The sequence below is a fragment of the Leclercia sp. UBA2479 genome, assembly GCF_002341985.1.
GTDB lineage: Bacteria > Pseudomonadota > Gammaproteobacteria > Enterobacterales > Enterobacteriaceae > Enterobacter > Enterobacter pneumoniae.
This window is the reverse complement of record NZ_DDPB01000013.1, coordinates 171352-544513: the sequence shown is the minus strand read 5'-3', so window position 1 is coordinate 544513 and position 373162 is coordinate 171352. Positions and strand designations below refer to the sequence as shown.

Annotated in this window: 336 protein-coding genes, 4 tRNA genes, 1 other RNA gene, 2 pseudogenes and 1 other annotated feature; of the genes and pseudogenes, 196 read left to right on the top strand and 147 right to left on the bottom strand. The window is 54.8% G+C overall.

The features are described 5' to 3' along the window. The first annotated feature begins 39 nt into the window (after positions 1 to 39). A tRNA-Asp gene (locus B3B59_RS20410) sits at positions 40 to 116 on the top strand. Positions 117 to 278: 162 nt separating this feature from the next. Beyond that, positions 279 to 1082, top strand: a complete 804-nt coding sequence (gene dkgB / locus B3B59_RS20405) for a 2,5-didehydrogluconate reductase DkgB (protein WP_212477147.1) — start codon at positions 279 to 281, stop codon at positions 1080 to 1082. A gap of 22 nt (positions 1083 to 1104) precedes the next feature. On the opposite strand, the gene yafC is transcribed toward dkgB, so the two are convergent. Beyond that, entirely contained in the window at positions 1105 to 2010 is a 906-nt protein-coding gene (yafC, locus tag B3B59_RS20400) for a DNA-binding transcriptional regulator YafC (RefSeq protein ID WP_286809862.1), read from the bottom strand. Between the two features lie 103 nt (positions 2011 to 2113). Between yafC and B3B59_RS20395 the strand changes: the two genes are divergently transcribed. The 3 genes from B3B59_RS20395 to B3B59_RS20385 all read left to right on the top strand — a co-directional run bounded on the left by B3B59_RS20395 (position 2114) and on the right by B3B59_RS20385 (position 5155). Beyond that, complete coding sequence (locus tag B3B59_RS20395; RefSeq protein ID WP_233803077.1) at positions 2114 to 3304, top strand: MFS transporter; 1191 nt, start codon at positions 2114 to 2116, stop codon at positions 3302 to 3304. Between the two features lie 197 nt (positions 3305 to 3501). Beyond that, entirely contained in the window at positions 3502 to 4302 is an 801-nt protein-coding gene (locus B3B59_RS20390) for an endonuclease/exonuclease/phosphatase family protein (RefSeq protein WP_046886696.1), read from the top strand. Between the two features lie 82 nt (positions 4303 to 4384). Beyond that, the gene (locus B3B59_RS20385; protein ID WP_286809861.1) at positions 4385 to 5155 is read left to right on the top strand and encodes a class I SAM-dependent methyltransferase; all 771 of its coding nucleotides are present in this window, start codon (positions 4385 to 4387) and stop codon (positions 5153 to 5155) included. 52 nt (positions 5156 to 5207) lie between these two features. On the opposite strand, the gene mltD is transcribed toward B3B59_RS20385, so the two are convergent. Both mltD and gloB read right to left on the bottom strand, forming a co-directional pair. Continuing rightward, the gene (mltD, locus tag B3B59_RS20380) at positions 5208 to 6575 is read right to left on the bottom strand and encodes a murein transglycosylase D (protein WP_286809860.1); all 1368 of its coding nucleotides are present in this window, start codon (positions 6573 to 6575) and stop codon (positions 5208 to 5210) included. Positions 6576 to 6646: 71 nt separating this feature from the next. After that, entirely contained in the window at positions 6647 to 7402 is a 756-nt protein-coding gene (gene gloB / locus B3B59_RS20375) for a hydroxyacylglutathione hydrolase (RefSeq protein ID WP_286809859.1), read from the bottom strand. A 32-nt stretch (positions 7403 to 7434) separates the two neighbouring features. On the opposite strand from gloB, the gene B3B59_RS20370 reads away from it, so the two are divergent. After that, on the top strand, positions 7435 to 8151 hold the full coding sequence (locus B3B59_RS20370) for a class I SAM-dependent methyltransferase (RefSeq protein WP_286809858.1): 717 nt from the start codon (positions 7435 to 7437) through the stop codon (positions 8149 to 8151). On the opposite strand, the pseudogene rnhA reads toward B3B59_RS20370, so the two are convergent. After that, a pseudogene (gene rnhA / locus B3B59_RS20365) lies at positions 8152 to 8728 on the bottom strand (ribonuclease HI). It abuts the gene before it with no gap. Between rnhA and dnaQ the strand changes: the two are divergent. From dnaQ to B3B59_RS20320, 9 genes and pseudogenes are all read left to right on the top strand, one after another. Then, a complete protein-coding gene (gene dnaQ, locus B3B59_RS20360) occupies positions 8682 to 9413 on the top strand; it encodes a DNA polymerase III subunit epsilon (protein ID WP_040077050.1) in 732 nt (243 codons plus the stop codon). The pseudogene rnhA and the gene dnaQ overlap by 47 nt on opposite strands. Positions 9414 to 9543: 130 nt before the next feature. After that, positions 9544 to 9620: transfer RNA gene (locus B3B59_RS20355), tRNA-Asp, on the top strand. 402 nt (positions 9621 to 10022) lie between these two features. After that, positions 10023 to 10742, top strand: coding sequence for a FadR/GntR family transcriptional regulator (locus tag B3B59_RS20350; protein ID WP_286809857.1), 720 nt, complete (start codon positions 10023 to 10025; stop codon positions 10740 to 10742). Then, entirely contained in the window at positions 10739 to 11752 is a 1014-nt protein-coding gene (locus tag B3B59_RS20345) for an ABC transporter ATP-binding protein (protein WP_263616453.1), read from the top strand. Before B3B59_RS20350 ends, B3B59_RS20345 begins: the two co-directional genes overlap by 4 nt. Then, positions 11749 to 12831 carry an ABC transporter ATP-binding protein gene (locus B3B59_RS20340; RefSeq protein WP_046886703.1) on the top strand — a complete coding sequence of 361 codons (1083 nt, stop codon included), beginning with the start codon at positions 11749 to 11751 and terminating at the stop codon, positions 12829 to 12831. Before B3B59_RS20345 ends, B3B59_RS20340 begins: the two co-directional genes overlap by 4 nt. 2 nt (positions 12832 to 12833) lie before the next feature. Then, positions 12834 to 14348 carry an ABC transporter substrate-binding protein gene (locus B3B59_RS20335; protein ID WP_286809856.1) on the top strand — a complete coding sequence of 505 codons (1515 nt, stop codon included), beginning with the start codon at positions 12834 to 12836 and terminating at the stop codon, positions 14346 to 14348. A gap of 21 nt (positions 14349 to 14369) precedes the next feature. Then, a complete protein-coding gene (locus B3B59_RS20330) occupies positions 14370 to 15311 on the top strand; it encodes an ABC transporter permease (RefSeq protein ID WP_040077043.1) in 942 nt (313 codons plus the stop codon). A 2-nt stretch (positions 15312 to 15313) separates the two neighbouring features. Further along, a pseudogene (locus B3B59_RS20325) lies at positions 15314 to 16188 on the top strand (ABC transporter permease). Positions 16189 to 16197: 9 nt separating this feature from the next. Continuing rightward, the gene (locus B3B59_RS20320) at positions 16198 to 17799 is read left to right on the top strand and encodes a gamma-glutamyltransferase family protein (RefSeq protein WP_233803184.1); all 1602 of its coding nucleotides are present in this window, start codon (positions 16198 to 16200) and stop codon (positions 17797 to 17799) included. A gap of 78 nt (positions 17800 to 17877) precedes the next feature. On the opposite strand, the gene B3B59_RS20315 is transcribed toward B3B59_RS20320, so the two are convergent. Beyond that, entirely contained in the window at positions 17878 to 18648 is a 771-nt protein-coding gene (locus B3B59_RS20315) for an amidohydrolase (RefSeq protein ID WP_207293046.1), read from the bottom strand. A 108-nt stretch (positions 18649 to 18756) separates the two neighbouring features. Continuing rightward, positions 18757 to 21201 (bottom strand): acyl-CoA dehydrogenase FadE, encoded by a 2445-nt coding sequence (fadE, locus tag B3B59_RS20310; RefSeq protein WP_040077039.1) that lies wholly within the window; start codon positions 21199 to 21201, stop codon positions 18757 to 18759. A gap of 238 nt (positions 21202 to 21439) precedes the next feature. Between fadE and lpcA the strand changes: the two genes are divergently transcribed. Then, positions 21440 to 22018: a D-sedoheptulose 7-phosphate isomerase gene (lpcA, locus tag B3B59_RS20305; RefSeq protein ID WP_040077038.1), complete on the top strand. Its 579-nt coding sequence runs from the start codon at positions 21440 to 21442 to the stop codon at positions 22016 to 22018. A 46-nt stretch (positions 22019 to 22064) separates the two neighbouring features. After that, positions 22065 to 22832, top strand: coding sequence for a class II glutamine amidotransferase (locus B3B59_RS20300; protein WP_040077037.1), 768 nt, complete (start codon positions 22065 to 22067; stop codon positions 22830 to 22832). Here the strand turns inward: B3B59_RS20300 and dpaA are convergent. Beyond that, on the bottom strand, positions 22803 to 23543 hold the full coding sequence (dpaA, locus tag B3B59_RS20295) for a peptidoglycan meso-diaminopimelic acid protein amidase (RefSeq protein WP_286809855.1): 741 nt from the start codon (positions 23541 to 23543) through the stop codon (positions 22803 to 22805). The two genes, B3B59_RS20300 and dpaA, sit on opposite strands and share 30 nt — an antisense overlap. A 423-nt stretch (positions 23544 to 23966) precedes the next feature. On the opposite strand from dpaA, the gene B3B59_RS20290 reads away from it, so the two are divergent. From B3B59_RS20290 to nqrM, 7 genes are read left to right on the top strand one after another with little or no spacing between them, the layout of a single operon-like run. Beyond that, positions 23967 to 25310 (top strand): Na(+)-translocating NADH-quinone reductase subunit A, encoded by a 1344-nt coding sequence (locus tag B3B59_RS20290; RefSeq protein WP_046886729.1) that lies wholly within the window; start codon positions 23967 to 23969, stop codon positions 25308 to 25310. A gap of 3 nt (positions 25311 to 25313) precedes the next feature. After that, positions 25314 to 26552: an NADH:ubiquinone reductase (Na(+)-transporting) subunit B gene (locus B3B59_RS20285; protein ID WP_046886708.1), complete on the top strand. Its 1239-nt coding sequence runs from the start codon at positions 25314 to 25316 to the stop codon at positions 26550 to 26552. Beyond that, complete coding sequence (locus B3B59_RS20280; RefSeq protein WP_286809854.1) at positions 26545 to 27339, top strand: Na(+)-translocating NADH-quinone reductase subunit C; 795 nt, start codon at positions 26545 to 26547, stop codon at positions 27337 to 27339. The genes B3B59_RS20285 and B3B59_RS20280 overlap by 8 nt, the downstream gene beginning before the upstream one ends. Continuing rightward, positions 27332 to 27970 carry an NADH:ubiquinone reductase (Na(+)-transporting) subunit D gene (locus tag B3B59_RS20275; protein ID WP_032616678.1) on the top strand — a complete coding sequence of 213 codons (639 nt, stop codon included), beginning with the start codon at positions 27332 to 27334 and terminating at the stop codon, positions 27968 to 27970. The genes B3B59_RS20280 and B3B59_RS20275 overlap by 8 nt, the downstream gene beginning before the upstream one ends. A 6-nt stretch (positions 27971 to 27976) precedes the next feature. Then, positions 27977 to 28573 carry an NADH:ubiquinone reductase (Na(+)-transporting) subunit E gene (nqrE, locus tag B3B59_RS20270; RefSeq protein ID WP_046886710.1) on the top strand — a complete coding sequence of 199 codons (597 nt, stop codon included), beginning with the start codon at positions 27977 to 27979 and terminating at the stop codon, positions 28571 to 28573. Positions 28574 to 28584: 11 nt separating this feature from the next. Continuing rightward, positions 28585 to 29808, top strand: coding sequence for an NADH:ubiquinone reductase (Na(+)-transporting) subunit F (gene nqrF / locus B3B59_RS20265; protein WP_046886711.1), 1224 nt, complete (start codon positions 28585 to 28587; stop codon positions 29806 to 29808). Position 29809: 1 nt separating this feature from the next. Beyond that, the gene (nqrM, locus tag B3B59_RS20260) at positions 29810 to 30022 is read left to right on the top strand and encodes a (Na+)-NQR maturation NqrM (protein WP_046886712.1); all 213 of its coding nucleotides are present in this window, start codon (positions 29810 to 29812) and stop codon (positions 30020 to 30022) included. Between the two features lie 34 nt (positions 30023 to 30056). Here nqrM and B3B59_RS20255 read toward each other — a convergent pair whose 3' ends face one another. Next, a complete protein-coding gene (locus B3B59_RS20255) occupies positions 30057 to 30902 on the bottom strand; it encodes a glycerophosphodiester phosphodiesterase family protein (protein ID WP_286809853.1) in 846 nt (281 codons plus the stop codon). A 157-nt stretch (positions 30903 to 31059) separates the two neighbouring features. Between B3B59_RS20255 and dinB the strand changes: the two genes are divergently transcribed. Then, the gene (dinB, locus tag B3B59_RS20250) at positions 31060 to 32118 is read left to right on the top strand and encodes a DNA polymerase IV (RefSeq protein ID WP_046886714.1); all 1059 of its coding nucleotides are present in this window, start codon (positions 31060 to 31062) and stop codon (positions 32116 to 32118) included. A gap of 41 nt (positions 32119 to 32159) precedes the next feature. On the opposite strand, the gene pepD is transcribed toward dinB, so the two are convergent. After that, a complete protein-coding gene (pepD, locus tag B3B59_RS20245) occupies positions 32160 to 33617 on the bottom strand; it encodes a cytosol nonspecific dipeptidase (protein ID WP_207293051.1) in 1458 nt (485 codons plus the stop codon). 257 nt (positions 33618 to 33874) lie between these two features. On the opposite strand from pepD, the gene gpt reads away from it, so the two are divergent. From gpt to crl, 3 genes are all read left to right on the top strand, one after another. Beyond that, entirely contained in the window at positions 33875 to 34333 is a 459-nt protein-coding gene (gpt, locus tag B3B59_RS20240) for a xanthine phosphoribosyltransferase (protein WP_040077024.1), read from the top strand. A gap of 97 nt (positions 34334 to 34430) precedes the next feature. Then, a complete protein-coding gene (gene frsA / locus B3B59_RS20235; protein WP_286809852.1) occupies positions 34431 to 35675 on the top strand; it encodes an esterase FrsA in 1245 nt (414 codons plus the stop codon). Positions 35676 to 35732: 57 nt separating this feature from the next. After that, positions 35733 to 36134, top strand: coding sequence for a sigma factor-binding protein Crl (crl, locus tag B3B59_RS20230; protein ID WP_046886717.1), 402 nt, complete (start codon positions 35733 to 35735; stop codon positions 36132 to 36134). A gap of 69 nt (positions 36135 to 36203) precedes the next feature. Here the strand turns inward: crl and phoE are convergent, their stop codons facing one another. Then, the gene (gene phoE / locus B3B59_RS20225; RefSeq protein ID WP_286809851.1) at positions 36204 to 37256 is read right to left on the bottom strand and encodes a phosphoporin PhoE; all 1053 of its coding nucleotides are present in this window, start codon (positions 37254 to 37256) and stop codon (positions 36204 to 36206) included. A gap of 306 nt (positions 37257 to 37562) precedes the next feature. On the opposite strand from phoE, the gene proB reads away from it, so the two are divergent. Beyond that, on the top strand, positions 37563 to 38666 hold the full coding sequence (gene proB, locus B3B59_RS20220; RefSeq protein WP_040077021.1) for a glutamate 5-kinase: 1104 nt from the start codon (positions 37563 to 37565) through the stop codon (positions 38664 to 38666). 11 nt (positions 38667 to 38677) lie between these two features. Then, positions 38678 to 39931: a glutamate-5-semialdehyde dehydrogenase gene (proA, locus tag B3B59_RS20215; RefSeq protein ID WP_286809850.1), complete on the top strand. Its 1254-nt coding sequence runs from the start codon at positions 38678 to 38680 to the stop codon at positions 39929 to 39931. Positions 39932 to 39971: 40 nt separating this feature from the next. Here proA and B3B59_RS20210 read toward each other — a convergent pair whose 3' ends face one another. After that, complete coding sequence (locus B3B59_RS20210) at positions 39972 to 42605, bottom strand: bifunctional diguanylate cyclase/phosphodiesterase (protein ID WP_286809849.1); 2634 nt, start codon at positions 42603 to 42605, stop codon at positions 39972 to 39974. A gap of 318 nt (positions 42606 to 42923) precedes the next feature. On the opposite strand from B3B59_RS20210, the gene B3B59_RS20205 reads away from it, so the two are divergent. Beyond that, positions 42924 to 42996, top strand: a tRNA-Thr gene (locus B3B59_RS20205). A 553-nt stretch (positions 42997 to 43549) separates the two neighbouring features. Then, a complete protein-coding gene (locus B3B59_RS20200) occupies positions 43550 to 44422 on the top strand; it encodes a DUF4393 domain-containing protein (RefSeq protein ID WP_286809848.1) in 873 nt (290 codons plus the stop codon). A 115-nt stretch (positions 44423 to 44537) separates the two neighbouring features. Here the strand turns inward: B3B59_RS20200 and B3B59_RS20195 are convergent, their stop codons facing one another. The 3 genes from B3B59_RS20195 to B3B59_RS20185 form a co-directional block, all read right to left on the bottom strand. After that, positions 44538 to 44732, bottom strand: coding sequence for a hypothetical protein (locus tag B3B59_RS20195; protein WP_126497203.1), 195 nt, complete (start codon positions 44730 to 44732; stop codon positions 44538 to 44540). A gap of 489 nt (positions 44733 to 45221) precedes the next feature. Continuing rightward, complete coding sequence (locus B3B59_RS20190) at positions 45222 to 49265, bottom strand: NACHT domain-containing protein (RefSeq protein ID WP_286809847.1); 4044 nt, start codon at positions 49263 to 49265, stop codon at positions 45222 to 45224. A 383-nt stretch (positions 49266 to 49648) separates the two neighbouring features. After that, positions 49649 to 50101 (bottom strand): GNAT family N-acetyltransferase, encoded by a 453-nt coding sequence (locus B3B59_RS20185; RefSeq protein WP_286809846.1) that lies wholly within the window; start codon positions 50099 to 50101, stop codon positions 49649 to 49651. A gap of 172 nt (positions 50102 to 50273) precedes the next feature. Between B3B59_RS20185 and B3B59_RS20450 the strand changes: the two genes are divergently transcribed. The 4 genes from B3B59_RS20450 (at position 50274) to B3B59_RS20165 (ending at position 52892) form a co-directional block, all read left to right on the top strand. Beyond that, the gene (locus B3B59_RS20450; protein WP_349676964.1) at positions 50274 to 50546 is read left to right on the top strand and encodes a tlde1 domain-containing protein; all 273 of its coding nucleotides are present in this window, start codon (positions 50274 to 50276) and stop codon (positions 50544 to 50546) included. A gap of 297 nt (positions 50547 to 50843) precedes the next feature. Further along, positions 50844 to 51335 carry an Hcp family type VI secretion system effector gene (locus tag B3B59_RS20175; RefSeq protein WP_046886723.1) on the top strand — a complete coding sequence of 164 codons (492 nt, stop codon included), beginning with the start codon at positions 50844 to 50846 and terminating at the stop codon, positions 51333 to 51335. A gap of 203 nt (positions 51336 to 51538) precedes the next feature. Then, on the top strand, positions 51539 to 52183 hold the full coding sequence (locus B3B59_RS20170; RefSeq protein WP_286809845.1) for a LysE family translocator: 645 nt from the start codon (positions 51539 to 51541) through the stop codon (positions 52181 to 52183). Between the two features lie 88 nt (positions 52184 to 52271). Next, positions 52272 to 52892, top strand: coding sequence for a LysE family translocator (locus B3B59_RS20165; RefSeq protein ID WP_286809844.1), 621 nt, complete (start codon positions 52272 to 52274; stop codon positions 52890 to 52892). Positions 52893 to 52894: 2 nt separating this feature from the next. Here B3B59_RS20165 and B3B59_RS20160 read toward each other — a convergent pair whose 3' ends face one another. The 3 genes from B3B59_RS20160 to B3B59_RS20150 form a co-directional block, all read right to left on the bottom strand. Further along, complete coding sequence (locus B3B59_RS20160) at positions 52895 to 53131, bottom strand: DUF1272 domain-containing protein (RefSeq protein WP_263616468.1); 237 nt, start codon at positions 53129 to 53131, stop codon at positions 52895 to 52897. A gap of 64 nt (positions 53132 to 53195) precedes the next feature. Next, positions 53196 to 54980: a diguanylate cyclase gene (locus tag B3B59_RS20155; RefSeq protein ID WP_286809843.1), complete on the bottom strand. Its 1785-nt coding sequence runs from the start codon at positions 54978 to 54980 to the stop codon at positions 53196 to 53198. Positions 54981 to 55101: 121 nt separating this feature from the next. After that, positions 55102 to 56211, bottom strand: a complete 1110-nt coding sequence (locus B3B59_RS20150) for an AI-2E family transporter (RefSeq protein WP_046886726.1) — start codon at positions 56209 to 56211, stop codon at positions 55102 to 55104. A gap of 398 nt (positions 56212 to 56609) precedes the next feature. Here B3B59_RS20150 and mmuP point away from each other — a divergent pair, with 398 nt between their 5' ends. Both mmuP and mmuM read left to right on the top strand, forming a co-directional pair. Then, the gene (mmuP, locus tag B3B59_RS20145) at positions 56610 to 58010 is read left to right on the top strand and encodes an S-methylmethionine permease (RefSeq protein ID WP_046886727.1); all 1401 of its coding nucleotides are present in this window, start codon (positions 56610 to 56612) and stop codon (positions 58008 to 58010) included. Beyond that, positions 57997 to 58929 (top strand): homocysteine S-methyltransferase, encoded by a 933-nt coding sequence (gene mmuM, locus B3B59_RS20140; RefSeq protein ID WP_286809842.1) that lies wholly within the window; start codon positions 57997 to 57999, stop codon positions 58927 to 58929. Before mmuP ends, mmuM begins: the two co-directional genes overlap by 14 nt. A gap of 191 nt (positions 58930 to 59120) precedes the next feature. Here mmuM and fbpC read toward each other — a convergent pair whose 3' ends face one another. From fbpC to B3B59_RS20110, 6 genes are all read right to left on the bottom strand, one after another. Next, positions 59121 to 60167, bottom strand: a complete 1047-nt coding sequence (gene fbpC, locus B3B59_RS20135; protein ID WP_212477082.1) for a ferric ABC transporter ATP-binding protein — start codon at positions 60165 to 60167, stop codon at positions 59121 to 59123. Between the two features lie 4 nt (positions 60168 to 60171). Further along, positions 60172 to 62250, bottom strand: a complete 2079-nt coding sequence (locus tag B3B59_RS20130) for an ABC transporter permease (RefSeq protein ID WP_286809841.1) — start codon at positions 62248 to 62250, stop codon at positions 60172 to 60174. A 65-nt stretch (positions 62251 to 62315) separates the two neighbouring features. Continuing rightward, on the bottom strand, positions 62316 to 63347 hold the full coding sequence (locus B3B59_RS20125; RefSeq protein ID WP_040076991.1) for an ABC transporter substrate-binding protein: 1032 nt from the start codon (positions 63345 to 63347) through the stop codon (positions 62316 to 62318). An 11-nt stretch (positions 63348 to 63358) separates the two neighbouring features. Further along, on the bottom strand, positions 63359 to 64660 hold the full coding sequence (gene uhpC, locus B3B59_RS20120) for an MFS transporter family glucose-6-phosphate receptor UhpC (protein WP_286809840.1): 1302 nt from the start codon (positions 64658 to 64660) through the stop codon (positions 63359 to 63361). Between the two features lie 85 nt (positions 64661 to 64745). After that, complete coding sequence (locus B3B59_RS20115; RefSeq protein ID WP_286809839.1) at positions 64746 to 66287, bottom strand: MASE1 domain-containing sensor histidine kinase; 1542 nt, start codon at positions 66285 to 66287, stop codon at positions 64746 to 64748. Beyond that, the gene (locus B3B59_RS20110) at positions 66287 to 66916 is read right to left on the bottom strand and encodes a response regulator transcription factor (RefSeq protein ID WP_286809838.1); all 630 of its coding nucleotides are present in this window, start codon (positions 66914 to 66916) and stop codon (positions 66287 to 66289) included. Before B3B59_RS20110 ends, B3B59_RS20115 begins: the two co-directional genes overlap by 1 nt. Before the next feature lie 240 nt (positions 66917 to 67156). Here B3B59_RS20110 and tauA point away from each other — a divergent pair, with 240 nt between their 5' ends. The 4 genes from tauA to tauD are packed head-to-tail and all read left to right on the top strand — an operon-like array spanning position 67157 to position 70570. Beyond that, the gene (gene tauA, locus B3B59_RS20105) at positions 67157 to 68119 is read left to right on the top strand and encodes a taurine ABC transporter substrate-binding protein (RefSeq protein WP_286809837.1); all 963 of its coding nucleotides are present in this window, start codon (positions 67157 to 67159) and stop codon (positions 68117 to 68119) included. Positions 68120 to 68130: 11 nt separating this feature from the next. Continuing rightward, positions 68131 to 68898 (top strand): taurine ABC transporter ATP-binding subunit, encoded by a 768-nt coding sequence (tauB, locus tag B3B59_RS20100; protein WP_286809835.1) that lies wholly within the window; start codon positions 68131 to 68133, stop codon positions 68896 to 68898. Then, the gene (gene tauC / locus B3B59_RS20095; RefSeq protein WP_286809828.1) at positions 68895 to 69722 is read left to right on the top strand and encodes a taurine ABC transporter permease TauC; all 828 of its coding nucleotides are present in this window, start codon (positions 68895 to 68897) and stop codon (positions 69720 to 69722) included. The genes tauB and tauC overlap by 4 nt, the downstream gene beginning before the upstream one ends. After that, positions 69719 to 70570, top strand: coding sequence for a taurine dioxygenase (gene tauD / locus B3B59_RS20090; RefSeq protein ID WP_207293075.1), 852 nt, complete (start codon positions 69719 to 69721; stop codon positions 70568 to 70570). The genes tauC and tauD overlap by 4 nt, the downstream gene beginning before the upstream one ends. Before the next feature lie 69 nt (positions 70571 to 70639). On the opposite strand, the gene B3B59_RS20085 is transcribed toward tauD, so the two are convergent. Beyond that, positions 70640 to 72352, bottom strand: a complete 1713-nt coding sequence (locus B3B59_RS20085; protein ID WP_286809827.1) for a lysophospholipid acyltransferase family protein — start codon at positions 72350 to 72352, stop codon at positions 70640 to 70642. Between the two features lie 130 nt (positions 72353 to 72482). Beyond that, the gene (hemB, locus tag B3B59_RS20080; protein ID WP_207293077.1) at positions 72483 to 73457 is read right to left on the bottom strand and encodes a porphobilinogen synthase; all 975 of its coding nucleotides are present in this window, start codon (positions 73455 to 73457) and stop codon (positions 72483 to 72485) included. 523 nt (positions 73458 to 73980) lie between these two features. Between hemB and B3B59_RS20075 the strand changes: the two genes are divergently transcribed. Both B3B59_RS20075 and B3B59_RS20070 read left to right on the top strand, forming a co-directional pair. Continuing rightward, positions 73981 to 76752, top strand: coding sequence for an autotransporter outer membrane beta-barrel domain-containing protein (locus tag B3B59_RS20075; RefSeq protein ID WP_286809826.1), 2772 nt, complete (start codon positions 73981 to 73983; stop codon positions 76750 to 76752). Positions 76753 to 76814: 62 nt separating this feature from the next. Next, positions 76815 to 77441 carry a helix-turn-helix domain-containing protein gene (locus B3B59_RS20070; RefSeq protein ID WP_286809825.1) on the top strand — a complete coding sequence of 209 codons (627 nt, stop codon included), beginning with the start codon at positions 76815 to 76817 and terminating at the stop codon, positions 77439 to 77441. Positions 77442 to 77446: 5 nt separating this feature from the next. Here the strand turns inward: B3B59_RS20070 and ampH are convergent, their stop codons facing one another. Continuing rightward, positions 77447 to 78604, bottom strand: a complete 1158-nt coding sequence (gene ampH, locus B3B59_RS20065; RefSeq protein ID WP_040076983.1) for a D-alanyl-D-alanine-carboxypeptidase/endopeptidase AmpH — start codon at positions 78602 to 78604, stop codon at positions 77447 to 77449. A gap of 204 nt (positions 78605 to 78808) precedes the next feature. On the opposite strand from ampH, the gene B3B59_RS20060 reads away from it, so the two are divergent. From B3B59_RS20060 to B3B59_RS20050, 3 genes are all read left to right on the top strand, one after another. After that, the gene (locus B3B59_RS20060; protein WP_040076982.1) at positions 78809 to 79342 is read left to right on the top strand and encodes an isochorismatase family protein; all 534 of its coding nucleotides are present in this window, start codon (positions 78809 to 78811) and stop codon (positions 79340 to 79342) included. A gap of 115 nt (positions 79343 to 79457) precedes the next feature. Continuing rightward, positions 79458 to 80678, top strand: a complete 1221-nt coding sequence (gene sbmA, locus B3B59_RS20055) for a peptide antibiotic transporter SbmA (RefSeq protein ID WP_040076981.1) — start codon at positions 79458 to 79460, stop codon at positions 80676 to 80678. Between the two features lie 14 nt (positions 80679 to 80692). Further along, the gene (locus B3B59_RS20050; RefSeq protein WP_286809824.1) at positions 80693 to 81793 is read left to right on the top strand and encodes a DUF1615 domain-containing protein; all 1101 of its coding nucleotides are present in this window, start codon (positions 80693 to 80695) and stop codon (positions 81791 to 81793) included. Here B3B59_RS20050 and B3B59_RS20045 read toward each other — a convergent pair. Further along, complete coding sequence (locus B3B59_RS20045; protein ID WP_286809823.1) at positions 81790 to 82092, bottom strand: DUF2755 family protein; 303 nt, start codon at positions 82090 to 82092, stop codon at positions 81790 to 81792. The genes B3B59_RS20050 and B3B59_RS20045 overlap by 4 nt on opposite strands. Positions 82093 to 82340: 248 nt before the next feature. Here B3B59_RS20045 and B3B59_RS20040 point away from each other — a divergent pair, with 248 nt between their 5' ends. Further along, positions 82341 to 82559, top strand: a complete 219-nt coding sequence (locus B3B59_RS20040) for a DUF2754 domain-containing protein (protein ID WP_286809822.1) — start codon at positions 82341 to 82343, stop codon at positions 82557 to 82559. Here the strand turns inward: B3B59_RS20040 and ddlA are convergent. Next, a complete protein-coding gene (gene ddlA / locus B3B59_RS20035) occupies positions 82556 to 83656 on the bottom strand; it encodes a D-alanine--D-alanine ligase (RefSeq protein ID WP_286809821.1) in 1101 nt (366 codons plus the stop codon). The genes B3B59_RS20040 and ddlA overlap by 4 nt on opposite strands. A 106-nt stretch (positions 83657 to 83762) precedes the next feature. Between ddlA and B3B59_RS20030 the strand changes: the two genes are divergently transcribed. From B3B59_RS20030 to adrA, 6 genes are all read left to right on the top strand, one after another. After that, positions 83763 to 84446, top strand: coding sequence for an extensin family protein (locus B3B59_RS20030; RefSeq protein WP_046884488.1), 684 nt, complete (start codon positions 83763 to 83765; stop codon positions 84444 to 84446). A 169-nt stretch (positions 84447 to 84615) separates the two neighbouring features. Continuing rightward, positions 84616 to 85839: a multidrug efflux MFS transporter gene (locus B3B59_RS20025; RefSeq protein ID WP_207293085.1), complete on the top strand. Its 1224-nt coding sequence runs from the start codon at positions 84616 to 84618 to the stop codon at positions 85837 to 85839. A gap of 240 nt (positions 85840 to 86079) precedes the next feature. Next, positions 86080 to 86340 (top strand): anti-adapter protein IraP, encoded by a 261-nt coding sequence (iraP, locus tag B3B59_RS20020; RefSeq protein WP_040076973.1) that lies wholly within the window; start codon positions 86080 to 86082, stop codon positions 86338 to 86340. Between the two features lie 98 nt (positions 86341 to 86438). Continuing rightward, positions 86439 to 87857 (top strand): alkaline phosphatase, encoded by a 1419-nt coding sequence (phoA, locus tag B3B59_RS20015; RefSeq protein WP_046884486.1) that lies wholly within the window; start codon positions 86439 to 86441, stop codon positions 87855 to 87857. A gap of 91 nt (positions 87858 to 87948) precedes the next feature. After that, on the top strand, positions 87949 to 88269 hold the full coding sequence (psiF, locus tag B3B59_RS20010; protein WP_046884485.1) for a phosphate starvation-inducible protein PsiF: 321 nt from the start codon (positions 87949 to 87951) through the stop codon (positions 88267 to 88269). Positions 88270 to 88375: 106 nt separating this feature from the next. Continuing rightward, positions 88376 to 89476 (top strand): diguanylate cyclase AdrA, encoded by a 1101-nt coding sequence (adrA, locus tag B3B59_RS20005; protein WP_286809820.1) that lies wholly within the window; start codon positions 88376 to 88378, stop codon positions 89474 to 89476. Positions 89477 to 89490: 14 nt separating this feature from the next. Here the strand turns inward: adrA and proC are convergent, their stop codons facing one another. After that, complete coding sequence (gene proC, locus B3B59_RS20000; RefSeq protein ID WP_286809819.1) at positions 89491 to 90300, bottom strand: pyrroline-5-carboxylate reductase; 810 nt, start codon at positions 90298 to 90300, stop codon at positions 89491 to 89493. Between the two features lie 147 nt (positions 90301 to 90447). On the opposite strand from proC, the gene B3B59_RS19995 reads away from it, so the two are divergent. From B3B59_RS19995 to ppnP, 5 genes are all read left to right on the top strand, one after another. Then, positions 90448 to 90906, top strand: a complete 459-nt coding sequence (locus tag B3B59_RS19995; protein WP_040076966.1) for a YaiI/YqxD family protein — start codon at positions 90448 to 90450, stop codon at positions 90904 to 90906. Positions 90907 to 91156: 250 nt separating this feature from the next. Next, positions 91157 to 91681, top strand: a complete 525-nt coding sequence (gene aroL / locus B3B59_RS19990) for a shikimate kinase AroL (protein ID WP_207293087.1) — start codon at positions 91157 to 91159, stop codon at positions 91679 to 91681. Positions 91682 to 91732: 51 nt separating this feature from the next. Next, positions 91733 to 91924, top strand: a complete 192-nt coding sequence (gene yaiA, locus B3B59_RS19985) for a protein YaiA (protein WP_040076963.1) — start codon at positions 91733 to 91735, stop codon at positions 91922 to 91924. 238 nt (positions 91925 to 92162) lie between these two features. After that, positions 92163 to 92840: an AroM family protein gene (locus B3B59_RS19980; RefSeq protein WP_046884481.1), complete on the top strand. Its 678-nt coding sequence runs from the start codon at positions 92163 to 92165 to the stop codon at positions 92838 to 92840. Positions 92841 to 92912: 72 nt separating this feature from the next. Next, on the top strand, positions 92913 to 93197 hold the full coding sequence (ppnP, locus tag B3B59_RS19975; protein ID WP_040076960.1) for a pyrimidine/purine nucleoside phosphorylase: 285 nt from the start codon (positions 92913 to 92915) through the stop codon (positions 93195 to 93197). A 47-nt stretch (positions 93198 to 93244) separates the two neighbouring features. On the opposite strand, the gene rdgC is transcribed toward ppnP, so the two are convergent. Further along, positions 93245 to 94156 carry a recombination-associated protein RdgC gene (gene rdgC / locus B3B59_RS19970; protein ID WP_286809870.1) on the bottom strand — a complete coding sequence of 304 codons (912 nt, stop codon included), beginning with the start codon at positions 94154 to 94156 and terminating at the stop codon, positions 93245 to 93247. 124 nt (positions 94157 to 94280) lie between these two features. On the opposite strand from rdgC, the gene mak reads away from it, so the two are divergent. Next, a complete protein-coding gene (mak, locus tag B3B59_RS19965) occupies positions 94281 to 95186 on the top strand; it encodes a fructokinase (RefSeq protein ID WP_040076958.1) in 906 nt (301 codons plus the stop codon). A 36-nt stretch (positions 95187 to 95222) separates the two neighbouring features. On the opposite strand, the gene sbcC is transcribed toward mak, so the two are convergent. Together sbcC and sbcD are read right to left on the bottom strand one after the other, a co-directional pair. Further along, positions 95223 to 98357, bottom strand: coding sequence for an exonuclease subunit SbcC (gene sbcC / locus B3B59_RS19960; RefSeq protein ID WP_286809818.1), 3135 nt, complete (start codon positions 98355 to 98357; stop codon positions 95223 to 95225). Further along, entirely contained in the window at positions 98354 to 99559 is a 1206-nt protein-coding gene (gene sbcD, locus B3B59_RS19955; RefSeq protein WP_046884479.1) for an exonuclease subunit SbcD, read from the bottom strand. Before sbcD ends, sbcC begins: the two co-directional genes overlap by 4 nt. A 182-nt stretch (positions 99560 to 99741) precedes the next feature. Between sbcD and phoB the strand changes: the two genes are divergently transcribed. From phoB to malZ, 5 genes are all read left to right on the top strand, one after another. Beyond that, positions 99742 to 100431 (top strand): phosphate response regulator transcription factor PhoB, encoded by a 690-nt coding sequence (phoB, locus tag B3B59_RS19950; protein WP_040076955.1) that lies wholly within the window; start codon positions 99742 to 99744, stop codon positions 100429 to 100431. A gap of 21 nt (positions 100432 to 100452) precedes the next feature. Next, a complete protein-coding gene (gene phoR / locus B3B59_RS19945) occupies positions 100453 to 101739 on the top strand; it encodes a phosphate regulon sensor histidine kinase PhoR (protein WP_263616368.1) in 1287 nt (428 codons plus the stop codon). A 418-nt stretch (positions 101740 to 102157) separates the two neighbouring features. Further along, positions 102158 to 103477: a branched-chain amino acid transporter carrier protein BrnQ gene (gene brnQ / locus B3B59_RS19940; protein WP_046884477.1), complete on the top strand. Its 1320-nt coding sequence runs from the start codon at positions 102158 to 102160 to the stop codon at positions 103475 to 103477. Between the two features lie 77 nt (positions 103478 to 103554). Continuing rightward, positions 103555 to 104928 carry a proline-specific permease ProY gene (proY, locus tag B3B59_RS19935; protein WP_286809817.1) on the top strand — a complete coding sequence of 458 codons (1374 nt, stop codon included), beginning with the start codon at positions 103555 to 103557 and terminating at the stop codon, positions 104926 to 104928. A gap of 132 nt (positions 104929 to 105060) precedes the next feature. Continuing rightward, positions 105061 to 106881 carry a maltodextrin glucosidase gene (gene malZ, locus B3B59_RS19930; protein WP_286809816.1) on the top strand — a complete coding sequence of 607 codons (1821 nt, stop codon included), beginning with the start codon at positions 105061 to 105063 and terminating at the stop codon, positions 106879 to 106881. 47 nt (positions 106882 to 106928) lie between these two features. Here the strand turns inward: malZ and B3B59_RS19925 are convergent, their stop codons facing one another. Then, the gene (locus B3B59_RS19925) at positions 106929 to 107531 is read right to left on the bottom strand and encodes a peroxiredoxin (protein WP_207293092.1); all 603 of its coding nucleotides are present in this window, start codon (positions 107529 to 107531) and stop codon (positions 106929 to 106931) included. A gap of 127 nt (positions 107532 to 107658) precedes the next feature. Next, positions 107659 to 108240, bottom strand: coding sequence for an ACP phosphodiesterase (acpH, locus tag B3B59_RS19920; protein ID WP_207293093.1), 582 nt, complete (start codon positions 108238 to 108240; stop codon positions 107659 to 107661). Positions 108241 to 108331: 91 nt separating this feature from the next. Here acpH and queA point away from each other — a divergent pair, with 91 nt between their 5' ends. The 8 genes from queA to B3B59_RS19880 all read left to right on the top strand — a co-directional run bounded on the left by queA (position 108332) and on the right by B3B59_RS19880 (position 116445). Further along, positions 108332 to 109402 (top strand): tRNA preQ1(34) S-adenosylmethionine ribosyltransferase-isomerase QueA, encoded by a 1071-nt coding sequence (gene queA / locus B3B59_RS19915; RefSeq protein WP_286809814.1) that lies wholly within the window; start codon positions 108332 to 108334, stop codon positions 109400 to 109402. A 55-nt stretch (positions 109403 to 109457) separates the two neighbouring features. Continuing rightward, positions 109458 to 110585 carry a tRNA guanosine(34) transglycosylase Tgt gene (gene tgt, locus B3B59_RS19910; protein ID WP_040076946.1) on the top strand — a complete coding sequence of 376 codons (1128 nt, stop codon included), beginning with the start codon at positions 109458 to 109460 and terminating at the stop codon, positions 110583 to 110585. Between the two features lie 22 nt (positions 110586 to 110607). Continuing rightward, positions 110608 to 110940 carry a preprotein translocase subunit YajC gene (gene yajC, locus B3B59_RS19905; RefSeq protein ID WP_003859109.1) on the top strand — a complete coding sequence of 111 codons (333 nt, stop codon included), beginning with the start codon at positions 110608 to 110610 and terminating at the stop codon, positions 110938 to 110940. Positions 110941 to 110967: 27 nt separating this feature from the next. After that, on the top strand, positions 110968 to 112815 hold the full coding sequence (secD, locus tag B3B59_RS19900) for a protein translocase subunit SecD (protein ID WP_046884474.1): 1848 nt from the start codon (positions 110968 to 110970) through the stop codon (positions 112813 to 112815). Between the two features lie 10 nt (positions 112816 to 112825). Next, a complete protein-coding gene (secF, locus tag B3B59_RS19895) occupies positions 112826 to 113797 on the top strand; it encodes a protein translocase subunit SecF (RefSeq protein WP_046884473.1) in 972 nt (323 codons plus the stop codon). A 116-nt stretch (positions 113798 to 113913) separates the two neighbouring features. After that, positions 113914 to 115299 (top strand): M24 family metallopeptidase, encoded by a 1386-nt coding sequence (locus tag B3B59_RS19890; RefSeq protein WP_286809813.1) that lies wholly within the window; start codon positions 113914 to 113916, stop codon positions 115297 to 115299. Positions 115300 to 115376: 77 nt separating this feature from the next. Continuing rightward, the gene (locus B3B59_RS19885; protein ID WP_040076942.1) at positions 115377 to 115742 is read left to right on the top strand and encodes a VOC family protein; all 366 of its coding nucleotides are present in this window, start codon (positions 115377 to 115379) and stop codon (positions 115740 to 115742) included. Between the two features lie 22 nt (positions 115743 to 115764). After that, positions 115765 to 116445 carry a helix-turn-helix transcriptional regulator gene (locus tag B3B59_RS19880; protein WP_046884471.1) on the top strand — a complete coding sequence of 227 codons (681 nt, stop codon included), beginning with the start codon at positions 115765 to 115767 and terminating at the stop codon, positions 116443 to 116445. Between the two features lie 43 nt (positions 116446 to 116488). Here the strand turns inward: B3B59_RS19880 and B3B59_RS19875 are convergent, their stop codons facing one another. Together B3B59_RS19875 and B3B59_RS19870 are read right to left on the bottom strand one after the other, a co-directional pair. Beyond that, the gene (locus B3B59_RS19875; RefSeq protein WP_286809811.1) at positions 116489 to 117373 is read right to left on the bottom strand and encodes a nucleoside-specific channel-forming protein Tsx; all 885 of its coding nucleotides are present in this window, start codon (positions 117371 to 117373) and stop codon (positions 116489 to 116491) included. A gap of 263 nt (positions 117374 to 117636) precedes the next feature. Next, on the bottom strand, positions 117637 to 118176 hold the full coding sequence (locus B3B59_RS19870) for a DUF3251 domain-containing protein (RefSeq protein WP_046884469.1): 540 nt from the start codon (positions 118174 to 118176) through the stop codon (positions 117637 to 117639). A 153-nt stretch (positions 118177 to 118329) separates the two neighbouring features. On the opposite strand from B3B59_RS19870, the gene nrdR reads away from it, so the two are divergent. From nrdR to thiL, 5 genes are all read left to right on the top strand, one after another. Continuing rightward, the gene (gene nrdR, locus B3B59_RS19865) at positions 118330 to 118779 is read left to right on the top strand and encodes a transcriptional regulator NrdR (protein WP_040076938.1); all 450 of its coding nucleotides are present in this window, start codon (positions 118330 to 118332) and stop codon (positions 118777 to 118779) included. 4 nt (positions 118780 to 118783) lie between these two features. Continuing rightward, complete coding sequence (gene ribD, locus B3B59_RS19860) at positions 118784 to 119887, top strand: bifunctional diaminohydroxyphosphoribosylaminopyrimidine deaminase/5-amino-6-(5-phosphoribosylamino)uracil reductase RibD (RefSeq protein ID WP_286809810.1); 1104 nt, start codon at positions 118784 to 118786, stop codon at positions 119885 to 119887. Between the two features lie 87 nt (positions 119888 to 119974). Next, positions 119975 to 120445 (top strand): 6,7-dimethyl-8-ribityllumazine synthase, encoded by a 471-nt coding sequence (ribE, locus tag B3B59_RS19855; protein WP_040076935.1) that lies wholly within the window; start codon positions 119975 to 119977, stop codon positions 120443 to 120445. Positions 120446 to 120464: 19 nt separating this feature from the next. Continuing rightward, a complete protein-coding gene (gene nusB, locus B3B59_RS19850; protein WP_040076933.1) occupies positions 120465 to 120884 on the top strand; it encodes a transcription antitermination factor NusB in 420 nt (139 codons plus the stop codon). A gap of 76 nt (positions 120885 to 120960) precedes the next feature. Continuing rightward, positions 120961 to 121935, top strand: a complete 975-nt coding sequence (gene thiL, locus B3B59_RS19845) for a thiamine-phosphate kinase (protein ID WP_046884467.1) — start codon at positions 120961 to 120963, stop codon at positions 121933 to 121935. A 41-nt stretch (positions 121936 to 121976) separates the two neighbouring features. Here thiL and B3B59_RS19840 read toward each other — a convergent pair whose 3' ends face one another. From B3B59_RS19840 to xseB, 4 genes are all read right to left on the bottom strand, one after another. Continuing rightward, positions 121977 to 122951 (bottom strand): aldo/keto reductase, encoded by a 975-nt coding sequence (locus B3B59_RS19840; RefSeq protein ID WP_040076930.1) that lies wholly within the window; start codon positions 122949 to 122951, stop codon positions 121977 to 121979. A gap of 67 nt (positions 122952 to 123018) precedes the next feature. Beyond that, the gene (gene dxs, locus B3B59_RS19835) at positions 123019 to 124881 is read right to left on the bottom strand and encodes a 1-deoxy-D-xylulose-5-phosphate synthase (protein WP_046884466.1); all 1863 of its coding nucleotides are present in this window, start codon (positions 124879 to 124881) and stop codon (positions 123019 to 123021) included. 24 nt (positions 124882 to 124905) lie between these two features. Further along, positions 124906 to 125805 (bottom strand): (2E,6E)-farnesyl diphosphate synthase, encoded by a 900-nt coding sequence (ispA, locus tag B3B59_RS19830; RefSeq protein ID WP_046884465.1) that lies wholly within the window; start codon positions 125803 to 125805, stop codon positions 124906 to 124908. Beyond that, on the bottom strand, positions 125806 to 126048 hold the full coding sequence (gene xseB, locus B3B59_RS19825; RefSeq protein WP_212477035.1) for an exodeoxyribonuclease VII small subunit: 243 nt from the start codon (positions 126046 to 126048) through the stop codon (positions 125806 to 125808). It abuts the gene before it with no gap. 190 nt (positions 126049 to 126238) lie between these two features. Between xseB and thiI the strand changes: the two genes are divergently transcribed. After that, positions 126239 to 127687, top strand: coding sequence for a tRNA uracil 4-sulfurtransferase ThiI (gene thiI / locus B3B59_RS19820; RefSeq protein WP_040076926.1), 1449 nt, complete (start codon positions 126239 to 126241; stop codon positions 127685 to 127687). Positions 127688 to 127720: 33 nt separating this feature from the next. Here the strand turns inward: thiI and yajL are convergent, their stop codons facing one another. Further along, positions 127721 to 128311: a protein deglycase YajL gene (gene yajL, locus B3B59_RS19815; RefSeq protein ID WP_207293100.1), complete on the bottom strand. Its 591-nt coding sequence runs from the start codon at positions 128309 to 128311 to the stop codon at positions 127721 to 127723. Next, entirely contained in the window at positions 128274 to 129185 is a 912-nt protein-coding gene (gene panE / locus B3B59_RS19810) for a 2-dehydropantoate 2-reductase (protein WP_212477033.1), read from the bottom strand. Before panE ends, yajL begins: the two co-directional genes overlap by 38 nt. 128 nt (positions 129186 to 129313) lie before the next feature. Here panE and B3B59_RS19805 point away from each other — a divergent pair, with 128 nt between their 5' ends. After that, entirely contained in the window at positions 129314 to 129805 is a 492-nt protein-coding gene (locus B3B59_RS19805; RefSeq protein ID WP_040076922.1) for a YajQ family cyclic di-GMP-binding protein, read from the top strand. Between the two features lie 30 nt (positions 129806 to 129835). Here B3B59_RS19805 and B3B59_RS19800 read toward each other — a convergent pair whose 3' ends face one another. Further along, positions 129836 to 131197, bottom strand: coding sequence for an MFS transporter (locus B3B59_RS19800; RefSeq protein WP_286809808.1), 1362 nt, complete (start codon positions 131195 to 131197; stop codon positions 129836 to 129838). A 1434-nt stretch (positions 131198 to 132631) separates the two neighbouring features. On the opposite strand from B3B59_RS19800, the gene B3B59_RS19795 reads away from it, so the two are divergent. Both B3B59_RS19795 and B3B59_RS19790 read left to right on the top strand, forming a co-directional pair. Further along, complete coding sequence (locus tag B3B59_RS19795; RefSeq protein WP_286809807.1) at positions 132632 to 135052, top strand: filamentous hemagglutinin N-terminal domain-containing protein; 2421 nt, start codon at positions 132632 to 132634, stop codon at positions 135050 to 135052. Positions 135053 to 135108: 56 nt separating this feature from the next. After that, positions 135109 to 136755 (top strand): ShlB/FhaC/HecB family hemolysin secretion/activation protein, encoded by a 1647-nt coding sequence (locus B3B59_RS19790; protein WP_286809806.1) that lies wholly within the window; start codon positions 135109 to 135111, stop codon positions 136753 to 136755. A 288-nt stretch (positions 136756 to 137043) separates the two neighbouring features. Here the strand turns inward: B3B59_RS19790 and B3B59_RS19785 are convergent, their stop codons facing one another. From B3B59_RS19785 to B3B59_RS19750, 8 genes are all read right to left on the bottom strand, one after another. Further along, complete coding sequence (locus B3B59_RS19785) at positions 137044 to 137376, bottom strand: hypothetical protein (protein ID WP_046884459.1); 333 nt, start codon at positions 137374 to 137376, stop codon at positions 137044 to 137046. A gap of 233 nt (positions 137377 to 137609) precedes the next feature. Beyond that, on the bottom strand, positions 137610 to 138497 hold the full coding sequence (gene cyoE, locus B3B59_RS19780) for a heme o synthase (protein WP_046884458.1): 888 nt from the start codon (positions 138495 to 138497) through the stop codon (positions 137610 to 137612). 11 nt (positions 138498 to 138508) lie between these two features. Beyond that, positions 138509 to 138835 carry a cytochrome o ubiquinol oxidase subunit IV gene (locus B3B59_RS19775; protein ID WP_040076916.1) on the bottom strand — a complete coding sequence of 109 codons (327 nt, stop codon included), beginning with the start codon at positions 138833 to 138835 and terminating at the stop codon, positions 138509 to 138511. Then, a complete protein-coding gene (locus B3B59_RS19770) occupies positions 138835 to 139449 on the bottom strand; it encodes a cytochrome o ubiquinol oxidase subunit III (RefSeq protein WP_040076915.1) in 615 nt (204 codons plus the stop codon). The genes B3B59_RS19775 and B3B59_RS19770 overlap by 1 nt, the downstream gene beginning before the upstream one ends. Beyond that, positions 139439 to 141430 carry a cytochrome o ubiquinol oxidase subunit I gene (gene cyoB, locus B3B59_RS19765; RefSeq protein ID WP_046884457.1) on the bottom strand — a complete coding sequence of 664 codons (1992 nt, stop codon included), beginning with the start codon at positions 141428 to 141430 and terminating at the stop codon, positions 139439 to 139441. The genes B3B59_RS19770 and cyoB overlap by 11 nt, the downstream gene beginning before the upstream one ends. A gap of 16 nt (positions 141431 to 141446) precedes the next feature. Beyond that, positions 141447 to 142394, bottom strand: a complete 948-nt coding sequence (gene cyoA / locus B3B59_RS19760; RefSeq protein ID WP_040076912.1) for a cytochrome o ubiquinol oxidase subunit II — start codon at positions 142392 to 142394, stop codon at positions 141447 to 141449. A gap of 475 nt (positions 142395 to 142869) precedes the next feature. After that, entirely contained in the window at positions 142870 to 144345 is a 1476-nt protein-coding gene (ampG, locus tag B3B59_RS19755; protein ID WP_286809805.1) for a muropeptide MFS transporter AmpG, read from the bottom strand. Positions 144346 to 144393: 48 nt separating this feature from the next. Next, on the bottom strand, positions 144394 to 144972 hold the full coding sequence (locus B3B59_RS19750; RefSeq protein ID WP_040076910.1) for a lipoprotein: 579 nt from the start codon (positions 144970 to 144972) through the stop codon (positions 144394 to 144396). A 305-nt stretch (positions 144973 to 145277) separates the two neighbouring features. On the opposite strand from B3B59_RS19750, the gene bolA reads away from it, so the two are divergent. From bolA to B3B59_RS19705, 9 genes are all read left to right on the top strand, one after another. Continuing rightward, a complete protein-coding gene (gene bolA / locus B3B59_RS19745) occupies positions 145278 to 145595 on the top strand; it encodes a transcriptional regulator BolA (RefSeq protein ID WP_040076908.1) in 318 nt (105 codons plus the stop codon). A 329-nt stretch (positions 145596 to 145924) separates the two neighbouring features. Next, entirely contained in the window at positions 145925 to 147223 is a 1299-nt protein-coding gene (gene tig / locus B3B59_RS19740; protein ID WP_046884455.1) for a trigger factor, read from the top strand. A 259-nt stretch (positions 147224 to 147482) separates the two neighbouring features. Continuing rightward, a complete protein-coding gene (clpP, locus tag B3B59_RS19735; protein WP_003021624.1) occupies positions 147483 to 148106 on the top strand; it encodes an ATP-dependent Clp endopeptidase proteolytic subunit ClpP in 624 nt (207 codons plus the stop codon). Between the two features lie 128 nt (positions 148107 to 148234). Beyond that, positions 148235 to 149509 (top strand): ATP-dependent protease ATP-binding subunit ClpX, encoded by a 1275-nt coding sequence (clpX, locus tag B3B59_RS19730; RefSeq protein ID WP_040076904.1) that lies wholly within the window; start codon positions 148235 to 148237, stop codon positions 149507 to 149509. Positions 149510 to 149693: 184 nt separating this feature from the next. After that, positions 149694 to 152048, top strand: coding sequence for an endopeptidase La (lon, locus tag B3B59_RS19725; RefSeq protein ID WP_286809804.1), 2355 nt, complete (start codon positions 149694 to 149696; stop codon positions 152046 to 152048). Positions 152049 to 152258: 210 nt separating this feature from the next. Beyond that, positions 152259 to 152531 (top strand): nucleoid-associated protein HU-beta, encoded by a 273-nt coding sequence (hupB, locus tag B3B59_RS19720; RefSeq protein ID WP_002444653.1) that lies wholly within the window; start codon positions 152259 to 152261, stop codon positions 152529 to 152531. Positions 152532 to 152742: 211 nt separating this feature from the next. Further along, the gene (gene ppiD, locus B3B59_RS19715) at positions 152743 to 154617 is read left to right on the top strand and encodes a peptidylprolyl isomerase (protein WP_286809803.1); all 1875 of its coding nucleotides are present in this window, start codon (positions 152743 to 152745) and stop codon (positions 154615 to 154617) included. Positions 154618 to 154764: 147 nt separating this feature from the next. Continuing rightward, positions 154765 to 155109, top strand: a complete 345-nt coding sequence (locus B3B59_RS19710; RefSeq protein ID WP_212477020.1) for a helix-hairpin-helix domain-containing protein — start codon at positions 154765 to 154767, stop codon at positions 155107 to 155109. A 98-nt stretch (positions 155110 to 155207) separates the two neighbouring features. Next, positions 155208 to 155606 carry a YbgC/FadM family acyl-CoA thioesterase gene (locus B3B59_RS19705; RefSeq protein ID WP_040076900.1) on the top strand — a complete coding sequence of 133 codons (399 nt, stop codon included), beginning with the start codon at positions 155208 to 155210 and terminating at the stop codon, positions 155604 to 155606. A 46-nt stretch (positions 155607 to 155652) separates the two neighbouring features. Here the strand turns inward: B3B59_RS19705 and queC are convergent, their stop codons facing one another. Together queC and B3B59_RS19695 are read right to left on the bottom strand one after the other, a co-directional pair. Then, entirely contained in the window at positions 155653 to 156348 is a 696-nt protein-coding gene (gene queC, locus B3B59_RS19700) for a 7-cyano-7-deazaguanine synthase QueC (RefSeq protein ID WP_286809802.1), read from the bottom strand. Positions 156349 to 156415: 67 nt separating this feature from the next. Then, on the bottom strand, positions 156416 to 158116 hold the full coding sequence (locus B3B59_RS19695) for an SgrR family transcriptional regulator (RefSeq protein ID WP_286809801.1): 1701 nt from the start codon (positions 158114 to 158116) through the stop codon (positions 156416 to 156418). A 102-nt stretch (positions 158117 to 158218) separates the two neighbouring features. Here B3B59_RS19695 and cof point away from each other — a divergent pair, with 102 nt between their 5' ends. Next, positions 158219 to 159037 carry an HMP-PP phosphatase gene (gene cof, locus B3B59_RS19690; RefSeq protein WP_286809800.1) on the top strand — a complete coding sequence of 273 codons (819 nt, stop codon included), beginning with the start codon at positions 158219 to 158221 and terminating at the stop codon, positions 159035 to 159037. Positions 159038 to 159077: 40 nt separating this feature from the next. Here cof and B3B59_RS19685 read toward each other — a convergent pair whose 3' ends face one another. Then, positions 159078 to 160124, bottom strand: a complete 1047-nt coding sequence (locus B3B59_RS19685) for a PLP-dependent cysteine synthase family protein (RefSeq protein WP_286809798.1) — start codon at positions 160122 to 160124, stop codon at positions 159078 to 159080. 115 nt (positions 160125 to 160239) lie between these two features. On the opposite strand from B3B59_RS19685, the gene B3B59_RS19680 reads away from it, so the two are divergent. The 5 genes from B3B59_RS19680 (at position 160240) to amtB (ending at position 166197) form a co-directional block, all read left to right on the top strand. Further along, entirely contained in the window at positions 160240 to 160698 is a 459-nt protein-coding gene (locus B3B59_RS19680) for an Lrp/AsnC family transcriptional regulator (RefSeq protein ID WP_040076894.1), read from the top strand. Between the two features lie 42 nt (positions 160699 to 160740). After that, positions 160741 to 162513: a SmdA family multidrug ABC transporter permease/ATP-binding protein gene (locus B3B59_RS19675; protein WP_046884448.1), complete on the top strand. Its 1773-nt coding sequence runs from the start codon at positions 160741 to 160743 to the stop codon at positions 162511 to 162513. After that, positions 162506 to 164284: a SmdB family multidrug efflux ABC transporter permease/ATP-binding protein gene (locus B3B59_RS19670; RefSeq protein ID WP_263616387.1), complete on the top strand. Its 1779-nt coding sequence runs from the start codon at positions 162506 to 162508 to the stop codon at positions 164282 to 164284. Before B3B59_RS19675 ends, B3B59_RS19670 begins: the two co-directional genes overlap by 8 nt. A gap of 254 nt (positions 164285 to 164538) precedes the next feature. Beyond that, the gene (gene glnK, locus B3B59_RS19665) at positions 164539 to 164877 is read left to right on the top strand and encodes a P-II family nitrogen regulator (protein ID WP_040076890.1); all 339 of its coding nucleotides are present in this window, start codon (positions 164539 to 164541) and stop codon (positions 164875 to 164877) included. A 33-nt stretch (positions 164878 to 164910) separates the two neighbouring features. After that, positions 164911 to 166197 carry an ammonium transporter AmtB gene (amtB, locus tag B3B59_RS19660; RefSeq protein WP_207293113.1) on the top strand — a complete coding sequence of 429 codons (1287 nt, stop codon included), beginning with the start codon at positions 164911 to 164913 and terminating at the stop codon, positions 166195 to 166197. A gap of 62 nt (positions 166198 to 166259) precedes the next feature. On the opposite strand, the gene tesB is transcribed toward amtB, so the two are convergent. Then, positions 166260 to 167120, bottom strand: coding sequence for an acyl-CoA thioesterase II (gene tesB, locus B3B59_RS19655; RefSeq protein ID WP_040076888.1), 861 nt, complete (start codon positions 167118 to 167120; stop codon positions 166260 to 166262). 207 nt (positions 167121 to 167327) lie between these two features. Here tesB and B3B59_RS19650 point away from each other — a divergent pair, with 207 nt between their 5' ends. Beyond that, positions 167328 to 167897, top strand: a complete 570-nt coding sequence (locus B3B59_RS19650; RefSeq protein WP_046884444.1) for a YbaY family lipoprotein — start codon at positions 167328 to 167330, stop codon at positions 167895 to 167897. Positions 167898 to 167927: 30 nt separating this feature from the next. Here B3B59_RS19650 and B3B59_RS19645 read toward each other — a convergent pair whose 3' ends face one another. Further along, complete coding sequence (locus B3B59_RS19645; protein ID WP_212477014.1) at positions 167928 to 168239, bottom strand: MGMT family protein; 312 nt, start codon at positions 168237 to 168239, stop codon at positions 167928 to 167930. A 161-nt stretch (positions 168240 to 168400) separates the two neighbouring features. Here B3B59_RS19645 and ffs point away from each other — a divergent pair. Both ffs and yhdJ read left to right on the top strand, forming a co-directional pair. Beyond that, an RNA gene (gene ffs / locus B3B59_RS19640) (signal recognition particle sRNA small type) lies at positions 168401 to 168497 on the top strand. Positions 168498 to 168627: 130 nt separating this feature from the next. Beyond that, the gene (gene yhdJ, locus B3B59_RS19635) at positions 168628 to 169533 is read left to right on the top strand and encodes an adenine-specific DNA-methyltransferase (RefSeq protein ID WP_233800992.1); all 906 of its coding nucleotides are present in this window, start codon (positions 168628 to 168630) and stop codon (positions 169531 to 169533) included. Here yhdJ and B3B59_RS19630 read toward each other — a convergent pair. After that, positions 169505 to 170527 carry a type II restriction endonuclease gene (locus B3B59_RS19630; protein ID WP_286809797.1) on the bottom strand — a complete coding sequence of 341 codons (1023 nt, stop codon included), beginning with the start codon at positions 170525 to 170527 and terminating at the stop codon, positions 169505 to 169507. The two genes, yhdJ and B3B59_RS19630, sit on opposite strands and share 29 nt — an antisense overlap. Before the next feature lie 317 nt (positions 170528 to 170844). On the opposite strand from B3B59_RS19630, the gene B3B59_RS19625 reads away from it, so the two are divergent. Together B3B59_RS19625 and B3B59_RS19620 are read left to right on the top strand one after the other, a co-directional pair. Continuing rightward, a complete protein-coding gene (locus B3B59_RS19625; protein ID WP_040076884.1) occupies positions 170845 to 171096 on the top strand; it encodes a hypothetical protein in 252 nt (83 codons plus the stop codon). After that, positions 171093 to 171311, top strand: a complete 219-nt coding sequence (locus B3B59_RS19620) for a hypothetical protein (RefSeq protein WP_286809796.1) — start codon at positions 171093 to 171095, stop codon at positions 171309 to 171311. The genes B3B59_RS19625 and B3B59_RS19620 overlap by 4 nt, the downstream gene beginning before the upstream one ends. A 144-nt stretch (positions 171312 to 171455) precedes the next feature. On the opposite strand, the gene B3B59_RS19615 is transcribed toward B3B59_RS19620, so the two are convergent. Beyond that, positions 171456 to 172877, bottom strand: coding sequence for a PLP-dependent aminotransferase family protein (locus B3B59_RS19615; RefSeq protein WP_286809795.1), 1422 nt, complete (start codon positions 172875 to 172877; stop codon positions 171456 to 171458). Between the two features lie 84 nt (positions 172878 to 172961). Between B3B59_RS19615 and B3B59_RS19610 the strand changes: the two genes are divergently transcribed. The 4 genes from B3B59_RS19610 to B3B59_RS19595 all read left to right on the top strand — a co-directional run bounded on the left by B3B59_RS19610 (position 172962) and on the right by B3B59_RS19595 (position 178324). After that, the gene (locus tag B3B59_RS19610) at positions 172962 to 173573 is read left to right on the top strand and encodes a YczE/YyaS/YitT family protein (RefSeq protein WP_046884518.1); all 612 of its coding nucleotides are present in this window, start codon (positions 172962 to 172964) and stop codon (positions 173571 to 173573) included. 76 nt (positions 173574 to 173649) lie between these two features. Then, entirely contained in the window at positions 173650 to 174720 is a 1071-nt protein-coding gene (locus B3B59_RS19605) for a LacI family DNA-binding transcriptional regulator (RefSeq protein WP_286809793.1), read from the top strand. A 103-nt stretch (positions 174721 to 174823) separates the two neighbouring features. Then, the gene (locus B3B59_RS19600) at positions 174824 to 177910 is read left to right on the top strand and encodes a beta-galactosidase (protein WP_286809792.1); all 3087 of its coding nucleotides are present in this window, start codon (positions 174824 to 174826) and stop codon (positions 177908 to 177910) included. A 60-nt stretch (positions 177911 to 177970) separates the two neighbouring features. Continuing rightward, entirely contained in the window at positions 177971 to 178324 is a 354-nt protein-coding gene (locus tag B3B59_RS19595; protein WP_046884438.1) for a DUF1428 domain-containing protein, read from the top strand. Positions 178325 to 178366: 42 nt separating this feature from the next. Here B3B59_RS19595 and B3B59_RS19590 read toward each other — a convergent pair whose 3' ends face one another. Then, positions 178367 to 179926 (bottom strand): EAL domain-containing protein, encoded by a 1560-nt coding sequence (locus B3B59_RS19590; protein ID WP_286809791.1) that lies wholly within the window; start codon positions 179924 to 179926, stop codon positions 178367 to 178369. A gap of 219 nt (positions 179927 to 180145) precedes the next feature. Here B3B59_RS19590 and B3B59_RS19585 point away from each other — a divergent pair, with 219 nt between their 5' ends. Then, positions 180146 to 180406 (top strand): type B 50S ribosomal protein L31, encoded by a 261-nt coding sequence (locus B3B59_RS19585; RefSeq protein WP_040076878.1) that lies wholly within the window; start codon positions 180146 to 180148, stop codon positions 180404 to 180406. Between the two features lie 2 nt (positions 180407 to 180408). Beyond that, the gene (ykgO, locus tag B3B59_RS19580; RefSeq protein ID WP_003859006.1) at positions 180409 to 180549 is read left to right on the top strand and encodes a type B 50S ribosomal protein L36; all 141 of its coding nucleotides are present in this window, start codon (positions 180409 to 180411) and stop codon (positions 180547 to 180549) included. A 71-nt stretch (positions 180550 to 180620) separates the two neighbouring features. Here ykgO and B3B59_RS19575 read toward each other — a convergent pair whose 3' ends face one another. The 5 genes from B3B59_RS19575 to acrA form a co-directional block, all read right to left on the bottom strand. Beyond that, positions 180621 to 181085 (bottom strand): YlaC family protein, encoded by a 465-nt coding sequence (locus tag B3B59_RS19575; protein ID WP_040076876.1) that lies wholly within the window; start codon positions 181083 to 181085, stop codon positions 180621 to 180623. A gap of 275 nt (positions 181086 to 181360) precedes the next feature. Then, complete coding sequence (locus B3B59_RS19570; RefSeq protein WP_040076875.1) at positions 181361 to 181579, bottom strand: HHA domain-containing protein; 219 nt, start codon at positions 181577 to 181579, stop codon at positions 181361 to 181363. A gap of 8 nt (positions 181580 to 181587) precedes the next feature. Then, positions 181588 to 181980, bottom strand: a complete 393-nt coding sequence (gene tomB, locus B3B59_RS19565; protein WP_046884434.1) for an Hha toxicity modulator TomB — start codon at positions 181978 to 181980, stop codon at positions 181588 to 181590. Positions 181981 to 182471: 491 nt separating this feature from the next. After that, positions 182472 to 185609 (bottom strand): multidrug efflux RND transporter permease subunit AcrB, encoded by a 3138-nt coding sequence (gene acrB / locus B3B59_RS19560; RefSeq protein ID WP_040076873.1) that lies wholly within the window; start codon positions 185607 to 185609, stop codon positions 182472 to 182474. 22 nt (positions 185610 to 185631) lie between these two features. Then, the gene (gene acrA, locus B3B59_RS19555) at positions 185632 to 186825 is read right to left on the bottom strand and encodes a multidrug efflux RND transporter periplasmic adaptor subunit AcrA (protein WP_046884433.1); all 1194 of its coding nucleotides are present in this window, start codon (positions 186823 to 186825) and stop codon (positions 185632 to 185634) included. 142 nt (positions 186826 to 186967) lie between these two features. Between acrA and acrR the strand changes: the two genes are divergently transcribed. Then, positions 186968 to 187621, top strand: coding sequence for a multidrug efflux transporter transcriptional repressor AcrR (gene acrR / locus B3B59_RS19550; RefSeq protein WP_286809788.1), 654 nt, complete (start codon positions 186968 to 186970; stop codon positions 187619 to 187621). A 112-nt stretch (positions 187622 to 187733) separates the two neighbouring features. After that, entirely contained in the window at positions 187734 to 191087 is a 3354-nt protein-coding gene (mscK, locus tag B3B59_RS19545; RefSeq protein ID WP_286809787.1) for a mechanosensitive channel MscK, read from the top strand. A 3-nt stretch (positions 191088 to 191090) separates the two neighbouring features. Here the strand turns inward: mscK and rsmS are convergent, their stop codons facing one another. Both rsmS and priC read right to left on the bottom strand, forming a co-directional pair. Beyond that, entirely contained in the window at positions 191091 to 191252 is a 162-nt protein-coding gene (gene rsmS / locus B3B59_RS19540) for a pleiotropic regulatory protein RsmS (RefSeq protein ID WP_046884430.1), read from the bottom strand. Between the two features lie 12 nt (positions 191253 to 191264). Continuing rightward, positions 191265 to 191792 (bottom strand): primosomal replication protein N'', encoded by a 528-nt coding sequence (priC, locus tag B3B59_RS19535; RefSeq protein WP_286809786.1) that lies wholly within the window; start codon positions 191790 to 191792, stop codon positions 191265 to 191267. A 50-nt stretch (positions 191793 to 191842) separates the two neighbouring features. On the opposite strand from priC, the gene B3B59_RS19530 reads away from it, so the two are divergent. From B3B59_RS19530 to B3B59_RS19490, 9 genes are all read left to right on the top strand, one after another. Further along, positions 191843 to 192220 carry a DUF454 family protein gene (locus B3B59_RS19530; protein WP_040076868.1) on the top strand — a complete coding sequence of 126 codons (378 nt, stop codon included), beginning with the start codon at positions 191843 to 191845 and terminating at the stop codon, positions 192218 to 192220. Positions 192221 to 192372: 152 nt separating this feature from the next. Continuing rightward, positions 192373 to 192924 carry an adenine phosphoribosyltransferase gene (gene apt, locus B3B59_RS19525; RefSeq protein ID WP_286809784.1) on the top strand — a complete coding sequence of 184 codons (552 nt, stop codon included), beginning with the start codon at positions 192373 to 192375 and terminating at the stop codon, positions 192922 to 192924. An 88-nt stretch (positions 192925 to 193012) separates the two neighbouring features. Beyond that, entirely contained in the window at positions 193013 to 194947 is a 1935-nt protein-coding gene (gene dnaX / locus B3B59_RS19520; RefSeq protein WP_040076865.1) for a DNA polymerase III subunit gamma/tau, read from the top strand. After that, positions 194277 to 194341, top strand: a sequence feature (DnaX frameshifting element). It overlaps the preceding gene by 65 nt. A 53-nt stretch (positions 194948 to 195000) precedes the next feature. Continuing rightward, a complete protein-coding gene (locus B3B59_RS19515; RefSeq protein WP_032616874.1) occupies positions 195001 to 195333 on the top strand; it encodes a YbaB/EbfC family nucleoid-associated protein in 333 nt (110 codons plus the stop codon). Continuing rightward, entirely contained in the window at positions 195333 to 195938 is a 606-nt protein-coding gene (recR, locus tag B3B59_RS19510; protein ID WP_040076863.1) for a recombination mediator RecR, read from the top strand. Before B3B59_RS19515 ends, recR begins: the two co-directional genes overlap by 1 nt. 111 nt (positions 195939 to 196049) lie before the next feature. Next, positions 196050 to 197924: a molecular chaperone HtpG gene (gene htpG / locus B3B59_RS19505; RefSeq protein ID WP_286809782.1), complete on the top strand. Its 1875-nt coding sequence runs from the start codon at positions 196050 to 196052 to the stop codon at positions 197922 to 197924. A gap of 227 nt (positions 197925 to 198151) precedes the next feature. After that, positions 198152 to 198796: an adenylate kinase gene (gene adk / locus B3B59_RS19500; protein WP_040076861.1), complete on the top strand. Its 645-nt coding sequence runs from the start codon at positions 198152 to 198154 to the stop codon at positions 198794 to 198796. Positions 198797 to 198920: 124 nt separating this feature from the next. Beyond that, positions 198921 to 199883, top strand: coding sequence for a ferrochelatase (gene hemH / locus B3B59_RS19495; RefSeq protein WP_207293128.1), 963 nt, complete (start codon positions 198921 to 198923; stop codon positions 199881 to 199883). 62 nt (positions 199884 to 199945) lie between these two features. Then, entirely contained in the window at positions 199946 to 201250 is a 1305-nt protein-coding gene (locus B3B59_RS19490; RefSeq protein WP_040076859.1) for an inosine/guanosine kinase, read from the top strand. 74 nt (positions 201251 to 201324) lie between these two features. Here B3B59_RS19490 and ybaL read toward each other — a convergent pair whose 3' ends face one another. Next, on the bottom strand, positions 201325 to 203004 hold the full coding sequence (ybaL, locus tag B3B59_RS19485; RefSeq protein ID WP_046884425.1) for a YbaL family putative K(+) efflux transporter: 1680 nt from the start codon (positions 203002 to 203004) through the stop codon (positions 201325 to 201327). 232 nt (positions 203005 to 203236) lie between these two features. Continuing rightward, positions 203237 to 204457, bottom strand: a complete 1221-nt coding sequence (locus B3B59_RS19480; protein WP_207293129.1) for an MFS transporter — start codon at positions 204455 to 204457, stop codon at positions 203237 to 203239. Between the two features lie 163 nt (positions 204458 to 204620). Between B3B59_RS19480 and ushA the strand changes: the two genes are divergently transcribed. Continuing rightward, positions 204621 to 206273 carry a bifunctional UDP-sugar hydrolase/5'-nucleotidase UshA gene (ushA, locus tag B3B59_RS19475; RefSeq protein ID WP_040076856.1) on the top strand — a complete coding sequence of 551 codons (1653 nt, stop codon included), beginning with the start codon at positions 204621 to 204623 and terminating at the stop codon, positions 206271 to 206273. A 40-nt stretch (positions 206274 to 206313) separates the two neighbouring features. Here the strand turns inward: ushA and ybaK are convergent, their stop codons facing one another. The 3 genes from ybaK to copA all read right to left on the bottom strand — a co-directional run bounded on the left by ybaK (position 206314) and on the right by copA (position 210378). After that, positions 206314 to 206793 (bottom strand): Cys-tRNA(Pro)/Cys-tRNA(Cys) deacylase YbaK, encoded by a 480-nt coding sequence (gene ybaK / locus B3B59_RS19470; protein WP_040076855.1) that lies wholly within the window; start codon positions 206791 to 206793, stop codon positions 206314 to 206316. A gap of 199 nt (positions 206794 to 206992) precedes the next feature. After that, positions 206993 to 207787: a TraB/GumN family protein gene (locus tag B3B59_RS19465; protein WP_286809780.1), complete on the bottom strand. Its 795-nt coding sequence runs from the start codon at positions 207785 to 207787 to the stop codon at positions 206993 to 206995. Positions 207788 to 207879: 92 nt separating this feature from the next. Continuing rightward, complete coding sequence (gene copA, locus B3B59_RS19460) at positions 207880 to 210378, bottom strand: copper-exporting P-type ATPase CopA (protein ID WP_046884421.1); 2499 nt, start codon at positions 210376 to 210378, stop codon at positions 207880 to 207882. Positions 210379 to 210485: 107 nt separating this feature from the next. Here copA and cueR point away from each other — a divergent pair, with 107 nt between their 5' ends. Next, positions 210486 to 210896 carry a Cu(I)-responsive transcriptional regulator gene (cueR, locus tag B3B59_RS19455; RefSeq protein ID WP_046884420.1) on the top strand — a complete coding sequence of 137 codons (411 nt, stop codon included), beginning with the start codon at positions 210486 to 210488 and terminating at the stop codon, positions 210894 to 210896. On the opposite strand, the gene B3B59_RS19450 is transcribed toward cueR, so the two are convergent. From B3B59_RS19450 to tesA, 5 genes are all read right to left on the bottom strand, one after another. Then, positions 210893 to 211345 (bottom strand): NfeD family protein, encoded by a 453-nt coding sequence (locus B3B59_RS19450; protein ID WP_046884419.1) that lies wholly within the window; start codon positions 211343 to 211345, stop codon positions 210893 to 210895. The genes cueR and B3B59_RS19450 overlap by 4 nt on opposite strands. Further along, positions 211342 to 212256: an SPFH domain-containing protein gene (locus B3B59_RS19445; RefSeq protein WP_040076850.1), complete on the bottom strand. Its 915-nt coding sequence runs from the start codon at positions 212254 to 212256 to the stop codon at positions 211342 to 211344. Before B3B59_RS19445 ends, B3B59_RS19450 begins: the two co-directional genes overlap by 4 nt. A gap of 168 nt (positions 212257 to 212424) precedes the next feature. Continuing rightward, the gene (locus tag B3B59_RS19440; RefSeq protein WP_046884418.1) at positions 212425 to 213279 is read right to left on the bottom strand and encodes a co-chaperone YbbN; all 855 of its coding nucleotides are present in this window, start codon (positions 213277 to 213279) and stop codon (positions 212425 to 212427) included. A 57-nt stretch (positions 213280 to 213336) separates the two neighbouring features. After that, positions 213337 to 214146 carry an SDR family oxidoreductase gene (locus B3B59_RS19435; protein ID WP_286809779.1) on the bottom strand — a complete coding sequence of 270 codons (810 nt, stop codon included), beginning with the start codon at positions 214144 to 214146 and terminating at the stop codon, positions 213337 to 213339. After that, positions 214136 to 214759 carry a multifunctional acyl-CoA thioesterase I/protease I/lysophospholipase L1 gene (gene tesA / locus B3B59_RS19430; protein ID WP_040078576.1) on the bottom strand — a complete coding sequence of 208 codons (624 nt, stop codon included), beginning with the start codon at positions 214757 to 214759 and terminating at the stop codon, positions 214136 to 214138. The genes B3B59_RS19435 and tesA overlap by 11 nt, the downstream gene beginning before the upstream one ends. On the opposite strand from tesA, the gene ybbA reads away from it, so the two are divergent. From ybbA to B3B59_RS19415, 3 genes are all read left to right on the top strand, one after another. Then, positions 214730 to 215416 (top strand): putative ABC transporter ATP-binding protein YbbA, encoded by a 687-nt coding sequence (ybbA, locus tag B3B59_RS19425; RefSeq protein ID WP_046884516.1) that lies wholly within the window; start codon positions 214730 to 214732, stop codon positions 215414 to 215416. The genes tesA and ybbA overlap by 30 nt on opposite strands. Then, positions 215413 to 217827 (top strand): putative ABC transporter permease subunit YbbP, encoded by a 2415-nt coding sequence (gene ybbP, locus B3B59_RS19420; RefSeq protein WP_286809778.1) that lies wholly within the window; start codon positions 215413 to 215415, stop codon positions 217825 to 217827. The genes ybbA and ybbP overlap by 4 nt, the downstream gene beginning before the upstream one ends. Before the next feature lie 182 nt (positions 217828 to 218009). Then, entirely contained in the window at positions 218010 to 219155 is a 1146-nt protein-coding gene (locus B3B59_RS19415) for a porin (RefSeq protein ID WP_286809777.1), read from the top strand. 119 nt (positions 219156 to 219274) lie between these two features. Here B3B59_RS19415 and mnmH read toward each other — a convergent pair whose 3' ends face one another. The 7 genes from mnmH to ppiB form a co-directional block, all read right to left on the bottom strand. After that, on the bottom strand, positions 219275 to 220345 hold the full coding sequence (gene mnmH / locus B3B59_RS19410) for a tRNA 2-selenouridine(34) synthase MnmH (protein WP_286809776.1): 1071 nt from the start codon (positions 220343 to 220345) through the stop codon (positions 219275 to 219277). A 79-nt stretch (positions 220346 to 220424) separates the two neighbouring features. Then, positions 220425 to 221492, bottom strand: a complete 1068-nt coding sequence (gene purK / locus B3B59_RS19405; protein WP_212476997.1) for a 5-(carboxyamino)imidazole ribonucleotide synthase — start codon at positions 221490 to 221492, stop codon at positions 220425 to 220427. Continuing rightward, positions 221489 to 221998, bottom strand: a complete 510-nt coding sequence (gene purE, locus B3B59_RS19400) for a 5-(carboxyamino)imidazole ribonucleotide mutase (RefSeq protein WP_046884412.1) — start codon at positions 221996 to 221998, stop codon at positions 221489 to 221491. Before purE ends, purK begins: the two co-directional genes overlap by 4 nt. Before the next feature lie 173 nt (positions 221999 to 222171). Beyond that, positions 222172 to 222360 carry a hypothetical protein gene (locus B3B59_RS19395; RefSeq protein ID WP_046884411.1) on the bottom strand — a complete coding sequence of 63 codons (189 nt, stop codon included), beginning with the start codon at positions 222358 to 222360 and terminating at the stop codon, positions 222172 to 222174. Positions 222361 to 222430: 70 nt separating this feature from the next. Next, a complete protein-coding gene (locus B3B59_RS19390; RefSeq protein WP_046884410.1) occupies positions 222431 to 222640 on the bottom strand; it encodes a YdgH/BhsA/McbA-like domain containing protein in 210 nt (69 codons plus the stop codon). A 143-nt stretch (positions 222641 to 222783) separates the two neighbouring features. Then, a complete protein-coding gene (gene lpxH, locus B3B59_RS19385) occupies positions 222784 to 223506 on the bottom strand; it encodes a UDP-2,3-diacylglucosamine diphosphatase (protein ID WP_286809775.1) in 723 nt (240 codons plus the stop codon). Positions 223507 to 223509: 3 nt separating this feature from the next. Next, the gene (gene ppiB / locus B3B59_RS19380) at positions 223510 to 224004 is read right to left on the bottom strand and encodes a peptidylprolyl isomerase B (RefSeq protein ID WP_040076834.1); all 495 of its coding nucleotides are present in this window, start codon (positions 224002 to 224004) and stop codon (positions 223510 to 223512) included. Between the two features lie 174 nt (positions 224005 to 224178). Between ppiB and cysS the strand changes: the two genes are divergently transcribed. Continuing rightward, positions 224179 to 225564, top strand: coding sequence for a cysteine--tRNA ligase (cysS, locus tag B3B59_RS19375; RefSeq protein WP_040076833.1), 1386 nt, complete (start codon positions 224179 to 224181; stop codon positions 225562 to 225564). Between the two features lie 128 nt (positions 225565 to 225692). Here cysS and B3B59_RS19370 read toward each other — a convergent pair whose 3' ends face one another. The 5 genes from B3B59_RS19370 to folD all read right to left on the bottom strand — a co-directional run bounded on the left by B3B59_RS19370 (position 225693) and on the right by folD (position 230504). Continuing rightward, on the bottom strand, positions 225693 to 226217 hold the full coding sequence (locus B3B59_RS19370) for a metal-dependent hydrolase (RefSeq protein ID WP_286809774.1): 525 nt from the start codon (positions 226215 to 226217) through the stop codon (positions 225693 to 225695). Between the two features lie 71 nt (positions 226218 to 226288). After that, a complete protein-coding gene (gene malI, locus B3B59_RS19365) occupies positions 226289 to 227305 on the bottom strand; it encodes a Mal regulon transcriptional regulator MalI (protein ID WP_046884407.1) in 1017 nt (338 codons plus the stop codon). Between the two features lie 84 nt (positions 227306 to 227389). Next, the gene (locus B3B59_RS19360; RefSeq protein ID WP_046884406.1) at positions 227390 to 228889 is read right to left on the bottom strand and encodes a PTS transporter subunit EIIC; all 1500 of its coding nucleotides are present in this window, start codon (positions 228887 to 228889) and stop codon (positions 227390 to 227392) included. Positions 228890 to 229423: 534 nt separating this feature from the next. Next, positions 229424 to 229636 (bottom strand): ribosome-associated protein YbcJ, encoded by a 213-nt coding sequence (gene ybcJ, locus B3B59_RS19355; protein ID WP_040076829.1) that lies wholly within the window; start codon positions 229634 to 229636, stop codon positions 229424 to 229426. A gap of 1 nt (position 229637) precedes the next feature. After that, positions 229638 to 230504, bottom strand: a complete 867-nt coding sequence (gene folD / locus B3B59_RS19350; protein WP_040076827.1) for a bifunctional methylenetetrahydrofolate dehydrogenase/methenyltetrahydrofolate cyclohydrolase FolD — start codon at positions 230502 to 230504, stop codon at positions 229638 to 229640. Between the two features lie 321 nt (positions 230505 to 230825). Here folD and fimA point away from each other — a divergent pair, with 321 nt between their 5' ends. The 5 genes from fimA (at position 230826) to sfmF (ending at position 236392) form a co-directional block, all read left to right on the top strand. Further along, positions 230826 to 231389, top strand: a complete 564-nt coding sequence (fimA, locus tag B3B59_RS19345; protein ID WP_046884405.1) for a type 1 fimbrial major subunit FimA — start codon at positions 230826 to 230828, stop codon at positions 231387 to 231389. A gap of 226 nt (positions 231390 to 231615) precedes the next feature. Then, the gene (gene fimC / locus B3B59_RS19340; protein ID WP_154298756.1) at positions 231616 to 232281 is read left to right on the top strand and encodes a type 1 fimbria chaperone FimC; all 666 of its coding nucleotides are present in this window, start codon (positions 231616 to 231618) and stop codon (positions 232279 to 232281) included. 14 nt (positions 232282 to 232295) lie between these two features. Further along, positions 232296 to 234860 carry a fimbrial biogenesis usher protein gene (locus tag B3B59_RS19335; RefSeq protein WP_286809773.1) on the top strand — a complete coding sequence of 855 codons (2565 nt, stop codon included), beginning with the start codon at positions 232296 to 232298 and terminating at the stop codon, positions 234858 to 234860. 19 nt (positions 234861 to 234879) lie between these two features. Then, positions 234880 to 235878, top strand: a complete 999-nt coding sequence (fimH, locus tag B3B59_RS19330; RefSeq protein ID WP_286809869.1) for a type 1 fimbria D-mannose specific adhesin FimH — start codon at positions 234880 to 234882, stop codon at positions 235876 to 235878. Further along, positions 235871 to 236392, top strand: a complete 522-nt coding sequence (gene sfmF / locus B3B59_RS19325) for a fimbria assembly protein (protein ID WP_286809772.1) — start codon at positions 235871 to 235873, stop codon at positions 236390 to 236392. The genes fimH and sfmF overlap by 8 nt, the downstream gene beginning before the upstream one ends. A gap of 48 nt (positions 236393 to 236440) precedes the next feature. On the opposite strand, the gene fimZ is transcribed toward sfmF, so the two are convergent. The 3 genes from fimZ to B3B59_RS19310 all read right to left on the bottom strand — a co-directional run bounded on the left by fimZ (position 236441) and on the right by B3B59_RS19310 (position 239282). Beyond that, entirely contained in the window at positions 236441 to 237073 is a 633-nt protein-coding gene (gene fimZ, locus B3B59_RS19320) for a fimbria biosynthesis transcriptional regulator FimZ (protein ID WP_040076822.1), read from the bottom strand. Between the two features lie 734 nt (positions 237074 to 237807). Further along, positions 237808 to 238548, bottom strand: coding sequence for a DNA-binding response regulator (locus B3B59_RS19315; RefSeq protein WP_286809771.1), 741 nt, complete (start codon positions 238546 to 238548; stop codon positions 237808 to 237810). A 26-nt stretch (positions 238549 to 238574) separates the two neighbouring features. Next, the gene (locus B3B59_RS19310) at positions 238575 to 239282 is read right to left on the bottom strand and encodes an EAL domain-containing protein (protein WP_349676963.1); all 708 of its coding nucleotides are present in this window, start codon (positions 239280 to 239282) and stop codon (positions 238575 to 238577) included. Between the two features lie 275 nt (positions 239283 to 239557). On the opposite strand from B3B59_RS19310, the gene B3B59_RS19305 reads away from it, so the two are divergent. The 11 genes from B3B59_RS19305 to B3B59_RS19255 all read left to right on the top strand — a co-directional run bounded on the left by B3B59_RS19305 (position 239558) and on the right by B3B59_RS19255 (position 252944). After that, positions 239558 to 239634: transfer RNA gene (locus B3B59_RS19305), tRNA-Arg, on the top strand. A gap of 254 nt (positions 239635 to 239888) precedes the next feature. Further along, complete coding sequence (locus B3B59_RS19300; protein ID WP_286809770.1) at positions 239889 to 240344, top strand: hypothetical protein; 456 nt, start codon at positions 239889 to 239891, stop codon at positions 240342 to 240344. Positions 240345 to 240653: 309 nt separating this feature from the next. Continuing rightward, a complete protein-coding gene (gene yahO / locus B3B59_RS19295; RefSeq protein WP_040076727.1) occupies positions 240654 to 240929 on the top strand; it encodes a DUF1471 family periplasmic protein YahO in 276 nt (91 codons plus the stop codon). A 317-nt stretch (positions 240930 to 241246) separates the two neighbouring features. Then, entirely contained in the window at positions 241247 to 242332 is a 1086-nt protein-coding gene (locus B3B59_RS19290; RefSeq protein WP_286809769.1) for a YncE family protein, read from the top strand. A 53-nt stretch (positions 242333 to 242385) separates the two neighbouring features. Next, positions 242386 to 244575: a TonB-dependent receptor gene (locus B3B59_RS19285; protein WP_286809768.1), complete on the top strand. Its 2190-nt coding sequence runs from the start codon at positions 242386 to 242388 to the stop codon at positions 244573 to 244575. Between the two features lie 120 nt (positions 244576 to 244695). Beyond that, positions 244696 to 246669: a PhoX family protein gene (locus B3B59_RS19280; RefSeq protein ID WP_286809767.1), complete on the top strand. Its 1974-nt coding sequence runs from the start codon at positions 244696 to 244698 to the stop codon at positions 246667 to 246669. A gap of 104 nt (positions 246670 to 246773) precedes the next feature. Further along, on the top strand, positions 246774 to 248162 hold the full coding sequence (pheP, locus tag B3B59_RS19275; RefSeq protein WP_286809766.1) for a phenylalanine transporter: 1389 nt from the start codon (positions 246774 to 246776) through the stop codon (positions 248160 to 248162). A 312-nt stretch (positions 248163 to 248474) separates the two neighbouring features. Further along, a complete protein-coding gene (locus B3B59_RS19270; protein WP_046884396.1) occupies positions 248475 to 249713 on the top strand; it encodes an MFS transporter in 1239 nt (412 codons plus the stop codon). 14 nt (positions 249714 to 249727) lie between these two features. Further along, complete coding sequence (locus B3B59_RS19265) at positions 249728 to 250753, top strand: sugar phosphate isomerase/epimerase family protein (RefSeq protein WP_286809765.1); 1026 nt, start codon at positions 249728 to 249730, stop codon at positions 250751 to 250753. Beyond that, positions 250746 to 251888 carry a Gfo/Idh/MocA family protein gene (locus B3B59_RS19260; protein ID WP_286809764.1) on the top strand — a complete coding sequence of 381 codons (1143 nt, stop codon included), beginning with the start codon at positions 250746 to 250748 and terminating at the stop codon, positions 251886 to 251888. Before B3B59_RS19265 ends, B3B59_RS19260 begins: the two co-directional genes overlap by 8 nt. 75 nt (positions 251889 to 251963) lie before the next feature. Next, complete coding sequence (locus B3B59_RS19255; protein ID WP_286809763.1) at positions 251964 to 252944, top strand: LacI family DNA-binding transcriptional regulator; 981 nt, start codon at positions 251964 to 251966, stop codon at positions 252942 to 252944. A gap of 3 nt (positions 252945 to 252947) precedes the next feature. Here B3B59_RS19255 and B3B59_RS19250 read toward each other — a convergent pair whose 3' ends face one another. Beyond that, entirely contained in the window at positions 252948 to 254192 is a 1245-nt protein-coding gene (locus tag B3B59_RS19250; protein ID WP_286809762.1) for a mechanosensitive ion channel family protein, read from the bottom strand. Between the two features lie 79 nt (positions 254193 to 254271). Then, a complete protein-coding gene (locus tag B3B59_RS19245; RefSeq protein WP_046884391.1) occupies positions 254272 to 255708 on the bottom strand; it encodes an MFS transporter in 1437 nt (478 codons plus the stop codon). Positions 255709 to 255816: 108 nt separating this feature from the next. On the opposite strand from B3B59_RS19245, the gene B3B59_RS19240 reads away from it, so the two are divergent. Both B3B59_RS19240 and B3B59_RS19235 read left to right on the top strand, forming a co-directional pair. Continuing rightward, positions 255817 to 256695, top strand: coding sequence for a helix-turn-helix transcriptional regulator (locus B3B59_RS19240; protein ID WP_286809761.1), 879 nt, complete (start codon positions 255817 to 255819; stop codon positions 256693 to 256695). Between the two features lie 24 nt (positions 256696 to 256719). Continuing rightward, entirely contained in the window at positions 256720 to 257763 is a 1044-nt protein-coding gene (locus B3B59_RS19235; protein ID WP_286809760.1) for a DUF2157 domain-containing protein, read from the top strand. On the opposite strand, the gene nfsB is transcribed toward B3B59_RS19235, so the two are convergent. The 3 genes from nfsB to B3B59_RS19220 all read right to left on the bottom strand — a co-directional run bounded on the left by nfsB (position 257760) and on the right by B3B59_RS19220 (position 259482). Continuing rightward, a complete protein-coding gene (gene nfsB, locus B3B59_RS19230; RefSeq protein ID WP_040076712.1) occupies positions 257760 to 258413 on the bottom strand; it encodes an oxygen-insensitive NAD(P)H nitroreductase in 654 nt (217 codons plus the stop codon). The two genes, B3B59_RS19235 and nfsB, sit on opposite strands and share 4 nt — an antisense overlap. Before the next feature lie 120 nt (positions 258414 to 258533). Further along, a complete protein-coding gene (locus B3B59_RS19225) occupies positions 258534 to 258902 on the bottom strand; it encodes an MmcQ/YjbR family DNA-binding protein (protein ID WP_040076711.1) in 369 nt (122 codons plus the stop codon). Then, complete coding sequence (locus tag B3B59_RS19220; protein WP_040076710.1) at positions 258895 to 259482, bottom strand: TetR/AcrR family transcriptional regulator; 588 nt, start codon at positions 259480 to 259482, stop codon at positions 258895 to 258897. The genes B3B59_RS19225 and B3B59_RS19220 overlap by 8 nt, the downstream gene beginning before the upstream one ends. 190 nt (positions 259483 to 259672) lie before the next feature. Here B3B59_RS19220 and B3B59_RS19215 point away from each other — a divergent pair, with 190 nt between their 5' ends. Together B3B59_RS19215 and B3B59_RS19210 are read left to right on the top strand one after the other, a co-directional pair. Next, positions 259673 to 260776, top strand: coding sequence for an MBL fold metallo-hydrolase (locus tag B3B59_RS19215; RefSeq protein WP_286809759.1), 1104 nt, complete (start codon positions 259673 to 259675; stop codon positions 260774 to 260776). Positions 260777 to 260808: 32 nt separating this feature from the next. Then, positions 260809 to 261150, top strand: a complete 342-nt coding sequence (locus tag B3B59_RS19210; RefSeq protein WP_040076707.1) for a RamA family antibiotic efflux transcriptional regulator — start codon at positions 260809 to 260811, stop codon at positions 261148 to 261150. Positions 261151 to 261190: 40 nt separating this feature from the next. Here B3B59_RS19210 and B3B59_RS19205 read toward each other — a convergent pair whose 3' ends face one another. Next, entirely contained in the window at positions 261191 to 263335 is a 2145-nt protein-coding gene (locus B3B59_RS19205; RefSeq protein ID WP_286809758.1) for a TonB-dependent siderophore receptor, read from the bottom strand. Between the two features lie 123 nt (positions 263336 to 263458). On the opposite strand from B3B59_RS19205, the gene B3B59_RS19200 reads away from it, so the two are divergent. After that, positions 263459 to 265027 (top strand): alpha/beta hydrolase-fold protein, encoded by a 1569-nt coding sequence (locus B3B59_RS19200; protein WP_286809757.1) that lies wholly within the window; start codon positions 263459 to 263461, stop codon positions 265025 to 265027. Here the strand turns inward: B3B59_RS19200 and B3B59_RS19195 are convergent. Continuing rightward, positions 265013 to 265261: a DUF1158 domain-containing protein gene (locus tag B3B59_RS19195; RefSeq protein WP_286809756.1), complete on the bottom strand. Its 249-nt coding sequence runs from the start codon at positions 265259 to 265261 to the stop codon at positions 265013 to 265015. The genes B3B59_RS19200 and B3B59_RS19195 overlap by 15 nt on opposite strands. A gap of 486 nt (positions 265262 to 265747) precedes the next feature. Here B3B59_RS19195 and B3B59_RS19190 point away from each other — a divergent pair, with 486 nt between their 5' ends. Next, complete coding sequence (locus B3B59_RS19190) at positions 265748 to 268471, top strand: cation-transporting P-type ATPase (protein WP_286809755.1); 2724 nt, start codon at positions 265748 to 265750, stop codon at positions 268469 to 268471. An 88-nt stretch (positions 268472 to 268559) separates the two neighbouring features. Here the strand turns inward: B3B59_RS19190 and B3B59_RS19185 are convergent, their stop codons facing one another. Next, positions 268560 to 269681, bottom strand: a complete 1122-nt coding sequence (locus B3B59_RS19185) for a YbdK family carboxylate-amine ligase (protein WP_286809754.1) — start codon at positions 269679 to 269681, stop codon at positions 268560 to 268562. Between the two features lie 256 nt (positions 269682 to 269937). On the opposite strand from B3B59_RS19185, the gene B3B59_RS19180 reads away from it, so the two are divergent. Continuing rightward, complete coding sequence (locus B3B59_RS19180; protein ID WP_046884380.1) at positions 269938 to 270411, top strand: cold-shock protein; 474 nt, start codon at positions 269938 to 269940, stop codon at positions 270409 to 270411. A 63-nt stretch (positions 270412 to 270474) separates the two neighbouring features. On the opposite strand, the gene B3B59_RS19175 is transcribed toward B3B59_RS19180, so the two are convergent. Further along, positions 270475 to 270930 carry a hypothetical protein gene (locus tag B3B59_RS19175; protein ID WP_286809753.1) on the bottom strand — a complete coding sequence of 152 codons (456 nt, stop codon included), beginning with the start codon at positions 270928 to 270930 and terminating at the stop codon, positions 270475 to 270477. Between the two features lie 387 nt (positions 270931 to 271317). On the opposite strand from B3B59_RS19175, the gene B3B59_RS19170 reads away from it, so the two are divergent. After that, positions 271318 to 272016, top strand: coding sequence for a GNAT family N-acetyltransferase (locus B3B59_RS19170; protein WP_212476947.1), 699 nt, complete (start codon positions 271318 to 271320; stop codon positions 272014 to 272016). Between the two features lie 42 nt (positions 272017 to 272058). On the opposite strand, the gene betA is transcribed toward B3B59_RS19170, so the two are convergent. The 3 genes from betA to betI are packed head-to-tail and all read right to left on the bottom strand — an operon-like array spanning position 272059 to position 275810. Next, positions 272059 to 273723 carry a choline dehydrogenase gene (betA, locus tag B3B59_RS19165; protein WP_286809752.1) on the bottom strand — a complete coding sequence of 555 codons (1665 nt, stop codon included), beginning with the start codon at positions 273721 to 273723 and terminating at the stop codon, positions 272059 to 272061. 13 nt (positions 273724 to 273736) lie between these two features. Next, positions 273737 to 275209 (bottom strand): betaine-aldehyde dehydrogenase, encoded by a 1473-nt coding sequence (gene betB, locus B3B59_RS19160; protein WP_286809751.1) that lies wholly within the window; start codon positions 275207 to 275209, stop codon positions 273737 to 273739. Positions 275210 to 275222: 13 nt separating this feature from the next. Beyond that, positions 275223 to 275810, bottom strand: coding sequence for a transcriptional regulator BetI (gene betI / locus B3B59_RS19155; protein ID WP_046884375.1), 588 nt, complete (start codon positions 275808 to 275810; stop codon positions 275223 to 275225). A 128-nt stretch (positions 275811 to 275938) separates the two neighbouring features. Between betI and betT the strand changes: the two genes are divergently transcribed. From betT to B3B59_RS19130, 5 genes are all read left to right on the top strand, one after another. Then, positions 275939 to 277972, top strand: coding sequence for a choline BCCT transporter BetT (gene betT, locus B3B59_RS19150; RefSeq protein ID WP_046884374.1), 2034 nt, complete (start codon positions 275939 to 275941; stop codon positions 277970 to 277972). Positions 277973 to 278217: 245 nt separating this feature from the next. Further along, positions 278218 to 278559 carry a DUF6572 domain-containing protein gene (locus tag B3B59_RS19145; protein WP_046884373.1) on the top strand — a complete coding sequence of 114 codons (342 nt, stop codon included), beginning with the start codon at positions 278218 to 278220 and terminating at the stop codon, positions 278557 to 278559. A 381-nt stretch (positions 278560 to 278940) separates the two neighbouring features. Further along, positions 278941 to 279780 (top strand): sugar phosphate isomerase/epimerase family protein, encoded by an 840-nt coding sequence (locus B3B59_RS19140; RefSeq protein WP_052953253.1) that lies wholly within the window; start codon positions 278941 to 278943, stop codon positions 279778 to 279780. 145 nt (positions 279781 to 279925) lie between these two features. Next, positions 279926 to 280141 (top strand): TonB-dependent receptor domain-containing protein, encoded by a 216-nt coding sequence (locus B3B59_RS19135; protein WP_349676966.1) that lies wholly within the window; start codon positions 279926 to 279928, stop codon positions 280139 to 280141. 774 nt (positions 280142 to 280915) lie between these two features. After that, a complete protein-coding gene (locus tag B3B59_RS19130) occupies positions 280916 to 281854 on the top strand; it encodes an IdsF (RefSeq protein WP_286809750.1) in 939 nt (312 codons plus the stop codon). Between the two features lie 70 nt (positions 281855 to 281924). Here B3B59_RS19130 and B3B59_RS19125 read toward each other — a convergent pair whose 3' ends face one another. From B3B59_RS19125 to B3B59_RS19115, 3 genes are all read right to left on the bottom strand, one after another. Next, positions 281925 to 283757 carry a glycoside hydrolase family 15 protein gene (locus B3B59_RS19125; RefSeq protein WP_233801093.1) on the bottom strand — a complete coding sequence of 611 codons (1833 nt, stop codon included), beginning with the start codon at positions 283755 to 283757 and terminating at the stop codon, positions 281925 to 281927. Between the two features lie 303 nt (positions 283758 to 284060). Continuing rightward, a complete protein-coding gene (locus B3B59_RS19120) occupies positions 284061 to 284648 on the bottom strand; it encodes a DUF4142 domain-containing protein (RefSeq protein WP_040076684.1) in 588 nt (195 codons plus the stop codon). 440 nt (positions 284649 to 285088) lie between these two features. Then, positions 285089 to 285646 (bottom strand): histidine phosphatase family protein, encoded by a 558-nt coding sequence (locus B3B59_RS19115; RefSeq protein WP_286809749.1) that lies wholly within the window; start codon positions 285644 to 285646, stop codon positions 285089 to 285091. A 143-nt stretch (positions 285647 to 285789) separates the two neighbouring features. On the opposite strand from B3B59_RS19115, the gene B3B59_RS19110 reads away from it, so the two are divergent. Continuing rightward, complete coding sequence (locus B3B59_RS19110; protein ID WP_286809748.1) at positions 285790 to 286482, top strand: hypothetical protein; 693 nt, start codon at positions 285790 to 285792, stop codon at positions 286480 to 286482. An 11-nt stretch (positions 286483 to 286493) separates the two neighbouring features. On the opposite strand, the gene B3B59_RS19105 is transcribed toward B3B59_RS19110, so the two are convergent. Next, positions 286494 to 287075 carry a nuclear transport factor 2 family protein gene (locus tag B3B59_RS19105; protein ID WP_286809747.1) on the bottom strand — a complete coding sequence of 194 codons (582 nt, stop codon included), beginning with the start codon at positions 287073 to 287075 and terminating at the stop codon, positions 286494 to 286496. A gap of 109 nt (positions 287076 to 287184) precedes the next feature. Here B3B59_RS19105 and B3B59_RS19100 point away from each other — a divergent pair, with 109 nt between their 5' ends. Continuing rightward, the gene (locus tag B3B59_RS19100; RefSeq protein WP_286809745.1) at positions 287185 to 288066 is read left to right on the top strand and encodes a LysR substrate-binding domain-containing protein; all 882 of its coding nucleotides are present in this window, start codon (positions 287185 to 287187) and stop codon (positions 288064 to 288066) included. A 197-nt stretch (positions 288067 to 288263) separates the two neighbouring features. Here B3B59_RS19100 and B3B59_RS19095 read toward each other — a convergent pair whose 3' ends face one another. Further along, a complete protein-coding gene (locus B3B59_RS19095; RefSeq protein WP_286809744.1) occupies positions 288264 to 289460 on the bottom strand; it encodes an MFS transporter in 1197 nt (398 codons plus the stop codon). 152 nt (positions 289461 to 289612) lie between these two features. Here B3B59_RS19095 and B3B59_RS19090 point away from each other — a divergent pair, with 152 nt between their 5' ends. The 5 genes from B3B59_RS19090 (at position 289613) to B3B59_RS19070 (ending at position 293075) form a co-directional block, all read left to right on the top strand. Beyond that, entirely contained in the window at positions 289613 to 290512 is a 900-nt protein-coding gene (locus B3B59_RS19090; RefSeq protein ID WP_286809867.1) for a LysR substrate-binding domain-containing protein, read from the top strand. Between the two features lie 334 nt (positions 290513 to 290846). After that, positions 290847 to 291365 carry a CbrC family protein gene (locus B3B59_RS19085; protein WP_286809743.1) on the top strand — a complete coding sequence of 173 codons (519 nt, stop codon included), beginning with the start codon at positions 290847 to 290849 and terminating at the stop codon, positions 291363 to 291365. Between the two features lie 294 nt (positions 291366 to 291659). Beyond that, positions 291660 to 291983 carry an antibiotic biosynthesis monooxygenase family protein gene (locus tag B3B59_RS19080; RefSeq protein ID WP_046884365.1) on the top strand — a complete coding sequence of 108 codons (324 nt, stop codon included), beginning with the start codon at positions 291660 to 291662 and terminating at the stop codon, positions 291981 to 291983. Then, a complete protein-coding gene (locus B3B59_RS19075) occupies positions 291976 to 292368 on the top strand; it encodes an amino acid-binding protein (RefSeq protein ID WP_046884364.1) in 393 nt (130 codons plus the stop codon). The genes B3B59_RS19080 and B3B59_RS19075 overlap by 8 nt, the downstream gene beginning before the upstream one ends. Next, positions 292365 to 293075, top strand: coding sequence for an ArsR/SmtB family transcription factor (locus B3B59_RS19070; RefSeq protein WP_286809742.1), 711 nt, complete (start codon positions 292365 to 292367; stop codon positions 293073 to 293075). The genes B3B59_RS19075 and B3B59_RS19070 overlap by 4 nt, the downstream gene beginning before the upstream one ends. Here the strand turns inward: B3B59_RS19070 and B3B59_RS19065 are convergent, their stop codons facing one another. The 5 genes from B3B59_RS19065 to arsH form a co-directional block, all read right to left on the bottom strand. Next, positions 293076 to 293651: a C40 family peptidase gene (locus tag B3B59_RS19065; RefSeq protein ID WP_286809866.1), complete on the bottom strand. Its 576-nt coding sequence runs from the start codon at positions 293649 to 293651 to the stop codon at positions 293076 to 293078. 276 nt (positions 293652 to 293927) lie between these two features. Further along, positions 293928 to 294269 (bottom strand): DHCW motif cupin fold protein, encoded by a 342-nt coding sequence (locus B3B59_RS19060; protein ID WP_233801111.1) that lies wholly within the window; start codon positions 294267 to 294269, stop codon positions 293928 to 293930. Between the two features lie 84 nt (positions 294270 to 294353). After that, positions 294354 to 294611: a hypothetical protein gene (locus tag B3B59_RS19055; RefSeq protein ID WP_233801113.1), complete on the bottom strand. Its 258-nt coding sequence runs from the start codon at positions 294609 to 294611 to the stop codon at positions 294354 to 294356. A 288-nt stretch (positions 294612 to 294899) separates the two neighbouring features. Next, a complete protein-coding gene (locus B3B59_RS19050) occupies positions 294900 to 295439 on the bottom strand; it encodes a VOC family protein (protein ID WP_286809740.1) in 540 nt (179 codons plus the stop codon). Positions 295440 to 295648: 209 nt separating this feature from the next. After that, complete coding sequence (gene arsH / locus B3B59_RS19045) at positions 295649 to 296347, bottom strand: arsenical resistance protein ArsH (RefSeq protein WP_286809739.1); 699 nt, start codon at positions 296345 to 296347, stop codon at positions 295649 to 295651. Between the two features lie 81 nt (positions 296348 to 296428). Between arsH and B3B59_RS19040 the strand changes: the two genes are divergently transcribed. Genes B3B59_RS19040 through arsC form a run of 3 tightly spaced genes read left to right on the top strand, consistent with a single transcriptional unit; the run spans position 296429 to position 298521 of the window. After that, positions 296429 to 296749 carry a metalloregulator ArsR/SmtB family transcription factor gene (locus B3B59_RS19040; RefSeq protein WP_046884353.1) on the top strand — a complete coding sequence of 107 codons (321 nt, stop codon included), beginning with the start codon at positions 296429 to 296431 and terminating at the stop codon, positions 296747 to 296749. Between the two features lie 44 nt (positions 296750 to 296793). After that, positions 296794 to 298083 (top strand): arsenic transporter, encoded by a 1290-nt coding sequence (locus B3B59_RS19035; RefSeq protein ID WP_286809738.1) that lies wholly within the window; start codon positions 296794 to 296796, stop codon positions 298081 to 298083. A 12-nt stretch (positions 298084 to 298095) separates the two neighbouring features. Continuing rightward, positions 298096 to 298521, top strand: a complete 426-nt coding sequence (gene arsC / locus B3B59_RS19030) for a glutaredoxin-dependent arsenate reductase (RefSeq protein WP_286809737.1) — start codon at positions 298096 to 298098, stop codon at positions 298519 to 298521. 69 nt (positions 298522 to 298590) lie between these two features. Here arsC and B3B59_RS19025 read toward each other — a convergent pair whose 3' ends face one another. Together B3B59_RS19025 and B3B59_RS19020 are read right to left on the bottom strand one after the other, a co-directional pair. Further along, positions 298591 to 299550 (bottom strand): GlxA family transcriptional regulator, encoded by a 960-nt coding sequence (locus B3B59_RS19025; protein ID WP_046884350.1) that lies wholly within the window; start codon positions 299548 to 299550, stop codon positions 298591 to 298593. Positions 299551 to 299642: 92 nt separating this feature from the next. Continuing rightward, positions 299643 to 300419, bottom strand: coding sequence for an MBL fold metallo-hydrolase (locus tag B3B59_RS19020; protein WP_286809736.1), 777 nt, complete (start codon positions 300417 to 300419; stop codon positions 299643 to 299645). Positions 300420 to 300706: 287 nt separating this feature from the next. Between B3B59_RS19020 and B3B59_RS19015 the strand changes: the two genes are divergently transcribed. Both B3B59_RS19015 and B3B59_RS19010 read left to right on the top strand, forming a co-directional pair. Next, positions 300707 to 301483 (top strand): alpha/beta fold hydrolase, encoded by a 777-nt coding sequence (locus B3B59_RS19015; RefSeq protein WP_207293172.1) that lies wholly within the window; start codon positions 300707 to 300709, stop codon positions 301481 to 301483. Positions 301484 to 301775: 292 nt separating this feature from the next. After that, positions 301776 to 302153 (top strand): RidA family protein, encoded by a 378-nt coding sequence (locus B3B59_RS19010; RefSeq protein ID WP_286809734.1) that lies wholly within the window; start codon positions 301776 to 301778, stop codon positions 302151 to 302153. A gap of 240 nt (positions 302154 to 302393) precedes the next feature. Here B3B59_RS19010 and B3B59_RS19005 read toward each other — a convergent pair whose 3' ends face one another. Then, positions 302394 to 302675 (bottom strand): hypothetical protein, encoded by a 282-nt coding sequence (locus B3B59_RS19005; RefSeq protein WP_286809733.1) that lies wholly within the window; start codon positions 302673 to 302675, stop codon positions 302394 to 302396. A 380-nt stretch (positions 302676 to 303055) separates the two neighbouring features. Here B3B59_RS19005 and B3B59_RS19000 point away from each other — a divergent pair, with 380 nt between their 5' ends. Together B3B59_RS19000 and B3B59_RS18995 are read left to right on the top strand one after the other, a co-directional pair. Next, the gene (locus B3B59_RS19000; protein WP_233801140.1) at positions 303056 to 304021 is read left to right on the top strand and encodes an NAD-dependent epimerase/dehydratase family protein; all 966 of its coding nucleotides are present in this window, start codon (positions 303056 to 303058) and stop codon (positions 304019 to 304021) included. A gap of 139 nt (positions 304022 to 304160) precedes the next feature. Further along, positions 304161 to 305357, top strand: a complete 1197-nt coding sequence (locus B3B59_RS18995; RefSeq protein ID WP_286809731.1) for an MFS transporter — start codon at positions 304161 to 304163, stop codon at positions 305355 to 305357. Between the two features lie 16 nt (positions 305358 to 305373). Here the strand turns inward: B3B59_RS18995 and B3B59_RS18990 are convergent, their stop codons facing one another. The 3 genes from B3B59_RS18990 to B3B59_RS18980 form a co-directional block, all read right to left on the bottom strand. Next, positions 305374 to 306270: a LysR family transcriptional regulator gene (locus B3B59_RS18990; protein WP_286809730.1), complete on the bottom strand. Its 897-nt coding sequence runs from the start codon at positions 306268 to 306270 to the stop codon at positions 305374 to 305376. Positions 306271 to 306470: 200 nt separating this feature from the next. Then, complete coding sequence (locus tag B3B59_RS18985) at positions 306471 to 306863, bottom strand: VOC family protein (RefSeq protein ID WP_286809729.1); 393 nt, start codon at positions 306861 to 306863, stop codon at positions 306471 to 306473. A 172-nt stretch (positions 306864 to 307035) separates the two neighbouring features. After that, entirely contained in the window at positions 307036 to 307947 is a 912-nt protein-coding gene (locus B3B59_RS18980) for an alpha/beta fold hydrolase (RefSeq protein WP_286809728.1), read from the bottom strand. A gap of 92 nt (positions 307948 to 308039) precedes the next feature. Here B3B59_RS18980 and B3B59_RS18975 point away from each other — a divergent pair, with 92 nt between their 5' ends. The 4 genes from B3B59_RS18975 to B3B59_RS18960 all read left to right on the top strand — a co-directional run bounded on the left by B3B59_RS18975 (position 308040) and on the right by B3B59_RS18960 (position 311032). Continuing rightward, entirely contained in the window at positions 308040 to 308615 is a 576-nt protein-coding gene (locus tag B3B59_RS18975; protein ID WP_046884341.1) for a CGNR zinc finger domain-containing protein, read from the top strand. A gap of 543 nt (positions 308616 to 309158) precedes the next feature. Then, positions 309159 to 309734 (top strand): TetR/AcrR family transcriptional regulator, encoded by a 576-nt coding sequence (locus B3B59_RS18970; protein ID WP_040076644.1) that lies wholly within the window; start codon positions 309159 to 309161, stop codon positions 309732 to 309734. Between the two features lie 48 nt (positions 309735 to 309782). Next, a complete protein-coding gene (locus tag B3B59_RS18965) occupies positions 309783 to 310259 on the top strand; it encodes a DUF1348 family protein (protein WP_207293182.1) in 477 nt (158 codons plus the stop codon). A 290-nt stretch (positions 310260 to 310549) separates the two neighbouring features. Then, positions 310550 to 311032, top strand: a complete 483-nt coding sequence (locus tag B3B59_RS18960; RefSeq protein ID WP_207293183.1) for a glutathione peroxidase — start codon at positions 310550 to 310552, stop codon at positions 311030 to 311032. Positions 311033 to 311091: 59 nt separating this feature from the next. Here the strand turns inward: B3B59_RS18960 and entD are convergent, their stop codons facing one another. Together entD and B3B59_RS18950 are read right to left on the bottom strand one after the other, a co-directional pair. After that, entirely contained in the window at positions 311092 to 311739 is a 648-nt protein-coding gene (gene entD / locus B3B59_RS18955) for an enterobactin synthase subunit EntD (RefSeq protein ID WP_212476911.1), read from the bottom strand. 93 nt (positions 311740 to 311832) lie between these two features. After that, entirely contained in the window at positions 311833 to 314073 is a 2241-nt protein-coding gene (locus B3B59_RS18950) for a TonB-dependent siderophore receptor (protein ID WP_046884337.1), read from the bottom strand. Positions 314074 to 314327: 254 nt separating this feature from the next. Between B3B59_RS18950 and fes the strand changes: the two genes are divergently transcribed. The 3 genes from fes to entF are packed head-to-tail and all read left to right on the top strand — an operon-like array spanning position 314328 to position 319620. Continuing rightward, on the top strand, positions 314328 to 315533 hold the full coding sequence (fes, locus tag B3B59_RS18945) for an enterochelin esterase (RefSeq protein ID WP_286809727.1): 1206 nt from the start codon (positions 314328 to 314330) through the stop codon (positions 315531 to 315533). Between the two features lie 11 nt (positions 315534 to 315544). Continuing rightward, positions 315545 to 315757, top strand: a complete 213-nt coding sequence (locus tag B3B59_RS18940; RefSeq protein WP_286809726.1) for an MbtH family protein — start codon at positions 315545 to 315547, stop codon at positions 315755 to 315757. Further along, the gene (gene entF, locus B3B59_RS18935) at positions 315754 to 319620 is read left to right on the top strand and encodes an enterobactin non-ribosomal peptide synthetase EntF (RefSeq protein WP_286809725.1); all 3867 of its coding nucleotides are present in this window, start codon (positions 315754 to 315756) and stop codon (positions 319618 to 319620) included. Before B3B59_RS18940 ends, entF begins: the two co-directional genes overlap by 4 nt. A gap of 65 nt (positions 319621 to 319685) precedes the next feature. Here entF and B3B59_RS18930 read toward each other — a convergent pair whose 3' ends face one another. The 7 genes from B3B59_RS18930 to fepD form a co-directional block, all read right to left on the bottom strand. After that, positions 319686 to 320246, bottom strand: a complete 561-nt coding sequence (locus tag B3B59_RS18930; RefSeq protein ID WP_286809724.1) for an Ail/Lom family outer membrane beta-barrel protein — start codon at positions 320244 to 320246, stop codon at positions 319686 to 319688. Positions 320247 to 321025: 779 nt separating this feature from the next. Then, positions 321026 to 321400, bottom strand: a complete 375-nt coding sequence (locus B3B59_RS18925) for a hypothetical protein (RefSeq protein WP_286809723.1) — start codon at positions 321398 to 321400, stop codon at positions 321026 to 321028. A gap of 5 nt (positions 321401 to 321405) precedes the next feature. Beyond that, positions 321406 to 330465: a hemagglutinin repeat-containing protein gene (locus B3B59_RS18920; protein ID WP_286809722.1), complete on the bottom strand. Its 9060-nt coding sequence runs from the start codon at positions 330463 to 330465 to the stop codon at positions 321406 to 321408. A gap of 27 nt (positions 330466 to 330492) precedes the next feature. Beyond that, positions 330493 to 332166 (bottom strand): ShlB/FhaC/HecB family hemolysin secretion/activation protein, encoded by a 1674-nt coding sequence (locus B3B59_RS18915; protein WP_414671913.1) that lies wholly within the window; start codon positions 332164 to 332166, stop codon positions 330493 to 330495. A gap of 141 nt (positions 332167 to 332307) precedes the next feature. After that, complete coding sequence (fepC, locus tag B3B59_RS18910; RefSeq protein ID WP_046884332.1) at positions 332308 to 333108, bottom strand: iron-enterobactin ABC transporter ATP-binding protein; 801 nt, start codon at positions 333106 to 333108, stop codon at positions 332308 to 332310. Further along, the gene (gene fepG / locus B3B59_RS18905) at positions 333105 to 334097 is read right to left on the bottom strand and encodes an iron-enterobactin ABC transporter permease (protein WP_040076622.1); all 993 of its coding nucleotides are present in this window, start codon (positions 334095 to 334097) and stop codon (positions 333105 to 333107) included. Before fepG ends, fepC begins: the two co-directional genes overlap by 4 nt. Beyond that, positions 334094 to 335098: a Fe(3+)-siderophore ABC transporter permease gene (fepD, locus tag B3B59_RS18900; protein WP_046884330.1), complete on the bottom strand. Its 1005-nt coding sequence runs from the start codon at positions 335096 to 335098 to the stop codon at positions 334094 to 334096. The genes fepG and fepD overlap by 4 nt, the downstream gene beginning before the upstream one ends. Positions 335099 to 335210: 112 nt before the next feature. Between fepD and entS the strand changes: the two genes are divergently transcribed. Then, positions 335211 to 336452, top strand: a complete 1242-nt coding sequence (gene entS / locus B3B59_RS18895; protein WP_046884329.1) for an enterobactin transporter EntS — start codon at positions 335211 to 335213, stop codon at positions 336450 to 336452. On the opposite strand, the gene fepB is transcribed toward entS, so the two are convergent. Beyond that, positions 336449 to 337408: a Fe2+-enterobactin ABC transporter substrate-binding protein gene (fepB, locus tag B3B59_RS18890; RefSeq protein WP_046884328.1), complete on the bottom strand. Its 960-nt coding sequence runs from the start codon at positions 337406 to 337408 to the stop codon at positions 336449 to 336451. The genes entS and fepB overlap by 4 nt on opposite strands. A gap of 186 nt (positions 337409 to 337594) precedes the next feature. Here fepB and entC point away from each other — a divergent pair, with 186 nt between their 5' ends. From entC to B3B59_RS18855, 7 genes are all read left to right on the top strand, one after another. Next, positions 337595 to 338770, top strand: a complete 1176-nt coding sequence (gene entC, locus B3B59_RS18885) for an isochorismate synthase EntC (protein WP_207293193.1) — start codon at positions 337595 to 337597, stop codon at positions 338768 to 338770. A 9-nt stretch (positions 338771 to 338779) separates the two neighbouring features. Then, positions 338780 to 340390, top strand: a complete 1611-nt coding sequence (gene entE, locus B3B59_RS18880) for a (2,3-dihydroxybenzoyl)adenylate synthase EntE (RefSeq protein ID WP_286809720.1) — start codon at positions 338780 to 338782, stop codon at positions 340388 to 340390. 10 nt (positions 340391 to 340400) lie between these two features. Continuing rightward, on the top strand, positions 340401 to 341255 hold the full coding sequence (locus tag B3B59_RS18875) for an isochorismatase (protein ID WP_286809719.1): 855 nt from the start codon (positions 340401 to 340403) through the stop codon (positions 341253 to 341255). Beyond that, the gene (gene entA / locus B3B59_RS18870; RefSeq protein ID WP_286809718.1) at positions 341255 to 342010 is read left to right on the top strand and encodes a 2,3-dihydro-2,3-dihydroxybenzoate dehydrogenase EntA; all 756 of its coding nucleotides are present in this window, start codon (positions 341255 to 341257) and stop codon (positions 342008 to 342010) included. The genes B3B59_RS18875 and entA overlap by 1 nt, the downstream gene beginning before the upstream one ends. Then, positions 342011 to 342424 (top strand): proofreading thioesterase EntH, encoded by a 414-nt coding sequence (gene entH, locus B3B59_RS18865; RefSeq protein WP_286809717.1) that lies wholly within the window; start codon positions 342011 to 342013, stop codon positions 342422 to 342424. A gap of 180 nt (positions 342425 to 342604) precedes the next feature. Beyond that, on the top strand, positions 342605 to 344710 hold the full coding sequence (gene cstA / locus B3B59_RS18860; protein WP_046884322.1) for a pyruvate/proton symporter CstA: 2106 nt from the start codon (positions 342605 to 342607) through the stop codon (positions 344708 to 344710). 53 nt (positions 344711 to 344763) lie between these two features. Continuing rightward, positions 344764 to 344961 carry a YbdD/YjiX family protein gene (locus B3B59_RS18855; protein WP_286809716.1) on the top strand — a complete coding sequence of 66 codons (198 nt, stop codon included), beginning with the start codon at positions 344764 to 344766 and terminating at the stop codon, positions 344959 to 344961. Here the strand turns inward: B3B59_RS18855 and B3B59_RS18850 are convergent. The 4 genes from B3B59_RS18850 to B3B59_RS18835 all read right to left on the bottom strand — a co-directional run bounded on the left by B3B59_RS18850 (position 344958) and on the right by B3B59_RS18835 (position 347712). After that, the gene (locus B3B59_RS18850) at positions 344958 to 345362 is read right to left on the bottom strand and encodes a helix-turn-helix domain-containing protein (RefSeq protein ID WP_286809714.1); all 405 of its coding nucleotides are present in this window, start codon (positions 345360 to 345362) and stop codon (positions 344958 to 344960) included. The two genes, B3B59_RS18855 and B3B59_RS18850, sit on opposite strands and share 4 nt — an antisense overlap. Beyond that, on the bottom strand, positions 345343 to 345639 hold the full coding sequence (locus B3B59_RS18845; RefSeq protein WP_046884320.1) for a type II toxin-antitoxin system RelE family toxin: 297 nt from the start codon (positions 345637 to 345639) through the stop codon (positions 345343 to 345345). The genes B3B59_RS18850 and B3B59_RS18845 overlap by 20 nt, the downstream gene beginning before the upstream one ends. 183 nt (positions 345640 to 345822) lie before the next feature. Then, positions 345823 to 346566 (bottom strand): SDR family NAD(P)-dependent oxidoreductase, encoded by a 744-nt coding sequence (locus tag B3B59_RS18840; protein WP_046884319.1) that lies wholly within the window; start codon positions 346564 to 346566, stop codon positions 345823 to 345825. A 57-nt stretch (positions 346567 to 346623) separates the two neighbouring features. Next, positions 346624 to 347712 carry an oxidoreductase gene (locus tag B3B59_RS18835; protein ID WP_046884318.1) on the bottom strand — a complete coding sequence of 363 codons (1089 nt, stop codon included), beginning with the start codon at positions 347710 to 347712 and terminating at the stop codon, positions 346624 to 346626. 159 nt (positions 347713 to 347871) lie between these two features. On the opposite strand from B3B59_RS18835, the gene B3B59_RS18830 reads away from it, so the two are divergent. The 4 genes from B3B59_RS18830 to B3B59_RS18815 are packed head-to-tail and all read left to right on the top strand — an operon-like array spanning position 347872 to position 352699. After that, entirely contained in the window at positions 347872 to 349374 is a 1503-nt protein-coding gene (locus B3B59_RS18830; RefSeq protein WP_046884317.1) for a sugar ABC transporter ATP-binding protein, read from the top strand. After that, the gene (locus B3B59_RS18825; RefSeq protein WP_046884316.1) at positions 349371 to 350366 is read left to right on the top strand and encodes an ABC transporter permease; all 996 of its coding nucleotides are present in this window, start codon (positions 349371 to 349373) and stop codon (positions 350364 to 350366) included. The genes B3B59_RS18830 and B3B59_RS18825 overlap by 4 nt, the downstream gene beginning before the upstream one ends. A gap of 30 nt (positions 350367 to 350396) precedes the next feature. Further along, entirely contained in the window at positions 350397 to 351461 is a 1065-nt protein-coding gene (locus B3B59_RS18820; protein WP_040076607.1) for a sugar ABC transporter substrate-binding protein, read from the top strand. Then, positions 351458 to 352699 carry an LVIVD repeat-containing protein gene (locus tag B3B59_RS18815; RefSeq protein ID WP_286809713.1) on the top strand — a complete coding sequence of 414 codons (1242 nt, stop codon included), beginning with the start codon at positions 351458 to 351460 and terminating at the stop codon, positions 352697 to 352699. The genes B3B59_RS18820 and B3B59_RS18815 overlap by 4 nt, the downstream gene beginning before the upstream one ends. 85 nt (positions 352700 to 352784) lie before the next feature. Here the strand turns inward: B3B59_RS18815 and mtnK are convergent, their stop codons facing one another. Then, positions 352785 to 353984, bottom strand: a complete 1200-nt coding sequence (gene mtnK, locus B3B59_RS18810) for an S-methyl-5-thioribose kinase (RefSeq protein ID WP_286809712.1) — start codon at positions 353982 to 353984, stop codon at positions 352785 to 352787. Between the two features lie 105 nt (positions 353985 to 354089). Here mtnK and mtnA point away from each other — a divergent pair, with 105 nt between their 5' ends. Next, a complete protein-coding gene (gene mtnA, locus B3B59_RS18805; protein WP_286809711.1) occupies positions 354090 to 355106 on the top strand; it encodes an S-methyl-5-thioribose-1-phosphate isomerase in 1017 nt (338 codons plus the stop codon). A 67-nt stretch (positions 355107 to 355173) separates the two neighbouring features. Here mtnA and B3B59_RS18800 read toward each other — a convergent pair whose 3' ends face one another. Genes B3B59_RS18800 through B3B59_RS18790 form a run of 3 tightly spaced genes read right to left on the bottom strand, consistent with a single transcriptional unit; the run spans position 355174 to position 357013 of the window. Then, positions 355174 to 355716, bottom strand: a complete 543-nt coding sequence (locus B3B59_RS18800; protein WP_286809710.1) for a 1,2-dihydroxy-3-keto-5-methylthiopentene dioxygenase — start codon at positions 355714 to 355716, stop codon at positions 355174 to 355176. Beyond that, entirely contained in the window at positions 355713 to 356402 is a 690-nt protein-coding gene (gene mtnC, locus B3B59_RS18795) for an acireductone synthase (RefSeq protein WP_286809709.1), read from the bottom strand. Before mtnC ends, B3B59_RS18800 begins: the two co-directional genes overlap by 4 nt. Continuing rightward, a complete protein-coding gene (locus B3B59_RS18790; protein WP_286809707.1) occupies positions 356399 to 357013 on the bottom strand; it encodes a methylthioribulose 1-phosphate dehydratase in 615 nt (204 codons plus the stop codon). Before B3B59_RS18790 ends, mtnC begins: the two co-directional genes overlap by 4 nt. Positions 357014 to 357141: 128 nt before the next feature. Here B3B59_RS18790 and B3B59_RS18785 point away from each other — a divergent pair, with 128 nt between their 5' ends. Then, on the top strand, positions 357142 to 358302 hold the full coding sequence (locus tag B3B59_RS18785) for a pyridoxal phosphate-dependent aminotransferase (RefSeq protein WP_286809706.1): 1161 nt from the start codon (positions 357142 to 357144) through the stop codon (positions 358300 to 358302). A gap of 61 nt (positions 358303 to 358363) precedes the next feature. On the opposite strand, the gene citR is transcribed toward B3B59_RS18785, so the two are convergent. Then, positions 358364 to 359260, bottom strand: coding sequence for a DNA-binding transcriptional repressor CitR (gene citR / locus B3B59_RS18780; protein WP_286809705.1), 897 nt, complete (start codon positions 359258 to 359260; stop codon positions 358364 to 358366). A 217-nt stretch (positions 359261 to 359477) separates the two neighbouring features. Beyond that, positions 359478 to 360224, bottom strand: coding sequence for a thiol:disulfide interchange protein DsbG (gene dsbG, locus B3B59_RS18775; RefSeq protein ID WP_046884308.1), 747 nt, complete (start codon positions 360222 to 360224; stop codon positions 359478 to 359480). A gap of 368 nt (positions 360225 to 360592) precedes the next feature. Here dsbG and ahpC point away from each other — a divergent pair, with 368 nt between their 5' ends. Both ahpC and ahpF read left to right on the top strand, forming a co-directional pair. Then, entirely contained in the window at positions 360593 to 361156 is a 564-nt protein-coding gene (gene ahpC, locus B3B59_RS18770; RefSeq protein ID WP_006818993.1) for an alkyl hydroperoxide reductase subunit C, read from the top strand. Positions 361157 to 361281: 125 nt separating this feature from the next. Then, positions 361282 to 362847 (top strand): alkyl hydroperoxide reductase subunit F, encoded by a 1566-nt coding sequence (gene ahpF / locus B3B59_RS18765; protein WP_286809703.1) that lies wholly within the window; start codon positions 361282 to 361284, stop codon positions 362845 to 362847. Between the two features lie 58 nt (positions 362848 to 362905). Here ahpF and uspG read toward each other — a convergent pair whose 3' ends face one another. The 3 genes from uspG to rnk all read right to left on the bottom strand — a co-directional run bounded on the left by uspG (position 362906) and on the right by rnk (position 364136). Further along, the gene (gene uspG / locus B3B59_RS18760) at positions 362906 to 363334 is read right to left on the bottom strand and encodes a universal stress protein UspG (RefSeq protein ID WP_046884306.1); all 429 of its coding nucleotides are present in this window, start codon (positions 363332 to 363334) and stop codon (positions 362906 to 362908) included. A gap of 163 nt (positions 363335 to 363497) precedes the next feature. Further along, entirely contained in the window at positions 363498 to 363587 is a 90-nt protein-coding gene (gene yldA / locus B3B59_RS20520; RefSeq protein WP_353960801.1) for a small membrane protein YldA, read from the bottom strand. Positions 363588 to 363725: 138 nt separating this feature from the next. Further along, positions 363726 to 364136, bottom strand: a complete 411-nt coding sequence (rnk, locus tag B3B59_RS18755) for a nucleoside diphosphate kinase regulator (RefSeq protein WP_207293208.1) — start codon at positions 364134 to 364136, stop codon at positions 363726 to 363728. A gap of 395 nt (positions 364137 to 364531) precedes the next feature. Here rnk and B3B59_RS18750 point away from each other — a divergent pair, with 395 nt between their 5' ends. Further along, positions 364532 to 365149 (top strand): flavin reductase family protein, encoded by a 618-nt coding sequence (locus B3B59_RS18750; RefSeq protein WP_040076594.1) that lies wholly within the window; start codon positions 364532 to 364534, stop codon positions 365147 to 365149. 4 nt (positions 365150 to 365153) lie between these two features. Here the strand turns inward: B3B59_RS18750 and rna are convergent, their stop codons facing one another. After that, positions 365154 to 365963 (bottom strand): ribonuclease I, encoded by an 810-nt coding sequence (gene rna, locus B3B59_RS18745; protein ID WP_212476875.1) that lies wholly within the window; start codon positions 365961 to 365963, stop codon positions 365154 to 365156. A gap of 88 nt (positions 365964 to 366051) precedes the next feature. Beyond that, positions 366052 to 367425: an anaerobic C4-dicarboxylate transporter DcuC gene (gene dcuC, locus B3B59_RS18740; RefSeq protein ID WP_040076592.1), complete on the bottom strand. Its 1374-nt coding sequence runs from the start codon at positions 367423 to 367425 to the stop codon at positions 366052 to 366054. A gap of 639 nt (positions 367426 to 368064) precedes the next feature. Here dcuC and pagP point away from each other — a divergent pair. Next, positions 368065 to 368640 (top strand): lipid IV(A) palmitoyltransferase PagP, encoded by a 576-nt coding sequence (gene pagP / locus B3B59_RS18735; RefSeq protein ID WP_414671912.1) that lies wholly within the window; start codon positions 368065 to 368067, stop codon positions 368638 to 368640. Positions 368641 to 368830: 190 nt separating this feature from the next. After that, positions 368831 to 369040, top strand: a complete 210-nt coding sequence (gene cspE / locus B3B59_RS18730) for a transcription antiterminator/RNA stability regulator CspE (protein WP_002439184.1) — start codon at positions 368831 to 368833, stop codon at positions 369038 to 369040. 219 nt (positions 369041 to 369259) lie between these two features. Here the strand turns inward: cspE and crcB are convergent, their stop codons facing one another. Further along, entirely contained in the window at positions 369260 to 369643 is a 384-nt protein-coding gene (crcB, locus tag B3B59_RS18725) for a fluoride efflux transporter CrcB (protein WP_046884302.1), read from the bottom strand. 66 nt (positions 369644 to 369709) lie between these two features. Between crcB and B3B59_RS18720 the strand changes: the two genes are divergently transcribed. Together B3B59_RS18720 and tatE are read left to right on the top strand one after the other, a co-directional pair. Beyond that, complete coding sequence (locus B3B59_RS18720) at positions 369710 to 370498, top strand: deaminated glutathione amidase (protein ID WP_286809702.1); 789 nt, start codon at positions 369710 to 369712, stop codon at positions 370496 to 370498. Positions 370499 to 370626: 128 nt separating this feature from the next. After that, positions 370627 to 370830 carry a twin-arginine translocase subunit TatE gene (gene tatE, locus B3B59_RS18715; RefSeq protein ID WP_040076588.1) on the top strand — a complete coding sequence of 68 codons (204 nt, stop codon included), beginning with the start codon at positions 370627 to 370629 and terminating at the stop codon, positions 370828 to 370830. 74 nt (positions 370831 to 370904) lie between these two features. On the opposite strand, the gene lipA is transcribed toward tatE, so the two are convergent. Continuing rightward, positions 370905 to 371870, bottom strand: a complete 966-nt coding sequence (lipA, locus tag B3B59_RS18710) for a lipoyl synthase (protein WP_046884300.1) — start codon at positions 371868 to 371870, stop codon at positions 370905 to 370907. Between the two features lie 207 nt (positions 371871 to 372077). Beyond that, entirely contained in the window at positions 372078 to 373031 is a 954-nt protein-coding gene (locus B3B59_RS18705; protein ID WP_040076586.1) for a YbeF family transcriptional regulator, read from the bottom strand. Between the last annotated feature and the right edge of the window lie 131 nt (positions 373032 to 373162).

The following is a 373162-nucleotide window of genomic DNA, read 5'->3' as shown; positions in this document are numbered from 1 at the left end:
GCCGGTGCACTAACCCGGTGTTTACAAAAAGAATACGGTGGAGCGGTAGTTCAGTCGGTTAGAATACCTGCCTGTCACGCAGGGGGTCGCGGGTTCGAGTCCCGTCCGTTCCGCCACTTATTGAAAGCCCTGAGCATCTGCTCAGGGCTTTTTTTTCGTCCGCGCTATTATTATTGCTTGAACAGCAAAAATCCTCTGCGTTTCACGATCTTTTTCTGCATAACGACAGCAGCGATAATCTTCCTCACTTAATAACAAAATGATTTATGAGGAATGACATGACTATCCCTGCACTTGGTCTGGGCACTTTCCGTCTGAAAGACAACGTTGTTATCGCGTCGGTAAAAACTGCCCTTGAACTGGGCTATCGCACCATTGATACGGCGCAGATTTATGATAATGAAGCGGCCATTGGCCAGGCCATTGAAGAGAGCGGTATACCGCGTGACGCGCTTTTTATCACCACCAAAATCTGGACCGAGAATCTCAGCAAAGAAAAGCTGATCCCAAGCCTCATAGAGAGTCTGAAGAAGCTGCGTACTGAATACGTTGATTTGACCCTAATCCATTGGCCTTCGCCAAACGATGCGGTCTCTGTCGAAACGTTCATGCAGGCACTGCTGGAAGCGAAAGAACAGGGTTTGACTCGCCAGATCGGGATCTCTAACTTCACCATTCCACTGATGGAAAAAGCCATTGCAGCCGTGGGCGCGGAGAATATTGCAACGAATCAGATTGAATTATCGCCCTATCTGCAGAATCGCAAAGTAGTGAGCTGGGCAAAAGAGCACGGTATCCATATCACCTCTTATATGACCCTGGCTTATGGTAAAGCGCTAAAAGATGACGTTATTGTTCGTATCGCCGACAAACATAATGCGACACCAGCTCAGATCATTCTGGCCTGGGCTTTAGGAGAAGGATTCGCGGTGATCCCTTCCTCGACTAAACGTGAGAATCTGGCGAGCAACCTGCTGGCGCAGGATCTCAAGTTGGATGACGAAGATAGAAAAGCGATCGCGGCGCTAGAGTGTAACGATCGTCTGGTGAGTCCGGAGGGATTAGCGCCAGACTGGGATTAATGTTTTCTGGCTCTCTGAACCCTTACTCAGCTCCTTCGGGAGCTGTTTTTATACGTTCACTCAGAAAATCAATGAAGGCGCGGATCCGCGTGCTTACCGCTCTGTCGCTGTAGTACACGGCACTGAAAGGCATCTCAACGGGCAGACGTTTATCTGCCATCAACTCTACCAGCTCGCCTCGGGCTATTTCTTTATCAATCATGTAGTCAGACAGACAAGCGATCCCATTTCCCTCCAGACAGAGCTGTTTTAGCGTCTCTCCGCTGTTGGAAGACAATCCACACTCAATTTCATGTAGCTGCCCGTCATGGCAGGCTAGCGGCCACGTATTCAGGGACAAAGGCTCGGTAAAACCCAGGCACATATGTCGTTTGAGATCGTTCACCGTTGCGGGTTCGCCAAATTCTTCAAGATAGGCCGGAGAAGCAATAATCTTACGATAACTTTTAAACAGAGGGCGAGCGCGGAGGCTGGAGTCGGTTAATGTACCCGCCCTAATGGCGACATCAACCTTTCTCTCAATAAGATTAATAAATGTCTCTGAGGAGACCAGCGAAAGCGTCATTTCAGGATAACGTTCACGGAAAGGTTTGATGAGCGGCATCAGGAAATGCAGCACGACCGGCGTGGCGGCATCAATGCGTAATAACCCGCGCGGTGTGTTACGGCTCTCGATGATCTCGGTTTCTGCCGCTGCCATCTCCTGCAGTATGGACTGCACCCGGCGGAAATAGCGCTCTCCCTCTTCCGTCAGGCTGAGTTGCCGCGTCGTGCGGTTTAACAAGCTGACGCCAAGCTTCATCTCAAGCTTCTTCACTGACCGACTTACTGCTGAGTTGGCTTGCCCAAGCTGCTCCGCAGCACGACTAAAGCTTCCGCTTTCGACCACGGCGACAAAGATTGCCAGCTCTTCTGAGGTTGCTTTCATTGTTGCTATTTCCGCAAAATTATATTGATACTTTGACCATTTTTGTTATTTAAGCACTAACGCATACTACGTGTCATCTTAATCCTGATGAGACGGAGTTATTATGCCACTGGCATTACTTGCCCTGACGATCAGTGCCTTTGCAATTGGCACGACCGAATTTGTTATCGTAGGTTTAGTCCCTACCATCGCCGAACAACTTGCTATTACGCTGCCTTCAGCGGGGTTGTTGGTTTCCATCTATGCGCTCGGCGTCGCCATCGGCGCGCCAGTCCTGACCGCGCTCACAAGCCGTTTGCCGAGAAAGCAGTTACTCATAGGGCTGATGGTACTTTTCACCGCCGGGAACATGCTTGCCTGGCAGGCGCCAGATTATACGACGCTGGTGATTGCGCGCCTGCTTACCGGCCTGGCTCATGGGGTGTTCTTCTCGATTGGTTCGACCATAGCGACAAGCTTAGTGCCGAAAGAGAAAGCCGCATCGGCTATTGCCATTATGTTTGGCGGATTAACGGTCGCGCTGGTAACGGGAGTACCGCTGGGGACCTTTATTGGGCAGCACTTCGGCTGGCGTGAGACGTTTCTTGCGGTCTCTTTACTGGGCGTCATTGCGTTAGTGAGCAGTGTGTTATTGATCCCATCAAATATTCCGGGTCGTACAGCGGCGACACTGCGTGAGCAACTGCAAGTGCTCACACACCCGAGACTGTTGATCATTTATGTCATTACCGCCCTCGGTTATGGTGGCGTGTTTACGGCGTTTACCTTCCTGGCACCTATGATGCAGAACCTGGCTGGCTTTTCCCCCAGCGCAGTGAGCTGGATCCTGCTGGGTTATGGTGTCTCTGTCGCGATAGGCAATATTTGGGGCGGTAAACTTGCGGATAAACAGGGTGCCGTGCCGGCATTGAAGATTATTTTTGCAGCCCTGGTGATATTACTGATGGTGTTCCAGTTTACTGCGTCGATTCAATATGCCGCGCTGGCAACTGTACTGGTCATGGGGATTTTTGCCTTTGGTAATGTTCCGGGCCTGCAGGTCTATGTCGTGCAGAAAGCGGAGCAGTATGCCCCGAACGCGGTAGATGTGGCATCTGGCCTGAATATCGCGGCATTCAATATTGGTATCGCACTGGGGTCGATCGTTGGCGGACAAACGGTACAGCATGCTGGGTTAGCGCAAACGCCATGGATAGGTTCCCTTATTGTTCTGGCTGCATTGGTGCTGGTTGGCATCAGCGGCCGTCTGGATAAGACCGACAGCCCCGTTCTGAAAAATGCGTCTGAAGGCTAGTCAATCATTTGATCCTTTTGGTTTAGCGAAGTGATAGTCCTGATAAAGCATCAGGACTATCAACGGTTATGCGGCAGCTTTCATAAACCCATTAAATGTTTCTCACCCATTGCATTGAAAGTGTGACCTGAAAACCTTATAACAATAGTACCCGCCCGTTTTTTGGGCGGTCCATGAGACTGAGGCCGTTTTCAACAGTGCGAAAGAATACCTATGCCATGCGCTATGTAGCCGGACAGCCAGCGGAGAGAATTTTACCTCCGGGCTCGTTTGCGACTATCGGCCAGGCATTGCCAGCCGGTGCGCCGTTAAGCAGCGACGAAAAAATTCGCGTGCTGGTGTGGAACATTTTTAAGCAGCAACGCGCCGAATGGTTATCTGTTCTGAAGAACTTCGGCAAGGATGCGCATCTGGTGTTACTGCAGGAGGCGCAAACGACCCCTGAGCTGGTCAGATTCGCTACCACAAATTACCTGGCTGCCGATCAGGTTCCGGCCTTTGTCCTGCCGCAGCATCCCTCCGGCGTGATGACGCTCTCTGCTGCACACCCGGTCTACTGTTGTCCGCTACGCGAGCGAGAGCCTATTTTGCGGCTGGCCAAATCGGCACTGGTCACGGTCTACCCATTGCCTGACACCCGTTTACTGATGGTCGTAAACATACACGCCGTGAATTTCAGTCTGGGCGTCGATGTCTACAGTAAGCAGTTACTTCCAATAGGCGATCAAATTGCTCACCATAGCGGGCCGATTATCATGGCCGGTGATTTCAATGCCTGGAGCCGCCCGCGGATGAATGCGCTGTATCGCTTTGCCCGTGAAATGTCACTGCGCGAAGTGCGTTTTACCGATGATCAGCGCCGCAAAGCGTTCGGTCGTCCTCTCGATTTCGTCTTCTATCGTGGTTTGAACGTGCACGAAGCCTCTGTACTGGTTACGCGCGCTTCCGACCATAATCCTCTACTAGTTGAATTCAGTCCCGGCAAACCTGAGAAGTAATGGTTCGTCAGGTCTGCCGTGGGGCAGACCTGTGCTGGTGAGGTGCTGCCCTTTCTTTTTTCTAACAACAAAGGACAGTACGATGACAACACAATCCCATCATGACAACGTAGAAAAACAGTTCGGTTCACAGGCAAGCGCTTATCTGACAAGTGCAGTACACGCGTCGGGACGCGATTTAGTGCGTCTGGGCGAGCGTCTCGCCTCATTTCCAGACGCCCAGGTACTGGATTTAGGCTGTGGGGCAGGGCACGCCAGCTTTATTGCCGCCGGGCAGGTTGCAGGGGTGACCGCCTATGACTTATCCAGCCAGATGCTCGATGTGGTTAACGCGGCAGCAAAGGAAAAAGGGCTGACCAATGTGACTACCCGACAAGGGTATGCAGAATCATTGCCGTTTGCCGAGGGGAGCTTCGACGTGGTGATCAGCCGCTATTCAGCACACCACTGGCATGACGTCGGACAGGCGCTGCGCGAGGTTAAGCGGGTACTGAAACCTGGCGGTATTTTCATCATTATGGACGTGATGGCGCCAGGCCACCCGGTACGTGATATCTGGTTACAGACCGTCGAAGCGCTGCGCGATACCTCGCACGTACGTAACTACAGTAGCGGCGAATGGTTAACGTGGATGACCGAAGCGGGATTAATAGCTCGCACGATGGTGACCGATCGCTTACCGCTGGAGTTCAGCTCCTGGATCGCCAGAATGCGCACGCCAGAAGCACTGAGCCAGGCGATTCGACTCTATCAGCAGAGCGCATCCGCTGAAGTGAAAGCGTACTTCGAACTGCAGAGTGACGGCTCTTTTACCAGCGATACCCTTTTTGCTGAGGCGCAAGAGGCCAGCTAAATAAAAAAAGGCACCGAGGGGAATCGGTGCCTTTTTCTTTCTGCGCCTGTTATCAGGAGTCTGGCGTTGCGTTGTTTTTTACAAACAACGTCAACTGGTCGCCTGGCTGCAGGTTGTCAGTATCATCATTCCAGCGCATCACATCTTTGATGTTTACGCCGTGCGTTTTCGCGATACTGGAGAGCGAATCACCTTTGCGAACACGATAGGTAATGCTATCGCTGTTGCGGGCAAGACGCTGCGCGCTAGTACCCGCACCAACGGTCAGGTTCTGACCTACCTTCAGGTTTGAACCACGCAGATTGTTCCACTGCTGCAAATCTTTGCTGCTCACGCCGAGTCGTGAAGCGATGCCCGAAAGCGTATCGCCTGAACGAACCTTATAGCTACGGCTACTGACCGGTGAGTTATCGGCGAGCAGGGTTGACTGCACCGCAGCGATTTCACCAGACGCCAGCGAGTTACGTAACTGTTCTGCATGCTTCTGCGGCACCAGCACGTATTTCGGACCACTGTTACCTAACGTCGTACCCTTCACGCCAGCGTTAAAGGCTTTCAGTTTCGTCACCGAGATGCCCGCCATATCGGCAACCTGCTTAAGTTCTACAGGATTGCTCAGACGCACTCTCGCCAGTGCCCGACTCTCGTCGGAAGTCGGTAACTGCACCCCATAACGTTTGCTGTTTTTGAGAATATCGCTCAAAGCCAGCATTTTTGGGACATACAGTTTGGTTTCCCGTGGCAGTGGAAGCGACCAAAAGTCCGTGGGTTTGCCACGCGCTTTATTCGCTTTCATTGCCTTCAGTACACGACCTTCACCGCTGTTGTAAGCCGCGACAGTTAGCAGCCAGTCACCGTCAAACATCTTGTTCAGACGCTGCATCATATCGAGAGCGGCCGTAGTTGAGGCGACCACATCACGACGCGCATCGTAGCTGCGAGTCTGTTTTAAACCATAATTGCGCCCTGTGCTCGGTATGATCTGCCAAATACCTGCGGCATTGGCACCAGACGTTGCGTGTGGGTCAAAAGCGCTCTCCACTATGGGTAGGAGTACCAGCTCCATCGGCATGTTACGTTTCTTAACTTGCCCGGCTATCCAGTACATATACGGCTCTGCCCGTAAAGTTACATCGTGGAGATAGCTCTTATTTCTTAAATACTTCTGTTTCTGTTCGCGTATCCGGCTGTTTTCCGGAATTCCCATCTTTAGCTCGTCGCCAATAGAGGCCCACAAGTCCTGTTCCTGCGCAAATGACGTCCCATCGTCCATCCATCGCGCCGAACTTGTAAACTTCCCTGCTTCCCCTTGACCAGCTGCAGAAAGGCTCTGTGCGTGCTGTTGTACGTTGCCAGTGTTCTGAGACGCCTGGCAACCCACAAGCAGGACAGAGGCGAGTAAAATCGCTTTTGCCTTCATGTGTGTGTCAATAGTTGCTTAAAAGACGAGCGATGATAACGACCAATTTTTGAAAAGGCAACCCGCAATTGTTAAAAGTTGTCTTTCTTAGCCCTCAACCATGCGAAACAGCCCTCAGGGTGTTGCACAGTTGTTTCTTTGTTGATTTTATCAATTAAAACAGGATCATCCGTTCGTAGAAAAACATTAACTTTACGTTCATTTTTCAGAATAACAGGGAGTGTTTTTTGGTTTTTTGCACGTAACTCATTAACTTTATGGTAGTAATCGTTTATCGCCCGATCCTCAGGCAGAATGTGTCGGGCAAACTTCATATTTGCTAATGTATATTCATGCGCACAACAAATTAACGTCTCGTCAGGAAGCGCATTTATTTTTTGGAAGGATTGATACATCTGGGCTGGCGTACCTTCAAAAAGTCTTCCGCAGCCGCCAGAGAACATCGTGTCACCGCAAAAAAGATAAGGGAAACTGAAGAAAGAAACATGTCCCAAAGTGTGACCTGGTGTAGCAATTACGGAAAACTCCGACCCCAGTATGAGGATCTTATCGCCATCTTCTACTACGCGTGTCGTACCCTTATCTTGCGTTTCAGCGGGGCCATATACCACAAGATGCGGGAATTTAGCGCGCAGCGCCGTCACGCCGCCCACGTGGTCATGGTGATGATGCGTTAACAGAATGGCGTCAGGCTGCCACTGGTTCTCCTCAATCGCCTGCAGAACTGGCGCGGCTTCGCCGGGATCAACGATCACACAATGGTTTGTATCATTGGTCAAAACCCAGATGTAGTTGTCCTGAAACGCGGGAATACTGATAAGATTCATTTATTACCTCTGACTACGTAGCGGGTGTGTTGATGAAACCGGCAAGGATACCTCAGACAGTCTCACCACCGGAGCGATGGGCCGATTTGCCCTGGGGTGAATACTACCGCGAAGCGCTCGAGCAGCAACTCAAACCCTGGTTTGCAAAAATGTATGGTTTTCACCTGCTTAAGATTGGCAATTTAAGCGCGGAAATCAACTCGGAATGCTGTGCTATCTCGCACCAGGTGAGTGTCTCTCTGGCTGGTCAGCCGCTACAAGTCAAAGCCAATCCATTGCACCTGCCTTTTGCCGAAAAGTCTGTCGATGCTTGTCTGCTGGCGCATACCTTACCCTGGTGTGGCGATCCTCACCGTCTTCTGCGGGAAGCCGATCGGGTGCTTATCGATGATGGCTGGCTGATTTTAAGCAGTTTTAACCCGATGAGTCTGATGGGGCTGCGCAAGCTGGTGCCCGTATTGCGTCGCACACCGCCCTATAACAGCCGCATGTTTACGATGATGCGCCAGCTGGACTGGCTCTCATTACTCAACTTTGAAGTGATGTATCACAGCGGTTTCCAGGTTTTACCCTGGACGCGGCGGGGCGGGAAGTTGCTTAGCACGCATTTCCCGGCGCTGGGCTGCATGCAGGTCATTGTGGCGCGCAAGCGGACTATCCCGCTCACGCTTAATCCGATGAAACAGAGCAAAAGCAAAACGCCGCTGCGTCAGGCTGTGGGTGCCACCCGGCAATACCGGAAGCCTTGATCAAGCCTCCGGCTGATAACCCACATCTTCATGAACCGGATTCATTGCCGCTGCCCGCGCCAGCTCATCACAGCGTTCGTTCTCTGGATGTCCCGCATGGCCTTTAACCCACTCCCAGGTAATCTGGTGCTGGCTTAGTGCGGTATCAAGACGTTTCCACAGGTCGACGTTCTTAACGGGTTTTTTATCTGCTGTCTTCCAGCCGCGTTTCTTCCAGTTATGGATCCACTGGGTGATCCCCTGGCGCACATACTGGCTGTCGGTGCTGAGCACTACATCGCAATGCTCTTTTAAGGCCTCCAGCGCCACAATAGCCGCCATCATCTCCATGCGGTTATTGGTGGTGAGCCGGTAGCCTTCGCTGAAGGTTTTTTCATGCTCGCGATACCGGAGAATCGCGCCATAGCCGCCAGGGCCGGGATTGCCAAGGCAAGATCCATCGGTGAAAATTTCTACCTGTTTACGCATCTCTGGTAGACTTCCTGTTTTGAAACGATCGGTAAACGACAAGTCTGACATAAATGACCGCTATGAGCACTGCAATTACACGACAGATCGTCCTCGATACTGAAACCACCGGTATGAACCAAATCGGGGCGCACTATGAAGGCCACAAGATAATCGAGATCGGGGCGGTCGAGGTCATCAACCGTCGTCTTACCGGCAACAATTTCCATGTCTACCTCAAGCCAGACCGGCTGGTTGATCCTGAAGCCTTTGGCGTTCACGGTATCGCCGATGAGTTTCTGCTCGATAAGCCCACCTTTGCTGACGTCGCCGACGACTTTCTTGAATACATCACCGGCGCAGAGCTGATCATTCATAACGCATCGTTCGATATCGGCTTTATGGACTATGAGTTCAGTAAGCTTAATCGCGGCATTCCTAAAACGGATACCTTCTGTAAGGTGACCGACAGCCTGGCGCTGGCAAGAAGAATGTTCCCGGGCAAGCGTAACAGCCTGGATGCGTTGTGCTCGCGCTACGAAATCGATAACACCAAGCGAACGCTGCACGGCGCACTGCTCGATGCCCAGATCCTGGCCGATGTCTGGCTAACGATGACCGGTGGTCAAACGCTGTTAAAGTTTGGCAGCGATAATGACGCACAGCAGCAGCAAAACGAAGGCGGCATTCAGCGTCTTGTTCGTCAGGCGAGCAATCTGCGGGTTATACGGGCAGGTGATGAGGAGCTGGTAAATCACGAATCACGTCTCGATCTGGTGCAAAAGAAGGGTGGGAGCTGCCTCTGGCGGGCATAAAGCCTGCTTTTTTGCTGTTAATATCATCGGGTGGGCGATTTTTGCAGCAAACGATTAAAAACAAGAGAAAAAGCATTGACGGGGTCTGAGGCAGACCGTAATATTCGCCTCGTTCCCAAGGGAACAATGCGGAGCGGTAGTTCAGTCGGTTAGAATACCTGCCTGTCACGCAGGGGGTCGCGGGTTCGAGTCCCGTCCGTTCCGCCAACATTCAGAAGGCCTGAATCAGAAATGATTCAGGCCTTCGTCGTTTCTACTCTGTCTGTCCTTTCTATCCCCTCTCTTTCTTATCTCACTATTCCTTTTTGTTAACATTTAATTAATTTAAATGGTGCAATTTATTAACAATTGCAGCTTTTTGGTGCAATATTTGCACTGTTATTGTGCGTTTTATCGTCTGCGGGCTTTTTATTCGTTTCTCGATGTAACATTTCTGTAAAGAAATAACCCTTTTTTTATCATCAGCTTATCTGAGCGATCCCAGAAATTTCCTGAACCAATGCGTAATTGGTTCGTTAATTGCTTAATCATTAAGGCAATAAGTAAAAATCTATATCAATAACTTATTGTTAATAAAAATAAAGTAATGATGAAAGCAGGCGAACCAATATGGAAAAAACGTCCGGATTTCTGGCAAATTCCAGTACCGCGCTTGAGCAACTGCGCGGGCTTATCAACCAGCATGAGTCAACACCAGGCATTCCGCTGCCCACTGAACGTGAGCTGTCGGAAAAACTCGGCGTAGGGCGACGGGAAGTTCGTCGTGCGCTGGATGTGCTGGAAGAGGAAGGGCGTATCTGGCGCAAGCAGGGCAAGGGCACGTTTATTGGCCCCGCCGCACCCGTTGAACCCTTAGCCTTGCAGGGGCTGGTTCAGCAGACCAATTTGCTGGAGGTCATGGAAGCCCGTCTGCAGCTCGAACCCGGCTTAGCCCGTCTTGCGGCACTGCGTGCCACCAGGGAAAACCTCGCGCTGATGCAGCGCATGCTTGAACGTATCGACAAGGTCAGCCCGGACGACCGCGATCTGAATGAACTGTGGGACAGCGCTTTTCACCGCGCCATCGCCGAAGCCGCAGGTAATCGCCTGATGCTTGGCCTCTTTGACGCCATCGATGCCGTCAGACGCGATCCTGCCTGGCAGCATCTGCGTGAAATGGCGCGTACGCCGGAGCGCGTCGACGTTTATAACGACCATCACCACAAAATCATCACGGCGATCATTCATCGCCAGCCCAACGAAGCTGCTGCCGCTATGCGCGAGCATCTGCTGAGTCTGCAAACCGCCCTGATCCAGGCGATCAACTTTGAGGATGCTCCCCTGCTATGACGACAATCCCTTTTAAGGAGACCGCGCCAGTACTGCGTCTGCATAATCTCAACGTCAAGTTCGCCGGCTCGCCGGTCAGCGTGCTGGACGGTATTTCACTCAGCGTTAAAGCGGGGGAAACCCTGGCGCTGGTGGGAGAATCAGGCTGCGGAAAGAGCATTACGTCGCTGGCGCTAATGGGGCTGCTCCCCTCAAGCGCGCAAATTGTTAGCGGTGAGATGCAGTTTCGACGCCATGATCTGCGCCAACTCTCGGCGCGTGAATACGCCGACCTGCGCGGCAGCGAAATGGCAATGATCTTCCAGGAGCCGATGACCTCGCTCAACCCGGCCTTTACCCTGGGCGATCAGCTTAGCGAGGCGGTCATGCGCCATCAGAAGGTTTCTAAGCCTGAAGCGATGGCCGTTGCACGACTGATTCTGGAAAAGGTGCAGATCCCGGCGGCAGAAATGCGCCTGAAATCGTATCCGCATCAGCTCTCGGGTGGCATGCGCCAGCGCGTGATGATTGCGATGGCGTTGATCAATCATCCGCGTCTGCTGATTGCCGATGAACCAACGACCGCGCTGGACGTGACTATTCAGGCCCAGATCCTGACGCTGCTAAACACCCTTAAAGACGAGACCGGCACCGCCGTGCTGATGATCACCCACGATCTTGGCGTGGTGGCGGAGGTCGCGCAGCAGGTGGCCGTAATGTATGCCGGGCAGGTGGTCGAGCAGGGGAGCGTTGAGGCGATTTTTGCCGACCCGCAACACCCGTATACCATCGGACTGATGGGCTCTATCCCTTCGATGGGCGCCCGCAAAGGCCAGCTCTCGACCATTCCTGGTGCGGTACCTTTGCCGCAATCCATGCCTGAAGGCTGTCGTTTCGCCACGCGCTGTCCGTTTGCGCAGACTCGCTGCCATAACGAAAAACCGCAGCTCAGTACGCTGGGCGCGGGCCATCAGGTTGCCTGTTTCCGCGTACCGCTTGAGCAGCACATCGCCCTGGGAGAAATTGCATGACCACACCCATTCTGGAAGCTCGCGATCTGAGCAAACTCTTCCCCGGGCCGAAAAAGCTCTTTGCCCCACAGCGCTTTGTCACCGCGGTGGATCGGGTCTCGCTCTCGGTTATGCCTGGCGAAACGCTGGCGATAGTCGGCGAGTCGGGCTCGGGTAAATCGACCCTGGGCCGTCTATTGCTACGTCTGCTGGCGGCGAGTGAAGGGCGCGTTTTTTATCAGGGCGAGGAGATCACCCATGCTTCGGGTTCCCGTCTGAACCAGCTGCGTCGTGAGTTGCAAATTATCTTTCAGGATCCCTTTGCCTCGCTAAACCCGCGCATGACGGTGGAGCAGATCGTCGGTGAGCCGCTGTGGCTGCATCAGGATATGAAAAAAGCCGATCGTCAACACCGGGTGGTGGAGCTATTAAAAACCGTTGGATTACCGGCCGCCTGGGCGGAGCGCTATCCCCACGAGTTTTCCGGTGGGCAGCGTCAACGTATCGGGATCGCACGCGCACTGGCTTCGGGGCCAAAGCTGCTGCTGGGGGATGAGCCTGTCTCGGCGCTGGATGTCTCGGTTCAGGCGCAGGTGGTCAACCTGCTGGAAAGTCTAAAACATCAGCTGGGTCTGACCATGGTCATCGTGGCGCACGGCCTGGCGGTGATCCGCCACATGAGCGACCGCGTAGCCGTCATGTACCTCGGGCAGATCGTCGAGCTGGCGACGGTAGATGAAATTTTTGACGCGCCGCTGCATCCCTATACCCAGGCGTTGATTGCCTCTGCTCCGCAGATGCAGCCGGGTGCCCAGCGCGATACCCCCTTGCTACAGGGCGATTTGCCGAATCCGGCGGATCCCCCCAGCGGATGTCGTTTCCACACTCGCTGTCCTTACGTCACGGATGAATGCCGCCAGGTAGAGCCGATCGATCAGGTTCTGGAAGGTGGACGTCAGGTGGCCTGCCATCGCTGGCAGGAGATCAACCGCGATCGCAGTGTTATCCAGATAGCACCGCCATCGGCAGCCTTTTTGCGACGCCGCGCGCTGTTCGAACACGCGGCAACCCACTCCTCTCTTCCAGCCAGGAACTCATGATAATGACAATGCGAAATTCTCTTTTGACCGTACTGGGAAGTGTTATGTTGCTGGGCGCGGCGCTGCCTGCGCAGTCTGAAACCGTGCTGCGCATCGGCCTCGGTGCTGATCCCGATATGCTCGATCCTCACCTGGCGCGCACCTATTATGGCCGCTTTGTCTTCGCCTCGCTGTGTGACAGGCTGGTGGACGTGGACGAGCACCTGAAAGTGGTGCCAGGGCTGGCAAAAGACTGGACATGGAGCGAAGACGGTAAAACCCTGACCATGAATCTGCGCGAGGGGGTCACCTTCCACGATGGCGAAAAGTTTGATGCGGCTGCGGCGAAATATAACCTCGATCGCGCCCTCACGCTGAAAGGTTCTCTGCGTAAAAGCGAAATCTCCTCCATCGAATCGGTGGAAGTGAAAAGCCCAACCCAGATTGCTATCCACCTGAAGACCCCGGACGCGGCGCTGCTGATGCAGCTTACCGACCGTGCCGGCGCAATGATGGCGCCGCAAGCCGCGGTGAAACCCGACTTCGCCGCGCATCCGGTCTGCTCTGGCCCCTATAAATTTGACAGCCGCGTCTCGCAGGATCGCATCGTGCTGAGCCGTTTCGATAATTACTGGAACAAAGAGGCCTACCACTTCGACAAAATCATTTATCTGCCGATCCCGGATGCGTCGGTGCGTCTGGCGAACCTGCGCGCGGGCGATCTGGATCTCACGGAAGGCGTCGCCGCAAGCGATGTCAAAACCGTTGAGGCCGACAGCAAACTGGCGCTGGCGAAGGTCACTGGCCTCGGCTACCAGGGCATCACCTTTAATATCAATAACGGCAAGGTGTCGAAAAACGATCCGTTCCAGGATGCTCGCGTGCGTGAAGCCTTCTCACAGGCGATTGACCGCGATGCGCTGAACCAGGTGGTGTTCGAAGGACTCTATACGCCAGCAAACCAGGCGTTCTCGCCGGTCAGTCCTTACCATGTGAAGGTGCCGGTGCCGCCGCGCGACGTTGAAAAAGCCAAAGCGCTGCTGAAAGCCGCGGGTGTGACCACGCCGCTGAACGTCAATCTGCTGGTGCCGAATAACCCCACCTCGCAGCAGGTAGGCCAGGTATTGCAGGCGATGGTGGCGGAAGCGGGCTTTAACCTCAATCTGCAAATGACCGAGTTTGCCACGTTACTGGATCGCCAGCAGAGCGGCGATTATCAGCTGAGCTTCTCCGGCTGGTCAGGCCGCCCTGATCCCGATGGCAGCATTTATGGCTTCATCAACAGCAAGGGCAACCTCAACGATGGGCGCTACAGCAACGCGCAGGTAGACGAGTGGCTGGCGCAGGCACGTCTGAGCAACGACCCGGCAGTACGCCAGCCGCTCTACAACAACGTCGTGAAGCAACTGCAAACCGATATGCCTATTGCCTACCTCTATTTCGAACCGCGTATTTTCGGTCTGAATAAGAACGTGCAGGGGTTCAAGCCCTATCCGGACGGTATCGTGCGTCTGGCGGGCCTGTCGCTGGCCAAATAACTGAGGGCGTGAGGAGAAACCATGCTGGAACTGATTTGCAAACGCCTGCTGCTGGCCATCCCGACCTTGCTGCTTGTGAGCATGATGGTCTTCGGGCTGCAAAAGTTGCTGCCCGGCGACCCGCTGATTGCGATGGCGGGAGAGGAGCGTGACCCGGCGGTCATCGCTCAACTGCGCGCGGAGTTAAACCTCGACGCACCGCTACCGGTGCAGTATTACGACTGGCTGACCCGCGCGCTGCAGGGCGACCTCGGTGTCTCCTTACGTACCCATGAACCGGTTACCACGCTGATTGCCAGCAAGTTGCCGGTAACTCTTGAGCTGTCGCTGCTGGCGATGATCATCGCGCTGGTGTTTGGCATCAGCATGGGGATCCTTGCCGCGGTGAATAAAAATAGCTGGGTGGATCATGGGGCTAACTTCGTGGCGATCTCCGGGATCTCGATACCGCACTTCTGGCTGGGGATCCTGCTGATTCTGGTCTTCTCGGTCAATCTGCAGTGGCTTCCCGCCTCAGGCTATGTGCCGTTTAGCGAAGATCCCCTGCAGAACCTGCGCACGCTGCTGCTGCCTGCATCGGTGCTGGGTACCGGCCTGGCGGCGACGCTCATGCGCCATACCCGAGCCTCGATGATCGCGGTATTGAAGGCAGATTATATCCGTACCGCGCGGGCCAAAGGGCTGCTGCCCAACGCGGTGATCCTCAAGCACGCATTCCGCAACGCGCTGGTGCCGGTGATCACCCTTACCACGCTGTTGTTTGGCGAGTTGCTGGGCGGGGCGGTCCTGACAGAACAGGTCTTCACTATTCCAGGCTTCGGCAAAATGATCGTCGATTCTGTCTTTAACCGCGACTACGCGGTAGTGCAGGGCGTGGTGCTAATTGTGGCTATCGGCTTCCTGATGCTGAACCTGCTGGCGGACGTCCTCTACGTGCTTATCAACCCGAAAATGCGAGGTTAATTATGGCGGAACTGACTACTCAATCCGTTGCGGCCGTCACCCCCCGCGCGCAAAACCGGGTGCTGAAAAAATTTCTCGCCAACAAGAGTGCGGTGATAGGGGCAGTGGTTGTCGGGATCTTTGTCCTGATTGCGCTGCTGGCACCCTGGATTGCCCCGTTCGATCCGGTGAAAGCGAACTTCCTCGCGGTCCGTAAGCCGCCGTCGGAGCTGTTCTGGTTTGGCTCCGACGAACTGGGGCGCGACATTCTGTCACGCATCATCTGGGGCGCGCGTACCTCGCTGATGGCGGGCTGTGTCTCGGTGGTGATTGCGGTGGTTATCGGCGTCCCGCTGGGGCTGGTGGCGGGCTACTTCCAGGGGATCTGGGATGGCGTCATCTCCCGTTTTATCGAGGCGCTGCTGGCCTGCCCGTTCCTGATCATGGCTATCGCGCTGGGGGCGTTTTTAGGCCCGAGCCTGACCAACGCCATGATCGCCATCGGTCTTTCGGCGATGCCGATTTTTGCTCGCCTGACGCGTGGCCAGGTGATCGCTATTCGCAACGAAGAGTACATCGACGGCGCGCGGGCAATCGGCCTGCCGGACCGTTGGATCATCATCAAATATGTGCTGCCAAACGTGATGTCACCGATTCTGGTGCAGGCCACGCTGGCGATTGCTTCAGCGATTATTGCCGAAGCCAGCCTTTCGTTTTTGGGGTTGGGCCAGCAACCGCAAACCCCTCCTGGGGCTCGATGCTGAACACGGCAAAAGGTTTTCTTGAACAGGCGCCCTGGATGTCTGTTTTTCCCGGTATCGCCATATTCCTGGCGGTGCAGGGCTTTAATTTACTCGGTGACGGCCTGCGCGATGCGCTCGACCCGCGCCACGACTAAGGAGTCATGATGACCAAAGCGCTTGATTTTACGACCGGTTACGATTCTCGCCGTCCGCCCATGATGGGACATAACGCGGTGGCTACGTCACAGCCGCTGGCGGCGCAGGCAGGTATGCGTATGCTGCAACTGGGTGGTAATGCGGTCGATGCCGCGGTCGCCACCGCCATGGCGCTGACCGTGGTGGAGCCAACGGGTTGCGGCATCGGCAGCGATGCCTTCGCCATCATCTGGGATGGCGAAAAGCTGCATGGTCTGAACGCCTCCGGGCGCTCGCCGGCCAGCTGGCATGCGGATCTCTTTGCCGGGAAAACCGCCATGCCCGAGCTGGGCTGGGATGCAGTAACCGTGCCTGGCGCGGTCTCCGGCTGGGTGGCTCTGGCAGAGCGTTTCGGCACGCTGCCCCTCACCACGCTGGCACAGCCTGCCATTGAATATGCGCGGAATGGCTTCCCGGTATCGCCGCTGATTGGCCATCTCTGGCAGCGCGGTTACAACAAACTAAAAGATCAGCCCGGCTTTAGCGCCTGCTTCGCGCCGGAAGGCCGCGCGCCGCGGGTGGGCGAGATCTTCCGCAATCCGGCGCAGGCGGAGTCGCTGGAGCTGATTGCCAAAACCAATGGCGAGGCCTTTTACCGGGGCGAGCTGGCAGAGAAAATTGCCGCCTTTGCAACCGAGCATGGCGCACACCTGACGAAAGACGATCTTGCCAACCATCGCGTGGATTGGGTGGAGCTGCTGTCACGTGATTTTGCCGGCGGTTCCGTTCAGGAGTTACCGCCTAACGGCCAGGGCATTGCGACGCTGATCGCGCTGGGCATTCTGGAGCAGTGCGGCATTGAGAAGCATCACCCGGACTCCGTGCAGTCGCTGCACCTCTCCATTGAGGCCATGAAGCTGGCACTGGCGGATCTTGACCGCTATGTGGCCGATGAAGCGCATATGGAATTTGCCGCCAAAGAGCTGCTGAGCGACCATTATCTGAAGTCACGCGCCGCGCTAATCGACCCGGATAACGCCTCTGACTTTGTCTACGGTTCACCGACTCAGAGCGGCACGGTCTATCTTTCTACGGCCGACGCCAGCGGAATGATGGTCTCGTTCATCCAGTCTAACTTTATGGGCTTTGGCTCAGGCGTAGTAGTGCCAGATACCGGTATCAGCCTGCAAAACCGCGGTTGCGGCTTTGTGCTGGATCCTAAACACCCGAACACGCTGGCGGGCAGCAAGCGTCCGTTCCACACCATCATTCCTGGCTTTGCGATGGACGGCAACGGCAAACCGCTGATGTCCTTTGGCGTGATGGGCGGGCCGATGCAGGCGCAAGGGCATATGCAGATGGCGCTGCGAATTATGCTGCACGGCCAGAACCCGCAGGCCGCGATCGATGCGCCGCGCTGGCGCGTAGTGCAGGGCAGGGAGGTGATCGTCGAATCCACCTTCGATCGCAATACCATCGCCGCGCTGCGTGCACGTGGGCATCAGATTGTGGTGGAGGATCCGCTGCAAGAGTACAACTTTGGCGGCGCACAGGTGATCTATCGCTTGCCGGAGGGGCACTATGTTGCCGCGACGGAGAGCCGCAAAGATGGGCAGGCGTTAGTGAGTTAGTGATTGTCCTTAGGGGAGAGGGAACGGCATTACACGGTTCCCTCGCCCCTTTGGAGAGTGGGTCAGGGTGAGGGGAACTCACTCAATACGAAACGGATCCGCATCCTGCCAGGCAGGGAACTTCTCCCGATACTCCTTTAACGCCGTCAGTGAGAGCTCAGCGTCAATGCGCGTCGCCTGATGTGGCTCGGCAGTGGCAATGATCTCGCCTTGCGGGCTCACCACCCGGCTATCACCACGATAATGGTGACCATTGCCGTCGGTGCCTACCCGGTTACATCCCGCGACCCAGGCCTGGTTTTCAATGGCTCGCGCGGTCAGCAGAGCTTGCCAGTGCAGCGAGCGCGGAGCGGGCCAGTTGGCAACATACAGCGCAAGGTCATAATCGTCGCGGTTACGTGACCAGACCGGGAAGCGCAGGTCGTAACAGACCAGCGGCAGAATACGCCAGCCGCGCCACTCAAACACCACGCGCACATTACCCGCCTCGTAATGCTGATGCTCATCGGCCATTCTGAAGAGGTGGCGCTTGTCGTAGAAATGCACCTTACCTTCAGGCTCCACCAGCAGGAAGCGGTTCACCGGGCCACGTTCAGTTTGCAGGGCAGCGCTGCCTGCGATCAACGCGTTGGCTTGCTGTGCCTTTGCCTGCATCCAGGCCACGACCTCTTCCTGTGCCAGCGATTTTGTCGCGGCTTCCATGGCAAAGCCGGTAGTAAACATCTCCGGCAACACAATGATATCGCGACCGGAAATCGCCTCCAGCTGACGATCAAAATGACGCAGGTTGGCAGGGCCATCCATCCAGACTAAGGGTTGTTGTAACAGCGTAATTTTCAAACCAGGCACAGTTAAGACTCCTCACAGGACCGCATCAAAACACTGTAGCACGAGGCCCGGCGAAATGGGGGCAATAAAAAACCCCGCACGGGGCGGGGTTTGTCGGTCCGATTTGGCTTACGCCGCTTCAGGCTTGCGGACCTTCTCCGGCAGCTTTACCGGCTGGGTCGCCAGCTCTTCAGCATCGAAATCATCAACATTGATACTGCGCAGACGACTCTCTTCCGCTTTCACCAGCACAGCCGCTTCATCCGGGGTGATGATCCCACCCGCCATCGCCTGCTGAGCCAGTTCATCCAGACGGGTAAACGGCAGGTTTTTGCCCAGCTGTTTACAGATTTTCTGGTGAATCGGGTCGGCCGCCATGACATCCAGCAGCGCCTGTTCCAGCAGACCGACCGGGTTATGCTCCGTCGGGGCCAGATACTGACCGCGGCCGATACGGGAGCGGGTTGCGCTCGGTATTTGCAGGATCTTCGCCACTTTGTGATCCAGCTTATCGCTCGGCGCCAGGTAGTGACGTCCGGTCGGGAAGATCACCACGCGCAGGGCACCGGCCACAAAACGGTTCGGGAAGTTCGCCAGCAGATCATCAATGGCCTGTTCTGCCTGATAAAGCGCATCCTGTACGCCCCAGTGCACCAGCGGCAGATCCGCTTCATGACGGCCTTCATCGTCGTAGCGTTTCAGTACCGCCGAGGCGAGGAAGATCTGGCTCAGCACATCGCCCAGACGGGCTGAGATGCGTTCACGACGCTTCAGGCTTCCGCCCAGCACGGCCATGGAGACGTCCGAGAGCAGCGCCAGGTTAGCACTCAGGCGGTTAAGGTGCTGGTAGTAACGTTTAGTGGCATCGCCGGTTGGGGTGGCACTGGTGAGACCGCGCGTCAGACCCAGCCAGAAGCTACGCATTTCGTTGCTTCCCACGTGACCAATATGTTTAAAGAAGAGCTTATCGAACGCGTCGAGATCGTTGTTCTGCGCCGCCGCCATCTCTTCCAGCACATAAGGATGGCAACGAATCGCCCCCTGGCCGAAGATCATCATGCTACGGGTCAGAATGTTTGCCCCTTCTACGGTGATGGCAATAGGCGCACCCTGATAGCCTCGCGCCAGGAAGTTGCCTTCGCCGAGCATAATGCCTTTACCGCCTGCGATATCCATCGCATCAATAATCGACTGCTGCGCACGGTGGGTACAGTGATACTTCACAATCGCCGACAGCACCGCCGGTTTTTCGCCGAGCATGATGCCGTAGGTAATTAATGATGCCGCGGCGTCCATCACGTAGGCATTGCCTGCGATACGCGCCAGAGGCTCTTCGATCCCTTCCATCTTGCCGATGGCAATTTTGAACTGACGGCGGATATGCGCATAAGCACCAATCCCCATCGCCACCGATTTCAGGCCACCGGTAGAGTTCGACGGCAAGGTAATACCACGCCCGACCGACAGACACTCCACCAGCATACGCCAGCCCTGACCGGCCATTTTCGGACCGCCAATAATGTAATCAATTGGTACAAAGATATCCTGCCCGCGCGTCGGCCCGTTCTGGAACGGCACGTTCAGCGGGAAGTGGCGGCGGCCAATTTCAACGCCAGGCGTGGAGGTCGGGATCAGCGCACAGGTAATGCCCAGCTCTTCATCACCGCCCAGCAGTTTGTCCGGGTCAGAGAGTTTAAAGGCCAGCCCCAGCACGGTGGCGATAGGTGCCAGCGTGATGTAGCGCTTGTTCCAGGTCAGGCGCATACCTAGCACCTGCTCACCCTGCCACTCACCCATGCAGACCACGCCGGTATCCGGAATGGCGCCCGCATCGGAGCCCGCTTCCGGACTGGTCAATGCGAAGCAAGGGATCTCCTGGCCACGGGCCAGTCGCGGCAGATAGTGATTTTTCTGCTCTTCCGTACCGTAATGTTGCAGCAGCTCACCCGGGCCTAATGAGTTAGGTACCCCGACGGTGATCGCCAGGATGCCCGAAACCCCGGCCAACTTTTGCAGCACGCGGGCTTGCGCGTAAGCCGAGAACTCCAGGCCGCCGTACTCTTTTTTGATGATCATCGCGAAGAAGCGATGTTCTTTCAGATATGCCCAAAGCTCAGGCGGTAAATCGGCCATCTCATGGGTGATAGCAAAGTCGTTTGCCATGCGGCACGCTTCTTCTACCGGGCCATCGATAAAGGCCTGCTCTTCTGCGGTCAGACGCGGCTGAGGATAGTTGTGCAGTTTTTTCCAGTCCGGCTTGCCCTGGAAGAGGTCACCTTCCCACCAGGTGGTGCCGGCGTCGATTGCCTCTTTCTCTGTACGGGACATCGGCGGCATCACTTTACGGAAACCGCGGAATACCGGGGCAGAGATCATCGACTTACGCATCGACGGTAAATTGAACGGCAACAGGATGATGGCCAGCGGCAGTACCACCCAGATATTCCACAGGCCAGCTAACCCCAGCGCTGCGGTCCATGCCAGTAAAATCAGGCTGCTCAGCAGCAAATTGACGCGGTGATAAAAGAGCGCACCGATCAGAACAACGGTTGCGATAAGACTCAAAATCATCATAAAGAAAAGCTCCCTTGCTTGTAGGAGGTCTGACCACTTGTGATGATATGGTTGTAGTGGATGTCACTTCTTTTAGCAATGTGTTTACAAAGTAATTACAACCTGGTTCACATTGTTCATGTTTTACCCGGCACAAAAAATCAAAACCGCCGACGAATCGTGTGGCTTTAGCTTCTCGCTTTTCGCGCTATCCGTTACACTCGCACTGTTATTTCATCAATACTGAAGGATTATCCTCATGTACCAGGATCTTATTCGTAACGAACTGAACGAAGCGGCGGAAACGCTGGCCAACTTTCTGAAAGATGAAGCCAATATCCACGCTATTCAGCGCGCGGCGGTCCTGCTTGCCGACAGCTTTAAAGACGGCGGTAAGGTGCTCTCTTGCGGCAACGGTGGCTCACATTGTGACGCCATGCACTTCGCCGAAGAGCTGACCGGTCGTTATCGTGAAAACCGTCCGGGCTACCCGGCGATTGCGATCTCCGACGTGAGCCACATCTCCTGCGTGAGCAACGACTTTGGTTACGACTATGTCTTCTCTCGCTATGTTGAAGCGGTGGGGCGTGAAGGGGATGTTCTGTTGGGCATTTCCACGTCTGGTAACTCCGGTAACATCATCAAAGCGATTGAAGCGGCCCGGGCGAAAGGGATGAAAGTCATCACCCTGACCGGTAAAGATGGCGGCAAAATGGCCGGCACGGCGGACATCGAGATCCGCGTTCCTCACTTTGGCTATGCTGACCGCATCCAGGAAATTCACATTAAAGTGATTCATATCCTGATTCAGTTGATCGAAAAAGAGATGGTTAAGTAAATCTTCGCCGGGGGCATCATTGTCCCCGCTGTTGTGGAGGTCATGTATGTGCGAACTGCTCGGGATGAGCGCCAATGTGCCAACCGATATCTGCTTTAGTTTTACCGGGCTGGTGCAGCGCGGAGGAGGGACCGGGCCGCATAAAGACGGCTGGGGTATTACCTTCTATGAAGGCAAAGGCTGTCGCACCTTCAAGGATCCACAACCCAGCTTTAACTCACCTATAGCCCGTCTGGTGCAGGATTATCCGATAAAATCCTGCTCAGTGATTGCCCACATTCGCCAGGCAAATCGCGGCGAAGTGGCGCTGGAAAATACCCACCCCTTTACCCGCGAGCTCTGGGGACGTAACTGGACTTACGCGCATAACGGGCAACTGTCGGGCTATAAATCGCTGGAAACCGGCAACTTCCGCCCGGTGGGCGAAACCGACAGCGAAAAGGCTTTTTGCTGGTTGTTGCACAAACTGACCGAGCGCTACCCGCGCACGCCAGGCAATATGACCGCGGTATTCAAATACATCGCCTCGCTGGCCACCGAGCTACGTGAGAAAGGGGTATTTAATATGCTGCTGTCGGACGGGCGTTACGTCATGGCGTTTTGCTCTACCAACCTCTTCTGGATCACCCGTCGGGCGCCGTTCGGTGTGGCAAAGCTGCTGGATCAGGATGTGGAAATTGATTTTCAGACCGAGACCACACCCAACGATGTGGTCACGGTGATCGCCACTCAGCCGCTGACGGGCAATGAGTCCTGGCAAAAGATCATGCCAGGAGAGTGGGTCTTATTTTGCCTCGGGGACCGCGTAGTTTGACGCCAGCTGTGGATGAACCACTTCGTGGCTAAGCGGCTTGCTGACCACATAGCGGCCATCCACGACTGATACGGTCGGCGGCTTAAGCGTTTGCTGGAAGTAGTCATAGCCCGGTTTGAGCTGTTTCCAGAAATCGGCGTAATAAGAGTATTTATGACGCTGCATATTGGCATCGGTCATGCGGAACGGATAGATACTCACCTGAACGCCAGGCTGGCCAAACACCAGTGCGCCGGTCACAAACTGGAAGATCTCATCAATTCCGCTGTCGGTCATGGCGTAGCAGCCAACTGAGACGCAGGCACCGTGGATCATCAGGTATTTGCCGTCATAACCATGCGCACGGTCGTACTGATTCGGGAAGCCGATATTGATCGCTTTATAGAAGCGGCTATCGGGTTTGAGCTGGCTGCGCTGCACGGTATAGAACCCTTCCGGACTCTTAAAATCGCCCTGACGCTGTTTCGGGCCAAGACCGCCGGAATAGTTACAGATTTTGTAGCTATCGAGCAGCTGATACGTCTCACCCATCTTCACGTAAAGATCGAGCGTCCGCTCCTCTTTAAAAATCTGGATATAGACAGGGGACCCCATCAACTGCTGCTTATACTCTTTGCTGACCGGCGTTGTCGAGCTATCGCTGCTGAGCAGCCCGGCAAATGACACGCACGGAATCAGAAGCATCGCAATGAACAATGCGATTTTGCGCATACTACATGTTCCTTGATAAAACTAAACCAACTTGCCAGGACGGCAAAAGAGACCCGAAATCAGATTTATCTGCATTTAGGAGCGCTCACATTAGCACCACTGGAGTTTTTCGCAAGATCCAGGGCGCGGGTTTACAAAATAGTTTTACGTTATATCCCATCTCGTCTGCGATGGCTGTGAGAACTTTGCGCATTAGCTCGCATTTTAGTGCCCGGGACGCCGCAATTCCTGCCGCCTGAACCAGGGAAATGGTACACTTCGGCAGCCTTAAGACCGAAGGATTAGAAAGGATGCTTTTCTCAGGAGTTGGCTCAACTCCGCCGCTTATCCGGGTGCCTCAACCCTTCCTTTCTTCCTGTGTATCGATTATTGACCCGTCTGGCTTGTTGGCCGGTCAGGTCGTTTATGGGTATTTCTAACACTATGATAAGAATCAAAAAAGGACTTGATTTGCCGATCTCCGGCATTCCAGTGCAGCAGATCTCTCCAGGCTCGCGCCCGCATCATGTCGCTGTTCTGGGGGATGACTACGTGGGGATGCGGCCTGCCATGCTGGTACAGGAGGGGGACAGCGTTGTAAAAGGACAGGCGCTGTTCGAAGATAAAAAGAACCCGGGCGTGCTCTTTACCGCCCCGGCCAGCGGCACCGTGGTGGCTATTCATCGCGGCGAGCGGCGTGTTCTGCAATCGGTGGTGATTCGCATTGAGGGCGACAGCCAGCGTGAGTTCGCCCACTACCCGCTCGCTGAGCTGCCAACGCTCAGTCGTTCGGCAGTGCAAGCGCAACTGTTGGCTTCTGGTCTCTGGACGGCGCTACGCACGCGTCCTTACAGTAAAACGCCGGTTCCCGATACGGTCCCGGCAGCCATTTTCGTGACCGCTATCGACACCCATCCCCTGAGCGCTGACCCGCAGCCGATTATTTTGGCCCAGCGTCAGGACTTTGATGCCGGGCTAACGGTACTGACGCGTCTGACCGACGGGCGGGTACATGTCTGCCAGGCCAGCGGCGGGAAGCTGGGCGGTCATGCACAGGGGCAAGTGACCTTTAATGCGTTTGCTGGCCCGCATCCGGCCGGGCTGGTAGGTACGCATATCCATTTCCTTGAGCCGGTGAGCCTGACAAAACAGGTCTGGCATCTCAATTATCAGGATGTCATCGCCATCGGTAAGCTCTTTACCACCGGGGTGCTCTCCAGTGAACGCGTGATCGCGCTTGGCGGCCCACAGCTGAAAACGCCGCGACTGGTGCGTACCGAACTGGGTGCCGATCTTAACGAACTGCTGGCCCAGGAGACCCTGGATGGGGAAAACCGTCACATCTCCGGTTCGGTGCTGAGCGGCAGGCATGCCACAGGTGCGCAGGCATACCTCGGGCGTTTTCATCTGCAGGTCAGCGTCGTGCTGGAAGGGCGTGAAAAAGAGCTTTTCGGTTGGGTGATGCCGGGCGCGGAGAAGCATTCCGTCACCCGCACCACCCTCGGCCATTTCCTGCGTAAAAAGCTGTTTAATTTCTCGACGTCCACCCATGGTGGCGAACGTGCCATGGTTCCCATCGGCAACTACGAGCGGGTAATGCCGCTCGATATTTTGCCCACTCTGCTCCTGCGCGATTTGCTGGCCGGTGATACCGACGGCGCACAGGCGCTGGGCTGCCTGGAGCTGGATGAAGAAGATCTGGCGCTCTGCACCTACGTTTGCCCAGGAAAATACGAATATGGACCGGTGTTGCGCGAGGTATTAACCCGCATTGAGCAGGAAGGATAACCGATGGGCCTGAAACATCTCATTGAAAAACTGGAGCCGCACTTTACGCATGGCGGCAAACTGGAAAAGTATTACCCGCTGTTTGAAGCGACCACAACGGTGTTTTACACCCCGGGTCAGGTGACGAAGGGGGCTGCGCACGTACGCGATGCCATCGATCTCAAAAGGATGATGATCCTCGTCTGGTTTGCCGTCTTCCCTGCGATGTTCTGGGGCATGTACAACGTGGGCCTGCAAACCATCCCGGCGTTGCACCATCTGTACGACGCCCAGCAACTCCAGCAGGTTATTCAGGGCGACTGGCACTACCGCGTGGCGCAGATGCTCGGCGTGAGCTTTGCTGCCGATGCTGGCTGGATAAGCATGATGACCCTGGGGGCCGTCTACTTCCTGCCTGTTTATATGACGGTTTTCCTGGTCGGTGGCTTCTGGGAAGTGCTGTTTGCCATCGTGCGTAAGCACGAGATTAACGAGGGATTCTTCGTCACCTCAATTCTGTTTGCCCTGATTGTGCCCCCCACGCTTCCTTTGTGGCAGGCGGCGATGGGCATCAGTTTTGGCGTGGTGATGGCGAAAGAACTCTTCGGCGGCACCGGACGTAACTTCCTCAATCCGGCCCTGGCCGGCCGTGCTTTTCTCTTCTTTGCCTATCCGGCCCAAATTTCTGGCGACCTGGTCTGGACGGCGGCTGACGGCTTCTCGGGCGCAACGCCGCTTTCGCAGTGGGCGGCACACGGCGGTGAGACGCTGGTCAATAACGCCACCGGCCAGCCCGTTAGTTGGTTTGATGCCTTCATCGGCACCATTCCGGGGTCGATAGGTGAGGTATCAACGCTGATGATCCTGATTGGCGGTGCCATCATTCTGTTTGGTCGCGTCGCCTCCTGGCGCATCGTGGCCGGGGTCATGATCGGCATGATTGCCATCGCCTCGCTCTTTAACCTGATAGGTTCCGACACCAACCCGATGTTCTCTATGCCATGGTACTGGCACCTGGTACTGGGCGGTTTTGCCTTCGGCATGATGTTTATGGCAACCGATCCGGTCTCGGCTTCATTTACCGACAAAGGGAAGTGGTGCTACGGCATCCTGATCGGTGCCATGTGCGTGTTGATCCGCGTGGTCAACCCGGCTTATCCGGAAGGGATGATGCTGGCGATCCTGTTTGCCAACCTGTTCGCGCCGCTGTTCGACTACCTGGTGGCGCAGGCCAACATCAGACGGAGGAAGGCACGTGGCTGAGAACAAAAATAACGATAGCATCGGCAAGACCTTGATAGTGGTGCTGGTGCTGTGCCTGGTGTGCTCCATTGTGGTGGCGGGCTCTGCCGTAGGGCTGAAGTCGCGCCAGCAGGAGCAGCGAGCCCTGGACAAACAGCGCAATATCCTGGCGGTAACGGGACTCATGCAGGGTGAGATGAGCGCTGAAGAGGTCGCACAGACCTTTGCCGAGCGTATCACGCCGAAGCTGGTGGAGCTAAAAACCGGCGCGATACTCGACAAGGATCCAAACAGCTATAACCAGGGGCTGGCGCTAAAGGATCCCAAAATGAGTACGGTACTGGAGGCCAGCGAAGATCCGGCGGGTATTAAGCGTCGCAGCAACGTTGCTGAAATCTATCTGGTGCGCGATGAACAACAACGTGTGCAGCAGCTGGTTCTGCCGGTCTATGGCAACGGCCTGTGGTCAATGATGTATGCCTTTGTGGCCCTTGATACCGATGGTCGCACCGTTAAAGGCATCACCTGGTACGACCAGGGAGAAACCCCGGGGCTGGGCGGTGAAGTCGAAAACCCGGGCTGGCGTGCGCAATTTATTGGCAAAAAAGTGCTGGACGATAACGGGCAGCCGGCGCTGAAAGTGATGAAAGGCGCTGCGCGGCAAGGCGACGAGTACGCGGTAGATGGCCTTTCTGGCGCCACGCTCACCTCGAACGGCGTACAACACAGTTTCGATTTCTGGATGGGCGAACTGGGTTTTGGGCCCTTTCTTAAAAAAGTACGTGAAGGAGAGCTGAATCATGGCTGACGCGGGCGAGCTGAAAGAAGTCAAACGGGTTTTGATTGGGCCGTTGATTGCCAATAACCCTATCACCCTGCAGGTGCTGGGGGTCTGCTCGGCGCTGGCGGTGACCACAAAACTGGAAACGGCGGTAGTCATGACTCTGGCGGTGACGCTGGTGACGGCGTTCTCCAGCATGTTTATCTCGATGATTCGCCACCATATCCCCAACAGCGTACGCATTATTGTGCAGATGGCGATCATCGCCTCGCTGGTGATCGTGGTGGATCAACTGTTACGCGCCTTCGCCTATGAAACCTCGAAACAGCTGTCGGTGTTTGTCGGCTTGATCATCACCAACTGTATTGTGATGGGCCGGGCTGAAGCCTACGCCATGAAAATGCCGCCGTTGGCAAGCTTTATGGATGGCATTGGCAACGGCCTCGGTTACGGGGTGATTCTGCTGACCGTGGGCTTCCTGCGAGAGCTGATTGGCAGCGGAAAACTGTTTGGGATTACGGTACTGGATACCGTGCAAAACGGTGGCTGGTACCTGCCGAATGGCCTGTTTTTGCTGGCACCAAGTGCCTTCTTCATTATCGGTTTGTTGATCTGGGCGGTGAGAACCTGGCGCCCGGAGCAGCAGGAAAAGGAGTAACCGACAATGGCTCATTACCTTAGTTTGTTTGTGCGCGCGGTGTTTGTCGAAAACATGGCGCTCGCGTTCTTCCTCGGGATGTGTACTTTTCTTGCCGTCTCCAAAAAGGTATCGACCGCGTTTGGTCTTGGCGTGGCCGTGACGGTGGTGCTGGGGTTGTCGGTCCCGATTAACAATCTGGTCTTCAACCTGGTGCTGCGCGACGGTGCGCTGGTGGAAGGGGTGGATCTCAGCTTCCTTAACTTCATTACCTTTATTGGCGTGATTGCTGCGCTGGTGCAGATTCTGGAGATGATCCTCGATAAATACTTTCCATCCCTTTACAACGCGCTGGGGATCTTCCTGCCGTTGATTGCGGTGAACTGCGCCATCTTTGGCGGGGTGTCATTTATGGTTCAGCGTGATTACAACTTCACCGAGTCGGTCGTGTACGGATTTGGCTCGGGTATTGGCTGGATGCTGGCGATTGTCACCATGGCAGGGATCCGCGAAAAAATGAAATACGCTAACGTGCCGGCCGGTCTGCGCGGCTTAGGGATCACCTTTATCACCACCGGTTTAATGGCGCTGGGCTTTATGTCCTTCTCCGGTGTGCAGCTATAAGGGCTTAATAAATGGAAATTATTCTTGGCGTCGTGATGTTTACGCTCATCGTTCTGATGCTGTCCGGGTTGATTCTGGTGGCGCGTGCGAAGCTGGTTAATGCCGGTGATGTCACGATCGATATTAACGATGAAGCGGACAAACAGATTCGCACCGCGGCGGGTGATAAGCTGCTCAATACGCTCTCCGGCAACGGCATTTTTGTCTCCTCCGCCTGCGGCGGCGGCGGCTCCTGCGGACAGTGCCGGGTTGTCGTGAAAGAGGGGGGCGGTGATATCCTCCCCACCGAGCTTGCGCATATCAGTAAGCGCGAGGCGAAAGAGGGATGTCGTCTGGCCTGCCAGGTGGCGGTGCGCCAGAACATGAAAATCGAACTGCCTGAAGAGATTTTCGGCGTTAAGAAGTGGCAGTGTGAAGTGATCTCCAACGATAACAAAGCCACCTTTATCAAGGAGCTGAAGCTGCGGGTACCGGAAGGCGAAGATGTTCCCTTCCGTGCAGGGGGCTATATTCAAATCGAATGTCCCGAACACACCGTGGCTTACGCCGATTTTGATGTGCCTGACGAGTACCGTGCGGACTGGGATAAATTTAATCTTTTCCGCTTCGTCTCTGACGTCAAAGAGCCCACGCTGCGGGCGTACTCTATGGCCAACTATCCGGACGAGAAGGGCATCATCATGCTTAATGTGCGTATCGCCACGCCGCCCCCGGGCGTGCCTGATGCGCCGCCGGGAATTATGTCCTCCTATATCTGGTCGCTGAAAGCGGGCGATAAGGTCACGATTTCCGGGCCGTTTGGCGAGTTCTTTGCCAAAGAGAGCGAGGCCGAAATGGTCTTTATCGGCGGCGGTGCTGGCATGGCGCCGATGCGCTCACATATCTTCGATCAGCTAAAGCGTCTTGGCAGTAAGCGTAAAATCAGTTTCTGGTACGGTGCCCGTTCGCGGCGTGAGATGTTCTACGATGACGAGTTTGAACAGCTGGCGCGAGAAAATCCTAACTTCAGCTTCCACGTTGCGCTCTCCGATCCGCAGCCGGAAGATAATTGGACGGGCTATACTGGCTTCATTCACAACGTGCTGTATGAGAACTACCTCAAGAACCATGCCGCGCCGGAAGACTGCGAGTTCTACATGTGCGGTCCACCGGTGATGAACGCGGCGGTTATCAGGATGCTGAAAGATCTTGGCGTGGAGGATGAGAACATCATGCTGGACGACTTCGGAGGCTGATATGTTTGTTTTTATCGCCACCTTTGCGGTATTTGTGCTGGTTATCTTTGCCATGTCGCTCGGCTGGATCATCAAGCGTAAAAGCCTGCAGGGCAGCTGCGGTGGGATCTCCTCCCTGGGCATGGAGAAAGTGTGCGACTGCCCTGAACCGTGCGATGCGCGGAAAAAACGGATGGAACGTGATGCCCGGCGTCAGCAGGGCAGAATACTCTAAAATCATCAGGCCGCGCTCGCGGCCTGATTAACGATTAATGCCACTGGCTGGCCTGCGCAGGGGAATCGACCACGACACCGTCGGCACCCAGCATTTTTGCAGTCTGGAAATCTTTGCTGGCGTTGATGCCCAGTAAAATAATGTGCGCATTCCCCTGCGAACGGAAACAGGTCATCGCCTCTTTGTCCCACGTCAGCGTCGCCGGCGAAATGCTTTCGCCAAGCGTGAATTTTTCGACTATCTCAACCTTACGGTTAAGCTCCAGGCCATACCAGTATTCATCCATGGTTTTGGCTGGGGCATCGCACAGATGATTCAGCGAAATGTTTGCAAGACGAGTCCGGGTTTCACTGCGGGTCACAAAGCGCGGTACCGTAGGCGGCAATGCGTCCAGGTAACGATCTTCCGTGGAATAAACGCGAACCCGCTGTAAGCTATTCGTCTCTTGCAGGGTGGCCGTCAGCTGTTTCGCCATCTCCTCCGGCGCCGCATCCGGCGATTTAATATCAATAAAGAACCGGGTCTCTGGCCACTGTTCCAGTACGGCTTTTAGCGTCGGGATGGTGGCATTTGCAATCGTCTCTTTCCATTTGGTAGCGGCATTAAAGGTCGTAAGCTCGGCAGCGGTGTAGGCAGAAACTTTTCCCTTCATTGACGTTAACGCCTGCAGGTCGCTGGGACGATAAAGCACCGGCACGCCGTCACGGCTAAGCTGTAAGGTTATCCAGATGGCCTGAGCCTGATTTTGCAGCGCCAGCTTAATGGCCGGCAGGGTATTTTCTGGCGCGTCGCCCGTGCCGCCACGATGCGCAATGATTTCTGGGCTGGCCCAGAGCGAGGTGCTGAGAAACAGCAGCGAGGCGGCAATCCGTTTGTTCATGAAACGATCTCCAGAGATTTTTTAAAATAATGAATTATAAGGTTTTTATAGGGTTCTCTTTTTAACATAGCCGTATGACGGTAATGAGACGCTAAAACGGCTGTCGCATTAAATGTTGTTTGTTATACTGTATGCAATTACAGGTATGGTGAATGGAATGCGCAAAATCATTCATGTCGATATGGACTGCTTTTTTGCTGCGGTAGAGATGCGGGACAATCCGGCGCTGCGGGATATTCCCATTGCTATCGGCGGCAGCCGCGTAAAGCGGGGCGTCATCAGCACGGCAAACTACCCGGCGCGCAAATTTGGCGTGCGCAGCGCCATGCCTACGGCGATGGCCCTGAAGCTATGCCCCCACTTAACCCTGTTGCCGGGTCGCTTTGAGGCCTACAAAGAAGCGTCGCTGCATATTCGCGATATCTTCTCCCGCTACACCTCTCTCATAGAGCCCCTGTCGCTTGACGAAGCCTATCTCGACGTTACGGAAAGCCTGCATTGCCACGGCTCGGCAACGTTGATGGCGCAGGAGATTCGCCAAACCATCTCCAACGAACTCAACCTCACCGCCTCGGCGGGGGTGGCGCCGGTAAAATTCCTGGCCAAGATCGCGTCCGATCTTAATAAGCCCAACGGTCAGTATGTGATCACGCCCGATGACGTCCCGGCGTTCTTAAAAACCCTGTCGCTCAGTAAAATCCCCGGGGTGGGCAAAGTCTCTGCGGCAAAGCTGGAGAGCATGGGGCTTCGCACCTGCGAAGATGTGCAAAATAGCGATCTTGCTATGCTCCTTAAGCGGTTCGGTAAATTTGGCCGGGTGTTGTGGGAGCGAAGCCAGGGGATTGACGATCGCGACGTCAACAGCGAGCGGCTGCGAAAATCGGTTGGTGTGGAGCGCACCTTGATTGATGACATTCATGACTGGGCGGAGTGTGAAAAAATCATTACCGAACAGCTCTATCCCGAGCTAGAGCGGCGACTGGCGAAAGTGAAGCCAGACCTGTTGATTGCCCGTCAGGGGGTCAAACTTAAATTTAACGATTTTCAGCAGACGACCCAGGAGCACGTCTGGCCGCGTCTCAACAAAGACGACCTTGTCGCCACCGCGAAGAAAACTTGGGCAGAGCGTCGGGCAGGGCGGGGCGTACGGCTGGTGGGTTTACACGTCACGCTATTGGATCCGCAATTAGAGCGGCAGCTGTTGCTGGGGTTATAAAAAAGCCCGGCGGAGCCGGGCTTGATGGCTAGCAGAAATGCTTACTTCGCCGGGATGGCTTTCAGCAGTTCTGTCAGCAGGGTCCAGTAGTGGCCCACGCTTTCAATATGAACTTGCTCGTCTGGCGAGTGCGGACCCGTAATGGTTGGGCCGATAGACACCATGTCCATATCCGGGTACGGTTTTTTAAACAGACCGCACTCCAGACCGGCGTGAATCACCTGAATGTTCGGGGTGCTGTTGAACAGACGCTGGTAGGTTTCACGAACCAGGGCCATTACCGGCGAGCTTGCGTCCGGCTGCCAGCCTGGATAGCTGCCTTTTGCGGATGTTTTCGCTCCGGCCAGGGCGCCCAGCGACTCCAGCATACTCACAACGTACTCTTTACCGCTGTCGATAAGTGAACGGATCAGGCAGATGATTTCTGCGCTGTCGTCGCTCATGGTCACCACGCCCACGTTCAGGGAGGTTTCCACCACCCCTTTCGCGACGTCGGAGTTACGGATCACGCCGTTTGGTGTGGCATTCAGCAACTGAACAAAGGCGTCACGGGATGCGGTAGTCAGCGCCGCTTTGTCGCTGGAGACGGCTTCGAGCACCACGGTCAGGTTCTTCTCTTTCACCGAGAGTTCGTTTTTCAGGATATCCAGATAAACGTTCGCCAGGTTTTTCAGCGCGTCGGCTTTGTCAGCCGCAACGGCGACGGTGGCGAAGGCTTCGCGCGGGATGGCGTTACGCAGGGTGCCGCCATTGAAATCGACAAGGCGCAGATCCAGTTCGGCCGCGTGGCCTGCCAGGAAGCGTGCCAGCAGTTTGTTCGCATTGCCCAGGCCCAGGTGAATATCGCCGCCGGAGTGGCCACCTTTCAGCCCTTTCAGGGTCAGCTTAAAGGTCTGGAAATTGGCGGGTACCGCTTCACGGGTCAGCGGCAGGGTGGCGATGAAATCGATACCGCCAGCGCAACCCATGTAGATCTCACCCTCTTCTTCGGAGTCAGTGTTGATCAGGATATCTGCCTGCAGCCAGTTCGCCTGCAGACCAAATGCGCCGTCCATACCCGCTTCTTCCGTCATGGTCAGCAACACTTCCAGCGGGCCATGCTCAACGCTGTCATCAGCCAGTACGGCCAGGGCAGAGGCCATGCCGATACCGTTATCCGCGCCCAGCGTGGTGCCGCGCGCTTTAACCCACTCGCCGTCGATGTACGGCTGAATCGGATCTTTAGTGAAGTCGTGAACGGTGTCGTTGTTTTTCTGTGGAACCATGTCCAGGTGCGCTTGCAGTACTACTGCTTTGCGGTTTTCCATGCCTTTAGTGGCAGGTTTACGGATCAGAATGTTACCAACCTGGTCGCGCTCGGCGTGCAGCCCTTTTTCCTTCGCCCAGCCCATGATGTGTTCGGCAAGCTGTTCTTCGTGATAGGAAGGGTGAGGAATGGAGCAGATTTTGGCAAAAATATCCCACAGCGGTTGTGGAGATAGTTGAGACAGTTCAGACACTATGAGTCTCCTTGTCGATATCCTGCAACAGGGATGCAGGACACGGGGTTAGCAGGTTTAGAGTCACCACAAGTCAGACTTGCGAGATGCGGTTGAGAATACCACTTTCTCTGGCAACGCATAGTATTAAGCATGCAAAAACTCCACCCCATGCCGCTTAACACTGGTTTTTAGTGCGTCAGATCTCTATAATCTCGCGCAACCTGGTTCACCCCTCATTTTTTTAAGCCGTATACAAACAGGCTGGGACACTTCACATGAGCGAAAAATACGTCGTCACCTGGGACATGTTGCAGATTCACGCACGCAAACTGGCTGCGCGCCTGATGCCTTCCGAACAGTGGAAAGGCATTATCGCCGTTAGCCGTGGCGGTTTGGTACCGGGGGCGCTGCTGGCACGTGAGCTGGGTATTCGTCATGTCGATACCGTCTGCATCTCAAGCTACGACCATGACAACCAGCGTGAGCTGACAGTACTCAAGCGCGCCGAAGGTGATGGCGAAGGCTTTATCGTTATTGACGACCTGGTCGATACCGGTGGCACCGCGGTCGCTATTCGAGAAATGTATCCAAAAGCGCATTTCGTCACTATCTTCGCAAAACCGGCGGGTAAACCACTGGTTGATGATTATGTGATTGATATCCCGCAAGATACCTGGATTGAGCAGCCATGGGATATGGGCGTGGTCTTCGTACCGCCTATTTCAGGCCGCTAAATCCTCTTTTTAACGCCCGGTGACGCCGGGCGTTATTGTTTTTGCCTGTAGCACGTTACAATAGCCTTCTCTGACGTATCTCTAGAGGCAGCGCGAAATGACCCAGGCGAATCTCAGCGAAATTCTCTTCAAACCCAAATTCAAACATCCGGAAACCTCGACCCTGGTTCGCCGCTTCAACAGTGGCACAGAGCAGCAGGTGCAGTCCGCGCTGGATGGCAAAAATATTCCTCACTGGTATCGCATGATTAACCGCCTGATGTGGATTTGGCGCGGGATCGATCCGCGTGAAATTCTGGAGGTGCAGGCGCGCATTGTGATGAGTGATGCCGAGCGTACCGATCCGGAACTGTACGACACGGTGGTGGGATATCGTGGCGGCAACTGGATCTATGAGTGGGCAAAACAGGCGATGCTCTGGCAGCAGAAAGCCACGCAGGAGCCAGACCCGGCCCTCAGCGGCCAGTACTGGCTGCACGCCGCCGACCTTTACAGTATCGCGGCGTATCCGCATCTGAAGGGCGATGAGCTGGCAGAGCAGGCGCAGGCGCTGGCAAATCGCGCCTATCAGGAGGCCGCGCAGCACCTGCCGGGGCGGATACGTGAAATCGAATTCACCATTCCCGGCGGCCCCTCCGTGACCGGGTTCCTGCATATGCCCGCAGGCGAGGGTCCCTTCCCGACGGTAATGATGTGCGGCGGCCTCGATTCTCTGCAGACCGATTATTACAGCCTTTATGAACGCTATTTCGCCCCGCAGGGCGTCGCGATGCTCACCCTGGATATGCCCTCTATTGGCTTCTCTTCGAAATGGAAGCTGACCCAGGATTCCAGCTTGCTCCATCAGCACGCCCTGAGATCGCTGGAAAAAAATCCCTGGGTCGATCATACCCGCGTCGCGGCATTTGGTTTCCGTTTTGGTGCGAACGTGGCGGTGCGTCTGGCCTATCTGGAGTCGTCGCGCCTGAAGGCGGTGGCCTGTCTCGGTCCGGTCGTCCACGCCCTGCTTAGCGAACCCGCCCGGCAGGGGGGCGTGCCAGAGATGTATCTGGATGTGCTCGCCAGCCGCCTGGGCATGCAGCAAGCCTCCGACGAGGCGCTGCGCATCGAGCTCAACCGTTATTCGTTAAAAACGCAGGGCTTGCTGGGGCGCCGCTGCCCAACGCCGATGCTCTCGGGCTACTGGAAGAACGATCCATTCAGCCCGGAAGAGGAGTCACGTTTAATCACCTCGTCATCTGTCGATGGCAAGCTGCTGGAGGTGCCGTTTAGCCCGGTTTACCAGAATTTTGACAAAGCACTGCAGCAAATCTCGCGTTGGATCCATCAGAGATTGTGTTGATTGATTGCTAATTTTTTGTGGTTTGGTAAAACAGTGGCTTCACAAAAGGAGATCGCAATGACGTTACCGAGTGGACATCCGAAAAGTAGAATGATCAAAAAGTTCATGGCTCTTGGCCCGTATATCCGGGAAGAGCAGTGCGAAGGGGCACGCTTTTTTTTCGATTGCCTGGCAGTTTGCGTCAATGTTAAGCCCGCGCCGGAAAAGCGCGAATTCTGGGGCTGGTGGATGGAGATGGAAGCAGAAGAGAGCCGATTTACTTACAGCTACCAGTTTGGTCTGTTTGATAAAGATGGGCACTGGCAGGCGGTCGCCATTAAAGATCCCGAGGTGGTGCAGCGTCTGGAACACACCCTGCGTGAATTCCATGAAAAAGCACGCACTCTGCTGGCAAGTTTTGAACTGAAACTGGAACCTGCCGATGATTTCACCAATCAACCGGTGAAACTTACCGCCTGATTGCGGGGTCACCAATACAAAATAAAAAAGCCCGGCGGCTCTGGCAGCCGGGCTTTTTTTTAGTATGAATTAGAACTGGTAGGTCATACCTAGGGCAAAGATGTCGTCGCTGCTCACGCCCAGCGCATTATCGTCGTCGATCTGGTTGATTTTATAATCAACAAACGCGGACATGTTTTTGTTGAAATAATAGGTCGCGCCCACATCGATATATTTCACGAGGTCTTCGCTGCCGATCCCTTCAATATTTTTGCCTTTAGACTGGACATAACCCAGGGATGGGCGCAGACCAAAGTCAAATTGATATTGTGCCACTACTTCAAAGTTCTGTGCTTTATTCGCAAAGCCACCGGAAATAGGGGTCATATTACGGGTTTCGGTATACATAGCCGCCAGGTAGATATCGTTAGCGTCATATTTCAGACCGGTACCCCAGGCTTCGGCTTTGTCGCCGTTACCACGTGCCAGCAAGTTCTGATCGTTAGTACGATCGGAGTTGGTATACGCGCCGCTCACCGCAAACGCGCTGCCGCCGAAGTCATAGCTTAAAGAGGTACCGAAGCCGTCGCCGTTCTGTTTCTTGGCGTCACGGTTTTCATTTTTACCCTGATATTGCAGAGTCAGGTCCAGGCCGTCTACCGCACCGAAGAAGTCGGTGTTGCGATACGTCGCCAGGCCGCTGGAGCGTTTGGTCATGAAGTTATCGGTCTGACCAGAGGAGTCGCCGCCGAATTCCGGGAACATATCGGTCCAGGCTTCTACGTCGTACAGTGCGCCCAGATTACGGCCATAGTCGAAAGAACCAATATCTTTAATTTTAAGACCGGCGAAGGCCAGACGGGTCTTTTGCGTAGCGTCGCTCTCGGCTTTGTTGCCAGAGAATTCTGCTTCCCAGCGACCGTAACCGGTCAGCTGATCGTTAATTTGAGTTTCGCCTTTAAAGCCGAAACGGACGTAGGTCTGGTCACCATCTTTGGCGTCGTCATCACTGAGGTAGTGCATGGCTTTTACTTTACCGTACACATCCAGTTTATTTCCGTTTTTATTAAAAACTTCTGCTGCGTGAACAGATGCGGAAGCAACAACGCTCATTACCACTAATGCCAGAGTACTCTTTTTCATTTTCAATCCTGAGTGTTTTGTAAACGCGCTAATATTCGCTGAGCAATAAGAATCGACTTATTACCCCGTGAAAAACAGGAAGGGTTTTAACGTCCGCGGGTGAACGTTTTATGACAATTTCAGAATAATTTCAAAAAGCGCTGATTTATTATTTCAGTAATAAAAATGTAAAAATCTGCCGCTACGCTTCCTGATCCCGCGCAATAAAGTGTTCCCCTCTGCGCAAAGCCTGTTGGCAACGCGGCTCAGTCCTGCTAAAACGTCTGATTAACATCATTTTCCCTTATTGTTGAACGGCAGAGAATCATGAGTGATAGCCAGACGCTGGTCGTAAAACTCGGTACCAGTGTATTAACAGGCGGATCGCGCCGCCTTAATCGCGCCCATATCGTTGAGCTGGTGCGCCAGTGCGCACAGCTGCATGCCGCAGGGCATCGCATTGTTATTGTTACCTCCGGCGCGATTGCCGCCGGGCGCGAACATCTGGGCTACCCTGAACTCCCCGCAACGATTGCCTCCAAGCAGCTACTCGCCGCCGTGGGCCAAAGCCGTCTGATTCAGCTCTGGGAGCAGCTCTTCTCCATTTACGGCATCCACGTAGGCCAGATGTTGCTGACCCGCGCAGATATGGAAGACCGCGAGCGTTTCCTGAACGCGCGGGATACCCTGCGCGCGCTTCTGGATAACAACATTGTGCCGGTCATCAACGAAAACGATGCGGTGGCCACCGCCGAAATCAAAGTCGGCGATAACGATAACCTCTCTGCACTGGCGGCTATTCTGGCGGGAGCCGATAAACTGCTGCTGCTGACCGACCAGCAAGGGCTGTTCACCGCCGATCCGCGTACCAACCCACAGGCTGAACTGATCACCGATGTGAAAGGGATCGACGATGCGCTGCGCGCGATTGCCGGCGACAGCGTTTCGGGCCTGGGGACGGGTGGCATGGGCACAAAACTGCAGGCTGCGGACGTGGCTTGCCGCGCGGGCATCGACACCATTATTGCGGCGGGCAGCCGTCCTGGCGTGATTGGCGATGTGATGGAGGGTATCTCTGTCGGCACGCGTTTCCATGCCGAAGCGACGCCGCTGGAGAACCGTAAACGCTGGATCTTCGGTGCCCCCCCGGCGGGGCAGCTCACCGTGGACGAAGGCGCGACCGCGGCAATTCTGGAACGTGGGAGCTCATTGCTTCCAAAAGGCATTAAAAACGTGACAGGTAACTTCTCCCGTGGTGAAGTGATCCGCATCTGCAATCAGGAAGGGCGCGATATTGCCCACGGCGTTTCTCGCTATAATAGCGATGCGCTGCGCCGTATCGCAGGCCATCACTCCCAGCAGATTGACGCGATTCTCGGGTATGAATATGGCCCGGTTGCTGTTCATCGTGACGATATGATCATTCGCTAAGGAGCCAGAAAATGTTGGAACAAATGGGCGCCGCCGCCAAAGCCGCCTCGTACAAGCTGGCGCTCCTCTCCAGTCGCGAGAAAAACCGCGTGCTGGAAAAAATCGCTGATTATCTGGAAGCGCAGTCCGCTGAGATTCTGCTCGCCAACGAACAGGATCTGCTGGAAGCCCGTCGCAATGGTCTGAGCGAGGCGATGCTCGACCGCCTGGCCCTGAATCCGGCGCGTCTGAAAAGCATCGCCGACGATGTGCGTCAGGTCTGCAATCTGGCCGACCCGGTTGGACAAATTATTGACGGCGGTCTGCTGGACAGCGGCCTGCGCATTGAACGTCGCCGCGTACCGCTGGGCGTAATCGGCGTGATTTATGAAGCCCGCCCGAACGTGACGGTGGATGTAGCCTCCCTGTGCCTGAAAACCGGCAACGCCGCGATCCTGCGCGGCGGGAAAGAGACCTGGCGTACCAACGCCGCGACCGTGAAAGTGATTCAGCAAGCGCTGGAAGAGTGCGGTCTGCCAGCCGGTGCCGTACAGGCGATCGAAAGTCCGGATCGCGCGCTGGTAACCGAAATGCTGCGCATGGATAAGTACATCGACATGTTGATCCCGCGCGGTGGCGCTGGCCTGCACAAACTGTGCCGCGAGCAGTCAACGATCCCGGTGATCACCGGAGGGATCGGGGTGTGTCACATCCTGGTCGATGAGAGCGCCGAGATCGACCCGGCGCTGAAGATCATCGTTAACGCTAAAACCCAGCGTCCGAGCACCTGTAACACCGTTGAAACGCTGCTGGTACACCGGGGCATCGCCAGCACCTTCCTGCCGGCGCTGAGTAAGCAGATGGCGGAAAGCGGCGTCACCCTCCATGCGGAACCAGATGCGCTGGCACTGCTGCAAAGCGGCCCGGCGAAGGTTGAGGCGGTGAAAGCGGAACAGTACGACGACGAGTACCTGTCGCTGGATCTGAACGTCAAACTGGTGGCCGATCTGGATGAGGCCATTGCGCACATCCGTGAACATGGCACGCAGCACTCTGATGCGATCCTGACCCGCACGCTGCGCCATGCCGACCGCTTTATCAATGAAGTGGACTCATCGGCGGTGTACGTCAATGCCTCTACCCGCTTTACCGACGGCGGCCAGTTTGGTCTGGGCGCGGAAGTGGCAGTAAGCACCCAGAAGCTGCATGCGCGTGGCCCGATGGGGCTTGAAGCCTTAACCACCTACAAGTGGGTCGGCTTCGGCGACGACACGGTGCGTCGCTAACGACGCTGATGCACGCGGGTGGCTTGTAGGGCCGCCCGCGTTACTCCTCCAGCCGCTGCCCTGTGCGCTCTTGCGCCGCCGAGTCGAGCGCGGCCATCTGCTCCTGTAACGCTGCCAGACTGAGCGGCCGCCCAATCAAGTACCCCTGGGTTTCATCGCACTCCATCATCATCAGTTTTTGCAGCTGTCCTTCCGTCTCAACCCCCTCCGCCGTGATGCTCAGCGAAAAAGCTTTGCCGAGGCCGATAATATTTTCAACGATGGTATTGGCACTGTCGCTCTCCGGCATGCCGGAGATAAAGGACTTATCGAGCTTGATCCCATCGAACGGGAAGTTGCGCAGATAGCTGAGGGAGGAGTAGCCGGTGCCAAAATCGTCCATCAGCAATTTCACCCCCAGCTTCTTAAGCGCCAGCATCAGCTCAAGGCTATTTTCCGGGTTCCATAGCGTGGCGTTTTCAGTGATCTCAATCTCCAGCCGCGCCGGGTCGAGCCCGGAGAGGGTTAATGCGTCACGGATGCGCTCTACCAGGCTCCAGGACTGGAACTCCACGGCAGAGATGTTGACCGACACTGAGAGGCCATTCAGAGATTGCTGTGCATCGCGACAGGCGGTCTTAAGCACCCAGTCGCTGAGCGCAACGATAAGGCCGGTCTCTTCTGCCAGCGAGATAAACTGATCGGGCATGAGCAGGCCAAGCTCAGGATGTTCCCAGCGAATAAGGGCCTCCACGGCGATAATCCGCGATGAGTTATGTCCATAGCGCGGCTGATACACCAGGCGGAACTGCTCTTTCTTGATGGCCTCGCGCAGGCCGTTTTCCATCTCGCGGCGTTGCACCATCTGCTCGGCCATTTCCGCAGTGTAAAAGAGCCATTTGTTGCGCCCGCTGCTTTTGGCTTTATAAAGCGCGATGTCCGAGAAGCGCAGCAGTTCGCCCGCGTCGACGGCATCCTGCGGGGCCATCGCAATCCCGATACTGGCGCCGATAAATATCTCATTGCCGTTGATAAAGAACGGTCGCGCCAGCTCGGCGAGAATACGTTCACACAGATGTTCGATATCCTGCCGATCGAGAATGTCAGAGATAATCAGGATAAATTCGTCTCCCCCCTGGCGTGCCACCAGATCGTAGTCGCGCACGCAGTGGCGTAGACGGGCCGAGACCTCATGCAGCACGGTATCGCCAGCACCGTGACCGAACAGATCATTCACCGGCTTGAACTTATCCAGATCGAGGCTGATCATTGCCAGCGGATGCGCCTGCGTAGGCTGCGCTTGCAGCTTACCTTCCAGAAACTCGCGCATTCTTACCCGGTTAGGCAGGCCGGTCAGTTCGTCATGGCGCGACAGATACTGCACGCGCGCCTGGGCTTCAACTTCGAGCGTGACGTCCGTGGCGGTGCCCCGGTAGCCAGTAATCCCTTCCGGCGTGATAACAGGCTTCAGGGCGATATGACAATAGCGCTGGTGGCCCATTGCCGAAAGATAGCGGCAGTGAAGCAGCCGGCGATGGCCCGTCTGGCCCGGCAGGGTGATCCACTCCGCCAGCGGTTGACCCTCAGCCTCTAAAAATTCGGTCACCGGACGGCCAATCCATGCCGATATGCTGTGCCCGGTAATGCCGGGAAAGCGGTCCGAAAGCCAGGTAAAACGCAGGTCGGGGTCCGTTTCCCAGATCCAGTCCGTGGTGGCCTCGGCCACGTCGCGAAAGCGCCTTTCGCTGGCGGTGAGGGCAAGACGACTTTGGGTCAGCAAAAAGGTATTTTCATCAAACATCCGGGCTTTTTTTAGCGCGTTGCGTCCCAGAATCACCCCGGCAAAGCCGGTACAGAGCGCCAGTAAAATCAGCAGCGGCAGGATGTAGCGCATCAGTTCCCGACCGGGGTTTTCACTTTTCCACTCAAAAGCGATCTGCTGCCCGTCGATAGGCAGGGTGGCAACGCCGCGACGCCCCGCTAACGCCGGCGCATTGCTACGTTGCACGCGGGCCTGGGCGATGCCGTACTCTTCCCCCATCGCCATCAACTTTTTGTCATCAAGCACATCCACAAACACCAGTACAGGCGCCGGGCCAGGAATGCGTGCTATGCGTGAGTCATCGCCAGGGGTAATGCGTGCCGCTAACACCAGGGCGGGATGCCCAGCTTTCATGACGATGGTGCTGGCCAGCGGTTCCCCGTCCGGCCTGTCGATTTTATGCAATAGCTCTGGAATGGGGTTATCCCCCAGCCACGCTTGCAGAGGCCGCGTGACCAGCGCGCCGTCGATCACGCTGTAGCGCGTCTGGCCGGCACCGTCGAGTACGAATATCCCCTCGTACTCAAAATCACGCCAGAGCGTGGCGCCCATATTTTGCCGGGTATAAGCCCATTCAACATCCACATAGGGGTGAAGGTGCTGATAGGCCTCGCCCCACCAGGCATAGTCTTTAATATGGGTGGTTAGGGTATCAATGCGGTTATGGATCGCTTTTTCCAGCAGCAGGGCGCTATGTTTATCGGTTTCCTGGTTGATATTGTGCACGATAATCAGCAGCACAATGATGGCGATGACAAACAGGGCCGATAGCAGTGACACCATGAGCATCAGGGCGCGTTTGATAAAGGAGGCCGTACTTTTATGCTCCAGAACCGGCCCGGTCGTCTCATCATTGACAAAAAGTTTCTGCATCCGATACCCACTCCCGATTTTATTGCCGCAGTCTGGGGAAGTATCGACCTGCGCTCACGGGGCTTTATTGTAGAGAGATAAAAATGAAGATAGCTGATTTCGAAAGGAAAGAGAGTAGGGAGTGGCCGCGAGCGGGTCTTTTAATGATAAATGTGAAGGCAGGAGGGACTGCGTTTTAGTTAGGGTTACCCATACATTTTGTGCTGATTATTCAGGGCTTGATGCAAAAAACATCAACTGGAAGGCGAAGGTGTTGACGGGGAAAGCGCTTTTTCTTAACCTTGCAAACCGTTGTCACGTTCGTGGCAGGCCTGAAAAGCCGATATAGCTCAGTTGGTAGAGCAGCGCATTCGTAATGCGAAGGTCGTAGGTTCGACTCCTATTATCGGCACTCACACAACAAAATCCTTTAAAAACAATATCTTAAGGCGATTATCGATCTCAAGGTACAATCTTATTTTAAGGGATTATATGACCAACAGTTGCCGCTATGGTTAACAGTGGCTATTCAGGGATGTTAGCACGTAGCGGCCTGTAGTTGTAAAGCTCGAACAGGTACAAAGCGTGAACAGTCCACACGAACCGCTATCAACTCGAAGCTGATGACGCTGCCAACGTCTCTAATCAATCCCGCAACTTTTAACCGCTCCACACTTAGCGCGGTGTCCCGTTAAAGCCTGTCGTGATGACACGCCACGGATAAACGAGCAAATGTTGGGAAGCCTAACCAGTCCGGGAAAGGAGCTGGCTCTGCCGTGGTGTTCACCGAGCCATAAATGATCGGTACTCGATAAGAGAGCGGTTAACTGACAAACTGATGATACGCCTTTGGCGCTTTTTGTGGGTATACCCAACACGGTGCTAAATGGTTGCTATTGATCAAATTTTCGAAACCTTCAAATTACCAATGATTCAACGACAAATGTATAATCTCTTGAAACTTAATGATTCCACTGGTGATTGATATGGCTGATGAAGAGTCCACAAATAGCAAAGTTGCAGATGTTGCGAATGCAGTTGCAGCAGTGGCAAAGGAAGTTCCAATTTATCAGGATGCGCTTCAGCCAGCGGCACAAGAGATTGGTAAAGCACTTGGAACCGTAGCCAAACTTGTTAATGTCGCTTTAGCGCCAGTTAGTGGTTTAGTGTGGGGATATGAACAGATTCGCGAGTTTACTGCCACCAAAGTTGCTGAAAAACTCAAGGATGTTCCCCGAGAGAAAATTGTAACTCCTTCCCCGCACGTTGCAGGTCCTGCAATAGAGGCCCTAAGGTATACAGGTCATGAAGAGTCGTTAAGTGAAATGTATGCTTCATTGCTAGCCACTGCTATGAACAAGGATACAATACAAAAAGCCCATCCTGCATTTGTCGATATTATTAAGCAGATGACTCCGGATGAAGCAAAAATTGTTCGTGGATTTGCTGCTAGTGAAAGCATAAATCCGCTTATATCAGTACAAGCGTCGATTCCAAATAAAACCCTCATGGATGGGCACACAACTGAACTGAGATACTTTTCTCAAATCGGGCATAGGGCCGGATGCGAGTTTAAGCACTTGGTGCCAGCATATCTTGATAATTTGGTTAGGTTGGGGTTGTGCGAGATACCAGAAGGCACATCTTACACAAATGATGAGTGGTATCGCCCTTTAGTTGAAAACCCGATTATCACTGAGCTGATAGCTAAAATCGAAAAAAGCAATCGTAGTGCTGATATTGTTAAAGGGGCGGTGTTGGTAACGGATTTTGGACGCCAATTTGCCCTGGCGTGTTGTCCCCCTATAGTTGTCAGCATGCAGAGTGCTTCGTCTTAAAACTGTTTTGGTTCAGTCAATCACTTAATATCACATCATGGGACCAGTATGGTCCCTTTTATTTTTCGTTGCCTTCAGTCTGGAACGTCTTTGAGTGTGGGCTTAATCGAATATGCTAACAGACTTGACCAGTCATATTTGTAACTGATGCAGTAATCAGCGTTATTAATTCTTCTTCCGTCAAAGTTTCAGGGGTCTTTCCTGGGTGCATAGCTGTGATTGGATATCTAGCGTATTTTTCTAATTCTATATAACTACCTAAAACAATCACTTGATTATAAAGCTCTATCAAATTTTCTTTATTATTCATGATATATCCTAAATGATTTTGTTTGTCGGCTACAGCCCACACAGTAATATTTACTTTCTTATCACCCCCTCCTAGTGGAGGAGGCTGGTTCTTTCTTGCTCTAGTTTACATCCTGCTGTTGGAAATATCCCTGTCTCTGTTGTGGATCTGTTAAGTATAACGATTAGCCCCCTAATAATTTCACTGGATCTGCATCAAATATCCTAGTCTTGCCACTGCGTCACACAGCTTTGCATGTGTTGCAATTTGCCTCAGGTACACGAACTCGGGAAGGGGAGGTGTTAAGCACTCCCCCTTTGCAACCATCCTCGAGCCTCTTTCAGATCCCTGTTCTGGTTTGCCCGGACGCTGGCGTTCAGATTGAGTTGTCAAAAGTTGTCACCCACCGGCAGCGTCAGTGGGGATTTTGGCAGAATGCGCTCTAAGTTACAGTTGCTTCAGATAAACAATTACGCCTATCAATGTAGATTTAGCACACCCTTTATTGAATTAAGTTCTGCTGACGTCAAGTACAAAAATATCTATTAAATTTTTTAATTCGTGGGGTAAAAATCCTTCAATTTTGGTTTTCAGCTCTTCAGCTGATTGAAACTGATGCGTTTTTTTTCCTGCAACCGCAACTTCTTTTCCAAACCAAAGTACAAGAAAAATTCCTTGTTGCTCCGCATCAGGATGAATGGAGTAACGTTCATACAGTTGTGCGGATGCAGCATTGTATAATTCTCGATGCCACTGCCCTTTAACCTCTGTAACTAATAAGCAACGTTTGCCGTTTAATATTTTTGTGGCTGTAAAATCACTTCTATTATGGTTTTTTAGCTGATGCTCTGGAGTAATTGAAATTCCTTGGGGTTCTAAACGTAAGTTTAAACGTTCGGCAATAATTGCTGTTGAATCATTCTCGCTGATATGCTGTCCATTCTGATAGAATCTATCGGTAGAATTAAACTCGCCACCATATAATGCGCCTTGAAAATCATTTAGTTCTTGAATTATAAGTTGACGTAAAGATTCGACCGTAACAATTTCTCCATTATCTAAATACTTTACAATTTCATTTGGAGTAGGAGGGACAAAATCATGAAGAGCTTGTTTTCGAACTTGCTGTGTATGAATGCTTTGCAGTGCATTTTTCAATAATGTGAATTTTGGATCGGATAATAATCTTTTAGTTACGGGTAATGCATCTAATGAGTCATCTGAATTAATTTTCCAGACTAAATCATTCATGAATCTAGATGCTTTCTCTTCATTTGAACTGTCGTTGATCAAATCGGACGAAGGATTGGTTTGAGGCCAAAGATTGTAAAAAGCTGTAAGAATATATTCAATTTTAATTGCTGAAAGTTCTGGCCAAGTTGACTGATTGTTATAGGGAATTCTATCAGAAACACCATGAAATAAAAGGATGTTTTCCCTGTCGAGGGACAAATAGCTCCACCTGGTTTGATTTACTTCATCATTAAAATAAAAATCCCGAAGATACCAAAATGTTTTTTGTAAACTAACAGGAGAATTTTTTAAAGATTCGACGTCTTCTAATAGTAAACACTTGTGAGAAATTAATTTTTTTAAAGAGTCTCTGTTACTGTTTTTAACAGCAATCTCGAAAAGTGTATACAGGGTGTCACTATCTATATCTGGATATTTTTCAAGCCATTCAAGAGCTAGTTTTGAACGCAGATGGTTAAAAACTGTTTCATTTTCAAGTAGCCATACTTCTGGGTATGCGCATGGTTGTTGAAGCTGGGGTTCAACATATTCTCTTAAGAACTCCTCAGCAAAATTTTTATCATTATCGAAGAGAATTCTATCTATCTCAGCTTTCAATAACTCGGATTCATCAGAGGTTAATGCACTAAATCCCATATTAATTCCAGTGCGTAAAGAAGCTAGCATTGATGAAGGTACACGCTCCAAGCTTCTTTCCGCTCGGAAGATTTCTAAACAGGCTGCATACAATACCATTTCATAATGTGAATATTTGGATTCACACTGTAATTTAGCGAGTTCTCGGAGGTTTGGCACGTGAGCTGAAATAAATCCGATACAATTTTTTAAGGCATTTCTAACTAATGAAATATCGCCAACTTCTTTTGCTATCTGGTCTGGTTTAGAGAGAGTAAGATGCGCAAAATGGAGAAGACAATTCCAGTGCTGCCCACTTTCGATCAGAGTTCTATTTTCATTAATATAAGCTATATTAGTAAATCTTTTTTCTTGTCGTTTTTTTTCATATCTTTTCCTCTTGCGATCAAGTTTACGATGTAAACCAGAATTTTTCTTTTCCATATCTTTAAAAGCTTTCTTTAACCGCATCCATACTTTCATAAACTCAGGTTTGGAACATGCGTGTTGGCGCATTAAATGACGCAATTCATCTTTTCCACGAAGATTATTAACACCAAATCGTCTGTGAGGACTGAAGAAACCAGCCCAAAGCTCATGGTTATCGATTTCAAAAGCATAGGTGATAATAAATTTATAATCTTCGTTACGCATTTGAAGGCCAGAGTGAGCATATAATGAATTTTGAAATGTATGTGTCTTAAGGTCAAATATTTCATCTCGATCTTTCAATGGGCCAAATACAAAAGAAATAATTCCTTGTCTTAATTTATTGTTTGACTGAATGACTTCAACTGATTTGCTATGTTGTTGCTGTAAAGGATGAACAAAATTAAGATTATGCAGCCAAGCCCATACTTTTTCTGGTGAGTATGGAGGTGCTACAAATTCAAAGTAACGATCAACAATTAATCCAACTATTTTACTAATACCCAGTCGACAATAGCACTCGTAGCTATCTTTTCCACAAGTACAAGTAATTTCATAAGTTAATGAATTAAGTAACGGTTCGAGATGATATGTAGGTAGTGACCTCACAAACTTCTTAATGAAATATCGAGTGCCAACTACTCTTTCTAAAGGTTGTCTTTCAGTGGGATATAAATGTGTACATAGTTTTAAGTAGTTTGACAAGAATTTTAGTGAGAAATTCTCAACACCAATTTTTTCAATTATTTTAGCGGACATATTTAATGACAAATTGGTAGCTTCAAAAAGTAATATCTGAAGTGTTGGAAAAAGGTCATAATCTTTTAAATGCAACAAACAATCAACTGCGGAAGTTCTGATATTATTGGATTCTCCAATGTCTCCTGCAATTTCATAAATATCGTTAGCAAGCGATTCAACTACTTCTGAGCCAGAGATTAATTCAAAAATGAGTCCTCTTAAATGACTGTCATTACTTCCAACTATTAATGATCTAATTTGTTCAGAAACATCTCTTGTAAAAAAACCAGCTACGCTGAATCTACGCCAAAAATCACCTCTCCGGAAATAAGGATCTTTTTCTTGAATTTCTTTCAGTTTTGTTAAAAGTAGTTTTTTTGATGATGGTTCTAATTGTGAGGGGTCACCGTTAGCCAATACAGCATAAGCATCAATTCCAATCAATTTCTCTTGTATTGACTTGCTTCCTAATGCTGCCATCCATCCGATTAGGCCTCTCAATTCATCGCGAGCTACATTGTTTGGTGCAATAATAGGAAGGCATTTCCACAGAGTAAGTGGATCACTATTATTATTTATTCTTTTAATTAAGTGATAAGCGGCGCAGTATTCAACTACTATCTTATGTACTGGACGATGTTGATATTCACATTCTCCTAGTCTAAACAACCTTGTTGAAAGGATGTCACTAGATGCTTGATTTTTAGGAAGAAGTGTTTTTAGTAACGGATAAATTATACTTTCGTTCGCTTCTGATGTTGTTATACCTTCCGATGCTGATAGAAGTAATTTTGCGAATGCTTCTGAAGCAAGTTCGATTTTTTGTTCTACTGTTAAATGTGATGGCTTCAAGGGAGTTTTAGCATTAGCCTCTTTCGCTAAACGTTCAACTGCTAATGAAAAAATTGAACGTTTATTTATAAAATGTCTATTACTTTCAATATAAGCGTCTGCAAACATTTTTAAAAATTGCGGATTTGGCAAAAGCATCTCTAAGTTAAAACGACAAACTTCTCTTTCGAAACTATCAAAATCTTCGCCAGATGTATGAAATTCAAATATTTCAGATTGTTGTTGCCGATCAAATTCGTTCAATCTAACTATTAGAGGTGGGGACCCTAAAAATTGCTCAAATGCTATAGTTGATGATTGTCCCCATTCACTTGAACGACTTGACATAATTACTAATGAAGGGGTGTTTTTCTTGACTTCACTCAATAATCTATAAATGCTTGATTGATCGATTGTTGCAACTTCATCTACCGCATCGATCAATAATGGAGTGTTTTTTTCATTAATTCCTGCGAACAAAAAAACGCTGGCATTAACAGTTTCTGTCTCTAATCTTCGGGCAAGATTATTCATTAGCTCTGTTTTACCGCCACCTGGTTCAGCTAAAATCACAATGTACCTTGAAGCTTGGAGTAATTCAGTTTCAGTGAACGTTTTGTCACCATAAAAAAGGTTTCGTTCAAGATAGATTGATGAAGGCCTAGCCAAAGTATCGTTTTTCATAGTTCCTTTCATGAATTTTCAATGAGTTCATTATGATGAAAATTTTAACACAGCTCTTACTACTGCCGCATGTTCATGTTGAACATGGTAAATCTATCAGATAAACAACTGGGTTCGCTGCATTGTGATTTCTTAGTATGAAGGGTTCAGTTCTCTCCATCTGTTACTTAGATATCATTTTTTTAACCTAAGTATTCATGTGTGGGGTTTTTAGGACTGAAGTTGTGGGGGGGTTGGGCTTGCTGTAATTTTGCCGCCTTGTCTCAGAGAAGAACTGATGGGGGTACTTCTGGGGGTATCTGGCAATGAGGTTCTTGATTTTTTTGATTGATTACAATAGCTTATCATACGTGACTTGTTCCTATTATCGCACCATCCCCCTTTCAACCAATCCGCTTAGCAAAACAGACCGCATCATCGCGCCCCACATACACCCCGTAATTGGGAATGTTTTGATATCCCTGTTTTAAGTAAAAATCTACCGCCCGAGTATTCACGACACGGGTTTCTAAACAGAGCTCCTGATACCCAAGCTCGCGCGCGGCCTGCTCCAGCCAGGTCAGAATGGCTGTGCCAATACCGGGTTGTGTTCTGCTCGAAAACATTCTTTTTAGTTCGGCAGTGGTAGCCGACACCGGACGAAACGCGCCGCAGCCGACTGGCGTTTGGCTGGCATCTCTGGCGATAACCCACCTCGCCCCCGGCGCCATGACATCGTCCAGCTTGAAATTGCTTTCCCCGCTGGAGCCCGTAATGCGGGATAACTCAGCCGATAGATATTCAATAAGTCGCTGCGAATCAGCACTGCGTGGGTCGGATTCTTCAATTGTGATCATGTCAAGCCTTGTGTTGCATGAGTATTATAAGTTTGTCTATGCACAATATGATAACGATGTTACTTATACAAATATGAAATATTAATCATTTCTGAAACGGAAATCTCTCTGTTGAATTAAGTTTAAGCTGCCTATAGCCTGGGCCATTATGACTTTAGCTTAAGGTGAGTATATGGCGCTGCAAGGAAGCTTGATTCTTAATGGCGCTGATTATGCGCCTTTCAATTTATTTGGTGTCGGTGTTTTTATGGATTTTTTAGGTCAAGGGTTTTATCGAAATAATCTCTCATGTATGGCAAATGCAGGAGATGGTCCTATTGCACCAGGAAAGTACTGGATCGTTGACAGGCAAAAAGGCAACTGGTTATCTCAAAAACGCGTTGAATTTAAAGACTCAGCCAATGAATACTCAGCTTGTTCAGGTTCCCTGTATGCGCTCACTTAAGGTTCGTGGGTGGGTCGAGGTGCAGGCTCGTGGTTAATAAACATTTCCTATACTATTCTTGCCACATATCATTGTTTTTATTAGTTATTATGGCTGTGGGTCGAGTCTTGCCAGGCCCCGAAAGTTATATCGACGGTAGTCTGGCAACAATGTTTTGTCGATTTCTTTATAGCGATGTTAATTGCGAAACTCTGTACGATACGCTGTTTTATATAGATATGTTTGTCATCCTCTCATTAGCAGTGCTTATTTATTTAGCATTTTTAAACTTAATCAATAGATACAGGAAGAGATAACATGCCGATTCCACCCTATATGTGGCTTAAAGATGATGGTGGTGCAGATATTAAAGGATCTGTTGATATTAGATATCGCGAAGGCAGTATAGAGATCATTGGCCTCGGCCATGGTATAAATTTACCGGTAGACAATTTAACAGGTAAGATTACAGGTAGTCGACAACATTCATCAATGATGATTGAAAAAGAGGTGGACAGTTCTACACCCTATTTATATAAAGCCGCCGCGACTGGACAATCAATGAAAAGTGCGGAAATTAAGTTTTATAAAATAAATGATGCCGGTCAGGAGGTGTGTTACTACACGGTTTTGATGGAAAAAGTAAAGGTTACAGGCGTTAATTGTAGCGTACCTAATATAAAGTTAGCAGGAAACAGTAAAATCAATCACGTTGAAAGCGTCAGCCTTCAATATGAAAAAATAACCTGGAGAATCGAAGACGGTAATATCCAGTTTACCGACGCCTGGAATGAGCGAAATACGGCATAAAATTGTCTGAGGAAGAGGTAAATTGTGATCATGTGATCACGTCCATTGAATACGGCTATGCTTACTTAGTTTCGCGGCTGTAGGAATAGTAAAAAGGGTTGTATGAATTATTATGCTTAAATATTGATTAATCATGCTATTTGTTCGTGGATAACTTCTTATCAACAATGTTAAGGTATGGAACCCACCCTATGGAGGTCACCATGCTGGATATTACGCATTTTGGACTGTTTGCTCTGTCTGTTCTTCTTCTTTCCATCACGCCGGGGCCAGATATCGCCTACGTTGTCGGGCAGAGCGTGGCCAATGGGCGCCGGGCCGGGGTGATCTCTGCGGCGGGGGTAGCGTTGGGAAGTTGTACCCATGCGGTTGCCAGCGCGGTAGGTCTCACCGCGTTAATCGCCGCCTCTCCGCTGATGTTCACCGTGATTAAATATTTAGGTGCAGCCTATCTGATGTATCTGGGCAGCAAGATGATCCTCGGCACGCTAAGCCAGAAGAAGGCCGAGGATACAGCGCGGCCGACCATAAAGCCGCTACTGCACCCTTACAGTTTGCTGTCAAAAGGCTTTATTACTACCCTCACCAATCCGAAGGTACTGCTGTTTTTCATCTCCTTCTTCCCGCAATTTGTCTCCCCGGGCGGCGAGCATCAGGCGGTCTCATTCCTGCTGCTGGGGCTGGTTTATGCGCTCATTGCGTTTCTCACCGACGTGACTTTTGCCGTTCTGGCGGGCAGCGCCGCAGGAGCGGTATCGCAAAATAAAACGCTGCAAACGCTGTTGGATCGCGTTGTTGGCGCGACCTTTATCACCCTGGGTATTCGCCTGGCGCTGACCCGTCGATAATCGAACGATTCACAAGGGCATCCCCTCAATATTCAGGATTGCCCCTTCGATGGCTTAACGTTAACCTCTGTGTTTTCGGAGCTCCTGAATGACTGTTACCGATGCCCTGCTGGCCTTTACTCTCGCTGCCACGCTACTGACACTGACTCCCGGCCTTGATACCGCCCTGATCCTGCGCACCGCCACTGCGGAAGGTGGCAAAAAAGCCTTTCATGCAGCACTGGGGATAGATGTGGGCTGTTTTATCTGGGGAGCAATGGTGGCTTTTGGGCTGGGGGCGCTGCTGGCAGTGTCTGAATTCGCCTATACGCTACTGAAGTGGTGTGGTGCAGCCTACCTTTGCTGGTTAGGCATTCAACTCTTACTGCGCCCGCGTCAGCAATTTACCCTTAATCAGGCTGCAACCCATCCATCGGGTAACTGGTTTGTTCGCGGGATGCTGGGCAACGTGCTCAACCCAAAAATGGGCGTGTTTTACGTCTCGTTTTTACCGCAATTTATCCCGAACGGTCACTCGCCGCTGCTCTGGACGTTTTTGTTGGTGGGTATCCACGTGCTGATTGGCACCCTCTGGTCGCTGACCTTGATTGTGGCGACGCGCTACGCCGCCGGAGTACTAAAAAAGCCCGCCGTGGTGAAATGGATGGATCGCACAACGGGCTGCGTCTTTTTGCTGTTTGCCGCCAAACTGGCCATCAGTAAGCGCTAGCATTACGCTGGCCGCTTCGCATGCACCCGGGTAAGAGAAGCGGGGAATTTCTCAAGTTTGTTGGCCGGGCGAATCGGCCGTCTCACCAGTTCGCCTCCGCAATTTGGGCAGCGATTGTCCAGCGCGTGTTCAGCGCACACTGCGCAATAAGTGCATTCAAAAGAGCAGATTCTTGCCGCCGTTGATTCAGGCGGCAAATCGACATCGCACCATTCACAGTTGGGACGTAATTCCAGCATGGCGTGCTCCTGTAAGTGAAAAAACGGACTGCGTTATCGGCCCTGACTTTTTTAGCGCGGATCGTTAACCCGCCTCCAGCATGCCGAAACTGACAATTCGCGAACGGCCCAGCTCCTTCGCGCGGTATAGCGCCACGTCGGCCGCGCGCAGCAGGGTATCGCTCTGAGCATGTTCCGGGTAGCTGGCGATGCCGATAGAGACGTCAACCGGGCCAAGTTCAGCCAGGCCATAGCGCAGCGACAACCCCCGTACCCCGTCATAAATTTCCGTTGCGCAAGCGTGGGCGGCAGCTTCATCTGCCCCGGCGAGCAGCGCCAGAAACTCCTCGCCGCCATAGCGGAAAGCAAGGCCGGATTCATGCACGGCGCGCTGCACAATCGTCGCCACGCTTTTAATGACCAGATCGCCCGCCTCGTGACCAAAACGGTCATTAATGCTCTTGAAGTGATCGATGTCGATCATCAGGCAGCTCACCGGCTCCTTATTACGCATCGCCTGCGCCATTTGGGTTCGCAGGGTATCTTCCAGATGATGGCGGTTGCGCAGGCCGGTCAGCGGATCGAACAGGGCTTTTTCCAGCAGGGCATCGCGCAATCTCTGGTTAGCCAGCGCCAGGCCCAGCGCCTCTGCCATTAACTCCAGATAAGCACGCGACGGAGCGTTTTCAGGGGTAAGGTTCTGGAAAGAGAGCAGCCCAATGGCTTCTCCCTGGGCGATAAGGGGCACGCATAAGGATTGATGTGCGCAGGATGCCGGCAAGTGATAGCAGGTGATATCCGGCTCACCGCTCCTCGGAGGGTGGCTCTGCCCGCGCCGTACCGCCCAGCATGCATCCGGATGGAACGCCGTTTTGTCCCCCTCTGGTGCCAGCCATTCCGCGGCGCAGCGCATCTCCCAGAGTTCGCGATCGAGAATATATAAGCGCCCGGAAACGCCAGGCGCGATATTGGGGGCAAACAGCTTCGCCACGTTAATGACATCCGCAAAGTTCTCGCATCCCTGCAGGCGCTGCGTCATCCGTGCCAGCAGTTCGCGGATGGCCCAGTCGGCATCGCGCTCTTTTTCCAGCCGCTGTCGGGCCAGGCCGTTTTCACGGAAGATACGGATGGCCTGCGCCATATCGCCAATTTCATCGATCTGATTGAAGTTCGGCGTTTCAACGGCGTAATCCTGCGAAGCCAGCCGGTGCACCACGTCGCTCAGGCGCACCACCGGGTGCAGGACGCGGCGTTTAAGAATAAAGCCCAGCACGAACAAGAAGAGCAGGGCGGTGAGGCCCACCATCACTTCCGAAGCGGTGCGCAACGTTTTTGATTTGTTGGTGGCGGCGTGAACGTCGGCGATGATTCGTTTGTCCAGCATCTGGCGAAAATGGTCAATTTGTCGCTGGGCGCGTTCAAGCTCTTGTTCATAAGGTGAGCCATAAAGCAGGTCCAAGGCCTGTTGCTCTTCCCCCCTGGCCATATCCGCCAGTGCCGCCTGCTGTTCGTCCTGCAACTCATCGATAATTTGTAATCCGTCACGCAGCAGGGAGAGCTCTTCAATAGAGGCGCCATTATCCTTCAGCTGCGTCAGCCGGACTTCCACGTTCTTCAGTTCGCGGGCCTCCTGCCGGTACGCTTCCAGTGCGGAGGGATCTTTTTTGATGACAAACAGGCGGGCTAAGTCAGACAGCCTCCAGGCATCTGTTTCGATCTCTTCGCTGAATTGATCAAACATCTGCCGCTGTTTCACGGCCTGACGCTCAACGTTGTCAGCATGAGAAGCCATTAGCATCACAATGCCTGAGGCGATAGTCAGACAGACGGTGGCGCCGTAGGCCCAGTTGGTAATCGTAGCGATTCGCACCTGTTGGATCCTTTTACGACGAAAGTGGGGTGGCGTTCTTTCAAATTATAGAAAATGTTTGATTTCAGCTAATAAAAAAGGCGGCACAGTGCCGCCTGGTTTATCGTTTACCGATGCCCCTTCACAAATCGGGCGGGGTTTTCCCCTCTTCAAGGAAATCGGCATCCAGCTCTTCGGTGTTGCCAGCATGGTCACGACCGGAGAAGAGATTCCAGCAGGCGATAAACAGCGCCGCAATCAGCGGGCCAATCACAAAGCCGTTGATCCCGTACAACTCCATACCGCCGAGGGTGGAGATAAGGATCAGATAGTCTGGCATTTTGGTGTCCTTGCCCACCAGCAACGGACGCAGAATGTTATCCACCAGCCCAACGATAATCACAAAGAAGCCGACAATAAACAGCCCTTGCCACAGCTGGTGCGTGGCGAAAAGGAAGATGGCGGCAGGCACCCAGACGATAGCCGAGCCGACGGCCGGGACGAGCGAGAGGAACGCCATCAGCGCGCCCCACAATATGCTGCCGTCGATACCGACAATCGCGAACGCAATCCCGCCAAGCGTGCCCTGAACGACTGCCACTACCGCTGTACCTTTCACCGTTGCCCGTGAGACGCCGACGAATTTGGCAAACAGGTGCTCTTTCGCAAAGTTGCTCAACGGCAGCGAATCCAGGATCTGGCGTACCAGGTAAGGCCCATCCTTCAGCAGGAAGAAGAGCAGATAGAGCATAATGCCAAAGCTGATGGCGAAGCCAAATGTGCCTTTGCCGATCAGGAATGCGCTGCCAGCCAGGTACTGCCCACCCCGCAGCGCGGCTTCAGAGAGTTTTTTCTGAATCTCCGCCGCATTCGCCAGGTTGTGATCGGCAAGAAAGCCGCTCGCCCAGCCGGGCAGGCGGTTAAGGATACCGGCCACCACTTCCGGGAACTGGGTATTGTTTTGCTGAAGCTTGGTGTACACCACGTTCAGCTCAATGGCGAGCGACGAGAGGATCACCATCAACGGAATAAAGACGATCAGGCAGATAATGCACAGGGTCAAAAACGACGCCAGACCGTTGCGCTCGCCCAGCAGGGTGCGCAGTTTGTTTTTCACCGGGTTGAAAATGATGGTCAGGATGGCCGCCCACAAAATGGCAGAGAAGTAGGGGGAGAGCACATCAAAAAAAGCCCAGGTGACAAGGGCGAGAATAAAGATGAAGAAACCTTTGGTCAGTCCGTTAAATCGCATAGTGAATCCTGATAACTAAGTAACTGTGACGACTATAGAACCCTTTAACGGATTTACCAATAATTGCGCGCGTGCTTCATCAGATAAGCGGGCGGGCGGGGGCCCGGGTCCAGTAATGGCCTCTAAAGACTGCGTAAGGCATACAAAGGTTTAGCAAACAGTAAACAGATACCACTTTCGCCTGACCGAGAAAGTTTGCCCCCCGCGCCATGCTGTAAGTATCTTCTTGCGGAGGACATTATGGCCTGGCGACCAATACTCTACGTGATCCTCACAGCTCACCCCAGACTCAGCGCACGACGTGCCCGGCTGCGGCTGGTTGGCTAGCTTTTTGTTAACAATCGCGGTATAACACACCTTCTTTGGATGTTTAGATGTCCATACGTTTAGAAGGTAATATGCAAACAGAACACGAAAATGGGCAGCTAAAGCGCACCATGAAAACACGCCACCTGATTATGCTCTCGCTGGGTGGGGTCATTGGCACAGGGTTATTCTTCAATACCGGATACATTATTTCGACGACCGGCGCGGCGGGCACGCTGCTGGCGTACCTGATTGGCGCACTGGTTGTGTGGCTGGTGATGCAGTGTCTGGGCGAACTTTCCGTCGCGATGCCGGAGACCGGCGCATTCCACGTCTATGCCGCCCGCTATCTGGGCCCGGCGACCGGGTACACCGTCGCCTGGCTTTACTGGCTCACCTGGACGGTCGCGCTCGGGTCAAGCTTTACCGCCGCCGGATTCTGCATGCAGTACTGGTTCCCGCAGGTGCCCGTCTGGGTGTGGTGCGTGGTGTTCTGCGTCGTGATTTTTGCCCTTAACGTCATCTCTACCCGGTTCTTTGCCGAAGGGGAGTTCTGGTTCTCGCTGGTGAAAGTTATCACCATCATTGCCTTTATCATTCTCGGCGGCGCGGCGATCTTTGGGTTTATCCCGATGCAGGACGGCTCTCCCGCGCCGGGCCTGAGCAATATCACCGCTGAAGGCTGGTTCCCGCACGGCGGCCTGCCGATCCTGATGACCATGGTGGCGGTGAACTTCGCCTTTTCGGGAACGGAGCTGATCGGCATTGCGGCGGGGGAGACCGAAAACCCGCACAAGGTGATTCCGGTAGCGATCCGTACCACCATCGCCCGGCTGATCATTTTCTTTATCGGCACCGTCTTTGTGCTGGCGGCCCTGATCCCGATGCAGCAGGCCGGGGTAGAGAAAAGCCCATTCGTGCTGGTCTTTGAGAAAGTGGGTATTCCTTACGCGGCGGATATCTTTAACTTTGTGATTCTGACGGCAATCCTTTCGGCGGCGAACTCGGGGTTATATGCCTCTGGCCGGATGCTGTGGTCGCTCTCGAACGAGAAAACGTTGCCGCGCTGCTTTGCCCGGGTTAACAAAAATGGCGTGCCGCTGACGGCGCTGTCGGTATCGATGCTGGGCGGCGTACTGGCGCTGTTCTCAAGCGTGGTGGCCCCGGATACGGTATTCGTCGCGCTCTCTGCCATTTCCGGTTTCGCGGTGGTGGCGGTGTGGATCAGCATTTGCGCTTCGCACTTTGTCTTCCGCCGCCGTCATGTGCAGGCTGGCCTGCCGCTCTCTGACCTGCACTATCGGGCGCCGTGGTATCCGTTAGTGCCGGTGCTTGGTTTTATCCTCTGCGTAGTGGCCTGCGTCGGCCTGTGGTTTGACCCCAGCCAGCGCATTGCCCTTTATTGCGGACTCCCCTTCGTCGCCCTGTGTTATGGTGCGTACTACCTGACCCGAAATCTGACAACGCAGGAGCATCAACATGTCGCAGAATAATCCGCTTACCGCCATCCTCGAAAAACAACCCTTTGTGGTGCTGGATGGCGCGATGGCAACGGAGCTGGAAGCGCGCGGCTGTAATCTTGCAGACGGCCTCTGGTCTGCCAAAGTGCTGGTGGAAAACCCGGATCTTATCCGTGAAGTGCACCTTGATTACTATCGTGCTGGCGCGCAGGTGGCGATCACCGCCAGCTATCAGGCCACGCCTGCAGGCTTTGCGGCACGCGGGCTGGACGAAGCGCAATCCCGGGCGCTGATTGGTAAAAGCGTGGAGCTGGCGCGCAAAGCGCGCGAGGCATATCTGGCCGAGAACGCCCAGGCGGGCACGCTGCTGGTGGCGGGCTCCGTCGGGCCCTATGGTGCTTACCTGGCGGATGGCTCCGAATACCGCGGCGACTACGTGCGCAGCGCGGAAGAATTTACCGCGTTCCACCGCCCACGGGTAGAGGCGCTGCTGGACGCGGGGGCCGATCTGCTGGCCTGCGAAACCCTGCCGTCATTCCCTGAAATTAAAGCGCTGGCCGCGTTGCTGACAGAATACCCCCGCGCCCGGGCATGGTTCTCGTTTACCCTGCGCGACAGCGAGCACCTGAGCGACGGCACGCCGCTGCGTGAAGTCATTGCTGTGCTGGATAACTTCCCACAGATTGTGGCGTTGGGTATCAACTGTATCGCCCTGGAAAACACCACGGCGGCGCTGCAACATCTGCAACGCCTGACGGCATTGCCGCTGGTGGTCTACCCGAACTCGGGCGAGCACTATGATGCGGTGAGCAAGACCTGGCATCACCACGGTGAAGCGTGCGAGACGCTGGCGGGGTATTTGCCGCAATGGCAGTCGGCCGGAGCGAAGTTAATTGGCGGGTGTTGTCGGACGACGCCGAAGGATATTGCTGAGTTATATGCGCTGCGCTGAGTTTTGTGCAGCTTGATGCCCTCACCCCGGCCCTCTCCCACAGGGAGAGGGAGAAAACCGCGAAAAGACGAAAACCGAACGCTCCCCTCTCCCACAGGGAGAGGGAGAAAACCGCGAAAAGACGAAAACCGAACGGTCCCCTCTCCCTTGAGGGAGAGGGTTAGGGTGAGGGGGGAGACGCGCGCACAACCTCACGCCACGTCTGCCAGCACAAACATCCCGTACGGATGAATCTCCAGGTAATACGACTCCCCCAGGTCCGGCTGTAGCCGCGTGGCATTCACCTGCAACAAAATTTCCTGCCCGTGCCACTCCACAATCACTTCATACTGCGGTCCCATATAGGCCACGTGGCGAATCACGCAGCGCTGGCTTGCCTCGCCGTGCTGACTCAAGGTGATGGCCTCCGGGCGTACCCCAACGGTGCCTGTTCCCTGCGCGGCGAAATGCAGCGGACGGGGCAGCCGGTAGCCGTGGATTTCCACCGCCTCTTCACTGAAGTTCGCCGGAAAGAGGTTGGCATCCCCCATAAAGCTCGCCATAAAGCGCGACGCGGGCTGACGGTAGAGATCCTGCGGGGAGCCAATCTGCATAATATTGCCTTTGTTCATCACCAGTACGGTGTCAGAGACCGCAAACGCCTCGCTCTGATCGTGGGTCACATACAGCGAGGTGATATTGAACTGCTTCTGCAGCTCGCGAATTTTATCGCGCATGCTGCGTCTGAGGTTGGCGTCGAGGTTACTCAGCGGCTCATCAAAGAGCAGAACTTTGGGTTTGAGGATCAGCGCACGGGCCAGCGCCACGCGCTGCTGCTGCCCGCCGGAGATCTGATCCACATAGCGATCTTCAAATCCCTCCAGGTCCACCATCGCCAGCGCCTCCTGGACGCGGGTTTTAATCTCCGCGCGCGAGACGCCCAGCATCTTCAGGCCGTAGCCGACGTTCTCCCCCAGCGACATATGCGGGAAGAGGGCGTAGGACTGGAACACCATGCAGATATCACGCTGCTGAATGGAGCGGTGTGTCACATCTTCACCGTCGATATAAATCTGCCCTTCGGTCGGCTTCTCCAGTCCGGCCACCAGACGCAGGACGGTCGTTTTGCCGCAGCCAGATGGGCCAAGCAGCGTCACCATTTGTCCTTGCGGAATCGCCAGGTTGATATTCTCAATCACCGTGTTAGCGCCGAAGCGCTTGGTCACGTTACGCAGTTCAACGAAATGTTTCTGAGTCATAGTGTTACGCCTGGTTTTTGGCTTTTGAACGGGAGATACGTGCCTCACCGATCAGCCAGTCAAAGAGGAAAATGATCGCCAGCATGACCACAATCAGGATCGAGCCGTAGGCAATCGCCACGCCATATTCGCCGTCTTCCACGCGGTTCAGAATGTAGGCCGTTGCCACGCGGGTATCCGGCGTGACGAGGAACACAATGGCGCTGACGGTGGTAATAGCGCGCACAAAGCTGTAGATCAGCGCCGACAAAATGGCGGGGCGCAGCAGTGGCAGCAGGATGTGGGTAATGGTTCGCAAGCTCCCGGCACGCAGACTGAGTGAGGCTTCATCCAGCGACTTGTCGATCTGACCCAGCCCGGCGATCCCGGCGCGAATGCCCACCGGCACGTTACGCATCACCATGGAAATAATGACGATGGCGGCGGTGCCGGTCAGGTACACCGGCGCGCTGTTAAAGGCCAGAATATAGGAGACGCCAGCCACGGTGCCCGGTACGGCGAAGCAGAGCATGGTGGTGAACTCGATAGTCTTTTTCCCTTTAAACTGCTGGCGCACAACCACCCAGGCAATCAGCAGACCGAAGGCGGCGGTGATCGGCGCGGCGATCCCGGCGTAGAGCAGCGTGTCGAGCAGCGAAGGCCATGCGCCGTCGCTCATGCCCTGGCCGAACAACTTGATAAAGTTATCCAGCGTCAGGGTGTAATCCACTCCCCAGTTGACGGTGAAGCTGCCGTAGAAGATGCTGCCGTAAAGCAGGGCGTTGAAGGCGATCCACACCGCCAGCAGCGCGATCACGCTCCACACCAGCGTCACCGGTAGCGGCTGCACATCACCGCGGTAGGATTTACCGGAGACGGTCACGTAGGAGCGTTTGCCAATCCACATGTACTGGATACAGAACACCAGCAGCGAGAAGAGCAGCAGGAAGGCACCCAGCGTACTGGCCGCCTGATAGTCCAGCTGCGAACCGGTGATATAGAAGTAGATTTGCGTCGCCAGCACGTCGAAGTTGCCGCCCAGCACCAGCGGGTTACTGAAGTCCGCCAGCGACTGGACAATGACAATTAAAAAGGCGTTGGCCAGCGCCGGTTTCAGCAGCGGCACGAAGACGCCGTTAAAGGTCTGCCAGCGGCTGGCGCGCAGCGTATAGGAGGCCTCTTCCAGCGACGGATGAATCGTTTTAATGGCCCCGTCGAGGATCATAAAGGCCATCGGCGTAAAGGCCAGCACCTGCGCCAGCCAGATGCCGGTAAAGCCGTACAGCCAGTTGGTATTGGTTAAACCGAACCACTCCACCATAAATTCGGTCACATAGCCGGAGCGCCCCATCATCAGCGTTACGCCTAAGCCCACCACAAACGGCGGGGTCACAATGGGCAGAATGGAGAAGATGCGGCCGATGATCGCGCTGCGTTTGGCGATACGGGTGGTGTAAATGGCCAGCACCAGCCCGAAGAAGGTGCAGCCGATACCGACGGCAATCGACAACAGAATGGAGTTAATGATCACCTGAATGATGTGCGCCTGCGAGAGCACATTCATAAATGCCAGCGGAGCAAACTCGCCGGCATCGTTGGTAAACATCGGAATAAAGATGGCGATGCTGGGCCAGACGATAAAAATGCCGATCAGGGCAACAATGGTGATAAGGGATCCAATGACAAAGCGGTCACCGCCCAGCCACTCCAGGCGGGTAAGGGCCAGGGTCATGATGGCACCCAGCGCCACGAACAGCACGATGGTGGCATAGCCTAAACCGCGCCCTTCCAGGGTAGCGCTTATGACCACAAACGCCATGCACAGTAGCGCCCAGCCGGCGTCCAGATAATGGCGGCTGCGCTGTTCGCGTTTCGCTTCGTTAAACGGACGCACCAGCAACAGGCTTGGCAGCACGTACCACAGCCAGCTGATATTAACCTGCGACCAGCTGTAGGCGTCGAGGATCTCGTCGCTGGTGGACTCCAGCAGGCCGTAATCAAGGCTCCAGCTCGGCAGCAGGGCAAAGGCCAGCCAGCCGAGTAAAACCCAAAGGAATACCGCATCCCGTTTTTTGACGGGATGGAGAGCGAGTGTGTGTGACATAAGTTTTCCAGGTGTTGGAGACCCGGCGGCAAAATGGCGCCGGGTGATAACCACTGTTTGCGGGCTTATTTACCCATCTTCACGTCGCTGACCCATTTGTTGATCAACGCTTTTCGCACATCCGTGGAGCCATACTTATCCATGTCGTAACTGATCAACTTCAGATCGTCGAGCTTGAGGGAGTTCGGCGAAGTTTCCGCCGTGGTGTTGGTCAGGATCTGATAGGATTTGCCTTTCTTCCATGCCAGCTCCTGAGCCTCTTTCGACAACACCCAGTCGACGAACAGCTTCGCGTTCTCTTCGTTACGCGCCCCTTTCAGAATGCTCACGCCGCCAATTTCATACCCGGTGCCTTCGCACGGGGAGATCAGCTCCAGCGGCGCCCCTTGCTCTTTTTCCAGGGAGTAGTCGTGCAGGAACCCGATGCCGATGGCCGTTTCGCCGCGTGCGGCGTTACGCGCCGGGGCAATGCCGGATTTGGTGTACTGAGAGACGTTACCGTTAAGCTGCTTCAGGTAGTCGAAGGCCTGATCTTCACCCCACAGCTGGACAAAAGTTGCCAGCGCGGTGTAGGCAGTGCCGGAACTTTGCGGATCGGCAATCTGGATCTCGCCTTTGTATTCCGGTTTGGTCAGATCTTTCCAGCACTGAGGCACCGGCAGGTTCTTCTCTTTCAGACGCTGGGTATTCACACCAAAGCCGAGGATCCCAACGTAGACCGCCGAAGAGAGGTTGCCCTTCACTTTGGCCGGATCGCGGAATTTCTCCATGATCTGCTCAAGATTCTTCGATTTGTACGGCTGCAGCAGCCCCATTTCGCCCGCCTGAGACTGCGGATCCAGGGTGCCGCCATACCAGACGTCGGCCTGCGGGTTTTTCTTCTCGGCATCCACCTTCGCCAGCGTGCTGCCGGAACCGTTGCGGATAAACGAGGTTTTGACGTCGTACTTATCGCCGAACGCTTTGGTCTCGGCTTCGCACATTTCGTTGGTTGCGCTGCAGTAAACCACCAGGCGGCCTTTAGCCTGTGCGGCACCCGTTAAGGTAGCCAGCGCGATCCCGGAAGCAATGAGGGTAGAGAGAAGTGTCGTTTTCATTATTCAGCCTTTTATGACGTTATGTGACTGCGAGAAGCGGTGATGCCCGCCATCAGCAATGGCATCAGTAACAAACCCATCAGCACGGCGGCGATCGAGAGCAAACTGAACATTCCCGACCAGCCGTAGCGTTCGATAACCTGCGACAGCGGCCACCCGGCTAGCGCGGCCCCCAGATAAGCGAACACGCCAAGAAAACCGGTAATCGACCCTGCAGCCTGTTTATGTCCACACTCCACGGCGGCAAGGCCAATGAGCATTTGCGGACCAAAGACAAAAAATCCCACCGTAAAAAAACACATCGCCAGCAGGGCGTAATGGTGGACCGGCGCCAGCCACAGGGCGGCCACCGACACCATCAACCCCAGCGTGAAAAGCAAAATCATCGGCGCACGCTGACCACTGAACAGCAGATCCGATCCCCACCCGGCAAAGAGCGCCCCCAGCAGTCCGCCCACTTCAAAGAGCATCACCGTAGCGTTAGCGCTCAGCAGGTTTACCCCGTGGCTCTCTGCCAGCCAGATATTCCCCCAGTCGTTCAGGGCGATGCGGATGAGATACACCAGCACATACGACGCCCCGAGCAGCCAGATCATCGGGTTTTGCAGCATGGTGCTGCGTAACATCTGCCACAAACCCATCGGCGGGCTCTGCTGTTGCTGGCGTAACTCGAGCGGATCGTTACGCCATTCGCCGACCGTCGGCAGACCCTCTTCCTGCGGTGTGCCCCGCAGTTGTGTGGTCAGCCACAGGCCAAGCATGATGCTGATTATCCCCGGTGTCAGCATCGCCGCCTGCCAGCCCCACCAGTGGGCGGCAGCGGCACAAATCAGTGGAATAATTGCACCACCAATATTGATGGAGGTATTCCAGCATCCCCACCAGAAGCCGCGCTCATTGCGCGAGTACCAGTGGGTCAACAATCTGGCGCAGGGCGGCCATCCCCATCCCTGGAAGAAGCCGTTCAGCGTCCAGATAAACAGCAGCAGCGGGAAGGCATCGCTAAAGGTGAACAACACGTTCAACACCCCTGTCGCCAGCAGCCCGATGCCCATAAATGCCCGCTGACCGTGGCTGTCGTGCCAGAGTCCGGCGGCAAATTTCGACAGCCCGTAGCTCAGGTAGAAGAGCGAGCCAATCAGCCCGATATCACTCTTACTCAGCCCCAAATCCATCTGCAGCGCGGGTAACACATAGTTAAGGCTTTTACGCGTCAGGTAGAACGCGGCGTAGCCAATCACCATACACAGCAGCAGCCTGGGGCGAAGCGCCCGATAACGTTGTGAAACCTGTTCGGCAGACAGTACGTGCATGATCTTCTCCGTTTGAGCTGACTCTAGTTAAGCGCGACTGAAATGGGATGAGAGAAAGTCTGGAGTGACTAAGACTTTTTCCTGGTTAATGCGGTGTTTGTTGCAAATTTGTGGGCAGGTTAACAATTACGCGCGTCCCCGCGTGGGATTCCAGCGTCAAATCGCCACCCAGGGCAGAGACGCGCTCACGCATCCCCTGAATACCAAACCCGGCTGGCTGCTGTGAACCCATCCCGCTGCCGTTATCACGCACTTCAAGATGCAGCTGATCATGGCGCTGACAGAGCAGGATCGTCACCTCGCTGGCGTCGGCGTGCTTGCTTACGTTATTCAGCAACTCTTGCAGCAGGCGGTAGAGGGTGAAAATGACGGTTTCACTCTGCGGCGGGGCAGGGAGCTGGTAGTCAAACCGGCAGGTGATGCCGCGCTCGGTAAAGGCAAACTCATTCACCAGATGATGTAGCGCCTCCTTCAGGGAGAGCTCATCCAGCACCGGTGGGCGAAGCTGGCGCAGTAGCTGGCGGGTGGAGTGATGAATACGACGTGCCAGTTCGTTAATCTGACCGGCGGCTTCCACGGCCAGCGGCGTATCGCCCGCCCGTTTCACCAGCTGAGACTGGATCTGGATAGCGGTGATGTTCTGGCCAATCTCATCATGCAGTTCGCGCGCAAGGTGCTTGCGGGTATCTTCTTCAGTATGGATCAGCTTTTCTGTCAGCTCTCGCCGGGCCTGTAACTCCGCTTCCAGCCGACGGCGGTAGCGGTCAAGGTTCATCGCCAGATGCTGCTGGCGGCTGATGGCGATCCCCAGACCCATCCCCAGCAGAGACTGGGTGGCGAGGAAAATCTCCAGCTCCAGCAGATCGCTAAATCCGATCCCGACCTGCCGGGCAATGGTGATCATCATGCTGCCGAGTAACCCGGAGAGTACGCCGCCCTGCCAGCCAAATTTCCACGCCATCACCACGTTGGGCAGGAATACCACAATCAGCAGTAACCGCTCCAGCGATGGGGAGAGCACCATCTGGGTGCCGATGCCGATAATGAAAAAGAGGCTGCACCAGATAATAAGGGACGTCCGCAGCGGCGGGTTGCTGGTATCCAGCCCCAGCAGATGATAGCGATGCTGCTGGCGCAAAAATTCAAATACCAGATAGACAAACGGAGTAAGCAACACCCCACCGGTAAACGAGGCCAGTAATAGCAGGGTAGCGGGGCTTTCCAGAAACGGTGACAACAGCAGGGTTTGCAGCAGGGCATTAACCGTTACGGCCGCAATCAGCATCGAGAGACGTTGCCAGTAGAGGGGAAACGCGTGCCAGTAGCGCTGGGCTAACCAGGCGCTGAGCAGGCCGGTTAGCGGCACCGCGAGCATGACTTGGTGGGTAAGTAATTGCTCCTCGTGCAGCCACAACAGCGCCGCCAGCACGGGCAGGATCAGCGCCGGCCAGTAGCGGCGTGCGAGCAGAATCAGCAGGGCCAGATAAACGCCCTGTGGCAGAAAAAGCGCCGCCTGCTGGCCATTGTGGGTGAGGTAAAAACTGAGCGTCCATAGCATCAGCCAGCCGGTGCCCCAGGCCAGCATAATAAACAACGAAAGAATAAGATGTCGCAGTGGGCGCCGCATCAGTGGCCCGTGAGTAACTGGTTGTCGAGTGCAAAATGCACCAGCTCAATGGTGCTGTTGCACTGTAATTTGCCAAGCACGTTGGCGCGATGGACGTGTATGGTTTTGTGGCTCAGGGCCAGTTTAAAGGCAATCTCTTTGACGCTCTCGCCTTTGACCAGCAGCTCAAACACCTCCCGTTCGCGTGGGGTGAGCACGTTGAGCACGCTGGACGTCGGCTCGCCGCCGCGCAGCGCTTTTACCGCATCGGCACATAAATAGTGGCCACCCATGCCGACGGAGCGTACCGCCTGTACCAGCTCTTCCGGGCCACAGCGTTTGGTCAAATAGCCGCTGGCGCCCGCATCAAGCGCGCTTTGAACAAACGCCGGCGTGTCATAAATGCTCAGAATAATGGCGCGAAACTGAGGGCGTAGCTGACGCAGCCGCTTAAGCAGGCTCAGTCCGTTCTCATCGGGCATGGCGACATCCATCACGGCGACGTCAATCGCGTCCCGTGAGAGGGCTGGCCAGGCCTCAGCGGCGCTGCTGTACTGGCCTTCGACCACCAGATCATCTTCCAGATTTAATAGCTGGGCGAACCCGGAACGGACCACTACGTGATCGTCTACCAGCACGACTTTGATCATTTCAGCACCCATTGCACAAGAGTAACTCTATGATGCCCGTTGCCGCCGGGCTGGCAATGCTGTGGCTGCGGTTATGTAACGGATGTAACAGAATTGCAATAAAGCGTTCCGTCAGTTTTTAACTATCTTTTGCCGCTTTTTTTCTAAAAACGAATCGGAATGAGCGATGCGATTTTGTTCCTTTATGAAAATGATCTCGCCGGAAATACTGCTCCCATAACAACAAGGGGGACAGAGACTATGGCGATTTCATCGAGAATGACGTTACTCGGCGCGCTGGCGCTGTGGGCATTTCAGGCGCAGGCGGTGGATGTCACCGTCGCGTACCAAACCTCTGCCGAGCCGGCGAAAGTGGCCCAGGCGGATAACACCTTTGCAAAGGCGAGCGGCGCCAACGTGGACTGGCGCAAATTCGACAGCGGGGCTGCTATCGTGCGGGCGCTGGCTTCCGGCGATGTACAGATTGGTAACCTCGGCTCCAGCCCGCTGGCGGTGGCGGCCAGCCAGCAGGTGCCAATTGAAGTTTTTCTGCTGGCGTCCCAGCTTGGCCAGTCTGAAGCGTTGGTCGTTAAGAAAAGTATCACGAAGCCCGCCGATCTTATCGGCAAGCGCATCGCCGTTCCCTTTATCTCCACCACCCATTACAGCCTGCTGGCAGCGCTCAAACACTGGGGCATCAAGCCGGGGCAGGTCCAAATTCTTAACCTGCAACCCCCGGCAATTATTGCCGCCTGGCAGCGCGGCGATATCGATGGCGCCTACGTCTGGGCACCTGCCGTGAATGAGCTGGAAAAAGAGGGTACCGTGCTCACCGACTCCGAAAAAGTGGGGCAGTGGGGGGCGCCAACGCTCGACGTATGGGTTGTGCGCAAAGACTTTGCTGAAAAACATCCCGAGGTCGTCAAGGCCTTTGCCAAAAGCGCCATCGACGCCCAGCAGCCCTACATTGTCAATCCGGATGAATGGCTGAAACAACCCGATAATCTGGAAAAACTCTCTCGTCTGAGCGGCGTACCGAAGGCGGACGTGCCGGGGCTGGTGAAGGGCAACACCTACCTGACCCCTGCCCAGCAGGCTCAGCAACTGGCCGGGCCGGTGAATAAAGCGATTGTGGATACCGCAGGCTTCCTGAAAGAACAAGGCAAAGTGCCGGCGGTAGCGGCAGATTACAGCCAGTACGTTACCGACCGCTTTGTCAAATAAGGTTGCCTGCGATGCTGAATATTACCCATCTGTCTGCGGATTACGCTGGAAAGCCCGCACTGGAAGAGATCAATCTGACGCTCGACCGCGGTGAGCTGCTGGTCGTGTTGGGGCCGTCTGGCTGCGGTAAAACCACGCTGTTGAATCTGATTGCCGGGTTTGTTCCTTATCAGCATGGCAGCATCCAGCTGGAGGGAAAAAAGGTCCAGGGGCCAGGCGCGGAACGTGGCGTGGTGTTTCAGAACGAGGGGCTGTTGCCCTGGCGTAACGTGCAGGAGAACGTGGCCTTTGGCCTGCAGCTGGCGGGCCTTGGGCGTGAGCAGCGCCTGACCGTTGCCCGGGAGATGCTAAAAAAAGTGGGGCTCGAAGGGGCGGAAAAACGCTATATCTGGCAGCTTTCTGGAGGCCAGCGCCAGCGGGTGGGAATTGCCCGCGCGCTGGCGGCGAATCCGCAGCTTCTGCTGCTGGATGAGCCCTTTGGGGCGCTCGACGCCTTCACCCGTGAACAGATGCAAACCCTGCTGCTGCGTCTGTGGCATGAGACCGGAAAACAGGTGCTGTTGATTACGCACGATATTGAAGAAGCGATATTTATGGCCACGGAACTGGTGTTGTTATCGCCCGGGCCTGGACGCGTGCAGGAGCGCTTGTCGCTCGACTTTGCCCGTCGCTACGTGGCGGGTGAGCCGGTGCGCAGTATCAAATCCGATCCGCAGTTTATCGAGCAGCGCGAATATGTGCTGAGTCGCGTGTTTGAACAACGGGAGGCATTCTCGTGAGCATTGTCTTCGGTGAAAATACGCGGCGCTCGCGCTTCGCATTACGCTGGCCCTTCTCCCGTCAAATCACGTTGAGCGTGAGTACGCTGGTGGCGCTGCTGGCCGTGTGGTGGGCCGTTGCGGCCCAGCAGTGGATCAGCCCGCTCTTTCTCCCCCCGCCGGGTCAGGTGCTGGAAAAACTGATCAGCATCGCTGGCCCACAAGGCTTTATGGACGCCACGCTCTGGCAGCACTTAGGGGCCAGCCTGGCGCGTATTCTGGTGGCGCTGCTGGCGGCAGTGGTCGTCGGCATCCCGGTGGGGATCGCGATGGGGTTAAGCCCAACGCTGCGCGGCATTCTGGATCCGCTGATAGAGCTTTACCGGCCGGTGCCGCCGCTGGCCTATCTGCCGCTGATGGTTATCTGGTTTGGGATCGGTGAAACCTCAAAAATCTTGCTGATCTATCTGGCAATTTTTGCTCCTGTGGCGATGTCTGCCCTGGCGGGGGTGAAAAGTGCTCAGCAGGTGCGGATTCGTGCCGCGCAGTCGCTTGGCGCCAGCCGCGTGCAGGTGCTGCTTTTTGTGATTTTGCCCGGTGCTTTGCCGGAAATTTTAACCGGGCTGCGTATTGGTCTTGGCGTGGGCTGGTCGACGCTGGTGGCGGCCGAGCTTATCGCCGCCACGCGTGGGTTGGGGTTTATGGTGCAGTCGGCAGGAGAGTTCCTGGCGACTGACGTGGTGCTGGCAGGTATTGCGGTGATTGCCGTGATTGCCTTCGGATTAGAACTGGGGTTGCGCGCGTTACAGCGTCGTCTGACGCCCTGGCATGGAGAGATTCAATGAGTGAACGTCTGACCATTACCCCGCTGGGGCCGTACATTGGCGCGCAAGTCTCGGGCCTGGATGTCAGCCGCCCGCTGAGCGATAACCAGTTTGAGCAGCTGTACCATGCGGTGCTGCGCCATCAGGTGGTCTTCCTGCGCGAGCAGGCCATCACGCCACAGCAGCAGCGTGCGCTGGCACTGCGTTTTGGCGATCTGCATATCCACCCCGTCTATCCCCATGCGGAAGGGGTGGAGGAGATAATTGTGCTGGATACCCATAACAATAACCCGCCGGATAATGACAACTGGCACACCGATGTGACCTTTATCGATACGCCACCTGCCGGGGCGATTCTGGCGGCGAAACAGTTACCCGAAACGGGCGGAGACACGCTGTGGGCCAGCGGTATTGCGGCCTTTGAGGCGTTATCGGCACCCTTCCAGACGCTACTGAGCGGACTGCGAGCGGAGCACGATTTTAAGAAATCGTTCCAGGAGTATAAGTACCGTAAGACCGAAGAGGAGCACCAGCGCTGGCAAGAGGCGGTGGCGAAGCATCCTCCGCTGCTGCATCCGGTGGTGCGTACCCATCCGGTGACGGGCAAACAGGCGCTGTTTGTGAACGAAGGGTTTACCACCCGTATTGTGGACGTCACCGAAAAAGAGAGCGAGGCGCTGTTACACTTCCTCTTCGCGCATATCACCAAACCGGAGTTTCAGGTGCGCTGGCGCTGGCAGGAGAACGATCTGGCTATCTGGGATAACCGCGTGACGCAGCACTATGCCAACGCGGATTACCTGCCGCAGCGCCGGATTATGCAGCGAGCGACAATTTTGGGGGATAAACCGTTTTATCGTGCGAGCTGATTCCCTTCACCATCTCCTCGCCCCTTTGGGGCGAGGAGATGGGGTAGTACGGTGTTCAGCTTTTCCCTTTTAGGGTGAGGGAGGTAAATGCGCCTCAATATACCGCTGATAGCGGTTCGCCTTCAGATAACACAAATCCACCAGCACCAGCCCATCAACGCAGTTGTTGAAGGCCGGATCGCTGCCAAAATCGATAAATTGCACGCCGCCGGGTTCGCACAGTTCAGAGTACTGTTTATAGAGCGGCGGAATGCCGCAGCCCATATTACCCAGCAGTGATTTCAGCCGGGTCAGGTCATCAACATAATCTACCCCACCAAACTGCGCCAGCACGTCAGGCAGCGACGCGGGATAAGGCTGGCGAGAAGCCGCCAACGGGTGGCTCGCCGGGAACCAGAGGCGGTAAAAGGCCACCAGTAAATCCCGGGCGTCGGGCGGTAGTCCCCCTGAAATTGAGACCGGGCCAAACAGATAACGATAATGCGGATAGCGAGCCAGCCAGGCGCCAATGCCAGACCAGAGATAATCCAGCCCGCGACGCCCCCAGTAGCGTGGCTGAATGAAGCTGCGTCCCAGCTCAATGCCATGCGCCAGCACCTCTTCCATTTTGTCGTCGTACTGGAACAAGCTGTAGCTGTACAGCCCCTCCACGCCACGTTTTTCGACCTGAGCGGCCGTGGGCATAAAGCGGTAGGCGCCAACGATCTCCAGCTCCTCTTCATCCCACAGGATCAGGTGCAGGTAGTCATCGTCATAGCTGTCGGTATCGCGTCGTCTGCCGCTGCCTTCCCCCACGGCCCGGAACGAAATTTCCCGTAAACGCCCCAGTTCGCGCAGAAGCGGGGCCTCTTCCTGCCCGTTGCGTTGCCATAAATAGATGATTTTTCCGTCGCCGGTTTTCCCGAGACACTCCGCCAGCGCCAGCTCTCGTTTGAGCAGCGCCCGATCTTCGGGGCGGGCAATCGCAGAGACAGTTTTAAAGATACCGGGCAGTCCTTTCCCCAAACGCACTACGTGCCGGCGGCACTGCTCTGCCATCTCACGGGGCGATAAGGTGGGGCTAAACCAGCTGTGCCAGGTAATCTGCTCGCCGATCTTAATCGGCAGCGCGCTGTGGCGGCGGCGGAACATTTGCTGCATCAATAACAGCAGGGGAAGGGTAGGGGAGATCAGCGTGGTGGCGTAAAACAGCAGGCTGTTATGTGCCTGAATGTGCACCGGCAGCAAGGGGGCCCGAAGCTTACCGGCGAGTTTAATAAAGCCGGAATGCCACTTTTTATCGCGGATCCCTTTGCGGGTGGGGCGCGACACCTCGCCCGCCGGGAAGAAGATAAGCACACCGGCGTTTTGCAGATGCTGTTCCATCTGTATCAACGACGTTTTCGCCGTTTTACCGCCCAGGTTATCCACCGGGATAAACAGCGAACTTAACGGCTCAAGGTGCGTCAGCATACGATTGGTTACCACTTTGACATCGCGGCGAACGCGCGAGACGGCGTACATGAGCGCCAGCCCGTCGAGAGTCCCTGTGGGGTGATTTGCCATGATGACCAGCGGGCCGTGTTCGGGGATTTGTTCGAGATCGCGGGCGGAGACGGTGCAATGAATATCCAGGTGCTCCAGAACCTGCTCCACCATATCGAGTCCTTTCAGGTGGCGGTGGGTAGCGGCGAACTGCTGAAACTCTTCTTCATAAAATAGCTTTTTTAGCAGGCTTTTTTGCCAGGGCGCAGGCCTCGCCTGAGGCCAAAGGTCATCGAGAACGCTGTCGAGACTAAACATGGTGGCTTCTCCTCCTGTCCTGCCGAGACAGTAGTAGGGCCAGATGTCGTTTCTATTGCAGATTAGTGAAGATTCGTGCGGGGGGGTTCAGGCCGGGCAGGGCAAAGCCGCTACCCGGTCGAGTGGGGGATTAGCGCAGAATTTTCTTCTCAGCCAGATCCAGCGCGAAGTAGCTGAAGATCAGATCCGCGCCCGCGCGTTTGATCGCTCCCAGGCTCTCCAGGATCACTTTCTCTTCGTCGATGGCGCCCGCCTGTGCGGCGAATTTGATCATCGCGTATTCACCGCTCACCTGATAAGCACCCAATGGCAGCTCGGTACGCTCGCGGATGTCGCGCAGAATATCCAGATAGGCCCCCGCCGGCTTCACCATCAGGCAGTCGGCACCCTGAGCTTCGTCGAGAAGGGATTCACGGATCGCTTCGCGGCGGTTCAGCGGGTTCATCTGATAAGTTTTGCGGTCGCCTTTCAGCGCGGTTCCTGCGGCTTCACGGAACGGGCCGTAGAAAGAGGAGGCAAATTTAGTGGAGTAGGACATGATGGCGGTGTCGGTAAAACCCGCCGCATCCAGCGCCTGGCGAATCGCCTGCACCTGGCCATCCATTGCCGCCGATGGCGCGATGAAATCAGCCCCTGCGGCAGCGGCGACAACCGCCTGTTTGCCGAGATTAAGCAGAGTAGCGTCATTGTCTACGCCGTGATCGCACAGTACGCCGCAGTGGCCGTGAGAGGTGTATTCGCAGAAGCAGGTATCGGACATAACGATCATCTCCGGCACGGCCTCTTTGCAGATCCGGGACATGCGGGCGACGAGGCCATCCTCTTTCCACGCATCGCTGCCGGTGGCATCGGTGTGATGGGAGATACCAAAGGTCATCACCGAGCGGATCCCGGCGTTGGCGATACGCTCGATCTCACGTGCCAGATGCTTTTCCGGAATGCGCATCACGCCCGGCATAGCATCAATGGCTTTGTAGTCATCGATCTCTTCTTCAACAAAAATCGGCAACACCAGATCGTTTAAGCTCAGTGTTGTCTCTTCAAACATAGCGCGCAGTGCGGGTGACTTGCGCAGGCGACGGGGACGTGCAATTAAATCGGTCATGGTATGCCTGACGTTTGCGAAAATAAGGAGCACCAGTTTACCTGAACTGCTGCCGGACTGTTTTACTAAAGTTGTCGTTTAGCCTTAAGCCCCGGATCGGTACGGTACCCGCGGGTTTATGAACCTGATTAATGTCAGGAAATAAGTAGGGCAATAATATCGTCATCCTCAAAAAGTGTTTTCTTTATGTTATTTCTTATCTAACGCCTTGTGACTAACGGGTAATTTATCTTTCATGTTTCTTTTTAATATTCATGATAATTTTTTTTCGCTTTGTTGATTTATTTTTCTGATCTTTCGTTTTTTACGCTGTATCTTTTGTTTTAATATAACAGCTTGTTTTTAAATTGTTTTTTAATTTATTTTTGTCGATTAAAAAGTGTTTATTAATTCTGTCTGTTTTCGGACATAATTCATCGATTCATTGAACCATTTTGTTTTGAGGCGGCATAATTCATTGCGCAATTTATTTGCTGTGTATTTATGGACAAACTTGCTTACGTCCCTGAGGAGGGATGACCCAATGCAAAAATGGAAAAAGAAACTTGTTGTATCTCAAATTGCATTAGCCTGCACGATGGCTATCGCTTCTCAGGCAAATGCAAAAGATATTTCTGGTACAACCTATAATACCTTTGGCTACGATGGTACCGCCGCCTCTACGCTGTATAACGGTTACACTGACTGGCGCAATGCCAGTGCCACGGTTGATGGCGATATCTATCCGGTTATCAACAAATCTGTCGTAAACGGGGTGATCTCTGGTTACTACCTTGATGATGCAGTCGGCGGTAAAACCAACTCGCTCTCCATCAGCAACAGTACCCTTAATGGTATGGTCACCTCTGAATGTATCACCACGGAGTGTGCGGGCGGCGTGAATCGCGACGGTTCTACCCACTACCAGTACGACCGCTTCGCATTGAGGGTGAATAATACCACCATTAACGACACCTATGAGCATTACGCTTACGACGTGGTAACAGGCGGCACTACCACCAACTACTGGGATACCTACGCGCTCGGCAATGCTATCAGTCTGGATGTTGAGTCTGATATCGTTATCGAAAACAACTCCCGCATCGCGGTTATAACCCTGACTCAGGGTTATAACTACCCGGACAATACCCCTTACGACAGCACCGTTGGCATCGAAAACAGCGCGCATGTCTTCAATAACACCCTCAAAGTGACCGACTCTGCTGTCACATCCGGTGCCTACAGCGACCTGGGAACCACCGGTTTTTATGGTCAGTCAGCGAAGCCGAGCGACTACGGCAATCCGGGTGCCACCTCACAGGATGATGCTGCGCTCATCGTTGCGGCTGGCGCGGCAGATAACGCCATGCAGACGGTGGCAAGCTTTGACCACTCGACCCTGACAGGCGATGTGTTGTTCTCCAGCACCTTTGATAATAACTTCTTTGTCAATGGTGACCCGGCGACCGATACCACTGCCGACGGCGTTTACAACCCAACCACCAACGGCTGGGACGGTACCGATAAACTGGATCTGACCTTAACCAATGGCAGCAAGTGGGTCGGTGCGGCGACCTCCAGCGTGGAGATGATCGCCCCGTCTCAGATGTATGGTCTGGGGTATAGCAGCGTTGATCTGACTACCCTGTTACCAAACAGCATCTGGCCTGATTCAACCTTCAACAGTAACAACCATCTGGTGGGTACCCAGGTTTATCAGAGCGGTATTTTCAACGTTACGCTGGATAACGGTTCAGAGTGGGACACGCGTAAAGAGTCGAACATCGATGCGTTGACCGTGAAGAACCATTCTCAGGTTAATGTCGAAAACTCCGGCCTGCTGGCCGATAGCATTACGCTGACTAACGCCTCTACCCTGAATATCGGTGATGCCGGTAGTGTGGCAACCAACAGCTTGTACCTCGACAGCAGCAGCCAGGCAACCCTGACTCAGGAGCTTGCCGATCTGTACGCGAACACCATCACCGTCGATAACCGTTCTGAGCTGGCGCTGGGTCTGGGCCAGGTTGATACCCATAAACTGGTGCTGACCGACGGCGGCGTGCTGAACGTTGCCAGCCGCGATTATGTGTTCAATTCCGATCTGAACAACGCGCGTTATATCACTAATGACAGCACGAAGAGTGGGTACGATTACGGTGTGATTGCCATCAACGCTGATGGTCATCTGGCCGTTAATGGTGAAACCTCAGGTAACTACAAAGTGCGTCTTGATAACGCGACCGGTAAAGGCGGCGTTGCAGATTATCGCAACAAAGAGCTTATCCGTGTTTATGATAACAACGCTGATACCCGCGTCTCCTTCACGGCGGCTAACCGCGCCGATCTGGGTGCATATACCTACCAGGCACAGCAGAAGGGCGATACTGTTGTTCTGAATCAGGAACGCTTAACGGATTACGCCAATATGGCGCTGAGCATTCCTTCTGCGAATACCAATATCTGGAATCTGCAGCAGGATACCGTAGGCACCCGCCTGACCAATGGGCGTCATGGCCTGACGGATCAGGGCGGCGCCTGGGTTAGCTTCTTTGGCGGTAACGTCGATGGCGACAACGATGTCATCAAGTACGATCAGGACGTGAGCGGCATCATGGTGGGTGTAGATACCCAGATTGATGGCAACAGCGCGAAATGGACCGTCGGTGCAGCTGCAGCCTTCGCTAAAGGCGACATGAATGACCGTTCAGGTCAGGTGGATCAGGATAGCCAGACGGCGATGATCTACTCCGCTGCTAAATTTGCCAACGATATGTTCCTCGATGGCAGCATGAGCTATACCCGCTTCAACAATGATCTGAGCGCGACCATGAGCAACGGCGAGTACGTTGACGGCAGCACGAATACCGATGCCTGGGGCTTTGGCCTGAAGCTTGGTTACGACTGGATGCCGAACGACGCAGGCTACTTAACGCCATATGCCGCGGTTTCTGGCCTGTTCCAGTCGGGTGATGACTATCGTCTGAGCAACGACCTGCAGGTGGGTTCGCAGTCTTATAACAGCATGCGTTATGAACTCGGTTTAGACGCGGGTTACACCTTCGGTTACGGTGACGATCAGGCGTTAACGCCATACTTCAAACTGGCTTATGTCTATGACGATGCCAGCGAGAATGCTGATGTTAACGGCGATAGCATTGATAACGGAGTGAAAGGCTCTGCGGTAAGTGCGGGTCTGGGAACGCAGTTCAGCTTTACCAAAAACTTCAGCGCTTATACTGACGCCACCTACCTGGGCGGCGGCGACGTTGAGCAGGACTGGGGTGCTAACCTGGGTGTGAAATACACCTGGTAGTCGTTGTAAAATGGGGAGGCTTTGCCTCCCCATTGTATTTTCAAGGATGATTTGAGGTCTGCATGAACCGTTACGCAAAGCCGGTTCCTGAATTCTCCCGGCTTGAAAAGTGCCTTTTTGACCATAGCAAAACGTTCAAACTGGCAGGACAACACTCTGTATTTGGGGAAGTCTTCGAAGAGGAGCAGTTTGCGTTATTGCTGCAAACCGGCACGCTGGCAATTCATCGGCAGCAAGATGACTTGTTGATGGAAATAGTTACCGCACCCTATATCTTTGGCATTAATGCCGGAATGATGGGCTGTAGTACCGAATACAAACTTATCACCCATTCACCCTGCACGGGTTTTTACCTTCCTGCGGCCACGGCCCGCACCCTCATACAACAAGCCGGCCTGTGGCGGGAGGCCTTTTGCTGGCTCTCATGGCATCATCGGGTCATGGAAATACGCGATAAACAGCTAGTAGGAAACAACTCCTATAGCCAGATCCGCTCGACACTGCTGGATATGGCCCAGTGGGATGAGACGCTGCTTATGCGCGTGGGGGTAATGAATTACATCCAGCGACGCACGCGGATTTCGCGCTCTGTGGTAGCCGAAGTGCTGGCCGCGTTGCGTCAGGGGAATTACATCAATATGGTTCGGGGTAAACTGGTCAGTATCAACCGTTTACCCGCAGAGTATTAACGCGATCAGGAAGCAGGAACAACCTGAGCTTTGTTGTCACTGAGTTCCGTGACCAGTTTATTAATACCATCGCTCATGTTGACGAAACGGGTATTGGGGGAGCGAGTGACCACCACAAAGGCGCCAACGTTCGATTGTGGGATCATCGCCATATAGGTAATAAAGCCGCCACCGCCGCCTGTTTTCTGAATAATTCCCGGATGCCCGTTCTTTGGCGCCATATACACCCAGCCCAGACCCAGCGCGTCCGCTTTGCCCGGTACATCCATGCCAATGACGCGCTGGAACTGGCTGCGCTGATAAATCAGCGTCTGCATCCGGTCAGCCTGAGTGCTGCGCGAATAGAAATCGGAAGAGAGGAACTGCTGCATCCAGCGCATCATATCGCCGGGTGTGGAATAGACACCGCCGCTGCCAATGGCTGCCAGCGTGTTGTTACATGGGCTGGCCCCTTTCTCTGCCACCATCAGGCGTTTGCACTGATCCGGTGAGGGGGTAAAGGTGGTGTCTTTCATGCCCAACGGGCGCGTAATCTGCTCTTCAAACAACTGGGTATAAGGTTTACCCGAGGCGGTAGCCAGGGCATCAGCCAGTAAATCGAATGCCAGGTTTGAGTAGGCTGCCTGGGAGCCCGGCGTGGTTTTCAGGTTCGCGGTGCTCAGATAGTTCCAGCGCTGTTCGCGGGTTGGCCAGACGAAGACCGGCCGATGCGCCGCACCGCCCGGTTGTTCACGCGGCAGGGCGCTGGTGTGCGTCGCCAGATTAACCAGGGTGATAGGGGTGCCCTGATAGGTTGGCACCCGTGCACCCGGTGGCGCATATTTGCTCAGCGGGTCGTTAAGCTTCACGACCCCCTGATCGAGTAATTTCACCAGCATCTCGCTGGTCATTAATTTGGTTAAGGACGCAATACGAACCACGGAGTCCAGCTGCGGATGAATATTATTGCCTGGACGCGTTTCGCCAAAGCTCCGAAACACGCGCTGATTACCATCAATAACAACCAGTGCCATACCGGTTGCGCCGCTGCCGTAATAGATCAGGTTTGCGTAACGGTCGGCAATATCAGAGGCAAGTGCCGGGGTGGTCAGCGGTTGGGCAGCCTGAACCGTCGAAAGGCTCACCGCACACAGCGCGGCAATAGATAGCAGACAAGATTTCAACGAAAAGCATCCATAAGAGAAATGAAGATAATTAAGCGTATTTATACTACTAACGTGCCCGGTGCAATGGGCTGAATAGCCTAACGATAGCGGGAAAAACGTAACCGCGAGTAAATAAAAACAATTTCATTACGTGCCATCTCCCATTTTGTGACATCGGGCTTATGATAGACCCCTACGTAGCTCAGCGACCCGGAGAAGGTGATGTCAGAAAAGCGTGTGGTGATGGTTGTCGATATGCAGCAAGGTGTTTTTGCGACCCCTCGTATTCAGCGCGAACAATGTGTTTCACGTATCAATCAGTTAACCCAGGCCGCCGATACGGTCATTTTTATCCAGCATACCGAAGCCGGTGGGCTGGAAGAGGGGAGCGAGGGGTTTGCGTTGTTACCTGAACTGCACCAGCCGGAAGGGGCGCACTACGTGACCAAAACGGCGTGCGATGCGTTTTACCGCACCTCGCTCGCCGCGTTATTGAGCGAGCTGGACATTCATCATTTTGTGCTTTGCGGCTGTGCTACCGACTACTGCGTGGATACTACCCTTAAAAATGGCGTTAGCCGGGGATACCATATCACCGTCGCCGGTGATGCGCACACCACCGCCCACCGTCCTGCCGCCCGGGCAGAAACGCTGATAAACCACTACAACGATGTCTGGCGCGATCTGATTGCTCCCGGCAATCCGCCGGGTGTGAAACTCACCGAAACAATTCTCGCCCACTGGAAAGCGAACTAATAATTACCCGTCAGGTCTGATTTTTTTGCACCGGCCGGAGACCGGCTGGTGGATGCAATGTCGTGTGGTGATGTGTTGAACACAGCAACAGCCATAATTACAAGAAGGAAGTTTTATGTTTAAGTCATTTTTCCCAAAGCCGGGGCCCTTTTTCCTCTCGGCATTTATATGGGGCCTTATCGCCGTTATTTTCTGGCAGGCCGGGGGCGGCGCCTGGCTTGAGCGCCTTATTGGTGCCTCCGGCGACGTACCCCTTAGTGCCGCACGTTTCTGGGCGCGTAGCTATCTGTTGTTCTACGCCTATTACGCCCTCTGCGTTGGGCTGTTTGCCCTTTTTTGGTTTACCTTTTCACCCCATCGCTGGCAGTACTGGTCCGTGCTGGGAACGGCATTGATTATTTTTGTCACCTGGTTTTTGGTGGAAGTCGGGGTCGCGGTCAACGCCTGGTATGCCCCCTTCTATGATCTGATCCAGAAGGCACTCAGTTCCCCGCACAAGGTCTCTATCGACCAGTTTTATCACGAAGTGGGGGTCTTCCTCGGCATCGCGCTGATCGCCGTGATCATTGGCGTGATGAATAACTTCTTTGTCAGCCACTATGTGTTCCGCTGGCGTACCGCCATGAACGAGCACTATATGGCCCACTGGCAGCAGTTACGTCATATCGAAGGTGCCGCCCAGCGTGTGCAAGAAGATACGATGCGTTTCGCCTCTACGCTGGAGGATATGGGAGTGAGCTTTCTCAACGCCATCATGACGCTGATCGCTTTCCTGCCGGTACTGGTTACCCTGTCGGCTCACGTGCCGGATCTGCCCATTATCGGCCATGTTCCGTACGGCCTGGTTATCGCCGCAATTATCTGGTCGCTGATGGGCACCGGTTTACTGGCGGTGGTGGGGATCAAACTGCCAGGGCTGGAGTTCAAAAACCAGCGCGTTGAAGCCGCCTACCGTAAAGAGCTGGTTTACGGTGAAGATGACGCTAACCGGGCCTCGCCGCCTACTGTGCGTCAGCTGTTCAGCGCGGTACGTCAAAACTATTTCCGCCTCTATTTCCACTACATGTACTTCAACATTGCGCGCATTCTCTATCTGCAGGTCGATAACGTATTCGGCTTATTCCTGCTGTTCCCGTCGATCGTTGCCGGTACCATTACCCTCGGTCTGATGACTCAGATCACCAACGTCTTCGGCCAGGTTAGGGGCTCGTTCCAGTATCTCATCAGCTCCTGGACTACGCTGGTAGAGTTGATGTCTATCTATAAACGTTTACGCAGCTTTGAACGCGAGCTGGATAACCAGCCACTGCAGGAAGTGACCAACACGTTAAGCTAATACAGGGAGTCGTTATGCCTTTTGCCGTATCACGCGCCTTACCGTTAACGCTCCTTGCCGCCCTGGTGCTGGCAGGCTGTGCTGAGCAAGGTGCAGCCCCGCTTAAAAAGGGCGAGAAACCCGTCGATGTCGCGAGCGTGGTGCGGCAGAAAATGCCCGCCAGCGTGAAAGATCGCGACCAGTGGGCCAGCGCGCTGGCAAAGACCTTCGATAGCCAGAAGATAGCCCCGACCGAAGAGAATATCTGTTCGGTACTGGCGGTAGCGCAGCAGGAGTCAATGTATCAATCCGACCCTAAGGTGCCCGGGCTGAACAAGATCGCCTGGAAGGAGATCGACCGACGGGCAGAATCGATGCATATACCGGCGTTTCTGGTCCATACCGCCCTCAAAATCACCTCTCCTGATGGCAAGAGTTATAGCGAGCGGCTGGACACGGTGAAAACCGAGAAGCAGTTGAGTGAAATCTTCGACGATATGATCAGCATGGTGCCGATGGGGCAAAAGCTCTTCGGCTCGCTTAACCCGGTGCATACCGGCGGGCCGATGCAGGTCAGTATCGCCTTTGCCGAGAAACACACCGACGGTTACCCATGGAAGTATGACGGTACCGTGCGTCAGGAGGTCTTTTCCCTGCGCGGAGGTTTGTGGTTTGGGACTTATCATCTGCTCAATTACCCTGCCAGCTACAGTGCGCCGCTGTACCGCTTTGCCGACTTCAATGCAGGCTGGTACGCGAGCCGTAACGCGGCATTTCAGAATGCCGTCAGCCGCGCCAGCGGTGTGAAGCTGGCGCTGGATGGCGATTTAATTGCTTATGGTAGCCGCACGGCGGGCAAAACCGAGATGGCGGTTCGCAAGCTGGCCGGGAAGCTGGATATGAGCGAGAGCGAGATTCGACACCAGCTGGAGAAGAGTGATAGCCAGAGCTTCGAGAAAACGAAACTTTATCAGCAAGTTTATGCGTTAGCGGAGCAGAAGAGTGGAAAGACGTTGCCGCGAGAGATGTTGCCAGGCATTCAGCTTGAGAGCCCGAAGATCACGCGCAACCTGACCACAGCCTGGTTTGCGAAGCGTGTCGACGATCGTCGGGCTCGCTGTATGGCAATGAATTAGTGGTGGCGACGCCAGCGGTTAACTAGCGCCACAACACTCAGGATGACGCAGCCCACCAGGAAGGGAATCAGTCCAAAGATGGTTCCCACGCCCAGTCCGATTTCAACGCGCGGGCGGCCGCTGTCCTCTACCTGCATCAAATGTTCATAGACGCCAGGTGCATGCACCAACATGTTCAAAAACTGCGAACCCGCCCAGAAGCAGAACAGTACAAACAGGGCATAGGCAATATTACCTGACGTGGAGGTTTTCGGGTGTTTACCATTAAAGATCGGCTTCGACATAGTAAAGTCTGCCATAAAGACCTCCGTATAGTTCGTTCTGGCCATACACCAGTGATATAAGCGAAGTTTGACAGGTCATCGCATTTGTCAATATCGGAATCGTGGTAATTTGCAGCATGGATTTCTCCTGGATCGCCGATTTCTGCACCAACTCACAATTTCGTAACCTTAAGTTAAATTCATTAACATTTAAGAATTTCCGTATTGGACACAGACCTGACGCGGAAACTATGCGAGGATGTTTTTTTTATTCAGGAGCGACCATGAAACTGCCTGCCAAAATTCGCCGTGACTGGCATTACTACGCCTTTGCCATTGGGCTGATCTTTATTCTTAATGGGGTTGTGGGGTTACTGGGATTTGAAGCGAAGGGTTGGCAAACCTATGCGGTAGGTCTGGTGACATGGGTCATTAGCTTCTGTCTGGCAGGATTGATTATTCGCCGCCGCCCGGAAGAGCCGACGGCGAATAATGTCGATTAACCGTTTACCGTAATATTAAGCGCGCTATCGGCGGCATGCTGCTCCAGCGCCAGCTCAATCAGGCGGGTAATCAGCTCTGGATAGCTGATGCCGCTCGCCTGCCACAATTTCGGGTACATGCTGATATTGGTAAAGCCAGGCAAGGTGTTAATTTCATTGATGATGACGTCATTTTGAGCGGTTAAAAAGACATCTACGCGGGCCATCCCGCGACAGCCCAGCGCCTGATAAGCCTCAATCGCGATGGCCCGGATGTGGTCGTTTACCGCCGAGTCCAGGGCTGCCGGCACGACGACCTGTGCGCCTTTGTCATCAATGTATTTGGTGTCATACGAATAGAAATCGCTGTTCAGTACCACTTCGCCGCAGGTACTGGCCTGGGGGAAGTCATTGCCCAGCACCGCACACTCGATTTCACGTCCTTTGATACCCTGTTCAACCACCACTTTATGGTCAAAGGTAAATGCCAGACGTACGGCCTCGTTGAATTGCGCCTCGCTGCTGACTTTACTCACCCCAACGGACGACCCCTGATTTGCCGGCTTCACAAAGAGCGGCAGGCCAAGCTCTGCCTGTAGAGCGCTAAAGCTGTGTTTGTCGCGATTGGCGCGGGTGAGGGTAACGAAAGGCGCTACGTTCAGACCGGCGTCGCGCAACAGACGTTTGGTGACATCTTTATCCATGCAGGCGGCGGAACCCAGTACGTCGGAGCCGACAAACGGCAGGTTTGCCATGCGCAGCATGCCCTGCAGCGAGCCATCTTCGCCCAGCGTACCGTGCACGATCGGGAAGATGACGTCGAGTTGCAGAAGGGCCTGTGCGTTGCTGGCGTTAATCAGTTGATTCTGTGCCACGCCCGGCACAACCGCGACGCTCATGTCAGAAGGATTCAGGGCGATGTGTGCCGGATCGTCAGCATTAAGCAGGTAACTGTTGGCGTCATTAACATGCCACTGTCCCTGCTTATCGATACCCAACAGCACAACGTCGAACCGGCTCTTATCAATCGCATTGACGATGTTTTTGGCCGATTGCAGCGACACTTCGTGTTCTGCTGATTTTCCCCCAAATACAATACCCACACGCAGCTTTGCCATTACTCTCACTCATCCAGTCTGACTCAAAACCCATACCTTACCACGATGCCCGGCGGGATTCGCCGCCTTCTGCCATAATGTTTTAGCAAGCAACGGAGGGGGGAAAGTGCGAGGAAAAGGTCTAATTATCTGTCTTGTTATTATCGGCGCGGCAGCGGTGGGATATCGCTGGTTGCCGTCTTACTACAACCCTTTTGCGCCTCTCTCGCTTGACGATCCCCCCGGAAAAATCACCCAGTTTAAACTGCGGCGACTCACGCCCGAGCACTGCGAAACCTTGCTCAGCCAGGCTAACGATTCAAAGCTGATCCGTACCCAGACGGTTGCCGACAGTGGGGGGGAGTGTCCCCTGGTGGATGTGGTGCGGGTGCGTGACTTTGGCCGCGTAGGGCTGAGCAGCAGTTTCCTGGCCAGTTGTCCCCTTGCGCTCAGTGCGGCGCTCTATATTCACCAGCAGGCGCAACCGCTGACACAGCGCATGATGGGGAGCCGCCTGACTCGCGTTGACCATTTTGGCAGCTTTGCTTGCCGAAATATCTATCATCGACAGGATGCGCGACGCAGCGAGCATGCCAGCGCCCAGGCGCTCGATATTAGCGGCTTTCAGCTGGCAGACGGGCAGAAAATTACGGTGCTGCAAGGCTGGAAAAACGCCCGAACGCAGCCCTGGTTAAAGGCGATGCTTAGCGCCAGCTGCGGCTATTTTGGCAATGGGCTTGGGCCAGAGTACAACAGGGCGCATGCTAACCATTTTCATCTGGGTATGCGGGGATATGGTTACTGCCCGTAAGCATAAACCCCCCGCTAAAAGAGGATAGAGTGTGATTTGTTTCACATTTTTGATGACTGGGAAGATAAAACACTAAAATTCATCCCGACAGCATCAGCTGCGCTTTGTGATGAGGCGTAACTTGCTAATCTATGAGCGAATTCGCTCAAAAAAATGAATGTGTCGCGCTATGGAATCCTGGAAGGTTAACCTTATATCGGTCTGGTTCGGTTGTTTCTTCACCGGGCTTGCCATCAGTCAGATCTTACCTTTTCTGCCGCTGTATGTGTCTCAGTTGGGGGTCTCCTCCCACGAGGCGCTTTCGATGTGGTCCGGGCTTACCTTCAGCGTGACGTTTCTGGTCTCTGCCATCGTCTCGCCTATGTGGGGAAGCCTTGCCGATCGCAAAGGGCGGAAGCTTATGCTGCTGCGTGCCTCCCTGGGAATGGCCATTGCTATTCTGTTGCAGGCCTTCGCCTCCAACGTCTGGCAGCTTTTTCTGCTACGAGCGCTGATGGGGCTGACTTCCGGTTATATTCCTAACGCCATGGCGCTGGTGGCGTCGCAGGTACCACGCGAACGCAGCGGCTGGGCGTTGAGTACGCTCTCAACGGCGCAAATTAGCGGCGTGATTGGCGGGCCACTGATGGGCGGTTTCCTGGCCGATCACGTAGGGCTGCGGGCGGTCTTTATTATTACCGCTATCCTGCTGATGGTCAGTTTTCTGGTCACGCTGTTTCTTATTAAAGAGGGGGCGCGTCCCACCGTCAGTAAAGCGCAGCGCCTGAGCGGGAAAGCGGTCTTTGCCTCACTGCCTTACCCGGGGCTGATGATCGCTCTCTTCGTCACCACGATGGTGATCCAGCTCTGCAACGGCTCGGTGGGGCCTATTCTGGCGCTGTTTATCAAATCGATGGAGCCAGACAGCAACAATATCGCTTTTCTGAGCGGCATGATTGCCGCCGTACCGGGTGTTTCTGCCCTTATCGCTGCACCGCGACTGGGCAAGCTGGGCGACCGTATCGGCACCGCACGCATTTTAATGGCGACGCTGGTGGTGGCCGTGGTGCTCTTCTTCGCAATGTCCTTTGTCACCACCCCATTCCAGCTTGGTGTGTTGCGCTTTTTACTGGGCTTTGCCGATGGCGCGATGTTGCCAGCCGTACAGACCCTGCTGGTTAAATACTCCAGCGACCAGGTGACCGGACGCATCTTCGGCTATAACCAGTCTTTCATGTATCTCGGTAACGTTGCCGGGCCGCTGATTGGGGCGTCGGTTTCGGCTATGGCAGGATTTCGTTGGGTCTTTGCCGCCACGGCGGTAGTGGTGTTGCTGAATATTCTGTACCTGGCGGTGGTATTACGCCGTCGCCGTCAGCAGGAGGCTAATAGAAGCGTCGGTAACAGAAGATAACGGTGCTGTATTATATATTCTTATACTTAAACCTGACGGTAATAACTAAAATGGCTTTCTGTTTTTTTAATGACGCAAAGCAATTCAAGCTTTGGCGCTAATATAAAAACGTTTCGCTGAACCTGGATCGCATTTATTTAAAATAATGGATTTTATTTGTCTAAAGATAATACTTTTCCCTCTTTGCAACCCCCATCCTTAGTGCTAAGTTCAGAGCAAATCTGATAAGGAAATAGCACGATGAAAAATCTCATTGCTGAGTTGTTAGTGAAGCTCGCCCAAAAGGAAGAAGAGTCAAAAGAACTGGTAGCCCAGGTTGAAGCGCTGGAAATTGTCGTCACCGCGTTATTACGCCAGATGGCTCAGTCCGATCAGCAGGCGTTGATCCGAAGCGTTGAAGGGGCGCTGGATGCGGTACGGCCAGATTCACTGGTGCCGGAGCAGGATAGCGAAATGCTACAACAATACGTAAAGAAGCTGTTGCGGCACCCGCGGAGCTGATTGGTTTGCGTATCTAAAACGCTGTCATCGATCTGTCACGTCGGTTGCCTATAGTCGCTCTGTTTTATTTTTTATGTATTTTTACATGGAGAAAATAAGTGAAACAGAGCGCACTTGCTATTGCATTACTTCCCCTGATGTTCACTCCTACAATTTATGCAGAAACGGTAACATCATTCCCCGTTCTTGAAAATCGCGCAGCTCAGGGTGATATCACCCAGCCGGGCGGCGCGCGTCGCTTGTCGGAAGACCAGACCGCCGCATTGCGCGCCTCCTTAAATGATAAGCCAGCAAAGAATATTATCCTGCTGATTGGCGATGGAATGGGTGATTCAGAAATTACTGCTGCACGAAATTATGCTGAAGGCGCGGGCGGATATTTTAAAGGGATTGATTCGCTGCCGCTTACCGGCCAGTACACCCACTATGCGCTGGATAAAAAAACCGGTAAGCCGGATTACGTCACGGATTCCGCCGCGTCTGCCACGGCCTGGTCAACCGGCGTAAAAACCTATAACGGCGCGCTGGGCGTGGATATTCACGAAAAAGATCACCAAACCATTCTCGAAATGGCAAAAGCGGCAGGCCTCATGACGGGTAACGTCTCGACGGCGGAATTGCAGGACGCGACCCCGGCGGCGCTGGTGGCGCATGTGACGTCACGTAAATGCTACGGCCCGAGCGTCACCAGCGAAAAATGCGCCACCAATGCGCTGGAAAAAGGCGGTAAAGGCTCTATTACGGAGCAGCTGTTAAACGCCCGTGCCGACGTCACGCTTGGCGGTGGCGCCAAAACCTTTATGGAGACCGCAACCAGCGGTGAATGGCAGGGCAAAACTTTGCGCGAACAGGCCCAGGCGCGCGGCTATCAGCTGGTTAACGATGCGGCCTCACTGGCGGCCATTACCGAAGCCAACCAGGATAAACCGCTGCTGGGCCTCTTCTCCGAGGGCAATATGCCTGTGCGCTGGGAAGGGCCGAAAGCCAGCTATCACGGTAATCTCGATAAGCCTGCCGTCACCTGTGCGCCTAACCCGAAACGCAATGAAAGCGTACCGACACTGGCAGCGATGACCGAAAAAGCGATCGCGCTGCTGGATAAGAGCGAAAAAGGGTTCTTCCTGCAGGTTGAAGGTGCATCCATCGACAAGCAGGATCACGCCGCTAACCCTTGCGGCCAGATTGGCGAAACCGTCGATCTGGATGAAGCCGTGCAGAAAGCGATGGCCTTCGCGAAGAAAGATGGCAATACGCTGGTGATCGTGACGGCTGACCACGCTCACTCCAGCCAGATTGTGGCGCCGGATACCAAAGCTCCGGGTCTGACCCAGGCGCTGAATACCAAAGATGGCGCTGTGATGGCCATTAGCTATGGCAACTCCGAAGAGGAGTCGATGGAACATACCGGTAGCCAGCTGCGCATTGCCGCCTATGGTCCACATGCCGCAAACGTGGTGGGGCTGACAGATCAGACCGATCTCTTCTACACCATGAAAGCGGCTCTGGGTATGAAGTAAAACGAATGCCCGGCGGGAATCTTCTCTGCCGGGTGGTTTTTTTACCGCAAACGACCAGACTTAATGTGATCATTCACAGAAGGATAGTGCTATGAAAATCACATTACTTGTTACTTTGATCTTCGGCCTGTTTTTCATCGCCACGGTGGGTGCGCAAGAGAAGACCCTCACGCCGCAACAGCAACGTATGACCACCTGCAACCAGCAGGCGACGGCTGATGCGTTGAAAGGCGATGCGCGAAAAACTTACATGAGCGACTGCCTGAAAAATGGAGCCTCGAAACCGGGCGAAAAAAGCCTGACGCCACAGCAGCAAAAGATGCGTGAATGTAACGTTAAGGCGACAGAGCAGTCTCTTAAAGGCGATGACCGTAATAAGTTTATGAGTGCCTGTCTGAAGAAAGCTGTCTAGTGCTAATGGGTGAGCGGGCTTCCCGGCTCACCCAAAATCTCATACTCCCCCGTCGGACCCCCTCTCTATAATTTGGGAAATTGTTTCAGAATGTTCCCAAAAGATAATGAATGACGAAAACTTTTACCAGAAAGGGCTGACGCGCGAAGAGTGGGATTATCCTTTTCCCTCGGATGACCATCATCGTTCCGGTATACGCTTCGCCCGGCGGATTCGCCTGCCGCGGATGGCTGGCCTTGCGACGATGTTTTTCCCCATTGCTGGCGTTCTGGTGACGCAACCTGTAGCCGGCGGCTGGTGGCTGCTGCTGGTTGGCTGGGCGTTCGTCTGGCCACATCTCGCCTGGCAGTTGGCGTCACGCTCTGCCGATCCCCACAGCAATGAACTCTATAACCTGAAAGCTGATGCCATTATTGCCGGGATCTGGATTGGCCTGATGGGGTGTAATGCGTTTCCTACCGCTGCGCTATTGATGATGACCAGCATGAACATGATGGGGGCTGGCGGGCTACGGCTGTTTACTGCTGGCACGCTGCTGACGACCCTTGCCGCCCTGGCGACACTGCAAATGGCCAGCATTCCCCCCTTCTTTGTGAGCTCAGCGCTGCAGGGGTGGCTCACGCTGCCGGTGTTAATTTTCTACCCGGTGCTCTTTGCCTGGGTCAGTTACCAGACCGCAATCCGGCTGGCGGAACACAAGCGACGGCTGGAATTAATGAGTACCCGCGACGGCATGACGGGCGTCTTTAACCGGCGGCACTGGGAAGACCTGCTGCGCAATGAGTTTGATAGCTGCCGCCGTCATCACCGTGACGCCACCATGCTGCTTATCGATATTGATCATTTCAAAACCATCAACGACACCTGGGGGCATGATATTGGCGATGAAGCCATTATCGCCATTACGCACCAGCTACAACTCACGCTGCGCGGAAGCGATATCATAGGCCGGTTTGGCGGGGACGAATTTGCGGTGATCATGAGTAACACCGCGGCGGACAGCGCTATCGCCGCGATGTCGCGAGTCCATGAGCGGCTGGCGCAGCTAAGCCTGCCGGGCGCACCGCTGGTGAAGCTCTGTATTAGCGTTGGGGTGGCACCGCTCACGCCGCCGATGGGGCACTATCGTGAGTGGCTAAAGGCGGCAGATGTTGCCTTGTACAAAGCGAAGAACGCCGGACGAAGCCGCACCGAAGTGGCGGCCTGACGCCCGGCGTGCGATCAGGACTTACTCAGCTGTTCTGATTTTTCCATACACTTATTCATGGCTTCAATAACCGCCGAGCGGAACCCTCGCTCTTCCAGCACCCGTACAGCTTCAATGGTCGTCCCGCCTGGCGAGCAGACCATATCTTTCAGTTCACCCGGATGCTTACCGTTTTCCAGCACCATTTTGGCCGAGCCCATCACCGCCTGAGCTGCAAATTTATATGCCTGCGCCCTTGGCATTCCACCCAGCACGGCGGCATCCGCCATCGCTTCGATGAACATAAAGACATACGCAGGCGCCGAGCCGCTCACACCCACTACCGGATGGATCATCGCTTCCGCAATCACTTCCGCTTCGCCGAAGCAGCGGAAGATATTCACCACGTCGGCCACATCTTCCGTGGTGACCAGCGCATTAGGGGTGATAGAGGTCATGCCTGCGTTGACCAGCGAAGGGGTGTTTGGCATCGCGCGCACGATTTTGCGATCGTGGCCCATGGCACGAGCCAGCTGATCCAGAGTGACGCCGGCAGCAATCGATACGACAACGGTATCCTTGTTCAGGCTTGAGGTGACGTCGCTCAGCACTTTGACCATGATATTAGGCTTTACGGCACCGAAGAGGATATCCGCTACCTGGGCCACTTCCTGGGCGCTCTGCGCCGCATTGATACCATACTGATCGTGCAGGGCAGCGACTTTATCTGGCGACGGGGTATAGACCCAAATCTGGCCAGGCTGCACCTGGCCGCTGGCAATCAGGCCACCCAGGATGGCTTTACCCATGTTACCGCAGCCGATAAAACCGATTTTCTTCTCCATCACGTCTCCCTCTTTTATGCCTTGTTATGTGTATGGAAGGCTAGCTTAGCGCGGATTGTTACGCAGCGCTAAAGCTTCTGCCTCATCCGCTGCTTTGCCTGAGAAGAAAAGCAGGCGACAATGGGGCAGTTATCGAAAGGAGAGAACATGGCGATTTGGGTGGATGCCGATGCGTGTCCAAATGTGATTAAAGAGATTCTGTTTCGCGCCGCCGAGCGCGTGCAAATGCCCCTGACGCTGGTGGCTAACCAGAACCTGCGAGTCCCACCGTCACGGTTTATTCGCGCCATGCGCGTACCGGCCGGCTTTGACGTAGCGGATAACGAAATAGTGCGTCTGTGCAGCGCGGAGGATCTGGTTATCACCGCCGATATTCCGTTGGCGGCAGAGGTGCTGGAAAAGGGCGCCGCCGCGCTAAATCCAAGAGGTGAGCGTTACTCTCCGGCCACCATCCGTGAAAAACTGACGATGCGTGATTTTATGGACACCCTGCGCGCCAGCGGCGTACAAACCGGGGGGCCGGATAGTTTATCTCAGCGCGACCGACAGCTCTTTGCTGCTGAGCTGGATAAATGGCTTCTCGAGGTGAAACGTCGTCAGGGATGAGTGCAGCATTGTCGTCGGATTGTGCTCCCGTTATTCCACTGGGGTTGTCAGCCCCTGCCGCAATCAGGTATGGTGTGCGGCATCAGGTATGCAATCATTTCTTTACAGTCGCTATCCCTAATTATCAGGGGATAAATCTACATTTGTAAAAATAAATTTACACTGACTTCTGTACTAGTTAAATGGTATCATTGGCCACTTTTCGACGTTACGCTCCGCATCTTTGCGGCCTTAAGGGGAACACCAGGTTATGACCCAGCCTATATTCTTGATCGGCCCCCGCGGCTGCGGCAAAACGACGGTGGGGCATGAGCTGGCGCGTCTGTGCGGCTGTGAGTGCATCGATACCGATCGCTGGCTGCAAACCCACGCGCAAAAAAGTATTGCTGAAATTGTCGAGCAGGAAGGGTGGGAAAGCTTTCGCGCTCGCGAGACCGCAGCTCTGGAAGCGGTGACGGCGGTCTCAGGCGTCATTGCCACCGGCGGCGGTATTATTCTGGCACCTTATAACCGGCAGTTTATGCGTGAGAAAGGCACTGTTATTTATCTCTCTGCGCCCGTGCCGGTGCTGGTTGAGCGCCTTGTGGCCTTTCCAGAAGAGGGGCAACGCCCTACGCTTACCGGCAAACCGATCAGTGAAGAGGTGAGCGAAGTACTGGCAGAACGCGACGCCCTCTATCGCGAAGCGGCTCACCATGTGGTTGATGCCTCGCTCTCCCCGTCAGAAGTGGTACAAAATATTGCTACTGCGCTGCGTCTGGCTTGTGTTAGCTAACTGATGTCTATACTGATAGTTCACCCCAGATAAAGATAAAAAGGATGAACTATGCCAACAAGACCTCCCTATCCGCGTGAAGCCCGTGTCGTTGCCGTTGAGAAAGGCGCTACGGGCCAGACCGTCACCTGGTATCAGCTGCGTGCCGACCATCCAAAACCCGATTCGCTCATTAGCGAGCATGAAACGGAGCAGGAAGCGCTCGACGCCAAGGTCCGCTACGAAGATCCCGATAAGACTTAAAAAAAATCTGAAAGCGGGAAATACCACGCCTAAATCACATTTATCACTCATTGAATAAGTTAAGCAGAGGTTAATATCTAGTTATTACAGATACCTTCTGCCAGGCGTCCGGATCTTTACATTCCGGCAGGCACATACGCTGCTACGCTATTGTGCTGTTCATACCAGAACAGCGAGCCGCGCAGCGTTGTGAGCCTGTGCCTGTTTTACGTAGTGGTAGTGGAGAAAGGCGACAAAGATGAAGGCCACCTTGGCGATCCTCACGATTGGGGTAGTCCCAGTAAGCGAAGTGTTACCGCTCTTGACCGAGCATATTTCGGAACAACAGATCACCCATCATAGCTTGCTGGGTAGTCTAAGCCGTGAGGCGGTCATGGAGACCTACGGCGTTGCGCCGGGAGATGATTCCCTGCCGACACTGTTAAGCGACGGTAAAATGGCGACGGTATCTCGGCAAAAGATCGAACGCGATCTGCAGGCCGTTATTGAAGTGCTTGATAATCAGGGGTATGACGTCATCTTGCTGATGAGTACCGCCCCGGTATCCGGGCTGGTGGCCCGTAATGCGATCCTGCTTGAGCCAATGCGGATCATCCCGCCGCTGGTGGCCTCGATTGTGGATGGCCATCAGGTGGGGGTGATCGTGCCGATCCCCGAATTGATGCAAAACCAGTCCCGAAAATGGCAGGCGTTAGAACGCCCTCCGCTCTACTCGCTGGCGAACCCTATCTGGGATAGCGAGGCCAAATTGATCGAGGCCGGGCGCGATCTGCTGGCGCAGGGAGCTGATGTATTGATGCTGGATTGCCTCGGTTTTCATCAGCGTCATCGCGATCTGTTACAAAAAGCGCTCGATGTGCCCGTTTTGTTATCAAACGTACTGGTGGCGCGGCTTGCCTCGGAGCTGCTGGGGTAATGATTTTGCGTGACAGGCAGGGAGTGTGCCCCCTATATTGGATTGACATCCAACAACAAAAAGGGCCAGTTCATGCTTCAAAGTAATGAGTACTTTTCCGGTAAAGTGAAGTCCATCGGTTTTACCAGCAGCATCACTGGCAATGCCAGTGTCGGCGTGATGGCTGAAGGGGAATATACTTTTGGTACCGCTCAACCTGAAGAGATGACCGTCGTCAGTGGCTCTCTGAAGGTATTGTTACCGGGTGAGACGGAGTGGAAATTGTTTACTGCGGGTCAGATCTTTAACGTTCCGGGCCATAGCGAGTTCCACCTGCAGGTGGCTGAGCCGGCCTCTTATCTCTGCCGTTATCTGTAATTTTTTTTACCCTCTCCCGGTCGGGAGAGGGTGAACAGCATGGCCGATTAGCGCTGTGCTTCTCCGCCGAGACCCTCTACCAGGCTTTGAATCAGTGCGGCTAACTCTCCCGTCATCAGAATAAAGTCGGCATCAAAACGCTGCGCCGGATCGTCACGGTCGATGTCGTCGTTCTGATCGCGCAGTTCGTCAGAGAACTTCAGCCGTTTTACGGAGCCATCGTCGCAGATCATGAACTGGATCCGTTGCTGCCAGTCGAGCGCCAGCTTGGTCACCAGTTTGCCCGCTTCAATGTGCACGGCAATTTCATCGCTCACCAGATCCTGTTTTTTCGCGCGGATCACACCGCCATCTTCCAGGATCGCCTTCAGTTCTGCTTCATCCAGCAGCTGGAAGCCCTGCGGTACGGTACCGCCGCGAACCCATTCGGTGAGCGTCAGCTCAATGGGGTTTTCCATGGTCAGCGGCACGACCGGAAGGGAGCCCAGGCTCTTACGCAGCAGCGCCAGGGTATCTTCCGCTTTTTTAGCGCTGGCACAGTCGACAATAATCAGGCCGTTAACGGTGTCGATCCACATCATCGTCTGGCTGAAGCGACTAAAGGCGCGCGGCAGCAGCGAGTGCAGCACTTCATCTTTCAGCGAGTCTTTCTCGGTTTTTTTCAGCTTGCGGCCCTGTTCTGCCTCCAGCTTAAAGATCTTCGCTTCCAGCGCCTGTTTCACGACCGGCGCGGGCAGAATTTTCTCTTCTTTGCGGGCGCAAATGATGATTTGACCATTGGTGGTGTGGGTCAGCGCATCGCTCTGAGAGCCCATCGGTGGAACCCAACCGGTTTTGGCTATATCCTGGCTGCCGCAAGGGCTAAACGTATAAAGGGCTAACTGTTTTTCCATCTCGTCAGCGCGCAGCGGGACATCGCGGCTGAGACGGTAAACCATCAAATTTTTGAACCACAGCATGATAATTTCCACGGCCTTGTCGTTAAATGCAGCGGGCATGATAACGAATTGTCGCATCGCTTGCATTGCTAATCGGGATGCCGACTTCTACTCTGTTGATAATCAAAAAAATGAGGAACGTCCTGTGCGAATTGGTATCGATTTAGGCGGCACGAAAACCGAAGTGATAGCGCTGAGTGAGCAGGGGGAGCAGCTGTTTCGCCACCGTCTGCCCACCCCTCGTGATGATTATCAGCAAACCATAGAAACCATTGCCACGCTGGTGGAGATGGCGGAGCAGGCCACAGGCCAGAGTGGTAGCGTGGGTATGGGGATCCCGGGTTCGATTTCGCCCTATACCGGCGTGGTGAAAAACGCTAACTCAACCTGGCTCAATGGCCAGCCGTTTGACAAAGATCTGAGCCAGCGCCTGAATCGTGAAGTACGGCTGGCAAACGATGCCAACTGCCTGGCGGTATCTGAGGCTATTGATGGAGCTGCGGCGGGGGCACAGACCGTTTTTGCGGTCATAATCGGCACCGGTTGCGGCGCGGGCGTGGCCTTTGGCGGTCGCTCTCATATCGGCGGCAACGGCACGGCGGGCGAGTGGGGGCACAACCCTTTGCCGTGGATGGACGAAGATGAGCTGAAATACCGCGCAGAAGTGCCCTGCTATTGCGGCAAGCAGGGGTGTATTGAAACCTTTATCTCCGGCACGGGCTTTGCCACCGATTACCACCGACTGAGCGGCAAGCCGCTGAAGGGGAATGAGATCATCCGTCTGGTTGATGCGCAGGATCCCCTTGCTGAACTGGCCCTCAGCCGCTACGAAACGCGGCTGGCGAAATCTCTGGCGCACGTGATCAATATTCTGGATCCGGATGTGATCGTGCTGGGGGGCGGCATGAGCAATGTGGATCGTCTTTATGCCACCGTGCCCCAGCTGGTGAAGCAGTGGGTGTTCGGCGGCGAGTGCGAGACCCCGATTCGCAAAGCGGTGCACGGGGACTCCAGCGGGGTGCGCGGCGCCGCCTGGCTCTGGCCGCAGTGACGATGTCGCCCTCTTGCAGCGCAAGAGGGCGCAGTCTTATTCGACCGCAAACGCGCGGTCTAACTTGCTGAAGCCCAGCCCGTTGATCTTCTTAACCTTAATCTGCACCGGAATGCGCTCCTTCATCGCCTCGACGTGACTGATCACCCCGATGGTCTTGCCGCTGGCGTTCAGGGCATCCAGCGCATCCAGGGCTGTGTCCAGCGTCTCGCTATCCAGGGTGCCAAAACCTTCATCGAGGAACAGCGAGTCGATACGCGTTTTATGACTCACCAGGTCGGAAAGCGCCAGCGCCAGCGCCAGGCTCACCAGGAAGCTCTCACCGCCTGAAAGGGTGCGGGTATCGCGTACGGCATCGGCCTGCCAGGTATCGACCACCTCCAGCTCCAGCGCATCGCTGACTTTCCGTTGCAGGAGATAGCGGCCGTGCAGGCGGATTAGCTGCTGGTTTGCCAGCCAGACCAGGTTATCCAGGGTCAGCCCCTGCGCAAATTTACGGAAGCGATCGCCCTCTTTTGAGCCAATTAGCGCATTCAAATATCCCCAGTCCTCCGCCAGACGTGCGGCCTCTTCAATTTGCTGCATCAGCACCTGCTGGTGCTGGCGATTGTCGGCGTCCTGTTTTAGCTGCTGGCGTATTTCACCCTGACGTGTGGTGTTTTCACGCAGTTTCAGCGCCAGGTGGTGTAACTGCTCCTGCAGGGTCTGCATCGCGACCTCATCAGGAAGATCTGCAGGGCGTTGTGCCGCATGCGCTTTACATTGCTGCTCTGCCTGGTGAGCCAGGGCGCGTGATTGCTGGATCTGCTGCTCCAGCGTCTGTTTCAACTGCTCCAGCTTGCTCACGCTCTCATCGTCCAGCACGGCGGCCAGGAAGGCCTGCTGATCGGTAAAACAGCTGGCGGCCAGGGCTGCCGCAAACTGCTCTTGTAATTCCGCCAGCCTGTCGGCGTCCACTTTCTCTTGCGCCTGCAGCGTATTCAGTTGGCTCTGCAGCGAGATGCACTCGGTGTGGATCGCCTGCCAGTTTTCGGGCACCGGCTCTTCATCTTCCTGCTCTGAAGGCGGTAGGGTATCAAGCAGGGGTTTCAGGGCCTGGATACGCTCCTGGATGGCCGCAAGCTGCGTCTGTTGCGCTTGCCAGCTATTCGCCTCGGCTTCACGTTCGGCGAGCCAGGCCGCAGCTTCGCCCTCGGCGGGGGCGGTGAGTGCCAGCGCCTCTAGCGCGCTCTGCAGGGACTGTTGCTGGGCGTCGAGTTGTTGTTTGCTCTGGTGTCGCTGCTGTTCCAGGTCGTTTAACTGAACCTGTAGAGCGTGGTGCTGGCTAAGCTGGTAAAGCTGCTGCTCGTACTGCTCCTGCTCGTTCAACCAGTGTGTAATGTCGTCCTGAATCGAGTGGGTGATGGCTAGCTGGGCGCAGCTCTCCTGCCACGCTTTAGTAAGTGCTTGCTCATCTTCTGAGAGCGTCAGGATCAGCTTCGCCTCGCGTTGCAACTGCTCAACACGCGCGTTCAGTTGCCCGCGCAGCAGCAGACCCTCTTCCTCAAGCTGCTTAACCGCACGCTCAAGTTCATCACGACGTCGCTGATTTTCCGTTAACTCCAGCGCCTGGTATTGTGATACCGCAGGATGGTGGGTCGAGCCGCAGAGCGGGCAGGCTTTGCCGGCCTCCAGCGTGGCGCGATAACTTTCCAGCGCTTTAATCTGTTCTTCCTGCGCGCAGAGCGTTTTGACATCCAGGTAGTGTTGATGCTTCTCTTTATACTGCAGGCGGCGCGCCGTCAGGGTCTCTTCCAGACGGGTTTTCTCTGCTTCTCCTTTCTGCTGACCGTCGCGATTTTCAGCCAGTTGTTTTTGCAGCGGCTGGTAGCGAGCCTGCAGGGTGGCGAGGCGCTGGCGCACCGGGCGCAGTTGCACCTGTCGCTCAATGGCGGCGGCGGTCTCCTCTGGCGACAGCGCCAGAGCAGGCTGCGGCAACGCAGCGCGTTTTTGCTGAAACTCCGCAAGCCGTTTGTTGAGGCCATCATACTGCTGTTTATCGCGTTGCTGCTGGCTGAAAAGGGCCCGCCAACCGGCAATGTGCGAACTCCAGAGGCCAAACTGACGATGCGCTTCCAGCCAGAGGGTCATCTGCTTTTGTTGCGCCTCAAGCTGCGCCATGCTGCGGGCTGCACCGTTACGGACGCGCCCCCGCTGTGCCATCCGGTCACGTAAGCGAGCATTCACTTCTGAAATTTGCTTGCGGGTACGGGTGAGAGAGGCGCTCTGCTCTTGCTCGCGCGTCCATAGCGGGCGCAGCGCCTGTGCAGGAAGGGCCAGCTGCAGCCTCGCCAGTTGCGGCTGGGCATCCGTTTGCGCGTGAAGCGCTTGCTGATGTGCAGCCTGCGCCTGTTGCTGGGCGCGGGCCAGCTCATCACTGCGCACCCACCACTGATGCCAGCGCTGCTGGCGCTGCTGTTCGGCCAGCAGTGAGGTTTCTTCGTCAGTAAGTGCCTGCAAACCTTGAACTAACTGCTGCTGTTGTTCTTCGCTTAACAGCACCACCCCGGCGACTTGCGCTTCGCGCATCTCAAGCTGTTGGCGAGCGGCTTTGTGTTTTTCAAATACCTTCGCCGAAATCTGGCCGTAGATCTCCGTTCCCGTCAGCTCCTCTAACAGCTCCGCACGCTCTTTCGGTTTTGCATTGAGGAAGGCGGCAAACTGACCCTGCGAGAGCAACATTGAGCGGGTAAAACGGTCGTAATCCAGCCCGGTCAGGGAGGCGGTCAGTTCCAGTTTATCTTTCACTTTGTCGGCGAGGATTTTGCCATCTTCACAGCGGGCCAGCTCAACGCGCGGCGCCTGCAGATTGCCATCAGGCTGGTTGCGGGCGCGGTTCTGGCTCCAGAAGGCGCGATAGGCCACCTCTTTGACCTCAAATTCCACTTCGGCAAGACACTCGGCGGTGTCCCGGGTCATGAGATCGTTTTGTGACTGTGAGAGCGTGTTCAGGCGCGGTGTTTCGTGGTACAGCGCGAGGCAGATGGCGTCCAGCAGGGTGGTTTTCCCCGCACCGGTCGGCCCGGTAATGGCAAACAGACCGTTGCTGAGAAAGGGCTCGGCAGTGAAGTCGATTTTCCACTCACCCTTTAATGAATTGAGGTTCTTCAGGCGCAGACTCAAAATTTTCATGGGTGCGACTCCTCGTCATTCAGGGTATTTAGCGCATCGTTAAACAGCTCATTCAGCCGCGCGCGCCGTGTTTCATCCAGCTCTTCCTGGGCCAGTCGCCGTTCGAAGACCTCTTCCACCTTCAGTTCACTCAATGTCTCGCGCTGGGCGGCGAGCAGACTTTTCTGGCGCTGTTCCCGGCTGCGGCGCACCAGTAATACCTCTACCGGCAGATCCTCGGTGAGGGCCTGAATTTTGCGCTGCATATTGTGCAGGTATTCATCGGTAGTGATCTCAATATCGAGCCATACCGGCGGGGTTTGCGCGACGCCGCGCCACTGTTCAAGCTGCTGGGTAATTGACGCCAGGTCGCCTTTCAGGACGGCCAGTTGCTGGGTTACCGGCACCTCCAGCGTCTCGACGGCGCTCAGCTTGCCGTCGTGGAAGCTGACCAGATGCACGCTTTTGTTTTTCCCCGTCTCGTCAAAGCTAAGGGCGATAGGGGAGCCGCAGTAGCGGATATGCTCACAGCCGCCGATGACCTGCGCCCGATGAATATGGCCCAGCGCGATATAGTCCGCCGCCGGGAAGTTCTGCGCCGGAAACGCGTCCAGCGTGCCGATATAGATGTCGCGGACCGCATCGCTTTTACTGGCGCCAACGGTCGTCAGATGGCCCGTGGCGATCACCGGCAGGGCGCTATCGCTCCGCAGGGCACAGGCGTCGGCATATTGTCTGGCGTAATAATCGGTAATGGCCTGCAGGAGATGCTGCTGCTTCTCTGCACCGGACATCCCCGCCTGGCTCTGCACCACATCGCGAGGGCGTAAAAAAGGTACCGGGCAGAGTATGGCACCCGGGGTGCCGTCGCGTTTTTTTAACACCTGCGGTGGGTGCCCAGTGCTGGCGATGACGGTCGTATTCAGAAACGCCAGCAGATCGCGGGATTCGTTCAGGGTCGCCACGGAATCATGATTGCCTGCGACAATCACCAGATGGCAGCCGGTCTGCTGCAGGTTCACCACAAAACGGTTATAAAGCTCACGCGCATAGCTGGGGGGCGATCCGGTATCGAAGATATCTCCGGCGACGACGATGGCATCTACCTGCTGCGCTTGCGCAACCTCCAGCAGCCAGTTGAGGAAGGCTTCATGTTCATTGGCGCGGCTCTTACTGTAAAAATTCTGACCCAGGTGCCAGTCTGAGGTGTGAAGTATGCGCATAACAGATCCGTGGCAAAAAGAGGGGAAGGGGATTATAAACGTCTAAAGGCAGGAAAATCACGGCTGCCAGAAAACAACAGCTTGCCATCTGAGTCGGAACAGTTTTTCATAAATCTGTCACAAATCTGACGCATAATGACGCCGCATTACAATCATGTAACCTAATTAAGACAGGGCAATGTATGGCGAGACGTATTCTGGTCGTAGAAGATGAAGCACCTATCCGTGAAATGGTCTGTTTCGTGCTTGAGCAAAATGGCTTTCAGCCCGTTGAAGCCGAGGATTATGACAGTGCGGTGAACCAGCTCAACGAACCCTGGCCCGATCTTATTTTGCTGGACTGGATGCTGCCTGGCGGCTCGGGTCTGCAATTTATCAAACACATTAAACGTGAAGCCCTGACCCGGGATATCCCGGTGGTGATGCTGACCGCGCGTGGTGAAGAGGAGGATCGTGTCCGCGGTCTGGAAACCGGCGCGGATGATTACATCACCAAGCCCTTCTCGCCAAAAGAGCTGGTGGCGCGTATCAAAGCCGTGATGCGCCGCATCTCGCCGATGGCGGTGGAAGAGGTGATTGAGATGCAGGGACTTAGCCTGGATCCTACCTCTCATCGCGTCATGACCGGCGAAAACCCACTCGATATGGGCCCCACCGAATTCAAATTATTGCACTTCTTTATGACCCACCCGGAGCGTGTCTACAGCCGCGAACAGTTGCTCAACAATGTCTGGGGAACTAACGTCTATGTCGAAGACCGGACGGTGGATGTCCATATCAGGCGCCTTCGCAAAGCGCTGGAACTCAGCGGGCACGATCGCATGGTGCAGACGGTCCGCGGCACGGGTTATCGATTCTCGACCCGTTACTGAACAATGACAGGAGTGTGACGCGTGCTGGAACGTCTGTCATGGAAAAGGCTTTTATTTGAACTGATCTTATGCTGCATTCCGGCCCTGATTCTGGGGGCCGTGTTGGGTTATCTTCCGTGGTTTTTACTTGCGGCAGTAACCGGCCTGCTTATCTGGCACTTCTGGAATTTATTGCGTCTCTCCTGGTGGCTATGGGTAGACAGAAGCATGACCCCGCCGCCGGGTAGCGGCAGTTGGGAGCCGCTTCTGTATGGCCTGCACCAGATGCAGATGCGTAATAAAAAGCGTCGACGCGAGCTGGGTAGCCTGATTAAGCGCTTTCGCAGCGGTGCCGAATCGTTGCCGGACGCGGTGGTGTTGACCACCGAAGAGGGGGCGATCTTCTGGTGTAATGGCCTGGCGCAGCAGCTTCTTGGCCTGCGCTGGCCGGACGATAACGGCCAGAATATCCTTAACTTGCTGCGTTATCCGGAATTCGCCCGTTACCTGAAAGCGCGTGATTTTACCCGCCCGCACAATCTGATACTGAACAATAGCCGTCATCTTGAGATCCGCGTCATGCCTTACAGCGATCAACAGTGGTTGATGGTGGCGCGTGACGTGACCCAGATGCACCAGCTGGAAGGGGCGCGTAGAAACTTCTTTGCTAACGTCAGCCATGAGTTGCGTACGCCGTTAACGGTGTTGCAGGGCTATCTGGAGATGATGCAGGAGCAGACGCTGGAGGGGGCACCGCGCGAGAAAGCGTTGCACACCATGCGTGAACAGACCCACCGGATGGAGGGGCTGGTTCGCCAGTTATTGACGCTTTCGCGTATCGAAGCCGCACCAACGCTGGCACTGAACGATACCATTGATGTGCCGATGATGCTGCGCCTGCTCGAACGTGAAGCCCAGACCTTAAGCCACGGTAGACACCAGCTGAGCTTCGACGTGGACAACACGTTAAAAGTGCGCGGCAGTGAAGATGAACTGCGCAGCGCCATCTCGAACCTGGTCTATAACGCGGTGAATCACACCCCTGAGGGCACCTCGATTAAGGTGCGCTGGCAGCGTGTCGCTTCCGGCGCGGAGTTCAGCGTTGATGATGATGGACCCGGGGTGGCACCAGAACACATTCCGCGTTTGACTGAACGCTTCTACCGGGTGGATAAAGCCCGATCCCGGCAGACCGGGGGCAGTGGCCTGGGGCTGGCGATTGTGAAGCATGCCATTAATCACCATGAAAGCCGGCTCGATATCTCCAGCCAGCCCGGCGTAAGCACGCGTTTCAGCTTCGTTATTCCGGAACGTTTGCTTGCCAGTTGAAAGGGCTGAGAGGAGTGCTGTAATCGGAAGTTGCCACAGGCCAGCGAAAGCTGGCCTGTTTACTTTGCAGTCAGGCGAAGCGAGCATGATTTTCATACTGCTGTTGCTTTTTTGTTCGCATGATTAGCCATGAGTTTTTCTTATACATGGTTCATTGTTCCAATCACTCTTTTCATTCCGGCATAATGTTCTGGTTTTGAGATCCTATATTGCCTTTAAACGTTATAAGCGTTTAAATTGCGCCCCAGATATCGTCATACCGACTATATTTGCGTGGTAAATCGAAAAACTATTCTTCTCCACGCCAGTACGGGAGTATATCCCACTGAAATTGAGTATTTTTTCCGCTGTTTTGTCCCGGCAGGGATGGCGAAAAATTCATCGTTTTCAACACCACATCCACAGGCAGTAAGGTTTTATGACCCATCATCTGAAATCGCGCGACATCGTTGCGCTGGGCTTTATGACATTTGCGCTGTTCGTTGGCGCAGGCAACATCATCTTTCCTCCCATGGTTGGCTTGCAGGCGGGTGAACACGTCTGGACGGCAGCCATTGGCTTCCTGATCACTGCCGTGGGTCTGCCGGTGCTAACCGTTATCGCGCTGGCGAAAGTGGGCGGCGGCGTGGACAGCCTCAGCACCCCGATTGGTAAAGTGGCTGGCATTCTGCTGGCGACTGTCTGTTATCTGGCCGTGGGCCCGCTGTTTGCCACGCCACGTACCGCGACCGTCTCATTCGAAGTGGGGATCGCGCCCCTGACGGGCGACGGCGCGATGCCGCTGTTTATCTACAGCCTGGTTTACTTCGCGCTTGTGATTCTGGTTTCTCTCTATCCGGGCAAACTGCTGGATACGGTAGGTAACTTCCTGGCTCCGCTGAAAATCGTGGCGCTGATCGTTCTGGCCGTGGCCGCCGTGATGTGGCCTGCAGGCCCCATCAGCGATGCGATGGATGCCTATAAAAACGCTGCCTTCTCTAACGGCTTCGTGAATGGCTATCTGACGATGGATACGCTGGGCGCCATGGTATTTGGTATCGTTATTGTCAACGCTGCGCGTTCCCGTGGCGTAACGGAAGCGCGTCTGCTGACCCGTTACACCATCTGGGCGGGTCTGATGGCCGGCGTGGGCCTGACGCTGCTCTATCTGGCATTGTTCCGTCTGGGTTCCGATAGCGCCACGCTGGTGGATCAGAGTGCGAACGGTGCGGCGATCCTGCATGCTTACGTGCAGCATACCTTTGGTGGTGCAGGTAGCTTCCTGCTGGCGGTATTGATCTTCCTGGCCTGTCTGGTGACGGCGGTAGGGCTGACCTGCGCCTGTGCAGAGTTCTTTGCGCAGTATCTGCCGCTCTCTTACCGCACGCTGGTGTTTATCCTCGGCATCTTCTCAATGGCGGTCTCGAATCTGGGACTGAGCCACCTGATTCAAGTGTCCATTCCGGTACTGACGGCCATTTACCCTCCGTGTATTGTACTGGTTGTGCTGAGCTTTACCCGCCCGTGGTGGCATAACTCCTCACGAATTATTGCCCCGGCCATGTTTATCAGCCTGATTTTTGGTATCCTTGACGGGATTAAAGCATCCGCTATTGGCGACGTACTGCCTGCCTGGACACAGCGTCTGCCGCTGTCTGAGCAGGGGCTGGCCTGGCTGATGCCTACCGTTGTTGCACTGGTATTGGCTGTTATCTGGGATCGTGCTGCAGGACGCCAGGTTACATCGAACGCGCATTAATCAACGGCAGAATGTACAACCACGGGGCTTATGGCCCCGTGGTTTTTTGTTTTTTTGTGTTGAATGGCAAGACATAAATGGAAAGCTCTAACAAACTCAAGCGGGGTCTCACCGCCCGTCACATTCGCTTTATGGCACTGGGTTCTGCAATAGGCACGGGCCTTTTTTATGGCTCGGCAGATGCCATAAAAATGGCCGGTCCCAGCGTATTGCTGGCCTATATTATTGGCGGCGCTGCGGCCTATATCATCATGCGTGCCCTTGGGGAGATGTCGGTTCATAACCCCTCAGCCAGCTCCTTCTCACGCTATGCCCAGGAAAACCTCGGGCCACTGGCCGGGTATATCACCGGCTGGACCTACTGCTTTGAAATTCTGATTGTGGCCATCGCCGATGTGACCGCGTTCGGAATTTATATGGGCGTCTGGTTCCCCACGGTGCCGCACTGGATCTGGGTCTTAAGCGTCGTGATGATCATCTGCGCCGTTAACCTGATGAGCGTAAAAGTGTTCGGTGAACTGGAGTTCTGGTTCTCGTTCTTTAAAGTCGCCACCATCATTGTGATGATTGCTGCCGGCTTTGGCATCATTATCTGGGGCATTGGCAACGGCGGCGAAGCGACCGGAATTCATAATCTCTGGAGCAACGGCGGCTTCTTCAGCAACGGCTGGATTGGAATGGTGATGTCGCTGCAGATGGTGATGTTTGCCTACGGCGGGATCGAAATCATCGGTATTACCGCGGGCGAAGCGAAAGATCCTGAAAAATCTATTCCTCGTGCGATTAACTCAGTGCCAATGCGTATCCTGGTCTTCTATGTGGGCACGCTGTTTGTCATTATGTCCATCTACCCGTGGAATCAGGTCGGCACAAACGGCAGCCCGTTTGTCCTTACCTTCCAGCATTTGGGGATTGCCTTTGCCGCCAGCATTCTTAATTTTGTGGTGCTGACCGCTTCGCTCTCGGCCATCAATGCCGACGTATTTGGCGTGGGTCGTATGCTGCACGGCATGGCCGAGCAGGGCAGTGCGCCGAAGATCTTCGCCAAAACCTCCCGTCGTGGTACGCCATGGGTGACGGTGATGGTGATGACGGTCGCGCTGCTGCTGTCGGTCTACCTGAACTACATCATGCCGGAGCGCGTCTTCCTGGTGATTGCTTCGCTGGCCACCTTCGCCACCGTATGGGTGTGGATTATGATCCTGTTGTCGCAGATCGCCTTCCGCCGCCGTCTGGGGCCAGAGGCCTCGAAAGCGCTGAAGTTTAAAGTGCCGGGCGGGGTAGCGACGACGGTCGTTGGGCTGATCTTCCTGGTCTTTATTATCGCGCTGATCGGTTACCACCCGGATACCCGCATTTCGTTGTACGTAGGCTTCGCGTGGATCGCTCTGCTGCTGGTGGGCTGGGTCTTCAAACGCCGCCACGAACGTCGGATCGCCCAGGTACAGTAATCAGAATGCCCGGCACCTGCCGGGCATTTTTTCTCCTCCCCCGATCTCCTCCCCTAATAATTGTCTCCGCGATGAGTGAACATCCTCTACCCTATGGCAAGGTGGCCTCAATTCTGGGAAAGGGGATACGAAATGTTCAAGGCATGGCACCTCGCGGTTGCCCCATTTGTTAAGCAAAACAAAGACAAGCTCGTGATTACGCTCTGGCTGGCAGGCGACAATCAGCCTGAGCGGGTGACGCTTCGCGCCGAAGTGGACAATGAAGAGACGACGCTGAAAATGCACAAGCAGCGTAGCCAGCCGCAGCCGGGGATCACGGCATGGCGGGCCACGATCGATCTGAACAGCGGCCAGCCGCGTCGACGCTACAGTTTTAAACTGCTCTGGCACGACCGCCAGCTGTGGTTTACCCCCCAGGGCTTCAGCCGTTTTCCACCGGCTCGTCTGGAGCAATTTGCCGTCGATTATCCCGATAATGGCCCTCAGTGGGTGGTGGAGCAGGTCTTCTACCAAATCTTCCCGGATCGCTTCGCCCGCAGCCAGCAGCGTACGGCATTGCAGGATCAACGCTATTATCACCACGCCGCCGGGCAGGAGGTTATCTTCCGCCAGTGGGATGAGCCCGTCACCGCGCAGGCGGGCGGCTCCACCTTCTATGGCGGGGATCTGGACGGTATCAGCGAAAAGTTACCCTATCTGAAAAAACTCGGCGTCACGGCGCTCTACCTGAATCCGGTCTTTGCCGCGCCCAGCGTGCACAAATACGATACCGAGGATTATCGTCGGGTAGATGAGCAGTTCGGTGGCGATGGAGCATTGCTGCGCCTGCGTGAAAATACTCACCGTGAGGGGATGCGCCTGATTCTGGACGGCGTCTTTAACCACAGCGGCGACTCTCATGCCTGGTTTGACCGTCACAATCAGACGATGGGCGGCGCCTGTCATAATCCGGAATCGGCCCAGCGTGACTGGTATAGCTTCAACGACGAGGGCTACGCGCTTGACTGGCTGGGTTACCCCAGCCTGCCGAAGCTGGACTATGCCTCGAATGCGCTGGTGCAGGAGATTTATGGCGGCGAGGAGAGTATTGTCCGCCACTGGCTGAAAGCCCCCTGGAACATGGACGGCTGGCGGCTGGATGTCGTGCATATGCTTGGCGAAGCGGGCGGCGCGCGGAATAATTTGCAGCACGTCGCCGGTATCACCCGTTCGGCGAAAGCCGCCCGGCCAGATGCCTTTGTCTTTGGCGAGCATTTCGGTGATGCCCGTCAGTGGCTGCAGGCCGATGCGGAAGATTCGGCGATGAACTATCGCGGTTTTACTTTCCCGCTCTGGGGCTTTTTGGCGAATACGGATATCTCTTACGATCCGCAGCGTATCGACGCTGAAACCTGCATGGCGTGGATGGATAACTACCGCGCCAGTCTGTCGCATCAGCAGCAGCTCCGGATGTTCAACCAGCTGGATAGCCACGATACCGCACGCTTTAAAACGCTGCTGGGCAAAGATGTGGCGCGGTTGCCGCTGGCGGTCATCTGGCTCTTTAGCTGGCCGGGCGTGCCGTGCATCTATTATGGCGATGAAATCGGGCTGGATGGCAACAATGACCCCTTCTGCCGCAAAACCTTCCCGTGGGAGCCAGAGAAGCAGGATAAACACCTGCTGGCGCTCTATCAGCGGATGGCGAAGCTGCGCAAACAGAGCCAGGCCCTGCGCTACGGCGCTTGTCAGGTGATCTATGCGCACGATAACGTGGTGGTGTTTATACGCGTCTATAACCAGCAGCGGGTGCTGGTGGCGATAAATCGCGGTGAGGCCTGCGAAGTAGTACTGGACGACACGCCGTTATTAAGCGTGAAGACGTGGCTTCTGAAAGAGGGGAAAGGCAGCGTGCAGGATGGCGTGCTCTCTCTGCCGGCGATATCGGCCACCGTCTGGGCAGGCAACCATTAATAACAAAAAGGCCCGCATGCGCGGGCCTTTTGCGTAAACCTTGCCAGTTACAGGCTGGATACGTTCTCGGACAGGTATTTTGCTACGCCGTCTGGAGAGGCGTTCATACCTTCTTTACCTTTTTCCCACTGAGCCGGGCACACTTCACCGTGCTCTTCGTGGAACTGCAGCGCGTCAACCATGCGCAGCATTTCGTCGATGTTACGACCCAGCGGCAGATCGTTCACAACCTGGTGACGAACGATGCCGTTTGCGTCGATCAGGAAAGAACCACGCAGCGCAACGCCCGCGTCCGGATGTTCGATACCGTAAGCCTGCTGAATTTCACGTTTGATGTCCGCAACCATCGCGTATTTCACCGGACCGATGCCGCCGTTGTCGACAGGGGTGTTACGCCATGCGTTGTGTACAAACTCAGAGTCGAAGGAGACGCCAACCACTTCCACGCCACGCTTCTGGAATTCTTCATAACGTTTGTCGAACGCGATCAGCTCAGACGGGCAAACGAAGGTGAAATCCATCGGCCAGAAGAACAGAACGGTCGCTTTACCGTTGGTGTGCTGTTTGAAGTTGAAGTTATCAACGATTTCACCGTTACCCAGTACAGCTGCTGCTGTAAAATCCGGAGCCGGACGAGTTACCAGAACCATATGATTCTCCTGTATTTACTAAGGTTATTTGGAACGCAACGCCGGCCAGTATAGAGAGTGTGGCGCTTTAACTCAAAGAGGCCCTAACAATCGTTCGATGAGCTTTTGCCTATCAATGACGCACCGGTTACAGCTGTCTGCTTTTTGCCTGCGCCATCATGCGTGGATAGAACTGCCAGAAACGGGTTTCGAGTGCGTCATAATGGTCGTCCAGATCTTGCCAGGAGTCGCGAAGAGCATCCAGACGCGGGCGGCGGCTGGCCATGCCATTAAGCACGTTCTGAATAAAATCCATATCGCGATAACGTTCCATCCAGCGCTCTGACCATAAGTAATGATTCAGATTCACAAAGCGTGGGGGAGAGTCGGGCAGGATGGTTGCTATCTGCGTCTGGGCATAGCGTACAAATTCTGACAGCGGCATCTCGGGTGAGAGCTGTGCCCAGTGCCGAGAGAGAAAGTGATCCCACATGACGTCCAGGGTAATCGGCGCGACGCGGCGGGTGTGAGGACGGAACCAGCCTTTCGCTTCGGTCACTTCGGGCAGGTTATCGGTCAACACGTCGATACGCCGGTGCATAAAAATACCCTCTACAACCTCGGGAGGGTACTCTTCTGCCGGGTTGCCGCGGACGAAATCGGCCAGCAAATTACCAGAAAGCGAGCTATCGGCCAGGTGAGCCAGGTGCAGGTGAGCGAGAAAATTCATGCGATTCGGTATCCGGAGTCGGCTAGTTGTTGCAGCAAAGTGGTGTGAGCACTAGACTAAGCCGCCTGTTTTTAAGTCACGAGTATAAGTCATGCGCGTCGCCGATTTCTCCTTTGAATTACCTGATTCCCTGATCGCCCACTATCCAATGCCTGAGCGCAGTAGCTGTCGCTTACTCTCTCTGGACGGGCCAACGGGCGCGCTGACGCACGGTACTTTCACCGATCTGCTCGATAAGCTCAACGCGGGCGATCTGCTGGTCTTTAACAATACCCGTGTGATCCCGGCCCGCCTGTTTGGTCGTAAAGCCAGCGGCGGAAAGATTGAAGTGCTGGTTGAGCGCATGCTGGATGATAAACGTATTCTGGCACATATTCGCGCATCTAAAGCGCCAAAACCGGGCGCGGAACTGCTGCTGGGCGATGACGAGAGCATCAACGCGACCATGGTTGCACGCCATGATGCCCTGTTTGAAGTGCAGTTCAACGACGAACGTCCGGTGCTGGATATTCTGAATGCCATTGGCCATATGCCGCTGCCACCCTATATTGAACGCCCGGACGAAGAGGCCGACCGCGAGCTGTACCAGACCGTCTATAGCCAGAAGCCAGGCGCAGTTGCTGCGCCGACGGCCGGCCTGCACTTTGACGAACCCCTGCTGGCAAAACTGCGCGATAAAGGTGTTGAGATGGCCTTTGTAACGCTGCACGTCGGCGCGGGCACCTTCCAGCCCGTGCGCGTGGACTCTATCGAAGACCACATCATGCACTCGGAATACGCAGAGGTCCCGCAAGAGGTTGTGGATGCGGTAATGGCGACCAAAGCGCGTGGCAACCGCGTTATCGCGGTGGGAACCACTTCTGTGCGCTCGCTTGAGAGCGCGGCGCAGGCGGCCAAAATTGAACTGATTGAACCCTTCTTTGGCGACACGCAAATCTTTATCTACCCGGGCTATCAGTACAAAGTGATTGATGCGCTGGTGACCAATTTCCACCTGCCTGAATCGACGCTGATTATGTTGGTTTCCGCCTTTGCGGGTTATCAGCATACGATGAATGCCTATAAGGCTGCGGTAGAACAAAATTATCGCTTTTTTAGCTACGGGGACGCGATGTTTATCACGTACAATCCGCAGGCTTTGAATGAGCGTGTCGGGGAATAAGTCCGCGGCACCGGAATAATGTGTTGGACTGTTTTTCTGACACAGAGGAAAAAAAATGAAATTTGAACTCGATACCACCGACGGTCGCGCACGCCGCGGTCGCCTGGTGTTTGATCGCGGCGTGGTAGAAACCCCCGCGTTTATGCCTGTGGGCACCTACGGCACCGTAAAAGGGATGACGCCGGAAGAAGTGGAAGCCACTGGCGCACAAATCATCCTCGGTAACACCTTCCACCTCTGGCTGCGTCCTGGCCAGGAGATCATGAAGCTGCACGGCGATCTGCACGACTTCATGCAGTGGAAAGGCCCCATTCTTACCGATTCCGGCGGTTTCCAGGTCTTCAGCCTCGGCGATATCCGGAAAATCACCGAAAAGGGTGTGCACTTCCGTAACCCCATCAACGGCGACCCGATCTTCCTTGATCCTGAAAAATCGATGGAAATCCAGTACGATCTCGGCTCCGATATCGTGATGATCTTCGATGAATGTACGCCATACCCGGCAGACTGGGATTACGCGAAGCGTTCCATGGAGATGTCACTGCGCTGGGCGCAGCGTAGCCGCGACCGTTTTGACTCGCTCGGCAACAAAAATGCACTGTTCGGCATTATCCAGGGCAGTGTTTACGAAGATTTACGTGATATCTCGGTTAAAGGTCTGGTAGAGATAGGTTTTGATGGCTACGCTGTCGGCGGTTTGGCTGTGGGTGAGCCGAAGGAAGACATGCACCGTATCCTGGAGCACGTCTGCCCGCAAATCCCGGCTGATAAACCGCGATACCTGATGGGTGTGGGTAAACCAGAAGATCTGGTTGAAGGCGTTCGTCGCGGTATTGATATGTTTGACTGCGTGATGCCAACCCGCAATGCCCGTAATGGTCACCTGTTCGTGACCGATGGCGTGGTAAAAATTCGTAATGCGAAGCATAAAAGCGACACCAGCCCACTCGATGCCGAGTGCGATTGCTATACCTGTCGCAATTATTCTCGCGCGTACCTGCATCATCTTGATCGTTGCAACGAGATTCTGGGCGCGCGTCTCAATACCATTCACAATCTTCGTTATTATCAGCGCTTAATGGCTGGTTTACGTAAGGCCATTGAAGAGGGTAAATTAGAGAGCTTCGTGACCGATTTCTACCAACGTCAGGGCCGTGCTGTACCACCTTTGAACGTTGATTAATTTTAATAATGAGGGAATTTAAATGAGCTTTTTTATTTCTGATGCGGTAGCAGCAACTGGCGCTCCGGCGCAGGGCAGCCCAATGTCTCTGATCCTGATGCTGGTTGTGTTCGGTCTGATCTTCTACTTCATGATCCTGCGTCCACAGCAGAAACGCACCAAAGAGCACAAAAACCTGATGAACTCCATTGCGAAAGGCGATGAAGTGCTGACCAACGGTGGCCTGGTGGGTCGCGTGACCAAAGTAGCGGAAAACGGCTACATTGCTATCGCCCTGAACGACACCACTGAAGTGGTTATCAAACGTGACTTCGTAGCTGCCGTTCTGCCGAAAGGCACCATGAAGGCGCTGTAATCCAACCATTTCCCAAAGGGAACTGCCGTGTTAAACCGTTATCCTTTGTGGAAGTACATCATGCTGGTCGTCGTGATTATCGTCGGCCTGCTGTACGCGCTTCCCAACCTGTATGGTGAGGATCCGGCTGTTCAAATCACTGGCGCGCGCGGTGTCGCCGCCAGTGAGCAAACGCTGATCCAGGTCCAGAAAACGTTACAAGAAGAAAAAATTACCGCTAAGTCTGTGGCACTGGAAGAGGGCGCTATTCTTGCTCGCTTCGACTCCACCGATACGCAGCTCCGCGCTCGTGAAGCGCTGATGGGCGTGATGGGTGATAAATATGTCGTGGCGCTGAACCTTGCTCCTGCAACTCCGCGTTGGCTGGCTGCGCTAAACGCAGAGCCAATGAAACTCGGTCTCGACCTGCGTGGCGGTGTGCACTTCCTGATGGAAGTGGATATGGATACCGCGCTGGGCAAGCTGCAGGAACAGAACATCGACAGCCTGCGCAGCGATCTGCGTGATAAAGGCATCCCTTACACCACCGTGCGTAAGGAAGAGAACTACGGCATGAGCATCGCGTTCCGCGACGGCTCTGCACGCGACCAGGCAGTCACTTACCTGACGTCGCGTCACCGCGATCTGGTGATCACCTCGCAGGGCAGCAACCAGCTGCGCGCCGTGATGACGGATGCCCGTCTGAGCGAAGCGCGTGAATACGCCGTTCAGCAGAACATCAACATTCTGCGTAACCGTGTAAACCAGCTGGGGGTAGCCGAGCCGCTGGTACAGCGTCAGGGTGCTGACCGTATCGTGGTTGAACTGCCAGGTATTCAGGATACCGCGCGTGCGAAGGAGATTCTGGGCGCGACCGCGACCCTGGAGTTCCGTCTGGTAAACACCAACGTTGACCAGTCCGCAGCCGCCTCTGGCCGCGTACCGGGCGACTCTGAAGTGAAGCAGACCCGTGAAGGTCAGCCGGTGGTGATGTACAAACGTGTGATCCTGACCGGTGACCACATTACCGACTCCACTTCCAGCCAGGATGAATACAACCAGCCGCAGGTGAACATCTCGCTTGATAGCGCAGGTGGCAACATCATGTCTAACTTCACTAAGGACAACATCGGTAAACCGATGGCAACCCTGTTCGTGGAGTATAAAGACAGCGGTAAGAAAGATGCGAACGGTCGCTCAGTGCTGGTGAAAGAGGAAGAGGTGATTAACATCGCCAATATCCAGTCCCGACTGGGTAACAGCTTCCGTATCACCGGTATCAACAACCCGAACGAAGCACGTCAGCTGTCGCTGCTGCTGCGTGCCGGTGCGTTGATTGCGCCAATCCAGATTGTTGAAGAGCGTACCATTGGTCCAACCCTGGGTATGCAGAACATCAAACAGGGTCTGGAAGCCTGTCTGGCCGGTCTGGTGGTCTCCATCATCTTCATGATCTTCTTCTATAAGAAGTTTGGTCTGATCGCGACAAGCGCGCTGGTGGCGAACCTGGTCCTGATTATCGGCATCATGTCTCTGCTTCCGGGGGCGACGCTGACCATGCCGGGTATTGCGGGTATCGTTCTTACCCTTGCGGTGGCGGTCGACGCCAACGTACTGATAAACGAACGTATCAAAGAAGAGCTAAGCAACGGTCGTTCTGTGCAGCAGGCGATTGAAGAGGGCTACAAAGGGGCGTTCAGCTCCATCTTCGATGCGAACGTAACAACACTGATTAAGGTTCTTATCTTGTATGCAGTGGGTACTGGCGCTATCAAAGGCTTTGCGATTACCACCGGTATCGGTGTAGCAACGTCAATGTTTACCGCTATTGTCGGCACCCGTGCCATCGTGAACCTGCTGTACGGCGGCAAGCGCGTTAAAAAGCTGTCTATCTGAGGAGTGCGTTGTGGCACAGGAATATACTGTTGAACAATTAAACCACGGCCGTAAAGTCTGGGACTTTATGCGCTGGGACTACTGGGCCTTCGGCATATCAGGTTTTCTGCTGATTCTGTCCATCGTCATTATGGGCGTGAAAGGCTTCAACTGGGGTCTGGACTTCACCGGTGGTACGGTGATTGAAATCACCCTGGAAAAACCGGTCGATATGGACCAGATGCGCGAATCACTGCAGAAAGCGGGCTTTGAAGAGCCGCTGCTGCAGAACTTCGGCAGCAGCCGCGACATCATGGTGCGTATGCCACCGGTACACGATGCCAACGGCAGCCAGGAGCTGGGCAGCAAGGTCGTTCAGGTTATCAATGAATCGACCAGCCAGAATGCAACGGTTAAGCGTATTGAGTTTGTTGGCCCGAGCGTGGGTGCAGACCTGGCCCAGACCGGTGCCATGGCGCTGCTGGTGGCGCTGATCTCCATCCTCGTTTACGTTGGCTTCCGCTTCGAGTGGCGCCTGGCGGCCGGGGTGGTTATTGCTCTGGCGCACGACGTGGTGATCACCATGGGCGTACTGTCGCTGTTCCACATTGAGATTGACCTGACGATTGTGGCATCCCTGATGTCCGTTATCGGTTACTCACTGAACGACAGTATCGTGGTATCTGACCGTATCCGTGAAAACTTCCGTAAGATCCGTCGCGGTACGCCGTACGAAATCTTTAACGTGTCGTTGACCCAGACGCTGCACCGTACCTTGATCACCTCCGGGACCACCTTGATGGTGATCCTGATGCTGTATCTCTTCGGTGGCCCGGTACTGGAAGGCTTCTCGCTGACCATGCTGATTGGTGTCTCTATCGGTACGGCGTCGTCCATTTACGTGGCGTCCGCACTGGCACTGAAACTCGGCATGAAGCGTGAGCACCTGATCCAGCAGAAGGTCGAAAAAGAAGGGGCGGATCAGCCGTCCATTCTGCCGTAAAGGCAACAGCGCGTTAAAACAGAATCCCGGTCGCAAGGCCGGGATTTTTTTTGGTACATCGCGCACGGATTTGGGTACTCTCCAGTGTGAATGCGAAATGACATGGAGCAATACCGATGGCCGTCATCACCCTCTCATCTGTTCCCCAACCGACCCTCTGGCACGATGTGCCATCTGTAACGCTAAGCGATGAAACGCTGCAGCAGCGCAAGGCGAAAGTCCTTAGCCGCATGGTACAGCAGGGGCTGGATACGCTGGTTATCTATGCCGACAAAGAGCACGGCGGCAATTTTGAATATCTCACCGGGTTTATCCCGCGCTTTGAAGAGGCGCTCCTGATACTGCAACAGACGGGGGAGGCGGCCCTGGTGCTGGGTAATGAAAACCTGAAGCTGGCGGCGCATGCCCGACTGGCGAACCGCGTTATCCATGCGCCGTGGTTTTCACTGCCAAACCAGCCGATGGATAATCAGCACTCCTTCCCGGAGTTGCTTCGTGAGGCGGGGCTCTCAGGCTCGAACACCGTTGGGCTGGTGGGCTGGAAGCTATTTACTGGCGCACGCGACGACAGATTGCAGATGTTCGATCTCCCCGCGTTTATTGTCGATGCCCTGCGCCTGGCGGCACCTCAGGCGCGGTTATGCAATGCAACGGGGATCTTTATCTCGCCCGAGAGCGGCGCCCGCATCACCAATAATGCAAACGAACTGGCGCACTACGAATACGGTGCCAATCTCGCCTCCACGGCAATGCTCACGGCGCTGAATGCCATCGCGCCCGGTAAAACCGAGAAGCAGATCGGCGCGCTGCTGGCGGCAGAGGGGCAGGCCAATAACGTGGTGATGATTGCCGCCACTGGCGAGCGCTTTGCTGATGCCAGGCTCTATCCGGGGGACAAAATTATTCAGCGCGGAGATAAATTCTCGCTGACGACCGGTTATAAAGGCGGCTTAAGCAGCCGTGCGGCTTATGTGGTGGCAGATGAAAATGAGCTAACACCGGCGGTAGCAGACTACCTCGAGGTGGTCGCCAAACCCTATTTTAATGCGGTGGTCAGTTGGCTGCAGCACCTGCGTATCGGCCTGCGTGGCGGTGAGATGTATGACCTGGTCGAACGGGTGTTGCCGAAAGCAGACTACCACTGGCACCTTAATCCGGGACATCTGGTGGCGGATGAGGAGTGGCTCTGCTCGCCCATTGGACCGAATTCGGCGGCAACATTACAAAGCGGCATGCTCCTGCAAATCGATATCATTCCCTCCCGCGCAGGATACGCTGGCGCCAGCATTGAAGATACCGTGGCGCTGGCGGACGAGGCGCTTCGCCACGAGATTCAGACCGCCTGGCCCGCGCTCTGGCAGCGTATTTGTACGCGCCGGGCCTATATTCAGACGCAGCTGGGCATCAGGCTGCCCGAGCAGGTTTTACCGCTTTCAAACACCGTCGGTTATCTGCGCCCGTGGCTGCTAAATCAATCACTTGCCTTTATTTTTACTGAGTGAGCCACTCTGCTGACAGTATGCTGTCAGGAGGCCTGGCGTACACTCCTTCTGAACTTACTCAACAGGCAGGAGGATGTATGAATAACGTCATTAATTGGTTTGAGATTGCGGTTACGGATATGGAGCGGGCCATTGCCTTTTATGAGCCGGTGATGCAGGTCTCGCTAAAACGTGAGGCGATGGACTGCGCGGAACTGGCCGTGTTCCCGCACGATGATCCGGCCGTCGGCGGCGCGCTGGCAAAATTTGACGGCATTGCGCCGTCGCAGCAGGGGGCGATTATCTATCTTCATACCTCAAACCTTGCGGCAACGCTCGATCGCGTGGCCTCAGCCGGGGGAGAATGTGTTTTCGGCCCGCTGGTTCTGCCGCGCGGCATTGGCACTATCGCGCTGTTTACGGACAGCGAAGGCAACCGGGTAGGGCTCCATCAGCCCGCCTGATAACAAGTGAAGGTGAAAATCGATGACCCGACGCGCTGACCGCCTGTTTCAGATCGTACAGATTCTGCGGGGCAGACGGCTGACCACCGCCGCGCTGCTTGCTGAACGACTGGGCGTGTCGGCGCGCACGGTGTATCGCGATATCCGCGATCTGTCGCTGTCGGGCGTGCCGATAGAGGGCGAAGCCGGAAGTGGTTATCGACTGCTGTCGGGCTTTGATTTGCCGCCGTTGATGTTGACTAACCGCGAGTCCGAAGCGCTGATCGTTGCCATTCGCCTGCTCAAAACCTGGGGAGGTGAGTCGCTCTCAAAAGAACTGGAGTCGGCGCAGGAGAAAGTGCTCGCTATTTTGCCCGAAGAGAGCCGTCGCAAGGCCGAGCAGACCCGCATTTACGCGCCGGATATTGCCCTGCAACCCCATTCGAGAAGCGGCTTTGATGTGATTCATCAGGCGATATCTTCCCAGCAGGTGCTCGCGTTACATTATCGGGATGAGGCCGGGCAGCTCTCCTGGCGGGAGGTGCAGCCGTTAGGGCTGTTCTTCTGGGGAGAGCACTGGCTACTCGCAGCCTGGTGTGAGCGACGCAATGACTACCGCTGTTTTCGCCTCGACCGTTGCCTGACCATTACCCTGACCGGGCGACGCTTCAGCGAAAGTGTAGAACGTTCTCTGGCCGACTTTTTGCGTAAAGTGAAGCAATAAAAAAGCCAGCCCGGAGGCTGGCTTTCATACATTGAAGCGATGCTTAGAAGTTGTAACCGACAACCAGATAACCACCCCAGCCGGTAGTACGTGTGTTGAAGTTGCCATTGCCAAAGTTCAGCTCAGCATCGTCGTTCCACTGACCACCGTTGTGCCAGTAACGCGCAACAACAGAGTAATGCCAGTGATCGTAGTTCAGCGCCAGAATGTGGCTGGAGGCGATAGAGTCGTTGGTACGGGATTTATTGCCGTTCAGATCGTTGGCGCTGTCATCGCCTAAATCGGAACCCCAGTCAAAGTTGGTGAAGCCGATGTAGCTCAGGTTACCGCCCCACAGCTGGGTAATCGGCACGAAGTATTTCACTTTGAAACGGTAGCCATCCCACTCGTTTTCGTTCGCAGCACCGTAGTTCTGCCACTGGTATTTCGCGTACACGTTCAGGGAGAGGCTCATCGGCAGACCGGTATCGATGTCGGTACCCAGACCCATATACCAGGTGCTCTGGCGGCCATCTTTATTGCGACCCATGTCGTAGATGTAGTTGTTCGCGATGTACCACTCTTTGAACGGACCAAAGCTCAGATCGGTGCCGGTCAGCTTATCGATAGAGAAACGCGGCTCGATCTCCATGAACAGCGGAGAGCCGTGGTTCCAGATACCTTTCGCATCAGTGTTACCACCGAAGAATACTGGCGCATCCAGGTAACCATAGAAGTCAAACCAGTCTTTCTTGGCAAACGCTTCGTATTCAAGGTAGGTATCGTTACGGATCTGAGGTCCGAAGCGGGTGTGGTAGCTACCGACCACGTTCACGCTCTGGTGCCACCAGTCGGAGACATATTCAGGTTTATCGTTTTCCGCTGCGTTAACAGAGAAAGTGGTTGTGAGCGCCAGAACTGCGCCAGCTGCCAGTAATGTTTTTTTCATAATGATGCCACTGATTTGAAATCCCTTACGGGAGTGAAAAATGCGCGAATAGCGTTTCTAAATATTTCGTGTTTCTGCGAGCCTATTATAGGAATCCGTGCTCACAAAAATATGTGTTGTTTCACATATCTCTCACATGCGTAATCGATTGCGTTCACGTTTGCGTACTTTAAACGGAGCGGATTGTACTGGCAAACATTTATGTTGCCAATCTTTGCGGAATTTAAATGAAAGCGGAACGTGGTTACGTTCCGCTGAAGAGATTACTGCGCGACGGGCTGGATATCGTGGATGCGGACAAAACCGAGCTGTTCTGGGGTAACGCCATTCAACTGCAGTGGGATATCCACATCGCTCGGGGCGAGTACGCTGGCCGGCGCATTAATCAGCTGGCTTTGCACATTCACCTCCTGGAAATTATCTGTGGTGCCCTGGATCTGGCCCCACTCCACGGTGCCGCTAAAAGCGGGTAAGGGATCGTTAGACTCGCCCTGAATGCGCAGCGTGGCACGGGTACCGTCAGCATTGGGCGCCACGTCTACCAACGACATTCGCAGCGTGCCGATCTGGCTTTTCAGCCGCGCCGGAGTGTTAGCGCCCGGTAGCAGATAAACACCGCTGGTCGATTTCACATTCAGCGCGTTTTGCTGGGTGATCTTTACGGTTTCCTGGTTGAGCTCGCTCATGGTCTGGTTTAGCGCGCTCACGCTCTGGTTCATCTGGCGAACTTCGCTTTGCTGTGCACAGGCGCTAAGGCTAAAGAGGCTCCCCACCAGGAGAATTTTCAGGTAACGTCTTGTCATTGCGTTTAATTCCTTGAAATAACGGATGGTGATAAGCGTAGCCAACGAAGCAAGGCAGGGTATAGATCCATTATCTCAAAAACGCTCTTCCTTTGTTGTCAGCCCAGTTCAGGGTAAAATGGAACTCAGTTAACCCGAAAGTCAGGACACCGTATGCATTGCCCATTCTGTCTCGCCGTGGATACCAAAGTAATCGACTCCCGTCTGGTGGGGGAAGGCTCCTCCGTACGCCGCCGCCGGCAATGCCTGGTATGCAACGAACGTTTTACTACCTTTGAAGTGGCAGAGCTGGTTATGCCGCGGGTAGTGAAAAGCAACGATATTCGCGAACCCTTCAATGAAGAGAAGCTGCGAAGTGGAATGCTGAAAGCGCTGGAAAAACGCCCCGTCAGCGCAGATGACGTCGAAACGGCACTTAACCACATCAAATCCCATCTGCGCGGTACCGGTGAGCGCGAAGTGCCGAGCAAGATGATCGGCAACCTGGTGATGGAGCAGCTGAAAAAGCTCGATAAAGTGGCCTATATCCGCTTCGCTTCTGTCTACCGCAGCTTCGAAGATATTAAAGAATTTGGCGAAGAGATCGCCCGCCTACAGGATTAAGCCCATGCAGGATGAAATGTACATGGCGCGAGCCTTAAAGCTGGCGCAGCGCGGACGTTTTACTACCCATCCCAATCCCAACGTTGGCTGTGTAATTGTGAAAGAGGGCGAAATCGTCGGAGAAGGTTTTCACTTTCGCGCCGGCGAGCCGCATGCCGAAGTACACGCCCTGCGGATGGCCGGCGAGAAGGCGCGTGGGGCGACGGCTTACGTGACGCTTGAGCCTTGCAGTCATCATGGGCGCACGCCACCCTGCTGTGAAGCGCTGATTAACGCAGGGGTGACGCGCGTGGTGGCAGCGATGCAGGATCCTAATCCGCAGGTAGCCGGCCGTGGATTGTTCCGCCTGCAGCAGGAAGGGATTGAGGTGAGTCATGGCCTGATGATGCAGGACGCCGAAGCCATTAATAAAGGTTTCCTGAAGCGCATGCGGACGGGCTTTCCTTTTATTCAGTTAAAGCTCGGCGCCTCTCTTGATGGCCGTACGGCGATGGCCAACGGCGAGAGCCAGTGGATCACTTCTGCGCAATCAAGGCGCGATGTGCAACGTCTGCGCGCGCAAAGCCATGCTATTCTCACCACCAGTGACACCGTGCTGGCGGATAACCCGTCAATGACCGTGCGCTGGAACGAACTTTCTGCCGATACGCAGTCCTGCTATTCCCAGGATGACCTGCGTCAGCCGCTTCGCATCGTGCTGGACCGCCAAAACCGCGTCACGCCAGAGCATCGTATTGTCCAGCAGCCAGGTGAAACGCTTTTTGTCCGCACCGGGGAAGATAGCCGCGCATGGCCGGAGGGCGTTCGAACGCTGATTGTACCCGAACATAATGGCCACCTCGATCTGGTAGTACTTATGATGCAGCTCGGCAGACAGCAGGTGAACAGCATCTGGGTTGAAGCAGGGCCGACGCTTGCCGGGGCGCTACTGCAGGCGGGGCTGGTGGATGAACTCATTGTTTACGTTGCCCCTAAACTGTTAGGCAACGACGCGCGTGGTCTGTTTGTCCTGCCGGGCCTTGAAAAACTGGCCGATGCACCGCAGCTTAAGTTCAGCGAGATACGCCCGATTGGACCCGATATTTGCCTGCATTTAATTCCCGCGTAAGGCTTACTGAAATAGGGAAGCAGTACGCAAATTATTATGATAAAATCCGCCCCCCTGCGGGGCCAAATGAACCCGTTAAGGAAGAGTATGAACATTATTGAAGCCGCTGTTGCTACCCCGGACGCTCGCGTCGCCATCACCATTGCGCGTTTTAACAACTTCATCAACGACAGCCTGCTGGAAGGTGCGGTAGACGCCCTGAAACGTATCGGTCAGGTGAAAGACGAAAATATTACCGTTGTCTGGGTTCCAGGCGCTTATGAACTGCCGCTGGCAGCAGGCGCGCTGGCGAAAACCGGCAAGTATGATGCGGTAATTGCGCTGGGTACGGTTATTCGTGGCGGTACCGCGCACTTTGAATATGTAGCAGGCGGTGCCAGCAATGGTCTGCTGCACGTTGCGCAGGATGCAGAAATTCCTGTCGCGTTTGGCGTGCTCACCACTGAAAGTATTGAACAAGCTATCGAACGCGCTGGCACCAAAGCCGGTAACAAAGGTGCAGAAGCTGCACTGACCGCGCTTGAAATGATTAATGTATTGAAAGCCATCAAGGCCTGATTTTTGTAAGGGGAATTCCGTGAAACCTGCTGCTCGTCGCCGCGCCCGTGAATGTGCCGTCCAGGCACTTTACTCCTGGCAGTTGTCCCAGAACGACATCGCTGATGTTGAATACCAGTTCCTGGCGGAACAAGACGTCAAAGGCGTTGATGTCCTGTACTTCCGTGAACTGCTGTCGGGAGTGGCGACTAATAGCGCGTATCTCGACGGACTGATGAAGCCATACCTGTCCCGTCTGCTCGAAGAGCTGGGCCAGGTTGAAAAAGCCGTACTGCGTATCGCCCTGTTCGAACTGTCCAAACGTGACGATGTGCCGTACAAAGTGGCCATCAACGAAGCGATCGAACTGGCGAAAACCTTCGGTGCTGAAGACAGCCATAAATTCGTCAATGGCGTGCTGGATAAAGCCGCTCCTGCGATCCGTCCCCACAAAAAGTGATCCGCAAACCGGAGTACTGTGCTGCCTTCGTGCGGTGTAGTCTCCGGTTTTTTCTTTTCTTAGCGAGGCATAACGTATGGCATGCGGCGAATTCTCCCTGATTGCCCGTTATTTTGACCGCGTCAGATCTTCTCGTCGTGATGTTGAAACCGGCATCGGTGACGACTGCGCACTGCTCAATATTCCGGAAAAACAGACGCTGGCCATCAGCACCGATACGCTGGTGTGTGGCAACCATTTTCTGGCGGACATCGATCCTGCCGATCTGGCGTACAAAGCGCTGGCGGTGAACGTCAGCGATCTGGCGGCGATGGGGGCCGACCCGGCGTGGTTAACGTTGGCGCTCACCCTGCCGAAGGTAGATGAAGCGTGGCTGGAAGCGTTCAGCGATGCCCTTTTCGAGCAGCTTAACTACTACGATATGCAGCTGATTGGCGGCGATACCACAGCGGGCCCGCTGTCGATGACGCTGGCGATCCACGGCTATGTCCCGGCTGGACGGGCTCTGAAGCGCTCGGGCGCGAAGCCGGGAGACTGGATCTATGTGACCGGAACCCCTGGCGACAGTGCGGCCGGGCTGGCGATTTTACAAGATCGACTGGTGGTCGAAGAGGCTGCTGATGCCGACTACCTGATAAAGCGTCATCTGCGTCCGACGCCACGTATTCTTCATGGGCAGGCGCTACGGGATCGTGCCAGCGCGGCAATCGATCTCTCTGATGGCTTGATTTCCGATCTTGGCCACATACTTAAGGCCAGCGGCGTAGGAGCGCGTGTCGATCTCGATACCTTCCCGCTTTCGGCGCCGCTGCGCCGCCATGCTGAGCCTGAACAGGCTCTACGCTGGGCGCTTTCGGGTGGTGAAGACTACGAGCTGTGCTTCACCGTGCCTGAACTAAATCGCGGTACGCTGGACGTGGCGCTTGGCCATCTGGGCGTTCCCTTTACCTGTATCGGCCAGATCCTGCCGGAAAGCGAAGGGATGCAGTTTTTGCGTGACGGAGAACCTGTCACGCTGGACTGGAAAGGCTACGATCACTTCGCGCAGTGAATAGTGTGTCCCCTCTCCTTGCGGGAGAGGGGATTCCGGGGTTATTTAAACCCCACGACCGGATGCTGCTGATAGGGCGTCTCGAGTTCGGCGATCTGCTCCGGCGTAAGTGTTAGCTCAACCGCACGCAGCAACTCATCCAGCTGATCCTCGCGTGAAGCACCAATAATCGGTGCCGCTACCCCACGTTTACTCAGCAACCATGCCAGCGCCACCTGCGCGCGGGTTGCATGGGTCTCTTCTGCAATGGCGGCCAGACGTTCGGCGATCTGCGCATCGTTGGCGTCACTTTCTGAATAGAGGGTTTTGCCAAACTCATCCGAAACCGAGCGGGCCGTAGTCTCGCCCCAGGGACGGGTTAACCTGCCGCGCGCCAGCGGGCTCCAGGGGATCACCGCAACGCCTTCCTGATAGCAGAGCGGCAGCATCTCGCGCTCCTCTTCCCGATAGATGAGGTTATAGTGATTCTGCATTGTCACGAAGCGCGCCCAGCCATGTTGTGCCTGTAAATCCAGCGCCTGGGCAAACTGCGAGGCGTGCATGGAGGATGCGCCGATAAAACGTGCTTTCCCGGCTTTAACCACGTCGTTCAGCGCTTCGAGCGTCTCTTCGATAGGGGTGTTGTAATCCCAGCGATGGATTTGCAGCAGATCCACATAATCCATATTCAGCCGACGCAGGCTGTCGTCAATCGATCGCAGAATCTGTGCGCGGGAGAGCCCTTCCGGCAGGTCGCCTACCTGATGGTAAACCTTAGTGGCGACAACCACCTCGTCCCGACGTGCAAAGTCGCGCAGGGCGCGACCAACAATCTCTTCGCTGCTGCCGTCGGAATAGCTGTTTGCGGTATCAAAAAAGGTAATGCCGCCATCAAGGGCGTGCTTGATGAGCAGGCGACTGCTCTCTTCCGGCAGCGTCCAGGCGTGTTTACCCCGATCCGGCTCGCCAAATGTCATACAGCCCAGACAAAGACGGGAAACCTTAAGGTCTGTTTTTCCTAATGTTGTATATTGCACGGTTCCACTCCTGCTGTTTTAAACATGAGGTTTAAGCATAGCAGGAGCGGAAAGGGGAGAGGTGGGGTCAGGCCAGCCAGCTGCGAATTCTGGCTTCGATACCGGCAGCATCAAGACCAATTTCTGCGCGGGCTTCATCCTGGGTGCCCTGGGCAATGAAGTGATCCGGCAGACCAAGGTTCAACACCGGTACTGGCTTGCGGTTCGCCATCAGCACTTCGTTCACGCCGCTGCCCGCGCCGCCCATAATCGCGTTCTCTTCCAGCGTGACCAGCATCTCGTGACTGGCGGCCATTTCAAGGATAAGCGCCTCGTCGAGCGGCTTCACAAAGCGCATATCAACCAGGGTGGCGTTCAGCGCGTCGGCGGCCTGAGCGGCTTCCGGCATCAGCGTGCCGAAGTTCAGGATCGCGACCTTTTCACCGCGACGCTTGATGACGCCTTTGCCAATCGCCATTTTTTGCAGAGGTTCAAGCTCAACGCCCAGGGCGTTACCGCGTGGATAGCGAACCGCACTTGGACCGTCCTGATAGTGATACCCGGTAAACAGCATCTGACGACATTCGTTTTCATCAGACGGGGTCATGATCACCATGTCAGGAATACAGCGCAGGAACGACAGATCGAATGCGCCCTGATGGGTCTGGCCGTCGGCCCCGACAATGCCTGCGCGGTCGATAGCAAACAGCACCGGCAGCTTCTGGATAGCCACGTCGTGGATCACCTGATCGTAGGCGCGCTGAAGGAAGGTGGAGTAGATCGCCACGATCGGCTTATAGCCGCCAATCGCCAGACCAGCCGCGAAGGTCACCGCGTGTTGCTCGGCGATCGCCACGTCAAAATATTGATCCGGATATTTTTTAGAGAACTCAACCATGCCGGAGCCTTCGCGCATGGCGGGCGTAACGGCCATCAGCTTGTTATCTTTCGCTGCGGTTTCACACAGCCAGTCACCAAAGATTTTGGAGTAGCTCGGCATGCCGCCGCTGCTTTTCGGCAGACAGCCGCTGGTAGGGTCGAACTTCGGTACCGCGTGGAAAGTGATCGGATCTTTTTCCGCCGGTTCGTATCCGCGACCTTTTTTGGTCATGATATGCAGGAACTGCGGGCCTTTGAGGTCTCGCATGTTCTTGAGCGTAGTGACCAGCCCCAGCACATCGTGGCCATCGACCGGACCGATATAGTTAAAGCCCAGCTCTTCAAACAGCGTGCCTGGCACGACCATGCCTTTGATATGTTCTTCCGTACGCTTGAGCAGCTCTTTGATCGGCGGTACACCGGAGAAGACTTTTTTACCGCCTTCACGCAGGGTGGAATAGAGCTTACCGGAGAGCAGTTGCGCCAGATGGTTGTTGAGCGCGCCGACATTCTCGGAGATGGACATTTCGTTGTCGTTCAGCACCACCAGCATATCCGGTTTGATATCGCCCGCATGGTTCATTGCCTCGAAGGCCATACCCGCGGTGATCGCCCCGTCACCAATTACGCAGACGGTACGGCGCTGCTTGTTCTCTTTCTCTGCCGCGACGGCAATGCCGATACCGGCGGAAATTGAGGTGGAGGAGTGACCGACGCTTAAGACGTCGTATTCGCTCTCACCGCGCCAGGGGAACGGATGCAGCCCCCCTTTCTGGCGAATGGTGCCAATTTTATCGCGACGGCCAGTAAGAATTTTATGCGGATAAGCCTGATGGCCAACATCCCAAATCAGCTGATCGAAGGGGGTATTGTAGACGTAGTGCAGCGCTACGGTGAGCTCCACCGTGCCAAGCCCGGAGGCGAAGTGGCCGCTGGAACGACTTACGCTGTCGAGCAGATAGCGACGTAACTCATCGCACAGCTTCGGCAGGCTCTCTTTCGGCAACAGACGCAACTCCTGGGTGGAGTCAACCAACGCCAGTGTCGGGTATTTGGCAATATCAAAACTCATCAAAGGCTCATCGAGATATATAGTTTATTTATCACGCTGGATTATGTAGTCCGCTAGCGCTTCCAGTGCCGAGGTGTCCAGTGACTGCGCGGCCAGTTCATTTAGCGACTGGCGGGCATCATCAATCAGATCCCGGGCTTTACGTTGGGCTTGCTCAAGACCCAACAGGGCGGGGTAGGTACTTTTGCCAAGCTGCTGATCGGCACCCTGACGTTTACCCAATATTGCAGTATCGCCCACGACATCCAGAATGTCATCCTGAACCTGGAAAGCCAGACCGATACTTTCTGCGTAGCGATCCAGGATCGGCAGGGCGTTACGCCCTTGTTCGCCCGCGCTCAATGCTCCCAGACGAACGGCGGCGCGAATCAGTGCCCCGGTCTTGTGGCGATGAATGCGTTCCAGCTGTTCCAGCGTCACCTGGCGCCCTTCGGCTTCCAGATCCAGTGCCTGACCGCCGCACATACCCGCCACGCCGCTGGCCTGCGCCAGTTCGGAGATCATGGCCAGGCGGTCACGATCGGCCACCTCTGCCATCGGCGCATCACTCAGGATAGCAAACGCCAGGGTTTGTAGCGCATCGCCCGCCAGAATGGCATTCGCTTCGCCAAACTTAATGTGGCAGGTTGGCTGACCGCGGCGCAGATCGTCATCATCCATCGCCGGTAAATCGTCGTGCATTAATGAGTAAGCATGAATACACTCAACGGCGGCCGCGGGGGCGTCCAGCGTTCCGGTGCTGATACCAAACATGTTGCCGGTGGCATAGACCAGGAACGGGCGCAGACGTTTGCCGCCCAACAGTGCGCCATAGTGCATGGCGCCGACCAGCGGAGTGTTCTGAAAAGGCTGTGGCTCAATGAAACGGCGAAGCGCGTCGTTAGCACGCTCGACGCACGTCTGAAGCTGATTCGCAAAATCCATTTACTCAGCGTCCGGTGTAAAAGGGGTGGGGGCAGCATCTTCGCTATTAGTAAGCAGGATCTGCACGCGCTGTTCAGCTTGCTGCAGCTTAACTTGACCCTGACGCGCCAGCTGCACGCCGCGCTCGAACTCATTCAGCGCCTCTTCCAGCGGCAGATCGCCACTTTCCAGACGGGTAACGATTTGCTCTAGTTCACCCAGCGCAGTTTCGAAACTGGCGGGTGCGTCATTTTTCTTTGGCATAGTGAATTGACTCTACTGTTTTTGCCTGTTCATGGTAACGGACTCAGGCTGATAAGCAAATAACGCGCAATATGCACAGGAGCCGCGCGATGGTGGTATACTTGCGCGCCTGGATGCAGTCTTCGGTATAGGGGCTGCTGTACTTTTCCATCACAAGCCTTTCAGGGCTTGCCAAAGAACCATTGCCGCCATGAAGTTTATCATTAAATTGTTCCCTGAAATCACCATCAAAAGCCAATCTGTGCGTTTGCGCTTTATTAAAATTCTGACCGGGAACATTCGTAACGTATTAAAGCACTATGACGAAACCCTCGCTGTGGTTCGCCACTGGGACCACGTTGAAGTGCGCGCCAAAGATGAAAATAAGCGTATTGATATTCGCGATGCGCTCACCCGTATTCCGGGCATCCACCATATTCTGGAAGTCGAGGACGTGCCGTTCACGTCTCTGCATGACATCTTCGAGAAAGCGCTGGCGCAGTACCGCGACCAGATCGAAGGCAAAACCTTCTGCGTTCGCGTAAAGCGCCGCGGTAAACATGAATTTAGCTCAATTGAAGCTGAACGCTATGTGGGCGGCGGGCTGAATCAGCACGTTGAATCGGCGCGCGTGAAGCTGACCGACCCGGATGTGACCGTTCACCTTGAGATCGAAAACGATCGCCTGTTGCTGGTGAAAGGGCGCTACGAAGGGATTGGCGGTTTCCCTATCGGTACCCAGGAAGATGTGCTGTCGCTTATCTCCGGTGGGTTCGACTCCGGCGTATCCAGCTATATGCTCATGCGTCGCGGCTGTCGTGTGCACTACTGTTTCTTTAATCTGGGTGGCGCCGCGCATGAAATCGGCGTTCGTCAGGTTGCACACTATCTATGGAACCGCTTTGGTAGCTCCCACCGCGTGCGTTTTGTGGCGATAAACTTCGAACCCGTGGTCGGCGAGATCCTCGAGAAAGTGGAAGATGGCCAGATGGGGGTGATACTGAAGCGCATGATGGTGCGTGCGGCCTCCCAGGTTGCTGAGCGCTACGGCGTGCAGGCGCTGGTCACCGGCGAAGCGCTGGGACAGGTTTCCAGCCAGACGCTGACCAACCTGCGCCTGATCGACAACGTCTCTGATACTCTGATTCTCCGCCCGCTGATCTCTCACGATAAAGAGCATATCATCGACCTGGCGCGTGAAATCGGTACCGCTGACTTCGCCCGCACCATGCCGGAATATTGTGGCGTGATTTCAAAAAGCCCAACGGTGAAAGCGGTGAAGGGAAAAATCGAAGCGGAAGAAGAAAACTTCGACTTCAGTATCCTGGATAAAGTGGTCGCCGAAGCGTCCAATATCGATATTCGCGAGATTGCTCAGCAGACCGAGCAGGACGTTGTGGAAGTGGAAACCGTGAAAGGTTTTAGCGCTAACGATGCGATTCTGGATATCCGCTCTATTGATGAACAGGATGACAAACCACTGCAGGTTGAGGGTGTGGAGGTGGTTTCACTGCCATTCTACAAACTGAGCACGAAGTTTGGTGACCTCGACCAGAACAAAACGTATTTGCTTTGGTGTGAGCGTGGGGTGATGAGCCGCCTGCAGGCGCTCTATCTCCGCGAGCAGGGCTTTGCCAACGTGAAGGTGTATCGCCCGTAATACGATAACGGCAACCCCAGGGTTGCCGTTTTTTTATTCGTAGTAATTATAAATGCCCGCCGCCATAACCAGTTGAGATGCCACTTCATGAGCTTTCTCGCGTCCAGCCAGTAGCTGAATAATCTTCAGCGCAAAATCAATCGATGTACCCGGCCCCTGGCTGGTTAACAGATTGACGCGCGGATCCCAGACCACGCGTTTATCCACCCATTGCTCTTCGGGGATACGATCTTTAAGCGTCGGGAAACCCGTCATGTTGCCGACAGGAAACAGGTTATGAGGCACAAGCACCGTGCCCGCTGCGGCGCAAATGGCTGCGACGATACGCCCGGAAAGATGGAACTGACGCACGGTCTCTACCAGCAGGGGGCTGTCCCGAAAACACTCTGCCCCCTTCAGGCCACCCGGTAACACGATGATGTCGTAATCACCATCCGCCACCTCTACCAGCGGGGCATCGGCCAGGAGCTTCACGCCGCGTGAACAGACAATTGCCAGGTTACCATCGCTGGCTACGCTGGCGGTGGTAACGTTAATGCCGCCGCGCACCAGTAAATCAATGGTCGTGACTGCTTCGGTCTCTTCGCTACCAGGGGCGAGGCATACCAGTGCCGACGCGCTCATACTCACTCTCCTTACGTTTAACCATGTCATACAGACGGGCGTTTTCCGGCACGCTAATGCCGTGGGCTCGCGCTCGTTTAAGTAAATACCCGGTAATATAATCGATCTCAGTGTGACGCTGGGCACGCACGTCCTGCAGCATTGAAGAGATATTTTCTGCTGTACTTTCAATAACCTGATCGACGTAATAACGGAGATCGTCAGCGGAGGTGTGTAAGCCTTCCCGCTCCACCACCGACGCGACCTCCGCGCAGAGCGTGGCCACCAGTTGCTGATGATTTTTCAATTCGCCGTTTGGACAATTCCAGAGCGCCGTCAGGGGATTGATCACGCAGTTTACCGCCAGCTTACGCCAGAGCTGTGGACGAATATGATTATGCCAGGCCACATCGGGTAAAACGTCCTGCAGCGTATCGGCCAGGTAGCTGTAATCCCCATCCTGCGCCCGGGCCGGGCCAATATGGGTGACGCCGCCAGCGACGTGAACAATGATATTGCCATCGCGCCGCGCCGCGTGCGTGGTGGTGGCCATCAAAAGCGGCTGGTGGATACTTTTTAGCTCATCAATGGTGCCCATACCGTTATGCAGCAGCAACACAGGGGATGAGGCGGGTAGCGTGGCGGCCAGCGCTTTAACGGCATCGGAAACTTGCCAGGCCTTCAGGGTCACCAGCAGCATATCGCTCTGGGCGAGAAAATCGGGATCGTTGGCGGTAAGCGATTCATTAAAAATCGTCCCGTCCTCTTCAATCAGGTTCACACTGCAATAAGGCTGGGGCACGCGCAACCAACCCTGAACATCGTGACCATGCTTACGCAGCGCAGTAAGCCAAAGCTGGCCCAGGGCTCCGCATCCAAGCACAGTAATTTTCATTGTTCCTCCTCACCTGCAACTGCGCCAGGTGTTACGGCCTAAGTATAGCGCCGTCAGCTAAGCTTCTGTTGAGTTATGCCTCGTAGCGGGTATTATGCAACGCAACAAATATGAAGGGAGAAGAAAAGATGCCATCTTTCGATATTGTTTCTGAAGTGGACATTCAGGAAGTGCGTAACGGCGTGGATAACGCTAGCCGTGAAGTCGAGTCACGTTTCGATTTTCGGGGCGTTGAGGCCACTTTCGAGCTGAATGACGCAAATAAGACCATTAAGGTGCTCAGCGAGTCCGATTTCCAGGTAAACCAGTTGCTGGATATTTTGCGTGCCAAGCTGCTGAAACGCGGCATTGAAGGTACCTCACTGGATGTTCCGGAAGAGTTCGTCCACAGTGGTAAAACCTGGTTTGTTGAAGCCAAACTGAAGCAGGGCATTGAGAGCGCGGTGCAGAAGAAAATCGTTAAGCTCATCAAAGACAGCAAGCTGAAAGTGCAGGCGCAAATCCAGGGTGAAGAGATTCGCGTAACCGGTAAATCCCGTGACGATTTGCAGTCCGTGATGGCGCTGGTGCGAGGCGGCGATCTGGGGCAGCCGTTCCAGTTTAAAAACTTCCGTGATTAATAAAAAAGCCCGGTCAGACCGGGCTTTTTTTTAGGCTTTCACTGCCTGCTCCACTTCGAAACGGTTAGTCACCTTGCTGTCAATTTTGACGTAGGCACTGCGCTCTTCCGCGGCAATAAGAACTTCACTTACGCCTTCAGTGGATTCAAGACGCTGTTTCAGCGCCTCATTTATCTCAACGTCATCAGGAATTTCGATCCGCAGGCTGCTTACGTAACGGGGCTCTTTCATGGTGGTGGCAACAAACAGCCAGACCATGGCCAGCAGTGCGCCCGCGAGGAAGACCGTTTGTGAGTCAAACAGACCATCTACCCAGCCCCCAAGCGAGCCGCCAATGGCCACCCCAAGAAACTGGCTGGTGGAGTAAATGCCCATCGCCGTCCCTTTATAACCGGCCGGAGACTCTTTGCTGATCAGCGACGGCAGCAGCGCTTCCATCAGGTTAAAAGCGAGGAAGAAGAGTTGTACGCCGGCTACCAGCTCCCAAAAGTGCGGGCCGGAGCCCCAAAGCACGATCTCGGCAATGAGCAATATCGCCACGCAACCGATAAAGACGCGCTTCATCTTACGCTTCACTTCGGCATAGATAATAAATGGCACCACCGAGACGAACGAAATCAGCATCGTCACGAGGTAAATCTTCCAGTGCTCTGCCGCCGGAAAACCTGCCGCGGCAAGCTGTCCTGGCAGGGCGACAAAGGTCGACATCAGCAGAATATGCAGGCACATAATGCCGAAGTTAAGCTTGAGCAGGCGCGGCTCCATGAGCACTTTGCTGAAGCAGCCTTTCACCATCCCCGACTCACGGTTAAGGACGTGATTTTTACTGTCCGGCACTACCCACAGCGTTAAAGCAATACCGATAGTCGCCAGTATGGCAATCATCCAGAACAGGGCATGCAGACCCAGCTTGTGCGTAATAACCGGGCCGAGCACCATCGCTATGGCAAAAGTCACCCCGAAACTCACGCCAATAAAGGCCATTGCTTTGGTGCGGTTTTGTTCGCGCGTTAAGTCTGACAACAGTGCCATCACGGCGGCGGCTATCGCCCCGGAACCTTGCAGCGCGCGGCCAAGAATAATACCCCAGATAGAGTGGGAGAGGGCGGCGATAACGCTACCCAGCACGAAGACCAGCAATCCGCCCACAATTAACGGCTTGCGACCTACGCGGTCAGAGAGCAGACCGAAGGGGATCTGGAAGATGGCCTGGGCCAGGCCATAGATGCCAATCGCCAGACCAATCAATGCTTCGCTGGCACCCTGCAGCGCCATACCATACGTAGTCAGAACGGGCAGGACCATAAACATGCCGAGCATACGCAGTGAGAAAACAGTCCCTAAACCCCAGGTGGCGCGCAACTCGCCCGGCGTCATTTTATAATCGTTCATTACCACCTCAACCTAAAAGCAGGCCATAGTTTAGGTGGGGTGATAAGTGCGGTAAATAGATGTTTGTTAAAATATATTAAGTAAACGTTAATGTTAGCGTTTTTCAGCCAGATAAATGTGGGCATTGAGGCACGAAATGTAAAATTGTAACGTTAGCAGAGTCAAGAAAGGCTTCCGTCTTGTTAACCTTTATCTCTCTTGATGTGTTTGAATCAAATCTCTTCCAACCGAATGCGGTTTTGTTCAGGCATTATCTTGTTCGCCCAAAAGTTCATAACAATAATAAGTTTGGCTACCTGCGTCGTAAATGAAGGGGTTTAATGATTTCTTTACCCGTTATAAGTTATTTAAAAGTTTATGGCGGCTATCTGCTACCAACGCAAAGTCATGAGCATAGTGATGCTGCCATGCAGGTGAACGCACTGACAATCCGCATTGACTGGAATGCAATATATTTATCCAATTTATAAGTCTGATGCTATCATTTTTATTTCGAATGTATTCTTTTGGCCTGCTTTTATAGAGTAGGTTTAATATAAGCAGGGTATTTAAACTACAAAGCTATTGAAAGTATTTAATGTTATCTTGCATTGTATTTATCGGTGGCTGTTAAAAGGATATTTATTTTGGGTTTACAAGAGTGGGGCGCCGAAACAGTTTTGACGCTAAAGCAACAATTTTAATGAGTAACTTTTTAAAATAACAACATGTATTGATGGTGCGAAAAGCAGACTAATCGAATATAAACATAATATGAACCATGTTGTTTTTGTCTCTTCAGTATGTGAAATAGGTATGAATATACGGCGATGAAAGTTTTAGATAAAAAATGATTTACTTCATTAATGGTTCATTGTGGTTGCATGTTGCTGAAAATAATGGATTTATTTTGCATTTGCCCATTACTAAAAAGTTGCGAATAAATTCACTCTCATTTTTTTATATAATTCATTAAGAAAAGTGTTGATTCACGTTTTTGCCACAGAATTCAGGGCTTATTCACTATTGTATTAAGCTCGTTACGATTAAAATTCTGCTGTCAAAGAGGTTGGGTGACTTTATTTAGATGTTCGATTTGAACATCTAATAAAGAAGATCTGCAACGAAATTTTGCTCAGTAACTATACGTATCCTGAACAGGGAGACGTGAGTTCTCAGGCATATTTACTTTGTGGTGAAGTTATTGGGTGGTGTTAATTGTTGCGCCATGAAATTAGTTTCATTAAAGGCGGATTTAAATTCATTATTTTGCCTGATCTTTTTGAGTTAATGAGGTCGGCATGGCATGACCTTGTAGCATAGTTTATTAACACATAATTGAATGTACCTGCGGCATGAAATGGCCAAAAGGGAGACGCTTTTGAATTAAAGTTCAGTGTTCGGGTTTCCTTTGGTCTGGGTATTAACAACATAATCTTTACTTGATAGGTTTATATGAAAAATAGCGAAAACAAATGTAAGGCAATCAGATTAAATCCTATTGCTGCTTCACTGTTAATGCTGATGCCAGTAATGGCGCAGGCGGCCGATATTACAATGGTTGATGGCAATGTAACCAGAGCAGCTAACGGTACGACTGTTGTCAATATCAAAGCGCCAAACAGCAAAGGCATTTCTCATAACATTTATCAGACTCTGAATGTCAATAAAGAGGGGCTGATCTTAAATAACGCCGGTAACACCACAACGTCGCAACCCTCTCCGGGCTCAATATCTATCTTTGAAAAGTTGGGCCTTTCTCCGGCGACCAGTAATCCTGGAACGACGGTAGCGGGAAAAGTCACGACGACTTTGGGTGGCCAGATCGACAGCAACCCGAACCTGGCGGGAGGGAGTACTGCACGCGTAATATTGAACGAAGTGACCTCACGTAAACCGAGTGCACTGAATGGCATGATAGAGGTCGCAGGCGATGCTGCTCATGTAATTATCGCTAACCCTAACGGTATTACGACCAAGGATAGCGGTTTCATCAACGCCTCAAAAGCAACCCTGACCACCGGGACGCCAGAGATTAAAGATGGCGAGCTGAAAGGCTACATCGTGAGCGACGGTCTTATCACGGTTGGAGGTTTGCAGAGCACATCTCCTACGGAAATCCTGGCGCGTCACGCCAAAATAACAGGCACTATCCAGACGGGTGAATTGACGGTTATTGCAGGCACCAACAAAATCAACACGCAAGGTGTCGTGACGGCGACGTCAGTGCCGCTCACAAAAATATCGGGCTTTAGTGTGGATGTTTCCCGTTTAGGGGGCATGTATGCAAACAAAATCAGCCTGATAAGCACAGAAAAGGGTACCGGTGTGCGTAACGAAGGCACCATTGGCGGCGGCGCGGGTGGCGTCAAGATTACAAATACCGGCAAGCTGGTTAATAGCCGCGGAACACTCACGTCCAACGGAAATATCGAAATAGCGAATAACGGTAAAATTGATAACACCGCTGGCAGTATCCTGGGTGACAGAATGATTTCGATCGACTCCCATGGACAAGCCTTCACAAACATTCGCGGTGGACGCGTTTATGGCGTCTCAAATGTCAATATCAGCAGCGGTGCACTCGATAACTCCAACGGTAAGTTAGCTTCGGGCGCGACCTTAGCTGTCAATACCAATGATAAGAACCTGACTAACACCGGCAAAGGCCCTGCTGCAGGTATTGAGGGTGCAGTTGTTGCGCTTGAGACAGGCTACATGAGCAATATCAATGGTCAAATTAGCGGCGGCTCGGTGAGGGCAAAAAACTCCTCCGTTAACAACTATACAGGGACGATATCGTCGACTAATGATATTACGCTGGAAAGCAAAAATGTTCTTGATAACCAGCGTGGTATGATTCGTTCCACCGCAGGCAATGTGGTTATGAAAGCAACCAACATGAACAGCGTAGGGTCTTACATCGCGGGTAAAAATGTCACCATTGAGTCCGCTGTAGATATAGAGAGTAAGTATTCTCTGATCGCTGCTACCGAAAGGCTGAATCTGAAAGCGGGTGGAACTATCGATTCAAGTTCTGCAGATAAGTTTAATGATAATGCTGGAAAGCAATTTAACCTCGAAAAACAAAAAGGCGGTTTAGTCGGCGGCCAGGGCGTCACAATCACTTCTCGTAAATTGAATGTTGATGACAGCCGCATCCTTGCCCAGAGAGGGGATGTAAATATTACGACCAGTAATGCGTTGCTTAGCAGCCGTGCCCAGATTGCCGCAAATGCTGGCAGCATGCTGATTAATTCAGAACGTGTATATGCTGATTATTCAACACTCTATAGCTCAGGCGACCTGCGCATTAATACGACGGGCCTGTCTTTAAATGGGGCTGGTAGCGTTGAGAGCAATAATAGAACAGGCGTGATAAGTTCTGATCGTAATGTTTTATTGAGCGTTAATGGTAATTTCAGTAATTCCGGATGGATTAGCGGTAAAGAGGGCGTTACTTTAACAAGTACAGGTTATATGACCAACCATGGCACTATTAACTCCGAAAAAGATATTGCTATTACGGCTAAGTCATTAACTAATAACAAAGATATTACCGCGGGAAGAACGCTTAATATCAATGCTACTTATGATGTGACGAACAATGCCAATAGTAGAATTTCGGGTTTGACCACACGGGTTAACGTTGAAAATGTTTCTAATCGGGGTAAGTTAGAAGCGGGTTCGCGCCTGAATGTTACAGCTAATAAAAATGTGTATAACTACGACAGTATGTTTACTGCAGGGAATGCGGTTATTCATGCTCAATCTATCTTTAACTCTGGTTCATCGGCTGTCATGGGGGGGACCAGTGGTCTGGACGTTACCCCTGCTACAATCGGTGGCGAAGGCGGTAGAGTAGTTGGTCTGTAGTTAATAAATAGATGGAAGCAGAGTTCTTTTCTGCTTCCATCCTCTTAAGGATGAGAATGGATACTCGCTCGTTTATTGGTCTTGCCGCAGTGTTTTTTCTGGTTAGTGTTGAATCCATAGCTGAAGTGCAGTTGGGGCGGCTTGTCAAAGAACAGCAAAGTCAGGATAACGCGGTTCAACAAGAAAATAAGGTTGAAAAGAAAGACGTCTTTGCCAAAGCGCCACAACAATCTTTCGAAGTGAGTGATTTTCCGTATGAAGCTCAATGTTTTCAGATTGATGAGCTGATACTGGAAAATGATTTTCTTAAGAAGCGTGGTTTAAACCAAATCAAAGAAAAAATAGCAGGGAAATGCTTAGGTATAAAAGGTATCGAGAAAGCGGCTATCCTTGTTCAAGATTATTATATCAATGCAGGTTTTGTTACAACGCGCGTTGAGACACCTTCACAAGATCTTGCCACTAAAAAACTTATTTTAAAAATTGTTCCTGGCTTGATTGAAGAGGTCATTGTTATCAATGATGATGTCATTAAGTCACTTCTTCCTTTCGGTAAAGGCGACGTGCTCAATCTACGCGATATTGAGCAAGGTTTAGAGAATATACAACGCACACCTGACGTCGATGTTAAAATAAAAATTCTGCCAGGCGACCAAAATGGGATGAGCAAAGTTCTTATCGATCCCCAGCGGAGTTCACGCTGGAATATTCGAACGTCTTATAGCAATTTTGGCGATGAAAGCACAGGTCGACAGCTTTTGGGGATGACGGGCTATTTGTATAATATAGCCAGAATAAGTGATCTCTTTTATTTGGCTGGGACAAGTAGCCAGACTGGGGGATATAAAAACCTCAGTACTTACTATAGCTTCCCTGTGGGTTACACCGAGCTTAGCGCCTATTATAGTACCAGTAAATCTCGTCAAGGCATTGGTTTGGCAGGCTACGTTTTCGACTATATAGGCAAGACTGAATATCTCAACCTTAAAGGGTATCGGATGTTACGTCGTGATGCAGATTCTAAACTGGCTGCAACGGCTGAAATCATACGGCGTAAATACAACTATACGCTGGCAGATACGGAGCTTGAGCTTCAAAAGCGCAACATGACGAACTTGCGTTTAGGGGGGAACTATAAGCAAAACTTCACCGGTGCAACCCTGGATACCACATTAACATGGCAGCGATTCGTCCCCTGGTTAGGAGGAGAGAAAACCCCCGATATGCGCTATGGTGACGTCAGTTCCCGTAGTCAGATAGTGAATTTCAACGCCAGCTACGTTAAATCAATGCCTTTCTTACCTGTGGCCGCGTATTACGAGCTCAATGTGGGCGGACAGTACTCACCTGATAACCTGACCTTGCAGGATAGACTTACTATCGGCGATCGCTGGAGCGTTCGCGGTTTTGAGAACAGTGGCGGAATTGATGGTAACAGAGGCTTCTGGTTACAGAACACGCTGAATATGTTTACGGGCTTTAAAGATAGCGTTGCGTATATAGGTACGGATTATGGACAGATCGTCAGTAGCGACTCAACGCAGGACGCTGGAGGTAAAAAAATGATGGGGGGTGTTGTCGGTATTAAGGGGGATATCAAATCTCTTCAATATGATTTCTCAATGACCAGCCCATTCCTTTATCCTAAGAACCTGGATGTGGATAAATATACCGTTAATATGAATTTAAGTTACCAGCTATAATCCCGGTACCTGAGTATTAAAACGTCATTATTGCATGGCCGCTCTTATCCACGGCGGTCATGTAGTGATATAAAACTCTGCTTATAACAGGTGAGGGGCAGTATGCTACATTCCCCGGCGTCTCGTAGGTGCAGGTTATGATGCCGGGCTTGCCAGCAACGCCAGAGTAGTCTGCCTGAGATAACGACTGAGGTATCCTTGCTGATGCGTTAGTTCAGAGAGTAAAGTGAATAAAACCGCTAATTTTTTCTGGCAGGCAGCTTTACCTGCCAGAAATTTCACTCTGCGTCAGGCAGAGGCAGCATCAATAAATTTATTCCAGTCATTTCCGGCATTACTGACGAAGTTAGACCAACTGTCTCCAGCGGTACTGGTAAAGTTATTCCAGTTACTGGAGCCAGTCGAAACGACAGATGTCCAGCTGGACTGGCCAATCACATACTTACCGAACTCCAGTGCGCTATCGGCGACAAAATGCGTAAATGCCGTACCAGACGTCCAGACAAACGAGGCAAAACCGATGCCTGAATTAAAAACAAAGCTGGAAAACCCGGTGACGGCGCCAAAGAGATCGAAGCCCCCTGAGACATATTCCATTTCAATTATAGATAATTCTTTCATGTTTATTCCCTTAATAAATAATCCTGAATACATCAGTTATGTATCCATTTCGGGAGGCTAACACTGTCGATAGCGTTAAGCTATAGCGTCTTCAAAACTAAGAATTAGTAAATATACAGGGGTCACCTTGCATACTCTTAGCCTGGCATATGACCGTGACATCCTTGTCAGAACCTTACGCAAAAAAAAAGCCCCGGGCGTAGGCCCGAGGCTTTTTTAACAGCATCCTGAACTTACCAGACGTAAGTGAGCAGGCTGTGTGAATCCGGTACCATAAAATCGACGGACATCATCACGCTCAATGCGGTAATAGCAATGATAGAGAAGCCGAACAGCTTACGCGCCCAGACCTTATCATCTTCCACTTTATAACCGCGCAGTGCCATGCCCAGCCACCAAACGCTCACGGCGGCAGCGACAACCAGATATTTATACCCAGCGTAACCGCCCAAAGAGAGCATCAGCGTGGCGATAGCGAAGGCAATGATATAAAGCGTGATGTGGTTCTTGGCGACCGAAATGCCTTTCACGACCGGCAGAACCGGGATATTCGCAGCCTGATAATCCTTAAAGCGGAAAATCGCAATGGCATAGGAGTGCGGCATCTGCCACAGGCTAAAGATAGCCAGTAGGATGAGCGCACCGCTGTCGAACTCGTTAGTGACCGCGCAGTAGCCAATCACCGGCGGCGCAGCGCCGGAGAGTGAACCAATCAACGTACCGTAGACGGAGTGACGTTTCATATACAGGCTGTAGATGCCTACATAAACCACGAAACCCATCACCCCCAGCCAGCAGGCCAGAGGATTAGCACCGAACCACAGCAGCATAAAGCCAGCAATACCCAGCAAGGTGGCGTACACCAGCGAGACGGAAGGGGACATCAGGCCTTTTACCAGCACCCGGTTCTTAGTCCTTTCCATCTTCCTGTCGATATCCATGTCGATGTAGTTATTAAATACACAACCGGACGCAACCACCAGCGACACCCCAACCAGCGTATTGATAAAGAGGGTGTAATCAATGCTGCCCTTAGAGGCCAGCAGGAACCCTCCGATCACGGAGATCAGGTTGCCAAAGATGATGCCTGGTTTCGTAACTTGCAGGTATTGCTTAAACATACTCGCCGCTCTTAGTGAACCATCATGTTGTAGTTGAGGTTCCACATGATCCAGATGGAGCCGACTACCAGGATTGCGATGATAATCACAGTAAAGACGAAGGCCGTCATGTTCCAGCCTTCATCAGACTTGGTGTTCATGTGCAGGAAGCAAACCAGATGCACCAGAATCTGAATCACCGCGGTCACCAGGATTGCACCCAGAATAACCGGCTTAGAAGCAGAACCGCTCATCACCATCCAGAAGGGGATAACCGTCAGGATGATCGACAGGATGAAACCTGTCATATAGGTTTTTACGCTGCCATGGGAAGCGCCATGATCGTTAGAATGACTCATTACATCGCCCCCATCAGATACACAACAGAGAACACACAGATCCAAACCACATCCAGGAAGTGCCAGAACAGGCTCAGGCACATAATACGGGTGCGGTTGGTGCTCGTCAGGCCACGACGGGATACCTGGAACATCAATACCGCCATCCAGATCAGGCCTGAGGTTACGTGCAGACCGTGGGTACCCACCAGCGCGAAGAACGCGGACAGGAAGCCACTACGATCCGGGCCGAAACCTTCAGCAATCAGGTGATGGAATTCATAGATTTCCATCCCGATGAAGCCCGCACCAAACAACCAGGTCAACGCCAGCCAGGAGACAACCTGGCTCTTGTTGTTTTTATACATGGCAATAGCGGCCATGCCGTAGGTGATGGAGCTGAACAGCAGCAGTGCGGTTTCAACCAGAACGAACGGCAGTTCAAAGATGTCCTTACCGGTCGGGCCGCCCGCTGTGCCGTTCACCAGAACGGCATAGGTTGCGAACAGACAGCAGAACAGAATGCAGTCGCTCATCAGGTAGATCCAGAAACCGAAAACTTTCATCGGTCCTGTATCGTGGTGCGCGTGTTCATGCGCATGGGCAGTTGAGTGCGCCAGAGTATCAGTTGCCATTTTTCAGCCCCGCTTTAGCAATCTCGTCGAAATGCTGGTTTTCCAGTTTTTCAACTTCACGGACTGGTACGTAGTAGTCCACGTCCTCGTCAAAGCTCTTCACAATCCAGCTAATTACGATGCCAGCAAAGCCAACAATCGCCAGCCACCAGATGTGCCAGATCATTGCGAAACCAAATACCGTAGCGAAGGCGGCAATCACAATGCCCGCACCGCTGTTTTTCGGCATGTGGATCTCTTCGTAATGTGCTGGTTGCTTGTACGCTTCACCTTTTTCTTTCATTTCCCAGAATGCGTCGCGCTCATGAATCTGCGGCACAATGGCGAAGTTATAGAACGGAGGTGGAGAAGAGGTTGCCCACTCCAGCGTACGGCCACCCCATGGGTCACCGGTCAGGTCACGGTTCTGGTCGCGGTCGCGAATAGAGACGTAGAACTGAATCAGCTGAGAAGCAATACCACAGGCAATCAGTACCGCACCGCCTGCTGCAATCATCAGCATTGGGTGGAACTGTGGATCAATCTGCTGGCTAAGACGACGGGTCATACCCATGAAGCCCAGCACGTACAGCGGCATAAATGCAACGAAGAAGCCGATGATCCAGAACCAGAAGGCGCGTTTACCCCATTTTTCGTTCAGGGTGAAACCGAACGCTTTTGGCCACCAGTAAGTCACACCTGCGAAGCAACCGAAGACCACACCGCCGATGATAACGTTATGGAAGTGGGCAATCAGGAACAGACTGTTGTGCAGTACGAAGTCTGCACCCGGTACCGCCAGCAGTACGCCGGTCATCCCACCAACGGAGAAGGTCACGATGAAGCCGATAGTCCACAGCATCGCTGAGTGGAACTGGATACGGCCCTGGTACATGGTGAACAGCCAGTTGAAGATCTTCACCCCGGTCGGGATGGCGATAATCATTGTGGTAATACCGAAGAAAGCGTTTACGTTCGCGCCCGCACCCATGGTGAAGAAGTGGTGCAGCCAAACGATGAACGACAGAACGGTAATACACACGGTTGCCCACACCAGCGAGGTGTAACCAAACAGGCGTTTACGAGAGAAGGTTGCTGCGATTTCGGAGAAGACACCGAACACTGGCAGAACCAGGATGTACACTTCCGGGTGACCCCAGGCCCAAATCAGGTTGATGTACATCATCATGTTGCCACCCATATCGTTCGTGAAGAAATGGGTGCCCAGATAACGATCCAGGGTCAGCAGCGCGACGGTGACAGTCAGAATTGGGAAGGAGGCAATAATCAGGATGTTGGCGCACAGAGATGCCCAGGTAAATACCGGCATCTTGAACATGGTCATGCCAGGGGCACGCATCTTGATAATCGTCACAAAGAAGTTAATACCGGTCAGGGTCGTACCGACACCGGAGAGCTGAAGCGCCCAAATCCAGTAATCAACACCGACACCAGGACTGTACTCAATTCCCGAAAGCGGCGGGTAGGCCAGCCAGCCGGTCTGCGCGAATTCGCCCACACCCAGTGACAGGTTTACCAGGATTACGCCAACAACGGTGAACCAGAAGCTCAGGTTGTTCAGGAACGGGTAAGCAACGTCGCGCGCACCGATTTGCAGCGGTACTACAACGTTCATCAGACCGATTACCAGCGGCATCGCCACGAAGAAGATCATGATAACGCCGTGAGCGGTAAAGATCTGATCGTAGTGGTGCGGTGGCAGGAAGCCAGCTTCACCAGCCGAGGCAAGCGCCTGCTGGCTACGCATCATGATCGCATCCGCAAAGCCACGAATTAACATGACGATACCGACGATGCAGTACATGATACCGAGTTTTTTGTGGTCAACCGAAGTCAGCCACTCATTCCACAGGTAGCTCCACTTACCGAAGTAAGTGATCAGGCCAACTAAGGCCGCACCACCAATGATAATTGCAGCAATCGTAACCATGATAATGGGTTCATGGTACGGCACTGCATCCAGTGTCAATTTTCCGAACATTTTCTTCCTCGGCCCCTTAGTGAGCGGTTTCCGCGTGGCTCATGTCCATGCCTTCCATCCCTTCGTGCGAGCTATGCTCACCTTCAGGCTGGGTCACGTCCATGCTCTTGCCATGATCCATAAATTTGCCAATCACATCTTTGAACAAATTCGGTTTCACGTCAGAGAAGTACTCCACCTTGTTATATTCGCTAGGTGTTGCCACTTTTTCGAATGCCGCCATGTCAGACATGGTGTTCGTAGACTGCTTCGCTTTTTCAACCCACTGGTCGAAGGCGGCGCGGTCAGGAGTGGCAATGGCTTTGAACTTCATACCAGAAAAGCCTGGGCCACTGTAGCTGGCGGAGATACCATCGTAGGTGCCTGCTTCATTCGCGATCAGATGCAGGTTAGTCTGCATACCGGCCATCGCGTAAATCTGGCTACCCAGACGCGGAATAAAGAAGGAGTTCATCACGGAGTTCGAGGTCACTTTGAATTCCACCGGAGTGTTCGCCGGGAAGGCGATTTCATTCACGGTAGCAATGCCCTGTTCCGGGTAGATGAAGAACCATTTCCAGTCCATGGAGACCACTTCAATGGTAATTGGTTTCTCATCGTGAACCAGCGGTTTGCTTGGCTCGAGTGCGTGAGTGGTTTTCCATGTCAGCACAGCGAGGAACAGGATGATCAGGATAGGAACCGTCCAGACCACAGCTTCAACTTTGTTGGAGTGTGACCAGTTAGGGCTATACTTCGCATCTTTATTGCTCGCACGGTACTTCCAGGCGAAACCAACTGCCATCAAAATGGCAGGAATAACGACGATCATCATCAGGCCGAAAGCCGTCAGAATCAGGGAACGTTGTTCCAGTCCAATCTGTCCTTTGGGGTCTAGAAGTGCAGAATCACAGCCACTGAGTAAAACAGTGCCTGCAATTAACGACAACCATCCCAAACCTTTATTGTATTTCCTAAGTGTCATTTAACGACCTCAATTCCACGGGGACCTGGTGGCGTTTAAAGTGTGGGGGCATTTTACGGGAAGGTTACATTACTGTAAACATCATTAGCCCTGTGTCAGGAAGGTGTTACCGGGTTCTGCCGCACATGTCACATGTGTTGCAAAACGTGTCTAATTTTAAGACAAAAGTCGCGTGTTATGGGCGTTATAACGAAACAGTTTCTGAAACCGGTGCCAGGCGGGGAATTGGTATAACCATTGCAAAAAATACACAAATAATTAACAAATGATTATCAATAAAAGGACATTTAAAAAACGATAAATTAAACTTTCATCAGCTGAATCGTTTAATGAAAATAGAGTTTATTATCGCTTCCAGTAATTTCCAAATTTCTATTGCGCACGAAACAACAAATATATTTTTTCATTCACCAGGGTTATTTGCCGTTATAATTTCACACTGTTATTACAACGGCAAATAACCTTTTCTTCTGGATTAGGCCATCTGATGTCTGCGCAGCGCCAGGTAATCCAGCACCGCACCGATAAGGATACCCGTCACCGCCAGTAGGGCACCTACGTCGAGCAGAAGATCGGCCATCGGCAAGGCGAGCGCGGTGAGTGCATTGACGATCAACACCAGCAGCCAGACGCCGAGTAACGCACAGCCGGCTATCAGCATGCGCAGAGCAAAACGGTACGCGGAAGGGAAGTCACTTCTCGGCATGAATTGCTCCGTTTGCTGGGTATATTCCAGTGAGCGGCGGCAAATTAGTAAAAGGATCAACCCGGGAACGGCGGCGATAACCGAGAACAGATAGAACTGAGGCCAGCCGTGCGCTTCAACGAACCAGCCTGCCAGCGGGCCGACGTACACCCGGCCAACCGCCGAAAGGGCAGAGAGCAGCGCAAACTGGGTGGCTGAAAAGGATTTGTTGCACAGCGTCATCAGCAGGGCCACAAAGGCAGCTGTGCCCATACCCCCGCACAGATTTTCAAAGAAGACCGCGGCTGCCATGCTCATCATCTGCTTATCGGTCACTGACAGTAACCAGTAACCCGCGTTGGAGATGCCCTGCAGAATGCCAAAGATCAGCAGTGCACGGAATAGCGTTAAACGCTGCATCAAAACTCCGCCGTACAGCGCACCCACAATCGTGGCGATCAGCCCCAGGGTTTTATTCACCACGCCCACTTCGCCGGCATCAAATCCGACGCCACGAATAAGAAAGGTGGTGGTGAGGCTCATGGCAAACGCATCGCCCAGTTTGTAGAGCACAATCAACAGCAGGATCAGCCAGGCGTTATTACGGGCAAAGAAGTCACGTAGCGGCTCGGCCACGGCCTGCTCGAGCGTGCGGGGCACCGGAATAATATCGTCTGGTTCGGGCGCGAGTAGGGTGGCGATCATGCAGGGGATGATTAACGCGGCCATAAGCCAATACATGCCGTGCCAGCCGAGATAACGGTCAGCCAGCCAGAGCGCCAGTCCACCAGATACCAACATTCCCAGCCGATAGCCCAGAACGCTGATCGCCGCGCCTGCCCCGCGCTCTTCTGCAGGCAGCACGTCGGTTTTCCAGGCATCAAAGACAATATCTTGCGACGCCGAGCAGAAGGCGATGACCACCGCCAGCGCCGCCATCCAGCGTAGCTGTGAAGAGGGATCAAGGAAACCCATCCCGGCGATGGCCAGTAAGAGCAGCGCCTGCGTTATCAACAGCCAGCCCCGGCGACGGCCGAGCAACGGCGGCGTGTAGCGGTCCATCACCGGCGACCAGAGGAATTTAAAGACGTAAGCCTGGCCGACCAGAGAGAAGAAGCCGATAGTCTTAAGATCGATGTTCTCAACCGTCATCCAGGCTTGCAGGGTGCCGGAGGTCAAAGCGAGGGGCAAACCGGAGGCGAAGCCGAGGATCAGCAAAATCGCTGATTTAGGTTGCTGGAAAATGCGTAAGTATTGGCTGGACATGTATGCAATGAGAACTGACCCGGCGAAGTGCCGGGTCAGTGAACAGAATTAACGCGCGTTCTGTTTGATGAATTCATGAATGCTGGTGTCCTGCGCCATATCGGCGATGGTATCAGTCAGCACGCTGTTAACCGCATTGGCAATATTCTTGTTGGTGGCCTGGAAGGCGCCTTCAACGGAATAGCTTGCACGGTAGTTTTTGTTCATCTTATTGCCGTTCTTCGCGGTTGCGATGATGGCGATATCTGCTTTGGTGGAGATGTTGTAGCGTACGTTGCCCTGAGAGACATCGGCATACAGATTGTTGACGATAATCTGCAGATCAACCGCACCGCTTGGGCCAATCATGTAGCCGCGGGAGGTCATTTGCTTCTCAAGCACTTCCTGCAGCAAGAAGCGCAGGTCGCGGGATGCGGTCAGGGTAACCAGCTGGTTATCGCGGGTCACTTTCGCCAGAGCCTGGTCGCGACGCTGGTCAGCACCATTGATGCTTACGGTCACGCCCATCAGGCTTGGATCCTGCTGCGGCAGGGAAATTTTTGGCGAAACGTCAATGGTGGTTGGCGGTGTGGCGCAGCCGGCCAGCATGAAAAGTGCGACAAGCGGGAAAAGGAGTTTTTTTAACATGTTCGGGGTCTCTACGGATCGTAAGCATAAATAGACAAAAATTGCCGCCATCATAACATCGCCAACGGCGAGGGGAAGTGGTCAACGCATGTAAATTCATCGTCTTGACTGAAATCTGACCACCTGAACACAATTCCTTATGCCCCTGGGGCAAAACGCATGAGTCTCTTATAGGACTTCATCCCTTTGAATGAGAAAATCAGACGAAAGCTAAATTTTTGTTGTCTTCTTGTTATGCAAGCGGTAAAAGCGGCTAACATTTAAAGGGATGGGTGACATCTCAGCGTTGTCGGAGGAGTAATTTCATGATGATACGTGAACAGATCGAAGATAAATTAAGGGCAGCGTTCGAACCCGTGTTCCTCGAAGTCGTCGACGAGAGCTATCGTCATAACGTACCGGCAGGCTCCGAAAGCCATTTCAAAGTGGTGCTGGTGAGCGATCGTTTTGCCGGTGAGCGGTTCCTTAATCGCCATCGTATGATCTACGGCACGTTGACGGAGGAGCTTTCATCTACCGTACATGCGCTGGCGCTGCACACTTACACTATTAAGGAGTGGAAGGGCTTGCAGGATACCATCTTCGCGTCGCCACCGTGCCGTGGAGCCGGGACTATCGCGTAGTAAATCCCGTTTGCAACAGCGGGAGCTTTTCCAGTATGTTGCATAAAGATTACGTCAAAACGGCCTGCGGGCCGTTTTGTTTTGTCCGGGTTTTGAACCGGTGACGCGATTTTTAGGCGAAAAATAGCCAGAAATTGTGAAAAAAGCCGCAGCAACATGCGGCAACCGTTCTCGACTCACCTAAGTGATGCCGCTATAATGCCGCGTCTTAATGTATGTCTTCGGGATGATTCTGGCGACAGGGAATGTGAATCTGCACTAAGAGAGCATCCCGGCAAACTGACAGATTCAGAGTTGACCGAGCACTGTGATTTTTTTGAGGTAACAAGATGCAAGTTTCAGTTGAAACCACTCAAGGCCTTGGCCGCCGTGTAACGATTACTATCGCTGCTGACAGCATCGAAAACGCTGTTAAGAGCGAGCTGGTCAACGTCGCGAAAAAAGTCCGTATTGACGGCTTCCGTAAGGGCAAAGTCCCAATGAATGTTGTTGCTCAGCGTTATGGCGCTTCTGTACGTCAGGACGTGCTGGGCGAGCTGATGAGCCGTAACTTTATCGACGCCATCATCAAAGAAAAAATCAATCCAGCTGGCGCACCGAACTATGTTCCGGGCGAATACAAACTGGGCGAAGACTTCACTTACTCTGTAGAGTTCGAAGTTTACCCGGAAGTTGAGCTGAAAGGTCTGGAATCCATCGAAGTTGAAAAACCGGTTGTTGAAGTGACCGATACCGACGTTGACGGCATGCTGGACACCCTGCGTAAGCAGCAGGCAACCTGGAAAGACAAAGACGGCGCTGCTGATGCAGAAGACCGCGTCACCGTAGACTTCAGCGGTTCTGTCGACGGCGAAGAGTTCGAAGGCGGTAAAGCGTCTGACTTCGTACTGGCTATGGGCCAGGGTCGTATGATCCCAGGCTTTGAAGACGGTATCAAAGGCCACAAAGCTGGTGAAGAGTTCACCATCGACGTGACCTTCCCGGAAGAGTACCACGCTGAAAACCTGAAAGGTAAAGCAGCGAAATTCGCGATCAACCTGAAGAAAGTGGAAGAGCGTGAACTGCCAGAGCTGACTGAAGAGTTCATCAAACGTTTCGGCGTTGAAGATGGTTCCGTAGCGGGTCTGCGTGCTGAAGTGCGTAAAAACATGGAGCGCGAGCTGAAAGGCGCCGTGCGTAACCGCGTTAAGTCTCAGGCGATCGACGGTCTGGTTAAAGCGAACGAAATCGATATCCCTGCAGCCCTGATCGACAGCGAAATCGACGTTCTGCGTCGCCAGGCTGCTCAGCGTTTCGGTGGTAACGAGAAACAAGCGCTGGAACTGCCACGCGAACTGTTCGAAGAGCAAGCGAAACGTCGCGTTGTTGTTGGCCTGCTGCTGGGCGAAGTGATTCGTACCCACGAACTGAAAGCTGACGAAGAGCGCGTAAAAGGCCTGATCGAAGAGATGGCTTCCGCTTACGAAGATCCGGCAGAAGTGGTTGAGTTCTACGGTAAGAACAAAGAGCTGATGGACAACATGCGCAATGTTGCTCTGGAAGAGCAGGCTGTAGAAGCCGTTCTGGCAAAAGCTAAAGTGACTGAAAAAGCCACTTCTTTCAACGAACTGATGAACCAGCAGGCGTAATTCCGCCGCGTTTGTTTAAAGTTTGTACAAAAACCCGTTGCCTTCCGGCGGCGGGTTTTTTTTATCACACTAATAGCCCAGGAAGAGTGCTAAAACGCCCTTTCAGTGTTAGCGTAACAGCAAAAGATTGTTATGCTTGAAATAGGGCGATGCCACCCCCATTTGTGGGAAAGTAGTATTAAAGAGACTGGCTGATAATCCGTCCACAAGGTTACAATCAGTACAGCAGGTATTTTCATTTTTTATCCAGGAGACGGACATGTCATACAGTGGCGAACGAGATAACTTTGCACCCCACATGGCGTTGGTGCCAATGGTTATTGAACAGACATCGCGCGGTGAACGTTCATTTGATATCTATTCCCGTCTGCTGAAAGAACGCGTTATCTTCTTGACCGGCCAGGTGGAAGACCATATGGCTAACCTGATCGTAGCGCAGATGCTGTTTCTGGAAGCGGAAAACCCGGAAAAAGACATTTACCTGTATATTAATTCTCCAGGCGGTGTCATTACTGCTGGCATGTCCATCTATGACACCATGCAGTTCATCAAACCGGACGTTAGCACCATCTGTATGGGCCAGGCGGCATCAATGGGTGCTTTCCTGCTGACGGCTGGCGCTAAAGGCAAGCGCTTCTGCCTGCCGAACTCCCGCGTGATGATTCACCAGCCGCTGGGCGGCTACCAGGGTCAGGCGACGGATATTGAAATCCACGCCCGTGAAATCCTGAAAGTAAAAGGGCGCATGAATGAACTTATGGCGCACCACACGGGTCAATCTTTAGAGCAGATCGAGCGTGATACCGAGCGCGATCGCTTCCTCTCCGCATCAGAGGCAGTTGAGTACGGCTTAGTCGACTCCATTTTGACCCATCGTAATTGATGCCCACGGCGCGCGTGTGCCGCTATACTAAGGTAGGGCGGCATTTTGCTTCATCAGAAGCATGCGTCTCAGAATGGCATTTGCGTCGTCATGTGCGGCACAAAGAACTTAAAAAGAGGTTTTGACTCATGACAGATAAACGCAAAGATGGTTCGGGCAAACTGCTGTACTGCTCTTTTTGCGGCAAAAGCCAGCATGAAGTGCGCAAACTGATTGCCGGGCCGTCCGTGTATATCTGCGATGAATGTGTCGATTTATGTAACGACATCATTCGCGAAGAGATTAAAGAAGTTGCTCCGCATCGTGAACGCAGCGCGTTGCCGACACCGCATGAGATCCGTCATCACCTTGATGACTATGTCATCGGTCAGGAACAGGCCAAGAAAGTCCTGGCTGTGGCGGTGTATAACCACTACAAACGTCTCCGTAATGGCGATACCAGCAATGGTGTTGAGCTTGGCAAAAGTAACATTCTGCTGATTGGACCAACGGGTTCCGGTAAAACGTTGCTGGCAGAGACGCTGGCGCGCCTGCTGGATGTTCCGTTCACCATGGCGGACGCTACCACATTGACCGAAGCCGGTTATGTGGGTGAAGACGTTGAAAATATTATTCAGAAGCTGCTGCAGAAGTGCGATTACGACGTGCAGAAAGCCCAGCGCGGTATCGTTTATATCGATGAGATCGACAAAATCTCGCGTAAATCCGATAACCCGTCCATCACCCGCGATGTGTCCGGTGAAGGGGTTCAGCAGGCTCTGTTGAAACTGATTGAAGGTACCGTAGCTGCGGTTCCGCCGCAGGGTGGCCGTAAACATCCGCAGCAGGAGTTCCTGCAGGTTGATACCTCCAAGATCCTGTTCATCTGTGGTGGTGCGTTTGCCGGTCTGGACAAAGTGATCTCCCACCGTGTAGAAACTGGCTCTGGTATTGGTTTTGGCGCCACGGTGAAAGGAAAATCTGAAAAAGCGAACGAAGGTGAGCTGTTAGCGCAGGTTGAGCCAGAAGATCTGATCAAATTTGGTCTGATCCCTGAGTTCATTGGTCGTCTGCCGGTTGTGGCGACACTGAGCGAGCTGAGCGAAGACGCTCTGATTCAGATCCTGAAAGAGCCGAAAAACGCCCTGACGAAACAGTATCAGGCGTTGTTCAACCTTGAAGGTGTTGACCTGGAGTTCCGTGACGAAGCGCTGGATGCGATTGCCAAGAAAGCCATGGCCCGTAAAACCGGTGCCCGTGGTCTGCGTTCAATCGTTGAAGCCGCGCTGCTCGATACCATGTACGACCTTCCTTCTATGGAAGAGGTCGAGAAAGTGGTTATCGATGAGTCCGTGATTGCAGGCCAAACTAAGCCGCTGCTGATTTATGGCAAACCAGAAGCGCAGCAGGCTTCTGGCGAATAATTCACCAACTCATACAATCAGTTAATCAAAAAGGGGGGATTTTATCCCCCCTTTTATTTTTCCGTATTCATGACGTTGAATGTGTGGGAAACATCCCCATATACTGGATTACATGTTAATGGTTGGGTGAAGCACAGTCACGCAGCCTGATTACCTGGCGGACACTAAACTAAGAGAGAGCTCTATGAATCCTGAGCGTTCTGAACGCATTGAAATCCCCGTATTGCCGCTGCGCGATGTGGTGGTTTATCCGCACATGGTCATACCCTTATTTGTAGGGCGGGAAAAATCTATCCGTTGTCTTGAAGCCGCCATGGATCATGATAAAAAAATCATGCTGGTTGCGCAGAAAGAAGCATCAACGGATGAGCCGGGTGTAAATGATCTTTTCACCGTCGGGACCGTGGCCTCTATTTTGCAGATGCTGAAGCTGCCTGACGGCACCGTCAAGGTGCTGGTCGAAGGCCTGCAGCGTGCGCGTATTACCACCTTGTCTGATGATGGCGAACACTTCTCTGCTAAGGCAGAGTATCTTGACTCACCGCAGCTTGACGAGCGTGAGCAGGAGGTGCTGGTACGCACCGCCATTAGCCAGTTCGAAGGCTATATCAAGCTGAACAAAAAAATCCCACCAGAAGTGCTGACGTCGCTGAACAGCATCGACGATCCTGCGCGTCTGGCGGATACCATCGCTGCGCACATGCCGCTGAAGCTGGCTGACAAACAGTCCGTGCTGGAGATGTCCGACGTTAATGAACGTCTGGAATATCTGATGGCGATGATGGAGTCCGAGATCGATCTGCTGCAGGTGGAAAAGCGTATTCGCAACCGCGTGAAAAAGCAGATGGAGAAATCTCAGCGTGAGTACTACCTGAATGAGCAGATGAAGGCTATTCAGAAAGAGCTTGGCGAGATGGACGACGCGCCGGACGAAAACGAAGCCCTGAAGCGTAAAATCGACGCCGCGAAAATGCCGAAAGAGGCAAAAGAGAAAGCGGAAGCCGAGCTGCAGAAGCTGAAAATGATGTCTCCAATGTCCGCCGAAGCCACTGTGGTGCGCGGCTACATTGAGTGGATGGTTCAGGTGCCATGGAATACCCGTAGCAAGGTCAAGAAAGATCTGCGCCAGGCGCAAGAAGTCCTTGATACCGACCACTATGGCCTCGAACGTGTCAAAGATCGCATCCTTGAATATCTCGCGGTCCAGAGCCGTGTGAATAAAATCAAAGGGCCAATTCTCTGTCTGGTAGGGCCGCCGGGGGTGGGTAAAACCTCTCTGGGGCAGTCCATTGCCCAGGCAACCGGGCGCAAGTATGTGCGAATGGCGCTGGGTGGGGTACGTGATGAAGCGGAAATCCGCGGTCACCGTCGTACCTATATCGGCTCCATGCCAGGCAAACTGATTCAGAAGATGGCAAAAGTGGGGGTGAAAAACCCACTGTTCCTGCTTGATGAGATCGACAAAATGTCTTCGGACATGCGTGGCGATCCGGCGTCCGCTCTGCTGGAAGTGCTTGATCCAGAACAGAACGTGGCCTTCAGCGATCACTATCTGGAAGTGGACTACGACCTGAGCGATGTGATGTTCGTGGCGACCTCCAACTCCATGAACATTCCGGCACCGCTGCTGGATCGTATGGAAGTGATCCGTCTCTCTGGTTATACCGAAGATGAGAAGCTGAACATTGCCAAACGCCACCTGCTGCCGAAGCAGATTGAGCGCAACGCCCTGAAAAAAGGCGAACTGACGGTCGACGATAGCGCCATTATTGGCATCATTCGTTACTATACCCGTGAAGCTGGTGTCCGTAGCCTGGAGCGTGAAATCTCAAAACTGTGCCGTAAAGCGGTCAAACAACTGCTGCTGGATAAAACCGCGAAGCAGATTGAGATTAATGGTGAAAACCTGCATGAGTTTCTTGGCGTTCAGCGCTACGACTACGGTCGCGCGGATAGCGAAAACCGCGTGGGCCAGGTCACCGGTCTGGCGTGGACGGAAGTGGGCGGCGATCTGCTGACCATCGAAACTGCCTGCGTGCCTGGCAAAGGTAAGCTCACTTATACCGGTTCTCTGGGTGAAGTGATGCAGGAATCCATCCAGGCTGCGCTGACCGTGGTGCGCGCGCGCGCGGAAAAACTGGGTATTAATCCGGACTTCTACGAAAAACGCGATATCCACGTTCACGTACCGGAAGGGGCAACGCCGAAAGACGGTCCAAGCGCCGGTATCGCGATGTGTACCGCTCTGGTCTCCTGCCTGACCGGTAACCCGGTACGTGCTGATGTGGCCATGACCGGTGAGATCACTTTGCGTGGCCAGGTTCTGCCGATTGGTGGTTTGAAAGAAAAACTGCTGGCAGCCCACCGCGGTGGTATTAAAACTGTGCTTATTCCTTACGAGAACAAGCGCGATCTGGAAGAAATTCCAGATAACGTTATTGCCGATCTGGAGATCCATCCGGTGAAACGCATTGAAGAGGTTCTGACATTAGCACTGCAGAATGAGCCCTCCGGAATGCAGGTTGTAACGGCAAAATAGTGACCTCGCGCAAAGAGCGTCAATAAAAACAAGGCTGGTGAGCCATTTCGGGCTTGCCAGCCTTTTTTTGTATAGCTAATTTAGATTGCTGATTAGGTCAGCCATCAACAACGGGTGTTGTAAGGTTATGGCAGGCCTGATATAACTGCTGCGCGGTCGCGTTGTGAAGGATTCAGGCGCGATATAAATTATAAAGAGAGGAAGAGAAGAGTGAATAAATCTCAACTGATTGACAAAATTGCTGCGGGTGCCGATATCTCTAAAGCTGCGGCTGGACGTGCGTTAGATGCTCTGATTGCTTCTGTTACCGAATCTCTGCAGGCCGGAGACGACGTAGCGCTGGTAGGCTTTGGTACTTTTGCTGTTAAAGAGCGTGCTGCCCGTACTGGCCGCAACCCTCAGACCGGCAAAGAAATCACCATCGCTGCCGCTAAAGTTCCAGGTTTCCGTGCAGGTAAAGCGCTGAAAGACGCAGTAAACTGATTGCTTTTTTGCTTCAGGGAAGTCGACATCTCCAAGGGCGCATCATTTGATGTGCCTTTTTTGTTTGTCCAGGACTGTTTTCTGCGAGTTTCTGCGAGTTGTGGGCTGACAATCGCCCTGTTTTCTTGTCACAATACATTTTTACGCGCTGCGGTCAGGATTTCCGCCAGCGTCAGGTCACCAGTCACCTACAGCGGAGTGTGGTCACACCATGATGGACAACTTACGCACGGCTGCTAACAGTCTCGTGCTCAAGATTATTTTCGGTATCATTATTTTGTCGTTCATTTTGACCGGCGTAAGCGGATATCTGATTGGCGGTAGCGCAAACTATGCCGCAAAAGTGAATGACCAGGAAATTAGCCGTGGGCAGTTTGAGAACGCTTTTGCCAATGAACGTAACCGTATGCAGCAGCAACTGGGCGATCAGTTCTCTGAACTGGCAGCAAACGAAGGTTATATGAAAACGCTGCGTGAGCAGACGCTGAACCGTCTTATCGACGAAGCGCTGCTTGACCAGTACGCCCACAATCTCGGCCTGGGTATCAGCGATGATCAAGTGAAAAAAGTGATTTTCACAACCCCTGCTTTCCAGACCGACGGCAAGTTTGATAACACCCGCTACAACGCCATTATTGGCCAGATGGGCATGTCAGCCGACCAGTACGCACAAGCGCTGCGCAATCAGCTGACGACGCAGCAGCTGATCAACGCCATCGTGGGTAGCGATTTCATGCTGAAAGGCGAAACCGACGAGCTGGCGGCACTTGTTGCACAACAGCGAATTGTTCGCGAAGCCACTTTCGACGTTAACGCTCTGGCCGCGAAGCAAAAGGTGAGCGAGCAGGAAGTTAACGCTTACTACGAGCAGAACAAAAATAACTTCACCGCACCTGAGCAGTTCCGCATCAGCTACATTAAGCTGGACGCCGCGGCGATGCAGGAAAATGCGTCGGATGCCGATATTCAGTCTTACTACGATCAGCATCAGGATCAGTTCACTCAGCCTCAGCGTAACCGTTACAGCGTGATCCAGACTAAAACGGAAGCAGATGCGAAAGCCGTGCTGGACGAACTGAACAAAGGCGCAAACTTTGCCACCATTGCCAAAGAAAAATCCACCGATATCATCTCTGCGAAAAACGGCGGCGATATGGGCTGGCTGGAAGAGGCTACCACCCCAGAAGAGCTGAAAAACGCCGGTCTGAAAGAGAAAGGCCAACTTTCAGGGGTGATCAAATCTTCTGTAGGCTTCCTGGTTGCCCGCCTGGACGACGTTGAGCCTGCTAAAACGAAACCGCTGACCGAAGTGCGTGATGATATCGCCGCCAAAGTGAAGCAAGAAAAAGCGCTGGATGCCTTCTACGCGCTGCAGCAGAAAGTGAGCGATGCCGCAAGCAACGATAACGAGTCGCTGGCGGGCGCGGAGCAGGCTGCCGGTGCTAAAGCGGTGACCACGGGCTGGTTTGGTCGTAACAATCTGCCAGAAGAGCTGAACTTCAAACCTGTATCAGACGCTATCTTCAACGGTGGCCTGGTGGGTGAGAACGGCACGCCGGGCAGCAACTCCGACATCATCACCGTTGACGGCGATCGCGCCTTCGTTTTACGCGTAGCTGAGCATAAACCAGAGGCGATTAAACCGCTGGCGGAAGTGAAAGATCAGATCACGGCAATAGTTCAGCACAACAAAGCAGAGCAGCAGGCCAAACTGGATGCTGAGAAACTGCTGGTTGAGCTGAAAGCAGGGAAAGGCGACGAGGCGCTGAAGGCGGCTGGTCTGAGCTTCGGTGAAGCCAAAACCCTGAGCCATACCGGTCAGGATCCTGTTAGCCAGGCAGCCTTTGCGCTGAGCCAGCCGGCGAAAGATAAACCGAGCTTTGGTATTGCAAGCGATATGCAGGGCAACGTGGTTATTCTGGCTCTGGATGAAGTGAAGTCTGGCACCCTGCCGGAAGCGCAGAAAAAGGCGATGGTTCAGGGGATCACCCAGAACAATGCCCAGATCACTTTCGAAGCGCTGATGAGCAACCTGCGCAAAGAAGCCAAAATTAAGCTGGGCGATGTCATAACTCAGCAGCAATAATTTCAGCGTTGCTCGCAAATTTACGCAACGCATTGCAACTCTCAAAGGCCGCTTACGCGGCCTTTTCCATTTCTGCCATCTGCTGTTTGTTCGTTTGTTAGCGTCCGGCTATCGTGGCCTGGCTGTTAACAAACAAGGAGAAACAGTATGAAACGTGGAATCAAAGCTCTCTGTATTGCCCTGGCTTTCGCCGGTCTATCCACTAGCGTCTCTCTGCAGGCGGCCCCCGTCGCCTCACCGCAGAGTAAGACTGCACCAGCCGCAGCGGCCCCGGCAAAAGCGACGGAGAGTGCAGATGGACAAGTCAGTATCAATAGCGCCCCGGCTGAAGAGCTGGCCCGGATTCTCAACGGCGTTGGTCTGAAGAAGGCGCAGGCGATTGTAAGCTACCGGGAAGAGTACGGCCCCTTCAAAACCGTCGATGACCTGAAGCAGGTGCCCGGCATGGGAAGCGCGCTGGTTGAGCGTAATCTGGCGAACCTAAAACTCTGAGTTTTTTTCTTGCACGGTGGCAAAAGTTTGCCAGGATAAAGAGGTCATACCAGTTATGACCTCTGATCCTATAAATAGACAATAAAGGCTATTGCGCTATGCAGACTCAAATCAAAGTACGTGGTTTTCATCTGGATGTTTATCAGCACGTCAATAACGCCCGCTATCTCGAATTTCTGGAAGAGGCGCGGTGGGATGGGCTGGAAAACAGCGAAAGCTTTCAGTGGCTAACGGCGCACAACATCGCTTTTGTGGTGGTGAATATTAACATCAATTATCGCCGCCCGGCCGTACTGGGCGATCTGCTTACCGTAACCAGTCAGGTGCAGCAACTCAACGGCAAAAGCGGAGTCCTGAGCCAGGTCGTGACGCTGGAGCCCGAAGGGCAAAACGTAGCAGATGCGCTGATCACTTTCGTCTGTATCGATTTGAAGACCCAAAAAGCGCTGCCGCTGGAAGGGGAGTTGCGGGAAAAACTGGAAAAGCTGATCAAATAAAGTGGAAACCTGCCGGGTGAAGGATTTTCACCCGGCGAGTCCGGAACTACTGCAGCCCGGTTTTCGCTTTCAGCGAAGCCATCACTCCGGCTTTGTTCTCCAGGTACTGATTCAGGCCGTTTGCCCGGAGGTTACAGGCCGCGCACTGGCCACAGCCATCTCCCTTAATGCCGTTATAGCAGGTGAGAGTTTCATTGCGCACCATCTCCAGCTTGCCCCAGTGGTCTGCCAGCGCCCAGGTTTCGGCTTTATCGAGCCACATAAGCGGCGTTTCAAAGCGAATTTCTTTCGCCATGCCCAGGCTCACCGCATGGTTGAGGGCTTTAACAAATTCATCGCGGCAGTCGGGGTAGCCAGAAAAATCGGTTTCACACACGCCGGTAATCACCGCTTCGGCCTGAACCTGATAAGCATAAATCGCGGTCAGGGTCAGAAAGAGAATATTACGCCCCGGGACGAAGGTATTGGGAATGCCACTGGCATCGGGTTCGTAGTCTGGCACCGGGATGCTATCGCGCGTGAGGCTACTGACCGCCAGTTCGTTCAGCAAAGTGGCGTCCAGCACCTTGTGCGCACGTGCGCCAAGCTTGATGGCCAGTTCACGGGCGACATCGATTTCAGCGCGGTGGCGTTGACCATAATCGAAGGTGACGCAGTGAACCTCATCATATTGCTGTAGCGCCTGAACCAGGCAGGTAGTGGAATCTTGTCCTCCGCTAAAGACGACGACGGCACGTTTCATATCTCTTCCCAACGTTAACGGTGTAAAACGCAATGGTAACGCGGGCAAGCAGCGGCGACCAGCTTCTTCACGTTCCCGGTGCCGGCAGCCAGGCTTCGGTAAATTCAAACCAGCCGCGCGGGTTGAGTCGAATACCGTTTACGCCCGGCGGCGCGCTTACCTGATAGTGATAATTGAAGAGAGGGGTCAGCACGGCGCTCTCCATCAAACCCGCGAAGACCGCTTTTAGCGCTGAGTCGCGAGCGCTGGCGGCGGGCTGCGCCTGTACTGCATCCAGCGTAGCCAGAAGATGGGAATATTGGGCCGGACTCAGTAATTGCGGCCACAGCACATCGCAGCGTAGCCATTGCTCAAGCGTGTACTCTGGCGCCTCGCCAATAAGCCTGTCGCCCATCATGATGTCGGCCTGGGGCAGTACGCCGCAGCCATCCCATGTTTTGGCATCGTGAAAGATAATGTGCAACTGACAACCCTGCTGTGCCAGATAGCGCCTGAGCTGCTCTGCCATAGTGTGTAACTCCACGGGCAGGTGGTAGGCGAGGGTCAGCGTTTCTGGTAATGCCGTTTGTTGCGCGTCGGGCCACTCGGGAATGGCCCAGCCCGGCAAGAGCTCGTTTGCCGGTGTAATCAAATTTTCTTCCAGCGGTAACGTATGCAAAAGCGCGGTGTGATGAATGATTTGAATAAGACGACGGGCCTGCAGTTCGCTCAGCCGCGAACTCTGGCGCAAGGTCAGATAACAAAATCCCAGGCTAATGCTGTTGCTCACCAGCCGCAGGCTGGCAAGTTCATCGGGTTCGCCAATCGCGATCTGTACGGGGTGGCGACAGCTGGTGCCCAGATCCTGCTCAAAGAGTTGCGGGGTAATCCAGTACTCGATCGCTTTCAGCAGAGGGTGGCTAAGATGGTACTGCTCATGGCTTTCAATTCGCACCAGCTCAGGCCCGAAGATCGCCAGTCGAAACGGACCGCAGCCGATGAGCGGCATGCTGGGGTGGGCCAGCCGACTGCAGTAGCTCGCCAGCCGATGCGCCAGCCAGTAATCGGGCTGATGCAGAATAAAGGTCAGGCATTGAGGATGGGTGACCTCAATGCGCGATACGCTGTTAAACAGCTTACGTAGCGCGGGCATGGCAAGCAGCAGCGCCAGGCGGTTTTGCAGGTGCGCGGTCTCGACCTTATCGCCGTTATGCCAGTGCAGGGTTGAGCGGATGTAAAAATGCCAGCGCAGGCCATCCGGGGCGATCTCCCAGTGGTGTGCCAGATCGCCAACCGGCTCGCTGCTCGTGTCGTCAAACCGGGTGATACCGGAAAAGATCTGTCCTACCAGGTGCTGCTCTGCACGCCCCGGTAAAAAGCCCGGCTGCAGCGGCTCCAGTGGGCGGTAGTAAGGGATACGCAGCGTTGGGGTATCGTTCTGCCACTGACCGCCCATAAAGGGCTGCAGCAGTGTGTGTAGATCCTGCGGCGCCAGCTGCGCCAATTCCAGAGCCGTCTGTTGATGACCACGTTGAAGCGCCTCTTCCATCATCGCGTTGCGTAACGCGTCGGGGGTAACATGGAAGAGCAGATCACCGCGTTTACCGCGCCCTGGCCGTGCCGTCCAGCTCAACCAGCCCGCCTCCTGCGCCTGTCGCAATAGCGTACGCACATGCCGTTCACTGCAAAAACAGCGGCCGGCCAGCTCAGCCACGCTCACTTGCTGCGGTGCCCCGGCTGAAGGCTGCCAGAGCCGTTGATACTGATTAAGACGGTTAAGAAGGCGCATAGAAAACCCGGAACAATATTATTTAACTATTCAGTATTACTTCCGTATATCTCAGGTGATACTGATCCACAAGTTAAACGCATCACACTTTCGGGAGTACGCATGGCTCGCCTGGCTGCATTCGATATGGACGGTACGCTATTAATGCCGGATCACCGGTTAGGTGAAAAAACCCTGAGCGCACTTAAGCGCCTGCGTGAGCGTGATATTACTCTTACGTTTGCCACAGGCCGCCACGCGCTGGAGATGCGCCATCTGATGGGTAAACTTTCGCTGGATGCGTTTCTGATCACCGGCAACGGGACGCGTATTCACTCGCTGGAAGGGGAGGAACTCCACCGTCAGGATCTTGATCCGCAGGTGGCGGATATCGTTCTGCACAGCACCTGGGATACCCAAGCCAGTATTCACGTCTTTAATGATGATGGCTGGTTTACCAACAGGGAAATCCCCGAACTGCTGCACGCTCATGCTTACAGCGGTTTTCATTATCAGCTAACTGACCTGCGTCGTCTTCCCGCCTATGCCGTGACGAAGATCTGTTTCTGCGGCGATCATGAGGATCTGTGTCGGTTGCGCATTCAGTTGAACGAGGCGTTGGGCGAGAGGGTGCATCTCACCTTCTCGGCAGAATATTGTCTCGAGGTGCTGCCGGTGGGGTGTAACAAAGGCTCTGCCCTGGCGGTGCTGAGCGATCACCTGGGCCTTACCCTGCAGGAGTGTATGGCGTTTGGCGATGCCATGAATGACCGCGAGATGCTGGGCAGCGTTGGTCGCGGATTGATTATGGGCAATGCGATGCCGCAGCTGATTGCTGAGCTTTCGCACCTCCCGATTATTGGACACTGCCGCAACGAAGCCGTGTCCCACTATTTAACCCATTGGCTGGACACACCAAATCTTCCTTATTCCCCCGAATAGTGAGACCCTTCCAGCAAGCCAGACGTCCGTCTGGCTTTTTTTATTTCACGAGCCGGGCAATCTCTTGCTGCCAGGCTGAAATATCGCCAATGTTCGCGACTACCCACTCCGCATTATAATAGGTGTCGAGATAGCGCTCGCCGCTGTCACACAGCAGGGTCACTATGGAACCGGTCTGGCCCGCGTCGCGCATCCGGGCTGCCAGCTGTAACGCGCCCCACATGTTGGTGCCGGTTGAGGCACCGACCTTACGCCCCAGTTGGGATTCCAGCCAATGGGCAGTGGCTACGCTGGCGGCGTCCGGCACGCGCAGCATCTCGTCTACCACATCGGGAATAAAGGAAGGCTCGACGCGCGGGCGGCCAATCCCTTCGATTTTACTGCCCACCGGGCTGCGCAGGCTGCTATCCCGGCTCTGCCAGTAATCAAGGAACACGGAGTTTTGCGGGTCCACCACCATCAGGCGGGTGTCATAGCCCTGGCAGCGAATATAGCGACCAATCGTTGCCGAGGTACCGCCGGTACCGGCGCTCATCACGATGTGGATCGGCACCGGGTTCGGCTCGCACTGCATCTGGCGGAATATACTGTCGGCAATGTTGTTATTACCGCGCCAGTCGGTGGCACGTTCGGCGTAAGTGAACTGATCCATATAATGGCCGTGCAGCTCGTGGGCCAGCATCTCTGAGGCCGCATAGATTTCACATGCGCTCTCAACAAAGTGGCAGCGGCCGCCATAAAATTCGATCTGTTCAATTTTACGCTTTGCGGTACAGGCGGGCATCACGGCGATAAACGGCAGGCCCAGCAGGCGGGCGAAATACGCCTCTGACACGGCGGTAGATCCCGACGAGGACTCAATAATGGGAGTCCCCTCTTTTATCCAGCCGTTACACAAGCCATATAAAAACAGCGAGCGGGCGAGGCGATGCTTCAGGCTGCCGGTCGGATGAGTGCTTTCATCTTTCAGGTAGAGCTGAATCCCGGCAAAACCCGGCAGCGGAAGGCGAATGAGATGGGTATCGGCCGATCGCTGATAGTCGGCGTTGATTTCGCTGATGGCATGTTTAACCCAGGTGCTATTCATCGTAATTATCCGTTTGTCATTTTGTGCCCAGCATAGCGAAAAGCACAGAAAAAATTGTTGCTATCTGGCCTTTAAAATAGAATGTAAGGAGAAAAATTTTCTCTGTGGGGGCGCTATGCTAGATAAAATTGACCGTAAGCTACTCTCATTACTGCAAAGTGACTGCACCCTCTCTTTGCAGGCGCTGGCGGATGCCGTTAATCTGACCACCACGCCCTGCTGGAAGCGCCTTAAACGCCTGGAAGATGAGGGCATTTTGCTGGGCCGCGTAGCGCTGCTTGATCCCGAAAAACTGGGGCTTGGTTTAACCGCCTTTGTGCTGATAAAAACGCAGCACCACAGTAGCGACTGGTATTGCCGGTTCGTGAGCGAGGTGACCGGCATGCCGGAAGTGCTCGGTTTCTGGCGCATGGCGGGGGAGTACGACTACCTGATGCGCGTTCAGGTGGCGGACATGAAACGGTATGATGACTTTTACAAACGGCTGGTCAACAGCGTGCCCGGCCTGTCGGATGTCACCTCCAGCTTCGCCATGGAACAGATTAAATACACCACAGCGTTACCCATTGAATAACCTCCCGGCCTGGCCGGAACAAGACCTTCAGGAAAAGACCGCGTGCGATTATTTGCTCAGTTAAGCTGGTATTTTCGTCGGGAGTGGCAACGCTACCTCGGCGCAGTTGCCCTGCTTATTATCATTGCCATTCTGCAACTTATTCCGCCTAAGGTGGTGGGGTACGTGGTGGATGGCGTTACGGAACAGCATTACACCACCGCACGGGTGTTGATGTGGATCGGCACGCTGGTGCTGACGGCGGTGGTGGTCTATCTGCTGCGCTATGTCTGGCGTGTCCTGTTATTCGGCGCGTCCTACCAATTAGCAGTGGAACTGCGTGAAGATTTTTATCGTCAGCTTAGCCGTCAGCATCCGGAATTCTATCTGCGTCACCGCACCGGGGATCTGATTGCCCGGGCCACTAACGATGTAGACCGCGTGGTCTTTGCCGCCGGAGAAGGGGTCTTAACCCTGGTTGACTCGCTGGTGATGGGATGCGCGGTGTTGATAGTGATGTCGACCCAGATCAGCTGGCAGTTAACGCTGCTGGCCCTGTTGCCGATGCCCGTCATGGCGCTGGCGATCAAACGTTATGGCGATCAGCTACATGAGCGCTTTAAGCTGGCGCAGGCTGCCTTCTCCTCGCTGAACGATCGCACGCAGGAGAGCCTGACCAGTATTCGAATGATTAAAGCCTTTGGCCTGGAAGACCGGCAATCGTCGCTCTTCGCTGCCGATGCCGCCGATACGGGCGCAAAAAATATGCGGGTAGCCCGCATCGATGCCCGGTTTGATCCCACTATCTATATCGCTATCGGCATGGCGAACATGCTGGCGATTGGTGGCGGAAGCTGGATGGTGGTTCAGGGCTCGTTAACGCTCGGTCAGCTCACCAGCTTTGCCATGTATCTTGGCCTGATGATCTGGCCGATGCTGGCGCTGGCATGGATGTTCAACATTGTTGAGCGCGGTAGCGCGGCCTATAGCCGTATTCGCGACATGCTCGCCGAGGCCCCGGTGGTAAATGACGGGAGCGAGCCGGTGCCGGAAGGGCGCGGCGAGCTGAAGGTCGCCATCCGTTCATTCAGCTACCCGCACGCCGAACGGGTCTCCCTTGAGAATGTTCATTTCGCCCTGCGTCCCGGGCAGATGCTGGGGATTTGCGGCCCGACCGGCGCAGGCAAAAGTACCCTGCTATCGTTGATCCAGCGTCATTTTGATATCGACCAGGGAGATATCCGTTTTCACGACATTCCCCTGACCCGCCTGCAGCTGGATAGCTGGCGCAGCCGGCTGGCCGTGGTGAGCCAGACGCCGTTCCTCTTCTCCGATACGGTTGCCAGTAATATCGCGCTTGGCTGCCCTGAGGCCACCCAGCAGGAGATTGAACATGTCGCCCGTCTGGCGAGCGTGCATGAGGATATTTTACGTCTGCCGCAGGGCTATGAAACTGAGGTGGGCGAGCGGGGCGTGATGCTCTCTGGCGGCCAAAAACAGCGTATTTCGATTGCCCGTGCCCTGTTGTTAAATGCTGAAATCCTGATTCTGGATGATGCGCTATCGGCCGTAGATGGGCGTACCGAGCATCAGATCCTGCATAACCTGCGTCAGTGGGGCGAAGGCCGCACGGTGATCATCAGCGCCCATCGCCTGTCAGCCCTGACAGAAGCGAGTGAGATCCTGGTGATGCAGCATGGGCATATTGCCCAGCGCGGGCAGCACGAGCTGTTGTCAGAACAACCTGGATGGTATCGCGATATGTATCGCTATCAACAGCTAGAAGCCGCGCTGGATGATGCGCCGGAAGTGAATGAGGAGGCCAGCGATGCGTAGTTTTGGACAGTTGTGGCCTATCCTGAAGCGGCTGCTGGCCTACGGCTCGCCGTGGCGAAAACCGCTATCGCTGGCGGTGGTGATGCTGTGGATCGCCGCGATCGCTGAAGTGAGCGGGCCACTGCTTATCAGCTATTTTATCGACAACATGGTAGCCAAAAGTTACCTGCCGCTGGGCCTGGTTGCCGGGCTGGGGGTGGCTTACGTCGGTCTGCAGCTGTTAGCTGCCGGTTTGCACTATGCCCAATCGCTGCTCTTTAACCAGGCCGCCGTAGGCGTGGTCCAGCAACTGCGTACCGACGTCATGGATGCTGCGCTGCGCCAGCCGTTGAGCGAGTTTGATACCCAGCCGGTGGGGCAGATTATCTCTCGCGTAACCAATGATACGGAAGTGATCCGCGATCTCTACGTCACCGTGGTCTCCACGGTGCTGCGCAGCGCGGCGCTGATTGGGGCAATGCTGGTGGCGATGTTCAGCCTTGAATGGCGCATGGCGCTGGTGGCGATCGCGATCTTCCCTGCCGTCTTTATTGTCATGATGATCTACCAGCGTTACAGCACGCCTATCGTCCGTCGTGTGCGTGCCTACCTGGCAGACATTAACGACGGCTTTAACGAAGTCATTAATGGTATGAGTGTGATCCAGCAGTTCCGCCAGCAGGCGCGCTTTGGTGAACGGATGGGGGAAGCGAGCCGTTCACATTATATGGCGCGCATGCAGACCCTGCGGCTGGATGGCTTCCTGCTGCGCCCGTTGCTGAGCCTCTTTTCGGCCCTGATCCTCTGTGGTTTGCTCCTGCAATTTGGTCTGGGGGCCAACGGCACTATTCAGGTGGGGGTTCTCTACGCCTTCATTAGCTATCTTGGGCGTTTAAACGAACCGCTAATCGAACTCACCACGCAGCAATCAATGCTGCAACAGGCGGTTGTCGCGGGCGAGCGGGTGTTTGAACTGATGGACAGGCCGCGTCAGATGTACGGCCAGGACACCCGGGAGCTGCAAAGCGGCGATATCGCTATTGATAATCTTTCTTTTGCGTATCGCGACGATCGTCTGGTATTGCAGGACATCAATCTTCACGTTCCGTCCCGCAGCTTTGTGGCGCTGGTGGGCCATACCGGGAGCGGTAAAAGTACCTTAGCCAGCCTGCTGATGGGCTACTATCCGCTGACGCAGGGGGAGATCCGTCTTGATGGTCGTCCGCTGGCGACTCTGAGCCACAGCACGCTGCGCAAAGGGGTGGCGATGGTGCAACAAGATCCGGTGGTGCTGGCAGACACCTTCTTCGCCAACGTTACGCTGGGGCGTGATTACAGCGAAGAGCAGGTGTGGGCCGTGCTGGAGCAGGTGCAGCTGGCTGAACTGGCGCGGGGCTTACATGACGGCATCCATACGCGGCTGGGAGAGCAGGGCAATAATTTGTCGGTGGGCCAAAAACAGCTGTTGGCGCTGGCGCGGGTGTTGATTGAGACGCCGCAGGTGCTGATCCTTGATGAAGCCACCGCAAGTATCGACTCCGGCACCGAGCAGGCTATCCAGCAGGCCCTGGCGGCGGTTCGTGAACAAACCACGCTGGTGGTGATCGCTCACCGACTCTCCACCATCGTTGAAGCCGATACCATTCTGGTGCTGCACCGCGGACAGGCCGTAGAGCGGGGTACACACCGGCAACTGCTTGAGGCGAAAGGCCGTTACTGGCAGATGTATCAGCTGCAGCTAGCGGGCGAGGAGCTGGAGGCCAGCACTCGCGAGGAGTCACTCAGCGCCTGATGCACCAAAAACAGGCAATGCACTAACAGGTAAAACTGCTGGTGCAAAAATGAAACGCGCCCTGCACTGTCATGGTGCGTTTTTTTTCGCGCCACTCACTCTCCCGCCTCGTTACGCCTTACCCTTAGCCAATCCCTCCTGATTACGCGGCGTCGGCCAGCAAATTTTCCTCTTTTAAGAATTCTGGCACAGCGCTTGCAATATCTTTTACGTGTTAGCTGAAGCCACTACCGAATTCTGACTGGAGGGGATTTATGAAGCTGGTTACCGTGGTAATCAAACCGTTCAAACTTGAAGACGTTCGCGAAGCGCTGTCTTCCATTGGTATTCAGGGGCTGACTGTCACCGAAGTGAAAGGCTTTGGTCGTCAGAAAGGCCATGCAGAGCTCTACCGCGGGGCGGAATACAGCGTCAACTTCCTGCCAAAGGTAAAAATTGATGTGGCGATTGCCGACGATCAGCTGGAAGAGGTGATAGATATCATCAGCAAAGCGGCCTACACCGGCAAAATTGGCGACGGCAAAATTTTCGTTGCCGAACTGCAACGCGTCATTCGTATTCGTACGGGCGAAGCCGACGAAGCAGCGCTGTAAAACACCGGGCACACAGTGATAGGGATCAAGATAATGAAGAAAACAACTCTTAACGCGGCTCTGGGATCGTTGGCGTTGTTGCCAGGCCTGGCAATGGCTGCGCCGGCGGTCGCCGACAAAGCGGATAACGCTTTTATGATGATTTGCACCGCACTGGTGCTGTTCATGACCATTCCCGGGATTGCGCTGTTCTACGGCGGCCTGATTCGCGGTAAAAACGTCCTCTCTATGCTCACTCAGGTTGCGGTAACTTTTGCGCTGGTCTGCGTGTTATGGGTGGTATACGGATACTCGCTGGCGTTTGGCGAGGGTAACGCCTTCTTTGGCAGCTTCAACTGGGCGATGCTGAAAAATATCGAACTGACCGCGGTAATGGGCAGCTTCTATCAGTATATCCACGTAGCATTCCAGGGCTCTTTCGCCTGCATCACCGTCGGGTTGATTGTGGGGGCGCTGGCGGAACGTATTCGCTTCTCTGCGGTGCTCATTTTTGTGGTGGTCTGGCTGACGCTCTCTTATGTGCCCGTGGCGCATATGGTTTGGGGCGGCGGTCTGCTGGCTTCTCACGGCGCGCTGGACTTTGCCGGCGGGACGGTGGTGCACATCAACGCCGCCGTTGCGGGTCTGGTTGGGGCGTACCTGATTGGCAAACGCGTTGGTTTTGGCAAAGAAGCCTTTAAACCGCACAACCTGCCGATGGTCTTCACCGGCACCGCGATCCTCTATTTCGGCTGGTTTGGCTTTAACGCCGGTTCAGCAAGCTCAGCAAACGAAATCGCGGCGCTGGCTTTCGTCAACACCGTGGTAGCGACCGCGGGTGCGATTCTCTCCTGGGTATTTGGTGAGTGGGCCGTACGAGGCAAACCCTCTCTGCTGGGCGCCTGTTCCGGTGCCATTGCGGGCCTGGTCGGTATCACCCCCGCCTGTGGTTTCGTTGGCGTCGGCGGCGCGCTGATCATCGGTATCGTCGCGGGTCTGGCGGGTCTGTGGGGCGTAACGGCACTGAAACGTATTCTGCGTGTGGATGACCCTTGCGATGTGTTCGGCGTGCACGGCGTTTGCGGTATCGTCGGCTGCATCATGACCGGTATCTTCGCAGCCACCTCGCTCGGCGGCGTCGGTTACGCAGAAGGTGTAACCATGACTCATCAGGTGCTGGTGCAGCTCGAGAGCATCGCGATTACGGTAGTGTGGTCTGGCGTGGTGGCCTTTATCGGTTACAAGCTGGCTGACATGACCGTGGGTCTGCGCGTACCGGAAGAGCAGGAGCGCGAAGGGCTGGACGTCAACAGCCACGGCGAGAATGCTTACAACGCATAGTCAATAACGAAACGGCAACCCTGGGTTGCCGTTTTGCTTTTATGAGCATCCCCCTGTCTGGGTTAGCCGCGGTTGCGCATGACGCCTTCCTGTACCGTCGATGCCACCAGCACGCCATCCTGCGTATAAAACTCACCCCGCACAAACCCACGCGCGCTGGATGCCGAGGTGCTCTCCACGCTATACAGCAGCCACTCGTTCATATTAAACGGACGGTGGAACCACATAGAGTGATCGATGGTGGCTACCTGCATTCCTTTTTCCAGGAAGCCTACTCCGTGCGGTTGCAGCGCAACAGGCAGGAAGTTGAAATCAGAGGCGTAACCCAGCAGGTATTGATGCACGCGAAAATCTTCCGGCACTGTACCGTTGGCACGGATCCACACCTGGCGCGCAGGCTCTGCGGTGTGACCTTTCATCGGGTTATGAAATTCCACCGGGCGGATCTCCAGCGGCTTATCGCAAAGAAACTTCTCTTTGACCTGCGGTGGCAACAGATGTGAAAGGTCGCGGGCGATTTCGGTTTCAGAACGGAGATCATCCGGTGCCGGGGCAGGGGGCATGGTTTTCTGATGCTCGTAGCCCGGCTCTGGTGCCTGGAAAGAGGCGGTCATATAGAAGATGGGTTTACCATTTTGCACCGCGGCAACGCGACGGGCACTAAAGCTGTTGCCGTCACGCAGCACCTCGACGTCATAAACGATAGGTTTTTGACTGTCGCCCGGGCGTAAAAAGTAGCTGTGGAAGGAGTGGACCAGGCGTTCTGCGGGTACGGTCTCTTTGGCCGCATAGAGAGCCTGCCCCACAACCTGACCGCCAAAGACCTGACGTAAACCCAGATCTTCGCTTTGCCCCCGAAAGAGTCCTTCCTCTATTTTTTCCAGGTTAAGTAATGTCAGCAGATTGTTTAGTGCCTGACTCATAATCGTCCTCAATAAATACGCCGTGGCGAAAGATAGCCAGAGTATAACGCAGAAATGCAAGTGGTCCGATGGGTGCAATAGTCTGAATAACGAGGCGAATCCAGGCATAAATAAGTGATGTGTGCCACACTTACTCACGTTAACTTTGTTTAACCACTCTTCTGGCGGTATCGATCCCGCTGGTGCATTGAAGATAAGGAGAACTCAATGAAACTCGTGCACGCGTTAAGTGGTTTAGCGGTAGCGGTTGCTCTGACCGCCTGTGCAGACAAAAGTGCAGACATTCAGACGCCAGCGCCTAATCCAAATACCTCCGGCGTAGCGACACAGCCAACCATTCAGCAGCCATCAGTAACCGGTTCAGTCTGGATCCGTCAGAAAGTGGCGTTACCGCCTGACGCGGTGTTGACCGTCACCCTGTCTGATGCCTCGCTGGCCGACTCCCCGTCAAAAGTTTTGGCACAGAAAGCGGTGCGTACCGAGGGCAAACAGGCGCCATTTAGCTTCGTCCTGCCTTTCAATCCGTCTGATGTGCAGCCCAACGCCCGGATTCTGTTAAGTGCAGCAATCACGGTCGACGATAAGCTGGTGTTTGTCACCGATACGGTGAAACCAGTAATCAACCAGGGCGGTACCAAAGCCGATCTGGTGCTGGTGCCTGTACAGCAAATGGCAGTACCGCTCCAGCAGAGCGGTGGCGCGACGACGACGGTGCCATCAACCTCACCGACGCAGGTTACGCCATCTTCCGCAGTGCCTGCACCAACGCAGTACTAAGACCCTATCCCCTCCCGCCCGGGAGGGGATTTAGTAAATCCACCGGTAGTGCTGCAAATCAATTTCACCCTTTCCCGATACCTGTATCCCTTCAGCCAGCAGTGCCTGACGCTGGCGTTGTAAATCCGGGCCTGTGAGGGAAATTTGCCCGTGGCGGTTGACCACCCTATGCCAGGGCAGGGTGCTCCCTTCCGGGAGCCGTTTAAGCACGCCGCCGACCTGTCGTGCGGCACGTGGCGAACCCGCCAGACGTGCTACATCGCCATAGGTGGTAACCGTTCCCTCGGGGATGGAGGCGACAATTTGCCATACCCGCTGCGGGAATCCGTCGTGCTGTTCCATGAATACTCCTGCTGACTGAGCGAAATAACGGAGAATAATAGCGCAATCACGGGCCATGCTGCGCAATAAACCATCATCCGGTCGCGGTTAACTTGCAATTGCGATCCTGTGCAGGGATAATGCGCCAGCGCGTTGGTTATCAACGCTCTCAATGGGGGCTCTGTTGGTTCTCCCGCAACGCTACTCTGTTCACCAGGTCAGGTCCGGAAGGAAGCAGCCAGGGCAGACGACGTGTGTGCCGGGATGTAGCTGGCAGGGCCCCCACCCAATTCCCCCGCCGTAAATTCTTATTTTCCCATTCAGGCTACAATAACCCTCTGGCAGATAGCTTGAGTATGGTTATTTATACAGTTAATATTGACGATAAAAGTTCCTGGTGAGATGGCGCATGAAAATTGACATCAACGCAAAATATTACGGAGATAACAGCACTAAAATCGTCCATGGCGATGCGCTGACAGAGCTTAAAAAGCTGCCAGATGCCAGTATCGATCTGGTTTTTGCCGATCCTCCCTACAATATTGGCAAGGATTTCGATGGCCTGCGTGAACTGTGGGACGAAAAGGAATTTCACGCCTGGCTGTTTGAGTGCATTGATGAGTGCCACCGCGTCCTGAAAGAGACGGGCACCATGTACATCATGAATAGCACTGAAAACATGCCCTATATCGACATCAAATGCCGCGAGCTGTTTGAGATTAAAAGCCGCATCGTCTGGGCTTACGACAGCTCTGGCGTGCAGGCAAAGCGTTTCTTCGGCTCAATGTATGAACCGATCCTGATGATGGTTAAAAACGCGAAGAAGTACACCTTTAATAGCGATGCTATCCTGGTCGAAGCGCCTACCGGTGCGAAACGCGCCCTCATCGATTACCGAAAAAATCCGCCGCAGCCCTATAACACCCAAAAGGTGCCGGGTAACGTCTGGGAGTTTCCGCGCGTGCGTTTTTTGATGGATGAATATGAAAACCATCCGACGCAAAAGCCGACGGCGCTGCTGAAAAGAATTATTCTGGCGTCCTCTAATCCGGGCGATGTGGTGCTCGATCCCTTTGCGGGCAGCTTTACCACTGGTGCGGTCGCCATTGAGTGTGGGCGTCAGTTTGTGGGAATTGAGATCAACGAAGAGTATGTGAAGATGGGCATCCGTCGCCTGGCGGTGGCCTCGCACTTCACAGAGCAAGAGCTCGAAAAGGTGAAAAAGCGCAAAACCAAAAACCTCTCTAAAAACGTAAGGGGCACCAATACCCCTCACGACGGGCCAACTAATCCAGAAGACCATATTCCAGTTTGAAGTTTTCGCAGATCACCGCTTTTAGCTGCTGGATCTGCGCCTCCGACTTCGCCACCGTGCCGAGGATAGCTTGCAGCGTCGGCACGGTGATAATCTCTTCAAACAGCGACATATAACCGTCTGCCACCGCCTGTTCCATCGATTTTAGCGCCTTGTTGCGAATGGCGTTAAAGGCCTCGTCGGGCGTCTTCAGCGTCTTGATAACAAAGCTGATCGGGAATTTGTTGGTCTTATCAAAGTCGAGAAAGTACTTCTTAAAATCCAGCACCTCAGTGACCTGGAAGAAGCGGCCTTCAGGACGTAACACGAAATCAATTCCGCCATCGTTGGCGTTGGTGCGCCCGGTCTTGAAAAGCTCGCAGGGCTTAACCACGTCATTAATTTTGACCGTCATCCTGGCGTAGTGCAGCTTAAGCACTGAATAGGAAACCACTTCAAACAGTCGGGCATCGGCTTTCGGGTGCCATGATTTTTCAACAAAGCTCAGTATCTCCTGTGCGCTGGTGGCGCCTTCGATCTCTTTGAGAAAGGCGTTCTGATTTTCCGTAATTTCGGCGACATAGAGATCGATAGCACGGGTGATAAATAGCGCCGCCGAGTCGGCGTTCATACCATGCTGGGTCAGAAATTCTGCGGAGATTTTGCGCTTCTTTTCTGGCACGGCGCTAACCGGAAGTAACGCATCACTGGCGCCAAAACCGCGGCGAATTTTATCGTTCAGGCGGTTGTCCAGCGCATGGTTTTGTAATTTGGAGCCAAACGGCAGGCGACGCATCTCCTCCATTAGCGCGGTGAAGGTGGTGCCTTCACGCTGATTGTTGTTCCAGGCATTACAGAGCACGTAAAGCGCATAAAGCGTGCCGAGTGAGCGTCGGGCTTTACTACCGCGATCGGACGCCAGGGTGTTATTGATGATGAACTGATACGCAATGGTGTGGCGGGGGATGTTAAGTTCGTCTGCCAGCTGATCAATCTTGTCGCTAAAGGTGCTCATGCACCACTCCTTGTGGCCTTCCCGGATGGAAACTGATTATCTTATTGATGAACATGATTTTTTAGCTGATGTGACCCCCGTCAGGCAAATTATTTTACGATAGCGCGAAGGCTTAATTAATTTATGGGTAATAAAAGTTTCACCTGACTATACTTAAGCTGTCATTCAACTGAAATGTAATTGTCATTATTTTGTCATAAAGGACAGGCAGGTTAATTATGATTTATCAGTAGGTATATAAGCTATGAATATATATCTGGATAATAATGATAACTTCGTGTATTAAATTAAGAAATTATGACAAAGGACGCCGCACCATGACAACAGCTGTACTGAATGTGAAAATTGACGGAACCTTAAAAGAGAGACTCCGTGAGTATGCAGAAGCTAATAACGAGAATCTCAGTGTTACGACAGAAAAACTGCTGCTGCTGGCGTTCGAAGCAGTAGAAGAGGCGGGAGTAACGGAAGAGGATATCGACAATCAGCATACGGAAGAAGAGAACGTTACGCCATTTACTCCTAAAGAAATCAAGGCATTGCGTAAAATTCTGAAGAAGAAAAAATGAAACATTCACAACATTCTACTGCCAGTGACTATCAGGAAGCCTGTTCACTCCTGCGATCTGGCTATGTCAAACATGTCCGCCTGGGCTGGAATGTAGGTAGTGATGAATTCTTTCGAATTGCGTCAGACTGGTGCGATACCGGCGCAAAAATAAAGAAAGAGGGCGATGATTTTGTTATTTCGCTAAAAGGTTTCCCCATTCCTCCGCAGCACTGAACAGGCGTCGCCAGAAAGCGTCTGACTGTATCAGTTACAGTCAGACGCTTTTTACATTAGACCTGAAAAATCATAATTGTGCACGGCATCACTTTTCTGCCGAATAAAGCAAGCGCGTGCCGTTTGCTTTTTTTTATATTCAGGCTACACAATATTTCGCTTTATTGCCGACCCACCATTATTAAGGGGCTGCCACAGCGGTTTTATTCGTAAAAGTGCGCTCTCCAGCTCGGCCGGTTCCAGCGAAAAAGGCATACGCAGATAGCGATCGAAGGCACCCGACAGGCCGAACCTTGTGCCGGTGCCCAGATGAATACCGACCGTTTCGGCGCGCGCGGCCAGTTGCGTTGCCAGCAGATCTGGCAGCTCCACCCAGAACGATAAGCCTCCCTGCGGCTGCTGGAAACGCCAGTCGGGGAAGTGCGCCTGCATCAACTCGCTACAGTGTCGCCGCCGTGCGTTAAGCATCTCTCGCCGGGCAGGCAGAAATTCGTTGCTCCGTTCAATCAGCCACAGCGTCGCCAGTTGCTCCAGCAGCGGCGAACCCAGGTCAAGCGTATCTCGCGTTTGAGTCAGGGAGGCGATGGTACGGGAAGAGGCGCGGATCCACCCCAGCCGCAGGCCGCCCCAGAAACTTTTTCCTGCGGACCCAAGCGTAATGACGTTGGCCTGCTTATCGAACGCGGCGAGGGGCGGCGGGGGCGGGGCGTCGTACCAGAGGTCAACCATGGTCTCATCCACCACCAGCGTCGTGCGGGTGCGGGCGGCGATGGCGGCGATGGCTTCTCGCGTATTGCTGTCCATGCAGCGTCCGGTCGGGTTATGAAAATCTGGCATCAGGTACGCAAGCCGCGGCGCGGTCTGGGCCAGCGTGGCGGCAAAACCGTCGATGTCCCAGCCTGTCTGGGGAAGCGAAACCCCGACCGGGCGACAAGCCGCTCCCTGAATGGCCGCAATGGCTAACGGGTAGGTAGGGTGATCAACCACCACCCGATCGCCCGGACCGGTTAGCATCCGCAATACGAGGGCCAGGCCGCTGACGGCACCGTTCACCACCATGATCTCTTCTGGCCGGGTCGGTAACCCCCGGGCGGTGTAACGTGAGGCGATGGCCGCCCGCAGCGGCTGGAGGCCAGCCTGGTCATAACCGGTATGGGTCAGATGCTGGCTAAGCGCCGTAAGTGCATGCGTGTAGGCCTGAAAGATCTCCGGCCCGGCGCCGAGGGCGGCGGTGGAGAGATCCAGCGCTTCGCTGGCAACTGCGCGGGTGGGAATGGCGCGACTATCGGGGAGGGTTATGCGGGAACCGCTACCGAGTCGGCTTTCAAGATAACCCGCGTCGCGCAGATGGGCGAGGGCGCTGCTGATCGTGGTGCGACTCACCCCCAGCGAGGTTGCCAGTTCACGCTCCCCCGGCAGGCGCGTATCGAGCGCCAGCCGTCCATCCAGGATCAGCAGACGCAGCGCGTCGGCTAGCTGGCGCCAGATCGGCGTGCGAGAGTGCTCTTGCTGCCAGTGCCCCAGCAGCCGCATTAATGACTGAGTTCCAAAGCGACGAGATGACATATGCAGTCCACTTTTTTAAAACTGGATATTAATCATAATGCCATTTCAGGTAATGATGAAAGCCGGGATATTCGGAGAGAAATCATGTTACGTCGTTTACTTCAGCTGTATGTGGGATTGAGTTTATACGGGCTCTCTACCGCTATGTTTGTGCGCGCCAGCCTCGGCGCAGATCCCTGGAACGTCTTTCACCTGGGGGTGACAAAATTACTGGCGATGGACATTGGTACCGTAATGATCCTGACCGGTGCGGCCGTGCTGCTGTTCTGGATCCCGCTGCGCCAGCGCCCTGGGTTAGGGACTATCAGTAACGTGATTGTGATTGGCCTTGCAGCGGATGCGTCTCTGGCGCTGATCCCCCCTATCGACTCGCTGGTAGTCCGCAGTGCCTTACTGGCGAGTGCGGTGATCGTCAATGCGCTGGCAACGGGTATGTATATTGGCGCAGGCTTCGGCGCCGGACCGCGCGATGGGCTGATGACCGGCATCCATGCCCGCACCGGCTGGTCGGTGCGCAGCGTGCGTACGGCGATTGAAGTCTCCGTTCTGCTTATCGGCTGGGCGCTGGGGGGCAACCTTGGCGTGGGGACCGTACTTTACGCACTCTGCATCGGCCCGCTGATTCAGCTCTGTCTGCCCTGGTTTCGTCATACGCCGGCGCGTATTGTTACCGGCCAGGCTGAGCGCTCTGTCTAATTTTGCGAAGCGCTCACAAGCTTTGTCTTGTGCATTGTGACAGAATGGACGCCTCTCTCCTCACCACGCAATGCGCATGAAATCGATCACGTTATATGACGTCGCTCGCCTCGCGGGCGTCTCTTATCAAACTGTCTCCCGCGTCATTAACGACGCGGAACACGTTTCCACCCGTACGCGGGAAAAGGTGCAGCAGGCGATGGCCGAGCTGCACTATGTCCCGAACCGTGGCGCACAGCAGCTGGCGGGAAAACGAACCCATACGCTCGGGCTGATTACCACCGATCTGGCACTACATGCGCCTTCCCAGATCGCCTCGGCGGTGAAATCCCGCGCCGGGGAGCGAGGCGCCAGTGTCTTGATTTCGATGGTGGAGCAACCGCAGCAGTGTCTGGCCGCGCTTCAGGATCTTCTTGCCCAGCGGGTTGAAGGGCTGCTGGTTAACGTTCCGCTGGAAAACGCGCAGGCGGAGCAGTTGCAGGCCCAGGCCGCGCCGGTCCCGGTGCTTTTCCTGGATGTTTCGCCCGATGCGCCAGTGCAGAGTCTGGTCTTCGATGCGGAACAGGGGGCACGACTGGGCGTCGAACATCTTCTCGCGCTGGGACACCGGCAGATCGCTCTGCTGAGCGGGCCGGATAGTTCGGTCTCCTCCCGCGCAAGACTGAGCGGCTGGCGAGAGGCGCTGGCGCAGGCTGGAATCGAACCCTGTGCGGTGGCCTGGGGAGACTGGAGCGCCGCATCGGGCTATGAAAAGGCGCATCAACTGTTGGCTGGACCCGCCCTGCCGCAGGCGATTCTGGTCGCCAACGATCAGATGGCGCTGGGGGGGCTGCGTGCCTGCGCTGAAAAAGGCGTGGCGGTGCCCGGACAGATCTCGGTGGTGGGCTTTGACGATACTGCAGACAGCGCCTGGTTTACCCCGCCACTGACCACGATACGTCAGGCCTTCCGCGAGGCCGGGCAGCGTAGCGTCGAGTGGCTCCTGTCGCCACCAACAGAAAAAGAGGCCGGGCAAACGCAATTGCCCGTAAGCCTGGTCGAGCGCCATTCAACGGCGCGGCAGGGCGCGCAACAGCAAGGTAACGAGGAACTTGCTCAACAGTTGAAATCGCTGGCGATCCTGGCTGGCCAACTGGCACGTCGATAAGACTTTTGTGATCTGCCTCGCTTCACGAGGCGATCCTGCTTTACCCCATCCTTTCGCCAGGGCATGTTAGCTAAAATTGTGAGCGCTTCGCAAAGAGGTAATTATGTCCTGTCCTGCTCCGCTGACTCTCAGCGCTATCCTTGCCCGCCGTGACTGGGAAAATCCCGGCGTCACTCAATGGAATCGACTTCCTGCCCATGCTCCCCTCAGCGGCTGGCCAGAGGAGAACAGCGCGCGTGACGAGCAGCCCTCGTCGGCATTGCGCTCTTTGAACGGTGAGTGGCAATTCAGCTTTTTCAGCGCACCAGAACAGGTTCCGGAGAGCTGGATACACAGTGATTGCCCGGATGCTGCCGGTATGCCGGTGCCTTCAAACTGGCAAATGCAGGGTTTCGATACCCCCATCTATACTAACGTTACCTATCCCATTGCGGTTAATCCCCCTTTCGTACCCGCGGAAAATCCTACCGGCTGTTACTCGCTCACATTTGAGATGGATAGCGAGTCTCTGCAAAGCGGTCAGACGCGCATCGTCTTTGATGGAGTGAACTCGGCCTTTTACCTCTGGTGTAATGGCGAGTGGGTGGGGTATTCCCAGGATAGCCGTCTACCCGCTGAGTTTGATCTGACGAATGTACTGCGCGTGGGGAGTAATCGCCTGGCGGTGATGGTGCTGCGCTGGTGTGACGGGAGCTATCTGGAAGATCAGGACATGTGGCGCATGAGTGGCATCTTCCGTGATGTCACGCTGCTGCATAAACCGGATACCCGCATTGCTGACTACCAGGTGGTCACCGCCCTGAACGCGGAATTTGACCGGGCGACGTTACAGCTGGAGGTGAAACTGGAAGGGCCAGATTATGCGGATTGCGAAGTGCTGTTCACGCTTTGGCGTGATGATGCGCGGGTGGGCAACGTCAGCGGCAGAGCGGGTACCGCGGTCATAGATGAGCGGGGTAACTGGCAAGAGCGAGTGGTGGCGACCCTGCCCGTGGCGGAACCGGCCCTCTGGAGTGCGGAGTCACCCGAGCTTTACCGTCTGACCATTGCGCTTCACGATGCGCAAGGCAAGGTTCTGGAGACGGAAGCCTGTGACGTTGGCTTCCGCCACGTGGAAATCAGCAACGGATTGTTGAAAGTCAACGGCGAACCGCTGCTGATTCGCGGGGTGAACCGTCATGAGCATCACCCTGAGCGCGGCCAGGTTATGGATGAAGCGACCATGCGTCGCGACATTGAGCTGATGAAACAGCACAACTTTAACGCTGTACGCTGCTCACACTACCCTAATCATCCTCTCTGGTACCGTCTGTGCGATCGCTACGGGCTGTACGTGGTCGATGAGGCCAATATCGAAACCCATGGCATGGTGCCGATGAGCCGACTGGCCGACGATCCACGCTGGCTGCCTGCGATGAGCGAACGTGTCACCCGGATGGTGCAGCGCGATCGTAACCATCCGTCGATTATTGTCTGGTCCCTGGGCAATGAGTCCGGACATGGCGCTAATCACGACGCCCTCTACCGCTGGATAAAAACCACCGATCCCACCCGTCCGGTACAGTATGAGGGCGGTGGAGCAAACACGGCAGCAACCGATATTGTCTGCCCTATGTACGCCCGTGTCGATCAGGACCAGCCTTTCCCGGCAGTGCCGAAATGGTCAATCAAAAAGTGGATAGGGATGCCGGATGAAACGCGTCCGCTCATCCTCTGTGAATATGCCCATGCGATGGGCAACAGCTTCGGCGGGTTCGCCAAATACTGGGAGGCGTTTCGCAGCTATCCACGCCTGCAAGGGGGATTCGTCTGGGACTGGGTTGACCAGGCGCTAACCCGGCATGACGATGAGGGCAGGGCTTACTGGGCGTATGGCGGCGATTTTGGCGATAAGCCTAACGACCGTCAGTTCTGCCTGAATGGGCTGGTATTCCCGGACCGCACGCCGCATCCCGCGCTTTACGAAGCCCAGCGCGCGCAGCAGTTCTTCACCTTTACCCGCATCAGTTGCTCCCCGCTGGAGATTGAGGTGCAGAGCGATTATCTGTTCCGCACGACAGATAACGAGCTGCTGCGCTGGTCAGTGGCGCGCGACGGTGAAGTGCTGGCCTCTGGCGAGGTGACGTTGAATATTGCTCCGCAAGGAACGCAGCGCGTCGTGCTGGAACTGCCAGAGCTGAAAGCAGCACCGGGTGAGGTCTGGTTGAACGTGGAGGTTATTCAGCCTGCGGCGACCGCCTGGTCGCCAGAAAATCACCTTTGCGCATGGGATCAGTGGCAGCTTCCTGCTCCGCTGTTTATTGCCCCGGCCGTGGCGGCAGGGGAAAAACCCTGCTTAATCGTTGAAGATGATGCGCTGGTGGTCACCCACGGCGAGCAGCGCTGGCAATTCAGTCGGCAGAGTGGGGATCTGACCCAGTGGTGGAAGGCGGGTGACGCCACGCTGCTGGCTCCCCTTTGCGATAGCTTTACCCGTGCGCCGCTCGATAATGATATCGGCGTCAGCGAAGTGACCCGCATCGATCCCAACGCCTGGGTTGAGCGCTGGAAAGCGGCAGGTATGTATAATCTGACCCCGCGCCTGCTGCAGTGCGAAGGTGAACAGCATACCCGTGACGTGACGATCACCACGGTGCACGCCTGGGAGAGTGAAAGCAAACTGCTGTTTATCAGCCGCAAGAACTGGCGTATCACCGATCAGGGCGTGCTGATGGGGGATGTCGAGGTGCAGGTGGCTAATGATATTCCTGAGCCGGCACGTATCGGGCTGAGCTGCCAACTGGCCTCTATACCGCATACCGTGAGCTGGAGTGGGCTTGGGCCATATGAAAACTATCCGGACCGCAAACTGGCCGCGCGCCAGGGCCGCTGGACCTTGCCGCTGGCAGAAATGCATACGCCCTATATTTTCCCTACGGATAACGGCCTGCGCTGTGATACCCGCGAACTCCTGTTAGGCGCTCATCACCTACGTGGGGCCTTCCATTTTGCCGTGAGCCGCTACAGCCAGGCGCAGCTGCGCGAAACGTCGCATCATCATCTCCTGAAGGAAGAGGCGGGCTGCTGGCTGCATCTTGATGGGTTCCATATGGGCGTCGGCGGCGATGACTCCTGGAGTCCGAGCGTATCCCCGGAGTTTATCCTGCAACAGAAACGGGTGCGCTACGCGTTTAGCTGGCAGCAGAACTAAACTTGATCGGCAGATACGGCTACACCACGTAGCCGTACAGTCACTTCGGAGGTTTTACTGATGAAGTATGTCGATGGTTTTGTCCTCGCCGTTCCTGCAGGCAGTAAAGAGGCGTATCGCGAGCTGGCGGCGAAGGCTGCGCCACTCTTTAAAGAATTTGGCGCGCTTCGCATTGTCGAGTGTTGGGCTGACGACGTGCCGGATGGCAAACTGACCGATTTTCGCATGGCGGTGAAAGCGGAAGAGGGGGAAGAAGTTGTCTTTAGCTGGATCGAATATCCCTCGAAGGAGGTGCGTGATGCGGCGAACCAGAAGATGATGAACGATCCCCGCATGAAAGAGATGGGTGATTCCATGCCTTTCGATGGCAAACGCATGATCTACGGAGGTTTTTCTCCGCTGCTTGACGAGTAATCCTGTCGCCCGGCACCCGCCGGGCTTTCTGTCAGGTTCGAATTACTCGGGATCCAGGTTGTGTTCGGCCCAGGTGATAAAGGCCTCCTTCGGTAGTGCCTTGCTGTACAGCCAACCCTGGCCATATTGCACACCGTGGCGACGCAACCACTCCAGCTGGCCTTCGGTTTCTACCCCTTCTGCCACCATGGCCAGTTTCAATGACTTCGCCATTTCAATGATATGGGGCGTCACGTTTTTATACTCCAGCGCATCAACGAAAGATTTATCGATCTTGAGCGTGTCTACGTCCAGATCCTGCAAATAGCTGAGGCTGGAGTAACCTGTTCCGAAATCATCAATATAGATCGCGTGGCCGGCACGGCGAAAACCCGCAATGGCGGGGGCGCTGACGGCAGGGTCGGCAAATCCCCGCTCGGTGAGCTCCAGCGCTATTTGCGCAGGCGGGATCTGCCACTGGTTCAGTAAGCGGCTTAATAGTGCAGGCAGCGATCGGCAAAGCAGATCGGCGGGAGCCAGATTGATAGAGACATGCAGGTGCGGATGCTGGTGTAGCCACTCACCCAGATCCTCAAAGACCTGCTCAATGATCAACGCCGTCAGATTTGTGATAAGACCGGTCTGTTCCGCCAGCGGGACAAAAATGTCCGGCGAAAGATAGCTCTTATCTTGCTGCGGCCAGCGGGCAAGTGCTTCTGCACCGATGATGCGACCGCTACTGAGTTCAACGATGGGCTGATAGTGCACAACGATCTCGCGGGCGTTAATGGCATCCAGCAGGCGATGCCGGGGAGATTGCAGACGCTTTAAAATTCTCAACACGAACCCGGTCGTTAACACGCTAAGCAAGATACCAAAAGGGAGCCAAAAATAGAGCTGATTGAGCCAGTTTTCTTGTAGCGGGCGCAGGGAGGACCATGTCACGATTGCGATACCGAGGTCGGGTACGTTGTGAATGTTATAGAGGGTACCGTCGTACTGCAGATGATTATCTTCGGCTTGCTGAAGCCGATTCAGAAGAGATATCTCGAGATGGCTACTGCTCGCGAAGACGATATTGCGGCGTAATCCAACCAGCGCAACCTCAATGGGCCAGGAGCCGAAGGGGAGAACATCGATGAGCGATGCCGGATCCATCATCACGATATAATTGTGCGTGCCAAGCGCCGCCATATAACGGTCAACGCCGATATCGTTTTGTGCGGTAAGCCAGGCGCGATAGCCGTCCGGGGTTATCCGCATTGCCCGGGGAAAAGGCTGCCCGTGGCTGGTACGTTCCAGCGATGAGCAGAGCGGTTTCAGGTTATCGACGTAAATCACTTCCTGCAGATAGCGATGAGAGAAAGAGACCCGACGCATTTCCAGCGCATGCTCTGGGCCACAGATCGGCCCCTTAAACTGCTGCATGTGCATCAGAGCGGATTTTCCCTGTTCCAGTACCCGATTCGTACGAAGCAGTATGCGGGACGCGTAATTATCCAGGTCTGTATAAAACTTCTCTTCGGCATGGCGGTGAGCGAGCCATACGCTCAGGCCCAGCGGTGCAAGCACGGCAAGAATCAGTACGCAGGTCACCAGCTTGACCAGGTGTCGGGTTGTCATGCTCCAGTTTCCTTTTTGCCACGCCAGTACCTGTGGCGCGCAAGCGAATGACGGAATAGAGAGAGTGGCTTAATAATAGTGTTATAGCACGCGGCTGACGTTGATTTCATTCAGCACAATCACGCTGTGAAAAGAGAGCGAAGGTTGAAGGCGGTTGTTTTTATCATCTGCCTCAGATAAGCTAATTGTTATGTTATAACAAAACATGACGAGATAAAGATGAAACAGAATATTCACCCCCACTACCGTACTGTCGTGTTTCACGACACCAGCGCCAATGCGTTCTTCAAAGTCGGCTCAACCATTAAAACCGATCGTGAAATCGAGCTCGACGGGCAGACATGGCCCTATGTGACCATCGAGGTATCGTCGCAATCGCATCCGTTTTATACCGGCAAACAGAAATCGTTCTCCAACGAGGGCAGCACAGCGCGTTTCCGTCAGCGCTTTGGCCGTTTTATCGATGTTAAAAGAGGTTAAACATGCAGGTTCTGAACTCATTACGCAGTGCAAAACAGCGCCACCCTGATTGTCAGATCGTAAAGCGTAAAGGGCGACTTTATGTTATCTGCAAATCAAACCCGCGCTTTAAGGCGGTGCAGGGGCGTAAAAAGAGACGTTAAGCGTAGCGTCTGTTTATCGGATAAGGGCTGCTTGCTGCCGACGGGATGTCGGCGGCAAGTCAGGCGCAACATCAGGCAGGCGTGCGGGAGAGGGTAAACACGTCGTAGAAAGAGAGCTCGCCTTTGGTGGCGATCATTTTTTGCAGCTTAGCTTTTTGTTCTTCTTCGACCTGCGGTGAGTGCAGGATATCGTCGATCAGCTGGCCCGGCACATAGCGGGTGTTGTACCACTCCCCGTTGTAGCACACGCGGAAATCAAGCACATCGATATCTTCATAGCGGTAGCGGGGATTCACATCGAAGAAAAAGAATGCGTTAAAGACGATAAACAGAATCACCAACAACCACACGGATCCCACCAGAGTCTCCGACTGTAACATCACCACCAATGTCGCCAGCCAGGCGGCGTACATGGCAACGAATAACCCAGGGTGTTTACGAATAAAGCTGATGCTAAAACGCGGCTTGTTGTCGCGCTTTTCACGCGCGTTGAGATCGTCGATGGTTTCGGTGAGCAGGCGCTGTATTTCGGTCATCTTCTGCCTTTAAAAGTCGGTACACACAGGGGAACCTGTACATTTTAAGTGACCCTATTGTTCGAAAAAAGTAACAGTTTCACCGCGAAAAAACATAACAGTTGCAGTGGCGTGGACGGTGGTCAACATTAAAGGGCGGCTTAAGGCGAAGCAGGGTATCCCGGGGCGATGAGTTTCGCCCGCACGTGCCGGAAGCGGCGAACCGCCATAGTGACATAAAATCGAGAAGTTAACGACAAACGGGGTTTCGCTGTCTCATTAAATCAGGCAAATGATTAACGTACAAATTTCCACACAGATGTAGGGATTTTATCGTACAGCTTATTCATCGTCAGTTCTGCAAGGCGATGATCGGCCGCTGAATAAAATACCGCCAGCTCATTATCCGAAAGCTCATATTTATTTTTTTCAATAACGCGCTCCAGCGTATCAATTGACTGACAACGTCGCAGACGCATCAAATAATCTGTTTTAGTTAATGGTTTTTCAGACATAAATCCACCTAATTGTTTGTAATAGTTTTAACATACGAGCCTAAAGGATTTGCTCTGCTTGCATTCACAAAACAGCGAAAGAGGCGATTGCCAGATTTACGCCATTTCTGCAAATCTTGTGAGTTAATGCCATAGCTACTGAACAGCATAAATGTATCGTCCAGGTACTCGTCAATTTGCTCGATCAACTTATTATCTTCGTTGTACTTAATTTTATAATTAAGAGCGAAGGTCGCTATATGTTCAATGAGCTCGTTTAACTGCAAATTGATGGCAGAGGTTGGGTCATTAACCCAGCCATGGTTGCTGTCATCAAGGTTGGCGAGGCAATCATGGTACAAGGATTCACAGAGAAATTTCAACTGCGCAATATCATGCCTTTTTGGAGAGTATTCGTCCATAGCGCATCCCCTTCTGAGTGATTTTTTACTCACCGAACATCGATTTCGGGATGGATACAACTTACTAAAAACCTTTCAAACGGCGCTTTTTCCTCTTCTCTTTAACTATAAGACACTCTGATTCGGATTTCACCGCGCTATTACGAAAAATTACAATTACGCAGCGCGAACGCAGGATGTCGCCATCTAATCGGATGAGTTAAAGGGAAAATTATCTTACATCTATGGCAATCATGATGTTACTGGCGAACCCAGTATGGAAACAGACATAACTTAAGAACATTAAGGGCAATCGCCAGGAATAATCTTATTATAGTGGGGCCTTTCCATAAATTTGAGAATTTATGTAAAAGATTTCGTTTAAATATGATATGCCCTCAGAGAATGGCATTAAATAAATAATTCGCAATAAGCGTATTTTATGATTTTCATTAGAGATAAAAAAGGCCGCAAATGCGGCCTTTTTATCGAGTGAAACCGGTATCGGTCACTTAAACCGGGTGGTTATGCTCAATATCGTCGTTCTTACGGCTGAAGCGGCGACGTACCACCACGAAGAACACCGGAACGAAGAAGATAGCCAGAATGGTTGCAGTAACCATCCCACCCATTACGCCCGTCCCTACGGCGTTCTGCGCACCGGAGCCTGCGCCAGAACTGATAACCAGCGGCATAACCCCGAGGATAAATGCCAGGGAGGTCATCAGGATTGGACGCAGACGCATACGTACCGCTTCCAGAGTCGCTTCAATCAGCCCTTTGCCCTCTTTATCCATCAGATCTTTGGCGAATTCGACGATAAGTATCGCGTTCTTCGCCGACAAGCCAATGGTTGTCAGCAGGCCCACCTGGAAGTATACGTCGTTGTTCAAACTGCGGAAGGTTGCGGCAAGTAGCGCACCGATAACCCCCAGTGGGACAACGAGCATGACCGAGAACGGAATGGACCAGCTCTCGTACAGTGCAGCCAGACAGAGGAAGACCACAATCAGCGAGATGGCATACAGGGCAGGGGCCTGGTTACCGGAGAGGCGTTCCTGATAGGACATCCCCGTCCAGTCGTAACCGATACCCGCAGGCAGTTTACTTGCCAGCTCTTCCATCATGTCCATGGCTTCACCGGTACTTCTGCCTGGTGCTGCCTGACCGAGGATTTCCATCGACGGCAGACCGTTATAACGCTCCAGACGTGGCGAACCATATTCCCAGTGGGAAGTGGAGAAGGCAGAGAACGGTACCATCTGGCCATTGCTACCACGCACGTACCAGTTGTTGATGTCGTTCGGCAACATACGGTATTCCGCTTCGGACATCACGTACACTTTCTTCACACGACCACGGTCGATGAAGTCGTTAACGTAGCTACCGCCCCAGGCTGCGCCCAGAGTTGTATTGATGTCGCTGATAGACACGCCCAGGGCTTGTGCTTTTTCCTGGTCAATATCGATCTTGTACTGCGGAGTATCTTCCAGGCCGTTAGGACGCACGCCTACCAGAAGGTCTGGGTGTTTCGCGACTTCGCCGAACAGCTGGTTACGCGCCTGAGTCAGTTTGTCATGGCCCAGGTTACCCTGGTCAATCAGCTGGAAGTCGAAGCCGGTTGCCGTACCCAGATCCACAATCGCTGGCAGGTTGAAGGCGAAGACCATCGCATCTTTAATCTGCGAGAAGGTGCCCATCGCACGGCCAGTAATGGCTTCGACCTTGTTCTCATCGCCCGGACGGTCAGCCCAGTCTTTCAGAGAGACGAAGGCGATACCGGTGTTCTGACCACGACCCGCAAAGCCGAAGCCGTTTACCGCAAACACGGATTCAACGTTGGCTTTCTCTTTGGTGAGGTAGTAATCCGTAACCTCATCCAGCACTTTCTGGGTACGTTCTTGCGTGGCACCCGCAGGCAACTGCGCCATGGTCAGGAACACGCCCTGGTCTTCTTCTGGCAGGAACGAACTTGGCAGACGAACGAACAGGTAGGCCATACCGACCACAATAATGATATAGAGCAGCAGATAACGACCGGTGCTGCGCAGAATGTTACCTACGCTATCGGTGTAGTGGTGCGTGCTCTTATCGAACATGCGGTTAAACCAACCGAAGAAGCCTTTATGCTCGCCGTGTCCACCTTTCTGAATCGGTTTCAGCATGGTGGCACAAAGCGCTGGCGTCAGGATTAACGCCACCAGCACCGACAGCGCCATCGCTGACACGATAGTGATAGAGAACTGACGGTAAATGGCACCGGTCGAACCGCCAAAGAAGGCCATCGGGATAAATACAGCGGACAGTACCATCGCGATACCGACCAGTGCGCCCTGGATCTGGCCCATTGATTTACGCGTGGCTTCTTTCGGCGGAAGGCCCTCTTCGGACATCACGCGCTCAACGTTCTCAACCACCACGATGGCGTCATCCACCAACAGGCCGATGGCAAGTACCATCCCGAACATCGTTAACGTGTTTATCGAGAAGCCGAAGGCTGACAGTATCGCAAAGGTACCCAGCAGTACGACCGGAACGGCGATGGTTGGAATCAGCGTCGCACGGAAGTTCTGCAGGAACAGATACATCACCAGGAACACCAGGATGATCGCCTCGACCAGGGTTTTCACAACTTCGTGAATCGAGATCTTAACGAACGGGGTGGTGTCGTATGGATAAACAATTTTCAGGCCAGACGGAAAGAACGGTTCCATTTTCTTCAGTTCTTCACGGATGGCAGTCGCAGTATCAAGGGCGTTCGCACCGGTCGCCAGTTTAATACCCAGACCGGATGCCGGCTGGCCGTTAAACTTAGCAATGACGTCGTAGTTCTCGCCGCCCAGTTCAACCTTCGCCACATCGCGCAGGCGAACCTGAGAACCGTCCTGGTTCACTTTCAGCAGAATTTTGCTGAACTCATCGGCAGAGGTCAGACGCGTTTGCGCGATGATTGAGGCGTTCAGTTGCTGGCCTTTCACCGGCGGTGTACCGCCTAACTGACCGGCTGCAACCTGGGCGTTCTGCGCTTTAATCGCGTTGATTACGTCAACCGGCGTCAACTGGAAGTTGTTCAGTTTATTCGGATCCATCCAGATGCGCATCGCGTACTGGGAACCGAACAGCTGTACGTCACCCACACCCGAAGTACGGCTGATGGCGTCCTTCATGTTGGCGCCCACGTAGTCGGAGATATCCTCCTGGGTCATGGTGCCGTTGGTGTTGATTACGCCGACAACCATCAGGAAGCTACTGGACGATTTCTCGACGCTCACGCCCTGCTGTTGTACTTCCTGCGGCAGCAGTGGCATCGCCAGCTGCAGTTTGTTCTGCACCTGTACCTGCGCGATATCCGCATCGGTACCGGATTCGAAGGTCAGGGTGATCTGAACCGTACCGGTGGAGTCAGAGTTGGAGGACATGTACATCAGGTTATCGATACCGTTCATGTTCTGTTCGATAACCTGCGTTACGGTGTCCTGCACCGTTTTCGCATCAGCCCCTGGGTAGGTTGCGGAGACCGTCACCGCCGGCGGCGCAATCGTTGGATATTGCGCGACAGGCAGCTTCAGGATCGCAAGTCCCCCAGCTAGCATGATAATTATGGCGATCACCCATGCGAATATGGGGCGATCGATAAAGAAATTAGGCATGTCTTAACGGCTCCTGTTTAAGTTAAGACTTGGACTGATCTGACTGGCCAGCGGCCGAAGCTTGTTGTTTATCGTCAGAGGCAACTTCCTGCGCTTTAACTTGTGCGCCTGGACGTACTTTCTGCAAGCCGGTCACAATGACGCGATCGCCATCTTTCAGACCTTTCGTTACCAGCCATTTATCACCAATTGCCTGAGTGGCAGTGATGTTGCGGGTTTCGACTTTATCTTCTGCGCCAACAACCAGTACGCTCGCATCACCGCGCGGTGTACGAGTGACACCCTGCTGAGGTACCAGCAGCGCTGTTGGGTTTGTCCCTTCTTCCAGGTTCGCACGCACGAACATACCTGGCAGCAGCGTATGGTTCGGGTTCGGGAAGATGGCACGCAGGGTAATAGAGCCTGTGGTCTGGTCAACGGTGACGTCTGAGAATTCCAGCGTTCCCGCTTCAGGGAATTTAATGCCATCGCTGGTCACCAGTTCCACTTTCGCTTTGCCGTTCTCTTGTTTCAGCGTGCCGTTTTCCAGCTCTTGCTTCAGGCGCAGGAAATCGTTGCTGGATTGGGTGACGTCCACATAAATCGGGTCGAGCTGTTGCACGGTGGCCAGCGCGGTGGTTTGACCGTTCTGCACCAACGCCCCTTCGGTGACGGACGATTTACCGATACGGCCGCTGATAGGTGAGGTGACCTTAGTATAGGCCAGGTTAATACGTGCAGTCTCAACGGCGGCTTTTGCCGCGACAACCGCCGCACTCGCCTGCTGGGCATCTGCCAGAGCGCTATCATATTCTTGTTGGCTAATGTACTGGGTACCCAACAGTTTCTGATAACGGTTAACCGTCAGCTGTGCGATCTTCGCCGCTGCCTGTGCTTTGGCCAGATCGCCTTTCGCGCTTTCGTAAGAGGCCTGATAGGTTGCTGGATCAATCTGATACAGAGAGTCACCCGCTTTAACATCGCCACCTTCGGTGAAATTACGTTTCAGGATAATGCCATTCACCTGAGGACGAACTTCCGCAATACGGTAAGCGCTGGTACGACCGGGCAATTCAGTGGTTATCTGAAGAGGTTCAGTTTTGAGCGTCACAACGCCAACTTCTGGCATCTGTTGCGCTCCTTGTTGAGCCTGTTTGTCGTCACATCCTGTAAGCGCTAAGCTGCCTGAGAGCATCAGAACGACCGCCAGAGGCGTTAACCCTCTGTTTTTGTTCATATGTAAACCTCGAGTGTCCGATTTCAAATTGATCAATGGATCAAACGTCCACAAACCCATTGCTGCGTTTATATTATCGTCGTGCTATGGTACATACATTCATAAATGTATGTAAATCTGACTCCTGTTAATTCACCAAGGTATGGCACGAAAAACCAAACAACAAGCACTTGAGACGCGACAACACATTCTTGATGTTGCTATGCGCTTGTTCTCGCAACAGGGTGTCTCTTCCACCTCGCTGGCGCAGATTGCGCAAGCGGCGGGCGTGACACGGGGCGCGATTTACTGGCATTTCAAAAATAAGTCAGATTTATTCGGTGAAATTTGGGAGCTTTCAGAATCCAGTATTGGCGATCTTGAGACTGAGTATCGGGCAAAATTCCCTGACGATCCACTGTCCGTTCTCAGAGAAATTCTGGTCTATGTTCTTGAGGCGACAGTTAATGAAGAGCGTCGCCGATTAATGATGGAAATTATCTTTCATAAATGTGAATTTGTCGGCGAAATGGCCGTTGTGCAACAAGCGCAGCGACGCCTTTGCCTTGAGAGCTACGATCGTATAGAACAGTCACTTGTGCACTGTATTAATGCGAAAATGCTCCCCGCCAATTTACTTACCCGCCGTGCCGCAATTCTGATGCGCAGTTATATCTCCGGCATAATGGAGAACTGGCTCTTTGCCCCCCAGTCGTTCGATTTAAAACGCGAAGCGAGGGACTATGTAGAGATTCTGCTGGAGATGTACCAGCTCTGCCCCACGCTGCGATCCAGTCCCGACCTCTTATCCGCCTGAGTAGCCAGGAATTTTCCTGGTCGAAAGCGTTGGCGCTATTCCGCTTCCGGTTGCCGTGATATTCTTCACGCCTAACCAATTTGGCCATCCATTGCACAGCATACCAACCACTATGTCGCACTTCACTCGCAGGCAAAATCCGTTTTTTGCTTTGGTTTTGTTCATACTGTTCTTCTTTATAACTTCACACACGGCGTTTGCCCGAGCCGCTAATGGCACCGACACGCCAACCCGGGCAGATCTGCAAAGCCAACTGGATGCGTTAAGTAAGCAGAAAGACCTTTCGCCGCAAGATAAACTTGTTCAGCAAGACCTGACCGAGACGCTGGAAACGCTCGATAAAATCGAGCGTATTAAAGCCGAAACCACCCAGTTGCGTCAGAAAGTGCTTCAGGCACCTGAAAACATGCGTAAGGCGACCGAAGGGTTAAACGCCCTGAGTGATGTAGATAACGACGCTGAAACACGCAAAACTCTGGCGACGCTCTCTCTGCGCCAGCTTGAATCACGCGTGGCCCAACTGCTGGATGATCTGCAAACCGCCCAGAGCGATCTCTCGACGTACAATAGCCAACTGGTTTCACTGCAGACACAGCCAGAGCGCGTGCAGAACGCCATGTATACCGCCTCCCAGCAGCAGCAGGAGATCCGCAATCGTCTGAACGGCACGGCGGTGGGCGAAACCGCGTTACGACCGACCCAGCAGACTTTGCTGCTGGCACAGCAAACGCTATTGAACGCGCAAATCGACCAGCAACGTAAGAGCCTGGAAGGGAATACCATCCTGCAGGATACGTTGCAAAAACAACGTGATTACGTCAATGCCAACATCAACCGTCTGGAACACCAACTGCAACTGCTGCAGGAGGCGGTTAACAGTAAACGCCTGACCCTGACCGAGAAGACAGCACAAGAAGCCGTCACACCGGACGAGACCGCCCGTATACAGGAAAACCCGTTGGTGAAGCAGGAGCTGGAGGTGAACCATCAGCTCAGCCAGCGTTTGATCAACGCTACCGAAAACGGCAACGCCCTGGTTCAGCAGAACATCAAAGTTAAAAACTGGCTGGATCGCGCCCTGCAGTCGGAACGCAATATTAAAGAGCAGATTGCGGTTCTGAAGGGCAGTCTGCTGCTCTCCCGTATTCTCTACCAGCAACAGCAAACATTGCCTTCAGCCGATGAACTGGAGGATATGACCAACCGCATCGCTGACCTGCGTCTTGAACAGTTTGAGGTGAATCAGCAGCGCGATGCGCTCTTCCAGAGCGACAGTTTTGTCGCCAAAGTGGAAGAGGGGCATACCAGCGAAGTGAACGATGAAGTGCACGATGCGCTGCTGCAGGTAGTGGATATGCGCCGCGAGTTGCTTGATCAGTTGAACAAACAGCTGGGGAATCAACTGATGATGGCGATCAACCTGCAGATCAATCAGCAACAGCTGGTGAGCGTATCGAAGAGCCTGCAAGAGATCCTGACCCAGCAAATCTTCTGGGTGAATAGCAATAAACCCATGGACTGGGAGTGGATCAAATCCTTCCCCGCCACCCTGAAAGATCAGATCAAGGCGATGAAAATCACCGTGAACTGGGAAAAAGCATGGCCTGCCGCCGCGATTGCGTTTCTGGCCGGACTGCCGCTGTTGCTGATTGCGGGCCTGATTCGCTGGCGTCTAAACTGGCTTAAAAATTACCAGTCGAAGCTGGCGCATGAGGTCGGGCAGTTGCGTAACGATAGCCAGATGCACACGCCGAAAGCGATTCTGATTGATTTGCTACGTGCCTTGCCCATCTGCCTGGTGATTCTGGCGGTAGGGCTGATTCTGCTCACTATGCAGTTGAATATTAGCGATCTGCTGTGGGCCTTTAGTAAGAAACTGGCGCTGTTCTGGCTGGTCTTTGGCCTGTGCTGGAAGGTACTGGAAAAAGACGGCGTGGCGGTGTGCCACTTCAATATGCCGGAGAAACTGACCAGCCACTGGCGTCGTCAGATTGTTCGCATCAGCCTGGCGCTGCTGCCGCTGCACTTCTGGTCAGTAGTGGCGGAGCTTTCGCCATTACACCTGATGGATGATGTCTTAGGCCAGTTTGTGATTCTGTTCAACCTGCTGTTGATCGCCGTACTCATGTGGCCGATGTGCCGCGACAGTTGGCGCGATAAAGAGTCGCACACGATTCGCCTGGTCACGGTGACCATACTGTCGATCATCCCGCTGGCGTTAATGGTGCTGACCGCGACGGGCTATTTCTATACCACGCTGCGCCTCTCCGGGCGCTGGATTGAAACCGTCTATCTGGTCATCCTCTGGAATCTGCTCTACCAGACCGTGCTCCGCGGCCTGAGCGTTGCTGCGCGTCGTATTGCGTATCGCCGCGCACTGGCGCGCCGCCAGAACATGGTGAAAGAGGGGGCGGAAGGGGCCGAGCCGCAGGAAGAGCCGACCATCGCGCTGGAGCAGGTTAACCAGCAGACATTGCGTATTACTATGCTGGTGATGATCGCTCTGTTTGCCGTCCTGTTCTGGGCAATCTGGTCTGACTTAATCACCGTCTTTGCTTACCTCGATAGCATAACCCTGTGGCACTACAACGGTACCGAAGCGGGCGCGGCGGTGGTGAAAAATGTCACCCTGGGTAGCCTGCTCTTTGCGCTGGTCTCGTCGATGGTGGCCTGGGCGCTAATTCGCAACCTTCCGGGCCTGCTCGAGGTGCTGGTGCTCTCGCGCCTGAATATGCGCCAGGGGGCGTCGTACGCTATCACCACCATTCTCAATTATGTGATTCTGGTGGCGGGGGCGATGACCGTCTTCGGCTCGCTGGGGGTCTCCTGGGATAAACTCCAGTGGCTGGCAGCGGCCTTGTCGGTAGGTCTGGGTTTTGGTCTGCAGGAGATCTTCGGTAACTTCGTCTCCGGCCTGATTATTCTGTTCGAACGCCCGGTGCGCATTGGCGATACCGTGACCATCGGCACCTTCTCAGGCACCGTCAGTAAGATCCGTATTCGTGCTACGACCATTACCGATTTCGATCGCAAAGAGGTGATCATCCCGAATAAGGCCTTCGTGACTGAGCGTCTGATCAACTGGTCGCTCTCTGACACCATTACGCGCGTTGTGATTCGCCTCGGTGTCGCTTACGGTTCGGATCTCGATAAGGTGAAAAAAGTGCTGCTGAAAGCGGCGATGGATCATCCGAAAGTGATGCACGATCCCGAGCCATCGGTCTTCTTCACCACCTTCGGGCCAAGTACGCTCGATCATGAGCTGCGTTTATATGTCCGTGAGCTGCGTGACCGAAGCTACACCGTGGATGAGCTGAACCGCACGATTGATCGTCTGTGCCGTGAAAACGACATCAATATCGCCTTTAACCAGCTTGAAGTTCACCTGCGAAATGAGAAGGGTGAGGAGCATACGGAAGTTAAGCGCGACGTTAAGGGAGACGATCCTACCCCCGCGCAAGCATAAAACTTAACCCTCTCCCGCTCCGGGGGAGGGTAATTTCCCCTCAAAATCCCGCCTGACAATATCCAGCGCTTTCAATACCGTCTCGGCCGGGATGGCGTGGTTTTCCAGCAGCATAATTAAATCCACAGCCAGTTTGACTTCATCCGGTGCACTGTCGAGCGACATAGATCTCTCCTGTTATCGGGTTAATTGCGCGATGACGCGCTCAATTTCGTCCAGAGCCTGGCGACAGCGCAGCAGGCGTCCATCCAGTGCGGTGATTTCGCGCAGCAAACGCTGCTGCTCTTCCAGAGTTTGCGCCGCATTCAGGCGCGCTTCGCGATCGCGTTTCATGTCATGCAGACGGCGTTCAAACTCCTGATGTTCCAGCCGCTTACGTTGCCATTTCTCGCGGCCGTGGCCGGGGCTATCCCATGCTCTGAGCGGCCAGGCGGCAATTTCCCGGTGCAGGGCGGCTATCTGTTCTGCCAGGTGTTCAGCCAGCCAGGCCACCTGGGCGGTCTGCTCTTTTTCTACCGCATGACGGAGTTCATCCAGATTGTGCTGCGCCTCGGCCAGATAATCCTTCATCAGCGTGCTGCGGCTACGAAACAGTTGCCTGTCAAAACGCGGCTTGAGTGTGGCGTGCTGCATCAGCGGCCTGGCCTGCTCGTGCAGGGTCGCCAGCTGCTTTTGCAGCGTCTGTAAAAGCAAGGCTGTTTTCAATCCGCTCTCCAGTGGTACAGTAGCCATTCAGTTTGATAACGATTCGCATTATGCAGCGTACTATTCTAATCATCATTGGCTGGCTTGCGGTAGTGCTCGGCACCCTGGGTGTCGTATTACCTTTATTGCCGACGACCCCCTTTATCCTGCTGGCGGCCTGGTGTTTCGCCCGCTCGTCGCCTCGTTTTCACCACTGGCTGCTCTGGCGCTCGTGGTTTGGTGGCTATTTGCGCCACTGGCAGCAATACCATGCTATGCCGCCGGGCGCCAAACCCCGGGCCATCGCCGTGATACTTATTACGTTCGCCATTTCATTGTGGTTGGTGAAAATGATGTGGGTGCGGATCCTGTTGCTGGTGATATTGAGCTGCCTGCTGATATTTATGTGGCGGATCCCGGTGATTGACGAAAAGCAACAAAAGCAATAATGGTCTGCGATGGCAGTTGCAATTCTCGCGCGCAGCCAGTAAATTCGACCGTTTTCGAGCACAGGCACGCCTGGTTAAAGGATAAACAAACTCTCCTTTAGCCGTTTCGACGCGCGCCGTGAGTAACACCGTTTTTTATCAGGCATAAACTTATGACCGCAACTGCGCAGCAGCTTGAATTTCTCAAAAACAGTATCAAAAGTATCCAGGACTATCCAAAGCCTGGCATTCTTTTCCGCGACGTCACCAGCATGCTGGAAGACCCGAAAGCGTACGCCCTCAGCATTGAACTGCTGGGAGAGCGTTTTAAAGACGCCGGGATCACGAAAGTGGTTGGCACCGAAGCACGCGGTTTCCTGTTTGGCGCTCCGGTTGCGCTGGCGCTGGGCGTCGGTTTTGTGCCGGTACGTAAACCGCGTAAACTGCCGCGCGAAACCATTGCCGAAAGCTACGAGCTGGAATATGGCACCGATCAGCTGGAAATCCACGTGGATGCCATTAAACCGGGTGACAAAGTCCTGGTTGTGGACGATCTGCTGGCAACCGGCGGTACCATTGAAGCGACCGTGAAGCTGATCCGTCGCCTGGGTGGCGAAGTGACCGATGCTGCGTTCATCATCAACCTGTTCGATTTGGGTGGTGAGCAGCGCCTCGAAAAACAGGGCATCACCAGCTACAGCCTGGTGCCATTCCCGGGTCACTAATCCCTCTCCCACAACCTCGCCCATTGGGTGAGGTTGTGTTAGCATTACCTCCCTGTTTATCCACCTTCCAGCGTTGCAGAGCCTGCCCATGAGTTATCAGGTGTTAGCCCGAAAATGGCGACCCCAAACCTTTGCTGACGTTGTCGGCCAGGAACATGTGCTCACCGCCCTTGCGAATGGTTTATCGCTAGGACGCATTCACCACGCCTGGCTCTTCTCCGGCACGCGCGGCGTGGGGAAAACGTCCATCGCCCGCTTGCTGGCGAAAGGTCTCAACTGCGAAACCGGCATCACCGCCACGCCGTGCGGTGTATGTGACAACTGCCGCGAGATCGAGCAGGGGCGGTTTGTCGATCTGATTGAGATCGATGCCGCTTCGCGCACCAAAGTCGAAGATACCCGCGATCTGCTGGATAACGTTCAGTACGCCCCGGCCCGTGGTCGCTTCAAGGTCTATCTGATCGATGAAGTGCACATGCTTTCGCGCCACAGCTTCAATGCGCTGTTAAAGACGCTGGAAGAGCCGCCTGCGCACGTGAAATTCCTGCTGGCGACTACCGATCCGCAAAAGCTGCCGGTAACGATCCTCTCCCGCTGCCTGCAGTTCCACCTGAAGGCGCTGGATGTTACGCAAATCCGCGATCAGCTGGAGCGCATTCTTACTGCCGAACAGGTTGAGCATGAGCCACGTGCCCTGCAACTGCTGGCTCGCGCCGCCGACGGCAGCCTTCGCGATGCGCTGAGCCTGACCGATCAGGCCATTGCCAGCGGTGATGGCAAACTCTCCACCGAGGCGGTCACCTCCATGCTGGGCGCTCTCGACGACGATCAAGCGCTGTCGCTGATCGAAGCGGTGGTTGCGGCGGATGGCGAACGCGTGATGTCGCTGGTGAATGCCTCTGCGGCCCGCGGCGTCGAATGGGAAGCCTTGTTGGTTGAGATGCTGGCGCTGCTGCACCGTATTGCGATGGTTCAGCTTTCACCCGCCGCGCTCGGCAGCGATATGGCTGCTATTGAGCAGCGCATGCGCGAACTGGCCCGTACCGTCCCGCCAGCGGATGTGCAGCTCTACTATCAGACGCTGCTGATCGGCCGCAAAGAGCTGCCGTTCGCGCCGGATCGTCGGATGGGCATTGAAATGACGTTACTGCGTGCGCTGGCATTCCACCCGCGCATGCCGCTGCCTGAACCCGAAGTGCCCCAGCAGTCGTTCGCCCCGGTCGCGCCCACGGCGGTACTAACGCCGACGCAGACCGCACCGCAACCCTCGGCTCCGCCTGCGCCACGCCAGGAGGTGCCGCTGTCGGATGCCACCAGTTCGGTGCTGGCTGCCCGTAGCCAGTTGCAACGTGCTCAGGGAGCATCTAAACCAAAAAAGAGTGAACCGGCAGCGCCAGGCAGAGCGCGGCCGGTGAATAACGCCACGCTGGAACGCCTGGCATCGGTTACCGAGCGCGTGCAAAAGCAGCCATCTGCGGCCAATGCTGAGCAAAAAGCGCCGGCGAAGCCAGAGGCTTACCGCTGGAAAGCGACGACCATAACCGAAGAGGTGAAGGTTCAGGTCGCGACCCCGAAGGCGCTGAAAAAAGCGCTGGAGCATGAAAAGACACCGGAGCTTTCGGCGAAGCTGGCCGAGGAGTCGCTGGCACGCGATGAATGGGCCGCAGAGGTCAACAAACTGAAGCTGCCCAAGCTGGTGGAGCAGGTGGCGCTCAACGCCTGGCGTGAACAGGAAGAGAATCGCATCTGTCTGCATCTGCGCCCGGGTCAGCGACACCTCAATTCTGCCAGCGCGCAGCAGGTATTGACTGAGGCGCTCAGCACATTACGGGGTGCGCCGGTTGAATTGACCATCGTTGAAGATGATAATCCGGCGGTGCGCACGCCGCTGGAGTGGCGTCAGGCGATTTATGAAGAGAAACTCGCGCAGGCGCGTGAGTCAATTATCGCGGATAATAACATTCAGACTCTGCAGCGCTTCTTTGATGCTGAGCTGGATGAAGAGAGTATTCGTCCCATTTGATCGTGAGTTTGGCTTACGGTTGTCCTGTTTAACGTGAAAGAAGAGAGAAGCCTATGTTTGGTGGTAAAGGCGGTCTGGGTGGTCTGATGAAGCAAGCCCAGCAGATGCAGGAAAAAATGCAGAAGATGCAGGAAGAGATCGCGCAGATGGAAGTCACGGGCGAATCAGGTGCCGGTCTGGTGAAAGTGACCATCAACGGTGCGCATAACTGCCGTCGCGTTGAAATCGACCCAAGCCTGCTCGAAGATGACAAAGATATGCTGGAAGATCTGGTTGCGGCAGCTTTCAACGATGCCGCTCGTCGTATCGACGAAACCCAGAAAGAGAAAATGGCCTCTGTCTCCTCCGGAATGCAGTTGCCGCCAGGCTTTAAGATGCCGTTCTGATGCAAACCAGTCCGCTGCTCACGCAGTTAATGGAAGCCTTGCGCTGCCTGCCGGGTGTAGGCCCGAAGTCAGCGCAGCGCATGGCGTTTACGCTCTTGCAGCGCGATCGTAGCGGCGGGATGCGTCTGGCGCAGGCACTGACCCGCGCCATGTCAGAAATTGGTCACTGTGCAGACTGCCGTACCTTTACCGAGCAGGAGGTGTGCAATATCTGTACGAACCCGCGTCGCCAGGAAAACGGCCAGATTTGCGTGGTGGAGAGTCCTGCGGACATCTACGCCATTGAGCAAACCGGGCAGTTCTCTGGTCGCTATTTCGTGCTGATGGGGCATCTGTCGCCGCTTGACGGTATCGGTCCGGGTGATATTGGCCTTGATCGGCTTGAGCAGCGACTTGAGTCCGAGACCATTAAAGAGGTGATCCTCGCCACCAACCCAACGGTGGAGGGGGAAGCCACCGCCAACTATATTGCCGAGCTGTGTGGGCAATATGGCGTTGACGCCAGCCGCATCGCCCACGGCGTGCCGGTGGGCGGCGAGCTGGAAATGGTGGACGGCACCACGCTGTCACACTCCCTGGCCGGACGACACAAGATTATTTTCTGACCAAACGGAGGCGGCGTTCACCGCCTCCGCTTGAAAACTCCCCCCCTTATCCCCATCTCTCACTCAACGTTTTTACCACCCCATTAAATGGCATTGTTGAGGTCGACTTAGATGAAAGGACAAGAAACCCGCGGTTTCCAGTCAGAAGTAAAACAGCTTCTGCACCTGATGATCCATTCCCTGTATTCCAATAAAGAGATCTTCCTGCGCGAGCTGATTTCCAACGCCTCGGATGCGGCGGACAAGCTGCGTTTCCGTGCGCTCTCAAGCCCGGATCTGTATGAAGGTGACGGCGATCTGCGCGTACGCGTCTCGTTTAATAAAGAAAATCGCACCCTGACCATCGCCGATAACGGCATCGGTATGACCCGCGATGAAGTGATCGACCATCTCGGTACCATCGCCAAATCCGGTACCAAAGCGTTCCTCGAGTCCATGGGCTCCGATCAGGCGAAAGACAGCCAGTTGATCGGCCAGTTCGGCGTGGGCTTCTACTCGGCGTTCATCGTGGCGGACAAAGTCACCGTGCGTACCCGTGCGGCAGGCGAAAGCGCTGAAAATGGCGTGTTCTGGGAATCTCAAGGCGAAGGCGAATACACCGTTGCCGATATCACCAAAGCGGATCGCGGTACTGAAATCACCCTGCACCTGCGTGAAGGCGAAGATGACTTCCTGAACGACTGGCGCGTGCGCTCAATCATCGGTAAATATTCCGACCACATCGCGCTGCCGGTTGAGATCGAAAAACAGGAAGAGCAAGACGGTGAAACCGTCGTCTCCTGGGAAAAAATCAACAAGGCGCAGGCGCTGTGGACGCGTAATAAGTCTGAGATCAAAGACGACGAGTACAACGAGTTTTACAAGCACATCGCCCACGACTTTACCGATCCGCTGACCTGGAGCCACAACCGCGTGGAAGGGAAGCAGGAGTACACCAGCCTGCTGTACATCCCGGCGCAGGCACCGTGGGATATGTGGAACCGCGATCACAAGCACGGTCTGAAGCTGTACGTGCAGCGCGTGTTCATTATGGACGACGCCGAGCAGTTCATGCCGAACTACCTGCGCTTCACCCGTGGTCTGATTGACTCCAACGACCTGCCGCTGAACGTCTCCCGTGAGATCCTGCAGGACAGCAGCGTGACCCGCAACCTGCGTAACGCGCTGACCAAACGTACGCTGCAGATGCTGGAAAAACTGGCGAAAGACGACGCAGAAAAATACCAGACCTTCTGGAAACAGTTCGGTCTGGTACTGAAAGAAGGCCCGGCGGAAGATACCGCTAACGTTGAAGCGATCGCTAAACTGCTGCGCTTTGCCTCCACGCATAACGATTCCTCCGCGCAGACCGTGTCGCTGGAAGAGTACGTCTCCCGCATGAAGGAAGGGCAGGAGAAGATCTACTACATTACCGCCGACAGCTACGCCGCGGCGAACAGCAGCCCACACCTGGAACTGCTGCGTAAGAAAGGCATCGAAGTGCTGCTGCTGTCTGACCGCATCGACGAATGGATGATGAACTACCTGACCGAGTTCGACGGTAAATCTTTCCAGTCCGTTGCAAAAGCTGACGAATCTATCGATAAACTGGCAGACGAAGTGGATGAGAGCGCGAAAGAAGCCGAGAAAGCGCTGGAGCCGTTCGTTGAGCGTGTGAAAACCTTCCTGGGCGATCGCGTGAAAGAGGTGCGCTTCACCCACCGTCTGACCGATACCCCGGCGATTGTGACCACCGATGCCGATGAAATGGGTACTCAGATGGCGAAACTGTTCGCGGCGGCAGGCCAGGCGATGCCGGAAGTGAAATATATCTTCGAGCTGAACCCGGATCACCCGCTGGTGAAACGCGCAGCGGATACCCAGGACGAAGCACGCTTCGCCGAGTGGGTTGAACTGCTGCTGGATCAGTCCCTGCTGGCCGAACGCGGCACGCTGGAAGATCCTAACCTGTTCATTAAACGTGTGAATGCGCTTCTGCTGGCGTAATTAACCCTTACCCCTTACCCAGCCCTCTCCCCAAAGGGGAGAGGGTGTTCAATTTCCCTCTCCCCTTTGGGGAGAGGGTTAGGGTGAGGGGAAACCTCCTGCACTCCGCCAAATAATCTCCCCCGTTAACCGTTTCAGCCGTCCCGCCTTCCTTGAGCCACATCCGTTCTGATGGTATTGTTTAGCGCTTTTGAAAAATTGAACCAACTTTTGAGGGGATTTTCGCAATGCGTATTATTCTGCTTGGCGCTCCGGGCGCGGGTAAAGGAACTCAGGCTCAGTTCATCATGGAGAAATACGGTATTCCGCAAATCTCTACTGGTGACATGCTGCGTGCCGCTGTTAAATCTGGCTCCGAGCTGGGCAAACAGGCGAAAGACATCATGGACGCAGGCAAGCTGGTCACCGACGAGCTGGTTATCGCCCTGGTGAAAGAGCGCATTGCGCAGGAAGACTGCCGTAACGGTTTCCTGCTGGACGGCTTCCCACGCACCATTCCGCAGGCTGATGCCATGAAAGAAGCGGGCATCAACGTGGACTACGTTCTGGAGTTCGACGTTCCAGACGAGCTGATCGTTGACCGTATCGTTGGTCGTCGCGTGCACGCTGCCTCTGGTCGCGTTTACCACATCAAATTCAACCCGCCGAAGGTTGAAGGTAAAGACGATGTGACCGGCGAAGAGCTGACCACCCGTAAAGACGATCAGGAAGAGACCGTGCGTAAACGCCTGGTGGAATATCATCAGATGACCGCGCCGCTGATCGGCTACTACTCTAAAGAAGCGGAAGCGGGTAACACCAAATACGCGAAAGTTGACGGCACCCAGGCCGTTGCTGATGTCCGTGCAGAGCTGGAAAAGATCCTCGGCTAAGTGCACGTTTCTCACCCGGATCTCCGGGTGAGAAAAATTCTCATCCCACCTATTACAGCAATGGGTTTCGTTTACCCACATTTCCGCTACAATTGACCCCTATTCAAATGGTTAAGAGGCGTGAATGAGTCAGGCGAAAACAGGCATCCTGCTTGCCAATCTGGGTACCCCAGAAGCCCCCACCCCTGCGGCGGTAAAACGCTACCTGCGTCAGTTTTTAAGCGATACGCGCGTCGTGGATACCCCGAGATTACTCTGGTGGCCGCTGCTGCGCGGTGTCATTCTGCCGATTCGTTCCCCGCGCGTCGCAAAGCTCTATCAATCCGTCTGGATGGAAGAGGGCTCGCCGCTGATGGTCTATAGCCGTCGTCAGGAGAAGGCCCTGGCCGCCCGGTTACCGGATATGCCCGTTGAGCTGGGGATGAGCTACGGCAAACCCTCCCTGAAAAGCGCCGTCGAAGCGCTGCTGGCACAGGGGGTAGAGCACATTGTGGTACTGGCGCTCTATCCGCAATACTCCTGTTCCACGGTGGCCGCCGTCTGGGATGAACTGGCGCGCATTCTGGCGACCCGCCGCCGCATTCCGGCCGTGACCTTTATTCGCGACTACGCTGATAACGAACTCTACATCCAGGCGCTCGCCAGCAGCGCGCGCGCGTCGTTTGAAAAGCATGGCGAACCGGACCTGCTGCTGCTCTCCTACCACGGCATTCCCCAGCGTTTTGCCAACGAAGGAGACGACTACCCGCAGCGTTGCCGCGATACCACGCGCGAGCTGGTCTCTGCGCTTGGTCTGCCGCCCGAGAAGGTGATGATGACCTTCCAGTCGCGCTTTGGCCGCGAGCCGTGGCTGACGCCGTACACTGACGAAACCCTCAAAATGCTCGGTGAGAAAGGCGTGAAGCATATTCAGGTGATGTCGCCGGGCTTTGCGGCGGACTGTCTGGAAACGCTTGAGGAAATTGCGGTACAAAACCGCGAATTCTTCCTTGAAGCCGGGGGGACAAAGTACGAGTACATTCCGGCACTTAACGACTCGCCGGAGCACATTGAGATGATGGCCTCGCTGGTGACGAACAGCCGCTGATCGCGCTGAAGGCCGGGTTTGTGCTACCATTCCCGGCCCATAATCCTTGCACAGTTCAGACCATGAAATTTCCCGGTAAACGTAAATCCAAACACTACTTTCCCGTCAACGCCCGCGATCCGCTTTTGCAGCAAATTCAGCCGGAAACCGAGACCAGCGCAGCCTGGGTGGTCGGTATCGATCAGACGCTGGTGGATATCGAAGCCAAAGTGGATGATGCGTTTGTCGCGCGTTACGGTCTGAGCGCCGGCCACTCGCTGGTCATTGAAGATGACGTCGCCGAAGCGCTGTACCAGGAGCTGGTGCGTGAAAACCTCATCACCCACCAGTTTGCCGGGGGCACCATCGGCAACACCATGCACAACTACTCTGTGCTGGCCGACGACCGCTCGGTGCTGTTGGGCGTGATGTGCAGCAACATCGAAATCGGTGGCTACGCCTACCGCTACCTGTGCAACACCTCCAGCCGTACCGACCTGAACTATCTGCAGGGTGTAGATGGGCCGATTGGCCGCTGCTTCACGCTGATTAGCGACTCCGGCGAGCGTACGTTCGCCATCAGCCCGGGGCACATGAACAAACTGCGCGCGGAGAGCATCCCGGAGGCGGTGATTGCGGGCGCGTCCGCGCTGGTGCTTACCTCCTATCTGGTGCGCTGCAAGCCCGGCGAACCGATGCCGGAAGCGACCATGAAGGCGATCGAGTACGCCAAAAAATACAACGTGCCGGTCGTCCTGACGCTGGGCACCAAATTTGTTATCGCCGATAACCCAGAGTGGTGGCAGGCGTTTCTGAAAGAGCACGTCTCGATTCTGGCGATGAACGAAGAAGAGGCCGAAGCGCTGACCGGCGAAAGCGATCCGCTGCTGGCGTCGGATAAAGCGCTGGACTGGGTGGATCTGGTGCTCTGTACCGCCGGGCCGGTTGGGCTGTATATGGCGGGCTTCACGGAAGAAGAGAGCAAGCGTAAAACCCAGCATCCGCTGCTGCCGGGGGCGATTGCCGAGTTTAACCAGTACGAATTCAGCCGCGCAATGCGCCACAAAGACTGCGTTAACCCGCTGCGTATTTTCTCCCACATCGCGCCGTATATGGGCGGACCGGAGAAAATCATGAACACCAACGGCGCGGGCGACGGTGCGCTGGCGGCGCTGCTCCACGACATTACCGCCAATGCCTACCATAAAACCAACGTGCCGAACTCCAGCAAGCACAAGTTCAGCTGGCTGACCTATTCGTCGCTGGCGCAGGTGTGTAAGTACGCGAACCGCGTGAGTTATCAGGTGCTCAACCAGCACTCCCCGCGCTTAACGCGTGGCCTGCCGGAACGGGAAGATAGCCTCGAAGAGGCGTACTGGGATCGCTAAAAGCAAAAAGGCAACGTCAGTTGCCTTTTTATATTGGCTCCCTCTCCCTGTGGGAGAGGGCCGGGGTGAGGGCATCAGCCCGCCGTTACCGTCTCATTTGCTGGCGGTTTCGTCAGCAGCGTCAGCATCGTATTGGCAATCTCGCGTTCGCCCATCACCACCTGATTGGCACCACGTTCAGTAATGTAATCCACCTCATCGTCATAATGGGCGCGGGCGATAATCTCGATATTCGGGCACTTTTCGCGGGCGGTCGCTACAATTTCTCCCGCTTCATAGCCATTCGGAATAGTCAGCAACAGCCAGCGGGCGCAATCCAGATGGGCCAGATTCATGATCTCTTCGTTGGCCGCATTGCCCAGCACGGCACGTATTCCGCGCTCTCGCAGCTCATCCACGCGGGTGCGTGAGGTCTCAATTACCACCAGCGGTACGCCCTGTGCCATTAATTTCTCACCCAGCAGGCTGCCGACGCGGCCGAAGCCCACCAGCAGCGCGTGGTTGCAGATATCGACCGGGATCTGTTTCTCATCTTCAATGGCCTCTTCCAGCGTCTGCTCATCCAGGGTCTCGGTCTTGTCGAGGTACTTCTCCAGCAGGGCAAACAGCACCGGATTCAGCATAATGGAGAGGATCGCCCCCGCCAGCACCAGATTCTGTCCGGCCTGCGGCAGCAGATTCAGCGCCATCCCCAGCCCCGCAAGAATGAAGGCAAACTCACCAATCTGCGCCAGACTGGCGGCGATGGTCAGGGCGGTGCGCGGCGAGTGGCCGAACATACGCACCAGGAAGAAGGCAATAAGCGATTTGCCGAAGATAATGATGGCCAGCGTACCCAGCACTGCCAGCGGCTGGTCGATCAGAATGAGCGGATCGAACAACATCCCCACCGAGACAAAGAACAGCACCGCAAAGGCATCACGCAGCGGCAGCGTGTCGTGGGCGGCACGATGGCTCAGCTCGGATTCATTCAGCACCATACCGGCGAAGAACGCTCCCAGCGCGAAGGAGACGTCGAAGAGTTCAACGGCACCGAAGGCAATGCCCAGCGCCAGGGCCAGTACGGAGAGGGTAAACAGTTCGCGTGAACCGGTAGCAGCGCTGCGGGCCATAATCCAGGGGACCAGACGGCGGCCCACCAGCATCATGATAGCGATAAACGCCACTACCTTACCGATGGTGATACTCATATCCAGCGCCAGCGTGGCCAGACCGACGTTATCTTTCTCGATCATCCCTGCGACGGCTGGCAACAAGACCAGCGTCAACACCATCACTAAATCTTCCACAATGAGCCAGCCGATAGCGATCTGCCCGCGCTGGCTGTCTATTAACTGTCTCTCTTCAAGCGCACGCAGCAGCACTACGGTACTGGCGGTAGAGAGGCAGAGCCCAAAGACGATACCGGTCATCAGCGACCAGCCCAGCAGTGCTGAAAGCGCCATTCCCAAAAGCGTCGCCACCCCTATCTGGGCGATTGCGCCGGGTATGGCGATCGACTTTACCGCCATTAAGTCCTTCAGAGAAAAATGAAGACCCACACCAAACATCAGCAGGATCACGCCCAGTTCTGCCAGTTCAGGCGCAAGTTTAGTATCAGCAACGAAACCCGGAGTAAATGGCCCTGCCAGCACACCCGCTAATAAATAACCGACCAGAGGAGATATACGAAGTTTGTTGGCAATCATGCCAAGAATAAAAGCGAGCACAAGACCACCAACAATGGTGGTGATAAGCGGTGTGGCGTGGTGCATTCCGTCTCCTTTCGTAGCTGTGTTGATCCATTTTTGGTGGTTAACCAAAAAACCTGGTAATAGTTTATGACAAAATTAATGATTATGTTTATGAATAATTGTTGAAATTTGAATAAAAGAGCAATAAGCGTGAAAAAAAGCAGATTCGGACAAATTAACCCGAGGAGAGAGAGGAGAGGCTTGTGCCATAAGGGGAGGACGCGGCCAAAGTTTGAGTTTGGCCGCGTGTAAATCAGTCTTTTTGCCGGTTATCAGGCAGGAATATGGTCAACATCCCCAGAAGAGGCAGGAAAGCGCATATTTTGTAGACCAAAAAGATACTGGTATGGTCGGCAATCAGCCCCAGAACCGCTGCCCCAAGGCCTCCCATCCCGAAGGCAAAGCCGAAAAAGAGCCCTGAAACCATACCGATACGGCCCGGAAGCAGCTCCTGAGCGTACACAAGAATGGCGGAAAATGCCGAAGCGAGGATAAACCCAATTATCACCGTTAAAACGCCCGTCCACCAGAGGCTGGCATAGGGTAAAACAAGGGTGAAAGGGGCAACGCCAAGGATAGAGCCCCAAATCACATATTTACGCCCAATCTTGTCGCCCAGTGGCCCGCCAATAAAGGTCCCGGCAGCAACCGCAAACAAGAACGCAAACAGGTGGAACTGGGCGTTCTGAACCGATAAGCCGAATTTTTCCATCAAATAAAAGGTGTAATAGCTGCTAATGCTGGCCATATAGAAGTATTTCGAGAAAATCAGCATTAACAGAATGCTGATGGCCAGGATCACCTTATCCCGGGGCAGCGGATTAACTACAGGTGCCTTAGGTTTGCCCTTGTTGACACGATGTTGAGCAGCATACCAGCGGCTGATTTGCGCCAGGACCACGATGGCCAGAAGCGCTGCCAACACAAACCACGCGACATTCCCTTTACCGTAAGGGGCGATAATTACTGCTGCCAGCAGTGGCCCCAGTGAGCTCCCAAAGTTACCGCCCACCTGGAACAAGGATTGCGCCAGACCGTGACGGCCACCGGAGGCCATCCGCGCCACGCGCGATGACTCAGGATGAAATACGGAAGAGCCCGTACCCACTAGCGCCGCCGCGACCAGCACGGCTTCAAAGCTGCCCGCCATCGCCAGCAGAACCAGCCCGCTCAGGGTAAAGCACATGCCAATCGGTAGCGACCAGGGCATCGGATACTTATCTGTCCAGTAACCCACCACCGGCTGCAACAGCGATGAGGCCAGCTGGAAGGTGAGGGTAATCATGCCTATCTGCACGAAAGTGAGTGAGAATTCGCTCTGCAGCAGCGGATAGATCGCCAGAATCAGCGACTGAATCATATCGTTAAGCAGATGCGAGAGGCTGATGGCACCGAGAATGCCAAAAGAAGTGCGCGCCTTCGATGACGATGGCGGAGCGCCGGAGGCCGGCTGGGTTGTTTCACTGATTGCCATAAATACCACGTCGGATGTTATTAGAAATGCAGGGTGTAATTATTATTCAACTAACATACCTTTCAGCGACATTTGAAGGAAGTCGCAATTCTGAAAACTTATTTGTCTATTCTGATTACTCATTGTAATTTTTGCGTTTGTCTAAAGGTCAGGGAGAGAGAATATGAAGTTTGTGAAGCGAGGCGTCGCGTTGGCGTTGCTGGTGGCCGGGAGCGTGGCAAGCCTGCCTGCCCAGGCATATGAAAAAGATAAAACTTACAAAATCACCATCCTGCACACCAACGATCACCACGGTCACTTCTGGCGCAGCGAATACGGCGAATACGGTCTGTCCGCGCAAAAAACGCTGGTCGACGGCATTCGTAAAGAGGTGGCAGCCGAGGGTGGCAGCGTATTACTGCTTTCCGGCGGCGATATCAATACCGGGGTACCGGAGTCAGATTTGCAGGATGCGGAGCCTGATTTCCGTGGCATGAATTTAATCGGCTATGACGCGATGGCCGTCGGTAATCATGAATTCGATAATCCGCTTACGGTATTACGTCAGCAGGAAAAATGGGCCAAATTCCCGTTCCTCTCTGCCAATATTTATCAGAAAAGCACCGGCGAACGTTTATTCAAGCCGTGGGCCATCTTTAAACGTCAGGATATTAAAATCGCGGTGATTGGTCTGACGACAGACGATACGGCGAAAATCGGTAATCCGGAATTTTTTACCGACATCGAATTTCGCAAACCCGCTGAAGAGGCGAAACTGGTCATCCAGGAGTTACAACAGAACGAAAAACCGGATGTCTTGATCGCTACCACCCATATGGGCCATTACGATAATGGTGAACACGGTTCTAATGCGCCGGGCGATGTGGAGATGGCGCGCAGCCTGCCTGCCGGCTCGCTGGCAATGATTGTGGGTGGTCACTCACAAGATCCGGTGTGCATGGCCTCTGAAAACAAAAAACAGGTTGATTACGTGCCAGGGACGCCGTGCGCCCCCGATCAGCAGAACGGGATCTGGATTGTACAGGCGCATGAGTGGGGCAAATATGTCGGTCGCGCCGATTTTGAGTTCCGCAATGGCGAAATGAAGATGGTCCGTTATCAACTGATTCCGGTCAATCTGAAGAAGAAAGTGACCTATGACAACGGTGAGAGTGAGCGTGTGCTCTTCACCCCCGAAATTGCCGAAAACCAGCAGATGCTCTCCATGCTCACCCCTTTCCAGAATAAAGGCAAAGCGCAGCTGGAGGTGAAAATTGGTACGCTCAATGGCCGTCTTGAGGGCGATCGCAGCAAGGTACGCTTTGTGCAGACCAATATGGGGCATCTGATCCTGGCGGCGCAGATGGCGCGCACCAATGCCGATTTTGCGGTGATGAGCGGTGGTGGGGTACGTGACTCTATCGAAGGGGGCGACATCACCTACAAAGATGTGCTGAAGGTACAGCCATTTGGCAACCTGGTGGTCTATGCCGACATGACCGGTAAAGAGGTGACCGAATATCTTACCGCTGTAGCGAAGATGAAACCCGATTCCGGTGCCTATCCTCAATTTGCCAATGTCAGCTTTGTCGCAAAAGAGGGTGTGCTCAACGATCTGAAGATCAAAGGCGAGCCCGTCGATCCGGCAAAAACCTATCGCATGGCAACCCTGAGTTTTAACGCCACCGGCGGCGATGGTTATCCGCGTCTGGATGAGAAACCGGGGTATGTGAATACTGGCTTTATTGATGCTGAAGTGCTGAAGCAATATATCCAGCAGAATTCTCCCCTGGATGTGAATAGCTATGAACCGAAAGGTGAAGTGAGCTGGCAGTAACGATTCACAGTACCGGCCTGGCAGCAGGCCGGTACGGCGTTTAATCCCGGCGAGCGATATCCGCAAACTGCGCATCCAGCATTTTCGCCAGATCCGCCGCGGCCAGCTCAATATCCAGGCCGCGTTTGCCACCAGAAATATAGATAGTGTCAAACGTCTGTGCCGGGGCATCAATGACCGTTGGCAGGCGTTTTTTCTGCCCCAGCGGGCTTATCCCCCCCACCAGGTAACCCGTGATACGTTGCGCAACCATCGGGTCAGCCATATCCACTTTCTTCGCCCCCAGCGCCTTTGCCACCTTTTTTAAATCTAACTGCCCGGCCACCGGGGTAACCGCCACCGCCAGGTGCTTCATATCGCCATTAATCGCCACTAATAGCGTCTTATAAACCTGATCGGCATTGAGCCCAAGTTTTTGCACGACTTCATCGCCGAAGTTCGTTTCGTTAGGGTCATGATCGTAGGCGTGGATACGGAAAGAAACCTTGTTTTTTTCGAGTAATTTAACGGCGGGTGTCATAACAATCCTTCTTACCAAAGACAGTGTATGTGCTCAGCATACGTCCGGATGTTGCTTAAAAAATAGCACCATCTTGCGCAATAGTGTTGGCAGTGATGGGCACTTTGAGCGACAATCGAGAGATCCGGAGGCTTCCTCCGGCATAACTAAAATAATGAAATTCCTCTTTGACGGGCCAATAGCGATATTGGCCATTTTTTTAACGCAGCAATGCGGGCAAATTTCCCTCGCCATACAAATGCAGCGCCCCCACGGCCACGACATAACGTCCCGGCGGTAGGGCGTGGAGCTTCTCACACCAGGCCTGGTTTCGGGCGTGCATTAATACGTCGTAGAGCGATTCACTAAAGGTGGCTGGCAGCGCCTGCGGGCTGGCGGCGGGCGGCGCATCCAGCCACCAGCTAATCATCGTCTGTAGCAGCCGGGCGTTGGTGTGCCAGTGGGTCAACGTATCTTCCAGCAACAGTATTCCGTCATTTGGCAACTGACGCAGCAACGCTATCTGGCTGTCAGCCCCTTCCAGCTCTATCACCGGAATGGCGCGTTCACGCGCCAGATGCAGCAACTGATAATCAATGCCGTAATCGCCCCGAAGCCCCAGACGCTGCGCCTGTGTGGCCTGCAATACCATGGCAATTTGCCACAACGGCTGAGTTTCGAGCATCGACAGCGGTAAGCTCAGCTCGCCGGCCAGCCGTTCCAGCTCGGTGAGCTGTTCAGGGCTGAGGCGTTCCGCCAGAGGAGGGGGGATCGCCAGATCGGCGAAGGGTGAGTCGTTGCCCGAAATATCGGCTTCAACGATTAACGCATCGGCTTTTTGCACCAGGCGGATCAGTCCGGCAGGTAGCGGCGACATATCTTGCGTGCCCATATGAATGCTGCCTACCAGGTGCAGATGTTGCCCGCCGGGCAGTACGATATCCAGCCCCGGCCAGGGATAACGGCGTGGGAAGTGCGTGCTCAATGCAGATTTTATACGGCTAAACAGACTCATACGCGCTCCCTGTAGCGAAAGGTTCATGCTAGCGCGCAGCAGGGAAAGGTGCAAACTTTCGCCCCTCCCGGCAGGCGGGAAGGGCTGTTACGTCAGGCTTTAGGTTTGAAACGCAGCAGACGGTTCGCGTTACTCACCACGGTAATGGAAGAGAGCGCCATTGCCGCTCCGGCCACGACCGGATTAAGCAGGGTCCCGGTTAGCGGCCATAAAATCCCCGCCGCAACTGGAATGCCCAGCGCGTTATAGACGAAGGCCCCCATCAGGTTTTGCTTCATGTTGCGCAACGTCGCCTTTGCAATGGCCAGCGCGTCCGCTACGCCCGTCAGGCTATGACGCATCAGGGTGATAGCGGCGGTTTCAATTGCTACATCGCTACCGCTGCCCATGGCAATCCCCACCTCTGCCTGGGCCAGCGCCGGGGCATCGTTAATGCCATCGCCCACCATGGCCACCTGGCGCCCCTGGCGCTGCAGATTTTTAATGGCGTCGGCTTTGCCATCCGGCAGCACCCCGGCAATAACTTCATCAATACCCGCCTCTTTTGCAATGGCTGCCGCGGTGGTGGGATTGTCGCCGGTCAGCATCACCAGCCGATACCCGGCGCGGTGGAGTCTTTGCAGTGCCTCGACGCTGTCCTGGCGCAGCGGATCACGAATGGCGAACAGCGCGGCCACTTTACCCTCCACGGCCAGCAGCACCGGCGTAGCCCCTTGTGATGCCTGCGCGTTCAGCTCATCGGCCATCGCGGCGGTATCAATGCCGTTCTCATTCAACAGCGCTTCGTTCCCCAGCAGCAGGGGACGCTGGTCTGCTTCGCCGCTGACGCCCAGGCCGCGCAGGGTGCGGAAATTTACCACCTGCGGCAAGTTCGCCTCTCCGGCTTTTTCGATGATGGCGCGGGCCAGCGGATGGCTTGAGCCCTGCTCCAGCGCAGCGGCGAGGCGCAGCGCATCATCGGCCTCAATGCCTATCGTCTTGACGGCAACCACCTGCGGTTTGCCTTCTGTCAGGGTGCCGGTTTTATCAAAGACCAGCGTATCCAAAGTACTGGCGCGTTGCAGGGCATCGGCATCGCGCACCAGCACACCAAATTCCGCGGCACGGCCTACGCCTGAGATAATCGACATGGGCGTTGCCAGCCCCAGGGCGCACGGACAGGCAATAATCAGCACCGTGGTGGCGATCACCAGGGTGTAAACAATCTGCGGTGCCGGGCCAAAGAGATACCAGATCCCAGCGCTGAACAGCGCAATCAGGACGACCACGGGGACAAAAATGGCGGAGATGCGATCGGCCAGCTGACCGATTTCAGGCTTGCTGCTTTGTGCCTGGCGCACCATACGGATAATTCGCGACAGTGTGGTATGGCTTCCCACCGCGCTGGCACGGAACAGCACGCTGCCGTCCTGTACCAGGGTGCCGGCGTGCACGTTTTCACCGCCGCTCTTTTGCTGCGGGACAGGCTCACCGGTCAGCATCGCTTCATCGAACCAGGCTTCACCTTCGGTGATCTCCCCATCGACCGGAACGCGGTCGCCGGTGGTCAGACGCAGAATCATGCCAGGCTGGACATCCGCCAGTGAGAGGCTCTTTTCACCCTCTTCCGTGATGACACGCGCGGTAGGGGGCGTCAGATCCAGTAACCGCTCCAGCGCTTTCGAGGAGCGCTGACGTGCGCGCGCCTCCAGCATATGGCCAAGATTGATCAAACCAATGATCATCGCGCTGGCTTCGTAATAAAGATGGCGGGCTTCCATCGGGAACCACTGAGGCCAGAGGTTGACGCTCATGGAGTAGAGCCATGCCGCGCCCGTACCCAGCGCCACCAGCGTATCCATGGTAGCGGTGCGGTTCTTCAGGCTCTTCCAGGCGCTGGTATAGAAGTGGCCCCCGGCAAAGACCATCACCCCCAGGGTAAGCAGGCCAATGGCCAGCCACAGACTGCGGTTTTCGGCGGTGACCATCATGTTGTCGCCGAGCATCCCCCAGCCCATGACCGGGATCCCCACCAGCAGCGCGACTATCGCCTGCCAGCGGAAGCGTTTCATGGTGGCAACGGCGGTCTCTTGCTGGCGGGCGCGGCGTTCGGCATCGTCTTCAATCGCCTCCGCGCCGTAGCCTGCTTTTTCGACAGCCTGCACTAAATCAGCGGCGGAGGCGTTGCCCATCACAAGGGCAGTGCGCTCCGCCAGGTTGACCCGTGCCTGTACTACCCCCGGCACCGTTTGCAGTGCACTCTGTACCCGGGATACGCAGCTGGCGCAGCTCATGCCGTTGATCAACAGCTGCTGGCTGTCGTCAATGTCATCGGCTGCCGGAAGCTCAGAAGGGGCCGCTGTCAGTGCTTCCGACGGGATTGATGACGCTGTCAGCGGATCAGCCTTTGGGTGGCTTAACTCCGCCCCGTAGCCGGCTTGTTTGATGGTATCGATCAGGGCTTCCGCGCTGGCGCTGCCGGTGACGGCGGCGTGATCGATAGTCACGTCCGCCGTTTCCACGTCGGCGCGTTGCTCCAGACTCTCTTTAACGCGTTTGACACAGTGGCCGCAGGAGAGGCCGTCCAGTGTCAGGTCGATGGTGTGAGACATAGTAAACTCCTTTATAATGACCCGGTCAGATAATAACCGTCATACTGTTCTCTGCTAACTATTATGAAGGTTAAACCTTCCATCAAGGGGAAGGTCAAGGGGGAAAGGTGAATATCAGTGATGTGGCAAAAAAAACCGGTTTAACCAGCAAAGCGATTCGCTTTTATGAAGAGAAGGGGCTGGTGACGCCGCCGCTGCGCAGTGAAAATGGTTACCGCAGTTATACGCAAAAACATCTCGATGAGCTTACGCTGCTGCGCCAGGCCCGGCAGGTGGGATTTAACCTGGAGGAGTGCGGCAATCTGGTGATGCTGTTTAACGATCCCGAGCGACACAGCGCGGATGTGAAACGCAGAACCCTGGAGAAGGTGGCGGAAATAGAACGCCATATTGTCGAACTGCAGGCGATGCGGTCGCAGTTGCTGGCGCTGGCCGAAGCCTGCCCGGGTGATGACAGCGCCGATTGCCCGATCATCGACAATCTTTCCGGCTGCTGCCATCGTAAGCCGGGTGCTTAACAGGATCTCACACGCAGGGTGATCCCTTCGACCGCCACCACCTCAACCCGGGTTCCTGCCTGGAGATCCTCTTCGGCCAGTACTGGCCAGGAGCTGTCGCCAACCCGCATATGGCCGCGCCCGTTTACCAGGGCGGTCTCGAGGGTGAAGCGTTTACCCACCAGCTGTTGACCACGCTGATTGAGCGCCGCATCGGCCGGTTTTTGTTCCCGCACCTGACGCGACAGCCAGCGCCACCACAGCCAGGCAGCCAGCAGGGTCAGCGCCGCGAACAGGATGCCCTGCCACTCCCAGCCGAACGGCATAAGCCACACCGCTAGTCCGGTGACCACTGCCGCCACGCCGCTCCAGAGTAAATACCCGTTGCCGCCAAGCATCTCGGCCGCCAGAAGCAGGCCGCCGAGGCTGAGCCAAAAAACATGTGGATGGGCGAGGATCAGCGCGATCATGATTTGCGCTCGTTACCGCTCTCTTTAATGAGCTCGGCAATACCGCCAATCGAGCCCATCAGGCTGCTGGCATCCAGAGGCATCATCACCACTTTGCTGTTGTTCGCGGCACCGATGTTCTGCAGCGCCTCAGTGTATTTTTGCGCTACAAAGTAGTTAATCGCCTGAATATCCCCGGCGGCAATCGCCTCAGAGACCATCTGCGTTGCCCGGGCTTCTGCTTCTGCGGAACGTTCGCGCGCTTCAGCCTGTAAGAAGGCAGACTGACGTTCCCCCTCGGCTTTCAGGATTTGCGACTGCTTCTCCCCCTCGGCCTTAAGGATTTCAGCCTGACGCACCCCTTCGGCCTCAAGAATATAGGCGCGCTTGGTTCGCTCGGCTTTCATCTGCGCGTTCATGGAGGAGATCAGTTCTGCCGGCGGGCGTACGTCGCGAATTTCGATACGCGTAACCTTAATGCCCCAGGGGTTCGTGGCTTCATCCACAATATGCAGCAGGCGAGTATTGATGCTGTCGCGCTGGGAGAGCATCTCATCCAGCTCCATCGACCCCAGCACGGTACGAATATTGGTCATGGTTAAATTGATGATCGCCAGCTCAAGGTTGCTGACCTCATAGGCCGCCTTCGGCGCGTCAATCACCTGAATAAAGCAGACGGCATCGATGGTGACGTTGGCGTTATCCCGGGAGATGACCTCCTGAGAGGGGATATCAAGAACCTGTTCCATCATGTTGATCTTACGGCCAATTCTGTCCATAAACGGAACAATAAGACTCAGGCCGGGCTGCAACGTCGTGGTATAACGCCCAAAACGCTCAACGGTCCACTGATAGCCCTGAGGGACGATTTTGACCCCGGCGCCGACAACGACCAGCACCACAAAGATCAAGACGGGTATAACGATAAGCATGAAGAAACCTCCTGTTTTGCCTTCCATGTTTCGAGAACAACTGTTCGTTTGTTGCTCATGAGTATATCGGCTATCACAGGAGAATTCGCCCTGAAAGCGAGGGCAACGCAAGATTCAGATATAAAAAAGCCCCGCTAACGGCGCGGGGCGACAGGAAGGAGATGCGGATCAGTACAGCAGCGCATACAACTGACGACGATATTTCGACGCCAGCGCATCACCGGTACCCAGCGCAGCCAGGATCTCCTGGAACATCTTGCGCGCCTGGCCGTCAGCGGCAGCCAGATCCGTTTTCAGGTGACCAAACAGCAGCTCCAGCGCCTCTTCATTGCGGCCAACCTGATGCAGTTGCAGCGCCAGCTGGCTGGCCAGTGCGGCATCGTTAGGGTTATCGGCGACTTGCTGTTGCAGCTGCTGAATTTCTGGGGTGTCTGCCGCCTGCTTCAGCAGGTCAATCTGGGCGACCAGCCCCTGATAGCGGGTATCTTGATCCTGCATCGGCACGGTTTTCAGCACCGCTTCGGCATCGTCCGGGCGGTTCAGCACCAGCTGGGTTTCAGCCAGCAGCAGGCCAATCTGGCTATCCTGGTTCGACAACTGCCACGCCTCTTTTAGCAGCGGCAGCGCCTCGTCGTGCTTCCCTTCCTGAATCAGCGCCAGCGCCTCTTGCGCTTTTAACTCATCTTCGCGAGGCAGTACTTTTTCCAGCAGGGCGCGGATGGCCTCTTCCGGCTGTGGGCCCTGGAAACCATCGACGGGCTGGCCATTCTGGAACAGGTACACCGTAGGAATGGCGCGCAGGCCAAACTGGGAGGCGACCATCTGTTCGGCGTCGCAATCCACCTTCGCCAGAATAAACTGGCCGTTATACTGGGCGGCCAGTTTTTCGAGCACCGGGGTGAGTTCCAGGCAGTGCTGGCTACGCTCAGACCAGAAGTAGAACAGCACGGGCTTCGCCATCGACTGTTCAAGGGTCTGATGCAGGTTCGCTTCGGTAATGTTAACGATATTCTGAACTGACATGCGGCCTTCTCTTTTATGCGTTTTTATTTACATGGGGGCGGGGCGGTTAGCTTCAACTCAGCCCTGTAAAAATTTGTCCATTATCCGGCCAGGCAACAGCCGTTTCAGCAGGATAACGGCATGGGTCACCAGCGTGACCGGATAGCGCATCTTTGGACGATTGCTCTCAAAAGCATGGCGCACTTTGGCGACAACCGCCTCCGGACCGAGGGTAAAACGTGCGGCGATACCGGGATTTTCCACCGGGTTATCCGATTGGGTCTGATTCACATTTTCGGTAAAGCGGGTGCGGATTGGGCCTGGCTCAATCAGGCTCACTTTGATACCGCTGTGACGCAGCTCCATGCGCAGCGCATCAGACCAGGCTTCAAGGGCGTATTTACTGGCAGCATAGGCGCCACGGCCCGGCGTTGAAATAAGTCCCATGACCGACGAGGTCATCACAATGCGTCCCTCTCCGTGAGGGAGCATGGCGGGCAGCAATTTCATGGTTAACTGATGCGCGCCGAAAAAGTTGGCAGAAAACTGCTGCTCGAGTTGCTCGCGAGAGATGGTCTGCAGCGCGCCATAGAGGCCAAATCCGGCATTATTGAACAAGCCGTATAGCTTGCCGTTGGTCAGGGCAATCACCTCTTCGACCGCGTGGTCGATACTTTCCGGGCTGTCCAGATCCAGCAGCACGCCGGTAAGCCCTTTGCCGTTCATCCGTTCGACATCTTCCGGTTTTCGACAGGCGGCTAACACCCAAAACCCCTGGCGCTTCAACTCAAGGGCGCTTTCAAGACCAATTCCGCTGGAACATCCTGTAATTAAGACCGATTTTTGCATAACTTTACCTGTCAGGATCTCCGCTGAATTACGAGTCATGTTTAACTAAAGGAGCCAGCCGTGTTGCCATCCAGTCGGCAATAAACGGCTGAGCATCGCGATTAGGATGGATACCATCGTCCTGCATCCATTGTGGTTTCAGATAAACCTCTTCCATGAAAAAGGGCAGGAGAGGAATATCAAACTCTTTGGCAAGACGAGGATAGATCGCGCTGAAGGACTCATTATAGCGACGTCCATAGTTTGCGGGCAGGCGAATTTGCATTAACAGCGGCTGCGCGTTGGCGGCGCGGATATCCTGCAAAATTTTACGCAGCGTCTGCTCGGTTTGCTGCGGCTGAAAACCGCGCAGGCCATCGTTGCCGCCCAGTTCCACCAGTACCCAGCGCGGCTGATGTTGTTTCAGCAGAGCGGGCAGTCGGGCAAGCCCCTGCTGCGAGGTATCGCCGCTGATACTGCCGTTGATCACCGAAGTTTGCGTCTGCCATTTATCATTAAGGAGCGCGGGCCAGGCGGCATTCGCCGCCATCCGGTAGCCCGCGCTCAGGCTGTCGCCCAAAATTAATAACGTGTCCGCCGCCGCGGCGCGGAATGTCATCAGAATCAGAAACAGGAAGGGCAAATGCCAGCGGAAAACATTGTTGAAGTTCATCATCTTAAGAAGTCCGTGGGTCAGGGTGAGCACGAGCTTTCCATCCTTACCGGAGTTGAACTCATTGTCAAACGCGCGCAGAGCATCGCGCTGATTGGCGAATCCGGTTCCGGTAAATCCACGCTGCTGGCGATCCTCGCCGGGCTGGATGATGGCAGCAGCGGTGAGGTGAAGCTGGTGGGGCAGCCGCTGCACAGCATGGATGAAGAGGCGCGTGCAGCGCTGCGGGCAAAACATATTGGCTTTGTCTTTCAGTCATTTATGTTGATCCCGACGCTTAATGCACTGGAAAACGTCGAACTGCCAGGGTTGCTGCGCGGCGAGAACAGCAGCCAGAGCCGGCGTAGCGCCAAAGCCTTACTGGAACAGCTGGGCTTGGGCAAGCGCCTTGATCACCTCCCGGCGCAGCTCTCCGGCGGCGAGCAGCAGCGCGTGGCGCTGGCCCGCGCCTTTAACGGTCGCCCGGAGGTGCTCTTTGCCGATGAACCCACCGGCAACCTCGATCGCCAGACCGGTGATAAAATTGCCGATCTGCTCTTCTCCCTGAACCGTGAGCACGGTACCACGCTGATTCTGGTGACCCATGATCCTCAACTGGCGGCCCGCTGCGATCGCCGTCTGCGTCTGGTGAATGGCGTACTGCAGGAGGAAGCATGATTGCCCGCTGGTTCTGGCGCGAATGGCGCTCCCCCTCGCTGCTGATAGTCTGGATGGCGCTAAGCTTAGCTGTGGCCTGCGTACTGGCGCTGGGGAGCGTCAGCGATCGCATGGAGAAAGGCCTGAGCCAGCAAAGCCGCGAATTTATGGCGGGGGATCGGGCGTTGCGCAGCTCGCGCGAGGTACCGCAGGCCTGGCTTGATGAAGCCCGCCGGCAGGGGTTGAAAGTGAGCGAACAGCTCAGCTTCCAGACCATGACCTTTGCCGCCGATACCCCGCAGCTTGCCAGCGTCAAAGCCGTTGACGATCGCTACCCGATGTACGGTGAGCTACAGACGCAGCCACCGGAGATGAAGCCTGCCGCCGGGACGGTGCTGCTGGCACCGCGTTTGATGGCGCTGCTAAACCTGAAAGCGGGCGATAGCATCGATGTGGGTGATGCCACTCTCCGGATTGCAGGTGAAGTGGTGCAGGAGCCCGACTCCGGGTTTAACCCCTTTCAGATGGCCCCGCGCCTGTTGATGAACACGGCCGACGTGGAAAAAACCGGCGCCGTGCAGCCCGGCAGCCGCGTCACCTGGCGCTATAAATTTGCCGGTACCCCGGCTCAACTCGAGTCCTATGAGAAATGGCTCCTGCCACAGCTCAAGCCCGAACATCGCTGGTATGGGCTAGAGCAGGATGAGGGGGCGCTGGGCAAATCGCTGGAGCGCTCTCAACAATTCCTGCTGCTCTCGGCGCTCTTAACCCTGCTGCTGGCGGTGGCGGCGGTGGCGGTAGCGATGAGCCACTACTGCCGCAGTCGCTACGATCTGGTGGCAATCCTCAAAACCCTCGGCGCGGGTCGGGCGCAACTGCGTAAACTGATTGTCGGTCAGTGGCTGATGGTATTGGCTTTGTCAGCCCTCACCGGCGGGGTAATGGGGCTGCTGTTCGAAAAAGTGCTGATGGTGCTGCTCAAACCGGTGCTACCTGCAGCGCTGCCGCCAGCCAGCCTCTGGCCATGGCTTTGGGCGATGGGAGCGATGGGGGTGATCTCGCTGCTGGTGGGGCTGCGTCCCTACCGGCTGTTGTTGGCCACCCAGCCGCTGCGGGTACTGCGCCGTGATGCGGTGGCGCGCGTCTGGCCGTTGAAAATCTATCTGCCAGTGATGACGGCAGTGGTCGTGGCGCTGCTCGCCTGGCTGATGGGCGGGAGTATGCTGCTGTGGGCGGTACTGGCGGGGGCAGTTGTGCTGGCCTTGCTCTGTGGTCTGCTGGGCTGGATGCTGCTGAGCGTGCTGAAAGGGTTAACCGTTAAATCTCTGCCGGTGCGTCTGGCCATCAATCGCCTGCTGCGTCAGCCCTGGTCAACGCTCAGTCAGCTTTCTGCGTTTTCGCTCTCGTTTATGCTGCTGGCGCTGCTGTTGGTGCTGCGCGGCGATCTGCTGGATCGCTGGCAACAGCAACTTCCACCTGAGAGTCCGAACTATTTCCTGATCAACATTGCGCCGGAACAGATCACGCCCCTGAAGGCGTTTATCTCAGAGCACCAGATTGTCCCGGACTCCTTCTACCCCATTGTGCGGGCGCGTCTGACGCAAATTGACGGCAAGGCGACCGAAGGTAATCAGGACGAAGCGCTCAACCGCGAACTGAACCTCACCTGGCAGGAGAAACGACCGGATCACAACCCGATCACGGCGGGAAGCTGGCCGCCAGGGGCCGGTGAAGTGTCGATGGAAGAGGGGCTGGCGAAACGTCTGAACGTCAAGCTGGGGGATACGGTGACCTTTACCGGCGATACGCAGGACTTCAGTGCGAAAGTGACCAGCCTGCGTAAAGTGGACTGGGAGAGCCTGCGGCCTAACTTCTTCTTTATCTTCCCGCCCGGAGCGCTGGACGGACAGCCGCAAAGCTGGCTGACCAGCTTCCGCTGGGAAAACGGCAATGGCATGCTCACGCAGCTCAACCGGGAATTCCCCACTATCAGTCTGCTGGATATCGGCGCGATCCTGAAACAGGTCGGGCAGGTGCTGGAGCAGGTAAGCCGCGCGCTGGAAGTGATGGTGGTGCTGGTCACTATCTGCGGGCTGTTGCTGCTGCTGGCTCAGGTGCAGGTGGGCATGCGCCAGCGTCATCAGGAACTGGTGGTCTACCGCACTTTGGGTGCCGGCAAATCACTGCTGCGCACCACGCTGTGGTGTGAGTTTGCGCTGCTGGGGATGGTCTCCGGGCTGGTGGCCGCTATTGGTGCCGAAACGGCGCTGGCACTATTGCAGACCCGGGTCTTTGACTTCCCGTGGGAGCCGGACTGGCGCCTGTGGATCACGCTGCCTGTCTGCGGTGCGGTTCTCCTCTCGCTTTGCGGCGGCTGGCTGGGAGCGCGCTTGCTGAAAGGTAAAGCGTTATTCCGTCAGTTTGTCGGTTAATTACCCTTCGTGAACATCACGTACCGGTTGATATGCCGGTACGTGCCTCTTTAGTAGCACACAAAGATAACTCCTTGATAGTTAGCAGCACAAAACATTAAAAACCGGACAACACGGCGCGATAAATCCCGGTTAATATTCGCCTGCTAAATAAATAGCAGAGTGTCTATCAAGGAATAATAATGTCTAAAAATAAAACAGCGCTGGCAGTGGCCATCGGCGCGGCAGTGGCATTGACGTCTTTCGCATCCCAGGCAGAGATTACCGTTCTGAAGCAAGATCCGCAGGCGGGTAATCCGCTGAGCCGTTTAAACTTCACCGTAGGCGGCAGTATCCGTCCGCAATTCCAGAACATGACCGGCGATGACGGTAAAAACGGCTACAAGCGTAACGGCTTTGATGGCGGTACCCGTTTCCGTTTCGCGGCAGATTACTACCTGTTTGATGACATCAGTTGGGTGAGCTACTACGAGCTGGGCGTGAATATTCCGGCTCAGTTTAACTGGGATAACCACTATGCTGACGGTGCGCACGATACTTCGCGTCGTATGCTCTATACCGGTCTGAAGAGCGACACCTGGGGCACCCTGACCTTCGGTCAGCAGAACAGTGTTTACTACGATGTGGTGGGCGCGAAAACCGATATCTGGGATTACGACATGATCGGCCAGGCATCGGGCAACGGTATTAACGGTGATTACGATGGCTCTTACCGTTCACGCAAGATGCTGAAGTATAAGAAAACCATCGGCGATGCCAATATTTATGCCTCTTACCTGTTTGCGGATAGCACCTATCTGGCGAACGACGGCATGCGTTATAAGCGTAAAGGCGGCGGCTCGCTGGGCGTGGATTACAACCTGACCACCGACCTCACCTGGGGTGCGGCATGGAACTACACCCGCGCAGAAATGCGTAACCCGGGCAACGGCGACAGCAAAGCCTACGATCAGAACATCCTGGGTACGGCGCTGAGCTGGACGCCAGATCAGTGGACCTTCTCCCTGGGCGGCGGCTGGTATCAAAACTTCATGACCACCAAGAAAACCGACGTGAACCACTACTTCGCGGGTGATGCCTGGGGTATTGAGTACTTTGCCGGTTATAAATTCCCGATCGGTCAGTATGCGGTGAAATCCATCCAGCCTTACTTCATGGGCGATCGTATCGAGTACATGAATGGTCGCAACTACCAGCGCATCGACAACGGCGTGGGGATTAGCTTCCAGCTGGATTACGGTTTCCGCGTGGATTACGAGCACGTGTTCACCTCCAGCACCGACGACCTGGGCGACATGAACCTGGTACGTCTGCGTTACGACTTCTAAGTTGTGTGCCCCGGTGGCCTGGCCACCGGGGTAGCAGCGAGGCACCGTCGCGGCTGGGGGAGATTGTGTAAGTATTCGGAGGCTGGCAAAACGCGCCGACAACCACGATCCCCGCTAAATCAAGCCGCCAGCCAGGCGGCCACGTCGTGCCAGGTGCCCCGAAAGACCACGTTGTCAGCCTTCTTTTCAAGCTGATAGCGGTACATAGGGTCGTAATAGTCATTGAGCAGCGGCGCAAGCCAGGCGTCGTGGTCCTCCGTGCCGCCGGTGCGCTGCTGCGCAATGAGCGCGCGCTCCAGCAGGGCCGTGAGTTCAGCAAAGCGCTGTAAACCCAGGCGACGGCGGATAGCGTACAGACCCTGGTGCAGATAGTCACTGTACTCCTGCCAGCCGCGCACTTCCCCGTATGCGCCGAGAAATGCCTGCCACATCTGGACAAAATACTCCTCGCGCAGGCGATCCAGACGAACATCAAAGGGATCTTCTACGACTGCAATGGGAGCGTTAGTCATGCGCTCACGCAGGCTTTCAGGAAGATGATTCGAACCAATCATCCGCCCCTCATCCTCCAGCACCCAGCGCGGTGCGGCCTTTTGCAGTAACGCAACGGCAAGCGCGTTTTCAAAGCTCGCCTGTGAAAGCTGCGGCCTGAGTGTACGGCCAAAAGAGGAGCCGCGGTGGCGCGCCAGCCCTTCCAGGTCGATCCCGTCAGGATGCTGTTTCACCAGTAGCGTTTTGCCGCTGCCCGTACAGCCGCCCACCAGCACCAGCGGTTTTTTAACTTGTTCGTCGGTAGCTTGTATCGCGGCCTGACGCAGCGCTTTGTAGCCCCCGGTAATCAGCGGATACTTCACGCCCGTCTCTTTTAGCCATGCCTGCGCAATGTGTGAACGCTGCCCACCGCGAGCGCAGCAGAGGTAGCCCTCAGGATGAGCCAGACAGGCGTCGCGCCAGGCGTGAATACGCGCTTCACGGGTTACGCCACTGACCAGCCGATGGCCCAGCGCCAGTGCGGCGTCGGCGCCCTGACGTTTATAGCAGGTGCCCACCGCGGCGCGCTCATCATCATTCATCAAGGGCAGATTCAGGGCGGCAGGCATACTGCCCTGGGCAAATTCGACCGGGGCGCGTACGTCAAGCAGGGGCGTTCCGGCAGCCAGAATGGCGCGGTAATCCGTTCCATTGTTCATGATCATTCCAGGAGAAGCGAAAGCAATGGGCGGGATTGTACGCCGGGGAGGGGGAAGGTCAACTCCCCGGCGGAAGGGGTTACTGCAGCTTTGCCTGCGCCCAGGCGATACCGCTGGCGTACTCTGCCGGCAGCAGCGGAACCAGGGCTTCAAGCGTGGCGCTCAGGCGGCCCGTATCGGTATCGTTCAGGTTGAGGTGACCCACCTTACGACCCGGACGCACCTCTTTGTCGTACCAGTGCAGATGCACCAGCGGCAGTTTCAGCCAGTCATCGTTGAGATCGGTGCCGATCAGGTTGATCATCACCGACGGGCTATTGACCACCGGCTGCGGCAACGGCAGGCCGGTAATGGCGCGCAGGTGCAACTCAAACTGGCTGATGGAGGCGCCGTTTTGCGTCCAGTGGCCGCTGTTGTGGACGCGGGGCGCCAGCTCGTTGATCAGCAGGCCGCCAGGGGTGACAAAACACTCCATCGCCATCACACCCACGTAGCCCAGCTCCTGCATAATGGCGCTGAGCATGCTCTCTGCCTGCGCTTGCTGTTCGGCATTGGCCAGCGGGAAAGCGACGCTGGTACGCAGGATGCCGTCCTGATGCAGGTTGTGGGTCAGCGGATAAAAGACGGTGCTGCCATCATGAGCCCGGGCGCCCACCAGCGAGACTTCGCCGCTGAAGTTGATACCCTGTTCAACGATGCACTCACCGTAGCAGTCGTCCGGAAGTTCGGCGGTTTCGTGTGCGCGTAAACGCCACTGGCCGCGTCCGTCGTAACCACCGACGCGGCGCTTAACAATCGCCAGTTCGCCAAGGGTTGCAAAGATGGCCGGCCATTCGCCTTTATCAGCCAGCAACTGCCACGGCGCGGTGGCGAGGTGCAGCTTATCGAACAGCTGTTTCTGGGTAAAACGATCGGCAATGATGGGGAAGACATCACGGTTTACAAAGGCGTTATGGCGCGCCAGTTCGCGAGTCAACGCGGTCTCTGGCCAGCGTTCGATTTCGGCAGTAATTACGCTCTGCTGAAAGGGAACCGCTTCGGGTTCCGCATCCAGACCAACCGGCCAGACGGCAATCCCCAGCGGTTCACCGGCCTGGCGCAGCATGCGGCCTAGCTGACCGTTACCCAGGACGCAAACCTGCTTCATGCCGCACCCCGCGGATCCGGGTTTTCCAGCACCTCGTCTGTCTGGGCTTTACGCCAGGCATCCAGACGCTGGTGAAGGTCTTTATCATGGGTCGCCAGGATTTGCGCCGCCAGTAGCGCAGCGTTAGCCGCGCCAGCTTTACCAATCGCCAGGGTGCCGACCGGAATACCGCGCGGCATTTGCACAATAGAGTAGAGGCTATCGACGCCGCTCAGCGCCGCGCTCTGTACCGGTACGCCAAGCACCGGCACCAGCGTTTTGGCGGCAATCATACCCGGCAGGTGTGCTGCACCGCCCGCACCGGCAATAATCACCTGATAGCCGTTCTCTTCTGCACTTTCGGCGAAGCTAAACAGTTTATCGGGGGTGCGGTGTGCGGAGACCACTTCTACGTGGTGAGGAACATTCAGGATGTCAAAGATGTCGGCGGCGAACTGCATGGTAGCCCAGTCGCTTTTGGACCCCATCACGATGGCGACACGCGCCGGATTATTGCGGGAAGACATGCGTCTTAAAACTCCTGTGGTGCGGAACACTCTGCTTTCGAGGGCACAGAGAATAGCACGGAATACAGGCAAGGAAAACGGTTGCGCGGCTAAAACTTCCCCGTTTATTGCGGGGAAGCAGCAACAAAAAGACCGCCTTTTGGCGGTCTTTTTAGTGATAAATTCAGGCTCATTTACAGCAGAGTACCTGCGGTCAGGCTCTCTTCGTCGAAGGCGTGGCTGACATTGATATGATTCTCATGAATCACCGTGTCCATATTAGAGCCCGCCTCCGGCATGGAGAAGCGGTTTTCTGCAGCCATAGCGCCAGATGACAGTGAAGCGGCCAGCAGCAGGGCGCTGACGAGGGTCATTTTTTTCATGTTCTGTTCCTTGCTCATCATATTGTCGCTGTCGCTGGGCATCTCTCTGGCGGCACGGCAATCAGGTTAATTATTTGGTCAGTTCTGCGGTCATGTGCACGCGGTTGTCGAACTGAGCGCTGGTGATTTTATAAGAAGCACCTTCGCGGGCGGCCTGAGCGGCGATTTTGGCTTCTGCACGGTCAATCGTGGAGGCGGTAGTGCTCACGCTCTGCGCAAAAGAACCGAAAGAGATCAGTGAAAGAGCGGCAACTGCAACGAAAGTTTTGATGGATTTCATGGTCGTGATCCTTAAGCTGTTTTGTTTGGGGTAGGGCGTTGTTGCCCTGATGTGAATAATGATAGGCCGACCAGAGTGTGATTAAAATCAAAACAATTTGCGCGTGCAATTCAAAATATTTGAATGATTTTTAGGCGGGGATTTTAGAACGGAAACGCGATGAGTTCGACGCCGTCCGGGGTCACTTTGACCATCGAGCCTTCCGTATGCCAGGCACCTAATACTACACGGTGGGCAGGCTCGCCGCGGACGATAAGGTTATGCACGTCAGGACGATGGGTATGGCCGTGAATCAGCCAGTGAACCTGGTGCTTTTCCATCACGCGGACAACCGCCTGGGGGTTCACATCCATGATGGTCATGGATTTGCTGCTGTTAGCGGCTTTACTGCCCGCACGCATTTTGGCGGCGATGCGATTGCGGATAAACAGCGGCAGGGCGAGGAAGAGGGCCTGGATCCAGGGGGTATGAACTTTAGCGCGAAACGCCAGGTACCCGGTATCGTCGGTGCACAGCGTATCACCGTGCATGATCAGCACCTTGCGGCCATAGAGGTCCAGCACTTGCTCTTCGGGCAGCAGGGTCATACCGCTCTCGCGGGCAAAGCGTTGACCAATCAGGAAATCACGATTGCCGTGAATAAAGAAGCAGGGCGTACCGGCATCGACCAGCGCTCTGATGGCGGCAGCGATTTCGCGGTGCAGCGGGTTAGAATCGTCATCGCCAATCCAGGCTTCGAACAGGTCACCCAGAATATAAAGCGCATCGGCGCTTTTCGCTTCACCGCGTAAAAAACGCAGAAAACCGGCGGTGATCGCCGGTTCTTCTGTTTGCAGATGGAGATCTGCAATAAAGAGTGTCGCCACGAATTATTCGCTGACGGTCACGCTTGTAATCACAACGTCTTCTTTTGGAACGTCCTGATGCATGCCGCTACGGCCAGTAGAGACAGCTTTGATTTTATCAACCACGTCCATCCCTTCTACCACTTCAGCGAACACGCAGTAACCCCAACCTTGCAGGCTCTCACCGGAGAAGTTCAGGAAGTCATTGTCTGCTACGTTGATGAAGAACTGAGCAGTGGCAGAGTGAGGAGCCTGAGTACGGGCCATCGCCAGCGTACCACGGGTGTTTTTCAGACCGTTGTTCGCTTCGTTTTTGATCGCTTCTTTGGTCTCTTTCTGCTGCATGCCAGGTTCAAAACCGCCGCCCTGGATCATAAAGCCGTTGATCACACGGTGGAAAATGGTGTTGTTGTAGAAACCTTCGCGGCAGTAGTCCAGGAAGTTTTTAACTGTTTCAGGCGCTTTGTCATCAAAGGTTTTGATTACGATATCGCCATGATTAGTGTGGAAAGTAACCATTTTTGCATCCTGTTCTGTTATTGCAGTGCTTCGACCCCGGTTCGGGCCACATATAGGGGCTTGTTATAGCATAACCACTGGACGCGATCACCTTGCATTGTGTGCTGCTTCGATGATGAATAATAGGTATGATAAGAAAGTTTCTATCCACACACGTCTCATATGGAACCTTCGATGTTAAAAATTTTTAATACAATGACGCGCCAAAAAGAGGAATTTAAGCCTATCCATGCCGGGGAAGTCGGCATGTACGTGTGTGGTATTACGGTTTACGATCTCTGTCATATTGGCCATGGCCGTACCTTTGTTGCGTTTGACGTGGTTTCGCGTTACCTGCGTTTTTTGGGCTACAACCTGAAGTACGTGCGTAACATCACCGACATTGACGATAAAATCATTAAGCGTGCTAATGAAAACGGCGAGAACTTTGTCGCGCTGGTCGATCGGATGATCGCCGAAATGCACAAAGATTTTGATGCGCTGAATATCCTGCGCCCGGACAACGAGCCGCGCGCCACCCACCATATCCACGAGATCATCGAGATCACCGAGAAACTGATCGAGCGCGGTCATGCCTATGTGGCTGACAACGGCGACGTGATGTTCTCCGTGCCGACTGACCCGGCATATGGCCAGCTCTCTCGCCAGGATCTGGAGCAACTGCAGGCTGGTGCGCGCGTAGACGTGGTGGATGTAAAGCGTAATCCGATGGACTTCGTCCTGTGGAAGATGTCCAAAGCGGGTGAACCGAGCTGGCCGTCGCCATGGGGCGAAGGCCGTCCGGGATGGCACATCGAGTGTTCCGCCATGAACTGCAAACAGCTGGGTAACCATTTTGATATCCACGGCGGCGGATCGGATCTGATGTTCCCGCACCATGAGAACGAAATTGCCCAGTCCACCTGCGCCCACGGCGGCGAGTACGTCAACTACTGGATGCACTCCGGGATGGTGATGGTCGATCGTGAAAAGATGTCCAAATCACTGGGCAACTTCTTCACCGTGCGCGACGTACTGAAGTATTACGACGCGGAGACCGTGCGCTACTTCCTGATGTCTGGCCACTACCGCAGCCAGCTGAACTACAGCGAAGAGAACCTGAAGCAGGCTCGTTCGGCGCTGGAGCGTCTGTATACCGCGCTGCGCGGTACCGATAAATCTGTCGCACCGGCCGGCGGCGAGGCGTTTGAAGCCCGCTTTGTAGAAGTGATGAACGACGACTTCAACACCCCGGAAGCCTACTCCGTGCTGTTCGATATGGCGCGTGAAGTAAACCGCCTGAAAACGGAAGATGCCGCGGCCGCGAATGCGCTGGCTGCCCATCTGCGTAAGCTCTCCGCGGTGCTTGGCCTGCTGGAGCAAGAGCCGGAAACCTTCCTGCAGAGTAGCGCGCAGGCGGACGACGGCGAAGTGGCGGAGATCGAGGCGTTGATTACGGCTCGTCTGGAAGCGCGTCAGGCGAAAGACTGGGCGGCAGCAGATGCAGCGCGTAATCGTCTGACCGAGATGGGTATCATTCTGGAAGATGGTCCTCAGGGGACGACCTGGCGTCGTAAGTAAGTTCTCCCCCTCACCCTAACCCTCTCCCTCAGGGAGAGGGGATCGTCCGGTTTTCTCCCTCACTCCGTGCCAGCGGGCATCGTCCGCTTTTCTCCCTCTCCCTGGGGGAGAGGGCCGGGGTGAGGGCCTCAGCGCGCACGCTTCCACCACAATACCCCCATTAACACCACCCCAGGCAGCCACACCCACAGCAGTTCCGAAATGATCACCTGATGCCCGTACGGGGTGGTATAGCGCGACAGCGCAAACGGCGCGACCTTAATCACCTGCCAGGGGGCGAAAAAGCGCTCATCCGACCAGGGCCACAGCCAGCCAACCCCTTTGCCTCCGGTCGTGATCGAATCCAACAGACTGTGCGACAGCAGCGATACGGTTAAAAACAGCCAGCAGCGAATCAGCCCGGCCCTGAACCATCGTCGACCCGCCCAGACGCAGAGTAGCGGAAGCACAAATGCAAACAGCAGGGAGTGCGTAAAGCCGCGATGACCAAAAATATTGCCGTAGGCCACGCCGAACTTAAAAGAGAGCACGTCGGCGTCTGGCAGCATGGCCAGCACCACACCGGCAAACAGGAGGCGAGGAGGAATAACGCGGGTGCCGAGCCCTAAGCCCAGGCAGAGAGGTACAGCAGCATGAGTGATAATCGTTGGCATGGTCATTTCCCACGGTAAATCATGGAAATATAGCAGGCTTTACCCGCCGCCAACCAAAACGAATTCTGAATTCAGGCCGATTCCCGGGCAATGAGCTGGCCCGAGAGCGTAATACGCTGAGTTTGCAGATCGGGCTCCTTCAGCTTGCGCATCATTAAGCCCGCGGCCTGACGTCCGGTCTCTTCACTGGCGGAGGAGACATAGGTAAACGACGGCGAGGTGAGATTAACGTGCAGCATATCTTCAAAGCCGACAAGGGCGACCTGCTGAGTCAGAAAGACATCTTTGCCCACCGTGCGCCCCACCTGATGAATACCGGAGATCGAGCCAATCATCGCATCGGGTGAATGGCAGAGCAGGGCGGTGATGGTATTGTTTTTTTCCAGCAAATGGCGGGTGGCGAGCCCGGCGGCGCGGGTGTCGTCGCTACAGGCCGGGGCAAACTCGTCACGATTAATCAGCCCATACTGGCTCATGGCGCTGCGAAAACCGAGCAGCCGCTGCTCGCGAATCAGGCAGTTTTCCTGCCCGCCGATATAGGCAATATTACGGTGACCCCGCTCAATCAGGTAACGCGTTGCAAGATTCGCCGCCTGGCGATTATCCCGCAGCACCAGATTACAGGGTTCATCCAGAAAAGATTGCGAGACGGCGACCAGCGGAAGGGGGCATTGACGAATCTGTTCGGGTAAACGGGCATGCTGCGTATCGGAAGATAAATAGATCACCCCCGCCACGCCCTGCTGTTTAAATGAAAGCAGGCAGCGTTCAAGATGTTCTCCATCGTTTTGCGGCTGCCCAAGAAAGACCATATAGCCCTGTTTTTCCAGCTCTTGCACGACGCTTGCCATCACTTTGATAGAAAAGCTGTCGCTAAAATCACGCAGAATCAGGCCGATCAGGTTGGAGGTGTTGGCGCGAAGGTTAGCAGCGGCGACATTATGAACATAGCCGAGCGTATTGATGGCAGCATGGACTTTCTCAATCGTTGCCTCTGAGATTTTCCCTTTCTGGCGTAGCACCAGCGAGACGGTGGATACCGAAACGCCTGCCTCTCTGGCGACATCAATAATGCTGACTTTCTTCAAACTCGCTCCCTGAAATTTCCACATTATCAGCCTGTTCAGACAACGCCTCCCAGATTACAGGAGACGTGTCAGCCAGGCATCTTATTATTTTCCGATCAGCGTGCTCATAGTCTGGGCGATAAATTGTGCCCTGGCACCAAAGATCACCTGAATCCCCTTATCGCCAACGAAGACCACACCGCGTGCCCCCAGGCCGTTAAGCCCGTCTTTATCCACCTCATCGCCTTTGGCCACTTCCAGACGCAGACGTGTGATACAGGAGCCGACGGAGTCAATATTGTTCGCCCCGCCCAGCAGCGCAATGATTTCGGTGGCAAGCTCAGTATCGGTCTTGTCATCGGTTGTCGCGCTCACGTCAGTACGGCCCGGTGTTTTCACGTCGAAACGGCGGATCACAAAGCGGAAGGTGAAGTAGTAAATCAGCGCCATCGGAATACCGATAATCACCGCGTTCAGGAAGTTGGTCTGGTAGCCGTTAAACGACGGCAGGATCCCGAACGACAGATAATCGATAAAGCCCGCAGAGAACGATTTGGCGATATGTGCATGCATCAGGTACATGGTCATATAGGCCAGACCCGCCATGATGGCGTTGAAGACGTACAGAATCGGTGCCACGAAGATAAAGGTAAACTCAACCGGCTCCGTAATCCCCGTCAGGAAGCAGGTCAGTGCGGCAGAGAAGAGAATACCGGCCGCGATTTTCTTATTCTTGGTGTGCGCTTCGTGATACATCGCCAGACACGCCGCAGGCAGCGCGAACAGCATCAGCGGGAACTCGCCCTGCATGAACTTACCGGCATTCTGGTAAGTGTCGCTGCTGAAGGATTTAGTCCCTTCTTCCAGCATCTTGAACCAGATGGTCTGGTCGCCGTGGATCACCTGGCCCGCCTGGGTGGTGTAATCACCGAAGGAGTACCAGAACGACGGGTACCAGATATGGTGCAGACCCAGCGGGATCAGCGCACGTTCCACCAGACCGAAGATAAAGGTCGAGGCCGCCTGATTATCGCCGTTTACCACTACCGAAAGCGCGTCGATGCCGGACTGGATATGCTGCCAGATGTACGGCAGCAGCAGGCCGAGCAGGAACGACAGAAATGCTGTCGCAATCGCTACAAAACGCTTACCGGAGAAGAAGCCGAGGAACTCCGGCAACTGCATGGTATGGAAGCGGTTATAGCACCAGGCGGCGAGAATACCGCAGATCAGGCCGCCAAAGACGCCCATCTGCAGAGTAGGAATGCCGACCACCATGGCGTATTTACCGCCCTGAGAGGCCATCTCCGGCGTGATGCTCAGTAGCGTGCCGATGGTAATGTTAGTAACAAATACCGACACTGCCGCAGAGAGCGCAGCGATGCCCGATTCTGACGCCAGACCCACCGCGGAACCGATAGCGAAGAGCATGGGCAGGTTATCGAAAATAACCCCGCCCGCATTCATCATCAGCGGCAGATGGAATTTATCCCCGAACGCCAGCAGCAAGCCGGCAGCGGGAAGCAGTGAAATTGGCAGCATTAAGGCGCGGCCAATCATCGATAACTTAGACAACGATTTAACAAACCCTGATATCAGACTCATGCTGAAATCTCCCCCGAGAAGCGCTTTTTTCGCGCTGTTATAGTAAGTATAACGTTTTAGTAGAACGTTCTACTTATCGTGAGGAAAGGTGGAATTACGCGCAACTAAATTTTCACATTTCAACAAACGAAATAGTGATTCTTTGAAGTCGATCGATAATTAACCGTGATGGGGATGGGGGATAAAGTGAGAGGAGAGCGGTTTGTTCCCCTCACCCTAACCCTCTCCCCATAGGGGAGAGGGGACTGCCCGGTGCGGTTTTCTCCCTCGCCCCTGTTAGGAGAGGGGACTGCCAGGTGCGGTCTTCTCCCTCGCCCCTGTGGGGAGAGGGGGCTGCCAGGTGCGGTTTTCTCCCACGCCCCTGATGGGAGAGGGGACTGCCCGGTGCGGTCTTCTCCCTCGCCCCTGTGGGGAGAGGGGGACTGCCCGGTGCGGTTTTCTCCCTCGCCCCTGTGGGGAGAGGGCCGGGGTGAGGGGAAATATACACTCAGTATTTAGGCCCGGTAAGCGTCGCGCCACCGGGCATCACACGCCTCAGGCGGTAACAGTCACGCTCTGGCCTGCAAAACTCACGGTCTGTCCCGCAACAATCTTGCAGCGTTTGCGGGTCTCCACCGCACCATCTACCGTAACCAGACCTTCAGCAATGACGATCTTGGCCTGCGCGCCGCTCTCGCTCCAGCCCTCCAGCTTCAGGAGATCGCACAGCTCTACGTGTGGGTGTTTACCTAATGAAAAAGTGGCCATCTTACGCTTCCTCTACGTCGTGATACTCTTCGCATGCTTGCAAAGTATTTTGAATCAGTGTTGCTACCGTCATCGGGCCTACGCCGCCCGGCACCGGGGTGATGTAAGAGGCGCGCGCGGCGGCATCCTCATAAACCACATCGCCCACGACTTTGCCGCTCTCGAGACGGTTAATGCCTACGTCCACCACAATCGCACCTTCTTTAATCCACTCACCGGGAATGAAGCCAGGCTTGCCGACGGCGACGATCAGCAGATCCGCGTTTTCAACGTGTTGACGCAGATTTTTGGTAAAGCGGTGGGTGACGGTCGTGGTACAGCCAGCCAGCAGCAGCTCCATGCTCATCGGGCGGCCAACGATATTCGAGGCGCCAATCACCACGGCGTTCAGACCGTAGGTATCAATGTTATAGCGCTCAAGCAGGGTAACGATACCGCGTGGCGTGCAAGGACGCAGACGCGGCGCGCGCTGGCACAGGCGACCAACGTTATACGGATGGAAACCGTCCACGTCTTTATCGGGTGCGATACGCTCCAGAACCTTCACGTTGTCGATGCCTGCAGGCAGCGGCAGCTGAACCAGAATGCCGTCGATCTCTTTATCAGCGTTCAGGGTGTCGATCAGCTCCAGCAGCTCTGCTTCGCTGGTGGTTTCCGGCAGATCATAAGAGCGGGAGACAAAGCCCACCTCTTCGCACGCCTTGCGTTTGCTGCCGACATAAATCTGGGATGCCGGGTTACTGCCGACCAGCACAACAGCCAGTCCGGGGGCGCGTTTACCGGCCGCTGTACGCGCCTTCACTTTTTCCGCGACCTCAGAGCGCACCTGCTGCGCAATCGTTTTACCGTCAATAATCTGTGCTGCCATCAGAGAGAGGATTCCATCTGTAAGGTTTAAAGGGGGGATTGCCTATATTTTGTCAGAAGCGAGCGCTGCTGTCAGTCACCCATTGCGAGATTTCCTGATCGCCTCCCGGCTGAGCCATTCAGTCCCTGCGTTTTGTACGGTTTTTTTCTTAGGGATGATTAAGACCAGACCTGGGCCATTTACAGCGTTTGGGCATATTTAAATATGCCTCAAGAGGCTACTTTAGCGTTGCCAAAAATAAGCGTTCAATCCTCATATTGAATGCCTCATTTATTCCCGCTATTTGTTGGGAAGGGTATTTTATATTTTAAAGGAATAGACATGAAAATAACCTATGCTGCATCTGTTGTAATTGCTTCGCTGACCTTTTTTGCTGGAACTGTTCAGGCAGAAGAGACGAAAACACCAGTATCCGTAAATGGTGGCACTGTTCATTTTACGGGTGAATTAGTGAATGCCGCCTGTGCAGTGAATACCGAATCGTCAAACCAGACGGTCAACCTGGGCCAGTATCGTACGGCGAAGTTCACAAAAGTCGGTGATACCACCAGCAATGTTCCCTTCACTATTGAGCTGAATGATTGCGATCCGACCGTAGCGACGACGGCCGCCGTGGCCTTTACCGGCCAGGTTGATGCCACCGATAAAACGCTGCTGGCCGTCTCCTCCGGCAGTAATGACACCGCTGCAAAAGGGGTTGGGATTGAAATTCTCGACAGTCAATCCACCACGCTGCCACCGGATGGCGCCAGCTTCTCGGCAACCCAGGCACTGATCAAAGGGACCAATACCCTGAACTTTGCCGCGCGCTATAAAGCCACGGCGGCAACTACCGAGCCGGGTCAGGCCAACGCTGACGCGACCTTCGTCGTTAAATACGAATAAGCCTGACAGCAGGGAGGATGAAGGTCTCAGGGAGGAGGCCCGACTGTCTGGATTGAGTATCAGAATGAACGCTAAGGAGCATGATTTGGGTTGCTCCTTACTATTGAGTGCAGTGGCGTGGGGCTGGCTATTTTTAGCTCCGACTGCAGCCACTCGTGCCTGACATACCTGCGAATAAATAATTATAGGCTCCGCTGTGAAATATGTATTTTTTAAACCAGGGTTCATCGTATTTTTATTCTGTCTACTGGTATCGCTGCCGACATACGCTGCAGGTGGAATTGCACTGGGTGCGACTCGGGTTATTTATCCTGCCGAAGCGAAACAGACTTCACTGGCTATTACCAACAGCCACAAACAGGAACGTTATTTAATTAATGCCTGGATTGAAAATGAGCAGGGAACAAAAGAAAAATCGTTTGCCGTCACGCCTCCGCTGTTCGTCAGCGAGCCGGATAGCGAAAATACCTTGCGCATAATCTATGCGGGCCCTGCGCTTGCGAAGGATCGTGAGTCGCTGTTTTATCTGAACGTGAAGGCGATTCCGTCGGTTGATAAAGCCAGCATTGAGGGAAAAAACGTCCTGCAACTGGCGGTGCTGTCTCGCATCAAGGTCTTTGTCAGGCCGGGCAATCTCGCCATGCAGCCCGATGAGGCGCTGTCACATCTGCGCTTTGAACGGGTGGGTAACCAACTCAAAGTCAGTAATGCCTCACCCTATTACATCACGCTGGTCAATCTACGCCTCGGCGAACAGCGAGTAGAGAATCTGATGATTGCGCCAGGGCAGTCGGCACAACAGCACCTTCCGTCCGGTGCCGGCAACATGCTGAGCTGGCAAAGCGTGAATGATTATGGCGCGATAACTCCCGCGCGTAGCGTCAATCTTTGAGCCTGGTTCGAATCATGCACACTCAGCGAGGGCTGCCTGGTCTCATCGCACTGGCCTTAATCGTCAACTGGCCGCAGACGGGGCGGGGCGAAAGCTACTTTAACCCGGCATTTTTATCCGATAGCGCGGCAGACGTCGCCGATTTATCGCGCTTTGAGCAAGGTTATCAGCAGGCTCCGGGCCTATATCGGGTCGATATCTGGCTCAATGAGGCCTTTATTGGGACGCAGGATATCCGCTTTGAGAGCGCGTCTGAACCGGTTCCCACCGTGGCGGGAGGGCTGGCGCCCTGTATCACGCGCGCGCTGCTGGAGCGGTTTGGTGTAAACCTTGCGGCATTTCCGACACTCGCCGGCGCGGAAGGAGAACACTGTGTTCCGCTGACCCAAGTGATTGCGGGAAGTCAGATCATCTTTAATTTCGCCGCGCAGCGGCTGGACGTAAGCCTGCCGCAGGTGGCAATGCAAAATAGCGCGCGGGGATACATCTCTCCTGAGCAGTGGGATAACGGTATTCCGGCGGCATTGTTGAATTACAGCTTTAGTGGCAATCGCGGTAGCGACGACGACAGCTATTACCTCAATCTACAAAGCGGGCTGAACTATGGGGCCTGGCGATTACGTAATACCGGGGCGTGGCGCTATACCCGCAGCAACGGAACGCGGCACAGCGAATGGCAAAATATTGGAACCTGGGCGCAGCGTACGCTGGTGCCGCTAAAAAGCGAGCTGGTGCTGGGAGACAGCAATACGGGTAACGACGTCTTCGACAGTATCGGTTTTCGTGGGGGGCGACTTTACGCTGCAGACAGCATGTACCCGGACAGTATGCAGGGCTACGCCCCCACCGTGCGCGGTATCGCCAGGACCCCGGCCAAAGTTGTCATCCGTCAGAACGGATATGTCATTTATCAAAGTTACGTTCAGCCCGGTGCCTTTGCCATTACCGATCTCAATCCCACCTCATCGAGCGGCGATCTGGAGGTGACGGTGGAGGAAAAGGAGGGAAGCGTCCAACGCTATAGCGTGCCCTATTCCACGGTCCCTCTGTTGCAACGCGAAGGGAGACGAAAGTTTGACCTGGTCGCCGGCGCCTACCGCAGCGGTAATCAGGGGCAGGATACGCCGGTATTTGCGCAGGGCACGCTGCTCGCAGGTCTGCGCGACGGTTATACCCTCTACGGTGGCGCGCAGGTTGCCGCACGTTATAGCGCTCTGGCGCTGGGGGCGGGCAAGAATCTGGGGGAGTGGGGAGCGGTCTCGATCGATGTTACGCATGCCCGTAGCCAGCTTGCCGACGAGAGTCGCCATCAGGGCCAGTCCCTGCGCTTTCTCTATGCCAAATCATTAAACGGCTATGGCACAAATTTCCAGCTGCTGGGCTATCGCTACTCCACTAAAGGGTTTTACACCCTGGATGATACTGCCTGGAAATCGATGGAGGGTTACCAGTATGGCGAAAGCCTGACGAAGGACGGCGTGCCGGATGTGCAGAGCTATCACAACCTGGCATGGAGCAAAAAGGGGCGTATTCAGCTCAATATCTCCCAGTCACTGGGGGAGTGGGGGTCGGTCTATCTGTCCGGCAGCGAGCAAAGCTACTGGGACACCTCTGAAACTAACACCTGGTATCAACTCGGCTACGCGGGTGGGATGCAGGGGATCAGCTACGCCTTTACCTGGGCCTGGAGCCGGGCGGCGGGCATTGAAGGCACCGACAGGATTGCCTCTTTTAACGTCAGCGTGCCTTTCTCGATCTTTATGGGCAGAGGCTACCGTCGCGATAACGCCCTTGAACGCGCGTGGGCGACCGCCTCCGCCAGCCGCAACAGTGACGGGCAAAGCAGCTGGCAAACGGGCGTGAGCGGCACGTTGCTTAAGGATAAGAACCTGAATTACAGCGTGATTCAGGGGCACTCCAGCAGTGGAGGCGTAAGCGGAAGTGCCAGCGCGAACTGGCAGGCAGCCTGGGGGAACCTGGGCGCGGGGTATAACACCAACCGCGAAAAACGCGACTGGAACTGGCAACTGGCGGGCGGCGTGGTGGGTCATGCCGACGGTATTACCCTGAGCCAGCCGCTGGGGGACACCAACGTTCTGATCAAAGCGCCGGGCGCATCGGGCGTCAGCATTGAAAACCAGACCGGGGTAAAAACCGACTGGCGTGGCTACGCCGTTATGCCTTACGCCACCGTGTATCGCTATAACCGCGTCGCGCTGGACACCAATTCTATGGGTAACAGTATCGATATTGAAAACAACGTAAGCAGCGTAGTGCCGACCCGGGGGGCACTGGTGCGGGCCAGCTTTGATACCCGTATTGGCGTGCGCGCGTTAATGACCGTTACGCGATCCGGCAAACCGGTGCCCTTCGGCGCGCTGGTACGTGAGAACCAAAGCGGTATCACCAGCATGGTGGGTGATGATGGACAAATTTACCTTAGCGGATTGCCGCTGGCGGGAGAGTTAATGATTCAGTGGGGTCGCGATGTGCAGTCTCAGTGCCGGGCACAGTACCGGCTGCCTGACGATAGTCAGGAAAGGAATATCACTCTGGCGGAGGTGGAGTGTGAACCATAAAGGGCAATCTCGGCGCGCCATTGCCGGGGCGGTGTTAAGTGGCCTGCTGGCGCTGAGTGCCCTCCCGGCCAGGGCAGCCGTGTGTCAAAACGTGGACGGCGGGGCGAAAGATATCTCGTATGACCTCTCAGATGTCTTTAACAGCGCCAATAACAAACCCGGCCAGATCATCACGCTTTCCCAAAAATCCGGGCTGGTGGGGGTGAATGCTATCTGCCCGAAGGGCACCACCGGTAAATCGACAATGCGAAGTTATGTGACCGATCTGCCTGTCACCAGCGTGGAGGATAATTACCAGTACGTAAAACTGAACGATTATCTGGAGGGGGCCATGCAGATACACGATGATTTTGCCGGCACCTTCTATCCGCCCGCTAATTTCATCCAGATGGGACAGCACCCCAACGTGCCAAAACAGAAAGCCTTCCCGGTGACGGACTCGAAGCTGATTTTTCGTCTGAAGGTGACCCGGCGGTTCATTAACCTGGTGGTCATCCCACGTCAGACCATGTTTCGGGTTTACGTCACCACCGCGAAGGGCGATCCCTTAACCACGCCGGTGTATACCATTAGCTACAGCGGAACCATACAAGTGCCGCAAAGCTGTATGTTGAACGCCGGCTCGATTGTGGAGTTTGATTTCAAAGAGATGGCGGCCTCCCTCTTTAGCGAGGCGGGGGCAGGAAATCGTCCGCAGAAAATTTCGCCCCAGAGTAAAACCATTGCCATCAAATGCACTAACGTCGAGGCGCAAGCCGCGCTGACCATGCGTATTGAAGCGGATAAGGTGGCGGGCAATGCGCTGGTCTCCGACAACCCGGATCTGGGATTTGTCGTGGCGACGGAGGGCGGCACGCCGCTTACGCCAAATACACTGGCAAGCAAGATCCCGTTCCGCCTGGATGATAACGCTGAGGCGTCAGTGGCTATTCGCGCCTGGCCGGTGAGCATTACCGGCATTAAACCGGCGGAAGGGAAATTTACCTCGTTGGGCTATCTACGCGTGGATTATGAATAAGATAAAACCTCTGATCGTCCTGGTCACATTATTAACGCAGGGTTTCGCCAGTGCCAGTAACTCCCTCGGTCAGGTGAATATCAAACTCTCTGGCACCATCGTGGATTTTACCTGCGTGGCAGAGGTGGGCGACAGCGTCAAATCCGTGCCGCTGGGGCGCTGGTCGACTAAACAGCTGAGTACGACGGGCAGCCGAACCCCGGCGGTACCCTTTAGTTTGAAACTGGAGGGCTGTCCGCCGGGCGCGGCATCGTTAACCTTCACCGGCAAAGCCAATGCGCAAGATAGCGAACTGCTCGCACTCAATGAGGCTAGTCATGCCAGCAATGTTGCCATTGAGATCCGCAATCAGGATAAAACGCGTTTGCCATTGCAGCAGGCCAGCCATGAGGTGAAAGTGGATGCGCAGGGGCATGCCGTTTTGCAGTTTTATGCTAATTACATTGCCACGGCCAATGACCCGCAGCCGGGGCGTGCCGATGCCGATGCGACTTTTGTTATCAATTATTACTAATACCGTTGCCAGGCCCTGCCGTCTCTACGCGGCAGAGCGCAACAGTAATTACAGTAATTCGTGCATTTTTGCGTAATCAATTAATTCGACAATGCTCTGCACGCCGAGTTTAGCGTAAATATTCGATTTGTGGGCGCTGATGGTTTTGTTACTTAACATCATTTGCTCGGCAATTTCTTTATTAGTCATACCATTGGCAAGGTAGCGTAAAACGGTTACCTCGCGATTGGATAAAGGCATGTCGCTGAATTTGCCCCGTCTGGACTTGAAATGATTTATAAAATTTAACGTCTCCGCCGGGAAAAAGGAGTAACCTGATAAAATCATTTCTACGGCGTTATAGATATCATTTAAATCTTTACGTTTACTCACAAAACCGTTGGCGCCGGCAGCTAAAGCTCGCCCGGCGTAGAACGCCTCTGATTTTGAAGATAAAAAGAGTACCTTTATATCTTTGTTTATATCTTTGATTCTTTTCAGTAAAGAAAAGCCATCCGCGCCGGGGAGCTCAATGTCGAGGATGACAAGATCGACAGGGTGATTCCGAAGATACTCAAGCGTCTCATGGCAATCCCCTGACTTGAGTGTAATCTCAATATTTTTATTTTTCTGTAGCAGGACCTCTATCGACATTCTGACGATAGGATGTTCGTCCATAATGATTACGGATGCCGGTTTCATTGTTATGCCTCAGATGGTTAAAGCGTGGGTAAGTCGGAAGGATATTTTGCACATCCTTATGCGGGGGTCGTCGTTAAAAAGTCATCACTGCCATACTGGCATAGTGATGTTCAGGGCACCTCTTTATTATGAATAAAATACAAGCTCACCACAGCGTGAGATATTATTCAGGAAATTGATCTTATAGGTCTTATTATACCCGCTACGTTTTATCCGAAAAGCAGGTAAATGATTGTTAATGGCTTGCCTAATATGATGTTCTGGAGAGGAAAAACTATTATTTTAAAATTGGGTTAATAACCTGCCTGGATGAAGAATGGCAGCGAAACATGTGAATGTATCAGGAAAAAATAATACATCTCGCCAATTGTTGACAAAATGTTAATAATCGAGCGAAGGCTTCTATAGTAAAAATTCCCAGCATCGTCAGCGAAGAGGGTGCGCAGCCCGCGCTGTACCTTCATGTGAAACATTCAGAGAAATTTTTTCTACCAAAAGCCATATCTGCTGCGCGCCTGCCCGGCAGCCAGCGTCCCGTCTACAACCAATCCTTGTTTACATTGCTATTACATTAATTACGCAAAACAGCCCGCAATCGTAACCAGACGAATATTCTTTTATGTCCGTATTTCTGGTGTTTAGCATCGTCAGAGCGGTGCCGTTAGGAATAGTTATATTTGTTATTCTTTTGTTTTTATTTAACAAAAATTTAACCAGATAATCTACGTCATTTCTTAACATTCTCCAGGAAGAGAGGGGCGGTCGAACGTACTGGACGAGGCTGGAAGCTGGCCCAATAGATGAAAGAGCTCCTGACGATGACTCAGCCCCAGTTTATTCAGGATGCGGCTAAGCCGGTAAACGACGCGGCTATAGGGCTGGCTATTCTCCTGTGCTATCTCCTTCAGAGATTGTCCACCCGATAACGGGAACAGCAGTTTCCACTCGTTGGCTGAAAACCACCCCTCTTTCGGTATATCGTGCGGATTCAACGCCGCTGGCAAGGCGGTAGCGCAAAGCTGGCGTTCGACGACGTGAAACGGGCCCGCCGTTTTGCAAAACAGGCGGCCCGGGTAGTTATCAGCGCGTACCAGCAAAGTGACCGGGGTATAGGGAGGGTAGAGCGTTATCCTGCGCAGGGCGTCAAGGAGTTCAAGCCACGGCGCGATGTCGCTTTCAATATCAATCACCAGCCGGGCGGAGGGCCAGAGCTGACTGGCGCCCAGGGCCTCGTCCAGAGTGTCATAACTGCGGCAATGCTTCACCGGTGAGGGACTGCGTTGTAGCCCAGCGCAGAGATAGTTATCGCGGGAGACCAGGATCATCCAGGGAACTTCAGGTTTGCGCGTTTGATTTATAGCCTGGCTGAGATAGACCAGCCGATCAAAGAAAGGCGCGCTAAAAAGGGACTGTGCGAAACCTAACGAATCACTTCCCGTGCGACGTCGCCGGTAACGGCGTACGGTCATGCGCATAGTTGTTCCCTCAGGCAAGCCTCCTTTTAGCCATGCCGTCTGCCGACGGAGGGCCATAAATATCCCTGGCCGAATCCGGCCCCCGCCTGACGCGCAAGCGCTAAATCCTCTTGTGATTCGATCCCTTCAACAAGGACGTTTCGCGCAAGCGTTGCGCAGAGGTTTACCAGGGATGAAAATGCGGGAGTCGTCTTCAGACGCCAGAACGCCATCTTATCGATCTTGATCCCGCTCAAAGGTAAATGCGCGTCGATGAAACCGTGGATTTGCGCTTCATCAACATCATCGAGCCATATACGGCAGCCACGCCCGGACAAAAGATGCAGATGTTCTGTCGCCAGGATGCGTGAGGTGCAGGGCAGGGAGAGAAGCTGAGCGGGTTCAACGATCTCAATATTCGCACCCGGACCGGGTAGCGGCAGCAACTGGTGAAATAAATCCACCTCTGTCAGCAGGGTTATCGGCAAGTTGATGAAAAGGTTGTGCCAGGGAAGGTGATTTTTGAGCGTCTCGCACTGTACTTGTAGCAAGGCGAGCGCCTGTTCCGCAGAGAGTTGTTGAAACCACGGCTCGCTTTGCAGGGCAGGCGACAAAAGGCTCAGCACTTCCACACCGACAGTGTGAAATGTGGCGAGGTTGACGATGGGTTCCAGCTTCATGCCGACGATGCCGCAGGGGAGAGACTGCAACGGACTCTTTAGCGGAGGGGAGGCCAAAAACGAGGTTAAGCTCACTTCACTGTCCTTTATACCGGCTTCCAGGGTGCCGGGTTACCGCAGAACAGTGTGTCGGGTGGCGGAGGGGGATAAAACTGGGCGTTACTTAATGTCGACTAAGCTATTTCGTAGTTGGCTGATCCGCCAGTAAATGTTGAAATTTTAAACGTATTGTTAAGGGGGAAAGAGACATCTGCTGAGATGCGCGGCAAACGCGCCGAAAGGCATTGACTCACCTGCTATTGACCGTATAATTCCACGCGTTTCACCACTGCGTAGTACCCGCATTCAGTGCGCCCTTAGCTCAGTTGGATAGAGCAACGGCCTTCTAAGCCGTAGGTCGTAGGTTCGAATCCTACAGGGCGTGCCATTTCACATCAGAGACTCACCGCACTCCTCCCGCTTCACAAATGTCATGCTGAGACAGAGTTGGGACATCAGCCGTCAAAATCAAAAAGCAATGTCTGAAATAAACGCCTTCATACGGTTAATATGCGTTTAATCAATCTGAAACATAAGGTTAGGGTAAAACGGCACCGCCAGAACTGGTAGGAATAATCCTAATGAGTTGCGGTTGAAAGTTCATTCTGAATAATGGACGCAAACTTGTTATGGAAAACGCTTATGAGAATCTGGCTTGGTATCCTTTCATTTCTGGTTGTAATCAGTTCAAGTGCTTCGGCTGCTTCTCTCCAGCGGGAATATAACACATGGTATTCGGATGGGGTGATACTTTACGGCATGACGCAAACCTCGGATGAGCTTCCGGTGATGATTAGCATCTCACAGCAGGGTCATCCGGGCGCCAACATGGTTGTTTCCTACATCGCTGAAGGTGCGTGTGATACGCCTGAAAAGCCTTTCGATGTGAGTGGACACGAAGTTCCCGCAACTTACAAATGCGTGAATATCGGACACAATCAAAAAATTGAACACTTTGCAGTGACTGATGCGGAGCGGGTAAATGGGATGGTTCAAAACCTGAAATCAGACTTTACGCTCGTCTTACAGAATGACATTAAAGTGTGGGCAGCGAATATTAAGACGCCGAAGTTTGGCGTTGCCCCCAACTTCTTATAGCTCTGCAGAGTCGCCGCCTGGAATGTTTTCGTTACTTTCGCTTCTTTAACTCGCGTCGTTAAAGCGATGAACAGGCGCCCCTTTTACAAAATGCCCGTTGCACGGTACGGGCTGATTGAGACCATTAACCTCTGCTCGACCGAACGCAACTGCCGCTTACCATTAAAGAACCAGAGCCTGCATTCCGCACTGTCATAAAAAATGCGTTCCAGCACATGGAATTTGTACGCTTTCTCACCCATGCTGTTTAAACTTTGCGCACTGTCGCAAGGTCAGGTAGATCCTGTATTAATCAAAAGGAATCAGGTTATGAGAAAGACGACTGCTATTTTGTTAGGAACCGCTTTTTTCTTTACCACCAATGCCTTTGCTGCAGAACTTATGACGAAAGAGGATTTCTCTAAGGTCGAGTCTCAATACGAGAAAATCGGTACGGTTAATACCTCGGGTGAAACAGCGGTTTCGGATGCAAAAGAAGAGCTGATCAAAAAAGCCGATGAGAAAGGTGCAGATGTGCTGGTGCTGACCTCCGGCAATACCGATAAAAAAATCCACGGCACCGCCGACATCTACAAGAAAAAATAACCCTTCCACCGCCCCGGGAGACCGGGGTGGTGTTCAATCACTTCCCCTCTTTATGTCCCCCTTCGGCTTTTATGTCGGGAGATGTCCATATTTACACTTGATTACGAAAGGATAATAAGTATAGTTCTCATTCTCTTTAGTGTTTGCGGGTGACAGGGATCTTTCCGCAGCAGGAGTGAGCGCAGATCTCACAAGGAACACTGAGTGTTACGGTGGAGTCTGCAGGGGCGTAAGCCCAACATCACAACCATAAACGCATTTTCATGCGACGCAGACATCCGCCTCAAATTCGATTTGTACGGTAAAGGATGTTCCTGATGACCCAAAAACTTTCCGCCCTGGCGCTATTCGTTGCCCTCTCACTGACAGGCTGCGCCACACAGCAATCCGCCGTCACCAAACCGGTAGCACAAACTCCCGACGCTGCGACAGCGCCCGCCCAGACCGGCGTGGTAAAACGCGAGCTGGCAGAGGGGCTGTATGAAATGGTGCTCAGCCCGAAAGGCGATGCGCTCTACGTAGCCAGCGCTGAAGGCTTTAAAGACGTGCAGGGTGGGGTGGTGTACAAGCTCGATCCCACCACGCTGAAAACCCTCGGCCGCAGCCATACCGACCTGAAAAACTTTGCACTGGCGATCTCTGACGATGGCAAAACGGTCTATACCACCAATTCGCTGGATGGCGGCATCAGCGCTATCGACACGGCCGACGGCAAAGTGAAACAGCGCCTGCTCTTTAGCGAACGCAATAAAGAGGGGTATCCGTACGGTGCGCGTCAGGTCTTGCTGCATGAAGGCACTCTCTATATCGGCGGTGTCGCCGATCCGGCAGTAGTCTGGGTTGTGGATGCAAAAACGCTGAAGCTGAAAAAGACCATCAAGAACGCCGGTCAGTGGGTGACAGGCCTGCTGTGGTCTGAGCAAACCGACCGTATCTATGTGGCTAACGGCGGCGGTGAGATCCTGGTGCTTAACCCGCACACCAACCGTATCGAAAAACGCTGGAAACCGCTGGGCGATAAACCGGCGTTGCTGCTGAACTTCGCTGAAGACAAGGCCACAGGCCGTCTCTTTGTCACCGATAACTCGAAAGCGAAAACCACGCTGGTGCTGGATATCCACAGCGGCAAGGTGATTAAGCAGCTGGATGTCGGCGATTCGTTGGCGGTGAAATTTAACGCCAAACGTAATGAGCTCTACATCTCCCAGCGTGAGGCAGGAAAAGTGCTAAGCCTGGATGCGACCACCTATGCGGTGAAGCAGAGCTGGGATCTGCCGCCGAACCCGAACAGCCTCCTGCTCTCTGAAGATGGCCAAACCCTGTACGTTACCGTCAAACAGCCGTTCAACAAAGATCACTCCACCCGCGGGCCGGATAGCGTCGTCAGAATCTCTCTTAAATAAAAATAGTCAGGCCCGGCAACGGGCCTTTTTGCGCGTATTTGAACGAGTTAACCATGAACAACACCAGAAAATTAAATAAAACGTTGCTGGCGCTGGCTATTGGCGCCGTCACCCACTCCGCCTGGGCCGCCGTTGACCCCAAAGAAGAGACCATTGTGGTGCAAGCCGCGCCAACCGGTGAGTTCAAGCCCGGCGGCGATCAGCTGGTGCCGGCCTTCCTGGATGGGCAGGTCGCCAACGGCGGACGCCTGGGGATGCTCGGCCAGCAAAACGCCATGGACGTGCCTTTTAACATCATCAGCTACACCTCCAAGCTGGTGGAAGATCAACAGGCGCGCACCATCGGCGATGTGGTCTCTAACGACGCGGGCGTGCAGCCGCTGCAGGGCTATGGCAACTACGCGGAAAGTTTCCGCATTCGTGGCCTGAAGTTTGATGGCGATGACATGACCTTCGGTGGCCTCTCTGGCGTGCTGCCGCGCCAGGTGGTAGACGCGCAGATGGTCGATCGTATCGAGATCTTCAAAGGGGCTAACGCCCTGATGAACGGCGCGGCCAGTTCGGGCGTGGGCGGGATGATCAACCTTGAACCCAAACACGCCGGTGACATCCCGCAGGTAAAACTGGGGATGGATTACACCTCTGATGCGCAGATTGGCACCACCCTGGATGCGGGCCGTCGCTTCGGCGACAGCGATCAGTTCGGCGCCCGCGTTAATCTGGTCCACCGTGAAGGGGATAGCCCCGTCGACAACGATCGCCGCCGTACCACCCTGGCCTCGCTGGGCCTGGACTACAAGGGCGACAGCTTCCGCACCTCCGTCGATATGGGCTACCAAAAGAAAACGTTCCACGGTGGCACAACCGGTCTGAACATTTCAGTGGTCGATTTTGTCCCCTCGCTGCCGAAAAACGATCGCAGCTATTCGCAGAAATGGGCCTGGAGTGATATCGAGAATGAATTCGGCATGTGGCGCAGCGAATACGATATTAACGACAGCTGGACGGCTTACACCGGCCTGGGGGCGCAGCATGCTCACGAGCAGGGGCTCTACAGCGCGCCAAGACTGCTGGATGCAGACGGCACCGCGAAGGCCAGCCGCCTGGATACGAACCGCATCATCGACTCCGTGAGCGGGATGGCGGGGATTCGCGGTCAGTTTGACACAGGCTTTGTTTCACATAGCGTGAACCTGGGCTATTCGGCGCAGACGAAAACGGACAAAACCGCCTGGAAAATGTCGGCGCTGGCGGATAACCCGATCGTCAATATTTACCATCCTTATGCGGTTAATCCTCCAGTCAGCACGGACTCCGGTGGAAAGGGGGGGAATTACACCGATCCGCGTATAAGCGGACGTACCCGTCTGCAGGGCTGGTTGCTGAGCGACACCCTGAGCGTACTGGATGATACGCTGCACTTCACCGTGGGGGCGCGTCATCAGAAAGTGGTGATTCGCGGCTACGATAAAATTACCGGGCAGGAGAACGCCGCCGACGGCTTCGACGGCAGCCGCTGGATGCCGACTTACGGGGTGGTCTATAAACCGTGGCAAGAGCTGTCGTTCTATGCCAACCACACCGAAGCGCTGCAGCCGGGCAAAACGGCACCTAACACCGCCAGCAACTACGGGCAAAGCACCGGCATCGTGCACTCTAAGCAGAACGAAGTGGGGGTCAAAGCCGATTTCGGACGTATCGGCGGCTCCCTGTCGCTGTTTGAGATCAAAATGCCGACCCCAACGCTCGACAGCGTAACCCAACATTACGGTCTGGACGCCGAACAGCGTAACCGTGGCGTAGAGCTGAGCGTCTTTGGCGAGCCGATGCTGGGCCTGCGCCTGAACGGCGGTGCGACCTGGCTACAGGCAGAGCTGACCAAAACCAACGGCGGCGTTAACCAGGGCAATGATGCCATCGGCGTGCCAAACTTCTACGCCGTGCTGGGCGCGGAGTATGACATCAAGCCGGTCGAGGGGCTTACCGCTATCGCGCGTGTAAACCACTCCGGCTCGCAGTATGCCAACCTCGCCAACACCAAAAAGCTGGATAGCTACACCACACTGGATCTGGGCGTGCGTTACCGCGTAGCGCTGAACAATAATCAGAATCAGATGACGGTACGTGCCGGCGTGGAAAACGTTACCGACGAAAACTACTGGGCGGGTGCGGACGACAGCGGCACCTATATCTACCAGGGTGAGCCGCGCACCTTTAAAGTCTCTGTTGGCTACGAGTTCTAAGTTTTACCTTCGTTATCCGGGGCAGGGATGCCCCATTCTTGCGTCTGTTATAAAACTGTCATGCGGAGTTTTTATAGTGTTCCCACCGTGCTATTTTCGAGCCAATGACAGGAAGCCATCGTGGGTAAACCTCTTAAGTCCGTATTTAAAAAAGAACATCGCGACGATGTCAGTAATCCCTCTACCAACCCGGCCTTTTCCAGCGTAGCGGAGATATTTCTCTCCCGCCGACATCTTCTGCAGTTGGGCGCCGTTGCCGGAGCCGCAGCCGCGTTTCCCCTGCTGATTAAACCTGAGCAAGCCTTTGCCGCAGTTGCTACGCCCTCACCGCTGGCGAAGGCGGTCTCACTCGGCTTTACCAGCATCGCCGTGTCCACAGAGGATAGCGTCAGGGTCCCCGAAGGGTATCTTGCGCGGCCATTCTACCGCTGGGGCGACGCCACCGGCATTCAGGGGAATATGCCCGCCTTTAAACTGGATGCCAGCAACACGGCAGAGGAGCAGGCGGTACAGGCCGGTATGCACCACGACGGCATGGCGTGGTTCAGTCTGCCGCAGAATCAAGACAACCCCGCTCACGGCCTGCTGGCAATGAACCACGAGTATATCGATAACGGCATGCTGTTCCCCGACGGCGCGGCGAACTGGAATCTTGAGAAAGCGCGCAAAGGGCAGAACGCTATGGGCGTGTCGGTCATCGAAGTGAAAAAAGGGGACAGCGGCTGGGAGGTCGTTCGCCCCTCCGGCTACGCCCGTCGCATCACGGTTAATACACCGATGCAGCTTACCGGCCCGGCGCGCCACCAGCCGTTGATGAAAACGGCAGCCGATCCGCAGGGTGAGCAGGTGCTGGGCACCATGCAAAACTGCGCCAACGGCCATACGCCCTGGGGCACCTATCTCACCTGTGAAGAGAACTGGTCAGATATTTTTGTCAAAAAAGGCGATCATAACGCGCTGGAAAAGCGCTACGGCATTAGCGATAGCGATGAATCCTACCGCTGGAATGAAGTCGATGACCGTTTTAACGTTGATAAAACCCCGAATGAACCTAACCGCTTTGGCTGGGTGGTCGAGATCGATCCCTATAATCCCACCTCGACACCGCGTAAACACACCGCGCTGGGCCGCTTTAAGCACGAGGGGGCCGCGGTAACGCTGGCGGCCGACGGACGGGCGGTCGTCTATATGGGTGACGATCAGAAATTCGAATATATCTATAAATTTATCTCAGAGAACAAATACGACCCGGCGAACCGCGATGCCAACATGCGTCTGCTGGAAACGGGCACGCTCTACGTGGCCCGCTTTAACGACGATGGCAGCGGCGAATGGCTCCCGCTGATCTACGGGCAGAACGGTCTGGATGCGCACAAAGGCTTTGAAAGCCAGGGCGATCTGTTAATCAAAACCCGACTGGCCGCCGATGCGGTAGGGGCGACGAAAATGGATCGTCCTGAGTGGATCGCGGTGGATCCACACAGCAGCGGTAGCGTCTATTGCACGCTGACCAATAACAGCGATCGCGGGAAAGAGGGCAAGGCGGCACCGGATGCGGCGAATCCGCGGGCGAATAACCAGTACGGCCATATTATGCACTGGCTGGAAGCCGGGAACGATCCTGCCGCCCAGGGTTTTGCCTGGGATATCCTGGTGCTGGCGGGGCGTGCCCAGAGCGACGATCCGCGCGCGAAAGGGACGATGAAAGGGGCCGAGTTCGGCAGCCCCGACGGCCTCTCCTTTGATCATCAGGGAGTGCTCTGGATCCAGACCGATGTCTCCTCCAGTACCATCAATAAGAAAGCGTACGAAGGGATGGGCAACAACCAGATGGTGGCGACCATCCCTGGCACCAATGATTATCGACGTTTCCTGACGGGACCGCGTGGCTGTGAGATCACCGGTATCGCCTTTACGCCAGATAACCGCACGCTGTTTATCAATATTCAGCATCCTGGGGAGGGCGGGGATGATATTACCGATCCGGCTAACCCGCGCGCCGTCTCTAACTGGCCCGATGCCAATCCGAACGGACGCCCGCGCGCCTCGACGGTGGTGATCACCAAAGCGGACGGCGGCATTATCGGATCTTAACCTCCGCATGCCGGGCGGCGTCCGCTGCCCGGCGATTCACTTGCTCCCATCTGCCTGAAGTGTTAAAAGGTGCCCCTTCTATTAGAAAGAGACAGGGGTAGGACGTGAAAGACGCGTCATCCGCTTCAGCCACTGATGCTGCTGAAGCCTCGTCGGAACAGGCTCCGACGCTGCATCGTGGTTTGCAAAATCGCCATATTCAACTCATTGCCCTTGGGGGCGCTATCGGTACCGGCCTTTTTCTCGGTATCGGACCTGCAATTCAAATGGCCGGGCCAGCGGTACTGCTGGGCTACGCTATCGCCGGGATTATCGCCTTTCTGATCATGCGCCAGCTCGGCGAGATGGTGGTGGAAGAGCCGGTATCCGGTTCCTTTGCCCACTTTGCTTATAAATACTGGGGCCCGTTCGCCGGCTTCCTCTCCGGCTGGAACTACTGGGTGATGTTTGTGCTGGTGGGCATGGCTGAGCTCACTGCGGCAGGCATCTATATGCAGTACTGGCTGCCGGACGTGCCGACCTGGATCTGGGCCGCGGGCTTCTTCATCATCATCAATGCCGTCAATCTGGTGAACGTGCGCCTGTATGGCGAAACCGAGTTCTGGTTTGCGCTGATCAAGGTGTTGGCGATCGTGGGTATGATCGGCTTTGGCATCTGGCTGCTGTTCTCTGGTCATGGCGGGGAACGGGCATCGATCGACAACCTGTGGCAGCACGGGGGCTTCCTGGCGACCGGCTGGAAAGGGCTGATTCTGTCGCTGGCTGTCATTATGTTCTCCTTTGGCGGGCTGGAGCTGATTGGTATCACCGCCGCTGAAGCGCAGGATCCACACAAGAGCATCCCTAAAGCCGTAAACCAGGTGGTCTACCGTATTCTGCTGTTTTATATCGGTTCGCTGGTGGTGCTGTTGGCACTCTATCCGTGGGTAGAGGTGAAATCGGACAGTAGCCCGTTCGTGATGATTTTCCACGATCTGAACAGCAACGTTGTGGCCTCTGCGCTGAACTTTATTATCCTGGTCGCCTCGCTGTCGGTTTATAACAGCGGCGTTTACTCCAATAGCCGGATGTTGTTTGGTCTCTCCGTGCAGGGCAATGCGCCGAAATTCCTGACCCGGGTCAGCCGTCGCGGCGTGCCGGTGAACTCGCTGATCCTCTCCGGGGCGATTACGTCATTGGTGGTGCTGGTTAACTACCTGTTGCCGCATGATGCCTTTGGCCTGCTGATGGCACTGGTGGTCGCTACGCTGCTGCTGAACTGGGTGATGATCTGCCTGGCACACCTGCGTTTTCGCGCGGCGATGCGTCGTAAAGGGCGTGAAACGCAGTTTAAGGCCCTGCTTTACCCGGCGGGTAACTACCTCTGTATCGCTTTCCTGGCGATGATCCTGGTGCTGATGTGCACCATGGATGGCATGCGTACTTCAGCCATTTTGTTACCGGTGTGGGTGGCGTTTTTATTTGTGGCGTTTAAGCTGTCGCGTAAAAAGTAACGGCAAGGTTTAAGGGCAGTGGCAACCTAGAGTGTCATGCCGGGCACGGTGGAATCGTTCCGTTCACCTCATGTTCAGCAGAATATGGCATTACCCTACCCGTGAACGTGACAAGGGGGGCCGCCGGGTCCCCCTTGTCAATCCCCGCGGCCCCGCGACAAAATCGGTGCTTCGCACTGCGCTAGCGCATAAGAATCTTTATCGTGACCCCTCTCCCAATTCTGTTTCGATCCCCATGATCTTTCTTTTGTAATCGATTACTTTTCAATTGATGTGATTTGTAATCGATTACTTTTGAGGGTGGGGCAGATCATGGTGTCAACAACTGAAAGTCGTGGAAAGGCGATAGTCCAGCACCGCATGCTGGTGCCGCGCCTGTCGCTGATGATGTTCTTACAATTTTTTATCTGGGGGAGCTGGTCAGTTACGCTCGGCCTGGTAATGACCCAGCACAATATGTCACTGCTCATCGGTGACGCATTCTCGGCGGGGCCTATTGCGTCAATCTTGTCGCCATTTGTGCTCGGCATGTTAGTTGACCGCTTCTTCGCCTCGCAAAAAGTGATGGCGGTGATGCACCTCGCCGGGGCGGTGATCCTGATGTTCGTCCCCGGGGCACTGGTGGCGGAAAACGGCGCGCTGTTAATTGGCCTGCTGTTTGGCTACACGCTCTGTTATATGCCTACGCTTGCCTTAACCAATAACATTGCTTTCCATAGCCTGGCGAACGTCGATAAAACTTTCCCGGTGGTACGCGTGTTTGGCACCATCGGCTGGATTGTGGCGGGGATCTTTATCGGTGTGACGGGCGTCGCCTCCAGCGTCACCATCTTCCAGGTGGCGGCGGTAAGCTCCGTGCTGCTGGCGCTCTATAGCCTGACGCTGCCGCATACGCCCGCGCCCGCCAAAGGGCTGCCGGTCAAGGTGCGCGATCTCTTCTGCGCCGATGCGTTTGCGCTTCTGAAAACGCGTCACTTCTTTATTTTCTCCCTGTGCGCAATGCTGATCTCTGTACCCCTTGGTACCTACTACGCCTACACCGCGTCGTACCTGGCCGACGCCGGTATTGCCGACGTCAGTACCGCCATGTCCTTCGGACAGATGTCCGAAATCTTCTTCATGCTGGTGATCCCGCTGTTGTTCCGTCGTCTTGGGGTGAAGTACATGCTGCTGATCGGCATGCTGGCCTGGTTTGTCCGCTATGCCATGTTTGCGCTGGGGGTCAGTGAAGAGGGGCGGATCCTGCTCTATCTCGGCATTCTTCTGCACGGTGTCTGTTACGACTTCTTCTTCGTGGTGGGCTTTATCTACACCGACCGCGTGGCGGGTGAAAAGGTAAAAGGGCAGGCGCAGAGCATGATCGTGATGTTCACTTACGGTATTGGCATGCTGCTCGGCTCGCAGATTTCTGGCGCACTCTATAACCGCCTGGTGGCGGGTCAACCCGTGCCAGCGGCGTGGGTCACATTCTGGTGGATCCCGGCGGTAGCCGCTGCCGCGATCGCACTGATTTTCCTTGTCTCATTCAAATATGAAGATGACAAGGCGTAATAACGGGAGGGGGTATGAGGACAATTAAAGGACCGGGTATTTTTCTGTCGCAGTTCATCGGGGGGCAACCCCCCTTTAACACCCTGGACGGGCTGGCAGGCTGGGCGGCGGAGAAGGGCTACAAAGCACTGCAAATCCCCTGTAATCATCCGGCGATATTTGATGTGGCGCAGGCGGCAGCCAGCCAGACCTACTGCGATGAAATCCGCGGAAAGCTGGCCGAGTTTGGGCTGAAGGTCAGCGAGCTGTCCACGCATCTGGAAGGGCAATTGATTGCCGTTAATCCCGTCTACGATGACGCCTTTGATCACTTTGCACCACAGGCCGTGCGGGGGAATGCCGGGGCGCGTCAGGCGTGGGCGACCCAAACGCTAAAACAGGCGGCGGTGGCCTCGGCCAGACTCGGGCTTACCGCCCACGCCACCTTTTCCGGCTCGCTGGCCTGGCCGTGGATGTACCCCTGGCCGCCCCACAACGAAGCGCGCTTCCGCGATGCCTTCAGCGAACTGGCGCGACGCTGGCGTCCCATTCTGGATGCGTTTGATGAGCAGGGGGTCAATGTCTGCTACGAGATCCACCCAGGGGAAGATCTGCACGATGGGGTGACCTTTGAACGCTTCCTGGCGCTGGTGGATAACCACCCGCGCTGCAACATGCTCTACGATCCCAGCCACCTGTTGTTGCAGCAGATGGACTATCTGGCCTTTATCGATCACTACCATACCCGCATCAAGGCGTTCCACGTGAAGGATGCAGAGTACCGCCCGAACGGACGCAGCGGCGTCTATGGCGGGTATCAAAGCTGGATCAACCGTGCCGGGCGCTTCCGCTCGCCGGGAGATGGGCAGGTGGATTTCAAGGGCATCTTCAGCAAGCTGACCCAGTACGATTATGACGGCTGGGCGGTGCTGGAGTGGGAGTGCTGCCTGAAGGATGGCGACACCGGCGCCCGGGAAGGCCGCGAGTTTATCTCCCGGCATATCATCCCCGTTTCGGCGCGCGCCTTTGATGATTTCGCGGCAGGAGAGAGTGATGATTAACGTTGGCATTATCGGCAGCGGCTTTATCGGCCCGGCACACATTGAAGCGCTGCGCCGCCTCGGCTGCGTGCAGGTGGTGGCGCTTTGCGACGGGTCGTTTGCGCAGGCCCAGGAGAAAGCACAGGCGCTGAATATTCCCCACGCCTACGCCAGCGTGGAGGCGCTCCTGGCACATCCGGATCTGCACGTGGTGCATAACTGTACGCCGAACCATCTGCATGCGGAGATTAACCGCCAGATCCTGCGCGCGGGTAAACACGTTTTCTCAGAAAAGCCGCTGTGCATGACCCCGGAAGAGGCCCGCGAGCTGGTGACGCTGGCGGAGCAGGCCGGGGTGATCCACGGGGTGAGCTTTGTCTATCGCCAGTTTGCGATGGTACGCCAGGCGGCCAGCATGGTGCGCGACGGCACTGTCGGTCGGCTTTTTGCCGCCCACGGTAGCTATCTGCAGGACTGGATGCTGCTGGAAACCGACTACAACTGGCGGGTGGATGCCGCACTTGGCGGCGCGTCGCGCGCGGTGGCGGATATCGGCTCTCACTGGTGCGATACGGTGCAGTTTATCACTGGCCGCCGCATTACCGAGGTGATGGCCGATCTCGCCATCGTCTGGCCAACCCGTAAGGCGAACGTTGCCGGCAATCAGACCTTCAGCCACACAACCGAGGCGGAGTATGAAGATAAACCCGTTACCACGGAGGATTTCGGTTCGGTGCTGTTCCGCTTTGACGACGGCAGTAAAGGCTCTTTCAGCGTCTCGCAGGTGAGCGCAGGGCGCAAAAACCGCCTCAGCGTCGAAATCAATGGCAGCGAATGCGCGCTGGCCTGGGACCAGGAGGTGCCGCAACAGCTATGGATTGGTCGTCGCGCCGAGGCCAACCAGCTGCTGACCGACGACCCAGGCCTTATGCACCCGGACGCCGCCGACAGCGCCCACTTCCCTGGCGGGCATATTGAAGGCTGGCCGGATGCCTTCAAGAACATGATGGCGCAGTTCTATCGCGCCGTTCAGGCCGGGGCAATGCCTGCGCAGCCGCTGTTTGCCACCTTCCACGACGGCGCCAATGTGATGCACATCATTGATGCCATTGTGCAGAGCCATCAGCAGCAACGCTGGGTGAAAGTCGCCGTGTAACACGCAGCCCGGTACGCCGGGCCGCGAATTTATGGTAGCCTGCCGGGAATCTCAACTGCAGGATCACTCGTTGTTATGTCCATTCAGAAAATCGCCCGGCTGGCGGGCGTGTCGGTCGCGACGGTCTCGCGCGTGCTTAATAACAGCGATACCGTTAAAGCCAAAAACCGCGACCGCGTCTTGCAGGCGATAAAAGAGGCCAATTACCAGCCCAACCTGCTGGCGCGCCAGCTGCGTACTGCGCGCAGCTACATGATTTTGGTCATGGTCTCGAACATCGCAAACCCTTTCTGTGCCGAGGTGGTAAAGGGCATCGAAGAGGAGGCGGAAAAGAACGGTTTTCGCATTCTGCTCTGTAACTCCGGCTCGGATATCGAACGTTCACGCTCGGGCCTGAGCCTGCTGTCGGGCAAGATGGTCGACGGGATCATTACTATGGATGCGTTCTCACGCCTGAACGAACTGGCAGCGCTGATTGGCGAGGCACCCTGGGTGCAATGCGCCGAATATGCCGATGCCGGGGCGGTCTCCTGCGTCGGTATTAACGATGTGGATGCGTCACAGCACGTGGTCAGCCGTCTGGCTGACGCCGGCCGGCAGCGCATAGCCCTGATTAACCACGATCTCAGCTACAAATATGCCCGCCTGCGCGAGCGCGGTTATAAGAGCGTGCTGCATCTGCGGGATCTGGAGTATCAGGCGGTGGAGTATGCCAGCGAGCTGAGTTCGGCGGCCGGCATGGCGGCGATGGAAGCGCTGCTGGCAGCGCCCACCCGACCGGATGCGGTCTTTGCTGTTTCCGATACCCTTGCCGCCGGGGCGCTGCGCGCCATTGAGCAGGCAGGGTTACGGGTACCTGACGATATCGCCGTGGTCGGCTTCGACGGCACCGAGCTTGCCGGGCTGGTCTCACCGCCGCTCAGCACCATCGAACAACCCTCGCGGGATATCGGGCGCAAGGCGGTGGAACTGCTGCTGAACAAGATTGACAACCCCGATGCGCCCACGGAGCGGGTGATGATGGACTGGCACTATATTGAGCGTGCCAGTACCTGATCGTTATTTTGTCAGGGCGCCTGCCAGCGAACGAATATCGTTACCGGTAGGGGCCTGATGAATACGCAGCCCAAACTCCTCAATCACGGCATAGATATGATCGAAAATATCGGCCTGAATAGCTTCGTATTCTGCCCAAATCACCGTATTGGTAAACGCATATATCTCGATGGGCAGACCGTTCGCCTCCGGTGCCAGTTGACGCACCATTAAGGTCATATCCTGGCGAATGCGCGGGTGGTTGCGCAGATATTCATTCAGATAGGCGCGGAAGGTGCCAATATTGGTCATCTTTCGCAGATTCAGTACCGAATCACCCTCACCGTTCTCCTGATTCCACAGCGTAATCTCTTCATGGCGTGCGGCCATATACGGCTTCAGTAACTTCGCCTGTATCAGTTGCTGCTGCTCCCCGGCATCCAGAAAATGGATGCTGGTGGTATCAATGTTCAGGCTGCGCTTAATACGCCGCCCCCCGGAGGCGGACATCCCGCTCCAGTTGATAAAGGCATCGGAGACCATGGCCCAGGTCGGAATGGTGGTGATGGTATTATCAAAATTGCGCACTTTTACTGTGGTCAGCCCAATGTCGGTGACCGTGCCATTCGCGCCATATTTCGGCATCTCCAGCCAGTCGCCCAGCTTAAGCATGTCGTTGGCAGAGAGCTGGATCCCGGCGACCAGCCCCAGAATCGGATCTTTAAAGACCAACATCAGCACGGCGGCCATCGCGCCCAGACCGCTTATCAGAATCGCGGGGGACTGACCAATCAGCAGCGAGATAATTAAGATCCCCACCAGGATTGCGCTCACTAACTTAATACCCTGAAAGATCCCTTTCAGCGGCAGTTGCGAGGCGGTCGCCAGCTTTTGCGACAGGTTGAAAATCACATCCAGCAGGGAGAAGAAGGCGAGCAGGGCGTATACCATCACCCACAGTTTTGCGCAGGTGGTGATTATTTCAGCCGCTTCGCTGCCACGCTGCAGCCATAACACCGCCTGCACGTTGACGATAATCCCCTGCAGGGTAAAGGCTAAGCGGTGAAATAATTTATTCTGGGTAATAATCTGCAGCCATAAATGGCTGCTGGCCTGCGCCCGTTTTTCGAAAATGCGCAGCACCAGCTTGTGTAAAATAAGATGAATAATGAGGGCGGTAAGAAAAATAATGCCAAAAATAATCACCAGCGAGGTGGTGTGATTAATTTCAATGCCTAACTCTTCGACCTGAGCAATGAATTCCTGCATAACGTCTCCTGTATTGATGCGGCTACATGATGACGGCTGCGAATTTATTATGCAAACCGCGACGTTATGCAGGACAGGGTTATTTCACGGCGGTGCAGCCCGCCGGGACTGCCGCACTCAGGCGATGGCGCAGGCGGAGCGTGGCCGCGGCAAGTATCCCCATCATGGCCGTTTCCACCAGCAGGAAGACGTTAATCGCCCTGGCATAATCGCCCCCGTGCGTCTGCAGCGCGTGCAACAAGATCGCGCCAAATATAGCGGGCCCCAGCCCCAGCGCGGCCTGTTGCAAGGTGCTAAGAATGGCGCTGGCCGCGCCGGCGTCGTCCGGTCCGATATCACGCATCCCCATGCGATAAAAGCTGTTCACAATCAGCGCCTGGCCGTAGCCCACCAGCCCGGTGGCGGGGGCCAGCGTCAGGGCGGTATTGTGCAGCCCCCAGTAACGGAAGGTCGCGATCAGGGCCAGCAGGCCGACCATCTGAATCCCCAGCCCCATCAGCAGAATGGTGCTTGTGCTGTAGCGGGCGATCAGGCGCGGGGCAAACCACGCCGAGACAAAATAGGTCACCCCGAGGGCGATAAAGCTGTTGCCCGACTGCCAGGGCGCCATCCCCAGCCCGGTCTGCATGGTCAGCGCCATGCAGAACATAAATCCGGACCAGACGCTGAAAAACAGCATCGCAATCAGTACGCCAAAACGGATACTGTGAAGCTGCATCAGGCGCGGGGGAATAAGCGGATGTGCCTGCTCACGCTCTTTTTTTCGGGCGCTGATAATCATCAGCCCCGCCAGCGGGATGATGGCGATAAGCGCGGCCTTAAGCGGCCATGCCCAGTGCCACTGAGGGCCGAGCGCCATCGGGAACAGCAGGCAACAGAGGATCGCGGCCAGCAACGCCGTCCCTTGCCAGTCGATGCGCGACGGGGTATCACGATGCGTCTCCGGAATGTACTGACGGCTTAATGTCAGCACCAGCAGGCAGATGGGCACGTTAATAAAGAAGGCATTACGCCAGCCCAGCCCGGCAATATCTGCCGACACCAGCCAGCCGCCACCCATCTGGCCGACAATAAAAGCAATCCCCCCTATGCCGCCAAACAGGCTAATGGCCTTCGCATGGGCGCTGCCTTTTAGCGTGACGTGCAGGGTGGCCAGGATCTGCGGCATGATCAGCGCCGCGCCAGCGCCCTGCACCACCCGGGCGGCCAGCAGTTGCGACACGCTGCCTGCCATACCGCATAGCAGTGAAGCCAGGCCGAATATCGCCACCCCGGTCATAAACAGACGACGGCGACCAAGGTTATCCCCCAGTTTGCTACCGAGCGCCAGGCAGACGGCGAAAGCGACCCCATACAGGGCGACGATTAACTCCAGTTCGGTCGCGCTGGCGTGCAGCGAATGCGTGATGGAGTCCAGCGCGACGTTCGTGATCGAGGTGTCAATCAGCGGCAACATCTGGCCGGTGAGCAGTAAAATGAGGCCGGCGCGCCCCGGTGAAACGGCAGAGGTTTTCATGGTAACTCCATTGCATGTAACAGCTGAGGGACGTAGCATCAACGATCTGATAAACGGGTACCAGTTCCTGCTTATACTGGTACTGGCACTACCACGCAGGAGTGATGTATGGCGTTGATAGCAGACCCCCTTCCTTCGTTACAGGAAGAGAACCGTAAACAGCTCGGCGCGTTTTTACGTTCCCGCCGCGAAAGCCTTGATCCGCAGCGGCTGGGGCTGCCGCGCAGTGGCCGCCGGCGTACCCCAGGGCTGCGCCGGGAAGAGGTGGCGATGCTGGCAGATGTGGGCGTGACCTGGTACACCTGGCTGGAGCAGGGCAGGGATGTCAACCCCTCAGGCGTGGTGATGGCGGCGGTGGCAAAGGCGCTACAATGTACCCCTACCGAGACGCGTCATCTGTTTGTGCTGGCCGGGCTGCCGCCGGGAGAAGCGCCGCAAACGCTGCCGTGCGAGGGGATAAGCGAGGGCACGAGACGCCTGCTGGACACCCTGATGCCGAAACCGGCCAGCATCCAGAAACCGAACTTTGACATCGTGGCCTGGAACGACAGTTTTGGGCATCTGATGGGGGTGGATTTCAATACTATCCCGCCGGAGGATCGCAACTGTATTTACCTCTACCTGACCCATCCCACATGGCAGGCCCGCCTCGGCAGGCGTGATGACGTGCTGGCGATTTTTGTCTCTTATTTCCGCGCGGCGATGGCCGAGCATCGCGGCGATCCCGCCTGGGAAGCTCAGCTGGCGCGCTTTTTTGCGGTCTCGGCGGAGTTCGAAGCCTTGTGGCACCAGCGCTACGACGTGCGTGGCGTAGAAAACCAGTTGAAGCTGTTTTCCCATCCGGAACTGGGTGATTTTCATCTGCAGCAGATGTACTGGTACTCAGCGCCGCGCAACGGATCCCGGCTGCTGGTCTATCTGCCGGTGGATGAGCAGGGTGAGCATGCACTAACGTGGCTGGCTCAACAGGCTGTTATACTCAATTAACTCTATCGGCTTCAGGGATTGAACATGCAGGTAACGCGTAAACAAGAGCGTCTGCTACGCCGGGCGCTGGCCCAGTGGGAGCAGGAAGGGGCGCTCAGCGCCAGCGATCATCAGCGGCTGGCTGCAACCTTAAAACGTACCGTGCTGGACTGGCAGCGGTTGAGCCGCTACGCCATCTGGACGGCGCTGGCCTGCGCAATTATCGCCCTCGGCAGCCTGTTTGCCGACAGCGAACTGATGGCCTGGATAATCGATTTTCTCTCTTTCTCCTCGTTGGCCCGCATCGGCCTCCCGGCCGCGCTGGCGGTAGGGTTTTACCTGTGGGGGTTTGCCCGCCAGCGACACGAAATCCAGTGGCACTACACCACTGAAGGTCTGCTCTTTCTGGGCGTGCTTTTTACGGCAATCGCTCTCTGGCAACTGGGCGAACGGCTGGATAACGGCAGCGGGCATCTTGCCCCCCTCTTCCTGGTGGGGTGTGCGGTCTATGGGCTGGTGGGCTTTTTCGGGCGTTCCGGGCTGGTGTGGCTCTTCTTTTTGCTGTCGCTGGGTAACTGGTTTGGCGCCGAGACGGGGTATGTATCCGGCTGGGGAGCTTACTGGCTGGGCATGAACTACCCGGTGCGGTTTATCTTCTTCGGTGGGGCATTACTGGCGCTCTGCTGGCTGCTGCGTAAGACCCTTATCCAGCGTCATCTCTACACCACCAGTAAGGCGATGGGGCTGACCTATCTCTTCGTCGCGCTGTGGATCATGTCGATTTTCGGTAATTACGATATCGATAACTGGTATGGCGTGACACGCGCGGCGTTACTCCCCTGGGCGTTACTCTTTGCCGTGGCCGCGGTGGTGGCTATTTACATCAGTCTGAAAACCGACGACGGCATGCTACGCGGATTCGGCCTGACCTTCCTCGCGATTAATCTCTACACCCGCTATTTCGAATACTTCTGGGACGGCATGCACAAGGTGCTGTTCTTCCTGATTCTGGCGGTGTCGTTGGCGATGCTGGGGCGTTATGCGGAGAGGATTTGGCACGCCACCGAGCAGCGTGCCTGGAAAGATTAGCACTCGGTCACGATAGTGCTTAACGGCAGGCGAGATTTCGGCAGGGAGGCGTTGAAATCTTCCACGCTGTGATAGCCCACCGGCACCACCACGACGCTGGTGAAGCCCTGCGCTTTCAGGCCAAACTCTTCGTCCAGTACCGCGGCATCAAAGCCTTCGATTGGCACAGCGTCCAGTCCGAGCGCCGCCACGCCCAGCAGGAAGTTACCCACGTTCAGGTAGACTTGTTTCTCCATCCAGTGGTTGTCATCTTTTAGATCTTTGCGGTGCATATCGGCAAAGAAGGTGCGGCCTTTATGGTTGGCGGCTTTGGCCTCTGGGGTGGCGAAGCGGCCATCGGCCTCTTCCTGGTTTACTACGCGCTCCAGCCAGGCGTCGTCCATCGCGGTTTTGGCGCAGAACACCACCACCAGCGACGCGTCCAGCATTTTGCGTTCGTTAAAAACAAAACCGCCCGCAGCCGATTTTGCCACGCGGGCTTTGCCCTCTGGCGTACGGGCAACGATAAAGTGCCACGGCTGGGAATTGGTGCTGGACGGGCTGTACTGCAGCAAGGTTTTCACCTTCTCTACCTGCTCGTCGGTCAGGGTTTTGCTCGGGTCAAAGGCTTTGGTGGAGTGGCGTTTCAAAGCAACAGAAATAATATCCATAACAGCTCCTGGTGAATAAGATCCGCCCCTCAGCGAGGCGTAAGCTGAGCAGATTACCAGGGGAAACGTGAAATGATAAGTGCGTTAAATGCGCTTAAACTGTTCGCCTGAGGCGAACAATCACTGCGGGCGAATACGCTTCTGGTCACGTTTGGGCAGTTTATCCACGACCAGATGCCAGGAGTCCAGCACCAGATCGGTAACCAGCTCAGGGGTAATATCATCGCCGGCATAGAGGGAGATCCAGTGTTTTTTATTCAGGTGATACCCCGGCTCCAGGCTGCGGTAGATAGCCTGGTTGAGCAGGGATTTTTCTGGATCGGCTTTCAGGCTCACGTGCGCCCGCCCGCGCGCCACGCCCATCAGCATAAATATTTTCCCGCCCACCTTAAAAACATCATACTCCGGGCCAAACGGCCAGCAATGTTCCGTAAAGGGGAGCTCCAGCGCCACTTTTTTGGCCTGCTCCTGCAAGGTACGACTATCCATTGTCCTCCTCCGAGGCGAGGCCGCGCCACATTACCTCAAAGCCCAGCGATTTAAATTCCACGGCGCGAGAGGGATCGCGGGTGGCAAATTCCATCGTGGTCTCGGCCAGGGATAAGAAAATGGCATCGCCAAAGGTGCGGAACTCGTCGGACATAAAGACCTGGCGGATAGAGCGGCGGCAAAGCTCATGCAGCTCAGGGAACATCTCTTTTACGGCCTGTTCGGTCTCATTGTTGATTTTCTCGCTGACGCCCAGCTGGCGAATGGCCGCGTGGGAGACCGGATTGCGGATACCCCATTCAACGTAGCTGTTCCAGATATTACGCGTATATTCTTTTGGCAGCGTGATGGTGCGATCAAGGTTCGCCAGCATCGACTGGCAGAGATCCTGCTTCAGGTGCAGATAGAGGGCATTCAGCAGATCGTCTTTGGTAGCAAAGTAGCGAAACAGAGTCCCTTCAGCGACCCCCGCGTTACGGGCAATTAATGCCGTCGAGGCGGCAATGCCAGACTGGGCAAATGCAGCCGTTGCCGCCTCCAGTAACGCCAGTTTCTTATCTTCGCTTTTCGGACGTGCCACTAAATATCCTCCCGTGTCAATTGTAAAAAAGCGTATTGAAGCATGCGTTTCATATGGCTGCAACGTGGAATGTCAAAGATTGAAAACGTCTTGACGACATTCTATTCACTCCTATAATGAGTGCTTACTCACTCATAATCAAGTTTTGCCCGCGCATACCATCGGATGGAGCGCGAAATCGGGTCGGGATATGAAGAAACCTCTCATTGTAAGCGTGGTGTTGGTCATGATTCTTGCGTCAGCGGCGAGTTTGCCTTTTGTCTTCAATGCGGGTTTTGGACAACCGCCTCAGGGCGCACAGCTAAGCGAAGTGGAGGCCTCTCCTCACTACCGCGACGGCCAGTTCCACAACACCCTGCCAACGCCGGGCTATACCGGTCAGAAAAATATGCTGGTGGCATGGTGGGGCTTTTTGATGACCAAAACCGAAAATGCGCGTCCGGCGGCACCGCTGCCAATGGTCAACACCGATCTGGCCAGCCTGCCGCTGGAGCAGGAAACCCTGGTCTGGCTGGGTCACTCTTCCTGGTATCTGCAGCTGGCGGGCAAGCGCATCCTGATTGATCCGGTGTTCAGTAACTACGCGGCGCCTTTCTCGTTTCTGAATAAAGCCTTTACCGGGGACTACCCGTGGCGGGCAGAGGCGATGCCGGAGATCGATCTGCTGATCATCTCTCACGATCATTACGATCATCTCGATTACGCCACCATCAAGGCGCTGATGCCAAAGGTGAAACGTGTCATTACGCCGCTGGGCGTGGGCTCACACCTGCGTTATTGGGGCATGAACCCGGACATTATTGACGAACGCGACTGGAATCAGTCGGTGCCGGTGAGCGATGCACTCACCGTTCACGTTCTGCCCGCTCGCCACTTCTCCGGGCGCGGCCTGAAGCGTAACCAGACATTGTGGGGCAGCTTTATGTTCGTCACCCCGCAGCGCAAGGTTTACTACAGCGGGGACTCTGGCTACGGACCGCACTTCAGCGCCATTGGCGAGCAGTTTGGCGAGGTGGATCTGGCCATCATGGAAAACGGTCAGTACGACCAGGACTGGAAATACATTCACATGCAGCCGGACGAAACGGCACAGGCCGCCGTGGATATCAAGGCCAAAGCGGTGGTGCCGGGGCATAACGGACGCTTCGTGCTGGCTAAGCACACCTGGGACGACCCGTTGATCCAGCTCACCCGCGCCAGTAAAGATAAAAATTATCGGCTGTTAACGCCAGAACCCGGCGAGCCGGTAGATGTTAGTAGCGCCACGCAGCACTTTCGCGAGTGGTGGAAATAATGTTAACCCGAGGAAGAGAAGGGGAGAGCAGTATGACTATTTCCGCTCAGGTCATTGATACGATTGTCGAGTGGATCGACGACAACCTCCATCAGCCGTTACGCATTGATGATATCGCCCGTCACGCGGGATATTCGAAATGGCATTTGCAGCGGCTTTTTATGCAGTACAAAGGAGAGAGTCTGGGACGCTATATCCGCGAGCGCAAACTCTTGCTGGCGGCGCGCGATCTGCGCGAGTCAGATGAAAAGGTCTATGACATCTGCCTGCGTTACGGCTTTGATTCCCAGCAGACCTTTACCCGGGTCTTTACCCGCACCTTCAATCAGCCGCCTGGCGCGTATCGCAAAGAGAACCACTATCGGGCGCACTGAAGGTTGACCTCTCCCGCCAGGGGAGAGGGCGACATTCCTCTTACCAACGATAGTTCACGGTGGCGGTCATCGTCCGGCCAATGCCATAGAAGCATGCCGTATCGCTTGCACACGAAGCCACATACCGGGTATCCGCCACGTTATTCACGTTGAACTGCACGCTAGCGCCTTTCAGCGTGCTGTTCAGCTCGCCGAGATCGTAGCTCACCATGGCGTCATACAGATCGACCGAGGGCACCTTGAACGTATTCTTCGCATCGCCGTAGCTGGTGCCGATGTAGCGCATACCCACGCCTGCGGTCAGGCTCTTTAGCGCGCCTCCGGGAATGGTATAGCTGGCAAAGGCAGAGGCCATATGGGCGGGTATACGCGCCGGCGTTTTGCCCTCCGTCCCTGCCACCGTGGTGCTTTTGTTTTCTGCATCCGTCCAGGTATAGGAGCCAATCAGGTTGATGTTCTCCATCAGCGTGGCGTGGATCTCTGCTTCAACCCCTTTCGAGCGAACTTTGCCGGCGTTCTCAAACCAGCCTTCGGCGCTGTTGTACGTTGCGACGTTCTCCTGGGTTAAATCGTACAGCGCCAGGGTCATCAGGGTGGTGTCCACTGGCTGATACTTCAGGCCAATCTCCGTCTGCTCGCCGGTGGTCGGTTTAAAAGGCCCGACGCCCGGCGCGCGGTTGGTTTGCAGGTTCGGTTCGAAGGAGGTGCTGTAGCTAATATAGGGCGACAGGCCAAAATCAAAGGCGTACAGCAGGCCGGTACGCCAGGTGAATTTGCTGTCGTTTTGCTGGGTGACGCTGCTGTCCGTGAAGTCTTTGGTGCGAACTTCGCTCCAGTCGTAGCGCCCGGAAACCAGCCACTCCCAGTTTTTCCAGCTCATTTGATCCTGCAGATAGAGGCCCATCTGGTCGAGATTTTGCTGTTCATCCGTTGCGGTGCTGAACGTGCTTTCATCGACATTCACGCCGTAGACCGGGCGGGTCCAGTCGAGGTCGTACTGCGTGCCGGCGCCGCGCGCCAGCAGCTGTTTATCTTTGCTGGCCTTGTAGTCAACGCCACCCAGCAGAATGTGGCTGACTTCGCCAGTATTGGCCAGATACTCCAGCTGATTATCCAGACCAAACTCGTTGGTGGTGCGCACTTCACGCTGCGCCCGGCGGGTCAGCAGCGTGCTGTTGGCGGCGCTATTGGCATAAACAAGGTAGCGATACTTCTGCTTGATAGTGGCGTAACGCGCGTTCTGGCGGAAGGTCATATTATCGGCGAACTGGTGCTCCAGCTCGTAGCCGATAAGGGTCTGCTCGCGCCAGGACTGGTCGTAACTGGGATCGCTCACGTTAAAATCGTAGGGAATGTACTGGCCGTTAGCGCTCTTTACCGTGCCGTAGGCGGGCAGGAAATTGCGGTAACCTGCATCGGGATCTTTCTGGTAGCTGGTGAGGAGCGTAAAGCGCGTCTGATCGTTTGGATACCAGGTGATCGCCGGGGCTATCGCCATACGCGTCTCTTTATAATCGTCCACCTGGTTATGCTGGGTGCGAGCAATGCCGTTCACACGATACAGTACGCGACCATCGTCGCTAAGCTTGCCGCCGAAATCAAATGCGCCTTCTGCCAGATCATGATTGCCGGTGCGAAACTGCACATTATGAATAGCCTCTGCGGTGGGGCGTTTGCTGGTCATGCTGATTAAACCACCAGGGTTTACCTGACCGAACAGAACGGATGCCGGACCCCGTATCAGCTCCACCCGTTCCAGTAACCATGGATCGATCGTCCCCGTCTGGGAAGAGGCGGTTGCGCCAAAGCTCAGCCCGTCGAGGAACTTTGGCACATAGCTAAAGCCGCGCACAAAGACCTCGTCGTTACGGTTGGATGATCCGCGGTATTCTGTAAAGACCCCAGCGGAGTAGCGCAGCGCCTGCGATACGGAGGTGACGTCCTGCATTACCATCTGGTCGCGGGTGATCACCGAGACCGACTGCGGCGTCTTCACAATTTCTGCGCTGGTTTTCGTCGCGGAGAGCGTTTTGGTGGCCACAATGCCGGTGACCGGGGCCGTGGGCTCCTGACTCACGCCCTGCGTAACCACAAGCGTTTCTTCATTGTTTGCGGCCTGAGCCACTATGCTGACTGTCGCCAGGCTCATAAGCCAGAGGCGCATTACTTTATTCTTTTTAAACATTTTTATTATCTATCCTTGGTTGCTATCGCCATAAAAACACCGGTAAAAACGTTTTAAATGATATTGCAAACAATTACCATTTGCATTAGCGTTACTGGCAAATTTTGCGAGGAAAGGGCGTAAATGAAAAGGGTGTGGAGTGGGTTGCTGTTAGGAATAAGTACACTGCCAGTCATGGCGGCGACCTGTGAACACTCTTCCCTTCAGGGGGATGTGCAGGGGAAATTTGATGCCAGCGGCGAAGTCTGTTTTACGCTGCCGAAACTGGATGAAAACTATGTCTCGGCCACGCTAAAAGGAGTAACGGACGCCCGCCTGCTGGATGGACAAAATAGCCGGGTTCGCACCCTGATTGAGAATGGCCCGGCGGACGGCGAACACTCGCTACTCTTCGCTTTGCCGGTGCGCCAGAACACCTCCCTGGTGCTGCACGGCGAACCGGGTCAACCCTGGCATTTTCAGTGGCGAATAAGAGAAACCTCCGCATTACCGCGCGTGCAGATGCTTGAGCCTGAAAGTCCGACCCTGAATGCGCTGGCAAAAACGGTTGCTGCTGGTGGGAGTACTGAGGCGTTCTGGCAGGCGCAGCGTCGGCAGGGAACGCCGATGGTGGAGCCGGTGGACGCCGACCACAAGCGGGTGACCTTCCTCTGGCGCGGCGCGCGGGAAAACGTCTTTATTCTTGGGTCACCGGCGGGCGACCATGACCCCCTGTTCCGGTTAGGGCAAAGCGACGTCTGGTTTCGCAGCTATGTGGTGCCTTCCGATACCCTGATGCAGTACAAGCTGGCGCCGGATGTGCCGGTTATCACCGGCTCCCCACGCGATCAACGTCGGGCGATCCTGGTCAGCGCACAGGCCGATCCGCTCAACCCCCACACTGCCGTGCAGGGTAAGCAGGATCGCTGGAATCGTTATTCACTGCTTGATCTCAGCCCGACGCGCTACTGTTCCGCGCAGGCCGCCGCCACGCCCATTGTGAATGGCTCGCTTACCCGTCACATCTTTACCAGCACCCAGCTTGGCAACAGCCGCGACGTGTTGCTCTACCGGCCGCGCAGCGCGCAGCCAGCGCGCTGGACGCTCATTCTCTTCGACGGGCAGATCTATCAGCGCGACTATCACGTCGCCAATATCTTCGATAGCTTAATTGCGCGGCATGTTCTGCCGCCGATAAATGTGGTCTTTATCGATAGCCTCGATCACACCCGCCGTAGTCAGGAGTTGCCGCCTAATCCGCGCTTCGCCAACGCTATGGCCCACGAGCTACTGCCCTGGCTACGGGGTCAGGGCGTGGCCTTACAGCGGCAAAAAACGGTGCTGGCAGGCTCCAGCTACGGTGGCCTTGCCGCCTCGTGGGTGGCTTTACGCTATCCACGCCTGTTTGGCAATGTGCTGAGTTTGTCCGGCTCTTACTGGTGGGCGCCTGAAGGCGAAGAGGCAAGCTGGTTAACACGTCAGTATCAGCATGCCTCGCGCTACCCGATTCGCTTCTGGCTGCAGGCCGGCAGATTTGAGAGTAGCGGTCCGGATGGCGGTATCTACCGGAATACTTTGGAGTTTGAGCAGGTGCTAAAAGAGAAAGGGTATCGGGTGAGTTTTCACCCGTGGTCCAGCGGTCACGATTACACGGCGTGGTGCGAAGCGCTGGTCCAGGGGATGCGCGATTTCACCGGTTTACGACGTCTGTGAGAACCAGCGGCGCCAGATGAAACGCAGGATGAAAAATTCAATGGCGCCCAACAGCAGAAACCACAGGCAGAACAGAATAGTGTAAAGCTGATTCAAATCGACCATATGGAAGGTGGTCATTAGCTTTTGCGCCAGCCACAGGCCCAGCGAGGGCGCGGGCAACAGCAGCACGGAGAGAAAGGCCATCAACAAAATGCCGCCTGCCGTTAACAGCGATTCTAACGGATGTTTCATAGTAATGTTAATCGTCAGTTAAAAATAGCATTGTCCGGGATAGCGCAACGTAAAGCAATATAAACCTCTGGCCGCGAGGGCGGATATTAATCCGCCGATGTGCGCCGGAATTGCATTATTTTAGTGGCGAATATTCAAGTAATCCTTATCCGTGTAAATTAATGTCATCCCACGGAAAATAATTTAACGAAAGTGTAGGTGCTATATCCAATTAACGTGGCGATAACAATGGCAGCGACAATATATAACGCCAGACGGCGACCGCGATAAATACCAAACATGCTTCCCCCTTGTTTAAGGTTGGTTTAGAAATATTTTGTGAAAATCATTATATGAAATAAGTTGTGCTGAGTTTTGCCGTTATCTTTTTAGAATATATTGCGATAAATCAATTTTTGCCACAACTTATTATTTTATTTCACGCCCATTTTAATAAGCCAGAAAGGAATTCCGGCTGCCATTCACATGAAATTAAAGGAACTGACTATGACGAAAATGCCTAACCCGCCGTCTTCGCCATCCCCTGACAACAAGGCTTCTGGTCTGGCGTACCAGCAGACCGTAGAGCAGACTCTGGCCGCGCTGCAAACCCACACTAACGGTCTGAGCCGCGCCGAGGCGGATGAACGCTTAAATAAATATGGCCCGAATGCGTTGCCAGAGAAAAAAGCGAAACCTGCCTGGCTGCGTTTTCTGGCCCATTTTAACGATGTCCTGATTTATGTACTGCTGGCGGCAGCGGTATTAACGGCGGTAATGGGGCATTGGGTCGATACGCTGGTTATTCTTGGCGTGGCGGTCATTAACGCTTTAATTGGTCATGTTCAGGAAAGCAACGCTGAGAAATCGCTGCAAAGTATTCGAAATATGCTCTCTAGCGATGCGCGTGTTATTCGTCACGGCGAGCACGAAACCATTCCAACCACTGAAATCGTTCCGGGCGATATTATTGTCTTGCGCGCAGGAGATCGTATTCCGGCGGATATGCGTCTGATTGAAGCGCATAATTTACGCGTGGAAGAGGCGATACTGACCGGGGAATCCACGGTGGTGGATAAACATACCGATGCGCTGCACGGCGAACTGCCGCTGGGCGATCGCACCAATCTCGTCTTTTCAGGCACGACCGTCAGCGCCGGCGGTGGCGTGGGCGTGGTCATCGCCACCGGGCAAGAGACCGAACTAGGGCACATCAACCAGATGATGGCCGGTATAGAGAAGCACCGCACACCGCTGCTGGTACAGATGGATAAGCTGGGCAAAGCGATTTTCGCCATTATCCTGGCGATGATGGCGGCGCTGTTTGTCTTTAGCATCCTGTTGCGCGATATCCCGCTGGGTGAACTGCTTCTCTCCCTGATAAGCCTGGCGGTCGCCGCCGTGCCGGAAGGTTTGCCGGCCATTATTTCGATTATCTTGTCGCTGGGCGTGCAGGCGATGGCGCGTAAGCGGGCGATCATCCGCAAACTCCCTACCGTGGAAACGCTGGGGGCAATGACCGTGGTCTGTTCGGATAAAACCGGCACCCTGACCATGAACGAGATGACCGCGAAGGCAATCATCACCGCCGAAAGTTGCTACAGCGTGGACGGTAATAGCTACGAGCCGGAGGGGAAGATCTGCCTTGAGGGCAGCGACGAGCCGGTACAAATCCAGCCAGGCACCGTGCTGGAGCAGTATCTGCGCACGATTGACCTCTGCAATGACAGCCAGTTGATTAAGGACGAGCGCGGCCTGTGGGGCATTACCGGCGGGCCGACCGAAGGGGCGCTGAAGGTGCTGGCCGCTAAAGCGAAGCTAAGCCCCGTGGCGACCACGCTTATTAGCAAAATCCCGTTCGACTCCCAGTACAAGTACATGAGCACGCACTACCAGGTGGGCAACGACGCGCAGATTTTAATTACCGGCGCGCCGGACGTGATTTTCGCCCTTTGCGAGCAGCAGCAGACCCGCAACGGCGCCGAGCCCTTCAACCGCGCGTACTGGGAAGACGAGATGGCGCGCTTTGCCCGGCAGGGGCTGCGCATGGTTGCTGCCGCCTTTAAGCCGGCCGCCGCCGACAAGCCAGCATTACGTCATGAGGATCTCAGCAGCGGGCTGATCATGCTGGGGATCGCCGGTATGATGGATCCACCGCGCCCGGAAGCGATCGATGCCATCCACGCCTGTCAGCAGGCGGGGATCCGAGTGAAGATGATCACCGGTGACCACCCGCAGACGGCCATGAGCATCGGTCAGATGCTGGGAATTGCTAACAGCAGCCAGGCGATAACCGGCTATCAGCTGGAGCATATGGACGATGCGGCGTTGGCGACCGCGGCGGTGCAGTATGACATTTTCGCCCGTACCAGCCCGGAGCATAAGCTGCGCCTGGTGAAAGCCTTGCAGGAGAAGGGCGAGATTGTCGGCATGACGGGTGACGGGGTGAACGATGCGCCCGCGCTGCGTCAGGCGGATGTGGGCATTGCGATGGGTATTAAAGGCACCGAAGTGACTAAAGAGGCGGCCGATATGGTCTTGACCGATGACAACTTCGCCACTATCGCCAGCGCGGTAAAAGAGGGGCGCCGCGTTTACGACAATCTGAAGAAGACCATTCTCTTCATTATGCCGACCAACCTCGCGCAGGGGCTATTGATTATCATCGCCCTGCTGGCGGGGAACGTCATTCCGCTGACGCCGGTACTGATTTTGTGGATGAACATGGCAACCTCCGCCACGCTCTCTTTCGGCCTGGCTTTTGAAGCCGCCGAGCGCAACATCATGAAGCGTCCGCCGCGCCAGACTGCGCAGCATGTGATGGATGCCTATGCCGTATGGCGCGTGGCGTTCGTTGGCACCATGATTGCCATCGCCGCCTTTGCGCTGGAAGCCTGGCTGGCGCCGCGTGGGCACAGCGCCGAATTTACCCGCACTGTGCTTCTGCAGATGCTGGTCTGCGCCCAGTGGGTCTATATGATTAACTGCCGCAACACCGAGGGCTTCTCCCTCAACCGCGGCCTGCTGGCTAACAAAGGTATCTGGCTGGTAACGGGTGTACTGCTTCTGCTGCAGCTGGCGATTATCTACCTGCCATTTATGCAGATGTTGTTCGGGACTGAGGCGTTGCCACTGCGTTACTGGTTCGTCACCCTGGCGGTGGCTGGCGCAATGTTCTTTGTTGTCGAAATTGAGAAACGATTGACCCGCAGGTTCCGTAAGGCGGCATAAGATAAATGGTTCCTCCCGCCCTCTCCTCAACGGGGAGAGGGCGAGAGGAGATCACGCGCCTTTAGGCCATCATGCCTGTCCGTAAGCGTTACGGGCTCGTCGCCCACAGCTCAGCATGTTTCTGCACCAGGGTGATCAGCGACCCGCCGTCGGCGACGAAATCACGCATGCGCTGCGCCTCGCTTTTACCCTGTTTCAACATCAGGCCAATCTCCTGAATCGCGCTTGTCGCCCCCAGCTTTTCGGCTGACGGGGTGACGCGCTCCAGCAACCATGCGATATCCTCTGCGATGGTCTTCTGCTCACCGCTGTGAACATCCGTCAAAATGCCCGCCAGACCGTAGCGGCAAGCCTGGAAACGGTTGAACCGATACAGTAGAAAATCCTGTTCCTGATGTTTGTAAGGCCGGGTGGTCAGCAGCCAGTGTGAGGTGGCCTGAATCAGACCCGCGATATTAATGGCATGGCCCAGCGTCAGGGGGGTGTCCATTACCCGCACCTCTACGGTGCCGAAATGGGGGCTAGGGCGGATATCCCAGTGCAGATCTTTGATGCTGTCGATCATGCTGGTGGCGCTAAGCCGGCGGAAAAGCCCTTCGAACGCCTGCCAGTTAGGTACCCAGGGCATCAGCCCGTTATCCGGGAAGCCTGAAAAGATATTCAGCCGTGATGAAGCAAACTGGGTGTCGGTGCCCTGCATATAGGGCGAGGAGGCCGCCAGCGCAATAAAGTGCGGCACAAAGCGGGATAAACCGTGCAGCAGATAGATAGCGTCGTCACCGGTGCGGCACCCCACGTGCACATGCTGCCCGAAGACCGTCGCCTGTAAAATCAGGTAGCCAAAGCGCTCCAGGGTGACGTTATAACGCTCGTCGTCGCACACTTCCTGGCGTTGCCATTTCTGGAAGGGGTGGGTACCACCGCCGCAAATCTGCACATGATGCTCGCTGGCTGCGCGCAGAATGGCCTGCTGGATAGCCGAAAACTGTGCGGCGGCCTGGTCAATGCTCTGGCACACGCCGGTGGCAATTTCGAGCATGCTTTCGGTGATATCGTGTTTGACTTCACCGGCCTGGATCTCGTTTTCAACCGCGGCAATCAGCGCGGAGGAGTCCTGGCTAAGGTCATAGCCCGGTGGGTTGACCACCTGGAGCTCCAGTTCAATGCCAAGCGTGAAGGGTTCAGAGGCGTGGAAGTCAGGTAAAGGCATGGCACACTCCGTTGTCAGGTATCATTTCAGTATAGACAACGCAGGCGGTTCGCCCTCGCTGGTGAGTTGCCGGTATCGGCACGCCCCGGCAACTCACCGCGTGTTACCGGGGCGCGTTTCATCCCGCTTTGATCTTCACTTATCGTTATTGCCGATTTTTTCTCACCTTGTCTCCCCATAGCCTCAAAACCCATTGTGCTTTACACTGCGCGCTGCAAAAATTGAGTTATGAACGATCAGACAGGCGGTAAAAGCGATGAACGGAACAATCACAACGTGGTTTAAAGATAAAGGCTTTGGATTTATCAAAGATGAGAACGGTGACAACCGCTATTTTCATGTGATTAAGGTCGCTAACCCTGATCTGATCAAGAAAGATGCGGCGGTGACCTTTGAACCGACCACCAATAACAAAGGCCTCTCGGCATATGCCGTGAAGGTGATCCCCGAAAGCAAATACCTCTTTATTGCGGGCGAGCGTGTGAAGCTTACCTCGATCAAATCTTTCGTAGTCTTTAGCGAGGATGAACCTGTTGAGACCGGGATCGATAAAGAGAACGCGGTGCTTTCAGTAGGGATCCTGATGAGCAATATCAGGCCAAAAGCGGATAAGAAGCCAGGCGAAATGCGCGCCGTGAAGAAGCTGGCCATTACCACTTTCCAGAACACAACGCTGATCTTCACCGAAGATGAGATCGACATCGATGCCACGGTGAAGCTGCTGAAGTGATCCTGTGCCGAAATTCTGCAGCAATGAGAAGCAGAATTTCGGCTTTATAGGTTGTCTCTGCACTTACTGTGCCGCGCCGGACGACTCCTTCACAAATTCCGCCAGCATCCACACCATGTCATGCAGTAGCCCCGTAAGTGAACTCTCCACGCTGGCTGGCAACGTTCCGCCCAGAACGGCCTGCGTCAACGCCAGGGCATAATCCACCTGAACGGTTATCTCCTGCCAGCACGCCGGCACGCTGGTGCTGAATCTTTCACCTTCGATCAACTGCGCAATCAGTTCCGGGGAAGGCTCGCTCGTGTCGCACTCCCGCATCTTCCCAAGGGTTTGCAACAGCTTTTCGCAGAGGGCTTTGCGCGTGTCGTGCGCGTCGGTCTCCTGCAGCACGCTAACCAGTGCCGCGCTGATATCAGCCAGTTCGGGAAGTTCTGCCGTTGTGGCAAGCGGCGTATCGATCAGTTGTTGAACTAACGCGTTAGTGGATGAGGCGTAAACGTATGTCGATTTTGTTGTCATGTCGTGTTCCTTCTCTATAAAAGCTCCTGACAGCGAAATTTTTTGTGCTCGTGAGGGGTAGCACTGACGGAGGTAGGAATACCGTACACGACAAAACGGCCAGCCAACCGGCTGCTCCGCCAGCGCTACCGCGATTTAAACGGTGTGGCAAAGTGACTGTCGTGTCATCCTGTCTGGGTTCCTACACCCGGTTGCAGAACGCCCGCAACTCAGGCACTTTACGGCCCCGTCCTGGCAAATAACAGTCAAAACCGCGAAATGCACCCGCTAACTTTTCGATTTGCGAGGCGCTTTCCAGAATGTCGGGATCCAGGCGTAAAAATCCTCTGTTCGCCTGCTTTTTATCCTGATATAACAAAGTCTTTACATTTCAAAGGGGGGCTCGCCGTGCCGGAAATTAATGAATTTGGTCAGACTGTTAATGACGTCGTTCCCGGCTGGAATGGCGCACGCGTTTTACCCCGCTCGCTTCTGTCAGGACGCTTCTGCCGACTGGAGCCGCTGGATGCCGCCCGCCACGCCGTCGATCTGTTTGAGGCTTTTGCGCTGGGTGATGGCAGCGACTGGACGTGGATGGCCAGTAACCTGCCGGAAAACCTGGAGGTCACCCGACACTGGCTGCTGGGCAAAGTCATGGATGATGCCCTGGTGCCCTATGCGGTGATTGATACTCGCACGGACCAGGCCGTGGGGGTAGTGTGTTACATGGCGATCGACCGCCAGATGGGAACGGTAGAAATTGGTCACGTGACCTGGTCGCGCAAAATGCGTCACAGCCCGATGGGTACCGAAGCCATCTGGCTGCTGTTGAAAAATGCTTTCGCGCACGGCTATCGCCGGCTGGAGTGGAAGTGCGACTCAATGAACGTGGCCTCGCGCCGGGCCGCCGAACGGCTGGGGTTCACCTGGGAAGGGCGGTTGCGACAAAAAATTGTGCGCAAGGGCCGAACGCGCGACAGTGATATGCTTTCGATTATCGATGGTGAGTGGCCAGAAAAAGAGGCGGCGCTGTGTGCCTGGCTGGCGGCGAAGAATTTTGACGGGGAAGGGCGGCAGATTAAAAAACTGGAAGCGTTTCGCGAATAATCCTCCTCTCCAGTGAGGAGAGGAGGAGAGGTGAAGGGCGACTTAACTGCGAACCGGTGCGCCGTTCGCCACATAATAGGCTGCCGTGCTTTTCGCCAGCGGCTCGCTCCCGCGGATCGCGTCAGCAATTTTCTCGCCAATCATAATGGTGGTGGCGTTCAGGTTGCCGGTGATGATCTGCGGCATGATCGACGCATCCACCACGCGTAACCCTTCCAGCCCGTGAACACGGCCTTCGCCGTCTACCACCGCCATCTCGTCGTAGCCCATCTTGCAGGTGCCGCACGGGTGGAAGGCGGTTTCAGCGTGGTTACGCACGAACTCGTCCAGCTGCTCGTCGGTCTGGCACTCCACGCCCGGGCTGATTTCCCGGCCACGGTATTTGTCCAGCGCGGGCTGGTGCATGATCTCGCGGGTGATGCGGATCGCGTCGCGGAACTCCTGCCAGTCCTGTTCATGGGACATGTAGTTAAACAGGATCGCCGGATGCTGATGCGGGTCGCGGGATTTGATCCGCACGTGCCCGCGGCTCGGCGAGCGCATGGAGCCGACGTGACACTGGAAGCCGTGCTCTTTCACCGCGTTCGAGCCGTTGTAGTTAATCGCTACCGGCAGGAAGTGGTACTGAATGTTCGGCCATTCGAACTCCTCGCGGCTGCGGATAAACCCGCCCGCTTCGAAGTGGTTGCTTGCGCCCACGCCGGTGCCGCCAAACAGCCACTCCGCGCCAATCTTCGGCTGGTTCCACCACTGCAGGGCAGGGTAGAGGGAGACCGGCTCTTTGCATTCGTACTGGAGATACATCTCCAGGTGATCCTGCAGGTTTTCACCCACGCCGGGTAAATCATGCACCAGTGGAATGTCGAACTGCTTCAGCAGTTCAGCGCTGCCCACGCCGGAACGCTGGAGGATCTGCGGAGAGGCAATCGCCCCCGCGCACAGCAGCACCTCTTTGTTCGCCGTTGCTTTCGACGGGATAGTGCTTTCACCCTCCAGCCACTCGACGCCCACCGCGCGTTTGCCGTCAAAGATAATGTGATCGGTCATGGCGTGAGTGCGGATGGTCAGGTTCGGGCGCGGTTTCGCCTGGTCCAGATAGCCGCGCGCGGTGCTGGCGCGTCGACCCTGCGGCGTGACCGTGCGATCCATCGGCCCGAAGCCTTCCTGCTGGTAGCCATTGAGATCGTCGGTGCGCGGATAACCCGCCTGCACGCCCGCTTCTACCATCGCCTCGAACAGCGGGTTCACGCCCGGTTTAGAGGTGGTAACGCTCACCGGACCATCGCCGCCGTGGTAGTCATTCGGACCCACGTCGCGGGTCTCCGCCTTGCGGTAGTAGGGCAGGCAGTTGAGATAGCTCCAGTGCTCCAGCCCGGTTTCCTTCGCCCAGTTATCCAGATCCATGGCGTTACCGCGCACGTAGCACATGCCGTTGATCAGCGATGAGCCGCCCAGCCCTTTACCGCGTCCGCACTCCATGCGACGGTTGTTCATATACGGCTCTGGTTCGGTTTCATACGCCCAGTTGTAGCGCTTGCCCTGCAGCGGAAACGCCAGCGCGGCGGGCATCTGGGTACGGAAGTCAAAGCGGTAATCCGGACCGCCTGCTTCAAGCAGCAGCACGGTGGTGTTCGGATCTTCAGTCAGTCGTGTTGCCAGCACGTTGCCGGCAGAGCCGGCTCCGATAATGATGTAGTCAAATTGCAAATAAACCTCCCGGTTAAAATATGGACTGGAATTTAGCCATCTCAACCTGGATGGACTTCACCTGGGTATAGCTCTGGAGCGTCATCACTCCGTTCTCGCGGCCAATGCCGGAGTGTTTATAGCCGCCGACCGGCATCTCTGCGGCGGATTCACCCCAGGTGTTGATCCAGCAGATGCCCGCTTCGAGCTGATGAATGGCGCCGTGGGCGCGGTTCAAATCGGCGGTGACGATGCCCGCCGCCAGCCCGTAGTCGGTGTCGTTGGCGCGACGAATCGCTTCCTCGTCGGTTTCATAGGTGAGGATGGACATCACTGGCCCGAAGATCTCCTCGCGCACGATAGTCATCTCGTCGGTGCAGTCGGTGAACACGGTCGGGGCCACCCACGCACCGTTGTCAAAGCCTTCACCTTTCAGCACGTCGCCGCCGCACAGCACGCGCGCGCCTTCCTCTTTGCCTTTGGCGATGTAGCGCAGCACGTTGTCGCGGTGCGGGAAGCTGACCAGCGGGCCGAAGTTGGTGTTTTCATCGAACAGATCGCCCGCACGGATGCGACCCACGCGCTCGACAATTTTCTGCTCAAATGCGGCTTTATATTTCGCAGGCACAAACACGCGGGTGCCGTTAGTGCACACCTGGCCGGAACTGAAGAAGTTGGCCATCATGGCGATGTCTGCCGCAAGATCGAGATCCGCGTCATCGAAAATAATCAGCGGTGATTTGCCGCCCAACTCCATCGTCACCTCTTTCAGGGACGAGGCAGCCGAGTTCGCCATCACCTTTTTGCCGCTGGCGACGCCGCCGGTAAAGGAGACTTTCTCGATGCCCGGATGTTCGGTCAGGAACTGGCCGGTTTCCGCGCCCACGCCCGGCAGGACGTTAAACACGCCGTCCGGCAGACCCGCCTCGGTGTAAATTTCGGCAAGTTTCAGGGCGGTGAGCGGAGTAACCTCACTCGGTTTGAAGATCATTGCGTTGCCCGCCGCCAGCGCCGGGGCAGATTTCCACAGGGCGATCTGAATCGGGTAGTTCCACGCACCGATCCCCGCCACCACGCCCAGCGGCTCGCGACGGGTGTAGACGAATGAGGTATCGCGCAGCGGGATCTGGCTCCCTTCCAGTGCCGGGATCAGGCCCGCATAGTACTCCAGCACGTCCGCGCCGGTGACGATGTCGACGGTGCTGGTTTCAGAAAACGCTTTACCGGTATCGAGGGTTTCCAGCTTCGCCAGTTCGTCGTTACGTTCGCGCAGGATCTCCACGGCGCGGCGCAGAATGCGCGAACGCTCCATGGCGGTCATCGCTGCCCAGATTTTTTGCCCGCGCTGTGCGCTTTCAACCGCGCGGTCGACATCCTCGCGCCCGGCGGCCTGTACGGTCGCCAGAACTTCGCCGTTGGCCGGGTTGATGGTCTCGAAGGTGCGACCGCTGGTGGCCGATGTATAACCACCATTGATATAAAGATGCTGTTCTGCCATTCGGGACATAATTTCTCCTCGGTTAATCGGTCGGTAAATGCTGGCTAATAAAGTGGCTGGTGAGCGACTGGGCCAGGGTTTTGTCCAGCGGTTTGCCGCTCAGTGCGGCGCGTAGCCACAGCCCGTCGATCAGGGCCGCCAGTCCGTATCCTGCCTCCTGCGCCTGGTCACGCGGCAGTTCACGACGAAACTCGTACACCAGATTCGACAGCAGGCGGCGGCTGCTCACCTGCTGCAATCGATAAAGCATCGGCTGGTGCATACTGCTCGCCCAGAAGGCCAGCCAGGCTTTCATCGCCGCGCTGCTTACCTGGGTTTCATCAAAGTTGCCGCCGACAATCGCCTGTAATCGCTGCTCCGCGCTGCCGTTGGGCAATGCATGTAAACGGCTTAATACCGCATCGCGCAGCTGGCCGGTAATGTCGCGCATGGTCGCTTCCAGCAGACCGTTTTTGTCTTTGAAATAGTGACTGATGATCCCCGTGGACACGCCCGCCCGACGGGCGATCTGCGCGATGGTCGCGTCGTGCATGCCCACCTCATTTATTGCTTCCAGCGTGGCGTCGATCAGTTGCCTGCGCCGGATTGGCTGCATCCCCACTTTGGGCATTTTTGCCACTCCATTCATCAGCGTTGGTAATACATTAAAGCGGTTTTTGATTGGACGTTCAATATAAAATGTGTCTTAATTGTTGCGGATTTGGATTTCAATAGTTACAAAAACAGTGGGGATACTGGATGACAGACCTTTCACAAGACAGAGAAAAAGACAAAATCAACCCGGTCGTTTTTTATACTTCCGCCGGGCTGATTTTGTTGTTTTCCCTGACGACGATCTTCTTTCGTGATTTTTCTGCCGAGTGGATTGGGCGCACCCTCAACTGGGTGTCGAAAACCTTTGGCTGGTACTATCTGCTGGCGGCGACGCTCTATATCGTCTTCGTGGTGTGCATTGCCTGCTCGCGCTTCGGTTCGGTGAAGCTCGGGCCGGAGCAGTCAAAGCCCGAGTTCAGCCTGCTGAGCTGGGCCGCGATGCTCTTTGCCGCAGGCATCGGCATCGATTTGATGTTCTTCTCCGTAGCCGAGCCGGTCACGCAGTATATGCAGCCGCCGGAAGGGGCGGGGCAGACCATGGAGGCTGCGCGCCAGGCGATGGTCTGGACGCTGTTCCACTACGGCCTGACCGGCTGGTCGATGTACGCCCTGATGGGGATGGCGCTCGGATACTTCAGCTATCGTTATAATTTGCCCCTGACTATCCGCTCTGCGCTCTATCCGATTTTCGGTAAAAAAATCAACGGGCCCATTGGGCACAGCGTAGATATTGCGGCGGTGATCGGTACCATCTTCGGCATCGCCACCACGCTGGGTATCGGTGTGGTGCAGCTTAACTACGGGCTGAGCGTGCTGTTTGATATCCCGGATTCGATGGCGGCCAAGGCGGCGCTGATTGCGCTGTCGGTGATTATCGCCACCATTTCGGTCACCTCCGGCGTGGATAAAGGGATCCGCGTGCTCTCCGAGCTGAACGTCGCGCTGGCGTTGGGGCTGATTCTGTTCGTGCTGTTTATGGGCGACACCTCGTTCCTGCTTAACGCGCTGGTGCTGAACGTTGGCGACTACGTGAACCGCTTTATGGGCATGACGCTGAACAGCTTTGCCTTTGACCGCCCGGTGGAGTGGATGAACAGCTGGACGCTCTTCTTCTGGGCGTGGTGGGTGGCCTGGTCGCCGTTTGTTGGCCTGTTCCTGGCGCGTATTTCGCGCGGACGCACCATTCGCCAGTTCGTGCTGGGAACGCTGATTATCCCGTTCACCTTTACCCTGCTGTGGCTCTCGGTGTTCGGCAATAGCGCCCTGCACGAGATTATCCATGGCAATGCGACCTTTGCTCAGGAGGCGATGGCGCACCCGGAGCGCGGTTTCTACAGCCTGCTGGCGCAGTATCCGGCGTTCACCTTTAGCGCCTCCGTGGCGACCATTACCGGCCTGCTGTTCTACGTCACCTCGGCGGATTCCGGCGCGCTGGTGCTGGGGAACTTCACCTCGAAGCTGAAGGACATCAACAGCGACGCGCCAAACTGGATCCGCATCTTCTGGTCGGTCGCCATTGGCCTGCTGACGCTCGGCATGCTGATGACCAACGGCATTTCCGCTCTGCAGAACACCACGGTGATCATGGGGCTGCCGTTCAGTTTTGTGATCTTCTTCGTGATGGCCGGGCTGTACAAATCGCTGAAGGTGGAAGACTACCGCCGCGAAAGTGCCAATCGCGACACCGCCCCGCGCCCGATGGGCTCGCAGGACCGCCTGAGCTGGAAGAAACGTCTGTCGCGCCTGATGAACTACCCGGGCACGCGTTACACCAAACAGATGATGGAGACGGTCTGCTTCCCGGCAATGGAAGAGGTGGCTCAGGAGCTGAAGCTGCGCGGCGCGCGCGTCGAGCTGAAAAGCCTGCCGCCGGAGGAGGGCGAAACCCTGGGGCACCTGGATCTACTGGTGGATATGGGCGACGAGCAGAACTTTGTTTACCAGATCTGGCCGCAGCAATATTCCGTGCCCGGCTTTACCTATCGGGCCCGCAGCGGGAAATCAACCTACTACCGGCTTGAGACGTTCCTGCTGGAGGGAAGCCAGGGCAATGACCTGATGGATTACAGCAAGGAGCAGGTCATTACGGATATTCTGGACCAGTATGAACGGCACCTGAACTTTATCCACCTGCACAGGGAAGCGCCGGGGAACAGTGTGATGTTCCCGGATGTGTAAGCTGGAGTGTTAAACTGAGAGCGGCGCCATGCCTAAGTGTGGTGCCGTTTTTTTTGGCGTAAGCGCCAGGCACCACGAAAAACGGTATGTGTTTGGGGTTAGGGATGAATGGCTGACTGGTACCTGGGGCCATCCTGAATTCAATTTACTCTTGCCAGGTTAAGCAGGGGCAATGATTCATACGTAGGGTCTATGTTAATTTACGGTGATAATTCATCATTGTATGCCGGATAAGCAGATACATTATGTCAGTAGAAGACCTCAATACGATCGACTGCATTGGTATACCGATAGAAACTCCGCATGAAGTAAATCTGGGGATTTCTGATCATCTTGAGTGGGATGCCTCGTTGGATGAGCACCTGTATTTGCTTCAGGAAAAAATTAATACCTACCTCCGTTTTATCGAGTCGGGAGAAATCTATCAATGTTTTCCACCTGCCACTCCAACGACAAAAAAAGTTATCGAGATCTTTTTTAAATATGAACCGCCAACTCTTGCAAACGCTTTTCTGAACCATGTTACTGATTGCTTAAATGAATTAGGCATAGAACTGAAAATGAAGGTGGTAGAGTTCTGCAAATAACTGTCGCATCTTGCTATTTCAGTGAAGTCTGAAATGCTCTGATAAGGAACTATGAACTCATAGTGAACCGTCATGACTCTGGCGCTTTGTGAATTGAAACTCTCCCTGCGGAAACTCCTTAGCCTTTCCTGATAGTCGTCAGTACAGATCCGACGTAGCATTTTTCTGAGCCAGGTTGAAATGAAAATTCAAAAGAGGAGTGGGATGTCCTGGCAACGCCTTTGATCGGCTTTGTAGGAGGCTTTGAGGTAGAACTTGTAACCATAATTTCACGATTGCTATGATTTATATCACATTTTTCTCTTCAGATTGCTCGTGCCTGAAGTAATCGACATTTTTTTATTATATTTTGTAATCGATTACTTTTGATCTGGAGAGATTATGATTTACCGTCTAGTAATAAGTACCTGTCTGCTGGCGTCGGCTGCGCTCATCTCATTTTCAGCCTCAGCGGCCTCAGTTAATGATGAAGTCGCACTGCAAATGTATACCTTACGTAATGTCGGCTCGGCAGAGAAACAGTTTGCCATGGCGCATGAAGCCGGGTTTAAGCACATTGAAATCGTTGGAACACATGATCTCAGTGCAAAACAGTTAGCTTCTCTGCTGAAAAAAAATGACCTTACTGTTACGTCAGCTCATGTGCAGCTTTCAGCACTCGAAAACGATTACGCCAAAACCGTCTCTTTTAACAAATCAGTAGGTAACAACACTCTAATTGTTCCCTGGATCGAACCGAAAGATCGTCCAGACAGTTCTCAGAGCTGGATTGATTTCGCCAAACGTCTGGACGCGCTGGGAGCTAAACTGCATCGCGATGGTCTGCAGCTTGCTTATCACAATCATGATTTTGAAATGAAAAAATATGCAGGAGAAACGGCCCTCGACATAATCCTGAAGCATTCTTCACCTGATAATCTGAAGCTGGAGATGGATGCTGCATGGGTATCACGCGGCGGTCAGGATCCGGTTCGGTTTCTCAGGGCCTATCCGGGGCGCATTTATGCCATTCATGCCAAAGATAATGCGTCGATTGGCATCCGTGATGACGAAATGAACTTTGCTCCACTCGGGGAAGGACTGTTGGACTGGTCTGGTATTCTTCCGGCAGCGAAAGGCAGCGGAGTTCAGTGGTTCATCATCGAGCATGACAAACCAAAAGATGCGTGGAGCATCATTACCACCTCTCTGCGTAATCTGCGCGCGGCGCTGGAAAAATAAGTGATGTGATTTCCTGCACAGCCTCTTTTAGCGATCTGCTAAGGGTTGGTACAGTCTTTACTGTATCAGCCCTCAGATGCGCGCAATAACGATTTAATTATGCGTTCCGGTCCGCTTTTCCTGCGCAACCAGGGAATCACCTCAAATTCTGACATGGGGTGCGCGATACGAAAAACATAACAGCTTCGGCGGTCATGTCAGCCCACGCGCGTATCTGGTATGGAACATGCTTGATGACTGGACGTTGAAAGGATGGGGGATTACCGGATTTAAAACCCCCTCGTCTGGCCAGCTTCACAATGGCGTGAGCGGGATAGCTGGTAACGATCTGCTTAATACGGTTGGTAATCCGGACCTTTAACCAGAAACGATCTGAATTATGAAACGGGGCTTTATTATGAAAATAAGAATAATGTAAAAGCCAGTATCACCTGTTTTATTAGTAATTCCTGGAATGCTATTGAAAGCGAAACGATCGATGACTCGACCAATAGCTATCTTAATGTAGGTAAAGCCATTAATCAGGATATTCAGGGTGGCGGCATTCCTCCCGGTATTCATTCCGGAACTGATGATGAATCTCAGACATACATACACTCTTTGTCAACAAATCTGGTGACAGTCCGTATGTCTGGTTTGCCACCCGTATGATCGGCAAAGCGTAAAATTACTGACACTGGTTAGCTTTGAAGGAGCCCTTTCTGAAGAAACGTGATTTTCGCTGCTTCATTTAAATCCATCTCTTTTAGCATGCCGTGCGTTACCCACATCGCTTCCAGAAACTCTTCATTGAGCGTAATAGTGCAATTGGCACTCACGCAATCGAAAAATTTACCTTCGCAGAGCTCTTTTTCTGGCAGGAATGTAAGAAGTGGCAGGGTGGTTTTGATTCTGGCAACAAGAGGCGCTTAAGGGGAGGGGGATAAGCATAAACCTGCTCGATGGCAGACTCAGTGCCATTCGGAATATAAGCCTTATCTTTTATCACTACAGGATAACTGCTACTCTATCATCCCGATATTCCTCGGGATTTTCTAACCTAAATACATTGCGGCATGATATTTGCGTTAAGGTATCCTCTCTACCAGCCTGCGCTTATAAAAGATATTCAGCGACCAGAGTGAAACGGATGTTTATGCAAAACATAACAAGAAAAAACGAACATAACGGAAAGCGTCGCACTGCTCTTTTTGCAATATTGCTGTTGCTGCCCGCCTTTATAGCCAGTGCTCAGCAGAATGTAGAAGGAAAATATCTTTTTGCGTTCACCTCGACCAAAAGCACCTGCCTCTTGCGCGTGAACGATCTCCCCGCGTTTGATAATACGACGGATGATGACGGCACCCTCTCTGCCGGGTTAAATATGACCGCCTTTCTGGAGAACGGCAGCAACCAGATTGAGCTTTTGATGGGGCCGCAGGATGCTGAAGATCCGCAAACGCTCTTTGCCGACTCCTCGTGCCAGGTCACCATTACGTATGAAACGGAAAAGGAGAGCGTCAGGCTGGCCGACTATCGCCTGGCGGTGAACGATAAAAAAGCCATCACCGCTCTTTATTCGGTCGACGCTACACGCGGGGAGAAATTCACCGAGGGCTATAGCAAATTAGAGCGCGATTACGGGTTATATAAAATGCAGGGCGCACTCTCCCTGCAGCACCTGCCTGTCTGGTCATGGGTGAACGCAACGCCAGTCACGGAGAACGATCTCCCCAAAATTCGTAAGGCCTATGAAGATATTTGGGCACAGATAAAACGTCGCGATATCGATGGCCTGAAACGTACCGCAAAAGTGTCGTCAGCGGAAATGGCCAGGGCCGAAGCCACCACGCCGGAGATGATATTTGTCTCGAATGATTTACCCGCCTATGTTGCTGCGCCAGAACTCACACCCGTGGAAATCGACTGGGAAAAATATCACCTGCTACGCTATCGCGACGGGCGTTTTTTCCGGCTTGGCGTCGGGTTCTTCCAGAACTCTCCGCTGATGTTCCAGGATGCCAAAGGGAAAGTGATTTATACATGGAATCCCCTGTTCTCAATGATTGATGGCAAGGTTGTATTAGTCCGCTAACGGCGGGGCGGCAAGGTGAATGCAACACCTTGCCGCACTAAGAGGCGTTGAACTGCCCGGCGTTTCAGGTTTATTCGTGCCCGTGATGCTCACTGATGGCCTGCGCTGCGCAGATAAGCGCAAGATGACTCAGTCCCTGGGGCATATTACCCACCCACTCGCCGGTGCGGGTATCAAACATCTCATTGAACGTTTCAACATTGCCGCGGTGGCACAACGTCTCCAGAATCTCCTCCATGAGCTCCCCCGCAATCTTCGGATCGCCCATCGAGGCCCAGGCCTCTGCCAGCCAGAATGAGCAAGCAATGAACGTGCTCTCCTCCTGTTCAACCCCGCTGTAGCGGTAGACCATCGCGCTATTATGACCCAGCTCGCGCTGGATAGCCTGATAGGTCAGCTTCATGCGTTTCGGATTGACCTTCACACCGTAGCGTGAAACCAGGGCGAGCGAGGCATCCAGCTTGCCGCCATCCCCGACGTAAAAGCAGTAGGATTGATGGGCATCGGACCAGCAGTGCTCTTCCACCCAGTCCCGGATCCGATCCCGCTCGCGCTCCCAGCGCGCCTTCCATGTGGGTTCAATATGGCTAGCCTCCGCCAGCACCACGGCGCAGTCCAGCGCCAGCCAGCAGGACATTTTGGAATGGGTATAGTGATGCTCGTCCGGTAGCTCCCAGATGCCGGAGTCTTTCATGCGCCAGCGGTCAGCGCACTGATTGGCAAGATGCCCGAGAAAGCGTGACGTGCCCGTATCCAGAATGTGGCCTGCTTCCACAAACAGCTTTGCCACCCCAAGCATATCGGCATACATGCTCAGCTGGCGCTGGTTGCGGGCATTATTACCAATGCGTACCGGCTGCGAATTTTGGTAACCCTGGAGTTCGGCATACCACTCTTCCGGGACCAGATCGCCTTCCAGGGTATAACAGGCCCGCATCTCCGGACCGTGTTTAATAATGGTTTTCGACAGCCAGGAAAACGCTGCCTTACACTCTTCCAGGGTCCCCAGATAGGTAAAGGCTTTGATGATCAGACAGGCATCTCTTACCCAGGCAAAGCGGTAATCATAGTTTTTCTCGCCGCCGATCCCTTCCGGCAGGGAGGTAGTAGCCGCCGCGGCCAGCGCGCCGGTTGGTGAATACCAGAGAAACTTTAGCGCCAGCGCAGAGCGGATAACGTGATCTTTATACAGGCCATCATATTTCAGCCCCTTCACCCAGTCCTGCCAGGCGGTGTGGCTGGTTTCGATGCGATTATCTATCGCCTGAATATCCGGCACCGCCAGCGGTTCGCTCTGGGTCACGAGCAGGGCGACCACCTCGCGGCTTCCCTTTTTCAGGGTGATTTCCGCTTCGATCTCCTCGTCATCGGCATGGGTGATGACGACGTTTTCACTGGTGTGTAGCATCGCCATCAGATCGCCGATATGGTAAACGCTGCCCTTGAAGGTGTCTGACCGCCAGGGCGATCGCGTTTCGATCATAGTGCCGAACCGCAGCTGGAGCCGGAAAGGAACCGTACCGCGCACACCTTCAAGCCGCCGCGCCAGTTCACTCCAGGGCAGGCGTCCCGCCAGGGTACTGTTAATCGACTCGGTTAACAACGCCGTGCCATCCTCCGTCTCAAAACGGGTCTCCAGCACGTTGCTGTCCTCGCGGTAAGCGCGGGTGACGGTATACTCAACCGCGGGCGTCAGGCTAAAAAAACCGCCGATGGTCGGGTCAAGCAGACGATCAAAAAGGGGCGGCGAGTCGAGATTCGGCGCGCTCCACCAGTCGATTGAGCCATCCGGAGCGATAAGCGCCACGGATCGGCCTTCGCCGATCGCGGCATAATCTCCCAGGCCAATAAACCCCTCCTCGCGTAACGGCATCGTGTATTTAGCATTTTTCAAATGAGTCATCCCTTATGTCTGGTGCAGCGGGCCGCGTTGTCGTCACGTTGTGGTGAACCCTATAAAGCCTGGCATAATGTGATGGATATCGCGCTTTCGGAGAGGATTTTTTGAGAATGTGCCGGGTTTAACGCGTCATGCCGACAGCGCTAACACGTTGAAATACCTTCGTTGGGAGAGGAGGGCAGGGCGTATCAAAGGCAGCATAACCCCTGGGCCTGGCCGTAGCCAGAAGCGCTCCTTCGCCTGGTTTGCGCCATGCTGCCGGATACGAGTCCAGGCGCAGCACCCTGCGCCTGGCAAACGATCCGCTTACTTATCGGCCGGCATCTTCATCTGCTCGGCAGCCTTCAGGTGCATCTCAACGACCGGGGTGTGCTCGTCGGCCAAAGCCTTCACATCCGGGTCCTTGATATTTTTGGCATCGCTCTGCAGTTTAGACAGCACCATTTTATGGTCTTTGGTACCGGCGTTTTCCATATACATCTTATCGAATGCGTCACCGCTCTCTTTTTCCAGCTTGTCGGCCATCGCCTTATGCTGAGCGTCCGGCTCGGTCGGCAGCGTTACGTCCTTTTGCTTAGCGACCGTCTGCACTTTGGTCAGGGCATTGCCGTGGTCATCGACCATCTTCTGCGCAAAGGCTTTTACCTCGCTGCTCTGGGCTTTGTCCAGCGCGATTTTGGCGGCGGCAACTTCGTTGATATTGGCCTGCGCCATGTCCTTCAGCGCTTTTTCATCGCCGGAACTGAGCTTAGCCATCGATCCGGTCGAGCTGGTCTGGGCTGAGGCGTCACTCTGCGCGGCGCTCGTCGCCTGGGCATGCACACCGACAGTGCTGAACATTGCGGCGACTGATGATGCAATCAGCAGTCCTTTCAAGGTCTTACACTTTTGCATGTTGCTCTCCTGATGGTCATGGATAGGGTTGATGTCAGAGACTGAATCGTGCGTCTTATCCTGCAAAATCGACAACTGCAATGGTCAGTATAGTGGACAGGCGAGGAGGAATAGCAGATTAAGCTATATTCCTGGTCGGAGGGTGGCAGGAAATGACGCAGGCTGGAGATTGAGCTGGCCTGAAAAAGGGCCGGTGCGCCATTTGTGCAGGGCATATCACGCAGGGATTTGCATACCTATTCGCTTCGCATCAACGCAACCAGGTATGCTGACACAGGAACAAAATAATAGGCGCATTAACTGTCGATACAGACGGTACTGAAAAATCAGTCACCTTCTCTATTTTGCTGACTAAGGATGGCGATTATTTTTATGTTTTATTCTGATAACAGTGACCCAAATTTTCCTGCTGCTCTCGGTTGCGGGAGATAGAGATTCAATTAATGAAATCTGTAACGCCTTGCGTTCCAGTAACCGTTCCCCTGACAACGATGCTCCTTCAAACCCAACGACCTCAGTTCTCTTGCAATGAGTCGATTCATCACGCCATGCCCCATGAGCAGCACAGGCCCGTCGGATATTTTTGCGCACCTGACGAGAATATTCGCAGCGTGTTTAGCGCGTTGCTTTGCTGTTCTCATCGACTCTACTTTACGGGAAAAGCCGCAGATCCACATGACGCGGAAGAGAGCAGCCCAGAGGGATGGGGATAATCTGATGCCGGGAATGGCGAATACCGGCAGGTCAGCCTCCCTGAAGGCCTCATCGACGACATCCGGTTCGCACCCTAATGCTCTGAGGGAAGAAAGCGTTCTGGGAAGCGGGCTACTTATGATTTGCAATGCGCTGGAGGCTAAGCGTTTACTGGATTCAGGCGGCATATTATCTCCTGTGTCAGAGAGATCATATTCCGTTATCCAGTTTGCCATTTCATGACTCGTTACCTTTGGGGAGCCTTCATAAGCAGGCTTTCCATGACGCATTAAAATAATTTCCATACCGCGTTTATTCCCTGTGGCCTTTTAGGTAGTGGCAGACTAACGCGATTAAGCCAGGGATCACTACGACCATCTTTTGGGTTGACGTACGGGGGGAAATCGCACCTTATGGTCTTGTTCATCTCTGCGGCATTGGGTCACTCATGAAATCATTACGTCTGCCAGACATTTATCGTTCAACAAATTTAAACACGTTAGCGATATGGAAGAAAAATGCTGGGATCGGGGAGATCAGAGAAGATAGCTACTACGACCCGGTAAAACTTGCTCTGGCAACGGGCATAAAACCCGCTATGCCATCACCTGTGTCACGCCTGGTTAATGAATTAAACGCCGTTATATGTAACGATCCCCTCGCCGATATTCTGCCGACAGAGAGTTTTCATTTCACTTTCTTACCTCTGACTCTGCCGCTGTATCAGGTCAACGAGCCATTGCCTGACAAAGTTCAGCAATTGACGACTATCTGGACGGGATACGATTCGAAAAAAATTGTTATCAGACACCTTCGCTTAGTCGTATTACCCAGCCAGTTGTTACTGGCTGGGATCCCAGAGGAAGCGGCGGTAACGATGCGCCAGTCGTTATGCGAAGAGATTCTGGCGTCTCGCTGGAAAGAGGAGTTACTGATGCGCCACAGCAACACGCCATTACCCGCTCCGTTCTGGCACAGCACGATTCTGCGCTACCACGCTGCTTATTTACCTGCTGCGGTGCGTCAGTTTTTCTTAGAACGTCAGAATAATGATTACGGCGATGTCGCCGGAGAATTGACATTAGCGAGGATAAGTTACAACTGGGCAAAATTTTATCCATTTCGCTACGGCACAGAATGAACTCTTCTCCATCAGGCTGTTAGCCAGCGCTGACCTTCGGCTTTCATTGTTGTTTCAAGTTCGCTGCCCCGGGTGGCAAATACGCGCCCGAGCGGAAACCCACTGCACTCCAGTAAGTAGGCCAGCGCTGCATATTCTCGTGGATATTTCAGGGCAATATTCCGATCAATTTCGACAGGACCTAACGGGAAGGTAAATGTGCCGATGTCGTAAATACTCTGACGGTGAAAGAGTTTCCAGACCCCCTCTCTTTTTTCTGCCAGATCATAAAAGCGATTGTGGCATTCACAGCCAATATTCAACTTCACGTTTTCAGCAATTATGATTGCATTGGTTTCCAGAATGGCTTTATTACCTGCGTCATTAAATGTCACAGCGGGGGAGGCGATCAGGTGCTTAGTCCGCAAATCCGACGCCCCCATCCGCATTGAACCCTCTACAAAATCACTCGCCAGCCCTTCAAACCAGGTGATTTCAATGGTGCCATCAGGATGGAAAAGGTTTCGTAATTGTGCCCATTCGCCAAGATCTCTGTGAATCCAGCCATTCACTAAATCGTTAAGTTGTTGACGGTCTTGCAGTTGATTGTTCATTGCGTTTGCTCCGGTACGTTGACAGGATTCAGTTTGCCCAACATAAAAGATAAAATGAAATATATTGATTTTACTAATCAATCATTTTTAATTATTGATAGGTGCAGCAATGGATTTACGTCATCTGCGTTACTTTTTAGCCGTCGCGGAAGAGGGCCATTTTGGTCGTGCCGCGAAGAGGCTTAACATTGTGCAGCCCGCCCTGAGTATGCAAATCAAGGCGCTTGAGGCCGAACTGGGAGGGGCACTCTTTGTCCGTACCAGCCGCCGCGTTGTGCTTACGGAAGCAGGGCTGTTAATGCAGACTGAAGCAAAGCGGATAGTTGAGCAGACCGAGCGTGCCAGGCTTACCGTGGAACGCGCGATTCGGGGGGAGACGGGCCGGGTACGGGTGGGATTTGCCGGAAATGCCATCTTCAGTGGCAAACTGATAGCCGATCTACGTCTGTTTCATCAATGCTTTCCTGATGCAGAACTGATGATCCATGAGGTCGGTCCGCAAGAACAGGTTGAGGCCATTTTAGCCGGGCAACTGGACATAGGGTATACGCCCGTGCACAGCAAAATTACGGCATCAGATCTGGCTGTCAGACGTATTGGCGACTGGGAAATACGGGTTGCACTTACTGAGGATCATCCGCTTACTCAGTATGAATGCCTAACGATAGACATGCTTGCCGGGCAACCCCTCATTATTTATGACGCTCACGACGCACATGAGCATCTTTTTATCACTCTCACCCAGCGGCTTGGGGAAGATTGTCACATTGCTTATCGATCGGGTAGCACGCTGAGCATACTTGCTATGGCTGCTACCGGTTTGGGGCTGGCATTCATTCCAGCGCCTTTGCAGCAGGTGCATATTCCGGGCCTGGTTTATCGTCGTCTGATTGAACCCAATTTAACCGCTAATCTGGTGCTTATCAGTCGTGAGCAAGAAACCAGTGAAAGTGTTAAAGCCTACCTGAAGTTGGTTAGCCGGTCCGCCTGAGTGGGTGACACCAGTAAAAACGAATAGAGGGATGTGACAACGCCGCTTTGTTGAGGAGCCTAATAAATAGATTCTCTGACGTGGTGCGCCCCTTAAGCCATCAAGCCAGGTGTCTGTCTCTCGCTTTTACCCGATTTCAGTTCCCCCTGCGGGTCAGCAGGGGAAGCGAAAATGCCATTCTGACGCAGAGCGTGCCTTTATACCGACTCTGTCGGAAAACCGTGCAGCCTGGCAGCCCAGATCACCGCCAGTGCTGAGAGCAGCAGTAAAACGACCACAGGTGAGAAAGCGGTAGACCCTAAGGAATCAAGCAATATACCCCCGACAATACCGCCGCCGGCAATCGCCAGATTCCAGGCTGTGACCAGCATGGATTGTGCCACGTCAGCGGCGTCACCCGCGTTCCTGGCATTGGCGGTCTGGAATAAGGTTGCAGCGCCACCAAAGGATAAGCCCCAGACGGCAACTGCCATATAAACCGCAGCCGGCATATCATTCATCACTCCCAGTACAAACGCAGACAGGGCGAACAGTACCGTACTGATCAGCGTCAGCAGGCGCAGATATCGGTCAACCAATACGCCGATAACCCAAATACCAAGTAACGACGCGACACCAAAAACCAGCAATATCAGGTCAGTTCGTTCAGCCATGTTAACGGATGCCAGAAACGGCGCAATGTAGGTATAAAAGATGTTGTGCGCCAGGACGAACGTCAGTACCACAAATAACACCGGGCGGACGCCTGCAAGCGTCAAAATCTGTCTCAGCGGCAGGCGTTTACCCGTAGCCAGCCCCGCAAAATCAGGCACCCGGATACGCACCCATACCATCAACCCCACCGCCATCACGCTCATGATACCGAAGCACATGCGCCACCCGATCAGGCTGCCAAGAAGAGTGCCGGCAGGCACGCCAAGCGACAGAGCAAGTGGAGTGCCGACCATCGCTATGGCAATAGCCCGGCCTTTCTTTTCGTCTGGCACCATACGTGCGGCATAGCCAGCCAGCAATGCCCAAACGAGCCCGGCTGAAACGCCGGCCAGGAACCTCGCCGCCATCGTAATGACATAATTAACAGAGAACGCTGTGACGGTATTTGCGACAACAAATCCTGCCAGCGCGAGCAGTAATAACGGGCGGCGACGCATGCCCTGCGTGGCGGTAATTAGAGGGATAGCAGCCACCAGCGATCCGACAGCGTAAAGCGTAACGAACTGTCCGGCCAGCGCGCCCGAAATATTCATGCCAGCGCTAATCTGCGGCAACAATCCCGCAGGGAGAGCTTCTGTCACAATGGTAATGAACCCTGCGAGGGCGAGAGCCAAAAGCGCGGCAATGGGGAGCCGATCATGTTCAGCATTTTGACGCTGAGTGAGAGTTGAATCAGTCATAGTTGTGCCTTGCTGCGCGGCGGAGCCCCGTCTTTGTTAACCGGGGCCGCCAGAGGAAGTGGGTAGCAGCCATAATGCGGGTGTTACTTATTCAGGACAATAATGCTAATGTTCAAAACATATCGGACAAATATTCTTAAGTGTTGTTAATGATGGAATCACTGAGTGGTATCACTTTTTTCGTGCAGGCAGCAGAAGCGTTGAGCTTCTCCGGGGCCGGGCGTAACCTTGGCGTTTCTTCATCAACGGTAGGCAAAAGCGTCTCCCGGCTGGAAGAGCGGCTGGGCGTCCGCCTGTTTCACCGCAGCACGCGTAGCATAAGGCTCACCGTTGAGGGCAGTCTGTTCCTTGAACGATGCCGCCGCATTCTGAGCGAAGTGGAAGCCGCCGAGCTGGAGCTTTCTGAAACCAGACTACAACCCCGTGGGCGCTTGCGTATCAGTATGCCTCTTGTTGGTATGCTGGTGATGCCTGCCATAACCGCCTTCATGCATCGTTATCCCGAGGTCGAGCTGGATGTGGATTTTTCGGATCGCATGGTAGATGTGATTGAAGAGGGATTCGATGTAGTGATGCGTACCGGTGAACCGGCTGATTCACGCCTTATGTCACGCACGCTGGGCAACTATCAACTAAAGCTGGTTGCTTCACCGGGCTATCTGGAAGCGTCCGGCGTACCCGAAATTCCTAACGATCTAGTCCACCATGCCTGCCTGCACCACAGATTTCCCAGTACGGGCAGGCTTGAACCCTGGCCGCTGAAAATATCCCCTGATACCCCGGTCGTAAGCCCACCAGTAACGATGATATGCAACACCTCGGCCGCACTGATGGACGTTGCCCTGGCAGGGCTGGGCATAGCCTGCCTGCCGGATTTCATGATTCGGCCCTCTCTGGCGACAGGCCAACTTCAGCTCGTCCTTGATCAGCATATCGCGCATCAGGGTACGTTCAGATTGTTATGGCCCTCAAGTAAGTTTCTCTCACCCAAAATACGCGTGTTCATCGACTTTATGGCCGAAACGCTTTTTCGGGACGAGGATGAGACCTAATAAGTCTGCATGGGGCATGTGGGGGATCGCTTGCGAATGCAGTATCCGCTTTTTGCTCACAGCGGACGTTGGCTCACAACCTGGCTCGCTTTGCGCCAGAAGCGGAAGTTCATTTACCCCAACTGTTGAAAGGTGAATCATTGCGTTAAGGCTTTGTTTGCGTATCTGTCCCAGAAACCGGTCATTTTGAATAGGCGGGGCGTTCAGAAACGCCAGTAATCGACTTGCCTATAGCACTTATCAGAGAGGGTATACGACACCTTCGTGTCCGTAGGTATAACGCTTTCCCTGTGTTATTGTGCCAATAAGTGCATGGGTAAATTAAGGATGAGATATGTCCCGATTTAATTATATGAGTGACGACTACTTATCGACAGTATTTGCCGATGAGTCATTTACTTGTGATTGCTGTAAAAAAATTAGCAATGCTAAATATATCGGCCCCCAATATTCCACGGCGGATAATGATGCCAGCCTGTGCCCGGATTGCATTCAAACTGGTGAGGCTGTTCAATCCGGCTTAGTCGATTTTTTTAATGAAATAGATCCTGAATGTGTCGATGAGAACGTCTCGAGTGAAATTTCTTGCCGCACACCGGGCATCTTTACCTGGCAAGATCAGGAGTGGGCTACGCATTGTAATGATGCGTGTGAATTTCATGGCGATGCTACTGCTCAGGATATAATTAAAGCAGATGAAAAAACTATCCAAATCTGGATGGAAAGATACGACCAAGGCCGGAATGACTGGGATACCTTTATGAGCGGGTATCAACCCGGAGGAGATCAGGGGGTTTATAAATTCTCGTGTAAACACTGCAACGCTATCATTCTTAATTGGGATTTCTCATAGTTCCTGAGAATAAAGAAAGTTGAGTCGCCACGATGCCGATATGCACGTTTGCGTTCTTTGATAAATGTTAACGTCCGCTTTTGCTCAGAGCGGACCTTCAGAGCCATCCAGGCCATATCGTGTGGCCCCTTCTGATTCCGCGAATGTTTCCTTTTCAGGGCGCGCAGGCCTTGCAATGTACTTTGCTTTATCATGATCAAAGCTTCGCTAACGCACTGGCATATTTCGGCGCCCACCGAAGCAACATGCCTCCGTCATCATTAATCTGTCCGAAATTTGACGATGGAGCGAAACATGATTGCAGTACTTTTTGAGGCAGATGCCCTGCCAGAAGCGCAGGAAAGATATCTTCAGCTCGCTTCAGAGCTGAAGCCTCTCTTATCCGACACGCCCGGCTTTATTTCAATTGAGCGTTTCCAGAGCCTGACTACACCCGGAAAAATTCTTTCGCTGTCGTGGTGGGAAGATGAGGAATCTGTAGCGGGATGGAAGCGAAATGTGATGCATCAGGCTGCTCAGACAGAAGGGAAGCAGTCGATTTTTTCATTCTACAGAATACGGGTAGCCAGCGTACTCCGTGATTACTCTTCAGATAAGGGAACAAATCAGCATGTATGACATTCACGTTATTCTCAAAAATAGCCCGGGTTCCCTTGGTTCACTGGGGAGGGTATTGGGCGAAAACGGAGTGGGACTTGAAGGCGGTGGCGTATTTACAGGAGCAGAAGGCGGGCACGCACATTTCCTGGTTGAAGACGGTGAAAAAGCCCGCAGGGTGCTGACTGAAGCCGGTTTTGAAGTCCGCAACCTGTGTCGTCCTCTGGTAAGAAAGTTACCTCAGGAACGGCCCGGAGAGCTGGGAGAAATAGCGAATAAAATTGCCCGGAACGGGATCAATATTCTGGTACAGTACAGTGACCATAGTAACCGGCTCATCCTCATTACGGATGATGATGCCAGGGCAGCCGAAGTAACCCAAAAATGGGCAATACCTTCTGAATGAACCTCGTTAAAACAAAGCGCGACAGTGAGCCAGATGATGTCCTTGAAACATCCATGGCAATGGTGGCTTCTGCGTTGTCTGACCCGTCCAGGGTCAGCATCCTGTGCGCCCTGATGGACGGGCGCGCATGGACAGCCACCGAACTTAGCGTAGTGGCTGATATAGCAGCCTCGACAACCAGCGGGCACCTAAACCGGCTTCTTACCAACGGTCTGGTTATTTGCCTGACGCAGGGGCGTCATCGCTATTACAGCCTTGCGGGACATCATATCGCCGGACTGCTGGAAAACCTGATGGGTGCGTCCATGCGTACTCGTAAGGCTCCTGCCTGTAGTACACCGCACTCTCTTCGTTATGCACGCACCTGCTATGACCATCTGGCAGGCGAGCTTGCTGTCAACATTTATGAGTGTATGCTGCGGGAAAAATGGCTGGAAGCCGACGGCTCGGCACTGACGTCAGCCGGCAAAATACATTTTGAGAAAATGGGCGTCGTACTGAATTCACGCTCGCGCCGCAAGCACTGTTGCCCCTGTCTGGACTGGAGTGAAAGACGTTCCCACCTCGGTGGTAATGCTGGCTCGGCACTGCTTACGCTTTTTCTTGAAAAAGAGTGGATAACGCGTACACCGGGATATCGTGAAGTGAACCTAACCGATTCAGGCAAGGTCGCCATGTATCGGCTGTTTGGGCTTAAAATTACCTGATTAAAGAGGATTGTCATGTGCATATTTTGGCAATTTATGATTCATCGTAATAACTTCGCTGATGTTATTCGGCAATCGACGAGCGCCAATATACATTCTCTTCCAGTATACATTCCTTAAAGACGAACGGGTGACACCCTTACTGACTGACGCGTGAATAAACTTATTATTGGTATCATAAAAACCAACATGGAAGCCATTTTTAATTTTGAAGAAAACAAGATCTCCCGCACGAAGATTTTTTTTATCAACCTTTACCCCCATATGAATAAGATCATGAGTGGTAACACGTTTCATAGGAAGGTTGAATCTGTCTTTAAGGGTTCTCCATACAAACCCGGAGCAATCGACACCATCAATATCAGTCCCACCCCACTGATAGGGAGCCGTACGCCAGGTGTTCAACTGATCGTGCAGCGCAGCCACGACAGGAATTAAATCCGGGGAATAATGACTGTTAGATTTGATAAGAGATTTATTGTCATTATTTTTTACATTATGAACTCTTTTCTCACTGCAACCGGAAATAATCGCTACGACCAAAAGAATAACTAATTTAACACTTATAAGTTTCATAAACATTTATACAGATAACCAGAATGCCATACTAACCCGGCAGAAGGATTAGCTCTGTATATAATGTGAGCAACTTACTCTACATTACAAAATTCATAACTTGTTAATATTTTTACAGTTATCTTTCTCGTTACTGGTATTGTCATGGCCTTTCAGCAGGCTGATTTCGCCCTTCCTCTGGCGTCTCACGCATTCCTGCCACGCCAGTACCGTCATGCTGAACTTCCATCGCTCCGGGCCATAAGTCGTGGTTTACAGGGCTGGGTTGCAAGAGAATCAGTCAACAATAAACAGTTTTGCACCCGTACTCGTTTTCGACTGATGTTGCTCTGCATTATCGCCAACCTGATAGCTCATGCCTGGCTTCAGGATGAATTTCCGCCCATCATCGAGCACTGTTTCTAACTCGCCTTCTATGCAGAACAGGATATGGCCTTTCTTACACCAATGGTCCGCAAGGTAGCCCGGCGTATATTCAACCATCCGCACACGGATTTGATTAAGCGCGTTACCAAAGAACTGGGTGCGCCAGTAGGCGGTGCCAGTCTCTCCTGGATGCTCTGTTCTTTCGACGTCATCCCAGTTCGTTGTACCAAAAGCAAACGCATCCATCTTCATTCTGTTGTTCTCTTTGTGAATTAGAATTCAATCAGCGCACCCACAGGATTATCGTTGCGCTGCTTAACTTCACCCTCGGGGGTATTAATTTTCAAATAGCATTTTAACCGTCGGCGACCCGATTAAAACGATCAGCATGACCAGACTCGTTGTCCACACCGGCAAGGGGAGACGACCATTCAGTGAAAATACGATAAGGGCACAGGCAGCCAGCAGCATAGAGCCATACAGGAACAAGAAGCGCGGCGAGGTTAGTTCTGGGGTGCTGGGGAACGGCAATGAAAATATTGGCCCGATAAACAGGATGGCCAGCGGTACTGCCCAGTAAAAATTCAGTTTCATAAAGCGCTTCCTTTCTTTGTTTTCAGCTCGTGATGCCGCAATGATCGGATCTTTCTGGCGATATACAAAGCGGAAATCGTTTTTTGGCCCCAGAAAAAATTCTGAGGCGCTTTGCGAATGGGACGGAAATTAAGCGGGGCATCTGGCGACGGGATAAATCATTCAGCTTCAATCTTGCGCATGCGTTAACCTTTATTCTGCGCCGTAGCATCGGCACAGAATCCTTAAAGGAGCGGCTCTACGCTAATTGCTTACGCTGAGCGCGTTGCCCGCCACCTAACCCTTTGATTACGGTTCCGGTACCCAAATTTTCGCTTCGCTATCGTCAGGGTAGTAATAGCCATTGGGTATCGATTGCAACTCGACAAGACTTCCCCAGGGGGTATAAAAGTATACGCCGGCATTATTTTCAGTGTCTTCATGACGCGAGTTTCCGTGGGGCTCTGAAAGAAACTTGCCTCCCGCAGCCTTCACTCTTTCAATGGCGTAATTGATATCGTCTACGTATAAAGAAATATGGTTCCAGCCAAAATCCTGCACTCTTACCGGCTTCGTTTGATCTTCACTGATAATTTCAAAAAGTTCCAGGTTTGGCCCATTACCAATGCGCAGTAGCCGTTGCTTGATCATCATTGAGCCAGAGGTTAAGCCCAGTTGTTTCTCGGCATCAGCCCCTTTCAGCGGTGTGTCCTTGCCCGTCAGGCCGTCATAAACATATTTTGCATCCAGCGCCTTCTGCAGAAATTCCGTTGCCTGTTGCAGATCGGGCACGGTTAATCCGATATGGTTGATACCGCGGGTAACAGTACGAGTCGTTTCATGTTCCATCTCTATCCTCCAGTCAGGTAATTGAACGCTCTTAAAAAAGCGTAGTCCCTTTTCCTTGATGAGGTTTGTTCATGCGTTTAATGAAAGACTAAAAATCGGACGTTATGGGTGAAAAGACAATAGCTTGCGTAATGCAGAACGGTTGTCCGCTTCGGCCAGAAGCGGACGTTGCAGACTCTACGCGGTCTCTTTTATCGAAGAGATGAACGTTATATTTTTTCCTGATTAACACGGGCGAAGAGCGCCTGGTGGCTCTCTTTTCGTTCGCTATAACGATCGGCGAGATAATCTGTTTGGCCCTTCAGCAGCAGCGTGATTTTAAATAACTCTTCGGCCACATCGACAATACGGTCGTACCAGGAAGAGGGTCGTATTCGTCCATTTTCATCAAATTCCTGCCAGGCTTTGGCGACTGAGGACTGGTTGGGAATGGTGAACATCCGCATCCAGCGGCCCAGAATACGCATCTGGTTCACGGCATTGAAAGATTGCGAGCCGCCGCAGACCTGCATCACCGCCAGAGTTTTCCCTTGGGAGGGGCGAAGGGCGCCTTCGCTTAAGGGTATCCAGTCAATCTGGGCTTTCATCACCGCGCTCATGGCCCCATGCCGCTCCGGGGAACTCCACACCATGCCGTCACACCATCTGACCAGCCCGCGCAGTTCGGCCACTTTTGGGTGCGTATCCGGGGCGTCATCCGGCAGGGGTAAACCGGAAGGGTTAAACAGTCTCACCTCTGCGCCCATCGCCGTCAGCAGGCGACCCGCTTCTTCCGCTGCGAAACGGCTGTACGAACGCTCCCTTACCGAGCCGTACAAAATCAGAATACGTGGCGGCTCCTGAAGCTGCAGGCGTTCAGCAATCTTTTGGTCAAAGCATTCAGCGTTCAGGGCAGGAAACTGTTCCATTGTTTACTCCGGGAGATGATGATTTCAAAAAATACACATATGATTTACCATATATGAAAGATAAAGGGAACGGAGCAAAAAATGCTACAGCCTGTGCAGCTTTTTAAAATCCTGGCGGATGAGACCCGTCTTGCCATTGTCATGCTTCTCCGGCATTCGGGTGAGCTGTGCGTCTGCGATATTTGCGCGGCTACCTCGGAGTCACAGCCCAAAATTTCCCGGCATATGGCTATCCTGCGTGAAGCAGGGCTGGTGCTCGATCGTCGGGAAGGCAAATGGATCCACTATCGTCTTTCTCCCCACATGCCGGCATGGGCCAGTGAAACAATAACGCTGTCATGGCAGTGCCTGCGCGAAGAGGTGGGTGAATGGTTAAAAAAATCCGCCTGTACTTCCTGCTGAGTAGTGTAGTCATATACGTATAATCATATATAAAGGAGCCTGAAATGTTTCTGGCATGGAGTATCTTTATCCTGACGCTGGTTCTGGTCATCTGGCAGCCCAGGGGGCTTAGCATCGGCTGGAGCGCAAGCATCGGAGCCGGGCTGGCGTTGGTTACGGGGGTAATTCATGTCGAGGATATTCCCGTCGTCTGGGACATCGTCTGGAATGCCACGGCCGCTTTTATTGCGGTGATCATCATTAGCCTTCTGCTTGATGAGTCCGGTTTCTTTGAATGGGCCGCGCTGCATGTTTCACGCTGGGGGAACGGACGGGGTCGCCTGCTCTTTACCTGGATAGTTTTGCTTGGCGCTGCGGTGGCTGCGCTATTTGCCAACGACGGCGCAGCGCTGATACTGACGCCAATCGTGATTGCGATGCTGCTCGCACTGGGGTTCAGCCAGGGGACGACGCTGGCCTTTGTCATGGCGGCAGGGTTTATCGCCGATACCGCCAGTTTGCCGCTGATCGTCTCCAACCTGGTGAATATCGTCTCGGCGGATTTCTTCAACCTGGGCTTTACGCAATACGCCTCGGTCATGGTTCCCGTAAACCTGGCGGCCATTGCGGCCACGCTGGTCATGCTGCATCTTTTCTTCCGCCGCGATATCCCGGCGACCTATGACGTCTCGCTTCTGAAAACGCCTGCCAGCGCGATAAAGGATCCGGCGACCTTCAGGGCGGGCTGGGTTGTGCTGCTGCTCTTGTTGATGGGGTTCTTTGTTCTGGAGCCGCAGGGGATCCCGGTCAGCGCAATAGCCGCAGCTGGCGCGGCTGTGCTGCTGGTGGTGGCGAAGCGAGGTCATGCCATCAATACAGGAAAGGTGCTGCGTGGGGCGCCATGGCAAATCGTGATCTTCTCGCTCGGCATGTACCTGGTGGTTTATGGCCTGCGTAATGCCGGACTCACGGAGTCGCTCTCGGGCGTGCTGAATCTGCTGGCGGATATGGGGTTATGGGCAGCCACGTTCGGCACCGGCTTCCTGACTGCCTTCCTCTCGTCGGTGATGAACAACATGCCGACGGTGCTGATTGGCGCCCTCTCTATTGATGGGAGTACAGCAACCGGCGTCATCAAAGAGGCGATGATTTACGCCAACGTCATTGGCTGCGATTTAGGCCCGAAAATCACCCCGATAGGCAGCCTGGCCACGCTGCTATGGCTGCATGTGCTGGCACAGAAAAACGTGACCATCACCTGGGGATATTACTTCCGCACCGGCATTATCATGACCCTGCCCGTGCTCTTTGTCACTCTGGCCGCGCTGGCGTGGCGGCTCTCTGTCACTTTGTAATGAGATACTGATATGAGCAACATCACCATCTATCACAACCCGGCCTGTGGCACCTCCCGTAACACGCTGGAGATGATCCGTAACTGCGGCAACGAACCGAACATTATCTATTATCTCGATACGCCCCCCACCCGCGATGAGCTTGTGCAGCTGATCAACGATATGGGGATCCCGGTGCGGGCGTTGCTGCGTCAGAACGTTGAACCTTATGCGCAACTGGGTCTTGCAGAGGAGATATTTTCTGATGCGCAGCTGCTTGATTTTATGCTTCAGCATCCCATCCTGATCAATCGACCGGTGGTGGTCACGCCGCTTGGGACAAGGCTTTGCCGGCCTTCAGAAGTGGTGCTGGAGATCCTGCCTGAAGGTCAGAAGGGCGCTTTCACGAAAGAGGATGGTGAAAAAGTGATTGATGAGACCGGTCAGCGAATTAAGTAGCTGGACCTCATTCGTTGAGCCGGGCTGGCTGTCTCAGAAAATGCCAACGATCCTGCGTGGGCACGCTCTTTAAAACAGGCCCGGTCCCCTGAAGGTGCGCCGCCATTCGCTGGGGCTGACATTAAAGCGCGCCTTGAAACTCTGGCGAAAAGAGACCGGGGACTGGTATCCCACCAGGGACGATACTACGTCAATGCTGTGATCCGTGGTTTCGAGCAGCTCCTGGCTGCGCTGCAGACGCTGGGCGCTGAGCCAGTCTTTGACGGTCATTCCGGTTGCCTTGACAAAATGGCGCGTCAGCGTGCGCCGGCTCATGCCGGAAAAACCGGCCAGAGAGTCAATATCGTGGCGCTTGTCCAGGTTGCGGCGCAGGTAGTTAATAAGGTCATTAATCTGCTCGTCACGCGTCGTCTCCGGCACCACGTGCTCAATAAACTGCGCCTGTCCCCCTTCACGGTACGGAGGAATGACCATTCGCCGGGCCACGCGGTTCGCAAGTGCAGAGCCGTAATGTTCCCGCACGATATTCAGGCAGCAGTCTATGCCTGCGGCCGTACCCGCAGAAGTGATCAGGCGCTCATCGCTGGTATAGAGCGCATTACCGTCCAGCCTGACCTGCGGAAAGCGCCCGGCAAAATCCTGCTCAAACTCCCAGTGCGTCGAGGCCCGGCGGTTATCCAATAGTCCGGCATAGGCGAGTACGTAAGCCCCAAGGCAGAGTCCCACCACCTCAGCCCCGCGTTGCCAGGCAGCTCGCAGGGCATCAAGCAGGGCAGGGGAGGGACGCACCCCGGGATGCTCCCAGAAGGGGACGATAATAATGTCTGCAATCTCGAGTTGCTCAGCGCCATGCTCCACGTTAATGGAAATCCCGATATCAGATCCCACTGTGCCAGGCTGCTCAGCACAGATCGTCACGTCGAATAGCCCCGGCTCCGGCATGGCCTTATCAAAGACCATGGACGGAACGGAGAAGTGAAACGGGCTAAAACCCGGCGTGGCAATAACGGCAACGTGCAGAGCGGACATAATGGAGACCTTTTACTGATTAAATCGGGTATAGCCGACGTTTTGCCGGCAGGCGGCAATCAGATTTTAGCCGCCTGCAGACAGGCTGTGCGTCAGAGACTGAGCGTCTCGCCGTCTTCAGGCACCCGCACCTTTTGTTGCAGACCGTTTTCTGCGGTGTATGCACGCAACTCAGCGCGGCTGAGCAGGCAATGGTTTACGGCTTCCATATGTGAGGCCACCAGGGTCGCTGCCGGCAGAATCTCCAGCGTGCGCAGGGCATCCTCTTTACCCATAATAATGGCGCCAATCCCGTCGACCGTCGCACATCCGATATTGAGGACGACGACGTCCGGCGCGTATTTCTTCAGGCTGCTCACGAACGGCGGTACCCAGATGGTGTCGCCGGCAATATAGAGCGTCTTTTCACCCTCGGTGGAAAAGACCAGCCCGCACGCATCGCCCAGGCGTTCGGCCACTTCAGGAATGGCATAGGCTTCATCGCTGCCGTGCTGTCCATCGGTTTTCACGACGTTAATGCCGGCAATGACGTTGGTGTCAGCCAGCACGCTGACTGCGGTAAAGCCCTGAGAGCGGATAAGTGACGCATCACTTTCATTCTGGGTGTAAATCACCTTGTCTTTGGGGATGCGCTGCTGAGCCGCTTCGTCCCAGTGATCCTGATGCGTATGCGTCACGATAATCACATCTACGTCCAGCAAGGTGTCAACGGAAACCGGCAGCGCCACCAGAGGGTTACGCAGGTGAGAACGCGCCGTTCCGGGAAAGCCGGGCCAGGCCTCTTTATCCGCGAGCATCGGGTCGATCAGGAAGCGAACCCCGGCATAGTCAAGCTTCAGTGTGGCGTTTCGTATTTGAGTCAGCTGCATTTTTTACTCCGTCAGGTACACCGCAGCGATGCGGTCTGTGCATGGAGAGCGAAGTATAAAAAAGCTGCGGAAGAGGGGTGAGGCGCGCGCAGGTCATTCTTCGATGAAAAAGGGTCAAAAAGCGATGCCATTGCGCTCAGAGCATTATCCCTTTCCCGTTGGCGACCGGCCTGTCTCCTGTGGAAACGAGGTTGGCCCGATATCATCGCATTTTGACTTCCTGGCCTCTCACGCCGTTGCGGGGCGCTTTTTATACTTTTCGGACTGTTAACATCCGAGGTAATACTATGGCATACGCACTCACCGATGACGGCATCGAAATTTACTACGAAGCGAAGGGGCAGGGCCTGCCGATCGTTTTTGTTTCCGGCTATTTTGGCATCAGCGATATCTGGCAGGCACAGACCGACGTGTTGTCCAGGACATTCCGCACGGTCTCTTATGACAGCCGCGGCTATGGCCGTTCCGCTAAACCCCTGCAGGCAGAGGCATACAGCATTCCGCGTCACGCAGAGGATTTAAAAGCGGTGATTGATGCGGCTGGCATCAACGGGCCTGTGGTACTGGTTTCTCATTCGATCGGCTGCAATATCATCTCCACCTTTGCAGCGAACTCTCCGCAGCGGGTGGCCGGACTGGTCTATACCGCCTGCTACGTAGACGGCAAGCAGATGCGCGACGCGGGTATGTCCGTGGAGGGGGTTAGCGAAGCGGTTGCCACGCCTTCCGGTGCGGTGGCCTTTTATCAACCCTTTGGCGTCCCGGAAAGCGTGGGTGCCGAGGCCGCAAAATGGGCGACGCATGCGCTGCAGGCGAATGCCGCTGCATTCCTGAACCATGAAATGGCCGATCGCTATTGCGCTATTACCGCACCGGCACTCATCCTGCAGGGTGAAAACGATGCGCCTAATCCGCTTCCTTTTGCCACCGCGCTGCAGCAACTGCTGGGCGGTGGGGCAGAGCTAAAGGTGCTGAAGGGGGTCAACCACTTCCCGCCGCTGGAGGCACCGGAAACCGTTACGACCTTTGTTGAAGAGCATGCAGCTCGCTGCTTTGCTGAATAATCCTTCTCTGAATGCCCATTAACGACGAAGCCACCTGCAGGGGTGGCTTGTATGAGCTGTGATAGGTTTTCGCGGTGTATGCTTATGCGTTAAAGGGCATATTCATCATCGCCTTATCCTTAGGCATTTTTGATATTGGTCGCTATTCGCTCAGGGCGAACCTCAAGCTCAGATAGCCTGTTCGCGTGATGCAACAAATGGACGTTGCGCGTTTCATCATCAAAAATCAGGGTGGAGCATTTTAAGGAAGATGGTAAGGTCGTTGTTTGCTCACTTCCAGAAGGATCTCAGTATGAACAACCTGTTACGCAAGAATTATCCTGAGTTAGGTGAAGTAAAGGCTCCTTATGCTCATTCCGTAAAACATGGCAATACGCTCTACATTTCAGGATTGACCGCATTTGGCACCGCCGCTCAACAGAAAGGCATGGCTGAACAGGCTGAAGAGATATTCAGTCAAATGAGAAAAATCATTACTCTGGAAGGTGCTGATTTTTCAGCCCTGATCAAAGTGACGATATTTATTACCTCTTTTACGGAGATCGATGAACTACGCAGAGTGTTGTACCGAAATTATGGTGATCACTTGCCAGCGAGCTCGCTCGTAGAAGTCAGCCGCCTCTTTTCACCTGACCTCTCGATAGAAATTGAGGCGATATTCGGCCTCTAATTCATATTTCATAACCGGATAAGTTCAACTCTTCAGTTTTTAACGCCGTTATATAAAACCCTTTCTGGAAATAACGTCCGCGCCTTGCTCGAGGCAGACTGCACGACGCTTCAGGTGGTCAGTTTCGTGCCAGGCGCGGACGTTCCTGGCACTGTATTATGTTGTTCACCATGCGCAGGTCGTGGGGCAGGCGTTTGACGCATTGAGGGCCGAGTCTGGAAGCCTTCCAGACCTTACCCGTCAGTTGGCTTCGCCCTGCAGCCGGTGCCGATAATGTTTCAGGACAACTTGTGTCACGATCTGGCCGTAAATAAAGCCACCCAGCCCAGCAAATACTACGGTGCCAGCCATGCCGCCTAAGTACGCTCCTGCGCCGCCGAAGGCCCCGCAGAGGGCGAGGCCGCCCCAGGTTTGCCAGTGCCGAAAGGCCGATTTATACGCGCTCCGCCACCGTCTTACGCGCTCCTTATAAGGTAAGTCTTTTAGTTCGCTAATACTTTTAAGGGTCCAGTAGATTTTCACGGGGATGTCCTTGTTCCGTTGCTTACGTAAAAGAAAACATAAAACGTTGGCATAGGAAAGGATTACTCAGTGTCCGCTACTGGCTCAAAACGAACCTGCAGTCCAGCCAATTCGTCCGCTTCATGCCAGAAGCGGTCATTGATCGCTTTCAGGATAATTTCATAACAGCTCTGGTATTTATGCTTCTGCAAATCAATTTCTAATGATTATTGCTATTTCGCCATAAAAGCATTCTGAATTGGGTTAAAGTCAAACATGATAGTGCGCACTACAATACCTCTCTTATTGATACAAGCATTCAGGCTAAGCCTTTCTAACTGAGCTCTTCCCGGCAGGGATAGCTTCAGAAGCCGTTGCGGAAATACATTAAGGAGAAAGCTATGTCTCGTATCGTTGTTATTGGTGGCAGTGGTCACGTGGGCTCTTATCTTGTTCCAATGCTGGTTGAACTGGGTCACCAGGTGGTAAATGTCAGCCGGGGTGCAGCAAAGCCTTATCGCCCTCATTACGCATGGTCTCTCATCGAAAATGTTGTTATTGACCGGCTGGAAGAAGAAAAGAAAGGAACCTTTGGTCAACGTATTGCTGAGCTTCAGGCCGATATTGTCATCGACATGATTGCATTTGATCTCGACAGTACGCAGCAGATTGTTGAAGCGCTTCGCGGCAGGATTGAGCATTATCTTTTCTGCAGTTCAATCTGGGTTTACGGTCGCTATGTGTCAGTCCCCTCTCTGGAGACAGATCCTGTCAGCCCGATTGATGCTTACGGACAGGGTAAAGCGGAAAGCGAAGCCTGGCTGATGCGTGAAGCGCGGCTGTCTGGCTTCCCGGCTACTTGTTTCCGTCCGGGACATATTGTCGGTGAAGGATGGGTACCAACTACGCCTCAGGGGAATTCGAATCCTGAAGTATATTCGCGTATTGCCCGTGGTGAAACGCTGGCACTGCCTAATCTCGGAAGTGAAACGGTACATCATGTTCATGCAGTTGATGTCGCACAGCTTATCATTAAGGCCATTGAAAACCGTTCTGCTTCAGTAGGTGAAATTTTCAATGCGGTATCCGGCCAGGCCATCACGCTCAGGGGTTACGCTGAAGCTGTTTTCCGCTGGTTTGGCAGGGAGCCGTCCCTGAAGTTCCAGCCTTTTGACGAATGGCTTGCCGGGCTTGAACCTGAGTTTGCTGAAAACTCCAGAGGGCATGTGGTGCGAAGTTCTTCACATTCCATTGAGAAAGCCCGCGTCAGGCTGGGTTACCAGCCCCGTTACAGCAGCCTGGAAGCAATCCATGAGTCCGTTCAGGCACTGATAGTCCAGGGGCAGGTAGAGTCACCCTCACGCTAATTACGACGCTGATACGTTTTTAAACCTTTGTTCTGGCGGGGCAGACTGATATCGCTGCTCCGCCAACATCCTGCTTTTTTATCTGACTGCAGGCTGTAAGCCTGTGGTAATTGTTCACCATCATCATTAGAAATTATTTATGAGTAAACCGCTTAATGCGGGCGGCTTCAGTGCGCCCGAAATGACGTCTGCCTGGAGTGCAGTCATCAGCATGGCTCTGCTGTGCTTCGTCCTCGTTTCATCAGAATTTATGCCGGTCAGTCTGCTGACACCGATTGCAAATGATCTGTCGGTCACGGAAGGCCAGGCGGGTCAGGCCATTGCCTTTTCCGGGCTATTTGCGGTGATTACAAGCCTGTTTGGTAACACATTGCTTGCCCGCTTCGACCGGCGTACAGCAGTGATTTTCTATACCCTTGTGATGGTGATGTCCGGGGTCATCGTCACGTCTGCTCACGGCTACGGCATGTTTATGTTCGGGCGTGCGTTGATTGGTATATCCATTGGGGGATTCTGGTCGCTTTCTACGGCCATTCTGGTACGGATTGTGCGTCCCGTGAGTGTCCCTAAAGCTATCGCCATTCTGCAGGGCGGGACCGCACTGGCGTTCGTGGTGGCGCCACCGCTGGGAAGCTTTCTGGGCAGCTTCATCGGCTGGCGGGGTGCATTCTTTACCGTGGTACCTGCGGGTGTGATCTGCCTGATATGGCAGATGATCGTCATACCGAAACTGCCGCCGCAACGTGATACCGGCATAAGACAGATAGCATCCCTGTTACGCAGCCGGACATTCGCCCTGGGCATGATTGCCGTAACGCTTGCCTTCATGGGACAGTTCTCGCTGTCCACTTACCTGCGTCCTTTCCTCGAAAGCGTCACTGGACTGGGCATCAACATGATTTCCCTGTTCCTGTTGGGCGTAGGCGTTGCAGGGCTGACGGGAACGCTGATTTCAGGTTTTTTTGTCAGGGATAATCTGCTGCCAGCCCTCACCGGTTTACCGGCGGGCCTGGCGATCGTCGCAGGTTTGTTAACGGGGCTGGGACACATACCCGCGGCCACAGGAGCATTGCTTCTGGTATGGGGCATACTTGTGACTCCCATTCCTGTCGTATGGAATACCTGGATGACCCGGATTATTCCGGATGAACTGGAGGCTGGCGGTGCCCTGATGGTCGCCCTGATCCAGTTCGCCATTACAATGGGCGCATTCACTGGCGGCGAATTATTTGATCACCGGGGCTGGGTCAGCACCTTCATGCTTGCCACCGCCCTGCTGGTAGCCTCTGCCATTATTGCCGTCCTGCCCGGGCGTCGCTCACTGGCAGGAAAATGAATGCCAGACAGGCCGCCTAACCCGCCGAAGGGATGCGTAAGGCATTAATAATAACTTTCAGTGCCGGTGACATCTGTCGCCGGCTGGGATAATAAAGATGATAGCCCTTGAAAACAGGGCTCCAGCCCTCAAGCACTCTCTCCCACTTCCCCTGCTTTATCCCGGGTTCAGCCAGATTATCCGGAACATATGCCAGTCCATACCCAGCCTCAACGGACGTGAGCATCGGATAAACGCTGCTGTATATCAGCTGACCCTGAACTTTCATGTTCAGTTTCTCATCCCCTTTTTCAAACTCCCATGCGTACAGCTGTCCGGCGCCGGAGTGTCTGACATTGATGCAGTTATGACCAGCCAGTTCTGAAGGGTGTAAAGGTTTACCGGCCCTGGCAAGGTAGTCCGGAGATCCAATTACGGCAGGCCGCCAGTCAGCCCCAATCCTGACAGCTATCATATCCTTGACCACATCATCGCCTAGCCGGACTCCCGCATCAAAGCGCCCCTCAACAATATCAATAAAGCCGTTTTGCTGAGACAATTCGACCTGAATATCAGAATAATGTTTTAGGACCGGGGCCAGAGCAGGCCAGATGTACTCATGCAGCATGTGGTCTGAAACCGTGAGCCTTACCGTTCCCGCAGGTGTGTCGCGAAAACGAAGCAGGTCAGAGATATCTGTTTCTATGGCGTTGAGGCGCGGTTCAAGCGCGGCCATTAGTTTTTCACCGATATCGGTGGGTGCCACTTTACGTGTTGTACGCATCAGTAACCGCATTCCGAGCCTTTCTTCAAGACGTCGTATAATGTGAGACAAAGTGGACTGAGAAATATTCAGCCGGGCAGCAGCTCTGGTAAAACTCCGTTCCTGCGCGACAGCAAGGAACGCAAGATAATCATTAAAATCTTCGCGCATGAACGTTTTCCGTGTAATGAACAAACCTGTTAGCTGTAGCTTTTCCTAAATAATATTACAGTCATCCTCTTTGAAAGTCCGTATTCGCTCGAAGCGGTCATCAATAAATACCGCCGCAGCCGCGCTTCAACTGATTTCGTTACCAGTAATATGAATATTTCAACCTGGCTTTTTCTCAACTCAATGCGTCGTATCTTCCTTCACTCTGAATAATGAAATTCAATGCGTATTCCACTCGGGTCGTAGCACATCATGTGCATAGACGGCCCTTCTCTGATTAATGCCGGTTCAAATTCAATCTCAATATTGCTCGCCTTGAGTACCTCAAGGATCTCAAACAGCGCCGCTTTAGTTTTAACCCGTAGCGCCAGGTGGTGGAGACCGACATTCTTTTTACGGTCAAAGTTAACGGGCTCTTCGGTCTGCGTTTTCCAGAGCGTAATCATCAATGCTCCGTCCCTGACAAAGATGGCCGGATAATCCTCACGTCGTTTTACCTCTTCCCAGCCCAGCAGTTTAGTAAAGAACCCGGCGCTCTCTTCAAGCTTTGATACCGCCAGACCAATGTGATGTACACCTGTAGTCAATGACATATGAAATAATCCTTTATGGAACGATGCTGACCCGCTTCTGAATCGCGGTACGTTAAAGCGTTGGTAAGATGCAGCCTGGTCACGTCGGCACAAATGCCTGTACTGACGCCTTTCGTCTGAGGTTGTACTTTTCCCCTTCACCGGTTATTCGTGCCGGTGAGGGGCGTGAAGATTACTGAACGAGATGCCTGTCGAGGAAGTCGCGAATGTCAGCGCCTATCTCATTCGCATGGGTCTCAAGCGCGAAGTGGCCGGTGTCATAGAAATTTATCTTCGCGTTCGGGATATCACGCTTCCAGGCTTCGGCACCTGCGGTCATAAAGAACGGATCATGTTTACCCCAGACCGCCAGCAACGGGGGCTGGTAGTCCCTGAAATACTGCTGAAACTGCGGATACATCCGTACATTCGAAGCGTAATCCAGTAATAAATCGAGCTGGATCTCCGCATTGCCCGGCCGTAATACCTGCATTCCTTCCAGCGAGTAGCCATCCGGAGAGACCAGACTCGGATCGCTTACCCCTTCCAGATACTGCCATTTGATTGAGGCGGGCGTCGGAAATTCACGCAGCGCGCTGCGGTTCTCGGGAGTCGGGTCGCGCCAGTATCGTTGAATAGGTGCCCAGGCCTCGCCCAGCCCCTCTTCGTAAGCGTTGCCATTCTGGGAAATGATGGCGGTAACCCGCTGTGGATGCGCGAGGGCAAGACGCCACCCGACGGGGGCGCCATAGTCGTGAACCATCAGAGCATAGGCGTCGAGGCCGAGCGCTTCAGTGAACTGGTCAATGGTTTCAGCCAGTTGGTCAAAGGTATACGCGTAGTCGCCGCGCGCTGGCGCCTCGGTAAAACCAAAGGCCGGCAGGTCGGGGGCTATCAGACGGTAACGATCGGCCAGTTGGGCAATAAGGTCGCGGAACATAAATGATGAGCCTGCAAAACCGTGCAGCAGCAGCAGAACAGGCGACGCCGGATCGCCTGCCTCACGGTAAAAAACGTTAACCTTACCCGCCTGTTGATAGCGGTAATGAACCTGCGCGGTAGATGCGTTATCGGCGGATGAAGATCCTGAATATGGAAACGTCATAGTAAACCCCTTGTAACCGTTAAAGTGTTTAATTGAAGGTTACACATATTTTTGGTAACCTGTCAAAATTATTTAATGGGTTACAGGTGCCTATGAACATCGAAAAGCTTTCTTCCCCGCCGCTCTTCCTGGCTGATAACCTCGCGCTGGATTTCATCAACAGTGAATATGGGATGGGGGACGAGCGACACGATTGCTTTGAGGATGCGCACAGCGTTATTGACTGGCTGGAGAGGGCGGGCCTGGTGCCTGAAGGAACGGAGGCTCCGCCTGAATTACTGACGGAGGCCCGCCAGCTCCGTGAAGCTGCCAGAGCCGTCGTGCATGCCGCGATGCAGTCCCGTGAGGCAGAGCTGACGGTCATCAACCGGATTCTTGAAAAAGGGCGGCCTGAGGTCAGGCTAAAATGGGCGCAGGATACACAGCGCTATCGTGTCGATGTACATTGCGGCGTTGAGAGTCCTGCCAGCCTGCTCTGGCCCATCGCCGACGCCCTGGTAAAACTCGTCACAGATGAAAAATTCGAATATGTACGCCAGTGTGAGGCGCATAACTGTGTTTTACTTTTTCACGATTTGAGTAAATCGCACCGCCGTCGCTGGTGCAGTATGGCCACCTGCGGTAATCGCATGAAAGTGGCCGCGTTTCGAAACAGGAAAAGTTCATAGTCGTTCAGGCCGCACCTGTAAAAGTGCGGCGTGAACTAACAGTTAAAAACATACGGTGCCCGGCGCTCCGGGCGGCAAAGCTTTTCGCGTATTGATTGGGTATGAAGTGAACTGGATTATCTTTAATGGACGATGGTATCTGATATCCCCGATGCCATTAAATGGTGAGTTCAGGCTGACCATACCTGGCGAGCGGACCAGTATCATTCTCGACAGAGTACAAATGCGTCGGGCGGTTAAAGAGAGCCTGGGCCTGCCAGGCAAATCTCGCACTCAATCCAACAAACTGCGTTGATCGGCGCGCAGCACTATCCCCGCATTTTTACGTTTATCGTCATCTGACCCAGCCCCAAATTTCTTCCTCCAGGCCCGATTTATTTCTGAATCCGTATCTGTTCAAGCGAACCCCCGTTACAACGCTGAATATAAAATCACATTTTATTCAACTGCTTATGTTGCTTCCCCTTCGTGATTTATCCCTTCTGAAAAAAGAAATAATAACAAATGCTTGACCAGGTAGAATGATCGTTCTACCTTTAAGGCATGAACAAGAAGCCAACTGATACACGAGAAAAAATCCTCACGACTGCTGAGCAACTTATCTATCAGAACGGGATCCACGCCATGGGCATGGACCTTCTGGTGAAGACCTCGGGCGTCGCCAGGAAAAGTATTTATCGCCATTTCGCGAACAAAGAGGACGTGGCATCAGCCGCGTTAAACGAGCGTGACGAACGGTGGATGCAGTGGTTCAGAACCGAGTCTGATAAAGGCGAAACGCCCAGGGACCGCATTCTGAATATGTTCACCGTTCTGAAAAGCTGGTTTGAGTCCGAGGGGTTCCGGGGATGTGCCTTTATCAACACGGCCGGAGAAGTGGGGGACCCGGAAGATCCCGTCCGCCAGATAGCGAAAATGCATAAGCAAAAATTGCTGGATTACGCGCTCGAACTCAGCGAGCAGTTGAACCCTGAGCACGCTGTTGCGCTGGCCAGGCAACTGCTGCTTCTGATCGAGGGGGCTATCACCATGACATACGTAATGGGTGACCGGAACGCCGCTGACGACGCACGGGAAATGGCAAAAGTTTTACTGGAACGGCTCTCAGCCGGGGCCTGAGCAACGAATCTTTTATTACCTTTAAATCAAGTTAACAGGAATATTACCATGACCGATACACAAGTCCGTCCGCCGCTTCCGCCATTTACGCTGGAAACCGCCATTGAGAAAGTCCGTCTGGCTGAAGATGGCTGGAACACACGCGATGCGGCCAAAGTCGCGCTGGCTTACTCGCTGGATACCAAATGGCGTAACCGTGCCGAATTCGCCAATAACCGCGAAGAGGCGGAAGGTTTCCTCGCCCGTAAGTGGAAAAAAGAGCTCGAATACCGCCTGATTAAAGAGCTGTGGGCGTTTGGCGGGAACCGTATTGCCGTGCGTTATGCTTACGAATGGCGTGATGACTCAGGCAACTGGTTCCGCTCCTATGGCAACGAGAACTGGGAGTTCGAGGCTGATGGCCTGATGAAACGTCGCTTCGCATGTATCAATGACATGCCTATCAAAGAGAGCGAGCGTAAGTTCTTCTGGCCGCTGGGCCGTCGCCCTGACGATCACCCGAGCCTCTCTGACCTCGGCCTGTAATTCAGTCAGATATTGCGCGTGAGATAAAGCAGGGCTGTCTCAGTTCATTTTCGGGGAGCCTCGCTTTTCGCGCGTCACCAATCTGACATTCTGCGAGCCTGGGCCAGCATAAGCGCCCAGATCCCAAAGGCTTCATTGTTATTATTCCGCATCTCTGCAACTATGACCCGCACATAGCCTACCCGGCAAAACGACCCACCGAACAACACCGCCGAATCTGGGCTATGACATACGCGATAAGCCATAACAGCAATATGCTGACGAACGGAGTGAGCGCTGAGGACCGCAATATGACCAACTTTTACCCTTTTTCTGCCAGTACACTGCGTGGCGAGCCCATCCCGATGGCCGACTATGCTGGCAAAGTGATTCTGGTAGTGAATACCGCCAGCCATTGTGGTTTCACGCCTCAGTATGCCGGCCTTGAAGCGCTCTACCAAAAGTATGCGGCCCAGGGGCTGGTGGTGCTTGGTTTTCCCTGCAACCAGTTTGGCAAGCAGGAGCCCGGCGGAGCCGATGATATTGAGCAGACCTGTCACATCAACTACGGTGTGAGCTTTCCAATGTTCGAGAAAGTGGAAGTTAACGGCGCCGCCGCGCACCCGCTGTTTCGCTACCTGAAAGAGGCGTTGCCCGGCGTGCTGGGCGGGCGGATAAAGTGGAACTTTACCAAGTTCCTGATTGGTCGGGACGGCAAACCCCTCAAGCGTTATGCCCCGTTCACCAAACCGGAAAACATAGAGGCCGACATTATCGCTGCGCTCGAGCGTTAATCGTATCAGCCCGGGCTATTGCGGTTCTGAAAGATAAGCGCCACCTGAAGGCGAAGGGCTCAGTCGATGAGCGTGACTAGCGCGTGATTGAAGCGGCGCCAGAACAGAGTAAAAGCATGGTTTTCCTGGAATCCCCCCAGCGGCTGGCACAGCGTAAGTTGCAGACTATGGTCGGTAATGGCGCTGACGCGGGTGGTTTCAAAACCCATATACGCCTTCACTCTGGGAAAGAGTGCCTTAAACAGGCTCTCCTTGGCGCTAAAGGCCAGCGTTAAGGCGAGAGGAAAGGGCAAACCGCTGTTGAGCAGCAGGCTACTTTCCACGTCGTTAACAATGCCCTCTTTAATGTCGAAAGCCTCTTTTTCGTCGAGGATCGCTTCATAATCAATCCCCACTAACGAATTTTCGCTGACGATAGCCATCGCGATATGGCCGCTGTGGCTGATGCTGCCATTCAGGCCCGTCGGCCAGAGCGGTTCGCCGTTTTCACCTACGCCCGGCACGGTCGATACCCCCCGCGATGAGAGAGCCGAGACCGCGGCGATCCGCCCGGCAAGGTGCTCTGTTTTGCGCTTGCGCCCGGCGTTAGCCAGCTGCGTATGATGGGGGAGCCAGAGGAGATCGTCCTCCGTAAAGGTGGCGGGATCGAAGGTCACAGTGTGGACGGTGGTGCCGGCGAGCTGAAAAGTGGATGTGGTGTAATACATGGCGTCCGGGATCTCGCACGGGTTTAAAACCCATGTTATCGCACGGGAGGCGATAAAACGGCAACCCATCCAGGTTGCCGTTATCAGGTTGACTTAGAAGTGCGTATTCACGCTCATGTACCAGGTGCGTCCCGGTTCGTTAAACGTATAAGCCCCTGCGCCGTACATATAGGCGCCGGTCTGGTCATTACCCGTGGTTTGCGCATTACCTGCACGCCACACGCGTTTATCAAACAGGTTATCCACGCCGCCGGTCAAACTCACGTTTTTGGTGACATCCCAGGTCGCGCTCAGGCCAACAATGCTATATGGGCTCACTTCGTCTTTCTCAGAGCCGGTTGCCGGTTCGCCTTTGTAGTTGTATTTCTTCGGCTGCTGCTTGCCGTACCAGGTGAAGGTCGACTGCAGCGACACATCCTGATGTACCTGCCAGCTCAGGGTCGAGTTCAGCGTGTACTCAGGGATGATCGACAGTCGGTCACCGGTCTCTTTGTTTTTACTTTGCAGCATATAGGTGAGGTTATTGGACCAGTTTACCGTATCGCTAACCGGGATATTGAGCGAACCTTCCAGACCTTCTACCACGGCTTTCGGGACGTTCTCCCACTGATAGATATCGGTAGAGACCTTGCTGGTTGAGGTATGACCGATTGGCGCGTAACCCGCTTCGATCTTGTCGCGATAGTCGTTACGGAACCAGGTCACGCCGGCCAGCCAGCCATCGTGTTTCCACTCCAGCCCAATCTCTTTGTTAATGCTGGTTTCGGCCTTCAGGTCGTCATTGCCCATCATGTAGCAGCCCACGCCGTCGGAGCTTGCGTAGCAACCCTGGCCTTTACTGTACAGCAGGTAGTTCGGGTTGGTCTGATACAGGCTCGGGGCTTTATAGGCACGGGCAATACCCATTTTCAGGGTAAAGTCATCCCCCAGACCTTGCGACAGGTTCAGGGAGGGGCTCCAGTTGTTACCCACAATGGTGTGGTGATCGAAACGCAGCGCCGGGGTCAGCATGGTGCTGTCGGTCAGCTCCATGTTGTTCTCTGCAAAGACAGAGAAGATTTCGGCCTGCGAATACGGGCTGCGATCGTCGCTCATGCCCGGGATCGCGCCGCCTTGCAGGGGTTGCGTGTTCGAGGTGGAGTCCTTCATCCGCTGCTGGTTCCACTCGGTGCCCAGAGTCAGGTTCTGATTGACCAGGAAATCGATCGGAATATTCACTTCGCTGTGCAGCATGACGTCTGCCAGGTCAGTATCGGTGAACTGATTGCTGTTAAACAACCCTTCCAGGCCGCCTGCCAGCCCTTCGCCCAGACGGGAGTTACGGGTGTGCTCGTATTGCGCCCAGTTGCTGGTGGTAACGCCGTTATCCCAGCCACCGTTCCAGGTGACGGCAAAGTTCTGGCGATAAATACGGTTCGTCTCTTTACCGTAATTTTTCTTAACCAGACCCTCTTTCGCATTGTCGTTATTGGTGTTTTGCGTATCACCGGCGTAGAGGTTGTTCTGACGGCTGTAGCCCGCTTCGAACTCCAGCGACTGCATTGGCGCGAAGTCCCAGCGAACCACGCCGTTAATGTCTTTGTTCTCGACCCCTTCACGGCCTGCTGGCAGGGTGTCGGCGTAGGCGCCGGTACGTTCAGACTGATGACCGTCGTTGATGTCCCAGGCATCGGCCTGGGTTTTATCCAGATTGCCATACATGCGGAAGCTGAAATCGCCCCCCAGCGGCCCGCTCAGGCTGAAGTTGGTGCGTTTGGTTGAACCCTCTTCTTTGTGCTCTGGCGCGTTGAGATAGGTGTTCCAGGAGCCGTGCCACTGGTCGTCGAATTTTTTGGTGATAATGTTCACCACGCCGCCCGCCGCGCCGTTGCCGTAACGCGCAGCCGCAGGACCACGAATAACTTCAATGCTCTCAATCATCTCTGGCGGTACCCAGCCGGTATCACCACGCGTATCACGCTCGCCGCGCCAGCCCAGACGGATAGAGTTGCGGCTGGTCACCGGTTTGCCATCAATCAGAATCAGGGTGTTCTCTGGCCCCATACCACGAATATCGATCTGGCGATTGTTACCGCGCTGGCCGCTGGTGGAGTTACCGGTCAGGTTGACGCCAGGCATGGTGCGGATGATCTCTGCCACATCGCGTGCAGGAGGATTTTTGCGGATCTGATCGGCGGTAATCTTCGACACCCCCGGTGCCTGCAGGTTCTGCTCGGCGGCGGTGATAACCATGGTGTCTTCATGCGCGGGCGTTTCAGCGGCCATAGCGGGCAGGGCCGTGCCGAAAATCCCCAGGTTGACCAGTACGGCCAGTGAGTGAATCTTGTTGTTCATTGTGTGTCCTGCTTTTCGTTGCCGCGTTCCCCTGGCTCCGTTCCCGAAAGGGCAGGGAGGCGGCAGGATGTCGCCCGCAAGGCTGTGTAAACTGCTCGTTCCTGATCAGTACACAACGCCAGGCATGGTTAATAAATGGTCACGCTTCCCACAGCGCGACCATACGCTATTGCAAATGCAAATAGTTATCAATAATATTATCGATATAAATTATCGTTGATCAAAAACAGGCCTGTAAACATGGGGTTAATTCAGTGACAACGCTGGAGACAGGAAGCGACGCCTGGTGGCGGGCGGTAAATGGCCCGCAGAAGGTGCAGGAAGGGGATCACTATCGGGTCACGTTTTACTGGCGCGATCCGGCCGGCACCGAGCAGACGTCGCGGTTAAAGCGAGTCTGGCTCTATATCACCGGCGTCACCGACCACCACCACAATGCCCGCCCACAATCTCTGACGCGCCTGCCTGGCACCGATGTCTGGCAGTGGCAGGGCACCTTCAGCCCGCACTGGCGCGGCAGCTATTGCTTTATCCCCTCCGTGAATGACAACGATTTTGCCGCCACCGTGTTTGCTGCCGATCCGCCGGATCGTATGGCCCTGCGTGAAGGGTGGCGTAAGCTGCTGCCGCAGGCCATTGCCGATCCGCTCAACGCCTGGAGCTGGCGCGGTGGGCGCGGGCACCCCGTCTCGGCGCTGGAGATGCCCGGTGCGCCGGTGCAGCCGGGCTGGGAGATGACGACGTGTAGCCATGCGCAACCACGCTGCATCACCTGGCAAAGCGACAGGCTGGGCAATAGCCGTCGGGTCTGGATTTTCACCACCGGCGATGACGCCCCCACAGAACGCCCTCTTGCAGTGCTGCTGGACGGGCAGTTCTGGGCCGAGAGCATGCCCGTCTGGTCGCCGCTCACGGCCCTGACTCAGGCGGGAAAACTGCCGCCGGCGGTTTATCTGTTAATCGATGTGATCGATACCGCCCATCGCAGCCGCGAGCTGCCCTGCAACCCCGATTTCTGGCTGGCAGTGCAGGACGAATTACTGCCGCAAGTGCAGGCCATCGCCCCCTTCAGCGACCGGGCCGACCGCACAGTGGTGGCCGGGCAGAGTTTTGGCGGCCTCTCCGCGCTCTATGCCGGGCTTAACTGGCCTGAACGCTTTGGCTGCGTGCTCAGCCAGTCGGGGTCGTTCTGGTGGCCCCATCGCGGCGCTCAGCAGGACGGACAATTGATTACCCAGCTAAAAAACCATGAAATCACGCCGCAGGGATTGCGCATCGTCATTGAAGCGGGGATCCGCGAGCCGCTGATCCTGCGTGCCGGACAGGCACTTTATGCCGAGCTACAACGCACGCAGTTGCCGGTTTTCTGGCGTCAGGTTGACGGCGGACATGATGCACTTTGCTGGCGCGGAGGGCTGACGCAGGGGCTGATGACGCTCTGGCAGCCGCTTATTCAATAACGGAGTCTGGTATGGAATTTACTAATCCCTTCGACAATCCGCAGGGTCAGTTCATCCTTTTGCAAAACGCACAGCAGCAGTTCAGCCTCTGGCCGCAGCAGTGCGCGTTGCCTGCGGGATGGCAGGTGGTGAGCGAGCAGCTATCCAGCGAGGCCTGTCAGCAGTGGCTGGCGGCAAACTGGCGCACCCTGACCCCCGCCCATTTCGCTGAGGAGCAGGCATGAGCACGCGTCTTCCCCTTGTCGCGGCTCAGCCGGGTATCTGGATGGCAGAGCAGCTCTCCCCCTTGCCCAATGCCTGGAGCGTGGCGCACTACGTTGAACTTGAGGGTGAAATCAGCGCGCCGCTGCTGGCAAAAGCCATCGTCGCGGGCATGATGCAGGCCGATACCCTGCGCACCCGTTTTGCGGAGGATAACGGCGAGGTGTGGCAGTGGGTTGATGAGACCCTGCCGCTTGCTGAACCCTCTATTGTTGACTGCCGCAATGAAGCCGATCCGCATGCCGCCGCCATGGCGCAGATGCAGGCAGATTTACACCAAAACCTGCGAGTGGATAGCGGCCAGCCGTTGGCCTGCCATCAGCTGATTCAGGTGGAGGACAACCGCTGGTACTGGTATCAGCGCTATCACCATCTGGTGGTGGATGGCTTTAGCTTCCCGGCCATTACCCGGCAAATCGTCGCCATTTATCGTGCCTGGTCGAGGGGAGACGAGACCCCCGCATCGCCCTTTACCCCTTTTGCGGAGGTGGTGGAGGAGTATCAACGCTATCGGGAGAGCGATGCGTATGCCCGCGATGGTGCTTTCTGGGCTGAGCAGCGTAAACAGCTACCCCCGCCGGTGTCGCTTTCCGCTACGCCGCTGCCAGGCCGGGCCGCGACCACCGATATTCTGCGCATGAAGCTAAGCGCTGATGCCCGCGCCTTCAGTAAGTTGGCAAACGCCGGGCAGGTGCAGCGTACCGATCTTGCGCTGGCGCTGGTGGCCTTATGGCTGGGACGTCTGACCGGACGGATGGAGTATGCCGCCGGGTTTATTTTTATGCGTCGTATGGGCTCAGCGGCACTTACCGCCACCGGCCCGGTGCTGAACGTGCTGCCGCTGGCGGTCACCCTTCAGCCTGCGGAGACGCTGCCCGCACTGGCGCAGCGCTTAGCCGGACAGCTTAAAAAAATGCGTCGTCATCAGCGTTACGATGCTGAGCAGATCGTTCGTGACAGCGGGCGTACCGCCAGTGACGAAGCGCTCTTCGGTCCGGTCTTCAACGTTAAAGTCTTTGATTATCAACTCGATCTGAACGGCGTAACGGCCACGACTCACACCCTGGCGACGGGCCCGGTGAACGATCTGGAGATGGCGCTGTTTCCGGATGAGCAGGGCGGATTGAGCATTGAGATCCTCGCTAACCAGCAGCGTTACGACGAAGCGACGCTGAGCCGGCACGTAGAACGTCTGCATGCTCTGCTGGCCCAATTCGCTGAAAACCCGGCGCTGACCTGTGGCGCGGTAGAGACCGTTTCGCCCGCTGAGTATCAGCAGCTGGCGCAGATCAACGATACCGCGGTGGCGCTACCCGCCACCACCCTGAGCGCGCTGGTGGCGGAGCAGGCTGCCCGCACGCCCGATGCCCCGGCGCTCGCCGATGCGCAGCACGAACTAAGCTACCGCCAGATGCGCGAGCAGGTGGTTGCCCTTGCCACGCTGTTGCGCGAACGGGGCGTACAGCCAGGCGACAGCGTCGCGGTGGCGTTACCTCGCTCGGTATTTCTGACCCTGGCGTTACATGCCATCGTGGAGGCGGGGGCCGCCTGGCTACCGCTGGATACTGGTTATCCGGACGATCGCCTGCACATGATGCTCGAGGACGCGCAGCCCTCGTTGCTGATCACGACCGACGACCAGCGCGCGCGCTTCAGCCAGCTGGCGATACCGACTTTTAGTTACAACACACTATTACCTGCCGCGGGCAGCGAACCGTTGAACCTGTGCGCGCCGCAGCAAACTGCCTACATCATCTTCACCTCGGGCTCAACAGGACGGCCGAAAGGGGTGATGGTGGGTCAGACCGCCATCGTTAACCGCCTGTTATGGATGCAGGATCACTACCCGCTGACTGCTACAGACGTCGTCGCGCAGAAAACCCCGTGCAGCTTTGATGTGTCGGTATGGGAGTTCTGGTGGCCATTTATCGCCGGGGCGAAGCTGGTGATGGCCGAGCCGGAGGCCCATCGCGATCCGCTGGCTATGCAGCAGTTCTTTGCCCGGTACGGCATCACGACGACCCATTTCGTGCCTTCCATGCTGGCCGCCTTTGTGGCGACCCTGACCCCGGAAAACGTGGCTTGTACCCGCAGCCTGAAGCAGGTGTTCTGTAGCGGTGAAGCGCTGCCGACCGAGCTTTGCCGTGAGTGGGAGCAGCTTACGCGCGTGCCGCTGCATAATCTGTATGGCCCGACCGAGGCGGCGGTAGATGTCAGCTGGTATCCGGCGTTTGGGCCAGAACTGGAAGCCGTGCAGGGCAACAGCGTGCCGATTGGTTTCCCGACGTGGAACACCGGCCTGCGTATTCTGGATGCCATGATGCGTCCGGTGCCGTTTGGCGTCGCGGGCGATCTCTATCTCACCGGTATCCAGCTGGCTCTGGGCTATCTGGGCCGTCCGGATCTGACGGCCAGCCGCTTTATTGCCGATCCCTTTGCCCCCGGCGAACGGATGTATCGCACCGGCGACGTGGCGCGCTGGCTGGATAACGGCGCGGTGGAGTATTTAGGGCGCAGTGACGATCAGCTTAAAATACGCGGTCAACGCATTGAGCTGGGTGAAATTGACCGGGCGATGCTGAGTCTGCCTGACGTGGCGCAGGCCGTGGCCCATGCCTGCGTCTTCAACCAGGCGGTGGCGACGGGCGGAGATGCGCGTCAGCTGGTGGGATATGTCGTATCTGAGTCCGGCCTGCCGCTGGATCGCGACGCGCTACGCGAGAGGCTGAAAGCGCAGTTACCCGCCCACATGGTGCCAGTGGTACTGCTGCAAATCAGTGAGTTGCCGCTGTCTGCCAATGGCAAGCTTGACCGCAAGGCGCTGCCGTTGCCTGCCGTGTCCAACAAAACCAGCGGTCGCGCACCGGGATCCGACACTGAAATCGCTGTTGCTCAGGCCTTCTCAACGCTGTTGGGTTGCGAAGTGAATGACATTGAGGCCGATTTCTTTGCCCTGGGTGGCCACTCGCTACTGGCGATGCGTCTGGCGGCACAGCTTAGCAATACGTTTGCCCGCAAGGTAACCCCAGGACAGGTGATGGTAGCCTCAACGGTGGGGGCGCTCAGCACGCTGCTGGCGTCGTGGAACGATGATGAAGCGCAGCGTATGGGGTACGAAACCCTGCTACCTCTGCGTAAAAGCGAGGGGCCTACGCTGTTCTGCTTCCATCCGGCTTCGGGTTTTGCCTGGCAGTTTAGCGTGCTGGCGCGCTATCTGAGCCCGCGTTGGTCGATAATGGGGATCCAGTCCCCGCGGCCCGAGGGACCGATGCAGCAGGGTGACAATCTGGATGCGGTGATCGACCACCATCTGGCGACACTACAAGCCCAACAACCGCACGGGCCCTACTATTTGTTCGGTTACTCACTCGGCGGTACGCTGGCGCAAGGTATCGCCGCACGTCTGCGTCAGCAGGGCGAAGAGGTCGCGTTCCTCGGACTGCTGGATACCTGGCCACCAGAGACGCAAAACTGGGCAGAAAAAGAGGCAAACGGACTTGATCCCGAAGTGCTGGCCGAGATTGCCCGCGAGCGCGACGCCTTTATCGCCGCCCAGCAGGGGCAGGCGTCTGGCAAACTGTTTGAAGCGATAGAGGGCAACTACGCTGATGCCGTGCGCCTGCTCACCACCGCTCACAGCGCGAAGTTTGACGGCAAAGCGACGCTGTTTGTCGCCGAGCGCACGCGCACCCAGGATCCGCATCAGGCATGGGCACCCTGGGTGGGAGAACTGGAGGTATACCGTCAGGATTGCGCTCACGTCGATATTATTTCGCCGCAAGCGTTTGAGACGATTGGACCGGTATTACAGAGAATTTTGGGATAATGACTCCCTTTAGCATGACTATCCCGGCCTGTGCCGGGATTTTTTTTCAGCTGGGTGGGAGGATATTAGAAGCGGTAGCCGACAGTGAGGTTAAAGCCATTAACGGAGTAAGATTCGTAATATTTTGCTGTGGTACCTTCGTAGCCGATGCCGATAGAAAAATCATCCGTTGGGTTAAACTGTACCCCAGCGCCCCAGGCGAACTGGGTTGAGTTAACGCTTTCTTTTTCATTAAGGAAAGGACCCCGGCTACTAATCCAGGTTGTATCTTCATCAACTTTGATATAAGAAACTCCGCCCAGCGCATAAACAGATACATAGTCATTAATGCGATAAGCCGGGCCAGCCAGAAGCGAATAATATTTCACTTCATCTTTAAACTTCAAAACATCACTTGCACCATCATCATCGACTTCACTGCTATCCCCGGTCAGATAGGTGAAAGAGCCCATCACGCTAAAAGGGGAGTCCCATTCATAGCGATACTGAACGTTCACGCCACGGATATCACCCATATTTTCAAAGTCACTTTGTGCATAACCAATCGAGACAGTATGGTTATTTGCCAGCGCAGTGCCGCTCATCAGGGTACTTGCTACCAGCAGCGCCAAAGATAATTTTTTCATTGATTAACATCCTTATTTTTTACTGTGAAACACGCCCGTGAATGCGGCGTAGCAATATGAAGGTTACCTTTTCGAGGCAGAAAACTTTGCCTGAAGGGCGACGCTATTTTGAAGGGGTAAAGCCCATAATTGTATTTATTTCAGTGAATTAGATGCTAAATTCAGAATCTATTTAGCCTGATGCTGTAATGGGGGTTATTGCCAGTTGATGTGATAAACGAAGGCGAGGGCTGCTTTGAATAGGTGGGCGGGCTTTGAGTGTGATGATGATATTTTGTCTTTCGAGGCGGGAAGGTAACAGCGGGGCAGCAGGTCGCTGCCGCTGAAGGAGAGGGCAATGTTACGCTCTGCTGGTTAAAAATGCTCTGTAGTATAAACGAGGGGTGACAGTATTAGCGGGTGGACTAAAGCGGCATGGTTTATGGCAGATTTTTATTCAGGGTGACTGGTTATATGGGCTATAGCCTGGTGCGAGCGTAACCCTTTTTGCGTGGCGAATGGATAGCGCAGGTAGGATTTATCAGGGGATGCCCATTAATAACCGGGTAATGCCCGACTGTATCGTTATCACCGCCCGGAACACCCGTGAACCGTACAGTTGTGCCGAGGGTCTGACGTGGCTTACGTCAACAAGAAGAAGATGGAACAGTGGATCAGAACATTTCCGGGGGGCTGAACTACACCGACGATCTGTCGGAGTATAAGCGCGGGGGACGGGCATTATGGGTAACGGCTGATAAAACAATCCCGGCCTGAATGACCGGGATTTATAAATACTATTAACCCCTTATTCCTAACCGGATTTTTTCAGTTGGAAATAAGGGTTGTAATATTAATTTTTCATTGAAAATAAACAACTTAGGTGACAGGGCTGTAACATCATAAATATTCTCAGCAATCAAGGTGAGCGTACTCCTAAAAACAGGAATGCCTATTTCATCCACAAAAACAAATACATAATCATTTTCATTATGATTGTTTGCTATAAATGCATTTATATCTTCATAATCTATATAATTAAGCTCTAACCATGATACATTTCCATTAACAAATGGATATTGATATAAAATATTAATAGCCTCTTTCTCGCACTGGCCTTCAAGTATATGAAAGTCAGCGCTAAGGGCTTCTTTACATTCATCGAATAGAGTCATGTCCCCTACCTATTCAACTGTTTCAATATGGTTTCAAATGTTTTTTCATTGCCTTCAAATGGTATTACCTGCTTAACTGCTTTTCCTGGCCCCTTTCCTTGGGAGTAATCCCATATATTAATATGTGTTCCCTTTTCAGGATCGTAGTCAACACGCCAACCAACTTTACCATCACTAGATTGACGTCCAATTACTTTTCCATTTCCTGCACTAACTTCTAATCGTCCAACAACAGGTTTAGAATTAGCCCCCAAATTACCTACAATATTTAATGCCTTATTGCGTGCATTTTCCCAACTTTTTTCAGTTTTGAGAATCGTTTCAATTCGATTTGTTGCACTGGGAACTTTTTTACCTGGCAGAAGTACCGATGCAGCCAGCGCCCCAAAATTCTCCGCTGCAAGCTGATTACCCTCCAGAGCCTGGTTTGCCATCTCACCAATAGCTGACCAGGTTTCAGTTTTCATCAGGTTTCTTATGGTATCTGCAACACCCTGATGCTTACCGTCCAAATCGCTGAGAGCTTTATTACAGTAGCTATCACCAATCGCACAGGCTGTGAGTGCCATTGCGCCATCAGCAGCATAATCAGCGGAACCTAATGCCACATCTCCAGTATCAGCAAGGGCATTGATGATAGCGTTGGTCGTTGCAGATAACGGGCCTTCGCCCATCTTGTCCCTGACCTGCGCTTTCCACCATTCCTTGCTTTCTTTCAGTGACTCGCGGCCCTTATCCCCGGCCATCGAGTTATTCTCAACCTCCACCCGCGCCGTGTTCGCCCCCACGGCAGCCAGCGATACATCCCCGCCGCCCGCAGCATACCCTACACCGGCCCCGGCGAGGGTGACAAGGTTACTCACCAGGCTTTTCTCATCCGCGGTCAGCTGGCTGACATCCTTGCCGTACAGCGCGCTGACCAGCCGTTCGGAGAGCAGGGAAGCCGTCACTGCCCCTGCGGCTCCGGCCTTCATGCCGTCAGCGCCGCTGCCGCCTGCAAGCTGGGTCAGGGCGGCCGCCACGATGCCGTGCAGTGCTGCGCGGGCGGCATCGTTTTCAACGTTTTTCACCAGCGAGGCGAGCAGGGGAGCCGCTCCCGCCGCGGCCCCGGCCTGCATATTGCCGCCGAGCGCGCCGGCCAGCAGACCTGCCGCCGCACCGCCCTTCGTCCAGAAGGCGCTCCCCGGACCGTAGTCGGTGCTGTTGTACTCCGGCTGGCTGCGGATAACCGCCTCCCGCTGGGCGGCAGTCAGGCCATCAAGCTTCCCTTCCGATGCCAGCTTCGCTTCCAGTGCGGCATTGGACTCTGCCGCCTGCTTCTGGGCGTATTTGCTGTAGGCATCCAGTACCGTGGTACCCAGGGCTGCGGCTTCGCTCTGTACTGCAAGGTCGTCCTTCACCTTCTGAATATCCCCGCGGATATCCACGCCGTCGTGCGTGTTCTCCGTATCCCGGCTGAGCCCGGCAATGTCCTGCGTCTGGCCTTCCGGGTTGCGCAGGATAATCTCCCCGTCGCTGATGGCGGAGCGGGTGGTGCCGCTGTCTTCGCTGCCCGCATGCCCCGTACCGATAGCCGGGGCTACGTTGAGCTGCATGCCGTCGTTGCCGCCGAACAGCTTACCGCTGCCCGAGAGGGCCACGCTGTAGCTGTCACCGGAAGTGGTGCTTCTGTTTTCAATATCACGCCAGCCGAGGGTGCCGGTATCGAGCCGGTTTTTACCGGCGGCGGTGGAGCTGATCACGGCCCCGTCCAGCTGGGTGTGGTTGCCGGTGGTGATATCAAAGCCGCCGCTGCCCGCGCGGATGGCGCTCTGGTTTGCCACGCTCTGGCCTTCGTGGGTGATGTTGTCGCCGGACAGACTGACGCTGGCCGTCGAGGCGCCATAGCAGATGGGCGGAATGCACAGACTGAGCCCGACCCCGGAGGCGCTGTTTTTGCTGTCCAGGGTAACGCTGTCCTGCACGCTGCTGACCGTCAGGTCGCGACCGGTGTTTATCTCCACGCGGTTGCCGGAAAGCTCCGCGCCGCGCAGGGTGGTGTCGCGCCCGCTGGTCACGCTCAGCAGCTCGTCGGCGCGGATAAGGCTGTTGCTGTTGAAGGCAGAACTGCCATTCTCGCGGCCGCTCTGCTGCGAGGCCCCGAGCTCAATGCTGAAGCCGTTCTGGCCGCCAATCAGGCTGAAACCGACGCCAATACCTACCTGGTTCCCCTGGCTGCGGCTCGACCGGGTGAGGGTGTCCTGAGAGGCCGTCATCAGAATATCGCGACCGGCGTCCAGGGTGACGCGGCGGCCGTCGATCTGCACCCCTTCGCCGACGATATCGTTGCGGGCGCGGATGTTGACCTCTTCACCGGCCCGCAGGGTGGTGCCCTGCGTATCGGCGCTGTGATACTCGCTCTGCTGCGAGGAGGAGCCGGCGGTGAGAGAGACCTTCGCTTTCACCACCGAGCTGTCCGTCATGGCACCCTGGACGGCAGTGGCGCCCGCCTGTCCGGCGCGAATGGCCGTCAGGCGTGGGTCATCGCCGTTCTCCGCGCTGCGGGCGGCGTTCTCGGCGCTTTTCGCCGCATCCACCGCCCAGCCGCCCGCGGAGGCGGTGACGCCGTACTGCGTCTGGCTGCTGCGGGATGCGCCGTCGCGGGTATCGCGACTCACGTCCAGCAGGACATTCTCGCCGGTGAGGGTGACTGATTTGCCGGCCGCCACGTCCGTACCGGATAGGGCGATATCTTTTCCGGCCTGAACGATGACATTACCCTCGGTGCTGTTGAGTTGGCTGCGCAGGCCGCTCTCGAGGCTGCTCGCCTCATGGGTGCGGTAACTGTCCCGTCCATAGCCCACGGTGCCGCCGTAGCCATCGCTACCCAGTGTGCCGACGGTTTTACTGCTGCCGCTGGCATCGTGGCGGGCGGTATCCTGCCCGGCGGTGATCCGTACATCGCCCTGGATGGACGAGAGCATCAGATCGTCCGTGGCGCTGAGGCGGCTGCCGCTCACGTCGATACTCCCTTCGCGGCTGTTAAGGTAGATATCGCGGCCCTCAATCAGCGAGGCGTTCTGCGTGATGCTCGCACCGCTGGTTTTACCCTCAGACTGGCTCATGCCGCCAGGCAATATCCGGTTGCCATGCTGGCCGCCACCGCCGGTAGCACGCACCGTGCTGCCCATGCTGATGTCATCAGTAACCATCCACCCGCTCTGGCTATTGCGGGTGTTGTACGCTTCGCGATCGGTCGAGGTCGTGATACGGATATCGCGGTGGGCATCCAGAATGACCGATTCCCCTGCCTGTAGCTGGCTGCCCGCAATCACCAGATCGTTGCCCGTGGCGTTCATCTGGATATTGCCCGCCGCGTTCAGCTTGCTGCCGCTGCTGAACTCACCCTCGTAGTGCGACTCCTGAGTGGATTTACTGCTGCCGAACGAGGTCGTCACCATATTGCCCGGCCCGTCGAGGCCCAGCGCCGCGCCTTCTGCGGCGAGAGCCTTCACGCGGTCGACGGTGCTGTTACCCCCTTTGCTGGACAGCGCATCGCGCACGTTGCGCACCGAATCCTCGAACGGGGCCTTCACGCTGACGGTGAGGCCGCTGCTGCGGGTCTCCTGTTTCATCGACTCCGTGAGGGTGTCGCGGCCAGGCAGCACCGCAATGTCGCGACCGGTAATATCGATATGACCCGTTGCGCGGGTAGTATCGCCTTCGGCGCGGCCCGCAACGACATCGGCGGCGCTTAGCGTCACCTGCTCCCCGGCGCGGATAATCACGTTGCCGCCGGAGGTGCCCACCAGGCTGCGGGCATCGCTCTGGGTGGTTTCCGTACCCTGACGGGTGATTTTCGTTGACTGGGAACCCACGGTAACTCCCATGCCCGATCCGCTGCCGAAGACGCCTGATTTCCTGGTCTTCTCCATGTGGTAATCGGCGCGGGTATGGGTTGCGGCTTCAATGGTGACGTCGTGGCCTGCCTGCAGGGCGATATCTCCCTCGCCAGCAACCGACGACCCGTGGATCAGCAGGTCGTTACCCGCCTGCACCGTCACGTTATCGCCGCTTAACAGGCTGCCCTGCGCGGTGGTCTGCCAAATTTCGTCATGGGTAACGGTGGTTTTCTTCGACAGCATCCCGCTGGTGCTCTGACGGCTGTGCTCCTCGAGGTGAGAAGACGATTCTCCGCTGGTCAGCGTCACGTTGTTTCCCGCCGCAACGATAAGATCATCCTTCGCCGTCACGCTGGCGGCCCGGGCGTTAAAGTCGTGCCCGGCCTGCAATACGACATCGCCGCCGCCGTTAATCTGGCTACCCACATCTGAGGACTGCTCCAGCAGACGGCTGTTGCCTTTGCCCCAGTTGCCATACTCGGTGCGTGCCGTGCTCACCGTGTCGAGGGTCAGATCGTTGCCTGCGGCAATTCGCGTGCGGCTGTCGGCCCCGGCGCTGCTCACCTGGCTGCCGGTGAGGGTAATATTATTCAACGCCTGCAGGCTCAGGTCGCCGCTGTCACTCTGTACAAAAATAGCGGCCGGGCGGTCGACCCAGCGGTTGGCCGCATCGCCCTGAGTGGTCGTGACGCTGTTAATGTCGCGCCCGGCCATCAGGCTCAGGCTGTCGTTACCCTTTAGGGTACCGCCCAGGTTATTGATATCCGTGCGTGCTTCCAGAGCGACGTTTCGCCCGCCGATAAACCCGGTGTTGGTCAGGCTCTCTGCGGTTATCTGCGTAACATCCCGGCCGCTAATGCGCCCGCTGTTGGTGAGATCCTGTTTCAGATCCAGCACAATTTCGTTACCGGTCAGCAGGGCGCCGCTGGCATCAAGGTCGCCGGGTTTTACCTTCGCATACACTTGTGGCACCAACACCCGCTGCGTGGTGCCGTCTTTCAGAGGGATCTCCTGCTGCACCAGCCAGACGATGTCGCTGGTCAAATGAGCCATCTGTTCTGCGGTGAGCGCCACGCCCGGTACCAGGTGGTATTGATGACCAAATGCCACGCCAGCGTCCATCAGCGCACGGAACTGCTCTTCATCGTTACTGAAACCCTGCAGATAGCGGTTGCCGGTAAGCTGAATAATCTGCTCGCGAATCAGACGCTGCTCATAAAACCCGTCGCCCAGCCGTTTGAGCATGTTGTTACCGTCGAGTTTGAACTGCCGCTGCATATAGTCGCTGCCGAGCCAGGTTCTCCGGTCCGTGAAGCGCGGATCGGTCTCAATCAGATAAGGGACATCTGTGTTCAGGTGTAGCCGGAACAGGCTGTTGTCTGGCAGACGGAGATCCGGGGGCGTGATGCGAATAACGCTGTTCTCACCGCTGCCGATCTCCATGATCTGGCCGGGCAGGGCGGGTGATGCCGTACCGGCGCGCGCGGTCCCGGTGGTCATACCCTCGGTGTTGCGGCTGGCAATCGTAGCGCCGCTCCCGCTGTTCTGGGTATGGCTCTGCCAGGCCATCTGTTTGAGGTCGATGGTTTGGGTGACTGGGGCGGGTGCGTAATCGCTATATTTTTTGCCCTGTGAGGTTTTGGTGCCGCCAAATCTGCGTTTTTTCTTTTTGGCATACCAGCGGATCTGGGTACCGATGTCAGTGGTTATCCGTACCCCCGTGGTCGCCAGATTATTCAGTTCGCCGATGATGCCGCCCAGCAGACCGCCTGCCACAATCTGGCTGTCCTGGTTATTGACCTGGCGGCTGTTAAAGTGGATGTTACCGCCCGCGATAATCTTGCCGGGATCGGTTTCGGTGACCTGGGTCTCTTTCACCTCCCGTTTGTACTTATACTCATAAAACTCACGCCCTTTGGTGCCGTCCGGCATCGTCGCCTGATGTACATCCCACTTATCCTTATCACCGATAAAGACATCCGCCCGGTCGAAGCGGTTTGTTGAGCCTTTCAGCGCGACTTCGTGGTGGTCGGAGTTTTCGACGACGACCACTTTGGTTTTCATTCCGGCGTTAGTGTTATTGATGGTGGCGACGCCAAAGAACATATTCCCCGCCGCTTCTATTGTCGCCCCGGTGTTGTTTAGCGTCTGCGCCTGCCCCTGCGCTTCATATTGCGCATTAAGGTTGCCGCCCATAGCCATATCCCCGGCGCTGTAGATCAGGGCGTGACCCTTGTTATTAATCGTCCCGGCGGCGATATCAAGCCATTCACGAGCGGCAATGACTGGTGCCACCCCTTTTTTGGCCTCGTTATTGATGGTTGCGGCGGCCAGCGCGAGATGGTCGCCGTAGATACGGCCAGTGCCGTAGTTATTGAGGGTAGCGGCGGTGAGGTGCGTCAGGCCGCCGTCCAGCAGGCCGCGGTTGGTCAGTGTGCCTTCAATCAGCAGATGGTTTTCCCCGGCGCTGATCCCGGCGTTCACCTTGTTGGTGAGATTTTTCGCCGTTATCGTCAGGACTTTTCCGGCTTTGATCAGATTTTCGTTGGTCAGCCCCTTCGCCAGGGTAAAGGTGACATTGCCGTTGGCGATGATCTCCCCGGTGTTCACAAAGGCTTTTTGCAGATTAAGCTGCAGCGCATCCTGCGAGAGCAGTTTGCCATCGCCGCTGGCAGAAGCGGCATTGACCTTCAGTTCGCGGCCTGCAATCAGCGTGCCGTCGGTGTTGGTGAGGGCGAGCGTTTTTCCGCCCCAGACATCCAGCTCCCCGGCGGACGAGAGCAGGCCGCGGGTATTATCCAGTAGAGTGAGCGTGTTGACGATCAGGGTGTCATTACTGCGTATTGCGCCGTCGCTATTGTCCAGCACCGGTGCGTTAAGGATGACCGCATCGCCCTCGATGCCCCTGTTCTCGCGGGCAGTATTGCGGTTAAGCAGGCTCCGGGCGCTCAGCGTGGTGGTTTTGCCGCTGCGGATCAGCCCGGCGCTGTTATCCAGCTGTGTCCCGACGGCAAGCGTCATATCCCCGGCGGACTGGATCTGTCCGCTCTGGTTACCCAGCTCGCTGCTCTCTAGCCGCATCTCCCCGCCCGCGGCCAGTATTCCCTGCTGATTATTCAGCGGACTGGCCTGCGTGGTCAGCGTCATTGCGTCGCCCGCCACAATGTGCCCGCTCTGGTTATCGAGCGCACCGCTTTGCAGCACCAGATTCTGCCCGGCGCTAATCCGCCCTTGATTGTTATTCAGCCTCTGAGCTCGGGTCTCCAGCGTCAGGTTGTTGCCCGCCTGGATCAGCCCCTGGCGGTTGACCAGCGCGTCCGTTGTCAGACTGAGATGTGATTCGCTGTAAAGCGTGCCGTGGGTGTTGTCCAGGGCGAGGCCTTTAATCAGGCTGTCGCCTGCGGAGGCCATGTATCCGCTGCGGTTGTCCAGCGTGCCGCCGCTGAGGGTGAAGGTCCCGAAGCTCAGCAGGCCGCCGTTTTCGCCGCTGTCGCGATTGCTTAGCGCGCCGCCATGCAGATCGATATTCAGGGCGCTGCCCGCCTGAACTAAACCGGCATCGTTGTTCAACCCCCCGCTGTGTAGCATCATCTCCCGGCTGGCGGTGAGAATGCCCTGCTGGTTATTGATGCTGCGGGTCGCTGTATCGATAGCGAGCGCGTTGGCCTGGATGCGACCTTGCTGGTTGTCGAGCGAGGCGCCGGTAAGGGTCAGTTTTTCTCCGGCGTTGGCGATGATCCCACCGCGGTTATCAATCCCGTCCTGATGGGCCAGCGTCAGGGCCGCCTCACCACGTTGTTGCAGCACGCCTTCGCGGTTCGACAGCTGGCGGGCGGTGATGTCCAGCGTGTCGGCGGTAATGTTACCGCCGTCATTATCCAGTTTCCCCCCCGTGCGCACCGTCACTGTCCGGGCTTCCGTGCTGGCTTGTGCCGTGCGGATGTTACCCTGAGTTGCCGTCAGTTCGATCTGCCCAGCGCGGCTCTGACTGGCGCTAAAATTGAGGTCTGCTCCGCGGGCCGATATCTTTCCGGCGGCCTGATTTTGCCCGCTTACCTTCAGCGTACCTTCGCTGGTGAGCGTCAGGTTGCCCGTTGCGTTTGCGCTACCGTCGGGTTTTATCCCGGCTGCCAGCACGCCGCTGCTCTGGATGCCGCTGCGGGAGGAGAGGTGGATGGTCTCCTGCGCCTGAATCTGGCCGCTGTTGGTGAGGGTACCGTCCGCATTCACCACCACATCGCCCGCCGAGGCGCCAATCACGCCGGCGTTACGCACGCCAAGGCCGCGCTCGGTTCCGCGCAGATGAATTTTACTGGCGTACATGCCGCCAAGCTGCGCCACGTCGAGCGTAAATTGTGGCCGCGAGCTCTCATCCCCGTTTTTCGCCGTCACGGCCTGATGCGCGGCATCCACGATATTGCGCCCGGCGCTCACCTTCAGCTCTTTTGCCCAGAGACCGGCATTCACTTTTACCGCGCGGGCAATCAGGTCAGTGCTGTCGGCGCGGGTGCTGTCCATCCCGCGCCCCTCGATAACAATCTCGCCGCGCTGCACGTCATAGCCGCTGATTTTCCCGTCGCTCATCTGTACCTGGCCGGTGGTCAGTGTCGTGCGGTTGGCGTTGATAAACCCGCAGCCATCGCAGGTAATCCCTGCCGGGTTAGCGATCACTACCTGTGCTTTTTTACCCGCCACTTCGATGATGCCGTTGAGTTTGCTGGGGTCGCGAGAACTGACCTCGTTAAGAATGACCTTCGCTTCCCCCCGCGCCAGCCAGGGGTTGGCGGCTACCATGCCGGCCAGCTCACTTTGCGTATTACGGGCAGCGTTATTCAGGATCACCCCTTTCTTGTCCACATCGAAACGGGAGAAGCTGTTGCGAGAGACACCGGCGTTGGACGGCGTCTGGATATTGACCTGCGGGGTACCATTCGCGCTACTGATGATGGTCGGCCGCTGGTTTTTAGCCGCTGAGCCGTTGGCGATAATATCGGCCTGCACGGTCTGCACCGCACCCAGCGCCAGCCACAGGCTGAAGCTTAACGCACTCACTTTACCGATCAGGCGGCTCAGCGTATGACCCGTACCGGACGCCCGGGTGCCGATCGCCCGGGCGATCTCCGGCACCACCATGAGCATTCCACGCGCCTGGTTGAAAACAATGCGATACAGATTCTTATTCATGGTCTATTCCTTTAAGCGCGAAAGCGATCACCAGTCCCAGTTGAGGTTAAAGCCGAAGGTGGCGTGGCTTGAGGAGAAGCCGTCTGGCTTCGAAAGGGGTGTGCCGGCGAAGAGGTCATAGTTGACCCGGAGTGCGCTGCCGCGCAGGCCAACCACGCCGCCCGCCAGGTGATGACCCAGCAGATACTCTGAGCCGACGCCGCTAACCTCGCCGTAATCCACACCGAGATAGAGCTCCTGTGCGGACAGTGGCGTACGCCAGGCAAGATCGTTACGCACATACCATCCTTCGCTGGCATTGAGCGTGAGCTCACCATCGAATCCGCGTACCGACCAGCGGTTGCCAATAGCAAACTGATCCTGCGGCGTAAGTGGGGTGTTACTCATCTGGCGCAGGTACTGCAGGGTGTAGCGAAAGTTTTGTGAGCCGAGTGCAAAGGGCAGATCCAGCCCGGCGTTTATTTGCAGGATTTTGCTGAGTGCGGTGGCATAGCCGGGATACTCTTCCGGTGCGCGCTGCGCGCCAAACCAGCGGGTACCGCGCTGATAGCTGATGCCTGCATCCAGCGTCGCGGGGCCGATATAGTGGCGATGCTGTAATCCGGCCTTCCACGCGGCGGTTTGACGGCGCTGGACATCAATTTCGGTGTCATCGATAAAGTTGCGACTTTCCCGCGCTGAGACGTGATAGCTGAACGTGGTTTTCTGGCTGCCGCTGCGGTGCAGTACCCGGCTGAGTTGCAGATCGAGATTTTTGCTCTTTCCGCTGTAGCGGTAATCCCCGTTGAGGCCGGGGCTGGTCTGGTAATAGTCGTAATCGCTGGCGGTGATGCCCGCCAGCCAGTAGCCAAAGGGCACCGAATAGTGGGCCGTGTAGTTTGTGGTGCCTTTGCCATCTTTGCCGTTCAGATCGTGGCTGGCCGAGAGGTACATCAGGTCGCTTAAGGAAAAGGGATTATCCAGCGACAACGTGATACCAGCCTGATAGCGCCCGGTGGCGTTGCTGCCCGAGTCATCCAGCGACAGTCCCACGCGCCACGGCTTCTGCTGGTGGCGCGTAATGAGGATGTCGCTCTCACCAGGCTTATTACCGGGCAAAATCTCCATGCTGGCTTCCACCGTGGGCAGCCGCTGTAAATTCTCCAGCCCCTGCTCGATATCGCGCAGATCCAGCAGGTTGCCCTCACGGGCAGGGAAGGCGCTGTAAAGCTGGATATAATTGCTGCTTTCCGGCGTTAGGGTGACGTGACGGATATCGCCAGGCACCACCCTGAGCGCCAGTGTACCCTGACGTAAATCCTGAGCAGGCGCCAGCACTCGGGTGGTGATCCAGCCGTGATCAACCAGCCGATTTTGTAGGGCGCTCATCAACCTATTCACCCCTTTACCGCCGAGGCACTTCCCTTGCGCCTGATTCGCAATGCGCTGCAGCGGCAGCCAGTGGGGCAGGGCCTCTTGCCCGCTGAGCGTGACGCGCGCAATGGGGAAGCAGGGGGTTTCCGTGGGAAAAATAAGCTGGCTGGAACGATCGTCGCTACCGGAGAGGCGCACGTCCGGAGTGGGTGGGGTGAGCTGTTGTTCAAGCGCCTTCTGACGCTGTTGCTGGATGATAAACTGATTGTCAGACTCAGCGGCAAAGAGCGGCTGGCCGAGCGTAAGGCAGGCAAACGCCGCACATATCCCTTGTAGCGCACGAGGCATCATAAGCATTCCATGCTGTGATTGAAAAAGAAGCAGTCAGGTCAGGAATGTTAATGTTTTTGCCGGGCAGATAAAGGGGCGTAATTCTTAAAAAGCAGTTAAATCTGAAAGATAGGGCGGGTGAGTACGAAAACGGACGGCCTAAGCCGCCCCTTTTCCTAATGGAACCACCAGCGGCGTCCCGGCCACCGGATCGTCAATAATCATGCAGCGCATGCCGTAGATCTGTTCGATCAGATCCGGCGTTACGATCGCTTTTGGTGCGCCTTCCGCCACGATCTTCCCGTCGCGCAGGGCAATCAGGTGGGTGGCATAGCGGCAAGCCTGATTAAGATCGTGTAATACCGCCGCCAGCGTATAGCCCTGAGTGCGGTTCAGCTCACTCAGCAGCTCCAGCAGATCAATTTGATGGCTGATATCGAGCCAGGTGGTCGGTTCGTCCAGCAGCATGATGGCGGTCTCTTGCGCCAGCACCATGGCGATCCACGCCCGCTGTCGTTGTCCACCAGAAAGGGTATCCACGCTTTGAGCGGCCAGATCGGTGATGCCCGTGGCCTGCATTGCGCGGGTTACCGCGGCCTCATCCTCTTTACGCCAGCGGGTAAACAGCGGCTGATGCGGGTAACGCCCGCGCGCCACCAGCTCCTGCACAGTGATATCTCCCGGGGTGGTGGCGTTCTGCGCCAGCAGACCAATACGGCGAGCCACCTCTTTGCTGGCGTAGCGCTGGATCTGCTCGCCGTCGAGATACACACTTCCGGCCAGCGGCGTCATCAGGCGGCTCAGGGTGCGCAGCAGGGTCGATTTCCCGCAGCCGTTGGGGCCAATGATCGCCGTAAAGTGCCCGTCGGGAATGGAGACATTCAGATCCTGCGCCACGGTTTTTTTGCCATAGCCAAGGGTAAGATTTTCGCCGCGCAAGCGGGTGGGTATTGTGCTCATTTCTTGCGTGACTCCTGAACAAGCAAGACGATGAGATAGATACCGCCAAGACTGACGGTAACTACCCCGACCGGAAGTTGATAAGGCATAAACAGCTGCTGGGCACAGAGATCGGCTGCCAGAAGCAGCAGCGAACCGCAAAGCGCGGCCTGGGTTAAGCCCCAGCGCGCGGTGCCGCTCAGACGGCGGGCAATATGCGGTGCGACCAGCGCAATAAATGAAATCGGCCCGGCGATGGCGGTGGCGGCTGCCGTCAGCACCACCGCCACCAGCATCAGCATTAAGCGCGAACGCTCCACGCCCACGCCCAGGGCACAGGCGCTGTCATCGCCCATCTCCAGCAATCGCATTCGCTTCACCAGCAGCCAGGCACACAGCAGCATCAGGCCGATAATGGGGGTGGCAGGCAAGGTTTTCGCCCACGTCAGGCCATTTAGCGACCCCGCGTTCCACAGCCCGGCGGAGAGGGAGGTTTCCAGCGAGGCACGCAGCAAAAGCCAGGTATTGAAAGCCATCAGCATAGCCCGAACGCCAATGCCGATAATAATAAGACGGAAGGTTTCGATCCCGTTACGCCATGCCAGGGTCCAGACCACCAGCGAGGTCAGGATCCCGCCCAGCATCGCCGCCAGGGCTATCGCCGTCAGATGCTGACCAAAGAGTACCATGGCCACCAGCACGCCGCTCCAGGCCCCGGTGTTGAAGCCCATCACATCCGGGCTGCCTAATGGGTTACGCAGTAACGACTGGAATATGGCGCCGCTGACGCCAAGAGCTGCGCCCACCAGTATCGCCATCATCACGCGCGGCAGGCGCCACTCGGTGACCACCAGGGTGACGTTGCGCGGCGCGCTGCCAAGCAGGGCATCGATGACCTGATGTATATCGAGGGTAACGGCGCCGCTGCACAGGCTCCAGAGGGCCACCAGCAGACTGGCGGCGACCAGCAGAAAACAGCTCAGCAGTAAACGTGGTGACGGGGTGTTCACAGGCCACCTCCGCGTTTACGTCGTACCAGGAAAATAAGCACCGGCGCGCCGATAAAGGCGCTGACCACCGAGACCCGCAGCTCGCCCGGCACCAGCAGACGGCCAATAACGTCGGCATACAGCAGCAGGGCAGGGGTGGCAAGCAGCGTGACCGGCAACGACCAACGGTGATCGGCCCCCACCAGCCAGCGCGCCATGTGCGGCATCATCAGGCCAATAAAGGCAATGGGGCCAACGACCGCCGTCGCGCTGCCGCACAGGACGGTGATGGCCAGCAGGCCAATAAGCTGAGTGCGTGCCACCCGACTGCCCAGCGCGGTGGCCGTGTCTGCGCCCAGGCTAAGACTGTTCAGGGCCCGGCTTAACATCAGTGCCACCACGGCGGCGATGACCACCGGTAACGTCACCACTTTAAGCGTCTGCAGCGTGCGGATGTCCAGCGAGCCCGCCTGCCAGAAACGCAGCTGATCCCACACGTCCGGATTGAGCAGGGCGATGCCGTTGGATAAGCCTTCCAGCACGGCGCCCAGCGCCACCCCCGCCAGGGTTAAGCGCACCGGGCTGAGCTGCCCGCCCCCCTGACTGCCGGTAAAGGCCACCAGCAACGAGGCCGCCAGCGCGCCGCAAAAGGCCATCATCAGTTGTTCTACGGGGGAGGAGAATCCAAACAGCGCGGCGCCCAGCACGATGGCAAAACTGGCCCCGGAATTCACCCCCAGGATGCCGGGGTCGGCCAGCGGATTACGGGTCAGGGTCTGCATGAGGGCACCGGCCAGCCCCAGCGCCGCACCGGCCAGCAGGCCAGCAAGGGTACGGGGCAGGCGGGCATCCAGCACAATAGTACAGTCCGCGCTTTGACAGGTGCCGGACAGGGCATCGACAATCACGGCGGCGGGCAAAGGTTTTGCGCCAACCAGCAGGCTGAGTGCAGCGGCAAGAATTAACAGGAGCAACAAACCGGGCACGGCAAGGGCACGCCCGGTAGAAGGTGAAAACGACATAGCAACGTCCATGACTTGATAATGATAGTAATTATCGTTATCTATCTTATTTGGCTATGTTAGCATGTGCGGCCATGGAATTGGTAAAAAAAGAAACCATTAAGGCGTTGTAATGACCCAAAAATCCTGGCTGCTCAACCTCAGCCTGCTGAAGACTCACCCGGCGTATCGCGCCGTCTTTATCGCCCGCTTTATCTCTATTTTGTCCCTTGGCCTGCTGGGCGTCGCCGTGCCGGTACAGATCCAGGCTATGACGCACTCCAGCTGGCTGGTAGGGCTCTCGGTCACGCTGACCGGCGGGGCGATGTTTATCGGCCTGATGGTGGGCGGGGTACTGGCCGACCGCTTTGAGCGAAAAAAACTGATTCTGCTGGCGCGGGGAACCTGCGGCGTCGGCTTCGTCGGGCTGTGTCTGAACGCGCTGCTGCCGGAGCCGTCGTTGATTGCCATCTATGCGCTCGGACTCTGGGACGGCTTCTTTGCCTCTTTAGGAGTGACGGCGCTGCTGGCAGCAACGCCAGCGCTGGTGGGGCGTGAAAACCTGATGCAGGCGGGGGCGATCACCATGCTCACCGTGCGTCTGGGCTCCGTGATTTCGCCGATGGTGGGCGGCTTGTTGCTGGCTACCGGTAACGTGGCCTGGAACTACGGCCTGGCGGCGGCAGGCACCTTTATCACTACGCTGACCTTACTGCGTTTGCCGCTGCTCCCGCCGCCCCCTCAGCAGCGTGAGCATCCGCTGAAATCCCTGCTGGCGGCGATTCGCTTCCTCTTTACCAATCCGCTGATTGGCGGCATTGCCCTGCTGGGCGGGCTGCTGACCATGGCCAGCGCAGTGCGCGTGCTCTATCCGGCGCTGGCGGGTGAGTGGCAGATGAGTGCCTCGCAGATTGGCCTGCTCTATGCGGCGATCCCCCTCGGCGCGGCGATTGGCGCGCTCACCAGCGGCAACCTGGCCCAGAGTGCGCGCCCGGGGTTAATCATGCTGGTGGCGACTTTCGTGTCGTTTATTGCCATCGCGCTCTTTAGCCTGATGCCTGTCTGGGCGCTGGGTGTGGTCTGCCTGGCGCTGTTTGGCTGGCTGAGTGCGGTGAGCTCTCTGCTGCAATACACGCTGATTCAGACCCAGACGCCGGAAAATATGCTCGGACGGATTAACGGCCTGTGGACGGCGCAGAACGTGACCGGCGATGCCATCGGCGCGGCTATTCTGGGCGGCCTGGGCGCAATCATGACGCCGGTGGCCTCAGCCAGCAGCAGTGGATGTGTGCTGGCGATAGTGGGGGCGATCTTACTGGTAGGACTGGTGAAGCTGCGCCGGTTCAGAAACGAACCGGCCGCCTCTCAGGCTTAATGAAACAGCGACTGCAATCGGGTTAACACCCGCATCGCACTGTAGTAATCCAGGCGGAAGGTCTCCGTTCCCAGCGCCCAGACGCGTTTGTTCTGCACCGCGGGCAGGTGGGCCAGTAGCGGGTTGGCATAAATCGCGTCGACGTCTTTTTGATCCCCGGCGAACAGGAACAGCCCTTCGCCGTTCAGACCCGTCGCCAGATTTTCACCACCCAGTTGAATAATGTCATGGCGTTTACCCTGGCTTTGGGAGGTGGATAGCCCGGCGGGCAGCGTGGCCAGGCTAAAGCCCAGCTGTTGCAACAGTTGCCCCTGCGCAGAATCGGCAGTCCAGAGGTTCGCGCTGTGTGCCGCCGCAGTGTAGACCAGCGCATTTACCGGCTGCGGTGGCAGTTTCATCTGCTGCTTAACCTGGGCCAGCTGTTTATCGAACTCATGGATACGCTCCGCAGCCTGCTTTTCCTGACCGGTGATCGTGCCCAACTGCGTCAGCAGCGTCTGCCAGCTTTTATCGTCGTAATTGATCACAAGCGTAGGCGCAATGGCCGACAGCTGATCGTAAAGGGCCAGGGCCGAGTCGCCGCCGGTGGCGCTGATCAGAATCAGATCGGGCATCTGGGCAGCCACCGCTTCGGCGCTCGCCTCACCAATATAGAGACGCGAGAGTTTGCGCTGTTTGGCAATGTCACCCCACTGGCGCAAAAAGCCCTGGTCGTCTGCCACGCGGTTGTTCGGCGTGGTCGCCCCGCTGGCCACCACCGGCGCGTCGATTGCCAGCAGAGAGCCGGTAAGGGTCACGCTGGTCGAGACGATGCGCGTGGGTTTGCTTTCAAGGGTGTGCGTGCCGTGGCTGTCGGTCACCTGACGGGGCCAGTCGGCGGCGGTGGCTGAGGTTACTCCTAAAACGAAAATGGCGCCCAGGAGCAGGGCATGACGGCAAACGGCGGGGAATTTCACAAAGCGGCATCCTGTATTTGCTGAGGTTAATGCTTCTCATTTTCATGAAAGCGTCACGGGGATGCAAGCGATAGTCGCACAAGATGCGCTGTCTGCGGTTGACACCCTTGCGATGAGCGATTAGGTTAGCCACCAAAATATAAATGATAATAATTCTTACTGCTTTTATCATTTCAGGAGGATGATATGGATACGTCATTGGCCGAGGAAGTCCAACAGAACCCGGCCACGCTGCAATCAGACAGTTTCTTCTTTATGTCGCCTTATCGCAGCTTTACCACGTCCGGCTGTTTTGCCCGCTTCAACGAACCCGCTGAAAATGGCGAACATCTCTCGAGCGCTTTCCAGCAAAAACTGGCGCAGGCCTTTGCGCAGGCGAAAGCCAGCGGCATCGCGAACCCCATCATGGTAGGCGCGATCCCCTTTGATACCCGTAAACCCTCTTCACTGTTTATTCCGCAACGCTGGCAGAGCTTTGCCCGTCCGGCACGTCAGCAGGCTGCGCGCTATGCCAGCCCAACGCAGACGCTGACCGTCGCCCAGCGCAGCGAGATCCCCGGCCAGCCGGTGTTCGAAGAGATGGTTGCCCGTGCCGCCGCGCTGACCGCGACGCCTCGTGTCAACAAGGTGGTGCTGTCGCGACTGATTGATATCGTCACCGAGGAGCAGATCGACAGCGGCGCGCTGCTGGAGCGTCTGATTGCGCAGAACCCGGCGAGCTTTAACTTCCACGTCCCCCTGGAAGATGGCGGCGTACTGTTGGGTGCCAGCCCAGAACTGTTACTGCGCAAAGAGGGCAGCCACTTCAGCTCCCTGCCGCTGGCGGGATCGGCGCGTCGTCAGCCCGATGACATGCTCGACCGTGAAGCGGGTAACAAGCTGCTGGCCTCTCAGAAAGACCGTCACGAGCACGAGCTGGTGACCCAGGCGATGAAAAGCGTCCTGGAAACCCGTAGCCATCAGCTGACCATGCCCGCCTCGCCGCAATTGATCACCACCCCGACGTTGTGGCACCTGGCAACACCGGTAGAGGGCGAGGCGCGTGCCGATGAAAACGCCCTGACGCTGGCCTGTTTACTGCACCCGACGCCGGCGCTGAGTGGCTTCCCGCATCTGGCCGCGAAAGCCCTGATTGCCGAACTGGAGCCCTTCGACCGCGAGCTATTTGGCGGCATTGTTGGCTGGTGCGACAGCGAAGGCAACGGCGAGTGGGTGGTCACTATCCGCTGCGCACGCCTGCAGGCGAACACCGTGCGACTGTTCGCCGGCGCGGGCATTGTGCCGGCTTCCTCTCCGGTCGGCGAATGGCGCGAAACCGGCGTCAAACTCTCCACCATGCTGAACGTTTTTGGTTTGCACTAAGGAATAATCATGACCATTCCCTTTACCCGTTGGCCTGAGGATTTTGCCCGGCGCTATCGCGAAAAAGGTTACTGGCAGGATCTGCCGCTGACTGACATTCTGACCCGTCACGCCAGCAGCGACGCGACGGCCATCATCGACGGTGACCGCCAGTACAGCTATCGCCAGTTCCACCAGGCGGTGAACAATCTGGCCGCTTCGCTACAGGCGCAGGGCATCAAGCGCGGTGAGACAGCGCTGGTACAACTGGGCAACGTGGCCGAGTTCTACATCACTTTCTTTGCGCTGCTGCAGTTGGGCGTGGCGCCGGTTAATGCGCTTTTCAGCCATCAGCGCAGCGAGCTTAATGCCTACGCCAGCCAGATCGAACCGGTGGTGCTGATTGCCGATCGCGGGCATGCCCTGTTTGCCGGCGATGATTTCCTTAACACCTTCGTCGATGAGCACCGTTCGGTGCGCGTGGTCATGCTGCGCGGTGATAACGGTGAACACGCGCTGGAGACGGCGATGACCCGCCAGGATCCTTACTTTATCGCCTCGCCGACCCCGGCCGATGAGGTGGCTTTCTTCCAGCTATCGGGCGGCAGTACCGGTACGCCGAAGCTGATCCCCCGCACCCATAACGACTACTACTACAGCATTCTGCGCAGCAACGAGATTTGCGCCATCACTGCCGACACACGCTATCTGAACGCGCTGCCTGCCGCCCATAACTTTGCGATGAGCTCGCCGGGTTCGCTGGGGGTGTTTATGGCGGGCGGTTGTGTCGCGCTGGCGCACGATCCCAGCGCCACCCACTGCTTCCCGCTGATTGCTCAGCATCAGCTGAACATGGCCTCGCTGGTGCCGCCGGCGGTTAGCCTGTGGTTACAGGCCATTGCCGATGGGGCAGATAAAAGCCAGCTGGCCTCTCTCACGCTGTTGCAGGTAGGCGGCGCACGGCTCTCTGCGACCCTCGCCGCACGCATTCCTGCTGAGATCGGCTGCCAGCTGCAGCAGGTATTTGGCATGGCGGAAGGGCTGGTGAATTACACCGCGCTCGACGACGCGCCGGAGAAGATCATGAATACCCAGGGCCGCCCAATGTGTCCGGACGACGAAGTCTGGGTGGCCGATGAAAACGGCAACCCGCTGCCGCGTGGGGAAGTGGGGCGCCTGATGACCCGCGGGCCCTATACCTTCCGTGGCTATTACAAAAGCCCGGAACACAACGCCAGCGCCTTCGATGCCAACGGTTTTTACTGTTCCGGCGACCTGATCGCAATCGACGAGCAGGGCTATATCACCGTTCAGGGGCGTGAGAAAGATCAGATCAACCGCGGCGGCGAAAAGATTGCCGCAGAAGAGATTGAGAACCTGCTGTTACGCCACGAGGCGGTGATCCATGCGGCACTGGTCAGCATGGAAGATAGCCTGCTGGGCGAGAAGAGCTGCGCGTATCTGGTGGTGAAACAGCCCCTGCGTGCCGTAGAGGTTCGCCGCTTCCTGCGTGAGCAGGGCGTCGCCGAATTTAAGCTGCCGGATCGCGTCGAAAGCGTGGATGCGCTGCCGCTGACGCCGGTGGGAAAAGTAGACAAGAAACAGTTGCGCCTGTGGCTGGCTGAACGCGCCCAGGGCTGAGGAACAGAAGATGGCCATTCCAAAATTAACCGCTTACGCGCTGCCGACCGTGGCAGATCTGCCTGATAACAAAGTGAACTGGGCGTTTGAACCCGAGCGCGCCGCGCTGCTGATCCATGATATGCAGGAGTATTTCCTCAATTTCTGGGGCGAAAACAGCGCGATGATGCAGCAGGTCGCGGCAAATATTGCTCGCCTTCGTGACTTCTGCAAAGCTCACAACATCCCGGTCTATTACACCGCCCAGCCGAAAGAGCAGAGCGATGAAGACCGCGCCCTGCTGAACGATATGTGGGGGCCGGGGCTGACCCGCTCCCCGGAGCAACAGCGCATTGTGGCCGGGCTGACGCCGGACGAAGCGGATACCGTGCTGGTCAAATGGCGTTACAGCGCCTTCCATCGCTCCCCGCTGGAGCAGATGTTGAAAGATACCGGCCGTAACCAACTGATCATTACCGGTGTCTATGCGCACATCGGCTGCATGACCACCGCCACCGACGCTTTCATGCGAGACATTAAGCCTTTCTTCGTCGCCGATGCGCTGGCTGACTTTACCCGTGACGAGCACCTGATGTCCCTGAAGTACGTGGCGGGTCGCTCCGGTCGCGTGGTGATGACCGATGAACTGCTGCCCTCTATTCCGGCATCAAAGGCAGCGCTGCGCGAAGTGATCCTGCCGCTGCTGGACGAATCCGACGAGCCGATGGATGACGAAAACCTGATCGATTACGGCCTCGATTCCGTACGCATGATGGCGCTGGCTGCCCGCTGGCGCAAAGTACACAGTGATATCGACTTCGTGATGCTGGCGAAAAATCCGACCCTCGATGCCTGGTGGGCGCTGCTCTCTCGCGAGGTGAAGTGATGGCCGGATTTGATTTTACCGGCAAAACCGTCTGGGTGACGGGGGCGGGTAAGGGGATTGGCTATGCGACGGCGCTGGCCTTCGTTGAGGCGGGGGCGAACGTAACCGGCTTTGACCTGGCGTTTCCGGCGCAGGATTACCCCTTTGCCACTGAAGTGCTGAACGTGGCGGATGCCGCCCAGGTGAGCACGATCTGTGCTCCCCTCCTTGCCGCTCAGGACCGCCTTGATGTGCTGGTCAACGCGGCCGGTATTCTGCGCATGGGGGCCACCGATGCCCTCACGCAAGAGGCGTGGCAAGAGACGTTCGCGGTGAACGTCGGTGGTGCGTTTAACCTGTTTCAGCAGACGATGGGCCAGTTTCGTCGTCAGCAGGGTGGGGCGATAGTCACCGTGGCTTCGGATGCGGCACATACCCCCCGTATCGGCATGAGCGCCTATGGCGCCTCGAAAGCGGCGTTAAAAAGCCTGGCGCTGACCGTCGGGCTGGAGCTGGCGAGCAGCGGCGTGCGGTGTAATCTGGTCTCACCGGGGTCAACGGACACCGATATGCAGCGCACCCTTTGGGTGAGCGATGATGCCGAGCAGCAGCGCATCCGCGGCTTTGGCGAGCAGTTTAAGCTGGGTATTCCGCTGGGCAAAATCGCCCGTCCGCAGGAGATTGCCAGCACCGTATTATTCCTGGCCTCCGATGCCGCCAGCCATATCACCCTGCAGGATATTGTGGTGGATGGCGGTTCAACCTTGGGGGCCTGAATGATCTGGAAACGTCACTTATCACTCGACGCGCTGAATGCCACCAGCCAGAACACGATGGTGGCCCACCTCGGCATCCTCTATACCCGCATCGGTGATGAGACGCTGGAAGCTGAAATGCCGGTAGATACCCGCACCCATCAACCCTTTGGTTTGCTGCACGGCGGGGCATCGGCTGCGCTGGCGGAGACGCTTGGCTCAATGGCCGGCTATCTGATGACCCGTGATGGGCAGAGCGTGGTGGGTACTGAGCTTAATGCCACGCATCACCGGGCAGTGGCGCAGGGCAAGGTGCGCGGCGTGTGCCAGCCGTTACATCTGGGGCGCACCAGCCAGAGCTGGGAGATTGTGGTCTATGACGAGCAGGGGCGGCGTTGCTGCACCTGTCGGCTAAGCATCATGGTGCTGGGATAATTGTTGCCCCCTTATCCTACGGGTGAGGGGGGCTGCTGCACCCGAAAGTGATCGGGTTAACAATGTGTTGTAAATACCTGGTTTTACCCCCCATTTCTACGTTTCAAAGTTGTTAAAAATGTCCCTGTGATCTAGAAACAAAATGTAACACCTCCTGTTTCACGCTAACGGACATCAACTATGAACAACTCAGGGAAATACCTCGTCTGGGCCATGCTCTCCGTAGTGGGAGCATTCGCGCTGGGCTACATCGCCCTCAACCGTGGTGAACAGATAAATGCGCTGTGGATTGTAGTTGCCTCAGTCTGTATCTATCTGATTGCTTATCGTTTTTATGGCAAGTTTATCGCCCGCAATGTGCTCTCAGTAGACAGCACGCGCATGACGCCTGCGGTGCGGCACAACGACGGTCTGGACTATGTGCCAACCGACAAAAAAGTGTTGTTTGGTCACCACTTTGCCGCTATCGCCGGGGCGGGGCCGCTGGTGGGGCCGGTACTGGCCGCACAGATGGGGTATTTACCTGGCATGATCTGGATCCTCGCCGGCGTGGTACTGGCCGGTGCGGTGCAGGATTTTATGGTGCTCTTCGTCTCCACCCGTCGCGACGGACGCTCGCTCGGTGAGCTGGTGAAAGAGGAGATGGGGGCCACCGCCGGGGTGATCGCGTTGATCGCCACCTTTATGATCATGGTGATCATTCTGGCGGTGCTGGCAATGATCGTGGTGAAAGCCTTAACCCACAGCCCGTGGGGAACGTACACCGTCGCCTTCACCATTCCGCTGGCGCTGTTTATGGGGATCTATATTCGCTATCTGCGTCCTGGACGTATTGGCGAAGTGTCGATCATCGGTCTGTTCTTCCTGGTGTTCGCCATTATCTCTGGCGGTTGGGTGGCGGAGAGCCCGACCTGGGCACCGTACTTTGACTTTACCGGCGTACAGCTGACCTGGATGCTGGTGGGCTACGGTTTCGTGGCGGCGGTACTGCCGGTGTGGCTGCTGCTGGCGCCGCGCGATTATCTCTCGACCTTCCTGAAAATCGGCACCATCGTTGGGCTGGCGATTGGCATTCTGATTATGCGCCCGACCCTGACCATGCCAGCGCTCACCAAGTTTATCGATGGCACCGGCCCGGTATGGACGGGTAACCTCTTCCCGTTCCTGTTTATCACTATCGCCTGCGGGGCGGTGTCGGGGTTCCATGCTCTGATCGCCTCCGGTACCACACCGAAGATGCTGGCCAATGAGAACCAGGCGTGCTTTATCGGTTACGGTGGGATGTTGATGGAGTCCTTCGTGGCGATTATGGCCCTGGTCTCTGCCTGCATTATCGATCCCGGCGTCTACTTCGCGATGAATAGCCCGATGGCGGTGCTGGCCCCGGCCGGTACGGCAGACGTGGTAGCCTCTGCGGCGCAGGTGGTGAGCGGCTGGGGCTTTGCGATCACGCCAGAAACCTTAACCCATATCGCTAATGAAGTAGGGGAGCAGTCCATCATCTCCCGCGCGGGCGGGGCACCGACCCTGGCGGTGGGGATGGCTTACATCCTGCACGGTGCGCTGGGTGGGCTGATGGATGTGTCGTTCTGGTATCACTTCGCCATTCTCTTTGAAGCGCTGTTTATTCTGACGGCGGTGGACGCGGGTACCCGTGCGGCACGCTTTATGCTTCAGGATCTGCTGGGGGTGATCTCACCCGGCCTGAAGCGCACCGATTCGCTGCCGGCGAACCTGCTGGCTACGGCGCTGTGCGTACTGGCGTGGGGCTACTTCCTGCATCAGGGGGTGGTGGATCCGCTCGGCGGCATTAACACGCTGTGGCCGCTGTTCGGTATCGCTAACCAGATGCTGGCGGGGATGGCGCTGATGCTTTGCGCAGTCGTCCTGTTTAAGATGAAACGTCAGCGTTACGCCTGGGTCGCGCTGGTGCCGACCGCCTGGCTGCTGATTTGTACCCTGACCGCCGGCTGGCAGAAAGCCTTCAGCCCGGATACGAAGATCGGTTTCCTGGCGATTGCCAATAAGTTCCAGGCAATGATCGACAGTGGTAATATTCCTGCTCAGTACACCCAGTCGCAGCTGTCACAGCTGGTGTTTAATAACCGTCTGGATGCCGGGCTGACCATCTTCTTTATGGTGGTCGTGGTCGTTCTGGCGTGGTTCTCTCTGAAGACCGCCCTGGCGGCGCTGAAGGTGGATACCCCAACGGCAAAAGAGACGCCGTATGAGCCGATGCCTGAAAACCTGGATGAGATCGTCACCCAGGCAAAAGGGGCGCATTAAACGAACCTCCCCCTCTCTCCGCCGGGGGGAGGGGTTAACAGAAGAGATATGGTATGTTCGACACCCTCTCCAAAGCAGGTAAATATTTAGGCCAGGCCGCCAAAATGATGATCGGCGTCCCGGACTACGACAACTACGTCGAGCATATGCGCGTCAATCATCCCGATCAGACGCCAATGAACTACGAGGCCTTTTTCCGCGATCGGCAGGATGCGCGCTACGGGGGCAAGGGCGGGGCGAAGTGCTGTTAACCCTCTTTCGGAAAGTAGAGGCTTATCTGCTCTTGTTTGCAGCCATAAATTGCGGCCAGTTTTTCGCGGGTGCGTTTTTGCGGGCGGGAATCAGGTGATTCAAGCTGTGAGACGGCAGACTGGCTGATGCCCAGTTTGTCGGCCACCTCCTGTTGGGATAACCCACGCAGAATACGCCAGGCGGCCTGCAGACTGACATTATAATTATCCATGATCTCACAGACCTCTCCGGGCAATCTGACCTCATCATAAATATCCCGCTCGTACTCAATATCTTCCAGATCGGCATCTGTCTCATCGTCGATCTCTGCAAGTTGTAAGCACATGCGAAAATACTCGTCATAAGGTATGACAACGTACTGGGCTTTTCCTTTATCGTCCCTAATCATTTGAACAGCCATAGAGCACACTCTCCTCGTGAAGATAAGTTGTCGTCGTTCGGCGCTTAACGGCGATGATAAAGCATTCGTTTTCAGGTTCATGCGCTAGCGTCAGTATGATGCGATAGTCGCCCACGCGTAGCCGGAAATGATTTTCCGAGGATGCCATTTTTCGCAGATCTGGCCGGGGAGCGGACCGATCTTTTAGCGCCGCAAGCTTTGCTTTTATGCGGATTTGAGTCTGATTATCCAGTTTCAATAACGCTTTTCTGGCTGCATGTGACCAGACAATCTTCATCCGTACCTCCACTGTACGCCCTCATAAAATATAAGGGAATAATTAGACTATTAGATAAATTCCGAATCCCTAATGGGGCACTGTAAGGTGAGGAAAGGAGCAGAAAAAGCGGCAAAAAGCGAAACGTCGAAGCGGCTCGCAAGCGCCTCTGTCGGGCGACAGAGGCTTACATCACTTGTGCGATCAGGCGTTCAACCCTCCATCCACGTCCAGACCCGTTCCGGAGATCTGCCCGGCGGCAGGGCTTGCCAGGAAGGTGACCGCGGCGGCGACATCCTCCGGTTGGCCATAGTGACCCAGCGCAATGAGCTGGCGCTGCGATGCGGCCTGCTCGCCATGCTCCGGGTTCATATCACTGTTTGTCGGGCCAGGATGGACAAGATTCACGGTGATGCCGCGTGGCCCTAAATCGCGCGCCAGCCCGCGGGTCAGGGAGTTGAGCGCAGATTTGGTCATTGAGTAGACGGCAATGCCCGGCTGGGCGACGCGGTTTGCCAGGCAACTGCCGATATTGATAATGCGACCGCCCTCAGACATATGGACAAGGGCTTCCTGGATGGCAATCACCACGCCGCGAATATTCACGTTGATCAGGGCGTCGATATCCGCCAGGGTCATCGATTCCAGCGGGCCGCCGCGCGCAATACCGGCATTGTTGACTAGGATATCCAGCCCACCAAGGGAACGTGCTGCCTGAGTAACGGCTTCCTGGATCGCCTGCGCGTTGGCGCTGTCGGCCTGAATTGCCTCGCTGTGCCGACCTAGCCCCTTGATCTCATCCGCCACGGCCTGCGCTTTCTCGGCGGATTTTTCGTATGTGATAATCACATCGGCGCCGGCGCGCGCCAGCGACAGTGCGATGGCACGACCCAATCCACGGCTGGCGCCGGTAACCAGCGCCTTTTTACCTGTTAAATCGATCTGCATGATGACCTCGTTGCGAGAGTGGTGATAGCCATCATTAGTTATAGTCAATCTGTGCAACTATCGGTGGAAGGATTCGACCTTCTCAAACGCCGCGCGCAGAACCGCAGGGGTTAGCGCTACCGACAGATAATGAATCGACTCTACCGGACGCAGGGTGTGGGCGATCACCTTGTCCAGCGCGGCGGTATCGTTGATATCGACGTCCAGCTCACGCAGCGTGGTAGGCAGATTGAAGCGCTGATAGGCCGCCACCAACTGTGCCAGAACATCATCCTGGCCGAGCAGGGCGCTCTGCACCAGAATACCGTAAGCCACTTTTGTGCCGTGCAGATATTTGTCTGTTTGCGGCAGCACGGTCAGCCCGTTATGCACCGCATGCGCTGCCGCGACGCGGGTATAGCGCTCGCCCAGGCCGCCCACCATCCCGCCACCCGCAATGATGGCATCAACCACATCGCGAAAACGTTGCGTCTGCTCACCGCGCGCCTGGTCCGCCAGCGCCTGTTCGCTGCTTTCCAGTAACACATCGCGGATCGCCAGGGCGCCGTTGATGCCCAGCCGCACGGTTAACGGCAGGGTTTCAGGCTGCGGGGCCAGCACCACCGCCTCGTACCATTTCGCCAGCGTGTCGCCGATGCCCGCCAGCAGATACTCCGCCGGGGCATGAAGGATAATGTCAGGCTCGACCAGCACCAGGAAGTTAGCGTCGTCGAAAATCTCAAAGTGCAGGGCGGAACCTGCGTCGTTGTACCAGACCGAGAGCGGCGTCCAGGCGGCACAGGTGGCGGCGATGGTGGGAATGGCAACCACCGGCAGACCCAGACGTCGTGCCACGGCTTTCACCGTATCCAGCAGCGCACCGCCGCCAATGCCAATCACCACGCTGCGATCGTCGCCGGACTGTTTCACAAGATCTGCAACGTCGCGCTCACTGCAGTGGCCTTTAAACAGAATCTGCTTTGCCCCCTCAGCGTTAAAACTCTCTGGCAAGAACGGGCGTGCGCCTTCGATGGCACGTTCGCCATAAATCCAGACCGCCCGGGAGAGCTGTTCTGGAGTGAAAAAGTCGTGCAGGCGTTGCAGGCTGCCGTTGTGAGAGAAGTAATTGGCCGGACCCGGAACGACGCGAATATCGGTGTTACTCATGTTGTTATCCTTTTTGCGAAATGCTAACCTGATGTTATGTCTGGACATCTGGATGGCTAATAATATTTTGCTTTATCTTATGCCTTTTCCGTCGTTGTCAGTCAACCGTAGCTGTGAAAAATTCCATAAATCATAATATTAAAGAAGGATTTAACGCCGATGGTTTCAAGTCGCCTGGAGATGCGTGGCATTAGCCTGGCCTTTGCGGGCTTTCAGGCGCTGTCGCGTGTCGATTTCACCCTGATGGGCGGCTCTGTGCATGCCCTGACGGGCGCCAACGGTGCGGGGAAGTCCACGCTGATGGCGGTGCTTTGCGGCACCCACGACCATTACGAGGGCGAAATCAGCATTAATAACCAGGCGGTGACCATTCGCGAACCCCTGGATGCCAAACGGCTGGGGATTCATCTGGTACAGCAGGAGGTAGATGTCGCGCTGATCCCGGGCTTGAGCATTGCTGAAAATATCATGCTCGATCATCTGGCGCAGCCAGGGCACCGCTTTCGTTGGCGGAGTGTGCGCCAACAGGCGGAAGCGGCGCTGGCTCAGCTGGATGTTCAACTGGACGTACGCCGCCCTATCGACAGCTGTACGCTGGCGGAAAAACAGCAAATCTTGCTGGCGCGCGCCCTCTCGCATCACTGTCGTTTCCTGATCCTGGATGAACCTACCGCTCCGCTGGATGCGCATGAAAGCGAGCGCCTCTTTAGCGTGGTGCGCCGTTTACAGCAGCAGGGGATCGGCGTGGTGTTTATCTCCCACCGCATTCATGAGCTGAAGGCGATTTGCGATACCTTAACCGTGCTGCGTGACGGCAAGCTGATTGAGACAGGCCCGATGGCGGCCCTGAGCGGCGAAGCGATCGTTGAGAAGATGCTCGGCCATGAGCTGAGCGACATTTACCCGCCCGCCCGCCCGCGCGTCAGCGACGAAACCTTGCTGCGCATTGAGGGGCTGCATGATGACGCGCTGCTAAAAGATATCTCCCTGCATCTGCGCAAAGGCGAGATTTTAGGTATCGCCGGGCTCGCGGGCGCAGGCAAAACGGAACTCTGCAAGGCGCTGTTCGGCGCCAGTAAAAGCCGGGTTGACCGCGGTGAACTGAATAACCGGGCCTGGCGCCCCCGCGATCCCGCCGATTCGGTCCTGCGCGGGCTGGCGCTGGTGCCGGAAGAGCGGCGCAAAGAGGGCATCTTTATCGATGAGCCGGTGAGCATGAACCTGGCGGTCAGCGCCGATAACACCTTCTCTCGCTGGAGTCTGTTTGGCCATCGCCAGGCATGGCGCTGGGCGGAAGAGGTGATCGCCCGTGTGGGTGTGCGAGCGCGCGGGCCAGGACAGGTGCTGCGGCGACTCTCGGGTGGCAACCAGCAGAAGGTGGCGATCGGCAAATGGTTACGTGGCAACGCGCAGGTGCTCATTTTTGACGAACCCACCAAAGGGGTGGACGTGAAAGCCAAAACCGATCTCTTCCAGCTGATTGACGGCCTGGCGCGCGAAGGCAAAGGGGTGATCTACGCCTCTGGCGAATTTGCCGAGCTGGTCGGGCTTTGTGACCGCATCTGCGTCTTATGGGATGGGCGCATCGTGGCAGAGATTGCCGGGGCCGAGGCCCGGGAAGAGACATTACTTTACTATTCAACCGGAGGAACCGCGTCGTGAGCAAGGCCCTTTCAGTGAATGCGGCGGCGTCTGGCCGTCAGCAAATATTCGATTTTCTCTACAAATGGGGCATGTTGCTGACCGTTGTCGCCTTGATTGCGATATTTGGTATCGCATCAGACAACTTCCTCGATCCCTTTAACATTATCAATATCCTACGATCTATCGCCATTGTGACGGTGATTGCCATTGGCGTCTCCATCTCCCTGACCGTGGGCGGTTTTGACTTGTCGGTAGGCTCGACGGCCTCGCTTGCCAACGCGCTGGTCATTTCGCTCTTTGTCTGGCATGGCTTCGGCACCACGGAATCGATTCTGATCACCCTGGCGCTCTGTACGCTGGTAGGGCTGTTTAACGCCTTTCTGATCGTCATCCTGCGCATTCCGGACATGCTCGCCACCCTTGCGAGCCTGTTTGTGATCCAGGGGGTAGCGATGACATACAGTTACGGCGGATCGATTACCGAAAATATGGTGCTGCCGAGCGGAGATATGGCGGAAGGGACGATTCCGGCAGCTTTTGGCTCGCTGGGGCAGGTACCCACGATCGTGATCATCATGCTGGTGGTGACCCTGGTGGCGCAGCTGGCGTTGTCACTCACGACCCACGGCCGTCGCATGTACGCCATTGGCGGCAATCCGGAAGCCGCGCGTTTATCCGGAATTCGTACGACCCGCTATAAGGTCGCTGCCTACGTCATCGCCTCATTGCTGGCCGGACTGGGGGGTATTCTGCTGGCCTCGCGCATTGGCTCGTCACAGGTGAACGCCGGAGGCGGCTATTTGATGGATGCGGTGGCGGCGGCGTGGATCGGTTTCTCACTGGCAGGCTCGGGTAAACCCAACGCACTGGGTACGCTGGTGGGGGCGGTGATCCTCGGCGTACTCTCCAACGGACTGGTGATGCTTTCGGTCCCCTATTACGCCATGGACATTATAAAAGGGCTGGTGCTGGCAGCGGCGCTGGCGATCACCTACATACAAAAACGCTAATAATTCACAACAACACAACGGGATAACAGAATGAAAAAAATGGCGCGCTCTTTGGTGGCACTGGGATTACTTGCAGCCTTACCCGGCTTTGCCGCCACGCCGGCTCCGGTTCCGGCGGCGATTGCTAACCATGACGGGCAGATCCGCATCGCGGTGATCCGTAATCTCGGTTCGGACGACAACACCACCCAGTTTGTCTCCGGTGCGATTCAGGAAGGGAAAAAGCTCGGCTTCAAAGTCAGCACCTTTTTAAGTAACGGTGACGATGCCAAATTCCAGGACTTCGTTAACCAGGCCATCAGCCAGAAATATGACGGCATTATTCTCTCCCAGGGGCGTGACCCGTACTCCACGGCGCTGGTGAAAAAAGCGGTAGATGCCGGCATAAAAGTGTCGGTGTTCGACACCGCCGTAAAGGGCGATATCCCGGGCGTGACCGTCACGCAGCAGGATGATGCCTCCCTGACCCATCTCTCCTTCGGCCAGCTGGCGAAAGATTTCAACGGCAAAGCCAATATCATTAAGCTGTGGGTCGCTGGCTTCCCGCCGATGGAGCGTCGTCAGGCGGCGTACCAGGAATTACAGAAGCAGTATCCGGGCATTAAAGAGCTCGAATCTATCGGCGCGGTCTCGTCTGACGTGCAGGGCGACACCGCCAACAAAGTCGGCGCCGTGCTGGCGAAATACCCGAAAGGGCAGATCGACGCTATCTGGGGCACCTGGGACGCCTTTAGTCAGGGAGCCTACAAAGCCCTGAAAGAGAACGGTCGCACGGAGATCAAACTCTATAGCATTGATATCTCCAACCAGGATCTGCAATTGATGCGTGAATCCGGCAGCCCGTGGAAAGTGAGCGTGGCGGTGGATCCGAAGCTGATTGGTGCTACCAACGTGCGGCTGATTGCCAACAAGATTGCCGGGGAAACCACGCCAGCAACCTATGACTTTAAAGCGGCCGCCATCCCTCAGGCGCTACTGACGGCGCAGCCTGGGGCAGTTAACGTGGCATCGCTTGGCAAAATCATTCCAGGCTGGGGCCAGACCCAGGACTTCATCGCCCCGTGGTTTGCTACGCTCGAAGCCAAAAATAAATGAGTACGCTTCCCACGCCTGAATACAGCCGCAATATGCGGCTGATTGGCCATAGCGATCAGGGCGGTCGCCCGGACGGGGTGCAGCTGATGGTGCACCGTGGCTTTGCCTATATTGGACATATGGTGTCGCAGGGTTTTTCGATTGTGGATGTGCGCGATCCCAAAAATCCTCGCGCGGCCGGGTATGTGCCCGCACCACCCGGCACCTGGAATGTCCACCTGCAGGCGCATGACGATCTGCTGCTGGTGATCAATGCCCGGGATCTCTTTGCCGATGCCCGCTTCGCAGACGAGAAAGTCTACTACACCCGACAGGTGGGGGAGACCGTTAGCGACGTGCAGGACAAAGGCTGGAGCGCCGGGCTGCGTGTGTTTGATATTTCGACCCCTGACAAACCGCGTGAAATTGGCTTTTTGTCGCTGAACGGTATCGGTATTCACCGCATCTGGTATGTGGGTGGACGCTGGGCTTATGTTTCGGCGCTGATCGACGGTTTTACCGATTACATATTTCTCACCATCGATCTGGCGGATCCGCGCAGGCCAGAGGTGGCGGGGCGCTGGTGGTTGCCGGGCATGAACCAGGCTGAAGGCGAGAAGCCAACGTGGCCGGACGGTAAGCGCTATGCGCTACACCACGCGATTATCGCCGGCGATACCGCCTACGGAAGCTGGCGCGACGGCGGACTGACTCTACTGGATGTGAAAGACAAAACCCAGCCGAAGCTGATCAGCCATCGCAACTGGAGTCCGCCGTTTGGCGGCGGTACGCACACGGCGTTGCCGTTGCCGGACCGGGATCTGCTGGTGGTGCTGGACGAAGCGGTACTCGACAATCAGGAGGATGGTGAGAAGCTCATCTGGCTTTTTGATATCCGCGAGCCGTCGAACCCGGTCAGTATTGCCACCTTCCCGCAGCCGGATGAGAGAGATTACGTAGCGAAAGGGGCTCACTTCGGTCCACACAACCTGCACGAGAACCGGCCTGGTAGCTTTGTTAGCTCGACGCTGATTTTTGCCACCTACCAGAACGCTGGGGTGCGTGCGTACGATATCTCGAATCCGTATCGTCCGGTGGAGACCGGGGCCCTGGTTCCGGCGGCGCCTGAGAGGATGATGGATACACGACCGAATCGCCCGCAGGTGATCCAGTCGTGTGATGTGTTTGTGGACGCGCAGGGGATTATCTACAGCACCGATTATAACGGTGGGCTGTCGGTGATTGAGTATTTGGGGTAAGTGCGGGTTGCTGCCCTCACCCCGGCCCTCTCCCACAGGGAGAGGGAGAAAATACCGGCCTCTCTTCTACAGGGAGAGGGAGGAGTCAGCTGTACTGACGCACCCGCGCCACCAGCTCTTCCGCGCTGTCGATGCGATCGGCAATGGCTATCAGCGCTTTACCTAACTGAATGGCATGGCGCAGGCATTCATGGCGCATCGCCTCATCCTGAATGGTGTCGATATCCGCCACGTGCGACAGGCCGACGCTACGGCGAATCAGCTCGGTGCCGCAGAAGCCAATGGCATCCTTCCAGACCTTTTTGAGAAATTCCGACGCATAGCCGGGTTCACGCAGGGCGGCATCGCGGGTTTTTTCGCTTGCCAGCGCCTGGAAACGCTCTGCGAAGGTATTCCACAGTGTCTGAATATCCCTCAGACGCTGTTCGCGGGCGGCGGCGGCATCGCGAATGCCCAGATGCCCCGGCAGGCCGCAGAAGTTCAGCAACAGGTTGCCGATGGCGGTGCCCACGTCAAAACCGATTGGACCAAAGTAGCCAAACTCGGCATCGATTGCCTTCAGGCTCTCTTCGGCGACAAAAATCGAGCCGCTGTGAATATCCCCATGCAGCAGCGCTTCGGCCTGCGAGAAGAAGCGGTGTTTCAGGGAGGCTACGGCAATTTTTAGCTGTCCATCGTTGCGCAGGGCGGCAACATCATTTTCCAGCTCAGCCGGATAGTTGTTGCGCTCGTGCACCTGATACGGATCGTTAAAGAACAGATCTTCCGTGATCTCGCACATTTCCGGGTTGATGAATTTCGCCACCTGCGCTTTTTTATCGTGCGGGTGGAGGTAGAAATCGCTGGTATGGAACAGGGTATGCGCCAGGTACTCCCCAAGCTGGCGTGCGGCCTGCGGGTAGTCCACATTTTTTATCAATTCACCGCGCCAGATACGGTGGCTGGAGAGATCTTCCATGACCATCACCGCCAGTTGCGGATCGTAATGGTGAATCTTTACCGTGTGCTGCGGGCTATGTTGATAGTGGGCAACCAGGGTTTCTGCCTCAAGACGCGCGCGATCCAGGGTTAATGGCCAGGATTCGCCCACGCAGCGTACGTATGGAAGTGCCTGTTTCACGATGATGCGACTGACACCCTCGGTATCAAAAATTTTAAAGACCAGATTGAGATTGCCGTCGCCCACCTCTTTCGCCTCCACCAGCGATGACGGGTTATCGAGGCCGCCAAACTGTTGTGCGTACGCCACGGCGTCCTGAGCGGTAAAGGTACGGTATTGCGACATTGCCTGTTCCTCACTGATTCTGGTAATTAAGACATTTAGACGTCTATACATCTGAATTTTATCCTGACACAATGTTATACAACAACGCAACAGAGAATTAACGACATGCAGACATTACAGACGACCAGCCTGTGGGTGGTGGAAAATCAGTTATTTATTCTCGATCAACAGGCGCTTCCGCAGGAGAAACGCTGGCTGGATGCCTCCAGCGTAGAGGCGCTGGTCGGCCATATTCATGCCTTACGTGTACGCGGCGCGCCGCTGATTGGTCTGTCAGCCAGCCTGCTGTTGGCCCTGCTGGCAGAAGCGGGTAAAAACCGCGACGAGCTGGCGCAGGCGCTTGAGACGCTGCGCGCCTCGCGGCCGACGGCGGTGAACCTGATGAATAATCTGGATCGCATGAAGCAGGCGTTGCAGCAGGAGAATTTTGTGCCAGCGCTGGTGACCGAGGCGTTACGCCTGATCGACGAAGATAAACAGCTGTGCGATGCCATTGCCCGCGCAGGCAGTCAACTTGTGAAGCCGGGTAGCCGTCTGTTGACCCACTGTAATACCGGCGGGCTGGCAACGGCGGGCGTAGGCACGGCGCTGGGCGTGATTGCGCTGGCGCATCAGCAGGGCAATGTACGTAACGTCTGGGTGGATGAGACCCGTCCATTATTGCAGGGCGGCAGACTGACGGCGTGGGAACTGGGTGAATTAGGGGTGCCTTACCAACTGATCACCGATTCAATGGCCGCCAGTCTGATGGCGAAAGGGCAGGTGGATGCCGTCTGGGTGGGGGCTGACCGCATTGCCGCCAATGGCGACGTGGCGAATAAAATCGGCACTTACTCTCTGGCGGTACTGGCGAAGTTTCATGGGATTCCATTTTACGTTGCCGCGCCGCAAACGACGCTGGATCCGCACTGCCCAAACGGCGACGCGATCCCGATTGAACAGCGCGCCGCCAGCGAAGTCACGGGCGTGGCGGGGAGCTTTGGCGAAGTCCAGTGGGCCCCCGCGGATGCGCAGGTTTACAACCCGGCGTTTGACGTGACGCCAGCAGCCTTGATTAGCGGTTGGGTGCTGGATACGGGCGTGGTTACGCCGCTGCAGGTAGCAGAAGGGAAATTTTCCTGAGTCTTCGAAGGAACTGAAGCGGTAGTGCTTTTAGACCCCCTCTCCCCGGAAGGGAGAGGGGGAGATATCATGCGAGGCGTGGATAGCCGTCAGCAATCGCATCGCCCGTAAACTGTGCGATCCAGCCTTCGGGATTATCGAAAATACGAATGGCGGTAAAGTTCGGCTCCGAACCCATATCAAACCAGTGCGGCGTGCCGGCAGGCACCGAGATCAGATCGTTTTTCTCACACAACACCTGATACACCTGATCCCCGATGTGCAGGCAGAACAGCCCTGCGCCCTCGACGAAGAAACGCACTTCGTCTTCGCCATGGGTGTGTTCGTTGAGGAACTTCGCACGCAGCGCCTCTTTTTGCGGGTTGTCGGCGCGCAGGCTGATCACATCCCAGCTCTGGTAGCCTTTCTCTGCCACCAGTTTATCGATCGCATGCTGGTAGGCGTTGATCACCGCCTCCGGTGCCGGATCCTGGCCTAAATCACGATCCGCCGCCCAGCGTTCAAACCGCACACCTTTGGCGTTGAGCTGTTCGGCAATTTCGGCGGCATCGGTGCTGTGCCACTGCGGCTGGCTGGCGTCTTTATCAGAATAAATCGTTAATGCGCTCATGAAGGGATCTGCTCCGGGTTAATGTCGTCAAACTGGTGCACCTGATGGTGATGGCTCGCGCCGTCGTCATCGCCGCGAATCAGTTGCAGGGTGCGAAAACCGGCCTGCTCAGCGGCGTCCAGCTCCTGATGTATATCGGACAGGAAAAGGATTTGCGACGGTGCAACGCTAATCTGCGCCGCGATGTTCTGATAAGACTGAACGTCGCGCTTAGCGCCCACATGGGTATCAAAATAGCCGCTGAAGAGATGCGTAATATCGCCCTCATCGCTGTAGCCAAATAACAGTTTTTGCGCAGCAACAGAGCCTGAGGAATAGACATAGAGATCAATGCCCTGAGCTTTCCATTTCTCCAGCGACGGCAGCACGTCGGGGTAGAGGTGGCCGGTAAAATCACCGTTAACGTAGCCGTCGTGCCAGATGATCCCTTGCAACGCTTTTAACGCGGTGGATTTGCGGTCTTCATCCATAAACTGCAACAGCGCGTCCGTTAGCTCGCTGGCGCTGGCCTGCGGTGCGCCGATTTCATCGCGTAGATTATCCAGAATGGATTTCACCGGCTCGGCGTATTGCTGGGCTGCGACAAACGCTGCCAACCGCTCACGCGCGTAGGGGAATAACACATTATGGACAAAACGAATATCAGTGGTCGTCCCTTCAATATCCGTCACAATCGCGCGAATCATACTCTCTCCAGTTGGCGTAAACGCATTTCACATTCAAATAAGAATTCAAGACCTTCCAGGTGACGACGGGCCTCAGCCACGTCGCGTCCCCAGCAGGTTAAGCCATGGCCGCGCAGAAGAAAACCATAATTAAGGGGGCGCTCTTGTGCGTAGTGGGCGATTCGCGAGGCGAGGGCATCAATATCCTGATCGTTATCGAATACGGCGATGGCCAGCGTATCCAGATGCGAGGTCTGGCCGGTCAGGGATTTCTGCATTTCAAAACCGCTGATCTTCAGCTCTGCCGTTTTGACGAGACGTGACAGCACGGTGGCATTCACCGTATGGACATGTAGCACGGCGTTGGCATCAGGAAACAGACGGTAGATTAAGGTATGCAGACCTGTTTCCGCCGACGGCTTACGCCCGGAAGGGGCACGGTTCGTCGCGATCTCTACTTGCAGAAAGTCTTGTTCGGTCAGGCTGCCTTTATCTTTGCCCGATTCGCTAAGCCAGCAAAACTGCGCGTCCTGACGGACAGACATATTGCCACCCGTGGCAGGCGCCCAGCCTTTGGCGCCAATCCAGCGGCAGGCGTCGACCAGTTGAGTAAGTTGCAGGTTTTCTGTCATGTCCGTTCTACCTCTGTCTGTCAGTCAGGAAGCGTTATCTTATATAGACGTCTAAGCGTCTTGATTGCTAAAGACTAACATCGTGTTATAGTGGCAGCAACATAAGTATTACAAGCAGGCATAACACAATGAACGATAAACCGTTGATTCCAAAAAGCAAACTCCCCAATCTTGGCACCACCATCTTCACGCAAATGAGCGCTCTGGCCCAGCAGCACAACGCCATTAATCTTTCGCAGGGGTTTCCGGATTTCGATGGCCCGGGCTATTTACAGGCTCGGCTGGCGCATCACGTTGCCGCCGGCGCAAATCAATATGCGCCGATGACCGGCGTTCAGCCTCTGCGCGAAGCCATTGCCGATAAAACGGCCGAGCTCTACGGCTACACACCAGATGCGAATACAGAAGTGACGGTTACCGCCGGCGCGACCGAAGCGTTATATGCGGCCATTACTGCGCTGGTACGCGCCGGTGATGAGGTGATCTGCTTTGATCCGAGCTACGACAGCTACGCGCCCGCGATTGAACTGGCTGGTGGGGTCATGAAACGCATCGCGCTGCAGCCGCCACACTTTCGCCCGGACTGGCAGGCCTTTGCTGCCCTGTTGAGTGACAAAACACGTTTAGTGATCCTGAATACGCCGCATAACCCGTCAGCGACGGTATGGCGCAAGGCCGATTTCGCCGCCCTGTGGCAGGCGATTGCCGACCGTGAAATCTACGTGCTGAGCGATGAAGTCTATGAGCATATCTGCTTCGCCGAAGAGGGACATGCCAGCGTGCTGTGCCATCCGCAGCTGCGCCAGCGCGCCATTGCGGTATCGTCCTTTGGCAAAACCTATCACATGACCGGCTGGAAAGTAGGTTACTGTGTGGCGCCGGCGGCCATCACCGCCGAGTTGCGCAAGGTGCATCAGTACCTGACCTTTTCGGTTAATACCCCGGCTCAGCTGGCGCTGGCAGATATGCTGCGCGCCGAACCGGGTCATTATCGCGAATTACCGGCGTTTTACCGGACCCGTCGGGACTGTTTTGTTGACGCCCTCGGCAATAGCCGCCTGAAGCTATTGCCCTGCGAGGGTACCTATTTCTTGCTCGCTGACTATAGCGCCATCTCCGATCTCGATGATGTGAGTTTCTGTCAGTGGCTGACAAAAGAGGTGGGCGTGGCCGCCATTCCGCTCTCAGTATTTTGTGCCGGGCCCTTCCCACATAAGCTTATTCGGCTCTGTTTTGCCAAGCAGGAGTCAACGCTTCTGGCCGCCGCAGAACGATTAAATACGTTGTGAGACGAAGATAAAATAATGCGATTCTGATCCCGGTGTAATACCCGATCAGAATCGATTATTTTTATGGACTAATTTGCGCAATAAAATGGGAGAAGCTGTTGCTGTTCAATGCGGAACGGTTATACATCATATGTATTTTCATTCGCGGCAGCTCAAAATCAGCATTGATCGCTCTCAATTCAAGAAAATCGGCATATCGCTGATAAACAATTTCCGGGGCGATGCCAATCATATCCGAAGTGCTAACCATAGAGAGTATCGTCATATAGGAGTCGCTACGAAAAGCGACATTGCGATCCGGGAGCGCTTCCGCAATGGTTGACTGGAAGTTTTTAACTCCTGGCTCCTCGCTTAAAAAGGCGGTGAATTTCTCCAGCAGCAAGCTTTCGCGATCCGGGGCCTCCCCAATACGCGGATGATCTTTTCGGCAGAAAAGAACGAAGGGTATCTCTCTGAAATCTGTACAGGTAATTGACCGGTTTTGTAACGGCGTGAAGGAGAAGATCAGGTCGGCTTTTCGGTAGGCCAGTAAATCTTCAGCCGACTCACGCGTCACCATCATGTCATGCAGTTCAATTTCATAATTATGTTCGCCTATTAGCAGCTTTAGCGGCTCCATAATCACTTTAGTGGTAATTATTTGCGGACAGTAGATGATGAAGTTTTTCTTCAACTTACTGTTGTGCATGATATTAATGGTCTGCTCCAGCTGGTTTAGATTCTGTTCCAGATGGATATGCAAATTGGTGCCAACCGTCGTGGGCGTAATACCTTTACCCGAGCGAATAAAAAGCGGATCGTTGAGCTGATTGCGCAACCGCTGTAATGACTGACTGACCGCCGAAGGGGTAATAAAAAGCGTTTCTGCCGCTTTGCTTATACTCAGATGCTGATAAATGCACTCAAATATCACCAGCAGGTTAAGGTCAAATTTCTTCAGATCATAAAGGTTAGCCATGTTTCTTCCTGATGTAGCTGTGCCGATAGCGCTTTTCGTATAAATGATAGCTATAGATTTAATTTAGCCATTTACAATCCATTTCAATGACTAGCTTAATTACGTTTGAACGTGAACTAAATATATCATGCCTGTGGATTTATTCGAGACGAAGATTTTTATTAAATTATCCACGAAAGGGGTGGTGGCGGAGAGAAATGGCCGCCACCGGGTAACATTATTGTTTACCCATCATCATATCCAATTGTTCTTTTTCGGGCAGCCCGGTCACTTGTTGTAATTCGTTGTCGCTGTTCATGTAATAAATGGCGGGCGTGGCGTTTGCCCCGAGGGCATCCATAATGGCCTCATGATCCTTCAGCGTTTTAAGATGTTCAGCAGAGGGGGAAGAGGGGACATCTAACGACAATTTGCCGCCTGAGCTTTCATACTCATGCCAGACTTTGGCCGGATCTTTCGCCGCCAGAATGGCCGCAGCGGTGGCTTTGCTTTCGGGTTTGATGACGCCTACCAGCAACGTACGAAGTTGTACTTTTCCTGCCTTCACCCAGGGCTGTGCTTGCTGCCAGAACTGTTTGCAGTAAGGACAGAACGGATCGGCGAAGACATAGATAACGCGCGGTGCCGCTTTATCCCCCTCCAGGAGCCATTGTGCTTTCTCCATGCGCTGCCACAGCTCGCGGCCGGCGGGCGCATAGATCTCTTTCTGAATCACCTTTTCGCTAAGGTTGGTCCCTTTATCATCGTACATGTACCCGGAGATAGCATGCTTGCCGTCTGGGGTCAGGTAGATGGTGACCCCCATATCCTGATATTTGCCCAGCCAGCCTTTTACGCCGCCGGGTGCCTCGAAGGGTTTGATAATGGTGATACCCTGTTTTTCAATAGCTTTAACAGGGGCGGGTAACTCCTCTGCCTGCACCAAAGCGGGAATGAGAGAGAGTAAAAGGGTACGTTTCAACATAAAAATCCTTATATATCAGAGGCCAGGCATCTGATTCGACAAAACCTATCGCAACCATAGGCACAAGTGCGGTGCCGGGTAATTGTCCTTTATCATACAGGATGGTGTAATCCATAGCGCTGTTACGACCTTGCTAAAGGTAATGTAGAGCGCAACACATCGCCAGCTTCGGCTGGCACTGAAGTTACCCACGGGTATTTCAGGTATCAGGGCCGCCCGTAAAGGCGGCCTTTTTACGTTTAAGGGTTGATAACCGGTTTCAGGTGGGTTGTTAGGTATGGCTGATTGATTTGATAACGCCTACCCATTAGCCCCGATGAGCAAAGTTGGTTACCTTACACCTCAACGAAAACACGGAGGAAGTACAGATGTCTTTGATTAACACTAAAATTAAACCTTTCAAAAACCAGGCGTTCAAAAACGGTGAGTTCATTGAAGTAACCGAGAAAGATACCGAAGGTCGCTGGAGCGTCTTCTTCTTCTACCCGGCTGACTTTACTTTCGTTTGCCCGACCGAACTGGGCGACGTTGCAGACCACTATGAAGAGCTGCAGAAACTGGGCGTAGATGTTTACTCTGTCTCTACTGACACCCACTTCACCCACAAAGCATGGCACGGTAGCTCTGAAACCATCGCGAAAATCAAATACGCGATGATCGGTGACCCGACTGGCGCCCTGACCCGTAACTTCGACAACATGCGTGAAGACGAAGGCCTGGCAGATCGTGCAACCTTCGTTGTTGACCCGCAGGGCATCATCCAGGCAATCGAAGTTACCGCTGAAGGTATCGGCCGTGATGCGTCTGACCTGCTGCGTAAAGTGAAAGCGGCTCAGTACGTTGCTTCTCACCCAGGCGAAGTATGCCCGGCGAAATGGAAAGAAGGCGAAGCGACCCTGGCTCCATCTTTAGATCTGGTTGGTAAAATCTAAGTTTTACTACCCGTTCATCAATGGGCGCGCCCGCGCCCATTTATTTCAGCACCATGATGCAAGTTGCATTCAGGCGGCCCAAATAAGGCGGCTTGCATGATGACGTTTTAAGAGAGGGAAGAACAATGCTCGACACAAATATGAAAACCCAGCTCAAGGCTTACCTTGAAAAACTGACCAAACCTGTTGAGCTGATTGCCACGCTGGATGACAGCGCTAAATCGGCAGAGATCAAGGAACTGCTGGCAGAGATTGCCGAACTGTCACCGAAAGTGACCTTTAAGGAAGATAACGCGCTGCCAGTGCGTAAGCCCTCTTTCCTGATTACTAACCCTGGCTCTGTGCAGGGGCCGCGCTTCGCCGGTTCTCCGCTGGGCCACGAATTTACCTCCCTGGTACTGGCGTTGCTGTGGACCGGTGGGCATCCGTCCAAAGAGGCGCAGGCGCTGCTGGAGCAGATCCGCGATATCGACGGTGATTTCGAGTTCGAAACCTATTACTCGCTCTCTTGCCATAACTGCCCTGACGTTGTGCAGGCGCTGAACCTGATGTCGGTACTGAATCCGCGTATCAAACACACGGCTATCGACGGCGGCGTGTATCAGAACGAGATCACCGAACGTAACGTAATGGGCGTTCCCGCGGTCTTTATGAACGGTAAAGAGTTTGGTCAGGGCCGTATGACGCTGGCTGAAATCGTGGCGAAAGTGGATACCGGCGCGGAAAAACGCGCAGCAGACGAGCTGAACAAACGCGATGCTTACGACGTACTCATCGTGGGCTCTGGCCCGGCAGGTGCGGCGGCGGCGGTCTACTCGGCACGTAAAGGTATTCGTACCGGTCTGATGGGCGAGCGTTTTGGCGGCCAGGTGCTCGACACCGTGGATATTGAAAACTATATCTCTGTGCCGAAAACCGAAGGCCAGAAGCTGGCCGGTGCCCTGAAGGCGCACGTTAGCGATTACGAAGTGGATGTGATTGACAGCCAGAGCGCCAGCAAACTGGTTCCGGCAGCGGTTGAAGGCGGGTTACACCAGATTGAAACCGCCTCCGGCGCGGTGCTTAAAGCACGCAGCATCATCATTGCAACTGGTGCCAAATGGCGCAACATGAACGTGCCGGGTGAAGATCACTATCGCACCAAAGGCGTGACCTATTGCCCACACTGCGACGGCCCGCTGTTTAAAGGTAAACGCGTGGCGGTGATCGGCGGCGGTAACTCCGGCGTGGAAGCGGCTATCGACCTGGCGGGTATCGTTGAACACGTTACGCTGCTGGAGTTTGCCCCTGAAATGAAAGCGGACCAGGTCCTGCAGGATAAAGTGCGTAGCCTGAAAAACGTCGATATCGTTCTGAATGCGCAGACGACGGAAGTGAAGGGCGACGGTACTAAAGTGACAGGTCTGGAATACCGCCACCGCGTGAGCGGTGATGTGCACGGCGTACAGCTGTCGGGGATCTTCGTGCAGATTGGGCTGTTGCCAAACACTAACTGGCTGGAAGGCGCCATTGAGCGTAATCGCATGGGCGAAATCATCATTGACGCGAAATGCGAAACCAGCGTGAAAGGCGTGTTCGCAGCGGGCGACTGCACCACCGTACCGTACAAACAGATCATCATCGCTACCGGCGAAGGGGCGAAGGCGTCACTGAGTTCCTTTGATTATCTGATTCGCACCAGGACGGCATAAAAAAAAGTAAGACTACACCTGCAAAGTGAAGAGGCTACCCCCAGGGTAGCCTCTTTTTTTACCTGACGACCAACACCGGAATAAAGGCGTGGCGGATGACGCTTGACGCGTTCGAACCCAGCAGGTGGGTGGAAATTGAGGGGTTGCGCGAGCCAATCACCACCACATCGGCATTGAGTTCGCTGGCGACTTCATTAACCACATCGCGCACATTACCAAAACAGACGTGCGTTCTGATCCTGGACGGGTCAATGCTGAAATGACTGACCATGGTTTTCAGGCGCGTTTGTGCTTCGTGCTCAATGTGCTCTTCGAAGCGGCGAATGTCCGCGGCGAAACGATGCAGGCCGAAGCTGGATGATCCGGGCAGGACATGCAGTAAATGAATGATGCCATCCTGTTGTGCCAGGAATTCGGCGTGGCGAATCGCTTTATCACTCAGTTCCATTTCAAAAACATCCACCGGCATAATAATTGTCTGATACATGCGACTTTCTCCCTGTTAATTAACGCACTATCCATTCAATCACAAGAGAATGTTCGTTTCTGCCAGGCGGGTGGCACTTTTAATATCGTCTGAATAAATCTTTCAGGCAGAAAAGAGGCGGGAAAAAAGAGTTAACCGGGAGCGGGGAATTTACGGTGATAGGTTACCAGTGCCGTTCAAGATAAAGCACAGCCATAATAATGACTGCCATTAACACCAGGAAAAAGAGTGAGATAACAAGCCCTTCGTTCATGACCGTCCCCGCGGCACTGAAACAAATTAAGCCTGGATTAACGGGAATTTACGCTCAATAGCACGAAAGTATGATTTTGCGGAAAGAGGATGCGCGGGCATCCTCTGTGCAAAGCGTCGGGACGCTTATTCAGAAAGGTTAACGTAGGTATTCACCGGCCGCTTCAGGTTGCCAGAGCAGTTCCAGCACCTCCAGATGCGTCGATGTGCCACCAGGTAACGCCCAGTTGATGGTATCTCCGGCGCGTAAACCAATCAGCGCTGCGCCAACCGGAGCCAGCACCGAAAGCTGGGTCGCGCTGTCGGTCATCTGCGCGGGATAGACCAGGGTGCGGACACGCACTTCCCCGGTGGTCAAATCGCGAAACTTTACCTTGCTGTTCATCGTCACCACATCATGCGGCATATTTTGCGGCGTGCACATCTGGGCGCGATCCAGCTCGGCATTGAGGGCATCAGCAACGGGCAGAGAAGCAAACGCCGGCTGCTCTAACAGGCGGTCGATACGTTCAGCATCGAGTTCATTAATGATGATTGTTGGTCGTGACATAATTTACTCCATGTCGTTAATGCTGCGACAACCGCAGAAAAGATCCCAAAAGAAAACCCTCGCCGTCTGGCAGCGAGGGTTTATCGTCTGATGATAATACTGACTCTGGCGCCATGTTTGAAGTGATCAAGCGCACATTCACAGAGGTGATTGTTCATAACCCGTCTCCCTGAGTCGTTTGTATGATTTTAGGCCCCGGCGCGTGATCCTTCGCCGTTTTGCATTATAGTTTTTAAGCGCCCGGATGGGGCGACTCAGGCAGACAGAAGACGGCCTGCCCGGGTGATAACGTCGTAAAATCTAACAGATTGCGTTACGCTGATTCTCCTGGGGGCAGGGGAATGAGCGAAGCGCAATTTACGCCCTGCCAGTCTCCATACTGTTCAGAGAGCGCTATGTACTTTTACCAACCTTCACAGGGGCACGGCCTGCCGCATGACCCGCTGAATGCCATCATTGGCCCGCGTCCGATTGGCTGGATCGCCTCTCGTAATGCGTCAGGGCAACACAACCTGGCACCCTACAGCTTCTTTAACTGCTTTAACTACCATCCGCCCATTATTGGCTTTGCCAGCAGTGGCTGGAAGGACAGCGTGCGTAACATCGTTGAGACCGGCGAGTTTGTCTGGAATCTTACGACCCGCACGCTGGCCAGCGCGATGAACGAAACATCCGCCAGCCTGCCGCACGGTGAGGATGAGTTTATTCGTGCCGGGCTAACCAAGGCTGAAAGCCGGGTTGTACAGGTACCACGAGTGGCTGAAAGCCCGGTGAACTTCGAATGTCGCTTATCACAATGTATTCAGCTCACCGCCGCGAATGGCGAAGCCATTGACACCTGGCTGGTACTGGGGGAGGTGGTGGGGATTCATATCGATGAAGCGCTACTGCAGGACGGTATTTATCAGACGGCACGGGCGGAGCCTGTGCTCCGCGCCGGTGGACCGAGTGCTTACTTTGCAATAAGCGAAGACCAGCGTTTTGACCTGGTGCGCCCGGACGCGCGTAAGTAAGCGCTTAATATCCTACTTTATCGAGAACAAACTTTTTCCCACAGTTGCCCGGATGCGGCTGTGGGGCAAAGGATGAGGCCGCAAGCGGCGCGTTAATCTGGCTGGCCTGCAGCGAGATTTGCATCTCGGTGAGATAGGCAGGGTTGCCGTTACAGGTGAGCTTTACGGCTTTTACCGCCGGCTTGCCAAAGCTTTGGGCCACGGCCGCATCAAAAGCGCTGCGGCTGATGGTTTTGCCATAATTGGCGGCGAGGAACTGTCCCAGAGGGCTGCTTTTGACCTCCTGATTCATCCGCACCATCGTGCCAAAATAGGCGTCAGGATCGAATCCAAAACAGACGCCGTGCTTCGCATATTCATACCGTTCAAGGCAGGAGTTCCCTCCTGCGCCCGGCATGGACTCGCTCAGCTTTGCGGCCCCTGTAAGTGATAAACCCGTTTCTGCCGCGGCGCATTTCATCCCCGCTTTGGCTTCCGGCATGTTAGGAATCGGGCGAGTCGCGCAGCCGAAGCGCATCCAGCGGCGTTCATCCACACCACGCGCAGCAACCGACTTCGGCAGACCCGGCCACAGGCCATGGATCGTCAGGACCGCAGTTTTGTCCGTGCTCTCTTTTTGCAGGCGACACTCGTCCGGCTCGGCGCTCTTTCTGTCGTGCAGGCTCTGACAGAATCCCGACTGCCACGACAATGCCAGCACGTAGCGGTCAAAATCCCCGTACTGGGTTGCCTTCAGTGGCGTAGCTTGTGCGGTGCAGGCAAACATCGCCACGGCGGCGGCGCTGAGACGGTAAACGAAATCCTTCCTGAACATGTCAATTCCTGATAGTTGAAAGCAAATAATTACTTGCCGTAATTAAAACACAAAAAGCGCCAGACGGCGCTTTTTGCTGAGCGGCAGGTTAACCTGCTGCGGTGCCGGGCACCAGAATCTCGGTAGCGACAATCACAATCACTAGCCCCACCAGTACCGGAACTGAGGTGCGTTTTACCACTTCGAAAGGCGAAATTTTTGCCATACCGGCAACGGCAACCACCACACCAGAGACGGGAGAGATGGTACGGCCAAGATTGGAGGCCTGCAACATCGGGATCGAGAGATAGGCTGGGTTAATCCCCGATGAGTGCGCCAGTTTTGGAATCATTTCGACAAACGCATAAAAAGGAGCATTGCCGGAGCCAGTGGTCATCGCGGCCAGCATGGTCAGTACCACCAGCACCAGCATCAGGATAATGCTTGCCGAGCCAAACGAGGTGGCGATAGAGATCAGGCTCTGAATAAAGCCTATGGTGCTCAGCCCCTGGGCGAAGACCCCGGCTGCCACCAGCAGCATCACTACGTTGGCAAAGGCATCGGCCATACCGCGCCACGCAACGTCGAGACCGCTAAAGACCTTCTGGATATTAAAACCCCGTACGAATTCCAGCACGGCGGCCACCAACATACAGATAACCAGGATGGTGATGATATGCAGCTGTGGGCCCCATTTGCCGTCGAAAATCAGGACGCCCACAATGGGTGTAAACGGCAGGATGGCATAAAACGACGGTGCCGTGGTGGTGATCTCGTTCACATCCATCATTTCGTGAGAGATGTTCTCTTTTTTATCGAGATAGCGCTGCCAGAAGAAGTGCGCGATAGCCATACCAATAATGGCCGCAATGGAGATGGGCAGGGTCGTTTTAAAGGCAAAATCAATCAGCGGCATTTCTGCGGCTTTCGCTGCGAGCACCACATCTCCGGAAGTAGGGGAGAGAATAATGGCTGCGGGGGAGGCGCAAATCGCCGCGGCGGCACCACGACTGATCCCCACGTTTACCATTACCGGGAACAGCGTTGCCATCAGTAGCACGCCCAAACCGGTGGCCGATGAAACTGCCAGCGACATCAGGCAAGCCACGAAATAGGCGGCAATCATCAACATATAAGGAGAGTTGATGTATTGAAGCGGTTTCGAGGCCAGCTTCACGACCATGTCGTTGGCACCGATGTGCGTCATGTAAGCGGCAAAACCGCATAACATCATGATCATCATGCCGAGGTCGCCGCCGCGACTCATCAGCAGGATTTTGATGTACTCAACAATATCAGTCGCGGTGTAACCTGTGCTTTCTGCACTGGCAGGTAAAACCTGATGGCCCATCAGCGCGCTGACGATCAGCAGGGCCAGGCCCCCCACGAACAACACGCCGGTGGCTGAGTAGCCTTTGATGATATAGCGCGCGACGCCAACAATGACGACCACGCCGATAAGAAGCTCAATAACGGTAAGCATGTTTTCCCCTGTCCCCGACGCCCAGAGCGTATGGATAAAAGTAGTAAGAATCATAAGGTGTAAAAATGTGCCGAAATAATGGCCCAATATTGCTGACCAAAATCAATAAATCTACTACTAAAGGGGAGATCAGCGATATTTAGCAGGCCTGGTAACGAAAGCCGTCCGTGTAAGGCCTACGCCTCCACCTTCACGTCGGTTACGCACCGCCGTCAAGGTGCTGCGCAAACATCGTAAGCTAAAAATTTCTTTGCGGAGCAAGGTGTTATATTTATTCGCGAGGTTCGGTTGGAGGTGTTATTTTCCACTCGCTTTTATTCATTGTAGAAATATATTTTTACCGGATGGTAAGTGGGGTAAATAATTATTATCGCTGAGTTGATAATTATGCAGATAGCATATTATTTTTTTAGCCAGTCATTAGCAGGCCCAACGTGGGAGTGGCGTACAGCGTGCCTTGCCACCTTTTGAGCCTTTTTTAGCTGTATGTAGAGGATTATTAGCGTAATGGACAGGGTTACCCAGGATAAATCTTATTAGTAGTGATTAATAATTAAGAGTAGCGCTAATGTTGTTAAGGGTTCATTCAATTAAGCTATGCGAAGATAAGCGTTGAATACATAGCATGGTAATAGAATCGTGACAGTAATTAATAAATTTTCCCTGGTTTTTTTGTTTATTTTTGCTCAGCTTACACTCTCTTCCGCCGCGTTATCCGCTGAAAATGGAAGCGACAAAGGGTGGTTTTCAACGTTTAAGGATAACGTTGCGCAAACATGGAACGAACCCGAACATTATGACCTCTACGTACCGGCCATCACCTGGCATGCCCGTTTTGCCTATGATAAAGATAAGACCGACCGCTATAACGAGCGCCCATGGGGTGCTGGCTTTGGTCAGTCACGCTGGGATGAGAAAGGTAACTGGAACGGTATCTATCTGATGGCGTTTAAAGACTCCTATAACAAATGGGAGCCGATCGGGGGTTATGGCTGGGAAAAGACCTGGCGACCGCTGGCAGATGACAATTTCCACGTCGGATTGGGCTATACCGCTGGCGTCACCGCACGTGATAACTGGAAGTACATCCCCGTACCTGTATTGCTACCCCTGGCTTCCGTGGGTTACGGTCCGGCAACTTTCCAGATGACCTATATACCCGGAACGTATAATAACGGTAACGTCTATTTTGCCTGGATGCGCTTCCAGTTTTAACTGAGATAACTTTACATTTTGGTGAAAAAACAGTCAGTCATTGAATCGCAAAGGATAAAAAGGAAGTGGCAAAGATTAACGCGACTTTTGTCACTTTTTATAAAATCTCCGCTGGACAAAACGTCTCACAATTGATGTACTGATACCCGACACAGCATTAGTGTCTTTTTTTCATGTAAAGGTAATTTTGATGTCTAAGATTAAAGGTAACGTTAAGTGGTTTAATGAGTCCAAAGGATTCGGTTTCATTACTCCGGAAGATGGCAGCAAAGACGTGTTCGTACACTTCTCTGCAATCCAGAGCAATGGTTTCAAAACTCTGGCTGAAGGTCAGCGCGTTGAGTTTGAAATCACTAACGGTGCCAAAGGCCCTTCTGCTGCTAACGTAATCGCTCTGTAATCCAGACGAGACAGCAAGAATTTCAAAACCCGCTCACTGAGCGGGTTTTTTTCGTTTCAGCTTAGCTAAACAGATATAAATTCAGAAAGCTGGCGACGATAAGCAAACTCAGCATCACCATCCCCGCGCACATCATGTTCTCTTTCATCCCGGCACCCCTTCTCACAAGTTGGGCTCAGGGTGCCAGAGAAAAATTAAGACAACATTAACGCGCGGTTTCTATTGCGCGTTTGCGCCAGAAAAAAGCCAGAATGCGATCGCGGTCATCATCAGCGACCCCAGCAGGTTTAACGCGATATTCAATAACGCCCACGAAACACGGCCTTCCTGCAGCAAAAAGACGACTTCCGCCGAAAACGTTGAAAACGTTGTCAGGCCACCACAAAAGCCGGTGGTGATCAGAAGCTTCCAGACAGGGTCAATATGCGTCATGCGGTTGAACCAGGCCAGACCCATGCCAATGATAAACGCACCGATCAGGTTGGCGGCCAGCGTGCCCAGGGGGATGATCTGATGCAGTGGGTTGAAGCGCATGCTTAACAACCAACGCGCAACGCTGCCCGTTCCGCCGCCAATAAATACGGCTAAAAGTAGTTGAAACACGAACAATACCTGCTATTTGATGTGTAGAGGTTATGAGTGTAACGCCGTTTATGGCAGGGGGAAAATATGTATGTCGCGGTAGGGCAGTTTGCAGTAACGCCGGAATGGCAAAAAAATGCAGAAACCTGTTTATCGCTGATGGAGCAGGCCGCGGAGCAGGGGGCCTCGCTGCTGGTGTTACCCGAAGCGCTGCTAGCGCGTAATGATAACGACCCGGATCTGTCTGTGAAATCGGCTCAGCCGCTCGACGGCGGTTTTCTCACATTGCTACTGGCTGAGAGCGCACGCAATACTATGACAACCGTCTTGACGCTGCATGTGCCTTCCAATGCGGGCAGGGCGGTGAATACGCTGGTTGCATTGCGGGGCGGCAAAATCGTTGAGCAGTACGCCAAACTGCATCTCTACGATGCGTTCAGTATTCAGGAGTCGAGGCTGGTGGATGCCGGAACGATCGTGCCGCCGCTTATCGAGATCGAGGGGATCCAGCTTGGGTTGATGACCTGTTACGATCTTCGTTTCCCGGAGATGGCGATCAATCTGGCGCTGGCGGGCGCACAGGTACTGGTACTCCCTGCGGCCTGGGTCCGGGGCCCCCTGAAGGAGCATCACTGGTCGACGTTGCTGGCGGCCCGAGCGCTGGATACGACCTGTTATGTCGTGGCGGCAGGCGAGTGTGGGAACAAAAATATCGGGCAAAGCCGTGTCATCGATCCGCTGGGCGTGACCGTTGCCGCTGCGGCGGAGGCACCTGCGCTGTTAATCGCTGAAATCAACCCACAACGTATCGCCTATGCCCGGCAACAATTACCGGTGTTACGTAACCGCCGTTTTGCGCCACCGCAATTATTATGACGTTTTTTTCAACAAGGCTTGATTCACCTTGTTACAGATTGCTATTGTGTCAGCGCGCCAAATGACCGTTAATAATCTCGGGTTTTAAGGGCGCATTACGCAGCCTGTTTCAAGTCAAGAAGGTATCTATGGGTGAGATTAGTATTACCAAACTGCTGGTGGTTGCCGCACTGGTGGTCCTGCTGTTTGGTACTAAAAAGTTACGCACGCTGGGCGGAGATCTGGGTGCAGCCATTAAAGGCTTCAAAAAAGCGATGAACGACGATGATGTAACGGCAAAGAAAACGGCCGATGCAGACATCACCGCTGAGAAGCTCTCTCACAAAGAGTAATAGGCTCGCGGTAAACAAAAAAACCGGCTTAGGCCGGTTTTTTTATGGGGGAAATGTAAGCGGGTGTGATCCGCTTATTTCACCTCTTCCCCTTTCGCCTGCATATCGGCGTGGTAAGAAGAGCGGACAAACGGACCACAGGCTGCATGGGTAAAGCCCATTGCCATGGCTTCAGCTTTCATTTCATCAAACTCTTCCGGGCTGACGTAGCGCTGAACCGGCAGGTGGTGACGGCTTGGCTGGAGATACTGGCCCAGCGTCAGCATGGTCACGCCGTGACGACGCAGGTCGCGCATCACTTCAATAATCTCTTCGTTAGTTTCGCCCAGACCCACCATCAGACCCGATTTCGTTGGGATATCTGGATGCGCCTCTTTAAAGCGCTCCAGCAGCTTCAGAGACCAGTTGTAGTCTGCACCAGGACGTACCTGACGATACAGGCGTGGCACGTTTTCCAGGTTGTGGTTAAACACGTCTGGCGGCGTCGCGTTCAGGATCTCCAGAGCGCGGTCCATACGGCCACGGAAGTCAGGCACCAGCGTTTCAATTTTGATGTTCGGACTTTTCTCGCGAATCGCGGTAATGCAGTCGGCAAAGTGCTGTGCACCGCCGTCACGCAGATCGTCGCGGTCAACGGAGGTGATAACCACATAGCGCAGCGCCATGTCGGCAATTGTCTGCCCCAGTTTCTGCGGCTCATTCGCATCCGGCGCGACAGGGCGACCGTGGGCAACGTCACAGAACGGGCAACGACGGGTACAGATGGCACCCAGGATCATGAAGGTCGCTGTACCGTGGTTGAAACACTCGGCCAGGTTAGGACAAGAGGCCTCTTCACAAACGGAGTGAAGGCCGTTTTTACGCATCGCCGCTTTGATTCCCTGGATACGCGACGAGTCGGCCGGAAGTTTGATTTTCATCCATTCCGGTTTTCTTAACAGCGCTTCGCGCTCCGTAGCCACGTTTTTAACCGGGATAAGGGCCATTTTATCGGCATCGCGGTATTTAACACCGCGTTCCATCACAATGGGTTTACTCATAGCGTGCGTGTTCCAGTTGCGAAATTCGAGGGAAAGCGTTTCTATTCAAGGGAATGTTGCAATTATCAACTATATTTGAACGAACGACAGGCAGTATATCATTGATACGGACGATAAAGCAGCCTGAGCGGTCGCCAATTTGTAAAATAGTTGTTGGATTGTGCGATTTGACCTACCCGCGACAGGCGTCAGGGGTAGTGTGATGACTCAAAACGTCTGACGGATAACGTTGATGACGTTTTCCAGTACCGGATCGCGCAGGCTCAGCTTGTTGTAATAAAGTGAAATCTCAGCCGTTTCTGCATTGAGTTGCGCCAGAGGGATCTGCTCCAGCGGCCAGCAGTTGCGAAGCAGACTGAACATGCGCGTCGGCATGATACCAATCAAATCGCTGCTACCGATCAGGGCGGCAATCGTAAACATATTGTAACTACTAAAGCTCACCGGACGCTCCGGGAAGATCTCATTCACCCGCTGACGCAGGCCGTTCATACTTTGCCCTTCGGTAATTAGTAGCGTTTGCTCGTAATGGCGCAGATTTTCAATCGTGGCCGGCTGGCTCAGCGCCGGGTGATGCTTACGACACACCAATAACAAGGTGTCGGTAAACAGCACGGTATGGCTGAGCGCGCGTGCATTGAGCGTATTAGCATCAATAATCAGGTCGGTCTGAAATTGGGCAAGTTGCGCTTCCGCATCGGTAATCGGAATGTTGCGCAGCAGCAGTTGCGGTGCGTGAGTTTTGACGGCGTGGTAGATCTGTGGCATCAACAGTGCGCCGATTGAAGGCGTGGTACCGATGGTAATAGTACGCTGTTTGTCATAGCTGCCAGTCAGATCCAGTGCCCCAAGGATCGACTCAAGCCCCTGACTAATATATTCATGCAGATGCGTGGCATACGCGGTTGGCGTAACCCCCTGGCCTTTACGAATGAAAAGCGGATCGGGAAATATGGCGCGTAACTTCTGGATAGACTGGCTTATAGCTGACGGCGTGAGATTAAGAATTTTCGCAGCATTAACGATTCCTTTGTGGACATATACTGCCTCGAATATTGTCAATAAGTTGAGGTCAATATTGCGTAAAGTCCGAAAAATTTGCGGTTTCGCATCTCCGCTCGGCTCACTAAGGCGTTTTTCTGGACGATTATTATAATCCACGCTTTCGCTCCATTCTTGTTCGCAATATAAATAATAGTTGAAATTAAATATTATGCTTATTGTTCTGATTGAACAGTTTTGCCGTAGTTACTTGCTGTTAGGAATCAAACGGTTGCTTGACTGCTGCGCAG

Excerpts from the sequence above, each read along its gene's own strand:
- dkgB (WP_212477147.1), top strand. The coding sequence starts at position 279 with ATGACTATCCCTGCACTTGGTCTGGGCACTTTCCGTCTGAAAGACAAC.
- yafC (WP_286809862.1), bottom strand. The coding sequence starts at position 2,010 with ATGAAAGCAACCTCAGAAGAGCTGGCAATCTTTGTCGCCGTGGTCGAA.
- B3B59_RS20395 (WP_233803077.1), top strand. The coding sequence starts at position 2,114 with ATGCCACTGGCATTACTTGCCCTGACGATCAGTGCCTTTGCAATTGGC.
- B3B59_RS20385 (WP_286809861.1), top strand. The coding sequence starts at position 4,385 with ATGACAACACAATCCCATCATGACAACGTAGAAAAACAGTTCGGTTCA.
- mltD (WP_286809860.1), bottom strand. The coding sequence starts at position 6,575 with ATGAAGGCAAAAGCGATTTTACTCGCCTCTGTCCTGCTTGTGGGTTGC.
- gloB (WP_286809859.1), bottom strand. The coding sequence starts at position 7,402 with ATGAATCTTATCAGTATTCCCGCGTTTCAGGACAACTACATCTGGGTT.
- B3B59_RS20370 (WP_286809858.1), top strand. The coding sequence starts at position 7,435 with ATGAAACCGGCAAGGATACCTCAGACAGTCTCACCACCGGAGCGATGG.
- dnaQ (WP_040077050.1), top strand. The coding sequence starts at position 8,682 with ATGAGCACTGCAATTACACGACAGATCGTCCTCGATACTGAAACCACC.
- B3B59_RS20350 (WP_286809857.1), top strand. The coding sequence starts at position 10,023 with ATGGAAAAAACGTCCGGATTTCTGGCAAATTCCAGTACCGCGCTTGAG.
- B3B59_RS20345 (WP_263616453.1), top strand. The coding sequence starts at position 10,739 with ATGACGACAATCCCTTTTAAGGAGACCGCGCCAGTACTGCGTCTGCAT.
- B3B59_RS20340 (WP_046886703.1), top strand. The coding sequence starts at position 11,749 with ATGACCACACCCATTCTGGAAGCTCGCGATCTGAGCAAACTCTTCCCC.
- B3B59_RS20335 (WP_286809856.1), top strand. The coding sequence starts at position 12,834 with ATGACAATGCGAAATTCTCTTTTGACCGTACTGGGAAGTGTTATGTTG.
- B3B59_RS20330 (WP_040077043.1), top strand. The coding sequence starts at position 14,370 with ATGCTGGAACTGATTTGCAAACGCCTGCTGCTGGCCATCCCGACCTTG.
- B3B59_RS20320 (WP_233803184.1), top strand. The coding sequence starts at position 16,198 with ATGACCAAAGCGCTTGATTTTACGACCGGTTACGATTCTCGCCGTCCG.
- fadE (WP_040077039.1), bottom strand. The coding sequence starts at position 21,201 with ATGATGATTTTGAGTCTTATCGCAACCGTTGTTCTGATCGGTGCGCTC.
- lpcA (WP_040077038.1), top strand. The coding sequence starts at position 21,440 with ATGTACCAGGATCTTATTCGTAACGAACTGAACGAAGCGGCGGAAACG.
- B3B59_RS20300 (WP_040077037.1), top strand. The coding sequence starts at position 22,065 with ATGTGCGAACTGCTCGGGATGAGCGCCAATGTGCCAACCGATATCTGC.
- dpaA (WP_286809855.1), bottom strand. The coding sequence starts at position 23,543 with ATGCGCAAAATCGCATTGTTCATTGCGATGCTTCTGATTCCGTGCGTG.
- B3B59_RS20290 (WP_046886729.1), top strand. The coding sequence starts at position 23,967 with ATGATAAGAATCAAAAAAGGACTTGATTTGCCGATCTCCGGCATTCCA.
- B3B59_RS20285 (WP_046886708.1), top strand. The coding sequence starts at position 25,314 with ATGGGCCTGAAACATCTCATTGAAAAACTGGAGCCGCACTTTACGCAT.
- B3B59_RS20275 (WP_032616678.1), top strand. The coding sequence starts at position 27,332 with ATGGCTGACGCGGGCGAGCTGAAAGAAGTCAAACGGGTTTTGATTGGG.
- nqrE (WP_046886710.1), top strand. The coding sequence starts at position 27,977 with ATGGCTCATTACCTTAGTTTGTTTGTGCGCGCGGTGTTTGTCGAAAAC.
- nqrF (WP_046886711.1), top strand. The coding sequence starts at position 28,585 with ATGGAAATTATTCTTGGCGTCGTGATGTTTACGCTCATCGTTCTGATG.
- nqrM (WP_046886712.1), top strand. The coding sequence starts at position 29,810 with ATGTTTGTTTTTATCGCCACCTTTGCGGTATTTGTGCTGGTTATCTTT.
- B3B59_RS20255 (WP_286809853.1), bottom strand. The coding sequence starts at position 30,902 with ATGAACAAACGGATTGCCGCCTCGCTGCTGTTTCTCAGCACCTCGCTC.
- dinB (WP_046886714.1), top strand. The coding sequence starts at position 31,060 with ATGCGCAAAATCATTCATGTCGATATGGACTGCTTTTTTGCTGCGGTA.
- gpt (WP_040077024.1), top strand. The coding sequence starts at position 33,875 with ATGAGCGAAAAATACGTCGTCACCTGGGACATGTTGCAGATTCACGCA.
- frsA (WP_286809852.1), top strand. The coding sequence starts at position 34,431 with ATGACCCAGGCGAATCTCAGCGAAATTCTCTTCAAACCCAAATTCAAA.
- crl (WP_046886717.1), top strand. The coding sequence starts at position 35,733 with ATGACGTTACCGAGTGGACATCCGAAAAGTAGAATGATCAAAAAGTTC.
- phoE (WP_286809851.1), bottom strand. The coding sequence starts at position 37,256 with ATGAAAAAGAGTACTCTGGCATTAGTGGTAATGAGCGTTGTTGCTTCC.
- proB (WP_040077021.1), top strand. The coding sequence starts at position 37,563 with ATGAGTGATAGCCAGACGCTGGTCGTAAAACTCGGTACCAGTGTATTA.
- proA (WP_286809850.1), top strand. The coding sequence starts at position 38,678 with ATGTTGGAACAAATGGGCGCCGCCGCCAAAGCCGCCTCGTACAAGCTG.
- B3B59_RS20210 (WP_286809849.1), bottom strand. The coding sequence starts at position 42,605 with ATGCAGAAACTTTTTGTCAATGATGAGACGACCGGGCCGGTTCTGGAG.
- B3B59_RS20200 (WP_286809848.1), top strand. The coding sequence starts at position 43,550 with ATGATTCCACTGGTGATTGATATGGCTGATGAAGAGTCCACAAATAGC.
- B3B59_RS20195 (WP_126497203.1), bottom strand. The coding sequence starts at position 44,732 with ATGAATAATAAAGAAAATTTGATAGAGCTTTATAATCAAGTGATTGTT.
- B3B59_RS20190 (WP_286809847.1), bottom strand. The coding sequence starts at position 49,265 with ATGAAAAACGATACTTTGGCTAGGCCTTCATCAATCTATCTTGAACGA.
- B3B59_RS20185 (WP_286809846.1), bottom strand. The coding sequence starts at position 50,101 with ATGATCACAATTGAAGAATCCGACCCACGCAGTGCTGATTCGCAGCGA.
- B3B59_RS20450 (WP_349676964.1), top strand. The coding sequence starts at position 50,274 with ATGGCGCTGCAAGGAAGCTTGATTCTTAATGGCGCTGATTATGCGCCT.
- B3B59_RS20175 (WP_046886723.1), top strand. The coding sequence starts at position 50,844 with ATGCCGATTCCACCCTATATGTGGCTTAAAGATGATGGTGGTGCAGAT.
- B3B59_RS20170 (WP_286809845.1), top strand. The coding sequence starts at position 51,539 with ATGCTGGATATTACGCATTTTGGACTGTTTGCTCTGTCTGTTCTTCTT.
- B3B59_RS20165 (WP_286809844.1), top strand. The coding sequence starts at position 52,272 with ATGACTGTTACCGATGCCCTGCTGGCCTTTACTCTCGCTGCCACGCTA.
- B3B59_RS20160 (WP_263616468.1), bottom strand. The coding sequence starts at position 53,131 with ATGCTGGAATTACGTCCCAACTGTGAATGGTGCGATGTCGATTTGCCG.
- B3B59_RS20150 (WP_046886726.1), bottom strand. The coding sequence starts at position 56,211 with ATGCGATTTAACGGACTGACCAAAGGTTTCTTCATCTTTATTCTCGCC.
- mmuP (WP_046886727.1), top strand. The coding sequence starts at position 56,610 with ATGCAAACAGAACACGAAAATGGGCAGCTAAAGCGCACCATGAAAACA.
- mmuM (WP_286809842.1), top strand. The coding sequence starts at position 57,997 with ATGTCGCAGAATAATCCGCTTACCGCCATCCTCGAAAAACAACCCTTT.
- fbpC (WP_212477082.1), bottom strand. The coding sequence starts at position 60,167 with ATGACTCAGAAACATTTCGTTGAACTGCGTAACGTGACCAAGCGCTTC.
- B3B59_RS20130 (WP_286809841.1), bottom strand. The coding sequence starts at position 62,250 with ATGTCACACACACTCGCTCTCCATCCCGTCAAAAAACGGGATGCGGTA.
- B3B59_RS20125 (WP_040076991.1), bottom strand. The coding sequence starts at position 63,347 with ATGAAAACGACACTTCTCTCTACCCTCATTGCTTCCGGGATCGCGCTG.
- uhpC (WP_286809840.1), bottom strand. The coding sequence starts at position 64,660 with ATGCACGTACTGTCTGCCGAACAGGTTTCACAACGTTATCGGGCGCTT.
- B3B59_RS20115 (WP_286809839.1), bottom strand. The coding sequence starts at position 66,287 with ATGCGGCGCCCACTGCGACATCTTATTCTTTCGTTGTTTATTATGCTG.
- B3B59_RS20110 (WP_286809838.1), bottom strand. The coding sequence starts at position 66,916 with ATGATCAAAGTCGTGCTGGTAGACGATCACGTAGTGGTCCGTTCCGGG.
- tauA (WP_286809837.1), top strand. The coding sequence starts at position 67,157 with ATGGCGATTTCATCGAGAATGACGTTACTCGGCGCGCTGGCGCTGTGG.
- tauB (WP_286809835.1), top strand. The coding sequence starts at position 68,131 with ATGCTGAATATTACCCATCTGTCTGCGGATTACGCTGGAAAGCCCGCA.
- tauD (WP_207293075.1), top strand. The coding sequence starts at position 69,719 with ATGAGTGAACGTCTGACCATTACCCCGCTGGGGCCGTACATTGGCGCG.
- B3B59_RS20085 (WP_286809827.1), bottom strand. The coding sequence starts at position 72,352 with ATGTTTAGTCTCGACAGCGTTCTCGATGACCTTTGGCCTCAGGCGAGG.
- hemB (WP_207293077.1), bottom strand. The coding sequence starts at position 73,457 with ATGACCGATTTAATTGCACGTCCCCGTCGCCTGCGCAAGTCACCCGCA.
- B3B59_RS20075 (WP_286809826.1), top strand. The coding sequence starts at position 73,981 with ATGCAAAAATGGAAAAAGAAACTTGTTGTATCTCAAATTGCATTAGCC.
- B3B59_RS20070 (WP_286809825.1), top strand. The coding sequence starts at position 76,815 with ATGAACCGTTACGCAAAGCCGGTTCCTGAATTCTCCCGGCTTGAAAAG.
- B3B59_RS20060 (WP_040076982.1), top strand. The coding sequence starts at position 78,809 with ATGTCAGAAAAGCGTGTGGTGATGGTTGTCGATATGCAGCAAGGTGTT.
- sbmA (WP_040076981.1), top strand. The coding sequence starts at position 79,458 with ATGTTTAAGTCATTTTTCCCAAAGCCGGGGCCCTTTTTCCTCTCGGCA.
- B3B59_RS20050 (WP_286809824.1), top strand. The coding sequence starts at position 80,693 with ATGCCTTTTGCCGTATCACGCGCCTTACCGTTAACGCTCCTTGCCGCC.
- B3B59_RS20045 (WP_286809823.1), bottom strand. The coding sequence starts at position 82,092 with ATGGCAGACTTTACTATGTCGAAGCCGATCTTTAATGGTAAACACCCG.
- B3B59_RS20040 (WP_286809822.1), top strand. The coding sequence starts at position 82,341 with ATGAAACTGCCTGCCAAAATTCGCCGTGACTGGCATTACTACGCCTTT.
- ddlA (WP_286809821.1), bottom strand. The coding sequence starts at position 83,656 with ATGGCAAAGCTGCGTGTGGGTATTGTATTTGGGGGAAAATCAGCAGAA.
- B3B59_RS20025 (WP_207293085.1), top strand. The coding sequence starts at position 84,616 with ATGGAATCCTGGAAGGTTAACCTTATATCGGTCTGGTTCGGTTGTTTC.
- iraP (WP_040076973.1), top strand. The coding sequence starts at position 86,080 with ATGAAAAATCTCATTGCTGAGTTGTTAGTGAAGCTCGCCCAAAAGGAA.
- psiF (WP_046884485.1), top strand. The coding sequence starts at position 87,949 with ATGAAAATCACATTACTTGTTACTTTGATCTTCGGCCTGTTTTTCATC.
- adrA (WP_286809820.1), top strand. The coding sequence starts at position 88,376 with ATGAATGACGAAAACTTTTACCAGAAAGGGCTGACGCGCGAAGAGTGG.
- proC (WP_286809819.1), bottom strand. The coding sequence starts at position 90,300 with ATGGAGAAGAAAATCGGTTTTATCGGCTGCGGTAACATGGGTAAAGCC.
- B3B59_RS19995 (WP_040076966.1), top strand. The coding sequence starts at position 90,448 with ATGGCGATTTGGGTGGATGCCGATGCGTGTCCAAATGTGATTAAAGAG.
- aroL (WP_207293087.1), top strand. The coding sequence starts at position 91,157 with ATGACCCAGCCTATATTCTTGATCGGCCCCCGCGGCTGCGGCAAAACG.
- yaiA (WP_040076963.1), top strand. The coding sequence starts at position 91,733 with ATGCCAACAAGACCTCCCTATCCGCGTGAAGCCCGTGTCGTTGCCGTT.
- B3B59_RS19980 (WP_046884481.1), top strand. The coding sequence starts at position 92,163 with ATGAAGGCCACCTTGGCGATCCTCACGATTGGGGTAGTCCCAGTAAGC.
- ppnP (WP_040076960.1), top strand. The coding sequence starts at position 92,913 with ATGCTTCAAAGTAATGAGTACTTTTCCGGTAAAGTGAAGTCCATCGGT.
- rdgC (WP_286809870.1), bottom strand. The coding sequence starts at position 94,156 with ATGCTGTGGTTCAAAAATTTGATGGTTTACCGTCTCAGCCGCGATGTC.
- sbcC (WP_286809818.1), bottom strand. The coding sequence starts at position 98,357 with ATGAAAATTTTGAGTCTGCGCCTGAAGAACCTCAATTCATTAAAGGGT.
- sbcD (WP_046884479.1), bottom strand. The coding sequence starts at position 99,559 with ATGCGCATACTTCACACCTCAGACTGGCACCTGGGTCAGAATTTTTAC.
- phoB (WP_040076955.1), top strand. The coding sequence starts at position 99,742 with ATGGCGAGACGTATTCTGGTCGTAGAAGATGAAGCACCTATCCGTGAA.
- brnQ (WP_046884477.1), top strand. The coding sequence starts at position 102,158 with ATGACCCATCATCTGAAATCGCGCGACATCGTTGCGCTGGGCTTTATG.
- proY (WP_286809817.1), top strand. The coding sequence starts at position 103,555 with ATGGAAAGCTCTAACAAACTCAAGCGGGGTCTCACCGCCCGTCACATT.
- malZ (WP_286809816.1), top strand. The coding sequence starts at position 105,061 with ATGTTCAAGGCATGGCACCTCGCGGTTGCCCCATTTGTTAAGCAAAAC.
- B3B59_RS19925 (WP_207293092.1), bottom strand. The coding sequence starts at position 107,531 with ATGGTTCTGGTAACTCGTCCGGCTCCGGATTTTACAGCAGCAGCTGTA.
- acpH (WP_207293093.1), bottom strand. The coding sequence starts at position 108,240 with ATGAATTTTCTCGCTCACCTGCACCTGGCTCACCTGGCCGATAGCTCG.
- queA (WP_286809814.1), top strand. The coding sequence starts at position 108,332 with ATGCGCGTCGCCGATTTCTCCTTTGAATTACCTGATTCCCTGATCGCC.
- tgt (WP_040076946.1), top strand. The coding sequence starts at position 109,458 with ATGAAATTTGAACTCGATACCACCGACGGTCGCGCACGCCGCGGTCGC.
- yajC (WP_003859109.1), top strand. The coding sequence starts at position 110,608 with ATGAGCTTTTTTATTTCTGATGCGGTAGCAGCAACTGGCGCTCCGGCG.
- B3B59_RS19890 (WP_286809813.1), top strand. The coding sequence starts at position 113,914 with ATGGCCGTCATCACCCTCTCATCTGTTCCCCAACCGACCCTCTGGCAC.
- B3B59_RS19885 (WP_040076942.1), top strand. The coding sequence starts at position 115,377 with ATGAATAACGTCATTAATTGGTTTGAGATTGCGGTTACGGATATGGAG.
- B3B59_RS19880 (WP_046884471.1), top strand. The coding sequence starts at position 115,765 with ATGACCCGACGCGCTGACCGCCTGTTTCAGATCGTACAGATTCTGCGG.
- B3B59_RS19875 (WP_286809811.1), bottom strand. The coding sequence starts at position 117,373 with ATGAAAAAAACATTACTGGCAGCTGGCGCAGTTCTGGCGCTCACAACC.
- B3B59_RS19870 (WP_046884469.1), bottom strand. The coding sequence starts at position 118,176 with ATGACAAGACGTTACCTGAAAATTCTCCTGGTGGGGAGCCTCTTTAGC.
- nrdR (WP_040076938.1), top strand. The coding sequence starts at position 118,330 with ATGCATTGCCCATTCTGTCTCGCCGTGGATACCAAAGTAATCGACTCC.
- ribD (WP_286809810.1), top strand. The coding sequence starts at position 118,784 with ATGCAGGATGAAATGTACATGGCGCGAGCCTTAAAGCTGGCGCAGCGC.
- ribE (WP_040076935.1), top strand. The coding sequence starts at position 119,975 with ATGAACATTATTGAAGCCGCTGTTGCTACCCCGGACGCTCGCGTCGCC.
- thiL (WP_046884467.1), top strand. The coding sequence starts at position 120,961 with ATGGCATGCGGCGAATTCTCCCTGATTGCCCGTTATTTTGACCGCGTC.
- dxs (WP_046884466.1), bottom strand. The coding sequence starts at position 124,881 with ATGAGTTTTGATATTGCCAAATACCCGACACTGGCGTTGGTTGACTCC.
- ispA (WP_046884465.1), bottom strand. The coding sequence starts at position 125,805 with ATGGATTTTGCGAATCAGCTTCAGACGTGCGTCGAGCGTGCTAACGAC.
- xseB (WP_212477035.1), bottom strand. The coding sequence starts at position 126,048 with ATGCCAAAGAAAAATGACGCACCCGCCAGTTTCGAAACTGCGCTGGGT.
- thiI (WP_040076926.1), top strand. The coding sequence starts at position 126,239 with ATGAAGTTTATCATTAAATTGTTCCCTGAAATCACCATCAAAAGCCAA.
- yajL (WP_207293100.1), bottom strand. The coding sequence starts at position 128,311 with ATGAGCGCGTCGGCACTGGTATGCCTCGCCCCTGGTAGCGAAGAGACC.
- panE (WP_212477033.1), bottom strand. The coding sequence starts at position 129,185 with ATGAAAATTACTGTGCTTGGATGCGGAGCCCTGGGCCAGCTTTGGCTT.
- B3B59_RS19805 (WP_040076922.1), top strand. The coding sequence starts at position 129,314 with ATGCCATCTTTCGATATTGTTTCTGAAGTGGACATTCAGGAAGTGCGT.
- B3B59_RS19800 (WP_286809808.1), bottom strand. The coding sequence starts at position 131,197 with ATGAACGATTATAAAATGACGCCGGGCGAGTTGCGCGCCACCTGGGGT.
- B3B59_RS19795 (WP_286809807.1), top strand. The coding sequence starts at position 132,632 with ATGAAAAATAGCGAAAACAAATGTAAGGCAATCAGATTAAATCCTATT.
- B3B59_RS19790 (WP_286809806.1), top strand. The coding sequence starts at position 135,109 with ATGGATACTCGCTCGTTTATTGGTCTTGCCGCAGTGTTTTTTCTGGTT.
- B3B59_RS19785 (WP_046884459.1), bottom strand. The coding sequence starts at position 137,376 with ATGAAAGAATTATCTATAATTGAAATGGAATATGTCTCAGGGGGCTTC.
- cyoE (WP_046884458.1), bottom strand. The coding sequence starts at position 138,497 with ATGTTTAAGCAATACCTGCAAGTTACGAAACCAGGCATCATCTTTGGC.
- B3B59_RS19775 (WP_040076916.1), bottom strand. The coding sequence starts at position 138,835 with ATGAGTCATTCTAACGATCATGGCGCTTCCCATGGCAGCGTAAAAACC.
- B3B59_RS19770 (WP_040076915.1), bottom strand. The coding sequence starts at position 139,449 with ATGGCAACTGATACTCTGGCGCACTCAACTGCCCATGCGCATGAACAC.
- cyoB (WP_046884457.1), bottom strand. The coding sequence starts at position 141,430 with ATGTTCGGAAAATTGACACTGGATGCAGTGCCGTACCATGAACCCATT.
- cyoA (WP_040076912.1), bottom strand. The coding sequence starts at position 142,394 with ATGACACTTAGGAAATACAATAAAGGTTTGGGATGGTTGTCGTTAATT.
- ampG (WP_286809805.1), bottom strand. The coding sequence starts at position 144,345 with ATGTCCAGCCAATACTTACGCATTTTCCAGCAACCTAAATCAGCGATT.
- B3B59_RS19750 (WP_040076910.1), bottom strand. The coding sequence starts at position 144,972 with ATGTTAAAAAAACTCCTTTTCCCGCTTGTCGCACTTTTCATGCTGGCC.
- bolA (WP_040076908.1), top strand. The coding sequence starts at position 145,278 with ATGATGATACGTGAACAGATCGAAGATAAATTAAGGGCAGCGTTCGAA.
- tig (WP_046884455.1), top strand. The coding sequence starts at position 145,925 with ATGCAAGTTTCAGTTGAAACCACTCAAGGCCTTGGCCGCCGTGTAACG.
- clpP (WP_003021624.1), top strand. The coding sequence starts at position 147,483 with ATGTCATACAGTGGCGAACGAGATAACTTTGCACCCCACATGGCGTTG.
- clpX (WP_040076904.1), top strand. The coding sequence starts at position 148,235 with ATGACAGATAAACGCAAAGATGGTTCGGGCAAACTGCTGTACTGCTCT.
- lon (WP_286809804.1), top strand. The coding sequence starts at position 149,694 with ATGAATCCTGAGCGTTCTGAACGCATTGAAATCCCCGTATTGCCGCTG.
- ppiD (WP_286809803.1), top strand. The coding sequence starts at position 152,743 with ATGATGGACAACTTACGCACGGCTGCTAACAGTCTCGTGCTCAAGATT.
- B3B59_RS19710 (WP_212477020.1), top strand. The coding sequence starts at position 154,765 with ATGAAACGTGGAATCAAAGCTCTCTGTATTGCCCTGGCTTTCGCCGGT.
- B3B59_RS19705 (WP_040076900.1), top strand. The coding sequence starts at position 155,208 with ATGCAGACTCAAATCAAAGTACGTGGTTTTCATCTGGATGTTTATCAG.
- queC (WP_286809802.1), bottom strand. The coding sequence starts at position 156,348 with ATGAAACGTGCCGTCGTCGTCTTTAGCGGAGGACAAGATTCCACTACC.
- B3B59_RS19695 (WP_286809801.1), bottom strand. The coding sequence starts at position 158,116 with ATGCGCCTTCTTAACCGTCTTAATCAGTATCAACGGCTCTGGCAGCCT.
- cof (WP_286809800.1), top strand. The coding sequence starts at position 158,219 with ATGGCTCGCCTGGCTGCATTCGATATGGACGGTACGCTATTAATGCCG.
- B3B59_RS19685 (WP_286809798.1), bottom strand. The coding sequence starts at position 160,124 with ATGAATAGCACCTGGGTTAAACATGCCATCAGCGAAATCAACGCCGAC.
- B3B59_RS19680 (WP_040076894.1), top strand. The coding sequence starts at position 160,240 with ATGCTAGATAAAATTGACCGTAAGCTACTCTCATTACTGCAAAGTGAC.
- B3B59_RS19670 (WP_263616387.1), top strand. The coding sequence starts at position 162,506 with ATGCGTAGTTTTGGACAGTTGTGGCCTATCCTGAAGCGGCTGCTGGCC.
- glnK (WP_040076890.1), top strand. The coding sequence starts at position 164,539 with ATGAAGCTGGTTACCGTGGTAATCAAACCGTTCAAACTTGAAGACGTT.
- amtB (WP_207293113.1), top strand. The coding sequence starts at position 164,911 with ATGAAGAAAACAACTCTTAACGCGGCTCTGGGATCGTTGGCGTTGTTG.
- tesB (WP_040076888.1), bottom strand. The coding sequence starts at position 167,120 with ATGAGTCAGGCACTAAACAATCTGCTGACATTACTTAACCTGGAAAAA.
- B3B59_RS19650 (WP_046884444.1), top strand. The coding sequence starts at position 167,328 with ATGAAACTCGTGCACGCGTTAAGTGGTTTAGCGGTAGCGGTTGCTCTG.
- B3B59_RS19645 (WP_212477014.1), bottom strand. The coding sequence starts at position 168,239 with ATGGAACAGCACGACGGATTCCCGCAGCGGGTATGGCAAATTGTCGCC.
- yhdJ (WP_233800992.1), top strand. The coding sequence starts at position 168,628 with ATGAAAATTGACATCAACGCAAAATATTACGGAGATAACAGCACTAAA.
- B3B59_RS19630 (WP_286809797.1), bottom strand. The coding sequence starts at position 170,527 with ATGAGCACCTTTAGCGACAAGATTGATCAGCTGGCAGACGAACTTAAC.
- B3B59_RS19625 (WP_040076884.1), top strand. The coding sequence starts at position 170,845 with ATGACAACAGCTGTACTGAATGTGAAAATTGACGGAACCTTAAAAGAG.
- B3B59_RS19620 (WP_286809796.1), top strand. The coding sequence starts at position 171,093 with ATGAAACATTCACAACATTCTACTGCCAGTGACTATCAGGAAGCCTGT.
- B3B59_RS19615 (WP_286809795.1), bottom strand. The coding sequence starts at position 172,877 with ATGTCATCTCGTCGCTTTGGAACTCAGTCATTAATGCGGCTGCTGGGG.
- B3B59_RS19610 (WP_046884518.1), top strand. The coding sequence starts at position 172,962 with ATGTTACGTCGTTTACTTCAGCTGTATGTGGGATTGAGTTTATACGGG.
- B3B59_RS19605 (WP_286809793.1), top strand. The coding sequence starts at position 173,650 with ATGAAATCGATCACGTTATATGACGTCGCTCGCCTCGCGGGCGTCTCT.
- B3B59_RS19600 (WP_286809792.1), top strand. The coding sequence starts at position 174,824 with ATGTCCTGTCCTGCTCCGCTGACTCTCAGCGCTATCCTTGCCCGCCGT.
- B3B59_RS19595 (WP_046884438.1), top strand. The coding sequence starts at position 177,971 with ATGAAGTATGTCGATGGTTTTGTCCTCGCCGTTCCTGCAGGCAGTAAA.
- B3B59_RS19590 (WP_286809791.1), bottom strand. The coding sequence starts at position 179,926 with ATGACAACCCGACACCTGGTCAAGCTGGTGACCTGCGTACTGATTCTT.
- B3B59_RS19585 (WP_040076878.1), top strand. The coding sequence starts at position 180,146 with ATGAAACAGAATATTCACCCCCACTACCGTACTGTCGTGTTTCACGAC.
- ykgO (WP_003859006.1), top strand. The coding sequence starts at position 180,409 with ATGCAGGTTCTGAACTCATTACGCAGTGCAAAACAGCGCCACCCTGAT.
- B3B59_RS19575 (WP_040076876.1), bottom strand. The coding sequence starts at position 181,085 with ATGACCGAAATACAGCGCCTGCTCACCGAAACCATCGACGATCTCAAC.
- B3B59_RS19570 (WP_040076875.1), bottom strand. The coding sequence starts at position 181,579 with ATGTCTGAAAAACCATTAACTAAAACAGATTATTTGATGCGTCTGCGA.
- tomB (WP_046884434.1), bottom strand. The coding sequence starts at position 181,980 with ATGGACGAATACTCTCCAAAAAGGCATGATATTGCGCAGTTGAAATTT.
- acrB (WP_040076873.1), bottom strand. The coding sequence starts at position 185,609 with ATGCCTAATTTCTTTATCGATCGCCCCATATTCGCATGGGTGATCGCC.
- acrA (WP_046884433.1), bottom strand. The coding sequence starts at position 186,825 with ATGAACAAAAACAGAGGGTTAACGCCTCTGGCGGTCGTTCTGATGCTC.
- acrR (WP_286809788.1), top strand. The coding sequence starts at position 186,968 with ATGGCACGAAAAACCAAACAACAAGCACTTGAGACGCGACAACACATT.
- mscK (WP_286809787.1), top strand. The coding sequence starts at position 187,734 with ATGTCGCACTTCACTCGCAGGCAAAATCCGTTTTTTGCTTTGGTTTTG.
- rsmS (WP_046884430.1), bottom strand. The coding sequence starts at position 191,252 with ATGTCGCTCGACAGTGCACCGGATGAAGTCAAACTGGCTGTGGATTTA.
- B3B59_RS19530 (WP_040076868.1), top strand. The coding sequence starts at position 191,843 with ATGCAGCGTACTATTCTAATCATCATTGGCTGGCTTGCGGTAGTGCTC.
- apt (WP_286809784.1), top strand. The coding sequence starts at position 192,373 with ATGACCGCAACTGCGCAGCAGCTTGAATTTCTCAAAAACAGTATCAAA.
- dnaX (WP_040076865.1), top strand. The coding sequence starts at position 193,013 with ATGAGTTATCAGGTGTTAGCCCGAAAATGGCGACCCCAAACCTTTGCT.
- B3B59_RS19515 (WP_032616874.1), top strand. The coding sequence starts at position 195,001 with ATGTTTGGTGGTAAAGGCGGTCTGGGTGGTCTGATGAAGCAAGCCCAG.
- recR (WP_040076863.1), top strand. The coding sequence starts at position 195,333 with ATGCAAACCAGTCCGCTGCTCACGCAGTTAATGGAAGCCTTGCGCTGC.
- htpG (WP_286809782.1), top strand. The coding sequence starts at position 196,050 with ATGAAAGGACAAGAAACCCGCGGTTTCCAGTCAGAAGTAAAACAGCTT.
- adk (WP_040076861.1), top strand. The coding sequence starts at position 198,152 with ATGCGTATTATTCTGCTTGGCGCTCCGGGCGCGGGTAAAGGAACTCAG.
- hemH (WP_207293128.1), top strand. The coding sequence starts at position 198,921 with ATGAGTCAGGCGAAAACAGGCATCCTGCTTGCCAATCTGGGTACCCCA.
- B3B59_RS19490 (WP_040076859.1), top strand. The coding sequence starts at position 199,946 with ATGAAATTTCCCGGTAAACGTAAATCCAAACACTACTTTCCCGTCAAC.
- ybaL (WP_046884425.1), bottom strand. The coding sequence starts at position 203,004 with ATGCACCACGCCACACCGCTTATCACCACCATTGTTGGTGGTCTTGTG.
- B3B59_RS19480 (WP_207293129.1), bottom strand. The coding sequence starts at position 204,457 with ATGGCAATCAGTGAAACAACCCAGCCGGCCTCCGGCGCTCCGCCATCG.
- ushA (WP_040076856.1), top strand. The coding sequence starts at position 204,621 with ATGAAGTTTGTGAAGCGAGGCGTCGCGTTGGCGTTGCTGGTGGCCGGG.
- ybaK (WP_040076855.1), bottom strand. The coding sequence starts at position 206,793 with ATGACACCCGCCGTTAAATTACTCGAAAAAAACAAGGTTTCTTTCCGT.
- B3B59_RS19465 (WP_286809780.1), bottom strand. The coding sequence starts at position 207,787 with ATGAGTCTGTTTAGCCGTATAAAATCTGCATTGAGCACGCACTTCCCA.
- copA (WP_046884421.1), bottom strand. The coding sequence starts at position 210,378 with ATGTCTCACACCATCGACCTGACACTGGACGGCCTCTCCTGCGGCCAC.
- B3B59_RS19450 (WP_046884419.1), bottom strand. The coding sequence starts at position 211,345 with ATGATCGCGCTGATCCTCGCCCATCCACATGTTTTTTGGCTCAGCCTC.
- B3B59_RS19445 (WP_040076850.1), bottom strand. The coding sequence starts at position 212,256 with ATGCTTATCGTTATACCCGTCTTGATCTTTGTGGTGCTGGTCGTTGTC.
- B3B59_RS19440 (WP_046884418.1), bottom strand. The coding sequence starts at position 213,279 with ATGTCAGTTCAGAATATCGTTAACATTACCGAAGCGAACCTGCATCAG.
- B3B59_RS19435 (WP_286809779.1), bottom strand. The coding sequence starts at position 214,146 with ATGACTCGTAATTCAGCGGAGATCCTGACAGGTAAAGTTATGCAAAAA.
- ybbA (WP_046884516.1), top strand. The coding sequence starts at position 214,730 with ATGCCAGCGGAAAACATTGTTGAAGTTCATCATCTTAAGAAGTCCGTG.
- tesA (WP_040078576.1), bottom strand. The coding sequence starts at position 214,759 with ATGAACTTCAACAATGTTTTCCGCTGGCATTTGCCCTTCCTGTTTCTG.
- ybbP (WP_286809778.1), top strand. The coding sequence starts at position 215,413 with ATGATTGCCCGCTGGTTCTGGCGCGAATGGCGCTCCCCCTCGCTGCTG.
- B3B59_RS19415 (WP_286809777.1), top strand. The coding sequence starts at position 218,010 with ATGTCTAAAAATAAAACAGCGCTGGCAGTGGCCATCGGCGCGGCAGTG.
- mnmH (WP_286809776.1), bottom strand. The coding sequence starts at position 220,345 with ATGAACAATGGAACGGATTACCGCGCCATTCTGGCTGCCGGAACGCCC.
- purK (WP_212476997.1), bottom strand. The coding sequence starts at position 221,492 with ATGAAGCAGGTTTGCGTCCTGGGTAACGGTCAGCTAGGCCGCATGCTG.
- purE (WP_046884412.1), bottom strand. The coding sequence starts at position 221,998 with ATGTCTTCCCGCAATAATCCGGCGCGTGTCGCCATCGTGATGGGGTCC.
- B3B59_RS19395 (WP_046884411.1), bottom strand. The coding sequence starts at position 222,360 with ATGAAAAAAATGACCCTCGTCAGCGCCCTGCTGCTGGCCGCTTCACTG.
- B3B59_RS19390 (WP_046884410.1), bottom strand. The coding sequence starts at position 222,640 with ATGAAATCCATCAAAACTTTCGTTGCAGTTGCCGCTCTTTCACTGATC.
- ppiB (WP_040076834.1), bottom strand. The coding sequence starts at position 224,004 with ATGGTTACTTTCCACACTAATCATGGCGATATCGTAATCAAAACCTTT.
- cysS (WP_040076833.1), top strand. The coding sequence starts at position 224,179 with ATGTTAAAAATTTTTAATACAATGACGCGCCAAAAAGAGGAATTTAAG.
- B3B59_RS19370 (WP_286809774.1), bottom strand. The coding sequence starts at position 226,217 with ATGCCAACGATTATCACTCATGCTGCTGTACCTCTCTGCCTGGGCTTA.
- B3B59_RS19360 (WP_046884406.1), bottom strand. The coding sequence starts at position 228,889 with ATGAGTCTGATATCAGGGTTTGTTAAATCGTTGTCTAAGTTATCGATG.
- ybcJ (WP_040076829.1), bottom strand. The coding sequence starts at position 229,636 with ATGGCCACTTTTTCATTAGGTAAACACCCACACGTAGAGCTGTGCGAT.
- folD (WP_040076827.1), bottom strand. The coding sequence starts at position 230,504 with ATGGCAGCACAGATTATTGACGGTAAAACGATTGCGCAGCAGGTGCGC.
- fimA (WP_046884405.1), top strand. The coding sequence starts at position 230,826 with ATGAAAATAACCTATGCTGCATCTGTTGTAATTGCTTCGCTGACCTTT.
- B3B59_RS19335 (WP_286809773.1), top strand. The coding sequence starts at position 232,296 with ATGCACACTCAGCGAGGGCTGCCTGGTCTCATCGCACTGGCCTTAATC.
- sfmF (WP_286809772.1), top strand. The coding sequence starts at position 235,871 with ATGAATAAGATAAAACCTCTGATCGTCCTGGTCACATTATTAACGCAG.
- fimZ (WP_040076822.1), bottom strand. The coding sequence starts at position 237,073 with ATGAAACCGGCATCCGTAATCATTATGGACGAACATCCTATCGTCAGA.
- B3B59_RS19315 (WP_286809771.1), bottom strand. The coding sequence starts at position 238,548 with ATGCGCATGACCGTACGCCGTTACCGGCGACGTCGCACGGGAAGTGAT.
- B3B59_RS19300 (WP_286809770.1), top strand. The coding sequence starts at position 239,889 with ATGAGAATCTGGCTTGGTATCCTTTCATTTCTGGTTGTAATCAGTTCA.
- yahO (WP_040076727.1), top strand. The coding sequence starts at position 240,654 with ATGAGAAAGACGACTGCTATTTTGTTAGGAACCGCTTTTTTCTTTACC.
- B3B59_RS19290 (WP_286809769.1), top strand. The coding sequence starts at position 241,247 with ATGACCCAAAAACTTTCCGCCCTGGCGCTATTCGTTGCCCTCTCACTG.
- B3B59_RS19285 (WP_286809768.1), top strand. The coding sequence starts at position 242,386 with ATGAACAACACCAGAAAATTAAATAAAACGTTGCTGGCGCTGGCTATT.
- B3B59_RS19270 (WP_046884396.1), top strand. The coding sequence starts at position 248,475 with ATGGTGTCAACAACTGAAAGTCGTGGAAAGGCGATAGTCCAGCACCGC.
- B3B59_RS19265 (WP_286809765.1), top strand. The coding sequence starts at position 249,728 with ATGAGGACAATTAAAGGACCGGGTATTTTTCTGTCGCAGTTCATCGGG.
- B3B59_RS19260 (WP_286809764.1), top strand. The coding sequence starts at position 250,746 with ATGATTAACGTTGGCATTATCGGCAGCGGCTTTATCGGCCCGGCACAC.
- B3B59_RS19255 (WP_286809763.1), top strand. The coding sequence starts at position 251,964 with ATGTCCATTCAGAAAATCGCCCGGCTGGCGGGCGTGTCGGTCGCGACG.
- B3B59_RS19250 (WP_286809762.1), bottom strand. The coding sequence starts at position 254,192 with ATGCAGGAATTCATTGCTCAGGTCGAAGAGTTAGGCATTGAAATTAAT.
- B3B59_RS19245 (WP_046884391.1), bottom strand. The coding sequence starts at position 255,708 with ATGAAAACCTCTGCCGTTTCACCGGGGCGCGCCGGCCTCATTTTACTG.
- B3B59_RS19240 (WP_286809761.1), top strand. The coding sequence starts at position 255,817 with ATGGCGTTGATAGCAGACCCCCTTCCTTCGTTACAGGAAGAGAACCGT.
- B3B59_RS19235 (WP_286809760.1), top strand. The coding sequence starts at position 256,720 with ATGCAGGTAACGCGTAAACAAGAGCGTCTGCTACGCCGGGCGCTGGCC.
- nfsB (WP_040076712.1), bottom strand. The coding sequence starts at position 258,413 with ATGGATATTATTTCTGTTGCTTTGAAACGCCACTCCACCAAAGCCTTT.
- B3B59_RS19225 (WP_040076711.1), bottom strand. The coding sequence starts at position 258,902 with ATGGATAGTCGTACCTTGCAGGAGCAGGCCAAAAAAGTGGCGCTGGAG.
- B3B59_RS19215 (WP_286809759.1), top strand. The coding sequence starts at position 259,673 with ATGAAGAAACCTCTCATTGTAAGCGTGGTGTTGGTCATGATTCTTGCG.
- B3B59_RS19210 (WP_040076707.1), top strand. The coding sequence starts at position 260,809 with ATGACTATTTCCGCTCAGGTCATTGATACGATTGTCGAGTGGATCGAC.
- B3B59_RS19205 (WP_286809758.1), bottom strand. The coding sequence starts at position 263,335 with ATGTTTAAAAAGAATAAAGTAATGCGCCTCTGGCTTATGAGCCTGGCG.
- B3B59_RS19200 (WP_286809757.1), top strand. The coding sequence starts at position 263,459 with ATGAAAAGGGTGTGGAGTGGGTTGCTGTTAGGAATAAGTACACTGCCA.
- B3B59_RS19195 (WP_286809756.1), bottom strand. The coding sequence starts at position 265,261 with ATGAAACATCCGTTAGAATCGCTGTTAACGGCAGGCGGCATTTTGTTG.
- B3B59_RS19190 (WP_286809755.1), top strand. The coding sequence starts at position 265,748 with ATGACGAAAATGCCTAACCCGCCGTCTTCGCCATCCCCTGACAACAAG.
- B3B59_RS19185 (WP_286809754.1), bottom strand. The coding sequence starts at position 269,681 with ATGCCTTTACCTGACTTCCACGCCTCTGAACCCTTCACGCTTGGCATT.
- B3B59_RS19180 (WP_046884380.1), top strand. The coding sequence starts at position 269,938 with ATGAACGGAACAATCACAACGTGGTTTAAAGATAAAGGCTTTGGATTT.
- B3B59_RS19175 (WP_286809753.1), bottom strand. The coding sequence starts at position 270,930 with ATGACAACAAAATCGACATACGTTTACGCCTCATCCACTAACGCGTTA.
- betB (WP_286809751.1), bottom strand. The coding sequence starts at position 275,209 with ATGTCCCGAATGGCAGAACAGCATCTTTATATCAATGGTGGTTATACA.
- betI (WP_046884375.1), bottom strand. The coding sequence starts at position 275,810 with ATGCCCAAAGTGGGGATGCAGCCAATCCGGCGCAGGCAACTGATCGAC.
- betT (WP_046884374.1), top strand. The coding sequence starts at position 275,939 with ATGACAGACCTTTCACAAGACAGAGAAAAAGACAAAATCAACCCGGTC.
- B3B59_RS19145 (WP_046884373.1), top strand. The coding sequence starts at position 278,218 with ATGTCAGTAGAAGACCTCAATACGATCGACTGCATTGGTATACCGATA.
- B3B59_RS19140 (WP_052953253.1), top strand. The coding sequence starts at position 278,941 with ATGATTTACCGTCTAGTAATAAGTACCTGTCTGCTGGCGTCGGCTGCG.
- B3B59_RS19130 (WP_286809750.1), top strand. The coding sequence starts at position 280,916 with ATGCAAAACATAACAAGAAAAAACGAACATAACGGAAAGCGTCGCACT.
- B3B59_RS19125 (WP_233801093.1), bottom strand. The coding sequence starts at position 283,757 with ATGACTCATTTGAAAAATGCTAAATACACGATGCCGTTACGCGAGGAG.
- B3B59_RS19120 (WP_040076684.1), bottom strand. The coding sequence starts at position 284,648 with ATGCAAAAGTGTAAGACCTTGAAAGGACTGCTGATTGCATCATCAGTC.
- B3B59_RS19115 (WP_286809749.1), bottom strand. The coding sequence starts at position 285,646 with ATGGAAATTATTTTAATGCGTCATGGAAAGCCTGCTTATGAAGGCTCC.
- B3B59_RS19110 (WP_286809748.1), top strand. The coding sequence starts at position 285,790 with ATGAAATCATTACGTCTGCCAGACATTTATCGTTCAACAAATTTAAAC.
- B3B59_RS19105 (WP_286809747.1), bottom strand. The coding sequence starts at position 287,075 with ATGAACAATCAACTGCAAGACCGTCAACAACTTAACGATTTAGTGAAT.
- B3B59_RS19100 (WP_286809745.1), top strand. The coding sequence starts at position 287,185 with ATGGATTTACGTCATCTGCGTTACTTTTTAGCCGTCGCGGAAGAGGGC.
- B3B59_RS19095 (WP_286809744.1), bottom strand. The coding sequence starts at position 289,460 with ATGACTGATTCAACTCTCACTCAGCGTCAAAATGCTGAACATGATCGG.
- B3B59_RS19090 (WP_286809867.1), top strand. The coding sequence starts at position 289,613 with ATGGAATCACTGAGTGGTATCACTTTTTTCGTGCAGGCAGCAGAAGCG.
- B3B59_RS19085 (WP_286809743.1), top strand. The coding sequence starts at position 290,847 with ATGTCCCGATTTAATTATATGAGTGACGACTACTTATCGACAGTATTT.
- B3B59_RS19080 (WP_046884365.1), top strand. The coding sequence starts at position 291,660 with ATGATTGCAGTACTTTTTGAGGCAGATGCCCTGCCAGAAGCGCAGGAA.
- B3B59_RS19075 (WP_046884364.1), top strand. The coding sequence starts at position 291,976 with ATGTATGACATTCACGTTATTCTCAAAAATAGCCCGGGTTCCCTTGGT.
- B3B59_RS19070 (WP_286809742.1), top strand. The coding sequence starts at position 292,365 with ATGAACCTCGTTAAAACAAAGCGCGACAGTGAGCCAGATGATGTCCTT.
- B3B59_RS19065 (WP_286809866.1), bottom strand. The coding sequence starts at position 293,651 with ATGAAACTTATAAGTGTTAAATTAGTTATTCTTTTGGTCGTAGCGATT.
- B3B59_RS19060 (WP_233801111.1), bottom strand. The coding sequence starts at position 294,269 with ATGAAGATGGATGCGTTTGCTTTTGGTACAACGAACTGGGATGACGTC.
- B3B59_RS19055 (WP_233801113.1), bottom strand. The coding sequence starts at position 294,611 with ATGAAACTGAATTTTTACTGGGCAGTACCGCTGGCCATCCTGTTTATC.
- B3B59_RS19050 (WP_286809740.1), bottom strand. The coding sequence starts at position 295,439 with ATGGAACATGAAACGACTCGTACTGTTACCCGCGGTATCAACCATATC.
- arsH (WP_286809739.1), bottom strand. The coding sequence starts at position 296,347 with ATGGAACAGTTTCCTGCCCTGAACGCTGAATGCTTTGACCAAAAGATT.
- B3B59_RS19040 (WP_046884353.1), top strand. The coding sequence starts at position 296,429 with ATGCTACAGCCTGTGCAGCTTTTTAAAATCCTGGCGGATGAGACCCGT.
- B3B59_RS19035 (WP_286809738.1), top strand. The coding sequence starts at position 296,794 with ATGTTTCTGGCATGGAGTATCTTTATCCTGACGCTGGTTCTGGTCATC.
- arsC (WP_286809737.1), top strand. The coding sequence starts at position 298,096 with ATGAGCAACATCACCATCTATCACAACCCGGCCTGTGGCACCTCCCGT.
- B3B59_RS19025 (WP_046884350.1), bottom strand. The coding sequence starts at position 299,550 with ATGTCCGCTCTGCACGTTGCCGTTATTGCCACGCCGGGTTTTAGCCCG.
- B3B59_RS19020 (WP_286809736.1), bottom strand. The coding sequence starts at position 300,419 with ATGCAGCTGACTCAAATACGAAACGCCACACTGAAGCTTGACTATGCC.
- B3B59_RS19015 (WP_207293172.1), top strand. The coding sequence starts at position 300,707 with ATGGCATACGCACTCACCGATGACGGCATCGAAATTTACTACGAAGCG.
- B3B59_RS19010 (WP_286809734.1), top strand. The coding sequence starts at position 301,776 with ATGAACAACCTGTTACGCAAGAATTATCCTGAGTTAGGTGAAGTAAAG.
- B3B59_RS19000 (WP_233801140.1), top strand. The coding sequence starts at position 303,056 with ATGTCTCGTATCGTTGTTATTGGTGGCAGTGGTCACGTGGGCTCTTAT.
- B3B59_RS18995 (WP_286809731.1), top strand. The coding sequence starts at position 304,161 with ATGAGTAAACCGCTTAATGCGGGCGGCTTCAGTGCGCCCGAAATGACG.
- B3B59_RS18990 (WP_286809730.1), bottom strand. The coding sequence starts at position 306,270 with ATGCGCGAAGATTTTAATGATTATCTTGCGTTCCTTGCTGTCGCGCAG.
- B3B59_RS18985 (WP_286809729.1), bottom strand. The coding sequence starts at position 306,863 with ATGTCATTGACTACAGGTGTACATCACATTGGTCTGGCGGTATCAAAG.
- B3B59_RS18980 (WP_286809728.1), bottom strand. The coding sequence starts at position 307,947 with ATGACGTTTCCATATTCAGGATCTTCATCCGCCGATAACGCATCTACC.
- B3B59_RS18975 (WP_046884341.1), top strand. The coding sequence starts at position 308,040 with ATGAACATCGAAAAGCTTTCTTCCCCGCCGCTCTTCCTGGCTGATAAC.
- B3B59_RS18970 (WP_040076644.1), top strand. The coding sequence starts at position 309,159 with ATGAACAAGAAGCCAACTGATACACGAGAAAAAATCCTCACGACTGCT.
- B3B59_RS18965 (WP_207293182.1), top strand. The coding sequence starts at position 309,783 with ATGACCGATACACAAGTCCGTCCGCCGCTTCCGCCATTTACGCTGGAA.
- B3B59_RS18960 (WP_207293183.1), top strand. The coding sequence starts at position 310,550 with ATGACCAACTTTTACCCTTTTTCTGCCAGTACACTGCGTGGCGAGCCC.
- entD (WP_212476911.1), bottom strand. The coding sequence starts at position 311,739 with ATGTATTACACCACATCCACTTTTCAGCTCGCCGGCACCACCGTCCAC.
- B3B59_RS18950 (WP_046884337.1), bottom strand. The coding sequence starts at position 314,073 with ATGAACAACAAGATTCACTCACTGGCCGTACTGGTCAACCTGGGGATT.
- B3B59_RS18940 (WP_286809726.1), top strand. The coding sequence starts at position 315,545 with ATGGAATTTACTAATCCCTTCGACAATCCGCAGGGTCAGTTCATCCTT.
- entF (WP_286809725.1), top strand. The coding sequence starts at position 315,754 with ATGAGCACGCGTCTTCCCCTTGTCGCGGCTCAGCCGGGTATCTGGATG.
- B3B59_RS18930 (WP_286809724.1), bottom strand. The coding sequence starts at position 320,246 with ATGAAAAAATTATCTTTGGCGCTGCTGGTAGCAAGTACCCTGATGAGC.
- B3B59_RS18925 (WP_286809723.1), bottom strand. The coding sequence starts at position 321,400 with ATGACTCTATTCGATGAATGTAAAGAAGCCCTTAGCGCTGACTTTCAT.
- B3B59_RS18920 (WP_286809722.1), bottom strand. The coding sequence starts at position 330,465 with ATGAATAAGAATCTGTATCGCATTGTTTTCAACCAGGCGCGTGGAATG.
- B3B59_RS18915 (WP_414671913.1), bottom strand. The coding sequence starts at position 332,166 with ATGCCTCGTGCGCTACAAGGGATATGTGCGGCGTTTGCCTGCCTTACG.
- fepC (WP_046884332.1), bottom strand. The coding sequence starts at position 333,108 with ATGAGCACAATACCCACCCGCTTGCGCGGCGAAAATCTTACCCTTGGC.
- fepD (WP_046884330.1), bottom strand. The coding sequence starts at position 335,098 with ATGTCGTTTTCACCTTCTACCGGGCGTGCCCTTGCCGTGCCCGGTTTG.
- entS (WP_046884329.1), top strand. The coding sequence starts at position 335,211 with ATGACCCAAAAATCCTGGCTGCTCAACCTCAGCCTGCTGAAGACTCAC.
- entC (WP_207293193.1), top strand. The coding sequence starts at position 337,595 with ATGGATACGTCATTGGCCGAGGAAGTCCAACAGAACCCGGCCACGCTG.
- entE (WP_286809720.1), top strand. The coding sequence starts at position 338,780 with ATGACCATTCCCTTTACCCGTTGGCCTGAGGATTTTGCCCGGCGCTAT.
- B3B59_RS18875 (WP_286809719.1), top strand. The coding sequence starts at position 340,401 with ATGGCCATTCCAAAATTAACCGCTTACGCGCTGCCGACCGTGGCAGAT.
- entA (WP_286809718.1), top strand. The coding sequence starts at position 341,255 with ATGGCCGGATTTGATTTTACCGGCAAAACCGTCTGGGTGACGGGGGCG.
- entH (WP_286809717.1), top strand. The coding sequence starts at position 342,011 with ATGATCTGGAAACGTCACTTATCACTCGACGCGCTGAATGCCACCAGC.
- cstA (WP_046884322.1), top strand. The coding sequence starts at position 342,605 with ATGAACAACTCAGGGAAATACCTCGTCTGGGCCATGCTCTCCGTAGTG.
- B3B59_RS18855 (WP_286809716.1), top strand. The coding sequence starts at position 344,764 with ATGTTCGACACCCTCTCCAAAGCAGGTAAATATTTAGGCCAGGCCGCC.
- B3B59_RS18850 (WP_286809714.1), bottom strand. The coding sequence starts at position 345,362 with ATGGCTGTTCAAATGATTAGGGACGATAAAGGAAAAGCCCAGTACGTT.
- B3B59_RS18845 (WP_046884320.1), bottom strand. The coding sequence starts at position 345,639 with ATGAAGATTGTCTGGTCACATGCAGCCAGAAAAGCGTTATTGAAACTG.
- B3B59_RS18840 (WP_046884319.1), bottom strand. The coding sequence starts at position 346,566 with ATGCAGATCGATTTAACAGGTAAAAAGGCGCTGGTTACCGGCGCCAGC.
- B3B59_RS18835 (WP_046884318.1), bottom strand. The coding sequence starts at position 347,712 with ATGAGTAACACCGATATTCGCGTCGTTCCGGGTCCGGCCAATTACTTC.
- B3B59_RS18830 (WP_046884317.1), top strand. The coding sequence starts at position 347,872 with ATGGTTTCAAGTCGCCTGGAGATGCGTGGCATTAGCCTGGCCTTTGCG.
- B3B59_RS18820 (WP_040076607.1), top strand. The coding sequence starts at position 350,397 with ATGAAAAAAATGGCGCGCTCTTTGGTGGCACTGGGATTACTTGCAGCC.
- B3B59_RS18815 (WP_286809713.1), top strand. The coding sequence starts at position 351,458 with ATGAGTACGCTTCCCACGCCTGAATACAGCCGCAATATGCGGCTGATT.
- mtnK (WP_286809712.1), bottom strand. The coding sequence starts at position 353,984 with ATGTCGCAATACCGTACCTTTACCGCTCAGGACGCCGTGGCGTACGCA.
- mtnA (WP_286809711.1), top strand. The coding sequence starts at position 354,090 with ATGCAGACATTACAGACGACCAGCCTGTGGGTGGTGGAAAATCAGTTA.
- B3B59_RS18800 (WP_286809710.1), bottom strand. The coding sequence starts at position 355,716 with ATGAGCGCATTAACGATTTATTCTGATAAAGACGCCAGCCAGCCGCAG.
- mtnC (WP_286809709.1), bottom strand. The coding sequence starts at position 356,402 with ATGATTCGCGCGATTGTGACGGATATTGAAGGGACGACCACTGATATT.
- B3B59_RS18790 (WP_286809707.1), bottom strand. The coding sequence starts at position 357,013 with ATGACAGAAAACCTGCAACTTACTCAACTGGTCGACGCCTGCCGCTGG.
- B3B59_RS18785 (WP_286809706.1), top strand. The coding sequence starts at position 357,142 with ATGAACGATAAACCGTTGATTCCAAAAAGCAAACTCCCCAATCTTGGC.
- citR (WP_286809705.1), bottom strand. The coding sequence starts at position 359,260 with ATGGCTAACCTTTATGATCTGAAGAAATTTGACCTTAACCTGCTGGTG.
- dsbG (WP_046884308.1), bottom strand. The coding sequence starts at position 360,224 with ATGTTGAAACGTACCCTTTTACTCTCTCTCATTCCCGCTTTGGTGCAG.
- ahpC (WP_006818993.1), top strand. The coding sequence starts at position 360,593 with ATGTCTTTGATTAACACTAAAATTAAACCTTTCAAAAACCAGGCGTTC.
- ahpF (WP_286809703.1), top strand. The coding sequence starts at position 361,282 with ATGCTCGACACAAATATGAAAACCCAGCTCAAGGCTTACCTTGAAAAA.
- uspG (WP_046884306.1), bottom strand. The coding sequence starts at position 363,334 with ATGTATCAGACAATTATTATGCCGGTGGATGTTTTTGAAATGGAACTG.
- yldA (WP_353960801.1), bottom strand. The coding sequence starts at position 363,587 with ATGAACGAAGGGCTTGTTATCTCACTCTTTTTCCTGGTGTTAATGGCA.
- rnk (WP_207293208.1), bottom strand. The coding sequence starts at position 364,136 with ATGTCACGACCAACAATCATCATTAATGAACTCGATGCTGAACGTATC.
- B3B59_RS18750 (WP_040076594.1), top strand. The coding sequence starts at position 364,532 with ATGTACTTTTACCAACCTTCACAGGGGCACGGCCTGCCGCATGACCCG.
- rna (WP_212476875.1), bottom strand. The coding sequence starts at position 365,963 with ATGTTCAGGAAGGATTTCGTTTACCGTCTCAGCGCCGCCGCCGTGGCG.
- dcuC (WP_040076592.1), bottom strand. The coding sequence starts at position 367,425 with ATGCTTACCGTTATTGAGCTTCTTATCGGCGTGGTCGTCATTGTTGGC.
- cspE (WP_002439184.1), top strand. The coding sequence starts at position 368,831 with ATGTCTAAGATTAAAGGTAACGTTAAGTGGTTTAATGAGTCCAAAGGA.
- B3B59_RS18720 (WP_286809702.1), top strand. The coding sequence starts at position 369,710 with ATGTATGTCGCGGTAGGGCAGTTTGCAGTAACGCCGGAATGGCAAAAA.
- tatE (WP_040076588.1), top strand. The coding sequence starts at position 370,627 with ATGGGTGAGATTAGTATTACCAAACTGCTGGTGGTTGCCGCACTGGTG.
- lipA (WP_046884300.1), bottom strand. The coding sequence starts at position 371,870 with ATGAGTAAACCCATTGTGATGGAACGCGGTGTTAAATACCGCGATGCC.